The organism is Bradyrhizobium sp. 1200_D9_N1_1 (genome assembly GCF_052075915.1).
Lineage (GTDB): Bacteria > Pseudomonadota > Alphaproteobacteria > Rhizobiales > Xanthobacteraceae > Bradyrhizobium > Bradyrhizobium diazoefficiens.
The window spans coordinates 7,347,315-7,808,687 of record NZ_CP197226.1 but is presented as its reverse complement, the minus strand read 5'-3'; the positions used below and the strand labels follow the sequence as shown (position 1 = coordinate 7,808,687).

The 461,373-nt window shown below is 63.1% G+C and carries 391 protein-coding genes, 2 tRNA genes and 15 pseudogenes (1 of these 408 cut by a window edge); 245 read left to right on the top strand and 163 right to left on the bottom strand.

Annotation, left to right across the window (positions count from 1 at the left end; all coding sequences use genetic code 11):
• Positions 1 to 691: 691 nt before the first annotated feature.
• Positions 692 to 835: pseudogene (locus AB5K84_RS37095) on the bottom strand (IS91 family transposase); the annotation flags it as partial.
• Positions 836 to 872: 37 nt separating this feature from the next.
• Entirely contained in the window at positions 873 to 3,551 is a 2,679-nt protein-coding gene (locus AB5K84_RS37090; protein WP_245450483.1) for a DUF5695 domain-containing protein, read from the bottom strand.
• 460 nt (positions 3,552 to 4,011) lie between these two features.
• Between AB5K84_RS37090 and AB5K84_RS37085 the strand changes: the two are divergent.
• Positions 4,012 to 4,242, top strand: a pseudogene (locus AB5K84_RS37085) (transposase); the annotation flags it as partial.
• A 53-nt stretch (positions 4,243 to 4,295) separates the two neighbouring features.
• On the top strand, positions 4,296 to 4,769 hold the full coding sequence (locus AB5K84_RS37080) for a hypothetical protein (protein WP_011084884.1): 474 nt from the start codon (positions 4,296 to 4,298) through the stop codon (positions 4,767 to 4,769).
• Between the two features lie 670 nt (positions 4,770 to 5,439).
• On the opposite strand, the gene AB5K84_RS37075 is transcribed toward AB5K84_RS37080, so the two are convergent.
• The 4 genes from AB5K84_RS37075 to AB5K84_RS37060 all read right to left on the bottom strand — a co-directional run bounded on the left by AB5K84_RS37075 (position 5,440) and on the right by AB5K84_RS37060 (position 8,669).
• Positions 5,440 to 6,036, bottom strand: a complete 597-nt coding sequence (locus AB5K84_RS37075; RefSeq protein WP_014497769.1) for an anthranilate synthase component II — start codon at positions 6,034 to 6,036, stop codon at positions 5,440 to 5,442.
• Positions 6,033 to 7,427, bottom strand: a complete 1,395-nt coding sequence (gene pabB, locus AB5K84_RS37070; RefSeq protein WP_028144144.1) for an aminodeoxychorismate synthase component I — start codon at positions 7,425 to 7,427, stop codon at positions 6,033 to 6,035. The genes AB5K84_RS37075 and pabB overlap by 4 nt, the downstream gene beginning before the upstream one ends.
• A gap of 153 nt (positions 7,428 to 7,580) precedes the next feature.
• On the bottom strand, positions 7,581 to 7,898 hold the full coding sequence (locus AB5K84_RS37065) for a Dabb family protein (protein WP_011084888.1): 318 nt from the start codon (positions 7,896 to 7,898) through the stop codon (positions 7,581 to 7,583).
• A 135-nt stretch (positions 7,899 to 8,033) separates the two neighbouring features.
• Positions 8,034 to 8,669 (bottom strand): GntR family transcriptional regulator, encoded by a 636-nt coding sequence (locus tag AB5K84_RS37060; RefSeq protein WP_011084889.1) that lies wholly within the window; start codon positions 8,667 to 8,669, stop codon positions 8,034 to 8,036.
• A 114-nt stretch (positions 8,670 to 8,783) separates the two neighbouring features.
• On the opposite strand from AB5K84_RS37060, the gene bioB reads away from it, so the two are divergent.
• From bioB to AB5K84_RS37015, 9 genes are all read left to right on the top strand, one after another.
• A complete protein-coding gene (bioB, locus tag AB5K84_RS37055) occupies positions 8,784 to 9,779 on the top strand; it encodes a biotin synthase BioB (protein WP_011084890.1) in 996 nt (331 codons plus the stop codon).
• Positions 9,780 to 9,828: 49 nt separating this feature from the next.
• Positions 9,829 to 10,182: an aspartate 1-decarboxylase gene (gene panD / locus AB5K84_RS37050; protein ID WP_011084891.1), complete on the top strand. Its 354-nt coding sequence runs from the start codon at positions 9,829 to 9,831 to the stop codon at positions 10,180 to 10,182.
• A gap of 76 nt (positions 10,183 to 10,258) precedes the next feature.
• On the top strand, positions 10,259 to 11,413 hold the full coding sequence (locus AB5K84_RS37045; RefSeq protein WP_011084892.1) for an 8-amino-7-oxononanoate synthase: 1,155 nt from the start codon (positions 10,259 to 10,261) through the stop codon (positions 11,411 to 11,413).
• Positions 11,410 to 12,045 (top strand): dethiobiotin synthase, encoded by a 636-nt coding sequence (gene bioD, locus AB5K84_RS37040; protein WP_011084893.1) that lies wholly within the window; start codon positions 11,410 to 11,412, stop codon positions 12,043 to 12,045. The genes AB5K84_RS37045 and bioD overlap by 4 nt, the downstream gene beginning before the upstream one ends.
• A complete protein-coding gene (locus AB5K84_RS37035; protein ID WP_011084894.1) occupies positions 12,042 to 13,307 on the top strand; it encodes an adenosylmethionine--8-amino-7-oxononanoate transaminase in 1,266 nt (421 codons plus the stop codon). Before bioD ends, AB5K84_RS37035 begins: the two co-directional genes overlap by 4 nt.
• Positions 13,308 to 14,553: 1,246 nt before the next feature.
• A complete protein-coding gene (panB, locus tag AB5K84_RS37030; RefSeq protein WP_028153345.1) occupies positions 14,554 to 15,432 on the top strand; it encodes a 3-methyl-2-oxobutanoate hydroxymethyltransferase in 879 nt (292 codons plus the stop codon).
• 3 nt (positions 15,433 to 15,435) lie between these two features.
• The gene (gene panC / locus AB5K84_RS37025; protein ID WP_011084897.1) at positions 15,436 to 16,287 is read left to right on the top strand and encodes a pantoate--beta-alanine ligase; all 852 of its coding nucleotides are present in this window, start codon (positions 15,436 to 15,438) and stop codon (positions 16,285 to 16,287) included.
• Between the two features lie 12 nt (positions 16,288 to 16,299).
• The gene (locus AB5K84_RS37020; RefSeq protein WP_011084898.1) at positions 16,300 to 16,659 is read left to right on the top strand and encodes a hypothetical protein; all 360 of its coding nucleotides are present in this window, start codon (positions 16,300 to 16,302) and stop codon (positions 16,657 to 16,659) included.
• A gap of 668 nt (positions 16,660 to 17,327) precedes the next feature.
• Positions 17,328 to 17,528 carry a hypothetical protein gene (locus AB5K84_RS37015; RefSeq protein WP_014497761.1) on the top strand — a complete coding sequence of 67 codons (201 nt, stop codon included), beginning with the start codon at positions 17,328 to 17,330 and terminating at the stop codon, positions 17,526 to 17,528.
• A gap of 343 nt (positions 17,529 to 17,871) precedes the next feature.
• Here AB5K84_RS37015 and AB5K84_RS37010 read toward each other — a convergent pair whose 3' ends face one another.
• Positions 17,872 to 18,075, bottom strand: a complete 204-nt coding sequence (locus AB5K84_RS37010) for a hypothetical protein (RefSeq protein WP_014497760.1) — start codon at positions 18,073 to 18,075, stop codon at positions 17,872 to 17,874.
• Between the two features lie 396 nt (positions 18,076 to 18,471).
• On the opposite strand from AB5K84_RS37010, the gene AB5K84_RS37005 reads away from it, so the two are divergent.
• Entirely contained in the window at positions 18,472 to 18,750 is a 279-nt protein-coding gene (locus AB5K84_RS37005) for a hypothetical protein (protein WP_011084900.1), read from the top strand.
• 732 nt (positions 18,751 to 19,482) lie between these two features.
• Entirely contained in the window at positions 19,483 to 19,869 is a 387-nt protein-coding gene (locus AB5K84_RS37000) for an ectoine synthase (RefSeq protein ID WP_011084901.1), read from the top strand.
• A gap of 124 nt (positions 19,870 to 19,993) precedes the next feature.
• On the opposite strand, the gene AB5K84_RS36995 is transcribed toward AB5K84_RS37000, so the two are convergent.
• Positions 19,994 to 20,542, bottom strand: a complete 549-nt coding sequence (locus tag AB5K84_RS36995; protein WP_182869657.1) for a hypothetical protein — start codon at positions 20,540 to 20,542, stop codon at positions 19,994 to 19,996.
• Between the two features lie 216 nt (positions 20,543 to 20,758).
• On the opposite strand from AB5K84_RS36995, the gene AB5K84_RS36990 reads away from it, so the two are divergent.
• On the top strand, positions 20,759 to 30,346 hold the full coding sequence (locus AB5K84_RS36990) for a non-ribosomal peptide synthetase (RefSeq protein WP_232707714.1): 9,588 nt from the start codon (positions 20,759 to 20,761) through the stop codon (positions 30,344 to 30,346).
• A 1,622-nt stretch (positions 30,347 to 31,968) separates the two neighbouring features.
• Here AB5K84_RS36990 and AB5K84_RS36985 read toward each other — a convergent pair.
• Entirely contained in the window at positions 31,969 to 32,652 is a 684-nt protein-coding gene (locus AB5K84_RS36985) for a helix-turn-helix domain-containing protein (RefSeq protein WP_026312933.1), read from the bottom strand.
• Between the two features lie 537 nt (positions 32,653 to 33,189).
• Between AB5K84_RS36985 and AB5K84_RS36980 the strand changes: the two genes are divergently transcribed.
• Entirely contained in the window at positions 33,190 to 33,456 is a 267-nt protein-coding gene (locus AB5K84_RS36980) for a DUF3551 domain-containing protein (RefSeq protein ID WP_018648598.1), read from the top strand.
• Between the two features lie 447 nt (positions 33,457 to 33,903).
• Here the strand turns inward: AB5K84_RS36980 and AB5K84_RS36975 are convergent, their stop codons facing one another.
• Entirely contained in the window at positions 33,904 to 34,323 is a 420-nt protein-coding gene (locus AB5K84_RS36975; protein WP_223153697.1) for a hypothetical protein, read from the bottom strand.
• 235 nt (positions 34,324 to 34,558) lie between these two features.
• Here AB5K84_RS36975 and AB5K84_RS36970 point away from each other — a divergent pair, with 235 nt between their 5' ends.
• From AB5K84_RS36970 to AB5K84_RS36960, 3 genes are read left to right on the top strand one after another with little or no spacing between them, the layout of a single operon-like run.
• Positions 34,559 to 34,933, top strand: a complete 375-nt coding sequence (locus AB5K84_RS36970; RefSeq protein WP_014497752.1) for a type II toxin-antitoxin system RelE/ParE family toxin — start codon at positions 34,559 to 34,561, stop codon at positions 34,931 to 34,933.
• Positions 34,930 to 35,250 (top strand): helix-turn-helix domain-containing protein, encoded by a 321-nt coding sequence (locus AB5K84_RS36965; protein ID WP_011084909.1) that lies wholly within the window; start codon positions 34,930 to 34,932, stop codon positions 35,248 to 35,250. The genes AB5K84_RS36970 and AB5K84_RS36965 overlap by 4 nt, the downstream gene beginning before the upstream one ends.
• A gap of 12 nt (positions 35,251 to 35,262) precedes the next feature.
• Positions 35,263 to 36,387: a DUF3800 domain-containing protein gene (locus AB5K84_RS36960; RefSeq protein WP_011084910.1), complete on the top strand. Its 1,125-nt coding sequence runs from the start codon at positions 35,263 to 35,265 to the stop codon at positions 36,385 to 36,387.
• A gap of 264 nt (positions 36,388 to 36,651) precedes the next feature.
• Here AB5K84_RS36960 and AB5K84_RS36955 read toward each other — a convergent pair.
• Positions 36,652 to 37,781 (bottom strand): IS3-like element ISRj2 family transposase gene (locus AB5K84_RS36955; protein ID WP_085967575.1). Its coding sequence is split into 2 segments (ribosomal slippage): positions 36,652 to 37,529 and positions 37,529 to 37,781, totalling 1,131 coding nucleotides; the frame shifts between segments, so codons are not numbered across the junction.
• 567 nt (positions 37,782 to 38,348) lie between these two features.
• On the opposite strand from AB5K84_RS36955, the gene AB5K84_RS36950 reads away from it, so the two are divergent.
• The 3 genes from AB5K84_RS36950 (at position 38,349) to AB5K84_RS36940 (ending at position 40,117) form a co-directional block, all read left to right on the top strand.
• The gene (locus AB5K84_RS36950) at positions 38,349 to 38,705 is read left to right on the top strand and encodes a hypothetical protein (protein ID WP_223153695.1); all 357 of its coding nucleotides are present in this window, start codon (positions 38,349 to 38,351) and stop codon (positions 38,703 to 38,705) included.
• 62 nt (positions 38,706 to 38,767) lie between these two features.
• A protein-coding gene (locus AB5K84_RS36945; protein ID WP_110115815.1) for an IS5-like element ISBj2 family transposase occupies positions 38,768 to 39,528 on the top strand; the annotation gives its coding sequence in 2 pieces (ribosomal slippage) (positions 38,768 to 39,107 and positions 39,107 to 39,528; 762 coding nt in all).
• Positions 39,529 to 39,586: 58 nt separating this feature from the next.
• Complete coding sequence (locus tag AB5K84_RS36940) at positions 39,587 to 40,117, top strand: gamma-glutamylcyclotransferase (RefSeq protein WP_011084913.1); 531 nt, start codon at positions 39,587 to 39,589, stop codon at positions 40,115 to 40,117.
• A gap of 294 nt (positions 40,118 to 40,411) precedes the next feature.
• Here AB5K84_RS36940 and AB5K84_RS36935 read toward each other — a convergent pair whose 3' ends face one another.
• A complete protein-coding gene (locus AB5K84_RS36935; protein ID WP_011084914.1) occupies positions 40,412 to 40,618 on the bottom strand; it encodes a cold-shock protein in 207 nt (68 codons plus the stop codon).
• A 1,256-nt stretch (positions 40,619 to 41,874) separates the two neighbouring features.
• Here AB5K84_RS36935 and AB5K84_RS36930 point away from each other — a divergent pair.
• The 4 genes and pseudogenes from AB5K84_RS36930 to AB5K84_RS36915 all read left to right on the top strand — a co-directional run bounded on the left by AB5K84_RS36930 (position 41,875) and on the right by AB5K84_RS36915 (position 44,255).
• Entirely contained in the window at positions 41,875 to 42,393 is a 519-nt protein-coding gene (locus AB5K84_RS36930) for a hypothetical protein (RefSeq protein ID WP_011084916.1), read from the top strand.
• A gap of 203 nt (positions 42,394 to 42,596) precedes the next feature.
• A pseudogene (locus AB5K84_RS36925) lies at positions 42,597 to 42,743 on the top strand (M12 family metallopeptidase); the annotation flags it as partial.
• Positions 42,744 to 42,888: 145 nt separating this feature from the next.
• Positions 42,889 to 43,476 carry a S1 family peptidase gene (locus tag AB5K84_RS36920; protein ID WP_011084917.1) on the top strand — a complete coding sequence of 196 codons (588 nt, stop codon included), beginning with the start codon at positions 42,889 to 42,891 and terminating at the stop codon, positions 43,474 to 43,476.
• Positions 43,473 to 44,255, top strand: coding sequence for a hypothetical protein (locus tag AB5K84_RS36915; RefSeq protein ID WP_011084918.1), 783 nt, complete (start codon positions 43,473 to 43,475; stop codon positions 44,253 to 44,255). The genes AB5K84_RS36920 and AB5K84_RS36915 overlap by 4 nt, the downstream gene beginning before the upstream one ends.
• A gap of 909 nt (positions 44,256 to 45,164) precedes the next feature.
• Here the strand turns inward: AB5K84_RS36915 and AB5K84_RS36910 are convergent.
• Entirely contained in the window at positions 45,165 to 46,082 is a 918-nt protein-coding gene (locus AB5K84_RS36910) for a TauD/TfdA dioxygenase family protein (RefSeq protein WP_011084919.1), read from the bottom strand.
• An 861-nt stretch (positions 46,083 to 46,943) separates the two neighbouring features.
• On the opposite strand from AB5K84_RS36910, the gene AB5K84_RS36905 reads away from it, so the two are divergent.
• Positions 46,944 to 47,228: a hypothetical protein gene (locus tag AB5K84_RS36905; RefSeq protein ID WP_011084921.1), complete on the top strand. Its 285-nt coding sequence runs from the start codon at positions 46,944 to 46,946 to the stop codon at positions 47,226 to 47,228.
• Between the two features lie 235 nt (positions 47,229 to 47,463).
• Here the strand turns inward: AB5K84_RS36905 and AB5K84_RS36900 are convergent, their stop codons facing one another.
• The gene (locus AB5K84_RS36900) at positions 47,464 to 47,967 is read right to left on the bottom strand and encodes a hypothetical protein (protein ID WP_162494059.1); all 504 of its coding nucleotides are present in this window, start codon (positions 47,965 to 47,967) and stop codon (positions 47,464 to 47,466) included.
• 222 nt (positions 47,968 to 48,189) lie between these two features.
• Between AB5K84_RS36900 and AB5K84_RS36895 the strand changes: the two are divergent.
• A pseudogene (locus tag AB5K84_RS36895) lies at positions 48,190 to 49,149 on the top strand (type IV secretory system conjugative DNA transfer family protein); the annotation flags it as partial.
• Here AB5K84_RS36895 and AB5K84_RS36890 read toward each other — a convergent pair.
• Positions 49,137 to 49,340 carry a hypothetical protein gene (locus tag AB5K84_RS36890; RefSeq protein ID WP_014497739.1) on the bottom strand — a complete coding sequence of 68 codons (204 nt, stop codon included), beginning with the start codon at positions 49,338 to 49,340 and terminating at the stop codon, positions 49,137 to 49,139. The pseudogene AB5K84_RS36895 and the gene AB5K84_RS36890 overlap by 13 nt on opposite strands.
• A gap of 352 nt (positions 49,341 to 49,692) precedes the next feature.
• Between AB5K84_RS36890 and AB5K84_RS36885 the strand changes: the two genes are divergently transcribed.
• The 7 genes from AB5K84_RS36885 (at position 49,693) to AB5K84_RS36855 (ending at position 56,718) form a co-directional block, all read left to right on the top strand.
• Entirely contained in the window at positions 49,693 to 51,012 is a 1,320-nt protein-coding gene (locus AB5K84_RS36885; protein WP_202801489.1) for a lysine N(6)-hydroxylase/L-ornithine N(5)-oxygenase family protein, read from the top strand.
• Positions 51,009 to 52,313 (top strand): MFS transporter, encoded by a 1,305-nt coding sequence (locus AB5K84_RS36880; protein ID WP_011084926.1) that lies wholly within the window; start codon positions 51,009 to 51,011, stop codon positions 52,311 to 52,313. Before AB5K84_RS36885 ends, AB5K84_RS36880 begins: the two co-directional genes overlap by 4 nt.
• Complete coding sequence (locus tag AB5K84_RS36875) at positions 52,279 to 53,058, top strand: phytanoyl-CoA dioxygenase family protein (protein WP_011084927.1); 780 nt, start codon at positions 52,279 to 52,281, stop codon at positions 53,056 to 53,058. The genes AB5K84_RS36880 and AB5K84_RS36875 overlap by 35 nt, the downstream gene beginning before the upstream one ends.
• Before the next feature lie 24 nt (positions 53,059 to 53,082).
• Positions 53,083 to 53,412, top strand: coding sequence for a cupin domain-containing protein (locus AB5K84_RS36870; RefSeq protein WP_011084928.1), 330 nt, complete (start codon positions 53,083 to 53,085; stop codon positions 53,410 to 53,412).
• Between the two features lies 1 nt (position 53,413).
• The gene (locus AB5K84_RS36865; protein ID WP_011084929.1) at positions 53,414 to 54,991 is read left to right on the top strand and encodes a class I tRNA ligase family protein; all 1,578 of its coding nucleotides are present in this window, start codon (positions 53,414 to 53,416) and stop codon (positions 54,989 to 54,991) included.
• 19 nt (positions 54,992 to 55,010) lie between these two features.
• Positions 55,011 to 56,144, top strand: coding sequence for an aminotransferase-like domain-containing protein (locus AB5K84_RS36860; RefSeq protein ID WP_011084930.1), 1,134 nt, complete (start codon positions 55,011 to 55,013; stop codon positions 56,142 to 56,144).
• A gap of 406 nt (positions 56,145 to 56,550) precedes the next feature.
• Positions 56,551 to 56,718 carry a hypothetical protein gene (locus AB5K84_RS36855; protein ID WP_155256178.1) on the top strand — a complete coding sequence of 56 codons (168 nt, stop codon included), beginning with the start codon at positions 56,551 to 56,553 and terminating at the stop codon, positions 56,716 to 56,718.
• A 354-nt stretch (positions 56,719 to 57,072) separates the two neighbouring features.
• Here AB5K84_RS36855 and AB5K84_RS36850 read toward each other — a convergent pair whose 3' ends face one another.
• The 3 genes from AB5K84_RS36850 to AB5K84_RS36840 all read right to left on the bottom strand — a co-directional run bounded on the left by AB5K84_RS36850 (position 57,073) and on the right by AB5K84_RS36840 (position 59,432).
• Entirely contained in the window at positions 57,073 to 57,693 is a 621-nt protein-coding gene (locus tag AB5K84_RS36850) for a tyrosine-type recombinase/integrase (RefSeq protein WP_014497735.1), read from the bottom strand.
• On the bottom strand, positions 57,693 to 58,913 hold the full coding sequence (locus AB5K84_RS36845; RefSeq protein WP_014497734.1) for a tyrosine-type recombinase/integrase: 1,221 nt from the start codon (positions 58,911 to 58,913) through the stop codon (positions 57,693 to 57,695). Before AB5K84_RS36845 ends, AB5K84_RS36850 begins: the two co-directional genes overlap by 1 nt.
• A 210-nt stretch (positions 58,914 to 59,123) precedes the next feature.
• Positions 59,124 to 59,432, bottom strand: a complete 309-nt coding sequence (locus AB5K84_RS36840; RefSeq protein ID WP_097670033.1) for a transposase — start codon at positions 59,430 to 59,432, stop codon at positions 59,124 to 59,126.
• A gap of 503 nt (positions 59,433 to 59,935) precedes the next feature.
• On the opposite strand from AB5K84_RS36840, the gene AB5K84_RS36835 reads away from it, so the two are divergent.
• Complete coding sequence (locus AB5K84_RS36835) at positions 59,936 to 60,751, top strand: YopT-type cysteine protease domain-containing protein (protein WP_011084934.1); 816 nt, start codon at positions 59,936 to 59,938, stop codon at positions 60,749 to 60,751.
• 590 nt (positions 60,752 to 61,341) lie between these two features.
• Here the strand turns inward: AB5K84_RS36835 and AB5K84_RS36830 are convergent.
• Positions 61,342 to 61,779: a hypothetical protein gene (locus AB5K84_RS36830; RefSeq protein WP_014497731.1), complete on the bottom strand. Its 438-nt coding sequence runs from the start codon at positions 61,777 to 61,779 to the stop codon at positions 61,342 to 61,344.
• A 222-nt stretch (positions 61,780 to 62,001) separates the two neighbouring features.
• On the opposite strand from AB5K84_RS36830, the gene AB5K84_RS36825 reads away from it, so the two are divergent.
• From AB5K84_RS36825 to AB5K84_RS36775, 11 genes and pseudogenes are all read left to right on the top strand, one after another.
• Positions 62,002 to 62,307: a cytochrome P450 gene (locus tag AB5K84_RS36825; RefSeq protein WP_011084937.1), complete on the top strand. Its 306-nt coding sequence runs from the start codon at positions 62,002 to 62,004 to the stop codon at positions 62,305 to 62,307.
• A gap of 16 nt (positions 62,308 to 62,323) precedes the next feature.
• Complete coding sequence (locus tag AB5K84_RS36820; protein WP_011084938.1) at positions 62,324 to 63,529, top strand: cytochrome P450; 1,206 nt, start codon at positions 62,324 to 62,326, stop codon at positions 63,527 to 63,529.
• Between the two features lie 94 nt (positions 63,530 to 63,623).
• A complete protein-coding gene (locus AB5K84_RS36815) occupies positions 63,624 to 64,913 on the top strand; it encodes a cytochrome P450 (RefSeq protein WP_014497730.1) in 1,290 nt (429 codons plus the stop codon).
• Position 64,914: 1 nt separating this feature from the next.
• Positions 64,915 to 65,205 carry a ferredoxin gene (locus AB5K84_RS36810; protein WP_014497729.1) on the top strand — a complete coding sequence of 97 codons (291 nt, stop codon included), beginning with the start codon at positions 64,915 to 64,917 and terminating at the stop codon, positions 65,203 to 65,205.
• A 4-nt stretch (positions 65,206 to 65,209) separates the two neighbouring features.
• Positions 65,210 to 66,055, top strand: coding sequence for an SDR family oxidoreductase (locus AB5K84_RS36805; RefSeq protein WP_011084940.1), 846 nt, complete (start codon positions 65,210 to 65,212; stop codon positions 66,053 to 66,055).
• On the top strand, positions 66,055 to 67,398 hold the full coding sequence (locus AB5K84_RS36800) for a cytochrome P450 (protein ID WP_011084941.1): 1,344 nt from the start codon (positions 66,055 to 66,057) through the stop codon (positions 67,396 to 67,398). The genes AB5K84_RS36805 and AB5K84_RS36800 overlap by 1 nt, the downstream gene beginning before the upstream one ends.
• A gap of 154 nt (positions 67,399 to 67,552) precedes the next feature.
• Positions 67,553 to 68,551, top strand: a complete 999-nt coding sequence (locus AB5K84_RS36795) for a polyprenyl synthetase family protein (protein ID WP_028144010.1) — start codon at positions 67,553 to 67,555, stop codon at positions 68,549 to 68,551.
• 142 nt (positions 68,552 to 68,693) lie between these two features.
• Positions 68,694 to 70,244 carry a hypothetical protein gene (locus AB5K84_RS36790; protein WP_026312707.1) on the top strand — a complete coding sequence of 517 codons (1,551 nt, stop codon included), beginning with the start codon at positions 68,694 to 68,696 and terminating at the stop codon, positions 70,242 to 70,244.
• Positions 70,241 to 71,143, top strand: a complete 903-nt coding sequence (locus AB5K84_RS36785; RefSeq protein WP_011084944.1) for a terpene synthase family protein — start codon at positions 70,241 to 70,243, stop codon at positions 71,141 to 71,143. Before AB5K84_RS36790 ends, AB5K84_RS36785 begins: the two co-directional genes overlap by 4 nt.
• A 103-nt stretch (positions 71,144 to 71,246) precedes the next feature.
• Positions 71,247 to 71,533, top strand: a pseudogene (locus AB5K84_RS36780) (DDE-type integrase/transposase/recombinase); the annotation flags it as partial.
• Between the two features lie 751 nt (positions 71,534 to 72,284).
• On the top strand, positions 72,285 to 72,821 hold the full coding sequence (locus tag AB5K84_RS36775; protein ID WP_014497725.1) for a helix-turn-helix domain-containing protein: 537 nt from the start codon (positions 72,285 to 72,287) through the stop codon (positions 72,819 to 72,821).
• A gap of 745 nt (positions 72,822 to 73,566) precedes the next feature.
• Here AB5K84_RS36775 and AB5K84_RS36770 read toward each other — a convergent pair.
• Both AB5K84_RS36770 and AB5K84_RS36765 read right to left on the bottom strand, forming a co-directional pair.
• Positions 73,567 to 73,863, bottom strand: a complete 297-nt coding sequence (locus tag AB5K84_RS36770; protein WP_014497723.1) for a hypothetical protein — start codon at positions 73,861 to 73,863, stop codon at positions 73,567 to 73,569.
• Positions 73,864 to 73,970: 107 nt separating this feature from the next.
• A pseudogene (locus AB5K84_RS36765) lies at positions 73,971 to 74,192 on the bottom strand (IS4/Tn5 family transposase DNA-binding protein); the annotation flags it as partial.
• 132 nt (positions 74,193 to 74,324) lie between these two features.
• On the opposite strand from AB5K84_RS36765, the pseudogene AB5K84_RS36760 reads away from it, so the two are divergent.
• The 3 genes and pseudogenes from AB5K84_RS36760 to AB5K84_RS36750 form a co-directional block, all read left to right on the top strand.
• Positions 74,325 to 74,659 (top strand): annotated as a pseudogene (locus AB5K84_RS36760) (transposase); the annotation flags it as partial.
• A gap of 287 nt (positions 74,660 to 74,946) precedes the next feature.
• The gene (locus AB5K84_RS36755) at positions 74,947 to 76,101 is read left to right on the top strand and encodes an acyltransferase family protein (RefSeq protein WP_223153693.1); all 1,155 of its coding nucleotides are present in this window, start codon (positions 74,947 to 74,949) and stop codon (positions 76,099 to 76,101) included.
• 274 nt (positions 76,102 to 76,375) lie between these two features.
• Positions 76,376 to 76,516: pseudogene (locus AB5K84_RS36750) on the top strand (transposase); the annotation flags it as partial.
• Between the two features lie 117 nt (positions 76,517 to 76,633).
• Here AB5K84_RS36750 and AB5K84_RS36745 read toward each other — a convergent pair.
• The 5 genes and pseudogenes from AB5K84_RS36745 to AB5K84_RS36725 all read right to left on the bottom strand — a co-directional run bounded on the left by AB5K84_RS36745 (position 76,634) and on the right by AB5K84_RS36725 (position 80,994).
• Positions 76,634 to 78,238, bottom strand: a complete 1,605-nt coding sequence (locus AB5K84_RS36745; protein ID WP_011084592.1) for an IS66-like element ISBj7 family transposase — start codon at positions 78,236 to 78,238, stop codon at positions 76,634 to 76,636.
• A gap of 72 nt (positions 78,239 to 78,310) precedes the next feature.
• A complete protein-coding gene (gene tnpB / locus AB5K84_RS36740) occupies positions 78,311 to 78,664 on the bottom strand; it encodes an IS66 family insertion sequence element accessory protein TnpB (protein WP_011084591.1) in 354 nt (117 codons plus the stop codon).
• On the bottom strand, positions 78,661 to 78,969 hold the full coding sequence (locus AB5K84_RS36735) for a transposase (RefSeq protein WP_158516560.1): 309 nt from the start codon (positions 78,967 to 78,969) through the stop codon (positions 78,661 to 78,663). The genes tnpB and AB5K84_RS36735 overlap by 4 nt, the downstream gene beginning before the upstream one ends.
• A gap of 456 nt (positions 78,970 to 79,425) precedes the next feature.
• Positions 79,426 to 79,775, bottom strand: a pseudogene (locus AB5K84_RS36730) (SOS response-associated peptidase family protein); the annotation flags it as partial.
• Positions 79,776 to 79,806: 31 nt separating this feature from the next.
• The gene (locus tag AB5K84_RS36725) at positions 79,807 to 80,994 is read right to left on the bottom strand and encodes an IS256 family transposase (RefSeq protein WP_178372834.1); all 1,188 of its coding nucleotides are present in this window, start codon (positions 80,992 to 80,994) and stop codon (positions 79,807 to 79,809) included.
• A 1,021-nt stretch (positions 80,995 to 82,015) separates the two neighbouring features.
• On the opposite strand from AB5K84_RS36725, the gene AB5K84_RS36720 reads away from it, so the two are divergent.
• On the top strand, positions 82,016 to 82,318 hold the full coding sequence (locus tag AB5K84_RS36720) for a hypothetical protein (RefSeq protein ID WP_014497718.1): 303 nt from the start codon (positions 82,016 to 82,018) through the stop codon (positions 82,316 to 82,318).
• 178 nt (positions 82,319 to 82,496) lie between these two features.
• Here the strand turns inward: AB5K84_RS36720 and AB5K84_RS36715 are convergent, their stop codons facing one another.
• From AB5K84_RS36715 to AB5K84_RS36705, 3 genes are all read right to left on the bottom strand, one after another.
• The gene (locus AB5K84_RS36715; protein ID WP_158516561.1) at positions 82,497 to 82,703 is read right to left on the bottom strand and encodes a hypothetical protein; all 207 of its coding nucleotides are present in this window, start codon (positions 82,701 to 82,703) and stop codon (positions 82,497 to 82,499) included.
• Positions 82,704 to 82,744: 41 nt separating this feature from the next.
• A complete protein-coding gene (locus AB5K84_RS36710) occupies positions 82,745 to 82,948 on the bottom strand; it encodes a hypothetical protein (protein WP_014497717.1) in 204 nt (67 codons plus the stop codon).
• A 672-nt stretch (positions 82,949 to 83,620) separates the two neighbouring features.
• Positions 83,621 to 84,517 carry a LysR substrate-binding domain-containing protein gene (locus AB5K84_RS36705; RefSeq protein ID WP_011084956.1) on the bottom strand — a complete coding sequence of 299 codons (897 nt, stop codon included), beginning with the start codon at positions 84,515 to 84,517 and terminating at the stop codon, positions 83,621 to 83,623.
• 108 nt (positions 84,518 to 84,625) lie between these two features.
• Here AB5K84_RS36705 and AB5K84_RS36700 point away from each other — a divergent pair, with 108 nt between their 5' ends.
• The 5 genes from AB5K84_RS36700 (at position 84,626) to AB5K84_RS36680 (ending at position 90,366) form a co-directional block, all read left to right on the top strand.
• The gene (locus AB5K84_RS36700; protein ID WP_011084957.1) at positions 84,626 to 85,375 is read left to right on the top strand and encodes an SDR family NAD(P)-dependent oxidoreductase; all 750 of its coding nucleotides are present in this window, start codon (positions 84,626 to 84,628) and stop codon (positions 85,373 to 85,375) included.
• Between the two features lie 24 nt (positions 85,376 to 85,399).
• Entirely contained in the window at positions 85,400 to 86,251 is an 852-nt protein-coding gene (locus AB5K84_RS36695; RefSeq protein WP_011084958.1) for a transketolase, read from the top strand.
• On the top strand, positions 86,248 to 87,258 hold the full coding sequence (locus AB5K84_RS36690) for a transketolase family protein (RefSeq protein WP_014497715.1): 1,011 nt from the start codon (positions 86,248 to 86,250) through the stop codon (positions 87,256 to 87,258). Before AB5K84_RS36695 ends, AB5K84_RS36690 begins: the two co-directional genes overlap by 4 nt.
• Positions 87,259 to 87,451: 193 nt before the next feature.
• Positions 87,452 to 88,477 carry a TRAP transporter substrate-binding protein gene (locus AB5K84_RS36685; protein WP_014497714.1) on the top strand — a complete coding sequence of 342 codons (1,026 nt, stop codon included), beginning with the start codon at positions 87,452 to 87,454 and terminating at the stop codon, positions 88,475 to 88,477.
• Positions 88,474 to 90,366, top strand: coding sequence for a TRAP transporter large permease (locus tag AB5K84_RS36680; RefSeq protein WP_011084961.1), 1,893 nt, complete (start codon positions 88,474 to 88,476; stop codon positions 90,364 to 90,366). The genes AB5K84_RS36685 and AB5K84_RS36680 overlap by 4 nt, the downstream gene beginning before the upstream one ends.
• Positions 90,367 to 90,411: 45 nt before the next feature.
• Here AB5K84_RS36680 and AB5K84_RS36675 read toward each other — a convergent pair whose 3' ends face one another.
• Both AB5K84_RS36675 and AB5K84_RS36670 read right to left on the bottom strand, forming a co-directional pair.
• Positions 90,412 to 91,302, bottom strand: coding sequence for an SMP-30/gluconolactonase/LRE family protein (locus AB5K84_RS36675; protein WP_011084962.1), 891 nt, complete (start codon positions 91,300 to 91,302; stop codon positions 90,412 to 90,414).
• A 34-nt stretch (positions 91,303 to 91,336) separates the two neighbouring features.
• Positions 91,337 to 91,813 carry a hypothetical protein gene (locus AB5K84_RS36670; protein ID WP_202557216.1) on the bottom strand — a complete coding sequence of 159 codons (477 nt, stop codon included), beginning with the start codon at positions 91,811 to 91,813 and terminating at the stop codon, positions 91,337 to 91,339.
• Here AB5K84_RS36670 and mmsA point away from each other — a divergent pair.
• Positions 91,797 to 92,798: pseudogene (gene mmsA, locus AB5K84_RS36665) on the top strand (CoA-acylating methylmalonate-semialdehyde dehydrogenase); the annotation flags it as partial. The gene AB5K84_RS36670 and the pseudogene mmsA overlap by 17 nt on opposite strands.
• Positions 92,799 to 93,305: 507 nt before the next feature.
• Here the strand turns inward: mmsA and AB5K84_RS36660 are convergent.
• A complete protein-coding gene (locus AB5K84_RS36660; RefSeq protein ID WP_014497709.1) occupies positions 93,306 to 95,300 on the bottom strand; it encodes a hybrid sensor histidine kinase/response regulator in 1,995 nt (664 codons plus the stop codon).
• Positions 95,301 to 95,510: 210 nt separating this feature from the next.
• On the opposite strand from AB5K84_RS36660, the gene AB5K84_RS36655 reads away from it, so the two are divergent.
• Together AB5K84_RS36655 and AB5K84_RS36650 are read left to right on the top strand one after the other, a co-directional pair.
• Positions 95,511 to 97,031 (top strand): ATPase domain-containing protein, encoded by a 1,521-nt coding sequence (locus tag AB5K84_RS36655; RefSeq protein WP_011084967.1) that lies wholly within the window; start codon positions 95,511 to 95,513, stop codon positions 97,029 to 97,031.
• The gene (locus AB5K84_RS36650; RefSeq protein ID WP_014497707.1) at positions 97,018 to 98,700 is read left to right on the top strand and encodes an ATP-binding protein; all 1,683 of its coding nucleotides are present in this window, start codon (positions 97,018 to 97,020) and stop codon (positions 98,698 to 98,700) included. The genes AB5K84_RS36655 and AB5K84_RS36650 overlap by 14 nt, the downstream gene beginning before the upstream one ends.
• Positions 98,701 to 99,138: 438 nt before the next feature.
• Here AB5K84_RS36650 and AB5K84_RS36645 read toward each other — a convergent pair whose 3' ends face one another.
• Positions 99,139 to 99,372 (bottom strand): hypothetical protein, encoded by a 234-nt coding sequence (locus tag AB5K84_RS36645; protein ID WP_014497706.1) that lies wholly within the window; start codon positions 99,370 to 99,372, stop codon positions 99,139 to 99,141.
• A 369-nt stretch (positions 99,373 to 99,741) separates the two neighbouring features.
• Between AB5K84_RS36645 and AB5K84_RS36640 the strand changes: the two genes are divergently transcribed.
• Entirely contained in the window at positions 99,742 to 100,938 is a 1,197-nt protein-coding gene (locus AB5K84_RS36640; protein WP_014497705.1) for a sensor histidine kinase, read from the top strand.
• Positions 100,939 to 101,117: 179 nt separating this feature from the next.
• Positions 101,118 to 101,320, top strand: a pseudogene (locus AB5K84_RS36635) (transposase); the annotation flags it as partial.
• Between the two features lie 741 nt (positions 101,321 to 102,061).
• On the opposite strand, the gene AB5K84_RS36630 reads toward AB5K84_RS36635, so the two are convergent.
• From AB5K84_RS36630 to AB5K84_RS36595, 8 genes are all read right to left on the bottom strand, one after another.
• Positions 102,062 to 102,358 (bottom strand): DCL family protein, encoded by a 297-nt coding sequence (locus tag AB5K84_RS36630; protein WP_011084973.1) that lies wholly within the window; start codon positions 102,356 to 102,358, stop codon positions 102,062 to 102,064.
• An 18-nt stretch (positions 102,359 to 102,376) separates the two neighbouring features.
• Positions 102,377 to 102,820 (bottom strand): hypothetical protein, encoded by a 444-nt coding sequence (locus AB5K84_RS36625; RefSeq protein WP_231088689.1) that lies wholly within the window; start codon positions 102,818 to 102,820, stop codon positions 102,377 to 102,379.
• A gap of 44 nt (positions 102,821 to 102,864) precedes the next feature.
• A complete protein-coding gene (locus AB5K84_RS36620; protein ID WP_014497703.1) occupies positions 102,865 to 103,863 on the bottom strand; it encodes a DEAD/DEAH box helicase in 999 nt (332 codons plus the stop codon).
• Between the two features lie 51 nt (positions 103,864 to 103,914).
• The gene (locus AB5K84_RS36615; protein ID WP_011084976.1) at positions 103,915 to 104,295 is read right to left on the bottom strand and encodes a hypothetical protein; all 381 of its coding nucleotides are present in this window, start codon (positions 104,293 to 104,295) and stop codon (positions 103,915 to 103,917) included.
• Complete coding sequence (locus AB5K84_RS36610; RefSeq protein WP_231088509.1) at positions 104,292 to 105,290, bottom strand: HamA C-terminal domain-containing protein; 999 nt, start codon at positions 105,288 to 105,290, stop codon at positions 104,292 to 104,294. The genes AB5K84_RS36615 and AB5K84_RS36610 overlap by 4 nt, the downstream gene beginning before the upstream one ends.
• 333 nt (positions 105,291 to 105,623) lie before the next feature.
• Positions 105,624 to 105,698, bottom strand: a tRNA-Val gene (locus AB5K84_RS36605).
• Between the two features lie 158 nt (positions 105,699 to 105,856).
• A complete protein-coding gene (locus AB5K84_RS36600; RefSeq protein ID WP_011084978.1) occupies positions 105,857 to 107,155 on the bottom strand; it encodes a hypothetical protein in 1,299 nt (432 codons plus the stop codon).
• 119 nt (positions 107,156 to 107,274) lie between these two features.
• Positions 107,275 to 107,880, bottom strand: coding sequence for a DUF1134 domain-containing protein (locus AB5K84_RS36595; RefSeq protein WP_011084979.1), 606 nt, complete (start codon positions 107,878 to 107,880; stop codon positions 107,275 to 107,277).
• A 139-nt stretch (positions 107,881 to 108,019) separates the two neighbouring features.
• Between AB5K84_RS36595 and AB5K84_RS36590 the strand changes: the two genes are divergently transcribed.
• Complete coding sequence (locus AB5K84_RS36590; RefSeq protein WP_028176025.1) at positions 108,020 to 108,505, top strand: YHS domain-containing (seleno)protein; 486 nt, start codon at positions 108,020 to 108,022, stop codon at positions 108,503 to 108,505.
• Here AB5K84_RS36590 and AB5K84_RS36585 read toward each other — a convergent pair.
• Positions 108,499 to 109,329, bottom strand: a complete 831-nt coding sequence (locus AB5K84_RS36585; protein ID WP_011084980.1) for a 3'(2'),5'-bisphosphate nucleotidase CysQ family protein — start codon at positions 109,327 to 109,329, stop codon at positions 108,499 to 108,501. The genes AB5K84_RS36590 and AB5K84_RS36585 overlap by 7 nt on opposite strands.
• A 187-nt stretch (positions 109,330 to 109,516) precedes the next feature.
• On the opposite strand from AB5K84_RS36585, the gene chpT reads away from it, so the two are divergent.
• The 7 genes from chpT to AB5K84_RS36550 all read left to right on the top strand — a co-directional run bounded on the left by chpT (position 109,517) and on the right by AB5K84_RS36550 (position 117,078).
• Positions 109,517 to 110,170: a histidine phosphotransferase ChpT gene (gene chpT / locus AB5K84_RS36580; RefSeq protein ID WP_038967810.1), complete on the top strand. Its 654-nt coding sequence runs from the start codon at positions 109,517 to 109,519 to the stop codon at positions 110,168 to 110,170.
• Between the two features lie 197 nt (positions 110,171 to 110,367).
• Positions 110,368 to 113,217 (top strand): hybrid sensor histidine kinase/response regulator, encoded by a 2,850-nt coding sequence (locus tag AB5K84_RS36575; protein ID WP_011084982.1) that lies wholly within the window; start codon positions 110,368 to 110,370, stop codon positions 113,215 to 113,217.
• An 81-nt stretch (positions 113,218 to 113,298) separates the two neighbouring features.
• On the top strand, positions 113,299 to 113,769 hold the full coding sequence (locus tag AB5K84_RS36570) for a chemotaxis protein CheW (RefSeq protein WP_011084983.1): 471 nt from the start codon (positions 113,299 to 113,301) through the stop codon (positions 113,767 to 113,769).
• 73 nt (positions 113,770 to 113,842) lie between these two features.
• Positions 113,843 to 114,208, top strand: a complete 366-nt coding sequence (locus AB5K84_RS36565) for a response regulator (RefSeq protein WP_007600538.1) — start codon at positions 113,843 to 113,845, stop codon at positions 114,206 to 114,208.
• Between the two features lie 75 nt (positions 114,209 to 114,283).
• The gene (locus tag AB5K84_RS36560; RefSeq protein WP_011084984.1) at positions 114,284 to 115,477 is read left to right on the top strand and encodes a protein-glutamate methylesterase/protein-glutamine glutaminase; all 1,194 of its coding nucleotides are present in this window, start codon (positions 114,284 to 114,286) and stop codon (positions 115,475 to 115,477) included.
• On the top strand, positions 115,474 to 116,346 hold the full coding sequence (locus AB5K84_RS36555; RefSeq protein ID WP_011084985.1) for a CheR family methyltransferase: 873 nt from the start codon (positions 115,474 to 115,476) through the stop codon (positions 116,344 to 116,346). The genes AB5K84_RS36560 and AB5K84_RS36555 overlap by 4 nt, the downstream gene beginning before the upstream one ends.
• Before the next feature lie 336 nt (positions 116,347 to 116,682).
• Positions 116,683 to 117,078: a hypothetical protein gene (locus AB5K84_RS36550; protein ID WP_236842187.1), complete on the top strand. Its 396-nt coding sequence runs from the start codon at positions 116,683 to 116,685 to the stop codon at positions 117,076 to 117,078.
• Between the two features lie 57 nt (positions 117,079 to 117,135).
• Here AB5K84_RS36550 and AB5K84_RS36545 read toward each other — a convergent pair whose 3' ends face one another.
• The 4 genes from AB5K84_RS36545 to ctrA form a co-directional block, all read right to left on the bottom strand.
• The gene (locus AB5K84_RS36545; RefSeq protein ID WP_038966501.1) at positions 117,136 to 118,296 is read right to left on the bottom strand and encodes a glutathionylspermidine synthase family protein; all 1,161 of its coding nucleotides are present in this window, start codon (positions 118,294 to 118,296) and stop codon (positions 117,136 to 117,138) included.
• A 3-nt stretch (positions 118,297 to 118,299) separates the two neighbouring features.
• Complete coding sequence (locus tag AB5K84_RS36540; protein WP_082901022.1) at positions 118,300 to 118,689, bottom strand: hypothetical protein; 390 nt, start codon at positions 118,687 to 118,689, stop codon at positions 118,300 to 118,302.
• A 1-nt stretch (position 118,690) separates the two neighbouring features.
• Positions 118,691 to 119,095, bottom strand: coding sequence for a DUF350 domain-containing protein (locus AB5K84_RS36535; protein WP_011084988.1), 405 nt, complete (start codon positions 119,093 to 119,095; stop codon positions 118,691 to 118,693).
• Between the two features lie 168 nt (positions 119,096 to 119,263).
• Positions 119,264 to 119,965 carry a response regulator transcription factor CtrA gene (gene ctrA, locus AB5K84_RS36530; protein ID WP_008138878.1) on the bottom strand — a complete coding sequence of 234 codons (702 nt, stop codon included), beginning with the start codon at positions 119,963 to 119,965 and terminating at the stop codon, positions 119,264 to 119,266.
• A 447-nt stretch (positions 119,966 to 120,412) separates the two neighbouring features.
• Here ctrA and fliI point away from each other — a divergent pair, with 447 nt between their 5' ends.
• The 6 genes from fliI (at position 120,413) to AB5K84_RS36500 (ending at position 126,784) form a co-directional block, all read left to right on the top strand.
• Complete coding sequence (fliI, locus tag AB5K84_RS36525; RefSeq protein ID WP_011084989.1) at positions 120,413 to 121,738, top strand: flagellar protein export ATPase FliI; 1,326 nt, start codon at positions 120,413 to 120,415, stop codon at positions 121,736 to 121,738.
• Positions 121,739 to 121,859: 121 nt separating this feature from the next.
• Complete coding sequence (gene fliJ, locus AB5K84_RS36520) at positions 121,860 to 122,279, top strand: flagellar export protein FliJ (protein WP_011084990.1); 420 nt, start codon at positions 121,860 to 121,862, stop codon at positions 122,277 to 122,279.
• A gap of 182 nt (positions 122,280 to 122,461) precedes the next feature.
• Complete coding sequence (locus tag AB5K84_RS36515; RefSeq protein ID WP_011084991.1) at positions 122,462 to 123,007, top strand: sigma-70 family RNA polymerase sigma factor; 546 nt, start codon at positions 122,462 to 122,464, stop codon at positions 123,005 to 123,007.
• Between the two features lie 37 nt (positions 123,008 to 123,044).
• Positions 123,045 to 124,136 carry an anti-sigma factor gene (locus AB5K84_RS36510; RefSeq protein WP_038966503.1) on the top strand — a complete coding sequence of 364 codons (1,092 nt, stop codon included), beginning with the start codon at positions 123,045 to 123,047 and terminating at the stop codon, positions 124,134 to 124,136.
• A 351-nt stretch (positions 124,137 to 124,487) separates the two neighbouring features.
• Positions 124,488 to 125,447 carry a helix-turn-helix transcriptional regulator gene (locus tag AB5K84_RS36505; protein ID WP_011084992.1) on the top strand — a complete coding sequence of 320 codons (960 nt, stop codon included), beginning with the start codon at positions 124,488 to 124,490 and terminating at the stop codon, positions 125,445 to 125,447.
• Positions 125,448 to 125,563: 116 nt separating this feature from the next.
• Positions 125,564 to 126,784: an NAD(P)/FAD-dependent oxidoreductase gene (locus AB5K84_RS36500; protein WP_011084993.1), complete on the top strand. Its 1,221-nt coding sequence runs from the start codon at positions 125,564 to 125,566 to the stop codon at positions 126,782 to 126,784.
• 307 nt (positions 126,785 to 127,091) lie between these two features.
• Here AB5K84_RS36500 and AB5K84_RS36495 read toward each other — a convergent pair whose 3' ends face one another.
• The 8 genes from AB5K84_RS36495 to AB5K84_RS36460 all read right to left on the bottom strand — a co-directional run bounded on the left by AB5K84_RS36495 (position 127,092) and on the right by AB5K84_RS36460 (position 134,452).
• Positions 127,092 to 127,292, bottom strand: a complete 201-nt coding sequence (locus AB5K84_RS36495) for a hypothetical protein (protein ID WP_011084994.1) — start codon at positions 127,290 to 127,292, stop codon at positions 127,092 to 127,094.
• Between the two features lie 294 nt (positions 127,293 to 127,586).
• Positions 127,587 to 129,728: a flagellar biosynthesis protein FlhA gene (gene flhA / locus AB5K84_RS36490; RefSeq protein ID WP_038966504.1), complete on the bottom strand. Its 2,142-nt coding sequence runs from the start codon at positions 129,726 to 129,728 to the stop codon at positions 127,587 to 127,589.
• Positions 129,729 to 130,057: 329 nt separating this feature from the next.
• A complete protein-coding gene (locus tag AB5K84_RS36485; RefSeq protein ID WP_028175166.1) occupies positions 130,058 to 130,360 on the bottom strand; it encodes a copper-binding protein in 303 nt (100 codons plus the stop codon).
• A 16-nt stretch (positions 130,361 to 130,376) separates the two neighbouring features.
• A complete protein-coding gene (locus AB5K84_RS36480) occupies positions 130,377 to 130,829 on the bottom strand; it encodes a cupredoxin domain-containing protein (protein ID WP_028175167.1) in 453 nt (150 codons plus the stop codon).
• A gap of 32 nt (positions 130,830 to 130,861) precedes the next feature.
• Positions 130,862 to 132,199, bottom strand: a complete 1,338-nt coding sequence (locus AB5K84_RS36475; protein ID WP_011084998.1) for a copper oxidase — start codon at positions 132,197 to 132,199, stop codon at positions 130,862 to 130,864.
• A 13-nt stretch (positions 132,200 to 132,212) separates the two neighbouring features.
• Positions 132,213 to 133,637, bottom strand: a complete 1,425-nt coding sequence (locus AB5K84_RS36470) for a TolC family protein (protein ID WP_011084999.1) — start codon at positions 133,635 to 133,637, stop codon at positions 132,213 to 132,215.
• Positions 133,638 to 133,646: 9 nt separating this feature from the next.
• On the bottom strand, positions 133,647 to 133,931 hold the full coding sequence (locus AB5K84_RS36465) for a hypothetical protein (RefSeq protein ID WP_011085000.1): 285 nt from the start codon (positions 133,929 to 133,931) through the stop codon (positions 133,647 to 133,649).
• Positions 133,932 to 134,008: 77 nt separating this feature from the next.
• Positions 134,009 to 134,452: a hypothetical protein gene (locus tag AB5K84_RS36460; RefSeq protein ID WP_038966505.1), complete on the bottom strand. Its 444-nt coding sequence runs from the start codon at positions 134,450 to 134,452 to the stop codon at positions 134,009 to 134,011.
• 151 nt (positions 134,453 to 134,603) lie between these two features.
• Here AB5K84_RS36460 and AB5K84_RS36455 point away from each other — a divergent pair, with 151 nt between their 5' ends.
• Positions 134,604 to 135,869 (top strand): MFS transporter, encoded by a 1,266-nt coding sequence (locus AB5K84_RS36455; RefSeq protein WP_011085002.1) that lies wholly within the window; start codon positions 134,604 to 134,606, stop codon positions 135,867 to 135,869.
• Here AB5K84_RS36455 and AB5K84_RS36450 read toward each other — a convergent pair.
• Both AB5K84_RS36450 and AB5K84_RS36445 read right to left on the bottom strand, forming a co-directional pair.
• Positions 135,866 to 136,273, bottom strand: coding sequence for a DUF4864 domain-containing protein (locus AB5K84_RS36450; RefSeq protein ID WP_011085003.1), 408 nt, complete (start codon positions 136,271 to 136,273; stop codon positions 135,866 to 135,868). The two genes, AB5K84_RS36455 and AB5K84_RS36450, sit on opposite strands and share 4 nt — an antisense overlap.
• Before the next feature lie 66 nt (positions 136,274 to 136,339).
• Positions 136,340 to 136,981, bottom strand: coding sequence for a TetR/AcrR family transcriptional regulator (locus tag AB5K84_RS36445; RefSeq protein ID WP_171463838.1), 642 nt, complete (start codon positions 136,979 to 136,981; stop codon positions 136,340 to 136,342).
• Positions 136,982 to 137,221: 240 nt separating this feature from the next.
• Here AB5K84_RS36445 and AB5K84_RS36440 point away from each other — a divergent pair, with 240 nt between their 5' ends.
• From AB5K84_RS36440 to AB5K84_RS36430, 3 genes are read left to right on the top strand one after another with little or no spacing between them, the layout of a single operon-like run.
• Positions 137,222 to 137,719: a (2Fe-2S)-binding protein gene (locus AB5K84_RS36440; RefSeq protein ID WP_011085005.1), complete on the top strand. Its 498-nt coding sequence runs from the start codon at positions 137,222 to 137,224 to the stop codon at positions 137,717 to 137,719.
• Positions 137,716 to 138,771, top strand: a complete 1,056-nt coding sequence (locus tag AB5K84_RS36435) for an FAD binding domain-containing protein (protein ID WP_011085006.1) — start codon at positions 137,716 to 137,718, stop codon at positions 138,769 to 138,771. The genes AB5K84_RS36440 and AB5K84_RS36435 overlap by 4 nt, the downstream gene beginning before the upstream one ends.
• A complete protein-coding gene (locus AB5K84_RS36430; RefSeq protein ID WP_011085007.1) occupies positions 138,764 to 141,025 on the top strand; it encodes a xanthine dehydrogenase family protein molybdopterin-binding subunit in 2,262 nt (753 codons plus the stop codon). Before AB5K84_RS36435 ends, AB5K84_RS36430 begins: the two co-directional genes overlap by 8 nt.
• Before the next feature lie 68 nt (positions 141,026 to 141,093).
• On the opposite strand, the gene AB5K84_RS36425 is transcribed toward AB5K84_RS36430, so the two are convergent.
• Both AB5K84_RS36425 and AB5K84_RS36420 read right to left on the bottom strand, forming a co-directional pair.
• Complete coding sequence (locus tag AB5K84_RS36425) at positions 141,094 to 141,246, bottom strand: hypothetical protein (protein WP_165448138.1); 153 nt, start codon at positions 141,244 to 141,246, stop codon at positions 141,094 to 141,096.
• Positions 141,247 to 141,433: 187 nt separating this feature from the next.
• Positions 141,434 to 141,982: a cupin domain-containing protein gene (locus AB5K84_RS36420; protein ID WP_011085008.1), complete on the bottom strand. Its 549-nt coding sequence runs from the start codon at positions 141,980 to 141,982 to the stop codon at positions 141,434 to 141,436.
• A 148-nt stretch (positions 141,983 to 142,130) separates the two neighbouring features.
• Between AB5K84_RS36420 and AB5K84_RS36415 the strand changes: the two genes are divergently transcribed.
• Both AB5K84_RS36415 and AB5K84_RS36410 read left to right on the top strand, forming a co-directional pair.
• Positions 142,131 to 143,459 (top strand): aspartate aminotransferase family protein, encoded by a 1,329-nt coding sequence (locus AB5K84_RS36415; protein ID WP_039185890.1) that lies wholly within the window; start codon positions 142,131 to 142,133, stop codon positions 143,457 to 143,459.
• A 70-nt stretch (positions 143,460 to 143,529) separates the two neighbouring features.
• A complete protein-coding gene (locus AB5K84_RS36410; protein ID WP_011085010.1) occupies positions 143,530 to 144,795 on the top strand; it encodes a D-amino acid dehydrogenase in 1,266 nt (421 codons plus the stop codon).
• A 97-nt stretch (positions 144,796 to 144,892) separates the two neighbouring features.
• On the opposite strand, the gene AB5K84_RS36405 is transcribed toward AB5K84_RS36410, so the two are convergent.
• Complete coding sequence (locus AB5K84_RS36405; protein ID WP_038966513.1) at positions 144,893 to 145,552, bottom strand: helix-turn-helix domain-containing protein; 660 nt, start codon at positions 145,550 to 145,552, stop codon at positions 144,893 to 144,895.
• 181 nt (positions 145,553 to 145,733) lie between these two features.
• Between AB5K84_RS36405 and AB5K84_RS36400 the strand changes: the two genes are divergently transcribed.
• From AB5K84_RS36400 to AB5K84_RS36385, 4 genes are read left to right on the top strand one after another with little or no spacing between them, the layout of a single operon-like run.
• The gene (locus AB5K84_RS36400; protein WP_011085012.1) at positions 145,734 to 146,498 is read left to right on the top strand and encodes an ABC transporter substrate-binding protein; all 765 of its coding nucleotides are present in this window, start codon (positions 145,734 to 145,736) and stop codon (positions 146,496 to 146,498) included.
• Positions 146,499 to 146,526: 28 nt separating this feature from the next.
• The gene (locus AB5K84_RS36395) at positions 146,527 to 147,180 is read left to right on the top strand and encodes an amino acid ABC transporter permease (protein WP_011085013.1); all 654 of its coding nucleotides are present in this window, start codon (positions 146,527 to 146,529) and stop codon (positions 147,178 to 147,180) included.
• Positions 147,177 to 147,908, top strand: coding sequence for an amino acid ABC transporter ATP-binding protein (locus AB5K84_RS36390; RefSeq protein ID WP_011085014.1), 732 nt, complete (start codon positions 147,177 to 147,179; stop codon positions 147,906 to 147,908). Before AB5K84_RS36395 ends, AB5K84_RS36390 begins: the two co-directional genes overlap by 4 nt.
• 12 nt (positions 147,909 to 147,920) lie before the next feature.
• Entirely contained in the window at positions 147,921 to 149,207 is a 1,287-nt protein-coding gene (locus AB5K84_RS36385; protein ID WP_011085015.1) for an NAD(P)/FAD-dependent oxidoreductase, read from the top strand.
• A 51-nt stretch (positions 149,208 to 149,258) separates the two neighbouring features.
• Here AB5K84_RS36385 and AB5K84_RS36380 read toward each other — a convergent pair whose 3' ends face one another.
• Positions 149,259 to 149,489 carry a hypothetical protein gene (locus tag AB5K84_RS36380; protein ID WP_162494060.1) on the bottom strand — a complete coding sequence of 77 codons (231 nt, stop codon included), beginning with the start codon at positions 149,487 to 149,489 and terminating at the stop codon, positions 149,259 to 149,261.
• A gap of 193 nt (positions 149,490 to 149,682) precedes the next feature.
• Entirely contained in the window at positions 149,683 to 151,272 is a 1,590-nt protein-coding gene (locus AB5K84_RS36375; protein ID WP_038966515.1) for a gamma-glutamyltransferase family protein, read from the bottom strand.
• 143 nt (positions 151,273 to 151,415) lie between these two features.
• Here AB5K84_RS36375 and AB5K84_RS36370 point away from each other — a divergent pair, with 143 nt between their 5' ends.
• Complete coding sequence (locus AB5K84_RS36370) at positions 151,416 to 152,189, top strand: enoyl-CoA hydratase-related protein (protein ID WP_011085018.1); 774 nt, start codon at positions 151,416 to 151,418, stop codon at positions 152,187 to 152,189.
• A gap of 85 nt (positions 152,190 to 152,274) precedes the next feature.
• Here AB5K84_RS36370 and AB5K84_RS36365 read toward each other — a convergent pair whose 3' ends face one another.
• Both AB5K84_RS36365 and AB5K84_RS36360 read right to left on the bottom strand, forming a co-directional pair.
• The gene (locus tag AB5K84_RS36365) at positions 152,275 to 152,451 is read right to left on the bottom strand and encodes a hypothetical protein (RefSeq protein WP_165448139.1); all 177 of its coding nucleotides are present in this window, start codon (positions 152,449 to 152,451) and stop codon (positions 152,275 to 152,277) included.
• 9 nt (positions 152,452 to 152,460) lie between these two features.
• Complete coding sequence (locus AB5K84_RS36360; RefSeq protein WP_028175186.1) at positions 152,461 to 152,694, bottom strand: DUF6894 family protein; 234 nt, start codon at positions 152,692 to 152,694, stop codon at positions 152,461 to 152,463.
• Positions 152,695 to 152,901: 207 nt separating this feature from the next.
• Here AB5K84_RS36360 and AB5K84_RS36355 point away from each other — a divergent pair, with 207 nt between their 5' ends.
• The 3 genes from AB5K84_RS36355 to AB5K84_RS36345 all read left to right on the top strand — a co-directional run bounded on the left by AB5K84_RS36355 (position 152,902) and on the right by AB5K84_RS36345 (position 157,020).
• Positions 152,902 to 154,974, top strand: a complete 2,073-nt coding sequence (locus tag AB5K84_RS36355) for a PQQ-dependent sugar dehydrogenase (RefSeq protein ID WP_441232729.1) — start codon at positions 152,902 to 152,904, stop codon at positions 154,972 to 154,974.
• A complete protein-coding gene (locus AB5K84_RS36350) occupies positions 154,931 to 155,869 on the top strand; it encodes an SMP-30/gluconolactonase/LRE family protein (protein ID WP_063921405.1) in 939 nt (312 codons plus the stop codon). The genes AB5K84_RS36355 and AB5K84_RS36350 overlap by 44 nt, the downstream gene beginning before the upstream one ends.
• A 125-nt stretch (positions 155,870 to 155,994) precedes the next feature.
• Positions 155,995 to 157,020, top strand: a complete 1,026-nt coding sequence (locus AB5K84_RS36345; RefSeq protein WP_011085022.1) for a histone deacetylase family protein — start codon at positions 155,995 to 155,997, stop codon at positions 157,018 to 157,020.
• A gap of 99 nt (positions 157,021 to 157,119) precedes the next feature.
• Here AB5K84_RS36345 and AB5K84_RS36340 read toward each other — a convergent pair whose 3' ends face one another.
• From AB5K84_RS36340 to AB5K84_RS36325, 4 genes are all read right to left on the bottom strand, one after another.
• The gene (locus AB5K84_RS36340; protein ID WP_011085023.1) at positions 157,120 to 158,100 is read right to left on the bottom strand and encodes an LLM class flavin-dependent oxidoreductase; all 981 of its coding nucleotides are present in this window, start codon (positions 158,098 to 158,100) and stop codon (positions 157,120 to 157,122) included.
• Positions 158,097 to 158,828, bottom strand: a complete 732-nt coding sequence (locus AB5K84_RS36335; RefSeq protein WP_011085024.1) for a 4'-phosphopantetheinyl transferase family protein — start codon at positions 158,826 to 158,828, stop codon at positions 158,097 to 158,099. Before AB5K84_RS36335 ends, AB5K84_RS36340 begins: the two co-directional genes overlap by 4 nt.
• A gap of 221 nt (positions 158,829 to 159,049) precedes the next feature.
• Complete coding sequence (locus AB5K84_RS36330; protein WP_165448140.1) at positions 159,050 to 159,217, bottom strand: hypothetical protein; 168 nt, start codon at positions 159,215 to 159,217, stop codon at positions 159,050 to 159,052.
• 140 nt (positions 159,218 to 159,357) lie between these two features.
• Positions 159,358 to 165,822, bottom strand: coding sequence for an amino acid adenylation domain-containing protein (locus AB5K84_RS36325; protein ID WP_441232728.1), 6,465 nt, complete (start codon positions 165,820 to 165,822; stop codon positions 159,358 to 159,360).
• Between the two features lie 135 nt (positions 165,823 to 165,957).
• Between AB5K84_RS36325 and AB5K84_RS36320 the strand changes: the two genes are divergently transcribed.
• From AB5K84_RS36320 to AB5K84_RS36310, 3 genes are all read left to right on the top strand, one after another.
• On the top strand, positions 165,958 to 169,422 hold the full coding sequence (locus tag AB5K84_RS36320; protein WP_011085026.1) for an ATP-binding protein: 3,465 nt from the start codon (positions 165,958 to 165,960) through the stop codon (positions 169,420 to 169,422).
• A gap of 1 nt (position 169,423) precedes the next feature.
• On the top strand, positions 169,424 to 170,218 hold the full coding sequence (locus AB5K84_RS36315; RefSeq protein WP_011085027.1) for a protein-L-isoaspartate O-methyltransferase family protein: 795 nt from the start codon (positions 169,424 to 169,426) through the stop codon (positions 170,216 to 170,218).
• 95 nt (positions 170,219 to 170,313) lie between these two features.
• A complete protein-coding gene (locus AB5K84_RS36310; protein ID WP_038966521.1) occupies positions 170,314 to 171,264 on the top strand; it encodes a DUF6492 family protein in 951 nt (316 codons plus the stop codon).
• A gap of 12 nt (positions 171,265 to 171,276) precedes the next feature.
• Here the strand turns inward: AB5K84_RS36310 and AB5K84_RS36305 are convergent, their stop codons facing one another.
• Positions 171,277 to 172,344: an endo-1,4-beta-xylanase gene (locus tag AB5K84_RS36305; protein ID WP_011085029.1), complete on the bottom strand. Its 1,068-nt coding sequence runs from the start codon at positions 172,342 to 172,344 to the stop codon at positions 171,277 to 171,279.
• A gap of 385 nt (positions 172,345 to 172,729) precedes the next feature.
• On the opposite strand from AB5K84_RS36305, the gene AB5K84_RS36300 reads away from it, so the two are divergent.
• The 3 genes from AB5K84_RS36300 to AB5K84_RS36290 all read left to right on the top strand — a co-directional run bounded on the left by AB5K84_RS36300 (position 172,730) and on the right by AB5K84_RS36290 (position 175,132).
• Entirely contained in the window at positions 172,730 to 174,166 is a 1,437-nt protein-coding gene (locus AB5K84_RS36300; protein ID WP_011085030.1) for a lipopolysaccharide biosynthesis protein, read from the top strand.
• Between the two features lie 434 nt (positions 174,167 to 174,600).
• On the top strand, positions 174,601 to 174,747 hold the full coding sequence (locus AB5K84_RS36295; RefSeq protein ID WP_156149857.1) for a hypothetical protein: 147 nt from the start codon (positions 174,601 to 174,603) through the stop codon (positions 174,745 to 174,747).
• Between the two features lie 46 nt (positions 174,748 to 174,793).
• Positions 174,794 to 175,132: a hypothetical protein gene (locus AB5K84_RS36290; RefSeq protein WP_049832558.1), complete on the top strand. Its 339-nt coding sequence runs from the start codon at positions 174,794 to 174,796 to the stop codon at positions 175,130 to 175,132.
• 79 nt (positions 175,133 to 175,211) lie between these two features.
• On the opposite strand, the gene AB5K84_RS36285 is transcribed toward AB5K84_RS36290, so the two are convergent.
• The 3 genes from AB5K84_RS36285 to AB5K84_RS36275 form a co-directional block, all read right to left on the bottom strand.
• Positions 175,212 to 175,439, bottom strand: a complete 228-nt coding sequence (locus tag AB5K84_RS36285; RefSeq protein ID WP_028175197.1) for a hypothetical protein — start codon at positions 175,437 to 175,439, stop codon at positions 175,212 to 175,214.
• 57 nt (positions 175,440 to 175,496) lie between these two features.
• Positions 175,497 to 176,174, bottom strand: coding sequence for a Crp/Fnr family transcriptional regulator (locus AB5K84_RS36280; protein ID WP_011085032.1), 678 nt, complete (start codon positions 176,172 to 176,174; stop codon positions 175,497 to 175,499).
• Between the two features lie 159 nt (positions 176,175 to 176,333).
• Positions 176,334 to 176,609, bottom strand: coding sequence for a hypothetical protein (locus tag AB5K84_RS36275; protein ID WP_011085033.1), 276 nt, complete (start codon positions 176,607 to 176,609; stop codon positions 176,334 to 176,336).
• A gap of 278 nt (positions 176,610 to 176,887) precedes the next feature.
• Here AB5K84_RS36275 and AB5K84_RS36270 point away from each other — a divergent pair, with 278 nt between their 5' ends.
• The 3 genes from AB5K84_RS36270 (at position 176,888) to AB5K84_RS36260 (ending at position 180,962) form a co-directional block, all read left to right on the top strand.
• Positions 176,888 to 177,193, top strand: a complete 306-nt coding sequence (locus AB5K84_RS36270; protein WP_038966522.1) for a GlsB/YeaQ/YmgE family stress response membrane protein — start codon at positions 176,888 to 176,890, stop codon at positions 177,191 to 177,193.
• Between the two features lie 729 nt (positions 177,194 to 177,922).
• Complete coding sequence (locus tag AB5K84_RS36265) at positions 177,923 to 178,972, top strand: fatty acid desaturase (RefSeq protein ID WP_063921406.1); 1,050 nt, start codon at positions 177,923 to 177,925, stop codon at positions 178,970 to 178,972.
• 427 nt (positions 178,973 to 179,399) lie between these two features.
• Entirely contained in the window at positions 179,400 to 180,962 is a 1,563-nt protein-coding gene (locus tag AB5K84_RS36260) for a L,D-transpeptidase (RefSeq protein ID WP_011085036.1), read from the top strand.
• A gap of 35 nt (positions 180,963 to 180,997) precedes the next feature.
• Here the strand turns inward: AB5K84_RS36260 and AB5K84_RS36255 are convergent, their stop codons facing one another.
• The 5 genes from AB5K84_RS36255 to AB5K84_RS36235 all read right to left on the bottom strand — a co-directional run bounded on the left by AB5K84_RS36255 (position 180,998) and on the right by AB5K84_RS36235 (position 185,598).
• On the bottom strand, positions 180,998 to 181,810 hold the full coding sequence (locus AB5K84_RS36255; RefSeq protein ID WP_011085037.1) for a class I SAM-dependent methyltransferase: 813 nt from the start codon (positions 181,808 to 181,810) through the stop codon (positions 180,998 to 181,000).
• A 137-nt stretch (positions 181,811 to 181,947) separates the two neighbouring features.
• Positions 181,948 to 182,487, bottom strand: coding sequence for a VOC family protein (locus AB5K84_RS36250; RefSeq protein WP_011085038.1), 540 nt, complete (start codon positions 182,485 to 182,487; stop codon positions 181,948 to 181,950).
• Positions 182,488 to 182,512: 25 nt separating this feature from the next.
• Entirely contained in the window at positions 182,513 to 183,481 is a 969-nt protein-coding gene (locus AB5K84_RS36245) for a Bug family tripartite tricarboxylate transporter substrate binding protein (protein ID WP_028175203.1), read from the bottom strand.
• Positions 183,482 to 183,489: 8 nt separating this feature from the next.
• Positions 183,490 to 184,383, bottom strand: a complete 894-nt coding sequence (locus AB5K84_RS36240) for an MBL fold metallo-hydrolase (RefSeq protein ID WP_011085040.1) — start codon at positions 184,381 to 184,383, stop codon at positions 183,490 to 183,492.
• A gap of 3 nt (positions 184,384 to 184,386) precedes the next feature.
• Complete coding sequence (locus AB5K84_RS36235; RefSeq protein WP_011085041.1) at positions 184,387 to 185,598, bottom strand: ABC transporter substrate-binding protein; 1,212 nt, start codon at positions 185,596 to 185,598, stop codon at positions 184,387 to 184,389.
• A 167-nt stretch (positions 185,599 to 185,765) separates the two neighbouring features.
• On the opposite strand from AB5K84_RS36235, the gene AB5K84_RS36230 reads away from it, so the two are divergent.
• The 6 genes from AB5K84_RS36230 to AB5K84_RS36205 all read left to right on the top strand — a co-directional run bounded on the left by AB5K84_RS36230 (position 185,766) and on the right by AB5K84_RS36205 (position 191,045).
• Positions 185,766 to 186,461 (top strand): TetR/AcrR family transcriptional regulator, encoded by a 696-nt coding sequence (locus AB5K84_RS36230; protein ID WP_011085042.1) that lies wholly within the window; start codon positions 185,766 to 185,768, stop codon positions 186,459 to 186,461.
• A complete protein-coding gene (locus tag AB5K84_RS36225; RefSeq protein WP_038966526.1) occupies positions 186,439 to 186,999 on the top strand; it encodes a carboxymuconolactone decarboxylase family protein in 561 nt (186 codons plus the stop codon). The genes AB5K84_RS36230 and AB5K84_RS36225 overlap by 23 nt, the downstream gene beginning before the upstream one ends.
• Before the next feature lies 1 nt (position 187,000).
• Positions 187,001 to 187,846: an SDR family NAD(P)-dependent oxidoreductase gene (locus AB5K84_RS36220; protein WP_038966527.1), complete on the top strand. Its 846-nt coding sequence runs from the start codon at positions 187,001 to 187,003 to the stop codon at positions 187,844 to 187,846.
• Positions 187,847 to 188,151: 305 nt separating this feature from the next.
• Complete coding sequence (locus AB5K84_RS36215) at positions 188,152 to 188,991, top strand: shikimate dehydrogenase (RefSeq protein ID WP_011085045.1); 840 nt, start codon at positions 188,152 to 188,154, stop codon at positions 188,989 to 188,991.
• A gap of 21 nt (positions 188,992 to 189,012) precedes the next feature.
• Positions 189,013 to 189,861, top strand: a complete 849-nt coding sequence (locus AB5K84_RS36210) for an amidohydrolase family protein (protein ID WP_011085046.1) — start codon at positions 189,013 to 189,015, stop codon at positions 189,859 to 189,861.
• A 29-nt stretch (positions 189,862 to 189,890) separates the two neighbouring features.
• Entirely contained in the window at positions 189,891 to 191,045 is a 1,155-nt protein-coding gene (locus tag AB5K84_RS36205) for an ABC transporter substrate-binding protein (protein ID WP_038966531.1), read from the top strand.
• A gap of 31 nt (positions 191,046 to 191,076) precedes the next feature.
• Here the strand turns inward: AB5K84_RS36205 and AB5K84_RS36200 are convergent, their stop codons facing one another.
• On the bottom strand, positions 191,077 to 191,601 hold the full coding sequence (locus AB5K84_RS36200) for a MarR family winged helix-turn-helix transcriptional regulator (protein ID WP_236842189.1): 525 nt from the start codon (positions 191,599 to 191,601) through the stop codon (positions 191,077 to 191,079).
• 100 nt (positions 191,602 to 191,701) lie between these two features.
• On the opposite strand from AB5K84_RS36200, the gene AB5K84_RS36195 reads away from it, so the two are divergent.
• From AB5K84_RS36195 to AB5K84_RS36160, 8 genes and pseudogenes are all read left to right on the top strand, one after another.
• Positions 191,702 to 192,643: an alpha/beta fold hydrolase gene (locus AB5K84_RS36195; protein WP_051000311.1), complete on the top strand. Its 942-nt coding sequence runs from the start codon at positions 191,702 to 191,704 to the stop codon at positions 192,641 to 192,643.
• 38 nt (positions 192,644 to 192,681) lie between these two features.
• Positions 192,682 to 193,882, top strand: a pseudogene (locus AB5K84_RS36190) (ABC transporter substrate-binding protein).
• Positions 193,883 to 193,982: 100 nt separating this feature from the next.
• A complete protein-coding gene (locus tag AB5K84_RS36185) occupies positions 193,983 to 194,567 on the top strand; it encodes a HutD/Ves family protein (protein ID WP_038966533.1) in 585 nt (194 codons plus the stop codon).
• 109 nt (positions 194,568 to 194,676) lie between these two features.
• Positions 194,677 to 195,870: an adenylate/guanylate cyclase domain-containing protein gene (locus AB5K84_RS36180; protein WP_038966534.1), complete on the top strand. Its 1,194-nt coding sequence runs from the start codon at positions 194,677 to 194,679 to the stop codon at positions 195,868 to 195,870.
• 716 nt (positions 195,871 to 196,586) lie between these two features.
• A complete protein-coding gene (locus AB5K84_RS36175; protein ID WP_038966535.1) occupies positions 196,587 to 196,799 on the top strand; it encodes a hypothetical protein in 213 nt (70 codons plus the stop codon).
• A gap of 78 nt (positions 196,800 to 196,877) precedes the next feature.
• On the top strand, positions 196,878 to 197,069 hold the full coding sequence (locus tag AB5K84_RS36170; RefSeq protein WP_162603446.1) for a hypothetical protein: 192 nt from the start codon (positions 196,878 to 196,880) through the stop codon (positions 197,067 to 197,069).
• Positions 197,066 to 197,278 (top strand): hypothetical protein, encoded by a 213-nt coding sequence (locus AB5K84_RS36165; RefSeq protein ID WP_038966536.1) that lies wholly within the window; start codon positions 197,066 to 197,068, stop codon positions 197,276 to 197,278. The genes AB5K84_RS36170 and AB5K84_RS36165 overlap by 4 nt, the downstream gene beginning before the upstream one ends.
• Positions 197,279 to 197,457: 179 nt before the next feature.
• A complete protein-coding gene (locus AB5K84_RS36160) occupies positions 197,458 to 198,255 on the top strand; it encodes an adenylate/guanylate cyclase domain-containing protein (RefSeq protein ID WP_011085055.1) in 798 nt (265 codons plus the stop codon).
• Positions 198,256 to 198,311: 56 nt separating this feature from the next.
• Here AB5K84_RS36160 and AB5K84_RS36155 read toward each other — a convergent pair whose 3' ends face one another.
• Positions 198,312 to 199,574 carry an ROK family protein gene (locus tag AB5K84_RS36155; RefSeq protein WP_028174242.1) on the bottom strand — a complete coding sequence of 421 codons (1,263 nt, stop codon included), beginning with the start codon at positions 199,572 to 199,574 and terminating at the stop codon, positions 198,312 to 198,314.
• 257 nt (positions 199,575 to 199,831) lie between these two features.
• On the opposite strand from AB5K84_RS36155, the gene AB5K84_RS36150 reads away from it, so the two are divergent.
• The 4 genes from AB5K84_RS36150 (at position 199,832) to AB5K84_RS36135 (ending at position 204,921) form a co-directional block, all read left to right on the top strand.
• Entirely contained in the window at positions 199,832 to 200,794 is a 963-nt protein-coding gene (locus AB5K84_RS36150) for a sugar-binding protein (protein WP_028174243.1), read from the top strand.
• Between the two features lie 61 nt (positions 200,795 to 200,855).
• Positions 200,856 to 202,382: a sugar ABC transporter ATP-binding protein gene (locus AB5K84_RS36145; protein ID WP_011085058.1), complete on the top strand. Its 1,527-nt coding sequence runs from the start codon at positions 200,856 to 200,858 to the stop codon at positions 202,380 to 202,382.
• A complete protein-coding gene (locus AB5K84_RS36140) occupies positions 202,379 to 203,437 on the top strand; it encodes an ABC transporter permease (protein WP_011085059.1) in 1,059 nt (352 codons plus the stop codon). Before AB5K84_RS36145 ends, AB5K84_RS36140 begins: the two co-directional genes overlap by 4 nt.
• A gap of 137 nt (positions 203,438 to 203,574) precedes the next feature.
• On the top strand, positions 203,575 to 204,921 hold the full coding sequence (locus AB5K84_RS36135) for a carbohydrate porin (RefSeq protein ID WP_011085060.1): 1,347 nt from the start codon (positions 203,575 to 203,577) through the stop codon (positions 204,919 to 204,921).
• 121 nt (positions 204,922 to 205,042) lie between these two features.
• Here AB5K84_RS36135 and AB5K84_RS36130 read toward each other — a convergent pair whose 3' ends face one another.
• Positions 205,043 to 205,696 carry a hydrolase gene (locus AB5K84_RS36130; RefSeq protein WP_038966548.1) on the bottom strand — a complete coding sequence of 218 codons (654 nt, stop codon included), beginning with the start codon at positions 205,694 to 205,696 and terminating at the stop codon, positions 205,043 to 205,045.
• Between the two features lie 151 nt (positions 205,697 to 205,847).
• Here AB5K84_RS36130 and AB5K84_RS36125 point away from each other — a divergent pair, with 151 nt between their 5' ends.
• The 8 genes from AB5K84_RS36125 to AB5K84_RS36090 all read left to right on the top strand — a co-directional run bounded on the left by AB5K84_RS36125 (position 205,848) and on the right by AB5K84_RS36090 (position 214,478).
• Entirely contained in the window at positions 205,848 to 206,723 is an 876-nt protein-coding gene (locus AB5K84_RS36125; protein WP_038966549.1) for a LysR family transcriptional regulator, read from the top strand.
• A 162-nt stretch (positions 206,724 to 206,885) separates the two neighbouring features.
• Positions 206,886 to 207,638 (top strand): IclR family transcriptional regulator, encoded by a 753-nt coding sequence (locus tag AB5K84_RS36120; RefSeq protein WP_011085063.1) that lies wholly within the window; start codon positions 206,886 to 206,888, stop codon positions 207,636 to 207,638.
• Positions 207,639 to 207,759: 121 nt separating this feature from the next.
• A complete protein-coding gene (locus AB5K84_RS36115; protein WP_236842190.1) occupies positions 207,760 to 208,671 on the top strand; it encodes an amidohydrolase family protein in 912 nt (303 codons plus the stop codon).
• Positions 208,668 to 209,591 carry an SMP-30/gluconolactonase/LRE family protein gene (locus tag AB5K84_RS36110; RefSeq protein WP_038966538.1) on the top strand — a complete coding sequence of 308 codons (924 nt, stop codon included), beginning with the start codon at positions 208,668 to 208,670 and terminating at the stop codon, positions 209,589 to 209,591. The genes AB5K84_RS36115 and AB5K84_RS36110 overlap by 4 nt, the downstream gene beginning before the upstream one ends.
• 275 nt (positions 209,592 to 209,866) lie before the next feature.
• A complete protein-coding gene (locus tag AB5K84_RS36105) occupies positions 209,867 to 211,231 on the top strand; it encodes an MFS transporter (protein WP_038966539.1) in 1,365 nt (454 codons plus the stop codon).
• A 2-nt stretch (positions 211,232 to 211,233) separates the two neighbouring features.
• Positions 211,234 to 212,148: an NAD(P)-dependent oxidoreductase gene (locus AB5K84_RS36100; RefSeq protein ID WP_011085067.1), complete on the top strand. Its 915-nt coding sequence runs from the start codon at positions 211,234 to 211,236 to the stop codon at positions 212,146 to 212,148.
• A gap of 36 nt (positions 212,149 to 212,184) precedes the next feature.
• A complete protein-coding gene (locus AB5K84_RS36095; protein WP_011085068.1) occupies positions 212,185 to 213,507 on the top strand; it encodes an MFS transporter in 1,323 nt (440 codons plus the stop codon).
• Positions 213,504 to 214,478, top strand: a complete 975-nt coding sequence (locus AB5K84_RS36090) for an amidohydrolase family protein (RefSeq protein ID WP_038966540.1) — start codon at positions 213,504 to 213,506, stop codon at positions 214,476 to 214,478. The genes AB5K84_RS36095 and AB5K84_RS36090 overlap by 4 nt, the downstream gene beginning before the upstream one ends.
• 19 nt (positions 214,479 to 214,497) lie before the next feature.
• Here AB5K84_RS36090 and AB5K84_RS36085 read toward each other — a convergent pair whose 3' ends face one another.
• From AB5K84_RS36085 to AB5K84_RS36075, 3 genes are all read right to left on the bottom strand, one after another.
• Complete coding sequence (locus tag AB5K84_RS36085; RefSeq protein WP_011085070.1) at positions 214,498 to 215,175, bottom strand: RraA family protein; 678 nt, start codon at positions 215,173 to 215,175, stop codon at positions 214,498 to 214,500.
• A gap of 258 nt (positions 215,176 to 215,433) precedes the next feature.
• The gene (locus AB5K84_RS36080; RefSeq protein ID WP_007600646.1) at positions 215,434 to 215,562 is read right to left on the bottom strand and encodes a hypothetical protein; all 129 of its coding nucleotides are present in this window, start codon (positions 215,560 to 215,562) and stop codon (positions 215,434 to 215,436) included.
• 85 nt (positions 215,563 to 215,647) lie between these two features.
• A complete protein-coding gene (locus AB5K84_RS36075; RefSeq protein WP_011085072.1) occupies positions 215,648 to 216,109 on the bottom strand; it encodes a universal stress protein in 462 nt (153 codons plus the stop codon).
• A gap of 797 nt (positions 216,110 to 216,906) precedes the next feature.
• On the opposite strand from AB5K84_RS36075, the gene AB5K84_RS36070 reads away from it, so the two are divergent.
• From AB5K84_RS36070 to AB5K84_RS36045, 6 genes are all read left to right on the top strand, one after another.
• Positions 216,907 to 217,290 carry a response regulator gene (locus AB5K84_RS36070; RefSeq protein ID WP_011085073.1) on the top strand — a complete coding sequence of 128 codons (384 nt, stop codon included), beginning with the start codon at positions 216,907 to 216,909 and terminating at the stop codon, positions 217,288 to 217,290.
• 254 nt (positions 217,291 to 217,544) lie between these two features.
• Positions 217,545 to 218,684, top strand: coding sequence for an FIST signal transduction protein (locus tag AB5K84_RS36065; protein ID WP_011085074.1), 1,140 nt, complete (start codon positions 217,545 to 217,547; stop codon positions 218,682 to 218,684).
• 95 nt (positions 218,685 to 218,779) lie between these two features.
• Positions 218,780 to 221,203: a response regulator gene (locus tag AB5K84_RS36060; RefSeq protein ID WP_161536185.1), complete on the top strand. Its 2,424-nt coding sequence runs from the start codon at positions 218,780 to 218,782 to the stop codon at positions 221,201 to 221,203.
• Positions 221,200 to 222,783 (top strand): adenylate/guanylate cyclase domain-containing protein, encoded by a 1,584-nt coding sequence (locus tag AB5K84_RS36055; protein WP_011085076.1) that lies wholly within the window; start codon positions 221,200 to 221,202, stop codon positions 222,781 to 222,783. The genes AB5K84_RS36060 and AB5K84_RS36055 overlap by 4 nt, the downstream gene beginning before the upstream one ends.
• 329 nt (positions 222,784 to 223,112) lie before the next feature.
• Positions 223,113 to 223,871 carry a hypothetical protein gene (locus AB5K84_RS36050; RefSeq protein ID WP_011085077.1) on the top strand — a complete coding sequence of 253 codons (759 nt, stop codon included), beginning with the start codon at positions 223,113 to 223,115 and terminating at the stop codon, positions 223,869 to 223,871.
• Positions 223,872 to 224,581: 710 nt separating this feature from the next.
• The gene (locus AB5K84_RS36045; protein WP_011085078.1) at positions 224,582 to 225,820 is read left to right on the top strand and encodes a hypothetical protein; all 1,239 of its coding nucleotides are present in this window, start codon (positions 224,582 to 224,584) and stop codon (positions 225,818 to 225,820) included.
• Positions 225,821 to 225,998: 178 nt separating this feature from the next.
• Here AB5K84_RS36045 and AB5K84_RS36040 read toward each other — a convergent pair whose 3' ends face one another.
• From AB5K84_RS36040 to AB5K84_RS36010, 7 genes and pseudogenes are all read right to left on the bottom strand, one after another.
• Positions 225,999 to 227,567, bottom strand: a complete 1,569-nt coding sequence (locus AB5K84_RS36040; RefSeq protein WP_038966542.1) for a hypothetical protein — start codon at positions 227,565 to 227,567, stop codon at positions 225,999 to 226,001.
• Positions 227,568 to 227,642: 75 nt separating this feature from the next.
• A complete protein-coding gene (locus AB5K84_RS36035; RefSeq protein WP_011085080.1) occupies positions 227,643 to 227,978 on the bottom strand; it encodes a plastocyanin/azurin family copper-binding protein in 336 nt (111 codons plus the stop codon).
• A 15-nt stretch (positions 227,979 to 227,993) separates the two neighbouring features.
• Positions 227,994 to 229,841, bottom strand: a complete 1,848-nt coding sequence (locus AB5K84_RS36030; protein ID WP_162494061.1) for a multicopper oxidase family protein — start codon at positions 229,839 to 229,841, stop codon at positions 227,994 to 227,996.
• A gap of 380 nt (positions 229,842 to 230,221) precedes the next feature.
• Positions 230,222 to 231,877 (bottom strand): S8 family peptidase, encoded by a 1,656-nt coding sequence (locus AB5K84_RS36025; protein ID WP_011085082.1) that lies wholly within the window; start codon positions 231,875 to 231,877, stop codon positions 230,222 to 230,224.
• Positions 231,878 to 232,200: 323 nt separating this feature from the next.
• On the bottom strand, positions 232,201 to 233,247 hold the full coding sequence (locus AB5K84_RS36020; protein ID WP_236842191.1) for a DUF4238 domain-containing protein: 1,047 nt from the start codon (positions 233,245 to 233,247) through the stop codon (positions 232,201 to 232,203).
• Between the two features lie 4 nt (positions 233,248 to 233,251).
• On the bottom strand, positions 233,252 to 233,983 hold the full coding sequence (locus AB5K84_RS36015; protein WP_441232727.1) for a hypothetical protein: 732 nt from the start codon (positions 233,981 to 233,983) through the stop codon (positions 233,252 to 233,254).
• Between the two features lie 126 nt (positions 233,984 to 234,109).
• Positions 234,110 to 234,751 (bottom strand): annotated as a pseudogene (locus AB5K84_RS36010) (3'-5' exonuclease); the annotation flags it as partial.
• Positions 234,752 to 234,986: 235 nt separating this feature from the next.
• Here AB5K84_RS36010 and AB5K84_RS36005 point away from each other — a divergent pair.
• Positions 234,987 to 235,880 carry a hypothetical protein gene (locus AB5K84_RS36005; RefSeq protein WP_038966544.1) on the top strand — a complete coding sequence of 298 codons (894 nt, stop codon included), beginning with the start codon at positions 234,987 to 234,989 and terminating at the stop codon, positions 235,878 to 235,880.
• Positions 235,881 to 236,003: 123 nt separating this feature from the next.
• Here AB5K84_RS36005 and AB5K84_RS36000 read toward each other — a convergent pair whose 3' ends face one another.
• The 4 genes and pseudogenes from AB5K84_RS36000 to AB5K84_RS35985 all read right to left on the bottom strand — a co-directional run bounded on the left by AB5K84_RS36000 (position 236,004) and on the right by AB5K84_RS35985 (position 241,076).
• Positions 236,004 to 236,726 (bottom strand): SOS response-associated peptidase, encoded by a 723-nt coding sequence (locus AB5K84_RS36000; protein WP_038966555.1) that lies wholly within the window; start codon positions 236,724 to 236,726, stop codon positions 236,004 to 236,006.
• A gap of 45 nt (positions 236,727 to 236,771) precedes the next feature.
• The gene (locus AB5K84_RS35995; RefSeq protein WP_441232726.1) at positions 236,772 to 240,050 is read right to left on the bottom strand and encodes a hypothetical protein; all 3,279 of its coding nucleotides are present in this window, start codon (positions 240,048 to 240,050) and stop codon (positions 236,772 to 236,774) included.
• A gap of 163 nt (positions 240,051 to 240,213) precedes the next feature.
• Positions 240,214 to 240,662 (bottom strand): annotated as a pseudogene (locus AB5K84_RS35990) (hypothetical protein).
• 30 nt (positions 240,663 to 240,692) lie between these two features.
• Positions 240,693 to 241,076: a hypothetical protein gene (locus tag AB5K84_RS35985; RefSeq protein WP_178372800.1), complete on the bottom strand. Its 384-nt coding sequence runs from the start codon at positions 241,074 to 241,076 to the stop codon at positions 240,693 to 240,695.
• A gap of 150 nt (positions 241,077 to 241,226) precedes the next feature.
• Between AB5K84_RS35985 and AB5K84_RS35980 the strand changes: the two are divergent.
• Positions 241,227 to 241,882: pseudogene (locus tag AB5K84_RS35980) on the top strand (biotin/lipoyl-containing protein); the annotation flags it as partial.
• A gap of 257 nt (positions 241,883 to 242,139) precedes the next feature.
• Here AB5K84_RS35980 and AB5K84_RS35975 read toward each other — a convergent pair.
• On the bottom strand, positions 242,140 to 242,445 hold the full coding sequence (locus AB5K84_RS35975; RefSeq protein ID WP_283805733.1) for a hypothetical protein: 306 nt from the start codon (positions 242,443 to 242,445) through the stop codon (positions 242,140 to 242,142).
• 212 nt (positions 242,446 to 242,657) lie between these two features.
• Here AB5K84_RS35975 and AB5K84_RS35970 point away from each other — a divergent pair, with 212 nt between their 5' ends.
• The gene (locus AB5K84_RS35970; RefSeq protein WP_178372799.1) at positions 242,658 to 247,676 is read left to right on the top strand and encodes an AAA domain-containing protein; all 5,019 of its coding nucleotides are present in this window, start codon (positions 242,658 to 242,660) and stop codon (positions 247,674 to 247,676) included.
• Entirely contained in the window at positions 247,673 to 249,157 is a 1,485-nt protein-coding gene (locus tag AB5K84_RS35965; protein ID WP_038966558.1) for a hypothetical protein, read from the top strand. The genes AB5K84_RS35970 and AB5K84_RS35965 overlap by 4 nt, the downstream gene beginning before the upstream one ends.
• Before the next feature lie 132 nt (positions 249,158 to 249,289).
• Here AB5K84_RS35965 and AB5K84_RS35960 read toward each other — a convergent pair whose 3' ends face one another.
• The 4 genes from AB5K84_RS35960 to AB5K84_RS35945 form a co-directional block, all read right to left on the bottom strand.
• Positions 249,290 to 252,328, bottom strand: a complete 3,039-nt coding sequence (locus AB5K84_RS35960; RefSeq protein WP_051000316.1) for a DEAD/DEAH box helicase — start codon at positions 252,326 to 252,328, stop codon at positions 249,290 to 249,292.
• Positions 252,325 to 254,133 carry a phospholipase D family protein gene (locus tag AB5K84_RS35955; RefSeq protein ID WP_038966559.1) on the bottom strand — a complete coding sequence of 603 codons (1,809 nt, stop codon included), beginning with the start codon at positions 254,131 to 254,133 and terminating at the stop codon, positions 252,325 to 252,327. The genes AB5K84_RS35960 and AB5K84_RS35955 overlap by 4 nt, the downstream gene beginning before the upstream one ends.
• A complete protein-coding gene (locus AB5K84_RS35950) occupies positions 254,130 to 255,344 on the bottom strand; it encodes a DUF6361 family protein (protein ID WP_038966560.1) in 1,215 nt (404 codons plus the stop codon). The genes AB5K84_RS35955 and AB5K84_RS35950 overlap by 4 nt, the downstream gene beginning before the upstream one ends.
• Positions 255,345 to 255,508: 164 nt before the next feature.
• The gene (locus AB5K84_RS35945; RefSeq protein ID WP_157839405.1) at positions 255,509 to 256,366 is read right to left on the bottom strand and encodes a WYL domain-containing protein; all 858 of its coding nucleotides are present in this window, start codon (positions 256,364 to 256,366) and stop codon (positions 255,509 to 255,511) included.
• 126 nt (positions 256,367 to 256,492) lie between these two features.
• Between AB5K84_RS35945 and AB5K84_RS35940 the strand changes: the two genes are divergently transcribed.
• The 4 genes from AB5K84_RS35940 to AB5K84_RS35925 all read left to right on the top strand — a co-directional run bounded on the left by AB5K84_RS35940 (position 256,493) and on the right by AB5K84_RS35925 (position 271,889).
• Positions 256,493 to 257,554, top strand: a complete 1,062-nt coding sequence (locus AB5K84_RS35940; protein WP_178372798.1) for a restriction endonuclease-related protein — start codon at positions 256,493 to 256,495, stop codon at positions 257,552 to 257,554.
• Positions 257,555 to 258,234: 680 nt separating this feature from the next.
• Entirely contained in the window at positions 258,235 to 260,931 is a 2,697-nt protein-coding gene (locus tag AB5K84_RS35935; RefSeq protein WP_441232725.1) for a hypothetical protein, read from the top strand.
• Positions 260,928 to 270,236, top strand: a complete 9,309-nt coding sequence (locus AB5K84_RS35930; protein WP_038966566.1) for an RNaseH domain-containing protein — start codon at positions 260,928 to 260,930, stop codon at positions 270,234 to 270,236. The genes AB5K84_RS35935 and AB5K84_RS35930 overlap by 4 nt, the downstream gene beginning before the upstream one ends.
• 3 nt (positions 270,237 to 270,239) lie before the next feature.
• The gene (locus tag AB5K84_RS35925; RefSeq protein ID WP_108914077.1) at positions 270,240 to 271,889 is read left to right on the top strand and encodes an AAA family ATPase; all 1,650 of its coding nucleotides are present in this window, start codon (positions 270,240 to 270,242) and stop codon (positions 271,887 to 271,889) included.
• A 57-nt stretch (positions 271,890 to 271,946) separates the two neighbouring features.
• Here AB5K84_RS35925 and AB5K84_RS35920 read toward each other — a convergent pair whose 3' ends face one another.
• The 4 genes from AB5K84_RS35920 to AB5K84_RS35905 form a co-directional block, all read right to left on the bottom strand.
• Positions 271,947 to 272,846: a hypothetical protein gene (locus tag AB5K84_RS35920; protein ID WP_038966568.1), complete on the bottom strand. Its 900-nt coding sequence runs from the start codon at positions 272,844 to 272,846 to the stop codon at positions 271,947 to 271,949.
• An 80-nt stretch (positions 272,847 to 272,926) separates the two neighbouring features.
• The gene (locus AB5K84_RS35915) at positions 272,927 to 276,208 is read right to left on the bottom strand and encodes a UvrD-helicase domain-containing protein (RefSeq protein WP_038966569.1); all 3,282 of its coding nucleotides are present in this window, start codon (positions 276,206 to 276,208) and stop codon (positions 272,927 to 272,929) included.
• On the bottom strand, positions 276,208 to 278,853 hold the full coding sequence (locus AB5K84_RS35910) for a PD-(D/E)XK nuclease family protein (RefSeq protein WP_244441966.1): 2,646 nt from the start codon (positions 278,851 to 278,853) through the stop codon (positions 276,208 to 276,210). The genes AB5K84_RS35915 and AB5K84_RS35910 overlap by 1 nt, the downstream gene beginning before the upstream one ends.
• Positions 278,854 to 278,914: 61 nt before the next feature.
• Positions 278,915 to 279,106 carry a hypothetical protein gene (locus tag AB5K84_RS35905; RefSeq protein WP_028150823.1) on the bottom strand — a complete coding sequence of 64 codons (192 nt, stop codon included), beginning with the start codon at positions 279,104 to 279,106 and terminating at the stop codon, positions 278,915 to 278,917.
• Between the two features lie 280 nt (positions 279,107 to 279,386).
• Between AB5K84_RS35905 and AB5K84_RS35900 the strand changes: the two genes are divergently transcribed.
• The 11 genes from AB5K84_RS35900 to AB5K84_RS35850 all read left to right on the top strand — a co-directional run bounded on the left by AB5K84_RS35900 (position 279,387) and on the right by AB5K84_RS35850 (position 290,087).
• Positions 279,387 to 279,995 carry a hypothetical protein gene (locus tag AB5K84_RS35900; RefSeq protein WP_038966571.1) on the top strand — a complete coding sequence of 203 codons (609 nt, stop codon included), beginning with the start codon at positions 279,387 to 279,389 and terminating at the stop codon, positions 279,993 to 279,995.
• Complete coding sequence (locus AB5K84_RS35895) at positions 279,995 to 280,597, top strand: hypothetical protein (protein ID WP_038966572.1); 603 nt, start codon at positions 279,995 to 279,997, stop codon at positions 280,595 to 280,597. Before AB5K84_RS35900 ends, AB5K84_RS35895 begins: the two co-directional genes overlap by 1 nt.
• Before the next feature lie 40 nt (positions 280,598 to 280,637).
• The gene (locus AB5K84_RS35890) at positions 280,638 to 281,495 is read left to right on the top strand and encodes a metallophosphoesterase (protein WP_416412346.1); all 858 of its coding nucleotides are present in this window, start codon (positions 280,638 to 280,640) and stop codon (positions 281,493 to 281,495) included.
• 11 nt (positions 281,496 to 281,506) lie between these two features.
• Entirely contained in the window at positions 281,507 to 282,334 is an 828-nt protein-coding gene (locus tag AB5K84_RS35885) for a hypothetical protein (RefSeq protein WP_157839408.1), read from the top strand.
• Positions 282,334 to 282,630, top strand: coding sequence for a hypothetical protein (locus tag AB5K84_RS35880; protein WP_083860092.1), 297 nt, complete (start codon positions 282,334 to 282,336; stop codon positions 282,628 to 282,630). The genes AB5K84_RS35885 and AB5K84_RS35880 overlap by 1 nt, the downstream gene beginning before the upstream one ends.
• A 19-nt stretch (positions 282,631 to 282,649) precedes the next feature.
• Positions 282,650 to 282,943 (top strand): hypothetical protein, encoded by a 294-nt coding sequence (locus tag AB5K84_RS35875; protein ID WP_051000319.1) that lies wholly within the window; start codon positions 282,650 to 282,652, stop codon positions 282,941 to 282,943.
• Between the two features lie 168 nt (positions 282,944 to 283,111).
• Positions 283,112 to 283,852, top strand: a complete 741-nt coding sequence (locus AB5K84_RS35870) for a hypothetical protein (protein WP_038966575.1) — start codon at positions 283,112 to 283,114, stop codon at positions 283,850 to 283,852.
• Between the two features lie 31 nt (positions 283,853 to 283,883).
• Positions 283,884 to 284,153, top strand: coding sequence for a hypothetical protein (locus AB5K84_RS35865; protein WP_157839409.1), 270 nt, complete (start codon positions 283,884 to 283,886; stop codon positions 284,151 to 284,153).
• A complete protein-coding gene (locus AB5K84_RS35860) occupies positions 284,150 to 286,585 on the top strand; it encodes an integrase catalytic domain-containing protein (RefSeq protein ID WP_178372795.1) in 2,436 nt (811 codons plus the stop codon). The genes AB5K84_RS35865 and AB5K84_RS35860 overlap by 4 nt, the downstream gene beginning before the upstream one ends.
• A 5-nt stretch (positions 286,586 to 286,590) precedes the next feature.
• On the top strand, positions 286,591 to 287,559 hold the full coding sequence (locus AB5K84_RS35855) for an AAA family ATPase (RefSeq protein WP_441232724.1): 969 nt from the start codon (positions 286,591 to 286,593) through the stop codon (positions 287,557 to 287,559).
• On the top strand, positions 287,556 to 290,087 hold the full coding sequence (locus AB5K84_RS35850; protein WP_162494063.1) for a hypothetical protein: 2,532 nt from the start codon (positions 287,556 to 287,558) through the stop codon (positions 290,085 to 290,087). The genes AB5K84_RS35855 and AB5K84_RS35850 overlap by 4 nt, the downstream gene beginning before the upstream one ends.
• On the opposite strand, the gene AB5K84_RS35845 is transcribed toward AB5K84_RS35850, so the two are convergent.
• From AB5K84_RS35845 to AB5K84_RS35835, 3 genes are all read right to left on the bottom strand, one after another.
• Positions 290,037 to 290,696 carry a hypothetical protein gene (locus tag AB5K84_RS35845; RefSeq protein ID WP_063921409.1) on the bottom strand — a complete coding sequence of 220 codons (660 nt, stop codon included), beginning with the start codon at positions 290,694 to 290,696 and terminating at the stop codon, positions 290,037 to 290,039. The two genes, AB5K84_RS35850 and AB5K84_RS35845, sit on opposite strands and share 51 nt — an antisense overlap.
• A gap of 645 nt (positions 290,697 to 291,341) precedes the next feature.
• Positions 291,342 to 291,417, bottom strand: a tRNA-Ile gene (locus AB5K84_RS35840).
• Positions 291,418 to 291,766: 349 nt separating this feature from the next.
• The gene (locus AB5K84_RS35835) at positions 291,767 to 292,741 is read right to left on the bottom strand and encodes a Bug family tripartite tricarboxylate transporter substrate binding protein (RefSeq protein ID WP_038966584.1); all 975 of its coding nucleotides are present in this window, start codon (positions 292,739 to 292,741) and stop codon (positions 291,767 to 291,769) included.
• Positions 292,742 to 292,848: 107 nt separating this feature from the next.
• Between AB5K84_RS35835 and AB5K84_RS35830 the strand changes: the two genes are divergently transcribed.
• Positions 292,849 to 293,811, top strand: a complete 963-nt coding sequence (locus AB5K84_RS35830; protein WP_011085091.1) for a TAXI family TRAP transporter solute-binding subunit — start codon at positions 292,849 to 292,851, stop codon at positions 293,809 to 293,811.
• A gap of 137 nt (positions 293,812 to 293,948) precedes the next feature.
• On the opposite strand, the gene AB5K84_RS35825 is transcribed toward AB5K84_RS35830, so the two are convergent.
• The 3 genes from AB5K84_RS35825 to AB5K84_RS35815 form a co-directional block, all read right to left on the bottom strand.
• The gene (locus AB5K84_RS35825; protein WP_011085092.1) at positions 293,949 to 295,178 is read right to left on the bottom strand and encodes an ABC transporter substrate-binding protein; all 1,230 of its coding nucleotides are present in this window, start codon (positions 295,176 to 295,178) and stop codon (positions 293,949 to 293,951) included.
• 97 nt (positions 295,179 to 295,275) lie between these two features.
• A complete protein-coding gene (locus tag AB5K84_RS35820) occupies positions 295,276 to 296,169 on the bottom strand; it encodes a helix-turn-helix transcriptional regulator (RefSeq protein WP_038966578.1) in 894 nt (297 codons plus the stop codon).
• Complete coding sequence (locus tag AB5K84_RS35815; protein ID WP_162494064.1) at positions 296,147 to 296,491, bottom strand: hypothetical protein; 345 nt, start codon at positions 296,489 to 296,491, stop codon at positions 296,147 to 296,149. Before AB5K84_RS35815 ends, AB5K84_RS35820 begins: the two co-directional genes overlap by 23 nt.
• Here AB5K84_RS35815 and AB5K84_RS35810 point away from each other — a divergent pair.
• Genes AB5K84_RS35810 through AB5K84_RS35795 form a run of 4 tightly spaced genes read left to right on the top strand, consistent with a single transcriptional unit; the run spans position 296,490 to position 300,768 of the window.
• A complete protein-coding gene (locus tag AB5K84_RS35810) occupies positions 296,490 to 297,323 on the top strand; it encodes a substrate-binding domain-containing protein (protein WP_038966585.1) in 834 nt (277 codons plus the stop codon). The two genes, AB5K84_RS35815 and AB5K84_RS35810, sit on opposite strands and share 2 nt — an antisense overlap.
• A gap of 54 nt (positions 297,324 to 297,377) precedes the next feature.
• Entirely contained in the window at positions 297,378 to 298,484 is a 1,107-nt protein-coding gene (locus tag AB5K84_RS35805) for a molybdopterin-binding protein (RefSeq protein WP_011085095.1), read from the top strand.
• Positions 298,485 to 298,497: 13 nt separating this feature from the next.
• Positions 298,498 to 300,447 (top strand): molybdopterin biosynthesis protein, encoded by a 1,950-nt coding sequence (locus AB5K84_RS35800; protein WP_038966586.1) that lies wholly within the window; start codon positions 298,498 to 298,500, stop codon positions 300,445 to 300,447.
• Entirely contained in the window at positions 300,448 to 300,768 is a 321-nt protein-coding gene (locus AB5K84_RS35795; protein WP_038966579.1) for an FAD-dependent monooxygenase, read from the top strand.
• Here AB5K84_RS35795 and mobA read toward each other — a convergent pair.
• Together mobA and fdhD are read right to left on the bottom strand one after the other, a co-directional pair.
• On the bottom strand, positions 300,701 to 301,342 hold the full coding sequence (gene mobA / locus AB5K84_RS35790) for a molybdenum cofactor guanylyltransferase MobA (RefSeq protein WP_011085097.1): 642 nt from the start codon (positions 301,340 to 301,342) through the stop codon (positions 300,701 to 300,703). The genes AB5K84_RS35795 and mobA overlap by 68 nt on opposite strands.
• On the bottom strand, positions 301,323 to 302,213 hold the full coding sequence (fdhD, locus tag AB5K84_RS35785) for a formate dehydrogenase accessory sulfurtransferase FdhD (protein ID WP_038966588.1): 891 nt from the start codon (positions 302,211 to 302,213) through the stop codon (positions 301,323 to 301,325). Before fdhD ends, mobA begins: the two co-directional genes overlap by 20 nt.
• 207 nt (positions 302,214 to 302,420) lie before the next feature.
• Here fdhD and mobB point away from each other — a divergent pair, with 207 nt between their 5' ends.
• The 8 genes from mobB to ybaK all read left to right on the top strand — a co-directional run bounded on the left by mobB (position 302,421) and on the right by ybaK (position 312,203).
• Complete coding sequence (gene mobB / locus AB5K84_RS35780; RefSeq protein ID WP_011085099.1) at positions 302,421 to 302,948, top strand: molybdopterin-guanine dinucleotide biosynthesis protein B; 528 nt, start codon at positions 302,421 to 302,423, stop codon at positions 302,946 to 302,948.
• Positions 302,949 to 302,957: 9 nt separating this feature from the next.
• Positions 302,958 to 304,214 (top strand): molybdopterin molybdotransferase MoeA, encoded by a 1,257-nt coding sequence (locus AB5K84_RS35775; protein WP_011085100.1) that lies wholly within the window; start codon positions 302,958 to 302,960, stop codon positions 304,212 to 304,214.
• Positions 304,215 to 304,259: 45 nt separating this feature from the next.
• Positions 304,260 to 304,523 (top strand): sulfurtransferase TusA family protein, encoded by a 264-nt coding sequence (locus tag AB5K84_RS35770; protein ID WP_028174267.1) that lies wholly within the window; start codon positions 304,260 to 304,262, stop codon positions 304,521 to 304,523.
• 317 nt (positions 304,524 to 304,840) lie between these two features.
• Complete coding sequence (locus AB5K84_RS35765; protein ID WP_011085102.1) at positions 304,841 to 306,496, top strand: OFA family MFS transporter; 1,656 nt, start codon at positions 304,841 to 304,843, stop codon at positions 306,494 to 306,496.
• Positions 306,497 to 306,588: 92 nt separating this feature from the next.
• A complete protein-coding gene (locus AB5K84_RS35760; RefSeq protein ID WP_011085103.1) occupies positions 306,589 to 306,870 on the top strand; it encodes a hypothetical protein in 282 nt (93 codons plus the stop codon).
• A 154-nt stretch (positions 306,871 to 307,024) separates the two neighbouring features.
• The gene (locus AB5K84_RS35755; RefSeq protein WP_011085104.1) at positions 307,025 to 308,728 is read left to right on the top strand and encodes an NADH-ubiquinone oxidoreductase-F iron-sulfur binding region domain-containing protein; all 1,704 of its coding nucleotides are present in this window, start codon (positions 307,025 to 307,027) and stop codon (positions 308,726 to 308,728) included.
• On the top strand, positions 308,725 to 311,493 hold the full coding sequence (gene fdhF / locus AB5K84_RS35750; RefSeq protein WP_038966589.1) for a formate dehydrogenase subunit alpha: 2,769 nt from the start codon (positions 308,725 to 308,727) through the stop codon (positions 311,491 to 311,493). Before AB5K84_RS35755 ends, fdhF begins: the two co-directional genes overlap by 4 nt.
• A gap of 236 nt (positions 311,494 to 311,729) precedes the next feature.
• On the top strand, positions 311,730 to 312,203 hold the full coding sequence (ybaK, locus tag AB5K84_RS35745; RefSeq protein ID WP_011085106.1) for a Cys-tRNA(Pro) deacylase: 474 nt from the start codon (positions 311,730 to 311,732) through the stop codon (positions 312,201 to 312,203).
• A gap of 10 nt (positions 312,204 to 312,213) precedes the next feature.
• Here the strand turns inward: ybaK and AB5K84_RS35740 are convergent, their stop codons facing one another.
• A complete protein-coding gene (locus tag AB5K84_RS35740; RefSeq protein WP_038966590.1) occupies positions 312,214 to 312,894 on the bottom strand; it encodes a GntR family transcriptional regulator in 681 nt (226 codons plus the stop codon).
• A 156-nt stretch (positions 312,895 to 313,050) separates the two neighbouring features.
• Between AB5K84_RS35740 and tcuA the strand changes: the two genes are divergently transcribed.
• The 3 genes from tcuA to tcuB are packed head-to-tail and all read left to right on the top strand — an operon-like array spanning position 313,051 to position 316,606.
• On the top strand, positions 313,051 to 314,442 hold the full coding sequence (tcuA, locus tag AB5K84_RS35735) for an FAD-dependent tricarballylate dehydrogenase TcuA (RefSeq protein WP_038966591.1): 1,392 nt from the start codon (positions 313,051 to 313,053) through the stop codon (positions 314,440 to 314,442).
• Positions 314,443 to 314,472: 30 nt separating this feature from the next.
• A complete protein-coding gene (locus tag AB5K84_RS35730; protein ID WP_038966592.1) occupies positions 314,473 to 315,501 on the top strand; it encodes an esterase in 1,029 nt (342 codons plus the stop codon).
• A 4-nt stretch (positions 315,502 to 315,505) separates the two neighbouring features.
• Complete coding sequence (gene tcuB / locus AB5K84_RS35725; RefSeq protein ID WP_011085110.1) at positions 315,506 to 316,606, top strand: tricarballylate utilization 4Fe-4S protein TcuB; 1,101 nt, start codon at positions 315,506 to 315,508, stop codon at positions 316,604 to 316,606.
• A 4-nt stretch (positions 316,607 to 316,610) separates the two neighbouring features.
• Here the strand turns inward: tcuB and AB5K84_RS35720 are convergent, their stop codons facing one another.
• Positions 316,611 to 317,285: an alpha/beta fold hydrolase gene (locus AB5K84_RS35720; RefSeq protein WP_011085111.1), complete on the bottom strand. Its 675-nt coding sequence runs from the start codon at positions 317,283 to 317,285 to the stop codon at positions 316,611 to 316,613.
• A gap of 5 nt (positions 317,286 to 317,290) precedes the next feature.
• The gene (locus AB5K84_RS35715; protein WP_011085112.1) at positions 317,291 to 320,695 is read right to left on the bottom strand and encodes an acyl-[ACP]--phospholipid O-acyltransferase; all 3,405 of its coding nucleotides are present in this window, start codon (positions 320,693 to 320,695) and stop codon (positions 317,291 to 317,293) included.
• A gap of 673 nt (positions 320,696 to 321,368) precedes the next feature.
• Here AB5K84_RS35715 and AB5K84_RS35710 point away from each other — a divergent pair.
• On the top strand, positions 321,369 to 321,992 hold the full coding sequence (locus tag AB5K84_RS35710; protein ID WP_028174279.1) for a TetR/AcrR family transcriptional regulator: 624 nt from the start codon (positions 321,369 to 321,371) through the stop codon (positions 321,990 to 321,992).
• A gap of 11 nt (positions 321,993 to 322,003) precedes the next feature.
• On the opposite strand, the gene AB5K84_RS35705 is transcribed toward AB5K84_RS35710, so the two are convergent.
• From AB5K84_RS35705 to AB5K84_RS35685, 5 genes are all read right to left on the bottom strand, one after another.
• The gene (locus AB5K84_RS35705; RefSeq protein ID WP_011085114.1) at positions 322,004 to 323,311 is read right to left on the bottom strand and encodes a GGDEF domain-containing protein; all 1,308 of its coding nucleotides are present in this window, start codon (positions 323,309 to 323,311) and stop codon (positions 322,004 to 322,006) included.
• 237 nt (positions 323,312 to 323,548) lie between these two features.
• The gene (pncB, locus tag AB5K84_RS35700; RefSeq protein ID WP_011085115.1) at positions 323,549 to 324,853 is read right to left on the bottom strand and encodes a nicotinate phosphoribosyltransferase; all 1,305 of its coding nucleotides are present in this window, start codon (positions 324,851 to 324,853) and stop codon (positions 323,549 to 323,551) included.
• Between the two features lie 183 nt (positions 324,854 to 325,036).
• Complete coding sequence (locus AB5K84_RS35695; protein ID WP_011085116.1) at positions 325,037 to 325,231, bottom strand: DUF2783 domain-containing protein; 195 nt, start codon at positions 325,229 to 325,231, stop codon at positions 325,037 to 325,039.
• The gene (locus AB5K84_RS35690; RefSeq protein WP_011085117.1) at positions 325,228 to 326,865 is read right to left on the bottom strand and encodes an FAD-dependent oxidoreductase; all 1,638 of its coding nucleotides are present in this window, start codon (positions 326,863 to 326,865) and stop codon (positions 325,228 to 325,230) included. The genes AB5K84_RS35695 and AB5K84_RS35690 overlap by 4 nt, the downstream gene beginning before the upstream one ends.
• A 28-nt stretch (positions 326,866 to 326,893) precedes the next feature.
• A complete protein-coding gene (locus tag AB5K84_RS35685) occupies positions 326,894 to 327,436 on the bottom strand; it encodes a VOC family protein (protein WP_011085118.1) in 543 nt (180 codons plus the stop codon).
• A gap of 120 nt (positions 327,437 to 327,556) precedes the next feature.
• Here AB5K84_RS35685 and AB5K84_RS35680 point away from each other — a divergent pair, with 120 nt between their 5' ends.
• Entirely contained in the window at positions 327,557 to 328,045 is a 489-nt protein-coding gene (locus tag AB5K84_RS35680; RefSeq protein WP_011085119.1) for a MarR family winged helix-turn-helix transcriptional regulator, read from the top strand.
• Positions 328,046 to 328,071: 26 nt separating this feature from the next.
• Here the strand turns inward: AB5K84_RS35680 and AB5K84_RS35675 are convergent, their stop codons facing one another.
• Entirely contained in the window at positions 328,072 to 329,001 is a 930-nt protein-coding gene (locus tag AB5K84_RS35675) for a LysR family transcriptional regulator (protein ID WP_038966596.1), read from the bottom strand.
• Between the two features lie 98 nt (positions 329,002 to 329,099).
• On the opposite strand from AB5K84_RS35675, the gene pcaH reads away from it, so the two are divergent.
• Positions 329,100 to 329,888 (top strand): protocatechuate 3,4-dioxygenase subunit beta, encoded by a 789-nt coding sequence (pcaH, locus tag AB5K84_RS35670; protein ID WP_011085121.1) that lies wholly within the window; start codon positions 329,100 to 329,102, stop codon positions 329,886 to 329,888.
• 4 nt (positions 329,889 to 329,892) lie between these two features.
• Complete coding sequence (pcaG, locus tag AB5K84_RS35665) at positions 329,893 to 330,519, top strand: protocatechuate 3,4-dioxygenase subunit alpha (RefSeq protein WP_011085122.1); 627 nt, start codon at positions 329,893 to 329,895, stop codon at positions 330,517 to 330,519.
• Positions 330,520 to 330,543: 24 nt separating this feature from the next.
• On the opposite strand, the gene AB5K84_RS35660 is transcribed toward pcaG, so the two are convergent.
• On the bottom strand, positions 330,544 to 331,155 hold the full coding sequence (locus AB5K84_RS35660; protein WP_011085123.1) for a LabA-like NYN domain-containing protein: 612 nt from the start codon (positions 331,153 to 331,155) through the stop codon (positions 330,544 to 330,546).
• A gap of 360 nt (positions 331,156 to 331,515) precedes the next feature.
• Complete coding sequence (locus AB5K84_RS35655; protein WP_011085124.1) at positions 331,516 to 332,421, bottom strand: helix-turn-helix domain-containing protein; 906 nt, start codon at positions 332,419 to 332,421, stop codon at positions 331,516 to 331,518.
• Between the two features lie 50 nt (positions 332,422 to 332,471).
• Here AB5K84_RS35655 and pobA point away from each other — a divergent pair, with 50 nt between their 5' ends.
• On the top strand, positions 332,472 to 333,644 hold the full coding sequence (gene pobA / locus AB5K84_RS35650) for a 4-hydroxybenzoate 3-monooxygenase (RefSeq protein WP_011085125.1): 1,173 nt from the start codon (positions 332,472 to 332,474) through the stop codon (positions 333,642 to 333,644).
• 209 nt (positions 333,645 to 333,853) lie between these two features.
• On the opposite strand, the gene AB5K84_RS35645 is transcribed toward pobA, so the two are convergent.
• The 3 genes from AB5K84_RS35645 to AB5K84_RS35635 all read right to left on the bottom strand — a co-directional run bounded on the left by AB5K84_RS35645 (position 333,854) and on the right by AB5K84_RS35635 (position 338,017).
• On the bottom strand, positions 333,854 to 336,004 hold the full coding sequence (locus AB5K84_RS35645) for a CHASE2 domain-containing protein (RefSeq protein ID WP_011085126.1): 2,151 nt from the start codon (positions 336,002 to 336,004) through the stop codon (positions 333,854 to 333,856).
• Between the two features lie 18 nt (positions 336,005 to 336,022).
• Positions 336,023 to 336,691 (bottom strand): hypothetical protein, encoded by a 669-nt coding sequence (locus AB5K84_RS35640; RefSeq protein WP_038966599.1) that lies wholly within the window; start codon positions 336,689 to 336,691, stop codon positions 336,023 to 336,025.
• A gap of 186 nt (positions 336,692 to 336,877) precedes the next feature.
• Positions 336,878 to 338,017: an HD domain-containing phosphohydrolase gene (locus tag AB5K84_RS35635; RefSeq protein WP_011085128.1), complete on the bottom strand. Its 1,140-nt coding sequence runs from the start codon at positions 338,015 to 338,017 to the stop codon at positions 336,878 to 336,880.
• A 266-nt stretch (positions 338,018 to 338,283) separates the two neighbouring features.
• Here AB5K84_RS35635 and AB5K84_RS35630 point away from each other — a divergent pair, with 266 nt between their 5' ends.
• The 12 genes from AB5K84_RS35630 to AB5K84_RS35575 all read left to right on the top strand — a co-directional run bounded on the left by AB5K84_RS35630 (position 338,284) and on the right by AB5K84_RS35575 (position 350,461).
• Positions 338,284 to 338,607, top strand: a complete 324-nt coding sequence (locus AB5K84_RS35630) for an STAS domain-containing protein (RefSeq protein WP_038966600.1) — start codon at positions 338,284 to 338,286, stop codon at positions 338,605 to 338,607.
• Positions 338,607 to 338,972, top strand: coding sequence for a response regulator (locus tag AB5K84_RS35625; RefSeq protein WP_008142319.1), 366 nt, complete (start codon positions 338,607 to 338,609; stop codon positions 338,970 to 338,972). Before AB5K84_RS35630 ends, AB5K84_RS35625 begins: the two co-directional genes overlap by 1 nt.
• Positions 338,969 to 341,038, top strand: coding sequence for a chemotaxis protein CheA (locus tag AB5K84_RS35620; protein ID WP_038966601.1), 2,070 nt, complete (start codon positions 338,969 to 338,971; stop codon positions 341,036 to 341,038). Before AB5K84_RS35625 ends, AB5K84_RS35620 begins: the two co-directional genes overlap by 4 nt.
• Positions 341,038 to 341,499 (top strand): chemotaxis protein CheW, encoded by a 462-nt coding sequence (locus AB5K84_RS35615; RefSeq protein ID WP_162185819.1) that lies wholly within the window; start codon positions 341,038 to 341,040, stop codon positions 341,497 to 341,499. Before AB5K84_RS35620 ends, AB5K84_RS35615 begins: the two co-directional genes overlap by 1 nt.
• Before the next feature lie 41 nt (positions 341,500 to 341,540).
• The gene (locus tag AB5K84_RS35610) at positions 341,541 to 343,238 is read left to right on the top strand and encodes a methyl-accepting chemotaxis protein (RefSeq protein WP_011085132.1); all 1,698 of its coding nucleotides are present in this window, start codon (positions 341,541 to 341,543) and stop codon (positions 343,236 to 343,238) included.
• A 57-nt stretch (positions 343,239 to 343,295) separates the two neighbouring features.
• Positions 343,296 to 343,772: a chemotaxis protein CheW gene (locus AB5K84_RS35605; protein ID WP_028174296.1), complete on the top strand. Its 477-nt coding sequence runs from the start codon at positions 343,296 to 343,298 to the stop codon at positions 343,770 to 343,772.
• A gap of 60 nt (positions 343,773 to 343,832) precedes the next feature.
• On the top strand, positions 343,833 to 345,638 hold the full coding sequence (locus AB5K84_RS35600; RefSeq protein WP_011085134.1) for a methyl-accepting chemotaxis protein: 1,806 nt from the start codon (positions 343,833 to 343,835) through the stop codon (positions 345,636 to 345,638).
• Positions 345,639 to 345,763: 125 nt separating this feature from the next.
• On the top strand, positions 345,764 to 346,618 hold the full coding sequence (locus AB5K84_RS35595; protein ID WP_011085135.1) for a CheR family methyltransferase: 855 nt from the start codon (positions 345,764 to 345,766) through the stop codon (positions 346,616 to 346,618).
• Positions 346,619 to 346,634: 16 nt separating this feature from the next.
• On the top strand, positions 346,635 to 347,726 hold the full coding sequence (locus tag AB5K84_RS35590; protein WP_011085136.1) for a protein-glutamate methylesterase/protein-glutamine glutaminase: 1,092 nt from the start codon (positions 346,635 to 346,637) through the stop codon (positions 347,724 to 347,726).
• Positions 347,727 to 347,731: 5 nt separating this feature from the next.
• Positions 347,732 to 349,459 (top strand): chemotaxis protein, encoded by a 1,728-nt coding sequence (locus AB5K84_RS35585; protein WP_011085137.1) that lies wholly within the window; start codon positions 347,732 to 347,734, stop codon positions 349,457 to 349,459.
• 149 nt (positions 349,460 to 349,608) lie between these two features.
• Complete coding sequence (locus AB5K84_RS35580; RefSeq protein WP_011085138.1) at positions 349,609 to 350,067, top strand: hypothetical protein; 459 nt, start codon at positions 349,609 to 349,611, stop codon at positions 350,065 to 350,067.
• A gap of 109 nt (positions 350,068 to 350,176) precedes the next feature.
• Complete coding sequence (locus AB5K84_RS35575; RefSeq protein ID WP_028174300.1) at positions 350,177 to 350,461, top strand: hypothetical protein; 285 nt, start codon at positions 350,177 to 350,179, stop codon at positions 350,459 to 350,461.
• A gap of 22 nt (positions 350,462 to 350,483) precedes the next feature.
• On the opposite strand, the gene AB5K84_RS35570 is transcribed toward AB5K84_RS35575, so the two are convergent.
• Positions 350,484 to 350,849, bottom strand: coding sequence for a VanZ family protein (locus AB5K84_RS35570; RefSeq protein WP_011085140.1), 366 nt, complete (start codon positions 350,847 to 350,849; stop codon positions 350,484 to 350,486).
• Positions 350,850 to 351,788: 939 nt separating this feature from the next.
• Positions 351,789 to 351,974, bottom strand: coding sequence for a hypothetical protein (locus AB5K84_RS35565; protein WP_133415004.1), 186 nt, complete (start codon positions 351,972 to 351,974; stop codon positions 351,789 to 351,791).
• Between the two features lie 724 nt (positions 351,975 to 352,698).
• Between AB5K84_RS35565 and AB5K84_RS35560 the strand changes: the two genes are divergently transcribed.
• The 3 genes from AB5K84_RS35560 (at position 352,699) to AB5K84_RS35550 (ending at position 353,885) form a co-directional block, all read left to right on the top strand.
• Positions 352,699 to 352,902: a hypothetical protein gene (locus AB5K84_RS35560; protein WP_038966605.1), complete on the top strand. Its 204-nt coding sequence runs from the start codon at positions 352,699 to 352,701 to the stop codon at positions 352,900 to 352,902.
• A 206-nt stretch (positions 352,903 to 353,108) separates the two neighbouring features.
• Positions 353,109 to 353,411 carry a hypothetical protein gene (locus AB5K84_RS35555; protein ID WP_028174304.1) on the top strand — a complete coding sequence of 101 codons (303 nt, stop codon included), beginning with the start codon at positions 353,109 to 353,111 and terminating at the stop codon, positions 353,409 to 353,411.
• A 51-nt stretch (positions 353,412 to 353,462) separates the two neighbouring features.
• Positions 353,463 to 353,885 carry a hypothetical protein gene (locus tag AB5K84_RS35550; protein WP_028174305.1) on the top strand — a complete coding sequence of 141 codons (423 nt, stop codon included), beginning with the start codon at positions 353,463 to 353,465 and terminating at the stop codon, positions 353,883 to 353,885.
• Positions 353,886 to 353,909: 24 nt separating this feature from the next.
• Here the strand turns inward: AB5K84_RS35550 and AB5K84_RS35545 are convergent, their stop codons facing one another.
• Positions 353,910 to 354,644 carry a metallophosphoesterase family protein gene (locus AB5K84_RS35545; protein ID WP_011085143.1) on the bottom strand — a complete coding sequence of 245 codons (735 nt, stop codon included), beginning with the start codon at positions 354,642 to 354,644 and terminating at the stop codon, positions 353,910 to 353,912.
• Between the two features lie 149 nt (positions 354,645 to 354,793).
• Positions 354,794 to 355,072 (bottom strand): hypothetical protein, encoded by a 279-nt coding sequence (locus tag AB5K84_RS35540; RefSeq protein ID WP_236842192.1) that lies wholly within the window; start codon positions 355,070 to 355,072, stop codon positions 354,794 to 354,796.
• A gap of 345 nt (positions 355,073 to 355,417) precedes the next feature.
• On the opposite strand from AB5K84_RS35540, the gene AB5K84_RS35535 reads away from it, so the two are divergent.
• The 3 genes from AB5K84_RS35535 to AB5K84_RS35525 all read left to right on the top strand — a co-directional run bounded on the left by AB5K84_RS35535 (position 355,418) and on the right by AB5K84_RS35525 (position 359,271).
• A complete protein-coding gene (locus tag AB5K84_RS35535) occupies positions 355,418 to 356,842 on the top strand; it encodes an undecaprenyl-phosphate glucose phosphotransferase (protein ID WP_011085145.1) in 1,425 nt (474 codons plus the stop codon).
• Between the two features lie 170 nt (positions 356,843 to 357,012).
• Positions 357,013 to 358,077 (top strand): glycosyl hydrolase 53 family protein, encoded by a 1,065-nt coding sequence (locus AB5K84_RS35530; RefSeq protein WP_236842193.1) that lies wholly within the window; start codon positions 357,013 to 357,015, stop codon positions 358,075 to 358,077.
• A 33-nt stretch (positions 358,078 to 358,110) separates the two neighbouring features.
• Positions 358,111 to 359,271, top strand: coding sequence for an acyltransferase family protein (locus AB5K84_RS35525; protein WP_038966607.1), 1,161 nt, complete (start codon positions 358,111 to 358,113; stop codon positions 359,269 to 359,271).
• Positions 359,272 to 359,337: 66 nt separating this feature from the next.
• On the opposite strand, the gene AB5K84_RS35520 is transcribed toward AB5K84_RS35525, so the two are convergent.
• From AB5K84_RS35520 to AB5K84_RS35495, 6 genes are all read right to left on the bottom strand, one after another.
• Complete coding sequence (locus AB5K84_RS35520; protein WP_011085148.1) at positions 359,338 to 360,138, bottom strand: hypothetical protein; 801 nt, start codon at positions 360,136 to 360,138, stop codon at positions 359,338 to 359,340.
• Positions 360,122 to 362,332 (bottom strand): GNVR domain-containing protein, encoded by a 2,211-nt coding sequence (locus AB5K84_RS35515; protein ID WP_028174309.1) that lies wholly within the window; start codon positions 362,330 to 362,332, stop codon positions 360,122 to 360,124. The genes AB5K84_RS35520 and AB5K84_RS35515 overlap by 17 nt, the downstream gene beginning before the upstream one ends.
• 20 nt (positions 362,333 to 362,352) lie before the next feature.
• Positions 362,353 to 362,910, bottom strand: coding sequence for a hypothetical protein (locus tag AB5K84_RS35510; RefSeq protein ID WP_231166652.1), 558 nt, complete (start codon positions 362,908 to 362,910; stop codon positions 362,353 to 362,355).
• A gap of 351 nt (positions 362,911 to 363,261) precedes the next feature.
• The gene (locus AB5K84_RS35505; protein WP_011085151.1) at positions 363,262 to 363,900 is read right to left on the bottom strand and encodes a transglutaminase-like cysteine peptidase; all 639 of its coding nucleotides are present in this window, start codon (positions 363,898 to 363,900) and stop codon (positions 363,262 to 363,264) included.
• Positions 363,901 to 364,059: 159 nt separating this feature from the next.
• Complete coding sequence (locus AB5K84_RS35500; protein ID WP_236842194.1) at positions 364,060 to 364,728, bottom strand: hypothetical protein; 669 nt, start codon at positions 364,726 to 364,728, stop codon at positions 364,060 to 364,062.
• 5 nt (positions 364,729 to 364,733) lie between these two features.
• On the bottom strand, positions 364,734 to 366,203 hold the full coding sequence (locus AB5K84_RS35495) for an O-antigen ligase family protein (RefSeq protein WP_236842195.1): 1,470 nt from the start codon (positions 366,201 to 366,203) through the stop codon (positions 364,734 to 364,736).
• Between the two features lie 279 nt (positions 366,204 to 366,482).
• Here AB5K84_RS35495 and AB5K84_RS35490 point away from each other — a divergent pair, with 279 nt between their 5' ends.
• The 6 genes from AB5K84_RS35490 to AB5K84_RS35465 all read left to right on the top strand — a co-directional run bounded on the left by AB5K84_RS35490 (position 366,483) and on the right by AB5K84_RS35465 (position 373,348).
• Positions 366,483 to 367,673 (top strand): acyltransferase family protein, encoded by a 1,191-nt coding sequence (locus tag AB5K84_RS35490; RefSeq protein WP_011085154.1) that lies wholly within the window; start codon positions 366,483 to 366,485, stop codon positions 367,671 to 367,673.
• 6 nt (positions 367,674 to 367,679) lie between these two features.
• Complete coding sequence (locus AB5K84_RS35485) at positions 367,680 to 369,032, top strand: hypothetical protein (RefSeq protein WP_011085155.1); 1,353 nt, start codon at positions 367,680 to 367,682, stop codon at positions 369,030 to 369,032.
• Positions 369,033 to 369,120: 88 nt separating this feature from the next.
• Positions 369,121 to 370,173 carry an acyltransferase family protein gene (locus tag AB5K84_RS35480; protein ID WP_038966616.1) on the top strand — a complete coding sequence of 351 codons (1,053 nt, stop codon included), beginning with the start codon at positions 369,121 to 369,123 and terminating at the stop codon, positions 370,171 to 370,173.
• A 48-nt stretch (positions 370,174 to 370,221) separates the two neighbouring features.
• Positions 370,222 to 371,676 (top strand): lipopolysaccharide biosynthesis protein, encoded by a 1,455-nt coding sequence (locus AB5K84_RS35475; RefSeq protein ID WP_011085157.1) that lies wholly within the window; start codon positions 370,222 to 370,224, stop codon positions 371,674 to 371,676.
• Between the two features lie 31 nt (positions 371,677 to 371,707).
• A complete protein-coding gene (locus AB5K84_RS35470; protein WP_011085158.1) occupies positions 371,708 to 372,259 on the top strand; it encodes a serine O-acetyltransferase in 552 nt (183 codons plus the stop codon).
• A gap of 357 nt (positions 372,260 to 372,616) precedes the next feature.
• Positions 372,617 to 373,348: a class I SAM-dependent methyltransferase gene (locus AB5K84_RS35465; RefSeq protein WP_011085159.1), complete on the top strand. Its 732-nt coding sequence runs from the start codon at positions 372,617 to 372,619 to the stop codon at positions 373,346 to 373,348.
• Between the two features lie 69 nt (positions 373,349 to 373,417).
• Here the strand turns inward: AB5K84_RS35465 and AB5K84_RS35460 are convergent, their stop codons facing one another.
• The gene (locus tag AB5K84_RS35460; RefSeq protein ID WP_011085160.1) at positions 373,418 to 377,779 is read right to left on the bottom strand and encodes a hypothetical protein; all 4,362 of its coding nucleotides are present in this window, start codon (positions 377,777 to 377,779) and stop codon (positions 373,418 to 373,420) included.
• 874 nt (positions 377,780 to 378,653) lie between these two features.
• On the opposite strand from AB5K84_RS35460, the gene AB5K84_RS35455 reads away from it, so the two are divergent.
• Positions 378,654 to 379,874, top strand: a complete 1,221-nt coding sequence (locus AB5K84_RS35455) for a glycosyltransferase family 4 protein (RefSeq protein ID WP_236842196.1) — start codon at positions 378,654 to 378,656, stop codon at positions 379,872 to 379,874.
• Here AB5K84_RS35455 and AB5K84_RS35450 read toward each other — a convergent pair.
• The 5 genes from AB5K84_RS35450 to AB5K84_RS35430 form a co-directional block, all read right to left on the bottom strand.
• Positions 379,871 to 381,268, bottom strand: a complete 1,398-nt coding sequence (locus AB5K84_RS35450) for a hypothetical protein (RefSeq protein WP_011085162.1) — start codon at positions 381,266 to 381,268, stop codon at positions 379,871 to 379,873. The two genes, AB5K84_RS35455 and AB5K84_RS35450, sit on opposite strands and share 4 nt — an antisense overlap.
• 71 nt (positions 381,269 to 381,339) lie before the next feature.
• A complete protein-coding gene (locus AB5K84_RS35445; RefSeq protein WP_011085163.1) occupies positions 381,340 to 382,551 on the bottom strand; it encodes a glycosyltransferase family 4 protein in 1,212 nt (403 codons plus the stop codon).
• A 56-nt stretch (positions 382,552 to 382,607) separates the two neighbouring features.
• A complete protein-coding gene (locus AB5K84_RS35440) occupies positions 382,608 to 383,804 on the bottom strand; it encodes a glycosyltransferase family 4 protein (protein WP_038966612.1) in 1,197 nt (398 codons plus the stop codon).
• Between the two features lie 33 nt (positions 383,805 to 383,837).
• On the bottom strand, positions 383,838 to 385,130 hold the full coding sequence (locus AB5K84_RS35435) for a hypothetical protein (protein WP_051000322.1): 1,293 nt from the start codon (positions 385,128 to 385,130) through the stop codon (positions 383,838 to 383,840).
• 159 nt (positions 385,131 to 385,289) lie between these two features.
• Positions 385,290 to 386,519, bottom strand: a complete 1,230-nt coding sequence (locus tag AB5K84_RS35430) for a polysaccharide biosynthesis/export family protein (RefSeq protein ID WP_039183945.1) — start codon at positions 386,517 to 386,519, stop codon at positions 385,290 to 385,292.
• 528 nt (positions 386,520 to 387,047) lie between these two features.
• Between AB5K84_RS35430 and AB5K84_RS35425 the strand changes: the two genes are divergently transcribed.
• Entirely contained in the window at positions 387,048 to 387,191 is a 144-nt protein-coding gene (locus AB5K84_RS35425; RefSeq protein ID WP_165448142.1) for a hypothetical protein, read from the top strand.
• Positions 387,192 to 387,202: 11 nt separating this feature from the next.
• Here AB5K84_RS35425 and AB5K84_RS35420 read toward each other — a convergent pair whose 3' ends face one another.
• Together AB5K84_RS35420 and AB5K84_RS35415 are read right to left on the bottom strand one after the other, a co-directional pair.
• Positions 387,203 to 388,363: a glycosyltransferase family 4 protein gene (locus AB5K84_RS35420; protein WP_097532308.1), complete on the bottom strand. Its 1,161-nt coding sequence runs from the start codon at positions 388,361 to 388,363 to the stop codon at positions 387,203 to 387,205.
• 82 nt (positions 388,364 to 388,445) lie between these two features.
• A complete protein-coding gene (locus AB5K84_RS35415; protein WP_038966614.1) occupies positions 388,446 to 389,561 on the bottom strand; it encodes a glycosyltransferase family 4 protein in 1,116 nt (371 codons plus the stop codon).
• Positions 389,562 to 389,871: 310 nt separating this feature from the next.
• On the opposite strand from AB5K84_RS35415, the gene AB5K84_RS35410 reads away from it, so the two are divergent.
• The 3 genes from AB5K84_RS35410 to AB5K84_RS35400 all read left to right on the top strand — a co-directional run bounded on the left by AB5K84_RS35410 (position 389,872) and on the right by AB5K84_RS35400 (position 393,476).
• Positions 389,872 to 390,882, top strand: coding sequence for an NAD-dependent epimerase (locus AB5K84_RS35410; protein WP_028174325.1), 1,011 nt, complete (start codon positions 389,872 to 389,874; stop codon positions 390,880 to 390,882).
• Between the two features lie 242 nt (positions 390,883 to 391,124).
• Complete coding sequence (locus tag AB5K84_RS35405; protein WP_011085170.1) at positions 391,125 to 392,441, top strand: UDP-glucose dehydrogenase family protein; 1,317 nt, start codon at positions 391,125 to 391,127, stop codon at positions 392,439 to 392,441.
• 144 nt (positions 392,442 to 392,585) lie between these two features.
• Positions 392,586 to 393,476, top strand: coding sequence for an aldose 1-epimerase family protein (locus tag AB5K84_RS35400; protein ID WP_028175095.1), 891 nt, complete (start codon positions 392,586 to 392,588; stop codon positions 393,474 to 393,476).
• A gap of 12 nt (positions 393,477 to 393,488) precedes the next feature.
• Here AB5K84_RS35400 and AB5K84_RS35395 read toward each other — a convergent pair whose 3' ends face one another.
• Entirely contained in the window at positions 393,489 to 394,337 is an 849-nt protein-coding gene (locus AB5K84_RS35395; RefSeq protein ID WP_011085172.1) for an MBL fold metallo-hydrolase, read from the bottom strand.
• A gap of 334 nt (positions 394,338 to 394,671) precedes the next feature.
• Here AB5K84_RS35395 and AB5K84_RS35390 point away from each other — a divergent pair, with 334 nt between their 5' ends.
• Positions 394,672 to 395,487: a response regulator transcription factor gene (locus tag AB5K84_RS35390; protein WP_011085173.1), complete on the top strand. Its 816-nt coding sequence runs from the start codon at positions 394,672 to 394,674 to the stop codon at positions 395,485 to 395,487.
• 34 nt (positions 395,488 to 395,521) lie between these two features.
• Here the strand turns inward: AB5K84_RS35390 and AB5K84_RS35385 are convergent, their stop codons facing one another.
• Complete coding sequence (locus tag AB5K84_RS35385) at positions 395,522 to 396,661, bottom strand: alpha/beta hydrolase family protein (RefSeq protein WP_038967372.1); 1,140 nt, start codon at positions 396,659 to 396,661, stop codon at positions 395,522 to 395,524.
• Between the two features lie 93 nt (positions 396,662 to 396,754).
• Positions 396,755 to 397,141: a c-type cytochrome gene (locus AB5K84_RS35380; RefSeq protein WP_011085175.1), complete on the bottom strand. Its 387-nt coding sequence runs from the start codon at positions 397,139 to 397,141 to the stop codon at positions 396,755 to 396,757.
• A 318-nt stretch (positions 397,142 to 397,459) separates the two neighbouring features.
• On the opposite strand from AB5K84_RS35380, the gene pgm reads away from it, so the two are divergent.
• The 5 genes from pgm (at position 397,460) to AB5K84_RS35355 (ending at position 402,836) form a co-directional block, all read left to right on the top strand.
• Entirely contained in the window at positions 397,460 to 399,106 is a 1,647-nt protein-coding gene (pgm, locus tag AB5K84_RS35375; RefSeq protein ID WP_038967369.1) for a phosphoglucomutase (alpha-D-glucose-1,6-bisphosphate-dependent), read from the top strand.
• A 291-nt stretch (positions 399,107 to 399,397) separates the two neighbouring features.
• Complete coding sequence (locus AB5K84_RS35370; RefSeq protein WP_038967370.1) at positions 399,398 to 400,447, top strand: aromatic ring-hydroxylating dioxygenase subunit alpha; 1,050 nt, start codon at positions 399,398 to 399,400, stop codon at positions 400,445 to 400,447.
• A 4-nt stretch (positions 400,448 to 400,451) separates the two neighbouring features.
• Positions 400,452 to 401,210 (top strand): GntR family transcriptional regulator, encoded by a 759-nt coding sequence (locus tag AB5K84_RS35365; RefSeq protein WP_011085178.1) that lies wholly within the window; start codon positions 400,452 to 400,454, stop codon positions 401,208 to 401,210.
• 5 nt (positions 401,211 to 401,215) lie between these two features.
• Positions 401,216 to 402,196: a PDR/VanB family oxidoreductase gene (locus tag AB5K84_RS35360; RefSeq protein WP_011085179.1), complete on the top strand. Its 981-nt coding sequence runs from the start codon at positions 401,216 to 401,218 to the stop codon at positions 402,194 to 402,196.
• Positions 402,197 to 402,392: 196 nt separating this feature from the next.
• Positions 402,393 to 402,836, top strand: a complete 444-nt coding sequence (locus AB5K84_RS35355) for a DoxX family protein (RefSeq protein ID WP_038967373.1) — start codon at positions 402,393 to 402,395, stop codon at positions 402,834 to 402,836.
• 6 nt (positions 402,837 to 402,842) lie between these two features.
• Here the strand turns inward: AB5K84_RS35355 and AB5K84_RS35350 are convergent, their stop codons facing one another.
• From AB5K84_RS35350 to AB5K84_RS35340, 3 genes are all read right to left on the bottom strand, one after another.
• Positions 402,843 to 402,992, bottom strand: coding sequence for a hypothetical protein (locus AB5K84_RS35350; protein WP_165448143.1), 150 nt, complete (start codon positions 402,990 to 402,992; stop codon positions 402,843 to 402,845).
• Positions 402,993 to 403,178: 186 nt separating this feature from the next.
• On the bottom strand, positions 403,179 to 405,140 hold the full coding sequence (locus AB5K84_RS35345) for a putative bifunctional diguanylate cyclase/phosphodiesterase (protein WP_011085181.1): 1,962 nt from the start codon (positions 405,138 to 405,140) through the stop codon (positions 403,179 to 403,181).
• Between the two features lie 430 nt (positions 405,141 to 405,570).
• The gene (locus tag AB5K84_RS35340; protein ID WP_011085182.1) at positions 405,571 to 405,936 is read right to left on the bottom strand and encodes a nuclear transport factor 2 family protein; all 366 of its coding nucleotides are present in this window, start codon (positions 405,934 to 405,936) and stop codon (positions 405,571 to 405,573) included.
• A 354-nt stretch (positions 405,937 to 406,290) separates the two neighbouring features.
• Between AB5K84_RS35340 and AB5K84_RS35335 the strand changes: the two genes are divergently transcribed.
• The 3 genes from AB5K84_RS35335 to hemC are packed head-to-tail and all read left to right on the top strand — an operon-like array spanning position 406,291 to position 409,569.
• Positions 406,291 to 406,881, top strand: coding sequence for a TetR/AcrR family transcriptional regulator (locus AB5K84_RS35335; protein WP_063921410.1), 591 nt, complete (start codon positions 406,291 to 406,293; stop codon positions 406,879 to 406,881).
• Positions 406,882 to 406,936: 55 nt separating this feature from the next.
• Positions 406,937 to 408,562, top strand: a complete 1,626-nt coding sequence (locus tag AB5K84_RS35330; RefSeq protein WP_011085184.1) for a GMC family oxidoreductase — start codon at positions 406,937 to 406,939, stop codon at positions 408,560 to 408,562.
• Between the two features lie 26 nt (positions 408,563 to 408,588).
• Positions 408,589 to 409,569: a hydroxymethylbilane synthase gene (gene hemC / locus AB5K84_RS35325; protein ID WP_038967375.1), complete on the top strand. Its 981-nt coding sequence runs from the start codon at positions 408,589 to 408,591 to the stop codon at positions 409,567 to 409,569.
• Positions 409,570 to 409,757: 188 nt separating this feature from the next.
• On the opposite strand, the gene hemE is transcribed toward hemC, so the two are convergent.
• The gene (gene hemE, locus AB5K84_RS35320) at positions 409,758 to 410,792 is read right to left on the bottom strand and encodes a uroporphyrinogen decarboxylase (RefSeq protein ID WP_441232723.1); all 1,035 of its coding nucleotides are present in this window, start codon (positions 410,790 to 410,792) and stop codon (positions 409,758 to 409,760) included.
• Positions 410,793 to 410,898: 106 nt separating this feature from the next.
• On the opposite strand from hemE, the gene AB5K84_RS35315 reads away from it, so the two are divergent.
• Positions 410,899 to 411,114, top strand: a complete 216-nt coding sequence (locus AB5K84_RS35315) for a hypothetical protein (RefSeq protein WP_038967385.1) — start codon at positions 410,899 to 410,901, stop codon at positions 411,112 to 411,114.
• Between the two features lie 172 nt (positions 411,115 to 411,286).
• Entirely contained in the window at positions 411,287 to 413,191 is a 1,905-nt protein-coding gene (locus tag AB5K84_RS35310; protein WP_011085188.1) for a sensor domain-containing diguanylate cyclase, read from the top strand.
• 23 nt (positions 413,192 to 413,214) lie between these two features.
• On the opposite strand, the gene AB5K84_RS35305 is transcribed toward AB5K84_RS35310, so the two are convergent.
• Positions 413,215 to 413,433 (bottom strand): SlyX family protein, encoded by a 219-nt coding sequence (locus AB5K84_RS35305; protein ID WP_011085189.1) that lies wholly within the window; start codon positions 413,431 to 413,433, stop codon positions 413,215 to 413,217.
• Positions 413,423 to 414,190, bottom strand: a complete 768-nt coding sequence (gene trhO / locus AB5K84_RS35300) for an oxygen-dependent tRNA uridine(34) hydroxylase TrhO (RefSeq protein ID WP_011085190.1) — start codon at positions 414,188 to 414,190, stop codon at positions 413,423 to 413,425. Before trhO ends, AB5K84_RS35305 begins: the two co-directional genes overlap by 11 nt.
• Positions 414,191 to 414,388: 198 nt before the next feature.
• On the opposite strand from trhO, the gene ggt reads away from it, so the two are divergent.
• On the top strand, positions 414,389 to 415,975 hold the full coding sequence (gene ggt / locus AB5K84_RS35295) for a gamma-glutamyltransferase (RefSeq protein ID WP_038967378.1): 1,587 nt from the start codon (positions 414,389 to 414,391) through the stop codon (positions 415,973 to 415,975).
• Positions 415,976 to 416,059: 84 nt separating this feature from the next.
• Positions 416,060 to 416,524, top strand: a complete 465-nt coding sequence (locus AB5K84_RS35290) for an FKBP-type peptidyl-prolyl cis-trans isomerase (RefSeq protein ID WP_011085192.1) — start codon at positions 416,060 to 416,062, stop codon at positions 416,522 to 416,524.
• Between the two features lie 150 nt (positions 416,525 to 416,674).
• Here AB5K84_RS35290 and AB5K84_RS35285 read toward each other — a convergent pair whose 3' ends face one another.
• On the bottom strand, positions 416,675 to 416,893 hold the full coding sequence (locus tag AB5K84_RS35285; RefSeq protein ID WP_011085193.1) for a CsbD family protein: 219 nt from the start codon (positions 416,891 to 416,893) through the stop codon (positions 416,675 to 416,677).
• 126 nt (positions 416,894 to 417,019) lie between these two features.
• On the opposite strand from AB5K84_RS35285, the gene AB5K84_RS35280 reads away from it, so the two are divergent.
• The 3 genes from AB5K84_RS35280 to AB5K84_RS35270 all read left to right on the top strand — a co-directional run bounded on the left by AB5K84_RS35280 (position 417,020) and on the right by AB5K84_RS35270 (position 418,625).
• The gene (locus AB5K84_RS35280; protein WP_011085194.1) at positions 417,020 to 417,532 is read left to right on the top strand and encodes a cupin domain-containing protein; all 513 of its coding nucleotides are present in this window, start codon (positions 417,020 to 417,022) and stop codon (positions 417,530 to 417,532) included.
• Positions 417,533 to 417,663: 131 nt separating this feature from the next.
• Complete coding sequence (locus AB5K84_RS35275; protein WP_028175078.1) at positions 417,664 to 418,092, top strand: VOC family protein; 429 nt, start codon at positions 417,664 to 417,666, stop codon at positions 418,090 to 418,092.
• A gap of 44 nt (positions 418,093 to 418,136) precedes the next feature.
• On the top strand, positions 418,137 to 418,625 hold the full coding sequence (locus AB5K84_RS35270; protein ID WP_011085196.1) for a VOC family protein: 489 nt from the start codon (positions 418,137 to 418,139) through the stop codon (positions 418,623 to 418,625).
• A 139-nt stretch (positions 418,626 to 418,764) separates the two neighbouring features.
• Here AB5K84_RS35270 and AB5K84_RS35265 read toward each other — a convergent pair whose 3' ends face one another.
• Positions 418,765 to 419,907 (bottom strand): hypothetical protein, encoded by a 1,143-nt coding sequence (locus tag AB5K84_RS35265; RefSeq protein WP_038967379.1) that lies wholly within the window; start codon positions 419,905 to 419,907, stop codon positions 418,765 to 418,767.
• 2 nt (positions 419,908 to 419,909) lie between these two features.
• Entirely contained in the window at positions 419,910 to 420,611 is a 702-nt protein-coding gene (locus AB5K84_RS35260; RefSeq protein ID WP_038967380.1) for a FecR family protein, read from the bottom strand.
• A 51-nt stretch (positions 420,612 to 420,662) separates the two neighbouring features.
• Between AB5K84_RS35260 and AB5K84_RS35255 the strand changes: the two genes are divergently transcribed.
• From AB5K84_RS35255 to AB5K84_RS35230, 6 genes are all read left to right on the top strand, one after another.
• Positions 420,663 to 422,093, top strand: a complete 1,431-nt coding sequence (locus AB5K84_RS35255) for a phospholipid carrier-dependent glycosyltransferase (protein ID WP_011085199.1) — start codon at positions 420,663 to 420,665, stop codon at positions 422,091 to 422,093.
• A gap of 42 nt (positions 422,094 to 422,135) precedes the next feature.
• Complete coding sequence (locus AB5K84_RS35250) at positions 422,136 to 423,200, top strand: IS630-like element ISRj1 family transposase (protein ID WP_011084514.1); 1,065 nt, start codon at positions 422,136 to 422,138, stop codon at positions 423,198 to 423,200.
• Positions 423,201 to 423,309: 109 nt separating this feature from the next.
• Positions 423,310 to 423,912 carry a PAS domain-containing protein gene (locus AB5K84_RS35245; protein ID WP_197982522.1) on the top strand — a complete coding sequence of 201 codons (603 nt, stop codon included), beginning with the start codon at positions 423,310 to 423,312 and terminating at the stop codon, positions 423,910 to 423,912.
• 7 nt (positions 423,913 to 423,919) lie between these two features.
• On the top strand, positions 423,920 to 424,189 hold the full coding sequence (locus AB5K84_RS35240; protein WP_082901024.1) for a PAS domain S-box protein: 270 nt from the start codon (positions 423,920 to 423,922) through the stop codon (positions 424,187 to 424,189).
• A complete protein-coding gene (locus AB5K84_RS35235; RefSeq protein ID WP_011085202.1) occupies positions 424,186 to 425,043 on the top strand; it encodes an ATP-binding protein in 858 nt (285 codons plus the stop codon). Before AB5K84_RS35240 ends, AB5K84_RS35235 begins: the two co-directional genes overlap by 4 nt.
• Entirely contained in the window at positions 425,043 to 425,255 is a 213-nt protein-coding gene (locus AB5K84_RS35230; protein WP_236842197.1) for a hypothetical protein, read from the top strand. Before AB5K84_RS35235 ends, AB5K84_RS35230 begins: the two co-directional genes overlap by 1 nt.
• Positions 425,256 to 425,426: 171 nt before the next feature.
• On the opposite strand, the gene AB5K84_RS35225 is transcribed toward AB5K84_RS35230, so the two are convergent.
• Positions 425,427 to 426,068 carry an OmpA family protein gene (locus AB5K84_RS35225; protein ID WP_011085204.1) on the bottom strand — a complete coding sequence of 214 codons (642 nt, stop codon included), beginning with the start codon at positions 426,066 to 426,068 and terminating at the stop codon, positions 425,427 to 425,429.
• A gap of 324 nt (positions 426,069 to 426,392) precedes the next feature.
• On the opposite strand from AB5K84_RS35225, the gene AB5K84_RS35220 reads away from it, so the two are divergent.
• From AB5K84_RS35220 to AB5K84_RS35205, 4 genes are all read left to right on the top strand, one after another.
• On the top strand, positions 426,393 to 427,781 hold the full coding sequence (locus AB5K84_RS35220) for a caspase family protein (protein WP_038967381.1): 1,389 nt from the start codon (positions 426,393 to 426,395) through the stop codon (positions 427,779 to 427,781).
• 255 nt (positions 427,782 to 428,036) lie between these two features.
• Positions 428,037 to 428,282, top strand: coding sequence for a hypothetical protein (locus AB5K84_RS35215; protein ID WP_028175072.1), 246 nt, complete (start codon positions 428,037 to 428,039; stop codon positions 428,280 to 428,282).
• Between the two features lie 121 nt (positions 428,283 to 428,403).
• Positions 428,404 to 428,658 carry a hypothetical protein gene (locus AB5K84_RS35210; RefSeq protein WP_038967382.1) on the top strand — a complete coding sequence of 85 codons (255 nt, stop codon included), beginning with the start codon at positions 428,404 to 428,406 and terminating at the stop codon, positions 428,656 to 428,658.
• A 115-nt stretch (positions 428,659 to 428,773) separates the two neighbouring features.
• Positions 428,774 to 429,940 carry a winged helix-turn-helix domain-containing protein gene (locus AB5K84_RS35205; RefSeq protein WP_011085206.1) on the top strand — a complete coding sequence of 389 codons (1,167 nt, stop codon included), beginning with the start codon at positions 428,774 to 428,776 and terminating at the stop codon, positions 429,938 to 429,940.
• Here the strand turns inward: AB5K84_RS35205 and AB5K84_RS35200 are convergent.
• Positions 429,925 to 430,365, bottom strand: coding sequence for a ribosomal maturation YjgA family protein (locus AB5K84_RS35200; protein ID WP_038967386.1), 441 nt, complete (start codon positions 430,363 to 430,365; stop codon positions 429,925 to 429,927). The genes AB5K84_RS35205 and AB5K84_RS35200 overlap by 16 nt on opposite strands.
• A gap of 80 nt (positions 430,366 to 430,445) precedes the next feature.
• Between AB5K84_RS35200 and AB5K84_RS35195 the strand changes: the two genes are divergently transcribed.
• The 11 genes from AB5K84_RS35195 to AB5K84_RS35145 all read left to right on the top strand — a co-directional run bounded on the left by AB5K84_RS35195 (position 430,446) and on the right by AB5K84_RS35145 (position 445,611).
• On the top strand, positions 430,446 to 431,777 hold the full coding sequence (locus AB5K84_RS35195; protein WP_011085208.1) for an MFS transporter: 1,332 nt from the start codon (positions 430,446 to 430,448) through the stop codon (positions 431,775 to 431,777).
• A gap of 296 nt (positions 431,778 to 432,073) precedes the next feature.
• A complete protein-coding gene (locus tag AB5K84_RS35190; RefSeq protein ID WP_011085209.1) occupies positions 432,074 to 433,180 on the top strand; it encodes an efflux RND transporter periplasmic adaptor subunit in 1,107 nt (368 codons plus the stop codon).
• 272 nt (positions 433,181 to 433,452) lie between these two features.
• A complete protein-coding gene (locus tag AB5K84_RS35185) occupies positions 433,453 to 436,590 on the top strand; it encodes an efflux RND transporter permease subunit (protein WP_011085210.1) in 3,138 nt (1,045 codons plus the stop codon).
• Positions 436,591 to 436,624: 34 nt separating this feature from the next.
• Positions 436,625 to 437,224: a TetR/AcrR family transcriptional regulator gene (locus tag AB5K84_RS35180; protein WP_011085211.1), complete on the top strand. Its 600-nt coding sequence runs from the start codon at positions 436,625 to 436,627 to the stop codon at positions 437,222 to 437,224.
• A gap of 120 nt (positions 437,225 to 437,344) precedes the next feature.
• Positions 437,345 to 437,968, top strand: a complete 624-nt coding sequence (locus tag AB5K84_RS35175) for a flavin reductase family protein (protein ID WP_028175067.1) — start codon at positions 437,345 to 437,347, stop codon at positions 437,966 to 437,968.
• A gap of 287 nt (positions 437,969 to 438,255) precedes the next feature.
• Positions 438,256 to 440,523 (top strand): acyl-CoA dehydrogenase, encoded by a 2,268-nt coding sequence (locus tag AB5K84_RS35170; RefSeq protein ID WP_038967383.1) that lies wholly within the window; start codon positions 438,256 to 438,258, stop codon positions 440,521 to 440,523.
• Positions 440,523 to 441,806 (top strand): acetyl-CoA C-acetyltransferase, encoded by a 1,284-nt coding sequence (locus AB5K84_RS35165; protein WP_011085214.1) that lies wholly within the window; start codon positions 440,523 to 440,525, stop codon positions 441,804 to 441,806. The genes AB5K84_RS35170 and AB5K84_RS35165 overlap by 1 nt, the downstream gene beginning before the upstream one ends.
• A 2-nt stretch (positions 441,807 to 441,808) precedes the next feature.
• Complete coding sequence (locus AB5K84_RS35160) at positions 441,809 to 443,905, top strand: 3-hydroxyacyl-CoA dehydrogenase NAD-binding domain-containing protein (protein ID WP_038967384.1); 2,097 nt, start codon at positions 441,809 to 441,811, stop codon at positions 443,903 to 443,905.
• 59 nt (positions 443,906 to 443,964) lie between these two features.
• Positions 443,965 to 444,717, top strand: coding sequence for a fatty acid desaturase CarF family protein (locus AB5K84_RS35155; protein WP_162494065.1), 753 nt, complete (start codon positions 443,965 to 443,967; stop codon positions 444,715 to 444,717).
• A 79-nt stretch (positions 444,718 to 444,796) separates the two neighbouring features.
• Positions 444,797 to 445,228: an acyl-CoA thioesterase gene (locus AB5K84_RS35150; RefSeq protein ID WP_011085217.1), complete on the top strand. Its 432-nt coding sequence runs from the start codon at positions 444,797 to 444,799 to the stop codon at positions 445,226 to 445,228.
• A 191-nt stretch (positions 445,229 to 445,419) separates the two neighbouring features.
• A complete protein-coding gene (locus tag AB5K84_RS35145) occupies positions 445,420 to 445,611 on the top strand; it encodes a hypothetical protein (RefSeq protein WP_028175062.1) in 192 nt (63 codons plus the stop codon).
• Positions 445,612 to 445,712: 101 nt separating this feature from the next.
• Here the strand turns inward: AB5K84_RS35145 and AB5K84_RS35140 are convergent, their stop codons facing one another.
• Positions 445,713 to 446,180 (bottom strand): nuclear transport factor 2 family protein, encoded by a 468-nt coding sequence (locus AB5K84_RS35140; RefSeq protein ID WP_011085218.1) that lies wholly within the window; start codon positions 446,178 to 446,180, stop codon positions 445,713 to 445,715.
• Positions 446,181 to 446,335: 155 nt separating this feature from the next.
• Between AB5K84_RS35140 and AB5K84_RS35135 the strand changes: the two genes are divergently transcribed.
• A complete protein-coding gene (locus AB5K84_RS35135; protein WP_038967389.1) occupies positions 446,336 to 447,022 on the top strand; it encodes an HAD family hydrolase in 687 nt (228 codons plus the stop codon).
• Between the two features lie 91 nt (positions 447,023 to 447,113).
• Entirely contained in the window at positions 447,114 to 447,959 is an 846-nt protein-coding gene (locus AB5K84_RS35130; protein ID WP_011085220.1) for a DeoR/GlpR family DNA-binding transcription regulator, read from the top strand.
• Positions 447,960 to 447,961: 2 nt separating this feature from the next.
• Here AB5K84_RS35130 and AB5K84_RS35125 read toward each other — a convergent pair whose 3' ends face one another.
• Together AB5K84_RS35125 and AB5K84_RS35120 are read right to left on the bottom strand one after the other, a co-directional pair.
• A complete protein-coding gene (locus AB5K84_RS35125; protein ID WP_011085221.1) occupies positions 447,962 to 448,387 on the bottom strand; it encodes a type II toxin-antitoxin system VapC family toxin in 426 nt (141 codons plus the stop codon).
• Positions 448,384 to 448,668 carry a type II toxin-antitoxin system Phd/YefM family antitoxin gene (locus AB5K84_RS35120; RefSeq protein WP_011085222.1) on the bottom strand — a complete coding sequence of 95 codons (285 nt, stop codon included), beginning with the start codon at positions 448,666 to 448,668 and terminating at the stop codon, positions 448,384 to 448,386. Before AB5K84_RS35120 ends, AB5K84_RS35125 begins: the two co-directional genes overlap by 4 nt.
• 232 nt (positions 448,669 to 448,900) lie before the next feature.
• Between AB5K84_RS35120 and glpD the strand changes: the two genes are divergently transcribed.
• From glpD to AB5K84_RS35085, 7 genes are all read left to right on the top strand, one after another.
• The gene (gene glpD / locus AB5K84_RS35115) at positions 448,901 to 450,451 is read left to right on the top strand and encodes a glycerol-3-phosphate dehydrogenase (protein WP_011085223.1); all 1,551 of its coding nucleotides are present in this window, start codon (positions 448,901 to 448,903) and stop codon (positions 450,449 to 450,451) included.
• Complete coding sequence (locus AB5K84_RS35110) at positions 450,448 to 451,524, top strand: ABC transporter ATP-binding protein (protein WP_011085224.1); 1,077 nt, start codon at positions 450,448 to 450,450, stop codon at positions 451,522 to 451,524. Before glpD ends, AB5K84_RS35110 begins: the two co-directional genes overlap by 4 nt.
• A 12-nt stretch (positions 451,525 to 451,536) precedes the next feature.
• On the top strand, positions 451,537 to 452,622 hold the full coding sequence (locus AB5K84_RS35105; RefSeq protein WP_011085225.1) for an ABC transporter ATP-binding protein: 1,086 nt from the start codon (positions 451,537 to 451,539) through the stop codon (positions 452,620 to 452,622).
• Complete coding sequence (locus AB5K84_RS35100; protein WP_011085226.1) at positions 452,622 to 453,596, top strand: carbohydrate ABC transporter permease; 975 nt, start codon at positions 452,622 to 452,624, stop codon at positions 453,594 to 453,596. The genes AB5K84_RS35105 and AB5K84_RS35100 overlap by 1 nt, the downstream gene beginning before the upstream one ends.
• Positions 453,596 to 454,402: a carbohydrate ABC transporter permease gene (locus AB5K84_RS35095; protein ID WP_011085227.1), complete on the top strand. Its 807-nt coding sequence runs from the start codon at positions 453,596 to 453,598 to the stop codon at positions 454,400 to 454,402. Before AB5K84_RS35100 ends, AB5K84_RS35095 begins: the two co-directional genes overlap by 1 nt.
• Before the next feature lie 10 nt (positions 454,403 to 454,412).
• The gene (locus AB5K84_RS35090) at positions 454,413 to 454,742 is read left to right on the top strand and encodes a DUF2160 domain-containing protein (protein WP_011085228.1); all 330 of its coding nucleotides are present in this window, start codon (positions 454,413 to 454,415) and stop codon (positions 454,740 to 454,742) included.
• A 130-nt stretch (positions 454,743 to 454,872) separates the two neighbouring features.
• A complete protein-coding gene (locus AB5K84_RS35085; RefSeq protein WP_038967390.1) occupies positions 454,873 to 456,615 on the top strand; it encodes an ABC transporter substrate-binding protein in 1,743 nt (580 codons plus the stop codon).
• 117 nt (positions 456,616 to 456,732) lie between these two features.
• Here the strand turns inward: AB5K84_RS35085 and AB5K84_RS35080 are convergent, their stop codons facing one another.
• Positions 456,733 to 457,806, bottom strand: coding sequence for an alpha/beta hydrolase (locus tag AB5K84_RS35080; RefSeq protein ID WP_178372789.1), 1,074 nt, complete (start codon positions 457,804 to 457,806; stop codon positions 456,733 to 456,735).
• A 240-nt stretch (positions 457,807 to 458,046) separates the two neighbouring features.
• Between AB5K84_RS35080 and AB5K84_RS35075 the strand changes: the two genes are divergently transcribed.
• Entirely contained in the window at positions 458,047 to 458,790 is a 744-nt protein-coding gene (locus AB5K84_RS35075; protein ID WP_162494066.1) for a helix-turn-helix transcriptional regulator, read from the top strand.
• A 115-nt stretch (positions 458,791 to 458,905) separates the two neighbouring features.
• Here AB5K84_RS35075 and AB5K84_RS35070 read toward each other — a convergent pair whose 3' ends face one another.
• From AB5K84_RS35070 to AB5K84_RS35060, 3 genes are all read right to left on the bottom strand, one after another.
• Positions 458,906 to 460,009, bottom strand: a complete 1,104-nt coding sequence (locus AB5K84_RS35070; protein WP_011085232.1) for an alkene reductase — start codon at positions 460,007 to 460,009, stop codon at positions 458,906 to 458,908.
• A gap of 179 nt (positions 460,010 to 460,188) precedes the next feature.
• Positions 460,189 to 460,692, bottom strand: coding sequence for a DUF1993 domain-containing protein (locus tag AB5K84_RS35065; protein ID WP_011085233.1), 504 nt, complete (start codon positions 460,690 to 460,692; stop codon positions 460,189 to 460,191).
• 313 nt (positions 460,693 to 461,005) lie between these two features.
• Positions 461,006 to 461,373, bottom strand: partial view of a lytic murein transglycosylase gene (locus tag AB5K84_RS35060; RefSeq protein WP_011085234.1) — the end only. The gene runs 934 nt beyond the window's last position; the window shows 368 of its 1,302 coding nt (coding positions 935-1,302); its start codon lies off the right edge, out of view — the gene reads right to left on this strand; it ends in the stop codon at positions 461,006 to 461,008.

Here is a 461,373-nt window from a genome sequence, read left to right as displayed (position 1 = left end):
ACAGCCGCGCGGCCACTGCCCCACCAATACTTGGCTAGCGCGGTGTCATGGGCCGAAGCGCACGATGCGCCGGTCTCACTTTGGCTACCGGAAGCCTTGCTGCCTCAACAGGTGGAAAGACAGTGCGGAACGGGCTCGTCGCTTCGAAGATATTTGAGATCGATCTGTGCTCCCGAGCGCTCTCATCGAGAGCACTCTTCATTTGACGCCGCTCTAGTCTTCAGACGATATCCTTGCTCCTGCGGGTTGGGATCGAGGCTCTCACAGGTCTCTCCGGCGATTACACGTTCTGCGTCACTCCACAGAGTATCGGCACTGGCGTGTTTTCGGGGATAGATTGCGGCCCCTCTATACCAGCTCATCGGCTGTATCATTTATTGCGGTGTAGATTTCGTCGAGGTCTGCCGCTGTGACGCAAGACGGGGGCACGACGTAGATCGTATTCCCCAAGCGGGCGCAGCAGTAAATTTCGATCGTTTAAGAACGCCAGAAGCGGCACGCGAACGCGTAAGCCGACCGGGACCGATATTGGCGAGGTATCCTTCGTCAGCGACTTTCAGTTTAAGTTCTGTGATTCCAGTGAACCGCGCGGACCTGTTTGCTGACGCGGAGATCGCCTTGCGCGGCCGTCGTCTCGTAGAGCGCGTATAGTTGGGCTAACGCAGCGCCGGTCAGGTCGTGGAGATCCGGCGCCTCCTCCGGCGAGAAAAGCGTCCACGGGCGCTGAACCCGAGGTATGCAGCACGGCGGTGATGCGGATACGTGCGCCGAGATGCTCGGGATTTGCCGGGATGATCGTCATCGGCTCGGAAGCCGCGTGGAACAGCAGGCCATAAGTGCCGATCGCACCCCATAATCGGCAACACTAGAGTCTAGCGAACCTGAACCCGCGGTAAGCGCGCCGCAGGCAAGCGGACGACGAGCTGGCTGTCCGTGATGTCGATGACTTCCTTGCGCTTTCTCCCGTCATCGTACCGCAATTCGAACGACACTCCCGATCCAGATGGGGCAAAGGGCTCAGGCGTAAGGCTGATCCACCCCGCCCCCAAATTCAGAATGATCGGTCGATCCGCCCGGAATCGCGCGTCGAGCAGCACCAAGTCCAATCGAAGAGACTGGAGCCGCACGTTGAGCCGTCGCCGCACGCCATCACGTGGCCAGATACGCAGGGTGTGAGCGAACGTCTCCATGATGCCACCGTGACAAACCTGCCCAAAGATGGGATCGTCGGCAACGATCGTCGCAGCAGCGCGGACCGCCCCACAAAATCCCAGGTCGATCTCGCACGAGTAATACCACGTTCCACGGTGATGCGGCTGACCGAGCCATGTGGTGCCGCTCGGCGCCGGCTCGAAGCCGCCACCGGCCGCGCCGTCATTCTCCTCGCCCGGATACCAATAGCCATGACCCGCCGACGCAGGGCCGCTGTTCAGCAAAGCCCACGCGCTGAGTTGTGAGGCATAGCCGAGACGAAGGAGCGGATGCGGGTCGTCTGCATCGTTCAGCGCATGATCAAGCAGCGCCCAGCCACCCATCTGCGCCATGTAAGTCAGCGTATAGGCGTCGCCCGCAGTGTGGCGATAATCGCTGCCCAGATAGTAATAAGCAGGTTCCAGCCAGCCACGGCAGAACAGATTTGCAGCGATCTGACGCTCCGAGAAGGCACGCGCCGCCGCCTTCGAAACCCCCATGGCGACAGGGTCGTCAAGGGCCGAGCGCGCCAGTGCCTGCGTTGATTCGAAGGCTGTGGAATCGAACGGATATTCAGACTTGAACAGGTCCGCCTTCGGATCGACGAAGGCGCGCACCTTACGCGCCCAGTGCGCCTCCAACGTCGCCGCCTCGCGCGTCAAGCCCGCCGTCGTGAGCGCCGAAACCAGTTCGGGGATCACACATTCGTTGTAGAAGCCGGTGCGGTAGGCAGACCACATCACCACGCGCATCGGCACCGTGAACATGGCCAGCGCCGTACCGTAGGCGCGTACCAAATAATCTCGTGCGCTCTGGCGGGTGGGTATCGCGGGATGGTCACGCGCGATGCGGTGCATGGCCAAATACATCGCGAAGATGTGCGGATAGTCATAAGGCCGCCAGATATGCAGGCGACCCTTCGGGCCGGGATCGCTGCTTTCCCTGTTCTGCTTCCAATCGGGTATGCCGTAGAGGCCGTAGGCGTATGCCTCCTGTGTGGTACGTTGCAGCCCGCCCCAGACGAACGTGTCTATATACCGATCCAGCGCCGCCACTTCCGCCACATCAGGATGCTCGGCATTCTTGGTCGCGAGGTAAGCGGGCTTGCTCAGCCCGGGATCATCACACGTCACCTCGTAGATGCGCCAACCCTTGATCCGGTCGTAATTGTCCGGGCCAAGCAGGACCTGCGTCTCCATATTCCACTCGCCAAACAAACCGTCGTACCATTTGGACGGGTCACGATGCTGCCGCTTCACGATGAAGGTTGCGCGCTTCTTCATCATCGTCTCGACGGGCTCGGTAGCGGAGAATTCAAGAAATGTCTGGCGCGCACCCGGCTGGTGCAGGGTCAGCCGGTTCTCGCCCAATCGCGAAAAGCGAACCCGCCACAGGCGCCTGCCAGCCCGATCCGGCAACCGTTGCACCACCGTGTCGCCGGTAAATTCCGCTTCGATTCGCTCCACCGGAATGGAGGACGCGAGCGCGATGTCGACATGCAGGTCATTGGGAACCGTCATGCCCGGCATCACTTCCACGTCCACCAGACCGGCGTCCGCGATAGCCCTGCGCGCCGACTCGTAATTGGCAACCCATTGGAAGCGGAGACGGTAACGCCGTTGCTCGGCCGGCGACAGGGACAGGGAATGCGTCGGCTGTCGCCAGCGAGTCCCCGCCGCCACTGCCTCGCCGGCGGCCGCTCCGCCCAAGATGTAGGCGCACCACGTCCCACTGGCTTCGGCCGAATCCTTGTGGACATCCCAATATTCCAGTGACGTGTCCGCTTCCGGTAAGAGCATGAGGAAGGGGCCGGTGCTGTTGCCGCGAATCCAGAAGATGTGCGATCCATGCCCCGAGACGAAGCTGTGCTTCAAAACAGCCACCGATGCCGGTTGCCCTGCCGGAAATTCGGTGTTCATCGGCATGGGAAAATAGAGGTCGCCAACCTCCACGCTCGCCATGCCGTCGTTCCGCAGCATGATCTCCCACGTCAATCCAGCCTCGTCGACTGCGAGGCGGGTCGTGAGAAGGACGCCGGCATCGCGGGCTGCTAGTTCAAGGGCCGCGCTATGCATCGGCTTCGTTGCATCAACGCCGGTTCGAAGCGTATGCCACTCGGATCCGGCACGCCGAACTCTAGCGTGAGCCGTCCCCAGCACGGCTCCAGGCAGAACATAATCCGTGTCATACGCATCGTTACGATAACGCAAGGAGGTAATGCCGTCTTGTGTGCACCCAACGACGAAGGGAGAGTCGACCGCCTTCAACACCATGGCAACCTTGCGCTGCGGCCGATTGGGTGTAGGCAGCGTAACGCCCCCGAAAAACGCGCTACCCAAGAAGCTACTGCCCAACAGCATCGTACGACGCGTATACGTCCAGGCTTTAGACATGGCTTTAGACTTCGTCATCAACCGTATCCGGGATCGCTCCATACGGATGATCAAGGCGTGCCGTTTCCCGCCGTAAACGTCAACGCGACAAAGCGACATACGTTCTCAAGTACCCAGCGTTCGGTTGCCACCGCTTCGTCACCATCGGTCCTCACGGTGCCCTTGGACACCAGAGCTTGCTCGCAAGGAGGCCAAGCTGCTCTTGGGCCTAGTTGCCAATGGCAAAGACCCGGTCGATGACAAAGTTCACGGCGCGCCTGAGGCATTCGGCCGAGCGCCGCCCCTCGACATTGCGCGGCTTCCACTGCCTGCTCACTACTGCGTAGTCTTACTTAATCAGAGTGTCGCGGCTTTTACCGAGAAGATTCCTATTTTTGAGAAGACTCATCTATTCGGCGTGCGGAGAGGCTGAGATGGGTCGGGTAAAATGGGGGACGTCGCGTCGAGGTTTTCGGCGTATGTTGAGGGTTTTACGAGCGTGATCGGGGACGGAGGCCGAGCCAAACCGCTTCGCGATTACTCCGCCGGTCTGATGATGCCTTGCGATCGCAAGAGTGTCGAGCCGATGGCCGCCATCACGGCTCCTGAACGGAGAGCAGCGCAACACCAGTCGTTGTTACATTTTGCCGGTCAAGGCGACTGGTTGGGTCAGCAAGTAAATTTTGTGATTTGTAGTGCGTCGGAAGGACTGGATGTAGGCCAGCTTGGGACATGAGGAACATTAATCGTGAGCTCCGCGCTCGCGAGGGCGCCATTCCGGCACCAGCGCGAGGCAGGCTGAGCGTCGACGACTTCTGTGCCCTCAAGGAAATCACCAAATATTGCCGATGCGGTTGCGGAGGCAGCGCGCGCTCTCTGCCGCGCAATCGTCTGATGCTTTGCGACGTCACCACGACTTTCACGAGATGGGCCTGCCGACATTTCGATGTCGTCGAAATCAACACTCTCTTGGGCCGAAATCTTCCGGACCTGGAAGCTCTCGCCGTTGCACAAGTGCAACGACATTTCGCTGCGATCGGCGAGGCAGACGAACGCTGGGTGGGCGATGGTATGCATCGCATCGAGGGCGAAGAGACTGAGATCTGTCCCTTCTGCGCTCAGGACCATGCGAATTCGCCGCGCATCGAGACTACCGCGCGTACTTCAGTGAGGGCTAAAGACGGCGGAGCAGAGCAATATTGTTGAAAGATACAAAAAGAGAAGGAAGGTTTATCGCGAAATGACAAGAACGCGTAGTCAAATAGCGGACCAAAGTAATGTGTTTAGTGAATGAGTGAAGGACTTGATTCCCTTTCCAGAAAGAACAAATGTTGCCGAGAAAATACAAGAGATTCTAACAAGCGCGGCGAACCGGGCGCCGGAGGAGCCTATTTTTTGACGAATATCGAAACGTTTGCGAGGCGCCGCCGGCGCACGAAGTCGTGCCTCGCGCGCTTTGCTTGTCACCTGAGCATAGGGACGTCCTTTTATGGATCCAATCAGGGCAGCAGAAGACAGCCGATGAAATTGCCGAGCTCAATCGCAACGTCGATGCGCAGCAAGCCGAGCTAAGGCGGATCTCGGATCAGATCGCAACCCTGACCCAAAGAATCGAGGGGCTGCAGAATCCGGCGCCTGTTGCTTCTCCTGCTCCTGCTGCTTCTTTGCCCCCCGCGCGCACCACATCCAAGCCGGCCAAGAGAGACGTCCGGCCCTCGAAACCGCAGGGGCTGGTTTCCGTCGGAGGCGGGCCGCTGACTGCAGAGCCAAGCACGGAACAGCGCGGATTACCACAAAATGCCTGCCATATGAGGCTTCGCCTTCCAACCACGTCGAAAACCGACGGTCCACCATCTTGATTGGCAGGCCGAGCCTCTCATTGCTCCGCGCGGTTTCGGAAATCCTGTGCGAGTCGCAAGAAGTTCTTAAGCAGGACGTGCCCCTGTGAGGTAAGTATCGACTCGGGATGGAACTGGACCCCATAGGTGGGATAATAGCCGTGCGTGAGGGCCATGATCTCGCCTTCCTCCGAACGCGCTGTCACTACGAGGTTCTGCGCACATGACTGATCAAGCGCGACGATAAGAGAATGGTAGCGTCCGACGTCAAGCGGGGTTGGCAGTCCCTTGAATAACCCTCGGCCGTCATGCGCAACGTATGAGCGCCGACCGTGCATGGGCCGACGCGCACGCGCCACCCGTCCTCCGAAAACGCTTGCAATACACTGATGTCCAAGGCAGATGCCGAGAATTGGTACGCGTCCTGAAAGTTCGCGAACCACTGCTGTCGATATTCCTGCCTCAGTTGGGGTGCAGGGGCCGGGCGATATGACCACCGCGCGCGGGTTGAGACCAACGAGCTCGCTGATGCTGATAGCGTCGTTTCGGATCACTTCCGTTGCTTCACTGAGCTTGTGGAAATAGCGGGCAATATTGAACACGAAGGAATCGTAATTATCGACGATGACAATCAAAATGCACCAGCTGGTTCAGTACCAAATGCATCAAAGATTCGCTCTGCCTTGGTGAGCGTTTCCTCGTATTCGGCCTCGGGCTTCGACAGGGCCGTTATACCGCTGCCCGCATGAAACACAGCCAGGTCGCCGTCGATCGTGACAGTGCGGATCGCAATACTGGTGTCCATGTGCCCGTTGAAGCCGATGAAGCCGATCGCCCCACAATAGACCTCTCGCGCTATGCGCTCGATTTCTGTAATAATTTCCATCGACCGCGGCTTTGGCGCTCCCGTAATGGAGCCGCCGGGAAAGCAAGCGCGGAGCAGGCTAACGGCGTCTTCGTCTCCGGCAAGTTTCCCCGTAACGATCGACACGAGATGGTGCACCGAGGCATAGGACTCGAGATTGCATAGGGCCGGAACCCCGACCGAATGCGCAGTGCAAACGCGTGACAGATCGTTACGCAAAAGGTCGACAATCATCGTGTTCTCGGCCTGATCCTTTTCGGAAGCGAGGAGAGCAGCCGCACGGCGGTGGTCTTCCTTGGGATCAGGCGAACGCGCTATCGTGCCCTTGATGGGGCGTGTCTCGACTTGTCGCCCCTCAAGTTTCAGGAATCGTTCCGGCGAACTTGATGCGATGGTCAGCTTTCCCCATCGCAGCAGGGCCGCAAAAGGCGCCGGATTCAATGATCGTAGCTGGCAATAGAAGGCGAGCGGATCAAACGAGGTCGACAGGCGGGTGCTGAAACGCTGCGCAATATTTGTCTGGAACACGTCACCCGCGAGAATCAAGTCGATCACGCGTTGTACCGCCGCAATGTAGCCGTCGCGGCTGAAGTTCGAGCGCCACGCGCCCGCTTTGCTGGGACAACCCTTCTGTGGCGCGTTTGGACCGGCAAGCAATGCTGCAAACTCGTCGGCTCGACGAAGCGCTCGTTCGCTCCGTCGCACGCGATCCTGCTCCGGCCATCCGGTCGAGACGATCCAGCATTTGTTATCCCGGTGGTCGAAGCTGATGACCACGTCATAGAAATGCAGGATGGATTGGGGCAAACCCAGACCGGCAATTGGCGGGGCAGACAATCGCTCCAATGTCCTGTTCATGTCGTAGGCAAGGTAGCCTGCCGCTCCTCCCTGGAATGGCGGGAGATCGGGACGATGCTCTTGCGGGTACTTCGCGAGTAGCGTGCGAAGGACCTTCCATGGATCGGCCTCGAGAGTCAGTCCGTTCCAACTGGCTTGGCCGTTCGCGACCCTGTAGGTGCTGAAGGGGTCGCACGTTAGATATGAGTAGCGCCCAAGCAGCTCGTGCCTTGCTGCGCTATCGAGAAACGTGAGATGCGATCGATGCCCAAGACGTCGCATCGCTGTGACAGGTTCAACCCACTGCAACTCGCGAACGTACATCGGGTTATCGGTCACAGGCGGCTGACGTCGTGAAAGTGCCGTTCCATCTGTTGCCCCACCGATGAGAATGACTCTTATCTGTGCTGGGCCGAAACATGAGGCCCATTGCCAAGTTACGCCGGCGGCGGACTTTTTGCTGCGACAGCACCAGGATCATCCTGCCGTGGAGGCGAAAGGGGTATCTGTTGATACATCGTAGTCGGCCGCGAACCGCAGCTCGCGGAGCGGTCGGACCCGTTTAATCGATTCCTGGTAGAGATCGTGCGCTTTGTACGCTGCGAGCTCTGTCTCGCTGTCGAACTCACCATAGACCACGATGTCGATATCGTTGCCGAGCTGATCGGTCTTGCGGTTACGGGCAACCTCAAGCCGGCGCGCATGCGGTATCGTGCTGAGAAGCGAAAGACCTTCGATGATCTGGTGGATATGCGCCTCGTCCTTGGCGCTGAAGAAAACGATGTGACGAATCATGGCCGTCCGTGGAGATGTCGCTAGCGGGTGCCATAACTATCTGGGAATAGATTCGGTTGCAATGAGGCTAGTCGCTTGCCGCATGATCGTCGCTTGCAACCGTCGGCGATCTGCAATGGAGCTTGCCAGATTTGCTCAGGACGCCGGAAGGGCAAGTCGCTCAATGGTTTGAATGTGCCGCGTGAGCAGGTTACAGGCGTGATCGACGTTGCGCGTTCGCAGGGCTTGCAGAATCAGGCGGTGATCTTGATTGGAGCGCGGTCGCCAGCCCACCGATCGCGCCATCGCGAACACCAATCGAGAATTGGCAAGCTGCAATCCATCGAGGCTCGCGAGCAGACGCGGCATTCCGCACGGCGCGACCAAGGCTTGGTGAAAGGCGCGGTTGGCCATCTCAAACTCCTCGATCGTCTTTGCATTGTCTCCTTCGATTAGGGCGAGCTCGATTTGAGCCAAATGAGCTGTTGTCAGTCTTGGCCCCGAATGGCGCAATGCCACCACCTCGAGCGCGGCGCGCATTTCGGCGATCTCCTTCACTGAACGGGTATCGAGCGGGGCAACCCGAACACCGCGACGCGGCACAGCGACAACAAGATGTTGTGCCTGCAGGTGCCGAAAGGCCTCGCGCACGGGGACGTGGCTGGAATTGAATTCTCGTGCAACGTGATCCTGACGGAGTGGTGCGCCTGGCGCTAAGGCGCCGCTGATAATGCGCTCAGCGATTGAGTCCGCGATGCGCGCGACCATCGTCATGTTGTCAGCAGTGATCATAGATTATCTACCGCAATAATCGGTGCATTTGCGAGGCAGCTCGATTAGCATCTCTTCGAGGGCGATGACTATAGATAATTCACGCGATTATCTACAACTGAGCGAGATTGGGTTATGGATGCTGCTGTGCAAGTCCAACGAAAGAAAGCTAGCAACGGGGCGCAGGTTCGTAATCATTGGAACGTCGAAGAGGCTAAGGCGCTCTACGACCTTCCTTTTGCCGACCTGATGCTTCAGGCGCAGCGCGCTCATCGCAAGAACTTCGATCCAAACCACGTCGAAACTGCGAGCCTGCTCAGCATCAAGACCGGCGGCTGTCCGGAGGACTGCGGCTACTGCTCGCAAAGCGCGCATTACGCGACCGGCCTGAAAGCGACCCGTCTGATGCGTTGCGCCGATGTGGTTGCGACCGCACAGCGCGCGAAGGATGCCGGCGCTACGCGCTTCTGCATGGCCGCGGCCTGGCGCACGCCAAAAGATCGCGATCTTGATTCCGTCTGCGACATGGTCAACGCGGTCAAAGGTCTCGGCATGGAAACGTGTGTCACGCTCGGCACGCTGACACCGAAGCATGCCGCGCGCCTCGCCGAGGCCGGCCTTGACTTCTACAATCACAACGTCGACACATCGCCCGAGTTTTACAGCAAGATCATCACCACCCGCAGCCTCCAGGACCGCATCGATACGCTGGCGCATGTGCGCGATGCCGGCATCAAGATCTGCTGCGGCGGGATTATCGGCATGGGCGAGCGCGTCGAGGACCGCCTAGGTATGCTCGTGTTGCTCGCCAATCTTCCCAACTATCCCGAAAGCGTGCCGATCAACCTGTGGAACAAGATTGAGGGCGTACCGGTGGAAGACACCGCGGAGCCTCCCGATCCGATCGCGCTGGTCCGGCTGCTGGCGACCGCGCGGGTCATGATGCCGAGGAGTGTGGTTCGCTTGTCCGCCGGGCGGCAATACATGACCGATGAATTGCAGGCGCTTTGCTTCTTGGCCGGCGCAAATTCAATCTTCGTCGGCGACGTGCTCTTGACCACCAATAACCCGAAAGTTGATCGCGACGCGGATCTGCTGGCCCGGCTCGGCATCACGTCCGGGCTCGCCTGACGGAAGCAGCGCGCCCAATATGTTGCCCCTACACCAGCCTAGGTGAGAAATGCAGATAACTTTGATGAAGGGCAAAATCCATCGCGCCTCAGTGACCGAAGCTGATCTGCACTATGAAGGCTCGATCTCGATAGATCGTACGCTCCTGGAGGCAGCAGGAATGGTGATCAACGAGCGCGTCGAAATCTACAATGTAGAAACAGGGACGCGCTTTGCCACCTACGTGATCGAGGCGCCGCCGATGTCTGGTACGATGAGCCTGAACGGTGCGGCTGCCCGACTGGTGATGCCCGGAGACAAGATCATTATCGTTGCATATGCCTCATTCGATGAGGCCGAAGCAAAGAAGTTCAAGCCACACGTTGTGCGTGTGGACCGAGATAATCGCATCCTGGCAAGTTGAACCTAACGGGCCATCCTTCCTTCTTAAACGGCCAACGCATCTTTTGCGTGATTTGATGCGATCCTCGGAGTGATGAATGCGGTCGATCCAGACAGCAAGACTTAGTCCCTACGTCGCAGCGTTGAATGCCTTGAACGAAGATAAACGGCTGCGCTGCCTCAAGCCGCGCGTGGGGATCGATTTCGCATCGAACGACTATCTGGCGCTCGGGAACGCCTCGCGCATCAAAAAGGCGATGGTCGCCGCGCTCGAGGCGGGCACTCCGGTTGGAGCCGGCGGGTCGCGGCTTCTGCGCGGCAATTGCGAGGAGCATGAACGGCTCGAAACAGAAGCGGCTCAGTTCTTTGGCGCGGAGGCAGCGCTTTTCTTTGGAGGCGGCTACATCGCAAATTTTGCCCTCCTGACAACGCTCCCGCAGCGCGGCGATCTGCTCGTTCTCGATTCGCTCGTGCACGCCAGTATTCACGAGGGGGCGCGGGCCGGTCGCGCAGAGTGTCGAATTCACGCGCACAATGATCCCCAGTCAGTCGAAGACGCAATTCGCGCCTGGCGAAACAAAGGTGGAGCGGGCCGCGTGTGGATTGTGGCCGAAAGTCTCTACAGTATGGATGGCGACTTCGCTCCACTCGAAGAGCTAGTGGCAATCGCCGATCGCCAAGACGCGTTTCTGATCGTGGACGAGGCACATGCCACAGGCGCTTACGGGCATCAAGGACGAGGGCTCACGGCCCCTTATGACAAGCGCGAAAATCTCATCGTCGTTCATACCTGCGGCAAAGCGCTCGGTGCGGCGGGTGCACTTGTTACGGCCTCCGGCATCTTGCGCGATTTCATGGTCAACCGCTGCCGTCCGTTTATTTTTGCCACCGCCCCATCACCATTGATGGCCGTTGCCGTTCGAGAGGCACTCCTCACCCTGCAGAAAGAGCCGGAGCGGCAGCAACGGCTGGCCAAACTCGTTGCGTTCGCGCATCGGCAGATCACCTCGCTTGGTTTGCGCACACCATCGACCTCTCAGATCGTGCCCTACATCGTAGGTGACAATGCTCATGCAATGCGACTTGCCTCTGCTCTGCAGGCGCGCGGCTTCGATATCCGCGGAATTCGGCCGCCAACCGTCCCTGCAGGCACCGCCCGCTTGCGAATTTCGTTGACACTCAATGTTGGCGAAGCGGACGTGCGCGCGATGCTCGATGCGCTGGTTGAGGTGACGAGGGGCTCGTTTCGATGAATAAACGGATCGTCGTGACTGGTACGGACACCGGGGTCGGCAAAACGGTATTCTCCGCAGGGCTCGCCGGGCTTCTCGGCGCGAATTACTGGAAGCCGGTCCAGGCTGGACTCGAACAAGAGATCGACTCCGAGTGCATCCGCCGCCTCGGTGGCCTCTCGTCCGATCGGATTGTCCCGGAGCTCTATCGACTTCGGACGCCCGCGTCGCCCCATCACTCAGCGGAGATCGACGGCGTTCGCATAGATACAGAGACGCTTGGACTGCCGGACAGCGGCGAGCGGCGACTCGTGATCGAAGGCGCCGGCGGACTCATGGTGCCGCTGACAGCGCGCACGCTTTACATCGACATCTTCGAGCGCTGGCAGCTTCCCGTCGTGCTTTGCGCAAGGACGGGACTGGGCACAATCAATCACTCCCTGCTCTCCATAGAGGCTCTGCGGAAGCGTCAGATTCGAATCCTTGGGATTGCGTTCATTGGCGAAAGAAACGCCGAAACTGAAAGCGCGGTTTGCGAGATCGGGAGAGTGCGTTGGTTGGGACGGCTCCCGTGGCTTGTTCCCCTCACAAACGATAGGCTGCAGGCCGCTTTCAAAGACTCCTTTGTTAGCAGCGATTTCCTGAACCTATGAAGACAGCTAAGAGGTCGCCGATCTGGCATCCGTTCACGCAGCATGCTCTACAGCGGGATATGACGAAGGTGGTCCGGGGAGAAGGGGCCTATCTCTACACCGAAGATGGCCGACGCCTTATCGATGCAATCTCCTCCTGGTGGGTCGTGACCCACGGCCATTGCCATCCATGCATCGTGAACGCGATCCGAGAACAGGCAGGCAAGCTCAACCAGGTCATCTTCGCCGGATACACTCACGACCCGGCTGAGCAGGTTGCGACGGAACTATTGAAGGTCACCTCCCCAGCGCTCGAACATGTGTTCTTCTCCGATAGCGGGTCCACCAGCGTCGAAGTCGCGCTGAAAATGGCGCTCGGCTACTGGCGCAATACCGGAAGAGAGCGAACCAAAATTGTGGTGATGCAGCACTCGTACCATGGCGACACGATCGGGGCGATGTCGGTAGGTAGCCGAGGCATCTTCAATGCGGCCTACGGGGCGCTGATGTTCGAGGTGACCTCGATTCCGTTCCCGGCAAGAGATTGTGAGCAAAGAGCTCTCGATGCGCTTGAAAACGCGTGTCGAAACGAACATCCCGCAGCCTTTATCGTGGAGCCCCTGATATTGGGTGCCGGTGGAATGCTGATGTATTCGCCCTCGGTGCTAAGAGAGATGAAGCGGATTTGCGAAGCCTTTGACGTCCTGTTCATTGCGGACGAGGTCATGACAGGCTGGGGCCGGACGGGTACCTTGTTTGCGTGTGAGCAGGCCGATGTCACGCCCGATATTGCTTGCTATTCGAAAGGCCTCACGGCTGGGGCGCTGCCGCTCGCCGTCACACTGTGTCGTGCCGATATTTTCGATGCGCATTATTCTGAAGATCGCACGCGTACGTTTTTTCATTCGAGCTCATATACGGCCAATCCAGTGGCCTGTGCCGCCGCCAAGGCTAATCTGGACCTATGGCAGGATCAGGAGTATCGCTGGCGGCTGGCATCCTTGGCGAGGATGCAAGAACAGGCACTCGCGCCGTTCCGCCTCGATTCACGGTTCGCAAACGTGCGGCGCACAGGAACAGTCACAGCGGTTGAACTCAACACGCGCGATGCTGGCTATCTGGCGGACATCGGTCCGAGGCTTTTGGCTTTCTTCCAAGCGCGGGATCTGCTGTTACGCCCACTCGGTAACACGATCTACGTGATGCCGCCTTACTGCGTTACGGCGGCCGATCTTGATGAAATCTATACTGCCATCCGCGACGCTGCTGACTTGCTGATGTGAGATGCACGAGACTGTGCGATCGTCTGCAGTGACAGGATCTTGGAAGGGAAAGTGCCCGTATTGCTGCTTTTGATAGTGCAACGAGGATGCAGCCCCCAACTTAAGCGCTCCCGATCCAACTGCCGCAGTAATTCTGCGGGCTAGTCATGCAAGGCGCAGCATTTGACCGAAATGTCGAGCGAATTGCGTAAATCACGATAGAGAAATCAATTATCTTGACCAAATTCTCGGCGAGGCTATCTGCGGAAAGTACTGCTTCGCGAGGCAGCCGCACATCAGAGTCAAGGCTCTTGATGGCTGCAACAACCAGGAAGACGGACCGCCGGGCGGGCCGCACCTTCGGTGCGCGCGTGGTGCTGTGGTCAGAGGGCAGCGGGGCTTCCTAGGTAAATGTCTGACAGGAGGCGAGAATGCACATTGGCTTCCGTAATTCCCTCGACCATTCAGCCACTTGCTGCGCGATATGCGGCGGAAAGTTTGGGCTGATCCGCCATTACTGCTGGCGAACGGCTCTTTGCTCGAAGAGATGCGTCAACCGCTTCAAGGCGCGGCGGGAGGCCGATCAGAAATGGCTTCGTTGGCTTCGAGCGGCTTAGGAATGGACTGAGTTGTGCCGGTACGGCCCTGGTCAGAGAATTCGAGTGGCCCTCTAGAGCACGTGGAAATCAAGTGACAGAAACATCGGCAAAAATAATCGACTTCACGGCCTACAGGGCCAGCAGGCTGGCGCGGTCTGAGCGCGTTCGCGACGACATCTACTCGACCGCGACTCTCGCTGCGCTTACGGCGGCCTGTCACCTTTGGACGTTCCTGGCCTGCCATCCGTTTGCTTTGCTCGGTGCGCAGGCGCCGAAGCAGGAGTCTCACGAGTCCCCCTAGCGGGCAGACACGGAGATGTGCCCTAAAGACGAAGTCCCCACTGCGCGCATCTGCGCTCGGTCCGGTCGCCGTCACCGTTTGGAGAGACTGCAATCAGCCCAGAAACGCGTGCAGATGGTGGCTCGTCGCGAGCGCCGCTCCTCGATTGAGGGCGCGGCTGGCATAGCCGCTGAAACTGCACGTGAAGACGAGCCATCGGGTGGTGAAATGGATGAGGAAGGTCTTGTCTCATGGTTGCGCGACCATTGGACTGTTTTTGCGCTGTTCCCCAGTTCTAGACAACTGGGATCTCCATCCTCCATGCCATTGACAGGTTTCTCCCGCGTTCTCTAGGAAGCGCCGACGGTGTGTGCGGAGCGGATTCAATATGAGCCACAGTTCAGAGCAGCCTCTAGAGCGTGTCACGATTCCGGCACTGCAGCAGTGGAAGGATAAAGGACGGCGTGTCGTGATGACCACCGCCTACGATGCGGTTGCGGCGCGCATCGCGGATCCCATTGTCGATATCATCCTGGTCGGCGATAGCGTTGGAAACGTCTGCCTGGGATTCGACAACACGCTGCCCGTCAGCGTGGCCATGATGAATCATCACCTGGAGGCTGTTGCGCGCACGAGGCCTCATGCCTTGCTTGTGGCCGACATGCCCTTTCTCAGCTTTCATGTCGGTTCTGAGGATACGATTCGCAATGCAGGAGGTTTTTTACAGCGTGGCGCCGATGCTGTGAAACTCGAGGGTGGTGCCAAACGCATCGAGATGGTACGCGCCTTGGTCGATTGCGACATTCCTGTGATGGGACATCTCGGTCTGACCCCGCAGAGCGTCAACGTCATGGGTGGATTCAAAGTGCAGGGAAGGACAACAGATACCGCCTTGCGGTTGCTCGATGACGCGCACCGTCTGCAGGAAGCCGGTTGCTTCGCGCTTGTCCTGGAGGGCATTCCTGCCGAGCTCGCGGCGCGAGCGACCGAATCTCTCACGATACCCACCATCGGGATCGGAGCAGGAGCCGATTGCTCGGGCCAAGTGCTCGTGTTTCATGATGTCTTGGGGCTAACCGAAGGCCATCGCCCCAAATTCGTTCGTGCCTATACAAATGGATTCCAGTTGTTCCAGGAGGCGCTGTCGCGCTGGGCTGCCGATATCCGCAAAGGGGCGTTCCCGGGCTCAGAGGAGTGCTATCGGCTTCCTGATCAGCTTCGGCATGCCGTCGCCAACTGGGTGCCCTCCAGTTCAACCTCAAGGTAAGAAATGAAAGTAATTACGAAGGTGGCTGAGCTGCGTCGCGCCCTTGCAGACGTTCGCAATGCCGAAAAGCGCATCGGATTCGTTCCGACGATGGGATACTTGCACGACGGCCACCTGGCCTTGATCTCGGCCAGCCGGGAACACTGCGACGTCACTGTCGTTAGCATCTTCGTCAACCCCACTCAGTTCGGCCCAAATGAGGATCTCAGCAGGTACCCCCGCGACTTCGCGCGCGATGAAGCGTTATGCGGCAGTGCCGGGGTCTCCATCATCTTCGCGCCAAGTGCAGAGGAGATCTATCCGGCTCAATTTGAGAGCTTTGTCGAGCCGGGCGAACTCGCAAAGCCGCTCTGCGGAGCTTTCAGGCCTGGACATTTTCGTGGTGTAGCGACCGTCGTCTGCAAGCTATTCAACATGGTGCAGCCGGACGTCGCGTACTTTGGACAGAAGGATTTTCAGCAATGCGCGGTAATACGCCGCATGACGGTTGATCTGAATCTTCCGATCGAGATTGTCACTGTGCCAACCGTGCGGGAGCCAGATGGGCTGGCAATGAGCAGTCGCAACCGTTATCTCTGCCCGGAAGAACGTGATCGGAGCTTGGCGATCAGCCGTGGCTTGTTCGCCGCAGCGCATGAGTTTGCCTCAGGGGAACGCGACGCCGCAACGCTGATTGCGCTTGCAAGAAGGCATTTGGAAAGGGTCGATCGACTACAGTACCTTGAGCTTGTCGACCCTGGGACTCTAAGGATTGCTGACAGCCCTCTGCGCTATCCGGCGGTGCTCTGTGTCGCAGCGTACGTCGGCTCCACGCGGTTGATCGACAATGTAGTCCTGTCCTGGTCGCCATCGTAGCGAGATCCGCAAGTGATTGCGCTCAGGAGCAGTCGAACCGGATGGGCTGGCCCTGAAATCCTCAACATCCTGGAAGAACTCTCGAAGACGATCCGGAACTGCCCTTTGCGTGCTGAACAACTCCCCCACGCTCGAGCTCATGATGTCGGTTGGAGATTGGCTCTGCCGCTGACGGGGTGGAGCGAGGCGGGGCCGCTCCACGCTGCCGAGATCATCCGCCTGCAAGCGGGCATCGCCAAAGGAGATTCGCTCAAAATCGTGTGCTGCCAATACGTGCGATTATGGATCAACAACCACGCGCCCATGACCATGAAATTACTTCACGATGGCGCAGACGACCTCGTCAAGCTGCAAAAAGCCGAAGCTCCCTAAGAGCGGCCAGGGGCGAGTCAAGGGGGCAGTGAAGCGCGGGCGCCGGATCCTGGCCCGATTTCGTCGCCAGACGTCGGGCGGGCGCTGGTTTTTGACGCAAAGATATGCTTCACCGCAAGAATTGGTCGCGATGTCCCTCTACAGTGTAGGATGCCAGGCGCTCGGGTTTGGAGCCGATAGGTGCCGTCTTGTGAAACGACATCGGAGCAGTGGCAAGCTATTTCTACCAACTCCATCGGGGCAGGTATGCCGAAGCGCAGCAGGCGCGATAAACGGCAAATCCTCTGGCCGCAATTGAACCTGATGAGGCTCGGCAACGAGCTAGCACCGTGCGAGCATTGGCCTGCGGCAGCCGCCCAGTCAGTCCGGCGCGCAATAGATGGCCGAGCATGCTGTACATCATCGCAGAGCATGATCGCAGGGAGCTCACATTGGCCTCTGAGCTCTAGCAAGCTTGTCTGCTAGGCCCAGACGGCCGACGAGAAGACAAACGCAGGCCGATCAAGCGAGCTGCCGCAATGGATCAGCGATCGCAGAGGTGCTGGACATTGCACCGCGCTGGAAATCGGCCGACCGGCAGTCGCGGAGGCTCATGCGCTCCGATGTACTTGAGTTGCGGTCCAGCAAATGCCCATTATCTTCCCCGATGGTATGAGGGAGATCTCTCAATGCTGGACGTTGGCACGATCACGCTTCTGCGCACGATCCTGGATGAGGTTTGCGTGAGCGTCCCACCGTATGACGCCGGCGTCCGCGCCTACGTTGCCTCCAGAATCCTGGAGGCCGCCACCAGAGGTGAGACGCGCCCCGATCTGCTTAAACAGATCGGTCAGGAAGCTCTTTCCAGAGCACCAACGATGTGGCGATAGATCTAGGACATGGCTTGTCATTGAGGTGAATTTCCAAGTCACAGTGCTGAAGATCCAGCTCGCAGAGTGTATCGTGGTCGCAAATCGATGGTGGCCTAACGTCACCCAAGACGCGGCGTTATCTGATGTGAATCGGTTGGCGCGCTGCTCGGTGCCCGGCCGATCCTTGAAACGAGAGAGCAGCTCGCACAGCAGACGCCGCATCCAAGCCTTGGCGCGCACCCTTGCGCGCCACGATGCCGGTGAGGCGACGCTCCAATAACCTTCGTCCGGAAACGGGGGCGAAGTCAGTGTTCGGCGCCGGAGCGCCGTCAACTCACGCGAGCCGGTGCGCCGTTGCTGTTTACTCCTGTGTGAGCGCCGCAAGTGCCCTTTCGATCACTGTGATGTCTTGACTGACCTGAGCGATCGCTGGCTTCGGATCAATGCCGGTAACGCAGTTCAACTGCTGCAGCAACTCCCGCCGATGCGCCAGAAGGTTCTCCAGCGCGCTGCGGTTGTTTAGTTTCACATAGCCGTCGACAATCAGTCCAATCGAAAGAGACATCGAAACTCTCAAACAAAGCTGTTCTCAACGAAGATGCGTATAGCACATCGGCAAACGATGTTCAGCTCCTCGGAAGAGAATACTGACGGGCGAGCTTGTTAGCGACAAGCGTCCGGCGCCGGGAGCGTGACCGACTATTCCTTGCGCCTTCCAAGCGCCCAGCTCTGTTTGAGCGACTAGCCGAGCAGAAAGACGGCGTATGGTGAGCCAAGAACGCTGCGGGTCGTGGCGATGGAAATGCTACGCTAGCGGAAGGAGTGTTGTCACGAACTGCCATTGTCCTTATCTGCCCGCCGAACGGCTTCCGAGATGCGATGGCGGGTGGCGCGTTGATCGACGACATGCTCGCCTGAATATCTCTTCGTAGAGATTGCGACGACCTCAGGAGCGTCCAGGATGCTCGATGAATATTTGGCCCGCATTCGTGCTCACCGCACAAACATCCACCGCTATCGTCGCCTGCTGAAGTCGAACCTGTCGGATGTCGAACGTCAGTTCATCGAAAAACGCCTCACCGAAGAGCAGACCGCGCTGGAGTTCCTTTCAGCCGAGACCTTCCCGCTCGCGTTTAGCCTCCGGAAGGGGCGGACATGCCGGCAAACTAGTCGCGGAGCCGCGAACGACGCGCGCGTTCCGGGCGGCCTGATCCGAGGCGCGGTGGGACCCCACGGCTGACCCTCCCAGCTGCGCATCCTCAAAAACCGCTCTGTACCGCGGGCTGTACCTAATTTGCGGGTTCTGATCGCGGCGGGCTTTGTCGAGTCCGATCGCCAAACACTTTCGAGCAGCATCACTGACTTCAATCCGGGACCTCTTCACCAGCGGATTAAAAAGCACCACTGTTCGACCGGTTCTCGCTCAGGACTTGTTTGTACTCGGCCATATCTCGGCAGTTTGTTAGATTGGCTACACGCCTAGCCAAATCGTTCTCACTAGCCAGCTGAGACAGCCACAACTTCATCGTTCATCGGTCTGCGACCACGGCATGAGATTTGCTCTGCTGGCTGAAACGCTGCGGAACCGTATTCGCGGCGAGAGGCACAGCAAGGAAGGAAACGACTTGCCAAATCTGCGAGTGGAGACAGTTTATGTCGGCGGCAGTATCTCCAGCAGCATTCTGGTGAATACACAGGCAAGCGGCGGTACCGCCCGAGACGTGGTACATCAAGTTGGTACGCGCCCATCGGCTGCGAAATACCCTCGTACCGATATTTTTACTAGTCGCCGTCGGGCAAATGGCAGGCCTTTTGCGTGTAGCCGATCCCGTAGGACTACTGCCCAGGTTCTCCGCGGCCGACGGTCGGTTGTTTCGACGGAGACCGCAGTCGGCCGCGCGACAGGGAAGGCGCCGTTCCGGAGCAGAACAACGGCCTCCAGCTTTTGGATCAATCAGAATCGGGCAACACCATGATTGTGCGTAGTCTGCACGACATTGAAGCAACCGATCACTTCGTCGATTGGGGCAATAGTACGAGCCACCGCCTTCTGACGGATAAGGACGGCATGGGTTTTAGCATCTGCCACACCATCGTGCGCGCTAACACCGTTTCTCTTCTGCAATACCGGAATCATCTCGAAGCCTGCTTCTGCATCGGTGGAGAGGGCGAGGTCGAGGACATGGACGGCAATGTCTTTCCTATTCGCCGAGGCGACATGTATGTGCTTGACAAGCATGACAAGCATCTCCTGCGCGGGGGACCGGACAAGGACATGATCCTCGTTAGCATCTTCAACCCGCCCCTCACCGGAACCGAGCGCCACAAGCTGGACGACCCGGCAGGCTCCACATATTGAGCGATGCGAAGAAACGCCAATCCAATATGAACTGCCGCTAATTGCGAGAAACATTTACTCGAGCGATCCAGCACTGGCTCGTACCGCACGCGCGGACTTTTTACGAAATGCCCACGCGATGCGGTTAGGTTGAGCTGACAAATTTACTTTGGCATTCCAGGTCCCTTTTTTTCTTGTCCGGAATACCCGGCGGGCGGGGTCTTGTGCGATTGATAGCGCGCTTAGTTGTACGATGTCTGGCGACGCTGTTGGACAGCTGACACAGCACCGCTGTGGCTATCGCATTGATTGCACTCGATTTCACCTTTGGCACGATACATGCGTAATCGTCTAAAGGGCGCCATAGAGGAGAAGTCGTTCGATGAGAACGCTTACCAGAAACGCTGACGCGCTTGAGTAGCAGCTGCGATACCGCCGCCACCATATTTGGTGGTGCGGAACGTTGGCGGAAGATTGAGTGATCCGCTTTGGCGAAGGGTTTCGTCACATCAATGCAGGCCAGCCAAAGCCCGAAAACAGATCCGAACCGATGTGAGCGATTTGCGTGAATCAAGGAAGACGCCGTCCGATCTTGAGCGATGATCAGGTGCAGAGCATATCTGCCGCGGATGAACTGCGGGCGCGTGGGGAGGAGTTTTGGCGACGGCGGCTCGAGCAGTTTAGCAGATTGCATCCGCCTTTCGTGTCATCGTCCGTGGCTGCGGCGCCGTCCCGATGGCAGTCGAGTTCATGGTTTAGCCCAAGCGGTTTGGCTATTTCCCCACAAGATCGCTCGGAATATTTGGTAGCAGCTTGGCTGATCTATCTCGCTCGGATCACGGGGCAACAAGAGTTTCAACTGGGATGGAAGCCTGCATGGGACCGATTGCAAACCGGCTCCAAACTCGTGATGGCCTCCGTCGTGCCGATGGATGTTCGCATTGAGCTTGCTCATGATTTTGAAGAAGTACGCAAAACCGTAGCGGCCGAAGTCGCTCAGCTGAGGGCGCACGCTAGCTTTGCCCGAGATCTTATAGCGCGCTGCCCGACATTGCGAGGAGTGGTGGCGCTACGGGCGCGCCAGCCTTGGCCGATTGGCATTGCAATCACGACAGAGAGCTGTCACGCCGCTGATGCTCTGACGACGAACCACAAAGCTGGGCATGCCTTGTGCGGCGATTTGCTGACCTTTGAGGTTTGCGCTCTGGATGGGAGCTTCCGCTGGCATTTTGATGCCGCTCGATTAGCACCGAAGCAGATCGACCGCATGACGCAGCATTTGCAAACTTTGTTACGCGGCGTGATGGCCGATGCTGGGCAGCCTGTCGGCCGAATAGACATTCTGGCCGCCGACGAACGCACGTATCTACTTGAGGATTTGAATCGGACGGCGGCGCCTTATCCGTTTGAGCTATGTATCCATGAGCTGTTCGAGGCGCAGGTGCAAAAGGCACCGGAAGCGGTGGCGGTGGTCTATGAGAAGGAGAGACTGAGCTATGGCGAGCTCAATGCGCGGGCCAACCGGCTGGCGCATCATTTGATCGAGCTCGGGGTCAAGCCGGACCAGCCGGTGGCGATCTGCCTCGAACGCAGCCTGGCGATGGTAGTTGGTCTCTTGGCGATCCTGAAAGCGGGCGGCGCGTATCTGCCGCTAGATCCGGCTTATCCGTCGGCGCGGCTGCGGCAGATTGTTGGCGATGCAGAACCGAAACTGCTGCTTTGCGATGTCGCCGGTCGAACCGCATTGGGCGCCGAAGCCGTGGCCGATGTGACGGTGGTCGATCTGGAGACGGCGACCCCGACTTGGGGCGAGCGGCCGCCTTCGAACCCGGACCCGGGCGCGCTTGGCCTTTCATCGCGCCATCTCGCCTATGTCATCTATACCTCCGGCTCAACCGGAATCCCCAAGGGCGTGGAAATGTCCCATGGCGCGCTTGTGAATTCGCTTGCGGGGATTGGCACGTCAAAACTGCGCACACTTCAATTCGCGACCCTGAACTTCGATGTGTCCTGTCAGGAATTGTTCATCTGTTGGAAGGACGGCGGAGTGCTTGTGCTCGTGCGGGAAGAGACCCGGAGGCACTTCTCCGACCTGCTGGAATTTATAGAGCGGGAGGCGATAGAGCGGCTTTTCCTCCCGTTCGTGGCATTGAATCATTTTGCGGAAGTCTGGAGCGCGCAGCGCGTGCAGCTGCCCTCTTTAAGAGAGCTTTATACAGCCGGCGAGCGATTGCAGGCCACTCCACTGCTTAGGACGTTCTTCGAAGCACATCCGAACGCGAGATTGATCAATCAATATGGGTCCACGGAAATCAGCGTCATTTCCGAGCACCACCTTGCAGCTGATCCGTCATGTTGGCCCCAGATGCCTCACGTCGGGCGTCCAATCGTCAACACGCGGGTGTACCTGCTGGATGGCCATGGCGCGCCCGTGCCGTTCGGTGCGGTCGGCGAGCTTTACATTGGCGGGGCGGGGGTGGCACGGGGCTACCTGAACCGCCCTGAGCTGACCGCGGAGCGGTTCATCGCCAGTCCCTTTGTCGAGGGCGATCGGCTGTACCGGACCGGCGACCTTGCCCGTTATCTGCCGGACGGCAATCTTGAGTTCCTGGGCCGTAACGACGATCAGGTGAAGATTCGCGGCTACCGCATCGAGCCGGGTGAGATCGTCGCGCGGCTCTGCGAGCACGCCTGGGTGCGCGAGGCGGTGGTGCTGGCGCGCGAGAACGACGCCGGTGACAAGCATCTGATCGCCTATGTGGTCTGCGCGCCCGAAGCCGGCTCGGATGAGGGCGGTGGAGGCGGGCTTGCGGGCGCCTTGCGCGCGCACTTAAGTGCGCGACTGCCGGACTACATGGTCCCGAGTGCGTTCGTGCGGCTGGCCGCGCTTCCGCTGACGGTGAACGGCAAGCTCGATCGGAACGCGCTGCCGGCGCCGGCCGATCAGGCCTATGCGCTGGCGGCCTACCAGTCGCCGCAAGGTGCGGTCGAGACGGCGCTGGCGCAGATCTGGGCCGAGCTCCTTGGTGTCGAGCGCATCGGGCGCAACGACCACTTCTTCGAACTGGGCGGCCACTCGCTCTTGGCCGTGCAGATGTCGAGCCGGCTGTCACAGGCTGTCGGGGTCGAACTGCCACTGTCGACGCTGTTCGCAAGGCCAGTGTTGAGTGACCTGGCGGCAAGCATCGTCGAGCTGTTGAGCTGCTCGGGTCCGCAAGAGCTGCCGTCGATTGCAGCCGTGTCGCGGCATGAGCCGCTTGTGCTGTCGTTTGCGCAGCAGCGGCTATGGTTTTTGGCTCAGCTGAACGAAGGCAGCACCAACTATCACATTCCGCTGGCCTTGCGATTGCGCGGGATGCTCGACCGCAGCGCCTGGCAGCGCAGCCTTAACCGTCTGTTTGCACGTCATGAGGCGCTGCGCAGTGTGTTTGTCGCGACCCAGGGCAAGCCCCGGGTTGAGGTTTTGCCGCCGGACGCGGGTCTGCCAATAGTTGAGCATGATCTGCGGGAGAGATCGGATGCGGAAGCGGCATTTTTGGATCTGTGCCATGAAGAGGGGCGCACGCCATTCGATCTTGCGCGCGGTCCGCTGATCCGCGGTCGGCTGATCCGCACCGCCGACGAGGAACACGTCTTCCTGCTGACCCAGCATCACATCGTCTCGGACGGTTGGTCGATGGGCGTGCTGCTGCGTGAACTTAGCCAGCTCTACCGGGCATTCCAGGCCGGGCAGGACGATCCTCTGCCGCCGCTTGCGATCCAATATCCGGATTACGCCGCCTGGCAACGCCAATGGCTGTCGGGGGAACGGTTGCAGCAGCAGGCGCAGTATTGGCGCAGCGCGCTGGCGGGCACAGCCCGTCTTGTCTTGCCGACGGACCATGCGCGGCCTGCCCAGCAGTCGTTTGCCGCGGCCGCGGTCCCGATCACCGTCGATGCGGATTTGACGCGGGAGCTGAAGCGGCTGAGCCTGCAGCATGGCTCGACGTTGTTCATGACGGTGCTGGCGGCCTGGGCGGCGGTGCTGTCGCGTCTGTCCGGGCAGGACGATCTTGTGATTGGCGTGCCGAGCGCCAATCGGGGGCACCGCGAGATCGAAGAGCTGATCGGCTTCTTCGTCAACACTCTGGCGCTTCGGCTGGACCTGTCGGGCAAGCCGCGCGTGTCGGAGCTTCTGGAGCGGACGCGGCGCACGGTGCTGGCTGCGCAGGAGCATCAGGACCTGCCGTTCGAGCAGGTGGTGGAGATCGTGCAGCCGCCCCGGGCTCTTGATCACACACCGTTGTTCCAGGTGATGCTGGCCTGGGAGAACAATGCGGTTGGGCCATTGGACCTGCCGGGGCTGAGTGTCGAAGCTGCCGGGGAGGAGATTGATCAGGCCAAGTTCGATCTGGAGCTGAGCCTTGGCGAGCATGGCGAGGAGATCGCCGGAACGCTGGGTTATGCCACGGCGCTGTTTGATCAGGCGACGATCGAGCGGCAGCGTGGTTATCTGCTGGCGCTGCTGCGGGCGATGGCAGCCGATGCGCAGCAAGAGGTCCACCGGATTGAGCTGCTCTCGACTGCCGAGCGCACGTATCTGCTGGAGGAGCTGAACCGGACGGCGGCGCCGTATCCTGCGGAGCGGTGCATCCACGAGCTGTTTGAAGTGCAGGTGCACAAGGCGCCGGATGCGGTGGCGGTGGTCTGCGAAGATGAGCGGCTGAGCTACGCCGAGCTCAATGCGCGGGCCAATCGCCTGGCGCATCACTTGATCGCCCTCGGGGTCAGGCCGGACCAGCCGGTTGCGATCTGCGTCGAGCGCAGTCCGATGATGGTGGTGGGGCTTTTGGCGATCCTCAAGGCCGGCGGGTCGTATATGCCGCTGGATCCGGCCTATCCGTCGGCGCGGCTGCATCAGGTGCTCGACGATGCGGCGCCGCCGCTGCTGCTGGCCGATGTGGCCGGCCGTGCCGCCTTCGGCGCGGATGTGCCGGCCAAGGTGAGCGTGGTGGAGCTCGATGCTGCGGCGCCGGCCTGGGCCAGCCTGCCGGAAGCGGATCCTGATCGGCGCGCGCTCAGCCTGACCTCCCGCAATCTCGCCTATGTGATCTACACCTCGGGATCCACCGGCAGGCCAAAAGGGGCACAGAATGAGCATCGGGCTATCGTTAATCGCCTGATCTGGATGCAGGACGCCTATGGTCTGAAACCAACAGACGTCGTGTTGCAGAAGACGCCATTTAGCTTCGATGTCTCGGCCTGGGAGTTCTTTTGGACTTTGCTTGAAGGGGCAACGCTGGTACTGGCGCCGCCCGGTGCGCACAGAGATCCCGATACGTTGGTCGACTTGATCGTCAGCCAGCGCATCACGACGGTTCACTTCGTGCCATCCATGCTGGTCAGCTTTTTGGATGCGAAGAGTGTTGACCGCTGCACATCGCTGCGGCAGGTTTTATGCAGCGGCGAGGCGCTCCCTGCCGCCAGTGTGTATAGGGTTCGGCGCGTATTGCCCTGGACGGCCCTGCACAATCTTTACGGTCCGACTGAAGCCGCGATCGACGTGACATCCTGGAGCTGCCCGGCTGAGTTTGATGAGGCCATCGTCCCGATTGGCCGCCCTATTGCCAACACGCGGGTCTACTTGCTGGATGGTCATGGCGCGCCTGTGCCGTTCGGTGCGGTGGGCGAGCTCTGCATTGGCGGGGCGGGGGTGGCGCGGGGCTACCTGAACCGCCCTGAGCTGACCGCGGAGCGGTTCATCCCCAGTCCCTTTGTCGAGGGCGACCGGCTGTACCGGACCGGCGACCTGGCGCGCTACCTGCCGGACGGCAATCTGGAGTTTTTAGGGCGCAACGACGACCAGGTAAAGATTCGCGGCTTCCGCATCGAACCGGGCGAGATTGCGGCGCGGCTTTGCGAGCATGCCTCCGTGCGCGAGGCGGTGGTGGTGGCGCGCGAGGATGGTGGCGGCGAGCAGCGGCTCGTTGCGTATGTCGTTGCCGCCGGAGCTGAGGAATCTGATCTTGCCGGCGGTTTGCGGGCGCATGTGAGTGCGGGGCTGCCGGACTACATGGTCCCGAGTGCGTTCGTGCGGCTGGCGGCGCTTCCGCTGACGCTGAACGGCAAGCTCGATCGAAAAGCGCTACCGGCCCCGGGCGACGAGGCATATGCGCGGCGGACCTACGCGCCGCCTCAGGGCGAGATGGAGACGGTGCTGGCGCAGATCTGGGCCGAGCTGCTGGGGCTGGAGCGGGTCGGACGGCACGACAACTTCTTCGAACTGGGAGGGCACTCGCTCTTGGCGGTGCAGATGATGGAGCATCTGCGGCGGCGGTCACTGCGCATCGAGGTGCGCACCTTGTTCGTCAAGCCAGTGCTCGCGGATCTGGCCGCACGCCTGGGCCGCCATCACGAGGTGGCAGTCCCGGCCAACCTGATCACCGAGCGGAGCGTGGCGATAACGCCGGAGATGTTGCCGCTGATCGAGCTCGCGCAGGACGAGATCGACCGGATCATCGCCACGGTACCCGGCGGGGTTTGCAACATCCAGGACATTTACGGTCTGTCGCCGCTGCAGGACGGCATCCTGTTCCATCATTTGCTAGCGGCAAAGGGCGATCCATACCTCCTGATGTCGCAGATGGCGTTTGCCGAGCGTGGGCTGCTCGCGCGCTATCTTGCCGCGATCCAGCGGGTGGTAGATCGGCATGACATCCTGCGTACCTCGTTTGTCTGGGAGGGGTTGTCGCGGCCGGTCCAGGTGGTGTGGCGGAAGGCGCGACTGGAGGTGATCGAGGTCCAGCTGGATGGCGCTGATGGCGCTGGCGCTGAGCAGCTCAGGAACCGGTTTGATCCGCGCCGGCACCGCATCGAGCTCGGCCGGGCGCCACTGCTGCGGTTTGTGATTGCGCGCGAGCCCGGCAGCGCGCGCTGGCTGTTGCTGGAGCTGCAGCATCATCTGATCGGGGATCACGCAACCCGGGACGTGATGCATGCTGAAGTCCGGGCCAAGCTGGAGGGGCGCGAGCATGAGCTGACGGCGCCGCAGCCATTCCGCAATCTGGTGGCGCAGGCGCATCTACGCGGTGATGCCAAGGCGGATGAAGCGTTCTTCCGGGAGCTGCTGGCCGGCATCGACGAGCCGACCACGCCCTTCAACTTGAGCGAGGTGCGCGGCGACGGCGGCGGGGTTCGTGAGGCGTATCGGATGCTGCCGCCAGCGCTCCATGCGCGGCTGGCGGAACAGGCGCGGCGGCTGGGCGTGAGTCTGGCGAGCCTGTGCCATCTGGCGTGGGGGCAGGTGGTGGCGCGCAGCAGCGGCCGCGAGCAGGTGGTGTTCGGCACGGTGCTGCTGGGCCGCCTGCAGGGCAGCGCCGGCGCCGACCGCGCCATGGGACTGTTCATCAACACCCTGCCGCTGCGGCTTGATCTTGATGGGACCGCCGTCGAGGCGAGCGTGCGGACCACGCACGCCCGGCTGGCCGAGCTGCTGACACATGAGCATGCCTCGCTGGCGCTGGCGCAGCGCTGCAGCGCTATTGCGGCGTCGGCGCCGCTGTTCAGCACGCTGTTGAACTATCGTCACAACAAGGCGCCGGCTGTGCCCGGCTCCGGGACGGATGATGTCTTGTCGGGTATGGAATGGCTGGGCGGGGAGGAACGCACTAACTATCCGCTGACCCTGTCGGTTGAGGATTTTGGCGAGGCGCTGGGCCTCACTGTGCAGGTGGCGGAGCCAATCTCGGCGGATCGGATCTGCGGCTACATGCAGCGGTCGCTCGAGCAGCTGGCAGAGGCGCTGGAGCATGCCCCGGATACGCCGGTACGCGAGCTCGACATCTTGCCGGCTGAGGAGCGCACCTATCTGCTGGAGGATCTGAACCGGACGGAAGAGGCCTATCCAACAGAGCAGTGCGTCCATGAGCTGTTCGAGGCGCAGGTGCAAAAGGCGCCGGAGGCGGTGGCGCTGGTCTGCGAAAACGAGCGGCTGAGCTATGGCGAGCTCAACGCGCGGGCCAACCGGCTGGCGCATCTTCTGATCGAGCTTGGGGTCAAGCCGGACCAGCCGGTGGCAATCTGCCTCGAACGCAGCCTGATGATGATGGTTGGCATCTTGGCGATCCTGAAGGCGGGCGGTGCCTATCTGCCGCTGGACCCAGCCTATCCCAGCGAGCGGCTGCGTCAGGTTGTCAACGATGCCGCGCCGCGGCTGCTGCTATGCGACGTCGTCGGTCGCGCAGCACTCGGCCCCGAAGTGCTGACCGAGGTGACGGTCATTGATCTGGAGACGGCCACGCCCGCCTGGGCCGAACGGCCGGCTTCGAACCCAGACCGGCACACGCTTGGCCTCACATCCGGCCATCTCGCTTATGTGATCTACACCTCAGGCTCAACCGGAACCCCAAAGGGGGTCATGGTCCAGCATCGGGGGTTGGTCAATCTGCTGTCGGCTCAGGTCGGCCTCTTTGGCGCTTCTTCCAACAGCCGAGTCGTGCAGTTCGCCTCCATCGCTTTTGATGCAAGCGCTTGGGAGCTTCTTATGGCGTTTGGCTCCGGAGCGGCTTTGCACTTGCCTGCGGAAGAGATCCGTCAAGCGAGGAACAAGCTATCGGATTATCTCCGAAGCGAAGCCATCACCCACGCGACACTACCCCCAGCGTTGCTTCAGACGAGCAAGGATCCGGAACGTTTGGCTGCGCAAGTTCTCATTCTTGCCGGAGAGCTGCCTAAGCCTGAACTCATCCGAAGTCTGGCCCCAGCATCAATGGTCAATGCTTATGGCCCGACCGAGGCAACAGTCTGCGCGACGATCTGGACTTGCCCGGCTGATTTCAATGGGTCGGTGGTCCCGATCGGGCGCCCAATTGCCAACACGCGGGTGTACCTGCTGGATGGCCATGGCGCGCCCGTGCCGTTCGGTGCGGTGGGCGAGCTTTACATTGGCGGGGCGGGGGTGGCGCGGGGCTACCTCAACCGCCCTGAGCTGACCGCCGAGCGGTTCATCGCCAGTCCCTTTGTCGAGGGCGATCGGCTGTACCGGACCGGCGACCTTGCCCGTTATCTGCCGGACGGCAATCTTGAGTTCCTGGGCCGCAACGACGATCAGGTGAAGATTCGCGGCTACCGCATCGAGCCGGGTGAGATCGTCGCGCGGCTTTGCGAGCACGCCTGGGTGCGCGAGGCGGTGGTGCTGGCGCGCCAGAACGGCGGCGGCCACAAGCATCTGATCGCCTATGTGGTCTGCGCGCCCGAGGCCGGCTCGGATGAGGGCGGTGGAGGCGCGCTTGCGGGCGCCTTGCGCGCGCACTTAAGTGCGCGACTGCCGGACTACATGGTGCCGAGTGCGTTCGTGCGGCTGGCCGCGCTTCCGCTGACGGTGAACGGCAAGCTCGATCGGAACGCACTGCCGGCGCCGTCCGATCAGGCCTATGCGCTGGCGGCCTACCAGTTACCGCAAGGTGAGGTCGAGACGGCGCTGGCGCAGATCTGGGCCGAGCTCCTTGGTGTCGAGCGCATCGGGCGCAACGACCACTTCTTCGAACTGGGCGGCTACTCGCTCTTGGCCGTGCAGATGCTCGGTCGAGCATCAAATCTTGGGTTGAGTTTTAGCGCCACCGACCTCTTCCGCGCACCTGTTCTGAAGGAACTCGCATCGCAGATTTGTTTGCAAGTGCAGCCCAGTAACTCGGCGGTGATTTCCGTTCGACCGAACGGATCGCAACCACCGCTCTTCTTTGTCCCGTCAGGCTTTGGAGATTGTTCGTATGTCCTCGGTTTGGCGGTGGAAATGGATGCAGACTGCTCAGTCTACGCTCTGCCATGGCCACCTTTCGATGACGTTCGTCCACCGACTTTTGAGGCGATGGCCGCGGAGGTGATTGTTGCGATTAAACAGATCCAGCCACGTGGCCCATACCGCTTTGCTGGATACTCATCAGGTGCAATCCTGGCTTATGCAATTGCCGAGCGATTACTGAGTAGTGATGAAGTTGTGTCGTTCATGGCCTTCATCGATGTCAGTCTACCTGGGGCTTCTTCGAACGCATCACTGAAGAATTTGGCGCGAGAGTTTGTTTTGGATCGTTGTGGAACCTTGCGCGATGAATATCGCGAGGTTTTAGAACGCGACACGGAACAATGTTCCATCTCTGAGTTGCTCGAAAAGGCGCAGCAAACAGGAGCGTTAGCTCCAGATCACGATCTTCACAGTGACGTCTCGATGTATCAAAGGGCCGCGGCATTTCAACGGGCGCTACAATCGTATCGCATTCCGTCGCTCCCAATTGAAATATACCAGTTTTATGCCAGTGAGCCTCTTAGTCGTTGGGTACCGCCTGACAAGCAATCTGGTCGCGATGCAAACCTGCCAAAGCTTGGCTGGGACCTGGTCGTCGATGCGGGGGCCATTCATGCGGTACCTGTTCCAGGCAACCACGCGACAATGGTGAGCAACCCAGAAAACCGCCAAGTTCTCGCTCATGCTATTTCAACGGCCCTAATCGGCACTCTTGAATAGGCTCAAAGAATTTCTCCGAAGGCTCAGGTTCGAAGTTTCGTTTCTAGACTAGCCCCAAATATCCATCCCACAAGACAGACCGGGAGTAGATGTTGCGGGTAATCGTACCCGACGATGTTCCATTCAGCGACGCTGACGACGACACGTGCCCGAATGTGTTGATAGTCCCGTTCGTGGTGGAGGGACCTGAATACGGGCCACTCAAGATCGGTCCAGCATACTGCTGCTGGACCGCAGTGTCACCGACGTTCAGGACTAGCACGCCATCAATGTTGTTGGTCGCAAGCCAGACGAATTTCTGCATGGTGTACGTCCGCATTGGTGGAAACAACACCAACCCATCTTCAGCAACGACGCCGGCTTTCTTCCTTCCTCTGAGATAGTCGACTGAATGCTAGAAACTAGAGCGGGGGCCCGCGACGTAAGCGGCTATCCGATTGACCGGTTCGGAGGGAAGGTCCCGGCCTGCATACCTTTTGTATGGATGTTGTGATGCATCCTGCTAGTGTCGTCGCCGCAACGGCTAAGGCGAGGAGCGCAACCCCCCAGTGAAGAAATCGCTGAACTGAACCAGCCCCGCCCCACAACAACTATCGAGTTATCTTTTTTCGATACTCGTCTATCATTGCTGTCGTAACATCACCCAGTAGCACAGCGGTGCCGCGCCGCCCGGCCGCGAATAGGCGCTTCTGCTGCCGCATGCCCGGCCATTGCGCATCGTGTCATCCGGGCAGGCGCAGGGTCTGCCAGTTGCGTGATATTGTGATCCCGGCTGGCCTTAATCAGGATCGCGGCGATGGCCGCGGCGGTCAGCGCAACTTCGATCTTGCGTTTTGTGTCGGTTTGCTGTGGGGCGGGATCTTGCGGTGTCTTGGGTATTGCGGTGGCGCCACGCGGGCCGGGCGGAGCAGTCTTGGAAGCTTGCGGCTGCGAAGGGCTGCCCGGCACCGCCGTTAGCGCGAGCGGACTTGCTGGGGGGCTGGTTAGCTGCGCTACCATTGCAGGCGCAGAAGTAGAGGGTCGCCCGTCCTGACGGCCGACGGAATAAGCTCCTATGGCTGTAAGGCCCAGAAGCACGATCACAGTCCAGCCCCGCATGAGGACATTCAAGCGAAGCCGGAGCGATCGGGCAAGTTGCAAATTGTAAATCGAAGGCAAGCCCCCGTATTTTCCCGGAAGTGGCCTTGATGGAGGATTAATTGGGCACGGCCCGTCCGGCCAAAAGCGCATGCTTAGACGTTCGTCGTGTTGTTTCGAATGAGCTTCGGGCACGAAAACGTACCGGCGTTTATGCTGTACAAATGAACAGGCGTGCCGACCTTCTGGGTGATTTCGCCTTTGAGACGTTGCGGCGCGCGTGAAACCCGAATGCATTCCATTCGAGATCGAAACGGCGGTCGAGTCTATTGCAATGGTTTGCCGTCGTCACCGGCGTTGGCTCAAGGGCCTGTATGATCCGGCGGTGTTTACCGGCACCGCCCGAAGGTACATCGCAGCGTTCGGGGAATAGCACTCGATAGCTGATTGGTTGCGCCTCGGAGGTGAGATCAATTTTCCTGAAAGTGCGGTAGTTGCTGCGGGCGATCCTAACCGCGACCGAAGCTTTTCACGCCGTCCGCATGTTAGCTTTGCAGGTCAAGGCTCGCGAGCCGCTGCCGGTCCAGAATCACGATCTCGCGTTGGGTATTGCCGATGAAATCGAGGACACCATCAGTGTGCAATTGCGACACTGCACGCGAAACGGTTTCGACGGTCAAACCAAGGTAATCGGCGATGTCGCGCCGAGACATTGGGAGCGAGATCACGTCAGCAGCCGTGAGTCGTTCATCCATCTCGTGCAAGAACGCGGCAACGCGCTCCAGAGCAGTTTTACGTCCGAGCAGCAGCATATGGTCTTCGGCGTGTTGCAAGTTATTCGTCGTCAAGCTGAGCAAGGTGCGCCAGACAACCGCGTCATTCTCGGCGACCGTCTCAAGGTGTTGCCGCCTGATCAGGCGAACAGCGGTTTGGATGATCGCTTCCGCCCTAAATCGGTGGACTCCGCCGTTCTCGAGTCCAAAAATATCACCCGGCAAATGAAATGCGCCAATCTGGCGCCGCCCATCGGAGAGTAATTTGCAGGTCCGTACCGCGCCTTTCCTGACCTGGTAGACGTACTCGGCTGGCTCACTCTCGATGTAGATGGTTTTACCTTTCTTGTAAGTGAATTCACTCAAGCTGACGATCGGATTCGAGCCGCTCGATATGCCGAGCTCACTGAGCGAATTGATTAGGGATCTATGGTCTGTGGTGATGCTCACGAACATGGTTCGACACTCCTGAACCAGAATATACGAAGGGGAGCCTCGCGAATTGATCCGGCGCAATCTATGGATGTCATTGTAACAAGCGGCCATGAAGAGGAGAAGTCGTGTCATTGTGACGCAGTGCGCGCGCAGCAGTTGAGGTGACGCAATGTGTTGTCATCCGGTCGAGGGGGGCCCCGCAACGCGCGTCGGAGCGAACGAAGCGATCATGGATTGAGTGCCATACGAGTGTTCTGCTGCGCGAAGGCGACAAGTCGCGCTTAAAAGATGCGTTTCACTGCGGAGTATCTTTGAAAGGCGGCTTCGGATCGCGAGCGAGTGTGTCCAAGACCAAGGACGGGTGCGGATAATCGGCTCCGGCCCTCTTAAGCCCACCCTGATATCCAACGTCTGCTCAAGAGCCCCCGTCGAGGCTCTGCCACGGGTGATTGTCTCGCTGACGATGGTCCAACTGGACCCGACACCGGCAATTGACTAAGATCAAACCTCTAATACGGATGCTCTATCCTTCAGCGAATTAAGGAGGCAAGAGATCTCATGCCTTACCTTCTCGCTACCGGAATCCTAGCACTTCCTATCCTCGTCAGCTTTGGATCAGATTTGACCGCTGCTTCACGGGTTCATTCGTACACCCCACCGGCTCGCCAAGACGTTTATTGCCTGCAGGGCCGAGCCTGGGGATATCCGGGCAACTGCCAGTTCTCGACCTACAGTCAGTGCATGGCTACCGCATCCGGCACCTACGCTTATTGCGGTATCAATCCGATGTACGCCTTCGAGCGACAGGGAAGGCAATTGCGCTGAGGCGAACGTCGTCAGGTCAGCCAAGCAGCGTTGGATGATGGACGGACCGTTCAGACTCGTGTCGCGGTTCGCTCGACCCCAGCCGCTGAATCGGCTGATTGGTCCGTTCGTTCGACTGCGCCCGGTGCCATCCTTGCATCTGGACGGCGATATCCGCTCCTGGGGCGGGGCGACACTATTCGAAACGGATCTTCTGGCTCAGATCTCTCGGAAGATAGCAGAAGGCCCGCGCTCTTCCCAGTACTGTCTCAATCTGTCTCAGAGTTCAGCGCGGCGTGCAGCCGAGCCTTCTCCAACCGAGACCTGAGTCCATTCAAACAGGCGGCCAGTTTGGCGAACTCCTGAATGCTGACATAATCAAAGACGAACTGCTCAACCTCTTTCTGCTGCTCGTAAGGATCTTGCGAGCGATGCCCGTGAGCGACAAAAGGACGTACCTGGCATCATTCATGTCGGATTTCCGGCGCACGAACTGCTTACCTCAAGCTCCCTCGATTGCTTGGTGATGAAACCCGACTCGACTCTCATCAGCTTCGCGACAGCATTGACGGGAACACCATCTTCTTCCAGCTCCGTCAGAGCCATCAAGATCATCATTTGCGGACCAGTAATGCCAAGCGCATTCGCGTGGTAGGACCGAAGATCGCAAGACATACGTCGATTGATCTGATCTACCATGTAAAGCGCCTGAGTAGATCCTGACTGACGCGCGGCGCCTTCCGGGAGCGTGTTGCCAATGCAGGCAGCTTGGGTGGCATCTGATCTCAGGAGCTCCAGCCTCAAAATATTGCTTGCTGGCTGGCTGGCTTCAGCAAAGAGGACCGGTCCTCGCTGATCACTTTGACGCGCCCAAAGCGCCCCGATCAATCAGTCGCCACAGCTAGACCATTCGTTCCGGTTCGATTTATGAGGATATTGCCCCCTCCCCAGTGGCGATCACCATAGCTTCAACCCAAGATCGAGGCCATCAAAAGTACGCCTAGCGACGTTGATGGACAGGATCGGAGAGGTCGTCGACGGGCAGTGGCGGAAATTCGCCATTTATAGGCCCGTCAGGAAACCCTTGCAAAATTATAGCAGTAGTGCTATAAGAGAAGGGCGAATGACCACACAGAAGCCCGTAGTTTGGATCGGATCGTCAAAGGACGATCTACGAGCTTTCCCGGACGAGGTTCGCCGCGTCATGGGGTTTGCGATCAATGATGCACAAAACGGCGACGAGCATCCTCGTGCCAAGGCCTTAAAGGGCTTTGGTGGCCGGAGTGTACTGGAGGTCATCGACGATGAAGATGGCGATACGTTCCGTGCCGTCTACACCGTACGCTTCGCTGGCGTTATCTATGTCCTTCATGCCTTCCAAAAGAAGTCGAAGAAGGGGATTGAGACTCCGAAGCACGACATCTTGGTAATTCAGGCCCGGTTGAAGGCAGCCGAGGCTCATTACCAAGAGAACTACGGAAAAGGAGGCAAGAAATGAGTAAGGCAATTAAAGCAACCGCAGGCAGCGATAATATTTTCGCTGACCTTGGCTTTGCCAATCCTGAGGAAGAACTCCTCAAAGCCAAACTTATTCGTGAGCTTCGTGCGATCATCAAACGTCGCAAGTTGACTCAGACAAAGGCTGCCGAACTGCTAGGCCTTAAACAGCCTGATGTATCTGCCCTAGTGACCGGCCGCGTAGGGAAGTTCTCGATCGACAGGATTGTTCGATGCCTAGATCGGCTTAATTATCGTGTGGACGTCGTTATCCGTCATAAGCCCGTTCGTCGCGCATCCTCGCGAGCTGCGGCCTAAGAGTGGGAATGGATGGATATTGACGAACTTCGGGATGCTGAAATCCAGCTACATGGTTTGACCAAGGCCGACGGCGTCTATACGTTTTATCACGATGAGACCAACAATATCCGCAAGTTGTATATTGACGATGGACGTTTGAACGTTGCTGAGCTGAAGGTATTCGTCCTCGGCGGCATTGTGCATGAAGGAGCACCGCGACCGATTGAGATTCAATCGCTTCGAGAAGCGATGCGTATCCAGAAGACGGCTCCGGAAATCAAACTGGAGCATGTCGCCAAGGGTAACTTTCTTGACGTTCTTCGCTCCCGAAAGCTGACCACGTTCCTTCGATGGCTTATCGATAACGGGTTGATGATCCACTATCACGAGCTGGATCCATTCTACTGGTCAGTTGCAGATATCATCGATTCGATCGTGCCTGAACTTGGCAATCCGATGCTCTTGCAATACCACGTCTTGCTGAAAAGCGACCTCGTCGCAGTGCTGCGCTGCGAACTGGCCGCAACCATCCAGCTATTTCACGATTTCGGCTATCCGGGGTTATCACCCGAGGGGCGGAGACCCTTCCTCGACAGGCTCATTGAGATTCTCGAACGTAACAGTGATGTCCTCCGGCATTTCAATGCAATGATGTTGAAAGGTGTACTGCAGGCCGGACGGGCGCTGGAGAGTCTGGAGTTCATTGAAGGTTATTACCCGAACCTGCTCATCGATGAGTTCAGTACCTTTTACCAGGGACGTATCGCGATCTTCAAGAATTCGACCCACATCTTCGACATGGAGAAGGTCATCCACGACCGCCTGCTGGAAACACCTCTGACCAGCCAGGGGAAACCGGTTGCGAACTTCCGATTTGCGGATTCCAAAGCCGAGCTAGGGCTTCAGATCTCAGACGTTATTGTGGGCGTCTTAGGAAAGATGCACACCTACTTTACGAACACGGGTCATGAGGACGTCGCTGCGGATCGAGAGGCTCTGGCCGGGACGAGCCTGGAGAACGCAAAACTCTTGTCGGACCTCATCTCAGCTTCGCATGCAGCCAATGTCACGTTCCTTCATCATGTCGCCAGTGTGCACGACATAGATAAGCTTGATCTGTTTCTTCGCTTTCCAGATGGGGCTCACGTTGCATGAACGAGGCGATCAATAATCGGCATTCGCGAGGGTGGGATACTTCGAACTTCTCAGCTGAACGTCGGGAGTATTTAGATGGTGATCTTGCCTTTGAAGCAATTGCAAGATCTATAGCGTCAGAGCTGGCCCCGGTTGTTTGGACAGCGCCGCGCTGGATTTAAGTGGATTCCTGCCGGGTTATGCTGAACGCGGGGCTTTACGATTTTGTCGTTGCGTCGGGAGGGCGTAGCCCGACCAGAGCGACGACAAAATCGTCGGCGACGGTCATGCGGCCATCACCATAGCTTGCGTGCCGAAGTAAGCCTCGTCGGGCGTGCGCCCGTCAAGGCTCGAGTGAGGGCGTCCCTGATTGTAGAAGGCCAGATACTTGGCAATTGACGCTCGCGCCTCGGACACGCTGTCGTAGGCGCGGAGATAAACTTCTTCGTATTTGACCGTGCGCCAGAGCCGCTCGACAAACACGTTGTCGCGCCAGGCGCCCTTGCCGTCCATGCTGATGGCGATCTTCGCGTCCAGCAGCACATCGGTGAACTCGAGGCTGGTGAACTGGCTGCCCTGATCCGTGTTGAAAATCTCGGGTCTGCCGTGCTTCGCCAACGCCTCCTGGACCGCTTGGACGCAGAAGGCCGCCTCCATTGTGATCGAGACGCGATGGGCCAGGACCCGTCGGCTGAACACATCGACGACCGCCGCGAGATAGACGAAGCCACGCCGCATCGGAATGTAGGTGATGTCCATTGCCCACGCATGGTCGGGCCGCTCGATCTTCAATCCGCGCAACAGGTACGGGTAGATCTTGTGACCCGGAGCCGGCTTGCTCGTGTTCGGGCGACGATAGACCGCCTCGATCCCCATGCGCTTCATCAGCGTCGCGATGTGGCGGCGACCGGCGTATACGCCCTCCCGCCGCAGCAACGATCGCAGCATACGCGCTCCCGCGAAGGGATAATCGAGATGCAGCTCATCGAGCCGACGCATCAAGGCAAGGTCCTCGGCCGAAACTGGCCGAGGTTCATAGTAGACCGTGCTGCGAGCCAGCTTCAGGACCTTCGCCTGGCGCACGATAGAAAGATCATGACCGCGGTCGATCATCGCTTTGCGCTCAGCAGGCCCGCCTTGGTGAGCGCGCCGGACAAAAAATCGTTTTCCAACGCCAGCTCGCCGATCTTGGCATGTAACGCCTTCAAATCGACCGGCGTCTCGGCCGATGTCTTGTCATGCCCAAACACGCCGGCGGCGCCTTCCAGGAGCTGGTTTTTCCAGATCGTGATCTGGTTCGGATGAACATCAAACAGTTGCGCCAGCTCCGCCAGTGTCTTGTCTCCTTTGACCGCAGCCAAAGCAACCTTCGCCTTGAATGCCGGAGAATGCGTCCGGCGGCTCTTCTTCGTCATCTTCGCTCCTGATTCGCAGCAAGAATCCTCGCCGCTGTCAGGCAGAAAACCCACTCAAGCTACTGTCCGAATTTGCGGGGCCAGCTCTGTCATCGTTGCGCCTGAAAGATTGGAAATAAATGATCTCTATGTCGCAATGACTAGGGCATCGAAAACGATAACCATCGTGTCGCCTGTTCCCATCCTAAGGGCGAAAGCGAAGAGGAAGGCATCGGGAGTTACGAGTGGGGCTTCGGTTTGAGCGAGTGGGTAAAGTCCGGCCTTTCGTCCCAAGTGCGTGCGCAGATTGAGGGGTATCTCTGTTGGCCGCTGCGGAGCTTTAGCGTAGGGTTCCCTAAAAGGGAGGCTGAATAGATGCTTACGTCGCCGACGGTTGGATTCGTTAGGACTTGGCAGGAGGAGTCTAAGCGCTGGACATACACCCTCACAACTTTACTGGGGGATTGGTTGAATCAGGCAGAGAGGCAATTCGGCACGCGTGATCGGAGCTGGACGATCCTTGGAATTGAGGTGGGAGGCCCTCGCCCTGGTGTTTGGTTTCCGCAGTACTCGCAGGAAAGCAGATGCGTGGTGATTCATCTGAGCGACACTTGTCAGTCGAATGAAGAGCAAGCGCGTTTCGAACTGTCTCAGGAAATAGTGCACCTCCTTACCCCGAACGGGGGTGGCGCCGCCCTTAACATTGAGGAGGGAATTGCCACCCTGTTTGCAAACCTGGTTGGGCCAAGGCACGTGAACGCCCCTTCTTATGTGAAGGTGTTGGGCTATGTGGAGGAACTTCTGAAGATTGACCCTGAGGCGATCATTAAGCTGCGAGCGAATAGCGATAGGTTTCAGGATTTCACTCCGGAGTTTATCCAGAAGCGGGTTACAGGCGTGTCTGATCAGCTAGCCTCCGACCTTTGCACGCCCTATCGGGACTAGGGTCTGTACCTAAATAGCGCCACGTGATTCTCTTGCCTACGTGTTGATTCGGGGGCGAGAGAATGCGCGCTGGTTTGTTTTGGCTGAACGACAGGCAATGGGCGCGTATCGAACCGCATCTGCCGAGGGGACTGACGGGGCCGGATCGGGACGACGACCGACGCATCGTCAGCGGCATCATTCACATGCTGCAATCGGGTGCACGATGGCGTGATTGTCCACGTGAATACGGCCCTTACACGACGATCTACAATCGCTTCAATCGCTGGGCCAAGCGAGGACGATGGTGCGCAATCTTCGAAGCGCTGGCCAAGCCTGGCGAAGACGGCGTCGTACTGTCGCTCGACTCGACCTCGATTAAAGCTCACCGGTGTGCCTCCGGCGGAAAAGGGGGGAGCACAATCAAGCAATCGGCCGCTCGCGCGGAGGCCGCACGACAAAAATCCATGCGCTGAGCGATCCGCTCTGCCGGCCGGTCGTCCTGCATCTGACTCCAGGCCAGGATGCCGATATCGCTGCGGCTCCCGATGTCCTGGCGCTCGCGCCACCCATGAGCGTGCTCCTCGCCGACAAAGGGTATGATGGCGACAAGCTTCGCGGCGCAATCATTCGTCGCGGCGCCAAGCCCGTAATCCCCAATAAATCTAACCGTGTCGTCATCCATCGCTTCAACAAACGCGCCTACAAAGGACGAAATGTCATCGAACGCTGCTTTTGCAGGCTCAAGGACTTCCGGCGCATCGCCACGCGATATGACAAGCTCGCCCGTAATTTTTTGGCCGCTGTTCATCTCGCCGCTCTCGTCGCATATTGGCTCAATTGAGTCTGGACCCTAGACTGGTGAGTATGCTGTTCGAGCAAACCTTGGCCCAGATGGAGGCGTGATCGTGGTCTGGGTCTTTGGCTTCGGGTCTCTCACCTTTGATGGATGGCAGTCCGAGTTCGGCTGCGTGGGGTCTCAGCGCGCAACGCTTCGTGGCTATCGTCGAACCTTCAATAAGAAGTCAGTGGTTAACTGGGGGACCAAAGAGAACCCTGGCATCACGCTGAATCTGGAGCCGTTTGATGGGGCCAGCTGTGAGGGAGCCGCTTTTGAGTTTCCGGACAATGACAAAATACCGGTCCTCTTACGTGCTCTGCGAAAAAGAGAAGCGTGTGATCCGACAGATCTGCAGGTGCTGTTGGCCGACGGGCGCTCGGTAGACGCCAAGGTATACATCTATGAGGGAGTAAACCCGCTCGGTTCGACGATAAGCACTGCCAAGAAGGCAGAGATGATCCTCAAGGCCCGAGGCACTAGTGGCAGTGCACTGGATTATGTGAGGAGGAATTTTGAAGGCCTGCACGATGTGGGTTTAGAAGATCCGGCCGTTACCGAGCTATGGCAAGCAGTGCAGGCTCTCCGGGGCTAGGATTTGCCTTTGAGGGTATGGGAGAGGGTATAGCTCCGGCAGATGAGCTCGGTAGCGAGGCGATAGCAGACCATCCGTCCCGGCTGGGGCCTCGTCAAGAATGCTGCCTCAAAGTGTGACATCTATCACATTCAGGCAGGTCTAAGTCGCTGATTTAGCACAAATGCTAGCACAGAAATATTTCTACGTTGATTTAGTGACGATATCTCAATTGCTTGCGTCGATTACCATCCGTCTCGAATCGTGGTGGCTTGGTCCTTAGAGAACCATGTCTCCCCTCGTCGCGAAAGAAGGCTATCCTATACGCAGATTGTCTGCGGACACTTTGCCGGAGCTGCCGGTCTTGCGCTCGAAGCTGATCCGGGCCCCCTCAGCAAGGGAGGTGTATCCGGCCTTCTCGACTGACCTGATGTGCACGAATACGTCGGCTTCGCCATCATCGGGCTTGATAAATCCATAACCCTTTGTCGCGCTGAACCACTTCACAATACCGGTTGCCACTACAATGTCTCCATCTCAAACAACAGCGATCTAAGTATGGTTTGCGAAGGGCATCAAGCCGGTGCGCGGGGTATGCAATGTTGCTCCGGCACGATATGGAGCAACATCGTCGCCGGGCGTGAGCTTAGGGAGGGGCTAGCTGGAACGCCCATCGCGCGCCCTCAGCGGCTTCCGGCGGAGGTGCCGGCGACTGGCACTGTGGTCTTGTCGGCCCGGCGCAAGCGCGGGAAGCCTACTTGCAAGGGGTTTCTCAACCATGCCTTCGAGCGTTCGCTCCTGAGAGTCAGGTACGCTCTTCTGTTCCAGAAGAGCAAGAAAGGCCCGCCCTTTGTCCGTTATGATCCATTGTCCGGGTTCCCGCGTAACCAGCCCTTGTCCGAAAATATTGAGATCCGGCGTCTGCGCCGCCAATCGCTTCGTACGATCCGTCCACTCCGGACCGCTGGTGTAGAACACCGCCAGGTAATCCTTGAGGACGGCAAGGCTCGCCCGGCCCTCCGGTTGGCCGGCGAGAATCCTAAGTATCGAGACCTGAAAACTCACTTTCTCCAACCAAACGCGGTAGCACCAAAGCCGCAAATCTTAGCGGCACCTGCCGGACCCCGCGCTCCACTTTAAAACAAGAACCTCAAAACAAATGCTGATGCGGATCCGGCAGATTGGGACGCAAATGTAGACCGTCCTTGTCGAGCTGGGGAGGCCCTTTGATTCTATTCCTCGCTCGTTCCTGCAAGGCTGTCGGGCTGTCAAGCGTCGAACCGGCCTGATCATGGACAGCCCAAAGCTTGGCAAAACGGAGTTTGCGCCTCTCAAAGAGACAGGTTTCGAGGACGAGTGTTCGATCTAGTGTCGCCGCGTCCATACGAACGCGAATGGATGCCCCAAAGGTGTTCGCCAAAATCGTAATTCGGATGTCGAGCCTGGTACAATCTGAGGTGACGTTGCCTGCTCTTATCCCCCGTTTAGCAAAGGATTGCGGCGCATATGGGCGAGTTCATGCTGGATCTCGACGCCGCTTCAGCTTCACGGCCCTGCATCCGCTAGCCTGTCGGCCTAAGCAGCCGGACCCGAGCCATGATCGGTCGGTAAGCTGCTCGGTCGAAAGTCCGATCTAAAAACGCGAAAGGCGATTGCCGACAGCGATAGCGGGACTTCCGGCGAGCTTGCGCTCAGTATCGTACCTCGCCCGCAGCTCTTGACTGATGCCCATTATTGCGTGAACGAGAGGCGTCAAAATTTGGGAATGGCAGCTGAGAATGATGGATGTGGTTGCTGAGGCGAACGCCTCGGAGTTACCGCGCATTTTGCACAAATCCTCCCGGCGCTCGTCTTGGATTCTCGTCCTCTTGGTCTTCTTTGGTTTGTGTGCCGCGGCAGCCTGTGTTTGGACTAACATGGAGACAATTTTGGCGAGGTCGCAAGTGCTTGGGCCCGCGCCGATGCATGGCTTGTCACCTGAGGTTAGGGAAGCTCTGCTGGAGGTTCGATCCGAGCAACAACGGGCGAGCGATGTAATCGCAGAACTCAATCGCAATATCGGTGCGCAGCAAGCCGATTTGAAGCGGATGACGGACCAAATCGAAGCGTTGACCGCGAAGATCGAATCCTTGCAGAGTTCACTCGCTGCTGCGTCTGCGCCGCCAGTCTCTTCTCCGCCTGCAGCCCAATCAGCTTCGAAGCTGGCGAAAAGAGCGGTCCAGCCCTCTAAGCCAGAAGGGCCAATTTCCGTTGGCGGCGCGCCGCTGATCCCTGAGCCAGGATCTGGCCAGCATTGACGGAAGCGCTTGGGGGATCTCCGCCTCAACCAATTCCGCCTGAAGCTTGTCGGCTGTGCGTCTGATCCCGGTCTGCCCGCGTCCACGCACTGCCAGCAACCCATACTGGGGGTCCAAAGGTTGGTTTTGGTGCCAGTATACAGGAGGGTGGAGTATCTCGACCGCAAGCCGTCAGGCATGACTCTCAATTTCAGCTTCAATCATTGGAGCAAAGGCTCCGAGATCGGCGCGAGTTCTGCATTCGCGTTGTCGCTGTCCACGAATTCGGACATGCCCTCGGTTTTACGCATGAACAGAACCGCGACGATGCGCCGGAGGCGTGCCGTAACGAAAAAGCTTCCGGCTCGGTCGGCGATTATAAGGTCACCCAATACGATCTCGATTCAATAATGAACTATTGTAATCCAGCATGGAACGGAAAGGACAACTCAGCCCACTCGATATCGCCGCCGTCAGGAAATTCTATCCCTCCCGACACTCGGTCTCTTACTATCCATGGGCGCGCCCGCGCTGGCCGATCGCGCGGCGGTGCAGATTGCTGCGCGCTACAATGTCAGGACGGTTCACGTCCAGTACGTTGGCGTGATGTACAACGACAAGCAGGAAGTCGGCGGCGGCTCCGGGCTGCTCATCGGCGACAGCCTCGTGCTGACCAACAGCCATGTGATCGGACGCGAGGAGAACTACAAGAGCTTCGACGTCAATGCCCGCCTCGGGTCGCGCAATGCGAATCCCATCAAGGTCACTGCGGTTCATCGCGACGATGCCAGGGACCTGGCTCTTCTGGAGCTGTCGCAGTCCGCCGGCAATAGCCGTGGCGCCTCTCGTTGCCCGATGCCTGTGATCAACGACAACCAGCAGGCCCCGATCTATTTGCTAGGTTATCCTCTCGATCTGGATCTGAGCATTTCGAGCGGTCTGATCAGCAGCCAGACGAGCCCGAACGGCCGACGGCAGACCGACACAATCATGAATGTCGGCAACAGCGGCGGACCTGCATTCAACGAGTTCGGCGTGGCGGCATCGTCAAGTGGAACGAGGCGCAGGTTTCCGGTGTCAACTTCATCATTCCAGCGACCGTGATCACCGCAAGCCCGCTCTACAGCATGATCGCAGCCCTACCACAACCCTCTGTCTGCTGGACGAAATGGGTTGACACGACGATCTTCTTTGAGAACTGGAGCAAGCTGAACTCCACGCATGTGCAGACCCAAGCCAACGCTGGGGTGAAGATCCCCGAAATTCTTGCCGGAGCGATCCACACGATACTGCCCGAAGACCGCCGCCTTATCGTGAACGTGCCGGTATCACAGCTTGACGAACCGAAGCAGATCGAGCGCTCCTATACGGTGGATAAAACCAAGGACGACCACCCCGTCGTCTTTGCAGAGCATACTGCAGACTATGCCGAGACGTTCCCTGCAGAGCCCGGCTATCGCATTGCAGGGTGCACGTGGCACGTCGAGACCGGAAACGGCGCCAGCAATATCGCTTGTGCGGTCAACGATACCGGCGCGCAGGCTCGCTTCACCTACAAGCTCACGAGCGGACCTGCCGTCGACAGATACCGCGGATGGCTCGGCGCCACTGTCAACGTTTCCCAGATCCTTGCGACGCAGGTGCCGATCGATGGTCATGCTTTCCTTACCGGCCTGCGCTTCCAACGGGCTGCATCGGCTCGGCCCCGCTTTCCGGCAGGTTCAGGCGATACTCGTTGTCCTCTTCTGCGCGCTTGCGGCCGGTTGCGCCCACCAGGGTCCTGCTTCGCAGCCGGCGAAGCCGCATATCCACAAAGCACCACAGAAACATGTGAGCGCGTTCAGGGGATATGGCTATCGCTACGACCCCGGCTATTACCATGATTTTCGGCGCTATCATGGTTATCGGACGTGGCGGCCCACCGCCGGCGAGGCGAGCGAGGAGGCACCTCCCGACAAGAGCACTACCGGGTCCGACGTTGTGGTCAACAAGTCAGTCTTATTGATCGAGGAACCGCAATTCACGCTTAACACTGCACGCCATTTGCGGACCGCCATAAGACGCGAGGCGGCCACTGTGGTGCTTGTAGAGGTGGATGACCTCATCTTCGATAAATTGAGCCGCCTCTCTCAGATACGGTCGTAACGGGCAATAACCAGCTAGACGTTCCTCCGACCGAGCCGAGGGAAGCAGGCGCGTCTGCGCCAGAACTCTTCCGAGACGATGGGTGGTCACTGGGCGCTGAGACCTTGGGCTGCGGCTTTGAGGATGCGCGGGAAAGTGCGCCAGCCGCGTTCATGAGGAGGAACCGATCGGTGTAAGAGTAAACTGTTGCGGATGGCGAGACGGTAGATCCCTCACGCATGCTGGTGCAGGCAGATCCATATTGCATCCCAACTTCCTTAGCGTTGTAAGGCACGATAAAGCGCGGTGCTAACCAGCTATAATGTCGCGGCCATTACCCCAAGAAAGGACAGATCGTATGGGATTGCTCAAAAACGTACGAGCGGAGCATTCCTGGAAAGGCCCCCGGCCATGTGGCCGATCGAGACTCAGCATCTGCCGACGAGAACACTCCCCGGCCGCTCTAATGATTATTGTACCGCTACGAGCAGCTGCTGAACCTCTTGCGGCCTGTGAAGAACAGTTGTTGCTTTTCAAGTTGAGAGGCGCCGCATCGGGTTCATATTTTGACTGCGACGGGAACCTAGCTGCCGAATATTGCAGAGAGCGATTGAGCGCACAACCGCAGAGTTTCCATTGTGCGTGTCGTAGTCAATGTTGTCGCTTATCTAGACAGCTTGGTGGTCGCCCGTTATGCGCGTTACGCTACTCCGACCATCGATGCTGACTGGCACCTCACCGGCGACGGTTGCGCGATGAACGAGGCGATGTTGGTCGCCGTAGTCATTCACTGCATAATGTTGTGTAGCGCGATTGTCCCAGATCGCTACATCACCATCCCTCCAACTCCAACGCACAGTGTTTTCGAGCGCAGTGATATGAGACTGAAACAAATCGAACAGCTTCTGGCCATCGTATTTCGGCAGGCCAACGAAGTTTTGCACCAGAGCGCCGAGCACGAGCGTGCGTTCGCCAGTCTCCGGGTGCACGCGCACAACGGGATGCTCAGTCCGATAGATTGTTTTAGTGAAGACTTCGTCCAAGTGCTTCTTGTCGAGCTCGCTGACGCGGGCAAGTATTGCGTAGTCAAAGGCATTACTGTGAACGGCCCATAGCCTGTCTGCAAGCCCTTGGAGCGGCGGCGCTAGGTCGAGGTAGGCCGAGGCGGTGTTTGACCAGACCGTATCGCCACCGAAAGGTGGCATCACAATGCCTCGCAGCACGGCGATCTTAGGGTAGGCATCGACGAAGGTTCCATCAGTGTGCCAGAGATCCGCCCGGCTACCTGCACGGGTGGAATCAAGCTCGATGATCGACGCTGTTCCCTTGATCGCACCGAGCGTTGGATGAGGTGTCAACTCTCCGAAACGAATGGCAAAGCTCTCCTGCTCCGCATCATCGAGGTGGAGCTGGCCGCGAAAGAAGATGACCTTGTGCTCCAAAAGCAGCCCATTGATCGAGGCAATCGTCTGCTCCGGTAAATCGCCTGACAGTTTGACATTTCGGATTTCTGCGCCGATGCGCACTGCGCGTTTAATGACATCGGCGCGAGGAATGACATTGTCCGACAAGATCATTGCAGTCATGGTCCCATCTTGCGTAGCCCCTAGGCCACACTATCCGCTCGACCAGGCAGACCAGCGCGAGCGGCGACCGCTAGCTGGATCCGTCATCATCTATGGGTAGCGAGTGGCTCCCGTTGAACTCACGCGACTTCGAAAAGGTTACCGCAGCATCCGCTTCATCGAATATTGAACAAATCCCTAGTTCGATCAATTGCTAGCAGTGGTAGTTGACCGCGGCGAAAGCGTTGTATTTCGCTGAGCGTTTGCTCTTGCGTCCGCTGCCCGATGAATAGGAATCTGTTCGAATGCACGGCCACTGACACCGAAGCGATAAGAGGTCCCCTAAGAGCTGCCCGTTCCTCGCCGCAAAACGTCGATAGAACGGCAGCGTCCGGAGAACGCCGGCCGAGGTTCGGGCCATTGACGGGGGCGGTCTTCGCAGCCGCGGCGTTCGATGCCTTCGCCGGTATGAGGGAACATCTGCGCGCCACAGCACGCCTCCTTCGCTTCGACCGGGTTGTTTGTACGCTTGAAGACGAGGCCTGTGTAGCAGACGCCATCCCGGATGTCGGCAAGAGACCACGGCTTCTCGCCCGCTTTGTAATAGACACCAGTCGTGAGATTCCACGCGACGGTGCGTCATCCTGCATCTTGCGGGAAAGCTCGCCCTTGCTGTTGAGGTATTCGCGCGGGGCAATGGCGGTCTGCGCACGAGCTGGGTGATCGCCTCGCAGCCAAGTAGCCTGGCCCTGAGCTGGTTGTGGAAATGGTTTTCGAGCAAGTGCTTCTCCGCGGCCACATTGGCGTCGTCGAAGAAGACGCCTTGGCGCTGTACCGCTATTTGGAGAAGAAGCCTATATCGCCCTGCGGTGCCAGGATCTGATGTTCGGTAATCCATCCGAGTATCTGGCGAAGACGGCGGAAGTGCTTTCGATCCAGCTCAAGCCCGATCTTGTCGCGACCGACGTTGAAATGAAGGCTTCGCGTGAGTTTCTGATCCACAACGGCGGCCTGATCAATCAGCTCTACCTCGACGAGGCCGGCCGCAAGCTCGGGGCAAAATCAATGAAGAACTCGATATCTACGAAGATTTTTCGCAGACGTAGTCAGGAACGCCAAAATGTTATCCGGCGCTATCCAAGAGAGACCGAGCAGAAATATCGATGAAGACCCAACTCACAGAGTGTCGCCGGATCGGTAGTGTTCTTTCCGTACGCGGACAATGTGACCTAGCTTACTCGCGATATTGATTGTGAGCGTCCAAACCCCTCGGACAGTAGGGCGTAAGCCGTCCTTCAGTCCGCTGCTGCCGCATCGACGGCGACCAGTCATGTGCCGAGGGAACCGATCTAACTGTCGAGTTTCCCAAGATAGCGCGCCGCGCCGAGGCGCATCATCGTCATCAGCGTTGGCTGATCGCATGGCGATCGTGAGGCATCGTTGGAAGGGGAGAGCGGCTCCCAGCGCGCCAACGGGCCGCGCCGGATCGACAATTCGCTTCCCGCATGCGAGCGAAGGCGGTCTCCCGCGTCATGGTGGCGATCTCCGCGGGGGTCAGGCCGAACATCTCCTCGGGCGGCGTCGCCCAGGTCTGCGCACGGATCGGCGAGGGCATGCCCATCCGGGCAAGGAAGCCGTCGAACTTGCGAAGGTCCATGTCTGTCTGCCTTTGAAGTTCGCGCGCCGACATGCGCGAGGCGCCGTCATTCGCAAAGGTTGACATGTGCACGCCGATGACATCGCCATCCCGCGTGAAGCCGCTCGCCCAGATGAAGAAACTGGCGCAGAGGCAGGTAAAGCCGTCGGGGTCCGCGAGGCCGTCGCCTTCCGGGCGCACCTTGTCCTGCGTGGCTTGCTTAAAGATGCAATGGGGCTGGCTCGCGTTGCTTGTCGCGGAAGGGGGCACGCACTTCGCTCCGCAAGATCCGGATCTGCTCGCCGATATCATCACCGGCGTCGCCGATGCCGCCCGACGAAGAGCTCGTCACGACCTGGAGGAGATATCCCGATCGAACATAGGGCGTTACCGGCGCGCGGAAGCGCTGCCCATCATGCTGCCCTACTTCATCGCAGAAATTTGACGTAGAAAAGCTCGCGCTGGGGATCCGCAATCGCGTGCATCGTTAGATATCTTCGCCATGATGGGCGGGAGTATGTCCTGTTCTTCGTTCCCACGAGATCGGGCAAGGGTGTCGGCCTCGTTATCCCTTCGCTCCCGACCTGGCCGGGCTCGGCGATCGTTCGTCAAGGACGAGAACTGACAGCTCACCGCTGGCTTCCGTAGCCAGCGCGGTCGCGTCCTTCTCTTCGATCCGACCAATGCAAAATCGTCGGCCTATAACCCGTTGCTCGAGGTCCGCCGCGGCGAGTGGGAGGTGCGCGACGTCCAGAACATCGCCGACATCCTGGTCGACCAGGAGGGTAGCCTGGAGGAGCCGAACTACTGGGAGAAGACCAGCCACGCCCTCCTGGTTGGTGCCATCCTCCACGTCCTCTATCCCGAGGAAACAAAACCCACGCCGGCGTCGCAGCCTTCCTGTCCGATCCGAAGCGGCCGATCGAGACGACGTTCGCCGCGATGATGCGAACGGCGCATCTCAGCGAAGGCGGCGTCCATCCCGTCGTCGCTTCCGCTGCCCGCCAGCTGCTGAACAAATGCGGTAACGAACGCTGGGCGTCCTGAGTATCGCGATGTCGTTCCTGGGCCTCCACCGAGACCCCGTCGTGACGGAGGTGACACGGCGCCGCGACTGGCGGATTATCGACATCGTCGGCGGGGATCGGCCAACCACGCTTTACCTTGTCGTGCCGCCCTCGGACATCAACCGCACCAAGCCACTCATCCGTCTGATTCTCAATCAGCTCGGCCGCCGCTTGACGGAAGATCTGCAGGCCAAGGCCGGCCGACGCCGCTTTCTCCTGATGCTTGACGAATTCCCGGCGCTCGGCGGCTCGATTTCTTCCAGTCCGCGCTGGCGTTCATGGCCGGCTACGGCATCAAGAGTTTCCTGATCGCTCAGTCGCTGGACCAGATCGAGAAGGCATATGGGCCCAACACTCGATCCTCGACAACTGTCACGTCCGAATCGGGATACCGCGCTTGACATGCCGGTAGCGCATAATTTCGAAACGGCGGAACAACCCGACATCATGCTCGGAGGTAATGGTCTCAAAAATGCGAAGCATCTCTTGCGGGGCGGCCGCCGGCGTCTCGCCTTTTTGGAGCAACGCAGGTGCATACTGAAGGTTCATCAAGACGACGTCGGCGTAGACGAGCACTCACGGTGTTGGTTTTCAGCCATGGATCCGCGCGCTCCGAATTCCGCATGTGTATGTCCGATTGCCGCCGCAATGTCGTAAATCCGACAAGAGCTGCCGGGGCGATTCCGCACGAAATGCCGTAGGTGGGCATGTTCTTCTCGTCCAACAAGGCGCAGTCGAGATTTTGTGGGTGGCACGGCGGTTGCTATTGAGCAGACGGACCACTGCCGCGGCTACAGGCCAAGCCGCTGCCCCATCCCAAGTCACACAAACGTGCTTCAGTAATCAATCGACGTACCCAGACCCGGACAGAATTTACGCGAGCGCCAACGACAAGAACTTACACGAGTTCAAGGAGGCTTCTGTGGAAATGCTGGATGTCATCGGAATTGGGATCGGCCCATTTAACCTCAGTCTTGCAGCGCTTATTGAACCTACTCCGCTCCGCGCACTTTTCCTGGAGAAGCGAGACGCACTTGTCTGGCATCCGGGCCTTGCGCTGCCGAACAGCCGCCTACAGGTGTCGCCGCTTAAGGATTGCGTGACCCTGGTCGATCCTACTAGTCCATATTCATTCCTCAACTATTTGGCGCTGCATGGTCGGCTCTACAGCTTTGTCAACAAGCGCAATGCTTCAACATCGCGGCAGGAGTTTATTGAGTACTACCGGTGGGTCGCAGGGCGACTCAAGACGCTGCGCTTTTCCGAGGTCGTCAATGATGTTATTCCCTTTAGGGACGGCTACCGCATCAGCACGAATACAACCACATACTTAGCGCGCGCTGTTGTTGTTGGTGTTGGCGTAGAGCCCAAAATCCCCGCCTGTGCCAGATCTTTGCTATGTGGCACTCTCTACCATGCAGCTGACTATCTCGAGCGGCCGCTACCGCAAGCAGCCGAGCATGTGCTCGTTGTGGGAGGCGGTCAGAGTGGCGCTGAGATTACCGAGGACATTCTTACTCGTTCTGTATCCACCCAGATCACGTGGTCAACGTCGCGTTCGAACTTTTTTGCCATCGACGACAACAGCTTCGTGAATGAAGCTTATACGCCCGCGTATAGCCGTCGCTTTCACGCTCTACCGCTTCAGCAACGCCGCGATATAGTCGAGGGCGAGATGCTTACGAGCGATGGCATTTCCGTCGACTTGTGCAACCGCTTATATGAAATGCTGTACGAACGCAGCGTGGATGGCACGCTGTCCGACCGTTTTCGTGTGTTGCCCAGCGTAGTCGTGAAAGGCATCACCTCCCACAAAATGGGTTGGCGAGTAGATCTAGATGAGATCGCAACGCAGCGAAATAGCTGCATTCTAGTCGATCGTATAGTGCTTGCTACTGGTTTCCAGCCGCGTACGCCGCCCTTCTTGGAGGCCCTGCTCGAGGGAGCATGTATGGAAGATGGCCTGCCAGTACTTGGCCCGGACTATGCAGTCCGCTTCGGTCGGCCCGTGCCAGGACCAATATATCTACAAAATCAAAGCCGCGTGCAGCACGGATTGCAGAGCGCCAATCTATCTTTGGTCGCGTACCGTAACAGCCAAATTATCAATAGCCTCCTCGGCCGACCGTTCTATTTGAATACATCCGGTAGGCAGATGATTCAGGTTTACGCAACTTCGGACGCGTCTGAACGAGACGCCGGTGTGGTGGCGATGCGATCGACCCGACAGGTATCGGGTGGCACATGAACGGCGGCTCGACCTCACCGCTGCGGGGCCGGATTGCGGATGGAACGGCCAACCCCGCCGATCAGCTTTCAGGCACGCTCGACTACCGCGCCTTTGTACCATTTTTGATTGCCTCCATTGTCATTGCAGCAGCTTACGGCACTAGCTTTCTATTGCCGGACTACATGCATGCGCTCGAAACGGATGGTCAAGCCGCTGGTCTTATCATTTCCAGCGGCATGGCTACCACTCTCGTTTCCTGTTGCTTGGCAGGGTGGCTGGCAAAGCGGATAGGCCTATTGCCCACGTTGACTGTCGCATCCTTGTTTATGGCGTTAGCCATGCTTGCCTTTGCCGGCGCTGCCCTCGATACGCGAGCTGCGTACGGTGGAGGCTTGCTGGTGGGCGCTGCCTGGTCAGTGTTCTTCATTTTGGCACCGCTGCAGATCATCCGCCATCTACGGCCCTCAGCACGTATTCAGTATTTGACGGTCTTATCCGGATCACAAATGGCTGGGCTCGGCCTGGCAGCTCCACTTGGTCACTTGCTCGCAAAATACACTGGTTCGCTGGCCACGATTTATGCGGTGCTTGCGATTGCGTGCGTGATCGCCGCCGCCTGCGTAGACCTTACAAGACACGCGACGTCGAGGCTATCGGCACTGGCTATGCCAGATATCGCAATTACTCTGGCCGCGACTACGACACTCCTTCAGAAGTGCACAGCACTCCCCATCGCCATGATTGCGATTTCAGGCTGCGTGTTCGCGGGGCTGTCCACATATCAGAGCGCGTATTCCGCCTCACGTCACCTGAATTCCGATCTGTTCTTTCTCTTTTTCACTGCTACGAGCGTGATACTACGCTTCTCTGTCGCTCACCTCATGGGCAGCCTGCCGTTACGCCGACTGGCACTCACGCTCATCCTACTGACCGCTGCGTCTCTGGTGCTGTTCCTTTTCAACGATGGCAGCACATCACTCTATATTGCGGCCTCTGTCCTCTTTGCCGCCGGCTATGGGTTAAGTTATTCAACCTTGAATACGATAGCCGTCAATCTCGCCGGTGAGCACGGCGTCTCCGTGCCCACTACATCGCAGATATTTACCCTCGCATACTTTCTCGGGCTCTTCGGCTTTCCTATGGTCGGAGGGCAGTTGGTCCGTGGATTCGGCCCTGACGTGATGTTGCTTAGCCTATTGAGCGCGACCGCTCTTAATGCGGTGCTAGCAACCCGCCTCGGCCAAAGCACATCTGATCCGTCTCATTTTAGGAAGGAGCTCACACATGCTGACCGAGGCGCAACAATCGAAATGGAATAAGGATGGATACCTTCGATTGGAGAAGTTCTTCGATCCAGCCAAGCGCGACAAGATTTCTCGTTACGTTGAGGAAGTTGCACGTTGGGATGTAAGCTCCGACAAGTGGATGTTGTGGTTCGAGAAGACGAGTGACAGCAGAAAAATTATTTCCAAGGCCGAGAACTTCTTAGACTACCATGCCCCTCTACGGGACGCGCTCCTGGCCGATGGCCGCATTCGTATAGCGGTCGAGACACTCTTGAATGAGAAGACACGGATGTTGAAGGAACTTCTGATCTTCAAGTATCCGGACAGCGGCGGGTACCGCCCTCATCAGGACATCTATCATGTCCCGCACAAGATACCCGAACGCATGGTGCACGCAATTGCATCCATCGCCGTGGACGACTCCGGCCCGGGCAACGGTGGGCTCTTCTTCACGCCAGCTCGCCATAAGGAAGGAATGTTTCCGATGGATGCGGGTGGCGTGATTCACCCGGAGATCGCCGAGGCCTTCGCATGGGAGCCGGTGCGATTGAAAGCTGGGGATGTTTTCATTTTTGACGATTATGCGCCCCATTACTCCTTGCCAAACAAGAGCGATCGGTCGCGTCGTGCGATTCACTTGGTGTTCCAGCGCGCATCCACTGAGGGGCCAACACGCACCGAATACAACCGCATGAAGCGTGCGTACAACCCACCAGAAGAAGCTGTGGCAGATCTTGAGAACCTAAAGCGTCCCAATGGCATATTCTATCGCAACTGATAGCCACGTCTGAGGAAGACCAACATGTACACGACGCGGCCCGATCATTCTCTGATGCGAACCGAATACGGCGCTCTGGTCTGGCGCCTCTTGGAGCATCTCCCGGAGGGTCTCAGCCCAGCATTTGGCGCATCAGTCGCGGAGCTCGCTCCAGGCGATGCGGTCGACCCGCACGATCATCAGGAGCACGAACTGTGGCTGCTGATCTCTGGTCGTGGAGAATTCGAAGTCGACGGTCAGGTCCGTAATGTTAGCGAAACGAGCTTGTGTTACATGGCGCCACATCAGAGGCATACTATCCGCAATATCAGCCAAGATAGCGCTCTCAAGTTTATCTCGATCTGGTGGGATTGACGTGCGCACTTATTTTATCTGTCCCGCGCCGCCTTGCCCTAACGGCAAGCTACATCTGGGTCACATCGGCGGCGTGTATTTGCCCGCTGATATTTTCGTCCGCTTTCAACGCATGGCCGGCCATCGGGCCTACTACATCACGGGCTCAGACGAGCACGGCACATATACGCTCGAAACGGCACGAAAGCTCGGCCGATCCTTTAGCGAGGTCGCAGAAGGATACGTTCACAAGATCTTAGAGTGTTTGCGCGCGGTGCAAATTACGCCCGATGTGTTCGTGCGCACGTCCAGCGCGATTCACAAGGGAAATGCTCTAGCGATATTCCGCGAGCTGCAGGCGGCCGGCTACGTCGACGTACGGCAGGGCGTCCAACTGTATTGCGAACATTGCGATGAGTTCGCTGCGGACTCGCTCGCAACTGGCCGTTGCCCGGCTTGCTCATCGCCTTGCGACAGCAACCTGTGTGAGAACTGCGGGCTGGCTCTTCAGCACGACACAATCCGTGACGCCCGGCACGTCACCTGCGGCTGCAATCTTGTGCTAAGACCCATCACGCAGGCCGTGTTCGACATGCCACGTCTCGCTCACTCACTGCACGAAGCCATTGGAGAAAGCGTATGGCCCGAGCCGATACGGGCCAAGGCGCGCGCTTGGCTACACCGGGAGGTGCGCGGCTTGCCGATGACCCGCCATTTCAGGCACGGCGTGGAAGTAAAACAGCCTGACTCTCTGATCGGCCAAACGCTGCTTACATGGTTTGAGGGCCTCTGGTGCTTCGACACCGGAATTCGCGAGCAATGCGCCCGCGCCGGTCTGGACGCAAACGCGGCGTTGCACGACCAGAACACCGAGATTCTTTTCTTCATGGGGCAGGATAATCGTTTCTATTACACGCTAGGTGTGGCCGGCGCTCTGCTCGCGCGCGGCTACCCAATTCCCAAAAATCACTCAGTCCAGGATTTCTACAAGCTGAAAGGCGAAAAGTTTTCCACCAGTCGTGATCATGCTCTTTGGGGCGATGAAGTGGCGGGTGACGTGGGACCAAACGTACTCCGTTATGCGCTGGCGCGAGTGGCCAAGCCCTTTGGAACCGACGCAAACGATTTTAGTCTCGACGGACTCGTCTCGGCAGCGTCACGCATTCGGGTCTGGGAAGATGCGTTACGGCGGTGTGCAGAAAGCGCACGTACAGTAGAGAGCACCGAACTCTCCCCGAATTTCCGCCGCTTCGCTGAAGATTACGCCGATGCGGTCACCGCACTGCGTTTCTGGGATGCGCTTGATATCATCGACAGGTGCTTCGAGCTAGCTGGCTTTGCACATGCAGACGATTGGACATGGAATGCTGCGCAGATCTCGCTGTTCCTGAGCCTCCTCTATCCCGTAGTACCTGAGCTAGCGATGGGCTACGGCCAGCATTACTTTGGCGGTGCGTGGCGGCCGTCCCTCGAGACTTCGGCCGTAGCAGCCCAGCCAAAGACGTCGGTCGACTTTCCCTGTTTCAGCACGCCGATACCTGCGAACTTTGCCGCGGAGTACAATAAGCGCTTTGGCAAAGAACAGATTTCGCAATCATGACGATCCGAATGACGAAGCCATGAATTCCCGCATCTCAAAACGCAGCGCTATCGCTCAAGGTTTCGCGCCGTTCAACTCCTCAAGTGCGAAGCATGGTATCAATTTCGGCTACGCCCTGGCTGACCCGGTCATGTTTGCAGAACTGCCGTGGCCAGTCGCGTTTGACGGAGGTACAGGTGTGGCTCTCGCCGATCTGCCGCAGTATACGGATGCGGCGGGTTTGCCCGAACTCCGTACAAAGCTCGCACTGAGGTACGGTGTGCGGCATGACCAAGTTATGCTTACGGGTGGAGCTTCACAGGCCTTACAACTGCTTGCCGATGGCTGGATTGACCCCGGTGACGTGGTCCTGATGGAGGACCCCTCCTACTTGGGTGCACTGCGTACGTTTTCGATCGCGGGTGCAACCGTGGTCCAGCTAGGTCTAGCCGCAGAGGGAGTCGATCTAAACGAAGTCGAGGCAATACTGCAGACCAATGCCCGGGTGAAGCTTTTCTACACGATGCCAGCATTTCATAATCCAACCGGTCGCCAGATGTCGCGCGACTATGTGGCCAAATTGGCGGCACTGCTAGCCCGCAGTGGCGCTCTCTTGGTGCAGGACCTTGTCTATGCTGAGTTACCCTACAACGGTCCAGCGCATTGGGTGGCGCCAGGCAATAACGTGATCAATGTCCATAGCATCTCAAAAGTTGCCGGACCGGGGCTACGGTTAGGTTGGGTGCTTGCGGAGTCGGACATCATCAACAGGCTTGCGCACCTCAAACGCGACGGCGGCGTAAGTCCGGTCCTAAGTAACATCGTTTTGGGGTTGTTGCAATCGAGCGCTCTTGACTCGCACATAACACGCTTGCGCGAGCACTACCGAGCGAAGCGAGACAGCGTACATAGCTTATTGCAGCGTAGCCGGATTTGCGACCTGGGATATAGCGTGCCAAGCGGGGGCTTCTCGTTCTGGGTGCGGCTTACCCCGGGTACGGATCCGGAGAGGTTTATTGAAGCTGCAAGCCGCTTGCACGGCGTGCACCTTGTAAATGGTCGCAACTATGGCCCAGGAAGTGGCCGTCACATGCGCCTGTGTTTCAGCTATCTTCCAATATCTCTCATTGAGCAGGGGCTGGAGCGCTTAAGTCACTTGCATGCTAACCTCTAGACGCGCGTGGTGTGTTTCAGCAGAGTTTTCCGATCTGGGACGGCGTCGCACGTCCAGCTCCTAGCGACGACACTTCTGAAGGGGGCGAGCTCGCGAGGACACAACAAGTCGCTGTCCTGCTTTGTTGCCGGCCGGCAAGGTCGCCTTGGTGCGCCCCTAACCGACCTGCCCGTCACTCGCCCGAAGCTGCGAAGAAATGTATGCGGGCATGGCCAAATACATCGCGAAGATGTGCGGATAGTCATAAGCCCGCCAGATATGCAGGCGGCCCTTTGGGCTGGGATCGCTGCTTTCCCTGTTCTGCTTCCAATCGGGTGTGCCGTAGAGGCCATAGGCGTAGCCTCCTATGTGGTACGTTTCAGCCCGCCCCAGACGAACGTATCTATATACCGATCCAGCGCCGCCTATGCTCGCGACACGCTGTGCAATTGCGCAGGCGATTTGCATCAACGAGAATGGCGACGACGCCGAGCAAGCACTTGCCTGTCTGATGCAAGCTGAAGACAAATTCGGCTTCGACATTCGCTTTCGCGCGCGCGTGCCAAGATCCACTGGCGCAGACGCGATCATGTAGCGGCGCTCCCGCTGCTGACTGCCGCTGCGGAAGCCGGCGGACAAGACGCAACCGAAGCCATATCGCCCGCGAGGCAGGCATAAACGCTGCGACGCTCGGCGACTGGGCGTCGGCGAAGCAGTGGTTCGAACGTGCTCAGGTCGAGGCGGCAAAGCTTGACAAGTTACCATCGGCGCGAGCCATGCCGATCGGGTTGCTCGCCGATACCGCGCATGCCGCCTATTGCGCAAGGCCGGCCCGACATCTCAATCGTCAAGATGCGCGACGCCCTCTCCGCCTTGATAGGCGTCGAAGCGGAGGGAAGCCGGCGGAAGCCTATTGCCGCCGTGTCGTGCCCCATGGCTTGCTTTGGCTCTATCGAGAAATCGCTGGGACCAAAGCGGGGGGCAGGAAGAAGTAGTCTAGCGACCGCCGGGTGACCAGATATCTGTCGAGCGCCAGCCGAGCTGTTGCGTGAAGTGGCAACAGCCGGCTCTTCTGGAACTTGGTCTGTCGGACGACGAGCCCATCGGCAGTTACATCGTCGATCTGCAGCGCCAATGCTTCTGCGATCCGCATGCCAGTAGCGGTGAGCAGGCCGAAGAGCGTTGCATACATGGTCGGTCTGATCGAGCCCGCTGGCCGGAGTGCCGCCGCAGCACGAAGCAATCGTGCGATCTCGTCCGCACTATAGATATACGGCGGTCGCCTCTTGACGACAGCGTGGCCGAGTGCATCCGCCGCCGGAACCTGATGGCGCGGATTCTCGGCGTGCATCGCCAGCGCGAACCGCCGCACGGTAAGCAACCGGTTGCGGCGCTGCTCCGGTGACGGCGCACGTGCGGCCCATGCCAGGACCCGGGCACTTCTGATGTGCCGGTCGCCGCACTCCTCGGCGAAGCTGACGTAGCCCCTCAGCAGGATTTGCTGGACACGGAACTTGAACCCCAGCGACTGCTGCTGGTCCACATATTTGGCAAGATATCGACTCAGCATCACGCATCTCCCGGCCAGGGCTGCGCGATCTGCAGCAGCATCGTCACGTCGACTTTGGCGTAGTGTGCGGTCATGTCCGGTGAGCGGTGGCGCAGTACGGCGCCAACCGTGTCGAGCGTCGCGCCGCCCCGGAGCATGGCCGTCGCGGCCGAATGCCGAAGCAGGTTGGCCCCATTCGACGGAACGGGGATACCGGCCTTTCGTATTGCACTACGCACAACATCAGAGACTGCGCTCGAACCTGTCAGCGGCCGGATTGGTGCATTCGACATGAAGAAGATTCGAACATCGGCGACGTGCGGCCGGGCCTGATCCAGATAAGCGAGCAAGGCATCCCCGGCGTCTTGCGGCAATGGTAATCTCGTCTCCCGCCGCCCCTTGCCACGAACCGACAGTGTCGCCTGTTGCCAATCAACATCGGTGAGACGAAGAGAGAGAATGTCGCCGGCCCGCAAGCCCAGTCGTGCCAACAGCAGCAGGATCGCCCGATCACGCACGCCAGTCGCCGTGGTCTGATCGCACGTTGCAATCAACGTCTCGACATCCGACGAGCGGATGTATCGCGGCAGCGACGACAGTCGCCACTGCGGAATGATTGGCACAGCCTGATCGAGTCCAGCTCGGCACAACCCCCGTGCGCTGAGGAACCGCAAATATCCTCTCAGCGCCATCGTCATCGTCTTCACATAGGCCAGCGAGACCCGCTTCGTCTCTGCAATGATCACGTCGCGAATGAGCTGAGCATTCCAACTTCGCGGCCTGATGCCAAGCGCCGGGAGCAGCCGCATGACCATGCGACCGTGCCGATCTATTGTCAGCTCTGTGACGCAGTCCTGGAACTCGACCACCCGGCGGTGGGGCGTCGGTAATGCGGGCTTCGGCTTGCGCTGGACGATTCCGCGCTCGCCGAGAAACTCGATGAACCGGCGTACCCGCCTCACGTACTTCGCGGACACGCTCCTCTCGCGACGGATGCCGGGGCATCGACAGCGATGCCGAGCGAACCGATCGGCGACGCCATCATCGATATCAGCGACTGCGATCTTGGCCAGCGTCAGCCATTGCGCGAGGTGACGGGCTGCAGCGTCATAGCCGCTCACCGTCAAGCTCTTATGCCCCAACACCGTCAGGTGTCGTGTGAACTCCGTCACCAGCGGGTCGAGATCGCCTGCGTCCATGCAGCGCAGCCCGTGGCAGTGATCCTCACTCGACTTGGCCATTCCTTGTCTCCCTTTCGTTGCCATCAAGGCAGGAAGAAAGGCCTCAGATTATGCTGAGTGAGAAAGAGGGCAGCAGGAACTAAACTGTTGATAACGAAGCGGGTCTCGGATTGAACGGCCGCACACTCCGCATAATCGTGGGCTCCGCATAATTACGAAAGTCGACCGGCCGCGTCGCGACAATGATCTTCACGCCCGCCGAAGCCGCGATCATGTCGTCGCCCTCACGGCCCGCAGCACATCGCGCAGCCAGGCCGGATCGACCCCCGCCGCTGCGCGAACTACCGCATCGCCAATCTCGATGCTGATCGTTATCCCGTTCCGCGTTGCCGCTTCCACGCACATCCCAGCGGGGCGAAGCTCCGACACCACCGGAACGAAGAGCGGTGCATCCTCCGCCGGCAAGCTCAGCAGACCGGCACGCGCGGCCTTGCGCCAAGCAAACAGGTGTTGCGGTGAGAGGTCGTGCCGGCGCGCCACCTCGGACACAACTGTGCCCGGCGCATATGACTCCGCCACGATCCGCCCCTTGACCACGGCGCTCCACCGCCGCCGACGCCCCGCTCCGACCTGGATATCCACCCGGCCCCGTGGCTCTGAAGCGTCAACTATATGGTCAACCATATATGCGAACCTTACTGTATATGACGGCTCGCATGTTGCCGGTCAGCTCACGCCAAACAAGGTGTGGGAGACACACCGCTTACGCAGCAACACCGAACCGCTCGAGACAATCCGCGAGCATCCTGTCATTGCTCTCGATTTCGGGTTCGTGGGCGCTCGATGCCGCGCGAGCATCGCAGCGATAGCCTGTCGGTGGCGTTCCGGAATCTGAGGATCTGACACAGCACTACGCCGAGGCGTATCCGACGTTGTCAGAAGTCCGACAAAGGAACGCTTTCTTAGCTGTACAACTGCTGTCCGTCAGCTCGCCATCAGCTTGTCCGGGTATCCTCGCCGCAGGGCCTGAGCAGCCCGAATTGATGCGAAGAGACTAGCGTAGCACAGAGAGGTGAATCGTCATGTATGATCGAATCGGTGGCTCATCTACACGCACTAGCCAAACTGACGAACCGAGCCAGTCGGTGGATAGCGGCAGCTTTACAGAAACACTTGCAGATCTCGCGCCCCAGTGGAGCTCACGATCGGGGGAGTTGCCTGACAAGATGGGGGCCTGCTGCAGCAAGCCAGATACCTTGGATGCAAACGTTCAAACCTCTAGCGCCTCCGAACCCAGTACATCCTCTCCAGAGAGTCCGGCCACCTCCTTGTTCGAATACAGAACGGCCGACCTGCGTGATGCGAATGTGGACGGCATCTGCGTCGGGCTGACTGCGGAGTGGTTCCGCAATCTTAGCAACAGCCCATCAACCCGAATGAGTGCGCTCACACCCGGATCGCAAACGCACGCCTCAGCGGCTGAACGGCAGCAGCAATATCAACGTCTTAAGGATCAGTTGCGAAGCAGGGGAGCAGGATCTTCTCAGGCCGACCTTCAGGCACAAAATACCATTTTGGAGGAAGCAGGCTTGGAACCGGCTGGAGAAGAGAAGAGATTCGCATTCGGCAAGTCTTCGAACGTCAAGTCCATGGTGAACGAAATCAACGAAGACGGATCGAACCATTTACTCAGCTTGTATTTCGCTGAAGGCGGCGCCCACACAGTGGCGACGTCGGCCTCGAATGGAACGACCACGCTTTTCGACCCTAACTATGGAGAATTTACTGTTCGATCAGATCCTGACCAGATGGCTTCATTGTTACAAAGCCTCGCCAATCGTTACAGGAATCCCAACGGGCAGCATTTGTCGACAATCACGACGCAAAGGATGCAGTGAGTTGGGCCTTCAGGCCGCGGTGATTGACGCCTTCTGTGAAGGCGCGGATGCGTCGGCCGGCGCTTGCGTTCGGTCGCGGCGGGGGCAAATCTGCAGCGGATAGCCGGCTGCGTGCCGGCTTGCGAGTGTGCCGACATCGAAATCGGGGGTGTCGGCACCCCGCTATCCATGACGGCCGGCACAAATTGCAATTCTGTTTCACAATGGCCGCCTGCGGTTTGCTCAACTGACGTCGCCAAGAAACAATTGCTGCGGCGACAATCCATGCCGTCCGCTATCGAATCACGCGCTTGATCCAGACCGACTGTGCGCAGAATATGAATTTCCACGACATCAGCTTTCGTTTGAAGCACGCTAAGCCGACGCATTGATATTGGTCCAGCTGTGACTCTTACAAGCAGCTTCATCCTGAAAAGCCAAAGTCTTGATTGACAAAGCACCTTATCTTCGAACGGTGAAAGCGTCGGAGTTTTCCACATTGCCAGGGTGCCCCTGCAGGACCTGAGGGGCGCGACTCCAGCGATTGCGCCGCTGCGGGCGGCGCCACAGAATGCACCCCGGCGCTGGTCGCTAATCTAATGCGCCCTACGCTAAAGGCCAGAACCGAGAGGCATCTCCGTAGCTACTTTTGGAAGCGTTTGTTCAGGAAGTGCGTCGCTCCCATGCGAGCCTTCACGTGCCGAACGGATGCTCGACTGTCTCGCGAGCTGGCGCATCGCCTCTGGGTTTGCATCAAGGCGCTGCTGCACGGCCTCGAGCAGATGCTCATGCTTGCGTGCTTCCAGAGTGCCTATCTTGTCCTTCAACTTCGCTGCCGGCACCCCCTCAAGCATAGCTTGAATCGCCTTATCTAGCTCGCGCTCAGTCCACTCCCGGCATCGTGACGCTGCGACCGCGCCCCGTCCCCGAGCTTCCGCATCTTCGGTAGCCAGAGCCACGAAGGCGGCGAGGTCTTGCCCTCCGGACAGGCTGACGCGATCGCGTTCGATGACGCCGGCGTCATCGGAGTGGTTTCCGGCGAACCACACCTGCTGCAGCCAATCCGCTTGAAATTTCGCGCAAGGGCTGCCCCGCACATTCAGCGCGAGAGCAGGCCTTTGTCGGGCACTTACTGCGCCCGTTGTCGGCATTGAGACTGAATGCCAGAAACCTGACACTACGCGCAGCTATGTAGTGCCTGCTGAGCCTGCGAATTCACTTCGGCACGCGATTTGCTCTGTTCACGGTGTGGGACCGGTCCGGAGGCTATAATGGCGGACACATCGGGGGCACGGTCGAACCTCCTTCACCAATCCGTACGGTCGATCTATGGCGATGCCGACAGGTTCGATGTCACCCGGCGGCACAACCCGCACCTGTCGTTCGGCCAGGGGCCGCATTTCTGCCTGGGCGCAGCGCTGGCGCGTCTGGAATTGGGCTGCGCCTTCCCCGCGCTGTTCGTGCGGCTGGAGCATCTGGCGCTGACCATCGCCGCGGAGGACGTCGTCTACATGCCGTCTTACGTCATTCGCTGCCCGCAGCGCCTGCCGGTCACCTTCCGCCCTTCCATCGCTTAGAGAGTGAAGTGCCACCATGTCCGAACAACAACCCTTGCCGACGCTGCCGATGTGGCGCGTCGATCACATCGAGCCCTCGCCCGAGATGTTGGCGCTACGCGCCAACGGTCCGATCCACCGCGTGCGCTTCCCCTCCGGGCACGAAGGCTGGTGGGTGACAGGCTATGACGAGGCCAAGGCGGTGCTGTCCGACGCGGCGTTCCGGCCCGCGGGAATGCCGCCGGCGGCATTCACCCCGGATTCGGTGATTCTCGGTTCGCCGGGGTGGCTGGTCTCGCACGAGGGGCGCGAGCATGCCCGGCTACGCGCGATCGTGGCGCCGGCCTTCAGTGACCGCAGGGTGAAGCTGCTCGTGCAGCAGGTCGAAGCGATCGCCGCGCACTTGTTCGAGACGCTGGCGGCCCAGCCCCAGCCCGCCGACCTGCGGCGCCACCTCTCCTTTCCGCTTCCGGCCATGGTCATCAGCGCGCTGATGGGCGTGCTCTACGAGGATCACGCCTTTTTCGCCGGGCTGTCCGATGAGGTGATGACGCACCAGCATGAAAGCGGCCCGCGCAGCGCGTCCCGCCTGGCCTGGGAAGAACTGCGCGCCTACATTCGCGGCAAGATGCGCGACAAGCGCCAGGATCCGGACGACAACCTGCTGACGGATCTGCTCGCTGCGGTCGACCAGGGCAAGGCGAGCGAGGAAGAGGCGGTTGGCCTGGCGGCGGGCATGCTGGTGGCGGGGCACGAGAGCACCGTCGCGCAGATCGAATTCGGCCTGCTAGCCATGTTCCGCCATCCGCAACAGCGCGAACGCCTGGTCGGCGATCCGTCCCTGGTCGACAAGGCGGTAGAGGAAATCCTGCGCATGTACCCGCCGGGCGCGGGCTGGGATGGCATCATGCGCTATCCGAGGACCGACGTGACCATCGCGGGCGAGCATATTCCCGCGGAGAGCAAGGTGCTGGTCGGCCTCCCGGCAACGTCGTTCGATCCGCACCATTTCGACGATCCGGAAATCTTCGATATCGAACGCCAGGAAAAGCCGCACCTGGCTTTTTCCTACGGGCCGCACGCGTGCATCGGCGTGGCGCTGGCCAGGCTGGAGCTCAAGGTGGTGTTCGGTTCGATCTTCCAGCGCCTTCCCGCGCTGCGCCTGGCCGTGGCGCCGGAACAACTGAAGTTGCGCAAGGAGATCATCACGGGCGGGTTCGAGCAGTTCCCGGTGCTCTGGTGATGTCGCGGACGCCACGGGCGATCTCGATCTTCTCCGGAATCTGCCGCGCGCCTGTCGCGCGCCGGTCAGATCAGCCCGCCAACAGGTAACCAGGATGGACGTGCAAGAAACCACGGCAGCATGCCGGGACGCCTTCGCCGAACTGGCGTCGCCAGCGTGCATCCACGACCCGTATCCGTTCATGCGATGGTTGCGCGAGCACGATCCGGTGCATCGCGCGGCGTCGGGCCTCTTTTTGTTGAGCCGCCACGCCGACATCTACTGGGCGTTCAAGGCCACGGGCGATGCGTTTCGGGGTCCGGCGCCCGGCGAACTGGCGCGCTATTTCTCGCGTGCGGCGACCAGCCCGTCGCTCAATCTGTTGGCGTCCACGCTAGCGATGAAGGACCCACCGACGCATACGCGTCTGCGCCGGCTGATCTCGCGCGATTTCACCATGGGCCAGATCGACAACCTGCGGCCGAGCATCGCGCGCATCGTCGCAGCGCGCCTGGACGGCATAACGCCCGCGCTGGAGCGCGGGGAGGCGGTGGACCTGCATCGGGAATTCGCGCTGGCCTTGCCCATGCTGGTTTTCGCCGAACTGTTCGGCATGCCCCAAGACGACATGTTCGAGCTCGCTGCCGGCATCGGCACCATTCTGGAAGGCCTGGGCCCGCACGCCAGCGATCCCCAGCTCGCCGCGGCGGACGCGGCCAGCGCCAGGGTGCAGGCCTACTTCGGCGACCTCATACAGCGCAAGCGCACCGATCCCCGCCGCGACATCGTGTCGATGCTGGTCGGCGCACATGACGACGATGCCGACACACTGTCGGATGCGGAGTTGATCAGCATGCTGTGGGGCATGCTGCTGGGCGGCTTCGTCACCACTGCTGCGAGCATCGACCATGCCGTCCTGGCGATGCTGGCGTATCCCGAACAGCGGCACTGGCTGCAGGCAGACGCCGCGCGGGTGAGGGCATTCGTCGAAGAAGTCCTGCGCTGCGACGCGCCCGCCATGTTCAGCTCCATCCCGCGTATCGCCCAGCGCGACATCGAACTGGGCGGCGTGGTGATTCCGAAGAACGCGGACGTGCGCGTGCTGATCGCGTCCGGCAATCGCGACCCGGACGCCTTCGCCGATCCCGATCGCTTCGATCCCGCGCGGTTCTACGGCACCAGTCCAGGCATGTCGACCGACGGGAAGATCATGCTGAGCTTCGGCCACGGCATTCACTTCTGCCTCGGTGCGCAACTGGCCCGGGTGCAGTTGGCCGAGAGCCTGCCGCGGATCCAGGCCCGCTTCCCCACGCTGGCATTTGCCGGGCAGCCGACCCGGGAGCCCTCGGCATTCCTTCGGACGTTCCGCACGCTGCCGGTGCGGCTGCATGCGCAGGGGAGCTGAGATGCGCGTCATGGTCGACCAGGATCTGTGCGGAACCAGCGGGCAGTGCGTGCTGACGCTGCCGGGCACCTTTCGCCAGCGCGAACCGGACGGCGTGGCCGAAGTGTGCGTGGCGACGGTCCCGCATGCGCTGCACGCCGCCGTGCGGCTCGCGGCCAGCCAGTGCCCGGTCGCCGCCATTCGGGTCATCGAAAGCGACGCTGGCGATGGCGAGCGCGCCAGCGCCGACCCTGCGCCTTCTCCAGCGGAGGCCGAGCGGCATGCCGCGAAAGACCAGCACAATCTAGGATGACACGATGGGACGGTTTGAAGGCAAAGTGGCCGTGGTGACCGGCGCCGGCGCCGGCATCGGCAAGGCATGCGCCCTCGCCATCGCGCGCGAGGGCGGCAGAGTGGTGGTGGCCGACATTGATGGCTCGGCGGCTATCGCCTGCACCGCGCAGATCGCGGCCGAAGCGGGCCACGCGCTCGCCCTGGCGATCGACATCGCCGATGCGCAGGCGGTGGCAGCGCTGTTCGAGACGGCGGAGCGGCACTTCGGCGGGGTCGACCTGCTGGTGAACAACGCGAGCGCGATGCATCTGACCCCGCGCGACCGCGCGATCCTCGAGCTGGAGCTAGCGGTCTGGGATCAGACCATGGCGACCAATCTGCGTGGCACGCTGCTCTGCTGCCGGCAGGCCATCCCCCGGATGATCGCCCGCGGCGGTGGCGCGATCGTCAACATGTCGTCGTGCCAGGGGCTCAGTGGTGACACCGCACTGACATCCTACGCCGCGTCGAAGGCGGCGATGAACATGCTGTCGTCCTCACTTGCCACCCAGTACGGTCATGCGCAGATCCGCTGCAATGCGGTTGCGCCGGGTCTCATCATGACCGAGCGACTCCTCGCCAAGCTGGACGCGTGCATGCAAACCCATCTGCGCCGTCACCAGCTCCTGCCGCGCGTCGGCCGCCCCGAGGACGTGGCCGCGCTGGTGGCGTTCCTGCTCTCCGACGATGCTGCGTTCATCACTGGCCAGGTCGTGTGCATCGACGGCGGCATGCTGGCGCATGTGCCGACATACGCCGACGGTGGCAACAGCCGCGCCGCGCGGCCTGCCGGCGAGACCGCAGAAGCGGACGCGGCGCCGCGCTGCTGATGGACATGCTGCTCAACCCGCTGAACCGTCGGCATCGGCTGCGGCACGACATCCCGGTCGTGCCCGGCGCTTTTCCCTTGGTCGGGCATCTTCCCGCCGTCGTCTGCGACCTGCCGCGCCTGCTGCGGCGTGCGGAACGGACGCTGGGCAGCCACTTCTGGCTAGATTTCGGCCCTGCCGGACACCTGATGACCAGTCTGGATCCGGATGCTCTCGCACTGCTCCGGCACAAGGACGTGTCCTCGGGGCTGATCGAAGACATCGCGCCCGAATTGTTTGGCGGAACGTTGGTCGCCCAGGACGGCATCGCGCACCGGCAGGCGCGCGATGCGATCCAGGCGGCGCTTCTGCCCAAGGGGCTGACCCTGGCCGGCATCGGCGAGCTGTTCGCGCCCGTCATCCGGGCGCGCGTGCAGAGGTGGCGGGAACGGGGCGACGTCACCATCCTGCGCGAAACCGGCGATCTAATGCTCAAGCTCATCTTCAGTCTCATGGGAATCCCCGCGCAGGACCTGCCGGGATGGCATCGCAAGTACCGGCAACTGCTGCAGTTGATCGTCGCGCCCCCGGTCGACCTGCCTGGACTGCCCTTGCGGCGGGGCCGCGCGGCCCGCGACTGGATCGATGCGCGGTTGCGCGAGTTCGTCCGCGCCGCGCGCGAACATGCCTCGCGCACCGGGTTGATCAACGACATGGTGAGCGCCTTCGATCGCAGCGACGATGCGCTTTCCGATGACGTCCTGGTCGCCAATATTCGCTTGCTGCTGCTTGGTGGTCACGACACCACCGCCTCGACGATGGCCTGGATGGTGATCGAGCTAGCGCGGCAGCCTGGGCTGTGGGACGCCCTGGTCGAGGAGGCGCAACGCGTAGGCGCGGTGCCGACTCGGCACGCGGACCTGGCGCAGTGTCCGGTCGCTGAGGCGCTGTTCCGCGAGACGCTGCGCGTGCATCCGGCGACGCCGCTCCTAGTGCGTCGCGCACTGCGTGAATTGCGAATCGGCCAACAGCGCATTCCTACGGGCACCGATCTGTGCATCCCGCTGCTGCATTTCTCGACCTCGGCGCTGCTGCACGAGGCGCCTGATCAGTTTCGGCTGGCGCGGTGGCTTCAACGCACCGAGCCGATCCGGCCGGTGGACATGCTGCAGTTCGGTACCGGCCCACACTTCTGCATGGGCTACCACCTGGTATGGCTGGAACTGGTGCAGTTCTGTATCGCCTTGGCGCTGACCATGCACGAGGCCGGGGTGCGGCCGCGGTTGCTGAGCGGCGTCGAAAAAGGCCGGCGCTATTACCCGACCGCACATCCGTCCATGACTATCCGCATCGGATTCTCATGAGCTGGCATCGCATGCCCCGTGTGGTGAGGCAGCGGCGCCGGCGACGCGCGGCATTGCTGCACTCGGCGCGCGCGCTCGGTGCGAGGCCGGCAACACCGCGGCGGCTCGCCGCTCGCCGTGGCCGTCTCCTGGCAGGTACAAGGACATGAACAACATGCAGACTGGTTCCACGCCACACGACGACCGAGCTGGCGTTTCCGCGAACGGCATATTGGGCGCGCAGGCGCGCGGCGCATCCGGCAGGCTGCTGCCCGAGATCTGGATGCAGGACGGCGCAAAGCGGGTCGAAGAGGCGCTGGCGCGTCTTCTCTGCGCCGAAGACGACGGTGAGACCGAGCTGATGGCGGCGATGCGCTACGCCACCTTGCATGGCGGCAAGCGCACCCGCGCCTTGCTCTGTTTGGCTGCCGGCGCACTGGCCGACACGCCGGCGCACATGCTCGATGACGTCGGTGCCGCCATCGAGATGATGCACGCCTGTACGTTGGTCCACGACGATCTGCCCGCGATGGACGACGACGTGCTTCGCCGCGGCCTTCCGACCGTGCACGTCAAGTTCGGCGAAGCCACCGCGATCCTGGTCGGCGATGCGCTGCAGGCGCACGCCTTCCTGACCCTGGCGAGCCTGAATGCGCCGGGCGACAGCCCTATCGCGCTCGTGCGCGAACTGGCGCAGGCGGTGTCCGCCGAGGGGGCCGCAGGCGGGCAGGCCATAGATCTGTCGCTGGTTGGAAAGCACGTCGAGCTGGACAGGATCGTGGCGATGCACCGGATGAAGAGCGGAGCGCTAGTGCGCGCGTCCGTTCGCATGGGCGCGCTATGCGCTGTCGGCGTGAATGCCGCGCACGCTGCACTTTACTGTGCGCTGGATCACTACAGCGCCTGTTTCGGCCTGGCGTTACAGGTGATCGACGACATTCTCGACGTGACAGCGGATACCGCGGCGCTGGGCAAGACCCCCGGCAAGGACGCGGCGGCGCAGAAGCCGACCTGCGCGTCGATCATGGGACTGCAGGAAGCACGCCAGTTCGCGCTGGATCTGTTGCGCGATGCCGGCGAGGCCATCGCGCCGCTGGGGCCGCGTGCGGAACGGTTGGCGCAACTCATACAGCGGGCCAACGCGTATCTGTTCAAACACGCGCCACGCGCATGAGCGCGCCCGTCCGCATCGAGTCGCCCCTGTGCCGCTGCGATCGGCCGGCGGCAGAGTGCATCCTGCACTGTGTCCGAGTCCGCGGCGCCGATCGCAGCGGTTGCCCGCCGCGGCGCACGTTTCTGCAAACGGAACATCCCGCGTGAACGCGCTGTCCGAACATATCCTTTCCGAATTGCGCCGCCTGCTGAGCGAAATGAGCGATGGCGGCAGCGTCGGTCCGTCCGTCTACGACACGGCGCAGGCGCTGCGCTTCCACGGCAACGTCACCGGTCGGCAGGACGCATACGCGTGGCTCATCGCGCAGCAACAGGCCGACGGCGGATGGGGAAGCGCGGACTTCCCGCTGTTCCGCCATGCGCCCACGTGGGCGGCGTTACTGGCATTGCAGCGTGCCGATCCTCTTCCCGGAGCTGCGGACGCAGTCCAGACTGCAACGAGGTTCCTCCAGCGCCAGCCCGATCCCTACGCACATGCGGTGCCAGAAGACGCGCCGATCGGCGCGGAGCTGATCCTGCCGCAGTTTTGCGGTGAGGCCGCATCCTTGCTGGGTGGCGTAGCGTTTCCGCGCCATCCTGCGCTGTTGCCATTGCGGCAAGCGTGCCTGGTCAAGCTGGGGGCGGTGGCGATGTTGCCGAGCGGCCATCCGTTGCTACACTCCTGGGAAGCCTGGGGGACGTCGCCGACCACCGCATGCCCGGATGACGACGGCAGCATCGGCATCAGTCCGGCGGCCACCGCCGCGTGGCGTGCCCAGGCCGTGACACGGGGGAGCACGCCGCAGGTCGGGCGCGCCGATGCGTATCTGCAGATGGCATCGCGGGCGACGCGCAGCGGCATCGAAGGTGTCTTTCCCAACGTCTGGCCGATCAATGTGTTCGAGCCATGCTGGTCGCTGTACACCCTGCATCTGGCCGGGCTTTTCGCGCATCCCGCGCTCGCGGAGGCGGTTCGCGTGATCGTCGCGCAGCTCGACGCCCGTCTGGGCGTGCACGGTCTGGGCCCGGCCTTGCACTTCGCGGCTGATGCGGACGACACCGCCGTTGCGTTGTGCGTCCTGCACCTTGCAGGCCGTGACCCGGCGGTCGATGCGTTGCGCCATTTCGAAATCGGCGAGCTGTTCGTCACCTTCCCCGGCGAACGCAATGCCTCGGTGTCGACCAACATTCATGCCCTGCATGCGTTGCGACTGTTGGGAAAGCCCGCCGCGGGCGCCAGCGCGTACGTCGAGGCCAATCGCAACCCGCACGGTCTATGGGACAACGAAAAATGGCACGTTTCGTGGCTGTATCCCACCGCGCATGCGGTCGCTGCGCTGGCGCAAGGCAAGCCCCAGTGGCGAGATGAGCGCGCGCTGGCGGCGCTGCTGCAGGCGCAGCGCGACGACGGTGGCTGGGGCGCGGGTCGCGGGTCCACGTTCGAGGAAACCGCCTATGCGCTGTTTGCGTTGCACGTGATGGATGGGAGCGAAGAGGCGACAGGGCGCCGGCGCATCGCGCAGGTGGTGGCGCGTGCGCTGGAGTGGATGCTCGCCCGCCATGCGGCGCATGGATTGCCGCAGACGCCGCTGTGGATCGGCAAGGAACTGTATTGCCCCACTCGGGTCGTGCGCGTGGCCGAACTCGCCGGGTTGTGGCTGGCGCTTCGTTGGGGGCGGCGCGTCCTGGCCGAGGGGGCAGGAGCGGCGCCATGATCCAGACTGAACGCGCGGTGCAGCAGGTGCTGGAGTGGGGACGTTCCCTGACCGGATTCGCCGACGAGCATGCCGTGGAAGCGGTCAGGGGCGGCCAGTACATCCTGCAGCGCATCCACCCGAGCCTGCGCGGCACCAGCGCCCGCACCGGTCGCGATCCGCAGGACGAAACGCTGATAGTGACGTTCTATCGCGAACTGGCGCTGCTGTTCTGGCTCGACGATTGCAACGACCTTGGCCTGATCTCGCCGGAACAGCTCGCCGCGGTGGAGCAAGCGCTGGGGCAGGGCGTGCCGTGCGCGCTCCCCGGATTCGAGGGTTGCGCTGTGCTGCGCGCTTCGCTGGCCACGCTCGCCTACGATCGTCGCGATTATGCTCAGCTTCTCGACGATACCCGGTGCTACTCCGCGGCGCTGCGCGCCGGACACGCGCAGGCGGTAGCGGCGGAACGCTGGTCCTACGCTGAGTACCTGCACAACGGCATCGATTCGATCGCCTACGCGAACGTGTTCTGTTGCCTGTCCTTGCTGTGGGGGCTGGATATGGCGACCTTGCGCGCGCGTCCGGCGTTTCGCCAGGTCCTGCGGCTCATCTCCGCGATAGGGCGTCTGCAGAACGATCTGCATGGATGCGACAAGGACAGGTCGGCCGGCGAGGCCGACAACGCGGTGATCTTGCTGCTGCAGCGCTATCCAGCTATGCCTGTGGTGGAGTTCCTCAACGACGAGCTGGCCGGCCATACGCGCATGCTGCACCGGGTGATGGCGGAAGAACGCTTTCCCGCGCCGTGGGGACCATTGATCGAGGCCATGGCGGCCATCCGCGTGCAGTACTACCGGACCTCGACCAGCCGCTACCGCAGCGACGCTGTGAGGGGAGGCCAGCGCGCGCCGGCCTGAACGCGCAGGAGGCGGCGGCGTGCGCGCGCTGCCGTCGGCCCGATCCGACGCAACGCCGCCGCCCGATGGAGCGAGCATGAGCGACACCGCCCTGAGACTGCACGTCCACGACCAGTTCGCCAACGGCCGGCGCTTCCGCATTCTCAACATCGTCGACGACGTCACTAAGGAATACCTGGGCGCCATTCCGGAGACGTCAATCCGGGGCGGCGGGTGGCCCGCGAACTGAAGGAAATCGTTGAGCGACGCGGCAAGCCAGGAATGATCGCGTCCGACCATGGCACCGAGTTCACCTGCAACGCCATGCTGGCCTGGAGCAAGGACACGGTCATCGACTGGCACTTCATCGCGCCGGGAAAGCCGATGCAGAACGGCTTCATCGAGAGATTCATGTATAGACGGCCGCGCGGATGCAAGGGATTTCAGCAGCAATTTGGATATCGGTCGGGTGCGTTCATGTATACGGCCTATCATTGCGACCGATAGCATGGCCGCTCGCCCTGATGGAGATCGCGGATCGAGGCCTCATCAACGGGTCGCGCTTGTTGCGCTTAAAACTCTTCTGTCAATCGGCCCTTTAATTGCGGATTATTGTCAACTCTCTTTTTTTGAAGCCATTCGGCAAGACGGTAGCGCTCGACCTCCCCGTCGGCCCGATTCGGCGCGCGCCAATTGTGCACACAATCGGCGAGAAATGGGGGAGCGTGCTACGACCTGTTCACAGCCCTTTCTGTCGCGGGCCATGTCGCGCCGAGCAGCCGGGAGTTGTTGGCAATCGCTGGAATTATCGGGTAATTTTGCGCAACAGGCGCAACACGATGTCGACGAACAAATGCGGACTAAGTTATTGAAATAATTGGTGATCCCAGCAGAACAAGCACATCAGCCGGTATCAATGGCTTAGATTGGCAAACCGCCCGTTCGGGCAAGATTGATCCGCAAGCGCTTTTTCGCGCACTGGCAATCAAAAGCCGCCGGATGGTGGGCCAAAAATGCGAAGGGCCGCCTCGGCTAAGGCAGCCCCAGATCGCAATCAAAAGTCCAGTAGCCTGGAATTTAGCACCCAGTCTCCCGAGCCGCAATCCGGAACCGCCATGCAAGCTGCCTTCGCCGCTGCCCTGGCGCGGAAGATGGTGCGGCCGTGAGTGCAATTCTCGACAAGGACCGGACCCGGCGAAAGCTCCATCTGTTAACGCGCGCAAATGGCGATCTACGCCTTACCGATCAAGACTTCCGGGTGCTTTGGTATATCGCCGATGCGATCGATCACGAGACCGATCTAGCCCGCCGCAAGCAGGCCACCATCGCTAAAGATCTTGGGAAGAAGGGCGTCCGCGGCGTGCAGTTGAGCCTCGGACGGTTAGCCGAGTTCGGCTACCTCAAGTTCGAGGTCAAGGAAGGCGGGACCTACGTCAATGCCTATCGCCTTCTTCTCGAAGAGGCGAATGTGGGTTCGCCTTCTTCTGACCAGAAGGCGAACAATGGTGAGCCTTTGGATGACCAGAAGGCGAACGTCGGTGCGCTTTCTGCCGGTGCAGTCCCCAAAAAGGCGAACGAGCGTGACGAAAAAGGCGAACCGTCATTCGTACATGATCCCTTATCTGTCCCTGAAGTAGCTGCAGCCGCGCGCAATGACTACGAATTCTATGCGGCGGGGGCGATGCATTGCACTAACTAACCCCCATGCGGCTCGTAGTACGCCCGCATCGCCTTCAGATGCTCTGCCTGCTGGCGGGAGTAGTGCCGGATCGAACGAAGCTCGCCCACCAGTAGGCCTACTATCAACCAGAAGGCAGTAGCCACTAGTGCCCCGAGCGCGACTTCAGAGACGCCTTTATGCTTCATCGTCGTGCTCAAGATAGCCCTCGATAAGGCGATCCAGGTCAATCTTTCTAATCGACGCCGCGATCAATCGGTCCACCTTCATATCTATTGGGGCTTTCCACAGAACTCAATCAGATAATTGATTAGAGCTCCCCCAACTCCTGCGGTCTGAAGGTTAGGACGGGTCGAAGCAAATGCGCGAACATTGTCTGCGAGCTGGACGTTTGTCATTTTGCTCTTCGAAATGCAATTGATAATGCGTGCCTGCCTTGGCATCTTGCTCGTCAGAGGCAACGCTAATCAGCGCGTCGTAGAAACCGGCCATGTAGGCAGCGCGGATCTGCGCAGGTAACGACTCCCATCGGAAGTAAGTGAAGTAAACGGCATTCGCAGGCGCGGTGATCACAAGCGGAGCCGCTACCAATATGATTCTAATCAAATCTGCCTCGTGATGCCGTGGATTAACAACTGATCGCCGTTGCGTCGCCCCGACTCGGGCGAAGATCATCCGCCCAGCAGACGTGCGCCTCAGTTTTCGCGGGGGTGGATCGGATAGTTGGGTCAAGCTCCGGTGCAGCACTCGTTCACAAACTCTGAGGCTAGCCCACCGTTACGGCATCCGCAGCAAGCAGGTCATCGATCAGCTCGGCAAAGCCCTCTCGTACAAGAAAGCGCCGGCTAAATGCCAGGCGCTGATGGTAGGGAATTAGATATCGATCGAAGCGGTCAGATTGAAGTTGGCGTGCCTCGCGCGCCAGCTCGTCCGTTTCAGGTAGGCCTTGTTCCTTGATTGCGACCAGGAGGTCCTTAAGGTCGGCCGCAGATGTTTTTTCGACAAAGACGGCAAAGTTTTCGATCGAAGCCTTTGCGCCCTCTCGACGTAAAGCCAGCACCATTGTCTGAGCGAGGCGTGCACCTGACCAAGGAAATACAATGACGTCCTGACCGTATTGCAGAAAGCGGTGCCTATCGAGATGGTATCCGCCTCGTCGACCCGCTCGTTGGAGAAGAATCGATAGGCGGCCTTCGTGTTGGCCCAATCCTGACAAACCAACGGGATGCTTTGACCCATGTCGCTCCCGATTTGTGCGAGCAATTTGCAGAACCGGCGACCAAGCCGCTCATCCTTAAACTCGCATCCCGCAACTTCCCGATCAACCCACGTCTCGATACCGGTCGTCAATCGCTGAGCACGCGCCACCGCGCGTTCCTTCACCAAGCCCATCGAGCACCCCGCACTTCCGAATCAGGTGCTCAACAACGAATCACAACAGATTCTACTGATTCAAGATTTCGGCCGCGGCCCCCCGCTCAAATCCGACGTCAAATGTGGGTAATTGAAAGATCTCTTTGCCGCTTACAATGCGCGCGCGGCCAAGCCGAGAATCTGATCAAGCTGCATATGACGCAGCTCGCCTCCGACCGCACCAGCTGCCGTTCGGCGCTCGCCAACCAGGTCCGTCTCGCGCTCCATACGGCCGCTTATTGGCTGATGCTGACCGTGCGCGAGGCGATTCCCAAAGTCCGGGAATTGGCCGCTGCCGAGTTCGCGACGCTGCGTCTTCGTCTCTTGAAAATCGCTGCCCGTGTGGTCGAGACCACGAGCCGCATTCGCCTTGCGTTTGCCGCGGCATGTCCCGAGCCGACCTGATCCGCCGTTTGCCAGGCGCGCTGCTGCCGCTCGGTCCTTGACCGGCGGGGCGTCCGCCCCCCGTTCACCCACCCCATCCCTCAAGCGCGTTGCAAAGTACGGGTCGTCAGGCGGTGAAAAGCCGAAGGCAATCCTGTGCGCCTCGCCAGACAAGATGTGCGGCCGCATCAATCGGGCCCAAAAGCCGCCCTCTGACGAATAGGCCGGGCTAGCAGTTGACGGTGCTCAGACCGTGTAGCGGCACACGGTATATGCATGTATATGCATGTATATGCATGTATATGTAAAGAAATGCGACAGATGCGTTAATAGAATTGCAGAATCCTACATGTCGAACGCGATGCTCAAATCCAGCTGCGCCACCCCGAATTTACCGCCCCCCAACGCCTTTCCCGAAGACCCCGGGTCGCTGGCTGCCAAAGAGGTCGCGCGACTGAGCATTCTTGACGGCATGCGGGGAATTGCTGCCATCTGTGTCGCCGTTTTACATTTTTATGAACCCTTTCAGTTCGGTCCTCAGAACCGGATTCCTCACGGTTATCTCGCTGTAGATTTTTTCTTTTGCTTGTCAGGGTATGTAATGGCATTTGCCTACGACCCTTCTCGCGTAGAATTGTCACCCACAGAACTTATTAAAAGGCGTCTGATACGACTGCATCCGCTCGTCGTAATTGGCTCCTTGTTGGGCTTCGTTGTGGTTGTAATCGGACGATTCTATGCGCCTATGGCTGCTGCGTTATTCAATTTTAGTGTCACGGAGTTTTTTATTCTCCTCACCTGCAGCGTACTTCTGTTGCCGCACTTATTTGTCCACGATCCCAGCTTTCCTATTTTTCCTTTTGTCGCTCCCGCCTGGTCATTGCTTTGCGAGTATGTGGCGAGCCTAACGTTTGCTCTTTGTCTGCGCCAACTATCGCTTCGATGGTTGCTAGCGATGCTCGCCTTCGCCGCGGTTGCAACGGCATACACGTGCTACGATTTCGGAAGCCTAAACGGCGGTTTCGACCGCAGAACCTTCTGGATTGGCTTTGTACGGGTAGGTTTTTCATTTATCGCGGGCGTTGTTGCTTGCCGTATTGGCAGGCAACCGCTGTTGCCAGGGGCAGCATATTACCTTCCGCTTATCATGCTTGCGACCTTTTTTTGGCCCTTCCTTTGGAAGCCCTACGATTTCCTGATCGTCACAATCGTATATCCGCTCCTTGTTTGGCTGGGCGCTAATGCAATCGGGAGTCCGTCGATCAACCGTTTTAGCGAGTTTATCGGAGATCTTTCATATCCGCTTTATATGACCCACTACGTTCCACTCATGCTATTGTTCGGCGGAACTTCGGCAGGTTGGGTTGCGCAGATCCATGCAGCGCTAGCGGTACCAAGCATGACTCTAGTTGCAATCGCTTTTAGCTTTCTTGTTAAGCGATATATCGACGAACCGATCCGTGCCACTTTGCGTCACAGATCATTTGAGCACCTCAAAGGCTAATGCAGGCACTGCCGCAGGTATGCACGGATGTGCTTATCCTGTTCTGCTCTCAGAAGCGCTTTCGCCCCCTCTGGCCTTCCAGCTTCAGGGTAATTAGCTAGGTATGAGATGTGGGTAATTGAAAGAGCTAACTCAGGCAGACCACATGTTTCCCATTCACAATATCTTCCCGAAAGAGATGGCGATAATCGGTAAGCGGCGTGTCTCCCGCACCTTGTTGCTGTTGAGCAGACCGGCAATATGCGTTCCGTCTTGAAGAGGACGGTTTGCATATATGATCGAGCGTGTTGTCGACGCATCGGAGCTACGGGTTCGGCGGCGCTGGGGTGGCGAGGTCAAGGGACGGATCGTCGCGGAATCCTTTGTTCCCGGCGCGGTCGTCTCGGACGTCGCGCGGCGCCACGGTCTATCGCCGCAGCATTTGTCGACCTGGCGCAAGGCGGTGCGCGACGGGTTGTTGACGTTGTCGGAACACACGGAGCCGGTGGCGACGAGGCCGGCTGGAGCGGTCGCGATCCAGGAAGCGAGTTCATCAAGCGGCGAGGCTTTTAGCTTGCTCGGCGCTCCACGCCCAGGGCATGAGTTCGTCCAGACGCGAGGCCGGCCAGAGGTTGACGAGTCTGGTGAGGACGTCGGTCAGATAGGCCTGCGGCTCCACGCCGCAGAGCTTGCAGGTCTCAATCAGCGAAGCGATGCAGGCCCAGTTCTCCGCGCCCTCATCATGCCCCGCGAACAGTGCGTTCTTGCGGTTGAGGATAAGAGGACGGATGCTTCGCTCGACAATATTTGTGTCGAGCTCGATGCGGCCGTCGTCAAGGAAGCGCATCAGGCCAACCCAGTGGTTCAAGGCGTAACGGATGTGCTCGGCGATTGTCGCTTTGCCCGAGACGCGGGTGAGTTGCTGCTCGAACCAGGCCTTGAGCGCCAGCACCAGCGGCTTGCTGCGCTCCTGGCGGATGGCACGACGCTCATCGGCGCTGCGGCCCCTGATCGTCTTCTCGATCGCATAGAGAGCGGCAATACGCTCGAGCGCTTCGCTCGCGATCGGGGCAGGACCGTCCTGGACAACGTCGAAGAAGCGCCGCCGCAGATGAGCCCAGCAGAAGGCGAGCGTGATCGCCGCGTCAGGCGCGGTGTCGGCAATGGTCTTGTAGACGGTGTAGCCGTCGCATTGCACGATGCCGCGATAACCGTCGAGCAGCTTGAGCGCGTGGACGGCGCCGCGACCAGGCGCATAAGTGTAGGCCACTGCCGGCGGATCGGCCCCGCCCCACGGCCGATCGTCGCGCGCGATCGCCCAGAAGAAGCCTTTCTTGGTGCGGCCGCGGCCGGGATCGAGCACAGGCGCTGTGGTCTCGTCCACCGCGATCTTGTTCGCGGTCAAAATGATCTCGCGCAGCCTGAGCCAGAGCGGACGAAGCTCTGCGCCTGCATAGCCCACCCAGAACGCCAAAACCGAGCGCTTGATGTCGATACCCTGCGCCAGCAGCATCTGAGCCTGCCGATACAGCGGCAGGTGCCAGGCAAATTTGGCGACCAGAACATGGGCGACCATCGCCTCGGTCGGCAAGCCGCCCTTGATCAGCCGCTCTGGTGCCGGCGCCTGAACCACGCCATCCGTGCAGGCCCGACAGGCATATTTGGGACGATGGGTGACGATCACGCGGAACTGCGCCGGGACGACGTCGAGCCGCCGTGAGGTCTCCTCACCGATCACATGCAGAGGCGTGCGGCAGCACGGACAGTTGGTATCCTCCGGGGCAATCGTGACGTCGATATGCGGCAGATGGGCCGGAAGCGCACCACGGCTGGCGCGGCGCCGTTCAGCACGCTGGCGTGCGCCTGCCGTGTCCTTCCTGTCCTGGACCGCTTCATCGCCGGCAATGGCCTGCTCGATGTCCTCGATCGCCAGTTGCAACTGCTCAGGGTCGAGCTTCTCCGAGCGGCGACCGAACTGCGCGCGTTGCAGCTGGCGCAAGAGATGCTGAAGGCGATCCATTTGCGACAGCGCCTGATCGCGTTCGATGATCGCCGCGTCGCACTTTGCGATCGCCGCGTCGCGCTCCGCGCGTGCCGCCGCAACCAGCGCCTGCAGCGCCTCGATATCGGTCGGAAGTTGATCCGTGGTCTCGCTCACGCCCGGTACTCAAGCTGATTCGCGGGCCCTTGTGGAAGACTGCAGCCGACATGATTCAATTGGTCACAGGGTTCACGACGTTGCGCTCGGCTGACCAATGTCGCGGGCATGCAGGCGCGACCAATCCAGGCCGTCCATCAGCGCGGCGAGCTGTGAGGCAGACAAACGCATCACGCCATCGCTGATCGGCGGCCAGCGGAACGCGCTATGCTCCAGCCGCTTCCACAGCAGCACGAGCCCGGACCCGTCCCAGGCAAAAATCTTCAAACGGTCCGCTCGCTTTGAACGGAAGACGAAAATCGTTCCCGCGAACGGATCATGGTGGAGTTGCTCGCGCACCAGCGCGGCGAGACCATCGGCACCTTTACGAAAGTCGACCGGCCGCGTCGCGACCATGATCTTCACGCCCGCCGAAGCCGCGATCATGTCGTCGCCCTCACGGCCCGCAGCACATCGCGCAGCCAGGTCGGATCGACCCCCGCCGCTGCGCGAACTACCGCATCGCCAATCTCGATGCTGATCGTTATCCCGTTCCGCGTTGCCGCTTCCACGCACATCCCAGCGGGGCGAAGCTCCGACACCACCGGAACGAAGAGCGGTGCATCCTCCGCCGGCAAGCTCAGCAGACCGGCACGCGCGGCCTTGCGCCAAGCAAACAGGTGTTGCGGTGAGAGGTCGTGCCGGCGCGCCACCTCGGACACAACTGTGCCCGGCGCATATGACTCCGCCACGATCCGCCCCTTGACCACGGCGCTCCACCGCCGCCGACGCCCCGCTCCGACCTGGATATCCACCCGGCCCCGTGGCTCTGAAGCGTCAACTATATGGTCAACCATATATGCGAACCTTACTGTATATGACGGCTCGCATGTTGCCGATCAGCTCACGCCAAACAAGGTGTGGGAGACACACCGCTTACGATAATCGGCCGCACCCTGCTGAATTACGGCGAGCTTGAACTCGACCTGATGAATTGCATCCAGGTCGTCCGCCAATACGACATGAACTCCATCTTGAAGGCGTTTCAGGATTCGGGGAGAGAAGAGCCGCATTCAGATCGCGGACGCTCTGGGCCGCGTACCCGAGCAGACACACATGCGACCTAGACGGGACGTCAGCGTCTCAGTCGCATTCCCGCGAGCGCTCCGGCAAAAAGTACATTCAACTGGTGCCCGTGCAAATGCAGCCTACGCAGCGATCTTGTCTTCCTTGTCTGCGCCGCGCATGACGATCCTCAGGGCGTCGTTGGGCAGCGGGCGCTGCAGCGCCTTTGCCTCATCCCAGGGAGTGTGCATCCAGATGTCGCGCTCCTCCTCGGTGGTCAGGATCACGGGCATTGCTTTCGGATGGATCGGCTCGACGACCGCATTGGGTGACGTCGTCAGGAAGCCGTAGACAAGGTGGGGCCGGGGATCGGCTTCGACTTGGTGCCGCGGTCGCCTCTGAACTCGGTCCAGATGCCGCCGAAGCAGAACAGCGGCCGGCTCTCCTCGAGCGCGAACCAAACCACATCTTTCTTCTTCGTCTCGGGATTTGGCGGTACTGTCCAGAATCTTTCGCACTTTTGATCAGGCGACGGCTCCGGTTTCAGAGAGTTGTGGCTGATAGAGCGGTCGCATGTTCATGTAGCATTTGGTCGACCACGCCGTTCCGGCAATGTGCCGCAGCCGGGCCGCCGCCAAATTGAGACAGGATTGACCGTCGGGGAAGGCGCCGACGACACGGGTTCGTCGCCGGATCTCCTTCATGATGCGCTCGAGCGGATTGTTCGTTCGAATCTTCCGCCAATGGATGTCAGGAAAGGCATAGTAGGCGAGCGTCTCGTGAACCGCCTGCTCGACGAGATCAGCAGCTTTGGCCATACGGCTTGCCCGCAGATCCGCGATGACGGTCCTGGCTTTCTCGTCGGCCGCGGCGCGGCTCTCCTGGGCATGAATGGCCTTGAGCATGTGGCTCACCTCGTGGACCCGGGTCGACGGCACGTGGCTGAAGACATTGCGATAAAAATGCACCATGCAGCGTTGATAGCGGGCCTCCGGCAGATAATCCGCAACGCTTTCGACAAGACCTCGGCACGCATCCGAAACCACCAACTGCACGCCCTTGAGACCGCGATCGACGAGGTGCCGCAGAAACGATGACCAGCCGGATTTGTCCTCCTTGGCGCCTTCACAGATGCCGAGGATCTCCCGGAACCCCTCGGCATTGACCGCCGAGGCCACCAGCAGCGACACGTTGCGAACCTCACCAGCCCAGCTGCGCTTCATCACGATGCCGTCGAGGTAGAGATACGGATGCTCGCCTTCGATCCTGCGATTCCGCCACGCCTCGATCTTGGCATAGATCTTCTTGTTCAGGTTCGACACTGTGCTCGGGCTGACCCGGGTGCCCCACAGCGCCTCGGTGATGTCTTCGACCCGCCGAACCGAAATCCCGGCCAGATACATCTCGATCAGCGCCTCCTCGACCGAGCTCTCCCGCCTCCGGTAGCGCTCGATAATCGCCGTCTCGAAGGTTTGCCGACGTAGCTTCGGAACCTTCAGATTGACGTCGCCCGCCTTGGTCTGCAGCGTTCGCTCGTAGCTGCCTGCCCGCGTGTCCTGCCGGGCCGGGCTGCGCTCATACCGCCCAGCACCGCACAGCTGGTCCGCTTCGGCCTCCAGCATCGCGTTCAGTGTCTCCTCCACTGTCCCGCGGACCATCTCGCCCAGGTGATCTCGAATCCGGGCCTCATCAATTTGGATCACCTGACCCATGGCATTCCCATCGTTCATTCAAAGCTCCTTCATTCTAGAAGAAGCCGTCAATCCTGAAAGTGCGAAAGACTCTGTACGTTACCGAATGCAAAGCAGTTTTGAGATGGCGTGCAATCTTTTGACAAACATTTACGGGGCAATGCAATGAGTTCGAAAAACATCAGAATTTCATCGACATCGGTGACCAGACAGGAATGGCGTGCTGTCGACGCAGTCGTTAACACCAAGGGCAGAGATGCAACATCGTTTCATGCCGAACCGAGTGCCGCAGTAGTTACCGAACGCAGATTAGCAAGTCTGGGGCCTTCACAAAAATTACCGTCTCAATCGAGCCGGCCAATGTGTCGACGCGACAAGCGATCCGCCGGCTGAATGATGAACTGGAGGGGCGAGTCTCACCTTCGGATACGTTCGCATCCAAAACTGCATCCTGATCCGCGCTCATGCTTGGCCCATGCACTTTGCATATGAGACAACGGCGTTCTCGAGCACGGAGTTGATGCAAGGGGACGTTCTGCGAAGGACGCTAGAGCTGGATGCTCTACTGGAGGCAGTTCATCCTCATTTTTTCCACCATCCGAAGAACTTATTCTTCATCGTGCTAACGCAAAGTTGCAACCTAGTACCTCGCGGGCCAGCGGGCGGATGCAAGGCACCGTACATTGCCATTGCACCGGTGCGCAGTCTCGAATTGGTCGTAGAACGACAGGTCGGTCAATTCCAGGCTCCTGCTGTGAAATCCGATCTCCCTATCGTTGGACTTCGGGCGAGAAATAAGATCTCGGAGTTTATGGGCCGGCTTTTGAATTACAACGAGCCTGGCTATTTCTTTCTGGATTCCGAGGGCACAGATCTCAGGTAGACTGCATAGCGTTTCTCAAACTTTCCATCGCTGTGAAGGCCGATCTCCACCTAGCAACCTGCGTTGCGGCGAAGATCTTGCAATTGACAGACACGTTTCAGGCAAAACTTGGTTGGCTAGTTGGCCAAATGTATTCGCCCGTCGGAACGCAGGATATGGATGCTGACAAAGCGACAAAAAATTGCGGACTCTCAGAAGAGCGTTGCTCTGTGGTTCGATGACTCAAAAATCAAAGCGGTTGAATCAAGGTTCGCCGAACTCCGTCAGTTGGATCCCAATAAGAGTATGTCAGAGGCTGAAATTGCGGCGATGATCCGCGCCGTCCCATCCGTCCGAAAAGAGGTGATGACCCGAGCGACGGAAATCATCAAAGATACGCTTGGCGAGAACCAACAGGGAGCGGCTCGACGCTTAAGTTCAAGATTAGCGAGCGACGCTGCGCTAAAGAAGCTTTTGCGGTAGATGTCACATGTCGCGGTGACGTGACAGTCGAGCGAGCAACCAGTAGCTGGATTTCGCCGCGCAGGGCATGATCACGATCACGGATTGGTCACCTCACGCTTCGTTCGGCTCCTAGGACGCAAAGCGTCTGTGGACCCATCACGACTACTGACTTCGTAAAGTCACATAGGCGACCGACCTAGAATACTGAACCTTGTGCGCTGGTGCTGATGGCGATGACATCGCCACGGCGGCAGATCTTCGCGACGGCGGCGATGTCGCCGTCCGAAGCTCCACCCTGAAAGAGTATTTGCGCAGAAGATCGACAATAGGCCGACGGCTCAGGAGCGGCTTTGGGCGCGGCCGGAGCAGGCGCCTGACCATAAGCCGAACCCACGAGGGCCATGCAAAGCGCCGCAGGCCAATGTCTCAGCATGATCTCCGTACCTACTTCTTCGTGCCGTAGGGGCTTTGGTTCGTCGGAGCCAGTGAGATTCCTTCCTCAGATGCTTTGTTGTAGATCGCGTTTTCGGTTCGGCCCAACTTCAGGCCGATCACTCGCGTCGGTGTGTTGCCCTTCACAAGTTGTTTGAGTTGGCTCACTTCGCCTGACGTCGACTGCTTGCCGCTATTCCGGGTCGACTTCGCCATTGCGCGCTTCCTCTTATTGGTGGGTGCCGTAACGGTTCCCGGTGTTTGAATTCACATAGGTCCCGCCGCGGTGCAACGATCCCGAGCCGCCTGAAAAGCTGCCGCCGTGGCTTGAGGTGTGGTGTCCGCCGCCATAGCTGACACGGCCCCCGTGACCTCCTCCGCGAGCATCGGCCGGTCCAATTATTCCGATTGCCAAAAAAAGCCCGGCAACGAGCGTTGCTGCCCTCATATTGTTCCCCCTCAAAAACGTCTCTTGTAAATTCGCTCCTCTATCCAACTGCAACCGATGCGGGAGCGCAAGCCGTAGTGCACCGATGACACTTTCTCCACTGGTGTGTGGATGTGAGACTTTGGACCTAGGGAAAAATACGGGTAAGGGGCGACCTTAAAGGTGCAGACCGATGATAAACCGGATGGCAAAGAAGGCGCCCCCGGCGACCACGGCAGTGGCGCTAATCGCGAACACTACTCTCCAACCCTCGTCCATTGTGCCTCGCGATAAAACGACCCCCGCGGGGGCAACGCGGAGGCCGCTGTTGGGGCGCTCCAAGGCAGGGGGTCCTGAAGCGATACGGCAACGTGCACGCGGTCGGAGGGGTTCCTATGAAGGGCAGATCCTCAAAACGCGGTGGATTTCCGCATCAGCTTCAGGAATATCTCGATGAGGTCTCACTGCGAGGAGCGAACATCTCCGCCGCCGAGTTGGGCCACCACCCAATCCGCAAAAGCTCGTACCGACGATCTTTGTCGGCTTGCGCGCGGGTAGATCAAGCGGTGACCGACGTAGCGGATATCGTTGGCGCGTCCGGCCAATGGAGCGACCAAGCGCCCGCACGCCAGTTCGCGTTCGGCCAGAAGCGTTGATTCCAAGGCCACGCCCAATCCCTCTGCAGCCGTCGCGATCGCAAGAAAGCTTCGGTCGAATCTCATGCCGTGAAGCGCAGGTGCTTCTAACCCATTCGCGGTGAACCATTGATGCCACTGCACCCGCTTCACGTCGGAGCGGATGAGCGTCTGATCGAGGAGATCGGCAGGCTTCCTGATCGATTTTGCGAGCGAGGGCGAGCAGAGCGGCGTGACCGTCTCCTCCGGCAGAGGGACAATTTCGACGCCCTCCGCGCGTGGCGGACCGTAGACGATGTCGATATCGAAATCATCGTTGCTGAAGCGCGCATAGTCCGTGCTTGCAGCCAGCCGAACCTCGAGCTTCGGGTAAGCAGCGAGAAACTGTGCAAGCCGTGGTGCCAGCCATTGCGCAGCAAAGCTGGGCGCGGAATGGACGCGCACCAATTGTGGTCCGCGCGCGGCAACTTCCTCTAGGCCACGGCGGAGCTGATCGAATGCCGCTCCCGTGTGACGCATCAGGTTCTCGCCGGCCGGCGTAAGTCGCACGGATCGTGCGCTGCGCTCGAACAAAGCGGTCCGAAGGGTGCCCTCCAGCTTGCGGATGGCATGACTAACGGCACTCGGTGTCAGGTGAAGCTCATTCGCCGCATCGCGAAACGATCCGGTGCGGGCAGCCGCTTCAAAGGCACGAATTGCCGATATGGGGATATTCGACAGCATCCCATAAGTGAACCAGATTCATCGATCCGTGACAACTGCGCGTTTGTCCGTTGGCGGTCGGCGGGTCATTCCTAAGCGCCAAGGAAGAACAATTTGCGGGAGGAACTGATGCTGCTCAGCGGTAAGACGGCCATCATTTCGGGCGCGGCCTCGCCGCGCGGGATCGGGCTTGCCACCGCCCGGCGGTTCGCCGCCGAGGGCGCTCGGGTCGCCATTCTGGATATTGACGCCGGCGCTGCGACGGATGCTGCGGCATCGCTCGGAAATTCCCATATCGGACTAGGGTGCGACGTCGCCGACAAATCGTCCTGCGAACAGGCGGTCGCCCGCGTGATCGAATCCTTTGGCGGCACCGATGTTTTGATCAACAATGCCGGCATCACCCAGCCGGTGAAGTTCCTGGAGATCTCGGCAGCCGATTGGGATCGCATTCAGGACGTCAATCTCAAGGGCATCCTGTTTCTCTCCCAGGCGGTGATCCCGCATATGCGCGGACGGAAAGCCGGATCGATTGCATGCATGTCGTCGGTCTCGGCCCAGCGCGGTGGTGGAATTTTTGGCGGCCCGCACTATTCGGCCGCGAAGGCCGGCGTACTTGGTCTCGCCAAGGCGATGGCCCGAGAGTTCGGCCCGGACGGCATTCGCGTCAATTGCGTCACGCCCGGCCTGATCGGCACCGATATCACCGCGGGCAAGCTGACCGACGAGATGAGGGCGAAGATCCTGGAAGGCATTCCGCTCAATCGTCTCGGTACGGCCGAAGACGTCGCCGGTATCTACACCTTCCTGGCCTCGGATCTCTCCGCCTACGTAACCGGCGCCGTGATCGACGTGAACGGCGGCATGCTCATCCACTGAGCCAGCGAGACAAGGGTCAGATCGATGGAAACCTCGACCAACGCGCTTACGAACACGCCCAAGCTGACGGACCGCGCCCACAATATTCGCCGCAATGCCCTGCGCATGGGCGAAGTTCAGGGCCAAGGCTATATCGCACAGGCGCTCGACATCTCTGACGTTCTCGCCGTCGCCTATTTCCATGCGATGCGCTACAGACCCGAAGATCCGTCCTGGGAGGAGCGAGACCGCTTTCTGCTCTCCAACGGGCATTATGCCATCGCGCTCTACGCGGCCTTGATCGAGGCGGGGATCGTCCCCGAGGAAGAACTCGAAACCTATGGCAGCGACGAGAGCCGCCTGCCGATGTCGGGCATGGCCTCCTACACACCGGGAATGGAAATGTCGGGCGGCTCGCTCGGGCTCGGACTCAGCATCGCCGTCGGCATGGGCCTGGGACTCAAACGCAAGAAATCCGGAGCGCGGGTATACACCTTATTTTCCGATGGCGAGCTTGACGAAGGCTCGGTCTGGGAGGCGATCCAGTCGGCAGGCCACTACAAGCTCGACAATCTGATCGGCATCGTCGACGTCAACAATCAGCAGGCGGACGGTCCTTCCACGCAGGTCATGGCGTTCGAGCCGCTGGTCGAGAAGCTTCAGGCCTTCGGCTGGTTCGTGCAGCGCGTCAACGGCAACGATCTCAATGCCGTGGTCGCCGCCTTCGACGCGGCCAAGTCCCATCCCGAACTCAAGCCGCGGATCATCGTCGCCGACACGCTGATGGGGAAGGGTGTTCCCTTCCTCGAGCAGCGCGAGAAGAGCCATTTCATCCGCGTCGAGCCGCACGAATGGCAGCTCGCGCTTGCCGCGCTGGAAGCCGGGAGGCAGGCATGAAGACCGTCAGATCAGCACCGCAGCCGGGCAAGCCGCGCCTGACCACCTCAGCGATGATCGCATCGATCGCAGCCGAGGGGCAGAAGACCAGACCGGGGCCGTTCGGACACGCGCTCGTCGAACTCGCGCGCCACCGCCCTGAGGTGGTCGGCATGACGGCCGATCTCGGCAAATACACCGACATGTACATCTTCGCAAAGGAGTTCCCGGACCGCTATTACCAGATGGGCATGGCCGAGCAGCTTCTGTTCGGCGCCGCCTCCGGCCTCGCTGCCGAAGGCTTCATGCCTTTCGCGACCACTTACGCGGTGTTCGCGTCTCGGCGGGCTTACGATTTCATTCACCAGACGATTGCGGAGGAAGACCGCAACGTGAAGATCGTTTGTGCTTTGCCCGGCCTGACCTCGGGCTACGGCCCGAGTCACCAGGCCGCAGAGGATCTCGCGCTATTTCGTGCCATGCCAAATATGACGGTCATCGATCCCTGCGATGCCCACGAGATCGAGCAGTTGGTGCCTGCCATCGCGGCGCATCAGGGGCCAGTCTACACCCGCCTGCTGCGCGGCCAGGTGCCGGTCGTTCTGGACGAGTACGACTACAAATTCGAGCTCGGCAAGGCCAAGCTGATCCGCGACGGGAAGGACGCCCTGGTCATCTCATCCGGCATCATGACCATGCGCGCGCTCGAAGCCGTACAGACCTTGAAAGACGACAGCATCGATATTGCGGTGCTGCATGTTCCAACCATCAAGCCGCTCGATACCGAGACGATCTTGCGTGAAGCCGGCAAGTCGGGCCGCCTGGTCGTCGTTGCCGAAAACCACACAACGATTGGCGGTCTCGGCGAGGCGGCTGCCGCGCTTCTGATGCGTTCCGGTGTCCATCCGCCCTTCCGCCAGATCGCATTGCCGGACGAGTTTCTTGACGCCGGCGCACTTCCGACCCTGCACGACCGCTACGGGATTTCCACCGCAGAGGTCGCACGGCAGATCAAGCGGTGGCTTTAGTGTACCGGCGCTAAGCGCCAACTTAGCCAAGCCCAGGTGAGGAGCTACGCCCGTCGCATGTTGCGGCGGCGAGTGATTGCTCCTGCCCAAATGCCGGTGGTCGAGAGCCGGCAAGCGAAGAACCCGGAAAGCTGCACGTCAGCCTGCGCTGATGCAACGGGCAGCAACGTCAATGAAGGACCAGGAGGAAAACATGACTGCATCGAAGCCCGGAAGCATCAGTCGCCGTTCGCTGTTGATGGCCGCCACCACCGTTCCTCTCTGCGGGATTCTCACCCGCCCGGCGTCTGCCGCCGAGTTCGTCTACAAGTTCGCGACCGGACAGGACCCAACGCATCCGGTGAATATCCGGGCGCAAGAGGCGATCGACCGTATCCGCGAAGCGACGAGCGGTCGGCTGGAGATCAGGCTATTTCCGGCCAACCAGCTCGGCTCCGACACCGAGCTTTTGACCCAAGTTCGCAGCGGCGGCGTCGAGTTCTTCAACCAATCGTCCTCGATTCTTGCCACCCTCGTACCTAGCGCAGGCATTGTGAACACCGGCTTCGCATTCGCCGACTACGACAGCGTATGGAAGGCGATGGACGGCGACCTCGGCACTTACATCCGGGCGCAAATCGCCAAGACGCCAATCATGGCGGTTTCGAAGGCCTGGGACAACGGCTTTCGTCAGGTGACCTCGTCGGGCCGCGAGGTCCGGACGCCGGATGATCTGAAGAATTTCCAGATCCGCGTTCCGCCCGCGCCGCTGCTCACCTCGCTCTTCAAGGCGCTCGGCGCCGGGCCGACGCCGATCAACTTCAACGAGGTCTATTCCGCGTTGCAGACCAAGGTCGTCGACGGCCAGGAGAATCCGTTGCCGATCATCGCGACCGCGCGTCTTTACGAAGTGCAGAGCACGTGTAGCCTCACCGGGCACGTCTGGGATGGCTACTGGATTCTGGGCAACAAGCGCGCCTTCGAGCGCCTGCCCAAGGATGTGCAGGAGATCGTGACGCGCGAGCTCGATCGCTCCGCGGTCGATCAGCGGGCAGACATCGCAAAGCTCAGCCAGTCCCTGCGCGCCGATCTGTCGACCAAAGGTCTCAAGTTCATCGACGTCGATCGTGCCGCTTTCCGCCAGGCGCTGTCTAAGACCAGCTTTTACGCCGACTGGAAGGGCAAGTTTGGCGAGGAGGCATGGTCTCACCTTGAAAAAGCCGCGGGCCAGCTATCATGACCAGCGTGAGCCATACGCCGCATGTGGATACCGGGCTCGCGGCCGGCAGATCTCAAGCGAATTCGCGCCGATGGGTGGTGACAGCGAACATGGTGCTTGGCCACGCTGTCGCAGTCCCGGCGGCCTTGCTCGTGCTGGCGGAGATCGTGGTGCTGTCCGCGGGCATCGTGGGCAGATACGTATTCCGCTCGCCGATCGTCTGGTCCGACGAGCTTGCCGGCATTCTCTTCCTCTGGCTCGCCATGCTCGGGTCTGTGATTGCGTTCCAGCGCGGCGAGCACATGCGGATGACCGCCATCGTCGGCGTGCTCAGTGCGGAGCTCCGCGCGTTCCTGGATGTCATAGCGGCCGCGGCGTCGCTGGCATTTCTCGTGCTCGTCGTTTGGCCGGCCTATGAATTCGCCGCCGACGAGGCCTTCGTCACCACTCCGGCGCTCGAGATCGTCAACACCTGGCGTGCGGCAGCGCTGCCGATCGGCATCGGGCTGATGCTGATCGCAGCCGTCCTCCGGCTCATCCGCATCGCGAGCCTGCGCAGCTTGCTGGCCTCCCTGGCGATCGTCGCAGGCATCATCGGAACGTTCATTCTGCTGGCGCCGGTCTTGAAGGCACTTGGCAATCTGAATCTTCTGATCTTCTTCGTTTTCGTGGTCGGCGCGATGGTCTTTGCGGCCGTGCCGATCGCGTTTGCATTTGGCCTCGCCACGGTCGGCTATCTCGCCCTGACAACCAGCACGCCCGACGTCGTGATGATCGGACGAATGGACGAGGGCATGAGCCACTTGATCCTGCTTGCCGTGCCTCTCTTCGTCTTTCTCGGCCTTCTGATCGAGATGACGGGCATGGCGCGCGCCATGGTCAGCTTCCTGGCAAGCCTTTTGGGCCACGTGCGTGGCGGACTGCACTACGTGCTGGTCGGGGCGATGTATCTGGTCTCAGGCATCTCCGGCTCCAAGGCGGCGGACATGGCTGCGGTGGCTCCAGTGCTGTTTCCCGAGATGCGGCAGCGTGGGGCCAAGCCCGGCGATCTCGTTGCGCTCCTGGCCGCGACGGGGGCGCAGACCGAGACGATTCCCCCGTCACTCGTTCTGATCACGATCGGCTCGGTGACCGGTGTGTCGATCTCGGCGCTGTTCACCGGCGGGTTGCTTCCGGGCGTGGTGCTCGCGATCATGCTCGCGGCCGTGGTGTGGTGGCGATACCGCCGCGAGGACCTGTCTCACGTCAAACGGGCGACGGGGCGGCAGATTGGCCGCGCCTTTGTGATCGCGATACCGGCCATCGCGCTGCCATTCGTGATCCGGACCGCCGTCGTCGAAGGCGTTGCGACGGCAACGGAGGTCTCGACCATCGGGATCCTGTACTCGGCCTGTGCGGGACTCTTCATCTATCGCCAGTTCGACTGGCGCCGCATCTATCCGATGCTGGTCGAGACGGCTTCGCTGTCGGGGGCGATCCTGCTCATCATCGGCGCGGCGACGGGCATGGCCTGGGCGCTGACCCAGTCGGGATTTTCTGCCTCTCTTGCAAAGTTCATGACCAGCCTTCCCGGCGGAGTACCTGTCTTCCTTGCCGTGACGATCGTGACCTTCGTGATCCTGGGCAGCGTTCTGGAAGGGATCCCGGCCATCGTCTTGTTCGGCCCGCTCCTGTTCCCGATCGCGCGGCAGGTCGGGGTGCACGATGTCCACTACGCGATGGTGGTCGTTCTCGCGATGGGCATCGGCCTGTTCGCGCCACCGTTCGGCGTCGGCTACTACGCGGCTTGCGCCATCAGCCGCATCAACCCGGACGAGGGCATGAAGCCGATCGTGGGCTACATGATCGCGCTTTTGATCGGCACGCTGATCGTCGCGGCCGTGCCCTGGCTATCGATCGGCTTCCTTTGACGCATCTGCGGGACGCCTTGCGGGACAAAACCGCGAGGCACCTCGTCAGGCGAACTTCGGCAGATGCAGCGGCAGGCCCTCGCAGGGCATATCGATCTCTTCGACTTGCCCCTTGCCGACTTCAGTCACGCGTAGCTTCTTGCCCTCGAGCGTGAAGGCACAATTCGTCGGCTGCGGCCCATCCAGGATCAGCCGGTCGACGACTTCACCCCGTCGGTCCAGCACCCTGACGTTCTTCTGGTTGTAGACCGTGCAATAGAGGCGGCCATCCGTGCCGAAGGCCATCCCGTCCGGACCTTTGAAATCGGGATTGGCATTCGGTTGCAGGACGTTGCCGAAGACCTCGCGTCTAGGCGAGGCTTCGCCGAGCACGTCATATCGGTAGATCTCGCCGGTGAAGGACGCGTTGGCATAGAGGTGATTGTCGGAGCCGAAAGCAATGCCGTTGGTGAAGCGGATCTTCCGATCGAGCACGCGTAGCACCTTCATGGCCGCCGGATCGATCTCATACACACGGCCGTCCCAATCAAGGTCCATATAGCCGTCGACGAAGGCCTGGCCGTTGATGAAATCTTCGGCCGCCATGCCGGAGTCGGTCAGGTAGAGCAGTCCGTTCGGGCCGAAGCAAAGATCGTTCGGAAATAGAAAGCGGTCCGTACCTTCGCCCTGCATGCGCCGGATCTCGTTTCCGCCGTCGTCGATGCAGATCAGCGCCCGGAGGCCTGCTTCCGCGATCCAGATCCGGCCGTGGCCATCAGTCGTCAACCCGTTCGGACGCCCGCCAGTCGTCCGGATCACCCTGCGATTGCCGCGAGAGTCAAGCCGTGTGATGCAAAGGGTCGACGCGGACATTTCGGTCACATACATCGATCCATCGGGCAGGCACACCGGCCCCTCCGGAGCTCCAATTCCGGTGGCAAACAGTCTCGACGCCATTTTTTCCTCCCGTTCTCCAGATTGCCGGCGCTCGTTACGAGATGACCAGGCCGCTGGCCGGATCGATCAGCACCACGCGATTGAGGTCGATGGCGAGGTTGATCCGCTCGCCATGGCTGCTGACGTCATGAGCCTGCAACTCCGCGACCGCATCGACGCCGCCGATCTTGATGGTGGTGAATGTACGGGTCCCCGTCGGCTGAATGAGGTCGACGACGGCCGAATAGGAGACCACCCCGTCGCGCGGAGGTCCGCCGCCAGCCCGGCTGAAGTGCTGGGGTCGAATGCCCACCAGAACTTCTTGGCCATCCGCACCTGTCCGCAATTTGGCTCTTGCATTCGGAAGCGTCAGCGCACCGCCGGACTGAAACACAACTGCGGCGCAGCCGCCGCTTGTCTTGAGGGTCGCCGGGACGAGGTTGATCGACGGAGACCCGAGGAAGCCGGCCACAAAGCCCGTACGAGGCTGCTCGAACAGTTCAAGCGGAGCCCCCTGCGGAAACACCTTCATCCTGAAGCCGTCGGAACGTGATCCATCCGCTTCGCTAATCATGGCGGAATGGCTGAAGGAAGCCGGCCTGCCGGATGGCGTCTTCAACGTGGTGCAGGGTGATAAGGAAGCCGTCGACGCGCTACTGCATCATCCGAACGTCTCGGCGGTCAGCTTCGTAGGGTCCACGCCCATTGCGCAGTACATCTATTCGACCGCCGCGAATACCGGAAAACGCTGTCAGGCTCTCGGCGGCGCCAAGAACCACATGATCGTGATGCCCGATGCCGACATGGATCAGGCGGTTGATGCACTGATGGGTGCCGCTTACGGCTCCGCCGGCGAACGCTGCATGGCGATTTCTGTTGCCGTACCGGTCGGCGAGGGGACCGCGGACAAGCTGATCTCAGCCTTGGAGCCGAAGGTTCGAGGCCTGAAGGTCGGGCCGGGTACCGATCCCGAGGCCGAGATGGGTCCTATTGTCACGAAGCAGCATCTGGACAAGGTCCGAAGCTACATCGATGCGGGCGTTGCGGACGGCGCGAAGTTGCTCGTCGACGGACGCAAATTCAAAATGCAGGGCTACGAAGACGGCTTCTTCCTGGGCGGGACTTTGTTCGATCACGTCAAGCCGAGCATGAAGATCTACAAGGAGGAGATCTTCGGGCCAGTGCTCTCGGTCGTGCGAGCACCGGATTATGCGACGGCCGCGCGGCTGATCAATGAGCACGAGTTCGGCAACGGGACATCGATCTTCACACGTGACGGCGATGCTGCTCGTGAATTTGCTCACCAGATCAAGGTCGGCATGGTCGGCATCAACGTTCCGATTCCGGTGCCGATGGCCTTCCACTCCTTCGGTGGATGGAAAGCGTCGATCTTCGGCGATCATCACATGCATGGACCGGAAGGCGTCCGCTTCAACACGCGAATGAAGACAGTGACAAGCCGCTGGCCAACCGGAATACGGGCCGGTGCCGAATTCGTCATGCCGACCATGTCATGACGGCTGCCGGATACTGCTTTTGTCTGTTCTCCCAGACTGCGAGGGCCATCGGCCCTCGTTCTTTTCATAGGTCATTCTAACGGCCTCTGTCTTAGAGAAATGCTCGAGCATGCCGCAGACAGTTGTGTTCGGCCGTAGCTCGAATGGCGGGTTTTGGCGCCCAAGAAACTTAAAAATGCTTTATCTTTCATTTGGGATTGACTGACACTCTCTCCGTCATTGGCGCGATTTTGTACGCCTCCGCATTTCGACTGAGGTCGACCGCGGGCGCCGAAAAAGTTGGGGTGCGGCCACGCATACTCGGGCCACAGCGACATACGCCTTGCGGCGGCCGATCTTGTCCGAAAGACTGACGAACACGACATACAGAGGCACGGTGATGATAGTGGCGCCGATAAGCATGTAGTTCGCCGTCAGATTCTCGACGCGGAGCACTTTGGCCAACAAGAAGAGCGAATAGAATTGACCTGTGTACCGGATCACGGCCTGCGCTGGCGCGAATTCAATTCAGTATTGGTCAAGCCGGTCTAACATTTCGCGCACACGAAAAGCGAGTTTTGCCTGAGAGATCGGCTTCTCTAATAGCTCGACGCCCTCATCAAGGCGCCCTTGGTGGACCACGGCATTTCGCGAGTAACCTGTCATGTACAGGATCTTGATGCCTGGGCGGATCTGCTGTGCGCGCCGGCCCATCTCCCGTCCATTGATTCCCGGCATGACGACATCCGTCAGCACAAGATCAACCTTCGGCTCTTCCTGCAGAAGGATGGTCAAGGCAGCCTGGGCGCTGGATGCCACAACCACGCGATAATTTAAATCTCGCAGAAGCTCAGAAACATATGCACGCAGGTCCGTATCATCTTCGACGACGAGTATCGTCTCCAGTTTCTCACCTTCCGGGCGAAACTCGTCTGCATTACCCTCGGCGGGTCGAGCATCTCCATGGTAGCGGGGGAAATACATTCTGATGCTGGTACCTTGGCCGACTTCGCTGTAGATCTTCACGTGCCCACCCGACTGCTTTACGAAACCATAGACTTGGCTAAGTCCGAGGCCTGTCCCTTGCCCGAGCTCTTTCGTGGTAAAAAAAGGCTCGAAAGCATGATTGAGGACGTCCGCGGTCATCCCGGTCCCAGTGTCTGTTACGCAAACGATGACATAATGGCCCGGGGAGAGCTCAGGATTCACTCGGCAATAGTCCTCGTCAGCTAATACGTTCATAGCCTCGACCGTGAGTTTGCCGCCATCCGGCATCGCGTCGCGTGCGTTGATACCGAGATTGATAATGGCAGACTCGAGGTGGTTGGTATCAGCCTCGATCGACCAGAGACCCGCACTTCCGACGGTTTGAACTTCGATGCGTTCACCGAGGGTACGTTGCAGAAACTCCTGCAATCCATTCAGAAAAATATTCAGATTGATAGGCTGCGGATCCAGCGCTTGCCGACGGGAGAATGCGAGCAGGCGGCTAGTCAGTGCTGCGGCACGCTGCGCGCCCCGCTTGGCATTGGCGAGTGCCCGCTGAAGATTCGTGCTGTTAGTCAGGCCGCGGCTGTTCCGCTCCGCGGTCTCAAGGTTGCCAAGCACGATCATCAGGAGATTATTGAAGTCGTGCGCGATCCCGCCGCTGAGCTGGCCTACCGCTTCGAGCTTCTGAGAGGCGGCTAACTGCTGCTGAGTGCGCTGGAGTTCGTCCTGGGCCTGCTTTCGCTCGGTTACGTCACGCGTTACTTTTGCAAACCCAACCAATTCGCCGGCCTCGTCGGTGATGCGATCGATGACAACTGACGCCCAAAAGCGACTGCTGTCCTTTCGCACTCGCCAACCTTCAGCCTCGAAGCGTCCCAATTTGGCCGCTTCGGCGAGCGCCCGTTTCGGTACGCCAGTTTGAATATCTTCAGGCGTGTAGAAGCGACTGAAGTGCTGACCGATAATTTCATCCGGATCGTAGCCTTTGATGCGCTGTGCACCCGGATTCCAGGTGGTTATATTGCCGGCAGGATCCAGCTGAAAAATCGCATAATCGACAACAGCCTCGATCAATCGACGGTATCGTCGCTCGCTCTCCAGCAGATCGTTGTGGGCCTGCTGACGTTCTGTGATGTCGCGCGTGACCTTTGCAAAGCCGATCACCTGACCTTGCTCGTCGCGGATCGCATCCACGACGACTAACGCCCAAAAGCGGGTCCCGTCTTTGCGGACGCGCCACCCTTCGGAACTGAACCGGCCGGTCTCTGCCGCAATTTTCAACGCTGTTTGGGGAAGCTCTTTCGCGCGATCCTCGGGCGGATAAAACAATGAGAAGGACTTGCCGATGATCTCGTCCGCTGAGTAGCCCTTCAATCGCTCGGCACCGGAGTTCCAACTGCGCACGGTGCCATCTACATCGATCATGTAGATGGCGTAGTCCACGATGGAGTCGATGAGCAGTTGAAGCGGCCGCGCGTCGGCGACCCCGTCGAGCTTTGTTTGCAGTGTTTTCAACGGGTGGAGCGCTCCCAAACAGGTTCAACGTATTTGGATGCGGGATTGTTCCGTACACCGTGGCATTGTGCCCCTGTCGCCGTGGCCGGCCGAGCAATGCTTAAGACCACAGGATCGCAAGTGGTGAGTATCGCCGTCGAGGCTCCGGCTTGGCCGGGGAACCCTGCACGGGAGCAGAAGTTTCCATAAATCAAAGGCGGCTCCGCCTGCGGCGAAACGGGGGTTGATATGGATGAGGAAAAGCGGTTGCTCGACGGCTGTGAGCTCCCGAGGATTTCCACCGGAAATTTTGGTCTAGATGACATTCTCGGAGGCGGCTTTGATCCCGAGAGAATGCATCTGTTTGAAGGCCAACCCGGTTCAGGCAAGACAACCCTCGCTCTGGAATTTTTGCTGGAAGGAGTTCGCGTCGGCGAACCGACCCTCTACATCACGCTATCGGAGACTGAGCAAGAATTGCGTCTGGTCGCAAAGCGTCATGGGTGGTCGCTCAACGGCATTACAATCTTTGAATTGATCCCGCCTGAGACCACGCTGGATCCGAGCCAGGAACTCACGGTGCTGCATCCGGCCGAGATGGAGCTTAGCGAAACCACGCAGATGATCTTTGACCGGGTCGAGGCACTGGCGCCGGCGCGAATTGTACTCGATAGCCTGTCGGAGCTTCGCCTGCTGGCACAAAGCCCCCTTAGATACCGCCGTCAGATCCTCGCGTTGAAACACTTCTTTTCAGGTCGCAAGTCCACTGTGGTTTTGCTTGATGACCTTTCATCACAGCAGAACGATCTGCAATTGCATTCGATCGCCCATGGCGTTGTGCTTCTTGAACAGTTGGCAATCGATTACGGCGCGCAGCGGCGACGCCTTCGTGTCGTGAAGATGCGTGGTATCGAATTCAAGGGGGGATTTCACGACTTCACCATCCGGCATGGTGGTCTCATGGTTTACCCCCGACTTGTCGCAGCAGAACATCATAAGGAATTCGACAGCGACGTCGTCTTGAGCGGCAATCCGGAACTGGACACTCTTCTGGGCGGTGGCCTTGAGCGCGGAACGAATGTGCTCCTCATCGGTGCAGCGGGCGTTGGAAAATCATCGCTGGCGCTTACCTATGCGATCGCAGCCGCAGCCCGAAACGAACGCTCCGTGATTTTTGCCTTCGACGAAGGACGCGGCACTGTGAGTGCGCGAGCGAAGACGTTGGGACTTCCACTTCAAGACGGGCTCGATAAAGGCTTGATCGATTTTCAGCAAATCGACCCTGCTGAAATGGCGCCAGGCGAGTTTGCCGACGCGGTGCGGAGCAGCGTAGAACGTGCTGACGCGCGGGTAGTGATAATCGACAGCCTCAATGGCTATCTCAATGCGATGCCGGATGAGCGCTTTTTGATTCTTCAGATGCACGAGCTGCTGAGCTATCTCAGTCATCGCGGCGCCCTGACCATCCTCGTGCTGGCTCAGCATGGCCTCGTCGGACCGATGGATACGCCGCTGGACATTAGTTATCTCGCCGATGGCGTGCTGATGCTGCGTTATTTCGAGTTTGATGGCAGCGTGCGGCGCGCACTGTCCGTCGTGAAAAAGCGAAGCGGCAATCACGAACATACGATCCGAGAATTCAAACTGAGCCACCAAGGCATCACCGTCGGACCCCCGCTAAAGGGTTTCAGTGGCATTTTCGGCGGTACGCCGGTGTACAAGGGGGAGGAGGCACCTTTGATGCCTCGGGACACCGATGGTCCGGCCTGAAACGCCAAAAGGCGTGGTTTTGGTCCTGATGCCCATTGGACGGGACGCGGCAACTGTTGCCAAGTTGATCGAAAGGGCAGGCTTACGTCCCGTGGTCTGCAACACGCTTCAGGAAGTGATAGAGAATCTCGAGTGGGTCATCGAAGTCGTGGTTGTGGCGGAGGAGGCGCTCTACGGCAATAATGCCCGCGTTCTGGAGGACTGGGTGGGCCGTCAGCCACCGTGGTCCGATCAACCCTTTGTCGTACTGACCAACCGCAATGAAGGTGGCAAGTTTGCCGCGTTCAGGCGGGAGTTGGTCATTCGCCTGCGTAACGTGGGCTTTCTCGAGCGCCCCTTGCAGGCCATCACGCTTCAGGCCACGGTACTTTCCGCAGAGCGCGCTCGAAGACGACAGTATCAAACTCGTGCGTACCTTGAGGCGCAGCGCGGCGCCTCTGCCGAACTGGAGCGTTTGGTTGCGGAGAGAACGGCTGACCTTGAGCGGGCGAACAGTCAACTCCGGGAAGAAATTGCGGGTCGCGAGCGGGCCCAGGCAGCGTTGCTGCAGGCACAGAAAATCGAGGCGTTGGGCCAACTTGTCGGCGGGGTCGCGCACGATTTCAATAACCTGCTTATGGCTGTCATCGGCAACCTCGACCTGCTTTCGAAAAAACTAGGTGAAGATGCTCGACTTCACAGGCTCCTGGATGGCGCCATGGAGGGCGCCCGCCGTGGCGCCACTCTAACACAAAGGCTACTCGCTTTTGCGCGCAAGCAGGAACTGAAGGCGCAAGCTACAGACGTCCGAAGTCTTGTGGAAGACATGATAGGCCTCATAGATCGTTCGGTGGGTCCGATGGTTCGGATCGAGCTTCACGCCGAAGACAATATGCCGGTCGTCGACGTCGACCCGAACCAGCTCGAAATGGCTCTGCTCAATCTCGCCGTGAATGCCCGGGACGCTATGATTACTGGCGGCGTCCTCACGATCGGGCTGTCCGAGCAAATTGTCGACATCGACGATCAGCTTGGTGTCCAACCAGGCCGATACGTGGTGCTCTCGGTGCGAGATACTGGAGAAGGAATGGACGCACAAACGCTGGCCCGGGCCGTAGAACCTTTCTTCTCAACGAAGGGAGTCGGCAAGGGCACGGGTTTGGGTTTGTCCATGGTGTTCGGCCTGGCGCAACAATCCGGAGGTGCCCTGCGGCTCGAAAGCACCCCCTCAAGCGGGACAACCGCCAGACTTTGGCTTCCCGTTGCCAGTGAAACGTCGCCGCCTTCCGGACGCGCGCCGAACATCGTTACCCAAGCCTCGGCGCCAGCGAAGATTCTTTTTGTAGACGACGATCTTCTGATCGCCGGCAGTACTGTCGATCTGCTGGAAGACCTGGGACATCAGGTGATTGAAGCGCATTCCGCCATTGAGGCGTTGCGGCTTCTTGAAAGTGGCTTAGCTGCTGATCTTTTAATAACCGACCACGCGATGCCAGGAATGACAGGAATCGAATTGGCCCGAGAAGTGCGCCGCCAATATCCTCGACTTCCGATCTTGCTTGCGACGGGGTTCGCTGAACTGGAAGGAAGCGAAGTGGTAGACGTCGCACGTCTCGCGAAACCTTACACGCAAGCTCAACTTGCGACGGAGATCGCGCACCTCCTGCCGAATGGAAGGGATGGCTTCTAATGCCGCTCAGCGGCAGCGTGCACCTGCCGGGTAGACGGATTTCGAGCCGTCCCTTCAGGTGGTTTGTGCGCGCGCCGTAGAAAAGCGGCGCTGCGGCCTTCCGCCGGGCGGGTTCATCGTTTCCCCCATTCGATGACGAGTGGGGGTAGTGCCTGAAACGCCGGGCCGTTATACGCGTTCGCTCAGGCCGCCTTGGACTCGATCTGGTGCACGTTGGCCTGCGCCGCGCCATTGATGGCGATGCGCAACGGCGGCGGCGTGAACTATGTTTTTTGGGGCCCGGCGCGCGGCGAAGTTCAGCTTGTGCTTCTGCTTCTCCCAACGGGCGTTGCTTACGAGCGCCCTCCAATGCGGCCCGCTCGGCCTCGATAGCCTAGTCGAACTAGCCCAGCGAGGCTTGATTGGTTCTTCAGCTTTCTCGCCCATGAGACCGGCTCGCTAGTCTGCGGGTGGGATCGGCGGGGCCGCGTTAAGAAGCTGCGATATCGCGGTTACGATCTGAGCAGGGGCAAAGGGCTTTGCAAGCAGTAGGCTGTTTGGGACGCCCTCGGACGCCCATTCCTCCCCGTGAGTGCCGGTCATGTAGATGATGGGCATCGTCGGATCGATCTCCCGGGCAGAGCGACCGACCTTCCATCCATCGAGCTTTCCCAGCAGGTTGATGTCGGTCACGACCGCCCGGAATTTGGATTCGTCGTCCTGCCTGCAAAAGAGTAATGGCTTCCTCGCCAGACGCCGTCAGGGTGGACGCAAAGCCGCCGTCTGAAAGAGCTTCTTCGACCATAGCCCGAATAAGCTGGTCGTCCTCGACGACCAGAATCTTAACCGCATCGGTCAAAGCCAATCTCCCCCTGGCTGCCTCGTCGCAGTCGCGCGGCAGGGTAAGACGTGGTGGAACAGTAAGTTCCATAATTGAGATCCTACTAGGGTATTTTCCAGCAAGGCCGCGCCAAGCACTAGACGCTAGGAAAGAGGTTAGGCGCGTAACTTATCATGCTACAAGCCGAAGGCGGGCCAGCCAGGGTTCGAAGGGACGAGTTCATGCCAACCCTCACGGGGACAGAATCCGTGACGTCTCCCGTCGCATCGACCGGGGCAACCAGACAGGAACTTCCGTACCGGTTGAGGCAACAGTCCTTGCTGGGCGAGTTCGGCCGAACCGCGCTGCAGACCCGCGACATCGGCCAGATACTCCAACGAGCGACGCAGCTCTGTGCCCAGGGTCTCGAAACACCTTTTGCCAAGGTCCTGGAGTACATGCCGGAGGAAAAACGGTTGCTGGTGAGCGCAGGCGTCGGATGGGCGCCGGAGACGATCGGCCAGATATCCCTGGGCGTCGATCTGGAGTCTCCCGCCGGCTACGCGTTCCATACCGGCCAAATCGTCATTTCCAACCACCTGCAGGAAGAAACCCGCTTTCGAACGCCGAAACTACTGTCGGAGCACGGCATCAAGCGCGCCATCAACGTTCTCATCGCGCGGGGCGGCGAAGGTCATCTACCGTTTGGTGTTCTGGAAGTCGACAGCGCTGACTCGGGTCAGTTCGATCTCGCGGATGCTGATTTCCTTGCCGGCTTTGCGGGCCTGCTCGGCATCGCCATTGAGCGGCAGCATGCCGACGCCGAGCTCCAAAAAGCCCTCGAGCACCAAGCCATGTTGACTCGAGAGATGAGCCACCGTGTCAAGAACAGCCTGGCGTCGGTGGTAGGCCTGCTCCGCGTCCAGTCCCGCAGCGCACAGTCCGAGGAAGTTCAAAACGCGCTCAAGGACGCCGCTTCCCGCATCACGACGATCGCCCAGGTTCACGACCACCTGTGGCGCAGCACCAGGATCGGGTTTGTCGATATTGCGGACTTCGCGGGCGAGCTTTGCAGGAAGCTGCAAGAAACGCTCGCCTACAAGATTGACTGTAAGTTCGACCACCTGATGATTCCGGCGGACAAGGCAATTCCGCTTGGCCTCCTGATCAATGAGCTTGTCACGAACGCGGCGAAGCACGCCTACTCCGACAAGTCCGGCGAAATCCAGGTGGCGGGCGCGGGGCGCGGAGCCGATTTGCATGTCGTGGTAGCGGATCAGGGCGTGGGACTGCCGGCGGATTTCGATATGGACCAGCCGCGAGCGAGCCTGGGCTTCAAGGTGATCAAGAGCCTGCTTGCCCAACTCAATGGACGCATCGCGGTCTCATCAAACGAGCCAAAGGGCACAACAATCCAACTTGATGTGCCGCTCGATTAGAGGAAGTTCCGTCCATCCTACATCCCGGATCTGTCATGGCTTCACGAACTGATAGGCGAAGCGATCGGTCTCGCCCTTGATCGAGGGATCGAACACCTTCATCGAGTGCGGATCGTCCTTGTTCGCGAGCATTGTGCTTTCCGCGTCCAGTACGAAGCCGGCCGCCTCCACCTCCTCGCAGTGAGATTCATGCACTCGTGGATGCCAACGGCCTGCCGGTCCGGCTGGCGCTGACGCCCGACGAGGCTCACGAGAATCGGCTTGCCAGAAAGCGACTATCTTGTCTGAAGCGCGGATCGATGCAGCTTTCTGACGTGGCTACGACGCCGACTGGATTAAGGAGCTCGCCACGAAGAACGGCGCATGGGCCAACGTCCCGCCAACCCGATCTGCTTCGCTCACCGTGCACCAAGATGGTGCACCATGTTTTGCCGGCGCCCCACTGACCCGACAGCAAGCCATGCCCCACCGCTGGCATCAGCCGTTTGATTAGCCATGCCTTGAGCGGCCGCGGATCTGCATCCCCGTGTGAATTGTGAATAAAGTGCGGCAACTTCGGATCCTGCCGCGACGCCTCATCGATTTCGTCGAGATCATCCTCAATATCGTCTTCGTCTGGATCTGGCGCCGGTGTCTCCGGTTTAGGCGAAATTGGCTTGAGTATCTCCCGCGGCGCGTTTCGACAATTTTCTCGGGCGCCTTCATGCCGTCGAGCAGCGGCAACGCCCTATCAGTGTACTTGCTGGCGCTCCTGGAGATCTCGCGGGAAGTCGACCCTCTGCGAAATAGCGGCCGGCAACCTACTCGTTGCGTTGCCACACGCACGCTCGATGTTTCAGCGAGCGCCGTTCTCGTTGCGAAAGGCAGCAATGAAATCGCAACGAATTGGGTGAAACGACCGTGAACAAAACGGGACGAGGACGATCACCACACCAAGAAAGATCAATAACTTAGAAGATGCTCACTGCGTTCGGGACGCCGTGGTCTTAAGCCATCAGATCGCAACTTGAACCGAATGTCGGTATCGGTGGTTGCGCCTCCGCAATTTGAACCTGCGAAAATCTTGCCCGACCAGGCCGAGAACTGCGCACCGCTATGCAACCGAGCTCGGCGAATTGCTTAGCTAGGTACCGTAGATACAGGCCCTATGAGAAAACTTTTCGGTCGTTCCGTCAGTACGGTTCAACCAGAAGCATTTCGTACCGAAGTCAGCAGTTCGGACGTTAAAGTGGGTAATTCCGCATCCCTTCTTGGCCTCGGCATCGGGATGGTGCTCCAGTGCCGCTCGTAGAATCACTGTGTCATTGGCGCCAACCCGATCGCCCACGTCGTACCGGTGAAGCATGTCATTCAAATAAGCAACGGCGTCACCTCTTTTGGCGAAGTGCAGTGGGCCGAGGTCGATCGGCTTCGCGGGCATGTGAAACCTCCATTCCAATCAAGCGGTAGAATTGCTGTCCACGTCGTCGAGCGGCAGAAGCCGATCGCGTAGCTCGCGGACGATGATGACCGGGAAATCCATGGCTTCGAGCTGACCTTCGCGTTCGGTGACCCACGCCACGCATTCCTCCTTACTGAGATCGGTCTTCTCGTACAAGGCAACCGCGCTCATGCGGGAGAGACCGAGTTCCATGAGTGAGAGGAGGGTCCTCGACGAAATACCAAACTCAAGTTGTGTGCCGATGTCCAAGCCGTGATCAATCAGGTCCTCACGGTTGATCTGGCGGAGATGCATGTGCAGGACATCCATGTAGGCGGACAGATACTTCGGCGCCTTGAATCGCGCGACTTGCTCGACCAGCTCCATCGTGTTGCGGATCTGCACCGGAAGGCTGTAGGTCCTACCGGTGGTACGGTGCCACTCGATGTTCCCGCGGATCATCTCGGCCAACCTCAAGGACTCGGGCGCCTATCTGCTCACCACATTCATGCGGCTCGGGTCCATTTCGGCGGCCAGTCTCTCGAAGCGCCACGATGCCGCGTCGATGGCATATTGCCGAAGTGGAACGCGACCCCGCGTTCAACGAGCGGTGCAAGGCGGAAGTTGGGGCGTACGCCCTTCCGGGCGAGGTCGGCGAGCTGTGCAAGCTCCGGATCGATTGAGCCAGGCTGAGGCAGGAGCTGGCTAACCAGATCGGCGACATCCTCCGACTCTCCGGCGCCGTTCGTGTAGACGAGCGTTCCGCCTCTCTGGCCCGCCGCTGCGGCGATGAAGGCGAGGCGCTTCCTAAGTCCCGCTGGCGTGCTTGCGAGCTGGAGCGTTCCGACTGGAAGTGTCGAACCCTGCTGTCGGACGGTCAGGTTCCAGAGCTTCGGCTTGCGTGGGGTTTGGTTCGCGACGATCAGGTTCTGGAGAACGGTGGGAGCGTCGCTGTCGACGGCGACAGTCTGCACACCGTCGGGCGCGTCCGTTAGCAATGCCTCCGGGTTCTGTGTCGCGGGGCTGATGAATACGACCTTCAGCTTCGAGTTCGCACGGCTAGCCCGCTCTACGGCGTCCTGCAAGATCACGCCGCGTTGGCTGTCCTCGATTTTGTGCGCCTCGTCCACGATAAGCAGGTCAATTGAGAACGCGTCGCCGAGCACGTTGGCGAGAAGGTGCAGCCGCTCCTGCGTGGAGACTAGAATTACTTGCGCGCCTCCAGCGCGCGCCGCTTCGTACTTGTCACGGAGGGGAAGGGACGACACCTCGATGCGCTTGGTCTTGCCGAGAAGACCTTGGAGAGTGGTCTCGATCTCCGAAACTAACACGCGGGTAGGGGCGAGGTAGACTGCGACCCGGGTGTCACCCGCGCTTAGTTGGTCGATCAACCACTGAAGGACGAGAAACGTCTTCCCGGAGGCAGTGGGGGCGGACGCCGAGAGCCAACTTCCTCCGCCCGCATTGGCCAGAAGCGTTGCTGAAAATCGTTCACCTGCAGCCAAGCGCCGCTCGATTCCACCAGGATGGAACGGTCCATCTCGCGCCGCTGGGATTCAAGGCGCAGCGCCACACCTAGCCGTCCGGTCGAGACCGGCCGTCAGTAGGTGGCGATCGTTGGCTAGCGTGATGGCCCGGTAATTGGAGAGCTTGCCCAACAGGACAGCGCCCGCGTCCTTGAGTGCTTGATCGTCCGTCAGAGAGATCGCCGCAGTTGCGATCCGGAGCGCGGCCTCCTGGTCGATCCGTTGATCGGACCGCGCCAATATGCTGCCGGCGAGCAGCAGCCTTGGCCAATCGATCGCCACGGCAGAGGGGGCGGCGGGTTCGGGCACTAGGTTGTCAAGTTCGGTGCGCACGGTGAGTCGAATGATCGCATCGAGATCGTCGCGAATTCCTTCCTGAAGAAGCCACGACTGGAGACCGACTAGGCTCATTCCGTCTTAATCCCCATCGCTCTGAGAAATGCGGCGCGGAAGCCGTCGGCCGACGGCAGCGGGATGCAAAACAGCTCGATTTCCATCTGGTCGAGCTTCTCCGACTTGAGCCGCTCGCCGATCCTTTTGCTCCAAACGGCCAGTTCCGCGCGTGAGGCCTCAACGATCTCCTCCGCGATCGCCTTTACGTCATCTTTCGGATAGAACGGCGCGTCGAAGCCCACCAGGGCCACGCCGCAGTATTGGACCCGCTTGGACATCACCGACGACTTGTCAAAATACTTCTTCAGCGCGTCGGTGAGCGTCGCATCACTGAGGTCGGCCTTGTCGCTCAGGAGCACCAGATCGCGTTCCCTGTCGGTTTCCTCGTGTTCTGGTTCAATGAGGAAGGGAGCGAGTGAGGCGAGGCAGTCGCGGATCGCGGCTCCCGCGTCCTTGTAGATTTTGGATTCACCCCAGTAGAGCTTCGGGATGCCTTCCGGCATCACGCCAGCGTACACCCCATCGGCTCCATGGTAGTGTAGGCGCGTGTCTGTCTTGAGATCCATCTTGCACAGAATCTGAGGCAGCTTGAGGAAGCGCTCGGCCAATAAGAACAGCAGCATCTCGCCGCCCTCTCCGGTCTTCGCCAAATCGGTGAACGACCGCTTGGCGCGCTCGACGAGTTCGGCGACCGCCTCGGTGCTATTGTACTTGGCGTCGCGCGCTTTCGCTGCAGCGAGCTTCGAGCGCGGTATCGCATAGTCGACTACGGCGTTCCGCATGAACTCCGCCAGCCGGTGCGGCTGGACGCGGCCGTTTCCATCCACTGTGAGGCAATGACAGTGGATCTTGACCGAATGACCCTCGATGAGGACGTCGCGCTCCACCAACATGAGGTGAACGTCGAGTGCTTCCGGATTCCCTGTCAGCGCGGACGTGAGATCAGTCGCGGTGATGGTCGACAGACGGCCTACCCCCTTGTTCGTACGCCCGTCTGCCCCCAGACGAGTCAACCCATAATTGTAACCACCTAGACCTCCGCAGTCCATGTTCGGCGGGAATTGCCATCGAATCCGCGATGATCGCGAGCGGCGCTTTCATGCGCTGCGGACTAGACCAAAGCCTTCACGCGCGTCGTCGCTGTTGCTCGCAAGTCTAGAGCAGCATCGCATGCTCTTTACGAAAACATGCTCGGCAATAACGCGCCTGCCGTCTGCTCTTGGATGGTTGGCTTCTCGGAAACGACTGACCAAGGTAGGAGCCGATGTGCCCCTATTGTGCCCCCGCTTTTTTGGGGCACATTACAGGGGAAGCCAGCGACTAAATCATTGAATTCAGGTTTGAAATGGTGGGCGCACAAGGGATCGAACCTTGGACCTCTCCCGTGTGAAGGGAACGCTCTCCCGCTGAGCTATGCGCCCGGGACCATCATGCCGACGGCCGGACTTTCGGCCGGCCGGCGCATCAGAGCCCGCGATTTAGAAGTGCGGGCCGAAGGTGTCAAGTTTCGAGGCGTCCTCCGGCCCGAAAACCTTCCGTAGATCACGCAATCCAGCGGTGAAGCCGGGTTTCGGCCCGCTTACGCACCCTGCTGGCGGGCGCGGGAGGCGTGGGCCTGGAGCGCGCGGATACGCTCGGCCAGCGTTCCGCCGCCCTCGGGCAGGGTGCCTGCGGCCGCGCCGTTGCTGGCGGCGTCGTTGGCCGGGCGCGGCGCCGGCTTCGGCGGCTGGCCGGCCTCGGCCGCAAGCAGCGCCTCGATCGGCGAGTTCGGGCCTTCGAGCTGCATCGCCAGCTTTGCGACCTCGGCGGCGATGTCGTTGATGCGCTCGCGCAGCAGCGCGTTCTCCATGCGCTCGGTCGCCCAGGAGCTCTCCGCCTGCTGCTGGATCGCGTTGATGTCGCGCTGGAGCTTGGCGCGCTCGTCGCGCGCGGTGCGGAGCTGCTCCTCCAGCGCGGCCTTTTCCGCGCGCAGCTGCTCCATGGCGGCCGACGATTTGCCGCCGCTCAAGGCGGCGATCTCGACGCGGAGCTCCTTGATGGTGCGCTCGGAGCCCTCGCTGGCCTGGCGGAGCTGGTTGTTCTCGTAGTCGCGCTCGGCGAGCAGCTTGCCTTGCGTGGCGAGGCGTCCCTCGAGGTCGGCGACGCGGCCCGAGAGCATCTCGGCCTCCTTCACCTGCACGATGAGCTGGCGATCGAGCTCGTTGACGCGCTGGCTCAGATTCTCGACGCGGCCGCGTGCATCGCCGAGCTCGCGCGAGGCGGTCTCGGATTCGGTTCGCTCCTGCGTCAGCCGCGCCTGCGTTGCGGCAAACTCCTTCTCGGCATCGCCGACGCGGTTCTTCAATTCCTCGATCTGCGCGCGCACCGCGACCAGCTCGACCTGGCGGCTCTCCGCCATCATCGAGCGGTTGGACAGTTCGGAGTTGATCTTTGCCAGCTCGTTCTGCTTGTCGGTCAGCGCATTCTCGGCGCCGCGCAATGCTTCGGTCTTGGCGCTGAATTCCTCTTCAGTGGCGCGGAGCTGCTCCTTCACCGCCTTCTCGCGCGCCTCCAGCGCGAAGATCGTGGCGTTCTTCTCGCCGAGCTCGATCTTCATGCGGTTGATGGCATCGCTCTTCTTGCCGAGCTCGGCGAGCTGGCTCGTGGTCTTGTTCTTGAGCTGGTCGACGCTCATCTCGAGCCGTCGCGCCGACATGGCGAATTCGGCGCGGAGCTGGTCCTTGTCGGCCTGGATCTCGGCCATCGACAGCGGGGTGGCGGCCTCGAGCCGGCGCGTGGTCAGGCGCACCGCGCGGTTATGCACCAGCGGCACGATGGCAAGCCCGCACAGCATCGCGAGCAGGAAACCGATCGCCAGGTACATGATCGGTTCGACCATGGGCCAGAACTCCCAAAGCTAAGGAAAAATTTACCAACGACAATGCATGGCGGGCCGGCAAAAAGCCAGCCCCGCCCTGTTGTTAACGTGAATCCGGAATTGGACCGGTGGAGGGAGTCCTAGAACGGGTTCCAGGTCGCGCGCGGCGTGTATTTCAGGTAGCCGATATTGGCTCCCAGCCGCAGGCCGAGTCCGGACCGGATCGGCACCAGCACGATGTTGTTGGCGGTGAGCGCCGTCATGCCGAAGCCGCCGATGATATAGGCCGAGCCGTCGAGGCCGGCGAAGCGCTGGTAGATCGCGTTGGTGGCCGGCAGGTTGTAGACCAGCGTCATGGTGCGCGCGCCGTCGCCGCCCCAGTCGAAGCCGAGCGAGGGGCCCTGCCAGTAGACGCGCAGGTCGCCGGCGTTTTTGGTGTAGAGCGTGCCTTCGCCATAGCGCAGGCCGGCGACGAACGCGCCGGAGCCTTCCTCACCCAGGATATAGCCGTTCGGCAGGCCCCATTGGCTGACCGCCTTCTCGATGATCGAGGCGAGCCCGCGCGAGACGTTGCCGAAGAAGCGGTGACCGGCCGTCACGAGCTCGTCCGGCCCATAGGTGTTGGGTGTCGGGGACCGCTGCGGCGGCGGCAGGTTGGGCGGCGGCGCCTGCTGGGCGGAGGCCGGCACGATCAAGCCGACCATCGCGGCGAGCGCGAGCGCAGCAAGGCGTGATGCGAAAGTCATAAAAGAACCCCTGGTATCGAATCCGATCGCTTCCTTAACCTGACGCCAACAGGCACGGCTCTAGGTTGCGCCGGATGTCCCCTCGACTCGGATGTTATCCGCAGCAACTATGACGGCACAACGGCAGGAAGATAGCCCTTTGCGCCCCGGAATTGCCTTGATCGGCCGCCTCGTCTGCCTGCTGGCGGGCATTTGGATGGCCTGCGCATGGTTGCCCGCCCAGGCTGCCACCACCGAACGGATCGTCGTCAACCGCTTCAGCGGCGTCGCCATCGAGGGCTTCGATCCCGTCGCCTATTTCGTCGATGGCAGCGCCGTGCAGGGGACGGCTGAGTTCGAAGCGAACCTCTGGGGTGCGGTCTGGCGCTTCCGGAACGAGGGCAACCGGGCCTCCTTCCTGGCCCATCCCGAGATCTATGGGCCGCAGTTCGGCGGCTATGACCCTGCCGACATCGCCCGCGGCGTCACCATCGCCGGCAACCCCCGCTTCTTCGCGATCGTGGCGCAGCGGCTTTACCTGTTCAGCCGGGAAGCCAATCGCGACGCCTTCGCCGCCAATCCGGAGCGCTTCCTCTACGAAGTCGGCAAGCGCTGGCCGGCGCTTCAGGAGCAGCTCAGTCAGTAGCGGTCTACCGCCTGCGGGTCGCCCCAGGCGATGAACTCCGGGATGATGAAGCCGGTGTCCTGCCGCTGGCCGAACAGGATCTCGCCGCCCTTGCCGTCGGTGACCTTGCCGCCGGCCGCGGTCACGACCGCGCAGCCGGCCCCGACATCCCACTCCGAAGTGGGCCCGAAGCGGGGATAGATGTCGGCGCTGCCTTCCGCGATCCGGCCGAATTTCACGGCCGAGCCGACCGTCCTTCTGACGGCATTGGGCCTGTTGTCGATGAACGCTTCGCTTTTGGGATCGCCGTGCGAGCGGCTCACCGCCGCGACCCAGGGCTCGCCCGGCGCCGGCAGCTTGCGGGTATGGACCGGCTCGGCGGCACCGATGGTAGCGCCGTCAAATCTGACACACTCGGCGCCGCGGCCGACGATGCCGCGCCAGAGCAGCCCGAGTGCGGGTGCGCTGACGATGCCGAGCAGCGGCACCCCGTGAGTGACGAGGGCGAGGTTGACGGTGAACTCGTCACGGCCGGCCACGAACTCCTTGGTGCCGTCGAGCGGATCGATCAGGAAGAAGCTGTCGCGGAACGGCGGAGCGGCGAGCTGGGTCCGTTCCTCCGACAGCGTCGGGATGTCGCCCGCGAGCTGCGCCAGGCCGTCCGCAATGACGCGGTCGGCGGCAAGGTCGGCCTCGGTCACCGGCGAGCCGTCCTGCTTGCCGTCGACCCGCATCGCCGCGCGGTTGACCGCGAGGATCGCTTCGCCCGCCTTCACCACCAGCGCGGTGAGCGGCTCCATCAGGCCGGATGCGGCCGCGCCGTCGATGATCCGCTTCACCTGCATGCCTCATTCATCGGCAATTCCGTTCCTGCTCGACTTGATTCGCCCCTGGCTTTATGGCCGCCCCGAACCGATCGCAAGCTAGCTGCCGCAGGCTTGCGAATGTTAGAACCCGCAGCATCCGTCAAGCATGCGTGATTCGCGGCGTCCAGCGCCGTGCAATTCCAGGAACCCTCCAGGACCCCATTATATGTCTGACGCCTCGTCGCCCGCGACCGCTACTGCTCCCGATATGCTCGAACTCGCCGCGCTGCTGTGCTCGCGGGTCTGCCACGATCTCATCAGCCCCGTCGGCGCCATCGTCAACGGGCTCGAAGTGCTCGATGACGATCCCAAGCCCGAGGACCGCGAGTTCGCGCTCGACCTGATTCGCAAGAGCGCCAAGACGGCCTCCGCCCGCCTCCAGTTCTGCCGTCTCGCCTTCGGCGCCGCCGGCTCCTCCGGCGCCCAGATCGACCTCGGCGATGCCCAGACCATGGCGCGCGGCCACATCGAGGACGGCAAGTGCACGATCACGTGGAATCTGCCGCGGCTGCTGCTGCCGAAGAATCGCGTCAAGCTGCTGCTCAACATGCTGGTCGTGGCCCAGCACACGATCCCGCGCGGCGGTACGCTGACGATCGATCCGGTCGGCGAGGGCGAGACGATGAGCTTTCGCATCACCGCGACCGGGCACAACGCGCGCCTGCCGCAGAACATCGCCGAGCTCCTGAGCGGCGAGCGCGGGCCCGCTGCGGATGCGCACGCGATCCAGCCTTATTATACGCGGCTGCTCGCGCAGGCCTGCGGGCTCACCGTGACGCTGGCACCGGAAGGCGCAGCCATCATCGTTACCGCTTCGTAAACGCGCGCATCGCTCTCAAGACGTTAATCGAATCTTTACGAGGCGCTTCGGCTTGTCCGGAGCGCCTTATCTCTTTGTTGGTTCCGTTCTTTTCCACATACTCAACCATTATTAAACGCTTTGCGGTGAAGCTGGCCTCATTCCGAAATGGCGCATCACGCCTCGTGCGCGCCCTCCCTGTATGAAGGCCTGTTTTCATGGATGATCTGTTGCGGGAGTTCTTGACGGAGACCAGCGAGAGCCTGGACACCGTCGACAATCAGCTGGTGAAGTTCGAGCAGGAGCCGAACAACGCCAAGATCCTGGATAACATCTTCCGCCTGGTCCACACCATCAAGGGGACGTGCGGCTTCCTCGGCCTGCCGCGACTGGAAGCGCTGGCGCATGCCGGCGAGACGCTGATGGGCAAGTTCCGCGACGGCATGCCGGTGACGGGGCAGGCGGTGACGGTGATCCTGTCCTCGATCGACCGCATCAAGGAGATCCTCGCCGGCCTCGAGGCGACCGAAGCCGAGCCGGAGGGCACCGACCGCGATCTCATCGACAAGCTGGAAGCGATGGTCGAGCAGGGCATGGCGGCGATGTCAGCGTCGGCTTCGCCGATCGCGTCAGGCTCGGCGCAGCCGATGCCGGCGGCTGGCAGCGCTACTGCTGTTGCTGACGCCCCGCCGCTGGTGCCGGAAGCTCCGGCCGCCGCTGCGCCGGCCAAGGACATGACCACGGGTTCACTGATCGATCAGACCCTGGAGCGCCCGCTGCGCCCGGGCGAGGTGTCGCTGGACGAGCTCGAGCGCGCCTTCCGCGAGACCGCGATCGAAGCCCCAATCCCCGCACCCGTTGCCAAGGCCGAGGTCAAGGCTGAGCCCGCGCCGGCTCCGGCCCCTGTTGCCAAAGAGGCTGCCAAGGAAGCTGCGAAGCCTGCCGCCAAGGAGAAGGCCGCGCCGAAGAAGTCGATGGCCGACGAGGGCGCCTCCGAGGGCGACCGCATCGCCAACCAGTCGATCCGCGTCAACGTGGATACGCTGGAGCATCTGATGACCATGGTCTCCGAGCTGGTCTTGACCCGCAACCAGCTGCTGGAGATCTCCCGCCGCAACGAGGACACCGAGTTCAAGGTGCCGTTGCAGCGCCTCTCCAACGTCACCGCCGAGCTGCAGGAAGGCGTCATGAAGACGCGCATGCAGCCGATCGGCAATGCCTGGCAGAAGCTGCCCCGCATCGTCCGCGACCTGTCGAGCGAACTCGGCAAGCAGATCGAGCTGGAGATGCACGGCGCCGACACCGAGCTCGACCGCCAGGTGCTCGACCTGATCAAGGACCCGCTCACCCACATGGTGCGCAACTCCGCCGACCATGGCCTGGAGACCCCCGCCGAGCGGCTCGCGGCCGGCAAGGGCGAGCAGGGCACCATCCGCCTCTCCGCCTATCACGAGGGCGGCCACATCATCATCTGCATCGCCGACAACGGCCGCGGCCTCAACACCGAGAGGATCAAGGCCAAGGCGATCTCCTCGGGTCTCGTCACCGAGGCTGAGCTCGAGAAGATGAGCGAAGCCCAGATCCACAAGTTCATCTTCGCACCGGGCTTCTCGACCGCGGCCGCCATCACCTCGGTGTCGGGCCGCGGCGTCGGCATGGACGTGGTGCGCACCAATATCGACCAGATCGGCGGCACCATCGACATCAAGTCGGTGGCCGGCGAGGGCTCGAGCGTCACCATCAAGATCCCGCTGACCTTGGCCATCGTCTCCGCGCTGATCGTGGAAGCCGCCGGCGACCGCTTCGCGATCCCGCAGCTCTCCGTCGTCGAGCTGGTCCGGGCCCGCGCCAACAGCGAGCACCGCATCGAGCGCATCAAGGACACCGCCGTCCTGCGCCTGCGCAACAAGCTCTTGCCGCTGATCCATTTGAAGAAGCTGCTCAAGATCGACGACGGCGCGGCCAGCGATCCCGAGAACGGTTTTATCGTGGTGACGCAGGTCGGCAGCCAGACCTTCGGCATCGTCGTCGACGGCGTCTTCCATACCGAAGAAATCGTGGTCAAGCCGATGTCGACAAAACTGCGTCACATCGACATGTTCTCCGGCAACACCATCCTGGGCGATGGCGCCGTCATCATGATCATCGACCCCAACGGCATTGCCAAGGCGCTGGGTGCCGCCGGCTCCTCGGCCCATGACATGGGCGACGAGAACGGGGCGCATCACATCGGATCGGGCGAGCAGACCACTTCGCTGCTGGTGTTCCGCGCCGGCTCGTCCCAGCCCAAGGCGGTCCCGCTCGGGCTCGTTACGCGCCTGGAAGAGCTCCCCGCCGACAAGATCGAGTTCAGCAACGGCCGCTACATGGTGCAGTACCGCGAGCAGCTGATGCCGCTCGTCGCCATGGAGAGCGTCACTGTTGCGAGCCAAGGCGCCCAGCCGATCCTGGTGTTCGCCGACGACGGCCGCTCCATGGGCCTCGTCGTCGACGAGATCATCGACATCGTCGAGGAACGCCTCAACATCGAGGTCGGCGGCTCCAGCCAGGGCATCCTGGGCTCGGCCGTGATCAAGGGGCAGGCCACCGAGGTGATTGACGTCGGCCACTTCCTGCCGATGGCGTTCGCCGACTGGTTCACCCGCAAGGAGATGAAGCCGTCGATGCACTCGCAGTCGGTGCTGCTGGTCGACGACTCCGCGTTCTTCCGCAACATGCTGGCGCCGGTCCTGAAAGCGGCCGGCTACCGCGTCCGCACCGCGCCGACCGCGCAGGAGGGCCTGGCCGCGCTGCGCGCCCAGAGCTTCGACGTGGTCCTGACCGACATCGAGATGCCCGACATGAACGGGTTCGAGTTCGCCGAGGTGATCCGCTCCGACAACAATCTCGGCGCGATGCCGATCATCGGCCTGTCCGCGCTGGTGTCGCCGGCGGCGATCGAGCGCGGCCGTCAGGCCGGCTTCCACGACTATGTCGCCAAGTTCGACCGTCCCGGTCTGATCGCGGCGCTGAAGGAGCAGACCGCGGGCGCCGCCGGCGCCTCCGAGCTGAGCCGGGCAGCGGCGTAAGAGCATGATCCGGAAAAGTGTGAAGCGGTTTTCCGACGAGATCATGCTCAAAACGAAAAAGCGGGATCAGGAGATACGCTGATGGCCAACAAGACCCAGTCCACCGAAGGCGCCATGGTCGAATACGTCACCGCGATGATCGGCGGCCAGCTGTTCGGCCTGCCGATCTCCCGCGTCCAGGACGTGTTCATGCCCGAGCGCGTCACCCGCGTTCCGCTGTCCTCCCGCGAGATCGCCGGCGTCCTCAACCTGCGCGGCCGCATCGTCACCGTGGTCGACATGCGCGCCCGCCTCGGCCTGCCGAGGCCCGAAGACGGCAAGGTGCCGATGGCGGTCGGTGTCGATCTGCGCGGCGAATCCTATGGCCTGCTGATCGACCAGATCGGCGAGGTGCTGCGCCTGCCCGAGGACGGCAAGGAAGAAAACCCCGTCAACCTCGACCCCCGCATGGCCAAGCTCGCCGGCGGTGTCCACCGCCTCGACGGCCAGCTCATGGTCGTCCTCGACGTCGATCGCGTCCTCGAGCTCGCGCCCGAGATGATGGCGGCCTGATACGGCGGCACTGCCGCCGACGGACTTGCAATTGGAAGTGTCCCCGCGAAGGGGACAGGAAGCAGAGGTTCACATGCGCACTTGTCTCGTCGTTGATGATTCCAGCGTCATCCGCAAGGTCGCGCGCCGCATCCTGGAGGGCCTCGACTTCCAGATCCTCGAAGCCGAGGACGGTGAGAAGGCGCTGGAGGCCTGCAAGCGCGGCTTGCCCGACGCGGTGCTGCTGGACTGGAACATGCCTGTCATGGACGGCTACGAGTTCCTCGGCCATCTCCGGCGCATGCCCGGCGGCGACCAGCCCAAGGTGGTGTTCTGCACCACCGAGAACGACGTTGCGCACATCGCGCGTGCGCTTCATGCCGGCGCCAACGAGTACATCATGAAGCCCTTCGACAAGGACATCGTGACGGCGAAGTTCCAGGAAGTCGGCCTGATCTGAGCGACCGTCCGGAGGCTGAACGGCTCCTTCGGCGTTTGTCTTCAACTGAACCGTTTCAGTCTGAGTTGGTGAGTAATGAGTGTTGCGTTCGCAGGTAATTCGACCTCGGGTTCGTCGCGTGAAGCGGGACCGCTGCGGGTGATGATCGTCGATGACTCCGTCGTCATCCGCGGTCTGATCTCGCGCTGGGTCGGTGCCGAGCACGACATGGAGGTCGCAGCCTCGCTGCGTACCGGGCTCGAGGCGGTCAACCAGCTCGAACGCATCAACCCTGATGTTGCCGTGCTCGACATCGAAATGCCCGAGCTCGACGGCATCTCGGCGCTGCCGCAATTGCTGGCGAAGAAGCGCGATCTCGTCATTATCATGGCCTCGACGCTGACGCGCCGCAACGCGGAGATCAGCTTCAAGGCGCTGTCGCTCGGCGCGGCCGACTACATCCCGAAGCCGGAATCGACGCGCGAAGCGTCGGCCGCGGACACCTTCCATCACGACCTGATCCAGAAGATCCGTCACCTCGGTGCACGGCTGCGCCGGAAGGCCGCGGTTGCGAGCCCGCCGCTGGCGCCCGCGAGCCCCCCGCCGGCTGCGCGTGCACCGTTTGTCGCGCGGCCCGCCGCACCGGCTCCGGCCGCCAATGCCCTGTTGCCGGGGGCGCTGTCCACGCGCCCGTTCTCGACCCTGGCACCCAAGGTGCTGCTGATCGGCTCCTCGACCGGCGGACCGCAGGCGCTGATGGCCCTCGTCACCGAGCTCGGCCCGGTGATCGACCGCTTCCCGGTGCTGATCACCCAGCACATGCCGCCGACCTTCACCACCATTCTTGCCGAGCATCTGGCGCGTTCGAGCCGGCGGCCGGCAGCCGAGGCGGTCGACGGCGAGCCGGTGAAGCCGGGTCGGATTTATCTCGCGCCCGGCGGCAAGCACATGCGCGTGGTGCGCAGCGGTGCGGACGTGGCGATCGCGCTCGACGACGGCCCCGCCGTCAATTTCTGCAAGCCCGCGGTCGATCCGCTCTTCACCTCCGCCATCGACATCTGGCACGGCGCCATCCTCTCCGTGATCCTGACGGGCATGGGCTCGGACGGCATGCGCGGCGGCAAGGACATCGTGGCTGCCGGCGGCAGCGTCATCGCCCAGGATGAAGCCTCCAGCGTCGTCTGGGGCATGCCGGGCGCGGCGGCCAATGCCGGCATCTGCGCGGCGATCCTGCCGCTCAACCAGATCGGCGCCAAGGTCAACCGCCTGTTCGCGGGAGACCGCTCGTGACGCCGGTTGACTACGAGTATCTGCGCAAGTTCCTGAAAGAGCGATCCGGCCTCGATCTCTCCGCCGACAAGCAGTATCTGGTCGAGAGCCGGCTGCTGCCGCTCGCCCGCAAGGCGAGCCTGCCAGGCATCCCCGATCTCGTGCTGAAGATCAGGAACGGCGATGGCCGGCTTGCGACCGACGTGGTCGAAGCGATGACCACCAACGAGACCTTCTTCTACCGCGACAAGATTCCGTTCGATCATCTGCGCGAGACCATCCTGCCGGGCCTGATCCAGGCGCGCGCTGCGCGCAAGTCGCTGCGCATCTGGTCGGCGGCGTCGTCGACGGGGCAGGAGCCCTATTCGATCGCGATGTGCGTGAAGGAGATGGGCGCGGCCCTGGCCGGCTGGCGCGTCGAGATCGTCGCGACCGACCTGTCGCAGGAGGTGCTGGAGAAATCCAAGGCCGGCGTCTACAGCCAGTTCGAGGTGCAGCGCGGCCTGCCGATCCAGCACCTGATGAAGTATTTCACGCAAGTCGGCGAACTCTGGCAGCTCAATGCCGACATTCGCGCGATGGTGCAGTTCCGCCAGCTCAATCTGTTGCAGGACTTTTCCCATCTCGGCACGTTCGACGTGATCTTCTGCCGCAACGTGTTGATCTATTTCGACCAGGATACCAAGGCGGTGATCTTCGAGCGCATGGCGAAGGGGCTGGAAGCCGACGGCACGCTGCTGCTTGGCGCCGCCGAATCCGTCGTCGGCATCACCGATGCGTTCCGTCCCATCACTGAGCGCCGCGGTCTCTATCAGCTCAACCCGGCGCGCTCCGGCCGCCCCATGGGCGGACTGATGCCGCAGCCGCTGAAGATCGCCGCGGCGCGGTGATTGCCGAATGACAGGCGCTCTGAGAGAGCGCCGTCGTTGCGAACGATCGACAACATCTGACGAGATATCTTCCGTCATTGTGCGCGACGCTTCACGAGCGTTTGAGCCCTGCGAGTTACTCCGCTACCGCGCAATAGACCTCGCGCCGCGATGCAGCACGGTCGTGACCCTGACCAGCATCTGAAAGACCTGCTATGCTGCCGAGGGTCCCGCGGACGCGGGACCCCATTCCATCATGAACGGATTTGAGGAGGACACACCATGCGAATAGCTTGTGCCTCGTACTTTCTGTTGGTTGCGCTTTCGTTGCCCACGACTGCTCGCGCTGGTGAGCAAGTGCTCGAATTCAAGCTCGTCACCAGGCCGGTGGACGTCAAGGTCACCGAGGTCGCGAATGTTGAAGGTCAGACGGTCATGTCCGGCAAGATGTTTGGCGTTGCCTTTTTCAAGGATGGCCGCATCGCCGTGAAGGACTTCGTCAACTCCAGTGATTTGCTCAAGGGCTCGGGGCCCATGTTCGGCTACAGCACCTACACCTTCGACGATGGCTCCTCGATCACGGCGCGCTACGCCGGTGCGATCAAGGACGGTAAGGCAAAGGGCGAATATACGATCCTGTCGGGCACCGGAACGTACGCAAACGCGACAGGCACTGGCGGCTTCGAAAGTGTGCAAAGTGGGTTCAAGGGCGCCTTCCTGTACGACGGACGATTCATCGTCAAGACGCCCTGAGCCGACACGAGGACCTTCGCGCTCGCGTGCCCTTGCCGACGGCGTCGCGAGCGCATTTCACAAGATCGCATGCGGAAGAAAACGCGAGCCGTTGCCGGTGATCGGACTCTCGTCTTCGCGGATCGACAGGCCGCAGGGTTCGTGGTTCACCAGCCAGCTTCCGATCACCGGATAGAAGCCCGAGAAGTTCGGCAGTGGCGAGAGCGCCTGCCGCACGAAGCCTTCTGCACCATAAGGACCTGCGTGCTCGTCGAGCGGCGTTCCGCCGGACACCAGCGTGACATTGGCGCCTTCGCGCGACAGCAGCGGCTTGCGCACATAGGAGCTGCCGAGCTCTGCTGCCCGCACATCGTCCTCGAAGAAGGCCGGCAGCAGGTTGGGATGGTTCGGAAACATCTCCCAGAGCAGCGGCAGGATGCCCTTGTTGGAGAGCACCGCCTTCCACGGCGGCTCGATCCAGCGCGTCGGCGCGCCCTCGAGCTTTGCGCCGAAGGCGTCGTGAAACATCCATTCCCAGGGATAGAGCTTGAAGGCGAGTGCGATGTCGCGATCGTCGAGATCGACGAAGCCGCCAGCCTCGTCACGCCAGCCGATCGCTTCAATGTCGAGCAGCGTGGTCGAAAGCCCCGCCTGGCGCGCGGTGTCTTCGAGATAGGCCAGCGTGCCGGCGTCCTCCTCATTGCCGGTGGTGCCGGTGAGATGGACATGGCGGCCTGCACCAATCTCTTTCCAGGCTTCGATCAGCCGCTCGTGGATGGAGTTGAACTGGTCGGCGCGCACCGGGATGATACGGCGTTCGATCGCTTGTTCGAGCCAGGTCCATTGGAAGACGGCGGCCTCGAAGATCGAGGTCGGCGTATCCGCGTTGTATTCGAGCAGCTTTGCCGGCCCCTTGCCGTCGAACTTCAGGTCGAGCCGGCCGTAGAGGCTGCGGTCGTCCCGCTCCCAGCTCTCGGCGATCAGGCTCCAGAATGCCTCCGGAATCTTCAAGCGCTGCAGATGGCGCTCGTCGCCGATGATGCGACCGGCAAGCTCGAGGCACATCGCGTCGATCTCGCCGGTTGGCGTCTCGATGCCGCGCTCGATCTCGTCGAGCGTGAAGGCGTAATAGGCGCGTTCGTCCCAATAGCGTTCGCCGTCGATGGTGTGGAAGACGAAGCCGCATTGCGCTGCGGTTTGTCGCCAGTCGTCGCGCTCGAGACAGATGATGCGTCGCATGGATCAGCCACCGCCCGAGAAGCCATGGCCAAACGAGCCGAAGCCGCCGCGGCTCACGCTGCTGTGGCCCGAGTTGGATGACGTGCTCGACGAAGAATGGCTGGAGGAATCGCTGCTGAAGAAGCTCGAGCGCGACGATGAGCCCGAGCCGCTGCTGCCGCCTGAAGAGCTGCTTCTGCTGCTGCACGCGGTGCTCGTCTGCACCGCCGGATCCGTCCCGGGAGGAGAGGGCTCGCAAGTCCGCCGCGGCATCAGCGTGTAGGCGGTGGTGCCGACCGCGATCGTGCCCATCACCAGGAGCGCGACATGGCCGGAGCGCTTCACCGGCGCCCGCGGTGTCGGCGACACCGGCCGGCGTTTCCCGAACTCCCTGCTGGAGCGTTTGTCGGCCATGTCAGTAGATCATGCAGGCGGCGTTCAACAGGCCCGCGGCGAGCGAGGACAGCCCGAGCCAGATCGCGGGGGCAAGCTCGCCGGCGGCGATCCGCGTCGACAGGTTCGGCACCGGGACCTTCACGAGAAAGAACACGATGATCTGGACGATCAGCGCGATGGCCGCCCAGATCAGGCAGTCCAGCACATTGGCCGAATGCGCGATCGCGCTGACCAGCGGGGCCACGAAGCCGAGCAGGCTGAGGCCGAGCGAGATCGCCGCGGCCGGCTCGTTGTCGCGGATGAGCTGGAACTCGTTGTACGGGGTGATGCGGGTGTAGACGAACAGATACGCCACGATCGCGATCAGCCCGGTGCAGAAATAGACCAGGAAGGCGGGCAGGCCGGCGAGTGATTGCAGGATCATCGTTCCCCCATCGTGCAGCGACCATTCGTCGGCGGGGGGAGGATAGCGGTTCAACGGCGGGACGGCGACGAAGCCGCGTTAGCGTCCCCAAAAAACAAAACCCCGCCATTTGCGGCGGGGTCCAGGCTGGGAGGAGCGAGCCCTGCGGCTCGCGACGTAAACCCAGGATCAGGCGGGAATGCGCTCTTCGTGCTCGTGCGGCTCGCGCAGCACGTAGCCGCGGCCCCACACGGTCTCGATGAAGTTGCGGCCTTCGGAGGCGTTGGCGAGCTTCTTGCGGAGCTTGCAGATGAAGACGTCGATGATCTTCAGCTCGGGCTCGTCCATGCCGCCATAGAGGTGGTTGAGGAACATTTCCTTGGTGAGGGTCGTGCCCTTGCGGAGCGAGAGGAGCTCCAGCATCTGGTATTCCTTGCCGGTCAGATGCACGCGCTGGCCGCCGACTTCGACCGTCTTGGTGTCGAGGTTGACGACGAGGTCGCCGGTCTGGATGACCGACTGGGCATGGCCCTTGGAGCGGCGCACGATCGCGTGGATGCGGGCCACCAGCTCGTCCTTGTGGAAGGGCTTGGTCATGTAGTCGTCGGCGCCGACGCCGAGACCCTTGACCTTGTCCTCGATGCCGGCGAGGCCGGAGAGGATCAGAATCGGGGTCTTGATCTTGGAGACCCGGAGTTGCTTGAGCACGTCGTAGCCGGACATGTCAGGCAGGTTGAGGTCGAGAAGGATAATGTCGTAATCGTATAATTTACCGAGATCGACGCCTTCTTCCCCCAAATCGGTCGTATAGACGTTGAAGCTCTCAGACTTCAGCATCAGCTCGATCGACTGCGCGACGGCGCTGTCATCTTCAATCAGCAAAACGCGCATGCCAGTTCCCCATAGTCGCCGCTCCTGGGCGTCAGGTCGGCCGCATTCGCGGCACTCAACAAAACGCCTTTGAACAACTGATTCGGATCCTGACAACAGATGGTTAACAAATCCTGATTCTGGAACGCAAGTCCCCCCGGTGCAATTTTTGTCGAATCGCCCTAAGGTCTTGCGCAGGAAGCAGCTTTCGTTATCCGGCTCCGTTCAAGTTCCACTTTAAGAGACGGGCCTAACCGACTCCCGCGACTCAGCCTTCTTCTGAAGGGGAGTCACGCTCAGTCACAAAGACAGTGACGCAATGATTAACGATGCGGGTAAACACGAAGTTAAGCGCCGTTCAGAAATATGGCGAAACTTAAGAGTTTCCCCGTGAAGGCCCGGGGATCACGACGACGACCACCTTATGAAGGCCTCTTATGAAGGCGCGCCCCCTATGAAGGCCCACCGATGAAGGCTCTGGCCGAACAGATCGGCGATATCGACGGCGTCAATATCTATGGCCGTGTGGTCGGTGTGCGCGGCCTGATGGTCGAGGTGGCCGGCCCGATCCATGCGATGTCGGTCGGCGCGCGGCTGGTGATCGAAACCGGCGCCAACCGTTCCATCCCCTGCGAGGTGATCGGCTTCTCCGGCAACAATGCTGTCGTGATGCCGTTCGCCGGTCTCGACGGCGTGCGCCGCGGCTGCAAGGCGGTCATCGCCAATGCCGCCAATCAGGTGCGGCCCTCGACGGCCTGGCTCGGCCGCGTCGTCAATGCGCTGGGCGAGCCCATCGACGGCAAGGGGCCGTTGCCGCAGGGGTCCTCGCCGATGCCGTTCCGCAATACGCCGCCGCCGGCGCATTCGCGCAAGCGCGTAGGTAGCCCGCTCGATCTCGGCGTGCGCGCGATGAACACGTTCCTCACCTGCTGCCGCGGCCAGCGCATGGGCATCTTCGCGGGCTCCGGCGTCGGCAAATCGGTGCTGCTCTCGATGCTGGCACGCAACGTGGACGCCGCCGTCAGCGTCATCGGGCTGATCGGCGAGCGCGGCCGCGAGGTTCAGGAGTTCTTGCAGGATGATCTCGGCGAGGAGGGCCTGGCGCGCTCCGTCGTCGTGGTGGCGACCTCCGACGAACCGGCGCTGATGCGCCGCCAGGCCGCCTATCTGACGCTCGCGGTCGCCGAATATTTTCGCGACGAGGATAAGGACGTCCTCTGCCTGATGGACTCGGTGACGCGCTTTGCCATGGCCCAGCGCGAGATCGGCCTGTCCGCTGGCGAGCCGCCGACCGCCAAGGGCTATACGCCGACCGTGTTCACCGAGTTGCCGAAGCTGTTGGAGCGTGCCGGACCGGGCCTGGGGGAGGGCGCGATCACCGCGATCTTCACGGTGCTGGTCGACGGCGACGACCACAACGAGCCGATCGCCGACGCCGTCCGCGGCATCCTCGACGGCCACATCGTGATGCAGCGCTCGATCGCCGAGCGCGGCCGCTACCCCGCCATCAACATCCTCAAATCCGTCTCCCGCACCATGCCGAAATCGGCCGATCCGGAGTTCTGGCCGACCATCCAGAAGGCGCGCCAAGTGATGGCGACCTATGCCGACATGGAGGAATTGATCCGGCTTGGCGCCTACCGGGCTGGCTCCAGCCCCGAGGTCGACGAGGCGATCCGGCTGCACGAACCCCTGGAAGGCTTCCTGCGCCAGCGCAAGGACGAAAATGCCTCATTGGCGGACGGTTACCGCCAGTTGGCGCAAATCCTCGGTAATTTGGAAACGGAACGCTAACTTTGTCAGGTCATCATCCGATCCTACAGAGTAGCAGAGCCGGTCTTGGCCCCAATTGGGCCTGTGGGGAGACCGGTGTTGTCCCACGTGCAGCCAGGGGACTTCTGGGGAGTACGAGTCGATGAAGTCACGTGATACCCTCATTCGCCTGAAGAAGTTTCAGGTCGACGAGAAGCGCCGCCGGGTCACCCAGATCGAGACCATGATCGCCGACTTCCAGCGGATGTCGGTCGATCTCGAACGCGAGATCCAGACCGAGCAGGAGCGTGCCGGGATCAACGATCCCTCGCACTTCGCCTATCCGACCTATGCCAAGGCCGCGATCCAGCGCCGCGAGAACCTGACCCGCTCGGCCGACGAGCTCAAGGGCCAGCTCGACGAAGCCAAGGCCGCACTGGCCGAGGCCTTCGAGGAGCTGAAGAAGGTCGAGCTCCTCGACGAGCGCGACCAGGCCCGCGAACGCGCCGAGGAAAACGCCCGCGAGCAGGCCGACCTCGACAGCATCGGCCTGATGCGGGCTCGCATCGGCGCTGTCGCCTGAGGCGCTAGCAGCAAGAACCGCCGAAAATTCGCGAAACCCGGACCCGCAAGGTCCGGGTTTTCGTATGCGCTGTCCACAGCGTGGCGCCACGCCCCTTGGTGGTCGGCTTGGCCGCGCGCTATGGTGGTGCAGTGCCGGGGGCCTGCGCGGAACGCGCCTGAGCCTACGCGTTGGGGGGCTGAATGCTGACGCCAGCAGAGCTGGTCGGGCTGATTGAGGCGGTGGCGAAGGGCGATCAGGCCGCGTTCGAGCGCCTTTACGTCGCCACGCGCGCGAAACTCTATGGCGTCGTGCTCCGTATCTTGCGTCGGCAGGATCTCGCAGAGGAGGTCATTCAGGAGACCTACGTCAAGATCTGGAACAGCGCCGGCCAGTTCAATCCGGCTCTGTCCTCGCCGATCACGTGGATGGCGTCGATCGCGCGCAACCGTGCGATCGATATCGTGCGCAAGAAGTCGGAAGTCTCCATCGAGGAAGAGCCTCAGGCGATGGAGGTTGCGGCCGACAGTCCCGATCCTCTGGCGCGCCGGGAGATGACCGAGGAGCTGAAGCGGCTCCTGGAATGTATCGGCCGGCTCGAGCCGGACCGTCAGAGGCTCGTGCTTCTCGCCTATTACAACGGCTGGAGCCGCGAGCAATTGGCGGAGAAATTCGCCGCGCCCGTCAATACGGTGAAGACGTGGCTGCGGCGCAGCATGTTGGATATCCGCGAGTGCCTCGGTTTATGAGGGTTTATGCTGTGAGGGTGGTTCTGGACTGCAAGTGATGGCCTACACGGAGGACCATATCGCGCTCGCCGCGGAGTATGCGCTCGGTACGCTCGACGCCGATGAGCGCGCGCAGGTCGAGACCATGATGGCGGTGGACAAGGCGTTCGCCGATATCGTGCAGGCCTGGGCCTACCGGCTCGGCGTCCTCAACCAGATGGTCGGCACGATCGAGCCGCGTCCGATCGTGTGGGAGAACATCAGGTCCGAGCTCGCGCGGACGGCTTTCGCGCAGGAGCCCCCGGCGCTGTCCGAAGCCTCGCCGCCGCCGCCACCTGTACCGGCGTCGTCCTCGTTCGAAGCCGTCACGCCGGAAACGTCATCGGACCGCACGGAGCAACCGGAGCCGCAGCCTCTCGAAGCAGCGCAGACCGAAGCAGCTCAGCCCGAAGCCGCGCAATCCGAAACCGCGCGACCGCCGTCCGATGCGCTTCCCGACGTCGCGCCGATCTTCATGCCGCAGGTCCATGCGCCCGATCCGGACGTCGCGCGCGCGCCGCCGGCGCCGGTCGTGGACAACACCAATGTGATCCGGCTCGAGCGCCGCGTGAAGCGCTGGCGCACGATCGCATCCGCCGTCGGCGCGCTCGCGGCAGCGTTGCTGGTGACGCTGTCGCTTCAGATCTTCCTGCCCGATGCGCTGCCGGGCGGCTTGCGTCCCGCACCGCGCATCCAGACGGTCGAGGTGAAGACACCGGCGCCGCTCGCGGCGTCCGCGCAATATGTCGCGCTGTTGCAGGGCCAGGCCGGCGGCCCGGCCTTCATCCTCACCATCGACGGCGCGACACGGAATTTCACCGTGCGCAAGGTCGGCGCGACGCCGGAGCCCGGCAAGAGCTTCGAGCTCTGGCTGATCTCCGACAAGCTGCCGCGCCCGCGCTCGCTCGGCGTGATCGGCGGCGGCGAATTCACCGCGCGTCCGCTGCTCGCCTCCTACGATGCCGACGTCGTCAACGGCGCGACCTACGCCGTCACCGTCGAGCAGGCCGGCGGCTCGCCCAACGGCCAGCCGACCTCGGCGCCGGTATTTACCGGCAGGCTGATCGAGACCGTGCCGCCGTCTCAGCCGCAGGCGCCCGCGAAGAAGTAGATTTTTATCGTCGTCCTGGCGGAAGCCAGGACCCATTACCCCAAGAGCTTGTTGCAAGAGTGAGCTGTGGCCACACGGGCGAGCAACCGCACAATCCTGTGGTAATGGGTCCTGGATCGGTGCTCGCTCCGCTCGCTGGTTCAGGACGACGCTTAGAGGCATTGGGCGCGTCGCCATCGTCGCGGCAGCGCCTGATCGACGCATGTCGCCCCGGTCCACCCCGCTGTCGCATTCCGACAAGCCCGGCCAAATCCAGCCCCGCTTTGAACCTCTCCGCAATTCGCGGCGTCAAATCCCCGGAATTCAGGCGGCGCATGCCGATCATGGTGCCGGAGAGGGGCGAGAAATCAAATGGATGCAGCGAAAACGCCGGGCATCTTTGTTCACCAATATGCGGGCCTGCCGATTGGTCTGGCCTTCGAACAATGGCGCGATCGGGCCTTCGGGGCCTGCGGCCTCGACATCGGGCCGAGCCATGGCGACAGCATCGATTGCCGGCTCCAGATCAGCGTGGTCGACAATATCGCGCTGGCCATTCCCGAAGGCGCCTCCGCGCAATATACGCGCACTCAGAGCCACCTTGCCGACGGCAGCGACGATCTCGTCCTGATCGCGGCCCATGCGGGCCTCGTCCGCGTCGGGCAGAACGGCCACACCGTGGAGCTTGCGCCCGCGCAGATGGTGCTCGTCGACATGGGCATCACCGGCACCGTCGGCCATACCGACGAGGATCGCTTCACCACCATCCGCATGCCGCGCCGCGCGCTGCTCGACATCAATCCGCGCGCCGAGGAGAAGCTGTCGCAAGTGCTTGCCGACGGTGCGGTCGCCGAAACCATCTTCCGCTACCACGCGCTCGCCGCCAATCACGGCCCGCATCTAGACGCCGTCGGCCAGCGCCTGACCGCGCAGCACATGGTCGATCTCGTCGGCCTCCTGCTCGGGACCGATGCCGAGCACGCAAGCCTTATGCGCGGCCGTGGGCAGGCGGCGGCCCGTCTCGATCTCATGCGCGCCGACGTGATGGCCGCGCTTGGCCGCAACGATCTCTGCCTGGCGGAAGTTGCGACGCGCTCGGGCCTGAGCCCGCGCCAGGCGCAGCGCCTGTTCGAGCAGGCCGGCACGACCTTCACCGAATTCGTGCTGGAGCAGCGCCTGTTGCTGGCGCGCAAGCTGCTCGGCGATCCCCGCGCGAGAACGCGCAAGATCAGCGACATCGCGCACTCCTCGGGCTTCTCCGACCTGTCCTATTTCAACCGCGCCTTCCGCAAGCGCTTTGGCGCGACGCCGTCGGAACTGCGCGAGGCGTGAGCCGAGATCTTGTGCAGCGGCGCGCGCCGCAGCAGTTGGTCGGCAGGGGCTATTGAGCTATATCTGCCTGCGCGGGGCAGACCGCTCGATTCTTCGGGATAACGCAGTAGGCGGACATGACGCGTATTGTCGTGCTCGGCGCCGGGTTTGCAGGCCTGTGGGCGGCCATCGGAGCTGCGCGCAAGCGCGACGAGATCGGCGCTGCCGGCCGCGACATCGAGATCCGTGTCGTCGACCGCAATCCCTATCACAACATCCGGGTGCGCAATTACGAGGTGGACCTCAGCGAGGTCGCGCTTCCGCTTGGGCAATTGCTCGATCCGATCGGCGTCACTCACGGCCTCGGCGAGGTCGAAGCCATCGATCCGGCACGGCGCGAGATCTCGCTGGTCACGAGCGACGGCGAGGAGACCTTGGGCTACGACCGGCTTGTGCTCGCGGTCGGCAGCGAGGTGACGCGTCCCGACATTCCGGGCCTTGCCGACCACGCCTTCGACGTCGACACCTACATTGCGGCCCTGCGCCTCGAGGATCATCTCGTCTCGCTCGGGCGCAGCGTGCCGTCGCCGGGGCGTTCGACGGTCGTGGTGGTCGGCGCCGGCTTTACCGGCATCGAGGTCGCGGCCGAGATGCCGGACCGGCTGGCGCGTGCCGGGATCACCGGCAGCCGCTGCATCATCCTGGTCGATCCGAATCCGACGGTCGGCGCTACCATCGGCGCGCACGCGCGTCCCGTCATCGAGACGGCGTTGTCGGCGCTCGACATCGAGACACGCCTTGGCGCGCGTGTCGCATCGGTCGAGGCGGCCGGCGTTCAGTTGAGCTCGGGCGAGTTCATCCCGGCCCAGACGGTGATCTGGTGCGCCGGGCTACGTGCGAGCCGGCTGGCCGCGAGCCTTCCAGGCGCGCGCGATCGCCTCGGGCGCCTTCTGGTCGATCCGTTCATGCGGGTTGCCGATCTGCCTTGCGTGTTCGCGGCCGGCGACGTCGCCTCCAGCGTGGTCGACGGACTGCATCCCACCGTGATGTCCTGCCAGTTCGCCCGCCCCATGGGCCGCTTCGCCGGCCACAATGTCGTGGCCGATCTCCTGGGCCTGCCGATGCTGCCGCTGCGGATCGACTGGTACGTCACCGTGCTCGATCTTGGCAGTTGGGGCGCGCTCTATACGGAGGGGTGGGATCGCGAGGTCCGCACCACCGGCGCGGCCGCGAAGGCGACGAAGCAGACCATCAACCGCAAGCGCATCTATCCGCCGCTCAACGGGAGCAAGGACGAGCTGTTCGCTGCCGCAGCTCCAACCGTGCAGACGCCGCCGCCGACATATGGGGCGCGGTAGTGTCCCACATATCCGGTGTCATCGTCCGCGAAGGCGGACGATCCAGTATTCCAGAGACTGCAGGGGGATACGGAGAAGCCGCGGCGTACTGGATTCCCCGCCTTCGCGGGGAATGACAGCGGTGGTCTTGGCGGCATCCCGCGTGACATCCGCAGTGAAAAACATCACCCCAGACGTGAGAAAGCGCCCGTGGGGGGCGGGCGCTTTCTGTAGTCGACTTGGGGTTGGGGTCGTCTACATATCCACGTGGCGACTTTGGGGGGCTGGTAAAGAGCCGCGTGAATTCAAAAAAACTCGTCAGATCTCCTTAGCGAACGAGGGATGCGTTCGAACTGGTGATAACAACCGGCTTGCCGGCCTTGATGACGCGGGCCGTCTGGGTCAGACCTTCGTCCGAACCCGTGCGTGCCGTGATGCCGAAGCCTGCCACCGCGATCCCTGCGACGAGGGCTACGACCACGATCTTCAGGTGGGTCGAGCGATCTGCGCTGTAAATCGAGTGGTTCATGGAAGGCTCCTGCCGCCATCTACCCGAAGTAGTCGCTACCCTGTTCGGGCAGGTTCATGCTTCCGGTGCCCAACAACCTAGTATTGGGGGGATTCGTTCCCAAGGGGCGATCACAAGAGCGTGACAGGACGTGAAAGATCGCGATCAAAAACGATCCTTAATCGTGTAATTTCGTAATTATTTCAATGTCGTAATGTGCTTGTCAGGCGCCTTTTCCGCATCTGGTCGACAAGGCGCCAGGAACTCAAAAACCATTTGCCTGTGGCCGAAAAACACACGGCTTCTTAAGGCAAATCAGATGCTTCCGACCGTTTTCAACCTCGCCCTGGGGTGGATTTCAGCCTGCGACAGCACGGTCGTCTGAGCGCGGAACCGCTCGACGAGAGAGCGGACGAAGGGACGAATTGCCGCAGAGGTGACCAGCACCGGCGCCTCGCCTTCGCGCGCGGCGCGCTCGAAGGCCTCGCGTACGGCGGTCATGAACTCCGACAGTTTCGAGGGCTGCATCGCGAGGCTGCGCTCTTCGCCCTGGCCGATGATGGATTCGGCGAAGGCCTGCTCCCAGCGCGCCGACAGCGCGATCAGCGGCAGATAGCCGTTGTAGGAGGTGTTCTGCGCGCAGATCTGCCGCGCCAGGCGGGCACGGACGTGCTCGACCATGGTGGCGGGATTGCGCGAGAAGGCGAGCGAGTCGGCGATGCCCTCGAGGATGGTGGAGAGATCGCGGATCGAGATGCGCTCGGCGAGCAGCAGTTGCAGCACGCGCTGGATTCCGGAGACCGTGACCTGTCCGGGGACGATGTCCTTGACCAGCTCGCTCTGCTCCTTCGGCAGCTCCTTGAGCAGCTTCTGCACCTCGCCATAGGAGAGCAGGTCCGACATGTTGGCCTTGAGCAGCTCGGTGAGGTGGGTCGAGAGCACGGTCGCGGCGTCGACCACGGTGTAGCCCTTGAGCGAAGCCTCTTCCTTGAGGCTGGCATCGACCCAGGTCGCGGGCAGGCCGAAGGTCGGCTCGGTGGTGTGGATGCCGGGCACCTGAACCTGGCTGCCGCCGGGGTCCATGACCATGAACTGGTTCGGCCAGATCTTGCCGGTGCCGGCGTCGACCTCCTTGATCTTGATGATGTAGGTGTTGGCTTCGAGCTGGACGTTGTCGAGGATACGCACCGCCGGCATCACAAAGCCCATCTCGATCGCGAGCGAGCGGCGCAGCGCCTTGATCTGCTCGGTGAGGCGGTCGGTGCCGTCGGGGCCGTTGACCAGCGGCAGCAGCGCATAGCCGAGCTCGATCTTGAGGTCGTCGATCTTCAGCGCTGCGGAGATCGGCTCTTCGGTCGCAGCGGTGCCCGGCGCACCGGGCATGCCGGCCGCGGGCGCGGCCTTGGCAATTTCGTCAGCCTTGGCGGTTGCGCGGTTGCGGTTGCGCGCGGTCCAGGCCAGCGCACCGGCGCCGGCGCCGAGCGCGAGGAAGGGAATGGTCGGAATGCCCGGCAGCGCCGCCAGCACCAGCATGACGGCCGAGGACATCGCGAGCGCCTGCGGATAGCCGGAGAACTGCTTCATCAGGGCCTTGTCGGCGGCGCCGGAGACGCCGGCCTTGGAGACCAGCAGGCCGGCCGCGGTCGAGACGATCAGCGCCGGCACCTGGGTGACGAGGCCGTCACCGACGGTCAGCAGCGTGTAGCTGCGCCCGGCGTCGGCGAAGGACAGGCCCTGCTGCGCCACGCCGATGATCATGCCGCCGACGACGTTGATGAAGACGATCAGAAGGCCGGCGATGGCGTCGCCGCGGACGAATTTCGAGGCACCGTCCATGGCGCCGAAGAAGCCGCTCTCATCCTCCAGCGCCTTGCGGCGCTCCTTGGCGACCTTCTCGTCGATCAGGCCGGCGGAGAGATCGGCGTCGATCGCCATCTGCTTGCCGGGCATGGCGTCGAGGTGGAAGCGCGCGGCGACTTCGGCGATGCGGCCCGAACCCTTGGTGATGACGACGAAGTTGACGATGATCAGGATGGCGAAGACGATGATGCCGATGACGAAATTGCCGCCCATCACGAAGCTGCCGAAGGCTTCGATGACGTGACCGGCGGCATCCGTGCCCTCGTGCCCGTGCGACAGGATCAGGCGGGTCGAGGCCATGTTGAGCGACAGCCGCAGCATGGTCGAGATCAGCAGGATGGTCGGGAAGGCGGAGAATTCCAGCGGCGCCTGGATGAACAGCGACGTCATCAGGATCAGGATCGAGAGCGTGATCGAGATCGCCAGGAACAGGTCCAGCACGATCGCGGGCAGCGGCAGGATCAAGACCACCAGGATGGTGAGGATGCCGAGCGCCAGCGCGATGTCGCCGCGCTTGAGGATGTTGACGATCTCGGTGAGGGTGGGGACGCCGGCGTTTGTGCTCCCTACGCCCTGTCCCGCGGTGACGTCGACCATGGTAGCTGCCTCCCCGCGCGACTGCCGGCCGCGCGCCCCAAACGTCTGCGCGGCGGCCGAAGGGCCGCCGTTCCGAAAGTGAGGCACCGCACTGGCGTCCACGGGGGACCTCCCGTTTTACGCGGCTGACGACACTCGACTTCACCCGGCAATTCTTGCCGGGTGTATGGTTAGCAAAGGGTTAACGAGGGGGCGGCAGGAGGTCAGACCGGGGTGTTTCGGCCTTCCGGGTCGTCATTCCGGGGCGGTGCGAAGCACCGAACCCGGAATCTCGAGATTCCGGGTCTGGTCCTGCGGACCGTCCCGGAATGACGGGGTAGGTGGCAAAGCTACTTCGCCTTCTCCATCTTCGTCACCGTGTAGCCCGAAGCCGCCTCCTCGGCTTCGAAGGTGACCTTGTCGCCGACCTTCACCTGCTTGAGCAAAGCCGGGTCCTTGACGCGGTAGACCATGGTCATGGGTTCATCCATGCCGAGGCTCTTGGCCGGCCCGTGCTTGAGCGTGATCTTGCCGGCGCTCTCGTCGATCTTCTTGACCTCGCCGCTGATCGAGGCGCCTGGCGCCGCGGCGGCACCGAAGGTCAGGCCGAGCGTCAGCGCGAGCGCGGCGGCGATGCGGGTGATCGATTTCATGGCTCTCTCCATTGCTTCACTTGACGGTGACGTGGCCGACCATGCCGTAGTCGCGATGGTCCGGGATCAGGCAGGAAAATTCGAACGTGCCGGCCTTGCTGAACTTCCAGAGGATCTCGGCGGTCTTGCTCGGGGCGAGCCGGACCCCGTTCGGGTCGTCGTGCTCCATGTGCGGATGTTTCTTCATCACCTCGGCGTGCTCGAGGTTCTCCTTGGTGGTGGCGAGCAGGAATTCGTGGTCTTCCTTGCCGCTATTGCGCAGCACGAAGCGGATCTGTTCGCCGCGTTCGACCGTGATGTTCGACGGCTCGTAGGACATCTCGCTCATCGCGATCTCGACGGTACGTGCCGGCTTCTTGGGATCGCCGGGCTCGCCGGCCGAAAAGGTCTCATGACCGTGCTGGTCATGAGCAATGGCCGGCGCGATCGAAAGCGCAGCCAGCGCGAGGGCGAGTTTGATCGTCTTCATCTTGTTCTCCAGTTGGTGGTTCATCGAAACGCTCACATCTTCATGTTCTTCATCGGCGGCGTGCCGCCTTGCTGCCGCGCCGGTTCCGCGGCCGGCGGCGTCACTTCGTAGGCGACGGTGCCTTGCGGGAATTTGTACGGGCCGGGATCGCGGTAATCGTCGCGCGCGAGGTCCTCGCGGATCTTCATCACCGTGAACATGCCGCCCATCTCGATCGGGCCGAACTGGCCGGTGCCGGTCATCATCGGCAGCGTGTTGTCGGGCGCGGGCATCTCCATGTTGCCCATCGCCATGCCGGTCGAGCCCATCGCCATGCTGTCTGGTGCGAGCTTGCCGACGGCCTTGGCAAGATCCTTGCGCGACACGCCAATGAGGGTGCGCACCTCGTGTCCCATTGCGTTCATGGTGTGATGCGACTTGTGGCAGTGGAACGCCCAGTCGCCGGGATTGTCGGCGAGCACGTCGAACACCCGCACAGCGCCGACGGGGACGTCGGTGGTCGTCTCGGGAATCTGCGCGCTCTCCGGAATCCAGCCGCCGTCGGTGCAGGTCACCGCGAAGCTGTGGCCGTGCAGATGGATCGGATGGTTGGTCATGCTGAGATTGCCGATGCGCACGCGCACCTTGTCGCCGAGCCGCACCGGCAGCGGATCGATCCCCGGAAACACCCGCGAATTCCAGGTCCACATGTTGAAGTCGGTCATCTCGTTGACCCGCGGCAGGTAGCTGCCGGGATCGACGCGATAGGTGCTCATCACGAAGACATAGTCGCGGTCGACGGGCCGGAAATTCGGGTCGCGCGGATGCACGACGACCATGCCCATCATGCCCATAGCCATCTGCACCATCTCGTCGGAATGCGGGTGGTACATGAAGGTCCCGCTCTTCTTCATCTCGAACTCGTAGACGAAGGTCTTGCCCGGATCGATGTGCGGCTGATTCAGCCCGCCGACGCCGTCCATGCCGCTCGGCACGATCATGCCGTGCCAGTGAACGGTGGTGTATTCGGGCAATTTGTTGGTGACGAAGATGCGGACCTTGTCGCCCTCGACGGCCTCGATGGTCGGGCCCGGCGACTGGCCGTTATAGCCCCACAGGTTCACCTTCATGCCTTCGGCGAACTCGCGCACCACGGGTTCGGCGACGAGGTGGAATTCCTTCCAGTCACCGTTCATGCGGAACGGCAGCGACCAGCCGTTCAGCGTGACCACGGGGCGATAGTCCGGGCCGCTGATCGGATGCAGCGGCGGCTGCATCACCACCTTGTCCATAGTGGGCGCTTCCGGAATCGACGCAGCCTGGACGCGGCCGCTGATGGCCGACGCGCTGGCAAGCGCGGCAGTGCCCAAGAATCCTCGGCGGGAATACATGCTGGCCTCCATCTCAGTGGTCGCCGTCGGCAGACGCTGCCGCGGCGATGGTGGTTGACGTGTCGCCGCCGGAAGCAGGCGAACCGCCGCCGTTGACGGCGGTCTGCAAGTCGGACTGGGCGAGGAAGAATCTTTGCCTGGCATCGATGGCGCCGCGCAGCGACGCCAGGCGCTGCCGCGCCTCGGTGAGCAACGCAAAAATGTCGACCTGCATGCTGGAGAAGCGGAGCTGCATCTCCTCGGTGATGATTTTGCGCAGGGGGATGATCTCGCGCTGGTAATGACTGGCGATATCGTAGGTGGACCGGTAGGTCCGGTAGGCATCGCGCGCCTCGGAGCGAACGTTCACGGCACGCTCGGTCAGGCGATTGAAGGCGAGATTGTAGGTCTCCGCCGCCTGCCGCACGCGCACCTCGCCGCCGTCGAAGATCGGGATCTGGAACTGCACGTCAAAACCGCGTTCGCGGAACGGCGCCCCTTCCGGATCCTGGGTGCGGCGCGAGATGCCGGCGAGATCGAGCAGCGTCACGAAGCGCGTCGCCTCGGTGAGATTGAGCGATTTGGCCAGCGCCGTCAGCTCGAGCCGCGCGATCTGCAAGTCGATGCGATGAGCGACCGCGTCGGCCTCGATCGAAGGCAGCGCTTGTGGCCGGCGCGGCAATGGCGGCAACTGGTTGGGCAGACGGAAATCGAGGCCGTCGTCCCATAGTCCCATCAGGCGCGCGAGCCTTTCGCGCGTGCTCGTCGCGGCCTGCCGTGCGGTCGCGAGGTCGGCGGTGGTCTCGGCGTAGAACACCTGTTCGCGGGCTTGGTCGAGCTTGTTGATCGAGCCGGTTTCGCCGAGCTTGACGGCGAGTTGGGCCGTCGATTCCGCCGTCGCTTTCGCGTCCGTCAGCAGCACCGCCAGCTCGTTGCAGGTGACCGCGCGGACATAGGCGCGGCGCACGTCGGCCGCGAGCCGCAACGTCGCCAGTGCCGCGCGCAATTGGGCCTGGCGGAAGCGGTCGCGCGCGATGTCGGAGCGGAACGGCAGGGTCGCCAGCGCGAGGATGTCACCGACCACCTGGCGCTCGATCTCGTTCGCGCCATTGCCCGATATCCGCGAGATCGAGAACACGGGATTGGGCGGCAGGCTTTGCTCCACCAGCTCGGTTTCGGCCAGCGCCAGCTCGTTGTAAGCGGCTTGCAGCCCCTTGTTGTTGAGCAGCGCGATCTGCACGGCGGTCTCGGCGGTCAGCGTGCGCGCCAGCAACCGGTGGACGGTCGCGTTGACAGCCTCGGCGCCTTCTGCCGATCGGACGAAGGCGACGTCCTTGTTGATGGTCTGGCTGGCGAGGTCCGAGACCGTCGTCATGCCGCCGTCCGGCGAGAACGCCATGCAGCCGGAGAGTCCGAACGCGGTGAGCATGAGCAGGCCCCGCGCAAAATGCTGTGTCATGGCGGGTTCCTAGCGGTCTTGCTTCGGCTGCGGCGCGACGGCGTCGTTGCGGTCGCGCCACGGCGCCGGCGTCGCAGGCCGCAGGCTGGTATAGGGCGCGACGGTCGACCGATAACTGGCGCGTGCGACCTTTGCCGAGGGATCGGCAGGATCGGCGTCGGCCACTTGCGTGGTGGCCGGCATGCAGCCGGCCAGCGCGAACGCAATCACGGCCAGCAGCGGCCAGCCAAATAGAAAGAGTCGTCCACGCACCGCGGATGCGGCGCCGGACTTCGCCCCGGAAAGGGTAAGCATGATTCATCCCTGAACTGTCGTGAGACCGCAGGCCCGCGCGCGCAGACGCGCGCTGGCCCTGACGTCATCGTGTCAGATCAGGCGATGGGGGGACGGTAGAGCAGGGGCGGCGCCTCGCTACGCAGGCTGGCCACGATCTCGGGCGCGCAGGCGGAGATGGGCTGAAGCGGCTTGGCGACGACGGGCAGATCGGCCGGCAGCGCACTCACGCACATCATCGCGCAGCACGGGCCGACTGTTCCCTTGCCGTCATGATGATGCGGAGCAGGCGCGTCCTGCGCCGCGGTCTGGGGATGCGCATGCGGTCCGGCGTGGTCATGCGAAGCGCCGTCATGCATGTGGCCGGCTGGCGTCTGATGATGCACCGGCACGACGTCGGCGAGGAGCGCGTCGTCGAGGCACGGCGCCGGACCATTGCCCCAGGCAAGGCTTGCGGCCGGCGCGAGCACGCAGAACAGATAGGCGAGGGCGATGATCCGCCCCACCCTGATCCGCATCGATCGTGTCAATCGCAACAGCATTCCGCCGATAGGCTCCTCGCGCGGCAGTCTTGCACACGCAGATTGCAAACTAATGGCAAAACGCGCATCCGCCAAGCTTCTTCTTACCGCAGTGCACCGCGCATGCCCAATATCACGCCACGAAGCTTGACCGTGTTCCGATCCGCGGGCCATGGTCCGGCCCGTGCACGCCCCAAATCATCCAGGACATACATCAGACTCCTTCAGCCCTGATTCCCGTCAGGCCTGGGTGCGGCTTGTCATTGCGCTTCTGATCGGATCGATCGGAGGCGTCGGCATGTGGGCGATCGTGGTCATGATTCCCGCGGTCCAGGCCGAATTCGCAGCGACGCGCGGCGCGGTGTCGCTGGCCTTCACCCTCATGATGTTCGGCTTCGGGCTTGGCGGCGTGATCGCCGGCAAGATCACCGACCGATTCGGCATCGTGCCGGCGATGGCGATCAGCATCGCCTTCCTCGGCGTCGCCAATGTGCTCGCGGGCCTGTCTGGTCAACTCTGGCAGTTCGTGGCGGCGTATTTCCTGATCGGGCTCGGCACCTCGGCGACCTTCGCGCCGCTGATGGCGGAGGCTTCGCACTGGTTCGAGCGCTATCGCGGGCTGGCCGTGACCATCGTCGCGAGCGGCAATTACGTCGCCGGCACAATGTGGCCGCCGCTGGTGAATTGGGGCCTGCAGACGATCGGCTGGCGCATGACCCATATCGGCATCGGTCTCGTCTGCGTGGGCTTGATGACGATCCTGGTGCTGGTCCTACGCGCGCAGATGGGCGGCAACAAGGTTCGCGATCATGCCAATGCACCGCCGCCGCGGGTCGATCTCAAGCTCTCGACCAATACGCTGACGGTGCTGCTCTCGATCGCCAGCATCTCCTGCTGCGTCGCCATGGCGATGCCGCAGGTGCATATCGTCGCCTATTGCGGCGATCTCGGTTATGGCGTGGCGCGCGGCGCCGAGATGCTGTCTTTGATGATGGCCTGCGGCATCGTCAGCCGCATCGGCTCGGGCTTCCTTGCCGACAAGATCGGCGGCGTCCGCACGCTGCTGGTCGGGTCGCTGGCGCAGGGCTTTGCGCTGGTGTTCTACCTGTTCTTCGACAGCCTCGCCTCGCTCTACCTGATCTCCGCGATGTTCGGACTGTTTCAGGGCGGCATCGTGCCGAGCTACGCCATCATCGTGCGCGAGGCGATGCCGGCTGGCGAGGCGGCGACCCGTGTCGGCATCGTGATCTTCGCCTCGGTGTTCGGCATGTCGTTTGGCGGCTGGGTGTCGGGCGTCATCTTCGATGCCACCGGCTCGTATGCCGCGGCGTTCGCAAACGGCGTGGCCTGGAACGCGCTGAATATAGGCATCGTCCTGACCTTGCTGATCCGCTCGCGGATGAATTCGGTCAAGGCAAGACCGGGTTTCGCGACCTAAACCGCCTGTCCCGCCTTCAGCAGCGAGCAGCCGGTGATCTTGTAACTGCCATCGGCCTGCTGCTCGAGCGTGTAGAGCGCCTCCCAGGCCTCGCCATTGGCGTCGACGATGTGGACGCGCTGGGCGATCCAGTTGCCTTCGGTCTTGCTGTCGCCGAACTCGAAACTCTTGTGGCGGTAGACCGGCGCGTAGCCGTTTTGCACCATGGACATGAAGATGTCGGGCGCCGGAAAGATCTCCTTGATTGCCGGTGCGGCATAGGAATAGGCGGCCGTGGCATCGTCGCGGACGAACGCCTGCTCCTGGGCGCGGATGATGCCTTGTGCCGCGGCGATGTCGTCGGCCAGTGCGCAGAACGGGCTGAGAGCAACAGCGAGAAGGAGAAGCAAGGCTGCGACGCGCACGACAGGCTCCGCGTTGATATCCCGGCGGCCTTGATCCTAGCACGATTTTGCAGAACGCGGGACGCGCTATCGCTTCCGCTTGGGCGCCGGCGTCGCGGGCTTGGCGGCGGAGCGCGCCTTGGCCTTCGCGCCGGGCTGCACGCGCAGCCCGTCGACGAACACGTCGAGCATGCGCAGCACCGAGGATTGCCAGCCGGGCTGGTCGTGCATGTAGCACATGCCGATCAGAGCCCTGAGCAGGTCTTCCGGGCTGACATCGGCACGCATCTCGCCGGCCGCGACGGCGCGGTCGAGCAGCGAGCCGATCGCCTTGGTCAGCCGGTCCATCGAGAAGGCCGCAAGTTCCGACGAGCTCTGGAACGTCAGCGCCAGCGCCGCCGACATGCCTTTTTTCGTGGCCACGAATTCGACCCCGGAACGTAGCCAGCGGCGCAGCGCGTCGACCGAGTCCTTCGCATTCTTCAACTGCTCGGCAAGCTCGCTGAGCTGCTCGACTTCGCGCCGGTATACCGCCTCGAACAGATCCTCGCGCGTCGGGAAATGCCGGTAGAGCGTGCCGATGCCGACGCCGGCGCGTTTCGCCACGGCCTCCAGGCTCGCCTCCGGACCGCCCGCGTTGAACACGGCCTTGGCCGCCTCGAGCACGCGCTCGCGATTGCGCACGGCATCGGCGCGGGGCTTTCGGGTCTGGTCGGTGTGGTCGTCCATGCCGGCAATGTAGATCACGAATTGGTTAGATTGAACCCTTGGCTAGCTGCATCGCGTTGTCTGCGCATGGGCTTTTGACGAATTCCAAATATTTTTCGGCGGCCCTTGTTAAGCGGAGGGTGCCTCCGTATCTTCGCTGGGATGTTGCCCGGCTTCGTCCGGTCAACGCTGGAATCGACGGCGGCCACGGCGGTGGCGCGCCGCGCGATCACTCATGTCCATATCTGATCGGAGCCTTGTATGAACCACTCCATCAGCCTCACCGTGAACGGTGCGCGGCGCGACTTCGTCCTCGACGATCCGCGCGTCACGCTGCTCGATCTCCTGCGTGAGCGCCTCCATCTGACCGGAACCAAGAAGGGATGCGACCGCGGCCAGTGCGGCGCCTGCACCATTCTCGTCGACGGCAAACGCATCAATTCCTGCCTCGCGCTCGCCGTCAGCCATGACGGCGCCGACATCCTCACTATCGAGGGCGTCGCGCGCGGCGACCAGCTTCACCCCGTGCAGGCCGCCTTCATTGCCCATGACGGATTTCAGTGCGGCTTTTGCACGCCCGGCCAGATCATGAGCGCGATCGGCATGATGCGCGAGGCCCAGGCCGGCGACGATCCCGAACGCATCCGCGAATGCATGAGCGGCAATCTCTGCCGCTGCGGCGCCTATGCCGGCATCGTCGATGCCGTGCGCGAGGCGCAAGAACGCATGGACGAATCCAATCAGAGGCGCTCCGCATGAAGCCGTTCGATTATGTCAGGCCGGCCACGGTTACTGAAGCCGTTGCCGCCGCCGGCCAGCCGGGCGCTGCCTATCTCGCCGCCGGCACCAATCTGCTCGATCTGATGAAGGGGGGCGTGAGTCGTCCGGATCGCCTGGTCGATGTCACGCATCTCGAAGGGCTCGACGCAATCGAGCATCTCGCCGACGGGTCGCTGCGTATCGGCGCGCTGGTGAGCAACGCCGATCTTGCGCATGACCCGGATTTTGCAAAGGCCTATCCGGCCGTCGCCGAAGCGCTACTCTCCGGGGCTTCGGCGCAACTGCGCAACGCTGCGACCGTCGGCGGCAATCTGCTGCAACGGACGCGCTGCGCATATTTCTACGACACCGCCAGCCGCTGCAACAAGCGCGAGGCGGGCAGTGGCTGCGACGCCCGCGACGGCGAGAACCGCACCCATGCCGTGCTCGGCTGGAGCGAGAGCTGCATCGCCACGCATCCCTCGGACTTCTGCGTGCCCCTGGTCGCACTTGACGCCATCGTCGAGATCGAGGGCAGGAGCGGCCGTCGCGAGATCGCACTGGACGAACTGCATCGCCTGCCCGGCGATACGCCTCAGCGCGAGGCCGCGCTCGAACCCGGCGACCTGATTGTCGCGGTGCGCCTGCCGGCTGCGGCGCGCAGCTTTGCGGCGCATGCGCGCTACCTCAAGGTTCGTGAGCGCACATCTTACGCCTTTGCCGTCGTCTCGGCCGCCGCTGCGTTGCAGATCGAGAACGGCAAGATCAGGGAGGCGCGGCTCGCGCTCGGCGGCGTTGCCGCAAAGCCCTGGCGTGCCCGCGCAGCGGAAGACGTGCTCAAGGGTGTCGCGCCCACGGCCGACGCCTTCCAGGAAGCCGCCTGGCGTGCGCTCACCGACGCAAAGCCGTCCGGCGACAACGCCTTCAAGATCGAGCTCGCCCGCCGCATCGTCGTGCGCGCGTTGACTCTCGCCGCCGCCGGTACGCCGGCGCGCCTGCCGGCGCTGCCGGCCTCTCCCTTTGCCTCGACCTCCGGAGCCATCCATGCCTGAGCTCAATCTCACCAGCGCTCCCGCCCATCTGCGCCACGGCTCGAGCATCGGCCAGCCTCTGACCCGGCGCGACGGCCTCCTCAAGGTCAAGGGTCAGGCGACTTATGCGGCCGACAATCATCCGCCCGGGATGCTGTTTGCGGTGATGGCGGTCTCGAGCATTGCGCGCGGCCGCGTGGTCTCGCTCGATGTCTCTGCTGCCAAGCGCCATCCCGGCGTCGTCGACGTCATGACACCAGACCACAAGCCGCCACTCGCGATCGACCCCGAGATCAAGACCAACCCGTTCGTGTTCCGGATGGAGGTGCTGCAGAGCGACGAGGTCCGCTACGCCAACCAGCCGATCGCCGTCGTGATCGCCGAGACGCTGGAAGCGGCAACGGAAGGCGCGGTGCTGCTGGCGCCGCGCTATGAGGCGCTGCCTGCGCTCGTCGGCCTCGATGCCGGCGAGAGCTACGTGCCGCCCGTCGTCGGCGTCGGCAATCCCACGGAAAGCCACCGCGGCGATGTCGAGGCGGGCCTTGCCTCGGCCGAGAAGCAGATCGATGCGGTCTACGAGACGCCGCCGCAATATCACAATGCCATGGAGCCGCATGCGATCGTGGCCAGCTGGGACGGGGACAATCTGTCGGTCGACATGCCGACCCAGGGCCTGATGCTCTCGCTCGGGCGCATCGCCGAGCTGTTCGGCATTGCGCCTGACAAGATCCACATCCGCAGTCCGTTCCTCGGTGGCGGTTTCGGCTCCAAGGGGCTGATGTCCGGCCCGCCGACCCTCGGCATCATGGCTGCCAAGCTCGTCGGCCGGCCGGTGAAGCTCGTGCTGCGCCGTGAGCAGATGTATGGCCCGGTCGGCCATCGCGCACCGACCCGCCAGCGGCTGCGCATCGGCGCCGACGGCGAGGGGCGCCTGACCGCGCTCGATCACCATGCGCGGACCGTGTCGAGCACGTTCGACGATTTCTACGAGCCCGCCGCCGATGCCTCGCACACGCTCTATGCGGCGCCTGCGATCCGCACCTCGCACGATGCCGTGCGCGTCAACACCGGTACGCCGCTGTTCATGCGCGCGCCGGGCGAGGCGACCGGTTCGATTGCGCTCGAGAGTGCGATCGACGAGATGGCCTGGGCCTGCGGCATCGATCCGCTCGCCTTCCGTCTGAAGAACTACGCCGAGGTCGAGCCGATCACGGGAAAGCCGTTCTCATCCAAGGCGCTGCGTGCCTGCTACGCGCAGGGCGCCGCGCGCTTCGGCTGGGCCAAGCGCTCGCTCCAGCCGCGGCAGATGCGCGACGATGCCGGTCTTCTGGTCGGCTGGGGCATGGGCACCGCGACCTTCCCGGCGCTGATGTTCCAGGCGGAAGCGCGTGCCGCGCTCCGCCGCGACGGCACCGGTGCAATGGAGATCGGCGCGCATGACATGGGGCAGGGCGCCTGGACGGCACTCGCCCAGATCGCAGCCGACGGTCTCGGCCTCGATATCGATCGCGTCACGTTCAAGGCCGGAACGTCCGACCTACCCGACGCCGGCATCGCCGGCGGCTCGGCGCACACGGCGACCGCGGGCGCTGCGATCCACAGCGCCGGCGCGGCCGTAATTGCTAAGCTCGCCGCTCTCGCCACCGGCGACGAGCGCTCGCCGCTGTTCGGCGCCGGCAATGCCGGCGTGGTCGCGCGCGACGGAAAGCTGTTCCGGCGTGACGACGAGAGTCGCGGCGAGAGCTATGCCGAGATCCTCGCGCGTGCCGGTGTCGCGGAGGTCGAGGCGCGTGGCACCGGCGCGCCAAATCCTGCGGCGATGGAGGAGTATGCCATGCACGCCCATGGCGCGGTGTTCGCGGAGGTGAAGGTCGATCCCGAGCTCGGCCAGGTCCGCGTCACGCGCATGGTCGGCGCCTTCGCGGCGGGGCGCATCGTCAATCCGCATCTCGTGAAGAGCCAGCTGTTCGGCGGCATGATCTGGGGGATGTCCTTCGCGCTGCACGAGGAGGCCATCACCGACCGCCGCAGCGGCCGGATCATGAATGCCAATCTCGGCGAGTACCACATCCCCGTGAATGCCGACGTGCCGCCGCTCGACGTCATTACTGTCGAGGAGCACGACCCGCATGTGAATGCGCTCGGGATCAAGGGCGTCGGCGAGATCGGCATCACCGGCAGTGCGGGCGCGGTCGCCAACGCCGTCTGGCACGCGACCGGGGTGCGCGTGCGCCGCTTCCCGATCCGGATCGAGGAATTGCTGACGCAGTCTTGAGCGCTGCGGCGATGTCAACGAGAGCCGGGCGGAGAATCGCCGCGCGGCTCTCGCCCCGCGTCGAAGCGTCAGTTCATCTTCCGCCGGAGGGCCTTGATCGCCTCTCTCTGCGTCTCGATGTATGCGGCGATGGCCTCGCGCAGCTCGCGCGAGTGGAGCTTGTCGGCATCGCGCCGAACTTCGTCGAGCGCGGCTTCTGCATTGGCGAGCGTGATCTTCATCGGCGAGCCCTGTTACGAAGCGGCCCCGGAGTGCCTAGGAGTCCGGGGCCATAACCTCAGCACCTCTGCGCCAGGCTGCTCGGCTACGGTTCGTAATATATAGAGGTTCGGCTCGCGGAAATTGAGATGGCTCAAGCTCCGTAGGAAACCGGTGGCTCCGTAAGATCCCGGAGGAATTTGATCGGCGTCAAAACGTCGGCGGCGTACACGCCGAGATCACTTCGCACGGCTTGCCGCCGACGCAGCGGAAGCGATGCGGGCGGCGGCTCTCGAAATAATAGGCATCGCCGGGATTGAGGATGCGGCGCTCGTCCTCGACGGTGACTTCGAGCTTGCCTGAAATCACGATGCCGCCTTCCTCGCCGTCATGGACGAGATGCACGCGTCCGGTGTCGCTGCCGGGCTCGTAGCGCTCCTTCAGAATCTGCAGGCTGCGGCCGAACAGATTGTCGCCGACTTGCCGATACGAGATCGGCTTCTTGCCGACCTCGGTCAGCTCTTCGGCGCGATAGAAGATCTTGCGCCGGCTCTCCGGCTCCAGTGCGAAGAACTCGGCGAGCCCCATCGGGATGCCGTCGAGGATGCGCTTGAGCGCGCCGACCGACGGGTTCATCTGGTTGGATTCGATCAGCGAAATCGTCGAATTGGTGACGCCGGCGCGCTTGGCAAGCTCGCGCTGCGACAGCTTCTGGCGCGCCCGGATGAATCGCAGCCGTCCACCGATGTCGACGCTCATGCCCCTGGTCCCTGTTGCAGGTGTTGCGGATCGCGCAAATATGGACCAGCGGCCCCAGTGAAATCAATGGCTTGCAGGTTACCAGAAAAGGACTTGTTGCGCCTTGGAAGCCGTGCCTCTGCTATCCCGTCAGCAAAGGAGCGCGGCCGTGACCCTTCATCAGATTCCGAACACTATCAAGACCGACTCGTTCTGGATGCCGTTCACGGCCAACCGGCAGTTCAAGAAGGCGCCGCGCCTGTTCTCCTCGGCCGAGGGCATGCACTACACCACCGTCGACGGCCGCAAGGTGATCGACGGCTCCGCTGGCCTCTGGTGCGTCAATGCCGGCCACGGCCGCAAGCAGATCGCCGCCGCCGTCGAGCGGCAGCTGATGACGCTGGACTTCGCGCCCACGTTCCAGATGGGCCATCCGCTGGCGTTCGATTTCGCCGAGCGGCTCGCCGAGATCGCGCCGAAGGGCCTCGACCGGATCTTCTTCACCAATTCCGGCTCCGAGTCGGTGGACACCGCGCTCAAGATCGCGCTCGCCTATCATCGCGCCACCGGCCAGTCGAGCCGCACCCGCCTGATCGGCCGTGAGCGTGGTTATCACGGCGTCGGCTTCGGCGGCACGTCGGTCGGCGGCATGGTCGCCAACCGCCGCGCCTTCGCGACCCTGCTGCCGGGCGTCGACCATATCCGCCACACCCACGATCTCAGCCGCAACGCCTTCGCCAAGGATCAGCCGGAGCATGGTGCCGAGCTCGCCGACGATCTCGAGCGCCTGGTTGGCCTGCACGGCGCCGAGACGATCGCCGCCGTCATCGTCGAGCCGGTGCCGGGTTCGACCGCGGTGCTGCCGCCGCCGAAGGGCTATCTGCAGCGCCTGCGCGAGATCTGCGACAAGCACGGCATCCTGCTGATCTTCGACGAGGTCATCACCGGCTTCGGCCGCCTCGGCACGCCGTTCGCCGCCAACTTCTTCGGCGTCACGCCGGACCTGATGACGACGGCCAAGGGCATCACCAACGGCACCATTCCCTGCGGCGCGGTGTTCGCGAGCCGCAAGGTGCACGACGGGATGATGGTCGGCCCCGAGAACCAGATGGAGCTGTTCCACGGCTACACCTATTCGGCGCATCCGACGGCCTGCGCCGCCGGCATCGCGACGCTCGACATCTACAAGGACGAAGGCCTGCTCACGCGCGGTGCGTCGATCGCCGAATACTGGCGCGATGCGCTGCATTCGCTGAAGGGCCTGCCGAACGTCGTCGACATCCGCAATTGCGGCCTGATGGGCGCGGTCGAGCTGGCGCCGCGCGCCGGCGTGGTCGGTGCGCGCGGTTACGACGTGATGGTCGACTGCTTCAACACCGGCCTCTATTTGCGCATGAGCGGCGATAGCTTCGCGATGTCGCCTCCGCTCATCGTCGAGAAGAGCCATATCGACCAGATGGTCTCGATCCTCGGCGACGCCATCAAGAAGGTGGCCTGATAATTGCTCTCGCCGTTGCGAAAGTTCTTCTTGCAGCGGCGAGCGTGATGCCGCGGGAGTTTGACGAAGCGTGAAAGTTCTGATCCTCGGCAGCGGTGTCATCGGTGTCACCTCTGCCTACTACCTTGCGGGTGCTGGCCATGACGTGACGGTCGTCGACCGTCAACCGGAGCCGGCACTGGAGACCTCTTTCGCCAATGCCGGCGAGGTGTCGCCCGGCTATTCCTCGCCTTGGGCTGGGCCCGGCGTGCCGGTGAAGGCGGTCAAGTGGCTCTTGATGAAGCACGGCCCGCTGGTGATCCGGCCGAAGCTCGATCCGGTGATGTGGGTCTGGCTGCTCAAGATGCTGCGCAACTGCACCAGCGCGCGCTACGCGGTCAACAAGAGCCGGATGATCCCGATCGCGGAATACAGCCGCGACTGCCTGCGCGACCTGCGCCGCGACATCGGCATTCAATATGACGAGCGCTCGCAGGGCACGCTCCAGCTGTTCCGCCACCAGGCGCAGCTCGACGGCACCGGCGAAGACATCGCCGTGCTCAAGCAATATGGCGTGCCCTTCGAGGTGCTGGGCCGCGAAGGCTGCATCGCGGTCGAGCCGGCGCTCGCCGGCGTGAAGGAGAAGTTCGCCGGCGGACTTCGCCTGCCGCAGGACGAGACCGGCGACTGCCACATGTTCACGCAGGCGCTGGCCAAGCATGCCCAGGCGCTCGGCGTGCGCTTCATGTTCAATACCGGCATCGACCGCATCGTCACCGACGGCGCACGCGTCAGTGGCGTCGTGACCAGCGCCGGCGTGTTGCAGGCCGACGCCTACGTCCTGGCGCTCGGAAGCTGGTCGTCGCGGCTGGTTGCGCCGCTCGGCATTTCGCTGCCGGTCTATCCGGTGAAGGGATATTCGATCACGGTGCCGATCAAGGATGCCTCGGGCGCGCCGGAATCGACCGTGATGGACGAGAGCTACAAGGTCGCGATCACGCGCCTCGGCAATCGCATCCGCGTCGGCGGCACTGCCGAAATCTCGGGCTTCTCGAGCAAGCTCTATGACGCCCGCCGCGCCACGCTGGATCACTCCTTGACTGATCTGTTCCCGCGCGGCGGCGATCTGTCCAAGGCGACGTTCTGGAGCGGCCTGCGTCCGATGACGCCGGACGGCCCGCCCGTGATCGGCCCGACGCAATACGCCAATCTCCACCTCAACACCGGACACGGCACGCTCGGCTGGACCATGTCCTGCGGTTCGGGACGGGTGCTCGCGGACATGCTGTCAGGCAAGAAGCCGGAGGTCGACGTCAGCGCGCTGACGGTGGATCGGTACGCGCACCGGTTCGGGTGATTGACGCTGTCATTCCGGGTCGATGCGAAGCATCGAATCCGGAATCTCGAGATTCCGGGTTCGCCTCTTCGAGGCGCCCCGGAATGACGGCAATTGACTACCCCGCCCCCGTCACGCAATTCACCCACAGCACCACGGCCTTGGCATCCTGCGCCGGATTGGAAAACCGGTGCGGCCGGCGGCTGGCGAAGCGAAAGCTGTCGCCCGTCTTCAGCGACCACGTCTCGCTGTCCACCGTCAGCATCATCTCGCCATCAAGCACGAGGCCGGCTTCCTCGCCGTCGTGGGTGTAGAGCTCGTCGCCCGCGGAGCCGCCGGGATCGATGTGCACCAGGAACAGGTTGAGCCGGTTGTCGCTGCCCGCGGCGCTCAGCAATTGCTTCGAAATTCCGCTGCGCCAGAGTTTCAGTTCCGGCCGCTGAAGCCCGCGCGTCACCACCTGGTCGGAGGCACCGTCGGCACTTGGGTTCGAACCGAACAAAGCCGCCATGCCGACGCCGAGCACGTCGGAGAGCGTTGCCAGCGCGCGCAGCGACGGCGACGACAGGCCGCGCTCGATCTGGCTGAGGAAGCCGATCGACAGGCCGGTGCGCGCGGCGACCGTTTCCAGCGAGAATTGCCTGACGCGCCTGATATCGCGGATGCGGCGGCCGACCGCGACGTCCATCGCGGGCTCGGCCGGCTTGGTCATCGCCTTGGCCGGCACCGTCTTGGCCTTCAGCTTCCTGGCCGGCTTTGCGGCGGCCGGTTTGCGCATTCTTTTGCCACCGCTCACGTCAAGCCGCTTCCTTCATGTGCATGAAAACCACTTGCATCACCTGCGAAAGTGTGACCAAATTTTCATATTGGTGAAAATAGGCCGAAACGGCTTGGCCCGCAACGTCTGCGATCAAGACATCTGCGAGCGCCGCTAGCGGCCGGACCCAAAGGGGGATGCGATGGCGTTGAAGCGTTTTGTCCAGGCCGCAGTCGCGGCGCTCGCGATTGCCGGAGTCGTGCCGGCCTCCGCGCAGCAGGTGCTGAAGGTCGGCTCGACGCCGACGGGCATTCCCTTCACCTTCCTCGACACCAAGACCAATACCATCCAGGGCATCATGGTCGATCTCATCACCGAGATCGGCAAGGACGCCGGCCTCAACGTGCAGATCGAGCCGATGTCGTTCTCCGCGCTGATCCCGTCGCTGACCTCGAGCAAGATCGACATCATTGCGGCCGCGATGTTCATCACGGCGCCGCGCAAGGAGGTCGTCGACTTCTCCGACCCGATCTACACTTATGGCGAAGGTCTGGTGGTGCCGAAGAACGACACCAAGGCCTACGCCACGCAGGACGACCTGAAGGGCGAGACGGTCGGCGCCCAGGTCGGCACCGCCTTCGTCGACGCGTTGAAGAAGTCCGGCCTGTTCGCCGACGTCAAGGCCTACGACACCATTCCCGACATCCTGCGCGACGTGAACACCGGCCGTCTCAAGGCCGGCTACGCCGACTATCCGATCCTCGCCTACAACCTGAAGCAGGGCGGCTTCCCCGAGGTGCGGCTCGTCGACAGCTACAAGCCGGTCACGGTCGGCTCGGTCGGCATCGGCGTGCGCAAGGGCGACAGCGCGCTGCTCGGCAAGATCAACGCCTCGCTGGCCAAGCTCAAGGCCAACGGCACCATCGACAAGATCCTCGAAAAATGGGGCCAGAAAGCCCAGGGCTGATGGTTAGAGGCTGATCGAAGGCTGCCCGATGAAAGGCTTTTGGCACGACGCTGCCGAGTTCTTCCCGATCCTGATGAGCGGCGTCGCGCTGACGATCGTCGTCACCATCGGCTCGCTGCTGCTCTCGACGGTGCTCGGCCTGATCTGGGCGATGATGCGGGTCTCCGGCATCAAGGTCCTGTCGATGCTCAGCGCCAGCCTGATCAACGTGATCCGCGGCATCCCGATCATCGTGCTCCTGTTCTACCTCTACTTCGTGATGCCCGATCTCGGTGTCACGCTGTCGGCCTTGCAGGCCGCCATCCTCGGGCTCGGCATCGCCTATTCGGCCTACCAGGCGGAAAACTTCCGCGCCGGCATCGAGGCGATCGACAAGGGCCAGATCGAGGCGGCGCAGTCGATCGGCATGGGCTGGTGGCTCACCATGCGCCGCGTGGTGCTGCCGCAGGCGGTGCGCATCGTGCTACCTCCCTACGGCAACGTCATGATCATGATGCTGAAGGATTCGTCGCAGGCCTCGACCATCACGGTCGCCGAGCTTGCGCTGCAGGGCAAGCTGATCGCGTCCTCGACCTTCAAGAACACCAGCGTGTTCACGCTGGTGGCGCTGATGTACCTGACCATGAGCATTCCGCTGATCCTGCTGGTCCGTCACTTCGAAAAGCGGGCGGGCAAGAAATGATCGAGCTCACCGACGTTCACAAGAGTTTCGGCAAGGTCGAGGTGCTCAAGGGCATCACGGCGAAGGTCGAGAAGGGCGAGGTGGTCTGCATCGTCGGCCCGTCCGGCTCCGGCAAGTCGACCATCCTGCGCTGTATCAATGGGCTGGAAAGCTACGATCGCGGCGAGATCAATGTCGAAGGATTGAAGGTCGACCGCGATGCGCCGTCGATCGTGAACGTCCGCACCCAGGTCTCGATGGTGTTCCAGCGCTTCAACCTGTTTCCGCATCGCACGGTGCTGGAGAACGTGGTCGAGGGCCCGCTCTACGTGAAGAAGGAGGCGCGTGCGCAAGTGCTCGAGCGCGGCCGCGCGCTGCTCGCCCAGGTGGGCCTCGCCGAAAAGGCCGACGCGCACCCGCCGCAGCTTTCCGGCGGCCAGCAGCAGCGCGTCGCGATCGCGCGCGCGCTCGCGATGCAGCCCAAGGCGATCCTGTTCGACGAGCCGACCTCGGCGCTCGATCCCGAACTCGTCGGCGACGTTCTCGGCGTGATGCGCAAGCTCGCCGACGACGGCATGACCATGGTCGTCGTCACCCACGAGATGGGCTTCGCCCGCGACGTCGCCGATCGCGTGCTGTTCATCGACGGCGGCGTCATCGTCGAGCAGGGGCCGGCCAAATCGGTGCTCAACCAACCCCAGCACCCGCGCACGCAGGATTTCCTGCGCCGGGTGCTGCATCCGCTCTGATCGGTCTTCGCCATGACTGCGCGCCTGCCTCTGCCGCCCTCGATTTATGCTGACACCGCCGTTGCGCCGGTCGCCACGCCGCCGCTCGACGCCGACAAGACCGTCTCCGTCGCGATTATCGGCGGCGGCTACACCGGCCTGTCCACCGCGCTGCATCTGGCGGAGCAGGGCGTCGAGGCCTTGGTGCTGGAGGCGCAGGAGCCGGGCTGGGGCGCGTCCGGCAACAATGGCGGCCACACCAATCCCGGCCTGAAGCACGATCCCGACCAGATCGAGGCCGATTTCGGCACTGAACTTGGCCGCCGCATGATCGAGTTCTCGTACGGCACGCCGAATTTTACGCACGAGCTGATCCGTCGCTACCAGATCCCGTGCGAGGCGCGGCAAAACGGAACGCTGCGTGCGGCCTATAACGAGGCCAGTGCCGCTGCGATCGAGAAGACGGCGCAGCAATGCATCCGCCGCGGCATGCCGGTGACATATCTGAACCGCGAGCAGCTGCGCGAGATGACCGGCACCGACCGTTATATCGGCGCCATGCTGGACGCGCGTGGCGGCGACCTGCATCCCCTCAGCTATGCCCGCGGTCTCGCGCGCGCCGCGATCTCGGCGGGCGCGAAGGTGCATGGCGAGACGCCGGCGCTGTCGCTGCGCCGCGACGGCGCGCATTGGCGCATCGAGACGCCGCGCGCGGTGGTTCGTGCAGAAAAGGTGCTGCTCGCCACCAATGGCTTCACCGATGATCTCTGGCCGGCGCTTCGCCGCACCATCGTGCCGGTGTTTTCCTCGATCGTCGCCTCCGCGCCGCTCTCCGAGGAGGTCGCCCGCTCGATCATGCCGACGCGTCCCGTGCTCTACGAGAGCGGCCACATCACGGTCTACTACCGCATCGACCAGCACAACCGCCTCCTGATGGGCGGCCGCGGCCCGATGCGCTGGATCAGCTCGCCGTCGGATGTCGCCTATCTCATCCGCTATGCCGAGCGGCTATGGCCGCAGCTGAAGGGCGTCGCCTGGACCCATGGCTGGAATAGCCGGCTCGCGATCACCAAGGACCACTATCCGCATGTGCACGAGCCCGCCGAAAGTATCCTGATCTCGCTCGGCTGTAACGGCCGCGGCGTCGCGCTCTCGACCGCGATGGGCGCGCAGCTCGCCCGCCGCCTGATCGGCGGCGCCAAGGCCGAGATCGACATGCCCGTCACCGGCATCAAGCCGATCCCGATGCACGCGTTCTGGCCGGTGGGGGTGACGACCGCGGTCATCACAGGGCGCGTGCGGGACCGGCTCGGCATATGAAGAAGGCGCCGCCTTGTCAGGGGCGGCGCCTTGCAGGAATTGCAGATCGCGTCAGCAGCGGCCCTGCTTCCACAGTCCGGGCGGGCACCCGTGACCGCGCCAGCCGACCTTGCGTCCATGCGACCATCCGGGCGGCGTGCCATCGTAATGATGGCCCATCGCGTGGCCGTAACCGTGGCCGTAACCGTGGCCGTGACCATGACCACCCTTTGCAAACGCAGGGTTGGTCAGTGTGAAACCCGCCGCAATGATCAGCGACGCGGCGAGCGCAAGTTTCTTCATCATGTTCTCCAGTGGGGCGAGCGCACTTGTCCGATCAATGAACGGACTGTGCGCAGCTAAGTTCCCTGCAAATGTGGAGGAGTCGTGACGCTCGCGGAGATGCGCGATCGCGCATCGGCTCAACGCGTGCTGGCACATCCGCGCTTGCGACGTGCCCGCGGTTCACCGCTGGCACGCTCTCTCGTAAACGGACTCAGGCCTCCGCCACCGCATCGGCCCATGGCTGGAAGATCTCGACCGCGCCGAAATTGACCTCGCCCTCGCGCATCACCACGCTCGGGCAGGCGAATTTCTGCGGCAGCGCCTGCACCCGGCTCTCTTCATAGTCGAAGCGTGCGGCCAGCGCCTTGCGTGTGTCTGCCGGCAGTCTGACATCGCCGATCACGACCGCGCCCTCGCTGGCGTCGATGCGCGGCTGGTGGATCGCCGCGTCGAGGTCCATGCCGAAATCCATTGCGAAGGATGCGAGTTGCATCACCGCGGGCAGGATGCGGCGGCCGCCGGAGGCGCCGATGGCGAGACGCTTGCCGTCCCTGGTCTCGGCGATGACGGGCGTGTAGTTGGTGAGGCAGCGCTTGCCCGGAGCGAGCGAGTTGGTGGTGCCGGGCGTCGGATCGAACCACATGATGCCGTTGTTCATGGCGATGCCGGTGTGCGGCGTCACGTATTTCGAGCCGAAGGACGAAAGCAGTGTCTGCGTCACCGCGGCGACATTGCCGTGGCGGTCGACGACGGAGAAATGCGTGGTGCAGGCTGGTGCCAGATATTCGGCGCCGAGCGAGCGCTTGCCGTCGGCATCGCCCATGTCCTTGAGCCGTTCGCGATAGGCAGCTTGCAGGGCGAGCGCATATTCGGCGTAGGTGGCGGCATCGGGTGCACCTGCCGGTTTCAGATTTTGCTGCAACAGGCGCAGCGCGTGCGCCAGCGTCGGTCCGGCGGTGAGCTCCGGCGTCGCAAACACCTTGCCGCCGCGATAGGGGATCGCCAGCGGCTCGCGCAGATGGGCGCGGAATGCGGCGAGGTCCTCGACCGACAGCGAGCCGCCGTCGGCCTTGATGTCGGATGCGATGCTTTTGGCGAGATCGCCCTGGTAGAAATCACGCGGTCCGGCTTCGGCGAGGTGCGACAGCGTTGCCTTCAGCTTGTCCTGCGACAGCCGCGTCTCGGACTTGATGCCCCATGGCGCGGTCGGCGGCAGGCCGTCCTTCAGGAACGCCGCCGCGCTCGCGGGATAGCGCCGGAGGTCAGCCGCCGAGCTTGCGATCGTCAGTGTGGTCCACCAATCGGCCAGCAGGCCTTCGCCGGCGAGCGCGGCGGCCGGCGCGACCAGGTCCTTCCACGGCAGTTTGGCGTGGCGGCGATGCGCTTCCTCCATGCCGGCGACGACGCCGGGCACGGCGATCGCGCCGGGGCCGTGAATGTTGCGATCGTCCTTCACCCGCGGCCAGGGAAAGAGATCGGACGCTGCGCCTTCGCCGCTGAGCGGATAGTCCGCGACGCGCAGGCTCTGCGGGGCGCACATGCCGTAGTCGATCACCTCGGTGCGATTTTCCCTGGCGCGGTAGAGCACCATCGCGCCGCCACCGCCGATGCCGCTGTTCCAGGGCTCCAGCACGTTCAGCGCCATGGTGGTCGCGACGATCGCGTCGACGCAATCGCCGCCCGCGGCCAGCACTTGCGCGCCCACTTCGGCAGCCCGGCGCGATTGCGCGGCGACGATACCGCCCTTGGTCTTGACGGCAGGCTTGCGGACGGTTTGGGCGAGGCTGAACTGATGAGGCATGATGCGGTCTTGTGTCTGTCTTCGCTGGTCTTGGCTTCGGTGGACTTGGCTTGGTGGTGCCGACTTGAAAAGCTCCGCATTTGGCGAAGCGCGCGGACAATGGCACATTGCAGCCAACGAGAACATCCAAAGGGAGAAGCGGCATGGCTGGTGTGAAACAGGCGCGGGATGGCGCGGTCGGAATCCTGACGCTGGACGAGCCGGCGAGCCTGAACGCGATGACGCCGGACCTGCTCGGCGCGCTGGCTGCCGCCGTCGGCGGCATGACACAGGACGAGGGTGTTCGCGCGCTGATCCTCACCGGCGCCGGGCGCGGCTTCTGCTCGGGACAGAATTTGAAGGCCTCCGAGGCGCTCGGCGAGGACATCGCCGCCGGCGTGATGCGCTTCTACTGGCCGGCCTTCAAGGCGCTCCGCGAATGCCGCGTGCCCGTCGTCGTCGCCGTCAACGGGGTGGCGGCCGGCGGCGGCTTCAGCCTCGCGATGGCCGGCGACATCATCGTCGCGGCGCGGTCGGCGAGCTTCATCCAGGTGTTCAGCCGCATTGCGCTGGTGCCCGATCTCGGCTCGACCTGGCTGCTGCCGCGCCTGGTCGGCCGGCAGCGGGCGCTCGAGCTGATGCTGCTCAACGAGCCGCTGACGGCGGAACGCGCCCAGGAGATCGGCCTGGTGCGGCAGGTCGTCGACGACGAGAAGCTGATGGGAGAGGCGCTGGTGCTGGCGCGCCGTCTCGCGGAGGGCCCGACGCGCGCTTTGGTCGCAACCCGCGCGCTGGTCGAGGAGAGCGAGCACGCGACCTATGAGGCCCAGTTCCGCCGCGAGATCGAGCTTCAGGCCATGATCCGGAAAAGCGCCGACGCCATCGAGGGCCGCGATGCCTTCGTCGAGAAGCGCAAGGCGAAGTTCACCGGGCGGTGAGGAGCCCAAGACGTCAATGCCCGGGACCTGCCCGGGCATAGCGAGTTTGGAGAACCGGTTTGCCGCAAGCGGCGAGACGACAGCTTCAGAGCGCGCGGTTCAGCCGGCTGGCCTGATACTTGGCGCGCCATTTCGGGCCGGGGCCGCGCATGTAGTGCAGCTCGGGGCGGTAGGGGTCGCCGGCGACCCTGACCAGCGTCAGCCATTTGGTGGCGACGAAGTTCAAGGGCTGGCGGAGCAGGCTCAAGGACGCGATCAGCATGGCATCACCTCAATGCGGCTTGCCGAGCATGGCGGTGAAGGGGAGGTCGAAAATCTCCTCGCCGTCGTCGCCGCTGACATGGATCACCCAGTCGCGCCAGTCTTCCGCACCGGGCGTCAGGATCATCGAACGCATGATCTGGGCGGCGCGGTCACGTGCCTCGGTCAGATTGGCTACCGCCGTGCCGTACCGATCGATCAGCGTGCCTTCGGTATTCGAGCAGTGGAAATACATCTGAACCATACACGCCTCCTGTAGAAAGCGATTGGGACGGCAAACCGATACCATCGGAAACGGTCGAAAAATATTCGGGTCGAGCCCGGTAAGGGAATCTACGGAGGTTGGTCGGCACCAAGGTCGTTACAGGTTTAATCACAGGCGGGTGATCGGCAACTGGACGGAGCGCAGGCGGCATGGAACAACCCTGGACGATACGTCCGGGAGGCCGCTGTGAACGACTTCACATTCCGCTGTGAACGCCCGAGCCTGCGCTTGTTTGCGGCGGCCGTCGTCGCAGTGCTGCTCGGCCTGGCCCCGGCCTCGTCCGAGTCGGTCAGGAAAAGCGGCTATGCGATCGGCACGGAAAGCTGCGGCAGCGGCGATCTCGCTTTTCCAAGACTCCAGATCGATATGAAGGCGGGATTTTGCGCCGGCCTCGTCGCCAGCGAGGAGGATCGCCTCAAGTTTCCGCGTTCGATCGTCCAGGTGCCCGGCCGCGACCTGTTCGTGGTCGCCGACATGGGGGGCTGGGGCCACACCGATGGGCGGCTGCTGCTGCTCGATCCGCATGCGCCCCCGGGGCAGCGATTCAAGGAACTGCTGACCGGCCTCGAATATCCGTTCGGCCTCGTGATCGGCCCGGACAGGAAGCTCTACGCCTCGACCGCGGAGGCGATCTTCCGGTTCGATCCGCTCGCGGACAATCCGCGCGGTACGGTCGAGACCATCATCCGTCACATGCCGGGCCGCCGGATCACGCTGCCCGACGGCACCAGGCTCGACGAGAGTGCGCATCCGCTCAAGCAGTTCGTCTTTGACAGGAACGGCCGGCTGTTCGTCAATGTCGGCTCGCACAGCGACGACTGCATCACGCCTGCGCCGATCACAAAGCCCTGTGCGGCGGCCGAGGGCGCCTCCGCGATGGCCGCGATCTGGCTGTTTACGCCGCCGTCAGGCGGCGTCTTCCCGGCATTGAGGCCGAACGACCCTGACCCGCCGCACACCGTCTACGCGCGTGGCCTGCGGAACTCGATGGCGCTGGCGCTGCATCCGAATTTCCCCGATGCCGGCTATGCCTTCCTGCAAGGCGAGAACGGCCGCGACCTGCCCGACATCTTCAAGCCCAACGAGGAGATCAACGCGATCGAGCAGGGCAGGCACTATGGCTGGCCCTATTGCTACGACCTGTCGACGCCGAGCCCCGAGTTCAGGAGCGTGCTGCAATCCGGGACCTACAAGTCGCTCTGCACGCCCAATGCGCTCTACAAGCCGCCGTTCTCGCTGCTGCCGCCGCACGGCGCCCCGCTCGCGATGCTCTATTATCACGGCGCGAAATTCCCGGAGCTCGAGGGCAAGCTGCTGGTCGGCCTGCATGGCTATCGCCCGACCGGCAGCCGTGTGCTCGCCTACGATGTCGACGACCACGGTTTTCCCAGGCCGAGCCCGGCGCCGGTGCGCTACCATGTCAGCTGCGCGGCTGATCCGACCCACAGCTTCCAGACCGACGCCGGCGAGGTCGCTGCCGCGCCGTTCGAGGAACTGATTGCAGGCTGGCACCGCGTCAACGGCGCGCGGCCGCAAGGCGCGCCGGTCGGCATGACGGTCGCCGAGGACGGCGCGATCTGGCTGGTCGAGGACAAGAACCAGACGGTGATCCGCATCGACCGTGCCGCGGGCGACGCGCCTCAGCCGCTGCCCTGCGACACGCGCAGCCAGGCGATGATCGACCAGCTCGCGGCCTTCATCGCCAGGGACGCGCAGAACAGCGTTCGCCTCACCACGCTGCGCAAGGGCCTCGTCGAGAAGCATTGCCTCGGCTGCCATTCGGATTTCGGCCTGAAGGCAGGACAGTCGGAAGCGGAGAAGGATGCGACGGTGCTCCGCTTCATGCTGTCGCAGGACGGCTGGATCTATCCGGGCGACCCCGATTCCGGCAGGCTGCGGACGCGCCTTCGCGGTCTCGGCGCCGAGAAGCTGATGCCGCCGGGCGGCGAAAGCCTGCCGAAGACCGAGCCCGGTTACGCACGCCTGCTCGATACCGCTGACCTGCTCGTTGCCAGAATGGTTCCGGGAACGCGGATACGGATCAAGGCCGGTCCGCCGCAACGCAGGTTCTTTGGCAAAACCAACAAGGAATGCGGCGAAATACCGGCTGCCAAGGTCGTTGTCGTGACACAAAGGAGCGCTGTAGACAAACCCGGCTTCAGCCGATTCTTCCGGCCGGCCGATCCCTATCTGAATGGCGAGTGCACCGACGACGATGGCTATTACATCCGGCAGGAATTTCTGGTGCCTGTGCAGTAGCATCTTGCTCATCGCGGCGCCGTCCGCTGCTGCCGAAACCAAGCTTTTCGACAGCGTGCAGGTCACGCCCGCCAGCGAATACACTTTCGGCATCGAAGGACCCGCCGCCGATCTCGACGGCAATTTGTTCGTCGTCAATCTCGGCAAGGCCGGCACCATCGGCAAGCTGCCTGCGGGCGCTGCGGCTTCGGAGCTGTTCACGACGCTCCCCGAAGGCAGCGTCGGCAACGCGATCCGTTTCGATCGGAGCGGCGCGATGTTCATTGCCGATTACAAGAAGCACAACATCTTCACCATTGCGAAGGGAAGCACCGAACCTGCAGTCTGGTTTCACTCCGACGAGATGAACCAGCCCAACGACATCACGGTCGCGCGCGACGGCACGGTCTATGCGAGCGATCCGAACTGGAAGGGTCGCGAGGGCCACATCTGGCGCATCGCGAAAGCCGCTGACGGAACGGTGCAGGGGCAGGTGATGCCGGCGCCCCGCGCGATGGGCACCACCAACGGCATCGATCTCAGTCCGGATGGCAAGACGCTCTATGTCGGGGAATCCAGCAGCGGGCAGATATGGTCCTACACGATCAGCGGCAACGAACTCACCGGCGCAAAGCTGGTGAAGTCGTTTCAGCCCGACACCGTCGACGGGCTGCGCACCGACGTTGCCGGTCGCCTCTACGTCGCGCGCATCCTCAAGGGCACGATCGCGCTGATGAAACCCACTGGCGCGGTCGAGCGCGAGATCGCGCTGAAGGGCAAGGAACCGACCAACCTCGCCTTCGGCGGCAGCGACGGCAAGACCGTCTTCGTCACGCAGCGTCAGGGCGGCTTTGTCGAAGCCTTCCGTACCGATCAGCCGGGCCGCGAGCACTGCCTCCAGCGCGGGCGCTGCTGAGCATCAGGCGCGATCTGCTTGCGACGCAGAGCGGTGCGACAGAGGCGGCATTCTTCTTGCTTGCATCTGGCCGCCGCAGCGATCAAGAATCTGTGGCACCGTCAAAGCGACCACGGAGTGTTTGAGTGAAAGCCGTCCATACCGAACTGCACCGCAGCCATGATCCGCAATTCTTCCTGGTTCGCGGTGTCGTCAAGCGCACCACCGAGCAGCCCGAGCGCGCCGACCGCCTGCTCAAGGGGTTGAAGGACGGCAAGCATCAACTGGTCGAGCCGACGACATTCGGGCAGGGACCCCGCGCGCGCATCCACAGTCCGGAATATCTGTCGTTTCTGAGCGAGGCCTGGGACGCCTGGACCGCGCTCGGCGATTCCGGCCCCGAGATGATCGGCAACATCCATCCCGTGCGGCATGCCGCGACCTATCCGACCCACATCGTCGGCAAGCTCGGCTGGCACACGGCCGACACCGCAGCGCCGATCGGCCCGGGCACCTGGGCCGCGGCCTGTGCTGCGACGGATGTTGCGGTCACCGCCGCGCAGATGGTGATGGATGGCGAGGACGCGACCTACGCGCTCTGCCGTCCGCCCGGCCATCACGCCTATCGCGACATGGCCGGCGGCTTCTGCTTTCTCAACAACAGCGCGATTGCAGCCGCGCATCTGCGGCTCAAGCACGAGCGCGTCGTGATCCTCGACGTCGACGTCCACCACGGCAACGGCACGCAAGGCATCTTTTATGCGCGGCCGGACGTGTACACGGTGTCGATCCATGCCGATCCTGTCGCATATTATCCTTATGTCTGGGGCTATGCGCACGAGCGCGGCGAAGGCCCGGGCCTCGGCACCAATCTCAACATCCCGCTGGCGATCGGCACCGGCGACGACGGCTACATCCAGGCGATGGATGTCGCGCGCAAGGCGATCGAGTCCTTTGCTCCCGGCGCCCTCGTCATCGCGCTCGGCCTCGATGCCTCCGAGCACGATCCACTGAAGGGCCTTGCCGTTACCACGCCGGGTTTCCGCCGTATCGGCCAGGCCATCGCCAGGATGGGCCTGCCGACCGTGTTCGTGCAGGAGGGCGGCTATCTCTCGGAGATCCTGGGTGCGAACCTGACCTCGGTGCTGGCAGGGTTTGAAGAAGCGCGGTGATATCTTCGCCTCTCCCCGCGTGCGGGGAGAGGCCGGAATTTGCGACAGCAAATTCCGGGTGAGGGGGACTCTCCCCGCAAGCGGGGAGAGGGGGAAAACTCAGAACATCCCGCTCGCCGCAAGTGCCTTGCAGACGTGCTGCATCTCGGCCTCGTCCGCGACCATGTCGAGCATGATCGTGGTCAGGCCCTTCGCCGCGAAATCCTTCAGCTTCGCGCCGATCTCGGCATAGCTGCCGACGAGATAGGGGCAGTCGGCCTGGAAGGTCAGGAACGGCAACAGCCAATAGCCATTGTCCGCGAGCTCGCCGCTTTGCCCCTCGTACAGCCGCCGCTTCCACACGGAGTCGCTGTTCTCCACGGTGAGCGCGAGCAGCTCGCGATCATCGGGATTGTCGCGAAAGCGCGCCCTGGCCGCCTGCCGCGCCTCGTCGCGGCTCTCGCGCGCGAAAATGCCGAAATTCATGCCTGATACATCGAGCCCGCGATCGAGGTCCGGCGGCAACATCTGCATCTTGATGCAGCCGGTCTCCTTCGCCACGCGCTGTGCCGCCTCGGACTGGCCCGCGATCAGAAATTCCGGCATCAGCTCCGCGGGCAGGCGGGGGCGCAGTTGCAGGTTGCTCGCACGGTAGAACCGGCCCGCGACATTCACCGGCCGCGGGCTTGAGAGCAACTGGCGCATCAGCGCGACGAATTCGCCAAGACGGACGTAGCGGTTCGCATGGGAATGGTCGTCGCCGAGGCCCTGCAAGTCGCTGACCGCGGTGCCCGTGATCATGTTGAGATAGACCTTGCGGCCGTAGAACTGCGCGAAGGAGGAGACGAATTTGGCTGCCGTGAACGGGTGCATGTAGATGGGGTTGACGGCGATCAGCGGCGAAGATCGCGTCGTCCCTGCCATGATGTGCTGGGCCATTGCCCAGGGCTCGACGAACACGTCGTTGCCTTCGAACAGCAGAATGCCTTCGAAGCCGTTGCTGTCGGCGAACTGCGCCACCCGCATCAGCTCGCCGACATATGTCCTGGGGTCGCGGTTGCGCGAGATCGCGGGGAAGACGCGCAGCCGCGAGGTCGTCATTCAGCCGCTTCCTGGAGCGGCCAGGCGTTGCGGCTGATGGGAAGGCCGCCGTCCGCACGGGAGCCGTCGGCAATCGCGAGGCGATGCGAGGGGGAGGGCGAGCACAGCGAGAAGCGCCATCCCGACGGATCGTCGGCGATGTCGGGTTTGAAGCTGATCTCGATGGCCTCGCGCGACACCTGCATCGCGAAGGCGTCGAGCGGCAAATTGAGGCCAAAGCCCCTGGCCTTCAGATAGGCCTCCTTGAGCGTCCAATAGTCGAAGAAGCGCTCGATCGCCGCCGGCTCCGGCAGGCTGCGCAGCGTTTCGACCTCCTCCGGCGCAAAGAAACGATTCGCGGTGGAGAGCGGGGCGACACGCCGCGACACGGTTTCGACGTCGACGCCGACGGCCTCATGCCCGGACACGACGCAGGCGACGCAGCCATCGGCATGCGACAGGCTGAAATGCAGCGCGATCGAGGTCGCGGGCGCAGCGACAAACGGTCGCCCGTAGCGGCCGGCCCCAAAAGACCAGTCGGAGGGAGCGACGTTGGGCGCGACCCGCGACAGTGCCAGGCGCAGCATGGCATGCGCGAAAATATATTGCCGCCGATGCCGCTCGAACACGAAGCGGTCGGCGCGGACTCGTTCGTCGACCGAGAGCAGGCGCCGGCACGCATCGGCCGCGCCCGGCGCGTCAATAGTCTCGATCAGTCCGACAAACAGTTCAATTCTGTCGTCTGCCATCAATCAGGCCCATGGCGTCAGGCGGAGGCCAAATCCCCCGGTCCTGACGGAAGAATCAATTGAGCAAGAACCAACTGAGCGGAGCGTTGTTATCGGTCCACCCGGGCGAATTCTTGTCGATTTGCAGGCCGGTTTACGAGCTCAAGCTTGTGCGAGACCCCAACTCGCAGGCGAGCGGCCCGTTTTCCGAAAGATTCGTGCGGCGTCCCGGCCGACGAGTCTTACTTTTTCTTCTTGGCCTTCTTCGAGCCGCCCAGCATGGAAAGGCTGGCGTTGACGTCCTTCAGCGCGGACTGGAGCTTCTTCTTCTCGTCGGTCAGCAGCTTTTGCAGGGCCTTGCGGTCCTTGTCGCTCAACGAGGTGCCCTTGGTAAATTTGATGAAACCCATAACACTCCCCCGGATCAAAATAATCGTCCAAATCGAAACGCGAGAATAATCTTGCGCGCTGGCGCCAAATAATCAAGATGCAACTTGGTCATTCACAGCTTTGACGAGTGAACCTGTATTCGCCCGTGCTGTACAGGCGGTCAAGCAGCCCTGCGATCGAGCAATCGGTCGAGCGGTGTGTTGGGTTGGGCGGCGGCGGCCCCCAGCAGCGCGACGAAATCCTCAATCCACTCGCCGACCATACGGGCCTCGAGCAGTTCGCCCTTGTAATTGCATGAACCGGTGATTCCGGTCGGGCGCTCCTTGAGCATCAGCGACAGCCAGGTCTGGTCGATCGGCAGCACCGGCTGCCCCTCGCGCGCGATGTTTCCGATCGATTGCACCGCAATCTCCGGCAGGTCGAGCGGCTGGCGCAGCGGATTTTGCAGCGTGAAATAGACTTGGAGCAGCGCGGCCGGGTCGATCCCCTGCTGCTCCAGATGGTCGGCCAGCATGTTGAACGGCAGCTCCTGCCGCGCATGCGCATCGAGCACGCTCTGGCGCACGCGGACCAAGGCTTGGGCGAACGACAGATCCGGCGTGATTTTCGTGCGGACGATCACCGTATTCTCGAACGGGCCGACGATTCGGTCGGTGTCCGGCTGGGCGCGATTGGCCATCGCGGTGGCGACCGAGATGTCGGTACGGCCGGTCCGTGCCAGCAGCAGGGCCTTCAGGCCGGTGAGCAGGCACATGAACAGCGTGGCGTTATGCTGACCGGCGAACGCCGTGAGCCGCGCGATCAGGTCGGGTTCGAGCCTGAGCGGATGGTGACCGGTGGATGCGCCCGGGTTCGCGTCGCCGTCGAAGATTGGAGCCGCACCGCGCAGATTCTCCGTCCAGTCGGCGGCCTGGCGGCGGGCGGCGTCGGTGCCGCACCACCAGCGCTGCCAGCGTGCGACGTCCGAAAAGGCCGGCGGCAGCTTCGGCAGCGGCGCTGAGGGACGTCCGGCCAGCGCCGCATAGCGGCTCGACAATTCCTCAAACAGCACGCCGATCGACCAGCCGTCGGCAACGGCATGATGCAGCGTCAGCAGCAGCACGTGATCGTCGGCATGGAGCCGCAACAGCCGTGCCCGCAACAGCGGCGGCCGCGCGGTGTCGAACGGGGTGTAGGTCTCCTGCTCGATCAGGAGATCGATCTTCCTGAGTTCGAGCGCCTGGCGCCGCTTGTTGTTGTGCGGCCGCCCGTCGCCAATGACCTCGACGGTGAGGACCGGCCCGAGTTCGCTGGGTGTGGCGATGCGGCTGACCGGCTCCCCGCCGCTCCAGCCGAACGCGGTCCGCAGCGATTCGTGGCGGCGCACGATGTCGCCGAACGCCTGGGCGAGGGTGGCCGGATCGAGCGGGCCCTGGAGGCGGAAGGCGAAGGGCAGGTTGAACAGCGGCAGCCCCGGCAGGCTCTGCTCGATGCGAATCATCTGGTCCTGCGCGATCGAGAGCGTTGGAGGGCCGTTTTCAGCCAGCCTTGTTTCAGTGAGTCTTGGCAGGCTTGCAGCAGGCTTGTGCGGCTTCGCCGCCACGGCCTCGTCGACCCGCCGGGCAAGTTCCTCGATCGTCGGCGCCTCGAAGATGGTCTTGATCGGCAGCGAGACGCCGAGCGCACGGGCGACGCGCGCCATCGCCTGACCCGCCAGCAACGAATGGCCGCCGAGATCGAAGAAATTGTCGGTGACACTGAGGTTCTCGACCTTCAGCAGATCGATCCAGATATCGGAGAGCACCTTTTCGGTGAAACGCCGCGCCGGCACGGCCGCATCCGGCTCGGATGCTTCTTGCTGTGCGGGTGCCAGCAGCATGGACCGGTCGATCTTGCCATGGGCGTTGAGCGGCACCTGATCCATGAATAGGAATGCGGACGGGATGGCATGGCCGGGCAGTCGGCTCTTCAGGAAGTCGCGCAACTCGCTGGCGCTGACCCGGCTGCCGGGCCTTGCGACGATATGGGCGATCAGCCTGACATCGCCGCTGGCCTCGCGGCGCGGCTCGACGATGCCGGCGCGCACACTCGGATGGTCAGCCAGCGCATTCTCGATCTCCTTGAGCTCGATGCGGTAGCCGCGGACCTTGACCTGATGGTCGGCGCGGCCGAGGCACTCGATCGTCCCGTCGGCGCGGCGGCGGGCGAGGTCGCCGGTCCGGTACAGCCGGCTAGCAGCCTGGCGCAAGAACGGATCGGGCAGGAAGCGTTGCTTGTTCTGCGCGGGATCGTTGATATAGCCGCGGCCGACGCCCGCGCCGCCGATGCAGAGCTCGCCGGTCACGCCGACCGGCTGCGGCTCAAGGTTTGCGTCGAGCACGTAGAGCTGGGTGTTCGGCAGCGGCGCGCCGACCGGAACGTTGCTCGTCGCGGTCGCGGGCGGCTTGGTCAGGCGATGCAGGGAGACGTCGTCGGAACATTCCGATGCGCCATAGGCATTGATCAGCGGCACTTTCGGGCAGCGGGCGAACCAGGCGCGGCAGAGGTCGACCGGCAGCGGCTCGCCGGTCGAGATCAGGAGGCGGAGCCTCGCGAAGGCGCGCAGGATCGGCGCTTCGTCCATGCGATCGACGATCACGCGCAGCAGCGACGGGACGATCTCGAGCACGGTGATGCCTTCGCGCTCGATCTCCCGCGCGAGCAGGATCGGGTCCTGCACGATCGCGTTGCCGCAGACATGCACGCGCGCACCGACCATCGGCCCAGCGAGGAACTGCCAGACCGAGATGACGAAGCTCTGCGGCGCGGTTTGCGCGATCACGTCCCTGGCCGACAGCTTCAGCTCGGAAATCAGCGACGCCAGATGGTTCGACAGCCCGCGCTGTTCGATCATGACGCCTTTCGGCGCGCCGGAGGAGCCCGATGTATAGATGAGATAGGCGAGGCTGGATGCCGCGCGCCGCGCGGCGCGGGCCGGCTTGGTCGCCCGCGGCGCGATCGCGTCGTCGAGCTCGGCCACCTGGATGCGCTCGACCAACGGCTCGAGCAGTGCCTCGACCATGGCCGATTGGGCGCGCCCGATCAGCAGCACGCGGGCGCAGCTCGATCCGAGAATGGTCGCAAGCCGCGCCGGCGGCTGGTCGGGATCGAGGTTCAGGAAGGCCGCGCCCACGCGCTGCACCGCGATCATTGCGGCGAGCAGATCGGGTCCGCGCTCCGCGAGCAAGGCGACCACGCTCTCGGCACCGACGCCTTCGCGGGCCAGCCAGCGCGCGGCCGCCTGACTGCGCCGGGCCAGCTCGCGATAGCTCAGCGATGTGTGTCCGTCCGACACCGCAACAGCGTTCGGCGTTGTCCTGGCCTGACGGTCGAAGCGTTCGCTCAAATTGCCGCGCGTGGTGAAATTGGCCGGCACGCCGTGGCCCTTCGCCAGCAGTTGCCGGCGTTCGGCTTCGGTCAGCAGCGGCAGGCGCGAGATGCGCTGTTCCGGATTGGCGATGACGGCCTTGAGCAGGGTCTTGAATTGAGCAGCCATGTCTTCGATCGTGGCCGCATCGAACAGATCGGTGGCGTACTCGAAGAACCCGGTGAATCGGCCGTCGGCCTCGACCAGCTCGAGCGTGATGTCGAATCGCGCCACGTTTGGATCGACCTCCAGCCGCCGCGTCGACAGACCCGGAAAGCGTACCGCCTCGATCGAGGCGTTCTGGAGGATGAACATGATCCGGAACAGCGGATTGCCGTCGCTCCGGCGTGCGATCTGGAGCGCACGTAGCACCTCCTCGATAGGGAGGTCCTGGTTGCGGTAGGCATCCAGCGTGACCTGGCGCACCCGCCGCAACATCTCTCCGAAGCTGGGATCGCCGCCGAAATCGTTGCGCAGGATCAGGGTGTTGGCGAACAGCCCGATCAGACGCTCGCTCTCGATCTGGTTGCGGTTGGCGATCAGCGATCCGGTCGCGACATCCTCATGCGAGGTGTGACGGAATAGCAGGCACTGAAACACCGCGAGCAGGATCATGAAGGGCGTGACGCCCTGGTCCTGGCTCAGCGCGCGGACGTCGCCCGAGAGGGCCCTGGAGAATTCGAAATAGTGACGGGCGCCGTGACCGCTCCAGATCTCCGGCCGTGGCCGGTCGGTCCGCAGCGGCAGCGTGGTGACGCCGTCGAGCTGCGTCCGCCAGTAATCGAGCTGTTCTTTTGCCACCGGCGTTCGCGCCCAGCTCTGCTGCCACAGTGCGAAGTCGCGATACTGGAAAGTGGACGAGGGCAGCGCTGCCACGCCCTTCTTGCGTGCCGCGGCATAATGGGCGGCGAGCTCCTCCCAGAACAGCCGCTGCGACCAGCCATCGGTGACGAGGTGATGCAAATTGACCACCAGCGCGTGGCTGGATTTGTCGAACGACAGCAGCGTGACCTTCAGTGGTGGCTCGTGCGCCAGGTCGAACGGATATTGCGCGAGCTTGAGCGTCTCGCGCCGGACGACCGCGACCTGCTTGTCCGCAGGGCAGGGCTTGAGCTTGAGCTTGATCCGCTCGAATTTTGGCGGCGATTGCAGCACAAGCTGCGCCGGCTCGCCCTGCCGTTCGACGAAGACCGAACGCAGCGCCTCATGGCGGGCGCAGATCGCGGTGAGGCTCGCAGAAAGCGCGGCGACGTCGACCAGGCCTTTGAGGAGCGCGACTTCGACGACATTATAGTTGTAGCGGGTCGGATCGAGCCGCGAGAGCAGGTACATCCGCTGCTGCTGGTACGACAGCGGCGCGTCCGCTGTCGCAGCTCCGGCCCGGCGCCAGGCCGGCAGCGCCGCTTCGCGATGGGTTGCGGCGGTCTCCAGCCGGGTCGCAAGCGCGGCGACCGTAGCGCAGTCGAAGATGTCCTCGAACGAGAAGTCGACGTTGAAGCGTTCGCGCAGGCGCGAGCGCATCTGCGTCACCGCGAGCGAGTCCGCGCCGAGCGCGAAGACGTCCTGATCGATGCCGACCTGCGGCAGCTCCAGCAGACCGGCCCAGATCTCCGCGAGCTGCGTCTCCAGCGTGGTGCGCGGCAGGCGCGCCGCATCGGCGTCCTCCGCCGTCGCGATCAGATCAGCCAGTGCGTTGCGCTTGACCTTGCCGCTGGCGCCCTTCGGCAGCGCCGCCACGCTGCGGATCAGGCTCGGCACCTTGTAGGCCGCGAGACGCTTTCGCGCGAACTTGCGCAACTGGTCCGAGGTCGCCTCGGAATTCGCTCGCAACACCACGACGGCGGCGACGTTCTCGCCGAGCTTTGGGTGCGGAACGGCAAAGACGCCGGCCTCCAGCACTGCCGGATGGCTGAGCAGGACCTCTTCCACCTCGAGCGGCGAGATCTTCTGCCCGCCGCGATTGATGACGTCCTTGATGCGGCCGACGATGAAGAGATAGCCGTCGGCATCGAGATAGCCAAGATCGCCGGTCCGGAACCAGCCGTCGCGGAAGGCGGCCTGCGTCGCCGCCTCGTCATTATAATAGCCGCGGCTCATGTTCGCGCCGCGCAGCACGATCTCGCCGTGTGCGCCGCTCGCAAGCGCGCGGCCCGTCTCGTCCATGACCGCGATCTCGGGCCCCGCGGCTCGGCCGACCGATCCGAGCTTGCGCAGCTCGAACGGGTTGGCCGCGATCTGCGAGGCCGCCTCCGTCATGCCGTAGGTTTCGAGCACGGGAACGCCGAACGTCGCCTCCAGTCCGCCAAGGATCGCGGGCGCGAGCGAGGCCGAGGCCGAGCGGATCACGCGCAGCGACGAGGCCCGGGCGCGGTCCGGATTCGCTTCCGCCGCCGTCAGCAGCGCGCGATGAATGGTCGGCACCGCCGTGTACCAGGTCGGTTGCAGCTCCCGCATCCAGCCGAAGAAGGACGAGGCGTCGAAACCCTCGGTGCAGATCACGCTGGAGCCCGCGGCCAGCGCCGTCAGCAGACCCGAGATCAAACCATGGGCGTGAAACAGCGGCAGGACGTTGAGCAGGCGATCGTGGGACGTGAGCGACAGCACGCGGCCGGCATTGGTGGCGGACAGGCAGACATTGCGATGCGTGAGTGGCACCATTTTCGGCCGCGCCGCCGTGCCTGACGTCAGGAGGATGAACGCATCGTCGTCGCCGCGCGAGGCGCCGCTCGTGCTCGCCGGACCGACCGCCGGGCCCACGAACGCGCAGCCTCCGAGATCGTCGTTCGGCCCCGGCACGAAATCGATCACCGCGATATCGAGCGCCCTGGCGACGTCGCGACTGGCCGAGTTCATGTCGGCCCGGGTGACGAGCGCCGTCAGCTTCAATTCGCTGAAATAGCGTTGCAGCTCGTCCGCGGTCAGATCGGGATTGACGGGGATGCAGGCGCAGCTTGATGCGACCGCGATCAGTGCCAGCGCGCTGTCCGCGCCGCGCGGCAGCGCAACGGCAATCCGGTCAGCCGGCGCGATGCCGAGCCCGCGCAGCGTGCGGACCAGATCCTGCGTCCGCTCGCCGAGCGCGCCGTAGGTGAGGGCCGGCCGGCCAGGGGCGAGGAGGGCGGGCGCCGCCGGCGTCCTGCGGGCGTAGAAGTCGAGAAGGCCGCCGATATGGGAAAAGATCTTCGTTTCGCCGCTCGCGCCGACCGATCCCGCTCCGGATGCAATGTCCGACAATGCCATTCCTTTTTGATCTGATTGAGCTATTCTTCCTATGAGTTAGGGAACGCGTCCAGTCTGAGGTGAAGTTCGGGCCCCAAAATCTGTGGTTGAGGGGCCTAAAGCCCTTCGACGGAGTGATGGTCGGGCAGAATCACCATGCTGGAGAATGAGCCGGGCACGGGAGCGGAAGGCGGGCTGAAGCGCTGGCTCGAAGGCATCGGCCTTGCGCACTACTCCGATCTCTTCGCGCAGCACCGCCTCGATCTCGATGTCATGGCGGATCTCACCGAATCCGACCTGGTCGAGCTCGGATTGCCGCTTGGTGATCGCAAGCGGCTCCAGCGAGCGATGGCGGCGCTGTTCCAGGCTGAAACCGCGGAGGCGCCGGCCGCCGCGGCGCCCCCGCAGGCCCGGGCGGAGGTCGGGGCCGAACGACGTCAACTCACCACCATGTTCTGCGACATGGTGGATTCCACCTCGCTCTCGGTGCAGTTCGATCCGGAAGACGTGCGTGACTTGATCGCGAGCTTCCGCGAGACCTGCGTCCGCGTGGTCAAGCACTACGAGGGCTTTGCCGCCCGGTTCGTCGGCGACGGCATTTTGGTCTATTTCGGCTATCCGACTGCACATGAGGACGACGCCGAGCGCGCGGTGCGTGCGGGGCTCGAGATCGTGCGGGTGCTGTCGACCGCACGCGCGATCGAGCCGCGTGGCGCGCTGAGCCACTCGCCCGCCGTCCGCATCGGGATCGCGACCGGTCTCGTCGTGGTCGGCGACCTCGTGGGGCAGGGCACCGAAGAGCGCGACTCCGCGGTCGGAGAAACCGTGAATCTCGCCGCGCGCCTGCAAGCGCTGGCGCCGCCCAATGGCGTGGTGATTTCGGCCTCGACGCAGTCGCTGCTGAAGGGGAAGTTCGACTACCGCAATCTCGGCGTCCACGCGCTGAAGGGCATCTCGGAGAAGACGCAGGCCTGGCATGTGGTGCGTGCCTCGCGCCTGGAGACCCGGTTTGCCGCCGCGATGGGCACGCGGCTGACGCCGCTCGTCAACCGCGAGGAGGAGATCGCGCTGCTGATGGGGCGCTGGCAGCAGGTCAAGGATGGCGACGGCCAGGTCGTGGTCAAGTTCGGCGAGCCCGGCATCGGCAAGTCGCGCATCATTCAGGAGATCTTCGAGCGGATCGCAGGCGACCGCCACGGACAGGTCTCGTTCCAGTGCTCGCCCTACTACACGTCCACCGCGTTCTATCCGTTCGCCGAGCAGCTCAAATTCTCCCTCGGCCTCGACCGGGAGGATGCGTCCGCGCACTCGCTGGCGAGCCTGGAGACCGCTATCGCCGCCGCCCATGGCGACATCGAGCAGGTCACGCCGCTGTTTGCCGCACTGTTGTCCATTCCGACCGGGGACCGCTATCCGCCGCTCGAGCTGTCGCCGCAGCAGCAGAAGGACGCGACGGTCGTGGCGCTGGTCAATCATTTCCTCGGCCTCGCACGCGAGATGCCGCTCGTGATGGTCTTCGAGGACCTGCACTGGATCGATCCGACCTCCCGCGAGGTCATCGATCTCTTCGTCGACAAGGTGCAGAACGAGCCGATCCTCGTCATCATCACGGCGCGCTCCGAGTTCCAGCCCAGCTGGAATGCGCATTCGCACATCACCACCCTGGTGCTGAACCGCCTCAGCCGGCAGTTGCGCACGACGATGGTCGAGCGCGTCGCCGGGAGAGAGCTTCCCAAGGAGGTCGTCGAGGAGATCATCGTCAAGACCGACGGCGTGCCGTTGTTCCTGGAGGAGCTGACCAAGACCGTTCTCGAATCCAACCTGCTGACCGAGCGGCATGGGCGCTACGTGCTGTCGGGCCCGTGGCGGCAACTCGCGATCCCGGCAACCCTGACGGACTCGCTGATGGCGCGTCTCGACCGGATGGGGCCGTTCAAGCGGATCGCGCAGATCGGTGCCACCATCGGCCGCGAGTTCTCCTATGAGACGCTGCACGCAGTCGCCAATACGCCTTCGGAGCAGATCGAGGCGGCGCTCAATCACCTGGAGGAGGCGGGGCTGATCATGCGCCGCGGCCATCCGCCGGACGCGCTCTACTCCTTCAAGCATGTGATGATCCAGAACGCCGCGCATGCGAGCCTGCTGCACAGCGAGCGGCGCAAGCTGCATGCCCGCATCGTCCAGGTGCTCGCCGAGATGTATCCGGAGAAGACCGAGCGCGAGCCGGAGCTGCTCGCCCATCATCTGACCGAATCCGGCCAGAGCGAGGGTGCGGCGAGCTTCTGGCTCAAGGCCGGCAAGCAGGCGGCCAAGAGCGGCGCCAATCTCGAGGCGATCGGCCATCTGCACCGAGGCCTCAGCGTCGTGCAGGCCAATGCGCGCATGCAGGGCGCCGACGAGATGGAGCTCGAGCTGCGCATCGCGCTCGGCAACGCGCTGATCGCCGCCAAAGGCTATGCGGTGCAGGAAGTCGAGGAGAACTACGTCCGTGCGCTCGAGCTCGGCCGGCAGCTCGACGATGAGGAGAATACCTTTGCTGCCACGCGCGGGCTCTGGGTGTGCCACTTCATCCGAGCGGATCTGACGCGCGCGCACGATCTCAGCGTCGAACTTTTGAAATTCGCCAAGCGCGAGCGGCTGAGCGAGCGGACGCAGCCGGCGCAGCAGACCGGCTATCTGATCGAGGCGCATCGCGCGATCGCGATGACCATGCTCTATCGCGGGCGCTTTGCCGCCTCGCAGCATCATTTGCACCGCTGCATCAATCTCTACAGCCCCGATCTGCATTCCGACCTGATGGTGCGCCACGGCACCGATCCCGGCGTGGTCTCGCTGTCCTATCTCGGCTATCTCCTGTGGTTCCTCGGCCGGCCCGACGCGGCGCGCCAGCACAGCGAACAGGCGATCGCGAACGCCGAAAAGATCCGCCATCCCTTCACGCTCGCTTTCGCGCTGGTGTTCGGCGCCTATCTCTGCCAGCATTTGCGCGACGTCGAAGGCACGCGCGATCACGCCAACCGTGCCATGATCATCGCCACCGAGCACAATTTCCTGCACTGGAAGCAGCAGGCCGCGATCCTGCGCGGCTGGGCGCTGACCCAGCTCGGCGAGGCCGACGAGGGCCTCAGCCAGATGCGCTTCGGCCTCGACGAATATGAGGCGATGGATTCCTGGCTCGCCGGCTGCTGGTTCCGATGCCTGCTCGCGGAAGCCTACGCCAAGGTCGGCCTGCGCGACGCCGCCCTTCGCGCGCTGGACGGAGCGCTGGCGACCGCAAGGCGGACCGGCGATCACTCCTACCTTGCCGAGGTCTATCGGCTGCAAGGCGAGATCACCCTGTCGGACGGCAATCCGGCGTCGGTGCAGGAAGCGGAAGATCTGTTCGTGCTGTCGCTGGAGACCGCGCGCAAACAGGGCGCGCTGTCCTGGGAGCTCCGCACCGCCGTCAGTCTCGCGCGCCTGTCGCATGATGCCGGCAAGGGCGAGCAAGCGACGCTCCTGCTGACGCCGATCGTCGGCAAGTTCAGCGAGGGCTTCCTCACGCCGGACCTGAAGCAGGCGATGCAGCTCGTCAACGACCTTCGCGCGGACGCGCCCGTTCGGGAACGGATCGATCCCTGACATGAGCGATCTCGCCGCCGCGCGTGCGCGCTACGTGGAAAGAATCGCAAAGCGCGAGCGGATTTCCTCAAAGCGCCTGCTCGAAGCGCTCGCCGCCGTGCCGCGCGAGGATTTTCTGGCGAGAGGGCCCTGGCGCATCAAGAGCGAGGCGGCGCGCAGTTATCGGCTGACGCCCGACGCCGATCCCGTTCATCTCTACGACAATGTGCTGGTCGCGATCGACGCGCGCCGCAAGCTCGACACCGGCCTGCCGAGCCTGTGGGCGCATTTCATCGATTTGCTCGACGTCGGGGACAAGGACCACGTGGTCCAGATCGGCTGCGGGCTTGGCTATTTCTCGGCGGTGCTGTCGAAGATCGTCGGTCCGAAGGGCAGCGTGCGTGCGATCGAATGCGACGAGCGGCTTGCAGCCCGTGCCGCGAACTTTCTTCGCGCCTATCGCAATGTCGAGGTCGTCCAGGGCGACGGGTGTGAGGACATCGGCGCGCCCGCCGACGTCATCATCGTGCATGCCGGCTTCTCGCATCCGCATCCGCTCTGGCTCCAGTCGCTCCGCCCGCGCGGCCGCCTTCTGGTGCCGCTGACCCAGCGGGACCGCGAAGGTGCCGTCATCAGGATCACGCGCAGGGGCAAGGGGTTCGAGGCCGAGCCGGTCCAGCAGATCAGGATCTTTCCCGGCCGGGGTCGCGGCACGACCGCGCTCGACGACCGCGTCGCCGACTGGTGGCAGCGCGCCTCCGCGCTGGCGCCGCTGCGGTTTCGCGGCATCGAGCAGGGACTGCCGTCGGATGGCTGATGCTTCGTTTCATTTTACCTTGATTGCGAATGTGAGTATCCAGCGCCCCCCGGTGCGGTTATGACTATGGCTTGATGGCCATTCGAGCACGCTCCATGCATTCCGTTGCACTGCTGACTGCCAGCTATGCCAAGGATATCGAACGCTTTTCGCTGCTCAGCGAGAGCATCGACACCTGGCTGACGGGATATACGCGGCATTATGTTCTCGTTAACGATGAGGACGTGCCGCTGTTCGAGCGGTTCGCTTCCGACAAGCGCGTCATCGTTCCGGCCTCGCGGTACTTGCCGAAATGGCTCTGGGCGCTGCCGCCGGCGCTCCAGTTCATCAGCAAACGACGCGTCTGGCTGTCGCTGCTGTCGTCACCCGTGCACGGCTGGCACATCCAGCAGATGCTGAAGATCGCCGGCGTCCTCAATGCGCCCGAGCAGCGCGTCTGCATCCTGGATTCAGACAATCTGTTCTTCCGCGAATTCGATGTCGGCCAATATGCCGGCGGTGAGAAGACGCCGCTGTTTGTCACGCGCAAAGGGATCGACGCCGACCACCCGTTACACGTGCTGTGGCTCCGCACCGTCGATCAGCTTCTCGGTATCAAGGAGCGCTCGTTTCCAGCGGACGACTATGTCGGCAACGCGCTGGTCTGGGACAAGGATACCGCGCGCGCGATGACCGACGCCATCAAGTCGGCGACTGGCCTCGGCTGGGCTCTCGCACTGTGCCGGAAGAAGAAGTTTTCCGAGTACCTGCTCTACGGCCACTTCGTCGCCAATTCGCCGGAGCATCTGGCAGCACATCGGGTGACGGAAGACAGCATCGCGGTCTCGCATTGGGATGACACGCGTCTCGACCGCCCGGCCATCGAGGCGATGATGCGCGCCGCCTCGCCCGAGCAGGTCGCGCTCTGCATCCAGTCCTATTCGTCGACCTCGATCGACGATATCCGCGATGTGTTTCGTCTCAGCTCGCGCGACCGTCGCGGACCGAGCCTGTCTCCCGATCATATGGGAGACGAAGCCGAGTTCGAGACGCCGAAGACGCGCTAGAACAAGCTGCCCTCAAACGTCCCTCGTGAACCTGCTGATGACGTCCATGAACGGCTTCGGCCTGAATTCGCCGTCGAGCGGCAGGGGACGGTTCGGCTGCTTGTCCGCGCGGGCGAAGGTGCCGTTGATCCAGCTGTAGCGATCCGAGAGGCCCCAGGTCAGGATCGAGCGCACCGGGCCGCTGGTCGAGATCGCGGTCAGGAGATCATCGACACGCTTGGCGACGATGGCGTCGCGCTCGGCCGGGTTGCCCGTCAGCTTCTGATCGTCCACGTCGAGCTCGGTGACGAGAACTTCCAGCCCCCACGAGCGCAGCTCGGTGACGAATTCGGCGAGCCCATGGGTGTCGATCTCGAGTTCGGCATGCAGATGCGACTGCAATCCCACGGCGTGCAGCGGGACACCTTGGTCGAGCAGCTCCATGATCAGGTTGCGGTAGGCAGCGCGCTTGGCGATGAAGGAGTCCTTGGCCGACTCGATGTCGTATTCGTTGATCGCGAGCTTGACGAAGGGATCGGCCGCGGCCGCCGTGCGGAAGGCGAGCGGGATCCAGTTGTTGCCGAGATGCTGCGTCCAGAACGTGTCGCGCCGGTCTTTCGGACTGCGGGGATTGTCCGGGATCGGCTCGTTGACGACGTCCCACGACGTCAGCTTCTCCTTGTAGTAGGAGACGACGGTGCCGATGTGGTCGAGATACGCACGCTCGACGCCTTTGGCGTCCTTGATCTGCTTGGTCCAGTCTGGAATGTCGTGATACCAGGCCAGCGCATGCCCGCGCATCGTCAGATCGTTCGCCCGCGCGAAATCCAGGATCGCGTCAGCGCGCTCGAAGGCAAACGTGTGCGCGTCCGGGCGCAGCATCGGCCATTTCAGCTCGAGCACCGGCACGACCTGCGTGCAATAGGTGCTGATGGCTTCGCCAAGCCGCGGATCGGCCTGCAGGTCCCAGAGCGTTGCCGCTGCACCAAATCCCGGACGGCGCTGGGCAAGTTTCGACGCCGGCAAGGCTGACGCGGATGCACCCGCCGCAAGCGTCGCGGCGCTGCCGAGAAGGAATTCGCGTCTGTCGAGCCTTGCCACGGCATTCCCTCGGGAACCAATGCGCCATCGTACCAAGCGGCGCCGTGCAATGCCGGGGTTTCGTCGTGTTGGGTTAACCTTTGCCGGATGTCAGGTGCGTCAACCCATGGGCCGCTGCATCGCTGTTCCAGCGCGTTCACGCGCTGGAAAGCGTCTTAAGGCGCCTGAATGATGGTCTCTTATCAGTGATCTGCGGCTCCGGTTCGAGGAAAGGGCAAATTTAACGCTAACGCGCGAAATCCGCCGTGCTGCTCCATTCGCGGCCCGATTTGCAGACTTATGTGACACTCTTCGGGGATGCTGCGGCGCAGTCCGATCGCCACCCCAAGGTCCAACTGATCAACGGCCGCAAAACTCGCATGACCGCTTCCGGTCCCGTGCCCGCATGCTGAACCGCCATTTCTCCATCTACCTGGTCGCCTATATCCTGCCTGCGGCGGTGGGCTTCTTCGCGGTCACCGCCTACACGCGGCTGCTGACGCCCGCAGAGTACGGCGTCTATGTCGTCGGCATCAGCCTTGCCGGCATTCTGGGTGCGATCTTCTTCGCCTGGATCAAGCTGTCGGTGTCCCGCTATCAGGCGATGTCGGCGGAGGTGGATTTTCGCGGCACGGCGATGGTCGCCTTTGGGCTCACGGCCGCGGTGCTCTGTGCCACGACCCCGCTGGTCTTCCTGTTCCGCAGCGACGTCAGCGTCGAGCTGCTGCTCGTCAGCATGTTCGTCGCGATCATGGCCAATGCGGTCGATGTCGGCCAGGAGTTCGAGCGCGCCAAATTGCGCCCTTACCGGTTCGCGGCGATCTCGATCGTGCGCAGCGTATCGAGCGTGGGCTTCGGCCTGCTCGGGATCTGGCTCGGCTGGGGCGGCATGGGCCTGCTCGCGGCGTTCGGGCTGGGCTCGCTGACCGGCATCATCCTCAATCTCGTCGGCGACCGCACCAGGATCGCGCCTTTCCAGCGCAGCCAGTTCATGCAGCTGGCGCGCTACGGCCTGCCGCTGACGCTGGCCGGTCTCTCGGTCGCGCTGTACTCGACCTGCGACCGCCTGATCGTCGCTTATCTCCTCGGCAAGGACGCCGCCGGCATCTTTGGCGTCGCCGCCGATCTGCCGCGCCAGTTCATGGTGATGATCGCCTCCAGCGTCGCCGCGGCGACCGTGCCGCTCGTGTTCCGATCGCTGTCGGAGAAGAACAATGAGACCACGCGCGAGCGGTTGAACGAAAGTCTCGAGCTGCTGCTCGTCGTCGTCGCGCCCGTCGCGATCTGGCTGGCGCTGGCGGCGGACCAGGTCGCAGGCACGCTGGTCGGCGTCGACTTCCGCGCCGGCGTGTCGGCGCTGCTGCCGACCCTGGTGCTCGCCCGCTTCTTCGGCATCGCCAATCAGTTCTACGTCCAGATCAGCTTTCAGCTCGCCGAGCGGCCGTTCATGCTGGCGGCGCAGTCCTTCCTCACGCTCGTGGTGAGCGTCGCGCTGATGTTCGCGCTGGTCGCAGGCTACGGTCTCAACGGCGCGGCGCTGGCGACGCTTGCGACCGAGGCGATCGGCTTCGTCGTCGCACTCGTCCTGATGCACCGTGCCCATCCCGTGCCGTTCGACGTCAATCGTCTCGCCGGCGTTGCCGCCTCCGCCGCAGCCATGGCGGCTGCGATCCTCGTCGCGCGGTCGCAGGTCAACGGCACCGGGCTCGTCGCGCTGGTCATCGTGAGCCTTGCGGGCGGTTTCGCTTACGCCGCCGCGGCGTGGCTTCTCAATGTCGCGAACGTGCGAACGCTGTCGCTGCGTGTTCTGCGAACCTTCAATCGGAAGGCGCTGGGCGTCTAGCCGCGGTGTCTGCCGAGGCAACCGGGCCGGGCTCCAGGCGGCGGGAACTTTGCTCGAGCGAGCAATATTGACCAGTAACTTCGGTCCCGGCGGCTCATGCTGGCTGTATCACCGCCCCTTATCGGCATCTATCGGTGACTGAGAGTGCTGTAACGCTCCCGCCTGATCTCGAGGGTGCATCGCATGCATTTGCAACATTCCCACTCATTCGGTTCGTCACTTGCATCAGACCGGCGGCCGCGCTGTCCCAGGTGCGGCGAACCCATGAGCTTGGTGAGGATCCCCGGCTCATCCGCCTTTGACATCGGAACGTTCGCGTGCGCCTGCCATCACATTCGTGCTGCCGCAGTCGAAACCGATCCGATGAGATCGGCCGCGGCCCTCTGGCTCGCCAGTCACGATTTGAGGCCACCGACCTGAGCGGGTGCCCCCGAATGGAGGACCTGGAAGACTTCATCCACCTCGAAAACCTCAAAATCCTCAGACGGCAGATCGATCTGGCCAAAGACGACGTCCGGCGGCAATGGCTCATGATACGTCTGGCCGAGGAGGAGGCGAAAGGCCGGGTTGCGACCCGATAGGCGGTCGCCGGCGTACCGCCAAAGGGCCGTCGATGGGAGATGTGTGGTGAGCGGATACATATTCAACAACAGGGGAATCCGCGCCGGGGTTCTGAACGGCACATCGATCTTCGACCTCACCGGCAAGAAAGTCTACGATCTCCGGGGGAACAATATCTATCGTCTCTCGGGCGAGTTGGTCGGCCATACGCTCGACGCGTCGGGTGCTGACAAGCGTCTGGACCGCGACAGCGAAGCGCTGCTCTCCGTCCTGCGAGCACCGGAGCCTGACGAGCCCGAGAACCGTCCCGCTCCGCAAAGGCAGCCATCTGACAGCTTTGCGGAAGCAATACGTCTGCGCCGGCAGGTCTCGGACACCCCGTCCGATCGTCCCAAGAAAGGATGATCCTGCATTCCGAGAGCTTCACGAACACTTCGCACAGGCCCGCAACGACACCCGATGCGGGCCCGGTCACGCCGAAAATCTATTGCAGCGGCGACCGCATCCCGGTCGCAGCATCGTAGACCAGGATTTGCAGCATTGGGAATCTGCCGAGCAACTCGGCGCCGGCTTCTCGGGCAGCAGTTTCGCTGTCGTAACGGGTCTTGAAGTGGCCATCGACCACAAGCGTGAAGCCATCGGCCGGTGCGACGTCAGCCCTTTGAATGATTCTCGGCGCGATCTCGTCGACGTGCGCGGTCGGCTTTTTCATGGGGTACCTTCATATCGTTGCAGGAGGCGGCTCGAGGCGTTCTTGCCCCCAACTGTCTCAGTCGTCCCTCACGATCTCAGGCTTGTCATACAAGACCGCGTTCAGGAGGGAACTGTGAACCTCGATCTTGCCGTTGTAGGTGATAAAGCCGAGCTTGCGAAATTTGTTCATGAAAAAGCTGACGCGTGAGCGGGTCGTCCCGATCATCTCTGCGAGCGTCTCCTGACTGACCTGCGCCGTGATGGGCTGCGTGGCGCCATCCTTGCCAAAATTCGCCAGGAGCAGGAGAAGACGCGCAAGCCGCTTCTCGCTCGAATTGAACAACTGGTCGATCAGGTCTTCTTCGATGCGGCTGTTTCGACTGAGCAGATACTCCATGAACAACTCGGAGAACTTTGGCTCGCCCTTGAGTATCGCAAGCATAGCCGATTTCGCGATCGACGTGACCAGGCATTGCTCCATCGCCACCGTTGTCGAAATCCGCAAGGGATGGCCGTTCAGGCAACCTTCGCCGAAGAATTGTCCGGGCTCCATGATTCCGACCACGGCTTCCTTGCCCTGCTCGGAGACGACGAGAACCTTGATCCTGCCCTTCTGGATGTAGAAAACCGTGTCCGCGGCGTCGCCCTGCGAGAACACGACCTGGTTCTTGTCGAATTTCAGTATGGCTTTGCCCTCGCCGACCTTGGCGAGAAAGAGTTTTGGATCGAACGAGCTTTTCGCCGCTTTTAGCATAACGTCGTCAAGAACCTGATGGAGGGGGCTTCAGTTTAGCAGGGCCGGGGCCGGGCGCGTTAGGCAAATCTTGCGTCCGCCTTCGGGCCCCCCGGTGATCCCGGCCAGGCAATTGTGGCGGCGGCCTCGGCCGGCTCGCCATACGGCTCGCCTGCGCTCTCAATGCCGTACGACCGTCTGATGCCGGTCCTTCATGAGTGCGGCATCCAGCTCCGTTTGGCTGACCGAGTAGAACTGGATCAGTAATTGGGGGGCAGACCTCGCGGGCGTCTGAAGCAGCGTCGCCACGCGCCGATAGGCGATCCTCGACAACCCTTCGATCTGCTCGTCGTCAGTGACGACGACATATTCACCGGCGGGCTGAGTGCCCTCCAGGCCCTGAAGGACGAAGGGATTGGCGAACGAAACGGTGGTCCGTGTTGTTCTGATAGTCAAGGTGAGATCTCCTGGACGAACTGCAGAGGCGTCAGCCGCGCCACTTGTCGACCCCTCTTCGTGCCGGTCGAGGGACGGCCATCAGAGAGCCTATCGGTTGGCTCGCTCTGCTGCAGAGCAAAATTGCTCAGCTTTGAAGGAATGGTCCGCAACTGATCCTGAGCCGCGCGCCGATCATACGATCGGCATCTGAGCAGTTTTGCACATCATCCGCCCTTGCCCGGGTCTAGTCTGACGGGTGACGGAACACTGCTTGGTCGTCCGTTGGTGAGGTGAAAATGAACATATCTGGTGAAAGCCTTCTCGTCATATTGGCTGTGGGCATCGCGGCCGGTTGGCTTGCGGGCCAGATCGTCATGGGTACGGGCTTGGGCCTGGTCGGCGATCTCGTCGTGGGAATAGCGGGCGCCTTCATCGCGAGCTGGTTATTTCCGCAGCTGGGAATCCATCTCGGTTCGGGGATCGTCTCGCAGATCATCGACGCCGCGGTCGGCGCGGTCTTGCTGCTCATGATCATCGGGCTCGTCCGCGGACGAAGCCGATGGGGCGGAAGCTGGGGCGGCGTTTGGCGCAAACGCTGGTAGGCGGGCATCGTGAGAGTCTGCCTGGAACGAACGTCGCCGGGACTACTTGGTGATGGCGACCGGATATGATGCCCACTCATCATACCCGATGAATGGCGGCCCCGGTTCGCACCCCCGTGCTGGGGCCGCTTCCTTGAGCGTTCCCCTTCAGCTGCTATTTGGCTGATCTCATCGGGTCGTCCATGGATATCTTGTGGACGTTCCCGCATTTGGCACATTCGAAGATTCGAAGATTGGGACCGTCGCAGCTTGCCCCGACGTGGATCAGCATCATGCGGCTCTGGCAGGCCGGGCAGAGTGGCCGGGGTATCGGAATCAGCGTCGGTTCTGGACGAGCATAGACCTCGGACATATGAAGCTCCTGCCCATATGGCGGGGTACGCTGTACCCGAAGCCGCCGCCGATGACAGCCGATTCGCCGGCTGCGTCATAGCCAGCATGCCGCGCTCGCGTGTCAGCTTCAGTTCAATATTGCTCACATTGCCGGAAAATCGCCGCCGGTCGGTGAACATCTCCGACCTGCGTCCCTTCCCATCTCAGTCGCGGTGTGTCATGGGGGGCAGGCCAATTCGGCGGGACGCCGGCTCCCGGCGTGAGCAATATTGCTCAGCAGGACATCCAGGCTCGGATCAATATGAGTGCGTGCGGGGCAGGACCTCAGAACTGCTGCCGGAGGCGTCCGTGGGCGATAACGATACTTCTTCGGCGGACATCGGGAACAGACCAGAAATGACTGAGAGAACGCCGGAGATCCGCGCGACGGCGCGGATGCTCGCCCGCTACCGCGAGCCCGACAGTGCGCGCGGTGTCCTCGAGCTGGCGATCACGGCGGTGCCGCTCGTCATCATCTGGGTTCTGATCTGGGCCGCTCTTGACCACGGCTATTGGTTTGCGCTGCTGCTCGAGGTGCCCGCGGCGGGTTTGCTGGTCCGTCTCTTCATGATCCAGCACGATTGCGGACATGGCTCGTTCTTCCGCGGCCGCGTTGCGAACGATTGGGTCGGCCGCGCCATCGGCGTGATGACACTGACGCCATACGATTACTGGCGACATAACCATGCACGCCACCATGCGAACTCCGGCAATCTCGATCACAGGGGCTCGGGCGACATCGATACGTTGACCGTGCGCGAGTTTCGCGACCAGCCCCTATGGGGTCGGATGCTGTACCGTTTGTATCGCCATCCTCTCGTGATGTTTGGCGTCGGTCCCTCGTATTTGTTCATCTTGAAGCATCGCTTGCCGGTCGGGCTGATGCGCGGTGGCTGGAAGCCCTGGCTGAGCACAATGGGCACGAACGTCGCGATCGCGGTTCTCGTCGGCGCGATGATCCGGCTGGTCGGCTATGGGCCGTTCCTGCTGGTTCACCTGCCGATCATCGTTCTGGCGGCGTCGATCGGTGTCTGGCTGTTCTATGTCCAGCACCAATTCGAGCACACCCACTGGTCCCACGACGACAACTGGAATTTTCACGACGCTGCGCTGTACGGCAGCTCGCACTACCAATTGCCGGGTGTCTTGCGATGGTTCACGGCGAATATCGGCGTCCACCACATCCATCATTTGTGCAGTCGAATTCCCTGCTATCGCCTGCCGGACGTGTTGCGGGACCATCCGCAGCTCGCCGGCGTCGGACGGATCACACTGCTCCAGAGCTTGCGGACCGTGCGGCTGACCTTGTGGGATGAGGAGCGCTTGCGGCTCGTCTCCTTTGGAGAGGCAGCCTTGACCTCAACCGCCTCGCCGACGCCGGCGGCCGCCTCGCGGCGAGGCCGCTGAGGGTCGTGAAGGTGCGCGCCCCGCAGTGGTGTTTACTGCCGAGGTTCGGCCGGAAGGTGCCGGGCGTTTAGCCACCATTCTCAACCAAAGCCTGCCGGTTCAAAGAATATAGGCCGGTTTGCGCCGCACCGTTGTGATCCGGGTCGTGATCGCCGCGGCGCTCCACCGCAACGGGGGGAAAACCGGCGGATCCGCCCCCTCCGAGGCGGACATTCTGCCGCAGCGATCGCCGCCAGCCTCGGACCAGCCTTGGCCGGGAGCCACCCTTCCGCCCGCGCGAGCCGTCGTATATGAGAGATTTGTCGTTGGAACGTGCCGAATATCGCCACAGACGGAACGTATGGCGGCTGCGATTTCTTAATCCAAAGATCGCAATCTGAGACCTAATCGACATGAGCGCGGACTGGCATTTCGACCGGGGCATGGCATGAAAAACCGACTGACGACGGCGCAATCCACCCTGGCGATGCGGCGTTGGGCCCCTCCCGGCAGGATCGCGCTTACGGCGTTGGCCGTGCTTGCCGTGGTGAACCCGGCGACCGCGGCCAAGCAGGCGCGCCAGCCGACCGAGGCGGTGGCGCCGCGCGAGGCCGGCGAGCCGATCATGGCGATCGTGTCGATCAAGAGCCAGCAGGTCACCTTCTACGACGCCGACGGCTGGATCCTGCGTGCGCCGGTGTCCACCGGCACCACCGGGCGCGAGACGCCGGCCGGCGTCTTCGCCATCGTCGAGAAGGACAAGGACCACCACTCGACCATGTATGACGATGCCTGGATGCCCAACATGCAGCGCATCACCTGGAACGGTATCGCGCTGCATGGCGGGCCGCTGCCGGGCTATGCCGCTTCGCATGGCTGCGTGCGGATGCCCTTCGGCTTTGCGGAGGGGCTGTTCGACAAGACCAACATCGGCATGCGCGTGATCATCTCGCCGAACGACGCGGCCCCGGTCGATTTCAACCATCCCTCGCTGTTCGTGCCGAAGCGCGAAGCCATTGCGGCGGTGCCGAGCCGGGCCGACAAGCTCTCCGCCGAAGCCGAGGAGGCGACCCGGGCCGCCGACGAGGCCAAGAAGGCCGCGGCAATCGCCGCGAAGGAGGCCGCCTCGCTCCCCGCCTCGCTGCGCAAGCTGGAACAGCAGAAGGCCCGCGCCGATGCCGAGCTTGCTTTTGCCGACAAGTCGCTCGCGGCGGCAAAGACCGATCAGGCCCGCGCCAAGGCCGAGGAGCTGAAGCAGAAGGCCGCCACCAAGGCTGCCGATGCGGCGAGCCAGCTCGACACCGCCAAGGCGGCCGCGCAACCGAAGCGCGACGCCGTCGCCGCCACGAAGGAGGCCGCGAAGGCGGCTGCGACCAAGAAGGCCGAGATCGTGAAGGCTGCGACCGACGCAAAGCTCGCGCTCGAGCCGGTCTCGGTCTACATCAGCCGCGCGACGCAGAAGCTCTATGTGCGCCGGAACACGCACAAGCCGGCGCCGGATGGCGGCGGCGAGGTGTTTGACACCAGCATCGAGGTCCCGGTCACGATCCGCAATCCCGACCAGCCGCTCGGCACGCATATCTTCACGGCGATGGCGAAGAACGACACCGGCCTGCGCTGGAGCGTTGTGACGATCGAAAGCGGCGACGACGCCAAGGACGCGCTCGACCGCATCACCATTCCGCAGGACGTTTGGGATCGCATCGCGCCGACCGCATTGCCGCGTTCGTCGATCATCATCTCGGACGAGCCACTGAGCAGCGAGACCAACTACCGCACCGAATTCGTCGCGGTGCTGAGCAACCATCCCCAGGGCGGCTTCATCACGCGCAAGCCGACCGCGCCTCCGATGGACATTGCGAGCGACGACAGCTGGGACAATGGCGGCAACGGCTTCGGCTTCTTCTTCCAGCGCGATCCGAACCCGCAACCGGTCAATCCGCGCCGGCAGCGCGGCGGCCAGTACCCGTACTATCAGCCGGCGCAGCCGATGCCGCGGAGCTTCTGGTAGGACGCGCAGCCGTCGGAGAGCGAGCTCTCCTTCGACTAAGGTCGCGCCGTGATCACCAGGGCCTGAATCCTGGCTTCGACGGGGCCGGGCCCATGGCGCATTCGGATTGCCTCGGCAACGGCGTCCGTCGCGGCCTCAAGCTTGCTCGCGTCCCTTGCCTCGATCTCGTTTCGCAGCGGCGTCCCCTGGCAGTATGCGAACGCCACATATTCGGGTGTCGGCGCGCGGCTCACGGCAGGAAGCGTTTCGATTGAGATGTGGCGGAAGCCCGCTTGCTCCAGATCGGCGTTGATGACGGCCTTGTCGTGATAGCCGTGCGGCGTCCGCGCCATGAAACGCGGCGGATCGTCGGGAAAGATCTTTCCGAGCACGGCCGTCGCCTCGTCGGCGAACACGTTCTCCTCGATGCGGTCCCAGACGTTGAACACGAACGTGCCTTCCGGCCGTAAGACCCGCTTCGCCTCGGCGTAACCCTTGATGCGATCCGGAAAGAACATGGCGCCGAACTGGCAGCAGACCACGTCAAACGCGGCGTCGTCGAACGGCAGCGCGGTGGCATCCGCCGGGCGCCAGGTAATGCGATTGTCGTCGGCCTGGCGCTGCGCCGCGATCGCGAGCATCGGCTCGTTGAGATCGGTCGCGACGTAACGGATGCCGGGAGGCAGCGCCGCCGTCACGGCCCGCGTCACGGCGCCGGTGCCCGCGGCGGTTTCCAGCAGCGTTGACGGGGAGAGCGCGGCGACACGCCTGGCGATGTCGGCGGCGTAGTGGGCGAAGATCAGCGGGACGAGATACTCGTCGTAGATTTTCGGAATCGAGCCGGCGAAGACCTTGTCGGTGGAGGACATGTTTGCCTCGCTGAAGGTTCGGACACGGGGCTCACGTTAGCATGGTTTCCCCACTGTCGCGCCAGCAACGAGACAAATCCCGCCGCTCCATTCCTGGCCGTGCGCTTCGAGCAACATCGCAAGGCCGACGACCGATCCTACGATCTCCCGCCGACAACCTCCCGGATCGGCCGCGTGCCGTCCCAGTTCATCGCCGCCTGCCGGACCTTCTCGAAGAACGGCCCCTTGGTGCCGCTGGTGTCGGAGATCTCGATCACTGTTCCCGGATGCGCCTGGGTGTCGAAATAGGCAAAGCGTCCCTTGTCGCCGCCGATCTGGCCCTCGTGGCCGATCCTGTAGCCGAGCGCGAGCGCCTTGTCGTAGAGCGCCTGATAGTCGTGGCTCCAATACGACATGTGCTGGAGTCCTTCGTGGCCGGCGTCGAGGAATTCCTTGTACAGCGAGGGCGCATCGTTGCGCTGCTGGATCAGCTCGATCTGGAGGTCGCCGGAATTGGCCAGCGCAATGCTCATCTCGACGGCGGAGTCCTGGCCGCGATGGCGGAACCAGTCGGTCCTGACGCGATCCATGTAGTACCAGGGACCGACGCCCATCACCTCGATCCAGTGCTTCATCGCGGCGTGGATGTCCCGCACCACATATCCGTTCTGGCGCACCGCGCCGAAGATGCGGCTCATGCCCGCGCTCCTCTTCTTGGCCGATTCACTTGACCTCGATGCCCGCGTCCTTGGCAACCTGCTTCCAGGCCGCGATGTCGCGGGCGTTGATGTCGCGCTGCTCCTCGCCGGGGACGAATTGCGGCGTGATGCCGAGCGCAAGCAGCTTCTCCTTCACCTCGGCATCGCCGAGCGCGTCCTTCAGGGCCGCCGAGAGCTTCTTGGCGACCGGCTCGGCAAGGCCCGCCGGCGCATACATCGCCCAGGACAGGCTGCGGTCGAACGCCACGCCCTGTTCCTTGTAGCTCGCGACGTCGGGCAGGCTCGGCGAGCGCTCGCCGCAGGCGGCCAGCGCCTTGATCGAGCCGTCCTTCACCAGCGGCGTCGCGGTCGCCATGTCGAGTGTCGCAAGCGAGATGTGGCCGCCGAGCAGGTCGCCGGCGAGTTTCGCGATGCCGTTGAAGGGCACGTGATCCATCTTGATGCCGCGCTGCTGCATCAAGATCTCCGCGCAGAATTGCCCGGTCGAGCCGACGCCCCAGCTGCCATACTGGATCGGCTCGCCCTTCTTGGCGAGCGCAATCAGGCCCTTGATGTCATTGGCGGAAAAGTCCTTGGTCGCCACCAGCATGATCGAGGAGGTGCCGACGCGGCCGATCGTCGTGAAATCCTTGATCGGATCGTAAGCCAGCTTTGGATAGATCGCGGGCGCCAGCACATGCGTGGTCATGCCGCCGACGGTGATGGTGTAGCCGTCGTTCGGCGACGCCGCGACCATTTGCGTGCCGAGCGTACCGGCCGCACCCGTGTGGTTCTCGATATAGATGCTCTGCCCGAGCGTCTTGCCCATCCTGTCCGCGAGCAACCGGCCGACCACATCGCCGCCGCCGCCAGCCGCGTAAGGAAGCAGCATCCTGATCTTGTGGGTGGGGTAGGCGGCGGGATCCTCGGCCCGGACGGGCAACGCCGCCGACAGCAATGCGAGAAACGAAAGCGTGACGGTGCGCAGCATGATGGCTTCCCCTAATCCTCGAAACGAAATCTGTAAGTGTCGCCATGCCGGATCACGCGTCCGGCGGTCGGCGCGGGAAAATGGCCGGTGAGCAGATAGCTCGGCGTATCCGCGAGCTCTTCCAGCAGCGCCATCCGCGTCGCGACCGCCGCGGCCGGATCGACATCGGCGGCATTGGACAGCCACGGTGCGGCGCACTGGATCGGGTGATGGATGACGTCGCCCGACATGACGGCGTGATCGTGGCCGCCGTTGAGGTGGATCTGCATGTTGCCGGCGGTGTGGCCCGGCGCCGGCGCGAAGCGCAAGGCCGCGTCGCGATCCTCGAACAGGCGATGGTCTGTCTCGACGAATTCGGCGAGGCCGGCCGCGACCACCGGCAGCACGGAGTCTTCGAATGAGCCGTGGTTCACCGGGCTCTTCGGCGCCGCATTGTGCGCGGCCTCGAAATGCCGGTACTCCTCGCGTCCCATCAAATAGCGCGCGTTGGGGAAGGTCGGCACCCAGCGGCCGTCGAGGAGCCGCGTGTTCCAGCCGACGTGATCGACATGCAGATGCGTGCACATCACGAAGTCGACCTCTTCAGGCGCAACGCCAAGCGCCCGCATGTTTTCGAGATAAGGCTGGTTGAGGTCGTTCCAGACCGGGACCCGCGGCCGTTTCTTGTGATTGCCGCAGCAGGTATCGACGATGGCGGTCCAGCGCGGCGCGCGCACGAGATAGGAGTGATGGCTGAGGATGAAACGGCCGGTCGCCGGCTCGATATAGCGGTGATCGAGCCAGCTCCGGTTCTCCGCGATGACGGCGTCGGTGACGTTGGCGAACAGCCAGCTCTTGTCGAAGGCAAGCGAAGCGATCTCGCTGACGAGATCGACCCGCATGCCGCCGACCGTGACCTGCCGCATCGCTCAGTTCTTCAGGAGTTCGCCGAACGGCACCCAGCGCGTGCCGTCGAAGCGGATCAGCTGGAGGCTCGTCATCGGCGTATAGCGCTCCGGCGAGTTGTTCACCGTGGTGCCGTTAATCAGCATCGGCAGCTTGACGTCCTTGAGCGTCGTCGCCTGCTTCATCACATTGGCGCGGGTGAGGTCGTTGCCGGATGCCTTCAGCACGGTGACCAGCGTCTGCGCGATGGTATAGCCATAGACGTTGAGCCAATCGCTCTTGTTGGCTTCAGGCAGGTACTTGTCCATAAAGGCGAGCCACTCCTTGTAGCCGGCATCGTCCTTCAGCGCGGGGTCGGTCGCATCCTTCAGGTACTGGCTGGAGATGATTCCGGTGGAATTGTCCCTGCCGGCCGGCTCCAGCACGCCGCTGATCGAGGCCGAGACGTTGGAGATGATGGTCACGGGCTTCCACCCGATCTCGCCGATCTTGCGGATCGCCTGCGCCGCAAACTTCGGTGTCGCCGCAACCAGCACCACATCGGCGCCAGCAGTCTTCAGTTGCAGGATCTGCGTGTCCACGGTCGGCGCCGTGGTCTCGTAAGCGGCGCGCGCCACGATCGCCTCACCACCGCCGAGCCCTTCCTCCAGCGCCTTCAGATAGTCCTTGCCGAGATCGTCGTTCTGGTAGAGCACGCCGATCTTCGCATTGGCATGGCTTGCCTTGATGTACTTGGCATAGGCGATCGCCTCGTCGCGATAGGTCGGCTGCCAGCCCACGGTCCACGGAAAGTTCTTCGGGTCATCCCACTTCGCGGCGCCCGAGCCCAGGAAGAGCTGCGGTACCTTGCGGTCGTTGAGGTATTTGTGCACGGCGCTGTTGGTCGGTGTGCCGACGCCGCCGAAGATCAAGAGCACTTCCTCGCTCTCGACCAGCCGCCGCGTCTGCTCCACCGTCTTCGGCGGGCTGTAGGCGTCATCGGCGATGATCATCTGGATGCGCCGCCCGTTGACGCCGCCGTCATCGTTCACCTTGCGGAAATAGGCCTCGGCGGATTTCGCGATCTGCGCGAAAGCCGAGACCGGGCCGCTCAGCGGCGCGGTGGTGCCGATCTTGATGGTCTTGTCGTCGGCGCCGGGATCGTATTTTGCGCTTTGCGCCTGGGCGATGCTTGCCGCGAGCATGGGCAACAGGATGCAGGCCGCGGCCAGGCGAAGGCGGGCAAAGCGCGCCATGAGGTCGTCTCCCCAGATTTGCTCTCCGCCTCTCAAGGGAGCGGAGTTGAAACGCGAGAACAGGGCCCGCAACCGGATTTGCGGGCCGCGACCGTAGCCGCCAGACTGGCAAACGAACGATCGTTCGTACGGTTGACTAGCGAACGATCGTTCGTTAGTCAAGTCGCATGGCTGTCCACACCTCCAGCGCGGCGGCAGCGGCTGCGCCCACCACCCGCGAGCGCATCCTCTCTGAAGCGCTCAACCTGTTCGCGCAGAGCGGCTATGGCGGCGCCTCGATGCGCGAGCTCGCGCGCCGTGTCGGCATTCGCGAGAGCAGCCTCTACAATCATTTCGCCGGCAAGGCCGCGATCCTGGAAGCGATCGTTGCCGAACACGGCCCTGCCAGCTCGGCGAGCCGGCTGGAGGAGCCGCGCTACAAGCAGCTTGCGCGCCAGCCCGCCGCGTTCTGCCGGCAGTTTGCCTTGGACCTCGTCGAGCAATGGTCCGATCCGCGCGAGCATCAGTTCCAGAAGGTGATCACCGCCGAGCGAAATCGCGTCCCCGGCATCCGTGCCAAGTTCGCCGACCATTTTTACACGCGCGAGCAGAGCCTGATGACGGATTACTTCCGCGGCTTTGCGCTCGCGGGCCTCGTCTCGACGCCGGATCCGCGCGAGACCGCGCGGCTGTTCGCGGCGGGCCTCATCTATATCCGCCTCGAACATTACGTGATGGGCGCGACGCCGTCGTCGCGGCCGAACGTGATCGAGGCGATCGACCGCTACCTCGCCTTCTTCCTGTCGCTGATCGCGGCAGGCAATGACGACAACAAGAAACGAAAACCCAAGGGAGAAACGCGTGGCAAGGCTGCCCCTGATTGATCCGGAGACGACGAGCGGCGACATCCGCGCCTCGTTCGACCGCATGCCGGTCAAGCTCAACATCTTTCGCATGATGGCTCATGCCGAGGCCAACATGATCCCGGCGATGCGGCTCGGCAATTCGATCCTGCACAAGCAGAAGCTCAGCGCCGTCAACCGCGAGCTCTTGATCCTCCAGGCCGCCCAGCTCGAAGGCGGCGCCTATGAGTGGCGCCAGCATGTTCCGATCGCGCTCGGTGTCGGCTGTACGCAAGCGCAGATCGATGCGGTCGAGCGCAGTGACTACGATGCAGCCGGCTTAAGCGAGGCTGAGCGCGCGCTGCTCAAATTCGGCCGCGAGGTCGTCGAGAACGTCCGCGTTCCCGAGGCGACCTTTGCCGCCATGCGCCGCCACTTCAGCGACCAGGAGGTCGTGGAATCCATCGTTGCGCTCGGTTTCTACATGATGATGGCGCGCGTCACCGAGGCAACGGAAACCGATCTCGATCCCGCGGCGGGCATGAAGGTCTATGACGGCGGTAAGAAGCAGGGCGGCTGAGATGACGGAAACCGAGACCAAGCCGGAGCGTTACGTCCGTCCGCCGAGCGCGGAATCGCTGGGCGAAGCGCCGGGCAGGGGGCGCCTGAGCGGCCGCCGCATCCTGATCGTCGGCGGCGGCCAGCGCGTGTTCGATGCCTTAACCGATCCGATCGGAAACGGCCGCGCCATGAGCATCCTTTGCGCGCGCGAGGGTGCGAAGGTCGCGGTCGCCGATCTCAACCGCACCTCGGCCGAACAGACGGTGAAGCGCATCACCGCCGCAGGCGGCGAGGCATTCGCCATCGCGGCGGACGTCACGTCCGAGCCCGACGTCGTCCGCATGATCGACGAAGCGCACCGCGCGATGGGTGGGCTCGACGGCATGGTGCTCAACATCGGCACCTTCGGCAAGGTCGGTCTCGATGCCGTCAGCCCCGAGGAGTGGAACAGGATCTACGACGTCAACGTCCGCGGTCCGATGCTGTGCTGCCGCGCCGCCATGCCGAGATTCGACGATGGCGGCGCCATCGTCTTCATTTCCTCGATCGCCGCGCTGAAAGCCGGCTCGCAGATGGCGGTGTACGATTCCTCCAAGGCCGCGCTCGGCGGCCTCATGCGCAACATCGCCCATCTCGGCGCGCGCCGCGGCATCCGCGCCAACCTCGTCTATCCCGGCCTCGTCGACACTCCCAACGGCCGCGAAGCCGGCGCCGGCCGCCCCTCGCGCGGCAAGGGCCATGTCCCCTTCGGCCGCCAGGCGACCGCGTGGGAGATCGCCTATGCGGTGCTGTTCTTCCTGTCGGACGAAAGCGTCTATGTCACCGCGCAGACGCTCGCGGTGGATAGCGGGTTGAGCGGGATGTGATCGGAGCGGTCACTGCGTGGCGAGGCTACGACCGCGACGAGTGCTTGGAAGCACGATGCCCCTTCAGCGTCGCCCCGGCGAAAGCCAGGACCCATAACCACCGTCGGGTGTGGCTACGGGAACTCGCAGTTGCCCCTTCGCACCACAACCTCTCCCTGGGCTAATAGGTCTTGGCCTTCGCCAGGACGGCGGCGCTTCCCCAGATTCAGATTGCACGCGCTAGCCATTCCCTCTAATTACTTTGTACAACTGACCAAATAAGATGGTCGCGCGCCGAATGGCGCGATCGAGGATGGAAGCGCAGCATGTCGCAGGACGGATTTGGACTGGCGGGTGTCATGGGCATGCCGGTCGCGCATTCGCGCTCGCCCATCATTCATAATTATTGGCTGAAGGCGCACGGCATCCGCGGCAGCTATGTCCCGCTGGCGGTGAAGCCGGAGCGGCTGGAGGATGCGCTTGACGGGCTGATTGCGCTCGGGTTCCGCGGCTGCAATGTCACCATGCCGCACAAGCAGACGGCGATGCCGCTGCTGACCCGCGTCAACGAGACCGCGAAGCGCATCGGCGCCGTCAACACCATCGTCGTCGAGGCGGACGGCACGCTCTCCGGCTTCAACAATGACGGCAACGGTTTTGTGCAGAGCCTGCGCGACGCCAAGGCTGACTGGCGCGGCGATGCCGGGCCGATCCTGCTGCTCGGGGCAGGCGGCGCCTCGCGCGCCGTGGTGGTGGCGCTGCTCGAAAATGGCGCGCGCGAGATCCGCATCGCCAACCGCACGGCCGAGAAGGCGCAGGCGCTCGCCAGGGATTTCGGCTCCGCCGTCAGCACCATTGCGTGGGACGACCGCGGCGCTGCGCTCGGCGATGTCGCCCTGCTCGTCAACTGCACCGATCGCGGCATGGTCGGCAAGGCCGCGCTGGAGATCGACCTGTCGCGCCTGCGGCCGGAAACGCTCACCGCCGATCTCATCTACACGCCGCTGGAAACGCCGTTCCTCGCCGAAGCCCGCGCGCGCGGCTGCGTCACGGTCAACGGGCTGGGCCTGCTGCTGAACCAGGCTAGGCTCGCCTTCAAGGCTTGGTTCGGTGTCATGCCCGACGTGACGCCAGAGCTGATCAAGGCCATCGAAGCGACGTTCTGAACCGCCGGGGAGCTTTGCGCCATGACGCTGCCGGTGTCCCCCAGGATCGACTGCCACATCCACGCCATCGATCCCGCCCGCTTTCCCTATTCCGCCGATACGCCGTACCGGCCGAGCGGGCAGGAGATCGCGCCCGCGGCGCAGCTCATCCGCGTGTTCGACGCGTTCGATATCAGGCACGCGCTCGTGGTGGCCACCAACACCGGCTACGGCAGCGACAGCCGCATCCTGCTCGATACGTTGCAGCAGGGCGGCGGCCGCTTTCGCGGTGTCGCCGTCGTCGAGAACGACGTCGACATCAGCGAGCTCGAACGGCTGAAGGCGGCCGGCGTGATCGGCGTCGCCTTCAACGTGCCGTTCCACGGTGCCGATTATTATCTCAGGGCGGCGGCACTGCTGGAGAAGCTGACCAGCCTCGGCCTGTTCCTCCAGATCCAGGTCGAGCAGGACCAGTTGCTCGACCTGTTACCACTGATCGACAAATCAAATGTGCGTCTGGTGTTCGATCATTGCGGCCGGCCCTCCGTTGGGCAGGGATTGCAGGGCAAGGCCTTCCAGGCGCTGCTCGCAATCGGCCGCGAGCGCGACGCGCATGTCAAGCTGTCAGGCTATTACAAATTCTCGCAGCAGCCGCATCCGTATCAAGACGCGTGGCCGTTCATCACGGCGCTGGTCGAGGCCTTCACGCTCGACCGCTGCGTCTGGGGCTCGGACTATCCGTTCCTGCGCGCCCCAGAGCGGCTCGATTACGGCCCGCTGCTCGCGGTGCTGACACAACTGTTTCCCGACCCCGGCGATCAGCATCGCCTGTTGTGGCGAACGCCGGCAAGGCTGCTCGGCTTCGACGGCGGGACGGATCAAGCGAGATAACAACAGAGCAAAATGGGAGGGAGGACGTCATGAGGCACTTTGCAGGGCCGGTTGGCATCGCGGTTGCGGCATCGCTGTGGGCGAGCGCGGCCTGCGCGCAGAGCACGGTCTACATCCCCGACGTCATCGAGCTGTCCGGCCCCGGCGCCGTCTCCGGCACCAACTGGCGCGACGGCGTCGCGCTCGCGGTCGACGAGATCAACAATGCCGGCGGCATTCTGGGCCGGAAAATCCAGACCGAGCATCTCGACACCCAGAGCAATCCCGGCATCTCGCGCGCGCAGGTGCAGAAGGTTTTGGACAAGGACCCTTATGTCGTGCTCGGGCCGATCTATTCAGGCTCGGTCAAGGTCAACATGGCGCTGACGCAGGCAGCCGAGATTCCGCAGATCGTCGGCGCCGAGGCCGCCGACATCACCACGCAAGGTAACCCCTGGATATTCCGCACGGCCTTCGGTCAGCAATTCTCGATGCCGAAGATCGCCAACTATCTGCACGACAAGCTCAAGGTGAAGACGGTCGCGCTGGTCTGGGTCAACAATGATTTCGGCAAGGGCGGCCACGACAACTTTCTGAAGGAGATGAAGGCGCGCAATATCGAGATCGCGGCCGATATCTCCACCGAGCAGGGCCAGGTCGATTTCGGCTCCGACGTCATCAAGCTGAAGAGCGCCAAGGCCCACGCGATTTTCGTCTATACCAATGAAGAGGAGAGCGCCCGCTTCCTGATCGAGGCGAAGCGGCAGGGCTTGTCGACGCCATTGTTCGGCGAGACCACGCTGCTGAGCCAGAAGGTGGTCGAGCTCGCCGGCCCCGCCGCCAACGGCGTGCGCGGCCATGTCGGCCTTTCCGCCGACGCTCCGATTCCCGCCATCGAGGACTTCACGAAGAACTTCAGCGAGCGCTACAAGTACCGGCCCGACCACAACGGCATCAAGGGCTACACCGCGGTCTATCTGGTCAAATACGTCACCGAAAAGATCGGCAAGTTCGACAGCAAGGCTTTTGGCGCCGCGATGAAAGGCCTGACCCTGAGGCCCGACAAGGCGCCGGGCATGCTGATGGAAGCGAGCTGGGACCAGAACGGCGACATCGACCGCGCCAGCTTCCTCGCCGAGATCGTCGACGGCAAGCAGAAGATCGTCGAGACATTGCCGAAGCTGAAGGCGGGCAAGGGCGAGTGAGGGACGCCTCGCCCGCGCGATCGCTCCGCCCTCAGAGTTCGTCGAGCGCAGCCCAATGCGGGACGTGCGCGGCGAGCTTGTCGAGCAGGCGCTCGAATTCATTGCGCTCGGCCCGCGTGAGGCACGCGAGCATGGCGCGCTCCCGCTCGCGCAGGGCCGGGATGTATTGTGCGTAGAGCGCCCGCCCGGCCGCCGTCATGAACAACTGCTGGCGGCGGCTGTCCGTCTTGTCGGCGGCACGCCGTATCAGCTTCTTCTTCTCCAGCGCGATGATTCCGCGGCTAATGTTGGCCTTAAGATGGCCGGAGAATTCGCAGATCTCGCTCGCGGTCACGCCCTCTCGGAAATCCAGGAAGATCAGGGTGACGATCTCCGGCCGCGTCAGGCCGAATTCCATCTCGATCCGCCGGAATGACGGCTCGCGGTAGAAGTTCAGCACGTAGCCCATCCTGTAGGCGATCTGGAGTTCGGTGCCGCCTATCACCGCCGCGAGCGGTTTTCGCTCGGGTGAATGGCTCCCGGTGGTGTCGTTCGTCGATTTTCGGGATGGTCTCATATGAGACTTTCTGGTTGCTTTTCGATCCGGCTTGATCTTAACATCGCTGCGAGGCCCGCAAGAACGGCCGTCGACGATAGTTGTGGAGGATCGCAGGAGCATGCCGCTGGCCGGGCAGAGGGTGATGGACCTGTCGTGCGACGGCGAGGTCCGGTGCTTCCATGCGGGAACGCCGGAGCATCCAGTCTATGTCGACCAGGTGCGATCGTCCCACGCGGCCCTGCGCAAAATGCCTGTTGTCATGGTCCATGGCGCCGGTCACACCGGGACCTGCTATCTCGCCACGCCGGATCGGAGACCGGGTTGGGCGCCGCGCTTTGCTGCGGCTGGCCGGGACGTGTTCGTGCCGGACTGGCCCGGTCACGGCCGTTCGCCGTCAGGTCCGGACTTTTCGCGGCTTGGAACGCGGGATGTGGCGACGTCGCTGCTGGCGCTGATCGAGGAGATCGGGCCGGCCGTGCTGCTGGTGCATTCGGCGAGCGGTCCGATGGCCTGGTGGATGGCCGAGCGGCGTCCCGATCTGGTCCGCGCCGTGGTCGGCATCGCCCCCGGTCCACCGGCCAATCTGCTGCGCGATCTGCCCGACGATCCGGCAGCGATCCGCGCGCTGCGCGATGACGCCAGCGCCGGTCATCCCGTTTACTCGAGCGAGGATGCGCCGGTATGGCTGACGGCGGACTTTGCCGCCGCCTATTGGGCCAACGGGCCGCGCTTTCCGCACCACGCGTTCGAAAACTACTGCCGCTCGTTTGCGCCGGAGAGCGCACGAATCCTGAACGAGCGCTTCAACATCGGCGGACGGGGGCTCAGGATCGCTGATCCCGAGCGTCTGCGGGAAAGGCCGATCATGATCGTGACCGGGGACCGCGACCCGCGCCATCCGCGCGAGGTGGATGCGGCGACGGCGAGCTATCTCGGCGCCGAGTTCGTCTGGCTTCCCGATCGCGGCATCGAGGGGAACGGCCACATGATGATGATCGAGGACAACAGCGATGATCTCGCCGCCATGATCCTGGCCTGGCTCGATACGGTCGGATGCTGAGATCCCGCGCCCTGCAGGCACATTGGAGGATACCAAGGATGAGACGGATTGCGTGTGTCCTTCTGCTGCTGGCGCAGCCCGTCGCGGCACGGGCGCAAGTCAGTGGTGACGTCGTCAAGATCGGCGTCCTCACCGAGCGTGACCGCCGACATCACCGGCAAAGGTTCGGTCGTCGCCGCCGAGATGGCGGTGACCGAGATCGGTGGCGCGGTTCTCGGCAAGCCGATCCAGATCGTCTCGGCCGATCACCAGCACAAGGCCGATGTCGGCACGGCGATCGCCCGGCGCTGGTTCGATGTCGAGGATGTCGATGCGATCGTCGATGTGCCCAATTCCGGCGTTGCGCTCGCGGTCCAGAGCCTCGCACGCGAGAAGAAGCGGATCGTTCTCTATTCGGGGCCGGGGACGACGGCGTTGACCAACGAGCAGTGCTCGCCCTACGGCTTCCACTGGACCTACGATACCTATGCGGTCTCGCACGGGACCGCGTCCGCGGTCGTCAAGGCCGGAGGCGGCACCTGGTTCATCCTGGCGTCGGACTATGCCTTCGGCCATCAGCTCCAGCAGGACGCGACCAGCGTGATTGCGGCCTTGGGCGGCAAGGTGCTGGGCAGCGCGCGCCATCCGCTCAATACGTCGGACTTCTCCTCGTTCCTGCTGAGCGCGCAATCCTCCGGCGCCAAGGTCATCGGCCTCGCCAATGCCGGCAATGACACCGTCAACGCGATGCGGCAGGCCGGCGAGTTCGGGCTGGTGCAGGGTGGCCAAAGCCTCGCCGCGCTGATCCTCTTCCTCCAGGACGTGCACGCGCTCGGCCTTAGGGATGCGCAGGGCACCTACCTGACGACGGCCTCCTACTGGGACATGAACGAGGCGACACGGGCATGGTCGAAGGCGTTTTTTGCGAAGACCGGAATGATGCCGTCGATGCTGCATGCCGGCGTCTACGGCGCGGTGCGTCACTATCTCAAGGCCGTCGCCAGCGCCGGCACCGACGATGCCGGCCGGGTTGCGACCACCATGAGGACGATACCGGTCGAGGACGTCTTCTCGGAGGACGCAAGCATCCGTGAGGACGGCCGCGTCACGCGCACCATGTACCTCGTTCGCGTCAAGAAGCCGTCCGATTCGAAATATCCCTGGGACTACTTCGACATCGTGCGCAAGATCCCGCCTGAAAAGACCGTCTGGCCGCTCGCGGAGAGCAAATGTCCGCTGGTAAAGGCCTCCAGCCGCTAGATCGGAAACGGCCGTCGAACGGGTTGGCAAAGCGGGTTCGCCACGCGCATGATGCGTGCGTGATATCTCGCCCTTTTGCGATCCCGGACGACCCAAGAACATGAAAACCACGCTGCTGAAATCCGAAGACTACACCCGCTCGCCCTGGAAGAACGGCGGCGGCATCTTCACCGATATTGCGGATGCGCATCGTGCGGGCAGCCCGACGAAGGATTGGGACAGCCTGCTCTGGCGCTTTGCGTCCACGCCGATCGTCGCGCCCGGTCCGTTCTCCTACATGCCCGGCATCGACCGCTTGCAGATGGTCGTGGGTGGGCGCGGGCTGGTGCTGAAAGCACCGGGGCGGGAATTCGACGAGCGCGAGCCGTTCACGACCGTGCGCTTCACCGGCGAGCTCGAGATCGTGACCGAGCTCGAGGCGGGTCCGGTCGAGGTCGTGAACCTGATGGCCCGGCGCGGTGCGGCGGAGATCGAGCTTCTGGCGCTCCGGGAGCCCGGCGATCGGCCATTGTCCGCCGGCACGCATCTGGTTTACGCGGTTTTCGGCAATTGCAGCATTCGTCTCAATAGCGAGGAGTTTGCGGTTCCCCACGGCAGCACGCTGAAGGTCGAGCTGACCGAGCCGTCTAGGCTGGCGCTCGTCTCGGGGCTGGGGGTGCTGGGTTCAATCCAGCTCGTCGGCTAGATCGCAACTGCGTTGCTGATGCGCACGATCCGTGCAACTGGCTAGGTTGACGCGGCCCCGCCAGCGCACGATATCTGCCTTGATGCAAGCCGCCGCGAAGGGGCAGGATATGAGCGCACCAGACAAGAATCCCCCCGCGACGCTGTCCGACGGCGTCGTCGACTGGCTGACCAACGGCACGCGCGACGAGCGCTTCATCGACAATATCTTTGCGCAGATGTGCATCCGCCTCCAGCAGGCCGGCATTCCGCTGAAGCGCTCGACGCTTCATGTCCTGATCCATCACCCGCAATGGCTGGGGGCCCGCTTCATGTGGTCCGACGGCATGCGCGAGGCCGAGATCGCGCGGGTCGATTATGACGTGCGCGAGCGGTCCGAATTCATCGGCAGTCCCGCCAACGAAATGTTCGACGGGGCGACCGAGGTGCGCGAGAACCTCGAACGCGATCCGGCGCTCGGCCGCAAGCACGCCCTCTATGACGAGATGCGGACGAAGGGCCTGACCGACTATGTGGCCTGGCCGCTCTACCACACCCTCGGCAAGCGTCATCTCATCACCTTCGCGACCGACCGGCCCGGCGGCTTCGAGGAGGCGCATATCGCTGCGCTGAAGAAGCTGTTGCCGGTGCTGGCGCTGGTCAGCGAGATCCGCATCAAGAACCGCCTGGCGCGGACCCTGCTGGAGACCTATGTCGGCGCCCACGCCGGCGAGCTGATTCTCGCCGGCGCTACCCGGCGCGGCACCGGCACCACGGTTCGCGCCGCGATCATGATCTGCGACCTCAGGGATTTCACGAAAATCTCCGACAACTGGCCGCGCGACGACGTCATCGACCTCCTCAACGACTATTTCGACGCGATGTCCGAGCCGATCGCACGGCACGGCGGCGAGATCCTGAAATTCATCGGCGACGGCCTCCTCGCCATCTTCCCGCTCAGCCAGCCCAACGCCTGCGCAAACCTGCTGCATGCCGTGACCGAGGCTCGAGCGGCCATGGTCGCGCTGAACGAGCGGAATAACGGCAGCGGCCGCGCGCCGCTGAACTACGGCATCGGCGTCCATGTCGGCGACGTCATGTACGGCAATATCGGCTCGACCACCCGGCTCGACTTCACCGTGATCGGCCCCGCCGTCAACATGGCCTCGCGTCTCGAAGCGCTCACCAAGCAGGTGGGACGACCGGTGCTGCTGTCGCGCGACTTCGCCGAGCTGGTGGAGCGGAAGTCCGAGCTGGAGCGGGTGGGCGAGTACGAGGTGCGCGGCTTCAGCGATCCGATCGAGCTGTTCGCGTTTCACGGCTGAAAGCGCCGGGCGAAAGGCCTAGTAGAATCCGGCGAAGAACCGGATTGCGAGATATGCCCCTGCGACGACAGCCGCGGTGGCGCCGATTGCAAAGACGACCCTCAGGCTTTCGTCCATCGATCATTGTCTCCTTGAGACGACCCCGACTCCGCAAGGGGGGCTGAGAGCCGGAGCCGCCAAAGTGCCGGTGTCTTGTGGGACCCGGTCTGCGCCAACGTCCGAGCGATGCGCCGGTTCCTGTCAGCCTCATTCCAGGATCAAGCGATTGCGCGAACGCACGGTTGCTGCGGTGCGCCCTCCCTGCGCGCGTCGCAAGTCGTGCGGATGGGCAATATCGGACGCATTGTCAAAAGAAATCTCCGCGCAGAACGCCTAGGTTGGCTTTACTGGCGGCCCTGCCAATGGTGCCGCACGAACGCATCGACGACAGTCAATGCTGCTGGCTCGATGCAACAGAAAAGGTGATCGACGCATCGGATGCGATCCCAAGAGGAGACGCCAATGCCAAGCTGTTCCGAAGATATTCGCAGTCGAACCGGGCGCTGTGCCGTGTGCGACGGCAGGTTTGGTCTGGTCCGCTACTACTCTTGGCGAAAGCCCCTTTGCTCGAAAAGGTGCCTCGCACGTTTCACGGTGCGCCGGCAGGGTGACTGCGACTGGGTGGGCCGATTTCCGTTGGTTTTCGACACGCTTTCAGAGAACCGCGCGAGGCTCCTATGACCATGCTGATGTCGCGACGAGGAAAGGAATATCTCGAGACGGCGCAGAGCCTGTTGCGCGCAGCCCGGACCATGACGGACGCCGTGGTCGCGGCTCGGCTCGAGATGCTCGCCGCTGACTATCAGCGGCGCGCCGAAAAGGCATCAACGGTCGATGCGGCGAAATCATCGGCGCGTTCGACCGGCACTGGATACGAAGGGTACCCGTGAGGGCGGGTTGCGCCGCCGGTTTGGTCGCTTAACCAGGCCGGCTTGCCAGTTTCCTCTTTTGCCACCTGTGGAGCCGATATGGGCGAAGTTGTTCGACTGGTCACAAGGGCCGAGCGCGAACGAGCGCGTTTGATCCGGGAAGCGCGCGGCATCTGTGACGCCGTCTTTCCACCGACCGATCCCGACGGCAAGCAGCCTGTCAGGCCGCGGGTCGACCACCCGGGCGGCGATGCAAAACCCGAGCAGGTTGAAGGAGTTCTCGTGACATGATCAAGATCATTGCCGTGCTCTGCAGCCTCTCGTCTCCGACAGACTGCCGTGAGCAGATCGTCACGACCTCGGACTTCGCGGACGTGACGATGCAGTCCTGTCTGATGGGCGCGCCGCAGCTTGCCGAATGGATGGCGCAGCATCCAGCCGAACGTCTCGCGGCGTGGCGCTGCACGATCGGCAGGCAGGAGGCTCGCAGAGGAGCGTAGGGTGCGAGTTGTCGAGGCTCGCTGATTGCGTCCGTCACATCAGGAGAAGCGGAGCCGCCACCAGGCGCCGGCCGCCGCGCGCCGGACGGCTTCACGCCGGATCGTATTGCAAACGCGAGGGTGTACCACTACGCTTTGAACTCGGTAGCCCAAACGTTCCTACGATTGGCCGCGCGTTCATGCCAAAATTTCTTCGCATCGGAGTCCATTGGTCGAACGTATCGGGGTACACGTCGAAGGCGTGGTGCGTCAGGCGCGTTGGCCCGGTGATTTTCCTGAAATGGGGTGCCGTGGAGGTCCATGGCACCGGTGCCGGGCGAAAGGTCTACTGGACGCGTCTGCCGCAGGAGAAGACAATTCGTTGCGGCACGGTGCAGCGCGCCCAGGACTATGCCAAGGCCGCGATCGCGCGGCGGCGGAACCATCGCTACGAGCCGTTGACCGGGCCCATTGCGAACCGGCGCCGGTCGGCCGGCGGAAGCGCCGAGCCCAAACAGGCGCTCGCCACCATCCTGATCGTCGATATCGTCGGCTCCACCGCAAAGGCCGCGAAGCTGGGCGATGCGCGCTGGACCAAGATCATGGGCCACTATTACGCGGCCGTCCGCAAGGAGCTGAAGACCTCGCGCGGCAAGGAAGTCGTGACGACGGGGGACGGCGTGCTCGCGACGTTCAAGGCGCCGGCGGCCGGCGTCAGTTGCGCGACCGCGATCCGCGAAGCCGTGCGTACGCTGGGCCTCGATGTCAGGGTGGGGCTGCATGCCGGCGAGTACACGGTGAGCGGCGGCGAAATGGTCGGGCTCGCCTTCCACATCGGCACCCGCGTCGCCGCCAAAGCGCGCGCCGGCGAGGTTCTGGTGTCGAGCGCGGTCAAGGACCTGATGAAGACGCAGTCAACGTTCAGCTTCAGGGATCACGGTGTGCATCAGCTCAAGGGCGTGCCGGAGCGGTGGCGGCTCTATCGGGTGGAGGGGTAGGTACCTCCGGCTCGCAAACCCTGACCTCGCCTTGAAGATCAAGCGACCTCCGTTGCTCACTCGGTCGCCTCCATGTGGTTTCGGTCCACCACCCGCAGCGTCCTCCGCACCATGCCGTCGACAATTGCCGTCGACTCGCTTGGACGCAGATAGATCGCCGTGGACTTGAGCAGCCATGGCAACACCGCCTGCTCAAGCCGCTCCTCATAGGCGAGGCGCATCATGTCGAATGCCTGCAGGCCGGGCCCTGCCAGAATGACATGGTGTGGGCGCAGCACGGATATCGTTGCCGCGACCGCCTCGGCAAGCGCGCGACCTGCCTGCTGGAAGAGGTTCTCGAGGCGCGGATCGCCGCCCAGCGCCCGCTCGCGCAGCAGAGCCATCTGCGCCTCGGACGGCTGCTGCGAGTCCGCAGGCGGCAGGTCGAGAAAGGTGCGGGCGTCGCGGTAGAGCGCATAGTCGGCAAGATAGGCCTCGATACAGCCGCGCTGGCCGCAGCGGCATTGCGGACCGTCCGGCGCCAGCTTGACATGGCCGATCTCGCTGCCGGCGCCCCAGTGCGCTTCGCCATCGGCGACAACGCCCATCCCGATGCCGTGACCGACCATGATCGTGGCCGAGAGGCCCTCCGCCAGCGCCGGTTCGGCGGCCGTGAGGGCGAGCGCAACTGCGACGGCGTCGTTCGCCATCACGACCTCGACCCCGAACGCCTGACGTATCGGCGTCGCCAGATCGACGTCGGTGATCGACAGCGCCGGGCTCCACAGCGTCCGGCCGGTATCGGCGTTCACGATACCCTGCAGCGCAAGCCCGATTCCCAACAGCTGATGGCGCGGCGTCGCCGTCGCATCAAGCATCGCATTGATCTGCGCGATGACCAGATCGCGCAGTGCGCCTGCATCGAGAGCGCGCGTCGGGAGAGCTAGTCGCGACTGCGCCAGGCCAGAGCCTCCGAAATCGGCGATCAGCGTCTCAATCAGGTTCATGCGTACGGAGACCGCGATGATGCGCCCGAACTCCGGGTTCAAGGTCAGCAGCACGACCGGCCGGCCACGGCGGCGGCCATTCAGCCCGTCCGCATCCTCGTCGTCGGTATCGTCGGACCATGACGTTGCCGCTGTCTCGGTCTCGCACAACAACTCTTCCGCCATCAGTCTCGACGTCAGACCGGAAACGGCGGGGAAGCTCAGTCCCGTGCTCCGGGCGAGCGCCACCCGGGGCAATGGCCCCTGGCGTCGCAAGAGTTCGACGAGGCGGCCGCGGTTCGACCCGCGGGCCAGGCTGGAAACGCGTCGCGGTGGCTCAATCTGGTCAACCATGCTGTCCATTTAATTCTGTTAGTGAATTTAATAGGTGCGTGTCTCGGTAGTGTTGTTGAAAAAGCACAGCCAAAGGGAGTCGTTATGCGTCATATTTACTATTATAATACCCCATGTACTATCTAAACTCGAAGAGTGAGCAAGTGCATCCTGATTTTTCTGTTTTGCTCTGCGACATTTCTTCGCTGTGTGAATAAAATAAGGCGCAAAAAGCGCCGTGAAGTCGCCTGATGCGGGGCGACCAAAGGGAGGTGCACATGAACGGATCAAGGACGAAATTGATAGTGCCGCTGCTCGCGGCCGCCGCGCTCGCGATGACCGCGGGAATGGCGCAGGCGCAGCAGAAAAAGACCATCGCGCTGGTTACCAATGTCGCGGCCGATTTCTGGACCATCGCCGGGCGCGGGCTCGAAAAGGCGCAGAAGGAGCACCCGGACTACAATATCGAATTGATCGTCACCAACGAAGGCACGGCGGCGGGCCAGCGGCGCGAGCTGGACGACCTCCTGGTGCGCGGTGTCGCCGGCATCTCCATCTCGGTGGACGACGCGCCGCACGCAACCGAACAGCTCAACAAGGTTGCGGCCAAGACCGTCTTGATCACGACGGACAGCGACGCGCCGCAGAGCAATCGCCTCGCCTATATCGGCACCGACAACGTCGCGGCCGGGCGGCAGGCCGGCGAGGAGATCAAGAAGGCGTTGCCGAACGGCGGCAAGATCGCGCTGTTTGTCGGCACGATGGACGCGGACAACGCCCGCGAGCGGGTGCAAGGCATCAAGGAAGCGATCGCCGGCACCAAGGTCGAGCTGGTCGACGTGTTCACCGACCAGGTGGACTTCGCCAAGGCCAAGGCGAACATGGAGAACGTGCTCGTCAAATATCCCGACATCGCACTGCTGTCCGGCCTTTGGAGCTACGAGACACCGCTGATCTATGACGCGGTCAAGGCGGCGGGCAAGGCCGGCAAGGTGAAGATCGTCGGCTTCGACGAGGACCAGCGCACGCTGCGGGGCGTTTCCGACGGCACGATCGAGTCGACGGTGGTGCAGCAGCCGTACGAGTTCGGCTATCTCTCCGCCACCAACATCATCAAGACGCTGAACGGGGACAAGTCCTGGATCCCGGCGGGCGGCAAGCTGATCGTACCGACCAAGGTGATCAGCAAGTCCAACGTCGCGGAGTTCACCGCAGATCTGAAGGCCCTGCTGAAGAAGTAAGTAGCACCGCCTTTCGACGCCCGGCTGGCACTGCCGCCGGGCGTCGTGCGGGAGGAGATGAATGGCGGAAATCCTGTTCGAACTCGCCGGGATCAGCAAGTCCTATCCCGGGGTCATGGCCCTCGACGATGTCAGCCTGCGCGTGTACCGCGGCGAGGTGCTGGGCCTGATCGGCGAGAACGGCGCCGGCAAATCGACGCTGATGCGCGTGCTGGGTGGCGTGATCGCGCCAACCCAGGGCGTGATCCGCATCGGCGGCGTCGACCGCGCCCGCATGACGGTGAGCGAGGCGACGCAGGCCGGCATCGCCTTCGTGCATCAGGAATTGAACCTGTTCGAGAATCTCGACGTCGCCGCGAACGTCTTCATCGGACGCGAGAAGCTTGTCGGCGGCCCGCTGAAGCTGGTGGACAATGCTGAGATGCGCGCCCGCGTGACGCCGCTGCTGGAGCGGCTGGGTGCCGATTTCGCTCCTGACACACTGGTCGACAATCTGTCGATCGCCGAGCGCCAGATGGTGGAGATCGCCAAGGCGCTTTCGATCGACGCCCGCGTGATCATCATGGACGAGCCGACCTCCAGCCTGACGATTTCGGAGACCGAGCGGCTGCTCGAGGTGATTGCCGATCTGAAGGCGCACGGCATCGCGGTCATCTATATCTCGCATCGGCTCGGCGAGATCATGACCTGCGCCGACCGCGTCGTGGTGCTGCGCGACGGGCGCACGGTGGGGGAGCTGGCGCGAGACGAGTTGAGCCATGCCGCAATGATCCGGCTGATGATCGGCCGCGACCTGAAAGCGCTGCATACGCCGCCGAAACGGCCGCCGCAGCCGGGTGGCTGCGACATCCTCGGCCTCGTGACATCGGCCTTTCCCGATCGGCAGATCGATCTCTCCGTGCGGCATGGCGAGATCCTCGGACTGGCGGGGCTGGTGGGTGCCGGTCGCACCTCGCTTGCCCGCGCGGCCTTCGGCATCGATCCGCTGCTGGGTGGCGAGATCAGGATCGACAACGCGCCGGTCGATGTCGCATCGCCGCGGGACGCGATCAGGCAAGGCATCTATCTGATGCCGGAGGACCGCAAGAAATCCGGGCTCGTGCTGGAGCTGCCGATCCGGGAGAACGTGACGCTGGCAAGCCTGCTGAATTATGCCCGGATGTGGCTGGTCAGCGGCGCGGCCGAGCGCAAGGTGGCGAAGGAGCAGGTCAGACGCCTCTCCATCAAGGCGCCGAGCGTCGATATCGAGGCCGTCACGCTCTCCGGCGGCAACCAGCAGAAAGTCGTGCTGGGCAAGTGGCTCTCCATGCAGCCGCGCGTGATGTTCTTCGACGAGCCGACCCGCGGCGTCGATGTCGGTGCCAAGAGCGAGATCTACGCGCTGATGCGCGAGCTCGCCGACCACGGCGTCGCGATCGTGATGATCTCCTCGGACATGGAGGAGGTGATCGGCGTTTCCGACCGGATCGCGGTGATGCATGAGGGGAGTGTCAGCGGCGTGCTGGAGCGCCCGCAGTTCAGCGAATACAACGTGTTGCAGCTCGCAATGGGCCAGGCGCCGGAAACCGTGGAAGCGGCGGCGCCATGATCAAGAAGGAACTCGGCCTGGGCCTGCTGCTCGTGGTGATTTCCGCCATCACGGGCCTGATCAATCCGGCCTTCCTGTCGCTGGTGAACCTGCTGAACATGGCCAATCTGATTGGCCTGTTCGGTGTGTTTGCGCTGGGCGAGGGGCTCGTGATCATCACCGGCGGCATCGACCTTTCGCTCGGCTCGATGTTCGCGCTGCTCGGCGTCATCTTCATCGATCTTCTGACGACTCATCAGGTTCATTGGCCGCTGGCGCTGCTGGCCGTGTTGCTGGGCGGGCTCGTGCTGGGCGCCATTCAGGGTCTTCTCGTCACCCGGCTGAAGATGCAGCCCTTCATCGTGACGCTGTGCGGGTTGCTGATCTATCGCGGCGCCGCGCGCTACTATACGAGCGACTCGACGCGCGGCTTCGGCTACGGCGACGAGGCCGGGACACTGAGCAACATTGCCTCCGGCAACTTGGCGGGCATCCCGAACACCTTCATCCTTTTGATCGTCCTTGCGCTCGTCCTCGGCGTGCTGCTGCATCGCTCGGTCTACGGGCGCTGGCTTTATGCCGTCGGCAAGAACGAGGAAGCGGCGCGCTTCTCGGGCATCAACACGAATCTCGTGATCGCAACCGCCTATATCATCAGCGGTGGGCTGGCCGGCGTTTCAACAGTCCTGTTCGTGTTCTACACGAACTCGGTGTCTCCGAGCTCCTTCGGCAATTTCTATGAGCTCTACGCGATCGCAGCTGCCGTCCTGGGCGGGTGCAGCCTGCGCGGCGGCGAGGGCTCCATTCTCGGTATCGTGCTGGGGACTGCGCTGCTACAGGTGCTGCAGAACCTCGTGAATATCCTGGGCATCCCCAATTCCTTGAACTTCGCGGTGATGGGGACCGTGATTCTGATCGGCGTGCTGGCGGATCAGCAATTGCAGGCGCGCCGGCGGCGCAGGCAGGCCCTCGCGGGCCTCGCTCGCACGGCGCCGAAATCGACACCGTTGCAAGGACAAGGCGCGTCACCGCGCGCCGCGGATGCCTTGCCGGTGAGAACGAGTGATCAAGCATGACGAATCCACGCTCCAGTTGACACAAGGCCGCTTCGTCGGCGGCCGCTGGGGGAGGGAGTGCGTTCCTGGCTCGAGGGCTTTGGGCCGGAACGTGAGGCAAAACAAGCAAAGCCTGAGACGGCGGGAGGACGAGTAAGATGTTGCGCAGGTTTGTAAACACCGCACGAGTGTGCAGTGTGGGGATTGCTTTCTCGTCGCTGCTGGGCGGCGCGGTGCATGCGGCCGATTTTTCGACGAAAGCTGCACCTGTTCCTTATGCTGCCGACGATTTCTGGACGAGACCGTATCTATTCGGCGATCTCGGCAGGACGAAGCTGAAGGAGCAGGGCATCGAGCTGGGCCTGACGCTGGGTAACGAATCTGTCGGCAACGTCACGGGTGGAAGCAGGAACACCGCAGCCAACGCCGGTCAGCTGTGGTTCGGCGCGAAGCTCGATATGGGGAAGCTCGCGGGCATCCCCGGCGGCACGGTCGGTCTGACGCTGGTCGACCGCTTCGGCAAGAATCTGAACACCGAAGCGGACATTCCCGCCTTGCAGCTGACCAACGAGGTGTTTGGCCGCGGCAATATTCTGCGCCTGACACAACTCTACTACTCGCAGAAGCTTTTCGATGACCGCCTCGAACTCAAGGGCGGCCGTCTTCCGGTCGGCTCCGACTTCTTCTTCGGCCTGTGCGAGTTCATCAACCTGACCTTCTGCGGCGGCCAGCCCGGCAACATCCAGGGTGGCTACATCTACAACTGGCCGGTGAGCCAATGGGCCGGTGTTGTCCATTACAAGCTGGCGCCGGAATTCACGATTTCGGTCGGCGTCTACGATGCCAATCCGAATTATCTGACGACGTCAGACCCTGCCATCTACTTCCTGCCGGGCATCCCCGCCTCAAGCCGCGCCAGCGGCGTGATGGTGCCGGTGGAGTTGGTCTGGGCGCCGTCGGGGCCGCTGAACGGGACCTGGAGATTGGGCGGCTGGTATGACAGCGCATCGACCATTGATGGTGGCCTTCCCGGGGTCATCTCAACCATCCCCGGCATTGGAGGCGTCCCGGATCAAAATCTCGGGGATCAACGCGGGCGCTACGGCGTCTACGAGTCCATCCTTCAACGCTTGACCGTCGACGGTCCGGGCGCGCAGGGCTGGTACACTTTCCTCAACACGACCGTTGCCGATCACCGGACGTCGTATCAGGACTACCAGATCGCCCTGGGCTTCCGGCATACCGGAACGTTTAGCTGGCGTCCCCAGGACGAAGTCGGCTTCGCGGTGGGCACGACCCACGTGAACTCGGCTGCCCTCAGCCCCAACGCCGGCGGCAACGAAGTTCCGATCGAAGTCTGGTACGGATGGCAGGCGACCGGCTGGCTGAACCTCAAGTTCGACGCGCAGTATGTGATCAATCCCGGCGGGCGTGGGTATAACGCCGTGGGCGTGAAGACGGACAATGCCGTGGTTCTTGGTATGCGCACCGAGGTCCACTTCTGATTCACGGCAACCTGCCCGGATCAGGACATCGAGCGAGCCGGCAGTGAGAGGTGCATGCCCCCATCGGGGCATGCCCGGAAGTCACCGTTCCAGATCGAGGATCCTCATCACCCGGTTCAGCTCAGCCCGCGCGTTTCGGTACCGGAGTGTTGAGCAGCTGCTGCTCCCACAGGAACGCGATGCCGCTCCCGCCGGCATGCTGCAGGATCACCTCCGTCAGCTTGACGGCTTGATCGGCCCTGGCCCAGTCGCGCTGCCATTCGGCCGCCACAGCCAGCCAAGTCATCATGTTGGCGCCAGCCGTAATCATGCGCTGGATGGCGACCTCGTGGGCCTCGACCGAAACGGCGCCGGACGCATCTGTGACCACAGTGACGTCCCAGCCTTCGCCGAGGGCCTGGATCGTCGGCATCGCGACGCATATCTCGGTCCACAGACCGGCGATGATCAGCTGCTTGCGGCTCGTGGCCTTGACCGCGTCCACCACCTTCTTATCCTGCCAGGTGTTGATGAACGTCCGGTCGATCACCTCCTGTCCGGGGAACACTTCGGTGATCTGGGGGAAGAGCAGGCCACCCCGCTCGGCAATCACGCTCGTCAGGATCGTGGGGACACCGAAGGCCTTTGCCGCCTTCGCGAGAGCTGCCGTGTTGTTGATCACCATCTGCGGTTCGTGGCTGTTCACGTTCGCAAGCTGGTAGGGCTGGTGGTCGATCAGGACGAGCACTGAGTCTTCGGGACGAAGAAGCGAAGCAAGGCCGTTACGAAGTTTCATCATGACATCCTTTGTTGCCGTTCAATGCGGCATCGGTTTTAGGGAGATGCTCGCCAAAGGCGGGCCACCTGCAGGGCTTATTGCCGTTCCCGCGTTCGATGCGGTAGTACCGTTTTGAGGCAAGCTGTGTCGCGAAATGAGGAACGCCAAAGTGGACATCGAGGAGCTGCGGACATTCGTAGAAGTTGCTGATGCTGGCGGAGTTTCGCCTGCTGCGCTCCGGCTCGGCGTCTCCAAGTCAATCGTCAGCCGACGGCTCTTGCGGCTTGAATCGGAACTTGGTGTCCAGCTTCTTGCACGAACCACCCGCGGCGCCGCTCTAACGGAAGCTGGGGTGACGTTCCGAGACTATGCTGCCAGAGTCTGCACCGAGATCGACGTAGCCAAAGAGACGATCCTGCCTGCCGGCGAGCTTCGTGGACGCTTGCGAGTTGCTGTGCCGCTGTCCTTCGGCTCGAACTACTTCGCCCCCATGATGGCGGAAATGGCGCGACGACACCCTCAGCTCCAAATCCACACCTGCTACAGTGACCAATTCGTCGATCTCATCGCAGGAGGTTATGACTGCGCGATTCGGATTGGCTATCTTCAAGACTCCAATTTGATCGCCAAGCGCGTCGGACCGATCTACGGCAAGTTCGTTGCGAGTCCTGGCTACGTCAAAGAGCACGGGTCGCCTGAGACACCCGAGGAACTCGTCGCCCATCAAGCGCTCATGCAGGGCACCGAAACTTGGCAGCTCATGGACGGCGACAAGATCATCACGGTTCGTCCACAGGGTCGCTTCAAGGCTGACAACGGCACTGCTCTGGCGGCCGCCGCAGCAGCAGGGCTCGGGATTGCCTACCTCCCCGATTTCCTCACCAATGAATTGCTGGCATCGGGTGCGCTTGTTTCCGTCATGACCCGTCATCCACCACCTCCGGCGGGTGCCTATGTCATCCGCCCGCCAGGCCAGCATCCCGCGCGGAAGATCCGGGTCCTCACGGAATTGCTGATCGAGCATTGCAATCCGGTCTCGGGATAACGATCAGCTTCGCCTTCACGGCAAAACGACCCGCGGACCTCACGCAGAGCAGCCCAGCTCGGAACGCGATCTCTCGATATCCCGCAATAGTCCTGCAGGCCATCGTAGCCCTTCTACCCGCGGCGAGAATGCCGTAGGAAATGGCAGCGACGAGGATTGGACATGGCAAAGCAGACCGAGAAGAAGCCGCCTGCACTCAAAGGCGTATCGGCAGCCGAACGGGCGTTAGCGGTATTGACGGCATTTCGCCGGGGCGACGGCGCCTTGAGCCTGGCTGAGTTGGCCGAGCGGACCGGTCTGGTGAAGAGTACGATCCTGCGGCTAGCTCTATCGCTGCAACGTTACCGGCTGCTCGCGCGCCTGCCGGACGGTTCTTATCGGCTCGATGCGGAGACCTTGCGTCTGGGGACAGCCTATCAGCAGGCGTTTCGTCTGTCCGATCATGTCATGCCCGTGCTTGAGCAGCTCGCGGCGAAAACCGGCGAGACGACGTCCTTCTATGTTCGAAACGGCGAGGAGAGGCTGTGTCTTTTCAGGGTGGAGACCACCAATCGGATCCGGATGACCGTGCAGCCGGGCGACACCCGTCCCATGGACAAGTCCGCCATTGCCCAAACGCTCCGCCGCTACGAGTCCGGGCCACCTGGGGCGGATGACGAATTGCCGCTGTTCACCTCCGGCATCACGGATCCTCATGCGGCCGCTCTCGCCATGCCCGTATTCGGCATCGGCGACTCCCTGGTCGGGGCGCTGGCTATCTCCGGGCCGGTCAGTCGGCTGACGGCGGCGCGCGCAGAGCAAATCAAGGGGGCGCTGGTCGAGGCTGCAAACAGGCTCACTTTGGCATGCGGGGGAACCCCGCCATCTGGAGCCGGAAAGAGCACCCGCAAACGGGCGGCCAGCGTGTCTGCGTAAAACGCAACGACGTTTCATTTTTTCTTGCCCGGTCGATCGACGCGACTTATAAGGCTCGCCATAACAAAGTATGGGGAGGACGAACGTCGTGGCTTCAGCTTCGCTCACGCGGAGGACGGTCTTGGCCGGACTCACTGCATCCGCGCTTCCCCGGTTTGCGACAGCGCAGGAGGTGCGCTGGTCGAGCGGCTCGGAGAAGCCGCGCTTCGTTCCGCCGCCGGGCGCGACCGATTGCCATTTCCACACCTATGACAAGAGCTATCCGGTCATGAAGGGCGCGACGCTGCTGCCCGAGGACGCCTTGCCCGAAGATTATCGCGCCCTGCAGCGCCGGATCGGCACAACGCGGGGCGTCATCATCCAGCCCTCGACTTACGGTACGGACAACCGGCTGCAGATTGCGTCACGACAGGCGCTTGGGCCGGAGAACTTTCGCGTGGTCGCCGTTGTGCCCGAGGACATATCGGATACCGATCTGCGACGGCTCGACGAGCAGGGTGTCCGCGGTGTCCGCTTCAATCTCGGTTTTCCGGGAGCGTTGACGGTGGACTCTCTCAAGTCGCTCGCGCCGAGACTGGCCAATCTCGGTTGGCACTGCCAGATCAACATGCGTCCCAAGCAGATTGAGGACAATGCGGACCTTCTGGCGTCTTTGCCCGGGGGCCTCGTCCTTGACCATTTGGCCCAGATACCGCAGCCGGCTGGCCTGGAGAGCACGCCTTACAAGATCATCCGCGGCTTGCTCGATCGCGGCAAGACCTGGGTGAAGCTGTCGGGTCCCTATGTGTCGAGCAAGCAGGGTGCGCCGGACTACGCTGACGCAGGAGCCGTCGCGGCGGCCTATGTCAAGGCGGCGCCCGAGCGAATGGTCTGGGGCAGCGACTGGCCGCACCCTTCCGAGAAGGAACGCAAGCCTGATGATGCGCACCTGCTCGATCTTTTCGCCGTATGGGCGGGAGGCGAGGCCGTGTTCAAGCGCGTCCTCGTCGACAACCCTGCCGAACTCTACGGTTTTCCCAAGGTCGTGCCATGACGTTCTTCGGCCCACCGCGTCGGATCGAAACCAGCATCTTCACACGGCTTCCGGACCAGTTCCGCAAGCCACGCCGCACCGCCTGGGCGGACGCCAATCAGGGCGGACGTGAGATCGACTCCTTCCTTGAAGGGCCATCCTTCGATCGGCAGGGCCGCCTGTATGTCACCGATATTCCGTATGGACGCATCTTCCGTGTCAGTGCGGAAGGCGCGTGGGAGCTCGTGACCGAGTATGACGGGTGGCCGAACGGGCTGAAGATTCACCGCGACGGCCGCATGTTCATCACCGACTACAAGCGCGGGATCATGCTGCTGGACCCGGCCAGCGGCAGCGTAACGCCGTTTCTGGAGACGGCGGCAAGCGAGAGCTTCAAGGGCGTGAACGATCTCATCTTCGCGCCGTCGGGTGATCTTTACTTCACCGATCAGGGCCAGACCGGGATGCACGATCCCACGGGCCGGGTCTGGAAGCTCACGCCCGATGGCCGGCTCACTTGCCTGATCAACACGATCCCGAGTCCGAACGGCATCGTCGTCGACCACGAGGAGAGCTTTCTGCTGGTGGCCGTGACACGGGCCAACCAGGTCTGGCGCGTGCCACTGCCGGCCAGCGGCCTGACGACGAAGGTCGGCATATTCTCGCACCTGCACGGCGGTCCCGGCGGCCCCGACGGCTTGGCGCTGGACAGCGGCGGCAACCTGCTGGTCTGTCACACCGGCTTCGGCTCCGTGTGGCGGCTGTCACCCCTGGCCGAGCCGCTCGACCGCATCGTTTCCTGCGCGGGCGTGGGCACGACCAATCTTGCGTTCGGTGGACCGGAACGAAAGAGCCTTTTCATTACCGAGAGCCGCACGGGAACACTGCTCCGCGCCGAACTCGAAACGCCGGGCATGCCGCTGTTCTCGCACACCGACTAGGTCAGCGCCCGGCTCGCGATCAGTTCGGTATGCATCGGAGCAGGTGGCCGCATATCGCAAACGCGCGGCAGCCAGTCTCTCTCCAGGCCTCCCGGACATCGTAACCGGCGGCCAGCACTCCACTTTTCCAGGGGAGCGCCTCCGATCGGGCGACGCAAGCGCTTCGCTGTAACTTCTATAAAATGAAACTGCGTTTCATTATAAATTGCAACATCGTTCTATTTTTGCTATGGCGCGTCATGGCCGGGAAACATCGGCCGGTCTCGGAGGGAACAATGGCAAGTGTCTCTGCCGCGTCGGTCGGCGCCGGCTTCACACCCGAGCAGGAGAAAATCCTCTCGAAGTTGCTGTGGCGGATCGTGCCGTTCCTGCTGCTCTGCTACATCGTCGCTTATCTCGATCGGGTGAACGTCGGCATCGCCAGCCTGACGATGAACCGCGATCTCGGCATCTCGCCTTATGAATTCGGCTGGAGCGCGGGGCTGTTCTTCTTCGGCTATTTCCTCGCAGAAGTGCCGAGCAACCTTGCCTTGCAGGCGATCGGTGCTCGCAAGTGGATCGCCCGCATCCTGATCACCTGGGGCCTGATCTCGGCCGCAACGGCATTCGTGGTCGGTCCCGTCAGCTTCGGCGTCATGCGCTTCCTGCTCGGCCTCGGCGAAGCCGGCTTCACGCCGGGCGTATTCCTCTATTTCACATACTGGTTTCCGGCGCGCGTCCGGGGCACGGCGACTGCGGCGTTCCTGCTCGGCATTCCGATCGCGAACATCGTGGGCGCCCCGATCTCGAGTTCACTGCTGACGCTCGACGGCTTGGCCGGCTTGCATGGTTGGCAGTGGCTTCTGATCCTGGAAGGCCTGCCGGCGACGCTCCTTGGCTTCGTGTGCTTCTTCACGCTCACCGACAAGCCCGAGCAGGCCAAGTGGCTGAGCCCCGAGGAGCGGAGCTGGCTCGCGGAGGTGCTGGCGGCGGAGCGTCAGGCCATCGCCGCCAAGCACTCATCGCGGCTCAAGGACGCCTTCGTCAATTGGCGGGTCCTTGTCTGCGCCGCCGTCAACTTCTGCGCCATCATCGGCTCCGTCGGGCTTGGCCTGTGGATGCCGCAAATCATCAAGGGCCTCGGCTTCAGTGTCGTTGCCGTCGGCTTTATCGCGGCAATTCCCTACATCTGCGGCGCCGTCACGATGATGCTGTGGGCTCGCCTGTCGGACAGGGGCGGGGAACGAAGCTGGTTCGTGGCATCCGCGCTGCTCGTGGGCGCAGCGTCACTGATTGTCTGCGGCTATGCAACATCGTCCGCGCTGATCTCGATCGTCGCGCTCTGCGGCGCCGTGATCGGGATCATGTGTTACCAGTCCACTTTCTGGCCGATCCCGTCGAGCTTCCTCACCGGCAGCGCTGCCGCCGGCGGCCTCGCGATGATCGTCTCGATCGGCAATCTCGGCGGCTTCGTCGGTCCCTATCTCATCGGCATGATCCGGCAGTCGACCGACAGCTTCTCATGGGCCCTGATCTCGGTGGCCGCATTTCTCACCTTGGCCGCCATCCTGATCCGCGTGGTTGGTGCCAGTCTCCAGCGACCGGGCGGGGCGACTGACCGCCACACCAGCCCGATCGCAAGCCTCTCGAAAGGAATCTGAAGATGAGCGAAAAACAGCAGTTCCGCCTCGGTCTGGTCGGCTATGGCGAGATCGGCAGCACGTTGGGAAAAGGGCTGCGCGAGGCCGGACTGCAGCAGATCTTCTGCTACGACAAATACGCCTTCGACGGTCCATACGCCGACTTGATCCAGAGCCGCGCCAAGGCGGCAGGCGTCACGCTGGTCAAGTCCAACAAGGAATTGGCTGATACCGCGGAGCTGATCTTCAGCGTCACGCCGGGCTCGGCGTCGCTCGAGAGCGCGGATGCGTTTGCACCCGTGCTCGATGGCCGCCACACCTTCCTCGACTTCGCCTCCGCCACTCCGAAGGTGAAGTACGGCGTGGCCGAGCGGCTTGCCAGGACGGGCGCCACGCTCGGTGACGGCTCCATCATGGGGACGCCCAAGCACGGCTATTCGATGCACATGATGTCGAGTGGTCCCGCCGGGCAGCGCGTCGTCGATCTGCTCGTGCCCTGGGGCATGAGCATCGCATTCGCGGGCGAGAAACTCGGAACGGCTTCGGGCATCAAGATCCTTCGCTCCGTCCTGATCAAGGGCATCGAGGCGCTGATCGACGAGACGCTGTTGGCGGCCCGGTCCTACGGTCTGGACGAAACCGTATTGGCCTCGGCGTCGAAGACGCTCACGCGTCCGTTCATGGACACCGTCGAGAGCCTGACGCCCTCCGGCGTCATCCATGCCAAGCGGCGCACCGAAGAGGTCGAGATGGCCGCCGAGGCGGTCGCGGATGCCGGAATCGAGCCGCTGATGGCGCGCGCCACGGCGGCGCGGCTCCGCTGGAAGGACAGCCTGGGTCTGAAGGAGCATTTCAAGGGCGTCGTTCCCGAAAACTACAAGATCGCCATCGATGCGATCGTGGCCAGGACGCAGGCCGGGGCGAAGGCGGCCGAATAAGGCCAAGCCCGCCGGGAAGACAACAGGGAGAGAAACGTGACGGCCGCCCGAACGGAAATCGACCAGATCGAAAAGGTGACGATGCGCAGGGTTATCCTGCGCCTCGTGCCGTTCCTGATGATCTGCTACTTCTTCGCGTTGCTCGACCGCGTCAACGTCGGCTTCGCAGCGCTACAGATGAACAAGGATCTGGGGCTGACGCCGGCGATGTTCGGCTTCGCCGCCAGCCTGTTCTTCGTCTCCTATTTCCTCGTCGAGGTGCCCAGCAACCTGGCTCTGCAAAAGGTCGGCGCCCGGCGCTGGATCGCGCGCATCATGATCACCTGGGGATTGGTGACCGCGTGCATGGCGTTCGTCGTCGGGCCGTACTCGCTCTATGCGATGCGCTTCATTCTCGGTGCGGCCGAGGCCGGCTTCTTTCCCGGCGCCATCCTCTATCTGACCTATTGGCTGCCGTCGCAGTATCGGGCACGCATCCTGGCGACGTTCACGGTTTCGATTCCGCTCGCCACGTTCCTGGGCTCGCCGCTTTCGGTCGGCCTGCTTGAACTCGACGGCGCGCTCGGTCTGCGCGGCTGGCAGTGGCTGTTCATCCTGGAAGGGCTGCCGACGGTTCTGCTGGGTCTTGCGTGCCTGTTCGTCCTGACCGACAAGCCCGCGCAGGCGTCCTGGCTGACCCTGGAACAGCGGGAATGGCTGACCCGGCGCATGGAGGCGGAGGCCGCCGCGCGCAAGCCGGTCGGGCATCTCACGCTGTGGCAGCTCGCCACCAACAAGCATTTTCTTGTCATGGCCCTGGTCTGCTCCGGCGCCTCCGCCACGGGCAGCGTGCTGTCGGTCTGGCAACCGCAGTTGCTGAAGTCGTTCGGCCTCTCCAACCTGCAGACCGGCTTTGTCAATGCGATCCCGTACGGCATCGCGACCGTGCTCATGGTGCTGTGGGGCCGCCATTCGGACAGGACGGGTGAGCGCCGCTGGCACACGGCGATCCCGCTCTTGTTCGCAGCAGGTGGTTTTGCGGCACTGGGCATGACCGGGACCGCGGTCGCGCCGACCATCGTCATGGTGACGTTCTGCCTGGTCGGTGCATATGCCTTCAAGGGACCGTTCTGGGCACTTTCGGCAAGCTGGCTTTCGGCGAGCACGCTCGCGGCGGGGCTCGCCGGGATCAACGCGATTTCCAACCTGATCGGCGGCGGCCTGATGGTGAACGTCGTCGGAGTCGTCAAGGAGCGGACAGGCAGCTTCGTGCTCGGGATGTTGCCGCTTGCGCTGCTGTGTGCCGTGGCCGCGGCCTGTGTCCTCGTGCTTGGACGCAACGTCGCGCGCGCGGCGGAAATGGCGGCGGTGAAGCCATGAGCGCACGCAGCAAAGGACCGCAGCGCGCCATCACGCGACGCGGCGTTGTCATGGGCATGCTGGCTTGCAGCACAGGCGCCTTGGCTGCCGGCGCGATGGCTGCCGGGGTGGAGCAGGCGGTGCCCAACAGCACCGGGTCGGCGGCGCCACGCCTGGACGCGAGGGCGGGCGCGTGTGACTGTCATCATCACATCTATGACGAGCGGTTTCCCGTCTCGCCGCATTGGCGCCAGGGCTTTCCGCCCGGCGCGACGGTCGCCGATTATCGGCTGCTGCAGCAGCGGCTCGGCACCACGAGGAGCGTGGTGGTTCAGCCGTCGACATATGGGATCGACAACCGGTGTCTTGTAGACGCGCTGGGCCAGCTGGGCGCCTCGTCGCGAGGGGTTGCCGTCGTTGACACGGATGTCAAGGATGCGGAGCTGCGGGCGCTTGCCGATGCCGGCGTTCGCGCCATCCGCGTCAATTTCGTTTCTCCGCAGACCTGGGGCACGACGACACCGCAGATGCTGACCACGCTCGCAGCGCGGGTGAGTCCGCTCGGCTGGCACGTGCAGATCCTGATGACGGGCGATCAGGTCGCCGCCCATGAGAGCGTGATCCGGTCGCTTCCTACAAGGGTGGTCATCGACCATCTCGGCCGCATCCCTCAGCCGGAGGGCGTCAAGCATCCGGCATTCGCCGCGATACGCCGCATGCTGGATGGCGGCCGCACCTGGGTGAAAGTGACCGAGCCCTATGAGGACAGCAAGCTCGGGCCGCCCTATGCCGACTCCGGCGACGTTGCGCGTGCCTACGTGCACGCAGCGCCGGAGCGCATCCTGTGGGGCACGGACTGGCCGCATCCCACCCAGCGCGGGACCAAGCCGGATGACGCCCAGCTGCTCGATCTCCTCGCGGACTGGGTGCCGGACGAACCTACGCGCCGGCGCATCCTGGTCGAAAATCCCGCCGAGCTGTTCGGCTTCTAGCCGCCAGGCGACAGGCGTCTCAGTCGATGTTTTCGCACTTCAACTCGCGCAATTGCCGGTCCACCCAGGAGGCATCGTGCGTGCCGGCTTCGATGTTGACGATCTGCTTCTGCTCGGCCTCGAACTTCGCCGTTGCGGCCTTGAACACCGCGCCCGTCTGGTCGAACGGCACGCAGAGCAGGCCGTCGTCGTCGCCAATGATGAGGTCACCCGGTTCGATCACCATCCCGTCGATCGCAATCGGCACATTGATCTCTCCAGGCCCGTTCTTGTAGGGGCCGCGGTGCGTGACCCCGGCCGCGAAAACCGGGAGCTCCTGGCCGCGAATATGACCGGCGTCGCGGATCGCGCCGTTGATGACCACGCCGGCGACCCCTCGCTTGGCCATTTGCATCAGCATCATCTCGCCGATGATTGCGTTGGTCAGATCGCCGCCGGCATCGACCACGATGATGTCGCCGGGCTCGGCGAGCGCGATCGCCTTGTGCACCATCAGATTGTCACCGGGAGGTGCCTTCACTGTCAACGCGGGGCCTGCGAGCCCGCCACCCTGATGCATGGGACGAAGCCGGGCGCCGGCTGCCGTCAGGCGGGACATGCTGTCGCTCACATTCGCGACGGGCAGGCGGGCAAAGCCTGCGACGACGTCTTCGCCGACCTTTCGTTTCCGCGGCAAAACTCGAAATCCGGCAGACATCGGTGTTCCTCCACTCGAAGGCGACTATATTTTAGAACGACGTTTCATTATCAGAAAGACGGGCGTTGACGCAAGGCGATCCACCTCGCGTCAGAGTTCCCCCTATGCTCGCGGTCGAACATGGCGCGGGACGCCTCTGCGGCGCCGCGGCAGGTTGCCGACAGAGCGGCAGCGAAACGAAAGTCCGATAATCCGTTGACGTATTGGTGGGCTGCTAGCGGCTCTTACCTTGGTATTGGAGAGGTCATCAGCTCAACATCACCGCACGCCCGTGCCCTTGCAACGCTGGCACTTCACCACCTTGTCGCCCTTCTTGAGCAAACCTTTGCCTTCACAGTTTTTGCATTTCTGCTTCTTCTTGATGTTCGGGCCTTTTTCACTGGTCATGAAATTCTCCTGCCGCGAGAGAGCGGTCTTGTCCGGTAGCTCAGCGGAACAGCCGAGCGTCGCCGGGTCAACCCCGAACGGTCATCTATGCCGGCTTCGGCACCACCAGCACCGGAATGCTTCCGTCCACCAGGACCTCGGATGTCTGGCTGCCCAAAAACAGCTTTCTGAGGCCGCGTCGTCCATGAGAGGCCATGACGATCAGATCGCAGCCCCTGGACTTCGCCGTTTCAATGATAGCAGTCGCCGGGTGCGCATTCGGAACGTGCAAAAATTCTGCAGGCGCACCGATCTGCTCCGACATCGCGCGGGCGTCATCAAGCACTTTGCCCGCACGGGCCTTGCAGGCCGCGTTAAAGCTGTCAATCTCGTCCCGCGTCGGAATCCATCCCGAGTCGTGTCCGCCCCCATAGTCAACCGGCATCGCTTCCGTCACGGTGATGATTGTCAACCTGGCGTTCAAGGCCTTCGCCAAGGCAATGCCATGCTCAACGCCTCTTCTCGCGACGTCCGATCCATCCGTGCTCAAGAGAATGTTGGCGTACATTCGGTGGCCCCTTGCTCGTCGAACAAAGTGATGCCCGGGTAGTATGGTCCGATACGCGGGGCGGGTCTATTGCCGCGGTGACAACCAATACGGGTCGTTCGTTAGATTCATGAGCCTTCGAACCCGCGAAGCGGCGGGAGCCCACGCTTCGCCTCTCGTTCTCCGCGCGGCTGCGCCACGCGTAGCCCGCAGGGTTCAGATACCCGCCTTCGCCCTTTGGGCTTCGGCGCGGCAGCCTCACTCGCTTCGCCTTGGATGTGTGGCGCTGGCTCGCCGAGCCGAAGCTCGCGAAGCGAGCGAAGGCTGGTGGGCCCGGCAGGACTCGAACCTGCAACCAGACCGTTATGAGCGGCGGGATATGGTTCAGCTTCGTTGATCTTGCTGTGCCGTTGTTCGGGTTGGATCGCGTTCGTTGCATTTTGGCGCGGTCGTTTCTGGTGCGAAACTGGTGCGGTGCGCGTGGTGGTTGGTGGGAACGGCGATTGCGTCGATCTCCGTAAGCGAGCAGCAAGACCTGCGTCGCGGTACGGAGCGCTGTCGACCTCGCCTTGCGGACAAGGGAAAGCGACCCCGCATCAACCATCTGCAACGCCGGCTCACGGCCGTCCTTGTGGCAGAGGTGGTTAGCTACCTGTCGGCGCAGCCCCAGATCACGCGTCCCGCCTCAATTCAATGTCGGCGCCACTGCTCGCCATTTTTTGTGATGCGACAGGTAGACTTGGGTGCTAAATTGTTCTTCAGGCGTCTATTTGGAAGTCTCGGCAAGCGGTACTCACAGTCCGGCTCGAGGCGGTGCGATGCCCAAGATCCTGCTGGTCGAAGACAACGAGATGAACCGCGATATGCTCTCGCGACGCCTCGTGCGCGGTGGGTACGAGGTCATCATTGCCGAGGACGGAGCGCGCGGCGTCGCGATCGCGACGAGCGACAGGCCAGATCTCATTTTGATGGACATGAGCCTACCGGTGATCGACGGTTGGGAGGCGACGCGCCAGATCAAGGCGACGCCCGAACTGCGCAAGATCCCTATCATCGCGCTCACGGCGCACGCCATGGCGACCGACCGGGACAAGGCCCTCAAGGCCGGCTGTGACGACTACGACACAAAACCGATCGAGCTGCAGAGGCTGTTGGGCAAGATCGAGACGCTGCTCGCAGCTACGGGACAATGGAGGAGCTAGAAATTCCGGACAGATGACGAGCTAGCTACACGGCTTCAGGAGGTTGTCGTCGCCATATTGCGGCCGGCGTAAGAACACACAAAATGGCCGCTCGCCGCGCTCCAGATGGAGATGGACTCTGGCCAGGCGGTGGGTGCAGTCCTGCGAATTTCATCGCCGGCACCGGCGATCAGCTACCCTGCTCAGGCGGACGTCCTGACCGGGGCAGAGGCCCGATCGGGGCGGAGAGTTTGTCTTTGTGATGGAGACGACTCATGAAAACAGCGCAGTACGAGTGGTCCAAAAGTGACGGGTGGCGGCCGAATTTGCCAACTGGCGAAGTCGGACGTCAGAGTGTCGTGTTCGTTTTCGGTGCTAGGTCGTTGGTGCAGGCAGGCAGCCTCGTGGGCGAGTTGCGCGACCACTTCAAAGGGGCCGCCATGCTTGGTTGCTCGACTTCCGGCGAGATTCTCGGCGACGTGGTCGTCGACGACTCTGTGAGTGCCACCCTTGTCGACTTCGAACATACGCGACTGCGGTTCGCCTCCGCTACGATTGGTGACGCAAAGGCGAGCTACAACGTCGGCAAGGAGCTCGCGCAGCAGTTGAACGACGCCTCGTTGCGCCACGTGTTCGTGCTTTCGGACGGCTTGCACGTCAACGGCTCCGACCTGGCGCGCGGTCTCGCGAGCGGCGTCTCGGAAGGCGTGTCGATCACTGGCGGCCTTTCCGGAGATGGAACCAACTTCGCCGAGACTTGGGTCATTGCCGACGGTGGCGCTGGCCCTCAGCGCGTGGCGGCGGTCGGTCTGTATGGCGACGATTTGCGCATTGGCTACGGATCGATGGGCGGCTGGCAGGCATTTGGGCCCCTGCGCACCATCACACGGGCCGAAGGCAACATCCTCTATGAGCTGGATGAGCGTTCGGCGCTCGATCTCTATAAATCGTACCTGGGCCCCCACGCCGACCAGTTGCCAAGCTCTGCCTTGCTTTTTCCCATCCTGGTTACCGAGGCAAAGGGCGGCCAGGGTGTCGTCCGAACCGTCCTGTCTGTGGACGAGCAGAAAAAGTCAATGACGTTCGCGGGCGACATCCCACAGGGCGGAACGGCGCAGTTGATGAAGACCAATGTCGACGATCTGGTCGACGGCGCGACCGCTGCCGCCAACGCCAGTCTCAGCGGGCTCGGCGGCAGGCGACCGGACCTTGCAATTCTGGTGAGCTGCGTCGGTCGTAAGCTCGTGATGAAGCAGCGCACCGAGGAAGAAGTCGAAGCAATTCGAAATGTCTTCGGGGCGGATGCGAAGATTTCCGGGTTCTACTCGTACGGCGAGCTTTGCCCCTTCATGCATGGCGGCGACTGCCGCCTTCACAATCAAACCATGACAATTACAACTTTCGCCGAGGACTGAACGGTCACAGGGCACAGATGCACAGGCTGCTACGACGCCAGCTCAGAAAGCACCTCGGTGTGGAGGGCGAAGTACCGGCTGCGTTGCAGTCTTTCGTGGCGGCCGTCGATTCCGCATACACCGATTTCGATAGCGATCGGGCGATGGTCGAGCGCTCGCAAGAGCTGAGCTCGAAGGAGCTGTCGGAGGCACGCGACAAGGCAACAGAGGCGCAGCGCCGGTTGGTCGACGCGATCGAGAGCATCTCCGAGGGTTTCTCGCTCTACGATGCCGACGACAAGCTGGTTATATACAACCGGCGGTACCGGGACATGCACGGCACCGCCAGCATCAATGTCGTGAATCAGGGCGTATCGTTCGAGACAATCCTCCGCAACGCGACCGCGAGCGGCGAGATCCGCGACGCGGAGGGGCGCGTCGAAGCCTGGATCGAGCAACGCCTCGCTCAGCATCGCGATCCCAAGGGCACGCATGTGCAACGCCGCTCCGACGGGCGCTGGATCCAGATCAACGAGCGCAAAACCGACGACGGCGGCACCGTGGCGACCTACACCGACATCACCGACGTGAAGAAGGCGGAGCAGGCGATCCAAGAGAGCGAACAGCGGCTGCGCGTCATCGCCGAGGCCGCGCCTATGGCGGTGGCGATCGTAACCTTTGATGACGGAATCATCCGGTATGCCAATCGGCGCTTCAGCGAGATGTTCGAGCTCGAAGGTTCGTCTGCCCTGGGCCTGCAAGCGAAAACCCTCTACGCAGACCCGCAACATCGCGAGCGCTTCATCGGCGCGCTCACCGAGCACGGCCATGTGGAGGGCATGGAGATGCTGCTCAAGCGGGTTGGAGGCGAGGAGTTCTGGGCGCTCATAGCTTCTCAGCGCGTCGAGTTCGAAGGGCGCCCGGCGATGATCAACGGCCTCGCCGACATCAGCGACCGCAAGCGCATGGAAGGCGAGCTGCACAAGGCGATCTGGGCGAGCGAGCAGGCGACACGCGCGAAGTCGGACTTCGTAGCCAACATGAGTCATGAACTGCGCACACCCTTGAACGCGATCATCGGTTACAGCGAGATCCTGTTCGAGGACGCCCAGAGCGCCGGCCGCGAATCGGAGATGGCGGACCTGCGCAAGATTCAGGATGCCGGCAAGCATCTGCTCGGCCTGATCGACAACATCCTCGATCTTTCCAAGATCGAGGCTGGCAAGATGACGCTCTATCTCGAGACCTTCGAGCTCCGCCCCATGATCGATAGCGTCGCGGCGACCGTCACCCCGCTGGCCAAGAAGACCGGCAACGCTCTGGTGGCGAACTGTGCTGACGAGATCGGCACGATCCACAGCGATCTGACCAAGGTTCGGCAGACCCTGTTCAACCTTCTCAGCAATGCCTGCAAGTTCACGCGGAACGGGACGATAACGCTGACCGCGCTGCGTGACACGAATGCGGCTGGCGAATGGATCGAGTTCCAGGTGCGCGATACCGGCATCGGCATGACGCCAGATCAGCAGGCCAAGGTGTTCGAGGCCTTTACTCAGGCGGACGACTCGACGACCCGCGTCTATGGTGGTACGGGGCTGGGCCTCGCCATCACCAAGAGCTTCTGCCGGCTGATGGGTGGCGACGTGACGCTGACGAGCGAAGCCGGCAAGGGGACGGCGTTTGTAGTTCGTCTGCCGGCGGTAACACGCGCTGCATCGGACACTACAGTCTCGGCGGCAGACAAGCGTTCCGAGGGTCCGCAGGCTGCCGAGCCCGAGCATGCGCCGATCGTTCTCGTGGTCGACGATGATCCCAATGCGCGTGAGCTGCTGCGCCGACACCTGCAGCGCGGCGGTTACGCCGTTCGCCTGGCTGCCAATGGCGAGGAGGCGATGCAACTCGCCCGCACGCTGCACCCCGATGTCGTCACGCTCGACGCTCTGATGCCGCAGATGGATGGCTGGGCCGTGCTCAGCGCCATGAAAGAAGATGCGGTACTCGCGGAAATTCCTGTGATCATGGTCACGATCGTCGACAACCAGGGCATTGGCTTCTCGCTCGGTGCCGCCGATTACCTGGTCAAGCCGATTGATCGCGACAGACTGGTCAGCGCGGTGGAAAAGTGCTGCCCAAGGGGCGCGCCGCGACACGTGCTGATAGTCGAGGATGACGCGTCGGCCAGCGAGCTGATGGGGCGCGCCTTGCGGCAGATCGATTGCATGGTGACGCAAGCAGAGAATGGTCGGATTGGTCTTGAGCGTTTGAATGAGGCTTCACCCGATGCAATTCTGCTCGATCTGATGATGCCGGAGATGGACGGGTTCGAGTTCATCGCACGGGTGCGAGCCGAGTCCCGCTGGCGGAGCATCCCGGTCATCGTCGTCACCGCAAAGACGCTGACCGTTGAGGATCGCTCGCGCCTCAACGGCCAGGTACAGCATTTGGTGCACAAGGGCGAATACAGCGGCAAGGCCGTGCTCGCGGCGCTTGACGAGCTGGTACCCCTGCACGCCCGGCGCGCGCGCGCGGATCGGCCATGAGTATCATTGACACCGACAGCGCGCGCGCTTGGCGCATTCAGCTTGCCCATCTTCGCCAGGAACTGCAGTCCCCGGTCAACGCCTTGCTCGGCTACGCAGAGATCCTGCACGAAGAGGCGTCCCGGAACGGGCGCTTGGACATCCTCCCCGATATGAACCGTATCCTCGGCGCAGCCCGGGATCTCGCCGGCAAGGTCGACCGGCTGATGGACGGCGATCGCGCCAAGAGCCCGCCCGGCTCAGCGGCCACCACGCAAGAACAGGATCTTCGTCACGAGCTGCGCACGCCGCTCAACGCGATCAAGGGCTATGGTGAGATGCTGCGCGAGGATGCAGCCAGTTTCTCAAGCGACTCCCTGAGGGCGGATTTCGATCGCCTGCTGGCTGCGGCCACCGACCTGTTGCTGCGCCTCGATCGCATCGTGCGATTCTCGGTTGATGTCGAGGAGACGAGCTTGGCTCCCGATCAGACCGGCGCGGTCATGGTTAGCGACCTGATGCGCAGCCTCGGGCCGGTCCGGCAGTATGCTGCCACCGAAACCGGTTCTATTCTCGTCGTGGACGATATCGAGGCCAATCGCGACCTCCTGTCGCGCCGACTGACCCGCGACGGCCATCGCGTCTCTTCGGTGGCCGGCGGCCAGCAGGCGCTGCAGGCGCTCGCCAACGATGAGTTCGACCTCGTCCTGCTCGATTTGATGATGCCCGATATCAACGGGCTTGATGTGCTGGTGCGCATGAAGGCGGATGAGCGGCTGCGCCGCATTCCGGTGATCATGATCACGGCCTTGGCGGAGACCGAGAGCGCCGTCCGCTGCATCGAGGCCGGGGCCGAGGACTATCTGCCGAAGCCGTTTGATCCGATCCTGCTGCGCGCGCGGATCAATGCTTGCTTGCACAAGAAGCGCTGGCGCGACCGCGAGCAGAAGTATCTTCGCCGCATCGAGGAGGAGACCGCTAAGTTTGAGCGGCTGCTGCTGACAATCCTGCCAAGACAGGTGATTGGCCGTCTGAACCACGGCGAAGCCATGATTGCCGACCGCTTCGAGGGTGTGAGCGTTCTGTTCGCCGATCTGGTGGGCTTCACCGAGCATTCGTCACGGGTCACGCCTGCAGCGATGGTCGAGTACTTGAACCGGTTGTTCTCGGAATTCGACGCGCTTGCCCGTGAGCTCGGTGTCGAGAAGATCAAGACCATCGGCGACGCCTACATGGCCGTCGCCGGTTTGCCCGATCCGAACCCCGATGCGATCGCAGCGATCGCGAAAATGGCACTTGGCATGATCGATCGGCTGGGACGCGTCAACAGCCATTTCGGCTGGCCGTTGCAAATCCGGATCGGCATACATTCGGGCCCCGTGGTTGCCGGCATCATCGGCGCACACCGCTTCATCTACGACGTGTGGGGCGATACCGTAAATGTCGCCAGTCGGCTCGAGGCCTACTCTCTGCCCAATCGAATCCATGTGTCCCGGGATATCGCCCGCCACCTCGTCGGTCGCTTCGCGCTGGAGCCACGCGGCAGCATTGACGTGAAGGGCAAGGGCAAATTGGAGACTTTTTTCTTGAGCCGGATTTAGGCTCGGCGCGGCTGCGCCACGCGTAGTCCGACGAACGAAGTGTCGGGACCAATCAGAAGCGAGTCGATTAACTCATTGATTTGTAACGAGCCGCCAAAAATTCATGAGTCGATGAACCAAGCATTCATGAGTCGATCTGGCAGAAAAACCAAAATTTGTGAGTCGATACACTCAACCCACACGATGTGGCGCAGCGCGCTGGAAGGTAGGCGCTATATGTAGCGGATCGGCCTTGTACTTTTAGTCTGAGATTGGGTGGGCGCGGTTTGCGAACGAGGTCTGCAAGGGCGCGACCTTTGGGTTTTCCACGGCCTCGCACGCTAAGAGGAATGTCGAGCCTTTCGGGCGCCGGTCATCAATGGCAAGAATCATTCTGGCCACAGGCGGAGAGCCGGATCGTGAAAGTGGTGCATATCGACGCGACACTTCGGATCGTGTCGCAGATAGAAATCGAACCTCATAGCCGGGAGCTCATCAGGCTCTGTGGCTCCTCGGGCCGGCCGAAAACTGCCATCACGTTGCCCAGTGGGGATGTGCTGCTCTGCGCGGAAGGCAGCTCAACGGCGCCGGGATTCACGATCGGCGGATCGCCGACTTTCAGATCAAACGCGGTCCTTCTCGGCAAGCGGGACAGATGGCGGCAGTATACGGCTCCCCGCTTTGGAACGGAGAGAATTGAAGCGCTCCTTCGATGGGTAGAGGCGAACCCGAGCGAGGTAGAGCCAAGGGAGGGCGTCCAAGCGATCTTGATAGACCCGGCTCAACGGACAATCGAGGCCGTCAAAATTGAGCAATCATTGAAGGCTGTCGAGGACATCATCGGCGAAAAGATCGTGCTGGCTTTCCTTGCACCCGGCGGAGATCGTGTCTACGCCGCGGCCAGCGCACAAGGGCCGAAATGGCGCAAGGACGACGCGCACTTCATCGGGCGCTGCGTGATAGTCGGTTCCTCTGAAGGCGGGCTGGTGGATGTGGCAGCGTCGCTGGAAACGCTCAAGAAAGACGTACGTTTCGCGGCCGAACGGTCGAAACGTTGGGTTCGTCACGGCGTCTCCGACGCATCTTCGCCAGGGAGGGCGCCGAGCTAGACTGCAATATAAGTTAGCGTGGATAGAGGGCGATCGAAGGGAAAGGTGCCGGTCAAAGGACATGACGGCGGTAGGGCGGGAGCCACACGGGCGAGCAACCGCAGCTTCTGGCGAGCGCATGATCGCTGAAATTAATCGCGTTCACGAGGTAATGCCCAGGCGCTCGCACGCCGCACTTGCGTGCCGACGCGATACGCCAGTGCGTGTTGTCAAGCTGTCGATGGTGGCGGAGAGAGTGGGACTCTCTTCCCGACAGCGCCTTACGCGCGAAAAACGCCGAAAAACAAGGATTCCTGAAAAGCCCGGCCGAAGTTTGTGACCACCGCCGTGTACCACCGATTTGGTAATTTCGTACTATCAAACTCAACCGATTTCGAGGCGTCTCAGGGTACGTTGCGCCGGCAATCGGACGCTCTGATCGACCCTGTTCGTGGAGCCATGGATCCGCGAAGCCTCAATCGAGCCGCTTCATGTTAGGCGCCACATTGTGAGGATCACCGGCTACGACCCCGAATGACGACCCATGCGAGAGCAAGTGACGGTCTCCGAAGAGAAACACCACTCGGTCGGACCGTGCGGCTTGCTTGTAGGATTTCCGCCGGAGATCGCGGCCGCTGATGCTACCAAACGGTTGCCGGCAAAGCATCATACACGACTCTTTACCTTAAGTTGCATTGCGTTTAGCCTATCCCTTTCTTGGGGGGCGACAGATGAATTACAAAGCGATTCTTTCGTTACCGATATTGTTGCTTTTCGCGGGATGTGGGACACATCTACCAGAACTAACCAGTCCACAAGTGCTACCGCGCGACCGGCTGATCGCGGCAATACATTGTGAGCTTGCCGATGCGATCCGAGAACAGCTCCTCGAAGGGCCCGCTCGTCATTTCCTGATCGACTGGCAGGCGGCCTACACAATTACCCTCAAGGGAAACGAGACCGGCACCCTCGCCGCGGACGCCAACAAGTTTCCTGTGCCGTTTGACCGCGCGGCATCTTCGGTTCTTATATCCGCGGGAGCCGACGTCAAGGGCACCGCGAACCGCACCGCCGTGCTCAAGTTCAGTCTGAATGTCGTCGACATCGATCTACGTGCGGCCCCCTGCGCCGAGGCGCAAGCGACCGGGACCCATCCATTTTTGCGAGGCAACCTCGGTTTCGGTCAATGGCTGAACGAGGCCCTCGATACGAGTCTGTCGGACGGCTTCATTGCGAAGCATCCGGATCGTCTCACGAGCATCGGTCATACGTTCCAATTCGTCGTGCTCGCGACTGCCGGCATCAACCCAACCTTCACCATCGCTCCGCGCCCCGTAACGATCAATCCGTCGGTCGGAGTTTCACGAGAAGAGGATAATAGCGTCGACGTGGTCCTAGCCAAAAGGTCGTCCGGAGGAGGTGGCTCGACGACGGTTTCCAAGGTTAAAACGCCCGAGCAGACAACAAAAGTAGACGGATATCGAAGAGAGAATGAACAAGCCCGACAGAGAATTGCCGAGGCGGACGCGCTTTTGGGATCTCCGGAGGGGCAACGGTTGGCCCAGCTTCAAACCCAGATCCGGGGTAGGGAAGCCGCAATTTCGGGCGTCGGAGGGAGCGTAAGACCCGGACTTGCCGGTCCCAACAGTCTGGATTTGCCAAACGATCTTGCTACACCGCTGCAAGAAAAGGCGCGGCGAGACTTTTCGGAACTACAGGGTCTAAAAGAAGAATTCGCAATAAGTGGGGGCGCCAACTTCGAGCAGCAGCAGAAGGATCGGAACGAGGCCGAGAGAAGGATATCCGAGAACCAAAGTAAGATCCAAGCGATCGAAGCGGACCCGAAGGGGGTTCGTGTTACGCGCGCTCCTGCGGCCCAGCTACCTCCTTCTGAGAACAGCAACATCGCGGCGACGCAGTTGCAGCTCACGTTGGAGCGCGTCATCGGCAATAAGCTGAACGGCTTTTAGAGACGCAAGACACCGAGCAAGCCGGAAAGTACGCAGGTCCTCGATAGCTGGACGTTACCTCGATCACGACGGGGTACTCCGCGTGACACGGTTGATCTCCGGGGGCCACGTGCACGGACTCGGGAGGTCCAACCGCTCGTCCACGGACGAGCGGTTGATCTTGTTTCCAGCGAACCCTTCAGTCGGCGGATCTGAATCGGGTGAAAGCCCCCTCCGTCAGTTTGTCGGCCGTTCGCAAATCCGAACGTCTGATATCGGTATCCGTCGTGCTGAGCGAGCCGGGCTCGGCCAACCTCGTTCGAAAATCATCGAAGGAACGGGCCGATGCGGATACCTGCGGCGCGGCCGGCGCTTTTAGAAAATCGATCAGATTTTGGCGCCTGCTCGGAAGAAAGAAGTCCTTCAGAAGGATGGAAATGTCACCGTTTTCGTCGATGTGCACGAATCCCGGCATATCCGGCCATTTGAGCTCGGTTCCGGGCCCAAGGCTTGCTATCGATTTCCCCCCGGAAAAATGATGACATCCACCGCAGCTCTGCGCTCCGATGCGGTTCAATATCTGCTCGGACGTCATGCTGCAGCCCTGGCTCAGCTTGGCGCTATCCAGCTTCGGTTTGATCCGAGGGAGAAGACCCCCGCCTTTTTGCGCGTTGACCAAGGGGTCGTCGTCGGACCCGGACGCCGTGCTTTCGAATGTATTGTATTTGTCGCTGATGGGTACGCCCATTTTGAATAACAACGTGTCAAGCGTCGCCTTGCTTCCCTTTGAGAGGGCCTGCTCATCCGTGTCGGCTATCGCGTCGACGTAGGTCGCGATCAGTTCGTTAGAAAATTGCTGACGCAGCGCCGCTAAGCGGGGATCCTCCCCGGCGATCGCCTGCCCGTACAGAGAGGGAAGTGCGTTCGCCTTGACGGTATCGGGAACGAAGTTCAGCGTACCGTCGGCGTTTGGCCTCAAATGCCATTCGCGAAGTTGCCAGAGAAATTTCGGTTGATTCACGAACAAGTTCGCCCTCACCTGGCCGAACGGGAGGCCGTACTGCAAGTAATGCACGACAGGCCTGGTTTTCCCGGCGAGGCCCTTGAAGTAGAACATCTCAAGTTGAGTGGCGAGTTCGTCTCCAGACTTTCCCTTCAATCCGTCCCAGAATTCCGCAACCGCCTTACAACCCTCGCCGCCCTTCTGAGGCTCTGGATTGTCCAAGGCAGCCTCAAAGATAATCGTCAACCGATTCGTCGGGCTGACCGGATTTCCTTTTTCATAGACGATCCGATGCTCGCCGCAATACTTCCAATCGGCGGGGGCCAAATCGAGGCGGTTGAAGAGCCCCACAATGCGCATCTCATCCGGGTCTCCTTTCGTCATCATCTTCGAGGGATCGAGACCCACCTCGCCAGGCCGAGGAGTTAGGGGTAGCGCTATTCGCGATTCCGGGTTCACGTCGCTTTTGTCGTTGAACGAGTTGATCATAGAGCTGAGCAAGCCAAGCCGAGCGGCGGGGCTGTCGGCGACGCCGCCAAAGGAGCTGATTATGGCTCCCAAGGTTCTGCCGAAGGAAAAATCGACCTTAGGGTTTTTCAAGACTGTCGCATCCGTGACGATCACGGTGCGAAGTTCACCTGGGTCCGTTATGGCCTTGACTGCGCTCGGTGCGGCACAAAATCCTGGAGCTTGAGCGCGCGCAAGCTGCGAGGAAGAGAGGCTGATGGCGATCGCCGCAATAAGGAACGTAGGACGCTTGATCATCGGTTTCCCCAAATGGATTTCAGAACACATGAATTACGAATGGCTAACAACAGCCATGGCTTGATCGGCTGCTCCTCAGGGCTTGACGACATTGATAGTCGCGTTCATTGGGTGAAAATTGCAGTGATACGGAAGAGGTCCCACGTTCGCGGGGACAGTGATGCTGTAAGTTTCCTTTGACTCGATCGGGTCCTTCTCCGGAAAGGCGCCGTCCTGGTCCGGACTAATCGTGTGCTGGGTGTTCGTCGTGTTCGTCCAAGTGATCGTATCGCCGGGATTCGCATCGACGCTCTGAGGCTCGAACCTGAACGGCCCGCTCATGATGCTTATTGATACTGTCTTTGCCGACACTGGATCGCAGCAGAGACCCAGTGTCGTCGCGCTCGCCAAGAAAAACAAACTAAGTTTCACGAGAGCCTCCTGTCGCTAGGGGATGACTTCCACGGGAGCCATGAGGCCGGAGTCCTCATGCTCCAGAATGTGACAATGGAATACGAACTTGCCGATCTGCTCTTCGGCATCGAAATTGATCACGATGAAAACACGCCCAGCCGCCTCGATCGGCATCGTGTCGTGCCAGATGTAAAGATCGTCCGCGCCTTTTGCGTTCTGCAGTTTCGCGGTGGGATTCGTAACGGTGGTCTGCGGGTCGATGCCGTACCGGCTTAGGTCTTTGTCCGTCGCGATACGGAACTTCGATTGATGAATGTGGAAATTATGCAGTTCACCGGTGGGATTCGAAATCTCCCAAAGCTGACCATGTCCGGTGCTCAACGAGACACAGACATGCTTGGGCGATTTCGGGTTCGATCCAACGTCGCCCCCGTCCCAATTTACGCTGCCGTCGCCCTTGAGATAGCGTTCGAACGGAATCGGTCCTACTGTCGTGCCGGCCACAGCCCTGAACATCCCGATCGGGTGCACCCCGGTCAAATTGGGAGGAGCAACAAGCTCGGTGCGGATGCCCCAGCCGTCCACACGTTGAGTGAAAGTGATCCGTCGATGTTCGAGCTTCGTGGCGTCGAGATCTCGGACACAGCCCACAGGCAGGGCGGTCGCTGCAAGCGGATGAGTTTCCGAGGGCTGCTGCAGCGTCGTGACGGTTTGCGGGGCTAACCTCAATGAAAGCGTCCCTGGCGGCGGCCCGGACGGTTCGAGTACGATCTGCGCCAGTTGGACTTGTGGCCAATTATCGCCGGTCGATGGGTCGCTGCCCGTTTGAAGACCTTCGGTCTGCAGGACAAGCAGGCGCTTGTTGGGGTTATCGGCATCGTTACGAATATAGATCTCGGCCCGCCCGGCCGGCATAAGCCGCAGTGCATCCGTTACCGGCGCGATTGGACTGGGCGACGCGGCTGACTTCGTCGTCGGAACTACCCCGTCGACGCTCAGCAACTCGTAGGAGACCCTCACGCCTGGCGCTGCAGCGTCAAACAGCGAAAGTACGTAGCTGGCGGAAGCACTAGTATTGGCGATCCGCAACAGAAGATTTCGACCGCTATGTACATCCCATGTAGGAAACCGATCGCCATTTACCGTGAACAACCAGATCTTTGACGCATCGCTTCCGCTGCAAAATCCCGGGCGGTCCGCCACCGCGGCCGACGTGCCCAGGCATAATGCGGGGTCTTCGATAGGCATCCAAGCCGCGGGCGATCCTGCCGCTTTGTCCGGCGTGGTACCTGAGACGATCTGGATGTCTCTCAGCAGCGCATGGATGACGTCGGTCTTCGCTCGCAGGGCGTCCGTGGTCGCATCATCGGGACCAACGACATTCGAATCCGGTCTGCCGATTGAGATCAGTCCAGACATTCCGCCGGCGAGTTGGGATGCGGACACGCCATGCAGGTGAGCGTGATACCAATAGAGGCCTGCCGGGTGCGGAATGATCCCACTCGGCAGGTCGAGTATACTGGCCGGAAGGGCCGTCGGGATCTTGATGTTGTAGTCGAGCGATTGGCCCCGACCAAGCTGCGCGAAAACATTGTCACCGTCCCCCTTCGCCGTCACAGCCGCGTTATTCGGCGTAACGATAAGGCCGTGGGTGTGGAGATTCGTCTGGTCCGACGCGCTCGACGCATTCTGACCGTGATGATGGGCGCCTAAGCGAATGCCCGCTGGCGCAAGCGCGTTCAAGAAGCGAACCTTGAAAAGATCTCCCGGACGAAGCTCGACGAGCGGACCGAGGTACGAGCCGTTATAGTTCTGCGTTTCGGCGATCTTGTACCCAGCCACCAATATCGGCCCAGTCGTGGCGGTCAGTTCGAGCGTCAACGTGGCCGGTCCGTCGGGCACCTGCCCTTCGCGGTCGACTCTGCAAAATTCACTTCGATTCTGCGGAGGAAAAACGCTGCATCTTTCGAGAGCCGGAGAAAGATTCTGCCCTCGGACCGAGGCTGCAGACAAATTGAGAACGCCAAACAACAAAGAAGCATAGCAGAGCGATCTGAAAATACACATTGGCCCCTTCCTCGGCACGGCTCCTAATCTCCCGAACGACTTTCTGTACGAGCGCAGTTCGATCCTCTTTCAAATATCGTCGCTGTCCGAGCCTTGTTTCGACCGACCGATCCCGCGCGCTTACGACTACTGTATCGACGGACCACGTGGCTCGGCCTGATGGCCTCGGACATGGTCCGAAAAGGACGGTTCGTTCATTTGAAAGGAGACGATAGTCGATTGTCGAATACCGATACCGACGGAATATCTTTGAGGAGGCCTTTGACGGCGGAGGCATCGATCGTCATCATCTTCACCTTGTCCTGCGGTGCCACGCTGGCCTTTGGCACGACATCCAGTTTGAAAGTACCCTCTCCGATGGGCTTGAGATCGCATTTGAAGTTGTTGCAGTTGTTTCCGAGTGCGGATTCGATATCCGCTGCAGGCCGCTCCGTTTTTAGTATGAATGTTCCGCCTGCAGGCGCAGACGGGATCGTGTCGATCCCTGATGCCCCACCATTCGTGCCGACGGAGGAGGTTGCACCCGTTGCAGCGGTGCTGGACGCGGTCTGACGGACGAGCTCCAACCGCGGCAACTTCGTGCCGGTGCGAACGTCGACTGTGGTCGGCGCTCCAGTCGTCAAACGACTTTCGAGCTGCGTGACCGACTCGTTGGGAAATTCTTGCCGCAGTAAAGCCATGGCGGCCGCAACATGCGGAGCCGCCATCGAGGTACCGGTCTTCATGCCGTAGGTCGAGCCAGGAAGGCTGGAGATGATGTCCGTACCGGGCGCCGCCATGTGCACCATCGAGGCGACGTTCGAGTAGGTGACGTCGAGAGACCCGTCCTTTTTTGTCGCGGCAACCGATACGGTGGACGATATGCAGGCTGGCTCCGCGACTCCATCTGGAAAATGTTGGTTACCCGCTGAAACTACGGTCGGAATGCCTTTAGCCCTCAAGCGCTCTATGATCTCGGTCAACGCGGAGCGTTTATCGCACGGGGCATCAAAGTATCCGCTCCCCAAGCTCATGTTGACGGCGGCGACCTTGAACTCCGTGCGATGTTTGAAAACGTACTCCAACGCCCTCAGTTGATCGGACGTGAAGCTCCTTATGCACTTGCCCACAGCGCCACAGACACTCTGATCTTCAAAGAGAGAGTAAACCTGGATCAAAAGCAACTTAGCGGCAGGGGCGACGCCGCCAAACTGCTTAGCCGAGAAATTCATGTTGTGGCCGGCGATGATCCCGGCAACGTGAGTTCCATGTTCACATCCAGCGACGTCTCTCGGACACTGTCCGGCCGAGCCGGCCACCGTGCCAACGTCAAATCCCCCTATGCAAAGGGATTTCACCTGAAAGACGTTCGAATGGTCCGTGGAGAAGCAAGCTTCGGCCACGATGGCACCGGATAGCGCCGGATGATCGGTTTGAGCGCCCGTGTCCAGGACGGCCACAGACTCGTTTGTCCCGCTGAATCCCAAGCTATGCATCTTGTCTCCACCGATGAATGGAACGGAGTCCATCAATGTGGGTGGCATGGGGATGTCGCGCGTCACGAGAACTATGTTCGGATCCTCGCGCAGCCGCATCAAAGCGGCCGCCGAAATCTCAGCCGCAGCAACGGGAAGCGCCCCGATCGGTTTCACGTTCTTGGCCGTGTCGGACAACGCGCCGGCAACGTAGTCGCTCGCGCTCGCGAAAGACGCCCCACCGTTGATTTGCTCGGGATCCGGACGTGTCACGATGAGCACGCGAACCAACGGAGCCGAGTTGAGCTCGGCACGGACCCCACTTTCGATCTTCTCCTGGCAAACGGCGCTTGTCGGCAATAAAAACCCAACAAAAAGTAATGCGACGGCTTTCATCAATCAGCCCTCACGTAAAAGAAGCAATAAATGTTCTAAGACACCAAAGATAGATTTAACCTTTGGTTGTATCAGAATGCAAGTCCCATCGTGCATCTGGATGCAACATCCTCGATGGTCGACGCCCCTCCAGTTCGCGAAACTGCTGATCTCACGTAACATCGGCAGTAGAAAGAGTGTGCCCTCTTTCCCGACGCCGCGGGTGCACGAAAATCGCCGAAAAACAAGGATCCCCGAACGGCCCAGCCGGAATTTATGGCCATCGCCGTGGACTCCTGATTTCTGCCCGTCTAGCCATGAGTCTCGACCGATTTGGAGGCGGCTCAGGGGCGCCTCGAAGCGGGCGCGTGTCTTTGCCTTCGCCGGTCGCGCAACATCTCCATGAGCCTCGGCGGCCGGTCGGTCGATATCAGCTTGTCGACGAATTCCACCTCCGAATGGTCGAGCCCGTAGACGTACTTCACGGCCTGTTTGGCGACCTGAGAGTTGACCTCGAGCGCCAGTTCCTTGGGCGGCCAGTCCTTGAACTTCCTCTCGGTTTCTTCGGTGTTGGTCGCGACGAACAGGCGGTGGGGACCGATGGGGAGGGTCAGGTAGCATTCGGCTTCGCTAAACGTCTTCGACATGAAGAGTGGCCTGTCGGACGTGAGAAACGGCGGCGCATCGTCCGGCGTCACCACGACGCACCACCGCATCGCGTTGAGTAATTGCCCGATCCCTTCGTGATGCGTCAATTCCGGCAGACCGTTCATGACCCATCGCCCGATGTATTCGGGATCCCTCTTTTCGATGAACTCCTCGATCGTCTCGGGATCGTCCGGCTTGCGGTTGGCGGCATATTTCTCCCTCAAGCTCGGAAGATCAAGTTTCCATTGATCTTCCTCGATCTGCGCGAGGGCGGCCACGTCCTCCGGCATCCGCATCATGAGCGACATCAGAAAAAGCGACCAGGCCGACCGCCTCTCGGCATCGTTCCGGACCTTCTCGACGCCGGCCTCGATGACGTCCAAAGCTTTCGCCGCGAAGTTGTCGACCGGACTCATGAACTTGTCCTCGACCTGCTGCGCGATCGATTTGGGAACGCCGGGCTTTTCGTAGAGCCGGTCCTTGAAGGCGGTCTGGATCGGATAGACGCGCTGCCGATGGATGTTCTTGTGGGGGCGGCTGAATTCGCAGATTTTGTCGTCGTCTCCGGCCCACCGCCTCAAATAGAACTGCGGAATATAATGGTGTCGGGTGGACTGCTGGGCCGCACCGCGCAACCAGATCATATTGGGGCACGCCGCTTCCGTCTCCGCGGTGCAAGGCCGGATGTACGGATGGCCGCAGAAGCCACACACCATGGCCCGCGGCGGCGAGGCCGGCGGCATGGCATCATCGTCGCTCATTTGCGTAGGCAATCGTTTGCAATGCTTTGTTCGCGTCGCCTCTCCCCTGGTAGAGGCCAAGCAAGTCTCCTTCGTCCTCGACGGTTTCGATGCGAAAAAGCGTCCAGCGTTTATCCTTGCCCTGCACGATACGGAAAGTACGACCATTGCGACGGCAATAAAAGGCGGCGGAGCCGCCGATCGGAGTCCAGCCACAATCGGCTCCGGAAAGGAAGCGGTGTTCGAGCTTTACCCGCTCATCCTCTTTCAGCTTGCGATATCGCTCCTCCTGCTCTCGCCGGAGCCTCTCGTCCTCCCGCTCCAGATGCTCTTGAAGCGCCCCGATGATTGCGCGCATCTCGGTGCCCTGCGCCTTCTCGGCGAGATACAGCGCCAGGCAACCCTCCCTGAGGTCTTCGTTGGGATAGCTCGTGTGGGGCTCCTCCCAGATCGCGCGTAACCGCTGCTCCACGTCTGTCTTGGTCAACTGCGGACCGGGCAAGCGATTGAGACAGGCGAGCAGGTCTTCCGTGGGGATCCAGCACGGAGCAGCAGCCTGAGCCACCTCTTCCCGTCCAGCTTCCCACTTACCCCACACCGAGCCGGCCCGATCGACAGCGTTCACGATATCCCGCGCAAGTTTGTGCACGCTATGAGGATCGCGCAAATGCCGTAGCGACGGGCTCCTCACGTAGTCGAAGAGAAGCGAGGCCACGGCATACTGGCGGTCGGAGTTCATGCGCGGCCCCTCCGGTTCGTGCGCTCGACATCCTAGCAACTTGGGATGGTGGCCGACCAGAGCCTGCACGCCAAGGATTCGACGACCGGATCACCCGCGATGCCCGTCTCAGGGCTTCGGCCGGCTTCAAACGCGATTGGAGAACCGGGTGAAGGCCGTCAGTCGCCGCACGCCCGGCTCGACGTCGCGCCCGTAGATCTCGGTCTTCAGGAACGCGATCTCGTCTTCCAGGGCGGTCTCGTCGACGTCTATGAACCAGCTTTTCGGTCTCCCGTCGCTGCCGTCGTTCCAGCGATAGCCGCGGCGCTTCAGCGAATCCTTGAGGTCGAATGCGCTCTGCTCTGCCCAGACCCGCAGCGTCGCCTTGCGCGCGGTCTCCAGCAGGAGCGCCAGCGCCGGCGAGCCGGTCGTCGGCAATTCGAAATCCAACACCTCCAGCAGGGCATGACAATCGTCGACGGCTCTGTGCGCCTGGTGGAAGAAGCCCGCGCCGTTGAGCAGATAGCCGAGTTGCGCACCGGCGAAGCCGTGTTTGCGCCAGTCGATCTCACTCATGCTGCAGCCCCATGCCTTGTGCTCGAACAAGGGCCAGTAGCGTTCGGCAAACTTTCTATCGAAGCCGCTGTTGTGAGCTATGACGATGACCGCGCCTTCGACGAAGGCCGTGATGGCCGCGTCATGGAATCTGTGACCGGTTACCATCTCGTCGGTGATGCCCGTGAGTGCCGTCACCTCAGCCGAGATAGGGCCGCTCGGCTCTCCGGCCGACGTTCCTTCGTCATCAGCATCGAAATTGCTCCTGCCGGACGAATCCTTCCGCCCTTCTGCTCGTTCCGGGGCGGTTAGCGCGGGTCAGGGATTCCGAATTGGCAGAGCGTGGATTTGTCCACGTGTTCCCTTGCGCGCGCGATGGACAGAGGTCCATCATTCAAGAAGCCTGCGGATCGCGAACTCCAAGCCTCCTGTTGTGGGTAGCCATCCGACCTGATGTAAAGATGTACCTATGGCGACGCCCCGTACTCGTGATGCTATTCTGTCGGCATACTTCGGATCGATGGCAGCTTCTATCTGGAAGCTACTGCCATCGATCGATGTCGAGGCCAGCAGGCAGAACTACACGTTCATGGACATGGACGTGTTCAATGATTTGATCCGGCAGAATCCGGAGCGAGCGCAGGCGATCTATTGGCGCGAGATGACCTTGCGGATTCATCTTGCCTGTTGCGCATCCTTATTGCGACACGCCGACTGGCTGGACACGCTGCTGCTCGCAATAGAACACGAAAATTTTTTCGGCACTTTGGCGGCCTGCCGTGGCCTCCTCGAATCCGCGGCCGATACGTTCTATTCGCTGGGCGCGGTACCAAAGACGCTTGCGCCGAACCTGGCTCTAATCCGGGCACGAATTAAGGAAAAGCCAACCGATACGATCTTCCTTTCGAAGGAATTGGAGGACGCGCTGATCCATTTTTCGCATGGACGCAAACTGCGACGTAACGAAGCCGCGGAACCGGTGCACGCCGCGAAGCAGATGCGCGAGTATCTGGATAGTCTGAAGCGTGGAGGCGTTTCCGACGTCCATGACTATTACAGCGAGCTCTGCTCGATCGCTCATCCGTCGGCGGAGACAGTTATGCTTTGGTTCGAGGCAGAGAAAGACGGAGATCAAGTTGTCTGGCGGCGCTCGAGCGACAAGCACAGCGCCAGGATCGACAGGTTTCTTCTCGGCTGGAGGGAGACCAACGAGCTTGTGGTTACTGCTGGCTTTATGCCGGCCTTGATGAGTCTGCGCATCCTCCACAAGCTCGATTTCCTTCCCAAGATCCCCAGCCTCAGATTGCTTCCTCTAGAAAAAATGCCTGCCTGGAAGGAGTTGGAGCGCCATCTTCGACGGTGATGGCCTTGCCTTCCGATATGCTCGGTCGGCAGGCGAAGAGGTGTGGGGTTCGCGCCAGGTCAGGCGCTGGAATTCTCCGTCGACCATGGATCAGCTCGACCGTCTGCCTCGGTTCGCTCTATTCTAGGTGACTGGTGCCGGATCTTCCTTCAGCCCCCGGGCGACGATCCGTAGCGCACCGTCTGGAAGTGGCCGCTGCAGCTTCAGCGCCTCCTCCGCCGGCGCGGTCATCCAGGTCTCGACCTCGTCCGGCGTCGTCAGGATCACCGGCATCGCCTTCGGATGGATGACGAAGACCTCAGCGTTGGCCTCCGTCGTCAGGAAGGCGTAGAGGTCGTTGGTGGTCTCGCCTTCCTTGACCTTCCGGACGGACGTCCAATTGGTCCAAATGCCGGCGAAGCAGGCGAGCGGCCGTGTCTCGTCCAGCGCGAACCAGATGTCGCCGCCCTCGGCCTTGTTGAACTCGCTGAACGAGTTGAACGGCACCACGCAACGGTGTTCCGGACCCAGCCAGCGGGTCCAGTGCTTCGACTTCACGTTTCGGATGTTTGTCGTTCCGGAATCGGGCTCCATCCGGAGCAGTTCCTTGAAATCGACTTCCTTGCCCTTGGCTTGCAGCTTCTCGGCGCGCTTCTTCGTCGCGTCCATCAGCGCCTTCGACGAGGATGGCATGCCCCATCGCGCAGTCGCGAGCTCGCGGCCGGCGGCGCCGTTCCGGATGATGGGCGCCTTGTAGTCGGGAAAGACGCCGGGCATCGGCGCGAGGTTGCCGACGTACCGGTTGACGACGCGGAACAGCGCGCTGATGGCCGCCTGGTTGGTGGTGATCGAGTAGAGATTGCACATGTCCATAGTTCCAAAACGGGTAATGCGTTCAAGCTGAGGACGCTTCTAGCGGAGAAGATCAATGAACGAGTCGACTCCCTTGGATGCCAACACGTTGATGATCCGCTCGACCCGCTGACGTGTTTTCTTGCTTTGCGAAACCTTGCCGGCGGTCAGCATCTTGCGGAGCTCGGCGGGCTGCACCATGAGCGCGTACCGGCTGACGGAGAGGTTCGTCGCGATCCCTTCGAGCACCTCGATCACCCGGTCGATCTTCGCGTCCTCAAGCCTCGAGAGTCTCTGGAAAACGATATAGAGGTCATTGGGAGCGTAGCCGGCGCCCAGCGCGTCTGTAAGTTGTTCGAGAAGCCAGTCCACATCGACGTTCCATAGAAACCAAAGGCCTATGGACCCAATCTCGTTGGCGTAGCGACTTCGGTCGGGGCTTGCCTTGGCGGCGGAAAGTCGCCGCGACCAATATCGCTCGGCGCGCTCTTTCAAGGCCGAGGATTCGGCCCTGCCCAATCCGATCGTTTGGCCGATCAGGCGCATGGCGTCCTGACGCTCGGATATCGGCGCGTTGTCTAGGAAGAGATTCAACAATTCCTCTGGAAGCGTCCCTCTGACGTGGAAGGTGATCAGATATCCGGTAAGTCGATGGTCGTTCGTCTCGCGGACACTCGCGTCACCGGACGACATTTTCCCGATCTCGCGGAGGTAGCAGTCGCGATAGGATGGCTCTTCGAAGAGGTTGTCGATCGGGCCCGCGTCGTCGCGCAGATGCGTCGACCAGGCATATTCACGCAGAGACTCGTCGTCGGCAGGCAGCAGCGAAGTCAGGTGATCCCTGAGCCAGCATCCTTCGATCTGATAGAGGCAATTCAGGTATCTGCCCATGACCATGCGGGGCGCGGCATGTTTGCCGGTTTGATCGGCCAGGAACTGAACCAGCATGGACCGAAGCGCTTCGGCAGGCGACAGTGTGGTCGTAGAAGGTTCGCACGTCGATGCGGCTCCATTCGCATGAAGCCAATTCAGGCCGAGGATGCTCAACTCGGCGATGCCGCCGCTCAGTATCTGCCGGGCGTCGTCGAACGACTGCGGCTGCGGCATCCTCCGCGTTTCGTCGGGCTCGGGAGTCGTCGAAGCGATCGCGTGCAGCGACGTTACGAGTGAGAGAACCTCGCCGCCATGTCGGATATCGATGGCCGCGGTCTTGCGGAGGCCGGACACCATCAGCGCGATGCATGCGCGCAGGAGAGGATAACGGTCGGCATCCTCCGACTGCCTTCCCAGCCGCCGGACGACGGTCGTCATGAAGGGCAAGAGAGACGACCAGTCCATCTTGGTGCCATTGAACGCCGGCGTATCCAGGCCCTCGAGGAAGCGCCGCACGAATATCGACGGAAGGTCGATAACTTCGCTCGCCCTTTTCGAATAGGCGAGGGGATCCGCCGAGACCGCGGTTCTGAATTCGCCGGCCAATGCCGTCGTCTCGCGCGCCGCTTCCCGATCCGAATCCGGAGCGCGACTGCGAAGGAAAGTGATCGTCGCGTCGACGCCGGCAGAACTCATGTCCTCGCTGGACCGCGGGCTCGTCACGAATCCCACGAACCGATAATAGCGGTCACTCGGCGTGCCGAACTCGGCGGCGCCGGCCTCGAGCGCGCGCTGGCGTTCGACTGGCAGAACGTCGCTCCAGCCGCCGACGATATCGTGGACGGTCGCGAACCGGTGCTCCCGCGCGTCCCATTCGTTCGGTTCCCGGTGATGGACCTCGACGAACCATTTTCGCCAACGATCTTCCTCTATGAACGAGTCCACGCGATCGAGGATCGCTTGTTGCTCCTGGGCACCGAGCGACGGAAACGACGCCTTCGCCATCAGGTCGTACTCGGTCCGGCACCAAGACGCTCCGATAAGGTCGGCGTCCGTCAAGTAACGCGTAGCCAACTCGGGCAGACTGCCGGACGAGGACGCCACCACGCGCATCGCGATGCGCTCGAAGACCATGCCTTCGCGGGAGCGAATACGTGCGACCACATCGTTCGCCTTCGACACGTCGACACGGATCGCCTCGGTGGCGGCCTCGACGATGGCGGCGGCGAGCGCCGTCGGAATGTCGCGGTGTTGCGGATTTTCGTCGATGTCACCGAAAAGATGATTCGAGAGATCACCGTGTTCGTCGACAGGTAGATACTTCCGAATGACGGCCACTCGATGCAGCAGCTCGCAGAACAATTCAAACGCGGGTCGAGGCGCGGCAGTTATGAGGTCCGTCGCCGTATCCGAAAGGAAGTGCTCATACATCGAATGGTCGTGCAGCGTTGCCAGATGTTCGTCCTTGGAGAAGACCTGGAAGTAGGCGGTGGCGATCCGAAGTGCCGCGTCTCCGTAACCTGCGCGAGCGAGACTCTTCATTATGTTCGCCGGATGCAGCAGGAAGAACCGTTCGCCCGGCACCAGCCAACCGGAGATCGTTTCCGCCAGCATGGCGGCGTCCGCCGCGGGAAGCGCGGCCGCGATCTCCACGCCTGAGAGTTGCACGTCCGGATGCGTGGATTCCGCCAAAGCGCGGATCGCGCCGACGACCATGGCGCGCGTAGACGGGTTCGGAGATGCGGCCATTCGCAGTAGATACCGTCCGACCGACCATTGCCGGAAGCCGGTATCGTCCTCTTCCGGCGTGAAGAACGGTTCACCTATCAGCCCCTTCTTCCGAAGATGAGGCAACCAATCTTCCGACGTCAGACTGTCGTAGAACCTGTATTGAAGCTGTCCGGCTCCCGGGACTTCGGCGACGAAAGCCTTGATGCCCAGCGCCGCCGGCATGGCTGCGATTTCGATCGCTCTCTGGATCAGAGCTGCGTAACGATCCTGCAGCGCGACGGCGATACCGCGCATCACCACGTCCATCGGGCGAGCGAATTTCCGTCGAAATTCTTCGTCGACGCGCAGCCCCTTGTCGAAATTTCGCTGGTGGACTGATTTGTTGATGTCGCGGAGGAGCAGCCAGTTCGACACAACCTCGGAGTCGGGGGCCAGTCCGAGCCGATCGCTGATGCGTTCGATCTGAAATCGGTGGTTCTGCCGGGGTTTGAGTTGCTTGGATAGGCTCTCAAGCACCTCATTGTCGTACCCGAACGCCTTCACGGCTTCCAAGGCCTCATTCCTGGTTTTCTCGGATTCCGCGCTTTCCGTCGGTATGGCGTCCATCGGCGCCGCTAGAACCGCGCGGACGAGTCCTTCCAGCTCGCGAAGAGCGTGTGCGGCGGGCGGAAGGTTCGCCAGTAGAGGTAACGTGCCGCTGACGATCTGGCAGAAGTCGATGTAGCGATTGGCCACGGCGGTTCCCAGAAGAAGCCGGAGCGTTTCCGCGGTCTCGGTCTGTTCGGACGTGAGGGGTACGATGTGGGCAAGGGCGGAAGGGCTCATATCTCTAGCACTCGCACTACGCGCGCATCCACACCCGCTTGGCTGGTCCTACCAAAATAGAGATTGCACATCGTCAGGTCTCCAGAGCGGCCTGGCGAGGGCGCTGCGTCAACTGTAGCAGCGTCGCCGGCGGCCGGCGATTGGCCTTGGCGCACTTGCTGCAGCGGAGCCGATTCGCGAGGTCGTGGACGAACGTGGTCGGCGGATGGCGCAGCGAAGCCAGGTCTACGTCCCGCTTGGTCATGCACCGTGAGCACTTGATCTCGAGGCAGGAGTAGGCAGCGTTGATCGCCTGGTCGATGGTCGGCGAGGGATCGACAGGCCCGCCGTTTGCCCACATGCGCTCGTTCCAGGATTCACAGAGCAGCTTGTCGGCCTGCCTGATGAGCGCCTCGCCCTTGGCGCGGGCATCGGCAGACTGGTCTGCGAGAATCGTGGTCATCGCGCGCGCCTTACCCAGTTCTTGCTGAGCGCTTTACGGTCGCGGCCGCTAAGGGGCGTCGGATGGTGCTTAGGTGCCATGGCAGCGCCTGATTTCGGTCGCGCCGGCGACTACTCGAACGCAGGCCAGCAGCCGTCCTCCTCGTGCCTTCCGGTCCGGACCTGGCAGGTGTTGTCGAGCAACCTCTGCCCCACGTCCTTCCAGAGCACCTGCGGGCCGTAGAGGCGGGCCGCATCGGCCTTCTGGACTTCCACGATCCGTCCGCAGCGGCGGCAGGAGACCCGCAGCACGTGCTGCGGCAGGTCGGCGAGCCGCCGCATCCGCAAGCCGGCGCCGGACCGTCTGTCGTCGGCGGGGGCGTCCCTCAGGAGAGCTTCCCAGTATTCCGCAGGTAGATCGTCATCCGGGCCGATCGGCTGTCCTGGTGCGTTCTTGCCGACGGCGGCCATCTGCTTCGGGGTGGGCATGCGCGAGCTCGCGGGTCGGTCGGTCATTCGTCAATAAGAACATATAGCGAACATCGAGTCCAGCGCAGGGTCGTTGTGGACGGTATGGATTTCACGCGTCCCTGCCCGCGACTGGTGCGTGCATCTGCTGCCGCCGGCACTACATGATGGGAACCGAAGCGGGCTTCGGAACAGGAACGGTCGGCACATGGCGAAGAAGGGCGGATCGCAGCAACTCAAGGATCAGAACCGATGGCAGCTATGGTTGATCATCGCCGTCAATGCCGTCGCAAGCGGCAGATCTCCGGCCAGATGGGCGGTCGCGTCGTGCAGCGCGAGCGCCGCCGCGCGGTCTGGCTCGACCGCCAGGAGATCCTGCTCGAGGGTCGCCCGCGAGGGCGATGCGATCGCGATCCGTTTCGTCGACGCTGACGGCAAGGTCGGCAACGCGCATCTGTTGCAATCGCCGTGGAAGCCGGGCGATCCGGTCTGGCAGGGCACCATCGACGGCCACTTCGTTGCGGTGCAGACGCGGCCGATCGCCAACGGCATTCGCCTCGCGCATCAGGGCGTCGAGGTGCCCGTCTATGTCTGGACCGAGGCGGAAGCGGCCTCGGCGCGGCTGATGCCGGTGATGACGGCGTCCGATACCGGCAAGAAGCTGCTGTGCCCGATGCCCGGCTTGATCGTTTCGATCGCGGTGACCGAAGGGCAGGAGGTCAAGGCCGGCGAGACGCTGGCCGTGGTCGAAGCCATGAAGATGCAGAACGTGCTGCGAGCCGAGCAGGACGGCACCGTCAAGAAGATCTACGCCACCGCTGGCGGTGGATGCGCTGATCCTGGAGTTCGCGTAATCGAGCTCACCGCCCTCGATGAGACGGATCAACGACCTGTCACGCTCTGCAGCACGACAGTAATGCCACCGCTCTGTCGGGGTCTCGGAGCAACTCCCCCAGCCGCGCTCAAGATAATTGCCAACCGTCATCGGCGCTGCGACGCCTGCTATCGTGAGATCCCAAACCATTCAGGTGTTCGAATCGTTCGGTTCATCCCGGAAATGAAGAACCATCCGTGCAAGCGCGCAGCGCGCGGCACAGATCAGATTTGATGTTCATCGCGACCCTCCTCCTGTGCGTTTCTTCTTACTCCCTGAAGTCTTGCTTGCCGCCCGCTTACGCCCTGGATGGCGCCGTCCTGGCGCGCTCGGCGTCTGCTTCGTGATGAGCTGTCGACTTCCGACTGCGGCGAGTCCCTCGGTGAGCCGAACCGTGAACTCGTCGGCGATGGCGCTCGGCGATAACCCGCCGTCGCGGCGGTACCAGTGTCCGATCCAGTTCAACGAGCCCGCGACGGCAAAGGCGGCCAGCTTTGGGTCGCAGCGTCTCGTCGAACCGTCCGCTTTCGCTGGCCCAGGCAGCCGCCCCAGCTACAGTCGCCGTCCGCGAGGCCGGCGCCACCATCGTTGCCCCTCGCGTGCTGAAGGACATGCTCTACCGGTCTCCTTGAACGTCCAGAACGGGCCGGTTACGGATTCGACCAGAGGGTGATTCTTGGGCTATTGGCAATTGGGAGCATTCTCGGTCACCGCTAGATGTTGTAGGCGTTGCGGACCGTTGGGGGCGGTGCGTTATGGACATCAGAAACCAGGGCCAGGGCGTTCATGCGCGCGAAATCCATGGTCTCGGTGTGCTTCGACGGCTGCCGGACCAGTGGTGTGCCTACACGAACCTCGAGATTTCGATCGGACCGGGACAATACCGGGAGATCGATGCTGTGGTGGTCACGGACGACCGCATCCTTCTCGTCGATCTTAAGGATTGGAAGCACCGCATCACATGCGGCGAGGGGCGCTGGTACCACGACGATCTCGACATGCCGTCGCCAGTCTCGAAAATCCGGTTCGTGGCGCATAAAGTCCTCGAGTCGTTTCGAACGTATCTGCGCGAGCACAACGAACGACGAGGCAGCGGTGACGCGAAATTGCGGGCGCCGCTCATCCAAGGCGTTGTCGTGCAGTGCGGGCCGGCATCGCTGGATGAGATCGTGGACAACGAGAAGTCCAGCGCATTCATGCTCGACGATTTCATGCGCTTCATCGTCGCGCCAGACACACGGAATTCGCGTCTTGGACCGTCGCCGCACGCCGATCGGCGAAATCCCCTGACGGCCCCCGGGAGCCCGTGGCGTGCGTTCTTCGCCAAGTTCTTCAACGCTTCGCACGGCCCGTTCAGGCCGGGCAAACGGCGCTACGGCACCTATAGGGCACTCTCGGACCGGCCGAGCTTCGTGCACCGAGACGTCGCATATCAGGAGTTTGACGTCGAAGATGAGAACGTCGGCGCCTCGACTGGCCTTCTGCGGCGATGGGACTTCTCGCGACTGGATACGCGCTTCCAAACCGAGACCGGACGAAACGAAATCGCGGGTCGCGAGCGCAAGGTGATTGCCTACCTTAACGATCGCAATCCCAACATCGGAGCCATGATACTCCAGCCGAAAGTTGACGACCGGGAACGCGGGATCGGCTATTGGGAAGTATTCGAGACGCGGCGACGACTGAAGCGACTTTCGGACTTCGCCGCGGCGGACGCCCGGCATCTGGCGAAGCTCGAGAGGCTTGAGCTCGTCCGCCAGTTCTTAGCGAGAATGAAGGCCATTCACGAACAGGATGCGGCACACCTTGATATAGGCCCGCACAGCGTCTGGATAGAACCTCCGAACCTTGTGCGGTTGTCTCACCTGTTGGCGGCCAGAATCGACGATGTGGAATCTCTCGGCGAGCGTCGTTATTCGTTTCTGTCCTCCTCCAGAGTACCCGACGAGGCCGACGGTAACGCCGCCGATCCCAAGTCTAGGGATTGCTTTCTCGCCGGGCTCGTGGCCCACCAGATGGTTTTCGACGCGGTCCCTTCGGCCGCAGAAGTGGGTGCTCCGCCGAAATGGGACAAGGCGGTCGATCCTGACGATTCCTTTCAGGCGATCCACGCCTGGTTCGAGAAAGCGCTTTCGTGGACAGGAAACGAACGTTTCTCCGACGCAGGTGCGATGCTCGACGCGTTCAACGCCGCCGCTAACGGAGCCCTCCCGGCCGGGCAGACGTTAGCCAGGTTGGAGCGGTACCGCGTCTGGAAGACGCAACGCCAGATCTCGACTGAGTTGCCGAGCGAACGTGACATCTCGTCGGACGACTTCTCCGAAAGCTGGATGAGTCGTTACGAGGACGCGCAGGTCTTCGTCAAGATGTGGAAGAGCTCGGCGTGGGGAGGGCGACAGAGCGAGCTCCCTCGCGTCCTCGATTTCATCGAACGGGCGGACTATCTGAGGATCTCGCCTCCGGCCGGGTGCGCTCCTCTACGCAAGATCGCCTGGATGCCAGACGCAATCGTCGTGTTGCGCCAATGGGTCGACTTCCCAACGCTTCAGGAAACCATAGCCGGCAAAACCGGACCTATCGCTTCCGCCGAAGGCGGGCTGGCGTTATTGGCGAAGCTCTGCCGGCTGATGATCGATCTTCATGAGAGCGGGTTCGCGCATGGAGATTTGAAGCCTGCCAACATTCTAGTACCCGACGACCCGGACCAGACGCCAGTCCTGATCGATTACCTCGAATTCTCCACCGAGGCAGATGGGGACGTCGTCTCTTCGGCCTATGCCCCTATGTCGGGCGGGGACCGGTTCGCCAGAGATCGCTTTGCGCTTACCAAAATCGCCGAGGAGGTCTTCCTGGCGTGCGAGATCGGAGGAGAGAACGCCATCGCCTTGGCCAAGGCGATACGCGACTGCAGGGAGGGGCCGCCGGCGAATGCGACACTGCTGCCGCTATCCGAGTGCATTGAAAAGATTCTCACCCCCGAGGTCGCGGCGCCAAAGTCCGTCGTACGAATTTCGATCAAGAACGCTGAGCCGGGTCCTCTTCTGCCCGACGAAGGCGTTTTCGGTCTGAGACTCGGACGAGGCGGGCCGGTGTTCATGATACGCGGCGCGTCCGAGGAGATCATGGTGAAGCTGTCGTCGGACGGACTTCCCGTCGCCGCGTCGCGGAGGCCGCTCTCGCAGCAGCAGGTCGCCAAATATTCGCGGCACGAATTCGCCCGGTTGGAGATCGAGCTGCACGTCGCTGCGTCGACGAGAAACGACTTCGACGGCCTGCGTCAGATTCTGGACGACGCCCGGTTCCAGGAAGCATGGCGGACGCGTAGCGGCGCGTTGGTCGAGGCGGAGGCGCCCCCCGAGGAGCAGCAGCTCGAGGGCGCCGAAGTGCAGGAATCCGCCGGCGGCGACGAGGGTGGCGATCTGGCGGAAGATGCGCTCGCCGCGGAAATCGTGTCCGAGGCTCCCGCCTCGGACGTCGACGTTCCCGCTCTCTGGCGATCGCTCCTGACTGCCGAGGAGGACTTCTCTGTCGAGGGAACTACTGCGGGCGAGAGCGTCTACCGGCGGGAGACAGGCCGGCACGTCGTCCCCTTCGAATTCGAACAGGGCGAACTTAACTTCGATCGGGAGGACAAGGTCTTCGTAGAGCGGTTCGACCGTCGCCGACAGATATGGCGTGAAATCGGTCTCCTCGATATCGAAAGATCTCGCCGGGCGACGATCGTGATCGATGCGAACCGCCGGTTTCCGGACGCGCGTGACGGCCTTATTTCCGACGAAACGAAGCTGCGGTTCCTGAGCCATTGGGAGACGACAAGCCGCTCCAGACGCGAAGCGGCCTCCGAGCGGATCCTTAGCGGCCAAAGCATCGTGCGCGACCTCATCGATACATTCGACGTTCGGAGTGATGCCGTGCCGACGGTCTTCAGCAGCGTCGTCACGGCGGAGGAGGTCAAGACTGAGTACGGTTTCAACGATACGCAGGCGAAGGCGTTCGAGTTCCTCACGCGCGTTCAGCCGGTCGGCCTGCTTCAGGGACCGCCGGGAACCGGCAAGACCAAGTTTATCGCGGCCTTGGTCCATTTCGTCCTGTCCAAAAATCTCGCCCGGAACGTTCTGCTGGCGAGTCAGTCGAACGACGCCGTCGACAACGCCGCGGAGGCCGTTCTTTCGTTGTTCGGCCTCAAAGCGCGGCCTGCGATCGTGCGGGTCGGGCAGGAAGGCTCTATCTCCGATCGCCTTCTGCCGTACCACGCTGCGAGGGTGGAAATCGGGTACAAGCAGAAACTTCAAGCGGACCTGAAAAATCGAATGAGAGTTGCGGCGCGCAATCTCGGTATTTCGGCCGCCGCGTCCGACGACCTGTTGCGGCTCCATCAGTCGATCGACCCCGTCTGGATCAGGCTCCGCGAGGTAATGGAGGCAACGGAAGACGGTAGCGACGACAAACGCGCGGCTGGGCTGCGGCGGACCGTTCTCCGTATGGCAGGAAAATTTGGCGCCGGTGAACCGGAAATCGAGGACGCGATCCGCGAGGGACGGCTGATGGATGCGCTCGTGCAGCATATCGCCTCGAAGCACGAGATCGGGAACCTCGACGTCGCGGAGCGTTTCGCTTCGATCTTCAAATTGACCGCCGACCTCATCGGGTCCGTTTCAACGCCGGAAAGGAGCTTCGAAAGCTTCCTCGCGGGAACCCGTCAGATCGTCGCGGGCACCTGCGTGGGCCTCGGGCGCACGTCACTCGGTCTACGGAAGACGCCCTTCGACCTGGTCGTCGTCGACGAGGCCGCGCGCTGCACGTCGAGCGAACTGGCCGTCCCGATCCAGTCGGGTCGATGGATCGTTCTTGTCGGCGATCAAGCGCAACTTGAGCCGCATCACCGGCCCGAAGTGATATCCGATGTCGCCGTGGCCACCGGCTTGCCCAAGCGGGAAATCGTCCGCAGCGATTTCGAGCGAATCTTCGATTCCAGATACGGCAGGGAAGCGGGTCGGAAGCTCACTCAACAGCATCGGATGCTCGCTCCGATAGGCCGTATGGTGTCGACTTCGTTCTACGGCGGCGAATTGACCCACGAACGCACGACTCCCGTTATTCCGCCGAAGCACCTGCCGAAGCTGTTGGACCGCGCCGTCACCTGGGTGGCGACCGATAATCTGCAGCTCAGGTCCTTTCAGGATCCAGATCCAAAAGGTGGGTCCAGCCTCGTCAACAACGTCGAGGCCGACGCGATCCTCAAGATCATCAAGCTTTGGGACAGCGATCGTGCGTTCCGGCCCTACCTCGACCGCATACCGGGATCGACGATCGGAATCATTTGCACTTACGCGGCCCAGCGGGATCTTATTCGGCACCGGCTTCGCCTGTCTGGCCTCAGCGAGGCGATGAAGTCGAACGTGACGGTAGGCACCGTGGATAGCTATCAGGGCAAGCAGAACCCGATTGTCGTCCTTTCGCTCGTGCGCAACAACGACAGCGGTCCGGAAGAATTCAGGCAAAGGACGATTACTCAAGGCTTCATGGCTAGACCGAACCGCATCAACGTAGCCTTGAGCAGGGCAATGGACCGTCTGGTCGTCGTCGGAGCGCGCACGAGATGGCCGCTGGACGGGCCCATGTACCGCGTCTCGCAAGCTTTTGCGCGCGAACTGTCTTCAGGCTCCGCGCGCTTGGTCGATGTATCGAGACTGGACGAGACAAGCGGCCACCCACCTCCGCCGCGCTCGAGGGACGCCAAGCGCGGCCATCCGTTCCGCGGGAGGAATAAGTGAGCCCGAGCAAACTAAGGCTTTCGCTGCCGAGAGGCGTCAGGACGCTGGACTACGACGAGCCGTTCGATGTCGCGGTCTTCGATCTGCTGTTGCCGTGCAGGACCTTCGAGGTGAAACACAAGGTGACGGAGTCCGGTCGCGTGTCGATGACCGCGGAGTTCCTGCTCCGCCTGCTTCGCGCCTCCGATGGCTTCGGCGAGACTGATTTCGAAATGTTCTTCGGGTTCGACGCTGCCGAGCGAAGCTTCGTTCTAAGAGAGGCGGAAGAGGCGGGATACGTGAAACGAGAGGACGGGCGGCTCTGGCTTACGGAGGTCGGACGCGGTCTATTCAAGGAAGGCGAGGACGAACCGGTGATCTATGAGGTTGAGCAGCGGATCGTTCGGGCGGGCTTCGATCTACTCTCCTTCGCCCCAGCCGTCATGGAATCGTTCAGCAAATTCGATCACGGGCTTCCCGAGCTGAAAGTCGCGGACACGGCGCGCGCTGCGGCCGCCAAAGACACCGTCCGCGACAAGTTTCGCCGCTTTTACGGAGAGTTCTCTTCGAGGACGCGCAACGATCCGCAGAAGCGGCGATTTCTCTATTCGGTCGATCACGTCGAGCCCGGAAATCGCTTCAGTAATGTCGTACGCGTCGTCGTCAAGTCGACCCTTCGTCAGCCTAGTGCGATCGAACCCGATTTATCCGATTGGAAGGTGGGATACGAGATCGAGGACCGCGGCGAAGTCGTGGAAAGCTGCGCATCGTTCCTCACCGGCCTTTCGCGCGACCATCATCCTGGGGATGTAAACGGCTTGAACCTCTTGAGCGAGGTCGCCCCCGAATTCATGGCTTCGTTCTCGCGCGGCGGCACAATAAGCCCGAGCCTCCTTCTTCGACGCGGTGTAGGCTCGAAAAACGGCACGGAAACTTCGGCTGCTCCGGCCTTCACGGACGCGGTCGCTGGCTCTCTCTTCACCAATGCAAACTTCCTCAAGGTAGCCGACGCACTCAAGAACGCATCGGATTTGCGAAAGTCGCGTCCTCGTTCCTGCCTGTGGCTGATACCGCAAACACGCGAGTGGGGCGCCACGCGAGCCTTGCCGGCTATATTGGATCGGATCTCCGACCGACTTGCCTCGCCCGACCCGGAAACCCAGGGCGAAGAGCCGCCTCGGACGATCGCGTTCGTAGCGGGTAGGCCGACGGAGCACGTCAGACAAGCATTCGACCTCGTAATCTCAGGTCATGACGTCGCTGGCATTCCGCCGGGCCTTGAGATCTTACTTGTGCCCGGCCTGGTGGCGGCGATCTGCCTTCATCTCCCGGTGGAAGCAGCACGCGCGTTTCCGACTCCCTTGGGCCTAATCTCTTTCGACGACCACGTGGTTGAGCGCGTCCGAAGCTTGCTGGAAGAATACAGCCGTTCTTTCACCGTAGCCGGCAATGGAATGACCCTGACGGAGTTACGATCGATGATGGAGCGGGTTTTGGACTGAACGCTGGCTGCGGCTTTACGCCAAGGTCTTCGCCGGCGATATTGGCATCATCATGTGCGCCAGCAGGAGCCGGTCAGCGAAGCATTGGACCCCGGCTTTCAGGACAGAGCGGAGGAGGAACGTAAGATAGGACTATCGACGTGTCTTGCTCCCGTCGGTCGGTTTCGCGCGCACCGTCGAAGGACGCTTGTCATGCGAAAAGGCGGATAGATCAAGCGTGAGACTACGCAATTGCTCGGCGCTCTCCGAGTCATGATTTGCCAGCAGATTTACGAGGTCCTCCTGATCGGGCTGTCCCATAGCCAGACGATAAAGCAGGCGCTGATTTCTCAGACGCGCGAAACGTCGGACGTCGCGGCTCTGAGGCAGTGCGAATAGGTGCCGTTTGATTTCCGCGTTGGGCATCGTCCACCATGGGCTCATCCCAGTGTCGTCCCCGTAGGACCTATCAGCCTCGCGCGCGATCACGTCCCATGGGGAAGATCCCAGTTCGCGCGCTTCGTCGAGGGCTGTCTTGCCGAGCGCCTGGGCCAACGGTCTCCGGACGGTCAGACCGCCGAATCTTTGGATACGCCCTTCACGTTGTTCAAGATCGACCGGGCTCGAGCAGAGATCCCAGTGGCCCAGCCGATCACACCAACTGTGAAAGTCGAGCCCCTCTTGGCCGACCGAAGTCGTCACCAAGATGTGGGGCCAGAACGGCGTATTGAACGCTGCGCGGATCTCCTCCGCGCGCGCTGCCGGAGGATCTTCGGCTCGTCGGTCCTGCCGTTGGGTCTCGCTCTCCGTCGCGCCGAAGGGCACTGCGGCGTGACAGCGAATCCGCAGCCGATCCTTTTCGCCGACATCCTTGAATGCGAACGTTCCGACGTTCGCTGCGAGCGCGGCAGCGAGGTCGTCGATCAGCTCAAATGGGGCGATTTTCGACTTGCGCAGCCAGAAATGTTCGTCGAGCGCCGCTTCCAGACATCCATCGGTGCAAGCGCGTTGAAATTTCTCGGTAGCGTTTCCGCCCGGCAAGACGGACCAGAAGACGGGGCGGTCCAAATAGAACCGGAAGCTGGACCAGCAGAATTTGACTAGACCAAGATAATGTTCGCTCCCGGATTGGAATATCGTCGGAAGGTGTCGGAGCAGGGCTCGGCCAACGACATTTCCGGGGGCGCCCAAAGCCAGATCAACCAAGGCGTCCAACTCCCATGATGAAATCCAGGCGATCGGCTCGGCATCGTCGCGTTGGCCCAACAGCAGTTGCAAGGTGGCGTCATCGGAGGAGACCTTTTTCCATGCCTTGCGGACCGGCTCGTAGTCGTTGGGGCGGACTTTCGCATGCGCACGCTCGATAGCCGCCAGGACCGCCCAAGCCGGTTTTCGACGACGATTTGCTCGCGCGCTAGGCGCCTTTGGCGCGATCGCCTTAGGAAGTTCCTTGATGATCTGCTGCCGCACGGTCGCGCGTACTTGCTTCATCGTGGAGTTGATCTTTGCGCGCAAAGGGTCGACGCAAAGGATTAAGAACGGAGAGGGGTAGAAAAGCGCGAGCGTCGGACCTTGGTTCCGTTTCGGATTCAAGTGCCGTTTCTTCCAGGCGTCGGAGTATGGCAGGTGCGCCTTGCCCCCGAAGCGCCTCTCCACCTCCAGACTCGTAAGGGCCGCCACGCTTTGAGGCGTTGCGCGGAAGCGGCTGAAGATCAGCATCTTCGGAGAAGTTTCGGCCTTTACCCAAGGGCCGGACGGCGTCCACCAGGCGAGAGACGGCGCGACCCATGGCAACGCGAGAGAGGCGGGTGGCGCCAATGCGTTCAACGCGCGAAGCTTCGCGCTTCCCCATCCATCTTTCGGAGCCTTGAAGCAATTGGTCACGCCTAGGCGAGGAACGCTGCGGGACGTCGGAAATTTGACGCCCTTCGAGATCTGATACCGATCGCCGAGCGACTGCGCCGGGAGCGGTACCGACAACCAGTACGCTATCGCGCTCCCTTTGAATTTGTCGCGAACGTTCGCTGCGAAATGACGGTACACGTCGAGGTCGTGCGGCTCCATCGAGCTGGGTTGCTGCAGATCGCCGACATTCATCGCGACGGGTCGTTCGGTCCGCGACATGAACGGCGTCAACATCGCTTGCAGTGCCCGCTTGATCTCACGCGCTTCGGCCATTGGCTCGGTTCTTTCGTGCGGAGCCAGCCGTCCGATCGCGTGCAGAAGGTCGCCGAAGCGCCGGAATTTCTTCTGGACAGCCGCCCGCACCGACGCTCCCCCGAGGAATTCCACGATGTCGAAGAATTCCTGATGGGGTTGGGCTCCGGCCTCTGTCTCCCAGCGCTCCGCATAAAAGCGATACGGCGTGGCGGATAGCAGCAGCAGAGGCGGAGGCGTTCCGCCTTCCGCTCCATCGAGAAGAACGCGCGCAAGCGGGTTGTCGACTTTGGCATCGAACAGGTCGCGATAGCATTGAAACTCGTCGAATACGACGATATCGGGCGGCATACAAGTCAGAGCGGCACGAGCGAGTGCCTTTCGAAGACGCCCGAGAACATTACCGGCCTTGGAGCTATCCACGGCGGCCAGAATTCCGTCGCGCACGGGAAAACCGAATTCTGCTCGCAAGGCGCTCGCATAGGCGTCGATGAAGCGTCGTGAGACGTTTTCCATCCTTTCGCGCGCTTCGCCGACTGCCCATGGCCAACTGGTTGTCGCGCCGTGCTCGAGAAAACCTCTCGGAAGGTCCTGCCGAAGGTCTGGGTAACGTTCGTCCAGCAGGCAACCGATGAAGGCCCGCTCGAGCGCCTTTCCGCCGTAGAGCCGCTGCGAGCCGGAGAACGACGTCTTCGGCGTGAAAGCGTACAACCTCAACGCCCGGGAAGGAGGCTCGAACGGCATGAGTCCGACACGGTCGACGGACGAAAGAGCGGCCTTTGCGTCCTTCTCGTCCAGAAAACGCAATAGTTCGGATTTGTTCTGATCGGCTACCTTGAGGCCGCTCGTAACATAGTAGACCGTGAACTTCCGGGCGTCGGCCGCCAGTTCGGCGATCGTTTCCCGCGCCACGATGGTCTTGCCGAGACCGACCTCGTCGGCGACGAGAAAACGTCGCGTGCGATTGCCTCCGCGCAACGCCGCGATGACGGCTTCCACCGTCGCCCGCTGGAAAGGCTTTACCCTGGACGTCATGACGCAAGCCGCTCGCGCGCCATTGCCCAGATCTCCGCTAGTTCGTGGAGGTCCACCCGGTCGGCCTCGCTGAGGGTCTGGTCGTGGGCGAGAATTGCGTCGACGTAGGGGCCGAAATGGCGGTCGACGCGGGAGAAAGCTTCGGGATCTCTGGCCCAGGCCGACAAGATGTCTTCGAGCGTCAGGCCGTCATAAATGACCGATTTCCCGTTCCGTGACGACTTGCCCGGCTCTTCGTCCCATTGAGTTGGGTCGGAAGAACGGACGTCGCCGTTCAACCTCGTCCGCATCCATTCATGAAACGCGCGCAGTCCCATGTGACGGGCAAGAGCCGCGATGTCACGGCCGGCTTCCAAGGCGGGCGTGACCTCGACCCGCTGCATCCACGCGAGCTCTCCCTCCTGTCCCGCGATGCGGACCTGAACGAATTCGCTTTGCAGCGCAAGCGGGACGGATCCCAGGGCGAGTACGCTTACGCCCGCCGGCCACGCCAGCAGGTCGCCGTTGGCAAGTCCGACCGAGAGCTCGTGCGTAGGCTCGGCGAGTTTCGGGACAATCCCAGCATCCAACGTGAATTTTTCCGCATCTCTCAGTAGGCGAGGGCTCCACGTAGCCATGAGCTCCCGACGCGACTTGTCGAGAGCTTTGGCTGCATCGGTCACCGTGGACGCCATCGCGGCGATCTCATCGATGACCACAGGACTAGCGGAGTCCGCCAGGAATTGCAGACCCCGCCGAAACTCGTCGCCGGCTTTCAACTCCAGCATGATTTCCGAATTTCTTCCGAACCATGCGCGATCCGTGGCGTTCGCGCTTCCTATTCGCACGACGCACTCCGATCCCATGTCGAAGGCGTAGATCTTCGCATGCAGGGACAACGGTGGAGGTTCCGCATCGTCGCCCGTGGCGGCATCGGGCTCGCCGGGGACCGACGGCGCCTGATCGATGGCTGCATCTGGAGCGGCGTAGGCGAGGACGCGGGAGAAACCCGCCAGCGGCTTGCCTGCCTTGCCGGCTACTTCGATGAGGGCCGGCATCGAGGAGATCAACGTTCTTCGCCCTTCGGGTCCCCACTTGGACGCCATCTTCACAAAACCCGGCGACAGAAAGGGACTCACGATGGTGATGCCGCGAACGCTGCCGGCCGGCGGTTCGACCGGAAGCCCAACGTTCTCGCCGAGACCGTCCAACAGCGAGCGGATGGAATATCCGGACGGCGCCTCCCACCAGATCTGTTCGAGCTCCACAGCCAAGGCATGGGCGTCATCGCGACCTGCATCCGCCGCGAGTTTCGCGGCGACGGCTCCGATGCCTGGGAGAAGAGCCTTGTTCTTCCCGCGCTTCAGCCCACCTGTCACGAGGACACCGACGTCCAGATCGCGCGAGCGCGTGAGGTTTCGGCTTCCGATCCAGAGCCGCCATGACGAGGCGAGCGACGGCGCGTCGTAGGCGACGAGTGCGATCTTCGGATGCCAGCTTCTCGTCCGCTCGTCGTGATTCTGCTCGACGATGAATTGATCGAGGATGCCTGCGATCTTGGGAAGGGCCACAGGGCGGGCGATGCGGCCCCGCTGGATGAGGATCTTGACCTTTCCGGACAGTCTATCGATCGCCTGAGCAAAATCGACGACCGTGCCGCTACCCTTCTCGTCGTTCCGACCGATCAACGCGAGGAGCATCGCGGCGACGGCCGAGACGTCGACCGAATAGGTAGCGAAGAGAGCGAGGCGCACCGAAGCCGTCGGGTCTGGACGCAATTCGTCGAGATAGGGCTGCCCTTGCCAGGCCGGGCGCTTCTCGCTCATGCGTTTCCCGTCAAATCGTTGAGAAGACGCTTGATGTTGCCCCATCGGTAATGCAGCGGTTCAGCTTTCCCATGTTTCTCCGCTTGCCATTCCAATCGCCGGTCGATCCCGAACTGGTTGTCGCTCAAGCGGGTCCGGTCCTGCTTCCGAAAGCGTTCTGCCCGGGCATACGTTTCCAGCAACTGCATGGGGTCATGACTGCCCTTTCTGATCCACTCGTGCGTCTCCGAAATCACCTTGTTGACCGGTCCGGGGAGATTGCCGACTTCGTCGTGGAAGGCGTCAAGGTTCAGCGCCGCAGCCTTTTTTCCCCATGACGCGATGGTCGCCGGCAAATGATCTCGATGGATTGTCGTGGGAGACCGCTTGTCGCGGACCGTCTTGATGGTTTCGACCTGCGCGGCATAGACCGCCCGTCCGATCGCAGATAGAGCGGCTGCTTGTCCTGCGCGCGTGAGCATGGGCGCCTCGTCGCCAGCCAGCGCGACGATCGGCTTGTCCCAGCAGTATGACGCATCCGCTATGGGTCGATCGACGAGCCGGGACAGCAGGGAAGGGCGGGAATGATCTCCGGGCCGGCGCACAGCCTTGAGCTTGCTGGAAAGGAAACGACGTTCGGTCTTGGGCAAGGTGAGCGAAAGTTTCCCGGTTCCGCTCCAATCGCTCGGAGGATCAGGCAATCCGACGATCGGCCACGGGACCCCTTCTAGCGGCTTACCGTCATCATCGAGCAATGCACGGCTTCGCGATGCAACCAGAAGATCCGCCATCTCCGCGCGGCTCCAAGGACGTCCGTCGGGTCGCAAGCCGATCAGACCCCACTTGGAAAGGGCGGTCCAGTACACGTATGCCGGCGGCTGGCTGATCGGCTTGGGGTGGACTTCGCCACCGATGACGCCATCCTTCTCGCCGGCCTCGCCGTCGAACTTCAGGCGTCCAGTGATGTCGTGTTCCATGTCGACATAGGCTTGCGCGAAGTCGCGAGGTACGGGTCTCTTCTGACGAAGTGTCTCGAAAATCCAAGGTATCAGCAGAGCGTATCGCAACCGCGTGTGCAGCACCGATGTCCCGGGAAAGAAATGATCGGCGTAGCGTTGGTGGATGATCAGGAAGCCGACCTCGTCGCGCACTCCCGCCGTTCCCCCGAACATCGATTGCTCGGCCTGCCCCAGCGCCTTCTTGGAGAGAAAAGTGAATCCAAACGACGACATTCAGCCCCCTGCCGCAGCGGTCGCTCGTCGCCGCGGCGCAAATCGATTCTACTCGTGATCAGCGACAAGCGCGCCGCTTGATTTTCAATGTCAACAATCCGGTTGGCCCGATCAAAGAAACCCTCGGACAGTAGCGGAGGAGAATCGGATTTGTGAAGCCAGGATCAGCTTTCGTTTTCCATCGAGACCAGTTCGCCGGCGATGTCTTTCGAGTTCTTCACCCAGACGGGCACGTCGGCCAGATCTTTGTCCTGTTGTCTGATTGCTTTCAGCAGGCGCATCTCGTCGAGCAGATAGAACAGCATCGCTCGCCGCACTGGGATGACTGACAGACCGGCGGTCATCCGGTACTCCCGAGCGATCATCGAGCGTTGCGTCGGCGACAATCTCGGGTGGGGTTCGAATTCGACGTCGACCGTCTTGTGCCAGTCGTCGTCGAGTGTCGCGGGAACGGGGGCATGGTCGGGCAGAAGATCCGACGACAGCACGCGGGAAAGGGAGAAATCCAGGAACCGCTTGCGCGAGAAGTCGAATGCTCTGACATGGTAGCGACCGGACGCCTTCACGACCGCGTGCGGACAGACCACGCGCTCGCTGGCTTCCGCGCTGGTCATCGACTGGTACCTCAGGCGGCAACTTTCACGGAGCTCCGTGGCGGCAAGAAGTGCTCGGACGTCGTCCGGTTCGATCCGGTGTTCGGGGGCGCGCAACAGCTCCAGTGGACATGCTGCGTCCGGTCGTGCGTCCGGAAGTCTGGACAGCCAGAGGTCGTCAAGGGAACCCGCTATGCCGAACACGGGCACGAATTTCTCGGGTCGAAGATAGGTGCCCGCCCCCAAGACTCCGGCGGCTGCGGGGCCGGGTTTCCGCTCGGCGGGCGGCGTAGTGGACAGGTTGCGATAGGTCTTTATATCTATTTTTCCTTGTACGTCGGATATGCCAAATTTTGCGGCATGATCGGCGAGTCGCAAAAACCCGAACCAATTCAACCTGTCGTCGACGTGCTTGAGGCGAGCCTTCAAGGAGCTGCCGCCTCTCAAGGATTCGAGTTCGTATAGTGACTTTACAGACATTTAATATTCAGTTTTAATATTCGGATGGTGAATAATCAATCAGATTCGGAGGAGGACGTCGAGATCGCGCTCCGCGTGCTCAGCCGGGGATTCGTCGATCTGCATCAAGGCGTCCGGGCCGGCGAGATTGTGGATCCCTATGCGTTGCCGCAGACCATGGGCGAGGGGATGCGGATGCTGTCGAGATTGTGCGTGATGGCGGCCGTGGAGGATCTCGGCGACAGCATCCACACTCTCTCCGACATCGCCCGACGCCTCGCGGTCGGCGAATGGGGTCTTCCGCAGTTCGCGCCACCGTTCCGGTTAGCCGAGGCGAAGCTCCTCACGTCCGAACCGGTCGCTCCCACCGAGGAATGCCGCGCGCTGGCGAGCAAGGGCGGTGCGGATGGAATCCTTGAAGGCGTACATCACCTGCAGCTTCGCGAGATCGTGCAGCGGGTGCGCAGCCAGAGCCGCCTCCAGATCTATTCCGTGCTGCGCGAGCGGATCGTCCGCAAGCCCGTGTACGAGCGACGCGAGCTTTCCGGCTTCCTCGAGGACGAAGGCATCGTCGCCGCCGACGAGGTCATGCGCCAATGGTCCTCGGACATCCCGCTCGGCGCATTGCGGCGCGACGGCTCGTTCGCCATCTGCGCGAACTGTGGCGGTCTTCTCTATCCGCACCGCGACGCCGCTCGCTTCCCAGATGGCCGGTGCAAGATCGGACCCTGCCGGGAGGAGGTGCCGTCTTCGACGGCGGGGCAAATCGTCGAAGACGCCGCGGGCTGGCGGGTCTTCAAGGACGACATTCTGGCCTACTGGGTGGGGCCCGGCCTGGCGGAGATCCGCCTGTATGACGACCTCCGCAGGGGTGGGGTGGACGTGCAGCTCTATCCCCGTGACGATGCCGCCGACGTCGGGCGGACGCACGAGCTGGGCATCGACGTGAAGAGCTACGCCTGCCCGCGGTTGCTCGGGGACACGCTGTCCGAACGGCTCGGTGGTCTGACGACCTTCGACGAACGGTACGTTGCCATTCCGGACGCGATCGTGAACCGCCGGCCGGGCTATCTGGAGGATCTCCGCTACGCCTATCGTGGGTCGACCAGCGTCGTGTTCGGAAAGGTCAGCGAGATCGCCGCGAGGATTCTCGGATGAGGGTCGCTCCGGAAGGATACAGGCCGGCGTTGCGCGCCCAGTGGATGGCGTGCGTTATGCACGACATCTTGGGTCTCGGGTCGCTCGCCGGCGCGCCGGCGCTGTTCTCGGGCTATCGATCCATCGTCACGCATCCCGCCCTGTCCGAGGCGCGCGTCGCGCTGCGGAACCTTCGGCTCCTCGGCGTCAACATCGAGTCCGAGGCGCACCTCCAGGAGGCGGTGACGGAAGCACGGGCTTGGGAGGAGGATCACTCGTCCGCGGACGATTACGTCGAGCCGCCGTTCGAGATCTCGACCGATCCCGGCACCGGCTTCGCGATCCGCGAGCGCGTCCGTCGCGACGACGCCCGTCGCGCCGGCATGCTCGCCTCCCTGCTGGAGGTACTGCCTCACGACCTACAGAAGGCGCTTCCCGCCGACCACACGCGCCGATTCCGCTTCCGTGTCGACGGGGATAGCGGGCCCGACGTGATCTGCGACACCCGCGAGATCGCCACCTTGCCGCCTCCGCCGCGGACGGCTCCGGAGATGCACCAACGCGCGCCGATCAGCGTGACCATAGCGGAGCTCGAAGGCGTCGCCAGGGAGCTCGACGAGGAGGATGCGCGCGATCCGACGCGGGTACCGCGCAACTTCTTCACGCGTTTGAGGTCGGAGCAGGGGCAGGCCGTCTTCTCGGTGCTGTCGCCGCAGGGAGCGGGGCTCGCGCCGACGGATCGGATCGAACTCGACGACGTCAGTCACATGATCGGTCTTCCCGGGGCTGGCAAATCGACCTTGATCTTCCTGCTGGTCATCCTTCTCGCGCGGCGGGGCCGGCGCATCACGCTGCTCGTTCCGTCGATCGAGTTCGCGCTCGCGCTCGATGCGGACCTCACCCGATACGCCGTGCCGACGGCGCTGCTCGTCGGACAGTCGCCGGATGCGCGGCGAAGACATGCGACACGGTTGGCGGAGCGTATCGCGACGCTCGACAGCGCCGGCTTCGGCCAGACGGCGCCGGGTGCGGAATTGCTCGGGACGCGCTGTGCTCTCGCCGGTTTCGTGTCCGTACCTCCGCCCGGGTTCGACTTCCCGCATGACCGCCCGCCTTGCAGGTCGCTGCGCCAGGCCGCGGTCAACAAGGACGGGAACGAAGGCAAGGAGGGCAACAGGCTCTGCCCGCTCGCCGTCGCGTGCGGACGCCAACGCTCGTCGCGACGGCTTGCCGACGCCACTGCTCTCGTCCACATCGGGCACGTGATCTCGACCGAGGTCGTCGCCTCGCCGCATTTCTATGCGGAGCGGATGAGGGAGTTCGAAATGCTCGCCCGCACCAGCGATCTGGTGATCATCGACGAGGTCGACGGCGCGCAGGCCGCGCTCGATCAGAAGGGCTTCGCGGAACTCGATCTCTTCGGCTCGTCCGATTCCTACGAAACCATTCTTCTCGACGACGTCTTCGATCCGGTGGCGTCGGGGCGCGGCTTCGCTGTGTCGAATTCGATCGAAAACTACACGCTGGCCTCCAACAGATTCATGCGTCTGAACCGCGGGCTGCGCGCTCATCTGCTCGAGCGGATGGTCGAGGAAGGCGGTGTCCTTTCCCGGTACAAGGACGCCTTCGTCACCGGAAATTCGATCCTTGCCGGCATGTACCTCGATCCCGAGGTTGACGAGGAGGAACACGGCAGCGCCAGGTTCGATCTGATCAGGCGGCTCTTTGAGCAGTTGGTCCGCTCCGTCCTGACGTCCGGCGTCGGAGGCGACGGCGAGGACGAGCTTTTGGATCTCGATCTCGAGCGCGTCGCGCGGGATCTCGGCGTCGAGCATGCGGCGCTGGTCGCGGCGGCCACGCGCTTCCGCGACGCGCTCTTCGCGCTACTCAATGCGCGCCTGGTCGAGCGGTTCGCCGAGCATTACGACCGGATGCAGGAGGCATTCTTCGGGATCCTCCCGCCGCGCTCGGAACTGGATCCGCAGGAGGCCCGCATTCTGTTCCGCTTCCTCGTCGAGGTGACGACGGTGGTGCTGCAGTTCCTCGCGCTCGTGCCCGCGCAGTATGCGATGATCGCCGAAGGCGTGCATACCGAGCGCGTGTTCGGCCAAGGCGTTTCGCTCGACATGCGCCGCCACCTGCCGGAATCCCTCATCGGACGGCTGTCGGGCATCCGCTTCTCGTACGAAACCGACGAGCGCGGCAAGCGCAAGCTCGCGTTGCAGTACTTGTCCTTTGCGGGCGTACCCCGGCTGCTTCTGTACCACCTTTCGAAAATGCTGACGGAGGACGGGATCGAGGGCCCGGCCGTTTTGTTGGCGTCGGCGACCAGTTACCTCAAGCCAAGTCCGAGCTATCACGTCTCCGTCCGGCCGAACTACGTCCTCCGCCGCGAGGGCGAGCGCGAGGCTTGGCGCGATAGTGTGTACGCCTTCAGGCCCGTGCGCGACCCAGACCGCCCGGGCGAGTTCGTGAAGGTCAGCGGCGCCGGCACCGAGCGGGATCGCAATCACGCCCTTCAGCTCCTCACCGATCAGTGGTTCGGCGGGGCGGACCCGTACGTCCGACAGTTGCGCGAAGACCAGTTCGATCCGGGCCGCCGGACCGGCATCGTGGTAAACTCCTACGAGCAGGTGCGTCTCATGAAGGCGCACCTGAAGCGGACTTCGTCGTCGGCCCACCGCGTCATCGGCGTGACGTCGGATATCGCCAAGATCCCGCTGCAGGAGCGCGCCGAATGGGTCTCGGCCAGCCAGGTGGAGATGCTGGGCACGCGCGACGACTGGGACGCTATCATCTTTCCGATGAAGGCCATCGGTCGCGGCGTGAACATTGTGTTCCCGGACGGCGACCGCGTGCGCGACGCGGTCCTGGGTTCGGTCGCGTTCTTCGTCAGGCCCCACCCGACCGCCGACAGCCTGTCGTTCACCGGCGGCCTGGCGGGTCAGTTGGCCTTGCAATTCGACCAGAAGAACATTCCTCCCGGTGCCGACATTCCGCGGCTGGCCAGGGAGTGGCGGGGCGCCCGCGACGATGCACTCGAGTCGCTGCGGCGGCTGCTACGCCGGCCGCAACAGATGAGCCGGCTCGGGCCGATGATCCGTCCCTTCGTCGCCGACGGCATGGTCGATCTGCTGCAGACCATCGGTCGCGCGATGCGCAACGGTTGCAAGGCGCGCGTGTTCTTCGTGGATGCGTCCTTCGCGATGAATTCGACGCAGAATCGGCGGGATAGCCAGCGCTCGAGCATGATCGTGGCGATGCGCGACGTCCTCCAGGAGCTTCTCTCGTCCGCCGACCCGGTCGAACGCGAGATCTACCGGCTTCTCTACGAGCCTTTCCTGCATCCCTTGCGGAATTGCGCCAACGTGATCTTTCCGGAAATGAATCCCGAATGACCGAGGAGGAAAGCCTTTTCATCCGATCGTACGGGGATCAGTCCATCCTCGAGAGCGCGTTCGTTTGGCGCGGTCTGCCCCCGTCGGCGTCTTCGCCGGTGCCGCCGCTGCGTTTCGGCTGGACCTCTACAACGAGAGATCTTCTCAGGCGCATCGCGCGCAAGGCCGCCGACACGAAAAAGGCCGAGGGTAAGGAGCTCCCGTATTCCGACCTGAGGGCAGCCCTGCAGGCGCGGATCGGCGGCCTGATTTTGCTCGACAGCAGATTTTCACGGACCGACGATACGCCGCTGTTCGCCGCCAGCGGCGAGGCGGCCGACATCGAAGCCGCGGCGCACCGTTCCGTGGCGGCATGGATTCAACTCACGCTTCGTCCCTGGGCGGAAAATCTCGGAACGGATTGCGGCGACATCGACGCGCTTGAAGATAAGGGCCGGCGGCGCGAGCTCTTCGCCCAACTCCCGTCGCCTCCCGTGCCTGAGCCGGCCAACGTGCCGGACGCGTTGCGATCCGACTTCCGGCAATACGCCGACATCCTGCTCGCGATGGTGGCGTCGAGCCTGGAAGGCGTCGAACTCTTCGACGGACTGGGCGCCGTCCATCGGGTTCTCGACCGCGAGTACGGAAACTCGATCGCGTTCGAGACCTGGCCGTCGGCCTTGCCGGGCGGCGAGGACCTGTTCTCAATGGTGGCAATCATCAGCGTCGAGACGCGTCCGTCGTCCCGTCTGCCGTTTCTGGTCGTGAAGGCGGCCAAGCGCATCTGGTGTCGCGAGTTCCCGCCGGCGAACCGGCTGTACGGGCGACGCCGGATTTCGGTCCGCGTGCTCTCGCGGACTTCGCCGGCGCGCGCTGTGACGTTATCGGCCAGATTGGAGCAGGGTCTGCCGAAGACGCAGATCAACGCGATCGTCTACGAGGCCGGTCGCGAAACCGGGGAATCTTTCGTAGAGGACCTGACGTCGTTGGTCGCCTCGCGTGGGCGCGCCCCCGATCTCTTCGTGGGAGTGCCGTTCCGGTACGGTTACAGGCCGGAGCCGAAGGTCGCTCCGGGCGTGACGCTGCAGGATCAGGTCGATCTCTTCCGGAAGGTTCAGGACCTGATCGGCGGCTTCGGTTTCCAGGAGCCCCGACTCAGGGAAGTCGACGCGAAGATCAAGCGGCCGAAGGAATCCCATGACCAGGCGACCCTACACAACCTGATCAACCATCATTTCGGGCGGGTGGAAGAGGAGGATGTGCCGGCGAGGGTCGAGGAGTTGTTCGGCGTGCCCGAGAAGAAGAGGCGGGGCCGCGAAGCTCCCGCCAAGACCGTACCGCTCGAACCGTTGGTGCAGGCCAACCAGGAGCGGCTTGATAAGGCCTTCGGCGAGGGCGTCCCGATCGATCTGATGTTCGTTTGCCGGCGCGAGGAGGAGGGGCGTCTGTTCGCTTCCGTCGTCTCGTTGATCTTCGGAGATCGGGTGAACGTAGTCCGCCACGCGATGCCCGACGGCGTGCACGGCACCCGCCAGCAATTGGACGGCGACGCAAGGAATAGCAGGCTCAAGAGGGCCGCCGCCCGCAGGGAAGCTTGGTTGCCGCTCGCCGGGCGGATCCGGACCGAGTTTCCTGGGGCGCCCATCATCGTCCAGGCCGCGCTCAAATACGACGGCAAGGACGAAGACGAAGTCAACAAGAGCGTCGGCCGGAACACGCTGGCTACGGTCGCCGGCAGCAACGTCCAGTATCTCCTTCCGCCGACGGCTGGCCATGCCGCCGAATACATGCATCGCATCCAGGCGGCACTCTACGACCTGCTATTCGGTCATGCGGGGCTCGGACCGGTGCCGGCACCCATCGTCGAAGCCGCGTTCGTCGATGCTCCGCGGCCCCGTGCCATCGTCGGCATCTCGATCGTGTCGCAGGCCAGCTCCCGCACCGGCCGCCCCGAGGGAGCGACGATCGCGGTCGCGATGAAGACCGATGTCGCCACGGGCCGCATATCCGGGAGGCTTGGATTTCTGCGCAACGGCGCTATGGATACCGGCAAGTTCGAGGCTCTCTCGAAGACGCTGATCACGGTCGCCTCGGCCGGAATCACTTCGCTCGGGGAGAAGCAGCCCGACAGGCGCGAAAACTTCCTGTCTTTCGTGCGGCGCGTGTTGGACGAGGTCGCGGCCGAAGACGCCGACGCGTTGGTGCTGGTGGATTCCACCTCCGCCCGGTCGCTGTGGTCCTGGCTTTCCGACGAGAACATCTCTTCGGACATCTATCTCGAGGACGTCGCCGCCGCGCCTCCGTCGTCGTGGAAGAAGCTTCGTTTCGTCCGCGTCAGAGAAGGGTCCGCCGGGCGGCTTTCCGTCCTGACCGAGAGGAAGTGGACGCCCGTCACGCGCGAGGGTCTGCCGGTCGCCGCCGACCCCGTCGAGGAAGTCTACGCCACCGCCGCGGAGCGCCTCATCGAAAGTTTGCCCGAAGGGAACGCGCGGGCACGCCACTATCTGACCGCGCACGGCTTCGACGTCCGCAATCGCGGAGCCCGCGGGCAGTCCGTCTATCGCGGCAAATCAGGTTTCCAGAAGTTCGGGGCCCCGACGCCCGCGGATTCGCCCGTCGGGAAGAAGATTCTGATGCGGACGGCGCAGGTCAAGCCGTGGGACGTGCCTTCGAGAATTCCCGTCACGCTCGAAGTGACAGTTTTGCCGTCGCAGACCGGCGACGAAGACGCCATCGCGGCCTTGGTCGCCGGCCTCCGCAACGGCTACGCCCACACGGGGGACGGCACCTTCCTGCCGGCTCCGCTTTCGTTCAGGTCGAAGATCATCGACTACATGGATCGATACGGCACCGGCGCCGCCGAGGACGAGCCGGACCCTGACCCGATCGATGATGGCGACGATCGCCGGGACGATGACGAAGACGCAGTCGGGCGGGATGATGTGATCGGCTACGCCGAAACGCGTCGTTGGTTCGAAGGCACGGTCGACGTCGACGAGGACGAGATTCCGGACTTCGACGAGCCGCCGGCGGAAGACGCTGCGCCATCGCCGCCTGCGCGATCGCAAAGTCCGCCGGCGATCCTGCGCCTCCCGGAAACCCGACCGTCCGAGTTCGCGCCTGTCGCGGATACGTCAATCAAGGTCCCAGTCATGCTCGAAACGCTCAAGACCGATGCAATCGCGGACAGCCCGAAGCCGGAGCAGTTCCCGATGGAATTGGAGGATCTGGTCACGCTCCTGCGGAGCAGGTCGGCGCCGCTTCCGGCTTTCGTGACCGAACACTTCCTCGCGAACGCTATCAACATCGTCCCTCGCGATACGCGCCTCATGCACGATGACCGCGAGTGGATACGGAAGGCGACCGGCTATCCGTGGCCGGAGGAACGTCCTGGCGCCGACGACATGCCTCGTCTCTACGAGGAAGCCCTGCGATATCCCGCGTTCGCGATCGTCTTCCAGCACCAGTTCTTCCCCGACGACAACAACCGGGGCGGTCGCGGGCTGCCCAAGAACCTGATCATCGTGAAGAATGCCGACGCGTGGAAGCGTCTGCGTATGAAGGGACCGATACCCAAGGGAGTAAATGGAGTTCCCTTTCTGCGGCTCCTGCATAGCGTCCAGAACGGAGGCGACAAGGAATCGCATCTCGCCGAGGCTCTCGGTCTACCGGGACAAGCTGCTTGGGGCGCGCGGTGCTCTACGGCGACCGATGGTCTGGAGAAGCTTGACGCCGAAGGCGAGGAATGGGCCGACCTGGCCAAATATCTGCGCGCGGTGCTCGGTCCTTTCCGGCAATTCGGGCCCGACAGGACCATCGGCGAGATCATGGAAGAGGTCGTGATCCCCCAGGCGATGAAGCAGGTGCAGGTCGAAGCGGCCCCAACCGCGGAAGCGATCGAACCGGCAGGCTCGGCGGCCGCGCCCGACGCCAAAGTGGCGGTCGCGCATGAAGCCGCGGTATCCGACGAGCCCCTCGACGATCTCTCCGCGATCGAAATTGCTTGGCGCGCCGAATGCGACGGGTTGGTGGCGTTGACGGGCGCACTCTCCTCCATCGAACCGCAGGCCGCCGGCGACAGCATCGATGCCATCAAGGCGAGCTTGTCCGTTTTGGAAGACTTGAGATGCCGGGCGGCGCGCCTGCCGCCCGCGAGGGTACCGACCGCCGAGCTGCATCAGAACCTTCAACGTCTGACGGCAAAGGCGGCTGATGCACTGAACTCGCTGCTCGGCGAGTCGTCGATTGCTCCCCATCTTCTCTCCCGGCTCTTTCGATTGCCGAAGGAGGCGAGGGAGTCCGAACTAGCTGCGGCCGAGGCCCTCCGCGTTCAAGCCGATGCGGCGATGGCGGAGGCCGATGCCGGAGCGGCGGAGATCGAGCGACTCGAAGCGACGCTTCCCCGCAAGACCGCAAGGGCTCAGGCCGTCGCGATCGACGACAACAGAGAGCGGGCGCTACGTCGAGTTCTCGAGCACGTCGGTGCCGCCATCGACGTATTTGGAAAAGCGAGAGATACGGGCGATCCATCGCCGGCTCCGCCTGAAGAACCCGTTGCGACTTGCGTCGAAGCCTTCGCCGTCTCGAACGAGCCGCTTAACGTTCCCGCTCCGGTCCCGGTCGCGCATCCGTCGGCGGAAGCCCCAACCGCCGACGCGCCGGATCCCGATGACGACATGCTGCTCGACGCGGATGTCCACCAAGTGCTGGCTGAACCGCCGATCCGGACGGCGACGGCGGAGACGACAAACGAAGTCGTCGGAGATCCGCTACTGCAGGAAATCACGACTCGGCTGGACACGTTGTTCGCCGCCGGCGAATTCGGCTTGGCCTACCATCTTCGCCGCTGCGCGGTATCCGTGCTGCCGGCATCTCCGGACATCTATGCGGAAGAGGAACTCAGACTTGCCGCCGCCGACGGGCGAGCCATGGGGTTGTCCGGCCAGGACGTCCAATTCCTGACGTCGTCCAGAAGCGAAGCTCTCGCCGTCGCGCAGTCGCTCGCGGATCGGGAGGACGATCGGTCGATAGCCAGGTTGACGATGCTGCTCGCCACCGCGATTCCGGCGGCACTGTTCCGACCGGACGACGGCGCCGCGGTGCCGCTCGTCGAAACGATCACGTCCTTGAAGGCCTTCGAGCACCTGCGCAGCGCCTACGCGATCATCGAGGAGAACCGTCGCTTCAATTTCCCGCTGACGGCAGCCAATCTGATGGCGATCGAGGCCCACTCGCGCGAGAACTCGTTCGTGAGCGACGCCGTGGCATCGATCAAGGACACGGTGATCGGACTTCGATCGGCAAAATTCCGGTTTCAGTACGGCGAGCGGATCAAAGCCGCACTCCTGCAGCCGCAGGGCCTGTTGGGCCGCCTCCTTTCGAATCTGACGGAAACGAGCCATGACATCGCTCGCGAGGTTTCGGAACGGCTTCATCGACGGGAAGACATCCTTCTTCTCCTCGACGCCGCCGGCTCGGAGGGCGCGAGCCAGGAGGTCGACCTTCAGGCGCGGGAACGCATTTTCGCCGCCCTTTCGCGGGTCGGTCAGCAGTGCGCCGATCTGGTAAGGGCGCTCGAAGGCTTGGCTACGCTGCGCAAGTCCGCGCAGCGGCTCGAAACGGTCAAACGGCTGCGCGATACGGCGTTGGCGGAGATCGATGCCTTGCTGGCGCGGCCCGCTCCGGAGGGGCCGCGTCTGACGGCGGCGGCGAGCGGACATGCGGCGGCCATACTCCGCACCGTACGCGACACCCTGAAGGGGCTGTCCTCATCCGATCGAAACGTGCCCCCGCTCGCCGTCGGATTGCACACGCCTCTGCTTTGGCTCCCCAACATGACCTGGACCGGCGGCTGGATGCCTTCACCGTACACCGAGGAGCGCGTGCTCCAGGAGATCATAAATGCGCAGATTCCACTGAAAGGTGCCGACCCCGGCGCCGCTATCGCGCAAGCGTTCGAAGCCCGCCGCGCGGAATCCGCTTTCGTGCCGGCCTACATGCTGGTGAACATCGCGCATTGGTTCGGCATGAGCGAAGCGGCCGCCGAATCGCTGCGGTCCAAACTCGACGCCGACCGCGAAACCAAAAAGAACCAAGTCAAGTCGCGGCTGGCCGCGGCCGAACGCCTGATCGAGCGCATGCGTCGCATGGCGGTGGGTTCGCTCGATCAGTCGGCCCGATTGAAAGAGACGCTTTCGACCATCAATCCGGACAATCTGCCCGCCGAGCTGTCGCCGACATTCTTGCCGGAAACGCTGGGCGGGGATCGCGTCGAGGACTTCAATTCCGCGTTCGCCAGGATCAAGGAGGTCGAGAACGAAGCGCAGCGGGAATTCGACAAAACGGCCGCCGAAATCACCGGCAGGATCGCGGCACTCGACGAAGAGAAGAAGTTGGACCCGGAGACCGCCGTCGAACTCCGCAATCTGCTTCAGCGGCGGGAATTCACCACGCTGGCGGACTGGCTCAACATGTTGCGCACGGGCGCCCCCCGCCGCCAGCATCTTCCTAGCGGAACCCTCAACGTGCGCTTGGCCGAGTTCAAGGAGCTGCTGCCGCTGCAGGAGTTTTCGGCCGTCGACGTGCTGAAGGCGGCGCGCGCGATGGACGAAGGCCGCTCGTACGGCACGCTCGACTACAGCCATCTCGAACCTGAGCAGAGACAACAGGCGGCGAACATCGCGAGGAGCCTACTGCCCGCCTTGAAGCGCCATATGAAGTCGGCCTCGGGCTCGCAGGTGAAGGATACGCTCCAGACCGTCGTGTCGCAGTTGCTGTTCGAAGTGGCGAAGCTGGATCCCGACGAGGTTCTCACCAAGGTGAAACAGCAGGTCTACGTGTTCGACGCGAAGGTCTCGCTGCCGTCGGTGGATTCCAAGTCCCTTCTGCTCCCGGAGTTCGGCAGCCTGACGCAGGGCTCCTGGCGCATCTGCGTGGCCACATCGACGACGCCGCAGCCGGCTCTGCTGGACTTGGCCGAAGGCGCTGCGCCTCGCGGCGTTCTCCTGGTCTATCTCGGCGTACTCAATCCGGAGCGGCGCAAGAACCTGCGGCTGGAACTGTTCAAGCGCAGGAAATCGATGCTGGTCGTGGACGAGGCTCTCGTCACGGTCGCGCTCGCGGATACCTCGGACCATCGCAGGGCCGTCATGGAGATTGCTCAGGGATACTCCGGCGCCGATCCCTACCGCGACTACAACCGCTCGGCTGTTCCTCCCGAAATGTTCAAGGGCCGCTCTTGGGAGAGAAGTGCCATCGAGCATTCCTTCGGTTCCCACATCGTCTTCGGCGGCCGGCGCCTCGGCAAGACAGCGTTGCTCCGGCAGATCCATGCGACCCCTCCGGCGAACGCCATTTTCGCCTACGTCGACGTGGACTCCGTCGTCGATGCGTCGAACGCGTTCGAACAGATGTCTCGCCGCATCCCGATCTTCACGTCACCCGTCAGGAACGAGGACGAATTCACCGCCACGATCGCCAAATGGCTGGATCAGGACGAACGACGCCGGTTGTTGCTACTGATCGACGAGGCCGACAATTTCGTACTGTACGAGAGCCAGCACAATTTCCGCTGCATCCGTACGCTGCTTCGCCTGATGGCTGACACCGGCAATCGGTTCAAGTTCGTCCTCGCGGGTCTGCACAACGTATCGCGCATCGCGCGTACCGAGAATTCGCCGCTGGTCCACATCTCCAACAACCCGCTGGAGATCGGTCCCCTGCTGGGCAAGGACGTCGACGACGCGGAATTCCTGATCCGAGGCCCGCTCGCCGCTATGGGCTTCGAATTCGAGAATAGGGAAGATGCCTGGCGCATCCTGAGTTTCACGAACTACTATCCGGTTCTCATTCAGGTGTTCTGCGAGGAGCTGCTCAAGATCATCCACGAGCGCGTGCAGCAGACGAACCGTCTGCCGGACCTGATTTCGACGACGTTGGTCGAGCAGGCGCTCGAGTCGGCGGACGTTCGAGGCAAGTTGTTCCTGACTTTCGAGAAGACGATCAATTCGATTGAAGGTCGCTACGAGCTCCTTACGTACATCCTGGCGGCCCGCGAACTGGTGGACCACGGGTCCGGCATGTCCGCCGAAGGCATGACGCCGGCCGAGGTCGCCGAGCGGGCGATCGAATACTGGCCCGCAGCCTTTCCTCGGGGTAGCGATCCGATCGAGATCGAGTATCTGCTCGAGGAGATGGAAGGCTTCGGAATCGCGCGGCGCACCTACTCGGGCGGGTTCGCGTTACGGTCACGCAGCCTTCTGGAGTTGATGGCTTACGACGAAGCCGATCTGACGAGCAAGCTGGAGCAGTACCACAAACGGCGCCCGGATCGGATCTTCGATCCCAAGAACAATCGCAGAATCCTTGGAAAGCCGATTCCGATGGTCGACAGCAACGGCCACCTTTCTCCATTAACGAACGGTCAAGAGGCCGACCTCCTCGCGCCGTTCGCACCTGCCGCAGCGGTAAAGGCGGATGGATCTCCGATGTCCTCCCGCGCCCACGGCATCGGCGTCGTATTCGGCACGGAGTGGGCCGGCGTCCGGTTCGTCGAGGCGGCTCTGATGGACGCCGAACGGACGAAGGACGGACTGGTCGAGGTGGAGCCCCGGACCTACGAGGCGAAGAAGGACCTCTTCGACGATGTGAAGCGGCCGTCGCGATCGGGACGGCCGCGCGTGCTCGTGGTGTCCTCGAAGACGCCGTGGCGTCCGGACTGGATCCTCGAAGCCGAGCGGCTTGGTCGCGTGAGGAAGGGAGAGGTGCGGATCGTCTTCGTAGGCGATCCGCTCCACGCCTCCGCATGGTCCGAGGATACAGCCGTGCTGAAGCGCATCAGGCCCCTGGTCAAGTTGGTCCGGCTCCGCCCGGTGACGCGCTCGTACCTCGGATCCCGCCTCGAGTCGCTTCAGCTTTCCGGAGACCTGATGGATCGCATCATCGAGGCGACCGGCGGTTGGTCGGAGACGGTCGGACCTCTCATGGCCCGGATCGCCGAGCGGCCGAGCCAGGCTTCGACACTGATCGAGGCCGACAAGCAGGCCCTACTGGCGGCACCCGGTCTCTACGACCGCTTGGGCATCCAGCCCGTTCTCGCGGCCTTCTTCCGCGAACTCGCCCAGTATGCGCATGGCTCCGTCATCACGTATCGGGATTTCCAGCACCTCTGCACTACGGACGGCAGGAAGATCGTTCCGAGCATCCTGGCGGTGTACAGCGACGTCTTGGGGATCATCTCGTTCTCCCCCGACCAGTCCGGCAATCGCAGTCTGCACAAAGTCGACCTGAATCAGTTGGTTCTCGCCGCACTGCTAAAGGCGGAGTGACGGATGGATCGCGAAGCTTTGTGGTGGGCCCAAGCCGGACCGTCGAGCGTTCTCAGCAAGATAGCGCTCGCAGTTTCCCGAAAGGAGAAGGTCGTCTGCATCTCGACGCCGACTCCGCGAATGTCCGGGTTGGCGGCGGCGATCGAACGCAGGCTCCGTACCGAGCTCTCGCTCGACAGCGTGTCGATCGACCTGACGGCGGAGGATCAGTCGCAACCCATCGCCCACATGCTGGCCGGATTCCTCGACGTGTCGGCGATCGAGATCGGCACGGTAGCCGAGTTCGCCGTCCATCCGAGCCTTGTCGACCGGGTAATGATCGTCGACGGACTGGACCGAACGCAACTGCGTCGCTGGAGCCTGTTTCTGCGACAGCTCATGGCTGAGCCGCCGGAGGAGACCGTCGTCGGACCGGTTCTGCTCGTTCTGCTCCCGACCGGGCTCGATCGGGACGACCGATCAGCGCTCTGCGGACCCGCGCCCCTCGTTTCGACCCAAGGGATGTGTGATCGGTACGACAGCGCAAGCTATGCCGCCGCGATCGGTGCCCGTCCGGCCCAGGGGCTGACCTCGCGCGTCGGACACGCCGCCGCGATCGAAGTGGCCGCATGGTCGCGCGAGCTTCTAGAGGAGACGGTCGGTTGGGACGCCGCCGACCAGATCGCGCCCTTTCCGTTGCTCGATCGTCTGGTCGCAAAAAGACAGTATCCGTTTCCGTGCTGGGAAAACGGCCTGGTCGACTACTGGGACGACGAGCCGGCCGCGCACGCCGTGGCCGCGCTCCAACACGGATATGTCGACCACGTGCGGCGGAGAGTCTGGAGCGCTCAAGCCAGCGTTCTGCTGCCATTCACCCATCGCGTCTTGCGGTCGCTGATCTCGAGGTATCAACACGTACTCGCCAGGAAGGTATCTCCCGCCAAGCCCTACGTCCGGAAGATCAATGACCACGTGAAGACGATCGAGGACTTCTGGAAACTCGAGTTCTACGACCTGAAGGAATTCACCAAGGACCTGCTCAGCCCCAACGAGGCGAATCTGCTGGGTCAGGCCGGCTGGATACGCAACAAAGTGGCCCACTTCGATCTGATCGAACCGGAGGTCGTGTCGCGGTTTTCCGATTACTACGAAGCGACGATCGGCGATGTCGACTTCGACATTCCGGGTTGGAACTGGCCGCGCTGCGGGCAGAGCATGACGCTTACGGTCGGTCCTTCCGGAGCAGGTAAATCGACCTGGTCGGCAGCGCAGGGCGTAGATGTGGTCTCCTCCGACGAAATCAGGAAAGAGCGCAGTCCGGACGGCGAGGTGCGCGGCGCCCAGTCCGAGATCTTCCATGAAGTGCGCATGAGAAGCGCCAAGGTCCTCGGAAACGGGCGATCGGTCATCGTCGATGCGATGCACATCGAATCGGATGACCGGCTACGGCAACTGGCGATAGCCCCAGCCGACGTGCAGAAACGATACGCGCTCATCGACCGGCCGCTTGCCGACAAGCAGCGGGACGGCGGCTGGAGAGGACAGAAGGGCCTCGTCGACAAGTATCATCGTTTGTTCGCCGACCAGGCGGACGCCGCACTGACTGCGGACGGCCGAGACGACGTCGAGGTGATCGACCTTCGTATTCAGAAGGGTGAACAGGCGGCAGAATAAATCATCGAGTTTCTTTGCCGGCAGAAGGCGCCGAACGTTGTCTTGCTGGCGCGCCTCTCAATCGCGCGTTCCGCGCACCACATCAAGAAACTCGGCCCACACTTCGAGCGAAGCGGAGCTCTTGGCAAGGTTGCACCCTACATGGGTCACGTGGACGTTGTCGGAGTGGTAGCCCTTGTTGGCACTCTCGATCCGGTCCGCCGACATTCGGAGCAATGCGTTTTCCTCGCCGGGCACTATCGGTTCACAGCATAATCCGCACCTGCCGCGCTGGCTCCGCCATAGCTCGTTGAGCAGTTTGAAGAGGTCCGAAAAATTCAGCGAACTGCGCTCGGGGTAGGTACCGGTGCGTTCGGTGCCAGCCCGTCCGACGGAGCCCAGGATATTGTTCACGAGCCGAGTGATGTCCCGGTTCAGCAATTGATCCTCGGGGATCGGGTGCAGCCTTCGCTCTACATACGACGGAATTTCGACGGCGGACAACCGAAGTCCGAGCAACGTTGCGCGGTCGCTGCCCTCGACAGGGATCGGTTTTCCGCGAGTCGTGGGATTCGAAAACCTGCGGTAGGTCTCCGTCATGGACGTCTTTGCTTCCGGAAAATCGGAAAACGTCCAGCAGCGGACGATCGGCATCGACAGCTTCCATCGATCCGGGTGCGTTTGTTGCGCACGCCTCCATGTTTCTGGCTCGACCAGATCTCCGGTGGCGACTACGATGTTCGGCGCCACGTCGACGATAGACATCAGGCGTTGCCGATGCGCGGGATCAAGCGTGTCTCGTGGATTTCCGGTGCCGATCGTGATCACGAAGTCGCGGCCGCGGGAATAGATTCCGCCGAACGTATTGGCGACCCCGCGTTGCGAGAACGAGAGCGCAGGCCACAGCGCGCTCGCGGGTGCCCATTCGCTCTTGGCGTAGAGGCGCGTGTCTTGCCCAACGAGATCTTCCAGAACCATCAGATTTGCCGTTTATGTGTCGGAAACAGCCTGTTCTCGGCTTATAGGATGAGGATCATCGCGGCGATGAGGCGGCGCCGTCAACCGGCAAGACGGACCCAGTCGACGTGCCCGGAGGTCATGTACACGATGGCGCCCCGAGTCGATCCGGTTGCCCGAAGGTAATGAGCGAGTTGTCGCCGATAGGTCGAGAACTCGGCCTCCTTGGGATCGATGTCGCTCTTCCAGTCGAAGACGACTCTCCCCTCGTCGTCGTGGGCGAGTGCGTCGGCCCGGCCGCCGACCAGATCGCCGGGGCCGGCCGCCGTACTGTAGACCGGCACCTCCGCGACGAGCCTTCCGCGGTATCTGTCGACGTCCGGCAGTCGCAACGTCCGCAACGCGGTCGAAGCGAGCTCCCGTACGTCGATCGCGGCGTGCGTCGGCGCCATCGAAGACAATTGATCGAATAGTTCGTTGGACCGGGCGGTCGCGGCTTCCAGGTTCTCCTCCAACTCGCCGGAGATGAGCTCCTCCATCAGCTTATGGAGAAGGATACCCCGCATGCGGCCTCCTTCGACCGTGGTCTCGGCGCGTGGCAGCTCTTCGCCCGTCTCGAAGGACAGTTCGTCCGTGATGACGTCGGGATCGCCGTCGCTGGGCTTGATCCAACGGACGCGCGGCGCGGCTTCGATGCGCGATCGCTCTTCCGCGAAGATCTGCGCGGTCTGCCCGTTCGCCACCGGAACGCGTGAGGCGACGGGCGCGCGGGGGAGACGGCCGATGTCGAGTTCGGGAACGGTGTCCAATTTGAAGTCGAGAAGCTTCGCCCAGGAAGCGTCGTTGCTCCAAGAGAAGTCCGGAATGACCAGGAGCTCCATCGCCCGCGTGCATGCGACGTACAGGAGCCGCACGTTCTCGTCCCTCTTCTCGGCCTCTTCCGTCCGCAGCGCGTCGCCCAATCCCGGCGGCACCACCTGGCCCAGCGCCCAATGCAGGCTTTCGTCCCGTCGCCGGTGGACGAACGCCTCGGCCCGCCGCGGCATGGACGAGCGGTTGATCGGAATCACGACCGGCCACTCCAGCCCCTTCGAGGTATGCACGGTGACGATCTCGATCGACTGCCCGTCGGCCTCCATCAAGCCCTCAGGCGCCGCCGATCCGCTCGACCATTCGTCGTCGATGTCGCGGGCGAACTGGACGAAGCCGCGGACGTCGTAGCTTCGGGCCCGTTCGACGAAGCCGTCCACGTTCGCGAGCGTCCGCGCGGCCTGGTCGCCGCTGCGGGCCGCGACGATGGCGCGGATGCGCAGACGCTCGATAGCCTCGGCGAGAACGAAGGCGGGCGCCGTCGCGTTGATGCGGCGGCGCAGGTCATTCAGAATGGTCAGCACTTCCCGTGCGACCGGATTTCGGACCGCCGCCAGATCGGTCCGGAGAGACAGACCTGCGATCCGGTCGCCGTCGACTGGAAGATCGGCGGTGATGTCGAGCAGCTCCTGCTCGGTCAGGCCTACGAGCGGACCGCGCATGAGCGCTCCGAGCGCCAGCGTGTCGCGGGTGTCGGCCAGGGCGCGGATCAGCGCCACCAGATCCTGCGCTTCCTGCCGCTTGTAGAGGTTCTTCCCTGCCTGCGAGGCGAAGGGGAGGCCCGCCTCTTCGAGAGCGCGTTCGTACCGCCAGAGGTCCGTGGAAACCGGTGCGAGCAGAGCGATGTCGCCCGGACAAAGGCGCCTGGTCTCGCCGTCGTTGAGCTTGATGTCGATGTTGCCGATGAGGCGCGCGCATACTTCGGCCACGGCCTGGGCTTCCTCGTCGCGCGCACTGTCGACTCTCGTCAACGGGGGAAGCTCCACCGAAACCTTCGCCACGCACGGCAAGCCGTGCTCGCCTGCGGCCCTAGTGGTCTGCAAGGCGACGTAGCCGGCCTGCTGCGCCGACAGCCGTTCCTCGAAGCAACGGTTCACGTGATCCAGTATCTGGCCGCGAGACCGGAAGTTCGCCGTCACCCTGAGGATATTGTCGGGGAATTGCGCCTCGATCGTCTCGCGCACCCTGAGATACGTAGCCAGATCCGCGCCGCGGAATCGATAGATGGCCTGCTTCGGGTCGCCGACGACGAAGAGTTGGCCCGGTCTGAGCGATCGCTCATGCCAGGCGCGGTCGTCTTCCGCTGCTCCGCACAGCAGAAAGATGATCTCCGCCTGCACGGGATCGGTATCCTGGAATTCGTCCACCAGAAGCCGCGAGAAGCGTTCCGCGGCGGTCGTACGGACGGAAGGATGGTCACGCAACACTTCGCGGCACGTGAACAAAAGGTCGTCGAAGTCGAGGACAGCGGCCCGTCTCTTGAATGTCTCGTACTCCGTCATCACATCGTCGAGCTCGGCCGAGAATATCCCGATGATGGCTGTCGCGATCCGGCCCATCAACGCGCCATAGGCCTTGCGACATCGGCCGAAATGCTCTGCGGCCTGGTCCGCCAATCGCTTGCCGTCCGCGCCGCCGGCCTTCCGCCAGAGCGTCCGACGTCTGTATTCCCGAAGGTCGGACGTGTCCTTGCGCATGATCGGCAGCCACACGGGGTGCGCGAGCTCCAGCAGGCCTTCGAAGTCGGGCATTGGATCGAAGCGTCCCCGGAAGTGGGAGACCAACGTCTCGAGCGCGACGATGTCCGGATCGGCCTCGGGGGGCACGTCGACCTGATCGCACCAGCGCCGGAATTCCCGCACGCTTTCCGCGAACTCGACGTCCGCTCGCGCGTCGAGATCGGCGGGCAGCGGCCGTGCTCCCCGATGGCGTCGGCGGAATTTGGCGAAGCTGCGCAGGAGCCCTTCGGCGTCGATCGGATCCCGCCGCGCCACGGACGCGATCGGGTCGCCGGCCGCTGGCGCAGTGCGGTCGAGCCTGCCGCGCCACCACCGGTCGAAGATGGCGTCGAAAACGAAATCGGCCTGATCTCCGTCAAGGACGTCCGCGCCGGGATCGACCGCGGCTTCGACCGAATACGTCCTCAGAAGGTCGTGGCAGAACGAATGGATCGTTCCGCAGGTCAATTCGTCGAGGCGCTTCGCGGCGCTGCGTAGCATCGCGGTCTGGGCGGCGTCGGGACCGGAGGGCAGGGCCGGCCGGAGCTCGTCCGGAATCCGGCCCTCGAGTATGCGATGGAGATAGGAGGCGATGCGCTGGCGCAATTCGCCCGCCGCGAGCTCGGTGAACGTGATTGCCGCGATCGACCGCGGATCGACCCCGCGCGCGAGCAGCATCACCACGCGACCGGCGAGCAGGGACGTTTTGCCGGTGCCCGCTGCAGCTTCGACCAACAGGCAGGAGTCCAGCTCGGTCAACGCCCTGAGACGTTCGGCCCCGTCGACTATCTCCATCACGGAGTGCTCCAATATCGCGAGATGGCCGCGTTGATCTCGTTGCTTGCGGCCAGCTTGCGCCTTTCGTAGCCGGGCGACGCAGGCATGGCCAATCGAAGTTCGTTCGACCTGTCGAAAGAAAGCCGGCCCGAGGTGACGACGCCCTTCCTCATCATCGAGACCGCGACGTTCACGAAGGCGGCGATCTGCTCGACGGCGGCGTCGAGATCGGAAAGCCTGACGGCGAGAGTATCGCCGCGAAGATAGAGCAGCCGGGCGACGACCGTCGGTTCACCGTCGAGCAGTTGTCGGCAGGCCAGTCCATACAACGCCCGCTGCAGCTCGGACCCGCCCTCGATCACTATGCGTCCCGCGTTCCTGGGCGCCTCGCCGGTCTTGTAGTCCCAGACGCGGACGGCGGTGCCCGAGCTGTTGAGATCCAGCCGATCGATCGAGCCGCCGAGCGTGACGGTTGTCCCGGGTATCGCGACCGGAATGGTCGGATCCCACGGCAGTTGCCGCTCTGTGGCGACGGTGTTCGGTTGGCCGAACGGCACTTCCGTCCAGCTTCGGGTGCCCGCATCCGCTATCTCCTTCCGCAGCAATCCCGCGAGGGCCAACGATGCCGCGAAATCCACGGTATTGCGCCACAGCAGCGCCGGTGGCGTCTGTCCCAGCAGTGGCCACGCGTCCCTGACGACCGAAGAGGCGTCCGCGAGAGCGGTTTCGATCTCCGCGTCCGACGCGCGTGCATATCCGGGATTCGGCTCGAGCGCGTCCACCGCGCGTCGGAGAAGCTCGTGGACCAGCTTGCCGAACTCGTCGGGGGCGATCGTTAGCGGCTGTTCGCGATCACGAGGCGCATTCCAGCCGAGCGCGTAGCGCCACACGAAGCCGAGCGGATCCCGCAGCATCCTTCGCAGGGATGTCGCGGACTGCACGCGTTCGATTGATCTCACGACGACCGGATGTTCGGCGTCGAACTTCCCGTCGTGCGGCGTGAACCGCTCGAGATGCCAATCGCGCCAGCAGGCGTCGGCCGATCGCACGCGATCAAGCTGCGCCGCATCCTGCGGGCGGGCCATGATGCGATCGGCCTCGTTCCAGGCGTGCTCCGGAACGCGCGCTCTCGAGAGCTGCTCTTCCGGCCGGCCTTCCGGAAGAGGGCTTCGGCCCACGCGGCTTCCCTGCGCGCTTCGGCGCCCACGGGAGAGCACCGCTCCGCCTGTCGCTGCCTCGACGACGATGCGGAAATGCCGACGGTCGGCTTCGGCGACTGGATCGAGATCGAGGATCGCGCTCGACAGAACGTGATCCGGAACGATGGAGTCGTTGCCCTGCCGGCGAGGCCAGTGGCGGTCCGTCAGCCCGAGAAGTCGGACGTGCGGTCGCGGCGCGGTGGCCAGCTCCCGTGCCGAGCACCACACCACGGAATCGGCCGCGTCGTGATCGGATTCGATGCGCGAGGACCGCAAAGAGAGCTCGATGGCCTCTGGAGGCGCGCTGCGCAGCGCGCTCTGCCATAGCTGCAGCGCCCTACCGTGTAGAACGAGAGGCGCGGCTTCGGCCGCCGCCGAGATGCCCCGTGCGAGGATATCCACGATCGGCAAAGCGCCCAGCCCGCCTTCCAGAGATGCATCGTTCGCCGCGGCCGCCGAGATTGCGCGTCGCCATTCTTCTGGGCGAGACAAGGTCGCGCCGCGCGGCAGCGAGGCCAGCCAATTCGCGGGCAGACTTTCGAATGCGCCGCGCTCGCCCAGGCAAAGGGAAACGAGACGTCGCAAGCGTTGCTGATTCAGACCATGTTGGAGCACGTCCGCCAGCGCGGCGCACCGCTGACCATCACGGGTCGAAAGCGCGGGGATCCCGTGCGGGAATGCCAATCCGAAGCCGGCGTCCGGCGCGAGGGCGCGGAAGTGATCGTCCCACGGCGTCGTTCCCGCAGACACTATCGCGATCTGGTCCGGCCGGGCGATGCCGGAGGCGATCAGAAGGCGCGCCCACCGCAGACTTTCGATAACCTCGTGGTGCGGATCGGCGCACGACACGGCGGCGGGCGCTGGACGGTCGACCTCCGGCGGCCGCACGATCCTTCCCGCGAACCAGGCGGTTTCCGCGTGCGGCGACGCGATCCATTCGACCGAGACCTCTTTCGCCAAGGCGTCGATCAGGGGCCGCCAAAGCGGGGCGATCCAGGAAAGGCGATCGACCGTCAGCGGTCCGATCGTACGGGCCGCGTGCCGCATCTTCGACAGAGCCTCGTCGCGCAAATCGATCGGTAGCGCCGTCGCGAGCGGCAGCTCGCGCCGAACGCGGTCCTCGATCAAAGCCAAATCCGAAAGCCGGGCATTCTTCGGGCCCGTACTCCGAAGCGAGACATCGGCGTCCCAGACCTTGCGGAGGGCGCGGGAGACAGCTCTCGTCATACCCGGAAGGTGCCGCACCTTCTCGATCTCTCGAAAACCGCCCGCCGCGAGAGCCTGCTGGATGGCACGATCGAGCTGTTCCGAAGGTACGGGCGACCTGAAGCCACTGGCGAGGCGCGCAGCCAAATTCGGCAGGGTCAGGACCTGAAGGCCGCATTCGTTTGCTCGGGCAGCGGCGGCACGACGCATCTGGAACGCGAGCGGACCGCCGACTATCGATGTTCGCAACCGGATCATTGCCGCCAAGACGTCTAAAGCCGGGAGACGACCGAACACCTTGAAATGATTGGGTGCTCGTTCATTCGGAAGATTTGTGATGTTGGCGGAGATAGGCCTTTATGGCCTGCTCGGCGACCTCGTACGCCGGCCTCTCTTCCAGAATGGCAGCGCTCTTCAGAGCCTTGACCGTATCCGGGTGAAGATAAAGCAGGGTCGCGCGGAGACCTTTCGTCTGGGCGTTGTTCTTCACCTTGGATTTGGGTCGCGGCAAGCGCGGCTCCTATGGTCAGATATCTAAGTATCTAAGAATATCGCCGCTATAGCCGAACGCAATCGATTTTGCCCGCATTACTGGCTTTTCCACGATATTTCGCCCTATTGCCACGCCCATAATTTTTAGATATCTAAATATCTAATAACGAACGTTGACGATAAAACGAGGGTTTAGCTTGGCGCGCTCTCCCAATTTTACGAAGGGCTTTCCCGGCGGCTGGGGCGCCGTACGGGGCAATGGCAGACATCTCGCGCGACGTCGCCGGTCGGAGAAAGCGGTGCCTTCCTTCAAAAAGTTCTTCGGTGCGAAGACCGTGGTGCCGATCACGATTGCCTCGAAGCTGCAGTTAGATCTGGCCATACAGTGTTCGCTCGACCCGGAAATCAGGGCTCTTTCCTTCCTGCCCTGGCTGAATTTCCGCGGTGAGACGGTCGACGTCGGGATGATGGTCGCCGATTTCGACGTCGGCCGCTTCGTTCTGGACATCGTCGAGGATCGTCCCCTTCGCGACATCGATACCGAAGGAATGCACCTCTTGGCGATCGCCGAGCGCGGCATCGGCCTGATGGAATTCGATGCCGAGGATATCTTGTCCGAGCCCTTCGCATCGAACTGCAGGGAGGTCTGGAGGCATCGGCCGACCGCACCGTTGCCTTCGACCCAAGCGTCGATTCTTGGCGAACTGAGCCGTCACGGGTCCATCACGATCCGAGAGCTTTCGAAGGCGATCGGTTTCGACGGCGACATTGCGCCCGCCGTCTATTGGTTGGCGTGCGCCGATCTCGTCGAACTCGAGCTCGCGCCGGCATTGGGCGGCGAAACTCTCGTCTCGATCCGAAGCTCCAGGCTTGCGACGCCAGGCGAACGCGTCGTCGGGGAAAAGTGATGGTACGGCATCTCTTTCCGCATTCCGATGGCGTGGCGTCGTCGAATTGCGCCGACGTCTTAGCTCGCCGCGCGAGCGCATCCATTGCGGTCCCGGCGGATGACTGGCGGGAGAGTTTGATGCGATCGCATCCAGACTTCTTCCCTAGGCTGCCAGGCGGGCCGGCGTTGCCTCTTTGCGGACCCGGTTGGCGCGACATCATCGAGCGGTGCTGCGTCCGGATCGAGGACGCGCTCTCCCGCCGAGAAATCTTCCGTTTCGAGCGGATCGCGGAGTTTCAGGGCGTGCTTCGATTCTATTGGGGCGGTTCGCTGTCGGCTCCGTCGGAGGCCGAGGTACGCCTCGCAATCGATCTGGCCGAGGCCCGGAGCCAGTGCGTCTGCGAAATCTGCGGCGGGCGAGGGCGCCTTCATCGACACGACAACTCGTTCGAAACTCGCTGCTCGGCACATGCCTATGGCAGACCGGTGCCGGTCAAGCCCGGCATCGAGAACATGCATCTGAGGCAAAAGACCGTGGTCGGACGCGTGCGCGCTATTGTTTGCAGCCTCTATGATTTCGAACACGACGCGTTTTTGGACGTCGGCCCGAGTGAGCTCTGACATGGCGGCACCCCTCCATACAGATTCGGGGTCGGCACCGATCGGATCCTTCCTCCGGCCTCGGGATAAGCTGCGACTTTGGGTCATGTCCGACATACATCTGGAGCTGACCCGCGGCTGGGATTTGCCTGCAGAAGACGCGCGCCCGCAGTTCGACGTCTTGGTGGTCGCCGGCGATCTCGTGCCGCGGGCCGAACGCGGCGTGAAGTGGCTGCTCGAGCACGTAAACGACCGCCCGGTGATCTACGTGTTGGGCAACCACGAATTTTACGGAACCGACGTCGATCGGACCGTCGAGAAGGCCCAGGCCGCGGCCGCCGGCACGAACGTGCGCGTCCTTCAGAACGGGATCGCCCGGACCGGGAACGTCACTTTCGCCGGCTGCACGCTCTGGACAGATTTCGCGATCAACGGCGACGCTCGTCGCTCGATGGCGATCGCCGCGGAGCGCATGAACGACTTCAGAAAAATCAGGACGAACCGCTACGCCGAGCGCTTCCGGCCGTCGCACGCGCTGGCCAGGCACAAGGACTCGCGCGCGTTCCTGGAGGCCGAACTGCGCAGACCCCGGGGCGACGAAAAATTCGTGATCGTCAGTCACCACGCGCCAATTCCTGAGATGTCCGTCTCTCCAAGCGGATCGGGCGACGATCCCGCGCTGGACGCGGCGTTCCGCAGCGACCTCCGGGCGTTGATGTCGCCGGCGCCGGACGACGGGCGCGGCGAGCTTCGCCCGGCCGACCTGTGGGTTTTCGGGCACACGCACCAATCCTTCGATGCCGTTGTCGGCGGATCGACTCGCGTCCTCAGCAACGCGAAGGGGTATGGGCCGTGGCCCGGCCAACAGGCCACCTGGGACAACCAAAACTTCGACGAGAAGCTCGTCATCGAGATCTGAAAGGATTGGAAATGCGCGACCCGGGCGATACCGAGGACCCCCGAAGCTCCCCACGCAATGTCCGACGGGGCGGAGAACCGCGCGCGAAAAGGCAAACGCGCGAGAGGTCGCCCGGCATCGTGGTCCGCCTGGCGCCTAAACGCCTCGTCGACTTGCACGCGAAGCCCGGCACCGTCCTGCTCGACCGTGTGTTCAACCATCGGCTTCGTCGGTTCGAAGATCCGGAGGACGGCGCCGAGATCGGTTTCGACATGGAACTGAAGGAGGCCTCGTCGCCGGCCGGCTCTGAACCCGTGGCCGCGCTGGTCGCGGCGACGTTTGACGCCGCGACCACGCCAGCCCTCCGCCGCAGGCTGCGCCACGGCCAGGCCCTGTGCGTCGTCGTCCAGGTCCCGACGCCAGCGTGGGCGGAGCCGGTCTCCACCCACTACCGGGCCGCGTTCGGCGAGCGCTGGATTCAGCGCGTCAATTACGGCGCGGGCCAGACCGAATTCCAGGACCGGTCCGGATCGAACGCGGTCTCGCTGGCTCTGTCGGCGGGGCAGTCCGTGGTCGGCATTTCCGCCGACGCCAATCTGCTGCCGCGCACTCTCGTCGGCGCCGCCGACCTCGTGCTTGCCTTGGCGCCCCCGAACGCCGCGGTCGTGAAGGCGGCCATCGCGCGCGTGGCTGGCTGGGCGCCGGTGACCCTCGAAGATTCGACCGTCGCGGGCCTCGATCTCGACGACATCGTCGCTGCGCTGCGTCCCGGCACCGGCTCTCAGCGCATCGTGCAGCGGCTCGCATCGGCCGCGGCCGCCTTGCGCGCAAGCCGAAATCTCAAGCAGGAGGACAAGTGATGTTAGTCGTGAAAGTCGAGCTGTGGTCCGGAGGCGTCGGAGGACTGCACGAGCCGATCGGGACCCTTCATATCGGGAACCTCAGCAATCTCGCTGACGTGTCCGACTATCGGGTCGTCGCCATGGAGGTAGCTAATCCTCTGACCGGCGAACCGCCTGGGACGGCCGATTTCAAGGTCATGGGCCATCCGCGTCGGCAGCGTGTCTGGAGCCTGCTGCAGCGGGCCTGCGAAGAGGCCATGAAGGCCGACTGGGTCGATCTCCCGAGCGGGCGTCGGCCGGGTCCGAAGAACTAGCGCCTGTCGGAGGCTCTTCATGCTGATGGTCACCATCGAGCTTCTGCCAGCAGGATCCGAATCCTTGCGTCGTCCCATTGCGTCGATGTGCATCGACAACGAGGGCGGGCTCGACGACGTGTCGGACTACCTGGTTACGGCGATGGAATTGGCGAACCCGTTGACGGGGACGTCTCCCGGATTTGCCAACGCGTCGGTCTCGGCTCACGACCCCCGGCGGGGGATCTGGTCGCTGCTTCGGAAAGCCTGCGAAGAGATCGACAAGGCGGGATGGACTGCTTTCCAAGCCGAGGAGGACGGTGGACAGATCTGACTTGGCAGGATTCGAATCTTGCCTCCGCGGCCGGCGGTGGAGTTCAAACGCGGGCAGGAAGGGGCGGTACCTTTGAGCGGCTTGCGTAAGCTAATAGTGCGTCGAGAGATAGAGCTTGCCGAAGAAGGCATTCTCGCGACGATCAGGGAGTCCGAGTCCGGTGGGCCCGTGCGTCCGCTGATCACGGGGTGCGAACCGCATCCGACGGGGCGGCCGCTCTGCATCAAGGCCGGACATCGTTCTCTTCCATGGGAATCGATCAAGGTCGAATACCCTTTCATGGAAATCGCGGAGGTCGCCAGTCCGATCCGGTATCTCATGAGCCAGCCCCACAGGCTGACGATGCGGGTCGCCGGACCCGAGCGCACGCTCGACTTCTTCCCCGACTTCGAGCTTGTCGCAGACGCGCGCTTCGTGCGGGCCCTCGACGAGGGCACGCCGTTCTGGCTCGCGGCTATGCAATGGAAGCCCGACGGGGCGCCCTTCGACGGCCGACACGTCGTCGTCGAAGCGAAAGACGACAAGGATCCGCGGAACAAGGATCCGGATTATCTGCACAAGCTCGGGCTGGCGACGGACGTGTACGACCGCATCAACTACGCGTTCTTCGCGATCGTTCGTTCTCGCGATCTGCCTACCGCGGACGCTTGGAGCGCCGGCCACGACGTGTGGCTCGATCGGAAGACCGCGGTGACCGCCATCGACGTCGCCCGCGTTGTGCAAGTGCTGACCGCGGTGGGTGGTGCGGCCCCGTACTCGGTCGTAACGGCGGCGATCGGGTCGGGGCCCGCCGGGCGCGCCGCTCTCGCGGCGTTGCACGTCCGTCGCGTGGTGAGCATCGATCTGACGGTGGACATCAAGCGCGACCCGACCGTGCATTTGATGAACGACGGTGCAGCGTTGTTGTGATGTCCCTGGCCTCGCTTTGAAAGGAAAGCCCATGTTGTTTCGTTCACTCGATAATTCGTCAAAGACTGAATTGCTGACGTTTTTGGTGTCGCGCTACGACGCCAATCCGGTTGCTCTCAGTGATGTCGCCATATCTAGGTTTATCGACGCGAATCTCCGAGCTTCTGGCTTCGACGTTCGGGTCTCACCGAGCATGTTTCGTCGCGTGCTCAAGCTGTGGAACAGCCCCGAAGGCAGCCCCATGGCCACGGATAACGATCCGCGCTTTCCGCCGGTCGATGATGGCGAAGCGTTGCCATGACGGCCATACAGATACTCAAGCGCCCCGATCTGATCGGTCAGCAGCGGGCCGCGGACGAGCAGGTCGACCTCACGCCGCTCGATGTCAAGATCGACGAGCCGTATGTCGTTTGGCTGAACGACGAGCCCGCGCCGGTTACTGTGGAGTTCAAGAAATTCTATTCCAACGGTGTCCTGAAGTTCGTGAGGGCGTCGACGGACCAGGAAATTTTCATTCCGAAGGACGATTGGGAAACCATGCGTTCCGACGGCCGCGCCTGCCGCGTTCAAGTTGCCGGTCGCGGCCGCGATCCGAAAACGCTCGAAGATATCGACCCGCTGAGCCTACTGAACCCCAACGAGCCGAACATAAAGCCGAAGGAAAAGGCGAAGCGTTTGCTGGCGAAGAAGCGGCTTGATGAGGCTCGCGTCCTTCGATTCTTGGCGGTGGCATACGACGAGATGCCGGCGGGCGAGGGCCACGTCGGAGTGAACAGGTTCATCAGGGACGCCCTCGAAGGGACAAACTTCGAATGGACGCCTTCAGCCGGCGCGCTGCTTCGGGCGCTCAAGCGCTGCGGCGAGCCTGGAAATCGCCCGCTGAGCGCTTTCTTGAGCAAGCGTGGCCAGAAGCACGGAGGTCGGCGCTGGCCGGATAAGGTGCTCGAGTACGCCGTCGAGATGAACACGACGTTCTGGGCGAAGCGTGAAGTTCGCCAGAAGGAGGTCATCGCCGAGTTCTACGATTGCCTGAAAAAGGAGAACGATCGGCGTGGGGCCGAAGTAACCAAGCTGAACGAGGCGCGCAGGGAGAAGGGGCTTCCCGATCTGCGCGACGAGGAGATTTCATACGATCTGAAAGCGCTCCCCCGCCCGACGCGAGAAACGCTCCGCCTCTGGATCAATGCGGGCGAGAACTACTGGTCATACAAGACCAAGTACGGGGAGGAGAAGGCGCGTCGCCGCTTCATCGGCCGTGGTCGTCCGATCAAAGCGACCAGGGCGCTAGAATTTGTGATGATCGATCACACGAGGATCGACGCTTGGGCGGTGATCTACGACGAGGACGGCGTGAAGACACTCGTCGAACGCCCGTGGCTGACCCTAGCTATCGACGTCTATTCGCGGATGATCGTGGGCGCCGTCATCACTTACGAGCACCCGTCGGTGTACTCCGCGCTTCTCTGCCTGCGCCAGGTCGTCCGCAGGAAGAACTTCCTCATCGATCGCTTCGGGCATCACAAGGGGGCAACGGACGGTTGGGGCAAGCCCGGGACGGTCATCGTCGACAATGGCTGGGAATTCGTCGGAATGAGCTTCCAGGTGTGCTGCGAGGCCTGCGGCATCGACGTGATTTGGGCGCCCGTCAAAACTGGGGAATTCAAGAGTTACGCCGAGCGCGCGTTTGGCACGCTCAACACGATGGTTTGGCATAGACTCGAAGAGGGGATCCCGTTCAAGGCGCACGAGATGAGTGCGCTCAACCTGCATCCGGAGATCAAGGCGGTCCACACGAAGGAGTGGTTGCTCGACAAGATGTGGGAGGCCATCGTCACGATCTACCACGTCGAACCGCACGGCGAGGAGCAGATCGTGCCGGCCATCCGCTGGCGCGCCAGCCTTCTCGACAAAGGGCGACCGACTGTGGACGACGTCGCCGAGCTGGATAAAGTGTTGGGTCGGTCCCACATCGTCCTCCTTACCGCGGAGGGCGTCAGGCTCGATAACCATCGCTTCCACGACCAGAAGACAACGACCGTTCTGCTGGATCGCCTGCTTCGTTACAGCAAGAAAAAGGACCAGCGGAAGGGACCGAAGTCTAGCGGTACTATATTTCTGCTGGGAACGTCGGATCCGTCGGACTGCTCCTTCATCTTGTTGTGGGATTTCGTCCAGAAAAAGAACGTTAGGCTCCCGAACGTCAATCCGAATTTTTCGACGGGGCTCTCTTGGAAGACCGCGGCGGAGATCAAGAAGTTCGCAAAGGAACAGAACCTCGCCTTTCATACCGACGACGAGCGCTACGCCGCGCGGGCGGCGTTCAGCCGCTCGCTTAGGGAAGACATTCCATTCATTCCCTACCGCGATGCGCGCAAGGCCGCGACCGAACTCGATCGCCCCCAATTGGTCGACGGCGACACCGTGGTGCGCGTGAAGGGGCCGCCACTGACCGACGGATCCGAACCGATGGATATTCCGCAGGGCCTGCCCGCGCGGGAACGTGAAGGCGACCGTTTGCGCGAGAAGGCGCCCCGCAGAGGCGGCGCGGCGGCCACTCGGAAAGCGACAAAGAAGCGTGCCCAGAACCAAGACCGCAAGAACGCGGAGCGAGGGCGGAGCGAACCGGTCAAGCAGATCGAAAAACAGAAAGCCGAGGTCTCGGCATCGTACGCGATGACCCGTGAAGAGTCGCTGGCGAAGTTGGCGGCTCTTAAGAAGAAAATGGGGGCATAGCCATCATGTCCATCAGAGGCAAGATCGGGTCGGCTTTCAACGACATTCGCATTTTCAACGATCGGCTTCTCGATGCCCATGATATATTCGATGACCTCAGGCAGGTCACGCGCGAGTCGCCTCAAGAGCCGAAACGCTGCGCCACGATATTCGCCCCGACGCATAGCGGCAAGAGCATGTGCGTCAAGACGTATCTTGAGACGCGCGTCGTAGACGAGGCGATCAAGCGCGGACTGTTTCCAAAGGACATGAAACGCAACGAGATCGCGAGCAAGCAGCGCATCGTCATCTACATCACCTTGGAGGGAGTGACGACGATCAAGAATCTCGCCGAGGAAATTCTTCGCGCCCTGAACGTCGAAGCGGAAGGCAATACCCAGCAACTCCTCAAGCTTTGCTACGATCATATCGTAGCGCTGGGAGTGGAATTGATTATCGTCGACGAAGTCCAACATCTCAGACCGACGAAGCAGCGCAGCAAGTATGCCGAGAAGAACGAAAACGACGCGGGTATCGCGAACACTCTCAAGGTCATGCTGATCCGCGGCGTGTGCCCGATGGTCTTCATCGGGGTGACGGAAGCCCGTACCCTGTTGTTCGGCGACGACCAACTCGACGGCCGGGTTTTGGAGGAAATATCGTTCGATCGACTGGACTATGGCGTGGCCGCTCAGCGGGAGATGTTCATCGAGTATCTCGGCATGCTCGGCCTGAAGTTGAAGGAGCATGGCTTGTTCGAAGAAGAATCTAATCTTCTCGATGGCGACATCCCCGAGTGTCTCCACGTCGTGTCCGGAGGACGCGTTGGCTATGTCTCGCGCATTGTGGAGCAGGCGGCAGTCATCGCTGCGAAGGCCGGTAGTCCTTGTGTATTGCGCTCGCACCTTGAGGCGGCCGTCGACAAGTGGGCGATTCCGCGGCTAATCGACTACAATCCCTTCCCGACCGGCGTGCGGAAGGCCGAGCTGAAATGAGGTTCGCTTTCCCCATTCAGCCGATGCCGGACGAGTGCCTCGGTGGACTTGTCCTGCGTGCGACGGCGTCCAACTTCCGCAGAAGTCCGCTGACCGCCCTGCGAAGTGCCGGTATCGTCACGCACAAGCCCCAGTCGCTTTGCAGCAGATCGCCGGATCTCGCGAAGACGATCGCTGACTTCGTCGGCACGGCGGATGTCGTGAGCGTGGCGACCAAATTCCATCCTCAATTGGATGAGCATGCCGGGAGGATTGATTTTTTCGGAGAACCCCTTCGGGCGTTTTACCGGGATGCCCAGAAACGTCGCGTCTCCCCCCGCGCGCTCAAGCTCGGCGGATGGATGCGCGCAATGTGGTCGGTGAAGTTATTCGGGTTCGACCCAGCCACTAAGGAGACGCTAATCGATTCTTGCCCGGTCTGCGCCAAGCCGCTCGGATGGACGGTGACCTACGGCGTCGCCTTTTGCGATCACTGCTATCGACCGGAAAAATTCTTGGGCGCGATCTGGAAGTATCCGGGAGTTGATCTGCGTGATTTCCCGCAACCGATGGTCGAGGTGAACGATCTCCAGGCGCTTGATTTCGTCACGAACTTGATCGACCCGGCGCCGGGAAGGAAAGAGGTCGCCCGGCGCCTTGTCCCGGAAATGTGGTCCGACTTGTCGAATGGAGATATATTCGAAGTTGTGCTCCACTTTGCGAGCATGCAGCTTGCCGAGAGCTGGGACACGAAGCGCAACGCCATCCGCAGAAGGGCGAAATCCGGCGAGGGCTGGGATAAGTTCACGCCCGAGGTGCTGTCCGTTGCAGGGCGCGCCCTCATCGACGGGGCAGCAGGCCTCGAGCGGTTCGGCGACTTCCTGCGTGATCAAAGTAAGGAAAAGTCCCGCGAGAGGACGTATGGATGGTTTAGCGAGCTCGGGCCGCTCGGCATCATGGACCGGAACCTGTGCGCTTCGGCGAGAATGATCCTCGGTAACGCGGTGACGACGTATTTCGAAACTCGCAGCGATCCCGACATGAAGCCCATCGCCCACCTCGCCGAGAAATACGGCGTTCTCCGGTCGGGACTTAGCGAGCTCGTCAAGAGCGGCCTGATTCCGGCGATCAAATTCGACAACCTTGAGAAATCTCCCGTTCTGGTTTCGGAGAAGGCGTTCAAGCCGATCGCCGAGCGGAAGCAGGAAGTTATTTCGGGAACGATGACGGCACCCAGGGTCGGCGTCCATCTAAAGGATCTCGAAGAGCTCGAAAAAATCGGACTGCTTGTCCGCGTCGATGGTCCAGTGCTCAAGCTTCTGCGATCGTCCGTCTACTACACGAAGAGTTCCGTTGATGACTTGGCCGCGAAAATTTCGCAGAAGGCGGTAGTCGATGAGGGCGACGACACGGTTCGGCTGAGAGTCGCCTTGCGATCGGTCGGCGCTCGGAGCGTGCCATGGGCGGTCATAGTGGCGGCGATCGCCGACGGTCGCCTGGCCGTGACGACCGTGAAGCCGTCTGCCATCTCGTTGGGTGAGAGGTTGGCGATCCGTGACCTGAGCTCTTTGCGGCAGTTGATCGAAGAGCGAATGGCCGAAGCTACCCCATCGCTGCAATGGGTCGGCAAGTTCGAAGCTGCGGAGCTGCTGGGCACAAACGATGTAGCGGTGTGGCGCCTCGCGAAGGTCGGAAAGCTGAAGCAGCACGCCGACGCGCCCGTAAATTCTCCGTTCAAACGCGCTGAAATCGAAAGGTTGGCGAAGGAGACAATCTTCACGCCGGAGATCGTTCGGATCGGCCGGTTCCGGACCTACCGCGAAGCATCGACGTGGCTCGCGAACCAGGGGCTGAATCCGGTTCTTGAGCTCAAGAAGGCCGGATGGAAGGTGTACTTTCGCGCGAAGGTCGAGATGGCCCTTAGCGCCAGGATCGAGCAATTGCCGAAGCCCGAGCGGAAATTGCCACCTCCTCGCCCGAAAGGCATTCTTCACGGACCGGAATCTCCAGAGGGGCGCGCGGCCGCGAGGCAGGAGGCGCAAGACCATACGCGCATCGGCTATGCAACCGCGGCCTCCGTGCTCGGTTGCTCGATTTTTGCCGTTCAGAGATTGGTGGCCATCGGGAAACTGATTGCAGACGCCACGGTCACCCCGTTCGAACGTCGGCATGTCGAGGCGTTGGCGAAGGCGGCAATCTTCCTGCCGGAGATCATGGCGCGCTCGGGCTACAAGCAGGATCGGAACGTCATCAAATGGCTGAACGCCAACGAAGTTCGGCCGGTGCTTCGGCTGAAAGAGAATAAGGTGCCGATGTTCGATCGGACCGCCGTCGAGAATATTCTGGGACGCCCGGTCTCAATCGGAAACGCATACCCCAAGGAGACAAAACGCAGACTGCTTGCGCTGGTGGATGGTGGAAGCAGCGTCCATCAGGCCTCAAAGACTTGCGATGTCGAATATACGACGGCGAAGGCTTGGGTGAGGGCTAGGCGATCGCTACTCCTCAAGACGCCAGTCGCTGGCGTATCTCGGATGCATCTTGGGTAAGTCGGAGAATCTCTTGGGCGTGCCGGTGCGCTGACGCTGCCTGATACGATGCGCCCAAACCTGCGATCTTGTAATCCGGTCGCGGCGCACCTTCAGCTTGACGCGATCCAACTCGCGGAGCGGCGTGACGGGAATCGCCTTCAACACCGCCTTTTTTGCTTCGATCACTTCCGGAAATGGATCCACAGCGCCGTCGCGACGTTTCAGCGTCAGGGCGTACAGATAGAGATGCTCTATCGTCGCGAATATCTCCGCGAGAGCACCTCCGAGGGTGTTGGTCACGCCAGAGCGGTTCTGCTTCCGGGCGGCATGACCGTTCTCCTCTTGAGCAGTCGTTTTTTCCGCAATACGTTTTCTAAAAAGGGGACCGAAGCGCTTCTCGATCACTTTCAGCCGCTTCTGGACTTGCCCCGAGTTCAGTTTTGCGGCTTCGGAGGTTGCTTCGAGGCCATTCCTGGGCTGGATTTGGCATTGGTCGACCACCGTGACCCAGAGGAATAGATCCGCCAGCGAGATGTCGTGCTCGCGCTCGGTCCGCTTCCGCTTCGATTTCGAATCCTTCTTCGTTGCCGAGGATTTTGCGGCTCGTTTCGCCGGAACTCCTTTCACTGATCGTCCCCCATTCCCCATCCCCGAGGAGGCTAAGGGAAGAAGGTGAGTGGTTCGCTAACGTTTGAATCGAAACCGTCCAATCGCGCTCGCCGCGCCAAAACTGATAACTTGTCAGAATATCGGAGTCGCGTTTTCCGAGGCGACAGACTAGGGTGTTTTTGGCGGCGGTGGACTGAAGTGCGAAGGATCTAGAGACGGTTTTCGGCGAGACCGGTGGAGACGATTGAGGCGGAATCGTACTTGACCTGGTCTACCCGGGCAGAGGCAGGAAAATCGGCGGGAGGCTCCGGTTTTCAAGCGTCGGACCTGATCTAGGACGGAAGTGCCGAACGGGTTGGGCGACTCAACTTTGAGCAGTAGGGCCTGATCAGTGGCGAAGTAGGCTGGGCTGCCCAGGACGAACGTGGTTCGCTTTCAAATCTTTTGTCGGCAATAGCCCGGTAACCATTGGTTAACCGGGCAATTGCCGTTTGCGCATCTGGCCTACACGCCGGGTGGGTCGGGCCAATTACCCTAAATCAGCAAAATCGACTCGTGATTTCTTGGAAATCGGCGAAATCGACTCACGATTCTTGGTAAATCGACTCACGATCGTTTGGAATCGACTCGGACCAAATTTGGCGCGACACGAAGGGCGAAGCGTGGTGGGCCCGGCAGGACTCGAACCTGCAACCAGACCGTTATGAGCGGCCGGCTCTAACCATTGAGCTACAGGCCCCGCCGCGAGACGGCCGCGGGAATGCGTGCGGCCGGCAACGGTGCGCGGTTCGTTTACAAGGCTGGAGGCGAGGGTGCAATGCCGGCCCTGGCGGATCGGGAACGCCGATGCGGCACCGCAGGTGATTTTCGAATACCCGAAACTTGCGATGATGCCCTTATAGTCCTGTTTTGCCCGACGGCGCAAATCGGCTCCGGCACGGTTCGTGGGGTCGCTTCCATAACCCCTTGTAATTGCTAGCCTCGTCTACTGTGCATGGGGTTGTTTTCGCAGTTTTTGATTTGAAGGGGCCTGTCGGCCCCCTTAAACGTCCTGTCGACGCGCGGCAAGCCCGGCCGCGGAGCCGCCGCTAGTCCACCGAGACCCCGGCGAACTCCACCACCTTGCGCCACTTCTCCGTCTCGTCCACGACCAGCTTGCCGAACTCGGCCGGCGTCATCGGTTTGGGGATGCCGCCGGTCTCCGCGAGGCGGGCCACCAGCTTGGGGTCCTTCAGCGCCTCGCCGACGGCCTTGTTGAGGATCTCGATCACCTCTGGCGGCGTGCCCTTCGGCGCGGAGATGCCGTAGAAGCCGACCGATTCGAAGCCGGGCACGGTCTCGGCGATCGCAGGCACGTCGGGCACGCTTGGCCAGCGCTTCGGCGAGGTCACGCCGAGCGCGCGGACATTGCCGCCCTTGGCCTGCTCCAGCGCGGACGGCAGATTGTCGAAGATCAGCTGCACCTTGTTGGAGATGATGTCGGGGAAGGCGATCGCCGAGCCGCGATAGGGCACGTGCACCATGTCGCATTTGGTCATCACCTTGAACAGCTCCGCCGACATGTGCACCGAGGTGCCGTTGCCGGACGAGGCAAAGGAGATCTTCCCGGGATTGGCCTTGCAGTAGTCGATGAACTCCTGAACCGTCTTCACGGGCATCGCGTTGGAGACGACCAGCATGTTGGTGAGCTGCATGATGCTCGCGACCGGCACGGTGTCGCGCAGGAAGTCGTAAGGCAGCTTCTTGTAGAGCGAGGTCGAGATCGCGTTGTTGGGCGCGACGAACAGCAGCGTGTAGCCGTCGGGGGCTGCGTTGATCGCGGCGGCGGCGGCGATGTTGCCGCCGGAGCCGGCGCGGTTCTCGACGACGAATTGCTGGCCGAGATGGTCCGACAGCCACTGCGCCATGATCCGCGCCACGATGTCGACCGGGCCGCCGGCGGCGAAGCCGATCATCCAGTGCACGGGGCGGTCGGGATATGCGGCGGAGGCAGGAGGTGCGGCGCTGAAAAGACTTAAGAGAAAAACCAGCCCGAAAACATAGTTACGCAAAATTCGCAACATGACGCCTCCCATTGCATTATTGTCGTTGGGCTGCATGCTTTCACAAAATCGGGCCGCTGCCTACATCGTCGCAAGTCGGTGTTGACGCAGGTCCGCCGGGAACGACCATGAGATTCGCGATCATCCTTCTCGCCGCGGCGCTGCTCTTAAGCCCCGCTGCTGCTCAAACCGGAGGCACGGCCATTCCGACCACGACACTCAGCCTCGGCACCGCAACGCCCGGCGGCGGCTTCCCGCTCTACGGCAACGCCTTTGCGGAGGTGATGAACGCGGCCGATCCGCAAATCACCATCGCACCCCGCAACACCAAGGGCAGCAACGAGAACATTCCGCTGTTGGAGAAGGGCGAGCTCGATCTCGCCTTGGTCGCGGGCGAGCCGGCCTACGAGGCCTTCGCCGGCATCGGCCGTGCGAAGGTGCGGCTGAAGATTCTCACCGCGATCTATTCCAACCCCGGCATGTTCGTGGTGCGGGCCGACAGCCCCTACAAGACCATTCGCGATCTCGTTGGCCAGCCTGTTGCGTTCGGCGCCAAGGGCTCGGGCCTGCCGATCCTCGCGCGCTACGTGCTCGATGGCCTCGGGCTGAGGCAGGACGAGGATTTCAAGGCCGTCTATCTCGACCGCGCCGGCGACGGCCCCGCGATGGTCGAGGACGGACGCGTCGCCGCGCTGTGGGGCGCCGGCATCGGCTGGCCCGGCTTTGCCGCGGTGGCATCGAGCGCATCAGGCGCGCGCTTCATCGCGCCCAGCGAGGAAGAGGTCACGCGCATCCGCGCCAAGCATTCGTTCCTGAAGCCGATGATCGTGCCCGCCGGCAGCTACCCGAAGCAGGCCGAGCCGATCGCCTCGCTCGGTTCGTGGAGTTTTGTCCTCACGCGCGAGGATCTGCCGGACGATGTCGCCTACCGGCTGGCGAAGACGCTGCATGGCGTGGAGGCGACGTTCTGCAAGAAGCTCGCGCAGGCCTGCGAGACGACCGCGGCGAACACCGTCGCGGCCGCGCCGAAGCCGGAGCTGATTCATCCGGGCGTGATGAAGTACTTTCGCGAGATCGGGGTGGTGAAATGACGGTCGCTCCCTAAGCGGCCGTCATTCCGGGGCGCGCAAAGCGCGAACCCGGAATCTCGAGATTCTCAGGTGCGCAATTGCGCACCGTAGTTCGGTGCTTTGCACCGCCCCGGAATGACGATCGCTTTAAGCGATCGTCACTTCTTCACCATCGCACACGCCGGGTCCGGCGGCCCGAACGCCTTGTCGCCCGAGATGGTCGTGAGGATCTTGTAATAGTCCCACGGGTATTTGCTTTCCTCCGGCGTCTTCACCTGCACCAGCCAGAGGTCGTGCACCATCAGATTGTCCTCGCGCAGCTTGCCGTTGCGGGCGAAGAAATCCTCGATCGGCTTTTCCCGCATCTTCGCGGCGACCTTGAGCGGATCATCGGTGCCGGTCTCCTTGACGGCGTTGAGATAGTGCATCACGCTCGAATAGACGCCGGCCTGCCACATCGACGGCATCTTGTTCATCTTGGCGAAATAGCGCTTCGACCATTCGCGCGTCTTGTCGTCCATGTCCCAGTAGAACGAGGTGGTCAGCAACAGGCCTTGCGCCGCCTGCAGGCCGAGGCCGTGGATGTCGGTGATCAGCGCCAGCAGCGCCGCCATCTGCTGGCCGCCCTTGAACACGCCGAACTCCGAGCCAGTCTTGATCTCGTTCATGTTGTTCGGGGGGCCTGCCGCAATGCCGATGATCTTGGCCTTGGAGGCCTGCGCCTGCAGCACGAACGATGAGAGGTCGGGCGTTGCCAGCGGCGGCTTCACCGAGCCCAGCACCTTGCCGCCATTGGCGGTGACGACGCTGGAGGCATCGCGCTCCAGCGAATGGCCGAAGGCGTAGTCGTCGGTGATGAAGAACCAGCTGTCGCCGCCGCGCTTGACCACGGCATCCGCGGTGCCGACCGCGAGCGCGCGGGTGTCGAACACCCACTGGATCGCGTAAGGAGAGCAGAACTTGCCGTGGAAATCGGCGGTGCCGGTGGAGTGGGTGATGAACAGCCGCTTCTTCTCGTTGGCGATGTTCTGCACCGCGAGCCCGACCGCCGAGACCGGCACGTCGACGATCAGATCGACCTGGTCGACGTCGTACCAGCGCCGCGCGATGGCGCCGCCGATATCGGCCTTGAGCTGGTGGTCGCCGATCACGATGCTGATCGGCTTGCCGAGCACGGTGCCGCCGAAATCGTCGATCGCCATCTGCGCCGCCGTCACCGAGCCCTGGCCGGTCGGCGCGGAAGCGGGACCGTTCATGTCGGTGAGCACGCCGATCTTGACGACGTTGTCGGAAACCTGCGCCATTGCGGCGCCCGGCAGCAGGGCTGCCGCCAAGAACGTCGCTGCAAAGCCGGCCGCGACCGGCAGTCCAAATCTTGCTGGATTCACGCTTGTCCTCCCCTGATCCGGCTCGTTGGCCGGTGTTGCCCGGGTATGCCCGGCTGAATTGGTTTCTTTTGCAACTATTTGGGGGCGGGCGTCAATGTCAGGCGGCGAAGCGGATCTGCCCCGCCGGCGAGGGGTCGTAGCCGGTCAGCTCCTCGGCGCGCTGGCGCAGCCTTCTTTCGCTCAGGAACCGGATCAGGGCCTGCATGGTGGGGCGGAAATAGCTGCGCTGTCGCATCGCCAGATCGAGATTTTCCCAGACCAGCGGCACGAAATCGAGGCCGGCCGAGCGCGCCGCCGCGCGTGTCGCCACCCCGCAATCGGCCTGGCCGGCGCGGACCATTTCGGCAAGATCGGGCCCGGTCAGGGCCGGCGTCTCCACCCGGCGCAAATCGCGGGTGGTGGCGTCGGCGCGCTTCAGGAGCACGTCGAGCAGCATCTGCGCGCCTGTGCCCTGTTGTCGCATCGCCATCCTGGCGCCGAGCGCGAGCACGTCGGCGAGACCGCGCAATCGCTTCGGATTGCCCGGCGGCAGCACGAGACCCTGCTCGCGGCGCGCGAATGCGACCAGCAGCGCGTCATGCAGGTCCGGAGCGTCTCGCAGCGCCGTCACATTGGCGTCGGAGGCAAGATTGCCGGAGGCATCCAGGCCGTGGAAGTGCACTGCGACAGCCGTCACCTCGTCGCGCTGCAGGCGCTCGAGCCCGCGCGCGCTTCCCTCGCTCATCGATCCCAGGCCGGAGCCGGATTCGCGCAGGCTCCAGTCCAGGAGCTCGTCCTGGCTCCCGCCCACGACGGGTGGCGGCTCCGTGGCCAGCATGCCCGCAGGGCGCGCCAGTCCGGACAGCACCCAGAGATCGAGTTCGTGCCGCGGGAAGAGCCACTTCCCGGTCACCTTGCTACAGGGGATCGCGCCGGTGGTGACGAGTTCGTAGAGCTTGCGTTCGCCAAGTCGGAGATAGTCAGCGGCTTCACTGGTCGTCAGGAATTCCATCCTGCATTCCTATGCAAATTCTTGCTTCTTTTTGGACTTTCGTCGCAGGTGGAATTCTGCAGTTCATTTTCGGTCCGCGGGAACCATGCCCGATCATCTCGTTGCTTTGCAACACATCCGCAGGCGCCTCTTCCGCTTTGGTGAACGATCCTGAAGCGCTCACATGGTGCGGGCCTTGCTGTCGCGCTCGCGATTGCAATCGGCTGCCGCTCAATGCATTGCCGGAATTTCCCGAACGGCAGCGCGCGAGGGGCAAATGCGTCACGAGTGCGGCGCAATCGATCCTCATGATCGTGGCCGTATCCAATGGGAACCAGCTCATGGCCTTTCGCCGCCTGTCCGTTGCACTCGCGCTTCTCTGCGGCCTGACCGCGGACATCGGAGCGTCGTTCGCGGAGGACCGCGCCATCGTCCTGGCCTCCACCACAGCGACGCAGGATTCGGGCCTGCTCGATCATCTGCTGCCGATTTTCCGTGACAAGACCGGCATCGACGTGAGGGTGATCGCGCAGCGCGCCGACGAGGTGCTCAACGAGGCGCGCAAGGGCGATGCGGACGTCGTGCTGATGCATGCGCGGCCACAGGAGGAAAAGTTCGTCGCCGAAGGTTTTGCCGTGAAGCGCTTCGACGTGATGTACAACGACTACGTGCTGATCGGGCCGAAGAGCGATCCTGCCGGCGTGAAGGGCAAGGACATCGCGACCGCGCTCAAGGCGATCGAGGCCAAGGGCGCGCCGTTCGTGACGCGCGGCGATCGATCCGGCACCCACGCCGCGGAGCTCGCGCTCTGGATCGTCGCCGGCATCGACATCGCCGCTGCCAAAGGCGCCTGGTACCGCGAGGCCAAGGAGGGCATGGGCGCGGCGCTCGAAGCTGCGCGTGTCGCAAATGCCTATGTGCTGTCGGACCGCGGCAGCTGGATCGCCTTCAAGGAGCGCGGCGATCTCGACATCATCGTCGAGGGCGACAAGCGGCTGCTCAACCAGTACGGCGTGATGTTGGTCAACCCCGAGAAGTTTCCGAGCGTGAAGAAGGAGCTGGGGCAGACCTTCATCGACTGGCTGATCTCGCCGGACGGGCAGGCGGCGATCGCCGGCTACAGGGTCGACGGGCAGCAGCTGTTCTTTCCGAATGCGGACAAGTCGGCCGGCTGACATCTGCATCTCCGGCGGTTGCCAAACGCAGCGTTGCATGGTCCATCATGGCGCATGACCCAGCGCCTGCCGCCATCGCTGACGCCGCTCGACACCGCGCTTGCCGCGTTGCTGCGAGACGTTGAACCGATCACACCTGTTGCGTTGCCGCTGACTGAAGCGATCGGCTGTATCGCGGCGGACGCTCCGCTGCTTGCGGCCTATCCGCCGCACGACATTGCCGGCATGGACGGGTGGGCGTTGCGCGCCAATGATCTCGTCGGTGCGTCCGCCTATTCGCCGTCGCCGCTGGCGACGGCGCCGGCCTGGGTCGATGCCGGCGACGCGATGCCGGCGGGATGCGACTGTGTGCTCGATGCCGACGCCGTCGAGATGTCTGGACCGCTCGCGCAGGTGCTGGCGGAGGGCGTGCCGGGGCAGGGTGTCCGCCGCGCCGGAAGCGACATCGCCGTTCGCACGCTTGCCGGCACAGAAGGATATCCGGTCGGTCCGGCCGCGCTGATGCTCGCCGGCGTCGCGGCGGTGGACAGGCTGAGCGTGCGGCGGCCGCGGCTGCGCATCGTCAATGTGCCTGATACGACGACGACGGCGCATATGATTGCCGGGATCGCGCGCGTCGCGGGACTGGATGTGAGGGCGTTCGAGGCCGCCGCGCGCGATGGCGCATCGATTGCAGATGCGCTCGATGCTTCCTCCTGCGACCTGCTGCTGATTGTCGGCGGCAGCGGCGTCGGCCGCCGCGATGCCGCTGTCGCGGCGCTGGCCCGGCGCGGTGACGTGATCGCCCATGGCATTGCACTTCAGCCCGGCCGCACCGCCGCGGTCGGGCGGCTCGAAAAAGTTCCCGTCGTTGCCTTGCCCGGCTCGCCGGATCATGCGCTCGCAGCCTGGCTCGCGCTCGTGCTTCCGCTCGTCGATCGTTTGTCGGCACGGCAGCTGCGCCGGCACGTGACACGGCCGCTCGCGCGCAAGATCGCGTCCAGTGTCGGCATTGCCGAAATCGCACTGCTGGCCGAGGACCATCATGCCTGGATGCCGCTTGCGGTGGGGGAGTGGCCGTTCCAGGCCATTGCCCGTGCGGATGCATGGCTGATCATACCCGCCAGCCACGAGGGATTTGCAGCGGGCGCATGCGTCGATGCCTATCTGATGCGGGAGTGATATGGGTTCCGGCATGACGATGATCCCGCAATCGCAAGACCGCAGCGCGCTCGAACAGGAGCAGTTCCTCAAGATCCTCTCGCGTGAGGAGGCGATGGCTCGTTTCGAGGCGGCGCTGTTTCCCCGCGCGATTCCGAGCGAAACGCGCAAGCTTGCCGATACGCTCGGCACGGCGCTCGCCGAAGACGTCACCGCCCCGATCGACGTCCCGCCGTTCGACCGTTCCAATGTCGACGGCTTTGCCGTCCGCTCGGCGGACCTCGCCGCGGCCGGCGAAGGTGCGCCTGTCCGCCTTGCGTTGAACGGCGAGACCATCCACTGCGGCACCGCGCCGAGGATGCAAGTTGCCACAGGCACCGCAACGCCGATCGCCACCGGCGGCCCGCTGCCGCGCGGCGCCGACGCTGTCGTCATGGTCGAGCACACCCAGCCTGCCGGCCCGGATGCGGTCGATGTCCGCCGTGCCGCGTCTCCCGGGCAGTTCGTCTCCTATGCGGGCTCCGACATCGCACGCGGCGAAGCGCTGCTGCGCGCCGGCACGCTCGTCGGCTCACGCGAGATCGGGATGCTGGCGGCCTGCGGCATTGCCGAGGTGGCCGTCGCGCGCAAGCCGCGGGTCGCCGTGATCTCGACCGGCGACGAACTGGTTCAGCCCGGCGAGGTGCTTGCGCCCGCGGAGATCCACGACACCAACGGCGCGATCGTCGCGGCCGCGATCGACGAGAATGGCGGCGAGGCAATCTTCCTCGGTGCCATTCCCGACGACGAAGCGAAGCTCGAATCCGCCATGCGCCGCGCGCTGGCGGACGCCGACATGCTGGTGCTCTCCGGCGGCACGTCGAAAGGCGCGGGCGACCTGTCCCACCGCATCATCAGCCGGCTCGGCCAGCCCGGCGTCGTCGCGCATGGCGTGGCGCTCAAGCCCGGCAAGCCGCTGTGCCTCGCGGTCTGCGACGGCAAGCCGGTCGTGATCCTGCCGGGCTTTCCGACCTCGGCGATGTTCACCTTCCACGACATGATCGTGCCGGTGCTGCGCAGGATGGCCGGCCTGCCGCCGCGCTCCGATGCCAAGGTCAGCGCGACCGTGCCGGTGCGCATTGCCTCCGAGCTCGGCCGCACCGAATTCGTCATGGTCTCGCTGGTCGAGGGCAGGGGCGGCTTGATCGCCTATCCCTCCGGCAAGGGCTCCGGTGCGATCACCTCCTTCGCGCAGGCCGACGGCTTCCTGCGCATCGATGCGCTCGCCGATCAGATGCCCGCGGGGACCGAGGCCGAGGTGACGCTGTTCACGCCGCATGTGCGCGTGCCGGATCTCGTCATCGTCGGCAGCCATTGCACCGGCCTCGACCTCGTCACCGCACAGCTCGCGCATGCGGGCCTCACAGTGCGCTCGATCGCGGTCGGCAGCCTCGGCGGGCTTGCGGCAGCCAAAAGGGGCGAGTGCGATCTCGCGCCGATCCATCTGTTCGACGACAGAAGCGAGACCTACAACACGCCTTATTTGGTCGAAGGGCTCGAGCTCGTGCCGGGCTGGCGGCGGATGCAGGGCATCGTGTTCCGCAAGGGCGACAAGCGCTTCGAGGGCCTCAGCGCAAAGGACGCCGTTGCCGCCGCGCTCACGGATCCCGCCTGCATCATGGTCAACCGCAACCAGGGCGCCGGCACGCGTATCCTGATCGACCGGCTGCTCGGCGGTGCGCGCCCCGAAGGCTATTGGAACCAGCCGCGCTCGCACAACGCCGTTGCCGCCGCCGTCGCGCAGCAACGCGCCGACTGGGGCATGACCATTGCGCCGGTCGCCCATGCGGTCGGTCTCGGTTTCATTCCGCTCGCGGAAGAGCATTATGACTTTGCGTTGGTGACGGCGCGCAAGCAGCGTCCGGCGGTACAGGCCTTTCTCGACGCACTTGGCTCGGGCGAGGCACGTACGGCACTGGAGCGAGCGGGCTTCCGGCCGGCGTAGATGATAGACGACGACGCGGCCTTCAAGCCGTGCGACAGGTTGGGGGACGCGATGGCAAGGCCGCTTTCGGTCGCGATCGTCGGTGCCGGCATGGGCGGGCTTGCGACCGCCGCGGCGCTCCGGCGCGTCGGCATCAATGTGATGGTCTACGAGCAGGCCTCCCAATTCGCCCGCATCGGCGCCGGCATCCAGATCGGCTGCAATGCCATGAAGGTGTTGCGCGCGCTGGGGCTGGAGGCGCGGATGCGCGAGGCTAGGCCGCGTCATCCAGCGCCGCGAGCCGCTCGGCCTCGGCGATGTCCTCGACCGTATTGGCGTTGAAGAACGGATCGAGCGGCTCGACCGGCCACGTCACCGTCGCGAGCGGATAGCGTGCGGTCCAGCGGTCGATCTTGCGCAGGTCCTCGACGACGAGGGCGTGGCGCAATTCGTCGCGCAAGGCAACGCGCCACAGCCCGATCACCGGATGCGTCTGGTCGCCCGATGCGGCGACCGCGAGCTGCGCGCTCTCCCGCTCACGGGCTTCATGCAGGCGCGCGACGAGATCGCGCGGCAGGAACGGGCAGTCGCCGGCGGCACTGAGCACCCATTCGATCCCCGGCCGGTTCGCCGCGGTCCAGTCGAGCGCGGCGAGAATGCCGGCGAGCGGGCCGGGAAAGCCGGGTACGTCGTCGGCGACCACCTGCAGGCCGAATGCGGCGAAGCGCGCGGGATCGCCGTTCGCATTGAGGATCAGTCCGCTGCACTGGGGCGAAAGACGTGCGATCACGCGCTCCAGGATGGTGCGTCCGCCGATGGTGCGCATCGGCTTGTCGCCGCCGCCCATGCGTCGCGCGAGGCCGCCGGCGAGCAGCACGCCTTGCGTCAGCGGAGTTTCAGTCGTCACCACCTTCACCCTTGCGCTTGTGCTTGGCTGACTCCTCTTCGACGTAAGCAAGGTTCTGGTCGTAGACGATCCGTTCCTCGCCCGCGAGCGCGATGAAGCGCTTGCCGCGGGTGCGGCCGACCAGCGTCAGGCCCACCTGTCTTGCGAGATCGACGCCCCACGCGGTGAAGCCGGAGCGCGACACCAGGATCGGAATGCCCATGCGTACCGTCTTGATCACCATCTCCGAGGTGAGACGTCCCGTGGTGTAGAGGATCTTGTCGCCGGCATCGACGCCGTGGCGGTACATCCAGCCCGCGATCTTGTCCACGGCGTTGTGGCGGCCGACGTCCTCAGTGTAGCAGAGCGGCTCGCCCTCCTTGCACAGCACGCAGCCATGGATCGCACCGGCCTCCAGATACAGCGAGGGCATGGTGTTGATGGTCTGCGTCATCTGGTAGAGCCAGGAGGTGCGCAGCTCCGCCTTCGGCAGTGCGACGCTCTCGACCGCTTCCAGCAGATCGCCGAAGGCGGTGCCCTGCGCGCAACCCGAGGTCTGTGTGCGCTTCTTCAGCTTGGCCTCGAAATTGGTGTGATGCGAGGTGCGCACGACCACGACCTGGAGGTCGTCGTCGTATTCGACCTCGGTCACCGCGTCATTATATTTCAGCATGTTCTGGTTGAGCAGATAGCCCAGCGCCAGATATTCCGGATAGTCGCCGATCGTCATCATGGTGACGATCTCCTGGGAATTCAGGTAGAGCGTCAGCGGCCGCTCCATCGGCACCTTGATCTCGACTCTGGCGCCGGTCTGGTCGGTCCCGGTCACGCTCTGGGTCAGGCGCGGGTCATCCGGGTTGGGGACGATCAGGGGCACCGGGGCTTTGTCGATCTTCATCATGGCCACGACGTTAGCATGACATTCGGGTCAAGCCGATATAAGCATGCTGGCGGAAAGCGAAAATGCTGCCTCGCCGTCATTGCGCGCGGCGAAGCAATCCAGAACTATACCGCGGTGGCAGTCTGGATTGCTTCGCTACGCTCGCAATGACGGGGAGAGGCCGGCGGTTCCATCGGCAGGCGTGTCGTTGGCGGAGACGGATCGGTTATGAAAGTCATCGGCCTTGCGGGCTGGAGCGGTGCGGGCAAGACCACGCTGTTGACGCGGCTGATCCCGTATTTCAGCGCGCAAGGCCTGCGCGTCTCCGTCATCAAGCATGCGCATCACCAGTTCGACGTCGACGTGCCCGGCAAGGATTCCTGGCGCCATCGCGAGGCGGGCGCGGCCGAGGTGCTGGTTGCCTCGTCAAATCGCTGGGCTCTGATGCACGAGTTGCGCGGCGCGGCGGAGCCGCGGCTGCCGGAACTCCTGAGCAAGCTTTCCGCGGTCGATCTCGTCGTGGTCGAGGGTTTCAAGCGCGAGCCGCACCGCAAGATCGAAGTCCATCGTGCCGGCAACGGCAAACCGTTGCTGTTTCCCGACGATCCCGGAATTGCCGGGATCGCGACCGACGCCCCGATTGACACCCGGCTGCCGACCGTCCATCTCGACGATATCCCGGCCGCGGCGTCGCTGCTGTTGCGTGTGGCGATGCCGGTCGAGGAAGCGGTCGCGAAAAGCGCTGCTATGCGCTGACGAGGCACCATGGCGCAACTGTCTGACGATTGCTTTGCCTTTGGCGGACCGATGATGTCGGTCGACGAGGCCGTTGGCCTGATCACGACGCGCGTCAACGCGATTGCCGATCTCGAAACCGTGGCGCTGGTCGATGCGGACGGGCGCGTGCTGGCCCGAGACATCGCCGCGCCCCTGCCGCTGCCACCCTTCACCAACTCCGCCGTCGACGGCTATGCCGTGCGCGACGCCGATCTTCCGGACAGCGCGGAACGGGCGTTTCCGCTCGATGGCCGCATCCAGGCCGGCGGCCTTGTTCAAGCGCCGATCAGGCCCGGCCACACCGCGCGCATCTTCACGGGTGCGCCGATGCCGCCGGATGCCGGGACCGTCTTCATGCAGGAGGATGTCCGCATCGATGACGCCGCCAGGATCGTGCTGCCGCCGGGGCTGAAGCCGGGCGCAAACGTCCGGCCCGCGGGCGAGGACATCCCTCAAGGGCACGTCGCGCTGCGCGCCGGCCAGCGGCTGCGGCCACAGCATGTCGCGCTCGCCGCGGCGTTCGGCCTGACGCGGATCGACGTCGTCAGGCGCATCCGCGTTGCGGTGTTCTCGACCGGCGACGAGCTGGCGTCGCCGGGCGAGCCGCGCGCCGCCTCGCAGCTGTTCGACTCCAACCGCTTCATGCTGATGGCGATGCTGCGCCGGCTCGGCTGCGAGGTCAGCGATCTCGGCATCCTGCGTGACGAGCGGACTTCCCTCGCGAATGGCTTGAAGCAGGTTGCAGGCAGCCACGACCTGATCCTCACCACCGGCGGCGTCTCGACCGGCGAGGAGGACCACGTCAAGGCAGCGGTCGAGAGCATCGGCTCGCTGGTGCTGTGGCGGATGGCGATCAAGCCCGGCCGGCCCGTGGCAATGGGCATCATCGGCGGCACCCCGCTGATCGGCCTGCCCGGCAATCCCGTCGCGAGTTTCGTCACCTTCGTCCATGTGGTGCGGCCGACGGTGCTGGCGCTGATGGGTGGTTTGCCGGAGCCGCTGTTGCCGATCCCGGTGCGTGCGGCGTTCACCTACAAGAAGAAGATCGGCCGCCGCGAATATATTCGTGTCTCGTTGCGGAGGGGACAGGATGGCGCGCTGGAGGCCATCAAGTTCCCGCGCGAAGGCGCCGGGCTGTTGTCGTCGCTGGTCGAGACCGACGGCCTCGTCGAGCTCGGCGAGGACATCACGCGTGTCGAGCCAGGGCAGAGCGTGGGGTTCCTGTCCTATGCCGATCTGCTCTGACCGGTTGCGTTGACGCCATTGATCGGTCCCGCCATGGTTGCGCCCATGACCAGAACCACGCTCGATCTCACCGGGCTGAAATGCCCGCTGCCCGCCCTGAAGACACGCAAGGCGCTCAAACCGTTACAGCCGGGCGATCAGCTCGAGGTGTACTGCACCGATCCGCTGTCGGTGATCGACATTCCGAATCTGATTCGCGAGACCGGCGACACGGTGGAGATCACCGAGCGCAACGACGCGCGCATCGTGTTCTTGATAGAAAAGGCAAATGGTCCGATAGGCAACACCAATGGTGCGCTGCGTTCCTGACGCGTTACCGCGTTGATACCGACCTTTTGTCTATCGACATCGATCATGGCTTCTGCCCAAATTGACTTTCTCCGTGCGGGCGCGGAGGTTGAGTGTTGTCTGCGATACGCGGATCAACGGGCCAAACACGAAGCCTGCACGTGGTATCGGGCATAGAGCCCCGCTCGAGGGGTTAACTTTTCGGAGGCGCGTGACCGATCCTGGCGCGCGCCGGATGATTATGCGGGGCAGCGGGGACAGCTGGCTGCACCGTGAATGGCTGAGGATCAGGATCTTAGCGGCAGGCTGCTCAGAAGGGCGGCTTAGGGGAGGACTGTATGTCTACTATTGAGAGCGCTGGAACGATATCGGGCGCTGGCTCTGGCTTTCTTGATCGCGAGCGGACGATTGCGACCGCCGGCTTCAATCGCTGGCTGGTGCCGCCTGCGGCGCTGTGCATCCATTTGTGCATCGGCATGGCCTACGGCTTCTCGGTGTTCTGGCTGCCACTGTCGCGCGCGATCGGGTTGAACGCGCCGAAGGCGTGCCCCGACATCTCGCTGTTCCAGGAGTTGTTCTCCACCACCTGCGACTGGAAAGTCGCGAGCCTGGGCTGGATGTACACGCTGTTCTTCGTGCTGCTCGGCGTTTCGGCCGCGATCTGGGGCGGCTGGCTCGAGCGGGTCGGTCCGCGCAAGGCCGGCTTCGTTGCCGCGTTGTGCTGGTGCGGCGGCCTGTTTCTCGGCGCGATCGGCATCTACACCCACCAACTCTGGTTGATGTGGCTGGGCTCGGGCGTGATCGGCGGCATCGGTCTCGGCCTTGGCTATATCTCGCCGGTGTCGACGCTAGTGAAGTGGTTCCCCGACCGCCGCGGCATGGCGACCGGCATGGCCATCATGGGCTTCGGCGGCGGCGCCATGATCGGCGCGCCGCTGGCGAACCTCTTGATGAACTACTTCAAGACCCCGACTTCGGTCGGCGTCTGGGAGACCTTCGTCGCGATGGGCGTCATCTACTTCGTGTTCATGATGATCGGCGCGTTCCGTTATCGCTTGCCGCCGCCCGGCTGGCAGCCCGAAGGCTGGACCCCGCCGTCCAAGGCCAACGCGATGATCTCGAAGAACAACGTTCATCTCAATGACGCACACAAGACGCCGCAGTTCTGGCTGATCTGGTGGGTGCTCTGCCTGAACGTGTCGGCGGGTATCGGCGTGATCGGCATGGCCTCGCCCATGCTCCAGGAGATCTTCGCCGGCAAGCTGATCGGCCTGCCGGACGTCGGCTTCAACGCGCTCGATGCCGGGCAGAAGGCGCAGATCGCCGCGATCGCCGCGGGCTTCGCCGGATTGCTGTCGCTGTTCAACATCGGCGGCCGCTTCTTCTGGGCGTCGTTGTCGGACAGGATCGGACGCAAGAACACCTACTACACCTTCTTCATCCTCGGCATCGTGCTCTATGCGCTGGCGCCGACCTTTGCGGCGATGGGCTCGAAGCTGCTCTTCGTGCTCGGCTTCGGCATCATCCTGTCGATGTATGGCGGCGGCTTCGCGACCGTGCCGGCCTATCTCGCCGACATGTTCGGCACGCAGTTCGTGGGCGCCATCCACGGCCGGCTGCTGACGGCATGGTCCACCGCGGGCATCATCGGCCCCGTCGTGGTCAACTACATCCGCGAGTTCCAGCTCGCGGCCGGCGTGCCGCGCGATCAGCTCTACAACACTACCATGTACATCCTGTGCGCGATGCTGATCGCGGGCCTGATCTGCAACTACCTGATCAAGCCGGTCGATCCGAAGTGGCACATGAAGGAGGCCGATGTCGCCAAGTTGCAGGCGGCGAGCGCCAGCGCCGCCGCAGCCGGACCGCACGGCTCTTACGGCATCGGGTTTGGCGGGCTTGACGCCAAGGCGGCGCTGTTCTGGGCCTTCGTCGGCATTCCCCTGCTCTGGGGTGTGTGGAAGACGCTGGAGAGCGCGGTCAAGATATTCTGATCGCCATCAAGACAGCCGCGGGATGCTCATCATCGGTGTCCCGCGGCGTTCGCCTTTCAGACATCATCAAGACTGGTACTTAGGGGATTTAAATGCTTCGCACCCGAATTTGCCTTGCGGCCGTGTTGCTGGTCGCTGGCCTTCATGCCGCGTCCGCGCAAACCGCGGCGGCGCCTGCCACCACGGCACCGGCCGCGACGACGGAGGCCAAGCCGGGCAAGATCAAACTCACCATGCAGAAGCTGAAGGACATGAAGGCGAAGTGGTCCGCCAACAAGCCGAAGCTCAAGGCCTGCCGCGCCGACGTGAAGTCCAAGGGCCTCGCCGGCGACGATCGCTGGTTCTACATCGAGGAGTGCATGAACAAGACCTGAGGTCGGGTTCCACCAACAGTTCGAGGCAAGGGGCGTGGAGCGTGTTGGCCCCATGCCCCTTAAATGCTTATCGGAATGGATGAATTCTCTTGGCATCTGGTATGCCAACGGCTAGACTTGGACGTGTTTTAAAGAAGGTTTACGAGACTCATCGATGAGCCATGACGTGCACGAGGTCCGCTCGTTCGAACATCCGGGCGAGGGGCGGAAGCGAGCCAAGGCCACGCCCAAGGGGCGGCAGGTCGATCCCACCGCCGCACACGAGATCGAGCAGCTGCTCGGCGATCGCCCGCGGCGGCGCGACCTCCTGATCGAATATCTCCACCTGATCCAGGACAAATATCACCAGATCTCGGCGGCGCATCTTGCGGCCCTCGCCGACGAGATGAAGCTCGCCTTCGCCGAGGTGTTCGAGACCGCGACCTTCTACGCGCATTTCGACATCGTGAAGGAAGGTGAGCCTGATATCGCGCCGCTGACGATCCGCGTCTGCGATTCGTTGACCTGTGAGATGCTCGGCGGTGGGCAGCTGTTGCAGGATCTCCAGCGCAGCGCCGGTCCCGGTATTCGCGTCGTACGCGCGCCCTGTGTCGGATTGTGCGACGCGGCCCCGGTCGCGGAAGTCGGCCATCATTTCGTGCATCAGGCTACGGCCGCCGAGGTGCTGGCCACGGCAGCGCGCGGCGACGTTCACGCGCACATTCCTGCTTATGTCGACTACGACGCCTATGTGCAGGACGGCGGATACAAGCTGCTGGAGCGGCTGCGCTCCGGGGCGGTCAGCAAGGACGATATCCTCAGGCTTCTCGAGGATTCCAGCCTGCGTGGTCTCGGCGGCGCGGGCTTCCCGACGGGACGCAAATGGCGCGCGGTGCTTGGCGAGCCCGGCCCGCGGCTGATGGCGGTCAACGGCGACGAGGGCGAGCCGGGCACCTTCAAGGACCGCGTCTACCTCAACAACGACCCGCATCGCTTCATCGAGGGCACCCTGATCGGTGCGCATATCGTTGAGGCGTCCGACGTCTACATCTACATCCGCGACGAATATCCGGCCGCACGCGAGATCCTGGAGCGCGAGATCGCAAAGCTGCCGCCGGGCGGCCCGACGTTGCACATGCGCCGCGGCGCCGGCGCCTACATCTGCGGCGAGGAATCTTCGCTGCTCGAGAGCATCGAGGGCAAGCGCGGCCTGCCCCGGCACAAGCCGCCTTATCCGTTCCAGGTCGGCCTGTTCGGACTGCCGACGCTGATCAACAACGTCGAGACGCTGTGGTGGGTGCGCGACATCGTCGAGAAGGGCGCCGACTGGTGGAAGGGCCACGGCCGCCACGAGCGTCATGGCCTGCGCAGCTTCTCGGTCTCCGGCCGCGTGAAGAATCCCGGCATGAAGCTCGCGCCGTCAGGCATCACCGTGCGCGAGTTGATCGACGAATATTGCGGCGGCATGGCCGACGGCCACACCTTCTACGCTTATCTTCCGGGTGGCGCCTCGGGCGGCATCCTGCCGGCGTCGATGGACGACATCCCGCTCGATTTCGGTACGCTGGAGAAATACGGCTGCTTCATCGGCTCGGCCGCGATCGTGATCCTGTCGCAGAAGGACAGCGTGCGAGCAGCGGCCCTGAACCTGATGAAATTCTTCGAGGACGAGAGCTGCGGCCAGTGCACGCCGTGCCGCGTTGGAACCCAGAAGGCGGCGCTGCTGATGCAGAAGCCAGTCTGGAACCGCGCGTTGCTGGAAGAATTGAGCCAGGCGATGCGCGATGCCTCGATCTGCGGGCTCGGGCAGGCGGCATCGAATCCGCTTACCACCGTGATCAAATATTTCCCTGACGAGTTCAAGGAAGCGGCCGAATGACGAAGATTACGTTCGAGCTCGACGGCAAGCAGGTCGAGGCCAGTCCCGGCGAGACCATCTGGCAAGTCGCAAAACGCCAGGGCCGCGAGATCCCGCATCTCTGCTACTCGCCGGCGCCCGACTATCGTCCCGACGGCAATTGCCGCGCCTGCATGGTCGAGATCGAGGGCGAGCGCGTGCTCGCCGCATCGTGCAAGCGCACGCCGTCGGTCGGCATGAAGGTGAAGACCGAGTCCGCGCGTGCGGTTTCCGCGCAGAAGATGGTGATGGAGCTGCTCGTCGCCGACCAGCCGGCGCGCGAAACCTCGCACGATCCGGACTCGAAGTTCTGGCACTGGGCCGAGACCACCGGCGTCACCGAGAGCCGCTTTCCCGCTGCCGAGCGCTGGGCGACCGACGCGAGCCATCCGGCGATGCGCGTCAATCTCGATGCCTGCATCCAGTGCGGCCTGTGCGTGCGCGCCTGCCGCGAGGTCCAGGTCAACGACGTCATCGGCATGGCCTACCGCAGCCATGGCTCGAAGATCGTGTTCGACTTCGACGATCCCATGGGCGAGTCCACCTGCGTTGCCTGCGGCGAATGCGTGCAGGCCTGCCCGACCGGCGCGTTGATGCCGGCCGTGATGCTCGACGAGAACCAGACCCGCGTGACTTACGCGGACAAGAAGGTGGATTCGCTCTGCCCGTTCTGCGGCGTCGGCTGTCAGGTCACGTACGAGGTCAAGGACGAGAAGGTGATCTATGCCGAGGGCCGTGATGGCCCCGCCAATCACAACCGTCTCTGTGTGAAGGGCCGCTTCGGCTTCGACTACATCCACCATCCGCACCGCCTGACCAAGCCGCTGGTGCGGCTGCCTAATGCGAAGAAGGATGCCAACGACCAGGTCGATCCGGCCAATCCCTTCACCCATTTCCGCGAAGCGAGCTGGGAAGAGGCGCTCGACATCGCCGCCAAGGGGCTCGTCAAGATCCACGACACGAACGGCGCGAAGGCGCTCGCCGGCTTCGGCTCGGCCAAGGGCTCGAACGAAGAGGCCTATCTGTTCCAGAAGCTGGTGCGCACCGGTTTCGGCTCCAACAATGTCGACCACTGCACCCGGCTGTGCCACGCCTCGTCGGTGGCGGCGCTGTTCGAAGGTCTCAGCTCGGGCGCCGTGTCGGCGCCGTTCTCCGCGGCGATGGACGCCGAGGTCATCATCGTGATCGGCGCCAACCCGACCGTGAACCATCCGGTCGCCGCGACCTTCATCAAGAACGCGGTCAAGCAGAACGGCGCCAAGCTGTTCGTGATGGACCCGCGCCGGCAGACGCTGTCGCGCCATGCGACCAAGCATCTGCAGTTCAAGCCCGGCTCCGACGTCGCCATGCTGAACGCGATGATCAACACGATCATCACTGAAGGCCTGACCGACGACCAGTACATCGCCGGCTACACCGAGGGTTTTGAGGACCTCAAGGAGAAGATCAAGGAATTCACGCCGGAGAAGATGGAGGCGATCTGCGGCGTCCCGGCGCAAACGCTGCGCGAGGTTGCACGCACCTATGCGCGGGCAAAATCGTCGATCATCTTCTGGGGCATGGGCATCAGCCAGCACGTCCACGGCACCGACAATGCGCGCTGCCTGATCGCGCTCGCGCTGATCACCGGCCAGGTCGGCCGCCCCGGCACCGGCCTGCATCCGCTGCGCGGCCAGAACAACGTGCAGGGCGCCTCCGATGCCGGCCTGATCCCGATGTTCCTGCCGGATTACCAGCCGGTCGGCCGCGACGACTTGCGCGGGGCCTTCGAGAAGCTGTGGCAGCAGGATCTCGATCCCGTGCGCGGCCTCACGGTGGTCGAGATCATGAACGCGATCCATGCCGGCGAGATCAAGGGCATGTATATCGAGGGCGAAAACCCCGCGATGTCGGACCCCGATCTCCAGCACGCACGCCACGCGCTCGCCATGCTCGACCATCTCGTGGTGCAGGATCTCTTCGTCACCGAGACCGCGTTCCACGCCGACGTCATCCTGCCGGCCTCGGCCTTCGCCGAGAAGGAGGGCTCCTTCACCAACACCGACCGCCGCGTGCAGCTCGCGCGACAGGTGATCAAGCCGCCGGGCGATGCGCGGCAGGATCTCTGGATCATCCAGGAGATCGGCAAGCGCATGGGCCTGCCGTGGAATTATGCCGGCGCCGGCGATGTCTACACCGAGATGGCAGAGCTCATGCCGTCGCTCAAGAACATCAGCTGGGAACGGCTGGTGCGCGAAGGTGCCGTCACCTATCCGGCGGACGATCCGAACAAGCCGGGCAACGAAATCATCTTCACCACGGGCTTCCCGACCGCGAGCGGCCGCGGCAAGATCGTGCCGGCGAAGGTCATCCCGCCGGATGAATTGCCCGACGCCGAATATCCGATGGTGCTCTCGACCGGCCGTGTGCTGGAGCATTGGCACACCGGCTCGATGACCCGCCGCGCCCAGGTGCTCGACCAGATCGAGCCGGAGGCGGTCGCCTTCATGAGCCCGAAGGACATGCACAAGAAGCAGCTCGCGCCTGGCGATTTCATTCGCCTGGAGACCCGCCGCGGCGCCGTCGAGGTCAAGGTCCGCTCCGACCGCGACGTTCCGGAGAACATGGTGTTCATGCCATTCTGCTACGCGGAGGCGGCGGCGAACCTCCTGACCAACCCGGCGCTCGATCCGTTCGGCAAGATCCCGGAATTCAAGTTCTGCGCGGCCAGAGCCGAACGCGTGGAGATGCGCGACGCTGCGGAGTAAGGGCGGCGCTCGTTGGGCGGCGCGATATCCGCCAAACACTCCGATGTCGTCCTGGCGAAAGCCAGGACCCATACCGCGGAATCTATCGAGCGCGGACGGTGGCAATACCCAACGACAAGTCTTCGCCAAACCGCTCCCTGGGGTAATGGGTCCTGGCTTTCGCCAGGACGACCCGGGGAGAGTTTGCGCCGTACTCGTCGCTTCGCTCCCAGCAATGACGGTGGTAAATGTGACCCATGTCCAAAGTCACTCCCGCCACACGCGCGCTCGCGGCCGCCGATGTAGCCTTCACCGTCCACGCTTACGACTATGATCCCGATGCGGAGAGCATCGGGCTCCAGGCGGCGTCGGCCCTCGGTGAGAATCCGGCGCGCGTGTTGAAGACGCTGATGGCGCTCGTCGACGGCAAGCCGGTCTGCGTGATCGTTCCGTCCGACCAGGAGGTCTCGATGAAGAAGCTCGCCGCCGCCGTGAGCGGAAAGTCGGCGCAGATGATGAAGCCGCTGGAGGCGGAGCGCGTCACTGGCTTCAAGGTCGGCGGCATCAGCCCGTTCGGGCAGCGCAAGCCCGTGCGCACGGTGATCGAGCAGAGCGCGCTCGCGCATGACTACGTCTATCTCAATGGCGGCCAGCGCGGCTTGCAGGTGCGGCTCAAGCCCGCCGACGTCCGGGATGTCTCGAAGGCGGTCGCCGCGGATGTGCTGGCGTGAGCGCAGCGCTCTACTGCTTCTGCAACAATTTGAGCCGGCAGCGCAGCGCCTCGCGGATGTGTGCTCGCGCCAGCTGTTCGGCCCTGTCGCCGTCGCGTGCGGCGATGGCGTCGATGATGGCCTGGTGCTCGCCGTGGCTGGTCGTGGGGCGTCCCGTCACCGTGAAGGTGGTCGGGCCGAGCAGGGCGATCCAGTCCTGCAGTTCGCGGGAGGCGTTGTCGAGATAGCGGTTGCGCGCGGCGCGGCAGATCGCCTCGTGGAAGGCGCGGTTGAGCCGCGCCATCTCGATCGCGTCGGTCGCGGACGCCTCGACGAAGGTCTGCTCGATGTCCCGGAGCGCGTCGATTTCGGTCGCCGAGGCGTGCTCGGCGGCGAGGCGCGCGGCGGCGCCTTCCATGATCTCGCGCATGGCGTAGAGCTCGAGCACCTCGGAGATATCGAGGTTGCGGACGATCAGGCCGCGGCCGCCGGCGGGCTCGACGAAGCCGCGCGCCGCGAGGCGGCCCAGCGCTTCGCGAACCGGCGTGCGACTGACCTTCAGCCGCTGCGCCACTTCCTCCTCGCGCAGGCGATCGCCCGCGCGGTAGCTGCCGGCCTGGAGCGCCTCGCAGAGTGAGCGGAACACCGCTTCGCCCAGCGCGACGCCCGCGCCGCGCGCGATCGATCCTGCCTTTGCCGGGCGTCTCGACATGCATCCTCGAAGCAAAAAGCGCATCCTGCCCATGCAGAGATGCGGCTTGCGCAGCTTCTGTATATCTTTGTATACAAAAGTACGCAATGGCGGACCGGTTGACCGAGGCCGCCGGCGGGCAGAATGTCTCCAACTTCGTCGCATCGGGCAGACGGCATGAGCAGCAAATACGACGTGCTGGTGATCGGAGGCGGCAACGCGGCGCTGTGTGCGGCGATCGCGGCGCGTCGTGGCGGCGCCTCGGTGCTCGTGCTTGAAGGCGCGCCAAAATTCTATCGCGGCGGCAACACCCGCCACACCCGCAACATGCGCTGCGCCCATGACGCTGCCACCGAAATCCTCACCGGCCCCTACACCGAGGAGGAATTCTGGAAGGATCTGCTGCTGGTCACCGGCGGGCAGACCGACGAGGAACTTGCGCGCCACATGATCCGGGAGTCCAAGGACATCCTGAACTGGATCGTGGAGCAGGGCGTGCGCTGGCAGCCCTCGCTCGGCGGCACGCTGAGCCTCGGCCGCACCAACTCCTTCTTTCTCGGCGGCGGCCGCGCGATGCTGAATGCGCTCTACCTCACCGCCGAGCGGCTCGGCGTCGATGTCGAATACGATGCCGAGGTCACGGACCTCGTGATCGAGGACGGCATGTTCCTGGCCGCCCGCCTCAAGCGGCCGATCAAGGGCGAGACCGAGATCCGCGCGACGTCGCTGGTCGCCGCGGCCGGCGGGTTCGAGGCCAACATCGAATGGCTGAAGCAGTATTGGGGCGAGGCGGCTGACAACTTCCTGATTCGCGGCACGCCCTATAACCGCGGCTCGATCCTGAAAATGCTGCTCGACAAGGGCGTGCAGGAGGTCGGCGATCCCACCCAGTGCCACGCGGTGGCGATCGACGCCCGCGCGCCGAAATTCGACGGCGGCATCATCACGCGTCATGACTCGGTCGTCTTCGGCATCGTCGTCAACAAGCACGCCCAGCGCTTCTATGACGAGGGCGAGGACATCTGGCCGAAGCGCTATGCGATCTGGGGCCGGCTGGTCGCGGCGCAGCCCGATCAGATTGCCTATATCATCTTCGATTCCACCGTCGTTACCTCGTTCATGCCGACGCTGTTCCCGCCGATCGCCGGGCAGACGGTCGCGGAGCTTGCCAGCAAGCTCGAGCTCGATCCGGCCGCGCTGGAAACGACCATCACGGAGTTCAACGCCGCGGTGAGGCCCGGCACGTTCGACCACACCATCCTGGACGACTGCCGCACGGAGGGCATCACGCCGCAGAAGACGCATTGGGCGCGGCGGATCGAGACGCCGCCCTATCTCGCCTATCCGGTGCGGCCCGGCATCACCTTCACCTATCTCGGCACGCGCGTGACCAAGGAAGCGCGGATGCTGATGGCTGACGGCAAGCCATCAGGCAACATGTTCGCGGCCGGCGAGATCATGGCCGGCAACGTGCTCGGCAAGGGTTATGCCGCCGGCATGGGCATGACCATCGGCAGCGTGTTCGGGCGGATCGCAGGGCGGGAAGCGGCACGTCATGCGAAGAACTAGGGACCAAGAAGAAAGGTGATGGGAGAAACCATGTCGCGTATTGTCATTGCCTCGATCACGGCGCTGCTGATGGTCGGCCACGCCCGCGCCGCCGAGCCGATCACCCTGCGCGACATGGGGTCGTTCCATGTCGGCGGGCGTCTTGTCGAAATCTCCGGCAAGCCGGTGAAGGAGGTCGTGTTCGCGCCTGGCGGCGTGCCGGCCAACGTCGATCCCAATGGCACGTATCAGGTCGAGCAGATGTACGTGCAGTATTTCCTGCCGGCCAACGAGAAGGGGGCTTATCCGCTGCTGATGTGGCACGGCGGCGGACTGACCGGCGTCACCTACGAAACCACGCCTGACGGACGCGAAGGCTGGCTGAATTATTTTCTGCGCAAGGGATGGGCGGTCTACAATTCCGACGCGGTGGAGCGCGGGCGCGCAGGCTGGGCGCAATATCCTGATATCTTCAAGAGCGAGCCTGTCTTCCTCACCACGGCCAATCCGTTCGAGCGTTTCCGCATCGGTGATGGGCCAAACTCCTACGATCCCGATCCCGCCAAGCGAAAGGTGCTGCCGGGCAACCAGTTTCCGGTCGAGGGCTACCAGAATTTCGTCAAGCAGAACGTACCGCGCTGGACCACAACTGATGATGCGACCATCGCCGCCTATATCGCCGAGCTCGATCGCGTCGGCCCCTCGGTGATCCTGTTCCACAGCCAGGCCGGCAGCTTCGGCTTCAAGGTCGCGCAAGCCCGGCCTGACAAGGTCAAGGCGCTGATTGCGATCGAGCCGGCCGGCATCGGTGATCCCGCGAGGGCGGATGTGCTGAAGAACATTCCGACCCTCATCATCTACGGCGACTATATCGAGCGCGATTCGCGCTGGCCCAAGATCCGCGCCAACGGCATCGCCTTTGCGGACGCCATCAAGGCGGCCGGGGGCAACGTCGACATCGTCGACCTCCCACAGGCTGGCATCAAGGGCAATTCGCATATGGTGATGATGGACAAGAACAACCTCGAGGTCGCGGCCCTGATCCAGAAATGGCTCGAGGGCAAAGGCCTGACGAAGTAGAGCCATGCACGGAACCCAAATTCTGGACGAAGCCGACCGCCTGATGACGGTCTGCAATTCCTGCCGCTACTGCGAGGGTCTTTGCGCGGTATTTCCCGCCATGGAGATGCGCCGCGCCTTCTCCGACGGCGATCTCAATTATCTCGCCAACCTCTGCCATTCCTGTGGCGCCTGCTACGTCGATTGCCAGTTCTCGCCGCCGCACGAATTCGACGTCAACGTCCCGAAGACGCTCGCGGTCGCGCGCGCGGAGTCTTATGCGGCCTACGCCTGGCCGCGGGCGTTGTCCGGCGCCTTCGCGCGCAATGGTCTCGTGATCAGCATCGTCGCTGCGCTCAGCATGGCCGCCTTTATCTTCGGCTTTGCTGCGCTGAACGATCGCAGCGTGCTGTTCGGTGTCCATACCGGGCCTGGGGCGTTCTACAAACTGATGCCGCACAACGCGATGGCTGCGTTGTTCAGCGCGGCACTCCTCTATGCCATCCTTGCACTTGTCATGAGCGTGCGTGCCTTCTGGCGCGATATCGGCACGCCGATCGGCGGCAGAGCGGACGGCGGCTCGATTTTCCAGGCGATCCGCGATGCCGGCGAGCTGCGCTATCTCCATGGTGGCGGCGTTGGCTGCTACAACGAGGACGACAAGCCGACCGACCGGCGCAAGCTCTATCATCACCTGACGTTCTACGGCTTCCTGCTGTGCTTTGCCGCGACGTCCGTCGCCACGCTGTATCACTATCTCCTCGGACGCGAGGCGCCGTATCCGTGGTGGGATCTGCCCGTCGTGCTCGGCGCGCTCGGCGGCATCGGCCTCATCGTCGGGCCGATCGGCCTGTACGTCGCGAAATTGCGCAGGGCGCCGGAACTGCTGGACGAGAACAGCTACGGCATGGATGTCGGCTTCATCGCCATGCTGTTCCTGACCGGTCTCACCGGCATGCTGCTTCTGCTCCTGCGCGAGGCCGCGGCCATGGGGCCGTTGTTGGCGCTGCATCTCGGCGCCGTGTTTGCGCTGTTCATCACCATGCCCTACGGCAAGTTCGTGCACGGCATCTATCGCTTCGCGGCGCTGGTTCGCTATGCACAGGAACGGCGGACGGCGCCGTGACCCGTTACCTCGGCCGAAAATGGCCGTTGCGCAGAAAAGCGATCGTCTGTGCGATCGCGGCGGCGTGACGCGGCAGCCCGGTGTGGGACGCCTTCACGACGACATGGTCGGTCATGCCGGCAAGCATCGTGCTCTGCACCGACACCCGTCCGTCATTGGGCTTCGGCAGAACGAAGAGACCGGCGACAGGATCGATGAAGCGGTTTCCAGCGATCACACCGACCGGATAGTCGATGGCGGGGAGGGCATTCGGTGCGGTTGCGGGCGTGGTGGTCAGCTCGAGGCCGGCTGGCCCGTAGAATGCGCGGTAGGGCAGCAATCCCTGCAGGAGATCAGCGACCTCGCTGCCGCTGTTCGGCGTGCCCAGCATCACGACGCGGGCAAGCCGGGCGGGGCGGTGTCTTGCGATGTAGGCGCGCGCGACGAGGCCGCCCATCGAATGCGCGACGAAATGCAGCGGCGCGTCACGTTCGGCGAAACGGGCGATCGCCGGATGAATGTCGTCTGCGATCGCCGCGATCGGCTTGCTGCGGCTGGAATAGTCGACGTTGAGCGTCGTGAACCCGCTGGCCCGGAGCGCCCGCTCCAGCTTCGTCAGGGACGCCGAGGTCCGCGCGATGCCGTGAAGCAGAACCACTCCGGGGCATCGCGCGTCGCCTGGCTCAGGCGCCTCCTGCATCTCGTTTACGCCACCTCGCGCTCCGGCGAAGACGCCTGCTCGCGGGCCATCGTCGTTGCCGTGACATAGTCGGTCTTGCCGGTGCCGAGCAGCGGCACCTTGTCGACCACCATGATCGCGGCGGGCACGGTCAGCTCGGACGCGCCGATCGCCTTGGCCTGGCCCTGCATCGCGCTGCGCTCGGCGGTCTTCTCCGTCGTCAGCAGCACGATGCGCTCGCCCTTGCGCTGGTCGGGGATCGACACGGCGACCGAGCCGGCCTGCGGCCACAGCGTCGCCGCGATGCTTTCGACCGCGGACAGCGAGACCATCTCGCCTGCGATCTTGGCAAAGCGCTTGGCGCGGCCCTTGATGGTGATGAAGCCGGCCGGGTCGATTGCGACGATGTCGCCGGTGTCGTGCCAGCCTTCCGCGAGCACTTCGAGCACGCCGGGATTTTCGGCCCTGAGGTAACCGAGCATCACGTTCGGTCCGCGCACGGAGAGGCGGCCGCCGTCCTCGATGCCGGGGACCGGATCGAGGCGGCTTTCCATCAGCGGCGACAGGCGACCGACGGTGCCGGGGCGGTTGGCCATCGGCGTGTTCATCGCCAGTACCGGCGCCGTCTCGGTGACGCCATAGCCCTCGAGGATGCGGATGCCGTAGCGCTCCATGAACACCTGCCGGGTGCGGTCCTTGACCGCCTCGGCGCCGGCGATCACCAGACGCAGGGTGCGGAAGTCGTAAGCATGCGCCGAGCGCGCGTAGCCGGTGAGGAACGTGTCGGTGCCGAACAGGATGGTGGCGCCGGTCTGGTAGATCAGCTCGGGCACGATCCTATAGTGCAGCGGGGACGGGTACATGTAGATCGGAATGCCCGCGAGCAGCGGCATCATCATCCCGCCTGTCAGCCCGAAGGAGTGGAACACCGGCAGCACGTTGAACACCTTGTCATTGGCGTTGGCATCGACCCGCGCCAGCGCCTGCGCCGCGTTGGCGAGGATGTTGCGGTGGGACAGCACCACGCCTTTGGGCGTGCCTTCCGAGCCCGACGTGAACAGAACGACGGCAGGATCGTTCGCCTGGCGGGTGACCCGCGGCGCTGTACCTGCGAGCAGGCCCTTGATCTTGTCGGCCACACCGATCGAGGCGCGGACATCTTCGAGATAGACAATTCGGGCCTCCGCGGAGATCGCGGCCATCAGCTTGTCGAGCTTGCCCTTCTCGATGAAGGCCTTCGAGGTCAACACGGTCTTGACCTGCGCGGCCTTCATGGCGGCGAGGACGTTGACCGGGCCGGCGGAGAAGTTGAGCATCGCCGGGACCCGGCCGATGTTTTGCAGCGCCATGAAGACGACGGCGACGCCCGCGGAGTTCGGCAGCAGCACGCCGACATTCTCGCCGACGGCAGTGCCGTCTTCCAGCTTCCGGCTCAGGACCTGCGCGCCCAGGATCAGCTTGCGATAGGTCAGCTTGGTGCCGAGCGCGTCCTCGACGATGACCTTGCCGGTGTCGCGGTCGCGATAGGCGTGTCCGAGCGCTTCGAACAGCGAGTGATCGAGCATGGCGTTCTTGACCAGAGCGTCGATCATCACGTCCTGGAGCGCTGCACCCGCGGCGTTGCGGCGTGCCTTGCCCTTCAGCGCCGGATCGACCGGAAGCTTGACCGGCGGCAGGATCGTGACCGTCACCCGCGGAAACCACGAGCGCTTGATCTGGCTGCTGTTGAGGTAGCTGAGATGCGAGCGCTGCGCGCCTTCGATGCGGACGGGCACGACCACGGCGTCGGCCTTGTCCGCGATCATCGCGGTGCCGTCATAAACCTTCATCAGCGAGCCGGAGACGGTGATGCGTCCTTCCGGAAAGATGACCACCGGCTCGCCGGCGGCAACCAGCTTGATCAGGTCGCGCGCGGCCAGCGGCTTGGTCGGGTCCATGGTGTAATGCTTCACCACCCGCAGGAACGGCTTGGCCCACCAGGCCTTGGCGATGCCGGTATCGACCGCGAAACTCGCGTCGATCGGCAGCACGGCGTGCAGCAGCGGGCCGTCGATCAGGCTGACATGGTTCGGCGCGATCAGCATGCGCGTGCCGGATGGCGGCAGGTTCTCGAGGCCGCGGATCTCGGTGCGGAACAGTGCGCGGAACAGCAACCCGCCGAAATCGCGCACGCCTTCCTTGCCCCATTTCGTCAGCACGAACCACACCGCGCCGAAGCTGGCGACGCCAAGGCCGAAGAAGATCCAGCCGACATGGAGGCCTGCGGCCTGCAGCAGCGCGACGAACAGCGAGCCGACCACCATGAAGGCAGCCTGTAGCACATTGCCGGCCGCGATGATGCGGGCGCGCTCGGAGGGGACCGACCAGGCCTGGACTGCGGCGAAGGAGGGGACGACGAACAGGCCGCCGCCGAATGCGAAGGCGACGAAGTCGATCAGCATGCGCAGGCCCGCGAACGAGGTTGCGAAGTCGAGCGCGGTGATGTCGTGACCCTTGGTGGTCACGCCGATGGCCCAGGCGAGATCGAGGCCGGCAAACCCCATGATGATGGCGCCGATCGGCACCAGGGCGAGGTTCGGGCGAACGTGGCTCAGTTGCGCCGCGAACAGCGAGCCGATGGCGATGCCGATCGCGAAGATCGCAAGACACAGCGTCACCACGCCTTCGGTGCCGCCGACGACCTCCTTGACCAGCGCCGGCAGCAGCGACAGCACGATGGCGCCGACCAGCCAGAACCAGGAGACGATCACGGTGCCGTCCCACAGACGGTGGTCGGCGTGCAGCGTCTTCAGTAAGCCGAGCGTCGAGGTCCAGGGATTGGCATCGACGGGCAGATCGGGCGCGGAGGGCGTGGTCTGCGGAATGCGGGAAGCGAAAGCCCAGGACAGCAGAGCCAGCACCACCACGGCGGATGCGACCCAGCCCATATGGGCGGAGCCGGCCACGAACTGGCCGCCGGCGACGGTGCCGAGCAGGATGGCCATGAAGGTCGCGCCTTCGACCAGCGCATTGCCGGTCGCGAGCTCGCCGAGCTCGAGCTGGTCCGGCAGCATGGAATATTTCACGGGGCCGAACAGGGCGGCGATGATGCCGAACAGCGCGAGCGCTGCGAACAGCAGCGGCACCGAGTGCAGGAAGAAGCCGGCGGCGGCAAAGCCCGCGGCGAAGATCTCGGTGAATTTGAGTCGCCTTGCGACGACGGATTTGACGTATTTGTCGGCGAGCTGTCCGCCGAGCCCGGACAGGATGAAATAGGGGAAGATGAAGACGGCGCCTGCCACCGTCACCAGCGCGTCGCCGTGGCCGGTCGCGGCACTGTAAAGCAGGATGATGACGAGTGCGTTCTTGAGCACGTTGTCATTGAGCGCCGAGAAGAACTGCGCCCAGAACAGCGGCGCGAAGCGGCGTGACGACATCAATTCCCTGATCATGACTAGTCCTGTTTTGGAAAGGCAGCCTGAGGTTGCTTCGTGGGCGGTGAAAGCGTCACGACCGGAAGGGAATGGGACGAACGATTGCAGAGTGACGATGGTCGTCGGCCTGCTCTGTCCCCTCGATCCCTCCGATCCTGTTGGTCTCCAAATGGTCTCGTTAGGTTCGCAAATTTCCGGTTGCGGCCGCGTCGGCTTTGGGCGGAAGGGCCGCGCTGACCCGGATATGCGACGGGCCGTGAGCAAAAACTGAACCGCACCGGTAAGGCCCGCGACATCGGCCGCGAATGTCGGAAAATGGTAAGTCCTTCATTGCGGCCTTTTCTTGCATTCGAACCGCTTCGCGGCGGGTGCCTCAGGTGAGGTGAGCGAGGTGGCGAAAGGGGGAGAAGCGACCAAGCAGGCTGAACCTGCGGCCTTCGCGACGGGCGCGGCCACGGTTGGCGCGCCACATCCGGAAGGTCGCGCGACGCTCAGCGAGCACGCCGGCAATGTCGCAGGCATTGGCGATGCGATCGATCGGCGCCATCACGAGCTTGAGGGCGGCCCGGCCAAGACCGGTCACGAGGGCTGCGGCGTCGTCGACGAAGGTGGTGGCAATATCAACAGCGAGGGTTTGCATTTTGCAGGTCTCCGGGTTAATTTGAACAATGTTCACATGAGTAGCTTGAAAATGAACAATGTTCAAGAAGAATCTCTGCGCGACCAAAAAAAAGTTCGGCGACGGCTCCTGATCCTGGAGATCGCCCGCACTATAATTTCTTCTAAGGGTTTGAGATCATTGAAGGTTCGTGACGTCGCCGAAGCCGCCGGCTGCTCGGTCGGCAGCGTCTATAACGAGTTCGGCGACTTCGACGGGGTGATCCTGACCGTCAATCGGGAGACCGTTCAGGCGCTCACATCGCGGCTTTCGGGGGTTCCGGCCGAGGATCCGGTCGGCCAGCTCTACGGGCTTGCCGAGGCCTATCTCGAATTCTTTGCGGAGCACGCGAATTTGCTGCGTTCGCTGTTCGAGCATCGGATGGAGGACGATCGCCCCTATCCGGACGACATCCTTCAGATGGTAATGGACGCCTTCGCGCTGATGCACCCGCCGCTGGTGCGGCTGCTGCCGGATGCGGATGACGTGAAGATCGCGCTGTTGTCGCGCACCCTGTTCTCCGCGGTGCACGGCATCATCTCGCTCGGTCTCGAGGAGCGCATGGTGGCCGTGCCGCCCCAGTTGCTGCGCCAGCAGGTGGAGCAGTTCCTCGACGCGCACCTTGCGGGCCTCGGGATTCTGCCTTTGCGCCGATAGGGCGGGCGGCCTCAAGCGCGGGCCGCTTCGCGTGGCCGTGCTGCAACGAGGACGACGTCGGCCCGCACACCGTCGACCTGAACCCGGTTGCGTCCCTTTTCCTTGGCGCGATAGCAGGCGGCATCCGCGCGCCGCATCGCGTCCTCGAGCGTGGTGTCGCGGTCGGTGATGCAGGTGATGCCGATGCTGGCAGTCACTGCAAAGCAGCGATCGTCCCAGGCGAAGCTGAACAGCTCGAGCGCTCGTCGCAGCCGTTCGGCGATGTCCGTTGCGTCGAACGGCGAGCACCGCGGCAGGATCAGGCCGAATTCGTCGCCGCCGAGCCGGGCCACCAGATCATGCGGGCGCCGGTCCTGTTGCAGGAGGCGCGAGACCTGGCAGAGCAGGCGGTCGCCCGCAAGATGGCCGCAGCTGTCGTTGACGTTCTTGAACTGGTCGAGGTCGAGCAGGATCAGGCCCAGCGAGCCTGCCGCGATATTGTCGAGCTCGCCTTGCAGGCGCGCCTCGAAGGCGCGGCGGTTGGCAAGGCCCGTCAGCCAGTCGTGCGACGCCTGCCAGGCCAGGCGCTCCTTCTCGGCATGCAGGGCATCCTCGAACGCCTGTCGTTGCAGCACCAATCGCCGCGTGTGCCAGATCAGCAGCAGGATCAGCGTCACGGCGGTGAGGATGTTGATGCTGGTCAGCGTCAATTTGATCGCGCGGGAGCCTTCGCCCAGGACGGTGGAGAAGCGGTTGGCATGCACCGTGAACTGGGTGTTGAGCTCAGAGAGCCGCGACGACAGGAATCGCAGGCGGCCGCTGTCCTGAACAGGGCCCTTCTCCAGCTCGGACCGGATGACCTCGCCGAACACGCTCAGCTCCAGCAGCATCGGATCGGTGGCCGCCCACTCGCGGATCGCTTCCTGGAGGAAGCTGACGCGGTTGAAATAGCGAAACAGCCAGATCAATCCCGGAACGTCATCGGGATGGTTGCCGCCTTGCAGGAAGCCGATGCGGGCGGCTTCGACGTCGACGGGATCTCGCTCGAGCGCCCAGCGTGCGAACTCGTCGCCGATCGGAACGGCGAGCGAGGCCTGGTATTGCGCGAACTGGCTCGGTTCGCCCGAATGCAAATAGCTATTGAGGAAATAGACGGCGTTCTTCTGCGAGCGCGACCACAGCGCTTCGCCCGCGACATAGGCGCGGACCGATGACATCACCTCGAGGCTGAATCCCGCAATCGCCGCCTGAAGCACGACGACCATCACGAAAGGCGAGACGAGCTTGATGACATGAAGGAAGCTGTGTCCCTTCGTCGACGCCGATGTCCTGCGAAACACCCTTAGTTCCCCAAATCGATCAACGACCCCAGCGGAGCGTTGCGCCTGCAACGTCAAGTAGAAGGGATGGTTGCTTAACTCGACCTGAAAGACGCGGGGGACTGCGCCGTAGGGTGAAGGCGTCGTGACGTGGATGCGCGCAGATCGCTTCAAATACTGAGGAAGCGGAACTGGCGCGGAATTGGCGAACCAATGCCGCGCATTCGTGGCGTGCGGTTTACCCGATCGAGAGAATTGCTAGACCAGCACCGGCTTGCGCACGCGGCCGACGTCGCCGAACACGCGCAGGTAACGCTCGATCTCCGAGGGGAGGCCGGTTGCCTTCTCCGGATTGTCGGAGAGCTTGACCGCCGGATGGCCGTCGACCGACGACACCTTGCAGACCAGCGAGATCGGATCGAGATTGAACGAGCCGTCCGGGGCGCAGCCGACGAAGTCGTTGGTGAGGTTGGTGCCCCAGCCGAAAGAGAGCCGCACGCGGCCGGTGAAGTGGTGATAGGTCTCCTCGATCGAGCCGACGTCCATCGCGTCGGAAAAGACGAGCAGCTTGTCCCTCGGGTTGCGGCCCTTCTTCTCCCACCAGGCGATGATCTCCTCGCCGGCCTGGATTGGCGGCGCGCTGTCGGGGCGGAAGCCGGTCCAGTCGGCGACCCATTCCGGCGCATCGCGTAGGAACGCTTTCGTACCGAAGGCGTCGGGCAGTGCGATCAGGAGGTTGCCGCCGTAGGTCTGACGCCACTGGTCGAGAATGCGATAGGGCGCCCAGCGCAACTCCTCGTCGTCCTTGGCGAGCCCGGCCGCGACCATCGGCAGCTCGTGCGCGTTGGTGCCGATGGCCTCGAGGTCGTTGTCCATCGCGAGCAGCACGTTGGAGGTGCCGATGAAGGAGGGGCCGAGGCCTTCCTTCACCGCCTCGACGCACCAGCGCTGCCAGAGAAAGCCGTGACGCCGGCGGGTGCCGAAGTCGGAGAGCCTCAGGTTCTCGAGCTTGCGCAGCCGCTCGACCTTGGTCCACAGCTTGGCCTTGGCGCGGGCGTAGAGCACGTCGAGCTCGAAGCGGCCGCGGCCCTTGATCGCCGCGCGCGAGCGCAGCTCGTTGAGAATCGCGAGCGCCGGAATCTCCCACATCGTGGTGTGGGTCCACGGCCCGTGGAAGTGCAATTCGTACTGCCCCTCGACCTTGCGCAGCTCGTATTCGGGCAGGCGGAATTCGGCCAGCCAGCGGATGAAATCCGCCGAGAACATGTGGGTCTTGCCGTAGAAGGTGTTACCGGCGAGCCAGATCAGCTCCTTCTTGGTGAAGCGGATGGTGCGGGCGTGGTCGAGCTGGGCGCGCAGCTCGCCCTCGTCGATGATCTCGGCGAGCCGCACATGGCGCGAGCGGTTGATGACCGAGAAGGTCACCTGCTGATTCGAGTAATCTTCCCGAATCATCTGTAACATCAATAGCTTATAAAAGTCGGTATCGAGCAGGCTGCGGATGATGGGATCCAGCCGCCAGCTGTGATTGTAGGTCCGGCTCGCAATATCGGTCACTGTCATGGCCGAATTCTAGCGTGGCGGTCCGCGCGCAACCAGTGGGTTTGGCGAGGGGCGGCCTGAATTTGGGAAAGGCCTGTTGGAAGGCTGCCTCCCGTCACCGCCGGCCCGTACCGGAAGATGGCTTCGGCCTGATCCGGCAACGACGCCGAACATCCTGATATCGAGGGCGGTGCGAAGACGCGCCTATCCGCGGCCGCTGCGCGCGCAGCTGATTGCCTCCGCGAGCACGTCGCGGTCGCCGATGTGATTGGCGAGCAGCAGGATCAGCCGAGCGTTCATGCGCAGCGCTTGCTCTTCGTTCAAATCCCGCTGGCTGCCGATCAGTTCGGCATAGAATCCGTCTGGATCGGCGATATTCGGTGAGCGGTTGAGCATCATGCCGCAATCTCCTTCTGCCGTACGGCGTCTTGAGCAGTAGCGCGCAACAGCGCCGCGGAGATCTTTCCTTCGTCGAAGCCGGCCCAGCGCGCGGCGACATATTGGTCGGGCCGGAAGAGGTATGTGGTGCCAGTCGACGTGCCGTAGCGACTCGCCAGAACACCCCTGGGATCATCAATGTCACGCCCGACACGGATGACCCGTGCCGCGATTGGCCCGACCTCGATCCGCTCGTTGTCCACCGCTTGGTCGAATGTCACGACGACGAAGCCCGCGCCAAGGCAGTTGAGAAACCAGTCGGGCTTGCCGCCAATCGTCACCGGAGCGTCCGCAGCGTTGGTGCCGGGCCGCATCTCGCCGTCGAGCAGGCTGTCGTCGAAGGTATTGAGGGGCGAGGTAACGTAAGGCGTTGGTGTCGACAGCCGGCCGCTGTTGACCAGTGGGCGCGCAAAGCCGTGATGCTGCGCGAGTTCGAGCACGGCGTCGCGGAAATGGCGGCTTACCTTGGTTTTTGGTGTGATGAAGTCGGTCGCTCGCGTCGAGTTCAGGATGTTGTCATCGGCGGCGTATGCGCGTTCGTCGTGATAGCTGTCGAGGAGCGCCTCCGGCGCCTCTCCACGCAATACCATAGCGAGCTTCCAGGCGAGATTGTCGATGTCCTGCACGCCGGTGTTGGCGCCGCGGGCACCGAACGGTGAGACCTGGTGTGCAGCATCGCCGGCAAACAGCACCCTGCCGTGGCGGAACTTGTCGATCCGCCGACAGGCGAACTGATAGATCGAGACCCATTCGAGCTCGAACTCCGTATCCTCGCCCAGCATCGCCTTGATGCGCGGGATGACCCGCTCCGGCCGCTTCTCCTCGTCGGGATCTGCGTCCCAGCCGAGCTGGAAGTCGATGCGCCATATGTCGTCGGCCTGCCGGTGCAGGAGCACGGACTGCGCGGGATGGAACGGCGGATCGAACCAGAACCAACGCTCGGTCGGGAAATCCGCCTTCATGGCGACGTCGGCGATCAGGAAGCGGTCCTCAAAGTACTGCCCCTTGAATTCGGCGCCTACCATCTTGCGCGTATCGGAATTGGCGCCGTCGCAGGCGATCACCCACTGCGCCTCCATAGTGAAGATGCCATCGGGCGTCTCCACCGCGAGCTCGGCATGATCGGCCGCCTGCTTGAGGCTGATCAGCCGGTGCTTCCAGCGTAGATCGATGAGTGGGCTGGCGCGGCACCTGGCGACCAGGATCTCCTCCAAATGATATTGCTGGAGGTTGATCATGGCGGGCCACTCGTGGTCGCTCTCGGGCAGGAGGTCGAACTGGTAGGAAAGCTCGTCGCGAAAGAATACCTTGCCGACGTTCCAGCTCACGCCGCGTTCGACCATGGGATCGGCGCAGTCGAGCCGGTTCCAGATCTCCAGCGGGCGCTTGGCATAGCAGACGGCGCGTGAGCCGATGCTGACGGTATCGTTGTCGTCGAGCAAAACAACCGGCTGGCCGCGCGCCGCGCAATCGAGGGCTGCGGTGAGCCCAACGGGACCTGCGCCGATGACGACGATCGGGTGCCGTTTGACGATGCCCTCGGCCTGTTCTTTCGAGCGCAAATAGCCGAACTTCGGATAGATGTAGTTCGTCATGTCCGGTTCCTCGCGAGTCGTGCCGAATTCAATGTGCGTCCTGAAACTCTTTCTCGTGCATCCAGGCGTTATGCCGTGGCGGACGCTTGGTGCGCGACCATTCCTCGACCATCTCGTGCGCGACCGATTTCATGCGGTCGATCTGGTCCGGCGTGGCGGTCCAGGCCGCGATCTCGAGGCGGTGGCCGCTCGGATCGCGAAAGTAGATGGACTTGAAGATGGTGTGGTCGGTGACGCCGACGACGTCGAGGCCGGCAGCTTCCGCGCGCGCCCGGGCTTCCTCGAGCTCGGCGAGGTCCTTGACCTGAAAGGCGATGTGCTGGGTCCATTCCGGCGTGTTGGGATCGCGGCCCATGGGCGGCGAGTTCGGCAGCTCGAAGAAGGCGAGGATGTTGCCGTTCCCTGCATCGAGGAAAATGTGCATGTACGGATCGGGTGCCTTGGTGGAAGGCACGCGATCCTCGGCGATCGCGCCGAGAAGATCCATGTTCAAGACCTTCTTGTAGAACTCGACGGTTGCCTTGGCGTCGACGCAGCGATAGGCGACGTGATGGATCTTCTCGATTTTCATGGCGGCGTCACTCCCTTTGATGGTTGCGGAATTAGTATCAAATGTTACAATCTCCGGGGTTGATCTGGATCAATCTGCCCGGAAAACTTTTGCAGGAATGCAAGCCAGGGACTGAGCGGCATGGCGGGACGTTTGCGCGAAGCACGAAATAGGGCAGCGGGTCCGGCGCAGGATGCCGGCACCGAGCTCGATCTGCAGCAGTATTTTCCGTATCGGCTGGCGCGTCTGGCCGAACAGGTGTCGCTGGCCGTGGCCGAAGTCTATTCGGAACGCTTTGCGCTGACGCGTCAGGAATGGCGTGTGCTTGCCATTCTTGGCGCGCGGACCCAGATTGCGACCAAGGAAATCGGGCCGCTCACCACGCTCGACAAGATGCAGGTCAGCCGCGCCGTCCAGGGACTGGAGACGCGCGGCATCGTCAGCCGAAAACATGCTTCTGATGACCGTCGCGAGCTGATCGTTTCGCTGACGTCAGCAGGCCGCGCGCTTTTCCGCAAGATCGTGCCGTTCGCGCTGGAACGGGAGACGAGGCTGCTTGCCGTGCTGACTTCGGAGGAGGTCGAGGTTCTCGACCGCGCGATGCGCAAGCTGTCGGCGGAATTGACCTGAAGTTCGGACGTTCCCGATTCTGCCGTTCATGCTCCTGCGGCGGTCTCTGCTACCGTCTCGAGCTGGTTCCTGATCCAGCGATGGGCCGGGTCTTTCTGGTAGCGCTGGTGCCAGACCATGAACATCGGCAGCTCGGCCAGGGTCCGAGTGCCCGAGGCCAGCGGAATTCGGGCATGTGCGAAGCCCTGCATGACACCGGACGCGAGCAGGCTCGGCATGCTCGCGAGCATCTGCGTGCCGCGCAGGAACGACGGCACGCCTGAAAAGCTCGGCACGGAGATGGCGATGTCGCGGTGGAAGCCGTTGGCCGCCAGCCGGCGGTCGAAGTCGAGCCGCTCATTGTCGGTGTAGACCACGGTGATGTGGCGCGCTGCGAGATAGGCGCTGCGACCGGCGGGCGCGGTACGTGCCTTCGGGTCAAAGTAACAGACATAGTGGTCGCTCAGCACGCGCTTCTGCACGATGTCGACGCCGGACGGCGGCAGCGGCGTGATCATGAGATCGCACCGGTTCTCGCGCAGCATCGCGGGGGAGGGGGACTGCGAGGGGATTACCCGCAGGTGCAGGCTCTTCACCTGTTCGCTGACATGGCCGAAGAAGCGCGGCAGCAACAGGTCGCGCTGGAAATCGTTGGCGGCGATCGTCAGCGAGAGCTGGGCCTGCGCCGGCTCGAAGCTGACGCCGCCGGCAAAGCTGCGCATCTCGTCGATCAGCGCACGCGCCTTCGCCGCGAGGGCCTGGGCGTGCGCGGTGGCGACGATGCCGCGGCCGGACTTGGCGAACAGCGGATCTCCAGCGATCCGCCGCAGCTTGTTCAGGCTGTGGCTGACGGCGGATTGCGTCAGGCCGAGCCGCGTTGCCGCCGCCGTCACCGAGCCTTCTTCCAGCACGGCGAGGAACAATTCGAGGGCATGGCCGTCGAGGGACAAATGATCTATTTTTTTCATGGAATTCATTATAATCGATCTATTTATCTTGAGAATAGGTGGCGGCATTATCGTTCAATAAGCCGCGCACCCGGGACCCCGGGATGCCCTAGGGAGAGACAACGCCGATGAATGCCCAGGCGACAGCCTTGCAGGATCCCCGCCTCAACCGCGCCGAGCCGTTCACGCCGCCGCTCGGCGACGGCGGCTTCTTCCAGCGCGACCGTTCCATCCATCCGCCCGCGTATGCTCCCGGCTACAAATCCTCGGTGCTGCGCTCGCCGCGCCAGGCGCTGCTGTCACTGGAGAATTCGGTCTCGGAAATCACGGGACCGGTGTTCGGCCACAACGATCTCGGCCCGCTCGACAACGACCTGATCCGCAACTACGCCAAGGACGGCGATCCCGTCGGCGAGCGCATCATCGTCCACGGTCGCGTGCTGGACGAGACCGGCCGCGGCGTTCCGAACACGCTGGTCGAATTCTGGCAGGCCAATGCCGGCGGCCGCTACCGGCACAAGAAGGACACGTATCTGGCGCCGATCGATCCGAATTTCGGCGGCTGCGGCCGCGCGCTGACTGACGACACCGGCTATTATTATTTCCGCACCGTGAAGCCGGGTCCTTATCCCTGGCGCAACTTCGTCAACAGCTGGCGTCCCGCCCACATCCACTTCTCGGTGTTCGGCTCGGGCTTTGCGCAGCGGCTGATCACGCAGATGTATTTCGAGGGCGATCCCCTGATCCCGGTCTGCCCGATCCTGACGACGATTCCGGACAAGGATGCGCTCGATCGCCTGGTCGCGCCGCTCGACCTCAACGCCTCGACACCGTTCGATTCGCTCGCCTACCGTTTCGACATCGTCCTGCGCGGCCAGCGCTCCACCTATTTCGAAAACCGCACCGAGGGGAACTGAGCCGATGCCGCAGCCGCTCCACTATCTCAAGGAAACCGCCTCGCAGACCGCCGGCCCCTACGTCCACATCGGCCTGATCCCGGCCATGGCCGGCTTCGATATCTTCGAGAAGAACTTTTCCAACGTGCTGGTGACGCCGAACACCCGGGGCGAACGCATCACGCTGGAAGGCAAGGTGCTTGACGGCACCGGTACGCCGCTGCGCGACGTGCTGCTGGAAATCTGGCAGGCCAATGCGGCCGGCCGCTACAACCATCCGGCCGACCGCTCGGCCGGCGCGCTGGAGCAGGAGTTTCGCGGCTGGGGCCGCGCCGGCTCCGACTTCGACAGCGGGCTCGTGACCTTCGAGACCATCAAGCCCGGCGCCATCACCGACAAGGCGGGGCGCAAATGCGCGCCACACGTCAATGTCTGGATCGTCGCGCGCGGCATCAATATCGGTCTCAACACGCGGCTCTATTTCTCGGATGAAGAGGCTGCCAACGCCGGAGACCCCGTGCTCAACCTGATCGAACAGCCGGCGCGGCGCAAGACGTTGATCGCAACGCGAAGCGAGCGCGCCGGGAAGGTCGTGTATTCCTTCACGGTCAATTTGCAGGGGCCCGAGGAGACCGTGTTCTTCGACGTCTGAGAGTCGTGCGGCCTCCCGCAGGGATCACTCCACCTGGTCGCCGCGATCGATCGCTACGCGCGCGAGGAATTGCGGTAACTGGCGCATCTCGCGCGATCCCGGCCGATTGGCCGGATCGCGCCCCACTTTTGGTTTCAGTTCTGCCAAATCAATGAATACGTCCGCCTGTCGGCGCAGGTCGTCGGCGACCATGGCTGGCTGAGTGCAGAGTGTGGAGACGACCGTTACGCGGACACCGCGGCGCTGCAGCGCTTCCACCAGCGAACGAAAATTGCCATCGCCCGAGAACAACACGATCTGATCGACGTGCTCGGCGAGCTCCATCGCATTTACGGCGAGGTCGACATCCATGCTGCCCTTCACCTTGCGGCGGCCGGTGATGGCGTCGACGAATTCCTTCGTGAACTTGGTGACGACGGTGTATCCGTTATAGTCGAGCCAATCGATCAAGGGGCGGATCGACGAATACTCCTGATCCTCGATGAGGGTCGTGTAGTAGAAGGCCCGCAACAGCGCACCTCGGCTTTGGAATTCGCCGAGCAGACGCCTGTAGTCGATGTCGAAGCCGAGCGCCTTGGAGGTGGCATGGAGATTGGAGCCATCGATAAAGAGTGCGATCTTCTCAATCGAAGACATTCTGCGTAAATTTCCAGTTGCACGCGAAAGGCGGCCGATCCCACCGCCAGGGCGCGGTGTGTCGGCCGGAAGAACAATGAAGGCACCGATGGCTTGCCGAAAAAGCAGCGCAGACGACCGGACAGGGGCGGCCGTCTTGCGCCCAGGTTAGGGAGGATCCAATGCCACTAGCGCCAGGGCGCCGAATGCAGCCAGGCTAAGGCGCGCGCGTTCCCTACTCAATTGTACTGAGGTAAAGGGCCTCTATCCAAAGGATAGGGCCCGATATACGAAGGTAAGTGGCAGCGCGGGCAACAAAGGCCATTGCGGTTCCCAGCGTGGCCTTCGACCATGGGCGCGGCTGTTCGATCGGCTGATGTGTCAGCCTTCATCACCATGCAGCCGGGTGCGAAAGGCGCGCGGCGATAGCCCCGTGGCGGCGGCATAAACGCGGCTGAAATAGGCGGGGTCCTCGAAGCCGAGCGCGTAAGCGATCGTCGAGACCGGCAGGTTGGTGTAGACGAGGTTGCGCCGCGCCTCGCGGATCAGGCGGTTGAGGATCAGGTGCGAGGCGGTGTCGCCGGTCGCCGCCCGCGTCACCCGGTTGAGATGGGTCGGCGTGATCGACAGCGCGCCTGCGTAGTCCGCGACGCTCCAGCGTTCCAGATGATGCTGCTCGAGCAGCGCCTCGAAGCGGCGGAACAGGCCGGATTCGGCAGTGCCATTGCCACCGGTCTCGCTCGTGAGCGCGCGGGCCACCAGCCCGATCATGGCTGCCGACAAGGCGCGCAGCACATGTGCGCGGCCGAAATCTCGGGCGGCGTGTTCGGCGAAGATCTGCTTCATGGTGGCGCGGATCTGCGGGGTGCCGCGCACCACGCCTGATTGTGACAGGGCTCCGCGCAGGCCTTCGGCGGCGAGCAGCGCCTCGTCCAGAATCTCCGCCGCGATGGTCAGCACCCAGCCTTGGGTCTCAGGCACGAAGCGGAAGCCGTGGACGTGTCCGACGGGTACGTTGACGATCTGCATCGGCTTCAACGGCACCACGCGTCCGTCGAGCGTCGCCTCGCCGCCGCCGCGCTCGATCAGCAGGACCTGGTGCAGCCGGGCATGGCGGTGCACGGCCAGGGTCCAGTCGTGAAGTACGGAGCGGGACGCGATCGTCTCACAATGCACGACGTCGGGCAGGTCGCCGGACTCGCCGAACAGATTGTAGACCCGGATCGCGGGGGCAGGGGCGGCGCTTTTCATGTTCGAATAGTACAAGACAAAGACGAAACCCTCCATCGGTTTGCGCGGCTGAATCTGCAAAAAAGTGCCGACGGGAGGACGCGAAAATGAAAGTTCAGGTCTGTATCATCGGTGGCGGGCCGTCCGGGCTGCTCTTGTCCCAGCTCCTGCATCTGAAGGGCATCGACACGGTCGTGCTGGAGAAATACAGCCGCGACCACGTGCTGGCCCGGATCCGCGCCGGCGTGCTCGAGCACGGTTTTGCGAAACTGATGCGTGAGGCGCAATGCGGCGAGCGGATGGACCGCGAAGGCGAGATCCACCGGGGGTTCGAGATCGCCCATGACGGGGTGCTCTCCCACATCGATCTGCACAAGCACTCCGGCGGCAATTCGGTGCTGGTCTACGGCCAGACCGAGCTGACGCGCGACCTCTACGAGGCGCGCGACCGCCTTGGCGGCAAGGTCGTGCACAATGCCGAGGACGTGACGCCGCATGATCTCGCGTCGGACCGCCCCTACGTGACGTACCGCTCGAACGACGAGATCGTTCGCGTCGATTGCGACTACATCGTCGGCGCCGACGGCTTCCACGGCGTCAGCCGCAAGTCGATCCCGAAGGACGTGCTGCGCGAATACGAGAAGGTCTATCCGTTTGGCTGGCTCGGGGTGCTGTCGCGCACCAAGCCGGTCTCGTCCGAGCTGATCTATGTGAAGCACGAGCGCGGCTTTGCGCTGTGTTCCCTGCGTTCACAGGTGCTGAGCCGCTACTACATCCAGGTGCCGCTCACCGACAAGGTCAAGGACTGGTCGGACGACGCGTTCTGGGCCGAGCTGAAGCGCCGCCTGCCGGAAGAGGTCGCCGGCCGCTTGATCACGGGGCCCGCGATCGAAAAGAGCATCGCGCCATTGCGCAGCTTCGTCGCCGAACCGATGAGCTATGGCCGCCTGTTCCTCGCCGGCGATGCCGCCCACATCGTGCCGCCCACCGGCGCGCGCGGGCTGAACAGCGCCGCCTCCGACATCTACTATCTCTATCATGCCATGCTCGCACATTATCAGAGCGGCGATGATTCCGGCCTCGAAGGCTATTCCGCCAAGGCGCTGGCGCGGATCTGGAAGGCGCAGCGTTTCTCCTGGTGGATGACGATGCTGCTGCATCGCTTCCCCGATCGTCTCGACTATGAGGATCGTCTTCAGCAGACGGAGCTGGAATATCTGTTCTCGTCCGAAACGGCGCAGCGCCTGCTCGCGGAGAACTATGTGGGCCTGCCGTTTTGAGCGAGATGATCGCGCAACACGCGATGCTGCCCTCCCTTCTCCCCTTGTGGGAGAAGGTGGCGCGAAGCGCCGGATGAGGGGTATGTCTCCGCGAATTCAAGTGAGAGTTGGATGCGCCGAGAGAAACCCCTCACCCGTCTCGCCGCCTTGCGGCGAGCCACCCTCTCCCGCAAGGGGAGAGGGGAAGCTAGCGCTCTCGGCTGACGCGGCTACTTCCCTTCGAGCGTGTTGACCGGTGTCCATTCCAGCGGCGGTGGATTTGCGACAAGCGCTCTCGCGCGCTTTGCAAACATTGACGATGGCGGATCGACCTTGGCTAGCCGGTCGAACGCATCAACCGCCTTCGCGAACTCCCGTGCGCGCCAGCAGGCCAGTCCTTCCGCATACAACGCCGTCACCTTCTTCTGCTCGGCACTCTCCCCGTCTCTCTCCGCCAGCGGCTCGAACACCTTGATCGCCTCGCCGCGGCCCTGCACCCTGATTGCGTCGAGCTCGCGCCAGGCGAAGGCGTCACCTGTCTGCGCCACTGTCGCCTCCGAGGCCATGATCGCGGTGCCGTAATATTTGTTCGCACCCTCGAGCCGCGAGGCGACGTTCACGGTGTCGCTCATCACGGTGTAGTTGAAGCGGCGGCGGGAGCCGATATTGCCGACCACGGCTTCGCCGCTGTTGAGCCCGATGCGGTGCGACAGGCCGTGGCCCGCGAAGGCGGCGTTGTTGGCGTTGAGGTCCGCCAGCTTTTCGTGGCACTTCAGCGCCGCGCGGACGGCATTGCGCGCGTGGGCGGGATCGTCGGCCGGCGCGCCGAACATGGCGACGATGGAATCGCCGATATATTTGTCGACATAGCCGCCATGGCCTTCGATGATGTCGGTCATGGCGGAGAGATATTCGTTCATCAGCGTGACCAGCTCGCCCGGCGTCATCGTCTCTGCGATCGAGGAGAACCCGCTGAGGTCGGAGAAGAACATAGTGACGTTGCGCATCTCGCCGCCGAGCGCCGGCATCTTGCCGGAGGCTACCATCGTCTCGATCACCTCGGGCGCGAGATAAAAGGCGAAGCTCTTGCGCAGAAAACGCTCGTCGCGATCGGCCAGCATGAAGCGGTAGCCGATCATCATCGCGAGCGCGGCGAGGCTCGCGAGCGCGGGTTCCGTCAAGGGCAGCGCCAGGGCATGCACGAACGCTCCGACGGCCACGCCGGCGTAAACGGCGGTGAGGGCGAGCCAGGCGATCACAGCGCCGCCAGGCGCGAGCATGCAGGCCGCGCAGGCGATGATCGCCGCGAACGCAATCGTGAGGATGGTCCGCGCCGGAAAGCCGAGCTCGGTCACGGCATCGCGCTCGATCAGGTTTCGCACGACGGTGGCATGCACGAACACGCCGGCGATATCGCTGCGGGCCTTCTGCGCGGTACCCGCCGAGGCGGGCAGGGCGCAGCGCGGCGCGGGCGAGCCGTCATATCCGCCGGAAAGCCGCATCGAGGTGAGCTTGCGGTCCTCGAAATTGAGGACGGTGCCGAGCAGGACGACCTTGCCCTCGAAGGCGCGGCGGAAGAAGTCGCGGTCGCCCTTCTCGACGCAGGCACGCAGGTCGGCGAAGGAATAGGCCGGGATGTCGCGGCCCATGCCACGGTAGTTGAGCGTCAACGTGTTGGGGACCGCGCTCGGGATCGTGTAGTCGGACGGCTGCATCGCGCCGGATGGCTCGGTTCCGGGCGTCGTGCCGAGCGCGCGCGCGGCGAGTTCGATCGCCATCGCAGGGACCGGCTTGCCGTCGATGGCAAAGCTCAGCGGCATCCGCCGGATCACGTCGTCGGGGTCGGTATGGACGTTGAGGGCGCGGATATTGTTTTTCACCGCCAGTTGCTGCGCGCGGTAGGGCCTGTCCGGATGGTCGTTGCTCAGGATCTCGCCGAGCACCAGCTTGCCGCTGTCGGAGAGTTGCCGGAGTGCGATGAGGTAGTCCCGGTCAAAACCCTTCATGCGGCTGCCGAGTGGCGCGTCGCCGAAGGGAATCTCTGACTGCTCGATCGAGCTGGGAAAGATGACGTCGAAGCCGATCACCTTGGCGCCGCCCTCAGTGATGCTTCCGAGCACGCGGCCAATTTCGCGCGTCCAGGTCAGCGTCGGCGATCCCTTGAAAGGGGGCGTGTCGTAGGTCTCCCCGTCGATGGCCACGACGACGACCGGCGATGTCGCGGGATCGCGGCGGTCGCCGACCAGCTTGCCGCGCATCGCGGTGAGGATGTCGAGCGACAGGCCCTGCAGTATTTGAAGCGGCGGAGACGTGAAGACCGCGCCCGCGAGGAGCGCAATCAGGATCGCTGCAACGATGTCCCGCCTTCCGATCCGCCGCATCGCCCCGTCGCAAGCCGCCTATTCGAGCCGCAGCAGGCGGCCGACGATCGGCGTCGGTGATGAGGTGGCGCCGGCGTCGACCTGGAAGGCATAGCGCTTGGCGCCGAGAATGGCGAGATAGCTGCCGCCGGGGGTCAGCGACTTCCCGGCCTTGGCAAAATCATAGAACTTGCCGCCGATCATGGCTTCGCTTTTGAGCGGCACGGTGATCGTGGGTTCCTTGCCGTCGGTGCGCTCGATCACCAGCGTGCTGCCGCTCTTGGCCTGCACCAGCGGTGCGACGCCGTAGATCGTCGGCAGCTTGGCCGGCGCGCCCTTGGCGTCCGAGCGCATGGTGCGGAAGGTGGTCGCGGCGCTCTGGTTGGCCTCTCGCTCGGACAGCTTCGCCGCGTTGGTGTCGCAGGGCACCTTGTCCCGCTTGACCTCGCCGAGCTGTACGGTGCTCTGCTCGGCGCCGACCAGCACGACGCCTTCGCTGATCGTCTCGCGCAGGCAGGATTTGAGATAGCTGAGCGTGACGCTGGCCTTCGGGCCGAGCTTGATGATCTTGCCCGGCGCCACATAGTCCATGAACGCGATGCCGTCGACCTTGCCCTGGACGTCCTCGACGATCGCGGCCGGGGTCTCCGCCAGGGCGGGGGTCGCCACACAGAGCGCGCCGACAACGGCGCCGATCAGGCTTCTCATGGGGATTCTCATTCAATTCTACCGATGCTCTACCGGTCCCGTCCTGGTTCGATGCTTAGCAGAGGAGCGCCCAGGCAAGTGTGACCGGAATCACTCTTAGACATTGGTGCACTGTATCAGGAACAGGTTCAAACCGGCGACCGGAGAAAACAGAGCCGCGGCAAGCTGTTGCCGGGATATGCGATCTCAGGCGGCCGGAACGGCCTGCGGCGAACGGTCTTCGGCCGGCCGGCCCTCGACGGCTCTCTCCATGACTGGGGCGAGCGTCGCCTCCGTCTTCTGAAATGGCGTCGCCTGCTGCCCGGCAGCGATCTCCATGACTTCGTTCCAGCGCGACAGAAAAGCCTCGACGCAGGCCGGGTCGAACTGCCGTCCCTGGTTCTCGACCAGGTAGTTGCGTGCCGCCCCGAGCGGCATCGGCTCTTTATATGGCCGCCGCGTCGTCAGCGCGTCGAACACGTCGGCGACAGCGACCACGCGAGCGGCCACCGGGATCTCGTCCGTCTTGAGGCCGTTCGGATAGCCTGCGCCGTCCCAGCGCTCGTGGTGGCCTGCGGCAATTTGCGCACCGAGCTGGATCAGCTCGCAACTGGAGTCCGCCAGGATCCGTTCGCCGATCGTGGCGTGGGTGCGGATCACCGCCATCTCCTCGTCGGTCAGCCGGCCGGGCTTGAGCAGGATATTGTCGGGAATGGCGACCTTGCCGACGTCGTGCAGCGGCGCGGCGAGATAGATGTCGCGGCAGAGCCGGGCCGGCAGGCCAAGCTGCTCGGCGATGATGCGGCTGTAGCGGGCGACCCGCAGGGTGTGCTCGCCGGTGTCGTTGTCGCGGTATTCGACCGCGAGCGCGAGCCGCAGGATGATCTCTTCCTCGCGCTCGCCGAGCTTGCGTATCGCGGCCGCGACTTCACTGGCCAGATGCGCGGCGCGATCGTTGAGCTTGCGTACGGCTGCACCAAGCTGAATCAAATTCCGTAGACGCACCGTCATCTCGACGCTCTGCGGCTGCTTGGGCAGGAAATCGGTTGCACCGGCCTGCAGCGCTTCCATCTTCACGTCATCGGTCTGCCGCGACGTGATCATCGCGATAGGGATGTCGACGCAGCCGGGAAGGGTGCGGAGCGTGCGGATGAAGCTGATGCCGTCCATGTGCGGCATCTCGTAGTCGACCAGCACGAGGTCGAAGACGCGCTCCCGTGCGCAGGCCAGTGCCTGCACGGGATCGAGGAAGGTGGTGGCTTCGACCAGACCTTCGGCCTCGATGTGACGTTTCAGGAAGTTGAGGACGGAACGGCTGTCGTCAACCAGAAGCGCTTGGGTCAGCATCGGCGGCCGGGGCTCTCTTCGCTGGCAAGGGCACGAACCGACTGCATAACCCGAGCGAATTTAACGCGAAGCAAATGCGCCGTGCGTGCGCACGCGCTGCGATATGCGCGCCTCGCATGCGATTTCAGCAGGCTATGCACCGTTGCATGCAATTGCGCGAAGTCCTCGGGAATGTGACCCGTAGTTGTACGGACCTCTCCGTTAGGGGTTTGCTCACTTGATTCGCGTCAAACGTGTATCGGAATTTTGCAAGGGCGGGGGCAGCGATGGCGCTCAATCCGACGGAGCCGAAGTGGTCGTTGCGGTTACCCGCCGATTGCAGCATCGCGGCCATTCGCAGCGTCTATGACCTCATTCGCGAGGCGTTCGGCCGCGAGCAGCGGCTCGAGATCGATTGTTCGCGCGTCGACAAGGCCGACGTGACCTCGATCCAGCTTCTGCTGTCGACCGCCAAGACGGGCGAGGCCCAGGGCCGCCCGGTGGTGCTCACCGCATTCTCCCAATCTCTGCGCAACACCCTTCGCCGCGCCGGCTTCGCCAGCGAGGCGATGATCGAACAGCACTTCCCGCAAAAGAAAGATGGCACCTGATGGCCACGATTCTGACCGTCGACGATTCCCCCAGCATTCGGCAAATGATCAAGGTCGTGCTCGAGCCGGCCGGTCATAACGTGATCGAGGCCGGTGACGGTGCGCAAGGGCTCGCCAAGGCCCAGGCCGGCAAGCTCGACCTCGTGATCACCGACCTCAATATGCCGGTCATGAACGGGCTGGAGCTGATCCGGGCGCTGCGCAAGCTGCCGAGCGCGGTCGGCATGCCGATCGTGTTCCTGACCACCGAATCCAACGACACGGTGAAGCAGGAGGCCAAGAGCGCCGGCGCCACGGGCTGGATCACCAAGCCCTTCAAGCCGGAGCAGTTGCTCGCCGTCGTCGGCAAGCTGGTGCGCGCATGAGTGCAATGGACCCGACCGAGGTCTTTCGTCAGGAAGCCAGTGAGCTCTTCGAAGTTCTTGAAGGAGCCCTGCTCGATCTCGGCCTGCGTCCCGATGACCGCGAACTCGTCGATTCCGCCTTCCGCGCCCTGCATACGATCAAGGGCTCGGGCGCCATGTTCGGCTTCGACAAGGTCGCCTCCTTCACCCACGAATTCGAGACCGCGTTCGATCGCGTCCGCAAGGGCGAGATCAAGCCGACGCAGGAACTGATCTCGGTCGCGCTCGCCGCCAAGGACTATATCCGCGCCCTGATCGAGGATCCCCAGTCGACCGATGACGTCATCGGCGAAGGCATCCTCGACGACCTCAAGCGCTTTGTCTCGTCCGACCAGCCTGTTGTGCCGGTCGCCGGGATCGCGGAGGCGGCGGCGCCGGTCGAGAGCAAGCAGGCCGGCTGGCACCTGTATCTGGAATTCGAATCCCACATCCTGCGCAACGGCTCGAACCCGCTCGACCTCCTGGAAGACCTCTGCAAGCTCGGCCCCTGCTTCGTCGTGCCTGTTACCGACGGCATCCCGTTCCTCGACGAAATGGAGCCGGAGGATTGCTATCTGAAGTGGGACGTCAAGCTGCACGCGGCCTGCGACAAGGACGCGATCGACGACGTCTTCATGTTCGTCCAGGACGAGATGAAGCTGACCCTCTCGCCCTTGGAGCATGTCGAAGCGCCCGCGCCGATGCCGCTATTCCAGCTCATCGACGAGGAGCCGGCGCCTGAGGCCGAGATGCCTGCGCCGGTGGTCGAGGCTGCTGCCGCGCCGATCGCCGCGCAGCCCGCCGCAAAGGCGGAGCCCAAATCTGAACCGAAGCCGGAGCCGAAGGCCGAGGCCAAGCGCGACGATCGCGGCATCGCCACCGTCCGCGTCCAGGCCGAGCGCCTCGACGAACTGATGGACCGGGTCGGCGAGCTCGTCATCGCCCAGGCGCGGCTGACCCAGCTCGCATCGTCCGGCTCCGACCTCTCGATCAAGATGATCGCCGAGGAGATCGAGCGCCTCGCGTCTTCCTTGCGCGACACCACGATGGGCGCGCGCATGGTGCCGATCGGCTCGCTGTTCGGCCGCTTCCGCCGCCTGATCCACGATCTGTCGCGCGATCTGTCGAAGCCGGTCGAATTCGTCACCACGGGCGAGGACACCGAACTCGACAAGACCATGATCGAGTGCCTGGCCGATCCGCTGGTGCACCTGATCCGCAACGCCATCGACCACGGCATCGAAGACACCGCAACGCGCGCCGCCAACGGCAAGACCGAGCAGGGCCGGATCGAGCTCGCCGCCGTTCATTCCGGCGCGCAGGTGCTCGTCACCGTGAAGGACAATGGCGGCGGCCTCAACACCGCGCGCATCCGTGCCAAGGCGGAAGAGCAGGGCCTGATTGCAGCCGGCGCCGTGGTGACCGATCACGAGATCCACCAGTTCCTGTTCCACCCGGGCTTCTCGACCGCGCAGACCATCTCGGCGCTGTCCGGACGCGGCGTCGGCATGGACGTGGTCAAGCGCACCATCGAGAACATGCGCGGCACCATCGACCTGTCGACCAAGCCGGGCCAGGGCACCACCGTGACGCTGCGCCTGCCCTTGACGCTCGCGATCATCGAAGGCCTCCTGATCCGCGTCGGCGAAGGCCGCTACATCATTCCGCTGTCGGCGGTGGAGGAATGCGTCGAGCTGACGGCCGAGGACGAGCGTTCGCGCGGCCGCAATTTCCTCAACGTCCGCGGCAACCTCGTTCCGTTCCTGCGCCTGCGCGAGATCATGTCGTCGTCGGGGGTGCCCGACCGGCACCAGAAGACGATCATCATCTCGACCGGTGAAAGCCGCGTCGGTCTCGTCGCCGACCAGATCATCGGCAACCACCAGACCGTGATCAAGTCGCTCTCCAAGCTGCATTCGGATGTCACGATCTTCTCGGGCGCGACCATCCTGGGTGACGGCACGGCGGCGCTGATCCTCGACGTCGCGCAGCTCGTCGCGCTGGCGCAGTCGAAGGTCGAGAAGCAGCACATCAGCGAGGCGGCGTGATGAACGAGACTTTGGCCGGCGAGCATCAGGCCGACGCGATGCAGGTCGTGATGATCGGCCTCGGCGAGGAGAAGTTCGCGCTCGACGCGGGCCTCGTGCGCGAGATCATCGATCCCGTGCCGGTGACCAAGGTCGCCGGCGCACGGGCTTTCGTTCCCAGCGTGATCAACGTACGCGGCAACGTCATTCCGCTCGCGGACCTGCGCATCCGCTTCGGTATGCCGCAGCTCGACAACTCGGCCGACACGCGCATCGTCGTCATCGAGCTGGAGCTCGACGGCGAGCCCGTCCTGGTCGGCGTCACCGCCGACAAGGTCTATGAGGTCACGGAGATCTCGCAGACCGACGTGCAGCAGACGCCGCGCGTCGGCATGCACTGGAAGCCGGAGTTCATTCGCTTCATCGCCAAATGGCGTGAAGAGTTCGTCATCGTTCCCAACATGGAACGCATTCTGAATTGAAATGAGTCCCAGGGGTGGGACTTGAGGTTTAGGGGCTGGAAATGAGATTTACGGTCAAAGCGAAGCTGGCCAGCGCATTCGGCCTGGTCATTGTCCTGTCCATGGTCGCCGGCGGTGTCGCGTACATGAAGCTCGGCGACATGATGGCCACTGCTGACAGCATGGTCCTGCGCGCGACCCGGATGGAGAAGGCGACGCAAATCGAAAAGGATATCCTGCTTCAGCTGCGGGCGGAGAAGAATTCAATTCTCGGAGCGGAAGCCCAGGCCGAACAGTTTGCCGCCGATGCCGCCAAGATTCGTGACCAGGCGCTGAAGACCAAGGACGAGGTCTACGCGTTGGCGAGCGAAGCCGGCAGGAAGCTGCTCGACAGCTTCGCTGTGACATACGCCAAGATGAATGTGTATCAGGAAGAGACGTTCAGACTGGCCAAGACCGACAAGGCAAAGGCGACCGAACGCTCCATGGGCGACGGTCGCAAGGTCGTCGCGGACGCGATGGAAGCCATGAGCGCCTATGTCGGCAACACGAAAAAGCAGATGGCGGAGCAGGCGGTCCAATCCAAGGAGGAAGGCCACCAGGCGCAGTTCGTGCTGATGACGCTGCTCGGCATCTCGCTGGCGATTGCGATCGGGGCTGCGCTCTGGATTTCCATCTCGATCAGCCGTTCGCTGGGCCGCGCCGTTGGCCTTGCCGGCGCGGTTGCGGAGGGCGATCTCAGCCAGACCATCCCGTCCGCCAGCAACGATGAGATTGGCGACCTCGTCAGGTCCCTGAACGTGATGGTCGAGAAGCTCCGGCAGATCGTCGCGGAGGCGTTGACCGCCGCGCAGAACGTCTCGGCCGGCAGCCAAGAGCTCTCCGCCAGCGCCGAGCAGCTCTCGCAGGGCGCGACCGAGCAGGCCTCGTCCGCCGAGGAAGCTTCTTCCTCGATGGAGGAGATGGCCTCGAACGTGAAGCAGAACGCCGACAACGCCAACCAGACCGAGAAGATTGCCGCGCAGTCCGCCAAGGATGCGGAATCCAGCGGCGCGGCCGTCGGTCGTGCGGTTAACGCGATGCAGACGATCGCCGAGAAGATCACCATCGTGCAGGAGATCGCACGGCAGACCGATCTGCTGGCGCTCAACGCCGCGGTCGAGGCCGCGCGGGCCGGCGAACACGGCAAGGGCTTTGCGGTGGTCGCTTCCGAGGTCCGCAAGCTCGCCGAGCGCAGTCAGGCGGCCGCGGCCGAAATCGGCACGCTGTCCACGGAGACGGTGAAGGTCGCCCGGGAGGCCGGCGACATGCTGTCCAAGCTCGTGCCCGACATCAAGAAGACGGCTGAGCTGGTCCAGGAGATCACCGCCGCTTGCCGCGAACAGGACGTCGGTTCGGCCCAGATCAACCAGGCGATCCAGCAGCTCGACAAGGTCGGCCAGCAGAACGCCAGCGCCTCCGAGCAGGTCTCCTCGACCTCGGAGGAGCTCGCTTCGCAGGCCGAGCAGCTCCAGTCCACAATCTCGTTCTTCCGCATCGACCATGCCGGCCGCGGCGAGAGCGCGGCGCCGGCACCGATCGATCGTGCCGTTACCCAGCTCCGCGCCAAGGCGGCGCACATGGCTGCGGCGGATCGCGGCGTGAAGAAGCCCGCGCCTGTCCGCAAACCCGCACGTGCGATGAAGGTCGCCGGCAGTGGCGGCTTCGCGTTCGACATGCACGACGGCGAAGACGACCGCGACGCCGAATTCCAACGCTGATCAGGCGGTCCGGCCTCGTGCCGGATCGTGCTCATTCGCAAACCCCGGGACTGCAGCATGGCCGCAACCTCGCAATATCTGACGCTCGGACTCGCCGGCGAGACGTTCGGCATCAGCATCCGCAACGTCCGCGAAATCCTCGACATGCGGCCGATCTCGCGGCTGCCGCATGCGCCGAACTTCCTGCTCGGCATGATCGACGTGCGCGGCAGCGGCTATCCAATCGTGGACCTCCGGACCAAGCTCGGCCTGCCGAGCGTGGCGACGACCGAGGCGACCCGCATCATCATCCTCGACGTGCCGATGAAGGACCGTCTGGTCGGTGTCGGCTTCGTCGCTGATTGCGTGTTCGAGGTCACCGACATCGACGAGCAGGCGATCGAGCCCATCCCCGAGGTCGGTGGCAAATGGCAATCCGACTACGCCGCCGGCATCGGCCGCAAGGGCGAGAAATTCGTCGTGATCTTCGATCTCGCCAAGCTGATGGCGCATGACGAGATCCCGGAAGGGCGCGATGCGCCCCGCGCCGCCTGAGTTTGCAAGAGTTAAGCATGGTCAAGCGTATGCCCCCCAATTCGAACCAACGAGATTGACATGAGATTTACCGTCAAAGCCAAGCTTGCCAGCGCCTTCGGCGTCGTCATCCTGCTCTCCATGATCGCCGGCGCGGTCGGCTATGTGAAGCTGTCGGACATGGTCGGCACCACCGAGACTCTGGTTAGCCGCGCGGGCCGCATGGAAAAGGCCGCGGAACTCAAGGAAGGCATCCTGTTTCTGGTGCGCGCCGAAAAGAACTCGATCCTCGCGGCGACCGATGCTGAATACGATCAGTTCGTAGCCGACCTCGCCAAGAATCGCGAAGCGCTCGTCAAGTCCAAGGACGAGATCCACGCCGCCGCCAGCGAAGGCGGCAAGAAACTGATGGAGAGCTTCTCCACGGCGTTTGCCAAGCTGAGCGCCTATCAGGATGAGACGGTCAGGCTCGCGAAGTCCGACAAGCCGAAGGCCCTGGACCGTTCCATGCATGACGGCCGCAAGGTGGTCGCGGACGCGCTGGAAGCAGCCGACGGCTACATCAAGAACGTCAAGAAGAACATGGCGGAGCAGGCCGAGCAGTCCAAGCAGGACGGCGCCCGCGCCGAAATGCTGCTGATGAGTCTGGTCATTGCCTCGCTCCTGATCGCCGCTGTTGCCGCCACCTGGATCGCCCTCAACATCAGCCGCGCGCTGGCACAGGCCGTCGGCCTCGCCGACGCGGTGGCGATCGGCGATCTCAGCCGTAAGATCGAGTCGTCCAGCAATGACGAGATCGGCGATCTCATCAAATCGCTGAATGCGATGACCGTGAACCTGAACGCCACTGCGGCCGTCGCCAACGAGATTGCGCAGGGCAATCTCATGGTTGAGGCCAAGCCGCAGTCGGACAAGGACACGCTGGGCCTTGCCCTCGAGCGCATGGTGGAAAAGCTCCGCCAGATCGTGTCGGAAGCTCTGACGGCGGCGCAGAACGTCTCTGCCGGCAGCCAGGAGCTTTCCGCGAGCGCCGAGCAGCTTTCGCAGGGCGCGACCGAGCAGGCCTCGTCAGCCGAGGAAGCCTCGTCCTCGATGGAGGAGATGGCCTCGAACGTGAAGCAGAACGCCGACAACGCCAACCAGACCGAGAAGATCGCCGCGCAGTCGGCCAAGGACGCGGAGGCCAGCGGCGCAGCCGTCGGACGCGCCGTCAACGCGATGCAGACCATCGCCGAGAAGATTACCATCGTGCAGGAGATCGCGCGCCAGACCGACCTGCTCGCGCTGAACGCGGCGGTCGAAGCCGCGCGCGCCGGCGAGCACGGCAAGGGCTTTGCAGTCGTCGCTTCCGAAGTGCGCAAGCTTGCCGAGCGCAGCCAGGCTGCGGCGGCAGAGATCGGCACGCTCTCGACTGAAACAGTCAAGGTCGCCCAGGAAGCCGGCAATATGCTTGCCAAGCTCGTTCCTGATATCAAGAAGACCGCCGAGCTGGTCGAGGAGATCACCGCTGCCTGCCGCGAGCAGGACGTCGGTTCGGCCCAGATCAACCAGGCGATCCAGCAGCTCGACAAGGTCGGCCAGCAGAACGCCAGCGCTTCCGAGCAGGTGTCCTCGACCTCGGAGGAGCTCGCCTCGCAGGCCGAGCAGCTCCAGTCCACTATCGCTTATTTCCGCATCGAGCAGGGTGGAAAGGGCCGCGCGGCCGCACCGATCGACCGGGCGGTCAATCAGTTGCGCGCCAAGGCGGCCACCATGGCGGCCGTCGAGCGCCCGGCCAGGAAGCCGCCGGCCAAGCCCGCGCGTGCCATGAAGGTTGCGGGCGGCGGTGGCTTCGCCTTCGACATGAACGACGGCGAGGACGATCGGGACGCCGATTTCCAGCGCTAAGGCTCTCTGAGGGATCGGCCCCCACCGGGGGCCGATCTGTGATTGCGTAAACGTGTAGGATTCAAGATGGCCCGGGTGGCCCGACATTCAGTGCAGGCGGCCATCTCGGACCGGGGCCGGCGACCATGATGCCCGCCGTGCAGGACATGGCCGTGCATCTGTCGGACCGCCACTTCCGGACCATTGCCGAATTGATCGAGGGCCAGGTCGGCATCAAGCTGCCGCAAGGCAAGCGGCTGATGCTGGAGGGGCGGCTGCACAAGCGCGTGCGCGCGCTGAACTTCTCCGACCTCAACGAATATGTCGACAACCTGTTCGGGGCGGAGCATTTCGACACCGAGCTCACCCATTTGATCGATGTGGTGACGACCAACAAGACCGACTTCTTCCGCGAGCCCCAGCACTTCACTTTCATGCGGGACGTCGCAATCCCGGCCCTGCTCAAATTGCATGGACGGAAGAACGCGAACCTGAAGATCTGGAGCTCGGCGAGCTCCACCGGCATGGAAGCCTACACGACCGCGATGGTGCTGGACGACATGACGCGGAACGGCTCGCGGTTTCAGTACCGCATCCTCGGGACCGACATCTCGACCGCGGTGCTGCGCCTTGCCAAGACCGCGATCTACACCCGCGACGTTCTCGCGCCGGTGCCGGAGCCCTTCGTGAAGCGATACTTCCTGTCGTCGCGGGACAAGTCGCGCGGCGAGGTGCGGGTGGTGCCGGAATTGCGGCGCATGACGCATTTCATGCGGATGAACCTCATGGATGCGTCCTATCCCGTCGACCGCGACGTCGACATCATCTTTTGCCGCAACGTCCTGATTTATTTCGAGCGCGAGACGCAGCGCAAGGTGATCGAGCAATTGTGCAGCCATTTGCGGCCCGGCGGCTATCTGCTGGTCGGACATTCGGAATCGATGATTCACAGTGCGGTGCCGGGTTTGAAGCAAGTTCAGCCAACCATTTTCAAGGTCTAGCCGGAGCGCAACCAGAATGCCGAGGGAGAAAGTTCGCGTGCTGATCGTGGACGATTCGGCGTCGGTGCGCCAAATCCTTCAGACGATCCTCAATGACGATCCGGACATCGAGGTGATGGGGACCGCGTCCGACCCGTTCGCAGCCGCGCGCCGCCTCCAGAACGAGATCCCCGACGTCATGATCCTCGACATCGAGATGCCGCGCATGGACGGCATGACGTTCCTGCGCAAGATCATGGCGCAACGTCCGATCCCGGTGATCATCTGCTCCTCGCTGACCGAAGAAGGCTCGAACGTGATGTTCGAAGCGTTCGAGGCGGGCGCGGTCGACATCGTGCCGAAGCCGAAGATCGACACGCGGCAGGCGCTGCTCGAATGCTCCACGCGGCTGCGCGAGGCCGTCAAGTCGGCGGCGCGCGCCCGCGTGCGCCCGCGTGCGGAGCGCCGGGTGGTCGAGAAGAAGCTGACGGCCGACGCCATCATCCCGCCGCCGGTGCAGGGCAAGGTCCGGCCGACGACGGAGCGCATCGTGTGCATCGGCGCATCGACGGGCGGCACCGAAGCGCTCAACGACGTCCTCGAGATGCTGCCGCCGCACTGCCCTCCGCTTCTCATCGTTCAGCACATGCCGGCGGGGTTCACCGCGGCGTTTGCAAGACGTCTCGACAGCGTCTGCCAGATCCGGGTCAAGGAGGCCGAGGACGGCGAGCCGGTGCTGCCGGGCAGCGCCTATATTGCCCCGGGCGCCCGTCACATGCTGCTTCAGCGTATCGGGCTGCGCTACCAGATTGCGATCAAGGACGGTCCGCCGGTGTCGCGGCATCGCCCCTCAGTCGACGTGCTGTTCCGCTCGGCGGCCCAGCACGCCGGCGCCAACGCGCTCGGCGTCATCATGACCGGCATGGGCGACGATGGCGCGCGCGGAATGCTGGAGATGCGCAAGCTCGGCGCCTCGACGCGAGCACAGGATGAAGACAGCTGCGTGGTGTTCGGCATGCCCAAGGAAGCCATCGCCCATGGCGGGGTCGAGAAGGTCGTGCCGCTGCACCATATTCCGCGCGAGATCATGCTCTGGTATCAGGCCGGGCACGTCGCGGTGGCAGGTTGATTGCAATGTCCGCCATTCCGGCCACCACGCTCACTGAAGCGACCGCGGCGATCGAGGATGTCTCGTCGCGCATCGAGGATGTCTTTGCGCGCGTCGGTCGGGAGCTCGGTCGCGGCCACATCATCTTCAAGGAGCTGAACCAGGGCCTCGCCACGCTCTCCGAGGAGCTCTCCGGCGCCGAGATCGAGGGCGCCGCGACCGCGCTGCAGGAGATCGCCGCGCGGCTCAGCGAGCTGGCGCAGACGCTGCCGGCCGAGAGCGCACTGCTTGCGACGATCGGCAAGAGTACGGAGGAGGCGTCCTCGCTGCTCAAACCGCTGTTCAAGCACATCGGAATGATCACCATCATCGCGCGCAGCGCGCGGATCGAGGCGGCTTCGCTCGATGGCGACCGTGAAGGCTTTCTCGCCTTTACGCAGGAAGCCTACGATCTCGGCAAGGCCGTGCAGCGCTCGATCGAGGGCTGCGCACGGGACCAGCAACGTCTGTCGGAAGCCGTTGCCACCGCCTCCGGCCGGCAGAAGGAGTTCGAGAGCCGTTACGGGAACCAGCTGGTCTCGGAGAGCGCCGAGCTCGGCGAGGCCTATGGCGGATTGCGCGACCAGCGCAGCAAGAGCAGCCATGTCGCCGATCTCGCCAGCGCCAGCACCAGGAAGATCGCCGAGGCGGTCGGCAGCGCGATCATTTCCTTGCAGGCCGGCGACAGTACGCGCCAGCGTCTCGAGCATGTCTGTCACGGTCTCGGTCTTGCGTCAGGACCTTCACCAAGCCTCGTTCCCGAACCCGTCACGAGCGATGACGGCGCGCGCGCCATCTGCCTGTTGCAGGCCGCCCAGCTGAGGGACGCCCAGCGCGAGTTCGGTGGCGACATCGGCCAGATCGTTCGCGCGCTGGCGGCTATCTTGAATGATGCGGCCAGCGTCGTAGGCCACGGCCGCACCCTGTTCGGCGGTGAGGATGGCGGCTCGTCGTCGTTCCTGACGCGCATCAAGCAGATATTGGCGCATGCCTCGACCCTGATCGCCACCTGCGAGGGCGCCGGCCGTGCGGTCGATGACGCGCTGGCCATTGTCGAGGATACGCTGGCGAAATTTCGCCAGGCGATCGCCGGGCTCGCCGATGCGACCGTCGACATCACCCTGATCGGGATGAATGCCGGTCTCAAGGCAAGCCATCTCGGCAGCCGCGGCAGCGCCTTCGTCGTGATCGCCAACGAGCTCAAGGCGACTGCGGACCAGGTTTCGGCGGGGGCGGGGCGCCTCCGGCCCGTGCTCGACGGTATCGAGCGCTCGGCCAAGGCACTGAAGGAGCTTCGCGTGCAGGGCGATCCCACGCAGCTTGCCAACCTCGAGCCGCAGATCCTCCAGGCGCTGCGCGAGGTCGAGGCCGGCAACGAACGGCTCGACAAGCTGATGAGCCGGCTCGTCGACGAGGGAGCGGAATTCGAGAGCCTGATGAATTCGGCGCAAGGCCTGATGAGCAAGCTCGGCGAAAGCTCCGCGACTTTGCCTGCGGTGGCCGCGCGCCTCGAGACTGCGAGTGCGGTCGCCCGGCGGCCGCAACCGGGTGCGCAGGACGAGGCCATGCTCGACGATCTCTTCGCGCGCTACACGATGGAGCGCGAGCGGGACGTCCACCGGGAGTTCCTGCAAACGCTCGGGCTTGCGTCGGTCGCCGCCACGCGGCGCGTCGAGGCGGTCGAGACCGCCGACGACGGCATAGAATTGTTTTGACGTCGGTGCCGTCGCGTCGCGCGCCGGCGGCAATTCGATGGATCGGGTTTTCGGGGCGTTAACCCTGCCGAAAGCGCTGGCGGTTTGGTCATTGTCGCGCCCCAGAGTTGGTTGCAAATACCCGTCAATTTTCACGCCGAGAAATTCGTATGTTGAGAGACGGCAAATACGCTGCCTGGTTCAGGACGCCGCGCGGCCAGGGCACCGGCGTCGTGGATCTGATCGAGGGCCGGATCTCGGGTAGCGACAGCTTCTTCACCTATGGTGGCTCTTATCGTGTCAATGAGAAGCACTTCTCGGCCGTCTTGACCGTGAACCGGCACACCGATGGTCCGCCGAGCGTGTTCGGGCCGGACGAGGTCGAGGTCGATCTTGCGGGTGTGTGCAATGGCCTGGTCGCGACCTGCTCGGGCACGGCCAAGGAAGCACCCGACGTCAAATTCGAGGCGACGCTGATCTACAGCCAGGAAGATGCGCCTGCCGCCGACGCTCGATGCGCGGTCGTGAAGCTCAATGCCGACAAATTGCCCAAGAATCTCGACAGCCGCTCCCGGCCGCGCCATCCATTTGCGTCGCCCAAGGATACAGCAAAGGATCCCGCGTCTTAGCTTTGCATTGACGCTGTTGTCGCGAAAACCCTTCGTCACCGCATTGCGGCAACCGTGCCTTTAGAGGTGAAATCTAGGTTGAGGTCCATAACAAAAGACGGACAGGGACATGCCTCAAATCTGGATGACATATGACGAACTCGCGACGCTCAACGGCTGTAGTGCTGCCGAAGCCCGGCTTCAGGCGCAGCATCTGTCGCTCGATCGCCGCAAGAGTCGCGACGGTAACACCCGCGTCAAGCTGAACCTCGCCTTGATGGCCCGGTTCTTCGAGACCATTCGCGAAGCCGAATTCGGTCTCGATGATGCGATCGCGGCGTTGCGTGAAACCCATCGGCAGATGTCGGGAGTTCTCGCGACCCAGCAGGAAAGCCTCAGGCGCGGAGTGGCGTAGGTCCGCCGCGCCCTCGGCCGCGCTAAGACGGCGGCCTTGGCAGGAAAGCCAGGATGGTTTGGGCCAGAAGGACGCCGACGGTGCCGCCGGCGGCCTTTTGCAGCACATCGATGAGCCGCGGATCACGATCCGGCGTCACCGCCTGCAAAACCTCGAGACCGACTGCAACGGCCACTACGAACGCGCAAGCCAGTTTGACGCGCCCCGGCAGCAGGAACGACAGCAGGAAGCCCAACAGGCCGTAGGCGCTGAAGCGCTCGATGACGACGACCGAGTAGGCCTCCGCATGGCCCATGAGCGCCGGCCTGCCCGCGAGCTTGGCCAGCGTGGCATAGATGATGAGCGCGAGGCAGATTCCGGCGGCTGCGATGAGATGGTTGCGGCGCATGGCGCCAACATAACCGGTCGGCCCGCTGGTCGCTTTCGAAAGCCAGGAACATCGTTAAGGTTCATAGACCTTCGCGGGCATGAACCGAGGTTCACGAGCGAACGGCAGAGACGGCCCATTTCGGCGGTTGCGCATCTGACGACGTCAAGCGTGGCGATGCAGTCGCGATTTCATGCTGAATTGGCTGGGGGCGTCATCAACTCGCCGGCTCCCCGGTCTTGTGACCCACAATCTCACGGCCACGAACAGGATGTTGATGCCAAGCCAGATCGACATCACGATCAGGAAAGAGCTTGCCATGGCGCCGCCTCCCGCATTCCTTTCGGGAACAATGCGGGGCGCGGTCGAGAGTTCCGGCTTTGCGGAGGGGCAGCCGATCGTCCCTGCCCAAATTCTCGTCATTGACGAGCCGGGCCAGCCGGGTCAGGCACGAAGCCGCGCGCCTGACCGCATGACGAAGTCGTCGGCAGGAGGGCGACGTTCAGCGCCGATTGTAGGACCAGCCCTTGTCGACATCGGTCGGGTAGTGGGCTGCGAAGTACGGATTCTTGAGGCAGTTTCGCGCAGGATCATAGATCCAGTCCGCGCACTCGCGGTAATTCAGAAATCTGCAATCGAAGCCAAAGGCACACCATGGCGCGCCATTCGGAAATCCGAACCGCACGGGGACTTGCGCCGACGCCATCGAGGGCAGAGCCAGGAGCAAAGCTACAGCCAGTGCGCGGGACAACATGATCCATTCCTCCAACAAACGATCGGGCGGACATCGAAGCCCGTCGATGATCAATCTTCATCGCCGGGCAGCTTAACATCCAGGCGCGGAGAGATCGAGTGCGCTGAAGGCGTTCGGGCTGCGTCGATTGGCGGCTTTCCGCTCACCGGTCGATCGGGCAGGCGCGCACGTCCGTGAACTGTCGCGCACGGCCGGCGCGACGGACGCTAGGTCTTCTTGCTGCCCTTGGATTTGAGCGACAGGCCGAGACGCAAGGCCATGCGCTTGATCGCATCGGGCGAGCGACCGAGAAGCTTTGCCGCCTCTTCCAGCGAAGTCGAAGACTTGGCCAACTCCATCAGCCGGCGGTCTTCCTTGAACGACCAGGGCCTGCGCGCCATAACCGAATTCATCCTCTCGTCGACACAACGACAAAGCCGCCAAGCGGACCCATGTTCGCTCGACGGCTTTGCTTGGGTGGGGCCGGGCTTGGGGCAGCCCGGTGTGAAGATGGATATGCGATCCCTCGGCATTCGCAACAAACAACGCGGATTAAGCTAACCGCTCAACCTTACCGCGATGAAATCGGCGCGCGGCGCTCCGTAGTACCACGGTGTTTTTGTGAACCGCGGTCGATCCGCGCGCTCCGACAGCCGCGATCGAGGATGTTCTGTCATCATGTCCGGCTGTCGCGGAGCCCGCGGACGGCCTTCGCCAAGCCCGCTTTCGAAGCCTCGCGGGGACGCCGGCCGGGCTCGCGTCCGGCCTTGCCGGAATCCACGGCGTCGCGGAGATCGTGGCCGAACCGATCCGCCACGAAGCCGGCCTCGTCGCGTACCCGTTGTGCGGAGCTGGGTCGCCGCATCCTCGACTGACGGGCGCCATACCCGGAGACATCATCTTGCAGCGATCACTTGATCTTGCCGCGATCACCTGCGCGCGATTGCAGAATCGTCGTCGCGGCGGCTGCGTCGCGCGGAATCAATTTGAATTGAATCACCGCGCGGTGTCGATCGCAACCGCTCCGAACGAGAAGCGATCCAATCGCGACGACGCGCAAGGTGCAAGCAAATCCCGACAAGCAGCATTGCGCTTCGCTCAGACGACTCGTCACGAGATCGTCGAATTCGTTCGGCTATGTTCGCGCGAACGGCGAAGAACAAATCAAACAATCAGAAGACCGAGATGCTTCAGAGAGCGCGAGCGGCACTTCCCCTCACGAAGATCAGAGAGTGGGCATTCGAAGGCGCATTTTTCAGCGTTGCGCTGATTGCGATGGCGGGCTGGGTGTACTTCATCACGCTGTTGCTGGTGCGGTTGTTCCTCTGGTTCTTCGGCTGAGCGCGCGGCGGACCACTTCGCAAGCACGGTGCTGCCCAAAAAATCTCGGGCGTGGCAAGAAAATCAGCGGCGCTCATCATGATCTCGACACAACTCGAAGATGACACTGGCGCATCGTGTTGGCGATGGCGCGGACGTGTATTCCGATGATTTGCAACCGGCGTGGCACGGTTGTAGGCAGGGGCGTGGATGCAGGGGAGTGGATCATGACGGGAACGCGGGTAGACGCCATCACCAGTTCGACGAACACGGCGCCGCGGCGCTATTTCGTCGATGCGGGGGGCCGGCGTGTCCTGATTGGGCTGACGCCCGAGGAGACGTTCGAGTTCGAGCGGCTCGACAGTGGCCAGGCGCCGGGCCGGGTGCAGGTCGCGTCCGGCGGCCGTGACGTGTGGCCGGATGCCGGTGAGCGGCGCCGGCTCGAGCTCTACGAGAAGCACGAGGGCGCCTGGAGGGCCTGGATGGCGCAAAGCCGCACCGAACGGCGCGAAGGCTTCAATCTTTATTAACCATCCCGGACCCATTTTCTGGTCTGGCGCCTCGAACCGGAAAGTGCACGCATGTTTCAGCTCTTCTTGCGGGCCCGCACCCATAACTTCCTGAAGGACCGTTTCGGGGGAGAGCAGACGTTCCGTGCGCGCTCGCCCGAGCGCGACGCCGAAACCGATCGCACGCGGATCGAAGCCATCATGATCGCGATCGAGGACGCGCTCCATGCGGCGGAGCGGGAGCAATCGGGCCTCAATCGCCGGGTGGAAGACGTGCTGGCGCGTGCGGCCGTGACCTTCGGCAACGGCGATGACGAATATCTCGAGCGCGAGGCGCTCGACAATCACCACCAGGATCTGTTCGACAAGGAGATCCTGAACGGCCAGCGCCGGCTCAAGGAGCTCGGTGCCTCGATCGCGCATTTCAAGTTCCTGAAGGCGGCGATGCTGAGCCGCTTTCCGGAATATCGGCCTCCGGCAAGCTCCACCAATTAGAGTGTGGCGCGCGAGCGCGGGCGGCTAGATCGCGAGCATGCTGTTGCCCTGGATGGACAGCAGCGTCAGATTTCCGGTGGCGTACGCCCCGGTATCGATGTTGGCGCGGTTCTCCAGCAGCTCGGCCTGCCGCACCGGCGTGTGGCCGTGCACGACATACTTGCCGAAACGCCTCTTGCTCTGGAGGAATTCGTCCCTGATCCACAACAGGTCGGATTCGCGCTGTTCGGAGAGCGGAATGCCCGGGCGCACTCCGGCATGGACGAAGAAGAAGTCGCCGCATGTGAATGTCGGCCGCAGCTGGCGCAGGAACGCGATGTGCTCCGGCGGCATCGCGGATGTGAGTTCGCGCACGAGATCGGACTGTTCGTCCTTGCTGAGGCCCGGCGCGGCCGACACGCCATACGACATCAGGGTCTGGAGCCCGCCGAACTGAAACCATTCGGTGGCGCGCGAGGGGTCCTCCAGCACCGAGGTGAAATAGGCCTCGTGATTGCCCTTGAGGAAGACCGTGTTGCGGCGGCGGCTGCGCCTGATCAGGAGGTCGAGGGTGTGGCGCGAGTCCGGTCCGCGATCGATGTAGTCGCCGAGGAAGACCTCGATCGCGCGATAGGGCCGGCTGTTCGCCATGTCCGCATCGATGACGGCAAACATCTGTTCGAGCAGGTGCGCGCAGCCGTGGATGTCGCTGAGCGCATAGATGCGCACGCCGTTCGGTAGCTTCGGCCGGGGCGAATTTCGGGGCGCTGTCGTGGGCATGGGGCCCAACTCTTTCAGAGAGCTTCGCCCGGGATGTCAATATGCTATCGACGGAATCGGGGTGCCAAGAGCCGCTTTTTTCCCGCCTTCTGATGCTGAAGGCTCATCAGAGCTCTGCGAACCGCCGATCCTTGCTGCTTCCAGGCCGACTAGCCGAAGCTCCGGCTGTCGAACGATGGCGCGGCCTTGCCGCGATAGACTGACGCTCGCACGCGGACCAGAGCCGCGCCGCAGAAATAGCCAAACTGGAGCACCGCCGCAAAGACGAGAATCGTAACAACGGTGTGACCCGAATCATGTCCCTGCCAGACCGCGCCCGCGCCGAGGATCGCTGCACCGAGAATGATGGCAGGCGGCAGGATGAAGACTCGGAATCGGCCTCCCAGCAACGATCCGATCAGCAGGCTGAAGACGACGACGGTACTCACGACACAACTCCTCGAATTGGTCACGAGTGTTAATGGCCGCGGGCTAATAACGACTTAAGCGGCATGGTTGAACAGTCGTTCAAATGCGCGCGACGCGCTGCGCGAAAATGACGCGATTTGACAGAAATCGCGGCGCATTGCCCGCATAATTGTCACGTGTGTGACAGCAGTTTGAGCATTCTCTCGATGCGATACTGCGTTGCAGAAAAATCGATTTGATTTTTTCGGTGCACTGCCGCAATGTCGCTTTGTTTAGTTAAGATATACTTCGGCGCACGTCGAAAAATTTCGATCGATTTGCTCGCAATCGTGATTGCGGGTGCGTGACGAGGCAGCGAGGTTCGGATGGCTGTAGCAACTTACGGTTCGGAAAACTATTATTCGGCTATATCGAACCGACGCGGTGCCCTCCAGAGACCCCTCCAGGTGGCTTTGATCGCCGGCGACTTCCTCGCCGTGCTGCTCAGCTATTTCGTCGCGAGCGGTTTGTATCGCGTGCTTGTCGTCGAGCAGGATTCGTCCGTCGGAGCCGGTCTCGTCGTCGGCGCGGTGTTCGTGACCATCGCCTATTTCCAGGGCGTCTACGATCATCACCGCCTGTTGAGCACGGTCTGGCAGCTGCGCAAGGCCCTGGCGGTCTGGCTGATCTCGTTGACCATCCTCGCGGTCGAGGCGTTCCTGCTCAAATCGTCCGCGGATCTGTCGCGCGGAACTACGCTGCTGTTCGCTGCGACCGGCGGCGTTGCCTTGGGCGGGCTCCGCGTGTTGTGGCGCCTGGCCCTGACCTCGAGCTATGCCAAGGGCCGTCTGGTCGATCGCAAGGTCGTGCTGCTCAGCCTCAAGCCGCTCGATTTCACCTCGACCCGCTTCAAGGATCTGCGCAAGCATGGCTTCAACGTCGTGCGGCATTTCGTGCTCGAGCCGTCCGAAGAGGGCGCAGGCTGGGATAGCGAGATTCGCGACATCATTCGTCAGGGCCGGACGGCGGACGTGGAAGAATATCTCCTGGTCATCGACTGGGACGAGATGCCGCTTCTCCAGAAGCTGAGCCAGCATCTGCGCGTCGTTCCCCAGCCGATTCGTCTCCTGCCGGATTTTCCGATCGCGGATCTGGTGTCGCGTCCGTTCCAGCCGGTCAGCGGCACAGTCGCGATTGAGATCCAGCGTGCGCCGCTCAGCGTGTTCGAGCAGGCGCAGAAGCGCTGCCTCGATATCGGCCTTGCCTCGTTCGCCCTGCTGCTGCTGGCGCCGCTGCTGGTGACGGCCGCGATCATGATCAAGCTCGATTCCAGGGGCAACGTGATCTTCAAGCAGTCCCGGCGCGGCTTCAACGGCAAGCAGTTCGAGATCTGGAAGTTCCGTTCCATGACGGTGGCGGAGAACGGTCATGTCGTCACGCAGGCGACGAAGAGCGACGCGCGTGTCACCCGTGTCGGCCGCGTGCTGCGTCGGACCAGCATCGACGAGCTGCCGCAGCTCTGGAACGTTCTTCGCGGCGAGATGTCGCTGGTCGGGCCGCGCCCGCACGCGCTTGCGCATGACAATTACTACGACCAGCTCATCAGCAATTACGTGTACCGGCATCACATGAAGCCGGGCCTGACCGGATGGGCCCAAGTCAACGGCTTCCGTGGCGAGACGCCGACCATCGATCTGATGGAAAAGCGGGTTGAGTATGACGTCTGGTACGTCAGCAACTGGAGCATCTGGCTCGACATCAGGATCATCCTGAAGACCGCGCTGGCGCTGATTCATCAGGAAGCCTACTGAGCCGGACTGAATCTGGCGCGCATTCGTCGCGCTGGATGCCGATCACGTCCGTGCGAGGCGGAGACGGCCTGCATCTTGCAGCACGCGATCTATCGCCCCCCATCGGCCATTGGAGCCACCGAAACGCGGAGCCTTGCAGATTGAGCCATCGCCTTGTCAGGTCAGCCCTCATGCTGTTGCTGCTCGCCGTCGCGGTTGTCGCGTCCTGCGCCGATGCGCTCGCATTGGAATGGGGCGTCGGCGGACCGCCGCAGAAGCGCAGGGATCTCGAGCCGATCTTTCAGCTGATGAAGGCGCGAGGGCTGACGCAATACAGGACTGGCCTCAATCTCACGCAGGATGCCGAGCCGGTCGAAGCGCCGATGTTCCGGAAAACCGTCGCGCTGGCCAAAAGATATTCGATCACGCTTCATCCTCTCATCAACTTCCCCTTCCGCTATGGCGACCGCACAGACAGAGGGCGCTATCCGAAGGGAGATGGGGAAGCCCTCTACAGGCAGGGCTACGATCGGACCTACGCGTTTGTCCGGCAGTTCAGCGCAGATGTCCTCGACTGGGAGCTGGAGAACGAGATCAACCTGCTCGCTCTCGATTCCGACGGGAAGAAGTTGTTCGGGCGCGGGATGACGGCGGCTGACTTCGAAATGCCGGTGATGGAGGACTGGGCCCAGGTGTTGCACGGCGCCTCCGATGCCATCGACCAGATCAATCGCGAGACCGGAAGCCATCTGCGCAAGGTGTTGAACACGACCTCGACGATGCTGGGCTTCCTGGACTTCATGGAGTCCAGGGGCGTGAAATACGACGTGATCTCCTACCACTATTACGAGGTGGCGGGGCAGAATCCGCATCGGCATTGGAATGGACGAAATTTGCCCTTCGACCTGTTCAAGAAGCTCGCGTCCTATCGCCGCCCGGTGACATTCAACGAGGTCAATTGCGGCGAGATCTACAAGCCGGCCTATGGAAACCAGCCTGGCGATGCTCTGACGGAGCAATGCCTGCGGACGTTGCGGGACACCTTCCAATATCTGAAGAACCAGAAAGACGTCGAGATCGAAAGCGTCATGGTCTACGAGCTGTTCGACGAGCCGCAGAAGAAGCCTCCGGAGAACAGGTTTGGGCTGATGTACGAGATCGACAGGCCCAAGGTCGCGCTCTTTCTGCTCTCGGAGTTTGCGGGCGGCCGTCTGTCGGCTGAAGAATTGACAGAGTTGAGAACCAGGGGACTGTAGCTCTCGGTCTCCGTGCAAAGAGAAGAACCAGCAATGTCCCTACTTGGATCCGACCGCCCCAACGCCGAAAAGTCGGGCAGTATTCTAGGCTTCAACGGACTGCGCGGTCTTTCGGTCGTTCTGGTCTATCTCAATCACAAGTGCGGACTGCAGTTCTACTCAGGCAGCGTCGGCGTCTGGATCTTCTTCATCCTGAGCGGGTTCCTCATCATCGGCGAGCTCAACAGGCAGCGCAGCAAGGCCGAGACGGCCGCGTCCCGGCCCGCCGCGGAAATCGTCACCTTCTGGGTGAAGCGCGCGACGCGCATCTTTCCTGCATATTATGCGCTTCTCGCCATCCTGTTCCTGACCCGGGCGTATTTTCAGCACGCGGGGCCCGACCTCGGCTTCCGCTATCACGTCGTGTACCTGTCCAACTACTGGATCGGCAGCGTCATCGGCGGGACCGCAGGTCCCTTCGGCGTGCTCTGGACGCTCTCGGTCGAGCAGCAGTTTTACGTGGTCGCGCCCTTCCTGTTCATCCTGCTTCCCCTGGAGCGCCATTTCGTCACCTGCATGTGCGTCGTCGCGCTCGGGCTGGTCGGCCATTTCCTGATGTATTCGTCGGGCTTCAATCACACCGCCATCCACACCTTGTCGCCCTGGAATTTCAGCCTGATCGCGTTCGGTGGCGCGATCACGATCCTGCATCTGCACAGGCAAGGATGGGCTCCGAACGGAAACGGCACGTTCGCGTTTCTCCTCATTTTGGCGTTCGCGTTGTGCTCGAACGGCGTGATTTACGACGCGCCTTCGTATCTTTTCCCGGTGATCGACACTGCGATCGGGCTTTGCCTAGTCGCCCTGGTGTGGTGGGTTCGCGCCAACCAGGAAAGTGTCGTTGTTCACGCACTGGAGTGGAAGCCGCTCGAGCATCTCGGGAAGATCAGCTACGGCTTCTATCTCGTGCATAACTTCATCCCGAACCCGCTCGGCAAGGCGCTCACGCTCTATGGCGGGATGTCGGTGCCCAACAGCGTGAAGATCAGCGCGGGCGCAGCCATCGGCTTCGTGATCTCCTACGCGGTCGCGCATGTGTCCTGGAAGTACTTCGAGTCGCCGATCCTGCGCAGCCGCCGCGGGCTGACCAAGTTCTTCCTGCAATACCTGCCCGACAGCCCTTCCCAGGGCGTGCCGCGAACCGAACTCAAATAGGCGAGGTGTTTGCGTGGCGCCGAATGTCGCGGACATCGGCGCACACGCCGAGGGCCCCTGCCAACCTCAACGGCTCGTACGAACGCCGTCGCCGTCGGTTGGATAGCAGCGATGGCGGACCCGCAGGCCTTTCTCCGCGACGAAATGCGAGAACAGGTCCCGATCGGCTTCCGGCGCCGCGCAAGTGCGTTCGAGCAGCGCGACGCGCGCCTCCATGCCCGCCGCCTGATAGAGCGTGGCGGCGCTGGGGAACAGGCGGGCCTGGAAGATGTCGGCGAAGTCCTGTGTGGCGTAGTCCTTGAGCTCCGGCGAGACCGCGTTGAAGACGCGAAGAGCCAACGGTGCGCGGATGAGCTGGAGCCAGGCCTCGTGCGGCGCGAAGCGATAGGAAAGATCCAGCAACTCCGCTGTTCGCGGCCCGAAGCCGACCTGGCGGATTTCGGCCCAGTAGCGGCCGAACCAGCCCAGTCCTTCCGTCGGTGCGCACGTCAGCAACGCGAGGCTCGTGGACGCGACGGCGTCTGCGTCGATGTCGATCTGCTTCAGATCGCCTGCGCGGGTCGAGTCGTCGGCGATTGCGAGCTGGAGCAGCAGGAGTTCGCGCAGCGTCTTGGCGCTGCATAGCCGGCGGGCGGACGGCAGATTGTCCCCCACGATCCGCCTCAAGCGATCGGTTTCATAGCGTTCGCCGCGCGCCACGCGGCCGGCGATCTGCGGGACCGCGGGATTGGTCACATCCGGGACAACCGATGCGACCCAGAGCAGCGCGACAGCGGCGAGAGCGATGGTCGAGCCGCGCAGAAGCCAGCGAAACGCGGATCCCGCCGGCTGCTGTGCCGGCGGCTCGGTGCTAGGCGCCCTCGACATAATAGCTGTTGTAGTGCGAGCCCTTGTACGCCTCGATCCGCTTCAGCATCTTCGGATTGGCGCGATTGAGCACGGCGCCCAGGAGCTTCTTCTGGATGCCCTCGGAGCTGGCCATCGATTCCTGGAGCGCATTGCGGCTCGTGCGACCCCACTCGATCACGTAAACCATCGCATCGACGAGGTGGCTGACGGCCTTGGCGTCGGCCACCGGCATCACCGGCGCCAGATCGATGACGATGTACTCATACTCCTCGCGAACCACCGCGAGCAGGTCGGCCATCGACTTCGAGGCAATGACGTCCGCCGAGTTCACCATGCGCGAGGCGACGACGGAGGGCAGGAAGTCAAGCCCGCTCTCCTTGCTGCGCTGGATGTGATAGCCGAACGAGTGCGGATCCTTGAGGGCTTCGACCAGACCGGTCTTGGAATGTGGAGCCAGCGCCCGCGTCAGCGAGCGAGTGTGAAGGTCGCCGTCGATCAGCAGTGTGCGGTGGCCGGTCAACGCGGTCAGATGACCGAAATTGGCGGCGACCGTGGTTTTTCCTTCCTTCGGCAGGGACGACAGGATGCCGATCACCTTGACCTCGCGCGAGAGGCGCGCGACGTCGATCGACACCTTGATGTTCCGCAGCGTCTCCGCAAACCGCGAGAACGGATGCTCGACGACGTAGCTCGATATGTTTGCTTCCGGATGATCCGCCGAGGCTCTCGCCGGGCGAATGTCGGGAAGGACGCCGAGGCATTTCACCCCGAGCTGGTCCTCGACGTCGTTCGGAGACCGCAGTACGTCGCTCATCAGCTCCTTCGTGAAGGCGGCGCCGAAGCCGAAACAGAGGCCGCCGAGCAGGCCGCCGGCCAGCGCCAGCAGCGTCTTGGGCGAGCTCTTCTTGTCGGGCTTGACCGCCGTGCTGATGATGCGCGCTTCGCTGATCGGGAAGCTCTGGTTCTGCGTCGCGTTCTGAAGCTTCTCGAGGAAGTTGTTGTAGAGGTTGCGATAGGTGTCCGCCGCGCTCTCGAGATCGCGCAGCTTAACCTGCGCCTGGCTGGTGCTGCCGGCCTGGGACACGAGATTCTTGAGGTTGTCCTCGAGCGCCGTCTCGCGGCTCTTGGCGATCTCGTACTCGCTGCGATACGCGTCCGCGATACGGCGCACTTCGTCCGCGATGGCCTTGCGCAGCTCGTCCATGCGGTTGGACAGGTTGACGGCCGCCTGGTGGGTCTTGCCGTAGCGGGTCGACCAATCGGCATATTGGGCCGCAAGGTCGAGATACTGGGCGCGCAGGCGGGTGATCACGGTGTTGTTGAGGGCGTCCGTCACCGTCGGCTGGACCAGGTCCTTGTCCAGCAATGCCTCGATCCGGTCGAGACGGGCCTTGGCCTCCGCGGTTGCCGCATGCGCGGCGATGAGCTGAGAGTTGACGTCGGCGAGCTGCTGCTCGCTCATCAGGCCCCGGCTGGTGCCGACGATGTTGTTCTGCGCCTTGAACGTTTGCACGGCGCGGTCGCTCGCTGTCGCTTGCTCACGCAGCTCGGCGCTGCGTTGCTGGAGCCATTCGCCGGCGCGCTTGGTCGACTGATATTTCGCTTCCAGCGCGCCCACGATGTACGCGTCCGCGATGGCGTTCGCGATCTGCGCCGCCTTGTTCGGATCGATCGAGCGGAAGTTCATCGAAAGGACATAGGTCGTCAGCACGCGCTCGACCTTGAGATTCTTCTGAAGCAGCTCGACCGCGCCACGCTCGACGCGCTCCTTGCTCGGAGGGCCATCCGATCCGAACATCGCGATGACCTTGCCGATGACCAGCGGAATCAATCCTGGGTCTGAACCGTTGAACTCCGAATCCTCGGTGAGCTTCAGGCGCCGGACGATCGACAGGAGCAGGTCGTCGGACTGGAGAATCTCGACCTGGCTGTCGACGAAGCCCGGGTCGATCAGCGCGTTGGCGGTTCCGCTGTCCTTGTCCAGCACCTGGGTCTGACGCGTATCCATCAGAATGCGCGCATTTGCCGTGTACATCGGCGTCGCAACGATCAGGTAGACGAGAACGAGCGCGAGCGTACCGGCCACGATGGCGACGATCAGCGGCCATTGGCGACGTACGATGTCCAGAGCGCGCTCGGCGCTAAGCGTCGTGCCACCGACCTCGATGGCATATCTCGGACGTTGCGGAAACTGGTCTCGTGGCTGAAACATCTCTGGGAATCTTGAGGTTGTCACTCAGGGAGGGGAACGGGCTTGAACGGGTCGGCGAGTTCGGTCTTCCATTCACCCGACATCAGGCCGGCGCCCTGGCTCGAGCCTGCCGGCTGGTTATTGGCTGTAGATGGGGCAGGGCTCCCCGAAGCGGGCGCGACCGCCGTATCCTGATCCGCGAAATATCCCTTGAGCACGGAGCCGTCGTGCAGCTTGGCGACGAATTCGCTGATCCTGCGCGCGACGTCGGGTTTGGTCGCGACGCAGCGCTCCTCGGCACGGTGAAGCCCGGCGCCGATTGCGATGCGATCGGCCTGGCTCGCCTCGCGCAACATGTCCCGGACCGGCTCGAGCGCCGCGATGTCGGTCACCAGCAGCCCGGTTAGCCGTCCCGAAAGCTTGTCCCTGTCGTTCTTCGACTGCCGCAACAGAACCGAGGGATCTGAGACGAAGGCACTGATCGCGGCCGATGGGGCGCGTTCGCCGCGATCGACGCATTGCGCATGCGCCGGCGTTGCAAACGCTGCGAACAGCGCAACGGCGACGGCAATCGGCGAAGCCCGGAGAGGACCACGCAACAAGCTATCGAGTTTGAGGAGGATCGCGCTCATATCTCGTTGCGAACTATGGATGGCGTATCGATTTAGACCGTAGGTCCTTGATGGCCCAAAACTATGTCAAATTCTTGTGCGGCGCAAAATATAACCCAGCGCGGACCGAATTGCCATCCTCCGCACCGCGATTCAACATCAACGAAGCTGCTGCTGCGATCAGACGCAGATTCAGCAAATGATTGCATCAAGGTCGCATGCCTTAAGCACGATTCTTAGGCAAACGCCATGGTCAAGACAAAGGCGCGAGGGAATGGTCCAGGGACCATCTCCTCGCGCCTGTCGATTGGGGGCGGGTAGAGTGGAACGTCGCGCGATCTATTGGACGGTTCGCAGCATCGCGAGACGCATGGCGCGCAGGCGCTCGCCATGCTCGCCGATCGCGACCCAGAATTGCGGGTTGCCGCCGGACTGCATCGAGATCCACTCATAGTCCGCCGCGTTCCAGGGGCGCACCGAAGCGGAAAGATTGTCGAGAACGAAGTCTCCGTCGGCGAGACGCGCGACCAGTACAAGGTGGCCCCTGCCGCCCGTCAGGACAACTGCAAGTCGCAGCGCCGATCTGGGCCAGCCCATCTCGATCAGCTGATGGCGCTTGGTGACCGCGTAGTCGTTGCAATCGCCGGCGGACGGCGCAAGCGTCCAGCGCGCCACCATCGGATTGGTGGATTTCTGCATCGGAGTGATGGACGCGTTGACCGAACTGTTGACCTCGCGCAGCATGCTCATTGCCCGCTCGCCCGAAGGCAGGGTCCGTTCGGCGGTGTCGGCGGCGCATTCGGCGTCGTAGTTCATGCAGAACTTGACGAATTGCAGCGGCGCGAGCGCATTGTCGTACTCGCTGATGAATGCGCGCTTTGCCTGGTTCTGTGAACCGTCGTTCAGCGTGTCGGCCTTGGCTGCCGCACCGGCCGTCGCGACCCCGATCGCAACCAGCGATTTGATAATCCAGCTCATGACATCCCCATTTCGCGTTTTCTTTTTGACGCTACGGGTATCTCACAAACGATTTGAGCTTTGGTTCCGCGGAAATTTACAATTGTAGCGAAATTGGCCGGTTTTGAGACCGGCCGGGCAGGGGTGGTTAATCCGCTGTCAACGCGGCGGTTCCAGTCGTCAACGCGACGGGCTTACGGAGGTCAGAACCGCGGTCGACGTCGCTGCAAACAGCGTTTGCGTCTGCGACTGGGCGCTGCCGCCGCTCTGATTCAGTACGACGGGCACGGTCGAGGTTGCCGCGCCACCGCGCGCCTCCGCGGCGGTCGAGCCCGGTCCGCCTCCGGCAGTGGTTTCGCCCGTCGGATCGGCGCCCGCCGTCACTTCGGTGGCGATATCGCCGGTGATGCTGGTGAACGACTGGATCAGATCGGGATTGTCTGTCTTGAGAACCGCCTGCTGGATCAGCTGGGCAACCTGAGGCTGCGTCAGCACGCAGGTGGAAGCCGCAGTGCCGAGTCCGGCGCCGATGGCGCGGCTCTGATCCGCGCTGCTGGCCTTCGCTAATGAGGCGATGCCCTCGACGGTCTCGGGACGTGCGGTCAAAAGGTCGCGGACAGCCGATGCGAGACCGCCCTGGCCGTCCTTGAACTGATCGAGCAGGCCTCCGGGATTGGCCAGAAAGTCGGTGGCGCGCTCCGCCGAAACGATTCCGGTGTTGGCGACACAGCCTGCACTGACGCCGGTCGCAGCAAATGCAGTCGGCGACCAACCAAATAATGTTAGTGCTCCGACAACCACAGCGAAGCGCTTACCAGAATTCCAACTCATTGCCCTGCCCATTTCCATTCTTTTTACTTTAACTCGATTTGCGCAGATTTGCCACGTTCTTTTCGCAATTGTGACGGCAGCGATTGCGCGAGGCCACATCCGACGATAGCCGCGAAAAACACGCCATATCCTGGGATTTGCAGTGAAAAATCGATGCAGCTATGTGATACGCCCAATACGGCGACGCTCGCGCCGATGACGGGTATGTAGCGATCGCGCTTCCTGCGCAAGCTTCCGGTAAGCAAATGGTAAAAGTACCAGAGGCTGACGAGCGCGATCACGGCAAAGGCGGGAATGCCCAATTCGACGGCAATTTCCACCGGCGTGCTGTGGGCACGATCCCAGATGCCGAGACTGCCGAGCACTGCGGGCCTGTAGGCGGGAAAAACAGCCTCGAAATTGCCGAGCCCGATTCCGAGCAGCTGATGATCGGCGATGATCCCCAATGAGGCCTGATAGGCTGCAATCCTCTGGGGATCGATCAGCCCATGTTCGACGATTCGCCCTGCGACGAGGCCGCCGACGAGTTGCAGGAGCACGAGCCCTGCAGCCGCCGAGCCGCCAAGGACCAGCCATTTCCGCGATCTGCCGAGTTCGAGCGGCACGAGATAGAGGATGATGGCCAGCACGAATGTGCCGACCGACAGCAGAAGGCCCGCGCGCGATCCGGTCATGGCAAGCGCAATCGTGCAGATCGCGAAGCCCGCGCCAAGCGCCACCGGCGTGGAGAGCATCTGCTCCAGCTGCGCTCGCCAATCCGGTTGCTCCGGCGGCCCGCTCTCCTGGCGGTGCATGGTGCGCAGGAGCGGCACCAGAAACAGCAGGGCGCAGGTGCCCCAGAACGTCGCCGCCGTGTTTCGGTTGACAAACGTTCCCGTGACGAAGCCGAGATAGGCTTCCTTCTGCCGGAATAGGACCACGTCAGGCGCGATCAGCTCCGCCAGGATTCCGTAGAGTGCATACAGGCACCCGGCCCATGCCAGTATTCGTAGCAGTGAACGGGCAGCTCTCGCATCGCTTGCAAGAATCACCGCGCGCGTGAAGGCGAGTGACAGCAGCAGGACCGACCCGAACGCCAGCCACGGTCCGCGTGCGGTCATAGAAAGGCGGTCAGGCAGGGCAAGACCGAACGACCGTCGCGGCAGTTCCCAGATGGTTGCGGATTGTGCAGGAGGGCCGCTCCACATTTGCAACGTGACGATGACGCCCACTGTCGCGACGGTCACTGCCGCCGGAATCAGCAGCATGGCGTTGCGACGGCTCACCGCTGAGAGATCGGCGGTCAGCAGGCTGCAAACGAGCAGAAAATTCCAGAAGCAAATCCACGCGAGGTCGAGGGATCCGAGCGGAAGTGGCGCCAGCACAAACACGGCTGCGGCGAAAAATCGCGATATCGCGCCCAAAGGCCCCTCTGTCGTTCTGCTCAGCGCCGACGGAGCTATCAGAACCTCGCATGAGATCAAGTTAATGCGAGCTGGCGTGTTGACCGTCATTCGCACGATTGCACGGAATGCGGCGGAGGTTCGCGCGCGCAGCCCTGATCTGTTCCAAACGCAATGCCCGTTGCCTCACGAAAGCTGAATTGAAGTTTATGAGCACGTTGCCGAAGCCGGAGCACAGATGTGTCCGGCTTCTTGCTGCCGCATCTTGTGTGCAGTGTCCGGCGCCGGAGATCGGCGGTTCGGCTCTTTTCAGTTGAATAAACCACCCGGTGGAGGCATTATATTGCACCGCAGCATTTCGCTTTGGTCGAATCGTAGAGCGTCTTTCAAGTGCTAGCTCATCAAACGAAGGCGCACTACGTTCCACTGGACAGCGTCCGCGGCCTCGCAGCCCTCTGCGTGGTCGTCCATCACTTCGTCGGATCGGATCCGCTCGCCGCTGCGCTGCCTCACCGCGCCTGGATCGACGTCGCGTTCTTTCACAATTCCTGGCTCTTCGTCGATTTGTTCTTCGTGCTGAGCGGCATCGTGATCTCGATGAGCTACGTTCAGTCGGAATTCAGCGAGTTCGACTTCCGAACGTTTACCCTGCGTCGGATCGCACGCATCTATCCGCTGCACATCGTCATGCTGTTCGCGTTTCTGGCGTTCCGCCTGATGCGGCTATCGCTGACCGAAATGGGCCTGCTGCACTTCTCCACCAACGAATCGGCGGATCTCCAGGTTAACAACGTGTACTCGTTCGTCGCGAACGTGTTTTTGCTCCATGCCATGGGCGTGCTCGACTATCTGAGCTGGAACGGCCCGAGCTGGAGCATCAGCGCCGAATTCTACACCTACATTGTATTCGCCGGCGTCGTCGTCCTGGCGCAGCGCCTCGGCTACATCAGGCTCGTCTATGTCCTCAGTGCCGTGCTGGCCGTCCTGGGCGCGGCGCTCATCATCTTCGTGCTCAAGAATGAAACGCTTGATTTCCAGACCAACGGCTTCACCCGATGCTTTCTGGGTTTCTTCATCGGCGTGCTCACGCTTCGCTTCGTCACCGGGAGAGGCCGCGCGGTGAGCCCTCTCGTTCAGTCGGTTTGCCAGATTGGACTGGCCGCCGTTGCCGTCGTGCTGGTCTGTGTCGTCGGCTTCGATGAACGGCTCAGCTTCGTCGCGCCGGTCGTTTTCGCCGCTCTGCTGGGCTCGCTGATGGCGTTTCCCGAGCGGCTCCTGCCGAAGCTGTTGTCTGTTCGACCCCTGGTGTGGTTGGGCAAGCGCTCCTATTCGATCTACATGGTGCACGCCCTCGTCCTCGTTCTCATCCAGTACTTCGCGCGGGGCGTGGGGCCGGCGCGTCTGCAGATGGTGGACAATCTTCTTCCCGGACTGGCGGCGTCGCTGCTGCTGGCCGTCTTCGTCGTGGCCGTGCTTGCGCTTTCCAACTTCACCTATCTCCGGGTCGAGATGCCCGGTTCGCGGTTCGTGCTTCGGCTGTTCAGCCGCCGTGCCGTTCCCTCTGTTGCCGCGGCGGAGTGAGGCGCGATGTCCAGCAGCTCTTCGGCTCTCCCGAGTTCGGACTGGCGCATCGTCGATCCGGTGCGGATGCCTCTGCATCATCAGCAGGAAGGCAGTGCATTCTTCAATCTCGAGGCGATCGCACTCCTGCTTTATTTCTACCGCGACGCGCTCGCAGGCGCGCTGCGCTATTATCTGGCGGTCCTCAAGATCAGTCCGCTGTGGTTCCTGCCCGACATTTTTGCCCTGGTCTGCATTTTCGCCTTCGTGCAGCGCTACATCCTGATGGGACGGAACCTCGTCGCCATCCTCACGCTGTTCTACATCTGCTTTGCGCTCTACCTCGGATATGTGTTCCTGGGTTATTTCAGCGGCATGATGTCGTCGTTCAAGATGATCGCGCCGGTGTTCGTCGGCTTCTGCTTCTGCGGGCGTAATTTCGGCGATTACGATCGACTACAGCGCTGGCTTCACCCGATCTTCTACCTGACGATCGTCGGGATCATATTGTCGTCTCGCTTCCAGATGCCGTGGGTGGGCTATGCCTACGAGACTTTCGGCACGACGCGGCAGGCGACGCGGCTGTGGTGGTCGGCTTCCGAGACACGCCTGGCGGGACTGGCTGCCGACAGCACGATGGCCGCGTTCTTCGTGTTCATTTCCTTTGTGATCATCTCGGTGCGCCGAAGCCTGCCGTGGTGCCTGTTCTGGACGCCCATCGGTCTGTACGCCATCAAATTGACCACAAACAAGACGTCGCTCGGCGTGATGGTGATCTACGTTCTTTGCCTGATCATCGTTCGTCTCGTTCCCGAGCGCGAGAAGTTTCCCATGCTGCGGCGGATGGCGCTTCTTTCGTTCCTGTCGATCCTGGTGCCGGCGGTGCTGATCGCCTTGTTCTCCGGCAACGGCCTCGTCAGCATGTCGCGCGGCCTGTTCAGCCTGCAGGACCGCGTCAACAACAGCTGGCAGCTGCCGTTCGTCTACATGGCCGATCTCATGCCGGTCGGCTTCTTCGTCGGCTGCGGCCTCGGTTGCTTCAACTATCCGCAGCTGCTGTTCTCGAACAAGCTCAGCTATTACGTCCCGGTGGATAATTTCTACCTCGGCACCTACCTGATGTTCGGGCCGATCTTCGTGGTGTTCATGATCCTGGTCATCCTCGCGGTCGCAAGGACCAGGGACATCTACAAGCTGTCTTTCGCGGTCGCCATGAACCTCTTCACCATCACTGTCTTGGCCTATGGCCCGGCAAGCGGTCTGATCATGCTGGGCGTGGCCTTCAGCGAGGTCTTTGCGCGGGAGAAGGATGACAGGACCGCCTCGAGTGCGGCACCGCTCGCGCCTGACGTCGAGGATCTGGTTTCGCGGCCGGCATGATCGCCATGGTGCTTCATGCAATGAACTGCGGCGCGCAGCGCGGGCTCCGGTCCGTTACCTTCTTTCATCTTGAGATCGGATCGTGGTGGTGAGCGGAGACAGCAGGAATTTCGTAGAGGCGATACAGGGGCTGCGTGGTGTCGCGGCGCTCAGCGTGCTGATCGTGCACCTCCAGGACATGCCGCTTCTGGCGGGCTTCCTGCCCCCCATCTGGCCGTGGCTTGAAGCGACGGTCAACATGGGCGGGCACGGCGTCGAGCTGTTCTTCATGATCAGCGGCTTCCTGATTCCGGCGAGCCTCATGCGCCATCGCAGCGTCGGGAAATTCTTTCTCGATCGCGCCCTGCGTATCCTTCCCGTGTTCGTGATCCTGCACCTGATCCTGTTCACGGCAGGGCCCCTGGTTGGCTACAAGTTCTTCAAGGGGATCGATCTGCCGACATATCTCAAGCTGTTCCTTGTCAATCTGGCGTTCCTGCCGGACGCACTGGGATTGCCTATCGGCCAGCAGAACGCCTGGACCCTGAGCTACGAATGGGCGTTCTACATCCTGTTCGCGCTGGTCTTCGTGACGGTGGTGCGGCGGAAGAACTGGCTTCTGGCGGCGCCCTTTATCCTGCTCGGTCTCGCGGGCATCGCCTTTCGGCCGATCGCCGCGTTCTTCCTTGTCGGATTGCTGTTCAGTCTCGTCAGCCTGCGGATCCGCGTCGTCGGCTGGCCCGGGTTGCTGGCCGGCATCCTTTGCGGGGCCGCGATGTACGTGTCGATCGAATATGTGCATCCGCTGGTCGGCTTGCTCCCGGGGGCGCTGCTGTTTGGAATGGTCCTTGCTCCAGACTCCGGTGTTGCCGTTGCTCTGAGCGGCAAATTCCTCCAGTTCCTTGGAAAGATCAGCTATAGCCTCTATTTGGTCCATCCTTTTGCGCTATTCCCGTTGCAGGTGATCGGAGTGAAGCTGGCCGCGCACGGAGTCAATCTCTGGCTCCTCTGGGCTGGATTTGCAGGTCTTGGCTTAATTGCCGCGCTGATAGCGGGTACGGTCAGTTACGAGCTGATCGAAGTGCGACTGCGCCGTTTGCTGGATCCGGCGCTGCGAGGACTGTTTTTCGGAGTGCGTCGTGAAGCCCGTTATGTCGCCTGAGCGCATGCGCTCGCCATCGTTTCAGCCGGATCACATGCGGGTAACGTCATGATCATCAAGAATCTGCTCTCGATGTCGAGCGTGAACGTCGTGAAGTCGGCGGTTCAGTTCCTCATCACGCTGCTGATCACCTATTTCGTGACGCCGACGGAATTCGGGCTCGTGGCGTTTTCGCTGCCGTTCATCGCCTTCATCTCCATGCTGACCGACCTCGGGCTGTCGAGCGCGATGATCCAGAGGACGTCGCTCACGAAGGAGGAGGCCGGTGCGGCGACGACGCTGATGGTCGCGATCGGGATCGGCTGTGCATTGGTGCTGGCCGCCGCATCGAAGCCGCTCGGAGCCGCCGTCGACATGCAGGGACTGCCGGCCGTGCTGGCCGCGCTCTCCGGTTCGGTCGTCTTGTCCATTTCCGCGATGGGACCGCGTGCGGTTCTGGAGCGCTCGCTGCAATATCAAACGATCGCCCTGATCGAAGCCGGGGCCGCGATGGCGTCCGCGACGGTGGGCGTGGTCGGCGCCCTGCTCGGGTGGGGGATCTGGGCGTTGATCGCGTACTATGTCCTGATGCAGGCGGTGCGCGCCGTCGCGTTCTATGTGAACACCAGACGCCACATTCATCTGAACTTCAAATGGCGCGGCGTCGCCCTGATGCTGTCGTTCGGCGGCTGGGTGCTGGCCTCGAACGTCCTCAACTTCACTGCCAGAAACGTCGGCAATCTCCTGATCGGCGCCAAGTTGGGCGCGGCGGCGGTCGGCCTGTTCGGTCTCGCCTTCCAGTTCATGACGCTTCCGCTGATGATTCTCTCCTGGCCGGGCGGAGGGGTTCTCATGGCCACCTTGAGCCGGATGAGCGGCGAGCGGGAACAGGACCGGCGCAAGGCGGCAATTTGCGCGGTGCTCGGCATGACGGCGATGATCACGTTCCCGGCGATGATCTATCTGACCTTCGGGCTGAAATATCCCGTTGCGACATTCCTTTCGCCGCATTGGCAGGAGGTGCTGCCGCTGATCGCCATTCTCGCGCCCGCGGGTGCCGCGCAGTCGATTGCGGCCTATGCCGGCCCGATCCTGCTGGCCCACAACCAGGCGCGGCTCCAGTTTTGGGTGAGCAGCGCCAATAGCGCCAGCATGATTCTTGCTTTTGTCGTCGCACTGCCGTTCGGACTCACGGCCGTCGCCGTGGTGTACCTCGTCGTGTCGATCCTGGTTTGCGCTTTCATGCTGATGATCGGAGCCCGCAACTGCGGGGTTCCCTATGCGTCGTTGTTCGGTTCCCTGATGCCCGCCACCGTGGGGACGTCCCTGGGGACGTTGTGCGCGCTCGTGGCGACGAAGGGCGAGGTCGCAAGTCTGTCGCATTGGCTGATCGCGACGGCCGTTTATGCGGTCGTCGTGCTTTGCAGCTACGTGATATTCAGGCGTCGTATCTGGAACAGCATGCAGTCGCTGCTCGGCGGATCGGTTCCGCCGATGCAGGCAAATCTTCCCTCGGCAGGTTAGTAGAGATCGGTTGATGTCTTCAGGAGAGGGAATGGACGACAAGTCCCAGCCGGGAATTCCGTGGCGCGAGGACCTGATGGCAAACACCGGCAGGTCCGGCGTTGGAGCCGCTATCGTCGCCTTGCTGACGAGCCCGGGCTTTGCCGTGATCACGACGTGGCGGATCGCCAAGATGCTGCGCTTCCGGACGCGCTGGGGTCATCAGATCACCTGGCTGCTCGTGAGGGCGCTGATGCGGCGAGGCTGCTACATCTCGGTTCTCGCAGAAATCGGACCGGGACTGATCCTGCCGCATCCGACCGGAGTCGTGGTCGGCGAGGGGGCGCGGATCGGCCGTTCCGTGATGCTGTATCACAACGTCACGCTTGGCCGGCGCGCCTGGGATGAGCCGGGTTGTCCGACCATCGGGGACGATGCCGTCATCTATACCGGTGCCGTAATCGTCGGCCCCATTTCGATTGGCGCAGGAGCAAACGTCGCCGCCAACGCGGTTGTGACGCGTGACGTTCCGCCGCGTTCCGTCGCTGCGGGAGCACCTGCGCGGGTCGTGCGCTCGGAAGCACCCGATCGGATGCGCGCTTAAAGCAGCAAGGCGGGGCCCAGGGCCCTGCTGGTTATCGGGGCATTGCGCTCGAAAGAGGCCTCTTGTTCAACACCTGCTTTTCGGGCGGTTCAGTGTTGTTCGGAACCGTCACCCGTTCCGCGCTGCTCGTTTGTTCGCGGACCGGCGAACCGTCCTACGCATGGGCCTGAGCAGGTTCCGTTGGTTCGAGCGATGTCGCGGTCGCCCATGATGCGACAAGCGGCAAATTGCATAGATTCCGGCCATCATCGTGACGTCCTTCTAATCGGCCTTGGCGGCAAAGCGGTCACAATTCTGATTGCTGGCTATGTATAGTTGTGTCGGGAAACGTCTAATCATGTAACCGAGGGCCAGCCGATGTCGTCGATCATTACCGATTTTTCGCAAGTCTATCCCTATCTCGACGGCTCGAAGTTCAAAGACACCATCGTCGTGCAGTATCGGGGCGACGGCGACGTCAGATACAGATGCGACGTCCTGGTGGACATCTGTCGGGGCAAGCGGGTCTTGCATGTCGGGTGCTGTGACCATCTGCCGCTCATCAAGCGCAAGATCGACAACCGGGATTGGCTGCACGGCCTGATTACGGAATGTTCCGAATACACCGTCGGCGTCGATATCGATGCGGACGCGGTGCGGGAAGCGTCACGAGTTTCCGGCCTCGACAACATGGTCGCGGGAGACGTGACGTCGGGTCAAAAGATCGAAGCAATATCCGGCCGGAAGTTCGACATCGCCGTGTTCGGCGAAGTCGTCGAGCACATTCCCAACCCGGTCTCGTTCCTGTCGCGCTTCAGGGAGAACTACGGCGACGTCGTCGACCAGATCGTGATCACCGTTCCGAACGCCTTCAGGGGCGGCAACATCAAGGGTATCCTGAAGAACGTCGAGACGATCAACAGCGATCACCGGTTCTTCTTCACGCCCTATACGATCGCCAAGGTCGCAATCGATGCCGGGTATGCGCCGGTCGAGGTGAAGATGGCGACCTTCATGCGCGCCGGAATGCTGAAGTCGCTGCTGCTGCGGCAGCTTCCGCTGCTCGCAGAGGACATCATCTTCATCGGTGCGGCCACGCGGCCGCACTGACGTCGTTTCATCCGTTCATCCGTGTTCCGCCATCGGGCCGGCAGGCGTACCTGCCGGCCCGATGCGTCGTCAGACGAACAGGAAGTTGCCGTGATCGAGCGTCGCCGAATTCACATTCTTCAGCAGGATGGAATCGGCCGAGGTGAGCTGGATCAGCGTGTCGGAGCCCGATTGCGAAATCTGGAGGTGGCTGTAGTCGGCCACCAGTGATTTCAGGATTTCGATCGTGTCGTGGTTGGACGCGGTTCCGGCGTGGAAGCTCTTGATCTGGTCGTTGCCGCCGTCGAACATGACGGTAGTCGTGCCCGGTGCGGAGGAGAAGACGTCGTTGCCGGTGCCGCCGGCCAGCGTCAGTCCCGCAGTCACGGCCGTGACGGTGTGGGTGCCGTCGGTGTTGAGGACGTCGATCGAGAGCAGCGAGCCGCTGGTATTGTAGCTGTCGTGTTCGACGGCGCCCGGCAGGCCGGAGACCTTGAACTTGAAGACATCCGTCGTTCCGTCGGCGTTGTTGAGGGTCTCGGTCGTCTTGACCCCGGTAGAGTCGTAGACATCGGTGACCTTGCTGCCGTCCGACTTGATGACTTGCGTGTAGTCGAGCGTGCCGTCTGCGTGCGAACGGATCAGCGACGTCATCTTGCCCGCAGCGTCGATGTGCTGCTGCTCCGTGACGTAGCTCTTGCCGGTGATGTTGTAGATCGTGTTGTCGTGCGAGCCGTCGGTGTTGTTGGCATAAACCGCGGTCTTGACGCCCGACGTGTACACCGTCGTCGAGTTCGAGCCGTCTTTGTTCAGCACGTAGTCGCTGGTCAGGCTGCCGCTGCTGTCGAACAGCTTCGTCTCCTTGGAGCCGTCGGCGTTGACGACGTAGATCGAAGCGTTCAACCCGTTCGCGTAGTTCGTGGTCGTGACGTCGCCGCCCGCTGTCTTGTGGATCTCCTGGCTCAGGGCTCCCGACGAATCATAATTGTCCGTCGTGGTCGAGCCATCGGTTGAGTTGAGGATCTCGCTGGTCTTGTGGCCGGTGCTGTCATAGAGGTCGGTGACCTTGCTGCCGTCGCTGTTGATCACCTGCTTGTAGGCGAGCGTGTCATCGGCATGGAGGCGGGTCAGGGTCGTGAGCGTGCCGGCCGCGGTGAGGTGCTGGATCTCGGTCGTGTAGCTCTGGCCCGTGATGTTGTAGAAGGAGTTGTCATGGCTGCCGTCAACATTGGTGACATAGAGCTTGGTCTTGACGCCGGCCGAATAGACCGTGTTCGAGGACGAGCCATCCTTGTTCTGGACCAGGTCGCTGGCGATCTTTCCGCTGGAATCGTACAGCTTGGTGTCCTTTGACCCGTCGGCGTTGACGACGTAGACCGACGCCAGCAGCGAGCCATTGTAGTTGGTCGTGGTGGTGTTGCCGGAACTCGTCGTGACGATCTCCTGTTTCAGTGCTCCGGACGCCGCGTCATAGATGTCGGTCGTCGTGGCCGACGACGTGACGGTGACGACGGAGATCTTGTGACCCGTGGAGTCGTACTGGGTCGTGACCTTGCTGCCGTCGCTGTTCAGCACCTGGCTATAGGCCATCGTGCCGTCGGCGTGGGTGCGGCTGACCAGCAGCAGCTTTCCGCTCGGGTCGATGTGGTCGTGCTCGGTCGTGTAGGACTGGCCGGTGATGTTGTAATAGTAGTTGTCGCGGCTGCCGTCGGCGTTGGTGACGTAGGCCTTGGTCTTGACACCGGCCGTGTAGACCGTGTTCGAGGACGAGCCGTCCGTGTTCTGAACCAGGTCCCCCGAGATGATGCCGTTGGAGTCGTAGAGCTTCGATTCCTTCGAGCCGTCGGCGTTCACCACGTAGACCGATACCAGCAGCGAGCCGTTATAGTTGGTCGTTGTCACGTTGCCGGAGGTCGTCTGCACGACCGTCTGCTTGAGGACGCCGGCGGTGGTGTAGAAATCGGTCGTGGTGGCCGTCGACGTCGTGGTGACGACCGAGGTCTTGTGACCCGTGGAGTCGTACTGGGTCGTAACCTTGCTGCCGTCGCTGTTGAACACCTGGCTGTAGGCCATGGTGCCGTCGGCATGGGTCCGGCTGACCGACAGCAGCTTGCCGCTTGCGTCGAGATGATCGTGCTCGCTGGTGTAGGACTGGCCGGTGATGTTGTAATAATAGTTGTCGAGGCTGCCGTCGGCGTTGGTGACGTAGGTCTTGGTCTTGACACCGGCCGTGTACAGTGTGTTCGAGGACGAGCCATCAGCATTCTGGATCAGGTCGCTCGCGATGATGCCTTGGGCGTCGTACAATTTCGACTCTTTTGACCCGTCGGCGTTGACGACGTAGACCGACACCAGCAACGAGCCGTTGTAGTTCGTCGTGGTGACGTTGCCGGAGGTCGTCTGCACGACCGTCTGCTTGAGGACGCCGGCCGTGGTGTAGAAATCGGTCGTGGTCGCCGACGCCGTGACGGTGATCACCGAGGTCTTGTGGCCCGTGGAGTCGTACTGGGTCGTGACCTTGCTGCCGTCGCTGTTGTAGACTTGGCTGTAGGCCATGGAGCCGTCGGCATGCGTGCGGACGACGGACAGCAGTCTTCCGCTCGCGTCGAGCTGGTCGTGCTCGGTCGTGTAGGACTGGCCGGTGATGTTGTAATAGTAGTTGTCGTGAGTGCGGTCGGCATTGGTGACATAGACCTTGGTCTTGACGCCGGCCGTGTAGAGCGTGTTCGAGGACGATCCGTCCTTGTTCTGGACGAGGTCCGCGATCAGATTGCCGCTTGCATCGTAGGTCTTGGTGTCCTTGTCGCCGATCGGCGAGACCGTGACGTCACGCACCATCTTCCCGTCGGTATAGGCGATGTTCTCCGACGAGCCGTCGGTATTGAGCGTGACCTTGCTGGTGATGACGCCGTTCGTGAAGTTGGACGTGCTGGTCGATACAAGCCTTGCCGAGGAGTCGTAGACCCTGGTCACGCTCCAGGTATCGGTCGAGTTGGTGACGGAGAACTGGTAGCCGCCCTGGATCGCCGCCAGCGCGTTGGTATAGTGCGAGATCATGTACTCCATGGTCGCGATCGAGGCGACCGGAAGCACGTGCGTGTCGGTGAGCGTGATGGTCTGAAGCGAGGTCGAGGCGTTCAGCTCGGACATCTGCGACACGATGTCCTCGGCGGTTCCGCTGACGTCGGTCACGGCGGGCGGTGTCGTGCCGCCTCCTGTCGGAGCGTCGATCTCGATGATCAGGGGATGATCCGTGATCGGAACCACGATCTGGCTGACGTCGGTGTAGGTGGCGATCGGCGAACTGCCCTTCAGCGGGTCGTAAACGTTGATCAGATGGTGGACGCTGCCGAGGTTCACCGTGACCGAACTGGTTGGGTTCGAGATCTCGGTGTCGGTGGCGTCGTTCCAGATCTTGGGTTCCGCCCAGACCACCAACTCGTAGGCGCCGTTGCTCTTGCCGAGAACCATGCTGTTCCCGGACGCCGGCAGACCGTCGAGCGTGTAGTTCAGCGAAGCCGTCGGCGTGTGGCCGCCGGTGCCGTCGTCAGCCAGGATTGTCGTCAGATTGTGGATCGCGGTCGCCGCCAGCTTCGGGGTTCCGTCGCCGTTGAACAGGCCCCAGTGCGATTCCGGATCGGTGGGGTCGTTGCTCGCCGAAGCGTCGAGCAGCTGATAGAGATAGGTGGTGCTGACGCCGTCCTTGTAGGCGTCGACCAGCGTGTTCAGGATCGACTTGGCCTGCACGTTTTCGCTGGCGCCAACATAAGGTGTATCGCTCTTGGTCGTATAGCCGGTTTCCGTGATGACGACGGGATCGCCGGGTGTGATCGACGTCGCGTTGCCGAGCAGAGCCTGGAGGGCTGCCGCGGGGGTCAGGCTGGTGCTGACATAGGCGTGGGAGTTGGCGTAGTCGGTCGCTCCCGACATATCTCCAAGTTTGGCGTAGTCGGTCGTGTCGTTGTAGCCCAGTGACAGATTGTAGACGGGGATGTCCTTGAGCGCGGCGTCGGCCTTGATTGCGTTATAGTAGGCCGCCTGGAACTGTGCCGCGGCGGAAACGCTGGAGCTGCCGTTGTAGCTGAAGCCCTGGATGTTCGCCTCGTTGAGGCCTTCCAGCGCGATGACGCTGCCGGGATGACTGGCCGCAAACTCCTTGACGGACTCGAGATAGGCTTGGAGCGCTGCGGTTCCGCCTTCTGGAACACCCGACGGAACCACGAGATCGAATTTGTATCCGTCCTTCGCGAGTCCTTCGACGATCGGTTGCGCCTCGGGGCTCGTGGCGAGTCCGCCGCGCAGTTTGGTCACCCCGAGATATTTGAGGTCGTCCTCTACGAGGGCGAGGTTGTCGTAGGCGCCCCACGAATAACCGACATGGACATTGACGCCGATGGAACTGATGAAGGTGCTCGCCGACAGGATCGTTTGATCTGGTGATGCGGTGGTCATCGGTATTTCAGAGCCTTTTCTGGAACGCGAGAGTTCGTTGCCGCCTGTGTCCGTCGTATCGGCCAATCTCTGTTTTTCGAGTTGGTGAGATCGGTAAAAATGGAAGCACCCCGGAGATTCTCTCGCCGAGACTTTCCTGCGCGACGCTCACAGCGCACGAATCTGCTTAGACTGAGCTTCATCTGTGAAGACCACGCTAATGTGCTTGCAGCATGACGTCGCGATGGCGATGCAACGACGATGTTCGAGCGATGTTGTGCCGATGCCTAATCGCAACGCATTTGCTTCTCGTGCGGGCAGATTTGTTTCCAATGTCTTGCGTCAAGCGCTGTTAGGAGTCGTAGAAACACGGATCAAGCGTCGAATGTGACACTTGGTCTTGCGCCGAAGTCGACTGGAGCCTTCCAAATTTTCCCGAGAAGCTGGCAAGCAGTGCCACGGCACTTTCGCACGCAATTTTTTTTCTTCTCTCCTGGTGTTGTGGTGGTCGCGTCGATGTCGATGAAATTTTCGTCTGCCTTCCGAACGGGCAGGGGGTGATCTTCACTGGCATTGAAGCGGGAGGTCGAACGAACGACACGATCGGACGGGCGCGCGTCGCGGAGGCGGGGCGAATATCGAGGATGTGCAACCTGGCGTTGCTTTCGCGATCCGCGTGGCAGGCTCACCCCGACCGAGGCGGCGGGGGCGCGTGAAGGCAACGTCGAGCGATGCGGCCATGCCGGGCGGAGTGTCGCAGATCCGCAACGTCAATATGTTAGGCGCGCAAAGCTATGGCGGGCAAACCGCTGGCACGGCACGAATTTTGCCGCTAAGCACTGGTTAAAGTCTCGTTGATCGAACGGAGTAGAAGGCCATTCCTATGCAGGATCCCATGTCGGGCGCCCCGAATGTCATGTTTCTGGTTGAGGTCGTGAATTGCAATGACGGGATTGCATCCTATTGCGAGACCTTGGCCACGGGGCTGCACGCCCGCGGCGTGCAGATCCACCTGGTCTCCGGCATCGTGCGGTCGGACGAGAAGTCCGAATACAAGCGCCAGAAGCTGGCGGCGGCGGTCAAGCAGTGGCACGTCGTTCCCGGACTTCGCAAGCTGCCCTCGCTGTCGATCTTCATGCAGCTCTGGAAGCTGATTCGGGAGAACGACATCACCGTGATCAACGTCCATGGGCTCGGCATGCTGATGTGGGGCAGGCTGCTCTCCCTGCTCACCGGCGCGCGCTGCGTCGCGACCTATCACCCCTCGGCGCTCGGGAACATCGAGAAGGTGCAGAATGCGCCGCAATCGACTTTCAGCCCGGTCCAGATCCTGTTCTTCAATCTTTTCTTTCCGCACACCCTCATCCTGATGTCGGAGGAATCGCTCCGGCATCTCAGGCGCTACGTCTTGTTCGGCAAGAACCGGATCGCCAAGGTGTATGGCGGCGTCGATACGGTGCATTTTCGGCCGCCGTCGGATGCCGAGCGCCGCGATGCGCGCGCGAAATTCGGGGTTGCCGAGGGTGAGTTCATGTGCCTGCTGGCGGCCCGTCTCGCCTGGGTGAAGGGCCATGATTTGCTCATCAAGGCGGCGCGCAGGATCCGCGACAGCGCCAGTCCTTCGCCCATCGACATCAAATGCTACTTCGTCGGCAGCGGCGGCGCCGAGCGCGAGAAGGAAATCAAGTCGTTTGCCTTCGCCGACGAGAAGGACAAGGACACGTTCAAGTTCCTCGGGTTCATGGGCGACGTCCGCGAAATCCTCTGGGCCGCCGATGTGTTCGCGCTGCCGAGCCGGTTCGAAGGATTCCCGCTCGGCGTCGCCGAGGCCATGGCGACGGGGCTGGTCCCGGTGCGGACCCCGGCAGGGGGCGCTTCGGATCAGATCATCGACGGCCAGACCGGCTTCATCGTGCCGTTCGAAGACGTCGACGCGCTCGTGGGGGCGCTCGAGAAGTTGGCCGATCCCGCGTTGCGCGCCGCGCTGTCGCGCAATGCTCTTGCGCGCGCCCAGCAATATTTCGGTGTCGGGCCGATGGTTGACCAGACCCTCAGGATCTACGGTTTGGCGGGCGATGCCAGCGGGAATCCGCTGGCCCATCCGATGCAGGCCTAGTTCGAACTGCGTGCCGAGGCCAGCAGATCGCCTCGCCACGTCACCAGGACGACGGCGAGCCCGGCGAAGGCGATCTTTCCCGCGAGCCAGAGCAGAGAGGCCGACGGAGCTGCCGCGAGCATGGCGATCGCGGCGGCCGCGACGGTTGCCTCCACGATCAGCAGCGCCCGCGGCGCAGCGCGGAACCGGATCAACGGGCCGCTGGCGAAGAGGATGATGAGTGCGGTGGCCAATGCCGCACTCGCGATTTGTCCGGCGACCGATATGTGCAGCAAGGCGCCGATCGAAGCGGCCGCCGATACCAGCACCAGCTGGCACGCCGCGACGACCACCAGCCTGGTGGCCGATTTGGTCAGATGCGGCACCACTGCGAGCGTGGCCTGAAGGTGAATGTGGAGGAAGTAGAAGACCGCCGCGATCGGCGCTGCGTTGAGAAAATCGACCAGCAGATCGGCCGGGACGAACAGATGCGCCGCATCGGGCAGAAGGCCGATCAGCCCCCCCAGCATCACGATCGTCGCGCAGAGGATGAAGTCGAGCATGCGGGCGGTTGCTCTGCGCGCCTCTCCGTCGACGTCGCGCTCGAACTGCACGACGACATTGGGGTAGCTGACGGTGTGAATGGCGGTCACCAGAACGGAGAACGGCCGCTGCAGGAGGTCGATCGCCATCGAAAAACCGGCGGCTCCCGTCGACGTCCGTCCGAGTGTGGCGATCACGATCAGGCGCAAGGTGACGGGGACGGAGAGATGGATGACGGAGGCGGCCGCGGCCATGATGCCGTATCGGCAGAAATTGCGCCAATCCGTCAGCAGGGCGTGTCGCGACGCCCGCTGTAGCGAGGTGCGATGCACGATCAGGCTCACCAGAAGCGCCGCGCCGTAGCCCGCGGCGATGCCGCACAGCGTCGCCGCCGCGGTGCCGTAGAGCAGCGCCGCCGTGACGGCGCCGGCCAGGAGCACGCTGGCGCGCAGGATCAGGAGGACGGATGCGGTCGCCAGCCGATCGGACACGCGCACGATCATGAAGTACAGGTCGGTGGCGCCCTGTAGCACGGCCATCGCCAGCGCGAGGGCGACGACGCTTGTCTCGAGCGTGCCCACCAGCCCCGCCACGCTGCCGACGAGCAGCAGAACCAGCGCGCTGAGCAGTCCCGCGCTGAACAGCGAGAATCGCAGACGCGCCGCCTCTTCTCCGGAAGCGGCGGCCAGGAAGCGAACGCCGGCCAGTTGCAGCCATTCGAACACGAAGACGCAGAACAACTGGCTCGCCGCCAGTGCCAGCGAAAACGAGGTGTATTGGGCTGGCGAGAGGATATGGCTGACGGCGAAGATCAGAATGATCGCGGACGCACTCTGGTAGATGTAGCTGCCGAATGCGAGCAGGCTGATCATTTCTGGCTACGCGTGAAGGAAAACATGGCGGGATGATTGAAGGCCGTCGGTGGCATCTGCGTCCGCCCCCATTACGTGCGAGGCATGCCGCGGCCGCGCATGAGCTGGTCGTAGACGTTGCGATAGCCGGTGACCACGTCGTCAAAGGCCCATTTGTTGATGCCGGATTTCAATCGTCCGCTCATCTCCACGATCTGCTGGGGAGCCTCGACGATCGCCGAAATGCTCTTGGCGATCGAGTCCGGATCGGGAGACGTCAGCCAGCCGGTCAGGCCCGGCTTGATCGCCTCCTGGATGCCGCCGAACGGCGTGCCGAGCAGGGGCTTGCAGGCGGCCTGGGCATCGGCGACGACGAGCGGACTTGGATCTTCCCAGACCGAGGGGACGACCACGACGTTCACCTGTTCGTAAAACTCCTTCGGCTGCACGAAGCCGAGAAACTCGATCCGCGCATTGGGGGCGAGCCCCTTGATCTGCTTGCGCTGGCTCTCGGAGGCATGACCCGCGATGACGAGCCGGATCCGCTCCGGCGGGATCGTCGCGATGGCGCGAACCAGATTGTAGATGCCTTTTTCTTCGGTCAGTCGCCCGATGAATCCGAATGTGACGGTGCCGTCGAGCATCGCCGTCTCTTCGCTGCCGACGTCGGCCGTCGAGGCGTTTCGAATGACGATCTTCAGCGGTGTCTGCGTGAAGAGACCGAGCCCGGTATGGATGTCGAGAATGCGCTGGCTGACGCCGACGACGGCGTCCAGATGTCGCGTCGCCCCGCGGCGGCGAAAGGTCAGGATCTGGCAGCTCATGCAGCTTGCCTTGCAGGCGTGTCCGTCCGAGAAGCGCGAGCAGCGGGGGCAGGTGAGATAGTAGTCGTGAAGCGTGTGCAGGACCGGAATGCCCAGTTCCGCCGCGGTTCGCCACACCGCCGTCGTCAGGCCGGAGAGATTGTTGGAATGCAGGATGTCCGGTTTGAATGCCTTGATCCTGGCGGCGACGAGCTCCGACATCTGCTGCCAGTCCTCGATCGCGTGCCAGATGCCGCGCACGGGCGCGCTGTGCTGCTTGGCGAAGGGAAAGTAGATGTTGTGCACGGCCGCCGAGTGCACGTCGATGCCGTTGCAGGTCTCCATCTGCTGGTTCGGTGTGGAGGCAGCACGTATCACTTCCACGCTGTCGTTCTGGCCGACCAACGTCTCGGCGAGGCGACGGACGAAAGTTTCCGCGCCACCGACCACCTTCGGAGCCAACGGCGTCGGATAGAGGGATGACGTGATAAGGATCTTCATCGAAAAGGTCTGTCCAGCTATCCTGCCAAATGGCTTCGTGAAATCTCCGTTTCGGCCTATTGCCGGCTCGTTCGACTGTTATTCAAATAGACGTCCAAATATTGACCTGTCACTGAATCGGCAGAGAACCTCTCGGCAAACCCGGGCTGCGGAGGCCGGGCGAGCTTCCAGCGTGATCTCTCGTTGACGGCCTTCAGCATCAGTTCTCCCAGTCGCTTATGATCGTTGGGCTCGTAGGACCCAACCATGTTGGAAAACCCCGCGATCTCGGGAATCCCTCCTGCTGTGGAGCAAATAGTTGCCCGGCCGGCGTTGATGCTTTCGATCAACGTCCGGGGCAGCGGCTCCGGCCAGACCGAACTCACCAGGCATACGTCGATGCTGGCATAGAATTCGGCCGCCTTTGCAAAGCCAAGCCATTCGACGTTCCTCCCGCTGCGGCTTTTGAGCCCCCGGACGTAATCCTCAAGCCCCTTTCCGGCAATTTTCAGTTGCCATCCCTGGTCGGGGAGCTGCTCGGCGGCTTTTAGTACCACTTCGATACCTTTTTCCGCCTCGAGCCGGCCGATGAACCCGAATATCAGGTCATCCGAGCTCGAGGGAGGTGAGGGTACTACGGAGCTTGGATCGGCGATGTTGAAGATGACCCTGCCATCGGTGCCCGGGAAGTATTTCAGCCTGGTATGCTGGTCGAGCACGAACTGGCTGTTCGAGACCACCGCATCGACCATGCGCGAGGCCAGCAGATAGGGAGACGTCATGGCCGCGCAGAGGGTGCAGCGCTGCGCACATGTCGCGTCTCCGCGAAACAACGTCGAGCGTTTGCAGAGCAGGGAATAGTCGCGCAAGGTGTGCACGATCCGGATGTTGCGCCGCCTGGCTTCCGCCCACAACGAGACCGAAAATCCGGTGAGGTTGTTGGTGTGGACGACCTCGGGTTTTTCGAGATCGAGAATCTCGGCGAAGCGCGCCGCGGACTTGCGATTCCACGTGTCCTGGAGATGCCACTTCAGGCGCTGGACCGAGGAGGGCTTCCTGTCGTTGCCGAACGGCCAGTAGTCGTTGTCCAGCGGCACCCGGTAGATGCGCACGCCCCTGAGCTCGTTGACGGTGCGATCCCGCTTGTTCTGAAGGCAGACCACGGCAACCTGGTGGCCGCGCTGAACCAGCGCCTCCGCGAGCAGCGACACAGACACTTCGGCGCCGCCGATGATTTCGGGCGGATAGAGCGTGTTAACGATCAGTATCTTCAAGGATAGCCCCGGATTGCGCAGTCCGCCGCAGCGTCAGTTCGATGGCCGAATCTCGAAATCCGGCACGGCCGTGCCCTTGACACTGACAAGCAGGGGCGTCGTCGATAACGCCGTCCAGGCGCCGGCGGCAGGGCCCGGTGCTTGCTGACATACATAGCTGATCTCGGCATTCGGTTCCGCATTTTTTAATCGAACTTCGAAGCGCTTCGACGGATTCTCCGACCAGAGCGCCACTTTCGTCTCGGATCCGCTGTCGCTGCGGATCTGCACGACGCCCGGCATCGGCGTGGTTCGCGCCGCCTTCAGGCTCGTGCGGATGAAGGCCCAGCTTTCGCGAATGGAACACACCGCGGGCTTCGGCGAATTGTCGAAATGATAGATGCCGAAATTGTCCTCGAGTTCGCCGGGCTTCGTCCCGCTGTCCTTGAGCTCGTAGAGCCATATCCCCTTGAGCCAGGGACCCGCGGTCGATGACCAGAGGATGATCTGCGCCATGTTGTCGGCCGAGAGCTGCTCGTTCACGCCGCATTTCGCGGTCGGGGTCGGCCAGCCCGTTTCGGTCAGGTAGATCGGATAGTTCGGATTGCCGGTCGCCTGTGCGACGCGTTGATGAAAATTTTCCAACCGCTCGATCGCCTCAGCCGCGGTGCGCCCGGCCGGCGGCAGGCAATGGTTGTAGATGTGAATGGACATGCCGTCGGCGATGCGAGGCAGGTCGGTCTTCAGCAGGGCGTCGGTCCATTTCCAGCCCGGATCGTCGCCGAGTGCGCCCACCACGAAGGGCGCAGAAGGCGCCGCCTGCTTGACCGCCGGCTGCACCAAACGGGCAAGCGTCACGTAATTTTCGACCGTGAATTGCGGCTCTGCGCGCGCTCGGAGATTGTACTCGTTCCACAATTCGAAGACGGGCTGCCGCGCTGCGACCGCTTGCGCGGCCGCCGCAGCATAGGTGACGAATCTCTGGCGCGCTTCGTCGGTCGTCGGCGGATCGGAGTTCGGGACGAGGTGATGGCCGGCTCCGAGGATGAGCAGAGGAATTCCGACGCCGGACCTGATCTGGGTCTCGAGGCGGCCGTTCAGGGCGTTGAAGCCGAGCCGCTTGCCGGGCAACTCGAAATCCGACCAGGGGAAGTCGTCCCGGAACGCGGTGACCCCGAGCTCCTTCATCTGCTTGATGGCCGTCGCAGGTACGTAACCGCGAGCGCTGGTGACGCCGCCCAGGCCCTGGTGCGTACCGACGCCCAGCAGGAAACGTTGGTCGAGCGGTTGCGCGGTCTGCGCGTTCGCAGGATATGAGAGGCCGGTCGCGGCGCAGAGACCGCACATCAGCATCCGGAAACGACGCAAGGCTCGTTTCCTCTTTGGCTCCGTCACGCTCGTATCCACTCCTGCTCGCGTCAACTCGACAAGGCTAATCCTCTTCTGTGGCCCGAATTGGGTGAGGCGACCTTGTCCGCGCGCCCCCACGGAGCGCGCCGAGTTGGGCTATTTGGAGTTCACGATCACCGTGCTGATGTTGTCCGCATTCGTGGTCGCCGCGTTCAGCGGGTTCATCAGCTTGACGAATTCGGTCGACGGCGATTCCGCCACCGAAATCACGTCATGATCGCGCATCCTGAACGTATCCGCCTGGAACCAGCCGTCGGGCTTGCTCATGTCGAACTTGTAGACGGCGGGGATCGTCTTGGTCGGGAACTGGGATACTTCGACCCCGATACGCTCCAGGAGCGGCTTCGGCTCGAAACGGTAGACGTAGATGGACTTGGAATCCGCACGGTTGCCGTCGAGGCCGCCCGCCTTCGCGATGGCTTCAGCCAGCGACATGTTGTCGTTCTCGAACGAGAAGCGGCGATTGTTGGTGCCGCCGATCGATCCCGGCGACGGCGTCGAACCGAACACCATGTAGACGCGCGGAATGCGGGTCAGGAAGACGACGTCGCCCGGCGCGAGCAGGACGTCCTCGCCGGGGTGGTGCACCACGGTCGACATCGACTCATTGTAGGTGCGGCCCTCGCGCTTGATCGTGATCGTACTCTCGTAGGAAGGGTATTTCGGGCCGCCGGCGCGCGCGATCGCGCCCATCAGGCGAATGCCGCCGGGGTCGACCGGAAAGCGGAGCGGCGAGTTGACCTCGCCGAGCACGCTGATCTGGTTGCCGCGCTGCTCGGCCACGCTCACGACCGCCTGCGGATCGATGGCGCGGTCCTTGAGGCGCTCGCGGATGATGTTCGACACGGCGCGCGGCGTCAGCCCGGCGACCTTGATCGATCCGGCGTAGGGAATGTTGATGTTGCCGGACTGGTCGACCTGCTGACGCGGAATGTCGACGAAGTTACCCGGCCGGACGCCCGCTTCGCGCGGAATGAACAGGCCGCCCGCCTGCGCTTCGTACACGGTTACGGTGACGATGTCGCCGATGCCGATCGTGACGTCGCGATAATTGCCGCCGGGAAGACGCGAGAACACCATCCCGGAGGAATCGGTGAAGGCGTTGGTCGCCTGAACGATCGCCGGATTGACCGGCATCAGGGCATAGGCGAGCGGTGCGGTCGGCTCGGTGACCAGCGCAGCGTTGGTCTGCGTGGCAACGGCATCCGGAGAGTCCAGAGGGATGAAGCCCGCGCAACCCGCCAGCGAGATGCCGACAGCAGCCAGCGCCAGGATTCGACTAATCCCGAAATCAAAAGAAAAACGTTCGGTCTTAGCCACCACCATTCCCTCGTACTCATTTAAAATCGGAATCACCGTACCAACCATCGTGCGGGTGAGTCACTGCTGCCTCTTCGACTTTATGGTAAAGCACTTATGGCTGTGACCTTATTGCAACTTGTGAACCGAGATACACGTCGGAATCGCTGTGCAAAATTTGTGCGCGACGTACTCTTTTATAAGCAGTTCGCAAACTAGACATACACGTGTCCGATCGATGTCACGATTGAGGCCGCGGCTGAACTAGTGAGCTGCGGCGCGGAGATGGAATTGCATCGTCGCGAGATGAGATCGCCTAAACTTCAAGTCTTGGATCCGATTTTGAGTGACTCTGCGTTGTGTTTTCGTCGTCCTGCGGCGGGCACGGAGCCTGAGCGGACGCCCTCGCCGGGTGATCGCACCGATATTTCTGCGGCGGGATTCCACCTCCGTTAACGCTTAGATTCGGAAGCTGGCCGCGCGCTGGCGTCCGTAAGGTCTTCCTAATCCTGATCCGCCTAGTTGTCGGTCAAACCAAAAGGGAAGGCGAAGACAATGTTGCACACCGGATCACTGCTGTTCGCAGCCGGCTTTCTCACCTGCGCGATGATGGTCGCCTCCGCAATTGCTTGGTCGTTCTCCGACAACCGTGTGAGTGACGGCGAGTTCGCGCAGGGCGATGCCCGCCGGATGGCTTGATCGCACGGCCGCTACGACCGAAGATTGTTCGGGAAGTCGGATTGCAGCTTCGCCTGCTGCCCGGATTCGCTTGTCCGCACGTGCAGGACGTCGGCATAGACCTGGCTCAGGGTGCGGTGTGTCTGCTCGATGTCGTAGAGGCGGCTGAAGCGCTCATATCCGGCCCGGCCGACCGCAGGCAGGTCCAGCCGGCTTGCGCGCTGAAAACCTTCAACCAGCTTTTCCGCCGAGACCTCGTCGCACAGCACACCCGTCGCATTGTCTTCGACGATTTCCGGCAGGGCGCCGATGCGGAAGGCGATGATCGGCTTGGCCGCCCGCATGGCCTCGATCGCCACCAGGCCAAACGCCTCCCAGCGTGACGGAATTGCGACCATGTCGGCCTGGTCGAGCTCGGCCTCGATCTGGTTGCGGTTCATCCAGCCCAGGAAGGAAACGTTGGCCGGCAGATCGCTTTGGCGGAATTTGCTGACGACCGACGCGCCGATCAGGCGCACATCCAGCGTGTTTCCGAGCGCGCGGGCCGCCTCGATGAGGAGATCATACCCCTTCTGGCGGTCGAGGCGTCCGATGAAGAGGACCTTGATCTTCTCCGATCGCCACGGCGCTGCGCGCGTGTCGAGCACGGGCCGCTGCTTGGAAATCCCGTTGTGCACAAGAACGAGGCGGTTCGCCGCGATCCCGACCTGCATCGCATCGGTCCGCTCGCTTTCCGAGATGCACACGATGCGGTGGGTGAATTTCGACAGCACGAGCTCGGTGAACTTCGTGACTTCGCGGCTGAGGCGGCCGGTCTCGCGGCCGAAGGCCCATCCGTGCGGGCAATAGACGATGCGTGAACGCCGATAGGTCAGCCAGAGCACCGGGCGCACTACGAGCCCGGCGAAGGACGAGTGAAGATGGATGACGTCGGGCCGAAACTCCCGGACCGCACGCATGGTCGCAGACAGCATGCGAAACAGGCCGACCGCGTTGCGGCCGTCGCGCGGAAACGTGGTGATGGCATCATCCTCGATGTTCACCAGATCGCTGCGATGATCGGACGGGACGACATAGTTGACGTTGCCGCGCCCGAAGCTCGCGCATTGATGCGGATGCAGCTCGTTGAGGTAGGTCGCGATGCCGCCTCTGACCGTTTCGGCGACATGCAGGACTTTCAGGCCGCTGGACAACGGTCATTCCTTTCTTGGCTTGCAGGCGCCGGATATTGCAGGCGCGCGTCTAACGTCTCGAAGCAGCAATATTTGGGCCGCGTCATTGTGTCTGACGGCTGGATGCGGCGTGGGGAGCGGGTTTGGCGAGGAATTCGAGCATCGCTGCGGCGGACTTGGCCCAGGAATATGTCGCCAGTCGCCTCTGCTGCTTCTCCTGTTCCGCCGGCGAGATCCGGCCGAGTGCAATTCTTTCGTGCATTCGTGCCGAAAGCTCGCCCGCGTTGAGGGGGTCGAAATAAACGGCCGCGTCGTCGCAAGTTTCGCGCACGGCTGCGGCCGAACTCGCGATCACCGGGCAGGCGAAGTACATCGCCTCCAGGGGAGGTATGCCGAAGCCCTCGTAGAGGCTGGGAAAAACGAACGCGGCAGCTCGAGCGAACAGCGCCGCGATCTCCTCGTCCTTGAGGCGCCCGGCGACGACGACGCCGGTTCTCGATTCCATGGCGTTGCCGCCAAAGACCTTGCTGTTGTCGCCTCCGACCACGACCAGCGGAAAATCCGCGCGGCCAAGCCGCTCGGCGGCGCGAATGGCGGTGTCGACATTCTTGTTCTTCGTCATCGAGCCGACGAAGAGGAAGAACCCGTAGGGCGCAAGATGCAGCTTTTCGATGATCGAGAAATCGGGCACGACGGTGGCGAAGTGCTCTGCGCTGTTGGGGATGACGGGGATCGACGCAGGATCAAGCGACAGCGCCTCGGCAAGTTCGTTGCGCGAAAACGTGGAAACTGTTGCGATCGTTGCTGTGCGTGCCAGCAAATGGCCGAGCGTCCGATGCAGGGCGAGGTAGCGCCAGCTGAAGAAGTCCGGACGTTTGAAAACCTGCGCATCGTGAATCACGACCAGGTGGTCGCGATGAAGCACGGGGCCGGAATTGGCGAGGCTGATGAGGCGCGTGCCGGCGGCCGCGCGTGCCAGATCGATCTGGTCCCACGCGTGCCCCTGCAACGATCCGACCTGCCTGACGTTGATACGGCGAAGACCGGGGAGCGGCTGCGCGTTCAGCGGCGACAGCACTTGCCACTCTGCGTCCAGGAGTTGTCGCGGAGCCTCTCCGCTCGCCAGCAAACGGTCCATCGCCTTGACGATTTCGGCGGCATAGCGCTGCACGCCGGTTAGCGACTGTGACAGGAACCTGCCATTGATGGAGAGTTTCAAAGCCGATCTTTTTCTTCGTGAGTGTCTTGTTTTTCGTGGGTGTCTTACGGTGGGTATCCTGCGCGAACGTTGCCTCAAGACTGAGCATTCGCGCCGAATATACGATCTATGCGGTGTAACACATGTGGAGCTATCGTCCGAGCATCCTCGCAGGCGGATAGCATGCGAGGATGCATGGCGCCATCATGTTTCCTACACATTTCGATGCGCTTACATGAGCGCCTGATTTGACGATTGTCGTGATCGTCCGAACCTTGCCTCTCATGTCCTGGTCTGGCATTGCATTCGCGGAATCAACGAGGTGACAAATTTGCGGCCAGTGATCGTTACCGGTGCTGCCGGCTTTATCGGAATGCACGTTTGTGAACGGCTGTTGGCGCGTGGCGAGCAGGTCGTTGGCATCGATGCGCTCACTCCGTATTATGATCCCGCGCTGAAACGTGCACGCCTTGCAACGCTCGAGCACCGTCCGGGGTTCAGCTTCCACGAGATCGATCTTGCGGACTTCGCCGCGGTGACGCGCGTTTTCGACGAGGTCTCGCCCGATCGCGTCGTGCATCTGGCGGCGCAACCCGGCGTGCGTGCGTCGATCGACGATCCCATCACCAGCATCCGCGCCAATTGCGACGGCTTCGTCACCGTGCTCGAGGCCGGGCGGCGCCATGGTGTGGCGCATCTCGTCTACGCTTCGTCGAGCTCCGTCTACGGCGCCAACCGCACCCTGCCGTATTCGACCGAGCATTCGGTGAACCATCCGGTCAGCCTTTACGCCGCGAGCAAGAAGGCCAACGAATTGATGGCGCACACCTACGCGCATGTTCACAAGCTGCCGGTGACCGGTCTGCGCTTCTTCACCGTCTACGGTCCGTGGGGCCGGCCCGACATGGCCGCCTGGCTGTTCACGCGCGCGATCTTCGCCAATGAGCCAATCAAGATCTTCAATAATGGCGACATGTGGCGCGACTTCACCTATGTCGACGACATCGTCGAGGGCGTCATCCGCACCCTCGACCGGCCCGCGACGCCGAATCCCGCGTGGAACGCGGAAGCGCCGGAAAACTCGACGAGCTATGCGCCGTATCGCGTCTACAACATCGGCAACAACCGGTCGGTCAATCTGATCGAGTTCGTCGAGACGCTGGAGAAGATCATCGGCAAGCCGGCGATCCGCAAGCTGCTGCCGATGCAGGCCGGCGACGTCCTGGAGACGCGCGCCGACATTTCCGCGCTCCAGCGCGACGTCGGTTTCGCGCCTTCGACGCCGCTTGCGGAGGGTCTCGGCCGCTTCGTCGAGTGGTATCGAAAGTACCACGGCGTGTAACCCCGCGATCGCGCCAACACCGTGTTCCGCATCCGGACCGATGGTTAAGTGCAGCGCACCGGTCGCATATGTCGACTGCACATGCGGCGCGTTTTGGGAAATGTCCGCCGTTGCCCCGCGCAAGGCGGTGAAGGTTTGTTCGACAGGTGATGCAGGCTGCCCTAATGTTGGGCGTGCGGTCGGATAGAGAATTGGTCTAGGGTGTTCAGTGGAGCATCCGTCTTCAACGGAAAGAGTCTTTCATGCGAATCGCGATGATCGGAACGGGCTATGTGGGACTGGTGTCCGGGGCCTGCTTTGCGGATTTCGGTCACGACGTCACCTGCGTCGACAAGGACGAGAAGAAGATCGCGGCGCTCCATCGCGGCGAGATCCCGATCTACGAGCCCGGGCTCGACGAGCTGGTCGCGACCAACGTCAAGGCCAAGCGGCTCGACTTCACCACCGACCTGTCGAAGCCGGTCGCGGACGCCGATGCCGTCTTCATCGCGGTCGGCACGCCGTCGCGCCGCGGTGACGGCCACGCCGATCTGTCCTACGTCTACGCCGCCGCGAAAGAGATCGCGCAGTCGCTGTCGGGCTTCACCGTCGTGGTGACCAAGTCGACCGTGCCGGTCGGCACCGGCGACGAGGTCGAGCGCATCATCCGCGAAACCAATCCCAACGCCGACGTCGTCGTCGCCTCCAACCCCGAATTCCTGCGCGAGGGCGCGGCGATCCGCGACTTCAAGTTCCCGGACCGCGTCGTGGTCGGCACCTCCGACGAGCGCGCCCGCAAGGTGATGGGCGACATCTATCGCCCGCTGTCGCTGAACCAGGCGCCGCTGATGTTCACGGCGCGCCGCACCGCCGAGATGATCAAATACGCTGCCAACGCGTTCCTCGCGACCAAGATCACCTTCATCAACGAGATCGCGGACCTTTCCGAAAAGGTCGGGGCCAACGTGCAGGAGGTCGCGCGCGGCATTGGCCTGGACAACCGCATCGGCACCAAGTTCCTGCATGCAGGTCCCGGCTTCGGCGGCTCGTGCTTCCCGAAGGACACCAAGGCGCTGATCAAGATCGCGCAGGACTACGACGTGTCCTTGCGCATCGTCGAATCCGTGCTGGCCGTCAACGAGAACCGCAAGCGCGCGATGGCGCGCAAGGTCAGCCAGGCGCTTGGCGGCTCGCTGCGCGGCAAGACCATCGCCGTGCTCGGCCTCACCTTCAAGCCCGACACCGACGATATGCGCGATGCGCCGTCGATCCCGCTGGTGACCGGCCTGATCGACATGGGCGCCAAGGTGAAGGCCTTCGATCCCGTCGGCATGGAGCAGGCGAAGAGTGAGCTGCCCAGCATCACCTATTGCGAGGACGCCTATTCCTGTGCGCAAGGCGCCGATGCGCTGGTTGTCGTCACCGAATGGGTGCAGTTCCGCGGCCTCGATCTCGACCGGCTGAAGAGTGTCATGGCGCAGCCCGTCGTCGTCGACCTCCGCAACATCTACAGCCCCGAAGACATGCACGCCGCCGGCTTCACCTACGAGAGCGTCGGCCGTCCGTCGTCTCAGGCCTAGTACACGAGCCGCGGGGCACTGAGCTTCGCGACCTTTCGCCCGCCTCGTCCCGAGGCGGGCGAAATCGTCTTCGATGCGATATGATCGGTCACACGAAGCGGTCGCGCCCGGCCCGTCGGCCTCGCTGCCGCTATGGAGATTGTCATGACCGACGACACGCACTCGATCCGCAGCGGCGGGCTGACCGCGACCATCAAGGCGCACGGCGCCGAAATGTGCTCGCTGAAGAGCGATGCCGGCCTCGAATTCGTCTGGCAGGCCGCACCGGCCTGGCCGCGCCACGCGCCGCTGTTGTTTCCCATCGTCGGGCGTCTCGCCAACGACGAGCTGCGGCACCGGGGCAAGACATACCGGATGACCCAGCACGGCTTTGCGCGCGACAGCCGCTTCACGTGGGCGGAGCGCGGCGAGAGCCGCTGTGTGCTCGTGCTCGAAGACAGTGAGACGACGCGCGCGCTTTACCCGTTCGCGTTCCGCCTGACGGCCACCTATGCGATCGACGACGCCGGTCTCGATCTCTCGCTCACGATCGCCAACACCGGCAAGGAAACATTGCCGGCTTCGCTCGGTGGCCATCCCGCATTCAACTGGCCGCTTGAGCCCGGCGTGTCCAAGGAAGACTATGCGCTGACCTTCGCGAACGCCGAGTCGTCGCCCGTCCGCCGTCTCGACGGCGGCTTGCTGCGCGCGGCAACGGAGCCAAGTCCCGTCAGCGGCACCGTGCTCCCCTTGTCCGAATCCCTGTTCGTCGATGACGCCATCATCTTCGATCGCATCGACAGCAATTCGGTGCTTTATGCGGCCGGGCCGAGTGCATCCAGCGGGCCCTGGCTAAAGATGTCCTGGCGCGGCTTTCGCGAGCTTGGCGTCTGGTCGAAACCATCGGGCGCGCCGTTCCTCTGCATCGAGCCATGGCGCGGCTATGCCAGCCCGGCCGGCTTCGACGGCGCGTTCAGTGACAAGCCCGGCCTGATGCATATCGCAGCCGGCGCCGAAGAGCGCTTGTCGTTCCGGATCGAGGTCGCATCGTCCTGAGATCGGTGGCCTTCAGACCTCGATCCGCGTGAGGTCCTCGCCGAGCACGACGGGACCCGAATAGTCCTGCCGGACATCCGCGAGCAGCGCGTTCAGCATGGAATCGTCGGTGCGCGGCCGGTGATGGGTCAGCGCGAGCTTCTTCACGCCGGCCTTGGCCGCGACCTTGCCGACCGTGTCGCCGCAGGCGATCGTGAATTTCGCAAGCCGGCGGAGGTGCTCGTTGTTGATCTCCGGCGTCGCGAGAAAGCAGCACTGCACCAGCAGGTCGGCTCCCTCAGCCAGTCGCTCCAGGCCGGGGCAGGGGACCGTGTCGCCGGATATCGCGATGACCTTGCCCTCCGCCTCGAAGCGGTAGCCGAGACACATCCAGCGCGCGAGGAAGGCCGGCGGCATGTCGAGGCCATCGCCATGCGAGACGAGCTCGGCGCTGATCTTCCAGCGCCCGGTGTCGAGAACCGGGCCCGGAATGATGTCGGTTGCGATGACCGGCTTCCAGCCGCCGAAGGTCGGCTCGCCCCGATCCCGCCAGGTGATGTCCTTGTCGTAGACCTGTGTGACCAGCGTGTTGACCAGCCGTTCGGTATCCGGCGGCCCATAGATGCGCAGCGCGTCCTTGCGCCCGTGCATCCATGAATTCAGCATCACATCGTAGAGGTCGCCGATGTGGTCGAAATGGTGATGGGTGAGAAAGACCGTGTTGATGGCGCCAAGCGGCACGCCGGCCTTGCTGAGCTGCACCATGACGCCGCGGCCCGCGTCGAACAGGATGTTCTCTTCGCCGAGCCTGATCAGCGTGGTCGTCGCCATGCGGCGCGGGTCCGGGCGCGGGCCGCCGGTGCCGAGCAGTATGACTTCCATGGCGCCTACTCCAGCGTCCAGATCCCCCGGGGACTCACATTAGATTTGAAGTCCGCGGCGGGGCAAGCCGCATCGGGCGTCGGAGGCGCTGCCGTTTCTCCGAAGTGACGGGCTTCTTTGCATAAGCCGGTGGTTGAATCCGGGTCCCGATGTGCGCGGTCGGCCGTCTTGGGCCGGCTCCCGGCGCTCGCGCGAGCCGTGCCTGCGCGATGATGCGCGGGATGAGAATTGTGGGCCAATTCATACTTTATACGTCGAGACTGTGACCAATATTGTTTAGGCAACACAACACGCCTAGTATTCCAGCAGGCAATTTCGGGGGCTCGAACCAGTTGTGAATGTTCGTTCACAGGACAGCGCGTTGCGCGACGACTTGAATTTTCAGGCCGGCCCGCAAGCACACAGGACATCCACCATCGTGGCTGATCCCGCACGTCAGGACGTGCGTCCCGCAGGCCGCGAGCGGCTGATCGTCGTCGAAGACGATCCGGTGACGCGGACGATGCTGGTCGGTTACTTCGGCGAGAACAATTTCGACGTGGTCGGCGCCGGCTCCTGCGCGGAATGCCGCCAGGCGCTGCGTGGGCGCGCCGACCTCATCTTCCTCGACGTGCAGTTGCCCGACGGCGACGGCTTCGAGCTCGCCAAGGAAATCCAGGCGACCAGCAACGCGGGCATCATCTTCGTGACCCGCCGCGACACCGACGTCGATCGCATCCTCGGCCTCGAGATCGCGGGCGACCACTACGTCACCAAGCCGATCAATCTGCGCGACCTGCTTGCGCGCGCCCGCAGCGTGCTGCGGCGGCGCTCGATCGACCGCAAGGCGGCGCGCAACCACAATTCGATCGCCTTCGGCGACTGGATCATCGATCTGACGCGGCGCGAGCTGCTCGGCAACGACGGCAAGCCGGTGTCGCTGACGCGGGCCGAGTTCGACCTGCTGGCGGCGCTTGTCGGCGCCGACGGCAGGCCGCTCAGCCGCGACTATCTGATCGAGGTCGTCAGCAACCGCCAGGCCGAGGTCGACATCCGCACGGTCGATGCGCTGGTGGCGCGGCTGCGCCGCAAGCTCGTCGGCAGCGGCACGCCCGTGATCGCGACCGTCACCGGCGTCGGCTACAAGCTCGCGCTCAGCGAACGGCTCTAGCCTCATCCGTCGAAAGACCTGATCGCCCTCGCGCCTACCGCGCGCGGGCGCTCTGGTCCGTTATTGTCCTTTGCGCGGCCCCGACCAGCCGGTCATCGACCGCGTAGAGCGCGCAGGTGGGCGACCATTTCATGCAGGCGCTGAGCGAATCGCGCTGGGCATCGTCGGCCGTCGCGCGCCCCGAACGCCAGCCGTAACCGCCGTTGGGCGACACCGCAAAAGCTTTGTGCGGCACGGTGCTGGCGAGATAGCGCGCGAACTCGGCGCGCGCGGCCTCGTTGAGCTGGCTCGGCGGCGGCAGCGGATCGGGCGGACTGAGGACGTCGTGGCCGAGCCCGCGCTCGCGCAGGAAGGCGTCCACATACGGCGTCCATTGCGGACGGCCGACCACGGAATAGAGATAATGGCCATCGTCGCCGTAAGGCGCCGCCGCGACGAATTTCACGTTGCCGCCGCCGCCGCGAAACCCGTCATAGAGCCGGCGGGCGAGATCGGGCCCGAAGAACAGGTCGTTGGTCGCGTAAACCCACAGCATCGGCACGCGGGACGTCTTTCCGAAGGTGGCGAAGGCCTGCACCAGCCCACCCTCGTTGCAGACGTCGTCGTCGTCGCGCGAGCCGCGGCCGCCGGCAAAGCTGATCGCGGCGACGAGACCGGCCGGTGCCTGCGCTGTCAGCGCGACGGTGGCGAGCCCGCCGGCGGAATGGCCGGCCGCGATCATGCCCGATGTCGTGACGTCGGCCCGACGTGCCATCGCATCGATCGCCGCGCGCAAATCCGCGACCGCAACCGCCGCCGCCGGCAGGTAGGCCGCGTTGGCGCAGCCGCCGACGCTGTCGACGCGTCCACCGGGCGAGGTGCCGTAGCCGCGCCGCATCACGATCAGCGCAGCAAAGCCGCGCCGGGCGTATTCCAGCGCGATGCCGTAATATTTGTGCGCGGACATGGTCGGGCGGTCGTCGAAATTGCGCGGCGAGCCGTGGCTGAGCAGCGCGAGCGGATAGCGCTTCGTCCCCGCCGGGCGCACCAGGAAAGCTTCCAGCCCCTGCGGCCCGGCCTCCGTCATCGGGATGCGGAGGTCCTCGGTGTAGAACTCGGCGGCGTTCGCGCGAGCCGCAGCCCCCGCGATGGCGAGCAAGATAAGCACGGGCAGATGCCAGCGCGCGAGGTCCATGCGTGGATGATTCTCCGTGGCCGCGCGGATCATAACAGAACCGCATGACCCGGCGAACGGGCGTTGCCCGGATCTAGCGTCCGCCCCGATCGTTCATCTCAACGTCTGAAGATAGGCGATGACATTGGCCCGGTCTGCGGGGTTCGGCAGCCCCTTGAAGAACATCTTGACGCCGTGGACGTCGCCGCGGGGGTCGGCGAGATAGGCGTCCAGCGTTGTTGGCGTCCAGGCCTGCTTGTTGGCCTTCATTGCATCAGAATAGGCGAAGTCCGGGACGATTGCGGGCTTGCGGTCGATGACATTCCAGAGACTTGGGCCGACCTTGTTCACCCCGATCACCGCCGCGTGGCAGTTCTCACAGGTCCGCTGGAAGACGGCCTTGCCCCTCGCCGGATCGCCCTCCGCGGCGGAGGCGGACGACGTGGCCAAAGACGATGTGGCCAAGGCCAGCATGAGCACGAAGATCAGACGACCGGTCATCTTAGTCTACTCCCCCACGGAATCAGCCAAGGAATCAGCCAAGGGATCAGGCGGCTAATCCCGCAAATCCCCCGCCTTCGTTCATCAATCGGAAAGCAGCGTGCCCTACGCGGCGCGGCGGCGTCTTTGTCCTGCATCAACCGATATCCGGGACCAAAGTACGAGGGCGCGCCATGCGTAATCGCCATGGATCATCCTGTGCGGATTGGCGTTGTCGGTTGATCGTTGACCGGAGCGCGGCATTGGGCCGGTTTGGCGACGGGCTGGCCGATGGTATGGTGTTCTAGTGCGTCGTTCGAAGGGTACAGGGGAGTTGCAGTGGCAGAAGTTGATCCCGCGGCGGGTAAGCCGGTTGCGCCGAGCGCGCTCGCCAATATTCCGCGGCTGGTGACGGCCTATTTCGCCGGCAAGCCGGACGTGGCTGATCCGGCGCAACGGGTGGCGTTCGGCACCTCCGGCCATCGTGGCACCTCGTTCAGGAACACCTTCAACGAGGGCCATATCCTCGCGACCACGCAGGCAATTTGTGACTACAGAAAGGAGAAGGGACTGACCGGCCCGCTCTTCATCGGCATCGACACCCACGCGCTGGCCGAGCCGGCGCTGGTCAGCGCCGTCGAGGTGTTCGCGGCGAACGGCGTCGACGTCATGGTCGACAAGGACGGCGGCTACACGCCGACGCCTGTCATCTCGCACGCGATCCTCACCTACAACAAGGGCCGCACGTCGGGCCTCGCGGACGGCGTCGTCGTCACGCCCTCGCACAATCCGCCGGAAGACGGCGGCTACAAATACAATCCGCCGCATGGCGGCCCGGCCGACACCGATGCGACCTCCGTCGTCGAGAAGCGCGCCAACGCCTATCTCGCCGACGGGCTCAAGGGCGTCGCGCGCATGGACTATGCCAGGGCGAAAAAGTCCGCGACCGTCCACGCCTACGACTTCATCACGCCCTACGTCGCCGATCTCGGCAACGTCGTCGATCTCGATCTCGTCAAATCCGCCGGCATCAATATCGGCATCGATCCGCTCGGCGGCGCCGCCGTGCATTACTGGCATCCGATCATCGAGCGCTACGGCCTCAAGGCCACGGTGGTGAACGAGGCGATCGATCCGACCTTCCGCTTCATGACCGTCGACTGGGACGGCAAGATCCGCATGGACTGCTCCTCGCCTTACGCGATGGCGAGCCTGATCGCGATGCGCGACCGCTTCGACGTTGCCTTCGCCAACGACACCGATGCCGACCGCCACGGCATCGTGACGCGCACCGGCGGCCTGATGAATCCGAACCATTATCTGGCGACCGCGATCTCGCATCTGTTCGCGCACCGCCCGAACTGGAGCAAGGATGCCGCGATCGGCAAGACCGTGGTGTCGAGCTCGATCATCGACCGCGTGGCCAAGAAACTCGGCCGCAAGCTGGTCGAGACGCCGGTCGGCTTCAAATGGTTTGTCGACGGCCTCCTCACGGGCGGCTTCGGCTTCGGCGGCGAGGAGAGTGCAGGGGCCTCGTTCCTGCGCCGCGACGGCACGGTGTGGACCACCGACAAGGACGGCATCATCCTCGGCCTGCTTGCCGCCGAGATCATGGCGAAGACCGGCCGCGATCCGAGTCAGCTGTTTGGCGACCTCACGGCCGAGTTCGGCGTGCCGCATTACGCGCGCATCGACGTCGCGGCGACCACACCGCAGAAGAACATCTTGAAGTCCGTCACGCCCGAGCAGTTCGGCCTGAAGGATCTCGCCGGCGATCCCGTCCGCGCCACGCTGAGCAAGGCGCCCGGCAACGGCCAGCCGTTCGGCGGCATCAAGGTCGAGACCGATTTCGGCTGGTTCGCAGCGAGGCCGTCGGGGACCGAGGACGTCTACAAGATCTACGCGGAGAGCTTTCGCAGCACCGAGCACCTGAAGCGGATTCAGGAAGAGGCCCAGGCCGGGCTGGCGAAGGTGTTCGGGGTGTAGTTGCCCTTAAGAGCAGAGCAAAATCACACGCGCTCACGATAGATCGTCATGCCCGGGCTTGTCCCGGGCATCCACGTTCTTCACACCGCGTGGCAACGCGTGGATGGCCGGGACAAGCCCGGCCATGACGCTATTGAGGCGCTCGTGACTAAGCTCTCAGGCCATATGCGGTGAGGATGTATACTGGATAGCCTATAATGGTAATTTAGTAGGGCTATTTTGGCCTTGAATGGCTCTTTTCCCTCCTCTATTGTATACATAACGTATTCATAAGCGGTGGGAGTGAGACCGATGACAAAACCCTTCCCGATGAACGCCTGGTACGCCGCCGCCTGGGACGCTGAGGTGAAGCCGGCGCTGTTGCCGCGGACGATCTGCGGCAAGCACGTCGTGATGTACCGCAAGGCCGACGGCGCGGTGGCAGCTCTCGAGGATGCCTGCTGGCATCGCCTGGTGCCGCTGTCCAAGGGCCGGCTCGAGGGCGACACCGTCGTCTGCGGCTATCACGGCCTGAAGTACAATGCGCAGGGGCGCTGCACCTTCATGCCCTCGCAGGAGACCATCAATCCCTCGGCCTGCGTGCGCGCCTATCCCGTGGTCGAGCGGCATCGCTACATCTGGCTCTGGATGGGCGACCCCGCGCTGGCCGATCCCGCGCTCGTGCCCGACATGCACTGGAATCACGATCCGGCCTGGGCCGGCGACGGCAAGACCATCCGCGTCAATTGCGACTACCGCCTCGTGCTCGACAATCTCATGGACCTCACCCACGAGACCTTCGTGCACGGCTCCTCGATCGGAAACGACGCGGTCGCCGAAGCCCCGTTCGACGTCACCCATGGCGAGAAGACGGTGACGGTGACGCGCTGGATGCGGAACATCGAGCCGCCGCCGTTCTGGGCCAAGCAGCTCGGCAAGCCCGGCCTTGTCGACCGCTGGCAGATCATCCGCTTCGAGGCGCCCTGCACCATCGCTATCGACGTCGGCGTGGCGCCGACAGGCACCGGCGCGCCGGAAGGCGACCGCTCGCAGGGCGTCAACGGCTTCGTGCTCAACACCATCACGCCGGAGACGGAGAAGACCTGTCACTATTTCTGGGCCTTCGTCCGCAACTATCAGATCGGCGAGCAGCGCATCACCACCGAAATCCGCGAGGGCGTCTCCGGCATCTTCCACGAGGACGAGCTGATCCTCGAAGCGCAGCAGCGCGCGATGGACGAGAACCCGGATCGCGTCTTCTACAACCTCAACATCGACGCCGGCGCGATGTGGACGCGCAAGCTGATCGACAAGATGGTGGCGAAGGAAAACGCGCCGCAGCACCTTCAGGCCGCGGAGTAGCGATATGGCCGAGCGCGAGGTCGACCGCTCCGTCTCGCAGACCGTGAAGGCGCAGCTCGCGCTGCGCGACCAGATCCTGTCGGGGTCCTTGCGTCCCGGCGAGCGCATCTCCGAGCTTCAGGCGGTGGAGACGACGGGTGCCTCGCGCACGCCGGTGCGCATGGCGCTGGTGCGGCTGGAGGAGGAGGGCCTGTTGGAGGCGATTCCCTCCGGCGGTTTCATGGTGAAGGCGTTCTCCGAGCGCGACATCTCCGATTCCATCGAGCTGCGCGGCACGCTGGAAGGGCTCGCCGCGCGCTTTGCCGCCGAGCGCGGCGTCTCCGCGCGCGAGCTCGAGCCGTTGAAGGAATGCTCAGCTGCGATCGACGAATTGCTGCGCCAGGTGCCGATCTCGGTCGACGCCTTCTCGTCCTATGTCACGCTGAACGCGCGCTTCCACGCGCTTCTCACGGAATTGTCGCGCAGCCCGCCTTTGATCCGGCAGATCGACCGTGCCTCCGCGCTGCCGTTCGCCTCGCCAAGCGGCTTCGTGATGGCGCAATCGGCGCTGCCCGAGGCGCAGCAGATCCTGATCATCGGGCAGGAGCACCACCGCGTCGTCATCGACGCCATCGAAAACCGCGAGGGCGCGCGCGCCGAAGCGATCATGCGCGAGCACGCGCGGCTCGCCGTACGAAACCTGCGGCTCGCGCTGCGCAACCGGACTCATCTCGACCTCTTGCCGGCGCTCGCGCTGATCAAGACCGCAACCGACCAGGGCTAGTCACCATGCGCTTCATCGAAACCTGGACCCCGGCGACGCTCGTCTCGACGCGTGACCTTGCGCCCGGCATCCGCGAATTCCTGATCCTGCCCGACCAGTTCGACGGCGCCGCCTATCCGGTCGGCAGCCACATCAATGTCAGCGTGACCATCGACGGCCTGCCCGAGACGCGGTCCTATTCGCTGGTCGGCGAGGCCTCCGCGCGTGGCTTGCGGATCGCGGTGCGCCGCGCCGAGGATTCCCGCGGCGGCTCGCGCTATATGTGGCAATTGGCACCGGGCGCGCGGCTCGACATCACGCAGCCCGCCTCGCTGCTCGCGGTCGACTGGGCGCGCGACAATTATTGCCTGATCGCCGGCGGCATCGGCATCACCCCTATCCTCGGCGCGGCGCAGGCGCTGGCGCGGCGAGGGGCAAACGTCACGCTGCACTATGCCGTGCGCTCGCGTAGCGAGGCCGCCTATCTCGACGATCTCGCCGGGATGCTCGGCGACCGCCTGGTGGTCCATGCGAGCGACGAAGGCCGCCGGCTCGATCTCGACGCGCTGTTCGCGTCATTGCCGCAAGGTGCGCTGGCGCTGTTCTGCGGCCCGATGCGGATGCTGGATGCCGCGCGCCACGCCTGGATCGGCGCCGGCCATCCGCTTCCCGATCTCCGCTACGAAACCTTCGGCTCCAGCGGCACGCTGCCGACCGAGACGTTTCGCGTGCGCTTGAAGGACACGGACATCGAGCTGGAAATTCCCCGCGAGCGCTCGATGCTGGACGTGCTCAATGCCAGCGGGCATGACGTGATGTACGACTGCAAGCGCGGCGAATGCGGGCTGTGTGCCATCGACGTGGTCGACGTCGACGGCGAGATCGACCATCGTGACGTCTTCTTCAGCGACCATCAGAAACAGAGCAACCAGAAGATCTGCGCCTGCGTCTCCCGTGCCCGCGGCACCATCACCGTGGACACGTTGCTGCGCGCGGACGCGATCTGACCGGGCTGGAAGGCGTACCCGGAAAACGCGATCGGCCTGAAGGCTTGCGCATCCGCTCTGCGTGACGAAGCGGGCTTCGTTTGCCGCGCCAACGAGCCGGCAAGAGCGCTTCGTACGGTCCACCAATCATGATAGGATTGCTCTCGGCAGTCAAAGTGTTCAGCCGGTCTTGGACAACAAGGGTGGAGGTTCTGCCATGAAATCCAATTCGGTCTCGCGGGCAGTCGATGAGTTCGCCACAGGGAGTGCCGACTCGCTGATCTTGATCGGCCGCGTTCTGCTCGCATGGGTATTCGTCGGAAGCGCCTACGGAGCAATATCCGACTTCAGCGGCTCCGTGGGTTATTTCAGGTCCCTGCACCTTCCAGCACCTGAGCTGTTCACCATGACGAACATCGCACTGGAAGTATTGATATCCGTTGGTTTGATATTGGGCGTCGGCACGCGCTACTGTGCAATTCTGACGTTTGTGTTCGTCGTGGCGGCAACGGCTATCGCGCACCGCTACTGGGAGTATCCCGCGGGCGCGCAGCAGATTGGTCAATACAACCATTTCCTGAAGAACATCTCGATCATGGGAGGCGCGATGTTGATCTTCGTCACCGGGGCAGGCCGGTTCAGTTTCGATCGGGCATCGTAGCCGACATCACTTCAAGTTGGGCTTGAAAGCTTCCGCGATCACGCGGCGGACGCTCTTTGAGAACGGTTTCAGGGCCTTGCTCAGGAAGGCGAACAGAAGCATCAGCCATGTCGCAAGCGCGGCACACCACAGCACGACGTCAAATATCTCAGGCATGACGATGCCCCTCAAAAATGACTACTCTGAAATGGGGGCAAGTGTTGCTTAGTGGAGCCGACACAGCAAGTCATCTTTAGAGGTAGCGCGCCGAAACACTCGGAAACCACTCTCAGAACAGCGGGTAGCCTTAGGTCATGGAAGCAGACCAATCCCATGATACCGGCGACTTTCCGGCTGTATGCTCTACGCCGCGTAGGTCGCCACCAACTTTTTCGTGTCGAGCAGCGCGAGCACGCCATCGGCCGACACCGGCCGGCTGATCAGATAGCCTTGGACTTCGTCGCAACTGATCTGGCGCAGATATTCGAGCTGGTCGGCTGTCTCGACGCCCTCGGCGACCACGGCGATGCGCAGGTCGCGTGCGAGCGAAATCACCGACTTCACGATCGCGGCACAGTCGGGCTGCACCAGCATGTCGCTGATGAAGGACTGGTCGATCTTGATGCGGCTGAACGGCAGCTTGCGCAAGTAAGTCAGTGACGAGAACCCGGTGCCGAAATCATCCAGCGCCACGGTGACGCCGAGTTGCAGCAGCGCGTTCAGGATCGACGCGGCCGAGCCGTATTTCGACAGCAGCATCGATTCCGTGATCTCGACCTCGAGCCGGCTGGGCGAGACCTTCGCGTGGGCCAGCGCCTGCACGATGGTCTGGAGGATGCCGGTGTTGTGAAACTGCGCCGCGGAGAAATTCACCGCGACCCTGATCTCTTCGGGCCAGTCCGCCAGCGTGGCGCAGGCACGCCGGATCACCCATTCGCCGATCTCGTGGATCAGCCCTGTCTCCTCGGCGATGGGGATGAACTCACTCGGCGGCACCAGTCCGCGCGAGGGATGCTGCCAGCGCAACAGCGCCTCGAAGCCCGTGATCCGGTTCTCGGCGAGGTCGAGGAACGGCTGGAACGCCAGGAACAGCTCGTCCCTGGCGATCGCGCCCTCGAGGTCCGATTGCAGCGCCTTGCGGTCGCGCGACACCCTGTCGTCGCTGTCCTCGAAGAAACAGACCGTGCCGGGTCCCGCCTTCTTGGCGCGGTAGAGCGCGGCGTCGGCATTCTTCATGACGTCGAGCGCCGTGTTGCCGTCCCGTGGCGCCAGCACGATGCCGACGCTGGTTGCGCCCACGATCTGGCGGCCTTCGATCGGGAACGGCTCGGCGAACGACGCGACGAAGCGCTCGGCGATCTCGAGCGCATCTTCGGGCCGTGCCAGATTGGCCATCACCAGCGCGAACTCGTCGCCGCCGATGCGCGCGACGTGCTCGGCTGCGCGGGTGCAGCGTTGCAGGCGGCTTGCGACCTGGACCAGGAATTCGTCGCCGGCGGGATGGCCGAACTTGTCGTTGACCTCCTTGAAGCGATCGAGGTCGAGCAGCAGCACCGCGAACTCTTCGCCCGACAGGGCCAGCCGCTTCAAGGCGGCATCGAGCGTCTCGTTGAAGGCGAAGCGGTTGGGCAGATGCGTCAACGGATCCTGCCGCACCGTGCGCTCGGCCTCGACCTGCCGTATCACGCGCCGCGCAAACGAGAACGAATTGACGAACACGGCGCGGAGCAGCACGGTCCCGTAGACCGCCACCAGGATGGCGATCAGCAAATAGGCCACATCGTTGCTGCGTCCAAGGCAGATGGCGATCCCGAGGAAGAGAGGCGCCGTGAATGCGATCGCCGCGATCGGAATCGTGGCGAAGGCAAATGCGCCGCCGGCAAGCATCCCGGAGCACAGGCAGGTGATGACGAGTTTTCCGCCGGTGTCGGCGTCGGCGAAGAAGGCGACCGGTACGATGCCCCAGACAGCCCCGAGCACGAAGGCGTTGCGCACCAGCCGGTGCACGGCGCGCCGCGAGACGAATTGCGGCTTGGTGATGCGGCGCGAGGCATGGGATTGCACACCGAACGCGATTGCGGCGCCGGCCACGGTGACCGCCCAGATCAGGGCGAACGCCCTGTCCGGCGACTGCCACAGCGCGATCGCCAGCACGGCGGCGTTGCAGGCATTGGCGAGCATGATGCCGACCGAATAGCCGAGCACCAGCGACATCTGTTCTGCGCGGATGTGACCGGCCAGCGCCTCGTCGGTTGCGGGACCGCCGAACGCTGACAGATCGCCGGCGAACAGCCGCGCGAAATAGGTGGTCAGTTGAGTCCGCATTCCAGAGCCTAGCAGGATGGGCCGTTCGTCCGGCTCGATCGGGAGAATTCGCTGCAAACCTTTGACGAACTATGAATTATCCCCGCTTGGCACGGTCGCCGCGACCACTTCTGCGTGTTCCAATCGACAGTATCGATAACAAATCGATACAAATGCGGCACCCCGCGTTACGGTTGTAACCGCAGGAGCATGTTCCCTGCCAACTCCGCGGTCATGCCCCGCGATCCGGCTACGCCAAGGCTTCGCCGAGGTTGAGGTCCAGGGACGCCGAAGCTTTAGCGTAGGCCGCAGGCGGGGCATCCAGTACGCCGCGGCCTATCGATTCATCGCGACTTTCTCTGGAATACTGGATCGCCCGCTTTCGCGGGCGATGACAGCAGTCGGGTGGGCAAAGTGACGCCTGCCTAACGCCTGCCCATCAGCGGAAACGTCACCGCCCCAGCTGCTTCGGGTCGTAATAGAACCGTTCTTCGATCAACTCGTCACCCCGCCAGGTCTGCCACGCGATCTCATCCAACGTTCGGACGACCCCTTCAGCGCTGGTGAAGCTGAACCGCCAGCGTGTCGCGACAGTGTCGCCCTCGATCAGGCTCGGCCCGATGCGCGCGGCCTTGACCTCCTTGGTCGCTGCCAGCACACCGCGCTCTTTCGCTGCCAGTGCTTCCCGGCCGACAGTCGGCGCGGCGTTGTTTTCATAGGTGGCGGCGTCGGGCGCATAGAATTGTTCGATCGCGCCGACGAAGTCCCCGTCCTCCAGCCGCTTTGCAAAAGCTTCGACGATCTCACGGCTCGGCATGGCGCACCTTTCGATTAAAACCGACTGTTGGTCGGTAAATACCGACCGGTAGTCGAAAAGTCAACTGGCTGCGTGAAGCGAATTCGATTACACGAGATTGATGAGATGAAGCCCAGCCAGTGCCTCAACGAAGATGCGTTCCCTCCCCCCTTGTGGGGGAGGGCTAGGGAGAGGGGTAGCTCAGCAAAGAGTGCCAGTTGTTGATGATGCACCGAACGGATGCGCGATCGATGGAATCCCCGTGTGGCACCCCCCTAACTGACCCTCCCTCACATGGGGGGAGGGAACGGAGGGAGCGTCGCTCGTGGCCGAACTCGCTTCGATCTCAACTCACCGCGCTATAGACGAGACGACATGGCGAAACAGGCGGAGCGGCGGGCGGCGACATCGGAGGCGATCCTGACGGCGGCGCGCCGCCTGTTCGGGACGCAAGGTTTTGCCGCCACCACCATGGACGAGATCGCGGAGGGGGCCTCCGTCGCCAAGGGGGCGGTCTACCATCACTTCAGGACCAAGGAGGCGGTTTTCGAAGCCGTGTTCGACCTGGTCTCGCGCGATCTCGTTGCGGAGATCGACAGCACCGCGCGGGTCGAGAAGGACGTGCTCGCTGCGATGGTCGCCGGCACCCAGCATTACTTCGCAGCGACCGCCAAGGGACCGACCGGTCAGATCATCCTGCGCGACGGCCCGGCCGTGCTCGGCTGGGAGCGTTGGCGCGAGATCGACGCCAAGCATTTCGGCGGCAAGCTGCCGCGCGCGATCGCGGCCGCCATGGAGGCCGGCCTGATCGCGCGGCAGCCGGTCGAGCCACTGGCGCGGCTGCTGCTCGGTGCGGTCACGGAGGCTGCGGTCGCCTGCGCCGGGCGCGCGGATATCGCAAGGGCGGGCGCGGAATATGCCCGTGCGTTCAAGTCGCTGGTCGAGGCGCTGCGTCTGCGCGCATGATCGTGGTAAGTGACGAAACTGGAAACGCCCACACCAACAAGAACACTGGCAAGACATGACCGCAAACTCCTCTCTCGCACCAATCGATCCCGAATTCGACTACATCATCGTCGGCGCCGGCTCCGCCGGCTGCGTGCTCGCCAACCGCCTGTCTGCGGACGGCAAGCACAGCGTGCTGCTGCTCGAGGCCGGCCCGAAAGATTCCAACATCTGGATCCACGTGCCGCTCGGCTACGGCAAACTGTTCAAGGAGAAGAGCGTCAACTGGATGTACCAGACCGAGCCGGAGCCCGAGCTGAAGGGGCGCCAGGTGTTCCAGCCGCGCGGTAAGACGCTGGGCGGCTCGAGCTCGATCAACGGCCTGCTCTATGTTCGCGGCCAGCACGAGGACTATGACCGCTGGCGCCAGCGCGGCAACACCGGCTGGGGCTATGACGACGTGCTGCCCTATTTCAAGAAGGCCGAGAGCCAGTCGCGCGGCGCCGACCAGTATCACGGCAGCGACGGCCCGCTGCCGGTCTCCAACATGACCGTGACCGATCCGCTGTCGAAGGCCTTCATCGACGCCGCGGTCGAGACCGGTCTGCCCTACAATCCCGATTTCAACGGCGCCACGCAGGAAGGCGTCGGCCTGTTCCAGACCACGACGCGCAACGGCCGCCGCGCCTCGACGTCGGTCGCCTATCTCGGCCCGGCGAAGACGCGCGGCAACCTCAGGATCGAGACCGAGGCGCTCGGCCAGCGCGTGCTGTTCGAGGGCCGCCGCGCCGTCGGCGTCGAGTATCGGCAGGGCGCAACTGTGCGCCGTGCCCGCGCGCGCAAGGAGATCGTGCTATCGAGCGGCGCCTACAATTCGCCGCAGCTGCTGCAACTCTCCGGCGTCGGCCCCGGCGATCTGCTGCGCAAGCACGGCATTGACGTGGTGCTGGATGCGCAAGGCGTCGGCCACGATCTCCAGGACCACATGCAGGTCCGCATCGTGATGCGCTGCTCGCAGAAGATCACGCTCAACGACACCGTCAATCATCCGCTCCGCCGCACGCTCGCCGGCGCGCGCTATGCGCTGTTCCGGAAGGGCTGGCTGACGATCGCGGCCGGCACGGCCGGCGCGTTCTTCAAGACCAGCCCGCGGCTCGCCTCGCCCGACATCCAGGTCCACTTCCTGCCGTTCTCGACCGACAAGATGGGCGAGAAGCTGCACGATTTCTCCGGCTTCACCGCCTCGGTCTGCCAGCTCCGCCCCGAAAGCCGCGGGACCTTGCGGATCCGGAGCGCCGACCCGACCGTGCCGCCGGAAATCCGCATCAACTACATGTCTACCGAGACCGATCGCACCACCAACGTCGAGGCCCTGAAGATCCTGCGCAAGATATTGAATGCGCCGGCGCTGAAGCCGTTCGTGATCAACGAGTACGATCCCGGGGCGAAGGTATCCACGGATGGAGAGCTGCTCGATTATTGCCGCGAGCGTGGCAGCACCATCTACCATCCGACCTCGACCTGTCGTATGGGCAACGACGCGCTCGCGGTGGTGGACCAGCGGCTGAAGGTGAGGGGGCTCGAAGGCCTTCGCGTCGTCGACGGCTCGGTCATGCCGGACCTCGTATCGGGGAACACCAACGCGCCGATCATCATGATCGCCGAAAAGGCCTCCGACATGATATTGGAGGATGCGCGGTAAAACCCGCGCGAGAAGGAGCAGACAGTTTGGCTACGCGACTGAAGATCGGCACACGCAAGAGCGCGATGGCGCTGGCACAGACGGAAGAGATCGCGCGCCGCCTGACCGCCGCCGTGCCCGGTCTCGACGTCGAGATCGTCAAGTTCGACACCACGGGCGATCTCGACCAGACCAGCAAACTGTTGCCGCATGGCGGCAAGGGCGGCGCCTTCGTGGCGCAGATCCGCGCCGCCGTCCTGTCGGGTGAGCTCCAGGCGGCGATGCATTCGCTGAAGGACATGCCGGGCAACGAGGACACGCCCGGCCTCGTCATCGGCGCCACGCTGTCGCGCGATCCGCCAAGCGATGCGCTGGTGCTGCGCGACGGCGTGACGCTGGAGGCGCTGCGCCAGTCGCGCGGCAAGGGTTTTAAAATTGGCACCAATGCCGTCCGCCGGGCCGCCTATGCGCGGCGGTTGTTCCCCGATGTAGAAGTGATCCACTTCCGTGGGGCTGCTGACACGCGCGTGCGAAAGCTCGACAATGGCGAGAAGCAGCGCCTGCCGGATGGCGGCGCGGTGGGGCCGGCCGATGCGCTGATCATGGCGCGCTCGGGCCTTGATCGCGTTGGTCTGGCGAGCCGCATTGCCTACGAGTTTACGCCGGCGGAGATGTTGCCGGCGGCGGGGCAGGGCATCGTCGCCGTCGAATGCGCCGCGCAGGACTGGCAAACGCGAAAAATCCTGTCATCGATCGACGATCCCGCCGCCCATGCCTGTGCCGATGCTGAGCGCGAGGTGCTGTGGGTGCTCAACGGTCACTGCAATTCGCCGGTGGCGGGCTTCTCGACCATCGCAGGCGATCAGATGTCGCTCACCGCATCCGTGCTCGACCTCTCCGGCAACACCATCATCGAAGCCTCGCGCACAGGCTCCGCCAACCGGCCGCGTGAGCTTGGCCGTGCGGTGGGACTTGAACTGCTGGGGAAGGGCGCTGCCGAGATCATCGAGCGCAGTCGGCCGCGCTAGCCTGCTGCTAAACGCTCATCGGTGCGATCATGTAATTCTGCGCCTGTCTTGCCCGACGAGTCAAACGTGACCGCGGCAGGGCTCAGAACCATGCCGACCGAAATTCTCCAATGATTTGTACTGTGCATCTACTGTGCATGGGGTTGTTTTCGCGTTTTTTGTTTCCGCCCCTTCGGGGGCGGGACTTGTCACCCCCGCACGCGCTTCAGCATCTGCTCGACATGGGCGATCGGCGTTTCCGGCTGGATGCCGTGACCGAGATTGAAGATGAAGCGCCCTTGCGCAAAGTTCGCCAGCACGTTGTCGACCGCGCGGTCGAGCGCGGCCCCACCCGTGATCAGCACCAGCGGATCGAGATTGCCCTGCACGGCGACGCGTGATTGCACGCGCTCGCGGATGAAGGCCGGCTCCGCGGTCCAGTCGATGCTGACGCCGTTGACGCCGGTCGCCTCGACATAACCAGGCAATTGCGCGCCGGCGCCGCGGGGAAAGCCGATGATCTTCGCGTCCGGCACTTTTGCGCGCACGCCCTCGACGATGCGCCGCGTCGGCTCGACCGACCAGCGCGCGAACTCGGCGGGCGGCAGCACGCCGGCCCAGGTGTCGAAGATCTGCAAGGCATTGGCACCGGCTGCGAGCTGCGCCAGCAGATACTCGATCGAGTTGTCGACCAGCACGTCGATGATTTTTGCAAACGCGTCCGGATGCCGGTACGCCATCATCCGCGCCGGGGCTTGGTCGGGCGTGCCGTGGCCCGCGACGATGTAGGTCGCCACCGTCCACGGCGCGCCACAGAAGCCGATCAGCGCGGTCTTGGGATCGAGTGCGCCGCGCACGATCTTCAGCGCATCGAACACCGGCGCGAGCTTGCCGAAGTCGGCGCGCGGGGCGAGCGTGGCGACCTTCGCAGGATCATCCAGCGGCTCGAGCCGCGGGCCTTCGCCGACCTCGAAGCGCACGGAGCGGCCGAGCGCGTAGGGGATCACCAGGATGTCCGAGAAGATGATCGCCGCATCGAAGCCGAATCTCCGGATCGGTTGCAGCGTGACCTCGGCCGCAAGTTCCGGGTTGAAGCAGAGATCGAGGAAGCCGCCGGCCTTCGCCCGCACCTCGCGATATTCCGGCAAATAGCGGCCGGCCTGGCGCATCATCCACATCGGCGGGATGGCTTGGCGCTGGCCGGAGAGCACGTCGATGAAGGGCTTTGTCGCTGACTGGGGCACGAAGGATCCTGAGCAAGGTTACGGCTCCTGATACACCGCCGCGGCCTTCAGCGGAACAGGGGAACAAGCGCAATTGGGCCGCGTTGACCAACCAATGGAGGAGATCATGGTTGAGTCATTCAATCCCGCGCCGCACGACAAGCACGCCGACGATCTGCATGAGGCACTCGTCGCCGATCGCCATGCCAAGCTCGATACCGGGCTCAAGGACAGCTTCCCGGCGTCCGATCCCGTGAGTGTCGCCCAGCCGACACCCTCGAAGGCCGATGCAGATGCGGGCAATCCCTCGCTCTGGGACAAGGTTAAGGCCATCTTCAGCTAGCGGGAGGGGCGCCGGATTCCGATAGGTTCGCTAATACCCTGTTAGCGATGCGCTGATCCTTGCGTCCGTAGGACTACGGGAAAGCGCAGGTATCACGGTGTATTTCGGCAGTCATTTCAGAGTTCAATAACAGAAGCGGCAGAGTTTCCGAACGATCGGAGAATTCTGCCGCATGAGCGCTGCTACCCAACGAGCCGGATGGAGCCGCCTGCCGCTACGCGCGGCGGCGTTTGTCGTGCTGACCTGCGCGACCATCCTCGGCGTCAGCGCCTGGCGTGAATGGGCCGCTCGCGACGCGGTGCTCAAGGGCGCCGAGACCGAGATGGCGAACGTTGCGCGCTCGCTGACGCAGCATGCCGAGGACAGCCTCGATCTGCTCGATTCCGGCGTCGTCGGCGTCGTCAGCCGGCTGGAGATGGACGGCACCGACCCTGCCACGATCGCCAAGCTCAGAAACCTCATGGAGGTGCGCAAGAAGGCGACGGAGCGCGTGCACGGCTTCGCCATCATCGACGACCATGGCAACTGGCTGACCTCGCCCGGCACGATCGGCTCGACGCTCAGCGACGACGCGTTCTTCCGCCATCACCAGCTCTCCCCGAAACGAGAGGCCCATCTCGGCCGTCCCGTGAAGAGCCTGCTCGATGGCGAATGGGTCCTCACCCTGTCGCGCCGCTTCAACAAGCCGGACGGCAGCTTTGGCGGCGTGGTGCTCGCGACCATCAGCTCCGGATATCTGTCGCATTTCTACGAGCAGTTCGAGATCGGCCGCAACAGCTCCGTGGCGCTGACGCATGGCGACGGCCTGATCGTCGCGCGCTACCCGAGCAACGAGAAATTCGTCGGACGCAGCGTCGCCGACAAGCCGCTGTTCCGCAACCCGAGCCTGCAACGGCCGAGCGGCGCCTATCACTTCAAGTCGCCGCTGGACGGCGCCGAACGCGTCAGCTTCTTCAAGCGCTCTGGCCGCTATCCGTTCTTCCTGCTCGCGACCGTCGACAAGGACCAACTGCTGGCGCCCTGGCGCGCCGCCGCGATTTCCCGCATGCTGTATGTGCTCGCGCTGGTCATGTTGATCGCGATCATCGGCGCGGTGCTGGTGCGGCAGTTGCAGCGGGGCCAGCGCATGGCGGCGGCCCTGGTCGAGAAGGAAGCACATTTCCGCCTGCTCGCAGAAGGCTCCAGCGACATGGTGACCCGTATCGGGCTCGACGAGCGGCTGCGCTATGTCTCTCCCTCGTCGGTCCGCGTCGTCGGCTGGCGGGCCAGCCAGCTGATCGGAACGCCCGCGCTCGCGGGCGTTCAAGCGGACGACCTGCCGCAGGTCCAGGCCCTCGTCGATGCCATGAAGCGCGGCGAGAAGGACGAGGTGCGCGTCACCTATCGCAACTCGCACCGGAAGAAGGGCGAAGTCTGGCTCGAATCGACCATGCGGGTGACACGCAAGGACAACGGCAGCGTCGACGGCGTGGTCGCGATCTCGCGCGACATCACCGAGCAGAAGACGCTGGAAACCAGGCTCGAGACGCTCGCGACTGAGGACAGCCTCACCGGGCTTGCCAACCGCCGCTGCTTCGACGACCGTCTGAACGACGAATGGGCGCGTGCCTATCGCGACCGCTCCAGCCTCGCCCTGCTCATGATCGACGTCGATCATTTCAAGGCCTACAACGACGAATATGGCCATCCCGCGGGCGACGCCTGCCTGCGCGTGGTCGCAAAGATCCTCGCGGCCGAGATGCACCGCGCCGGCGATCTGGCTGCGCGCTACGGCGGCGAGGAATTCGCCATGCTGCTCCCCAATACCGATGCGGCCGGCTGCGCCCGGATCGGCGAGCGGATCCGCGAGGCCATTCACCAGGCAGGCCTCGTCCACGCCTCGAGCCCGATTTCGGCATCTGTGACCGTCTCGCTTGGCGGCGCGACCTGCCGGCCGTCGTTCGAGCGCACCGCAGGGTCCGCTTCGCTGGTGGAGGCCGCCGACCGCGCGCTCTACGCCGCCAAGGATATGGGCCGTGACCGGCTGATGATGTCGGGCGAGGTCATGAACCTGCTGCCCAAAGCGTCCGGTCAGTAAAGGCCGTCCGGCAGCAATATCGCTCAATAATGCGGCGGGCGCTCGTTGGCGGGGCCCGGCGCATTCGTCTCGGCCTCCTGCAGCCGCTCACTGAGCTGCGCGATCTGCCGCGTCAGCGCGTCGATCTGCTTCCACTGCGCGGTGATGGTCTGGTTCAGCGTCTCGATCGTGTCGTCCTGGTAGGCGAGGCGTGTCTCCAGCGTGTCGATGCGCTCGCTCAGCGTCTTGATCTCATTGGTCACGTGTTGCGTCCTTGTCCCGTTCCCGCAGTCCGTGGCCGAGCGCGACGCGCTCGTCGAACACGAAGCATTCGCCGCGCCAGCGGCTCTGCGCTTCCGGCACTTCTTCCAGATATTTCAGGATGCCGCCCTTGAGGTGATAGACCTCGGCAAAGCCGCGCGCGAGCAGGTGCGCGCTCGCCTTCTCGCAGCGGATGCCTCCGGTGCAGAACATCGCGATCCTGCGGTGTTTTGCCGGATCGAGCCGTTCCGCGGCAAAGTCCTTAAACTGGCCAAAGCTCTTGATACCGGGATCGACCGCGCCCTCGAACGTGCCCATCGCCACTTCGAAGGCGTTGCGGGTGTCCAGCACCAGCGTGTCCGGCGCCGCGATCAGCGCGTTCCAGGCGGCGGCATCGACATAGGTGCCGACCTGCCGGGTCGGATCGGCAGCCGCGTCCCCGAGCGTGACGATCTCCTTCTTCAGCCGCACCTTGAGCCGGCCGAACGGCATCGCCTCGGCGGTCGAGAATTTCAGCTCGAGGTTGTCGAGCCGGCCGCCGAACATGGTCCCGTGTGCGAGCTCATGGGCGAAGGCGTCGATGGCGTCAGGCGCGCCGGCGATCGTGCCGTTGATGCCCTCCTGCGCCAGCAGCACGCTGCCCTTCAGCGCCAGACCAGCGCAGAACGCGCGCAGCGGCTCGCGCAGCTCGCGGTAATCGGGCAGGGCGGCGAACTGGTAGAAGGCGGCGACCTTGGTGACCGAATTATCGTCAGACATGGGGCTCGTTTAGCAGGCGGCCGGCGCCCAGAAAACCCGCATGGCCGGAGCTTGCAAAAGGTCTATACGCCCAGCGGATGGCAGCCATTTCCCTGGCATGCCAGCATTGCCCCGGCGGGCCGGAATGTGTCATGTAAGCCCGGTTTTTCCGAGAGGGCGCGCCGTGCGCGTGCACGGCCCAAGAGAGCAAGAATTCGCATGAGAAACTTCCATTTCCCCGGCAGGTCCACGGTTCACGCCACCAACGCGATGGTGGCGACCTCGCATCCGCAGGCCTCGCTGGCCGCGATCGAGGTGCTGCGCGAGGGCGGCACGGCAGTGGACGCGGCTGTGGCCGGCTCGGCCGTGCTCGGCGTGATCGAGCCGCAATCGACCGGCATCGGCGGCGACTGCTTCGCGCTGATCCAGCCGCGCGGTGAAGGCAAGATCATCGCCTATAACGGCTCCGGCCGGGCACCGAAGGCGGCGAATGCCCACTGGTATCTCGAGCGCAAGATCACGTCCGTGCCGCTGACCTCGGCGCACGCGGTCTCGATCCCCGGCGTGATCGACGCCTTCGCGACCGTGCTGCGCGATCACGGCAAGTTCGGCTTCGACCGCCTGCTCCAGCCCGCGATCAAGGCGGCCGAGGAAGGCTACGTCGTCGCCCCCCGCATCGCGTTCGACTGGAAGAACCAGTTCGAGAAGCTGAAGGGCGGCACCAACACCGTGCGTTACCTGTTGCCGGGCGGCAAGCCGCCGGTGGCCGGCGACATCATCCGCCAGGCCGAGCTCGGCAAGACGCTGCGCGCGATCGCCAAGGACGGCCGCGACGCCTTCTACAAGGGCGCGATCGCGGAAGACATGGTCGAGACCCTGCGCGGCATCGGCGGCCTGCACACGCTCGACGATTTCGCCGCGCATACCACCGAAGTGACGACGCCGATCGGCACCATGTACAAGGGCTACGACGTCTGGCAGTGCCCGCCGAACGGCCCGGGCGTCACAGCGCTTTTGATGCTCAACATCCTGTCGCGCTTCGACCTGACCAAGTATGCGCCCGTCAGCGTCGAGCGCTTCCATCTCGAGGCTGAAGCCGCGCGCATCGCCTACATGAACCGCGAGATGCATGTCGCCTCGCCCGACCACATGAAGATCAACGTCGCAGAGATGCTCGAAAAGGGCTTTGCCGACGAGTACATCAGCAAGATCCGCATGGACGGCATGCTCGACCTGCCGAACGTCGCGCCGCCGATGAACCCCTCGACCATCTACATCACGGTGGTGGACAAGGACCGCAACGTCTGCTCGTTCATCAATTCGGTCGCGCATTCCTTCGGCTCGGCGATCGTCTCGAACAAGACTGGCGTGCTGCTCCAGAACCGCGCCGGTGGCTTCCGCATCCAGCCGGGCCATCCGAACTGCATCGAGGGCGGCAAGCGCCCGCTCCACACGATCATGCCGGGCCTGCTCACCAAGGGCGGCCGTTCCACGATGCCGTTTGCGGTGATGGGCGGCCAGTACCAGCCGACCGGCCAGACCCATCTGTTGACCAACATCCTCGACTATGGCTGCGACGTGCAGGAGGCGATCGACATGCCGCGCGGCCTGCACTACGAGGGCCAGTACCAGCTCGAGGACAGCGTGCCGGCCGACATCGTCGAGGGCCTGAAGAAGCTCGGCCACAAGACCACCAGCGTGGTCGGCCCGCTTGGCGGCGCCCAGGCGATCTGGATCGACTGGGACAAGGGCACGCTCACCGGCGGTTCCGATCCGCGCAAGGACGGCTGCGCGCTCGGGTATTGATCGAGGGCCAGAGCTGCAACGTTACGGCTGGAAACTGCACCCTCGTTGCGCTAGACACCTCCCGCCTCAAACGGAAGGTGTCTTATGCAGCGTTTCCAGCGCGTGCTCCTCGCCATCATGTCGGCACTCGCGATCACCGTGATCGCCGGCGTGTCCGATTTCGTTTCCACCACGGCCTCGGCCCAGACCGCAGGAAAGACCATGACCACAGCTTCAGGCTTGCAAATCATCGACACCGCCGTCGGCACCGGCGCCTCGCCGCAGCCCGGCCAGATCTGCGTGATGCACTATACCGGTTGGCTTTATGAAAACGGCCAGAAGGGCAAGAAATTCGACTCCTCGGTCGATCGCAAGGAGCCGTTCGAGTTTCCGATCGGCAAGGGCCGCGTGATCGCCGGCTGGGACGAGGGCGTCGCCTCGATGAAGGTCGGTGGCAAGCGCACGCTGATCATCCCGCCGCAGCTCGGCTATGGCGCGCGCGGCGCCGGCGGCGTGATCCCGCCGAACGCGACGCTGATGTTCGACGTGGAATTGCTCGCGGTGAAGTGACGGCGCAGCGTCATTCCGGGATGGTCCGCAGGACCAGGCCCGGAATCTCGAGATTCCGGGTTCGCTTCGCGCCCCGGAATGACGGTGCGAATGGACAAAACAAAAAGACCGGCCTTGCGGCCGGTCTTTTCGTTTGCAGCTCTGCGCGCGTCACTCTGCCGCGCGCCTCGCCGCAGCCGCGGCGCGATCGATCGCTTCCTTCGCGGCGTCCTTGGCATCGCCCATGGCCTGCTGGCCCTTGCCCTTCACCTCCTGGACCACGCCTTCGCCCTTCAGGCGGTCGGAACCGGTTGCCTCGCCGATGCCCTGCTTGGCCTTGCCGATCGCCTCGTTGGCGTTGCCTTTGATCTTGTCGGTCGTGCTACCCATGAAACTCTCCTTCCAGTTCTATCGCGGGGACAACACGGGACGACTACGAGCGTTCCTTTTTTGGTATGGCTTGATGCCGCGGCTTTGGTTAGTTTGCCGCGCACGGAACCAACAGAAAGCAAGATCATGACGGGCCATGACCACACGCATTCCCACCATGCACACGATCATGACGATCGCTGGAAACATGACGGCGTGCGCGTCATTCCCGGCAACCAGCTCGATACCAACGTGCCGTCGACGGCCGGCATGGACCGCGCGGCCGCCATCAACTTTGCACGCGTCGGCGCGCAGAAATTGTGGGCGGGCACGGTCAGCATCAAGCCCGACGCCAAGACCGGTGCACATCACCACGGCCATCTCGAAAGCGTCATCTATGTGGTGAAGGGCAAGGCGCGGATGCGCTGGGGCGAGAGCCTGCAATTCACCGCGGAGGCCGGCCCCGGCGATTTCATCTTCGTTCCGCCCTACGTGCCGCACCAGGAGATCAACGCCAGCCCCGACGAGGTGCTGGAATGCGTGCTGGTGCGCAGCGACGGCGAGGCGGTGGCGATCAATCTCGATATCGAGCCGGTCGAGAAGCCGGAGACCGTGCTGTGGATCGATCCGGTGCACCGGGACCCGAACGAGAAGAAGTAAGGCCGGCCCGGGCCTGCCGGTTCTGTGCGACAGAACTACGGCAGACGGGCCTGAAAAAAATATCCGGAAGCCGTGTCGGATGGCCGTCTGCCTGTCCGTCCTTGGGCAGAACCCCGCCCAAGGAGCTTCCGATGCCCAAGATGATCTTCGTCAACCTGCCGGTGACCGACCTCAAGCGCGCCACGGCCTTTTACGAGGCGGTCGGCGCGGTTAGGAACCCGCAGTTCTGCGACGATACGGCGAGCTGCATGGTCTTCTCCGAGACCATTTTCGCGATGCTCCTGACCCACGACAAATTCCGCCAGTTCACACCCAAGCCGATCGCGGATGCGAAGACCTCGAACCAGGTGCTGCTCTGCCTGTCGGCCGACAGCCGCGACGAAGTCGACGCCATCGTCGGCAAGGCCGAGGTCGCGGGCGGGGTGGCCGATCCCAGCCCGAAGGATGAGTACAGCTTCATGTACGGCCGCAGCTTCGAGGATCCGGATGGCCATATGTGGGGTGTGAATTGGATGGACCTCGCGGCATTCGCCGCGCAGTCCGAGATGGCGAACGCCTGATCGAAAATCTGAGAGCATTGAAAACCTGAAGAGGAGCGTTCTCCATGTCCAAGCTCGTGCCCTGCATGTGGTTCAACGGCGATGCCGAGGAAGCCGCGAAGTTCTACGTCTCGCTCGTTCCGAATTCGGAGATCACGCACGTCCAGCGCAACGTTTCGGACGGCCCATCCGGCAAGACAGGCTCCGTGCTCGTCGTCGAGTTCACGGTGGCCGGGCAGCCCCTGGTCGCGCTCAACGGCGGCATGAAGATGGAGTACACCCACGCGATCTCGCTGATGATCCATTGCGACGACCAGGCCCAGGTCGACAGCGTCTGGAACGCCTTCATCGCCCATGGCGGCAAGGAAGAGCAGTGCGGCTGGCTCAGGGATCGCTGGGGCGTGGCCTGGCAGGTCGTGCCGAAGGTGATGTTCGAATTCCTTACGAGCCCCGACAAGGCCGCGGCCGCGCGCGCGATGCAGGCTATGATGAAGATGGTGAAGCTCGACGTCGCCGTGTTGCGTCAGGCGTTCGAGGGCAAGTCGGCGGCGTGACGGCGGCACAGGTGCCGTAGGGTGGGCAAAGGCGCTATTGCGCCGTGCCCACCATCTGTCCCCAGTTGAGAGAGGAGTGGTGGGCACGCTTGCGCTTTGCCCACCCTACGAGACCGGGGCTGCGCGTACCAAGCCGCCGCTAATAATTAATCCTTAGCCCCACGCCGCCGTGGATGGTGTTCCCCACCGGCTGCGGACCCAGCGTGCCGTTCGCAAACAAGTCCACGATCCAGCCCTTCTGCACGCGGAAGCCGAGGCGGCCGCCATATTCGAACCAGCCCTGGTTGCCCATGGTCGGCACCACCATGCCGTCGCCGGTCACGGTGGCGACGATGCCGCTATGGCTGGCGAACGACTGCACCCAGCCGCCGTTGATGTTGGCCTCGATGTTGCTGCCGAAGAGATGCGTCCACTGGCCGCCGATCTTGACCAGGCTGGTGCGGTCGGTGCCGGTCGCGATCGTGGCGTCGAACGGATTGAACGCCACGGCGCTGTCCGAATAACCGGACACGCGCTGCCAGAGCTGCCAGACCTCGATTGAGGCGGCGACCTCGTCGCGCGGCGAGATGCGGCTCATCCAGCCGGCGCGGCCGTAGACGGCGTAGTTGGAGGCGTTGGTGGAGCTCGTGACGCTCACCGGGCCGAGGCTGGTGTTGTAGCTGCGGGTGTAGCGCGCCTTCTCCCACGGCGTCAGGATCGTGCCGATGTCGAAGAACGGGCGCGACGAGCCCCAATCGGTGAAATCATAGCGCAGCGCGAAGGCGCCGATCGGTGCGCTGGTGATGTTGTAGCCACCCTCGCTGTATTGCGTGTAGGCGATGCCGGCGAGCAGCGACAGATTGTTGGTCAGCTCCTTGCGGCCGTGGATGCCGGCCGAGAACGAGCCGGCCGAGCCGAACGCGCTGATGCAGTCGCTGCAATTGACCTGCTCGTTGACGCCGAGCAGCACCGTGCCGAGCACCCGGTTGGTGATCATCTGGTTGAAGCGCTGGTTGGCGAGACCGCCGATCGAGTTGCCGCTGGAGTCAGCGCCGGTCGGCGTCGGGCTCGGCGCGGGATACGGACTCGGCGACGGATACGGGCTCGGTGACGGATACGGGCTCGGGGACGGCGCCGGCGAGGGCGAATATGTCGGTGACGGGGTGGGCGTCGGTTCGCCGCACTCGGACTCGCAGGCCGCCTGCGCAGCCGCTGGACGGGCATCGAACGCGACGAGCGCAAACGCAGCCATTGCGGTCAGCACGCCGGCGAGAATGAAGCGCCTCAGGTGGAGTTTCGCCATCGTCACCGTCCGCACAGCATGCCGTCGTCATGGACGGCGGGCGTGATGGTCGGCGAGGCGTTGGCATATTGGTTGACCGAGCATAGCCCGGCATTCGCGGCGCAGGTCGCGGCAAAGGTCCAGGGCGGCGTGTTGGTCTTGGTGATGCTGACCTTGCCGCCCGTCGAAGTGATGACCGCGGTATCGCCGGGCTGGGTGAGCTGCACGCACTGGAAGCTCGTCGTGCAGACGCTGGCCGCGCCGTCCTGAAGCACGACGACGGACCGGCCGCGCTGGGACAGGATGTCGAGCGTGGTGCCGCGCACGCCGATGGTCGCGAGCGGCGTCGTGATCTTGTAGGCGGTCTTCTCGGAATGTCCGGTGACGAAGCGGAATGCGCCTGTCGTCATGCGGATCGCGACGTCGCGATAGCTGTGCTCGTCGTTGAAGACGGTGCGGTCGAGCTTCAGCGTGGCGCTGGGACCGAGCGACAGATTGGTGCTGTCGGCCATGACGAAGCGCGCCGCGCTGTCGGCGCCGGTGCGCACGGTCTCGTCGCGCAGCATGCTGTCTCCGACGCTGATCGGCGTCGTGGTCGCGGCGACGCGCACCACCTCGTTCTGGATCACGACGGCTTCGCCGACGCGCGTCTGCGCCTGCGCGCAAGGCGCCGCGCACACTACGGCCGACAACAGAGAGAGGAAAAGCCAGAAACGCAAATTCATTTCGCAACCGATCGATGTGTCCCTGATCGTACCGGATCGCGCGCGCTTGCGATGTGGCGAAATTATCACAAGCGGCGCGGGACATGCGCTATGCTTAGTGACAGTTGCGGCAGAATGCGTTCAATGAAAAGCGTCATCCATAGTTTTCTCCGCGGTGAAGCAGATTTGCCACGCAAAACATCCCCACAAAAGCCGCTTGAATTGCCTGCGGTTCCGAAGATGTCGCGGAGCGCAGTGATTGCTGTCGCAATTTTCCTGATGGCGCATCTGGCGCTGCTGATCGGTCTTACCGCGCCGGAGAAGTTCGTTTTCGACGAGGTGCATTACGTCCCGGCGGCGCGGCAGATGCTTGCGCCGGTGATGTCGCAGCCGATGCTCAATCCGATGCATCCGCCGCTGGCCAAGGAGCTGATCGCCGCGTCGATTGCGACGTTCGGCGATAACGCGCTCGGCTGGCGCTATCCGGCGACCTTGTTTGGCGCGCTTGCGATCGTCGCGATCTATCTGTGCGGCCTCGCGCTGTTTGCCGCGCAAGGGCCCGCGATCGCCGCGGCGCTGATCGCGGCCTTCAACCAGATGCTCTACGTGCAGGCGCGCATCGCGATGCTCGACATCTTCGCGCTCGGCTTCGGACTGCTCGCGACCGCCGCCTTCATGCATGGCTTTCGCAGGGAACGGCCGCATGCGCTGTTCGCGCTCGCGGGCGGCCTGTTCGGCTGTGCTGCGGCCTGCAAATGGAGCGGCCTGTTTCCGCTCGGCATCTGCATCGTCATCGTCGCGGTGATCCGCCTGATGCAGGGCTGGCGCACGCTGTTCGCCGACGCAAGGCCGGACGATTGGTATCGGCCCGACCTCTGGCCCGACTTCAGGGCGCCGCATGTCGCGCTCTGCTTCGCGGTGCTGCCGGCGATGACATATCTTGCCGCTTTCATTCCGCTCTATGGATTGTCGCTGCCCGATCTGATCGAGGGGCAGCGCCGGATCTTTGCCGACAACACCACCACTGCGATCGCCGGCCACACCTACATGAGCTCGTGGCCATCCTGGCCGCTGCTCGCCCGCCCGGTGTGGTTCCTGTTCGACAAGACGGCGGAGGACAGCGTGTCGGCTATCGTCTTCCTCGGCAACCCGCTGGTGCTGTGGCCGGCGCTGGCCGCGCTCGCGATCGTGCTGCGCGACGTCGTCGTCGCGCGCCGCTGGGACGCGTTCCTGATCGCGGCGTTCTATTTCGGCCCGTGGCTCGCCTGGGCGCTGCTGCCGCGCACGCTGGGTTTCATCTACTATTATCTGCCGGCCGCGACCGCGGCGTCGCTTGCGCTGGTCTATGTGCTGCGCCGGAACGGCCTGCCGCGCTGGCTGCTGTGGGCCTATGTCGGCCTCGCCGCGATCGGATTTGCGATCATGCTGCCGATCTCCGCAGCCTTCATCGGAACGTCGATGCAGGGCTTCAACCGGCTGATGCTGTTCCAGAGCTGGATCTAGTACCCACTTTTCTTGGAACGTGAGTCGTGATTCAAGGTCGGGATGATACCCGAAGCAAGAGAAGTCCACCTTTCGAGGAAAGATCGCAAGGTGCTTGAGGCGTGCTGTCGCTCACCGGTGACGTTGCAGCGCGATTTGAAGCGGGCGCGGATAGTTCTGTTGGCGGCGGATGGGCGCAGCACCCGGTCGATCGCCAAGGAAGTTGGGGTCCAGCCGCGGATTGTCAGCCTTTGGCGGCATCGCTATGCCGACCATGGCCTTGAAGGGCTGCAAGACAAGCCGCGGCCTGGCAAGCAGCCGATCTATACGAAGACGACCGACAAGCGGATTCTGAAGCTGCTGGATAAGCCGCCACCGCAAGGGTTTGCGCGCTGGACCGGCCCCCTGCTGGCCGAGGCGCTGGGCGATGTCGATGTCCAATATGTCTGGCGGTTCCTGCGCAGCCACAAGATTGACCTGGTGGCTCGCAAGTCCTGGTGCGAGAGCAACGACCCGAACTTTACGGCCAAAGCCGCCGATGTTGTCGGCCTCTATGTCGCGCCGCCGGCGAAGGCCATTGTGCTGTGCGTGGACGAGAAGCCCTCGATCCAGGCTTTGGAGCGAGCGCAGGGTTATCTGAAGTTGCCCAATGGCCGCGCCTTAACCGGCCAAAGCCACGATTACAAGCGGCATGGCACCACAACATTGTTTGCGGCGCTCGAAGTCGCCACCGGAAAGATCATCGCGACCCATTCAAAACGCCGGCGCCGCGTCGAGTTTCTCGATTTCATGAACAGCGTCACCGCGACTTTTCCGAACCGCAAGCTTCACGTCATCCTCGACAACCTCAACACCCATAAAAAGAACGAGGACTGGCTCAAGGCCCACCCCAACGTGCAATTTCATTTCACGCCGACAAGTGCGTCATGGCTCAATCAGGTCGAAGTATGGTTTTCCATCTTGCAGGGGCAGTCGCTCAGCGGCACCTCCTTCACGAGCCTCAAGCAGCTTCAGGAACACATCGATGCCTACGTCAACGCATACAACGACAGAGCCGAGCCCTTCGTCTGGACCAAGAAAAAGGTCCGTCAACGCCGTTTCAAAGGCCGCCGTATCACTCAGCTCTGATTCCGGGTACTAGTGCCCGCTCGCGTGCATAGGCCCGGTAGAATTCTCTTGCCTGAATCAATCAGCGCGTGTGGACTGGCCGCGATCTTCGGAATCGGAGAGGCGGCAGGTGGGAACGGCGGAGCGCATCGCCAGACCGGATCAATCCAACGCCGACTGGCTGCGCGCCGTCGTCGATACCGCGGTCGACGGCGTGATCCTGATCGACGCCCGCGGAACCATCCTGATGTTCAATCCGGCCTGCGAAGGCCTGTTCGGCTATTCCGCGGACGAGGTGATAGGCCGGAACGTCAAGGTCTTGATGCCGCCGTCCTACCGCGACGCTCATGACGGATACCTGCACAATTATCACACGACCGGCGACCGCAAGATCATCGGTATCGGCCGCGAGGTGGTGGGTCAGCGCAAGGACGGCTCGACCTTCCTGATGCATCTCTCGGTCGGTGAGACCAAGCGGGCCGGGGAAGAGTCGATCTTCGTCGGCATCATTCACGACCTCACCGGGCGCGAGCGGGTGGAGCGGGAGCTGCGCGAGAGCGCGGCACGGCTGCGCGCGGTCGTCGATACCGCCGTCGATGGCGTAATCCTGATCGATTCCGACGGCATCATCCTGAAGTTCAATCCGGCCTGCGAGAGCCTCTTCAAATATCACGCCGACGAGGTCCTCGGAGAGAACGTTCGGATGTTGATGCCGGAGCCCTACCGCTCATGATGGTTATATTCGCAATTTCGTCGCCACCGGCGAGAAGAAGATCATCGGCATCGGCCGCGAGGTGGTGGGCCGGCGCAAGGACGGCTCGACCTTCCCGATGGATCTTTCGGTCGGCGAGGCCAAGCAGGACGGCTCGTCCATCTTCGTCGGCATGATCCATGACCTGACTGATCGCAAGCGTACCGAGGCCCAGCTGATGCAGGCGCAGAAGATGGAGGCGGGGTCGGGCAGCTCTCCGGCGGCATCGCTCACGATTTCAACAATCTCCTCACCGTGATCGTCGGCAACGCCGAACATCTGGCCGAGCAGTTGGTGGCGCGAGGGGATTTGAAGCGGCTTGCCGACGACATCTGTAGCGCCGGCGAGCGCGGCGCGGAGCTGACGCAGCGCCTGCTCGCCTTCAGCCGCAAGCAGCTGCTGCGGCCGGTGGAGACCGAATGCAGCAAGCTCGTCGAGTCCATGCACAAGCTGCTGCGACGGACCCTTCGCGAGGATATCGAGATCTCCACGAATTTCGATCCCGCGCTGCGGCAGGCCTTCGCCGATCCGGTGCAGCTCGAATCGGCGATCCTCAACCTCGCGCTCAACGCTCAGGACGCGATGGTATCAGGCGGGCGCCTGACCATCTCGACGGCGAACGCATCGCTCGATGTGGGCGATCACAACACGCATCCCGACGTCGGGCCGGGCGAGTATATCGTGATCGCCGTGACCGACACCGGTTCCGGCATGCCGAGGCGGGTGCTGGAGCGGGCGTTCGAGCCCTTCTTCACCACCAAGGAGGTCGGCAAGGGCAGTGGGCTCGGGCTCAGCATGGTCTACGGCTTCGTCAAGCAATCCAACGGCCATGTCACGATCTACAGCGAACCGGGCCTGGGGACGACCGTGCGGATCTATCTTCCGGCCGTGCTGGCGAAGACGCAGAGCGCGCCGCTGGCGGTCGAGAAGGACGTGGTGCAGAGCGGCTCCGAAACCGTGCTGGTGGTCGAGGACGATCCGTTCGTCCGCTCCTATGCGGTGATGAGCCTGGAGAGCCTGGGCTACAGGGTGATCTCCGCGGTCGACGGAAGGAGGCGCTCCAGACGCTCGCCGCAGCGCCGCACATCGACCTGCTGTTCACCGATGTCGTGATGCCCGGAGGCGTGAACGGCTGGGAGCTTGCAGGGCTCGCGCGCAAGGCAAGGCCCGAGATGCGCGTGCTGCTGACGTCGGGTTACGCCCTCGAAACACTGGCGGCGAACGGTCACGTCCGGCAGGGCGCCCCGATCCTTGAAAAGCCTTACCGCAAGGCGGAGCTTGCGCGCTTGGTGCGGGAGGCACTCGCCGCAGCGGTGCCGGTCTGAGCCGGGGTCCGCCTGCCGCGCGGGCGGCGGGCGGTGGGTCGGCACTACAGCGCGATGAGATTGAAATGAATCGTCATCGCGCTGTAGTTCATTGTCTGAGCATGGTCTTTTCGGAAAGCCGCTGCGCACTTTGCGCTAGCGCGGCCCTCCGGGTCCGGATCATGCTCTAGATCATTTCGACGCGGTCTTGGTGTCCATGTTGACGACCTGAACGCGGCGGTTGATCGGGTCGGCGCCGTTGGCGGTATCCTTCAGCTTGGTCTTGCCGTAGCCGACGGTGACGAGATCGGTGCCGTTGAGGCCGTAGTTCTGCACCAGGTACTTCTTGATGGTGTCGGCCCGACGTTCGGAGAGCCCTTGGTTGTACTCTTCGCCGCCGATCGCGTCGGTGTGTCCGGCGACCACGAAGGTCGAGCCCTTCAGCGCCGGGTCGGAGAGCGCCTTGCCGAGCGCCTGCACCGACGGCACCGACGTCTTGGCGATGTCGGCCGAGTTGTAGTCGAACTGGATCTCCAGATCGATCTTCGGCTTGGTCGCAGCCAACTCGGCGATCTGCTCGCGTTCGCCGGTCGAGAGCGACCGGGTCGAGCGGTTGCGCACGGTGTTCAGGAACGTCGCTTCCTTGGCCTGCACCGCCGGATCGGCCTGCGGACCGGCGGACAGACCGCGGGTCACCGGCTTCGGCTTCAACGCATCCAGGATCTTGTCGGAAGAGATGTTGTTGTCGCCGGCCAGTGCCAGGCCCGCCGTCATTGACAGCGCGGCCGTGAGCGTAATCGCCTTCAGTGCAAAAAACTTATCAAAACGGGTCATTGTGGTATCCTCGCTGTTACGCCTGATGACGATTTGATGCTGCGAGCATAGGGCAGGTTCAAAGCCCCCGATGTGATCCTGGTCACGGTGGCTGCAGGAGCCTGCGGGCTCATCCTAGCGCACTTTGCGCCGTTTCGGAGTGCGCGACCGGGCTGCTTTGCTTCCGGAGGGAAGGTCAGGCTCGGCAGGCCAGCAATTATCGTCGCGTCTTCTTTGAGGCCGGTTCGATCCTTCACGACCCAAACGTGATCTAAATCACATTTCTCTTCCGTGGAAGAGATCACACTGGGGGCGTCGGTGGTTCTTGATCTCTGGAGAAAGACCATGCGTTTCCTGATCGCGGCAGTGTCCTTCGCAGCCTTCGTCTTCAGCGGTAACGCGGCGTTCGCCGACAAGCGCGTTGCCTTCGTGGTCGGCAACGCCGCCTACAAGAATGTCCCACAGCTTCCAAACCCCGCGATCGACGCCAGGTCGATGGCACGGGTGCTGCGCAATGTCGGCTTCGACGTGGTCGAGGGCAGCAACCTCAGCCGCGACGCCATGACGGCGAAGCTGCTCGAGTTCGGCAAGAAGAGCGAAGGCGCCGATGTGGCGCTTTTCTTTTATGCCGGCCACGGCATCGCTGTGAACGGCACCAATTACCTGCTGCCTGTCGACGCCGACCTCAAATCCGAGATGGACGTCAAGCTGGGCGCTGCCATCAACGTCGATCTGACGCTGGAGCAGACCATGGCGGATGCCAAGGTGAAGCTGGTGTTCCTCGATGCCTGCCGCGACAATCCCTTCGCCGCAAAGATCCGCTCGGCCAGGGCGACGCGGTCGGTCAATGTCGCGAGCGGCCTTGCCGAGATGAAGTCGGGCGAGGGCACGCTGATCGCGTTCGCAACCGGCCCCGGCCAGACCGCGCTCGACGGCGAAGCCGGCACCAACAGCCCGTTCACCCGCGCGCTTCTCGCCAATATCGCCCAGCCCGGCATCGAGATCCAGCAAGCGATGACCAGGGTCCGGGCCCAGGTCAACGACGAGACCAACAAGGCGCAGCTGCCTTGGGGCCACACCAATCTCACCGGCACGGTCTATCTCAATCCGGCGGCCATGGCAGCGCCCGATGCCGCAGCGTCGGCATCCGTCGTCGCGCAGGCCGGCGAGGTCGAGCTCGAGTTCTGGCGCTCGATCAAGGACACCAACAAGGTCGAGGAGCTCAACGCCTACCTCACCAACTATCCGAACGGCACCTTCAAGCCGCTGGCGCTCGCCCGCATTGCCGCGCTCCAGGACGGCCCCTCGACGACGACGCGCAACCTCACTGCCGGCGTCGATCCCGCGACCTTCACGGATACGGCCGACCAGGTCTCCGAAGACCAGATCGGTCTCGACAAGAACCAGCGCCGCGACGTGCAGCGCCGCCTCACCGGCCTCGGTTTCGACGTCAGGGCGACCGGCAAGTTCGACGAGGAGACTCGCACCGTGATCAAGCGCTGGCAGGCGGCGCGCGGCTATCCCACGACCGGCTATCTCAACAAGCTTCAGCACAAGGCGATGCAGTCCGAGATCGTCTCTGCCCGCGTTACCGCCTCCGACGAGTCCGAGGACGAACTCGCCCGTCGCCGCGCGTCCGGTGGTGGCGGCCGCCGTGCTCACGGCGGTGGCGGTGGCATGGGCGGGCCGGGCGGCTTGTTCGGCCACATGATGGGCGGCCTGTTCCGGCGGTAGTTCGGCGAACGGCGATGCGTGAAGGCAGCTCGATCCCGGGCCGCTTCCGCTTTGGAAACCCTTGCACACCGATGGCCGCAAAGCCGTCTCCGCAGGGCCCGCTCGCGAACAAGAAATCGGCCAGATGCAAGCCTAGCAGAGTTCTTCGCCATCAACCGCAGACGAAGGGGAGCCGAGTTCCATCCAGTGCCGAGGCCGAGTGATTATCAGTCCTATCGCAGCGGCCCGCCGGATCGGTCTGTGTCCCTGAGCTCCATGCCCATCTATATCGGCGCGGCGATGATCGCGGTGGCGATCCTGCTGTCGACCCTGATCACGGGCCTGACCTCCCGCTATGTCGGCCTCGACGGGCCGAACGACGAGAACATGTGGCTGGTCGACCGTCTCACCGGCAACGTCTACCGCTGCCAGGCGGAGGGGCGCGGCAAGGCCTCGTGCGAGCCCGATATCGCCACCGGTAGCCTCAGCGATCGGCCCAGAGCGCCGAAAGACGGCCGTTGAGGCCCTTCGTCTTCGCAGCGCAGCAAGAAAATTGTCTTCGCCGCGAAACGTCCGCGCGAGAGAATACGTAATTGCGAAGGCCGGCATGACGCCGGTTTCGTTTTACGGAGGAGACTTTTCCATGAAGATGTTGCTCACGACCGCAGCTTTTGTCGCGTTCACTCTTTCGTTGTCTCCCGCCTCCGCCGCCATGATGGCGTGCACCGGCGAGAACATGATGAAATCGACGGCCATGATGATGGGCACCGCCGACACGCCGGCCAAGATGGCGGCCAACAAGGAAATGGCCATGGCCAACACCGACATGAGCAACGGCAAAATGAAGAGCGGCTGCATGCATTACATGAAGTCGCAGAAGGCCATGATGGCGAAGTAGGCCTCGTTCATGCCGAACGGCCGCGCTGTCAGCAGATGGCAGCGCGGCATTTTCTTTTGTTGCTCCTGGTCCGCTGCTTTCTCCCGGTGCGAATCCCGCTACATTGCTTCCTGCAATGTCACGCGCGCCCAAACCGATCCCACTCACCACGACACAGGCCCGGCAGATCTGGCTGCACGCCCAGCGGCTTGATGAGCGCACCCCGTTCGGCGAGGGTGCGCAGGCCGTTGCGGATGCGACCGCTCATCTCGGCTACGTGCAGATCGACACCATCAACGTCATCGAGCGCTGCCACCACCACATCCTGTTCAGCCGCATTCCGTCCTACCGCCGCGCCGATCTGCGCCAGGCCCAGAGCGTCGACAGGAGCGTGTTCGAATACTGGACCCATGCGCTATCCTACATCCCTTCGAACGATTTCCGCTTCTTCCTGCCGGCGATGCGCGAGCACCGGCGCGAAGGGCACAAATGGTTCGCCTCGGTGAAGCCGGCCGACACGCGCAAGGTGATGCGGCTGGTGCGCGCCGCGCCGCTGACGATCCGCGACATCGAGGACGACGTGCTCACCGAGAAGGAGCATCTGTGGCAGAGCCGCAAGCCCTCGAAGCGCGCGTTGCAGCTTGCCTTCTACACCGGCGCCGTGACCATCAGCGAGCGCCAGGGCATGCTCAAGACCTACGAGCTGATGACGCGCCATTTCGGCTGGGACAAGCTGCCGAAGCCGGCATCGGCAAAGGACATCACGGCCTATCTGCTCGATCGTGCGCTGCGGTCGCAGGGCGTGGTGAGTCTCGATTCGGTCTGCCATCTCGACGCGCCGAGCAAGAAGGCGGTCGCGCGCCTGATCGCCGCGCGCGTCCGTCGCGGCGAGCTCGTCCCTGTCGCGATCGACGGCGCCGGCAAGCAGGAGCATTGGGGGGCGCCCGCGGTGCTGGAGGCCGGCGGTGAGGGGCCATCGCCCGATCTCGTCCACATCCTCTCGCCGTTCGATCCCCTGATCATCCAGCGCAAACGCACCAGTCTCATTTTCGGCTACAACCATCTGTTCGAGGCCTATGTGCCGAAGGCCAAGCGCAAGCTCGGCTATTTCGCGCTTCCGGTGCTGGTCGGCGACGAGATCGTCGCCGCGCTCGATCTCAAGACCGACCGGCAGGCGAAGAAGCTCCTGATGCAGAAATGGACCTGGGTCGGGGAGGGGAGGAAGACCGCGGGGCGCAAGGAGCTCAAGCGTGTGATCGAGGAAGAGCTCGATCGCTTCGAGCGGTTTCAGCTGGCGGATTGAGCGAGGCTGCGCCTCTCAACGAGCCGATCGATCCAGACGCCGAACGCAATCCCAGCTGCGTAGGCGACCAGATTCCACAGCGAGAACATGCGTCCGAGCAGCAGCGCGCCGGCGGTGGTCAGCCGGAACGCATCGAGCCACGGCGTGTGCACCAGCCGGGAAAATTCGACGACCACCGCGATCGCCGCCGCGATGGCTGCAAGCTGCATCCGCGACAGCCTTGGCAGCAAAACCCCGACCAGCACGAACACCATCGTGGCCCACAACAGCGAGCCGCCATACTTCACGACGAAGGCGGGAAGGCCGAGCGGGAAGCCGTACCAGCGCAGGGACAGTCCGCAGGCGATCACGACCAGCGCCAGCCCGGCCCGGACCAGGGATGTCCGAAGCGGCGCTATGGGTTTGACCGGCTGCGCCCCATGCATTGCTTGCTCCATTGACTCTTTCGCGGCGATGCTCAAAACCCCGGATCAGCCCATAAAAGCAACAACCCCGGGGGGAAGCCATGAGCCAGACCACGACCTATGCCGGTTCCGCCGGCACAGCCAAGACGGAAATCGAGACCTCGACCATCCGCGCCATCTCCTGGCGCCTGATCCCGTTCCTGGTGCTGGCCTACTTCTTCTCCTATCTCGACCGCGTCAATCTCGGCTTCGCCGCGCTGACCATGAACGCGGAGCTGAAATTCACGCCGCTGATCTTCTCCTGGGGCGCCGGCATCTTCTTCATCGGCTATTTCATCTTCGAGGTGCCGAGCAATCTGGCGCTGGAGAAGTTCGGCGCCAGCCGCTGGATCGCCCGCATCATGGTGACCTGGGGCATCATCTCGGCGCTGATGGCGATGGTCAGCGGCGTGACGAGCTTCTACGTCCTGCGCTTCCTGCTCGGCGTCGCCGAAGCCGGGTTCTTCCCCGGCATCATCCTCTATCTCACCTATTGGTATCCGGCCGAATATCGTGCCCGCTTCCTCGCGGCCTTCGCCATCGCCGTCCCGGTGTCGACCGTGATCGGTGCGCCGGTCTCGGGCCTCTTGCTCGGGCTCGACGGCGTGATGGGGCTGAAGGGCTGGCAGTGGCTCTTCATCATCGAAGGCATCCCCTCGGTGCTGCTCGGCATCGTCACCTGGTTCTACCTCACCGACAGGCCGGAGAAGGCGGATTGGCTCTCGGCCGAGCAGAAGGCCTGGCTCAAGGCGAAGCTCGATTCCGAAATCGCCGCCAAGCAGGCGGTGAAGCATCTGTCGCTCGGCGAAGCGCTGTCCTCGCCGAAGGTGATCGCGCTCAGCCTGATCTATTTCGGCTTCGTCGGCGCGCTCTACGGCATGCAGTTCTGGCTGCCGCAGATCGTGAAAGCGTTCGGTCTCACCAATGCCCAAACCGGCTTCGTCACCGCGATCCCGTATTTGTTCGGCACCGTCGCGATGATCCTGTGGGCGCGGCATTCCGATGCGACGCGCGAGCGCGTGATGCATGTCGGCGCGCCGCTGCTGCTCACCGCGGTCGCGCTCGGCGTCTCCTCCTATCTCACCGACCCCACCCTGACGATGGTGGTGCTGACGGTGGCCGCGATCGGCGTGTTCTGCTGCTTCGGCGTGTTCTGGACGCTGCCGACCGCCTGGCTCTCCGGCACGGCCGCGGCCGGCGGCATCGCCCTGATCAACTCGATCGGCAACCTCGCCGGCTTCGGCGGGCCGTATTTGATCGGCTGGGTCAAGGAAGCCACCGGCCAGACCTCGACCGGACTGCTGGTGCTCGCGGTGCTGCCCCTGCTCGCCGGCATTTTGGTGTTTGTCGGCGGCCACGACAGCAAGCACGAGTTCGCCGGGCAGGGGCGGTAGAGCGCCACTCACGACTGTGTAGCCTGGATTGCGCTGCGCCCCATCCGGGCTGCGAGCTGTCTCCTCCAACGTCGCCCTGGCGAAAGCCAGGGCCCATACTCCGCGGCTCCTCTTGGGGCACGCGGGGAGACGGCCTCTTCCAGCAACCGAGTTCAGGGTAATGGGCCCTGGCTTTCGCCAGGGCGACAGGGATCACCGCCCCTTAACGATCACGCTTTCCTGATGACTGACGATTATTGACTTTTATCAGTGATTAGTCGACATTCCTCTCATTGCAGTCGCAGGAGTGTCCTCCGATGTTCGTCCGGTCTGTTTTATCCAGCTATTCCAAGCTCTTGGCGGGTGTGTCGCTGGCCCTGATGGCCGCTGCGCTGGCCGGGTGCAATGACACCGTCGCCGAGAAGGCCGAGCCTCCGCGGCCGGTCCTGGTCGCGACCGCGCATTATGATGCAGAGACGCCGGAGCGCAGCTTCGTCGGCACCGTCAGGCCCCGGATCGAGAGTGATCTCGGCTTCCGTGTCGCCGGCAAGGTCGCCAAGCGCCTCGTGGAGGTCGGCCAGACCGTCGAGATCGGCCAGCCGCTCGCCACCCTGGACGAGGTCGACCTGAAGCTCCAGGCCGAGCAGTCCGTGGCCGAGCAGACCGCGGCGACCGGCGTGCTGGCCCAGGCCGCCGCCGCCGAGCAGCGCGCCAAGGATCTGAAGGCCAAGGGCTGGACCACGGACGCGCAGATGGATTCGAGCCGCGCCGCCGCCGATGAGGCCCGCGCACGGTTGAACCGGGCCGAGCGCTCGGTCGAGCTGACCAAGAATTCCCTTTCCTACGCGACGCTCAACGCCGACGCCCGTGGCGTCGTCACCGCAACGCTGATCGAGCCCGGCCAGGTGGTTGCCGCAGGCCAGGCTTCGATCCGTGTTGCCCGCTTTGCCGAGAAGGAAGCGGTCGTCGCGATCCCTGAGACGCTGGTCGGACGTGCCAAGTCGGGCGCCGCCAGCGTCACTCTTTGGTCGGAGCCGGGCAAGAAATATACGGCCAAGCTGCGCGAGATCGCGCCCACCGCGGATACCGCCACGCGCACCTATCTCGCAAAGTTCTCGCTGCCCGAGGCCGACGACAAGGTTTCGCTCGGCATGACCGCGACGCTGACGCTGTCGGACGCCGCCACCGAGCGCGTCGCGCGGCTGCCGCTGTCGGCGCTGTTCAACGAAGGCGGCAAGCCCTCCTTCTACGTCGTCGACGACAACGGCGCGGTGACGCTGAAGCCGGTGGTGGTGAAGTCCTACGAGAGCAACGACGTCATCATCACCAGCGGTGTCGAAGAGGGCGCCAGGATCGTCGCTCTCGGCGTGCAGAAGCTCGATCCGGGCCAGAGGGTGCGGGTCGTCTCGTCACTGTCTTTCTAGGGGCGCCCCGAAGGGCGAACTCTATGGTGCGCAATTGCGCACCTGAGAATCTCGAGATTCCGGGTCTGGTCCTTCGGACCATCCCGGAATGACAAGAGAAGTCGAGTTTCGTCGTGTGAGGTGAGTTTCGGCCCAAGCGCAAATGCTGGGGCTGAAGCGGCGAAGCGATCCAGAACCTGCCCAGCCCCCTGGATTGCTTCGCTGCCTCGCGACGACGGGTTGAACTGAGTGGCTGTCTTTTTTGCAACTGGATCGTCTTTTCGGAGAGAGCGATGAAGCGCTTCAACCTTTCGGCCTGGGCCGTCAGCCATCCGACGCTGGTCCTGTTCCTGATGCTCGTGCTCGGTGTCGCCGGCTTCTTCTCCTATCAGAAGCTCGGCCGCGCCGAGGATCCGTTCTTCACGGTGAAGGTGGTCAACGTCTCCGTGATCTGGCCGGGCGCGACCGCGCAGGAGATGCAGACCCAGGTCGCCGATCCCATCGAGAAGAAGATCCAGGAGCTGCCCTATTTCGAGAAGGTGCAGACCTATTCCAAGCCGGCCTTCACCGCGCTCCAGGTCACCTTCCGCGACTCGACGCCGCCGAAGGACGTGCCGTACCTCTTCTATCTGCTGCGCAAGAAGCTTGTTGACGTGCAGGGCCAGCTGCCCGCCGGCATCCTCGGACCCGTCGTCAACGACGAGTTCTCCGACGTCGATTCGATCCTCTACATGATGACCGGCGACGGCGCCGACTATGCCCAGCTCAAGAAGGTGTCCGAAGGCTTCCGTCAGCGCCTCCTGAAGGTGCCGGGCGTGACCAAGGTCGACGTCTACGGCAATCAGGACGAGCGCATCTTCGTCGAGTTCAGCCACGCCAAGCTCGCCACCCTCGGCATCACGCCGCAGGCGCTGTTCGACTCGCTTGCCAAGCAGAACAACGTGACCCCGGCCGGCACGGTCGAGACCTCCTCGCAGCGCGTGCCGCTGCGCGTCACCGGCGCGCTCGACGGCGCCAAGGCCGTGGCCGAGACCCCGGTCGAGAGCAACGGTCGCGTCTTCCGCCTGGGGGATATCGCCACCGTCACGCACGGCTATGTCGATCCGCCGAGCTTCGTCGTGCGCCAGGAAGGCAAGGCCGCGATCGGCATCGGCGTCGTCACCGCCAAGGGCGCCAACATCCTCGATCTCGGCAAGGAGGTCGAGAAGGCCACGGCCGAGTTCATGAAGGCGGTGCCGCAGGGCATCGATGTCAAGCTCATCGCAGACCAGCCCAAGGTGGTCGAGCACGCCGTCGGCGAGTTCGTGCACTCCTTCATGGAGGCGCTCGTCATCGTGCTGTTCGTCTCGTTCCTGGCGCTCGGCTGGCGTACCGGCATCGTGGTCGCGCTCTCCGTGCCGCTGGTGCTCGGCATCGTCTTCATCGTCATGAACACGATGTCGCTCGACCTGCACCGCATCACGCTCGGCGCTCTGATCATCGCGCTCGGCCTGCTCGTCGACGACGCCATCATCGCGGTCGAGATGATGGTGGTGAAGATGGAGCAGGGCTGGGACCGTATGCGGGCGGCATCCTTTGCCTGGGAATCCACTGCGTTTCCGATGCTCACGGGAACGCTGGTCACGGCCGCTGGCTTCCTCCCCATCGGCTTTGCCAATTCCGCGGTCGGCGAATATGCCGGCAGCATCTTCTGGATCGTGGCGATCTCGCTGGTCGCCTCCTGGTTCGTGGCGGTGATCTTCACGCCCTATATCGGCGTCAAGCTGCTGCCCAACATCAAGGTGCACCACAACCACGATCCGCACGCGGTCTATGAGACCCGCATGTATCGCGGTCTGCGCGCCGTCGTGCAGTGGTGCGTCAATCACCGCATCACGGTGGTGGTCGCGACCGTCGGCGTCTTCGTCGCCTCGATCGTCGGCTTCGGTCATGTCCAGCAGCAGTTCTTCCCGCTGTCGGAGCGGCCCGAGCTGTTCCTCCAGCTGCGCCTGCCGGAAGGCACGGCCTTCAACGTCACCGAGAAGGCGGTGAAGAAGGCCGAGACGCTGCTCAAGGACGACCAGGACATCGAGACCTATACCGCCTATGTCGGCCAGGGCTCGCCCCGATTCTGGCTCGGCCTCAACCCGCAGCTGCCGAACGAGGCCTTCGCCGAGATCGTCATCGTCGCCAAGGGCGTCGAGGCGCGCGAGCGCATCAAGGCCAAGATCGAAAATGCGGCTGCCGAAGGTTTTCTGTCCGAGGCGCGCGTCCGCGTCGACCGCTTCAACTTCGGTCCGCCGGTCGGCTTCCCCGTGCAGTTCCGCGTGATCGGTCCCGATGCCAACAAGGTGCGCGAGATCGCCTACCAGGTCCGCGACGTCATGCGCGAGAACAAGAGCGTCAAGGATGTCCAGCTCGACTGGAACGAGCAGTCGCCCTACCTCAAGCTCGTCGTCGACCAGGACCGCGCCCGCGCCATGGGCCTGACCCCGCAGGACGTGTCGCAGGCGCTCGCAATGCTGATCTCGGGCTCGCAGGTCACGACCGTGCGCGACGGCATCGAGAAGGTCGGCGTGGTCGCCCGTGCGGTCCCGTCCGAGCGCCTCGACCTCGGCGGCGTCGGCGACCTCACCATCACCTCGCGCAATGGCGTTGCCGTGCCGCTGCAGCAGATTGCCAAGATCGAGTACTCCCACGAGGAGCCGATCATGTGGCGGCGCAACCGCGACATGGCGATCACCGTGCGCTCCGATGTCGTCGACGGCGTGCAGGCGCCCGACGTCACCAACCAGATCACGCCGAAGCTGAAGGCGATCAAGGATCATCTCGAGCCGGCCTACCGCATCGAGCCGGGCGGTGCGTTCGAGGAATCCGCCAAGGGCAACGCCTCGATCTTCATCCTCTTCCCGGTGATGGTCATGGTGATGCTGACGCTCTTGATGATCCAGCTTCAGAGCTTCTCGCGCCTGATCCTGGTGTTCCTGACCGCGCCGCTCGGCATCGTCGGCGCATCCCTCGGCCTCAACGTCGCCAACGCCCCGTTCGGCTTCGTGGCGCTGCTCGGCCTGATCGCGCTCGCCGGCATGATCATGCGCAACGCGGTCATCCTGGTCGACCAGATCGAGACCGACGTTTCTCATGGCTTGACGCGCCGGGAGGCGATCGTGGAGGCGACCGTCCGCCGGGCCCGTCCGGTGGTGCTGACGGCGCTGGCCGCCATCCTCGCCATGATCCCGCTGTCGCGCTCGGCGTTCTGGGGCCCGATGGCGATCACCATCATGGGTGGCCTGTTCGTGGCGACCTTCCTCACACTCCTGTACCTGCCGGGCCTCTATGCCCTGTGGTTCAGGAAGAGCCTGGACGAGGCCGGCACCCCCGAGCAGCCTGCCGCGCCGCAGCATGGGAGCGATGACCCGCACGCAATTCCGCTTGCTGAAGCGGCTGAATAAGTGAGAAGAAGTGCTGATTGACGAGTCCTGACAGATGACACTGATTGCGGAACATATCGAAGGCGACACCCGGGATCGTATCCTCGAGGTGGCCGAGCGGCTGTTCCGCCAGATCGGCTACCAGAAGACCACGGTCGGTGACATCGCCAAGGAGCTCAGGATGAGCCCCGCCAATGTCTATCGCTTCTTCGAATCGAAGAAGGCGATTCACCAGGCGGTGGCCCGTTCGCTGATGGGCGAGGTTGAGATCGAAGCGCAGCGGATCGTGGCGAGGCCCGGTCCGGTGCTCCCGCGCTTCCGCGAGCTGCTCACCACCATCCATCGCATGAACACCGAGCGCTATGTCGGCGACAACAAGCTGCATGAGATGGTCGAGATCGCGATGCAGGAGGACTGGGACGTCTGCGTCGCCCATATGGAGTGCATTGCCGGGGTGATCGGCCAGATGATCGCGCAAGGCGCGGCCTCCGGCGAGTTCGAGGCCCCGGACCTGCAATTGGCCGCGCTCTGCGCCTCCACGGCGATGATGCGCTTCTTCCACCCCCAGATGATCGCCCAGTGCGCCACCAAGCCGGGCCCGACCATCGACCAGATGATCGATTTCGTCATCGCGGGTCTGTCGCCGCGTTACTGATCAATGTTTTGAGTTGACCGTCATTCCGGGGCGATGCGAAGCATCGAACCCGGAATCTCGAGATTCCGGGCTCGGTCCTGCGGACCGCCCCGGAATGACGGAAAACGGAGAAGCAAGCGCGTGACCGACAAAGACCTCTACTTCTACGAACCCTCCAAGGGCCACGGCCTCAAGCACGATCCGTTCAACGCCATCATTGCGCCGCGGCCGATCGGCTGGATCTCCTCCCGCGACACCAGGGGCCACGTCAACCTCGCGCCCTACAGCTTCTTCAACGCGTTCGCTTACGTGCCGCCGATCATCGGCTTCTCCTCCACCAACTGGAAGGACACGGTCGAGAACATCAAGCAGACCGGCGAGTTCGTCTGGAATCTCGCCACCATGGATCTTGCCAGGCACATGAACGCGACTGCCGCGCATGTCGCCCCCGAGGTCGACGAGTTCGAGGTCGCCGGCCTCACCGCCGTGCCCGGCAAGCTCGTCAACGTGCCGCGCGTGGCTGAGAGCCCGGTCGCCTTCGAGTGCAAGGTGTCCGACATCGTCCGCCTCAAGGGCGCCGACGGCAGGGAGGCCGATGCCTGGCTGACGCTGGGCGAGGTCGTCGCGGTCCATATCGACAAGGCCATGATCAAGGACGGCGTCTACCAGACCGCCGCCGCCCGCCCAATCGTCCGCGCCGGCCGCCGGGGCGACTATTTCGAGATCAAGCCGGAAAACATGTTCGAGATGGTCCGGCCGGATTAGGTCCGGCCACCGCTCTCTCCACACGTCATTCCGGGGCGACGCGTAGCGTCGAGCCCGGAATCCATACTCCCGATCGTGGTTATGGATTCCGGGTTCACGCTACGCGTGCCCCGGAATGACGGTGGCAAAAGCGGCTCTCCATCCCTCCCGGAACTGCCCCCACGCCTGGCCGTTATGGCCCCTGGGGCGGCCGCCCGGCCGCGTCAATTTCGCAGGGGAAGTGTTCACCTCCGCCAGCCACTTTCCGCTAAAATGTCGGTCACCCGCGCTGATCCATGAGGTCCGCCATGAGCTTCCGCCGCGACACCATCACAAAACCGATCTTCTCCTGGGCGCGCGGCGTGCTGCCGGCGATGTCCGAAACCGAGCGCGAGGCGCTGGAGGCCGGCGACGTCTGGTGGGACGCCGATCTGTTCACCGGCAACCCCGATTGGGCGAAGCTGCTGAAGGTCCCGCAGGCGACCCTGACCGACGAGGAGCAGGCCTTCCTCAACGGCCCGGTCGATGAGCTCTGCGCCATGCTCGACGAGTGGAAGATCTTTTGGGAATGGCGCGATTTGCCGCCGGATGTCTGGCATTTCGTCAAGCGCGAAAAGTTCTTCGGCATGATCATTCCGAAGGAGTTCGGCGGCCTCGGCTTCTCGCCCTATGCCCATTCGGAAGTCGTGCGCAAGATCTCGACCCGCTCGATCGCTGCCGCCGTCACGGTGATGGTGCCGAACTCGCTCGGCCCCGGCGAGCTCCTGATGCGCTTCGGCACCAAGGAGCAGCAGGCGCGCTGGCTGCCGCGGCTGGCCAACGGCCGCGACATTCCCTGCTTCGGCCTCACCAGCCCGGAAGCCGGCTCCGACGCCGCCTCGATGGTGGACAGCGGCGTCATCTGCAAGGGCACCTTCGAAGGCCGCGAGGTCGTGGGCCTCAGGCTCAACTGGCACAAGCGCTACATCACGCTCGGCCCCGTCGCGACGCTGCTCGGACTCGCCTTCAAGGCCTATGACCCCGACCACCTCGTGGGCCAGCAGGAAGAGCTCGGCATTACCGTGGCGCTGATCCCGAGCAATCTGCCCGGCGTCGAGATCGGCCACCGCCACCTGCCGTCGATGCAGGTCTTCCAGAACGGCCCGAACCGGGGCCGCGACGTCTTCATTCCGCTCGATTACGTCATCGGCGGCAAGGAGCGCCTCGGGCAGGGCTGGAAGATGCTGATGACGGCGCTTGCCGCCGGCCGCGGCATCTCGCTGCCGTCGCTGTCGGCCGCGGGCGCTGCGTATGCCGCGCGCACCACCGGCGCCTACGCCCGCATCCGCGAGCAGTTCGGCATCTCCATCTCCAAGTTCGAAGGTGTCGAGGAGCCGCTCGCGCGTATCGTCGCCACCGCCTATCAGCTCGACGCGGCACGGCGGCTGACCTGCGCGGCGCTCAATGCCGGCGTCCATCCCGCCGTCATCTCCGGCATCATGAAGCTGCACGCGACCGAGCGGATGCGTACCGCCGTCGACGACGCCATGGATATCCACGGCGGCAAGGCCGTGATCGAAGGTCCGCAAAACTATCTCGGCAATCTCCACCGCGCCGTTCCGGTCGGCATCACGGTCGAGGGCGCCAATATCCTCACCCGCAATCTCATCGTGTTCGGGCAGGGCGCGATCCGCGCCCATCCCTATCTGCTCGACGAGATGAACGCGCTCGCCGACACCGACCGAGAACGCGGTTTGACGGCATTCGACACCGCGTTCTGGAAGCATGTCGGCCACAGCTTTCAGACACTCTTTCGTGCCTTCGGCCGGAGCTGGACCTTCGGCGCGTTCGCGTCGGCGCCGGATGCGGGCGACGCCACGCCATTCTATCGCCAGCTCTCGCGCTATTCGGCGGCGTTTGCGCTCTGTGCCGACATGGCGCTGCTCACGCTCGGCGGCGCGCTCAAGCGCAAGGAGATGCTGTCGGCGCGCTTCGGCGACATTCTGTCCGAGCTGTATCTGCTCTCGGCCGCGCTGAAACGCTGGCAGGACGAGGGCCGGCAGACGGAGGACTTTGCCGCGCTGGAATGGTGCATGGCGACCGGCTTCAAGACCATTGAAAATCGGCTCGCCGAAATCCTCGCCAATCTGCCGAACCGCTTCGTCGCGGGATTCCTCAAGCTCGTGGTTCAGCCTTTTGGCGCCCGTGTGCTCGGCCCGTCCGACCGGGTCGTGCATCAATGCGCGAGCCTCGTGCTGGAGCCGTCGGCGGTACGTGACCGCCTGACGGCCGACCTCGCTTATGTCGACGATGACGGCGGCTTTGCCCGGCTGGAGCGCGCCTTCAAGCTGGTCGCGGGCACCGATGCGATCGCCAAGCGCATGCGCGCCGCGCACATCAGCGACTGGAAGGAGGCGGTCGCCAAGGGTGTGATCACGCAGGCCGAGGGCGAGCAGCTCGCCGCAACCCGCGAAGCCGTCGCGAAGGTGATCGAGGTCGACGATTTTGCGCCGGAGGCGCTGTCGCCGATTTACAAGAAAACCGGAGATGTGCATCAGTTCTTCCAGGAACTCGGTGAACAGAGGGCGGCGAGCTGATGGCACGACCGGTATTCATCGTCGACGGCAGCCGGACGCCGTTCCTGAAGGCGCGCTCGGGGCCGGGGCCGTTCACGCCGGTCGATCTCGCCGTGCAATGCGGCCGGCCGCTCCTGGCGCGCCAGCCGTTTTCGCCCACAAGCTTCGACCAGGTCATCCTCGGCTGCGTCAACGTGATCGCGGACGAGATGAACCCGGCTCGCGTCGCGGCGCTTCGGCTCGGCATGGGCGAGGACATGGTCGCCTTCACGGTGCAGATCAATTGCGGCTCCGGCATGCAGTCGATCGACACCGCCTACCGCTACATCCGCGAGGGCCACGCCGACATGATCCTGGCCGGCGGCACCGAGGCGCTGAGCCACGCGCCGCTGGTGTGGCCGAATTCCGGCGTGCGCTGGTTTGCCGGTCTTGCCACGGCGAAGGGCGTAGCCGCGAAGCTGGCCGCCGCCTTCAAATTGCGGCCGCGCTATCTCAAGCCGATCATCGGCCTCGAGCGCGGCCTGACCGACCCCATCACAGACTTGAACATGGGCCAGACCGCCGAGGTCGTCGGCCATCTCTTCGGCATTACGCGCGCACAGTCCGACGCCTACGCAGCCGAGAGCCATCGCCGGCTCGCACATGCGCAGGGCGCGGGTTTTCTGAAGGGCGAGGTCGAGACCGCCTTTTCCCGCGACGGCAAGTTCTTCGACCATGACGACGGCGTGCGGCCGGACTCCACGGCCGAGACGCTCGCAAAGCTGAGGCCGGTGTTCGAGCGCCCCTGGGGCCAGGTCACCGCCGGCAATTCCTCGCAAATCACCGATGGCGCCTCCTGGGTGATCCTCGCATCCGACGCGGCAGTCGCAAAGCACAAGCTGACGCCGAAGGCCGTCATCGTCGACAGCAACTGGGCCGCGCTCGATCCCAGCATCATGGGGCTTGGTCCCGTGATGTCGGCGACGCCGCTGCTTGCGCGCAACAACCTCACCATCAAGGACGTCGAGACCTGGGAGCTGAACGAAGCTTTCGCAACTCAGGTGCTCGGCTGCCTCGCCGCCTGGAACGACGACAAGTTCTGCCGCGAGATTTTGGGGCTCGACGGCGCGGCCGGTGAGATCGACCGTGACAAGCTCAATGTCGACGGCGGCGCGATCTCACTCGGCCATCCCGTCGGCACCTCCGGCAACCGCATCGTGCTGCATCTGGTCAACGCGATGAAGCGGCTCGGCACCCGGCGCGGCGTTGCCACCGAATGCATCGGCGGCGGGCTCGGCGGCGCCATGCTGATCGAGGCGGTGTGACCATGGATTCCAGGATCATGACCGCGCTCGGCGACCGCGTGCTGACGCTCGGGCCTCAGCCCGCGGCAGACAGTCCATACAAGCACTTCAAGCTCACACGCGATGCCGACGGTGTCGCCTGGCTGCTGTTCGATCGCGCCGATGCGAGCGCCAATACGCTCTCCTCCGACGTGATGGAAGAGTTCGACGCGGTGCTCGCCGCGATCGAGACCGAACGCCCCGCAGGTCTCGTGATCCGCTCGGCCAAACCGTCCGGCTTCATCGCCGGCGCCGACGTCAACGAATTCCGCGGTGCCAGCGATCCCGAGATGGTGGAGACGCGCATCCGCGCCGCGCATGCCGTCGTCGACCATCTGGAGGCCTTGAGGCTGCCGACGGTCGCGGTCATCCACGGCTTCTGCCTCGGCGGCGGGCTCGAGATCGCGCTCGCCTGCCAGTCGCGCATCGCCATCGAGGGTGCGCGCTTCGGCTTCCCGGAGGTGATGCTCGGCCTGCATCCCGGTCTCGGCGGCACTGCCCGTTTCACGGCGCTGGTCAATCCGACCCAGTCGATGGCCTTGATGCTGACCGGCCGTACCATCGATGCGCGCCGCGCCAAATCGCTAGGCCTCGTCGACACCGTGACGCAGGAACGCCACGTCCGTGGCGCCGTGAAAGACGTGCTGTTCGGCCGGCTGAAGCGGGCCAAGCCTGGCCTGCTGACGCGGGCGGCCAATCTCGGGCCGGTGCGTGGACTGCTGGCCAAGCGCATGCGCTCGGAGGCGGCGAAGGCCGCACCGCGCGAGCACTATCCGGCGCCTTACGCGCTGATCGATCTCTGGGAAACGCATGGCGACAGCAAAGCCGCGATGCTGGCGGCCGAGCAGGCCTCGTTCGCCAAGCTGATGGTGACGCCCACCGCGCAGAATCTGATCCGCGTCTTCTTCCTGCGCGAGCAGATGAAGAAGGCGGCAGGCGCCGGCAACGCGGTGAAGCATGTCCATGTCATCGGCGCCGGCGCCATGGGCGGCGACATCGCAGCATGGTGTGCGGGGCAGGGGCTGCGGGTCTCGCTCGCCGACATGAAGGCGGAGCCGATCGCAGGGGCGGTGAAGCGTGCGGCCGAGCTTTACGGCAAGATCATCCGAAAACCCACCGAGGTGCGCGACGCGCTCGATCGCCTGATTCCGGACATGGACGGCGAGGGCGTCCGCAACGCCGATCTCGTCATCGAGGCGGTGCCGGAAAAGCTGGAGCTCAAGCAGAAAGTCTATGCCGGTCTCGAGCCGAAGATGAAGCCGGGTGCGATTCTTGCGACCAACACCTCGAGCATTCCGCTTCAGGACCTGCGCACCACGCTGGCGCGGCCCGATCGGCTGGTCGGGCTGCACTTTTTCAATCCGGTGTCGCGGCTGCAATTGGTCGAGGTCGTCAGCCATGACGGCAACGATGCACAGGTCTTGAGGGAGGCACTCGCCTTTGTCGGTGCGATCGACCGCCTGCCGCTCGCCGTGAAGAGCTCGCCCGGCTTCCTCGTCAACCGCGCGCTGACGCTCTACATGCTGGAGGCAATGGTGATGCTGGACGAGAAGATCGACCAGCGCCTGATCGACGCCGCGGCCGAGCAGTTCGGCATGCCGATGGGGCCGATCGAGCTTGCCGACCAGGTCGGGCTCGACATCTGCCTCGATGTCGGCGACATGCTGCGCACCAAGTTCGGCGATCTGCTGCCGCCGACGCCGGCATGGCTGCGCGAGAAGGTCGCCAAAGGCGAGCTCGGCCGCAAGACCGGCAGGGGCTTCTACACCTGGAAGGACGGCAAGGCCGAGAAGGTGCCGCTTCCCGAGACCGGCCCGCGCGTGACCGACCAGATGATCGACCGCCTGGTGCTGCCGATGTCCAACGTCTGCGTCGCGGCGCTGCGCGAGGGCATTGTCGAGGATCCCGATGCGGTCGACGGCGCCATGATCTTCGGCACAGGGTATGCGCCGTTCCGCGGCGGCCCGCTGAACTATGCGCGCACGCGCGGCGTGGATAATGTCGTGTCCACCTTGCGCGAGCTCGCCGATCGGTTCGGCGGTCGTTTCGCGCCCGATCCGGGCTGGGACAATTTGAAATAGGGATGATGTCGGCAAAAGATGCTATTATGGGTAGTGGAGCCCGTGGAGGAGCATCGCCGATGCCGACGATCCCGTTCTTCAAGCATGCGACCTTGCGCGAGATCATCATCACGCGGCTGTGTTGTGCGGCTGATGCCGTCGTGGTCCTGTGCTGCGCAATTTATCTCGTCGGATGTTACCACGCGGCAGGATTGCGCTGGCCGTGGCTGATCGTGGCACTCCTGATCGGTTATTTCCTCGCTGATTTTTTTTCGGGGCTGGTGCATTGGGCGGTCGACACGTGGCTCGACGAGGGGGGGCTCGGCCGCGGCATCGCGATGACGCGAGAGCATCACACCCATCCGAGCCACGTCCTGCTCTACGAATTCCTCGACCAGGCTTCCCTCGGTGCGGCACCGAGCGCCGTGGTGGTCGGCATTTCGGCCGCGATCACGGCGTTGTTCCCGGTTTCCGCACTCACTTACGCGCTGATGATCGTCTGGTTCGTGATCGCGACTTGCATGCTGTTTGGCATGAGCTTTCATAATCTTGCGCATTGGCGGGTCCGCCCGCCGCTCCTGCGCATGGCGCAAAGGCTGCATCTGGTCTGCTCACCCGAGCATCATTTGCGTCACCACCGCGACCACACTGTCCGCTATTGTGTCATCAATGGATGGGCCAACTATCCGTGCGACAGTCTCCGGCTTTGGAGCAGGCTGGAACGGCTCGTGACGGCAACGACAGGGCGCACGCCGCGGGCCGACGATGCGGAGTGGCAACGCAAGCTCAACGATACCGGAATCTTCGTCGAGACGCCGCGGCCGGCTGGATAGCGCAAGCTTGTCGCGTGCCGATGTTGCGCAAGGCGCCGCGGCTTTGTATCCAGAGCCGAGAGCCGCGGAGATCAACCATATGACCGACACGCACGTCAAAACCCCTTTCAGCTCCGATACCGAGCCGAGCGGCGATCTCTGCATTCGCACGCTGGCGATGCCCGCCGACACCAACGCCAATGGCGACATTTTCGGCGGCTGGCTGCTCAGCCAGATGGACGTCGGCGGCGGCGTGTTCGCCTCGAAGGTCGCGAAGTCGCGCACCGTAACCGTTGCGATCGAGGCGATGAATTTTCGCAAAGCGGTGTATGTCGGCGATCTCGTCTCGGTCTACGCCAATCTCGTGCGGGTCGGACGCACCTCGCTCACCGTGCATCTCGAAGCCTGGGCGCTTCGCCGCAGGGAGGCGGACCCGTTCCTCGTCACCGACGGCAACTTCACCTATGTCTCGATCGACGATCACGGCCGTCCGCAGTCGATAACCCCCACCGATACGCCGATCGCGACGTAGCCGTACGCGGCGCATCACCGCGCGACGTTGCGTCCGCGGTCGTCGCGTCTTCGCCAAGAACAAGTCATAAAACGGATGAGGTCCCGGCGTACTCAATTGCGTGTCGATTCGGGGTGGAAACGGCCTCAAATGCCCAGGAACCTTTGGGCAGAAGTGTCGTTATTTGCCCGCACTTGAGGAATCCACGGGCCATGCCGGACAGCTACATCATCGAAGTTAATTCACAGACCGCAGGTATCGTCGTTCGCTCTCAAGGAGGCTATTGCTTCTTCGCCTCATCCGACCGCTTCTACCGCCTCGAAGGCCAGCTCTTCCGCAACGCCCGCGAAGCCGAGCGCGCTGCGCGCAAGCTGGTTAACGGCGATGTGAAGGAAGCGGCGTAGTCTCTGTCATTCCGGGGCGCGCGTAGCGCGAACCCAGAATATTTTGCCGCGCACTTCGTCTTGCCCTCTCCCGCAAGAAGGGGAGAGGGTAAGAAGCGCCATCACAATTTCGTCGCCGCGCGTGACAGCAGCTTCCAGTCGTCGCCCTGCTTCTGCCAGTTCATCAGGATGTGAAGGTTGGTCGGCACTTTTTTCCCATCGGCCGCCATCTCCTGTTCCGCGACCCAGTGGAAGCGCACGATCGCGGCCGGGCCGACGACCTTGATGGTCGGGTCCTTGTATTCGATCGACAGGAATTTCGATTTGCCGTCGGTGGCGTTGGTGATGAAGGTCGCCTTGTCCTCCACCTTGCCGCTGGAATGGCTGTAGCTCAGATCGTCCCAGCACAGCGCGCCGAGCGCCTTCGGATCGGCCGCGATCTGGGCGAGGCGGAAGGCCTCGACCTTCTTCGCCACGGCTTCTTCGTCCGCCGCCGCGGCCAGCGCCGGTGTCGTAAGGGCGAGCGCAGAGATGGCAAGAGCTGGAACGGCAAGGGTCGAGAGAGCCAGATCGCGTCGGTTGATCGTCATCGTTTCCTCCTTTTTGCTCTTGATGAGAGTGTTACAGCCGCGCGCGGCTTTGTCGAGTGGTCACGTCGTCGTCATGCGCATGCGTCATTGCGTGATCGCAGCCATATTGATACGTGTCGCGCATCGATGCGTCGTGCATTTGGGAAAGTACGGAAATGATCGAGGCCAAGGACAATGCGACGGGCAGGGCATTGCTGTTCGACATCGACGGTACGCTTGCCAATACCGACCCGCTGCACTTGAAGGCTTTCAACGAGGTGCTCGGCCCTCGCGGCCATGTCTTCGATCACGCGCGGTTCTCGAGGGAGCTGCAAGGGTTCGCCAATGTATCGATCGGTGAGCGCTTTCTGCCCGACGAGGCGCCGGAACGGCGCGCCTCGATCCTCGATGAAAAGGAGGAAGTCTTCCGCGCGCTCGTCGCCGGGCAGATCGAGCCGCTGCCGGGTCTGATGGCGCTGCTCGACCGGGCGGACGCGGCCGGCGTTCCCATGGTTGCCGTGACCAACGCGCCGCGTCTCAACGCCGAACTGCTGCTCTCCGGCCTCGGCATCACGGACCGTTTCAAGGCGCTCGTGATCGGCGACGAGCTGCCGCACGGCAAGCCGCATCCGCTGCCCTATCAGGAAGGCTTGCGCTTCGTCGGCGCGAGGCCGGAAACCTCGGTCGCATTCGAGGACTCCCGCACCGGCGTGCAATCGGCCACCGCGGCCGGCATTCCGACCATCGGCATCCGGACCAGCCTCAGCCATGCCGACCTGGTTGCCGCCGGCGCGGTCGCCTCCGCCGGCGCCTTCGACGATCCGGCCCTGCTCGCGCCTCTGGCTGCCGCGATGGCGTGGTGAGAGGCCTCATCCGTTAACCGTGATCGGCGGGCGCATTGACCGATGGCGCGAACCGCCGCACCATGCACCTTCCTGATTTGAGGGCATTGCCGTGACCGGATTGACCCATCGCCAAGCCGAAATCCTCAACATCGCGCGCGCCTCCGGCCGCGTCATGGTCGAGGAGCTCGCGCGCCGGTTCGAGGTCTCGGCGCAGACCATCCGCAAGGATCTCAACGACCTCTGCGAACGGCGTTCGCTGACCCGCATCCATGGCGGCGCCATCATCGCCTCGGGCGTGGAAAACCTCGCCTATGAGGCGCGCCGCTTCGTTGCCGCCGAGGAGAAGAAGGCGATCGGGGCTGCGGCCGCATCGCTCATCCCGAACGGATGCTCGCTCTTCATCAACATCGGCACCACGACGGAGGAGGTCGCGAGCGCGCTGACCTCGCATGAGGATCTCCTCGTCATCACCAACAACCTCAACGTCGCGATGCTGCTCTACCGCCATCCCCGCATCGAGGTGGTGGTCGCCGGCGGCACGGTGCGGCGCGCCGACGGCGCGGTGGTCGGCTCGACCGCGACGCAGCTGATCGGCCAGTTCAAGGTCGACTACGCCATCATCGGCGCATCCGCGATCGACGAGGAGGGCGCGCTGCTGGACTTCGACTATCGCGAGGTGCAGGTCGCGCAGGCCATCATCGCCAATGCCCGCAGTGTCATGCTGGTCGCCGATTCCACAAAACTCCGCCGCAGCGCGCCGGTGCGCATCGCCCACATGACCCAGATCCAGACCTTCGTCACCGACCAGGAGCTTCCCGAACGCCTCGCCACCATCTGCCACAGCAAGGGCATCGAAGTGGTGGAGGCGATGCCGAAGGGGGCGGACATCGATGATGTGCAGGCCGATGCTCAGGAAGCTGCACCCGAAGTGGCGCCGGTGGTGCGGTTGAGATAGGGCTATGGGTCGTCCCACGGATTGAGCAGGGGGACGCCGAATGCAGCGAAATCCTTCACGTTGCGCGTGACGAGCGAGAGGCTGTGCGCGAGCGCGGTTGCGGCAAAGAAGCCGTCCATGACAGACAATGTGACGCCGCTCCTGCGGCTCTGAGCCATCAGGTCGCCCCAGTGCTCGGCCACCGCGTGGTCGATCGGCAGGACGCGGTCGGCAAACCGCGCCGGTAGATCGTGGGCGAGCCAGGCGGCCAGTGCCGAGCGCCGGCGGCCGTCCTCCAGCAATGCGATGCCGCGGCGAAGCTCGGCGATCGATGCGACGCTGATGAACGCACGATCTTCATCGATCGTGTCAAGCCAAGCCAAGACTTTCGGCGAGGGGGCTGGCCGCTGAACTTCCGACAGTACGTTGGTGTCGAGCAGCAGGTTCACGGCATCTCGTCGCGCGGCGCATCGTGCATGCGTTCAAGTGCGAGGTCGGCGCCGCGCAGCGGCGAGGCCAGTAGGAATTCGGCCAACGTGCCTTTGCGTGCGGTCTTGCGGGCCCATTCCTCTGCGGAAACGATCACGGCGTTCGGCTTGCCGTGACGGGTGATGATCTGCGGGCCGGTTTGGGCGCGGTCGATCACCTGGGACAGTCGTGCCTTGGCGTTGGCAAGCGTCCACGTGTCATCAGCCGGAAGCGTGTCGGGTGCAGTGTTGTGATCGGCCATGCCAGCAAGAACCAATATGACTATTATGACTATAATCTATCGTGGCTGACCATTCAAGCGCGCTATTGCTTCTCGAATTGCCGTCTAAGCTGCTCATTTCCTCGTCCGATTGCCCACTAAAAAGTTCCGCTTTCACTTCCCTTCGCCTCTCTTTCATCTTGCTTTCGCTTTTCGGTGTGATCTAATCAAAAACGAAAGTAGTCGCTCGAAGGAACGAGCGAGTCGCCGGGGGATGCGTCTGTTGGAGCGTATTTTCGACCTCGCCATTATCGGAGGCGGTGTTAACGGCTGTGGCATCGCGCGCGACGCGGTGGGCCGCGGCAACACGGTTTTCCTGTGCGAAATGAACGATCTGGCGAGCGGGACGTCGTCCTGGTCGACCAAGCTGGTGCATGGCGGCCTGCGCTATCTCGAATATTACGAGTTTCGCCTGGTCCGCGAGGCGTTGATCGAACGCGAGATCCTCTGGGGCATCGCGCCCCACATCATCCGCCCCTTGCGTTTCGTTTTGCCGCATCACGCAGGGCTGCGCCCGGCCTGGCTGCTGCGCCTCGGCCTGTTCCTCTATGACCACATCGGCGGCCGCCATCTGCTGCCGGCGACCCGTTCGGTCGATCTTGGGCGTGACGAGGTCGGCCGCCCGCTGATCCCGAATCGCTACAGCCGCGCCTTCGAATATTCCGACTGCTTCGTCGACGACGCCCGCCTCGTCGTGCTCAACGCGCGCGATGCCGCCGACAAGGGCGCCGAGATCCGCACTCGCACCCGTGCCACCGAGATCCGCCAGGCCGACGGCGTATGGACGGTCAGCATGGTCAACACGCTGACCGGTGCGCGCTCGCAGGTCCAGGCCCGCGCGCTGGTCAATGCCGGCGGCCCCTGGGTCGAGGACGTGCTCGGCCGCGGAGCCGGCGTCAACGCAAAAGCCAAGGTGCGCCTGGTGCAGGGCTCGCATATCGTGGTCAAGAAGCTCTACGACCACGACCGTGCCTACATGTTCCAGAATGCGGACGGCCGCATCATCTTCGTGATCCCGTACCAGGACGATTTCACGCTGATCGGCACCACCGACCGCGACTATGACGGCGATCCCGCCAAGGTGAAGGCGACGCCGGAGGAGATCCAGTATCTCTGCGCCGCCGCGAGCGAATATCTGGCGAAGCCGGTGACTTCAGAGGACGTGGTCTGGACCTATTCCGGCGTGCGGCCGCTCTATGACGATGGCGCCAGCGAAGCCAAGGCCGCAACGCGCGACTACGTGTTCGAGCTCGACACGCCCGGCGGCTCGCCGCTGCTCTCGATCTATGGCGGCAAGATCACGACCTACCGCCGCCTCGCCGAGGAGGCGCTGGAGCGGCTTTCGCCCTATCTTCGCAGCGCGAAAGCGCGCGAGGGCTGGACCGGGAAATGGCCGCTTCCCGGTGGCGACATGGATGTGTCCGACATCGACGGGCTGATCGCCGAGCTCCAGCGCGGCTATCCCTTCCTCGGCCATGCGCATGCGCGCCGCCTCGCGCGCGCCTATGGCACCCGTGCGATCAAGCTGCTTGGCGATGCGAAATCGGCCGCCGACCTCGGCCAGGCCTTCGGCGCGACGCTCACCGAGCGCGAGGTCCGCTATCTCATGGCCAACGAATGGGCGGTTACCGCCGAGGATATCGTCTGGCGCCGTTCCAAGCTCGGCCTGCGACTATCTGCCGACGAGGTCGCTGCGCTTGACGACTGGATCAGGACCAACGCCGTGCTGCAAAGTCCCCTGCTGGAAGCGGGAGGACGCTCATGACCGTCACGCTCGATCACGTGACCCGGACCGTCGATGGTGTCGCGCACATCCGCGACGTCTCGCTGACGCTCGAGAGCGGCACGCTCAACGTGCTGCTCGGGCCGACGCTGTCGGGCAAGACCTCGATCATGCGGTTGCTCGCCGGCCTCGACAAGCCGACCACGGGCAAGGTGCTGGTCAACGGCAAGGACGTCACCGGCGTCGATGTGCGCCAGCGATCGGTTGCCATGGTCTATCAGCAATTCATCAATTACCCCTCGTTCACGGTCTATGAGAACATCGCTTCGCCCTTGCGCGTGCAGGGCAAGCCGCGCGAGGAGATCGAGGCGCGCGTGGCGGAAGCCGCAAAGCTGCTCAGGCTCGAGCCGTTCCTGAAGCGCACGCCGCTCCAGCTCTCCGGCGGCCAGCAGCAGCGCACTGCGATGGCGCGTGCGCTGGTCAAGGGCGCCGATCTCGTGCTGCTCGACGAGCCGCTCGCCAATCTCGATTACAAGCTGCGCGAGGAACTGCGCGCCGAGCTGCCGCGCATCTTCGAGGCCTCGGGCGCGATCTTCGTCTATGCCACCACCGAGCCGACCGAGGCGCTGCTGCTCGGCGGCAATACGGTGTGCATGTGGGAGGGCCAGGCGCTTCAGATCGGCGAGACGCCCAGCGTCTATCGCCGTCCGCAGACGCTGCGGGTTGCCCAGGTATTCTCCGACCCGCCGCTCAACCTCGTCGGCATCGAGAAGAAGAACGGTTCGGTGCAATATGCGGGAGGTATCGCCGCGCCGGCGTCCGGCCTCTATTCCGCTCTCGCCGACGGCGCCTATCGCGTCGGTTTTCGCGCGCATCAGCTTGCGCTCGCCAATGGTGAGACCGACCGCCATGCCTTCCATGCCACTGTCACGGTGACCGAGATCACCGGTTCGGAGAGTTTCGTGCATCTGACCCGCGACGGATCGAACTGGGTGGCGGTGCTGCACGGCGTGCACGAGTTCGAGCCCGGCCAGACCATCGATGCCGTGCTCGATCCCAATGATGTCTTCGTATTCGACGCGGCTGATCGCCTCGTCGCAGCTCCAAACTCGTGAGGGGGATGCGCCATGGCCCGCATTGACCTCGTCGATCTCGCCCACTCCTACGGCGGCAACGCTGCGCCGCAGGAAAGCTTTGCGCTGAAGCCGGTGACCATGACCTGGCGGCAGGGCGGCGCCTATGCGCTGCTTGGGCCGTCCGGCTGCGGCAAGACCACGCTGCTCAACGTCATCTCCGGCATCATCACGCCGTCGCGGGGGAAAATCCTGTTCGACGGGGTGGACATCACACCGCTGTCAACCCAGAAGCGCAACATCGCCCAGGTGTTCCAGTTTCCGGTGATCTACGACACCATGACGGTGGGGGAGAACCTGGCGTTTCCGCTGAAGAACCGCGGCGTGCCGAAAGCCGAGATCGACAGGCGCGTCGCCGAGATCGGCCGTCTGCTCGACCTCGATCCCTATTTGAACCGCAAGGCGACGCGGCTCACGGCGGACGCCAAGCAGAAGATCTCGCTCGGCCGCGGCCTCGTGCGCAACGACGTCGCCGCGGTGCTGTTCGACGAGCCGCTGACCGTGATCGATCCCGAGTTGAAATGGCAGCTGCGCTCGAAATTGAAGGCGCTGCATCGCGAGCTCGACCTGACGATGATCTACGTCACCCACGACCAGACCGAGGCGCTGACCTTCGCCGACACCGTCGTCGTCATGCATGACGGCCGCGTGGTGCAGAGCGGCACGCCCGCCGAGCTGTTCGACAAGCCAGCGCACACCTTCGTCGGCTATTTCATCGGTTCGCCCGGCATGAACATCCTGCCGGCCGAGGTGAGGGGCCGCGAGGCGCGCATCGGCGGGAATGTCATCGCGCTGGGCCGCAGCTACGACAATCTGCCCGCGGGCGCGAAGATCGAGATCGGCGTGCGTCCGGAGTTCGTCGACGCCGTCGCGCCGGCACCTGGCCTGCTCACCGCAAAGGTCGAACGCATCGACGACCTCGGCCGCATCCGCTTCGCGCGCGTCCGCATCGGCGAGGCCAAGATCGCGGCGCGCGCGCCGGCGGGCTTCACCAGCGCGGACGGCACCGCCGGGCTGAAGTTCGATCCGTCGCACGTCCACGTCTATGCCGACAGCCTTCTGGTGGAGGGAGCCGCCTGATGGACAAGACCATCAACCAAAAAGCCTGGTTCCTGGTGCTGCCGGTGTTCCTGGTCGTCGCCTTCTCGGCGGTGCTGCCGCTGATGACGGTGGTGAACTATTCGATGCAGGACACGTTCGGCAACAACCAGTTCTTCTGGAACGGCGTCGGCTGGTTCAAGGAGCTGCTCGATCCCTCGACCGATCTCGGCGGCCGCTTCCTCGCGTCGCTCGGCCGCAATCTGTTCTTCTCGCTGGTGATCCTCGCCATCGAGGTGCCGCTCGGCATCGTCGTTGCGCTGTCGATGCCGCGCGACGGCTGGACCGTCGCGGCCTGCCTCGTCATCCTCGCGCTGCCGCTGCTGATTCCGTGGAACGTCGTCGGCACCATCTGGCAGATCTTCGGTCGACCCGACATCGGCCTGCTCGGCTATACGCTCAATGCGATGGGCCTCGACTACAACTACGTGTCCAACGCAGTCGACGCCTGGGTCACGGTCATCGTGATGGACGTCTGGCACTGGACCAGCCTGGTCGCGCTGCTCTGCTACGCCGGCCTGAAGTCGATCCCGGACGCCTATTACCAGGCGGCGCAAATCGACGGCGCCTCGCGCTGGGCCGTGTTCAAGGCGATCCAGCTGCCGAAGATGAACCGCGTGCTCTTGATCGCGGTGCTGCTGCGCTTCATGGACAGCTTCATGATCTACACCGAGCCGTTCGTCGTCACCGGCGGCGGACCCGGCAACTCGACCACCTTCGTCTCGATCGAGCTTGTCAAGATCGCGCTCGGCCAGTTCGACCTCGGCAAGGCCGCCGCGCTGTCGCTGGTCTACAATCTGATCATCCTGATCGTCTGCTGGATCTTCTACACCGTCATGACCAATGCAGGCGTCGAGCGTAAGGCACAGGCGGAGAAGGAGCCGGCGGCGGAGCCGAAACCCGCAGGTGTGCTCCAGCCTGCGCCCGCGCTCAAGCCGAAGGAAGGAGTGGCCTGATGCATTCGATTCCCGGCCGCCGCCTCATCATGGGGCTGTTCCTGGTCTTCCTGCTGCTGCCGATCTACTGGCTCGTCAACATGAGCTTCAAGACCAACAGCGAGATCGTCTCGACGATGACGCTGTGGCCGCACGCCCCGACGCTCCAGCACTACAGGCGCATCTTCACCGACGAGAGCTGGTACTCCGGCTACATCAATTCGCTGGAATACGTCGTCCTCAACACCATCATCTCGATCTCGGTGGCGCTGCCGGCGGCCTACGCCTTCTCGCGCTACCGTTTCCTCGGCGACAAGCACCTGTTCTTCTGGCTGCTGTCGAACCGCATGGCGCCGGCGGCGGTCTATGCGCTGCCGTTCTTCAACCTCTATTCGGCGATCGGGCTGTTCGATACGCCCTGGGCCGTTGCGCTGGCGCACTGCATCTTCAACGTTCCGCTGGCGGTCTGGATCCTCGAAGGTTTCGTCTCCGGCGTGCCGCGCGAGATCGACGAGACCGCGTTCCTCGACGGCTATTCCTTCCCGCGCTTCTTCATCAAGATCCTGGTGCCGCTGATCGCCAGCGGCATCGGTGTCGCGGCCTTCTTCTGCTTCATGTTCTCCTGGGTCGAGCTCTTGCTCGCGCGCACGCTGACCTCGGTGCAGACCAAGCCGATCGCGGCGATCATGACGCGCACGGTGTCGGCCGCGGGCATGGACTGGGGCCTGCTGGCCGCGGCCGGTGTGCTCACCATCATTCCGGGCGCGCTGGTGATCTGGTTCGTCCGCAATTACATCGCGCGCGGCTTCGCGCTCGGCCGGGTGTAGGGAGGCATCGATGGAATCTATTGCATGGATGGCCTGGACGCTGCCGACCGCGATCTTCTTCGTCGCGCTCGCCTGCACGCTGGCCGTGATGACCTGGCTCGCCGCGGTCTATCCCGAGGCCGAGCGCGTCGGCGTGCTCAGTATTCCGACCACGCGCGGCGACCGCCTGTTCATCTCGCTGATTGCGGCCGCCGTCATCCATCTCGTGTGGATCGGCCTCGTCGGCACCGACGCGCTCGCGACGCTGCCGATCGGCGAGGATGGTTTTGAGATTTCGAGCCTGTGGCTCGCAAGTGGAATTTCGCTGGCCACGGCCGTGCTCATTTTCCGCACGGTCTGAAGCTTGCGAAGGGACGGCCAGATCCGGGGGCAACCCGGGCCTGTATAAAATTTTGTCGCTGCAACGGAGGAACAACATGCGACAGTTTAGGAGAAGGAAAGGTCCATTGACCAAGAGCAGTTTTCTGACCATGTCCAGCACTGCCGCGCTTCTGGCGGTGTCGTTCACCGTCTCGACGCCGGTTCGTGCTGCCGACGACGCCGCGATCCAGAAGTGGATTGCGGAATTCCAGCCCTCGACGCTGTCGAAGGACGACCAGAAGAAGGAGCTGGAGTGGTTCGCCAAGGCCGCCGAGCCCTTCAAGGGCATGGAGATCAACGTCGTCTCGGAAACCATCGCGACTCATGAATACGAGTCGCAGACGCTCGCCAAGGCGTTCTCCGAGCTGACCGGTATCAAGCTCAAGCACGACATCATCCAGGAAGGTGACGTCGTCGAGAAGCTGCAGACCCAGATGCAGTCCGGCAAGAACGTCTATGACGGCTGGATCAACGATTCCGACCTGATCGGCACGCACTTCCGCTACGGCCAGACCATCGCGCTGTCGGACTACATGACCGGTGAGGGCAAGGACGTCACCGACCCCATGCTCGACGTCAACGACTTCATCGGCAAGTCGTTCGGCACGGCGCCGGACGGCAAGCTCTACCAGCTGCCCGACCAGCAGTTCGCCAACCTCTACTGGTTCCGCTACGACTGGTTCACCAACCCCGACTACAAGGCCAAGTTCAAGGCCAAGTACGGCTACGAGCTCGGCGTGCCCGTGAACTGGTCGGCCTATGAGGACATCGCCGAGTTCTTCACCAACGACATCAAGGAGATCAACGGCGTCAAGGTCTACGGCCATATGGACTATGGCAAGAAGGACCCGTCGCTCGGCTGGCGTTTCACCGACGCCTGGCTGTCGATGGCCGGTAACGGCGACAAGGGCATTCCGAACGGTCTGCCGGTGGACGAGTGGGGCATCCGCATGGAAGGTTGCCGTCCGGTCGGCTCCTCGGTCGAGCGTGGTGGCGACACCAACGGTCCGGCCGCGGTCTACTCGATCACGAAGTACCTCGAGTGGATGAAGAAGTACGCGCCGCCGCAGGCCCAGGGCATGACCTTCTCCGAGTCGGGTCCGGTGCCGGCGCAGGGCAACATCGCCCAGCAGATGTTCTGGTACACCGCCTTCACCGCCGACATGGTGAAGCCGGGCATCGCCGTGATGAACGCGGACGGTACGCCGAAGTGGCGTATGGCTCCGTCGCCGCACGGTTCGTACTGGAAGGAAGGCATGAAGCTCGGCTATCAGGACGCGGGCTCGCTCACGCTTCTGAAGTCGACCCCGGCGGATCGCCGCAAGGCGGCCTGGCTGTATCTCCAGTTCATCGTCTCCAAGACGGTGTCGCTGAAGAAGAGCCATGTCGGTCTCACCTTCATCCGTGAATCCGACATCTGGGACAAGTCGTTCACCGAGCGTGCGCCGAAGCTCGGCGGCCTGATCGAGTTCTACCGCTCGCCGGCGCGCGTGCAGTGGACCCCGACCGGCAACAACGTGCCCGACTATCCGAAGCTGGCGCAGCTGTGGTGGCAGAACATCGGCGATGCGTCGTCCGGTGCGAAGACGCCGCAAGCCGCAATGGACGCGCTGGCCGCTGCCCAGGACTCCGTCATGGAGCGCCTGGAGAAGTCCGGCGTGCAGGGCGCCTGCGGTCCGAAGCTGCACAAGAAGGAGTCGGCCGAATACTGGTTCGCCAAGGCCCAGAAGGACGGCACCATCGCTCCGCAGCGCAAGCTCGCCAACGAGAAGCCGAAGGGCGAGACGGTCGACTACGACACGCTGATCAAGTCGTGGCCGGCCACCCCGCCCAAGCGCGCCTCGCTGCAGTAAGGTACGCCTCATCACGACGAGCAAAGGCCGGGAGCAATCCCGGCCTTTTTTCTTTGCGCGCGCACCGACGCGCTGGATCGTACCTACGTGTCGGGATTGGCGCCGTCGGACCGGCGATCACACCAGGAAATCGTGATGGTGATTGACCGGCGCCACCTTCTCCACGAAGTCGATGATCTGCGCGAAGGTCTGGTGCGCATTCTGCGACAGCGTAACGTCGTGACCGGCATTCTTGACCACGAGTTGCTCGAAGTCGGACGAGTTGGGATAGAAGGCGCGTTCTGCAGCAAAGGTTGAGGGATCGGTCTGAAACAGCAGGTCGTGATCGCCGACGACTTCGAGCACGGGCGCTGTGATTCCCACCGAGCGCGCCGGATCGAGCGCGAATGCGAAGTTCAGTTCGGCGGCCGTGCCCATGCCGATATGCGAGGCGTCCCAGGCAAGGATCTTGGGCGAGGTGTTGTTGCTGTCAAACAGGAAGCTTCGATCGTCGAAGGTCAGGTACCCGTCGGGCTGGCCGGCGGCCGGGCGAATGGCGTTGGCGAACTCGCCGGCGCCTGCCGGGTTGACCTCGTGCCGAAAGCCCGTGAGCACGAGCGCGTCGGCATCGTGGTATGTGCCGGCCTCGGTTTGCGCGATGCCTGAACCCAGGGAGTGACCGACCAGGACGATCTTGGAGAACCCGTAGCTGCTCAGGGCGCCACTCTTGATGGACCGAATGATCTGATGCAGCTCGTCGGCCTGATCCTGGATCGTTGTCAAATCGGCCGGCGGTTTGTCGCTCGTTCCCGTCCCCAGCCGATCGAGATTCAAGGTCGCGTACCCGGCGTCATTGGCCGCATCGACGAACGAATATTTTCCGTTACCGACCGGGGGATCCCAATATGTATGGTCATACGAGAAGCCGGGCAGCAGGATCATCAGCGGTCGGCCCTCGGTCGACCCGGGCGAATCCAGCACCGCGTGCATGTTGAAATCGCCGGACGTCGCCGTCGGAGCGACAGACAGAACCAGGTCCTTGTGAATGGCATGGTGGTCTTCGTGGCCACGGAAATCGAACCGGTGACTTTCGCCTCCCCATCCGGCGCCATCGTCGTCCCATCGTACGTCATCGTCGTTCAAATGGCCGGACCGGCCGAAAGCAAACTGCCTAGAACTCGTCATGAGATTTCCCCTTCGACCTGGCCGCAACAGACTTCGCCGTTCACATCTCCGGCGCTTCGCTCTTGAAGAGCGCGCATCTCATCGGGGGCCTGCGCAGCAGAGGCGTACGCTCTGCATGCGACCCCACGTGCAAGGCGCACCCGTCAGGCACGCGGATGTTCGCGAAATTGCCTGTGCTTGACGGGTTGAACCCTATGTTCCAAGGTATCGGTCGCCTATCCCTGTTTTCTGGGATGCCCGGCTTCACGATGATGGCATGGGGTGGTGATGGCGATTTCACTTTCTGCGCGCGAAGTGACGCTGCTGAAACGCGTCGGCGAAGGGCTTCTGCAGCCCCTGCGACCCGATTGGCTTTTGGCCAAGCCGGATCTCGCTGCGGATTTAAAGCGCCTGCTGGCGATGGATTTCATTGGAACGACGCGGTGGAATCAGCGAACCGGCCGCTACGAGAATCCGGCATGCTCCGGACGCGGAGTGGAGATGGCGCGCGCCTATGTCGAGGAGTTTCAGCGTTGCGATCCGATTTCGCCACGGCTGCGTTCCCGTCGCGGGCCGACCCCGATCTATTCGGTCATCAACCGAACCGAGCTCGAGCGCACGCGATATTTCAATGAATTCCTGCGCGTCCACCAGACGACGGATGGTATCGATCTCCACCTCTACGACGGTGACACAAGTGTCGGCGACTTTCGCTTCTGGCGTGCTCCCGGCCGGGCCCCCGTCGGATCTCGCGAAGTGGCGCTGCTGACCTTGCTGCAGCCGATCCTCCTGCGCGCGACCAAGGACGTGCACAGCACCAGCACGGCAGCAGGCCACCGCCTGCCGCAACTGACGGATCGGGAGAACCAGATCGTCGGTCTGGTCGCCGACGGTCTGACGGACGGCATCATCGCCCGGAAGCTGGGGATCAGCTACTGGACCGTCCGCTCACACCTCGACCATGTTTTCGAGAAGCTGGAGACGCCCAATCGGGCGACTCTCATCGCGCGTATCCACCGCGAGGGTCGGTGACGCCGTTTCCGCGGCCCGCGGCGGACGCGACGCCGATCCAGCTCGATCTCCACCGAGCCGGTCTGGATCGTGTCGTCGCTTCGCTCACAATGATGGCGTGGAAGGCGCGCAGCCTCTACTGCGCCGCTTCCGCCGCTTCGAGCGTCGGGTAATCCGTGTAGCCCTTCGCGCTGCCGCCGTAGAACGTGTTCTTGTCCCAGTCGTTCAGCGCCGCGCCCTGCTTCAGCCGCTCCACAAGGTCGGGGTTGGAGATGAACGGCTTGCCGAAGGCGATGAGATCGGCCGCGTTCGCGTCCAGCACCTTGGTCGCCAGATCGAAGTCGTAGCCGTTGTTGGCGACGTAGGCGCCGGAGAAGCGCTTGCGCAAGGACGCATAGTCGAACGGTGCGAAGTCGCGCGGCCCGCCGGTGGCGCCCTCGACGACGTGGAGATAGACCAGCTTCAGCGCGCTGAGGCCGTCGACGATGTGATCGAACAAGGCTTGCGGATTGCTGTCGGAGACGTCGTTGGCGGGCGTCACCGGCGAGATGCGGATGCCGGTGCGCTCAGTGCCGGCCTCGGCGGCAACCGCCCTGGAGACCTCGAGCATCAGCCGCGCGCGGTTCTCGATGGAGCCGCCGTAAGCGTCGGTGCGCTTGTTGGCGCCGTCCTTGGCGAACTGGTCGAGCAGGTAGCCGTTGGCGCCGTGAATCTCGACGCCGTCGAAGCCGGCCTCCAGCGCATTCTTCGTGGCGCGCTTGAAGTCGTCGATGATCCCCCGAATTTCGGAGAGCTCGAGCGCGCGCGGCTCGGAGACGTCGGCAAAGGTGCCGTTGACGAAGGTCTTGCCCTTGGCGCGGATCGCGCTCGGCGCAACCGGCGCTGCGCCATTCGCCTGCAGCGCGACATGCGAGATGCGGCCGACATGCCAGAGCTGGATGAAGATCTTGCCGCCGCGCTCATGGACCTTGTCGGTGACCTTGCGCCAGCCGGCGACCTGGTCCTTGGAGTAGATGCCGGGGGTGTCCTGGTAGCCCTGGCCCTGCTGCGAAACCTGGCTCGCTTCGGTGATCAGGAGGCCCGCGGACGCACGCTGGCCGTAATAGTCGGCGGCGAGCGCGCCGGGGACGAACGTGCCGGGAACGGCGCGGTTGCGCGTCAGCGGCGCCATGACGAGGCGGTTGGCCAGCGTGATCGGGCCGAGCTTGTAGGTCTCAAACAATTTGGTCGAACGGCTCATGGGAGTGCTTCCAGGCGGTGAGAGGTCCGGAACACTTGTGCATCGCGGCAATCAGCGCAAGGGAGGAGCCATACGGAAAGTGCAGGCGAGCTACGCGGCAACGCCCGCGTAGCATAATTCATGTGCAATCTTGGCCGCGACAGCGGATTTCGGCTATCGCGGCCGTGCGATTTCGCAAATCAGCTCGCGCCGAGGAAATCGCGCTTGCCGATCTCGACGCCGTTGTGGCGCAGGATGCCGTGCGCGGTCGTGGCGTGGAAATAGAAGTTCGGCAGCGAGAACGCGCTGAGGAATTGCTGGCCCTTCATGGTGATGGATTTGTCGGGGCCGGCCGGGAAGGTGACGTCCTTGGTGTCGGCGCCCTCGAACTGCGCGGGCTTGAACGACTTGACGTAGTCGATCGTCTTGGCCAGCCGCTGCTTCAGCTCCTCAAACGTCTTTTCCGTGTCGGGCGTCGAGGGCACCTCACTATGGGTCAGCCGCGCGCAGCCCTTGGCGGCGAAGTCGCTGACGAGCTGGATCTGCTTCGACAGCGGCAGCATGTCCGGAAACAGGCGGGAGCCGAGCAGGACGCTCGGGTCGACCTTCTTGGCCGCGCAATGCGCCTCGGCTTTCGTGAGCAGGCCGGTGAGGCTGTTCAGCATCTGCAAATAGGCGGGGACGACGGCGTCGTAGAAGGACATGTGATGCTCGCTTCAATGGTGAGGAATCTCAGGAGAAAACCTGATCCACTCACATGGGAACGTCATGGAAAAATACAATCGCAGGAGCCGCTTTTGCGATGCGAAAATTCTAGTGCCCGCGGCCCATCCTTCGAGACGCCCGCCTATGGCGGGCCCTCAGGATGAGGTCACGTTCTGCGGCGAAAGATTAGACCCTCATGGTGAGGAGCCCGCCAAAGCGGGCGTCTCGAACCATGCAGGCCGAGCTCTTCCGGCAAACTCTCGCTGCCATATGCGATGACTTTGCTCTCAAGGGCATGAGGGCGCGCAGGGCCTACCGCACCACCCCCGCTGGCTGCGCCTGCGCCGTGCCGCCGCGCATGCGCGCGAGCAGCTCCGCGGTCGGCCAGGAATCGGCCGGCAGGCCGTATTTGGTCTGCATCGCCTTCACGGCGGCGCGGCTCTGCTGGCCGAGCACGCCGTCGACCTTGCCGACATTGAAGCCGGCCTGGACCAGTAGCTGCTGCAATTGCTTGAGCTCATTGAATGGCAGCTGCGCGACCGGCGCCGCCGGCTTGCGCATCGGCGCGGCGCCCGCGATGCGGGTGGCGAGATAGCCCGCGGTGGTCGAGTAGATCAGCGAGTTATTCCACTCGGTGTAGGCGGCGAAATTCGCATACGCCATGAAAGCCGGCCCGAAGC

Excerpts from the sequence above, each read along its gene's own strand:
- AB5K84_RS37090 (WP_245450483.1), bottom strand. The coding sequence starts at position 3,551 with ATGCTGTTGGGCAGTAGCTTCTTGGGTAGCGCGTTTTTCGGGGGCGTT.
- AB5K84_RS37080 (WP_011084884.1), top strand. The coding sequence starts at position 4,296 with ATGAGGAACATTAATCGTGAGCTCCGCGCTCGCGAGGGCGCCATTCCG.
- pabB (WP_028144144.1), bottom strand. The coding sequence starts at position 7,427 with ATGTACGTTCGCGAGTTGCAGTGGGTTGAACCTGTCACAGCGATGCGA.
- AB5K84_RS37065 (WP_011084888.1), bottom strand. The coding sequence starts at position 7,898 with ATGATTCGTCACATCGTTTTCTTCAGCGCCAAGGACGAGGCGCATATC.
- AB5K84_RS37060 (WP_011084889.1), bottom strand. The coding sequence starts at position 8,669 with ATGATCACTGCTGACAACATGACGATGGTCGCGCGCATCGCGGACTCA.
- bioB (WP_011084890.1), top strand. The coding sequence starts at position 8,784 with ATGGATGCTGCTGTGCAAGTCCAACGAAAGAAAGCTAGCAACGGGGCG.
- panD (WP_011084891.1), top strand. The coding sequence starts at position 9,829 with ATGCAGATAACTTTGATGAAGGGCAAAATCCATCGCGCCTCAGTGACC.
- AB5K84_RS37045 (WP_011084892.1), top strand. The coding sequence starts at position 10,259 with ATGCGGTCGATCCAGACAGCAAGACTTAGTCCCTACGTCGCAGCGTTG.
- bioD (WP_011084893.1), top strand. The coding sequence starts at position 11,410 with ATGAATAAACGGATCGTCGTGACTGGTACGGACACCGGGGTCGGCAAA.
- AB5K84_RS37035 (WP_011084894.1), top strand. The coding sequence starts at position 12,042 with ATGAAGACAGCTAAGAGGTCGCCGATCTGGCATCCGTTCACGCAGCAT.
- panB (WP_028153345.1), top strand. The coding sequence starts at position 14,554 with ATGAGCCACAGTTCAGAGCAGCCTCTAGAGCGTGTCACGATTCCGGCA.
- panC (WP_011084897.1), top strand. The coding sequence starts at position 15,436 with ATGAAAGTAATTACGAAGGTGGCTGAGCTGCGTCGCGCCCTTGCAGAC.
- AB5K84_RS37015 (WP_014497761.1), top strand. The coding sequence starts at position 17,328 with ATGCTGGACGTTGGCACGATCACGCTTCTGCGCACGATCCTGGATGAG.
- AB5K84_RS37010 (WP_014497760.1), bottom strand. The coding sequence starts at position 18,075 with ATGTCTCTTTCGATTGGACTGATTGTCGACGGCTATGTGAAACTAAAC.
- AB5K84_RS37005 (WP_011084900.1), top strand. The coding sequence starts at position 18,472 with ATGCTCGATGAATATTTGGCCCGCATTCGTGCTCACCGCACAAACATC.
- AB5K84_RS37000 (WP_011084901.1), top strand. The coding sequence starts at position 19,483 with ATGATTGTGCGTAGTCTGCACGACATTGAAGCAACCGATCACTTCGTC.
- AB5K84_RS36995 (WP_182869657.1), bottom strand. The coding sequence starts at position 20,542 with ATGCAATCTGCTAAACTGCTCGAGCCGCCGTCGCCAAAACTCCTCCCC.
- AB5K84_RS36990 (WP_232707714.1), top strand. The coding sequence starts at position 20,759 with ATGGCCTCCGTCGTGCCGATGGATGTTCGCATTGAGCTTGCTCATGAT.
- AB5K84_RS36985 (WP_026312933.1), bottom strand. The coding sequence starts at position 32,652 with ATGTTCGTGAGCATCACCACAGACCATAGATCCCTAATCAATTCGCTC.
- AB5K84_RS36980 (WP_018648598.1), top strand. The coding sequence starts at position 33,190 with ATGCCTTACCTTCTCGCTACCGGAATCCTAGCACTTCCTATCCTCGTC.
- AB5K84_RS36970 (WP_014497752.1), top strand. The coding sequence starts at position 34,559 with ATGACCACACAGAAGCCCGTAGTTTGGATCGGATCGTCAAAGGACGAT.
- AB5K84_RS36965 (WP_011084909.1), top strand. The coding sequence starts at position 34,930 with ATGAGTAAGGCAATTAAAGCAACCGCAGGCAGCGATAATATTTTCGCT.
- AB5K84_RS36960 (WP_011084910.1), top strand. The coding sequence starts at position 35,263 with ATGGATATTGACGAACTTCGGGATGCTGAAATCCAGCTACATGGTTTG.
- AB5K84_RS36930 (WP_011084916.1), top strand. The coding sequence starts at position 41,875 with ATGATGGATGTGGTTGCTGAGGCGAACGCCTCGGAGTTACCGCGCATT.
- AB5K84_RS36920 (WP_011084917.1), top strand. The coding sequence starts at position 42,889 with ATGGGCGCGCCCGCGCTGGCCGATCGCGCGGCGGTGCAGATTGCTGCG.
- AB5K84_RS36910 (WP_011084919.1), bottom strand. The coding sequence starts at position 46,082 with ATGACTGCAATGATCTTGTCGGACAATGTCATTCCTCGCGCCGATGTC.
- AB5K84_RS36905 (WP_011084921.1), top strand. The coding sequence starts at position 46,944 with ATGTTCGGTAATCCATCCGAGTATCTGGCGAAGACGGCGGAAGTGCTT.
- AB5K84_RS36885 (WP_202801489.1), top strand. The coding sequence starts at position 49,693 with ATGCTGGATGTCATCGGAATTGGGATCGGCCCATTTAACCTCAGTCTT.
- AB5K84_RS36880 (WP_011084926.1), top strand. The coding sequence starts at position 51,009 with ATGAACGGCGGCTCGACCTCACCGCTGCGGGGCCGGATTGCGGATGGA.
- AB5K84_RS36875 (WP_011084927.1), top strand. The coding sequence starts at position 52,279 with ATGCTGACCGAGGCGCAACAATCGAAATGGAATAAGGATGGATACCTT.
- AB5K84_RS36870 (WP_011084928.1), top strand. The coding sequence starts at position 53,083 with ATGTACACGACGCGGCCCGATCATTCTCTGATGCGAACCGAATACGGC.
- AB5K84_RS36860 (WP_011084930.1), top strand. The coding sequence starts at position 55,011 with ATGAATTCCCGCATCTCAAAACGCAGCGCTATCGCTCAAGGTTTCGCG.
- AB5K84_RS36855 (WP_155256178.1), top strand. The coding sequence starts at position 56,551 with ATGCTCGCGACACGCTGTGCAATTGCGCAGGCGATTTGCATCAACGAG.
- AB5K84_RS36850 (WP_014497735.1), bottom strand. The coding sequence starts at position 57,693 with ATGCTGAGTCGATATCTTGCCAAATATGTGGACCAGCAGCAGTCGCTG.
- AB5K84_RS36845 (WP_014497734.1), bottom strand. The coding sequence starts at position 58,913 with ATGGCCAAGTCGAGTGAGGATCACTGCCACGGGCTGCGCTGCATGGAC.
- AB5K84_RS36835 (WP_011084934.1), top strand. The coding sequence starts at position 59,936 with ATGTATGATCGAATCGGTGGCTCATCTACACGCACTAGCCAAACTGAC.
- AB5K84_RS36825 (WP_011084937.1), top strand. The coding sequence starts at position 62,002 with ATGGCGGACACATCGGGGGCACGGTCGAACCTCCTTCACCAATCCGTA.
- AB5K84_RS36820 (WP_011084938.1), top strand. The coding sequence starts at position 62,324 with ATGTCCGAACAACAACCCTTGCCGACGCTGCCGATGTGGCGCGTCGAT.
- AB5K84_RS36815 (WP_014497730.1), top strand. The coding sequence starts at position 63,624 with ATGGACGTGCAAGAAACCACGGCAGCATGCCGGGACGCCTTCGCCGAA.
- AB5K84_RS36810 (WP_014497729.1), top strand. The coding sequence starts at position 64,915 with ATGCGCGTCATGGTCGACCAGGATCTGTGCGGAACCAGCGGGCAGTGC.
- AB5K84_RS36805 (WP_011084940.1), top strand. The coding sequence starts at position 65,210 with ATGGGACGGTTTGAAGGCAAAGTGGCCGTGGTGACCGGCGCCGGCGCC.
- AB5K84_RS36800 (WP_011084941.1), top strand. The coding sequence starts at position 66,055 with ATGGACATGCTGCTCAACCCGCTGAACCGTCGGCATCGGCTGCGGCAC.
- AB5K84_RS36795 (WP_028144010.1), top strand. The coding sequence starts at position 67,553 with ATGCAGACTGGTTCCACGCCACACGACGACCGAGCTGGCGTTTCCGCG.
- AB5K84_RS36785 (WP_011084944.1), top strand. The coding sequence starts at position 70,241 with ATGATCCAGACTGAACGCGCGGTGCAGCAGGTGCTGGAGTGGGGACGT.
- AB5K84_RS36770 (WP_014497723.1), bottom strand. The coding sequence starts at position 73,863 with ATGGTGCTGGCTTTACGTCGAGAGGGCGCAAAGGCTTCGATCGAAAAC.
- AB5K84_RS36755 (WP_223153693.1), top strand. The coding sequence starts at position 74,947 with ATGTCGAACGCGATGCTCAAATCCAGCTGCGCCACCCCGAATTTACCG.
- tnpB (WP_011084591.1), bottom strand. The coding sequence starts at position 78,664 with ATGATCGCGGCTTCGGCGGGCGTGAAGATCATGGTCGCGACGCGGCCG.
- AB5K84_RS36725 (WP_178372834.1), bottom strand. The coding sequence starts at position 80,994 with ATGGGTCAGGTGATCCAAATTGATGAGGCCCGGATTCGAGATCACCTG.
- AB5K84_RS36720 (WP_014497718.1), top strand. The coding sequence starts at position 82,016 with ATGCTGACAAAGCGACAAAAAATTGCGGACTCTCAGAAGAGCGTTGCT.
- AB5K84_RS36715 (WP_158516561.1), bottom strand. The coding sequence starts at position 82,703 with ATGGCCCTCGTGGGTTCGGCTTATGGTCAGGCGCCTGCTCCGGCCGCG.
- AB5K84_RS36710 (WP_014497717.1), bottom strand. The coding sequence starts at position 82,948 with ATGGCGAAGTCGACCCGGAATAGCGGCAAGCAGTCGACGTCAGGCGAA.
- AB5K84_RS36705 (WP_011084956.1), bottom strand. The coding sequence starts at position 84,517 with ATGCTGTCGAATATCCCCATATCGGCAATTCGTGCCTTTGAAGCGGCT.
- AB5K84_RS36700 (WP_011084957.1), top strand. The coding sequence starts at position 84,626 with ATGCTGCTCAGCGGTAAGACGGCCATCATTTCGGGCGCGGCCTCGCCG.
- AB5K84_RS36695 (WP_011084958.1), top strand. The coding sequence starts at position 85,400 with ATGGAAACCTCGACCAACGCGCTTACGAACACGCCCAAGCTGACGGAC.
- AB5K84_RS36690 (WP_014497715.1), top strand. The coding sequence starts at position 86,248 with ATGAAGACCGTCAGATCAGCACCGCAGCCGGGCAAGCCGCGCCTGACC.
- AB5K84_RS36685 (WP_014497714.1), top strand. The coding sequence starts at position 87,452 with ATGACTGCATCGAAGCCCGGAAGCATCAGTCGCCGTTCGCTGTTGATG.
- AB5K84_RS36680 (WP_011084961.1), top strand. The coding sequence starts at position 88,474 with ATGACCAGCGTGAGCCATACGCCGCATGTGGATACCGGGCTCGCGGCC.
- AB5K84_RS36675 (WP_011084962.1), bottom strand. The coding sequence starts at position 91,302 with ATGGCGTCGAGACTGTTTGCCACCGGAATTGGAGCTCCGGAGGGGCCG.
- AB5K84_RS36670 (WP_202557216.1), bottom strand. The coding sequence starts at position 91,813 with ATGAAGGTGTTTCCGCAGGGGGCTCCGCTTGAACTGTTCGAGCAGCCT.
- AB5K84_RS36655 (WP_011084967.1), top strand. The coding sequence starts at position 95,511 with ATGGATGAGGAAAAGCGGTTGCTCGACGGCTGTGAGCTCCCGAGGATT.
- AB5K84_RS36650 (WP_014497707.1), top strand. The coding sequence starts at position 97,018 with ATGGTCCGGCCTGAAACGCCAAAAGGCGTGGTTTTGGTCCTGATGCCC.
- AB5K84_RS36640 (WP_014497705.1), top strand. The coding sequence starts at position 99,742 with ATGCCAACCCTCACGGGGACAGAATCCGTGACGTCTCCCGTCGCATCG.
- AB5K84_RS36630 (WP_011084973.1), bottom strand. The coding sequence starts at position 102,358 with ATGCCCGCGAAGCCGATCGACCTCGGCCCACTGCACTTCGCCAAAAGA.
- AB5K84_RS36625 (WP_231088689.1), bottom strand. The coding sequence starts at position 102,820 with ATGATCCGCGGGAACATCGAGTGGCACCGTACCACCGGTAGGACCTAC.
- AB5K84_RS36615 (WP_011084976.1), bottom strand. The coding sequence starts at position 104,295 with ATGAGCCTAGTCGGTCTCCAGTCGTGGCTTCTTCAGGAAGGAATTCGC.
- AB5K84_RS36600 (WP_011084978.1), bottom strand. The coding sequence starts at position 107,155 with ATGGTCGAACCGATCATGTACCTGGCGATCGGTTTCCTGCTCGCGATG.
- AB5K84_RS36595 (WP_011084979.1), bottom strand. The coding sequence starts at position 107,880 with ATGACTTTCGCATCACGCCTTGCTGCGCTCGCGCTCGCCGCGATGGTC.
- AB5K84_RS36585 (WP_011084980.1), bottom strand. The coding sequence starts at position 109,329 with ATGCAGGTGAAGCGGATCATCGACGGCGCGGCCGCATCCGGCCTGATG.
- chpT (WP_038967810.1), top strand. The coding sequence starts at position 109,517 with ATGTCTGACGCCTCGTCGCCCGCGACCGCTACTGCTCCCGATATGCTC.
- AB5K84_RS36575 (WP_011084982.1), top strand. The coding sequence starts at position 110,368 with ATGGATGATCTGTTGCGGGAGTTCTTGACGGAGACCAGCGAGAGCCTG.
- AB5K84_RS36570 (WP_011084983.1), top strand. The coding sequence starts at position 113,299 with ATGGCCAACAAGACCCAGTCCACCGAAGGCGCCATGGTCGAATACGTC.
- AB5K84_RS36565 (WP_007600538.1), top strand. The coding sequence starts at position 113,843 with ATGCGCACTTGTCTCGTCGTTGATGATTCCAGCGTCATCCGCAAGGTC.
- AB5K84_RS36560 (WP_011084984.1), top strand. The coding sequence starts at position 114,284 with ATGAGTGTTGCGTTCGCAGGTAATTCGACCTCGGGTTCGTCGCGTGAA.
- AB5K84_RS36545 (WP_038966501.1), bottom strand. The coding sequence starts at position 118,296 with ATGCGACGCATCATCTGTCTCGAGCGCGACGACTGGCGACAAACCGCA.
- AB5K84_RS36540 (WP_082901022.1), bottom strand. The coding sequence starts at position 118,689 with ATGGCCGACAAACGCTCCAGCAGGGAGTTCGGGAAACGCCGGCCGGTG.
- AB5K84_RS36535 (WP_011084988.1), bottom strand. The coding sequence starts at position 119,095 with ATGATCCTGCAATCACTCGCCGGCCTGCCCGCCTTCCTGGTCTATTTC.
- ctrA (WP_008138878.1), bottom strand. The coding sequence starts at position 119,965 with ATGCGCGTTTTGCTGATTGAAGATGACAGCGCCGTCGCGCAGTCGATC.
- fliI (WP_011084989.1), top strand. The coding sequence starts at position 120,413 with ATGAAGGCTCTGGCCGAACAGATCGGCGATATCGACGGCGTCAATATC.
- fliJ (WP_011084990.1), top strand. The coding sequence starts at position 121,860 with ATGAAGTCACGTGATACCCTCATTCGCCTGAAGAAGTTTCAGGTCGAC.
- AB5K84_RS36515 (WP_011084991.1), top strand. The coding sequence starts at position 122,462 with ATGCTGACGCCAGCAGAGCTGGTCGGGCTGATTGAGGCGGTGGCGAAG.
- AB5K84_RS36510 (WP_038966503.1), top strand. The coding sequence starts at position 123,045 with ATGGCCTACACGGAGGACCATATCGCGCTCGCCGCGGAGTATGCGCTC.
- AB5K84_RS36505 (WP_011084992.1), top strand. The coding sequence starts at position 124,488 with ATGGATGCAGCGAAAACGCCGGGCATCTTTGTTCACCAATATGCGGGC.
- AB5K84_RS36500 (WP_011084993.1), top strand. The coding sequence starts at position 125,564 with ATGACGCGTATTGTCGTGCTCGGCGCCGGGTTTGCAGGCCTGTGGGCG.
- AB5K84_RS36495 (WP_011084994.1), bottom strand. The coding sequence starts at position 127,292 with ATGAACCACTCGATTTACAGCGCAGATCGCTCGACCCACCTGAAGATC.
- flhA (WP_038966504.1), bottom strand. The coding sequence starts at position 129,728 with ATGGTCGACGTCACCGCGGGACAGGGCGTAGGGAGCACAAACGCCGGC.
- AB5K84_RS36485 (WP_028175166.1), bottom strand. The coding sequence starts at position 130,360 with ATGAAATCGATCACCCGCATCGCCGCCGCGCTCGCGCTGACGCTCGGC.
- AB5K84_RS36480 (WP_028175167.1), bottom strand. The coding sequence starts at position 130,829 with ATGAAGACGATCAAACTCGCCCTCGCGCTGGCTGCGCTTTCGATCGCG.
- AB5K84_RS36475 (WP_011084998.1), bottom strand. The coding sequence starts at position 132,199 with ATGTATTCCCGCCGAGGATTCTTGGGCACTGCCGCGCTTGCCAGCGCG.
- AB5K84_RS36470 (WP_011084999.1), bottom strand. The coding sequence starts at position 133,637 with ATGACACAGCATTTTGCGCGGGGCCTGCTCATGCTCACCGCGTTCGGA.
- AB5K84_RS36465 (WP_011085000.1), bottom strand. The coding sequence starts at position 133,931 with ATGCTTACCCTTTCCGGGGCGAAGTCCGGCGCCGCATCCGCGGTGCGT.
- AB5K84_RS36460 (WP_038966505.1), bottom strand. The coding sequence starts at position 134,452 with ATGCTGTTGCGATTGACACGATCGATGCGGATCAGGGTGGGGCGGATC.
- AB5K84_RS36455 (WP_011085002.1), top strand. The coding sequence starts at position 134,604 with ATGGTCCGGCCCGTGCACGCCCCAAATCATCCAGGACATACATCAGAC.
- AB5K84_RS36445 (WP_171463838.1), bottom strand. The coding sequence starts at position 136,981 with ATGGACGACCACACCGACCAGACCCGAAAGCCCCGCGCCGATGCCGTG.
- AB5K84_RS36440 (WP_011085005.1), top strand. The coding sequence starts at position 137,222 with ATGAACCACTCCATCAGCCTCACCGTGAACGGTGCGCGGCGCGACTTC.
- AB5K84_RS36435 (WP_011085006.1), top strand. The coding sequence starts at position 137,716 with ATGAAGCCGTTCGATTATGTCAGGCCGGCCACGGTTACTGAAGCCGTT.
- AB5K84_RS36430 (WP_011085007.1), top strand. The coding sequence starts at position 138,764 with ATGCCTGAGCTCAATCTCACCAGCGCTCCCGCCCATCTGCGCCACGGC.
- AB5K84_RS36425 (WP_165448138.1), bottom strand. The coding sequence starts at position 141,246 with ATGAAGATCACGCTCGCCAATGCAGAAGCCGCGCTCGACGAAGTTCGG.
- AB5K84_RS36420 (WP_011085008.1), bottom strand. The coding sequence starts at position 141,982 with ATGAGCGTCGACATCGGTGGACGGCTGCGATTCATCCGGGCGCGCCAG.
- AB5K84_RS36405 (WP_038966513.1), bottom strand. The coding sequence starts at position 145,552 with ATGCGCAAACCGGCCGCCGCAAAGCCGGCCAGGAAGCTGAAGGCCAAG.
- AB5K84_RS36400 (WP_011085012.1), top strand. The coding sequence starts at position 145,734 with ATGGCGTTGAAGCGTTTTGTCCAGGCCGCAGTCGCGGCGCTCGCGATT.
- AB5K84_RS36395 (WP_011085013.1), top strand. The coding sequence starts at position 146,527 with ATGAAAGGCTTTTGGCACGACGCTGCCGAGTTCTTCCCGATCCTGATG.
- AB5K84_RS36390 (WP_011085014.1), top strand. The coding sequence starts at position 147,177 with ATGATCGAGCTCACCGACGTTCACAAGAGTTTCGGCAAGGTCGAGGTG.
- AB5K84_RS36385 (WP_011085015.1), top strand. The coding sequence starts at position 147,921 with ATGACTGCGCGCCTGCCTCTGCCGCCCTCGATTTATGCTGACACCGCC.
- AB5K84_RS36380 (WP_162494060.1), bottom strand. The coding sequence starts at position 149,489 with ATGAAGAAACTTGCGCTCGCCGCGTCGCTGATCATTGCGGCGGGTTTC.
- AB5K84_RS36375 (WP_038966515.1), bottom strand. The coding sequence starts at position 151,272 with ATGCCTCATCAGTTCAGCCTCGCCCAAACCGTCCGCAAGCCTGCCGTC.
- AB5K84_RS36370 (WP_011085018.1), top strand. The coding sequence starts at position 151,416 with ATGGCTGGTGTGAAACAGGCGCGGGATGGCGCGGTCGGAATCCTGACG.
- AB5K84_RS36365 (WP_165448139.1), bottom strand. The coding sequence starts at position 152,451 with ATGCTGATCGCGTCCTTGAGCCTGCTCCGCCAGCCCTTGAACTTCGTC.
- AB5K84_RS36360 (WP_028175186.1), bottom strand. The coding sequence starts at position 152,694 with ATGGTTCAGATGTATTTCCACTGCTCGAATACCGAAGGCACGCTGATC.
- AB5K84_RS36350 (WP_063921405.1), top strand. The coding sequence starts at position 154,931 with ATGGCTATTACATCCGGCAGGAATTTCTGGTGCCTGTGCAGTAGCATC.
- AB5K84_RS36340 (WP_011085023.1), bottom strand. The coding sequence starts at position 158,100 with ATGACGACCTCGCGGCTGCGCGTCTTCCCCGCGATCTCGCGCAACCGC.
- AB5K84_RS36335 (WP_011085024.1), bottom strand. The coding sequence starts at position 158,828 with ATGGCAGACGACAGAATTGAACTGTTTGTCGGACTGATCGAGACTATT.
- AB5K84_RS36330 (WP_165448140.1), bottom strand. The coding sequence starts at position 159,217 with ATGGGTTTCATCAAATTTACCAAGGGCACCTCGTTGAGCGACAAGGAC.
- AB5K84_RS36325 (WP_441232728.1), bottom strand. The coding sequence starts at position 165,822 with ATGGCATTGTCGGACATTGCATCCGGAGCGGGATCGGTCGGCGCGAGC.
- AB5K84_RS36320 (WP_011085026.1), top strand. The coding sequence starts at position 165,958 with ATGCTGGAGAATGAGCCGGGCACGGGAGCGGAAGGCGGGCTGAAGCGC.
- AB5K84_RS36315 (WP_011085027.1), top strand. The coding sequence starts at position 169,424 with ATGAGCGATCTCGCCGCCGCGCGTGCGCGCTACGTGGAAAGAATCGCA.
- AB5K84_RS36310 (WP_038966521.1), top strand. The coding sequence starts at position 170,314 with ATGCATTCCGTTGCACTGCTGACTGCCAGCTATGCCAAGGATATCGAA.
- AB5K84_RS36300 (WP_011085030.1), top strand. The coding sequence starts at position 172,730 with ATGCTGAACCGCCATTTCTCCATCTACCTGGTCGCCTATATCCTGCCT.
- AB5K84_RS36295 (WP_156149857.1), top strand. The coding sequence starts at position 174,601 with ATGGAGGACCTGGAAGACTTCATCCACCTCGAAAACCTCAAAATCCTC.
- AB5K84_RS36285 (WP_028175197.1), bottom strand. The coding sequence starts at position 175,439 with ATGAAAAAGCCGACCGCGCACGTCGACGAGATCGCGCCGAGAATCATT.
- AB5K84_RS36280 (WP_011085032.1), bottom strand. The coding sequence starts at position 176,174 with ATGCTAAAAGCGGCGAAAAGCTCGTTCGATCCAAAACTCTTTCTCGCC.
- AB5K84_RS36270 (WP_038966522.1), top strand. The coding sequence starts at position 176,888 with ATGAACATATCTGGTGAAAGCCTTCTCGTCATATTGGCTGTGGGCATC.
- AB5K84_RS36265 (WP_063921406.1), top strand. The coding sequence starts at position 177,923 with ATGACTGAGAGAACGCCGGAGATCCGCGCGACGGCGCGGATGCTCGCC.
- AB5K84_RS36260 (WP_011085036.1), top strand. The coding sequence starts at position 179,400 with ATGAAAAACCGACTGACGACGGCGCAATCCACCCTGGCGATGCGGCGT.
- AB5K84_RS36255 (WP_011085037.1), bottom strand. The coding sequence starts at position 181,810 with ATGTCCTCCACCGACAAGGTCTTCGCCGGCTCGATTCCGAAAATCTAC.
- AB5K84_RS36250 (WP_011085038.1), bottom strand. The coding sequence starts at position 182,487 with ATGAGCCGCATCTTCGGCGCGGTGCGCCAGAACGGATATGTGGTGCGG.
- AB5K84_RS36240 (WP_011085040.1), bottom strand. The coding sequence starts at position 184,383 with ATGCGGCAGGTCACGGTCGGCGGCATGCGGGTCGATCTCGTCAGCGAG.
- AB5K84_RS36235 (WP_011085041.1), bottom strand. The coding sequence starts at position 185,598 with ATGGCGCGCTTTGCCCGCCTTCGCCTGGCCGCGGCCTGCATCCTGTTG.
- AB5K84_RS36230 (WP_011085042.1), top strand. The coding sequence starts at position 185,766 with ATGGCTGTCCACACCTCCAGCGCGGCGGCAGCGGCTGCGCCCACCACC.
- AB5K84_RS36220 (WP_038966527.1), top strand. The coding sequence starts at position 187,001 with ATGACGGAAACCGAGACCAAGCCGGAGCGTTACGTCCGTCCGCCGAGC.
- AB5K84_RS36215 (WP_011085045.1), top strand. The coding sequence starts at position 188,152 with ATGTCGCAGGACGGATTTGGACTGGCGGGTGTCATGGGCATGCCGGTC.
- AB5K84_RS36210 (WP_011085046.1), top strand. The coding sequence starts at position 189,013 with ATGACGCTGCCGGTGTCCCCCAGGATCGACTGCCACATCCACGCCATC.
- AB5K84_RS36205 (WP_038966531.1), top strand. The coding sequence starts at position 189,891 with ATGAGGCACTTTGCAGGGCCGGTTGGCATCGCGGTTGCGGCATCGCTG.
- AB5K84_RS36200 (WP_236842189.1), bottom strand. The coding sequence starts at position 191,601 with ATGAGACCATCCCGAAAATCGACGAACGACACCACCGGGAGCCATTCA.
- AB5K84_RS36195 (WP_051000311.1), top strand. The coding sequence starts at position 191,702 with ATGCCGCTGGCCGGGCAGAGGGTGATGGACCTGTCGTGCGACGGCGAG.
- AB5K84_RS36185 (WP_038966533.1), top strand. The coding sequence starts at position 193,983 with ATGAAAACCACGCTGCTGAAATCCGAAGACTACACCCGCTCGCCCTGG.
- AB5K84_RS36180 (WP_038966534.1), top strand. The coding sequence starts at position 194,677 with ATGAGCGCACCAGACAAGAATCCCCCCGCGACGCTGTCCGACGGCGTC.
- AB5K84_RS36175 (WP_038966535.1), top strand. The coding sequence starts at position 196,587 with ATGACCATGCTGATGTCGCGACGAGGAAAGGAATATCTCGAGACGGCG.
- AB5K84_RS36170 (WP_162603446.1), top strand. The coding sequence starts at position 196,878 with ATGGGCGAAGTTGTTCGACTGGTCACAAGGGCCGAGCGCGAACGAGCG.
- AB5K84_RS36165 (WP_038966536.1), top strand. The coding sequence starts at position 197,066 with ATGATCAAGATCATTGCCGTGCTCTGCAGCCTCTCGTCTCCGACAGAC.
- AB5K84_RS36160 (WP_011085055.1), top strand. The coding sequence starts at position 197,458 with ATGCCAAAATTTCTTCGCATCGGAGTCCATTGGTCGAACGTATCGGGG.
- AB5K84_RS36155 (WP_028174242.1), bottom strand. The coding sequence starts at position 199,574 with ATGGTTGACCAGATTGAGCCACCGCGACGCGTTTCCAGCCTGGCCCGC.
- AB5K84_RS36150 (WP_028174243.1), top strand. The coding sequence starts at position 199,832 with ATGAACGGATCAAGGACGAAATTGATAGTGCCGCTGCTCGCGGCCGCC.
- AB5K84_RS36145 (WP_011085058.1), top strand. The coding sequence starts at position 200,856 with ATGGCGGAAATCCTGTTCGAACTCGCCGGGATCAGCAAGTCCTATCCC.
- AB5K84_RS36140 (WP_011085059.1), top strand. The coding sequence starts at position 202,379 with ATGATCAAGAAGGAACTCGGCCTGGGCCTGCTGCTCGTGGTGATTTCC.
- AB5K84_RS36135 (WP_011085060.1), top strand. The coding sequence starts at position 203,575 with ATGTTGCGCAGGTTTGTAAACACCGCACGAGTGTGCAGTGTGGGGATT.
- AB5K84_RS36130 (WP_038966548.1), bottom strand. The coding sequence starts at position 205,696 with ATGAAACTTCGTAACGGCCTTGCTTCGCTTCTTCGTCCCGAAGACTCA.
- AB5K84_RS36120 (WP_011085063.1), top strand. The coding sequence starts at position 206,886 with ATGGCAAAGCAGACCGAGAAGAAGCCGCCTGCACTCAAAGGCGTATCG.
- AB5K84_RS36110 (WP_038966538.1), top strand. The coding sequence starts at position 208,668 with ATGACGTTCTTCGGCCCACCGCGTCGGATCGAAACCAGCATCTTCACA.
- AB5K84_RS36105 (WP_038966539.1), top strand. The coding sequence starts at position 209,867 with ATGGCAAGTGTCTCTGCCGCGTCGGTCGGCGCCGGCTTCACACCCGAG.
- AB5K84_RS36100 (WP_011085067.1), top strand. The coding sequence starts at position 211,234 with ATGAGCGAAAAACAGCAGTTCCGCCTCGGTCTGGTCGGCTATGGCGAG.
- AB5K84_RS36090 (WP_038966540.1), top strand. The coding sequence starts at position 213,504 with ATGAGCGCACGCAGCAAAGGACCGCAGCGCGCCATCACGCGACGCGGC.
- AB5K84_RS36085 (WP_011085070.1), bottom strand. The coding sequence starts at position 215,175 with ATGTCTGCCGGATTTCGAGTTTTGCCGCGGAAACGAAAGGTCGGCGAA.
- AB5K84_RS36080 (WP_007600646.1), bottom strand. The coding sequence starts at position 215,562 with ATGACCAGTGAAAAAGGCCCGAACATCAAGAAGAAGCAGAAATGCAAA.
- AB5K84_RS36075 (WP_011085072.1), bottom strand. The coding sequence starts at position 216,109 with ATGTACGCCAACATTCTCTTGAGCACGGATGGATCGGACGTCGCGAGA.
- AB5K84_RS36070 (WP_011085073.1), top strand. The coding sequence starts at position 216,907 with ATGCCCAAGATCCTGCTGGTCGAAGACAACGAGATGAACCGCGATATG.
- AB5K84_RS36065 (WP_011085074.1), top strand. The coding sequence starts at position 217,545 with ATGAAAACAGCGCAGTACGAGTGGTCCAAAAGTGACGGGTGGCGGCCG.
- AB5K84_RS36055 (WP_011085076.1), top strand. The coding sequence starts at position 221,200 with ATGAGTATCATTGACACCGACAGCGCGCGCGCTTGGCGCATTCAGCTT.
- AB5K84_RS36050 (WP_011085077.1), top strand. The coding sequence starts at position 223,113 with ATGTCGAGCCTTTCGGGCGCCGGTCATCAATGGCAAGAATCATTCTGG.
- AB5K84_RS36045 (WP_011085078.1), top strand. The coding sequence starts at position 224,582 with ATGAATTACAAAGCGATTCTTTCGTTACCGATATTGTTGCTTTTCGCG.
- AB5K84_RS36040 (WP_038966542.1), bottom strand. The coding sequence starts at position 227,567 with ATGATCAAGCGTCCTACGTTCCTTATTGCGGCGATCGCCATCAGCCTC.
- AB5K84_RS36025 (WP_011085082.1), bottom strand. The coding sequence starts at position 231,877 with ATGAAAGCCGTCGCATTACTTTTTGTTGGGTTTTTATTGCCGACAAGC.
- AB5K84_RS36020 (WP_236842191.1), bottom strand. The coding sequence starts at position 233,247 with ATGCCGCCGGCCTCGCCGCCGCGGGCCATGGTGTGTGGCTTCTGCGGC.
- AB5K84_RS36015 (WP_441232727.1), bottom strand. The coding sequence starts at position 233,983 with ATGAACTCCGACCGCCAGTATGCCGTGGCCTCGCTTCTCTTCGACTAC.
- AB5K84_RS36005 (WP_038966544.1), top strand. The coding sequence starts at position 234,987 with ATGGCGACGCCCCGTACTCGTGATGCTATTCTGTCGGCATACTTCGGA.
- AB5K84_RS36000 (WP_038966555.1), bottom strand. The coding sequence starts at position 236,726 with ATGTGCAATCTCTACTCGATCACCACCAACCAGGCGGCCATCAGCGCG.
- AB5K84_RS35985 (WP_178372800.1), bottom strand. The coding sequence starts at position 241,076 with ATGACCGACCGACCCGCGAGCTCGCGCATGCCCACCCCGAAGCAGATG.
- AB5K84_RS35970 (WP_178372799.1), top strand. The coding sequence starts at position 242,658 with ATGGACATCAGAAACCAGGGCCAGGGCGTTCATGCGCGCGAAATCCAT.
- AB5K84_RS35960 (WP_051000316.1), bottom strand. The coding sequence starts at position 252,328 with ATGACGTCCAGGGTAAAGCCTTTCCAGCGGGCGACGGTGGAAGCCGTC.
- AB5K84_RS35955 (WP_038966559.1), bottom strand. The coding sequence starts at position 254,133 with ATGAGCGAGAAGCGCCCGGCCTGGCAAGGGCAGCCCTATCTCGACGAA.
- AB5K84_RS35950 (WP_038966560.1), bottom strand. The coding sequence starts at position 255,344 with ATGTCGTCGTTTGGATTCACTTTTCTCTCCAAGAAGGCGCTGGGGCAG.
- AB5K84_RS35930 (WP_038966566.1), top strand. The coding sequence starts at position 260,928 with ATGACCGAGGAGGAAAGCCTTTTCATCCGATCGTACGGGGATCAGTCC.
- AB5K84_RS35925 (WP_108914077.1), top strand. The coding sequence starts at position 270,240 with ATGGATCGCGAAGCTTTGTGGTGGGCCCAAGCCGGACCGTCGAGCGTT.
- AB5K84_RS35920 (WP_038966568.1), bottom strand. The coding sequence starts at position 272,846 with ATGGTTCTGGAAGATCTCGTTGGGCAAGACACGCGCCTCTACGCCAAG.
- AB5K84_RS35915 (WP_038966569.1), bottom strand. The coding sequence starts at position 276,208 with ATGGAGATAGTCGACGGGGCCGAACGTCTCAGGGCGTTGACCGAGCTG.
- AB5K84_RS35910 (WP_244441966.1), bottom strand. The coding sequence starts at position 278,853 with ATGATCCGGTTGCGAACATCGATAGTCGGCGGTCCGCTCGCGTTCCAG.
- AB5K84_RS35895 (WP_038966572.1), top strand. The coding sequence starts at position 279,995 with ATGGTACGGCATCTCTTTCCGCATTCCGATGGCGTGGCGTCGTCGAAT.
- AB5K84_RS35885 (WP_157839408.1), top strand. The coding sequence starts at position 281,507 with ATGCGCGACCCGGGCGATACCGAGGACCCCCGAAGCTCCCCACGCAAT.
- AB5K84_RS35880 (WP_083860092.1), top strand. The coding sequence starts at position 282,334 with ATGTTAGTCGTGAAAGTCGAGCTGTGGTCCGGAGGCGTCGGAGGACTG.
- AB5K84_RS35875 (WP_051000319.1), top strand. The coding sequence starts at position 282,650 with ATGCTGATGGTCACCATCGAGCTTCTGCCAGCAGGATCCGAATCCTTG.
- AB5K84_RS35865 (WP_157839409.1), top strand. The coding sequence starts at position 283,884 with ATGTTGTTTCGTTCACTCGATAATTCGTCAAAGACTGAATTGCTGACG.
- AB5K84_RS35860 (WP_178372795.1), top strand. The coding sequence starts at position 284,150 with ATGACGGCCATACAGATACTCAAGCGCCCCGATCTGATCGGTCAGCAG.
- AB5K84_RS35855 (WP_441232724.1), top strand. The coding sequence starts at position 286,591 with ATGTCCATCAGAGGCAAGATCGGGTCGGCTTTCAACGACATTCGCATT.
- AB5K84_RS35850 (WP_162494063.1), top strand. The coding sequence starts at position 287,556 with ATGAGGTTCGCTTTCCCCATTCAGCCGATGCCGGACGAGTGCCTCGGT.
- AB5K84_RS35835 (WP_038966584.1), bottom strand. The coding sequence starts at position 292,741 with ATGTTGCGAATTTTGCGTAACTATGTTTTCGGGCTGGTTTTTCTCTTA.
- AB5K84_RS35830 (WP_011085091.1), top strand. The coding sequence starts at position 292,849 with ATGAGATTCGCGATCATCCTTCTCGCCGCGGCGCTGCTCTTAAGCCCC.
- AB5K84_RS35820 (WP_038966578.1), bottom strand. The coding sequence starts at position 296,169 with ATGGAATTCCTGACGACCAGTGAAGCCGCTGACTATCTCCGACTTGGC.
- AB5K84_RS35810 (WP_038966585.1), top strand. The coding sequence starts at position 296,490 with ATGGCCTTTCGCCGCCTGTCCGTTGCACTCGCGCTTCTCTGCGGCCTG.
- AB5K84_RS35815 (WP_162494064.1), bottom strand. The coding sequence starts at position 296,491 with ATGAGCTGGTTCCCATTGGATACGGCCACGATCATGAGGATCGATTGC.
- AB5K84_RS35805 (WP_011085095.1), top strand. The coding sequence starts at position 297,378 with ATGACCCAGCGCCTGCCGCCATCGCTGACGCCGCTCGACACCGCGCTT.
- AB5K84_RS35800 (WP_038966586.1), top strand. The coding sequence starts at position 298,498 with ATGACGATGATCCCGCAATCGCAAGACCGCAGCGCGCTCGAACAGGAG.
- AB5K84_RS35795 (WP_038966579.1), top strand. The coding sequence starts at position 300,448 with ATGATAGACGACGACGCGGCCTTCAAGCCGTGCGACAGGTTGGGGGAC.
- fdhD (WP_038966588.1), bottom strand. The coding sequence starts at position 302,213 with ATGATGAAGATCGACAAAGCCCCGGTGCCCCTGATCGTCCCCAACCCG.
- mobB (WP_011085099.1), top strand. The coding sequence starts at position 302,421 with ATGAAAGTCATCGGCCTTGCGGGCTGGAGCGGTGCGGGCAAGACCACG.
- AB5K84_RS35775 (WP_011085100.1), top strand. The coding sequence starts at position 302,958 with ATGGCGCAACTGTCTGACGATTGCTTTGCCTTTGGCGGACCGATGATG.
- AB5K84_RS35770 (WP_028174267.1), top strand. The coding sequence starts at position 304,260 with ATGACCAGAACCACGCTCGATCTCACCGGGCTGAAATGCCCGCTGCCC.
- AB5K84_RS35765 (WP_011085102.1), top strand. The coding sequence starts at position 304,841 with ATGTCTACTATTGAGAGCGCTGGAACGATATCGGGCGCTGGCTCTGGC.
- AB5K84_RS35760 (WP_011085103.1), top strand. The coding sequence starts at position 306,589 with ATGCTTCGCACCCGAATTTGCCTTGCGGCCGTGTTGCTGGTCGCTGGC.
- AB5K84_RS35755 (WP_011085104.1), top strand. The coding sequence starts at position 307,025 with ATGAGCCATGACGTGCACGAGGTCCGCTCGTTCGAACATCCGGGCGAG.
- fdhF (WP_038966589.1), top strand. The coding sequence starts at position 308,725 with ATGACGAAGATTACGTTCGAGCTCGACGGCAAGCAGGTCGAGGCCAGT.
- ybaK (WP_011085106.1), top strand. The coding sequence starts at position 311,730 with ATGTCCAAAGTCACTCCCGCCACACGCGCGCTCGCGGCCGCCGATGTA.
- AB5K84_RS35740 (WP_038966590.1), bottom strand. The coding sequence starts at position 312,894 with ATGTCGAGACGCCCGGCAAAGGCAGGATCGATCGCGCGCGGCGCGGGC.
- tcuA (WP_038966591.1), top strand. The coding sequence starts at position 313,051 with ATGAGCAGCAAATACGACGTGCTGGTGATCGGAGGCGGCAACGCGGCG.
- AB5K84_RS35730 (WP_038966592.1), top strand. The coding sequence starts at position 314,473 with ATGTCGCGTATTGTCATTGCCTCGATCACGGCGCTGCTGATGGTCGGC.
- tcuB (WP_011085110.1), top strand. The coding sequence starts at position 315,506 with ATGCACGGAACCCAAATTCTGGACGAAGCCGACCGCCTGATGACGGTC.
- AB5K84_RS35720 (WP_011085111.1), bottom strand. The coding sequence starts at position 317,285 with ATGCAGGAGGCGCCTGAGCCAGGCGACGCGCGATGCCCCGGAGTGGTT.
- AB5K84_RS35715 (WP_011085112.1), bottom strand. The coding sequence starts at position 320,695 with ATGATCAGGGAATTGATGTCGTCACGCCGCTTCGCGCCGCTGTTCTGG.
- AB5K84_RS35710 (WP_028174279.1), top strand. The coding sequence starts at position 321,369 with ATGAACAATGTTCAAGAAGAATCTCTGCGCGACCAAAAAAAAGTTCGG.
- pncB (WP_011085115.1), bottom strand. The coding sequence starts at position 324,853 with ATGACAGTGACCGATATTGCGAGCCGGACCTACAATCACAGCTGGCGG.
- AB5K84_RS35695 (WP_011085116.1), bottom strand. The coding sequence starts at position 325,231 with ATGATGCTCAACCGCTCACCGAATATCGCCGATCCAGACGGATTCTAT.
- AB5K84_RS35690 (WP_011085117.1), bottom strand. The coding sequence starts at position 326,865 with ATGACGAACTACATCTATCCGAAGTTCGGCTATTTGCGCTCGAAAGAA.
- AB5K84_RS35685 (WP_011085118.1), bottom strand. The coding sequence starts at position 327,436 with ATGAAAATCGAGAAGATCCATCACGTCGCCTATCGCTGCGTCGACGCC.
- AB5K84_RS35680 (WP_011085119.1), top strand. The coding sequence starts at position 327,557 with ATGGCGGGACGTTTGCGCGAAGCACGAAATAGGGCAGCGGGTCCGGCG.
- AB5K84_RS35675 (WP_038966596.1), bottom strand. The coding sequence starts at position 329,001 with ATGAATTCCATGAAAAAAATAGATCATTTGTCCCTCGACGGCCATGCC.
- pcaH (WP_011085121.1), top strand. The coding sequence starts at position 329,100 with ATGAATGCCCAGGCGACAGCCTTGCAGGATCCCCGCCTCAACCGCGCC.
- pcaG (WP_011085122.1), top strand. The coding sequence starts at position 329,893 with ATGCCGCAGCCGCTCCACTATCTCAAGGAAACCGCCTCGCAGACCGCC.
- AB5K84_RS35660 (WP_011085123.1), bottom strand. The coding sequence starts at position 331,155 with ATGTCTTCGATTGAGAAGATCGCACTCTTTATCGATGGCTCCAATCTC.
- AB5K84_RS35655 (WP_011085124.1), bottom strand. The coding sequence starts at position 332,421 with ATGGAGGGTTTCGTCTTTGTCTTGTACTATTCGAACATGAAAAGCGCC.
- pobA (WP_011085125.1), top strand. The coding sequence starts at position 332,472 with ATGAAAGTTCAGGTCTGTATCATCGGTGGCGGGCCGTCCGGGCTGCTC.
- AB5K84_RS35645 (WP_011085126.1), bottom strand. The coding sequence starts at position 336,004 with ATGCGGCGGATCGGAAGGCGGGACATCGTTGCAGCGATCCTGATTGCG.
- AB5K84_RS35640 (WP_038966599.1), bottom strand. The coding sequence starts at position 336,691 with ATGAGAAGCCTGATCGGCGCCGTTGTCGGCGCGCTCTGTGTGGCGACC.
- AB5K84_RS35635 (WP_011085128.1), bottom strand. The coding sequence starts at position 338,017 with ATGCTGACCCAAGCGCTTCTGGTTGACGACAGCCGTTCCGTCCTCAAC.
- AB5K84_RS35630 (WP_038966600.1), top strand. The coding sequence starts at position 338,284 with ATGGCGCTCAATCCGACGGAGCCGAAGTGGTCGTTGCGGTTACCCGCC.
- AB5K84_RS35625 (WP_008142319.1), top strand. The coding sequence starts at position 338,607 with ATGGCCACGATTCTGACCGTCGACGATTCCCCCAGCATTCGGCAAATG.
- AB5K84_RS35620 (WP_038966601.1), top strand. The coding sequence starts at position 338,969 with ATGAGTGCAATGGACCCGACCGAGGTCTTTCGTCAGGAAGCCAGTGAG.
- AB5K84_RS35615 (WP_162185819.1), top strand. The coding sequence starts at position 341,038 with ATGAACGAGACTTTGGCCGGCGAGCATCAGGCCGACGCGATGCAGGTC.
- AB5K84_RS35610 (WP_011085132.1), top strand. The coding sequence starts at position 341,541 with ATGAGATTTACGGTCAAAGCGAAGCTGGCCAGCGCATTCGGCCTGGTC.
- AB5K84_RS35605 (WP_028174296.1), top strand. The coding sequence starts at position 343,296 with ATGGCCGCAACCTCGCAATATCTGACGCTCGGACTCGCCGGCGAGACG.
- AB5K84_RS35600 (WP_011085134.1), top strand. The coding sequence starts at position 343,833 with ATGAGATTTACCGTCAAAGCCAAGCTTGCCAGCGCCTTCGGCGTCGTC.
- AB5K84_RS35595 (WP_011085135.1), top strand. The coding sequence starts at position 345,764 with ATGATGCCCGCCGTGCAGGACATGGCCGTGCATCTGTCGGACCGCCAC.
- AB5K84_RS35590 (WP_011085136.1), top strand. The coding sequence starts at position 346,635 with ATGCCGAGGGAGAAAGTTCGCGTGCTGATCGTGGACGATTCGGCGTCG.
- AB5K84_RS35585 (WP_011085137.1), top strand. The coding sequence starts at position 347,732 with ATGTCCGCCATTCCGGCCACCACGCTCACTGAAGCGACCGCGGCGATC.
- AB5K84_RS35580 (WP_011085138.1), top strand. The coding sequence starts at position 349,609 with ATGTTGAGAGACGGCAAATACGCTGCCTGGTTCAGGACGCCGCGCGGC.
- AB5K84_RS35575 (WP_028174300.1), top strand. The coding sequence starts at position 350,177 with ATGCCTCAAATCTGGATGACATATGACGAACTCGCGACGCTCAACGGC.
- AB5K84_RS35570 (WP_011085140.1), bottom strand. The coding sequence starts at position 350,849 with ATGCGCCGCAACCATCTCATCGCAGCCGCCGGAATCTGCCTCGCGCTC.
- AB5K84_RS35565 (WP_133415004.1), bottom strand. The coding sequence starts at position 351,974 with ATGAATTCGGTTATGGCGCGCAGGCCCTGGTCGTTCAAGGAAGACCGC.
- AB5K84_RS35560 (WP_038966605.1), top strand. The coding sequence starts at position 352,699 with ATGTTCGCGCGAACGGCGAAGAACAAATCAAACAATCAGAAGACCGAG.
- AB5K84_RS35555 (WP_028174304.1), top strand. The coding sequence starts at position 353,109 with ATGACGGGAACGCGGGTAGACGCCATCACCAGTTCGACGAACACGGCG.
- AB5K84_RS35550 (WP_028174305.1), top strand. The coding sequence starts at position 353,463 with ATGTTTCAGCTCTTCTTGCGGGCCCGCACCCATAACTTCCTGAAGGAC.
- AB5K84_RS35545 (WP_011085143.1), bottom strand. The coding sequence starts at position 354,644 with ATGCCCACGACAGCGCCCCGAAATTCGCCCCGGCCGAAGCTACCGAAC.
- AB5K84_RS35535 (WP_011085145.1), top strand. The coding sequence starts at position 355,418 with ATGGCTGTAGCAACTTACGGTTCGGAAAACTATTATTCGGCTATATCG.
- AB5K84_RS35530 (WP_236842193.1), top strand. The coding sequence starts at position 357,013 with ATGCTGTTGCTGCTCGCCGTCGCGGTTGTCGCGTCCTGCGCCGATGCG.
- AB5K84_RS35525 (WP_038966607.1), top strand. The coding sequence starts at position 358,111 with ATGTCCCTACTTGGATCCGACCGCCCCAACGCCGAAAAGTCGGGCAGT.
- AB5K84_RS35520 (WP_011085148.1), bottom strand. The coding sequence starts at position 360,138 with ATGTCGAGGGCGCCTAGCACCGAGCCGCCGGCACAGCAGCCGGCGGGA.
- AB5K84_RS35515 (WP_028174309.1), bottom strand. The coding sequence starts at position 362,332 with ATGTTTCAGCCACGAGACCAGTTTCCGCAACGTCCGAGATATGCCATC.
- AB5K84_RS35505 (WP_011085151.1), bottom strand. The coding sequence starts at position 363,900 with ATGAGCTGGATTATCAAATCGCTGGTTGCGATCGGGGTCGCGACGGCC.
- AB5K84_RS35500 (WP_236842194.1), bottom strand. The coding sequence starts at position 364,728 with ATGGAAATGGGCAGGGCAATGAGTTGGAATTCTGGTAAGCGCTTCGCT.
- AB5K84_RS35495 (WP_236842195.1), bottom strand. The coding sequence starts at position 366,203 with ATGACGGTCAACACGCCAGCTCGCATTAACTTGATCTCATGCGAGGTT.
- AB5K84_RS35485 (WP_011085155.1), top strand. The coding sequence starts at position 367,680 with ATGTCCAGCAGCTCTTCGGCTCTCCCGAGTTCGGACTGGCGCATCGTC.
- AB5K84_RS35475 (WP_011085157.1), top strand. The coding sequence starts at position 370,222 with ATGATCATCAAGAATCTGCTCTCGATGTCGAGCGTGAACGTCGTGAAG.
- AB5K84_RS35470 (WP_011085158.1), top strand. The coding sequence starts at position 371,708 with ATGGACGACAAGTCCCAGCCGGGAATTCCGTGGCGCGAGGACCTGATG.
- AB5K84_RS35465 (WP_011085159.1), top strand. The coding sequence starts at position 372,617 with ATGTCGTCGATCATTACCGATTTTTCGCAAGTCTATCCCTATCTCGAC.
- AB5K84_RS35460 (WP_011085160.1), bottom strand. The coding sequence starts at position 377,779 with ATGACCACCGCATCACCAGATCAAACGATCCTGTCGGCGAGCACCTTC.
- AB5K84_RS35455 (WP_236842196.1), top strand. The coding sequence starts at position 378,654 with ATGTCGGGCGCCCCGAATGTCATGTTTCTGGTTGAGGTCGTGAATTGC.
- AB5K84_RS35450 (WP_011085162.1), bottom strand. The coding sequence starts at position 381,268 with ATGATCAGCCTGCTCGCATTCGGCAGCTACATCTACCAGAGTGCGTCC.
- AB5K84_RS35445 (WP_011085163.1), bottom strand. The coding sequence starts at position 382,551 with ATGAAGATCCTTATCACGTCATCCCTCTATCCGACGCCGTTGGCTCCG.
- AB5K84_RS35435 (WP_051000322.1), bottom strand. The coding sequence starts at position 385,130 with ATGTGCGGTCTCTGCGCCGCGACCGGCCTCTCATATCCTGCGAACGCG.
- AB5K84_RS35430 (WP_039183945.1), bottom strand. The coding sequence starts at position 386,519 with ATGGTGGTGGCTAAGACCGAACGTTTTTCTTTTGATTTCGGGATTAGT.
- AB5K84_RS35425 (WP_165448142.1), top strand. The coding sequence starts at position 387,048 with ATGTTGCACACCGGATCACTGCTGTTCGCAGCCGGCTTTCTCACCTGC.
- AB5K84_RS35405 (WP_011085170.1), top strand. The coding sequence starts at position 391,125 with ATGCGAATCGCGATGATCGGAACGGGCTATGTGGGACTGGTGTCCGGG.
- AB5K84_RS35400 (WP_028175095.1), top strand. The coding sequence starts at position 392,586 with ATGACCGACGACACGCACTCGATCCGCAGCGGCGGGCTGACCGCGACC.
- AB5K84_RS35395 (WP_011085172.1), bottom strand. The coding sequence starts at position 394,337 with ATGGAAGTCATACTGCTCGGCACCGGCGGCCCGCGCCCGGACCCGCGC.
- AB5K84_RS35385 (WP_038967372.1), bottom strand. The coding sequence starts at position 396,661 with ATGGACCTCGCGCGCTGGCATCTGCCCGTGCTTATCTTGCTCGCCATC.
- AB5K84_RS35380 (WP_011085175.1), bottom strand. The coding sequence starts at position 397,141 with ATGACCGGTCGTCTGATCTTCGTGCTCATGCTGGCCTTGGCCACATCG.
- AB5K84_RS35370 (WP_038967370.1), top strand. The coding sequence starts at position 399,398 with ATGACAAAACCCTTCCCGATGAACGCCTGGTACGCCGCCGCCTGGGAC.
- AB5K84_RS35365 (WP_011085178.1), top strand. The coding sequence starts at position 400,452 with ATGGCCGAGCGCGAGGTCGACCGCTCCGTCTCGCAGACCGTGAAGGCG.
- AB5K84_RS35360 (WP_011085179.1), top strand. The coding sequence starts at position 401,216 with ATGCGCTTCATCGAAACCTGGACCCCGGCGACGCTCGTCTCGACGCGT.
- AB5K84_RS35355 (WP_038967373.1), top strand. The coding sequence starts at position 402,393 with ATGAAATCCAATTCGGTCTCGCGGGCAGTCGATGAGTTCGCCACAGGG.
- AB5K84_RS35350 (WP_165448143.1), bottom strand. The coding sequence starts at position 402,992 with ATGCCTGAGATATTTGACGTCGTGCTGTGGTGTGCCGCGCTTGCGACA.
- AB5K84_RS35345 (WP_011085181.1), bottom strand. The coding sequence starts at position 405,140 with ATGCGGACTCAACTGACCACCTATTTCGCGCGGCTGTTCGCCGGCGAT.
- AB5K84_RS35340 (WP_011085182.1), bottom strand. The coding sequence starts at position 405,936 with ATGCCGAGCCGTGAGATCGTCGAAGCTTTTGCAAAGCGGCTGGAGGAC.
- AB5K84_RS35335 (WP_063921410.1), top strand. The coding sequence starts at position 406,291 with ATGGCGAAACAGGCGGAGCGGCGGGCGGCGACATCGGAGGCGATCCTG.
- AB5K84_RS35330 (WP_011085184.1), top strand. The coding sequence starts at position 406,937 with ATGACCGCAAACTCCTCTCTCGCACCAATCGATCCCGAATTCGACTAC.
- AB5K84_RS35315 (WP_038967385.1), top strand. The coding sequence starts at position 410,899 with ATGGTTGAGTCATTCAATCCCGCGCCGCACGACAAGCACGCCGACGAT.
- AB5K84_RS35310 (WP_011085188.1), top strand. The coding sequence starts at position 411,287 with ATGAGCGCTGCTACCCAACGAGCCGGATGGAGCCGCCTGCCGCTACGC.
- trhO (WP_011085190.1), bottom strand. The coding sequence starts at position 414,190 with ATGTCTGACGATAATTCGGTCACCAAGGTCGCCGCCTTCTACCAGTTC.
- ggt (WP_038967378.1), top strand. The coding sequence starts at position 414,389 with ATGAGAAACTTCCATTTCCCCGGCAGGTCCACGGTTCACGCCACCAAC.
- AB5K84_RS35290 (WP_011085192.1), top strand. The coding sequence starts at position 416,060 with ATGCAGCGTTTCCAGCGCGTGCTCCTCGCCATCATGTCGGCACTCGCG.
- AB5K84_RS35285 (WP_011085193.1), bottom strand. The coding sequence starts at position 416,893 with ATGGGTAGCACGACCGACAAGATCAAAGGCAACGCCAACGAGGCGATC.
- AB5K84_RS35280 (WP_011085194.1), top strand. The coding sequence starts at position 417,020 with ATGACGGGCCATGACCACACGCATTCCCACCATGCACACGATCATGAC.
- AB5K84_RS35275 (WP_028175078.1), top strand. The coding sequence starts at position 417,664 with ATGCCCAAGATGATCTTCGTCAACCTGCCGGTGACCGACCTCAAGCGC.
- AB5K84_RS35270 (WP_011085196.1), top strand. The coding sequence starts at position 418,137 with ATGTCCAAGCTCGTGCCCTGCATGTGGTTCAACGGCGATGCCGAGGAA.
- AB5K84_RS35265 (WP_038967379.1), bottom strand. The coding sequence starts at position 419,907 with ATGGCGAAACTCCACCTGAGGCGCTTCATTCTCGCCGGCGTGCTGACC.
- AB5K84_RS35260 (WP_038967380.1), bottom strand. The coding sequence starts at position 420,611 with ATGAATTTGCGTTTCTGGCTTTTCCTCTCTCTGTTGTCGGCCGTAGTG.
- AB5K84_RS35255 (WP_011085199.1), top strand. The coding sequence starts at position 420,663 with ATGTGGCGAAATTATCACAAGCGGCGCGGGACATGCGCTATGCTTAGT.
- AB5K84_RS35250 (WP_011084514.1), top strand. The coding sequence starts at position 422,136 with ATGATACCCGAAGCAAGAGAAGTCCACCTTTCGAGGAAAGATCGCAAG.
- AB5K84_RS35230 (WP_236842197.1), top strand. The coding sequence starts at position 425,043 with ATGCCCGGAGGCGTGAACGGCTGGGAGCTTGCAGGGCTCGCGCGCAAG.
- AB5K84_RS35225 (WP_011085204.1), bottom strand. The coding sequence starts at position 426,068 with ATGACCCGTTTTGATAAGTTTTTTGCACTGAAGGCGATTACGCTCACG.
- AB5K84_RS35220 (WP_038967381.1), top strand. The coding sequence starts at position 426,393 with ATGCGTTTCCTGATCGCGGCAGTGTCCTTCGCAGCCTTCGTCTTCAGC.
- AB5K84_RS35215 (WP_028175072.1), top strand. The coding sequence starts at position 428,037 with ATGCCCATCTATATCGGCGCGGCGATGATCGCGGTGGCGATCCTGCTG.
- AB5K84_RS35210 (WP_038967382.1), top strand. The coding sequence starts at position 428,404 with ATGAAGATGTTGCTCACGACCGCAGCTTTTGTCGCGTTCACTCTTTCG.
- AB5K84_RS35205 (WP_011085206.1), top strand. The coding sequence starts at position 428,774 with ATGTCACGCGCGCCCAAACCGATCCCACTCACCACGACACAGGCCCGG.
- AB5K84_RS35200 (WP_038967386.1), bottom strand. The coding sequence starts at position 430,365 with ATGCATGGGGCGCAGCCGGTCAAACCCATAGCGCCGCTTCGGACATCC.
- AB5K84_RS35195 (WP_011085208.1), top strand. The coding sequence starts at position 430,446 with ATGAGCCAGACCACGACCTATGCCGGTTCCGCCGGCACAGCCAAGACG.
- AB5K84_RS35190 (WP_011085209.1), top strand. The coding sequence starts at position 432,074 with ATGTTCGTCCGGTCTGTTTTATCCAGCTATTCCAAGCTCTTGGCGGGT.
- AB5K84_RS35185 (WP_011085210.1), top strand. The coding sequence starts at position 433,453 with ATGAAGCGCTTCAACCTTTCGGCCTGGGCCGTCAGCCATCCGACGCTG.
- AB5K84_RS35180 (WP_011085211.1), top strand. The coding sequence starts at position 436,625 with ATGACACTGATTGCGGAACATATCGAAGGCGACACCCGGGATCGTATC.
- AB5K84_RS35170 (WP_038967383.1), top strand. The coding sequence starts at position 438,256 with ATGAGCTTCCGCCGCGACACCATCACAAAACCGATCTTCTCCTGGGCG.
- AB5K84_RS35165 (WP_011085214.1), top strand. The coding sequence starts at position 440,523 with ATGGCACGACCGGTATTCATCGTCGACGGCAGCCGGACGCCGTTCCTG.
- AB5K84_RS35160 (WP_038967384.1), top strand. The coding sequence starts at position 441,809 with ATGGATTCCAGGATCATGACCGCGCTCGGCGACCGCGTGCTGACGCTC.
- AB5K84_RS35155 (WP_162494065.1), top strand. The coding sequence starts at position 443,965 with ATGCCGACGATCCCGTTCTTCAAGCATGCGACCTTGCGCGAGATCATC.
- AB5K84_RS35150 (WP_011085217.1), top strand. The coding sequence starts at position 444,797 with ATGACCGACACGCACGTCAAAACCCCTTTCAGCTCCGATACCGAGCCG.
- AB5K84_RS35145 (WP_028175062.1), top strand. The coding sequence starts at position 445,420 with ATGCCGGACAGCTACATCATCGAAGTTAATTCACAGACCGCAGGTATC.
- AB5K84_RS35140 (WP_011085218.1), bottom strand. The coding sequence starts at position 446,180 with ATGACGATCAACCGACGCGATCTGGCTCTCTCGACCCTTGCCGTTCCA.
- AB5K84_RS35135 (WP_038967389.1), top strand. The coding sequence starts at position 446,336 with ATGATCGAGGCCAAGGACAATGCGACGGGCAGGGCATTGCTGTTCGAC.
- AB5K84_RS35120 (WP_011085222.1), bottom strand. The coding sequence starts at position 448,668 with ATGGCCGATCACAACACTGCACCCGACACGCTTCCGGCTGATGACACG.
- glpD (WP_011085223.1), top strand. The coding sequence starts at position 448,901 with ATGCGTCTGTTGGAGCGTATTTTCGACCTCGCCATTATCGGAGGCGGT.
- AB5K84_RS35110 (WP_011085224.1), top strand. The coding sequence starts at position 450,448 with ATGACCGTCACGCTCGATCACGTGACCCGGACCGTCGATGGTGTCGCG.
- AB5K84_RS35105 (WP_011085225.1), top strand. The coding sequence starts at position 451,537 with ATGGCCCGCATTGACCTCGTCGATCTCGCCCACTCCTACGGCGGCAAC.
- AB5K84_RS35100 (WP_011085226.1), top strand. The coding sequence starts at position 452,622 with ATGGACAAGACCATCAACCAAAAAGCCTGGTTCCTGGTGCTGCCGGTG.
- AB5K84_RS35095 (WP_011085227.1), top strand. The coding sequence starts at position 453,596 with ATGCATTCGATTCCCGGCCGCCGCCTCATCATGGGGCTGTTCCTGGTC.
- AB5K84_RS35090 (WP_011085228.1), top strand. The coding sequence starts at position 454,413 with ATGGAATCTATTGCATGGATGGCCTGGACGCTGCCGACCGCGATCTTC.
- AB5K84_RS35085 (WP_038967390.1), top strand. The coding sequence starts at position 454,873 with ATGTCCAGCACTGCCGCGCTTCTGGCGGTGTCGTTCACCGTCTCGACG.
- AB5K84_RS35075 (WP_162494066.1), top strand. The coding sequence starts at position 458,047 with ATGGCGATTTCACTTTCTGCGCGCGAAGTGACGCTGCTGAAACGCGTC.
- AB5K84_RS35070 (WP_011085232.1), bottom strand. The coding sequence starts at position 460,009 with ATGAGCCGTTCGACCAAATTGTTTGAGACCTACAAGCTCGGCCCGATC.
- AB5K84_RS35065 (WP_011085233.1), bottom strand. The coding sequence starts at position 460,692 with ATGTCCTTCTACGACGCCGTCGTCCCCGCCTATTTGCAGATGCTGAAC.